This is a genomic window from Mycobacterium vicinigordonae (genome assembly GCF_013466425.1).
Taxonomy (GTDB): domain Bacteria; phylum Actinomycetota; class Actinomycetes; order Mycobacteriales; family Mycobacteriaceae; genus Mycobacterium; species Mycobacterium vicinigordonae.
In genome coordinates, this window is sequence record NZ_CP059165.1 from 4,649,014 (window position 1) to 5,110,386 (window position 461,373).

At 64.7% G+C, this 461,373-nt stretch carries 394 protein-coding genes, 1 tRNA gene, 6 pseudogenes and 1 riboswitch (2 of these 402 cut by a window edge); of the genes and pseudogenes, 166 read left to right on the forward strand and 235 right to left on the reverse strand.

The genetic code is table 11. The annotated features are described in order from the left end of the window. A protein-coding gene (locus tag H0P51_RS20805) for an ABC transporter family substrate-binding protein (protein WP_180919123.1) crosses the window boundary here: on the forward strand, positions 1–1,080 show its 3' portion. It extends 579 nt beyond the left edge of the window; only the last 1,080 of its 1,659 coding nucleotides appear in the window; its start codon lies beyond the left edge, outside the window; its stop codon occupies positions 1,078–1,080. Between the two features lie 14 nt (positions 1,081–1,094). Here the strand turns inward: H0P51_RS20805 and H0P51_RS20810 are convergent, their stop codons facing one another. The 3 genes from H0P51_RS20810 to H0P51_RS20820 are packed head-to-tail and all read right to left on the reverse strand — an operon-like array spanning position 1,095 to position 6,492. Continuing rightward, entirely contained in the window at positions 1,095–2,681 is a 1,587-nt protein-coding gene (locus tag H0P51_RS20810) for a GMC family oxidoreductase (RefSeq protein WP_180914772.1), read from the reverse strand. A 35-nt stretch (positions 2,682–2,716) separates the two neighbouring features. Then, on the reverse strand, positions 2,717–5,344 hold the full coding sequence (locus H0P51_RS20815) for an AAA family ATPase (RefSeq protein ID WP_180914773.1): 2,628 nt from the start codon (positions 5,342–5,344) through the stop codon (positions 2,717–2,719). Continuing rightward, positions 5,341–6,492 (reverse strand): metallophosphoesterase family protein, encoded by a 1,152-nt coding sequence (locus H0P51_RS20820; RefSeq protein WP_180914774.1) that lies wholly within the window; start codon positions 6,490–6,492, stop codon positions 5,341–5,343. Before H0P51_RS20820 ends, H0P51_RS20815 begins: the two co-directional genes overlap by 4 nt. 211 nt (positions 6,493–6,703) lie before the next feature. On the opposite strand from H0P51_RS20820, the gene H0P51_RS20825 reads away from it, so the two are divergent. Continuing rightward, positions 6,704–7,237, forward strand: coding sequence for a SixA phosphatase family protein (locus H0P51_RS20825; RefSeq protein ID WP_425488895.1), 534 nt, complete (start codon positions 6,704–6,706; stop codon positions 7,235–7,237). A 12-nt stretch (positions 7,238–7,249) separates the two neighbouring features. On the opposite strand, the gene H0P51_RS20830 is transcribed toward H0P51_RS20825, so the two are convergent. Together H0P51_RS20830 and H0P51_RS20835 are read right to left on the reverse strand one after the other, a co-directional pair. Beyond that, positions 7,250–7,792: a DUF3558 domain-containing protein gene (locus tag H0P51_RS20830; RefSeq protein WP_180914776.1), complete on the reverse strand. Its 543-nt coding sequence runs from the start codon at positions 7,790–7,792 to the stop codon at positions 7,250–7,252. 8 nt (positions 7,793–7,800) lie between these two features. Next, positions 7,801–8,316: a DUF3558 domain-containing protein gene (locus H0P51_RS20835; RefSeq protein WP_180919124.1), complete on the reverse strand. Its 516-nt coding sequence runs from the start codon at positions 8,314–8,316 to the stop codon at positions 7,801–7,803. Between the two features lie 186 nt (positions 8,317–8,502). Between H0P51_RS20835 and H0P51_RS20840 the strand changes: the two genes are divergently transcribed. From H0P51_RS20840 to H0P51_RS20885, 10 genes are all read left to right on the forward strand, one after another. Continuing rightward, positions 8,503–10,230 carry an ABC transporter ATP-binding protein gene (locus H0P51_RS20840; protein WP_180914777.1) on the forward strand — a complete coding sequence of 576 codons (1,728 nt, stop codon included), beginning with the start codon at positions 8,503–8,505 and terminating at the stop codon, positions 10,228–10,230. Next, complete coding sequence (locus H0P51_RS20845) at positions 10,227–12,131, forward strand: ABC transporter ATP-binding protein (protein ID WP_180914778.1); 1,905 nt, start codon at positions 10,227–10,229, stop codon at positions 12,129–12,131. Before H0P51_RS20840 ends, H0P51_RS20845 begins: the two co-directional genes overlap by 4 nt. A gap of 89 nt (positions 12,132–12,220) precedes the next feature. After that, entirely contained in the window at positions 12,221–12,958 is a 738-nt protein-coding gene (locus H0P51_RS20850) for an LppX_LprAFG lipoprotein (protein WP_180914779.1), read from the forward strand. A 16-nt stretch (positions 12,959–12,974) separates the two neighbouring features. Then, the gene (locus H0P51_RS20855; RefSeq protein WP_180914780.1) at positions 12,975–13,355 is read left to right on the forward strand and encodes a DUF4189 domain-containing protein; all 381 of its coding nucleotides are present in this window, start codon (positions 12,975–12,977) and stop codon (positions 13,353–13,355) included. A 175-nt stretch (positions 13,356–13,530) separates the two neighbouring features. After that, positions 13,531–14,229 carry a C39 family peptidase gene (locus tag H0P51_RS20860; protein ID WP_180914781.1) on the forward strand — a complete coding sequence of 233 codons (699 nt, stop codon included), beginning with the start codon at positions 13,531–13,533 and terminating at the stop codon, positions 14,227–14,229. A gap of 176 nt (positions 14,230–14,405) precedes the next feature. Then, positions 14,406–15,125, forward strand: a complete 720-nt coding sequence (locus H0P51_RS20865; protein ID WP_180914782.1) for a C39 family peptidase — start codon at positions 14,406–14,408, stop codon at positions 15,123–15,125. Between the two features lie 242 nt (positions 15,126–15,367). Continuing rightward, complete coding sequence (gene embR, locus H0P51_RS20870) at positions 15,368–16,525, forward strand: ATPase/transcriptional regulator EmbR (protein ID WP_180919125.1); 1,158 nt, start codon at positions 15,368–15,370, stop codon at positions 16,523–16,525. 305 nt (positions 16,526–16,830) lie between these two features. Beyond that, a complete protein-coding gene (locus tag H0P51_RS20875) occupies positions 16,831–18,696 on the forward strand; it encodes a serine/threonine-protein kinase (protein ID WP_180914783.1) in 1,866 nt (621 codons plus the stop codon). A gap of 28 nt (positions 18,697–18,724) precedes the next feature. After that, the gene (locus H0P51_RS20880; protein WP_180914784.1) at positions 18,725–20,605 is read left to right on the forward strand and encodes a serine/threonine-protein kinase; all 1,881 of its coding nucleotides are present in this window, start codon (positions 18,725–18,727) and stop codon (positions 20,603–20,605) included. Positions 20,606–20,751: 146 nt separating this feature from the next. Continuing rightward, on the forward strand, positions 20,752–22,701 hold the full coding sequence (locus tag H0P51_RS20885) for a serine/threonine-protein kinase PknH/PknJ (protein WP_180914785.1): 1,950 nt from the start codon (positions 20,752–20,754) through the stop codon (positions 22,699–22,701). Between the two features lie 24 nt (positions 22,702–22,725). Here H0P51_RS20885 and H0P51_RS20890 read toward each other — a convergent pair whose 3' ends face one another. From H0P51_RS20890 to H0P51_RS20900, 3 genes are all read right to left on the reverse strand, one after another. Then, complete coding sequence (locus tag H0P51_RS20890; RefSeq protein ID WP_180914786.1) at positions 22,726–23,292, reverse strand: hypothetical protein; 567 nt, start codon at positions 23,290–23,292, stop codon at positions 22,726–22,728. A gap of 272 nt (positions 23,293–23,564) precedes the next feature. Then, positions 23,565–24,674, reverse strand: coding sequence for an adenylate/guanylate cyclase domain-containing protein (locus tag H0P51_RS20895; RefSeq protein WP_180914787.1), 1,110 nt, complete (start codon positions 24,672–24,674; stop codon positions 23,565–23,567). Positions 24,675–24,707: 33 nt separating this feature from the next. After that, positions 24,708–26,096: an amidase gene (locus H0P51_RS20900; protein WP_180914788.1), complete on the reverse strand. Its 1,389-nt coding sequence runs from the start codon at positions 26,094–26,096 to the stop codon at positions 24,708–24,710. 39 nt (positions 26,097–26,135) lie between these two features. Here H0P51_RS20900 and H0P51_RS20905 point away from each other — a divergent pair, with 39 nt between their 5' ends. Beyond that, complete coding sequence (locus H0P51_RS20905; protein ID WP_180914789.1) at positions 26,136–26,564, forward strand: HIT family protein; 429 nt, start codon at positions 26,136–26,138, stop codon at positions 26,562–26,564. 151 nt (positions 26,565–26,715) lie between these two features. Continuing rightward, complete coding sequence (locus H0P51_RS20910; protein ID WP_180914790.1) at positions 26,716–30,696, forward strand: diguanylate cyclase domain-containing protein; 3,981 nt, start codon at positions 26,716–26,718, stop codon at positions 30,694–30,696. Here H0P51_RS20910 and H0P51_RS20915 read toward each other — a convergent pair. From H0P51_RS20915 to H0P51_RS20925, 3 genes are all read right to left on the reverse strand, one after another. Next, a complete protein-coding gene (locus tag H0P51_RS20915) occupies positions 30,693–31,724 on the reverse strand; it encodes an LLM class flavin-dependent oxidoreductase (protein WP_180914791.1) in 1,032 nt (343 codons plus the stop codon). The genes H0P51_RS20910 and H0P51_RS20915 overlap by 4 nt on opposite strands. Before the next feature lie 82 nt (positions 31,725–31,806). Further along, positions 31,807–32,928: an FAD-binding protein gene (locus tag H0P51_RS20920; RefSeq protein ID WP_180914792.1), complete on the reverse strand. Its 1,122-nt coding sequence runs from the start codon at positions 32,926–32,928 to the stop codon at positions 31,807–31,809. Next, positions 32,928–33,755, reverse strand: coding sequence for a uracil-DNA glycosylase (locus H0P51_RS20925; RefSeq protein WP_180914793.1), 828 nt, complete (start codon positions 33,753–33,755; stop codon positions 32,928–32,930). Before H0P51_RS20925 ends, H0P51_RS20920 begins: the two co-directional genes overlap by 1 nt. Positions 33,756–33,837: 82 nt before the next feature. Here H0P51_RS20925 and tap point away from each other — a divergent pair, with 82 nt between their 5' ends. Genes tap through H0P51_RS20945 form a run of 4 tightly spaced genes read left to right on the forward strand, consistent with a single transcriptional unit; the run spans position 33,838 to position 38,342 of the window. Continuing rightward, positions 33,838–35,097: a multidrug efflux MFS transporter Tap gene (gene tap, locus H0P51_RS20930; RefSeq protein ID WP_180914794.1), complete on the forward strand. Its 1,260-nt coding sequence runs from the start codon at positions 33,838–33,840 to the stop codon at positions 35,095–35,097. 52 nt (positions 35,098–35,149) lie between these two features. Continuing rightward, complete coding sequence (locus tag H0P51_RS20935) at positions 35,150–36,469, forward strand: FAD-binding oxidoreductase (protein WP_180919126.1); 1,320 nt, start codon at positions 35,150–35,152, stop codon at positions 36,467–36,469. Positions 36,470–36,528: 59 nt separating this feature from the next. After that, the gene (locus tag H0P51_RS20940; RefSeq protein WP_180914795.1) at positions 36,529–37,770 is read left to right on the forward strand and encodes a cytochrome P450; all 1,242 of its coding nucleotides are present in this window, start codon (positions 36,529–36,531) and stop codon (positions 37,768–37,770) included. After that, positions 37,770–38,342: a TetR/AcrR family transcriptional regulator gene (locus tag H0P51_RS20945; protein ID WP_180914796.1), complete on the forward strand. Its 573-nt coding sequence runs from the start codon at positions 37,770–37,772 to the stop codon at positions 38,340–38,342. The genes H0P51_RS20940 and H0P51_RS20945 overlap by 1 nt, the downstream gene beginning before the upstream one ends. 234 nt (positions 38,343–38,576) lie before the next feature. Here H0P51_RS20945 and H0P51_RS20950 read toward each other — a convergent pair whose 3' ends face one another. Continuing rightward, positions 38,577–39,716, reverse strand: coding sequence for an acyltransferase family protein (locus H0P51_RS20950; RefSeq protein ID WP_180914797.1), 1,140 nt, complete (start codon positions 39,714–39,716; stop codon positions 38,577–38,579). Next, positions 39,713–41,398 (reverse strand): DEAD/DEAH box helicase, encoded by a 1,686-nt coding sequence (locus tag H0P51_RS20955; RefSeq protein WP_180914798.1) that lies wholly within the window; start codon positions 41,396–41,398, stop codon positions 39,713–39,715. Before H0P51_RS20955 ends, H0P51_RS20950 begins: the two co-directional genes overlap by 4 nt. 358 nt (positions 41,399–41,756) lie before the next feature. On the opposite strand from H0P51_RS20955, the gene H0P51_RS20960 reads away from it, so the two are divergent. Next, positions 41,757–42,353, forward strand: a complete 597-nt coding sequence (locus H0P51_RS20960) for an LppP/LprE family lipoprotein (protein WP_180914799.1) — start codon at positions 41,757–41,759, stop codon at positions 42,351–42,353. Between the two features lie 74 nt (positions 42,354–42,427). On the opposite strand, the gene H0P51_RS20965 is transcribed toward H0P51_RS20960, so the two are convergent. The 3 genes from H0P51_RS20965 to H0P51_RS20975 form a co-directional block, all read right to left on the reverse strand. Next, positions 42,428–43,672 (reverse strand): glycosyltransferase, encoded by a 1,245-nt coding sequence (locus H0P51_RS20965; protein WP_180914800.1) that lies wholly within the window; start codon positions 43,670–43,672, stop codon positions 42,428–42,430. Next, positions 43,669–44,295 (reverse strand): TetR/AcrR family transcriptional regulator, encoded by a 627-nt coding sequence (locus H0P51_RS20970; RefSeq protein WP_180919127.1) that lies wholly within the window; start codon positions 44,293–44,295, stop codon positions 43,669–43,671. Before H0P51_RS20970 ends, H0P51_RS20965 begins: the two co-directional genes overlap by 4 nt. A gap of 341 nt (positions 44,296–44,636) precedes the next feature. Beyond that, on the reverse strand, positions 44,637–50,588 hold the full coding sequence (locus tag H0P51_RS20975) for a PE family protein (RefSeq protein ID WP_180914801.1): 5,952 nt from the start codon (positions 50,586–50,588) through the stop codon (positions 44,637–44,639). Between the two features lie 922 nt (positions 50,589–51,510). Between H0P51_RS20975 and H0P51_RS20980 the strand changes: the two genes are divergently transcribed. Continuing rightward, a complete protein-coding gene (locus H0P51_RS20980) occupies positions 51,511–54,915 on the forward strand; it encodes a TM0106 family RecB-like putative nuclease (protein WP_180914802.1) in 3,405 nt (1,134 codons plus the stop codon). A 26-nt stretch (positions 54,916–54,941) separates the two neighbouring features. Here the strand turns inward: H0P51_RS20980 and H0P51_RS20985 are convergent, their stop codons facing one another. Then, complete coding sequence (locus H0P51_RS20985; protein WP_180914803.1) at positions 54,942–56,762, reverse strand: MFS transporter; 1,821 nt, start codon at positions 56,760–56,762, stop codon at positions 54,942–54,944. Positions 56,763–56,965: 203 nt separating this feature from the next. On the opposite strand from H0P51_RS20985, the gene H0P51_RS20990 reads away from it, so the two are divergent. The 4 genes from H0P51_RS20990 (at position 56,966) to H0P51_RS21005 (ending at position 63,662) form a co-directional block, all read left to right on the forward strand. After that, positions 56,966–57,730 carry a hypothetical protein gene (locus H0P51_RS20990; protein WP_180914804.1) on the forward strand — a complete coding sequence of 255 codons (765 nt, stop codon included), beginning with the start codon at positions 56,966–56,968 and terminating at the stop codon, positions 57,728–57,730. A gap of 152 nt (positions 57,731–57,882) precedes the next feature. Further along, positions 57,883–61,620 carry a multifunctional oxoglutarate decarboxylase/oxoglutarate dehydrogenase thiamine pyrophosphate-binding subunit/dihydrolipoyllysine-residue succinyltransferase subunit gene (locus H0P51_RS20995; RefSeq protein ID WP_180914805.1) on the forward strand — a complete coding sequence of 1,246 codons (3,738 nt, stop codon included), beginning with the start codon at positions 57,883–57,885 and terminating at the stop codon, positions 61,618–61,620. Between the two features lie 150 nt (positions 61,621–61,770). Next, positions 61,771–62,610 (forward strand): SDR family NAD(P)-dependent oxidoreductase, encoded by an 840-nt coding sequence (locus tag H0P51_RS21000; protein WP_180914806.1) that lies wholly within the window; start codon positions 61,771–61,773, stop codon positions 62,608–62,610. Positions 62,611–62,831: 221 nt separating this feature from the next. Further along, positions 62,832–63,662, forward strand: a complete 831-nt coding sequence (locus H0P51_RS21005; RefSeq protein ID WP_180914807.1) for a DUF4436 family protein — start codon at positions 62,832–62,834, stop codon at positions 63,660–63,662. A 48-nt stretch (positions 63,663–63,710) separates the two neighbouring features. On the opposite strand, the gene H0P51_RS21010 is transcribed toward H0P51_RS21005, so the two are convergent. The 4 genes from H0P51_RS21010 to H0P51_RS21025 all read right to left on the reverse strand — a co-directional run bounded on the left by H0P51_RS21010 (position 63,711) and on the right by H0P51_RS21025 (position 68,055). Next, positions 63,711–64,610 (reverse strand): glycine betaine ABC transporter substrate-binding protein, encoded by a 900-nt coding sequence (locus H0P51_RS21010; RefSeq protein WP_180914808.1) that lies wholly within the window; start codon positions 64,608–64,610, stop codon positions 63,711–63,713. Positions 64,611–64,612: 2 nt separating this feature from the next. Next, entirely contained in the window at positions 64,613–65,788 is a 1,176-nt protein-coding gene (locus H0P51_RS21015) for an NAD(P)-dependent malic enzyme (RefSeq protein ID WP_246398120.1), read from the reverse strand. Between the two features lie 178 nt (positions 65,789–65,966). Then, positions 65,967–66,569 (reverse strand): DUF732 domain-containing protein, encoded by a 603-nt coding sequence (locus H0P51_RS29125; RefSeq protein WP_343061722.1) that lies wholly within the window; start codon positions 66,567–66,569, stop codon positions 65,967–65,969. 103 nt (positions 66,570–66,672) lie between these two features. Next, positions 66,673–68,055, reverse strand: a complete 1,383-nt coding sequence (locus H0P51_RS21025; protein WP_246398122.1) for a phytoene desaturase family protein — start codon at positions 68,053–68,055, stop codon at positions 66,673–66,675. Between the two features lie 938 nt (positions 68,056–68,993). Between H0P51_RS21025 and H0P51_RS21030 the strand changes: the two genes are divergently transcribed. Genes H0P51_RS21030 through H0P51_RS21045 form a run of 4 tightly spaced genes read left to right on the forward strand, consistent with a single transcriptional unit; the run spans position 68,994 to position 71,216 of the window. After that, a complete protein-coding gene (locus H0P51_RS21030; RefSeq protein ID WP_180914810.1) occupies positions 68,994–69,626 on the forward strand; it encodes a cytochrome c oxidase subunit 3 in 633 nt (210 codons plus the stop codon). After that, positions 69,587–69,901 carry a cytochrome C oxidase subunit IV family protein gene (locus H0P51_RS21035; RefSeq protein WP_246398125.1) on the forward strand — a complete coding sequence of 105 codons (315 nt, stop codon included), beginning with the start codon at positions 69,587–69,589 and terminating at the stop codon, positions 69,899–69,901. The genes H0P51_RS21030 and H0P51_RS21035 overlap by 40 nt, the downstream gene beginning before the upstream one ends. A 23-nt stretch (positions 69,902–69,924) precedes the next feature. Then, the gene (locus H0P51_RS21040) at positions 69,925–70,389 is read left to right on the forward strand and encodes a hypothetical protein (protein WP_180914811.1); all 465 of its coding nucleotides are present in this window, start codon (positions 69,925–69,927) and stop codon (positions 70,387–70,389) included. 38 nt (positions 70,390–70,427) lie between these two features. Then, a complete protein-coding gene (locus H0P51_RS21045) occupies positions 70,428–71,216 on the forward strand; it encodes a hypothetical protein (RefSeq protein ID WP_180914812.1) in 789 nt (262 codons plus the stop codon). A gap of 217 nt (positions 71,217–71,433) precedes the next feature. Here the strand turns inward: H0P51_RS21045 and H0P51_RS21050 are convergent, their stop codons facing one another. Together H0P51_RS21050 and H0P51_RS21055 are read right to left on the reverse strand one after the other, a co-directional pair. Beyond that, positions 71,434–72,615 carry an NAD(P)/FAD-dependent oxidoreductase gene (locus H0P51_RS21050; RefSeq protein WP_180914813.1) on the reverse strand — a complete coding sequence of 394 codons (1,182 nt, stop codon included), beginning with the start codon at positions 72,613–72,615 and terminating at the stop codon, positions 71,434–71,436. A 110-nt stretch (positions 72,616–72,725) separates the two neighbouring features. Then, complete coding sequence (locus H0P51_RS21055) at positions 72,726–73,586, reverse strand: alpha/beta hydrolase (protein WP_213016706.1); 861 nt, start codon at positions 73,584–73,586, stop codon at positions 72,726–72,728. 352 nt (positions 73,587–73,938) lie between these two features. Between H0P51_RS21055 and H0P51_RS21060 the strand changes: the two genes are divergently transcribed. Continuing rightward, entirely contained in the window at positions 73,939–75,444 is a 1,506-nt protein-coding gene (locus tag H0P51_RS21060) for an AMP-binding protein (protein ID WP_213016707.1), read from the forward strand. A 78-nt stretch (positions 75,445–75,522) separates the two neighbouring features. On the opposite strand, the gene H0P51_RS21065 is transcribed toward H0P51_RS21060, so the two are convergent. Both H0P51_RS21065 and H0P51_RS21070 read right to left on the reverse strand, forming a co-directional pair. Next, entirely contained in the window at positions 75,523–76,662 is a 1,140-nt protein-coding gene (locus H0P51_RS21065) for a thiolase family protein (protein ID WP_180914814.1), read from the reverse strand. 7 nt (positions 76,663–76,669) lie between these two features. Further along, positions 76,670–77,083, reverse strand: a complete 414-nt coding sequence (locus H0P51_RS21070; RefSeq protein ID WP_180914815.1) for a Zn-ribbon domain-containing OB-fold protein — start codon at positions 77,081–77,083, stop codon at positions 76,670–76,672. Positions 77,084–77,195: 112 nt separating this feature from the next. Here H0P51_RS21070 and H0P51_RS21075 point away from each other — a divergent pair, with 112 nt between their 5' ends. The 3 genes from H0P51_RS21075 to H0P51_RS21085 all read left to right on the forward strand — a co-directional run bounded on the left by H0P51_RS21075 (position 77,196) and on the right by H0P51_RS21085 (position 80,441). Continuing rightward, a complete protein-coding gene (locus H0P51_RS21075; RefSeq protein WP_180914816.1) occupies positions 77,196–78,374 on the forward strand; it encodes an acyl-CoA dehydrogenase family protein in 1,179 nt (392 codons plus the stop codon). Next, positions 78,371–79,498 (forward strand): acyl-CoA dehydrogenase family protein, encoded by a 1,128-nt coding sequence (locus tag H0P51_RS21080; RefSeq protein ID WP_180914817.1) that lies wholly within the window; start codon positions 78,371–78,373, stop codon positions 79,496–79,498. Before H0P51_RS21075 ends, H0P51_RS21080 begins: the two co-directional genes overlap by 4 nt. Before the next feature lie 166 nt (positions 79,499–79,664). Then, positions 79,665–80,441 (forward strand): alpha/beta fold hydrolase, encoded by a 777-nt coding sequence (locus H0P51_RS21085; RefSeq protein WP_180914818.1) that lies wholly within the window; start codon positions 79,665–79,667, stop codon positions 80,439–80,441. 259 nt (positions 80,442–80,700) lie between these two features. Here the strand turns inward: H0P51_RS21085 and H0P51_RS21090 are convergent, their stop codons facing one another. From H0P51_RS21090 to H0P51_RS21100, 3 genes are all read right to left on the reverse strand, one after another. Continuing rightward, the gene (locus H0P51_RS21090; protein ID WP_180914819.1) at positions 80,701–81,738 is read right to left on the reverse strand and encodes an amidohydrolase family protein; all 1,038 of its coding nucleotides are present in this window, start codon (positions 81,736–81,738) and stop codon (positions 80,701–80,703) included. Between the two features lie 311 nt (positions 81,739–82,049). Continuing rightward, the gene (locus H0P51_RS21095; protein WP_180914820.1) at positions 82,050–83,285 is read right to left on the reverse strand and encodes a cytochrome P450; all 1,236 of its coding nucleotides are present in this window, start codon (positions 83,283–83,285) and stop codon (positions 82,050–82,052) included. A gap of 1 nt (position 83,286) precedes the next feature. Beyond that, positions 83,287–83,640, reverse strand: a complete 354-nt coding sequence (locus H0P51_RS21100) for a bifunctional 3-phenylpropionate/cinnamic acid dioxygenase ferredoxin subunit (protein WP_180914821.1) — start codon at positions 83,638–83,640, stop codon at positions 83,287–83,289. Between the two features lie 2,012 nt (positions 83,641–85,652). On the opposite strand from H0P51_RS21100, the gene H0P51_RS21105 reads away from it, so the two are divergent. The 11 genes and pseudogenes from H0P51_RS21105 (at position 85,653) to H0P51_RS21155 (ending at position 98,289) form a co-directional block, all read left to right on the forward strand. Next, the gene (locus H0P51_RS21105; RefSeq protein WP_180914822.1) at positions 85,653–87,023 is read left to right on the forward strand and encodes an aromatic ring-hydroxylating oxygenase subunit alpha; all 1,371 of its coding nucleotides are present in this window, start codon (positions 85,653–85,655) and stop codon (positions 87,021–87,023) included. Between the two features lie 107 nt (positions 87,024–87,130). After that, entirely contained in the window at positions 87,131–87,736 is a 606-nt protein-coding gene (locus H0P51_RS21110; protein ID WP_213016708.1) for an aromatic-ring-hydroxylating dioxygenase subunit beta, read from the forward strand. Between the two features lie 6 nt (positions 87,737–87,742). Beyond that, positions 87,743–91,201, forward strand: coding sequence for an indolepyruvate ferredoxin oxidoreductase family protein (locus H0P51_RS21115; RefSeq protein ID WP_180914823.1), 3,459 nt, complete (start codon positions 87,743–87,745; stop codon positions 91,199–91,201). Between the two features lie 505 nt (positions 91,202–91,706). Beyond that, positions 91,707–91,898 carry a hypothetical protein gene (locus H0P51_RS28660; protein WP_246398127.1) on the forward strand — a complete coding sequence of 64 codons (192 nt, stop codon included), beginning with the start codon at positions 91,707–91,709 and terminating at the stop codon, positions 91,896–91,898. Between the two features lie 433 nt (positions 91,899–92,331). Further along, positions 92,332–92,596 (forward strand): annotated as a pseudogene (locus H0P51_RS21125) (ATP-binding protein); the annotation flags it as partial. A gap of 1,101 nt (positions 92,597–93,697) precedes the next feature. After that, positions 93,698–95,068, forward strand: coding sequence for an aromatic ring-hydroxylating oxygenase subunit alpha (locus H0P51_RS21135; RefSeq protein WP_180914822.1), 1,371 nt, complete (start codon positions 93,698–93,700; stop codon positions 95,066–95,068). Positions 95,069–95,175: 107 nt separating this feature from the next. After that, complete coding sequence (locus tag H0P51_RS21140; protein WP_213016708.1) at positions 95,176–95,781, forward strand: aromatic-ring-hydroxylating dioxygenase subunit beta; 606 nt, start codon at positions 95,176–95,178, stop codon at positions 95,779–95,781. Positions 95,782–95,822: 41 nt separating this feature from the next. Further along, on the forward strand, positions 95,823–96,644 hold the full coding sequence (locus tag H0P51_RS21145; RefSeq protein ID WP_180914825.1) for an SDR family oxidoreductase: 822 nt from the start codon (positions 95,823–95,825) through the stop codon (positions 96,642–96,644). A gap of 14 nt (positions 96,645–96,658) precedes the next feature. Continuing rightward, a pseudogene (locus H0P51_RS29295) lies at positions 96,659–96,766 on the forward strand (hypothetical protein); the annotation flags it as partial. 81 nt (positions 96,767–96,847) lie between these two features. Continuing rightward, positions 96,848–97,573, forward strand: a complete 726-nt coding sequence (locus H0P51_RS21150; protein ID WP_180914826.1) for a VOC family protein — start codon at positions 96,848–96,850, stop codon at positions 97,571–97,573. A gap of 68 nt (positions 97,574–97,641) precedes the next feature. Continuing rightward, complete coding sequence (locus tag H0P51_RS21155; RefSeq protein WP_180914827.1) at positions 97,642–98,289, forward strand: CAP domain-containing protein; 648 nt, start codon at positions 97,642–97,644, stop codon at positions 98,287–98,289. A gap of 448 nt (positions 98,290–98,737) precedes the next feature. Here the strand turns inward: H0P51_RS21155 and H0P51_RS21160 are convergent, their stop codons facing one another. From H0P51_RS21160 to H0P51_RS21215, 12 genes are all read right to left on the reverse strand, one after another. Beyond that, positions 98,738–99,463, reverse strand: coding sequence for a hypothetical protein (locus tag H0P51_RS21160; protein ID WP_180914828.1), 726 nt, complete (start codon positions 99,461–99,463; stop codon positions 98,738–98,740). Then, positions 99,460–99,903, reverse strand: a complete 444-nt coding sequence (locus H0P51_RS21165) for a mammalian cell entry protein (protein ID WP_180914829.1) — start codon at positions 99,901–99,903, stop codon at positions 99,460–99,462. Before H0P51_RS21165 ends, H0P51_RS21160 begins: the two co-directional genes overlap by 4 nt. Before the next feature lie 163 nt (positions 99,904–100,066). Then, positions 100,067–101,011 (reverse strand): fumarylacetoacetate hydrolase family protein, encoded by a 945-nt coding sequence (locus tag H0P51_RS21170; RefSeq protein ID WP_180914830.1) that lies wholly within the window; start codon positions 101,009–101,011, stop codon positions 100,067–100,069. A gap of 24 nt (positions 101,012–101,035) precedes the next feature. Beyond that, complete coding sequence (locus H0P51_RS21175; RefSeq protein ID WP_180914831.1) at positions 101,036–102,493, reverse strand: MCE family protein; 1,458 nt, start codon at positions 102,491–102,493, stop codon at positions 101,036–101,038. Positions 102,494–102,495: 2 nt separating this feature from the next. After that, the gene (locus H0P51_RS21180) at positions 102,496–103,632 is read right to left on the reverse strand and encodes a virulence factor Mce family protein (RefSeq protein ID WP_180914832.1); all 1,137 of its coding nucleotides are present in this window, start codon (positions 103,630–103,632) and stop codon (positions 102,496–102,498) included. After that, on the reverse strand, positions 103,629–104,954 hold the full coding sequence (locus tag H0P51_RS21185; protein ID WP_180914833.1) for an MCE family protein: 1,326 nt from the start codon (positions 104,952–104,954) through the stop codon (positions 103,629–103,631). Before H0P51_RS21185 ends, H0P51_RS21180 begins: the two co-directional genes overlap by 4 nt. Continuing rightward, on the reverse strand, positions 104,951–106,243 hold the full coding sequence (locus tag H0P51_RS21190) for an MCE family protein (RefSeq protein WP_180914834.1): 1,293 nt from the start codon (positions 106,241–106,243) through the stop codon (positions 104,951–104,953). Before H0P51_RS21190 ends, H0P51_RS21185 begins: the two co-directional genes overlap by 4 nt. Next, on the reverse strand, positions 106,240–107,220 hold the full coding sequence (locus H0P51_RS21195; RefSeq protein WP_246398893.1) for an MCE family protein: 981 nt from the start codon (positions 107,218–107,220) through the stop codon (positions 106,240–106,242). Before H0P51_RS21195 ends, H0P51_RS21190 begins: the two co-directional genes overlap by 4 nt. Positions 107,221–107,311: 91 nt before the next feature. After that, positions 107,312–108,775: an MCE family protein gene (locus H0P51_RS21200; protein WP_180914836.1), complete on the reverse strand. Its 1,464-nt coding sequence runs from the start codon at positions 108,773–108,775 to the stop codon at positions 107,312–107,314. A gap of 4 nt (positions 108,776–108,779) precedes the next feature. Next, positions 108,780–109,631: an ABC transporter permease gene (locus H0P51_RS21205; RefSeq protein WP_180914837.1), complete on the reverse strand. Its 852-nt coding sequence runs from the start codon at positions 109,629–109,631 to the stop codon at positions 108,780–108,782. Next, a complete protein-coding gene (locus tag H0P51_RS21210) occupies positions 109,628–110,398 on the reverse strand; it encodes an MlaE family ABC transporter permease (RefSeq protein ID WP_180914838.1) in 771 nt (256 codons plus the stop codon). The genes H0P51_RS21205 and H0P51_RS21210 overlap by 4 nt, the downstream gene beginning before the upstream one ends. Positions 110,399–111,678: 1,280 nt before the next feature. After that, a complete protein-coding gene (locus tag H0P51_RS21215) occupies positions 111,679–112,875 on the reverse strand; it encodes an IS110 family RNA-guided transposase (RefSeq protein ID WP_180914839.1) in 1,197 nt (398 codons plus the stop codon). 564 nt (positions 112,876–113,439) lie between these two features. Between H0P51_RS21215 and H0P51_RS21220 the strand changes: the two genes are divergently transcribed. Together H0P51_RS21220 and H0P51_RS21225 are read left to right on the forward strand one after the other, a co-directional pair. Continuing rightward, positions 113,440–114,924 carry an AAA-type ATPase lid domain-containing protein gene (locus H0P51_RS21220; protein ID WP_180914840.1) on the forward strand — a complete coding sequence of 495 codons (1,485 nt, stop codon included), beginning with the start codon at positions 113,440–113,442 and terminating at the stop codon, positions 114,922–114,924. 174 nt (positions 114,925–115,098) lie between these two features. Then, the gene (locus H0P51_RS21225; RefSeq protein WP_180914841.1) at positions 115,099–115,299 is read left to right on the forward strand and encodes a hypothetical protein; all 201 of its coding nucleotides are present in this window, start codon (positions 115,099–115,101) and stop codon (positions 115,297–115,299) included. Positions 115,300–116,203: 904 nt separating this feature from the next. Here H0P51_RS21225 and H0P51_RS21230 read toward each other — a convergent pair. Both H0P51_RS21230 and H0P51_RS28665 read right to left on the reverse strand, forming a co-directional pair. Beyond that, positions 116,204–116,956, reverse strand: coding sequence for an SDR family NAD(P)-dependent oxidoreductase (locus H0P51_RS21230; protein ID WP_180914842.1), 753 nt, complete (start codon positions 116,954–116,956; stop codon positions 116,204–116,206). Between the two features lie 176 nt (positions 116,957–117,132). After that, positions 117,133–117,291, reverse strand: a pseudogene (locus tag H0P51_RS28665) (IS21-like element ISAau2 family helper ATPase IstB); the annotation flags it as partial. 871 nt (positions 117,292–118,162) lie between these two features. On the opposite strand from H0P51_RS28665, the gene H0P51_RS21235 reads away from it, so the two are divergent. After that, positions 118,163–120,799, forward strand: a complete 2,637-nt coding sequence (locus H0P51_RS21235; RefSeq protein ID WP_180914843.1) for an AAA family ATPase — start codon at positions 118,163–118,165, stop codon at positions 120,797–120,799. A gap of 1,283 nt (positions 120,800–122,082) precedes the next feature. Continuing rightward, positions 122,083–122,199, forward strand: a complete 117-nt coding sequence (locus H0P51_RS29135; protein ID WP_343061724.1) for a ParB N-terminal domain-containing protein — start codon at positions 122,083–122,085, stop codon at positions 122,197–122,199. A 323-nt stretch (positions 122,200–122,522) separates the two neighbouring features. Here H0P51_RS29135 and H0P51_RS21245 read toward each other — a convergent pair whose 3' ends face one another. Beyond that, the gene (locus tag H0P51_RS21245) at positions 122,523–123,512 is read right to left on the reverse strand and encodes a malate dehydrogenase (RefSeq protein WP_180914844.1); all 990 of its coding nucleotides are present in this window, start codon (positions 123,510–123,512) and stop codon (positions 122,523–122,525) included. A 206-nt stretch (positions 123,513–123,718) separates the two neighbouring features. Here H0P51_RS21245 and corA point away from each other — a divergent pair, with 206 nt between their 5' ends. Further along, entirely contained in the window at positions 123,719–124,819 is a 1,101-nt protein-coding gene (corA, locus tag H0P51_RS21250; protein WP_180914845.1) for a magnesium/cobalt transporter CorA, read from the forward strand. Between the two features lie 63 nt (positions 124,820–124,882). On the opposite strand, the gene H0P51_RS21255 is transcribed toward corA, so the two are convergent. The 6 genes from H0P51_RS21255 to H0P51_RS21280 form a co-directional block, all read right to left on the reverse strand. Continuing rightward, positions 124,883–125,449, reverse strand: a complete 567-nt coding sequence (locus tag H0P51_RS21255) for a suppressor of fused domain protein (RefSeq protein WP_180919134.1) — start codon at positions 125,447–125,449, stop codon at positions 124,883–124,885. Beyond that, positions 125,449–126,621 (reverse strand): ABC transporter ATP-binding protein, encoded by a 1,173-nt coding sequence (locus H0P51_RS21260; protein ID WP_180914846.1) that lies wholly within the window; start codon positions 126,619–126,621, stop codon positions 125,449–125,451. Before H0P51_RS21260 ends, H0P51_RS21255 begins: the two co-directional genes overlap by 1 nt. Before the next feature lie 4 nt (positions 126,622–126,625). Beyond that, complete coding sequence (locus H0P51_RS21265; protein ID WP_180919135.1) at positions 126,626–127,450, reverse strand: carbohydrate ABC transporter permease; 825 nt, start codon at positions 127,448–127,450, stop codon at positions 126,626–126,628. A gap of 4 nt (positions 127,451–127,454) precedes the next feature. After that, complete coding sequence (locus tag H0P51_RS21270) at positions 127,455–128,336, reverse strand: carbohydrate ABC transporter permease (RefSeq protein ID WP_180914847.1); 882 nt, start codon at positions 128,334–128,336, stop codon at positions 127,455–127,457. Further along, a complete protein-coding gene (locus H0P51_RS21275; protein WP_180919136.1) occupies positions 128,333–129,670 on the reverse strand; it encodes an extracellular solute-binding protein in 1,338 nt (445 codons plus the stop codon). The genes H0P51_RS21270 and H0P51_RS21275 overlap by 4 nt, the downstream gene beginning before the upstream one ends. Before the next feature lie 70 nt (positions 129,671–129,740). Next, positions 129,741–130,268, reverse strand: coding sequence for a YflT domain-containing protein (locus tag H0P51_RS21280; RefSeq protein WP_180914848.1), 528 nt, complete (start codon positions 130,266–130,268; stop codon positions 129,741–129,743). Positions 130,269–130,447: 179 nt separating this feature from the next. Between H0P51_RS21280 and H0P51_RS21285 the strand changes: the two genes are divergently transcribed. The 5 genes from H0P51_RS21285 to H0P51_RS21305 all read left to right on the forward strand — a co-directional run bounded on the left by H0P51_RS21285 (position 130,448) and on the right by H0P51_RS21305 (position 135,664). Beyond that, positions 130,448–130,996, forward strand: a complete 549-nt coding sequence (locus H0P51_RS21285; protein WP_180914849.1) for a DUF4190 domain-containing protein — start codon at positions 130,448–130,450, stop codon at positions 130,994–130,996. A gap of 69 nt (positions 130,997–131,065) precedes the next feature. Continuing rightward, positions 131,066–132,376, forward strand: a complete 1,311-nt coding sequence (locus H0P51_RS21290; protein WP_180914850.1) for a magnesium transporter MgtE N-terminal domain-containing protein — start codon at positions 131,066–131,068, stop codon at positions 132,374–132,376. Beyond that, the gene (locus H0P51_RS21295) at positions 132,373–132,909 is read left to right on the forward strand and encodes a DUF1003 domain-containing protein (protein ID WP_180914851.1); all 537 of its coding nucleotides are present in this window, start codon (positions 132,373–132,375) and stop codon (positions 132,907–132,909) included. Before H0P51_RS21290 ends, H0P51_RS21295 begins: the two co-directional genes overlap by 4 nt. Positions 132,910–133,038: 129 nt before the next feature. Beyond that, entirely contained in the window at positions 133,039–134,469 is a 1,431-nt protein-coding gene (locus H0P51_RS21300; RefSeq protein WP_180914852.1) for a lytic transglycosylase domain-containing protein, read from the forward strand. 43 nt (positions 134,470–134,512) lie between these two features. Then, complete coding sequence (locus H0P51_RS21305; protein ID WP_180914853.1) at positions 134,513–135,664, forward strand: Mrp/NBP35 family ATP-binding protein; 1,152 nt, start codon at positions 134,513–134,515, stop codon at positions 135,662–135,664. A 78-nt stretch (positions 135,665–135,742) separates the two neighbouring features. Here H0P51_RS21305 and tatB read toward each other — a convergent pair whose 3' ends face one another. From tatB to sigE, 4 genes are all read right to left on the reverse strand, one after another. After that, positions 135,743–136,156 (reverse strand): Sec-independent protein translocase protein TatB, encoded by a 414-nt coding sequence (gene tatB / locus H0P51_RS21310; protein WP_180914854.1) that lies wholly within the window; start codon positions 136,154–136,156, stop codon positions 135,743–135,745. After that, positions 136,157–137,668 carry a serine protease HtrA gene (gene htrA / locus H0P51_RS21315; protein ID WP_180914855.1) on the reverse strand — a complete coding sequence of 504 codons (1,512 nt, stop codon included), beginning with the start codon at positions 137,666–137,668 and terminating at the stop codon, positions 136,157–136,159. 82 nt (positions 137,669–137,750) lie between these two features. Next, on the reverse strand, positions 137,751–138,149 hold the full coding sequence (rseA, locus tag H0P51_RS21320; RefSeq protein ID WP_180914856.1) for an anti-sigma E factor RseA: 399 nt from the start codon (positions 138,147–138,149) through the stop codon (positions 137,751–137,753). A gap of 169 nt (positions 138,150–138,318) precedes the next feature. Beyond that, complete coding sequence (gene sigE, locus H0P51_RS21325; protein ID WP_180919137.1) at positions 138,319–139,098, reverse strand: RNA polymerase sigma factor SigE; 780 nt, start codon at positions 139,096–139,098, stop codon at positions 138,319–138,321. A gap of 202 nt (positions 139,099–139,300) precedes the next feature. On the opposite strand from sigE, the gene H0P51_RS21330 reads away from it, so the two are divergent. Then, positions 139,301–139,984 carry an O-methyltransferase gene (locus H0P51_RS21330; protein ID WP_180914857.1) on the forward strand — a complete coding sequence of 228 codons (684 nt, stop codon included), beginning with the start codon at positions 139,301–139,303 and terminating at the stop codon, positions 139,982–139,984. Between the two features lie 9 nt (positions 139,985–139,993). Here H0P51_RS21330 and H0P51_RS21335 read toward each other — a convergent pair whose 3' ends face one another. Together H0P51_RS21335 and H0P51_RS21340 are read right to left on the reverse strand one after the other, a co-directional pair. Continuing rightward, a complete protein-coding gene (locus H0P51_RS21335) occupies positions 139,994–141,754 on the reverse strand; it encodes a PE domain-containing protein (protein ID WP_180914858.1) in 1,761 nt (586 codons plus the stop codon). Positions 141,755–141,857: 103 nt separating this feature from the next. Next, positions 141,858–142,460, reverse strand: coding sequence for a TetR/AcrR family transcriptional regulator (locus H0P51_RS21340; RefSeq protein ID WP_180914859.1), 603 nt, complete (start codon positions 142,458–142,460; stop codon positions 141,858–141,860). Between the two features lie 25 nt (positions 142,461–142,485). On the opposite strand from H0P51_RS21340, the gene H0P51_RS21345 reads away from it, so the two are divergent. Genes H0P51_RS21345 through H0P51_RS21370 form a run of 6 tightly spaced genes read left to right on the forward strand, consistent with a single transcriptional unit; the run spans position 142,486 to position 148,865 of the window. After that, positions 142,486–143,250 carry an SDR family NAD(P)-dependent oxidoreductase gene (locus tag H0P51_RS21345; protein ID WP_180914860.1) on the forward strand — a complete coding sequence of 255 codons (765 nt, stop codon included), beginning with the start codon at positions 142,486–142,488 and terminating at the stop codon, positions 143,248–143,250. A 44-nt stretch (positions 143,251–143,294) separates the two neighbouring features. Next, entirely contained in the window at positions 143,295–143,933 is a 639-nt protein-coding gene (locus H0P51_RS21350) for a TetR/AcrR family transcriptional regulator (RefSeq protein ID WP_180914861.1), read from the forward strand. Then, positions 143,923–144,858: an ABC transporter ATP-binding protein gene (locus H0P51_RS21355; protein WP_180914862.1), complete on the forward strand. Its 936-nt coding sequence runs from the start codon at positions 143,923–143,925 to the stop codon at positions 144,856–144,858. Before H0P51_RS21350 ends, H0P51_RS21355 begins: the two co-directional genes overlap by 11 nt. Next, on the forward strand, positions 144,855–146,489 hold the full coding sequence (locus H0P51_RS21360) for an ABC transporter permease (RefSeq protein WP_180914863.1): 1,635 nt from the start codon (positions 144,855–144,857) through the stop codon (positions 146,487–146,489). Before H0P51_RS21355 ends, H0P51_RS21360 begins: the two co-directional genes overlap by 4 nt. Beyond that, the gene (locus H0P51_RS21365; RefSeq protein WP_180914864.1) at positions 146,486–147,160 is read left to right on the forward strand and encodes a methyltransferase family protein; all 675 of its coding nucleotides are present in this window, start codon (positions 146,486–146,488) and stop codon (positions 147,158–147,160) included. Before H0P51_RS21360 ends, H0P51_RS21365 begins: the two co-directional genes overlap by 4 nt. Before the next feature lie 22 nt (positions 147,161–147,182). Further along, positions 147,183–148,865, forward strand: coding sequence for a CocE/NonD family hydrolase (locus H0P51_RS21370; protein WP_180914865.1), 1,683 nt, complete (start codon positions 147,183–147,185; stop codon positions 148,863–148,865). 13 nt (positions 148,866–148,878) lie between these two features. Here the strand turns inward: H0P51_RS21370 and glgC are convergent, their stop codons facing one another. Beyond that, a complete protein-coding gene (gene glgC / locus H0P51_RS21375) occupies positions 148,879–150,093 on the reverse strand; it encodes a glucose-1-phosphate adenylyltransferase (protein WP_180914866.1) in 1,215 nt (404 codons plus the stop codon). A 157-nt stretch (positions 150,094–150,250) separates the two neighbouring features. Here glgC and glgA point away from each other — a divergent pair, with 157 nt between their 5' ends. After that, on the forward strand, positions 150,251–151,414 hold the full coding sequence (gene glgA / locus H0P51_RS21380; protein WP_180914867.1) for a glycogen synthase: 1,164 nt from the start codon (positions 150,251–150,253) through the stop codon (positions 151,412–151,414). 24 nt (positions 151,415–151,438) lie between these two features. Here glgA and H0P51_RS21385 read toward each other — a convergent pair whose 3' ends face one another. From H0P51_RS21385 to H0P51_RS21415, 7 genes are all read right to left on the reverse strand, one after another. After that, a complete protein-coding gene (locus H0P51_RS21385) occupies positions 151,439–151,606 on the reverse strand; it encodes a DUF3117 domain-containing protein (protein ID WP_003406247.1) in 168 nt (55 codons plus the stop codon). A gap of 177 nt (positions 151,607–151,783) precedes the next feature. Continuing rightward, positions 151,784–152,365: a DNA-3-methyladenine glycosylase I gene (locus H0P51_RS21390; RefSeq protein WP_180914868.1), complete on the reverse strand. Its 582-nt coding sequence runs from the start codon at positions 152,363–152,365 to the stop codon at positions 151,784–151,786. Next, complete coding sequence (locus tag H0P51_RS21395) at positions 152,362–152,727, reverse strand: DivIVA domain-containing protein (protein ID WP_180914869.1); 366 nt, start codon at positions 152,725–152,727, stop codon at positions 152,362–152,364. Before H0P51_RS21395 ends, H0P51_RS21390 begins: the two co-directional genes overlap by 4 nt. A gap of 43 nt (positions 152,728–152,770) precedes the next feature. Continuing rightward, positions 152,771–153,745 carry a glucosyl-3-phosphoglycerate synthase gene (locus tag H0P51_RS21400; protein WP_180914870.1) on the reverse strand — a complete coding sequence of 325 codons (975 nt, stop codon included), beginning with the start codon at positions 153,743–153,745 and terminating at the stop codon, positions 152,771–152,773. Continuing rightward, positions 153,742–154,566, reverse strand: coding sequence for a dihydropteroate synthase (gene folP, locus H0P51_RS21405; protein WP_180919138.1), 825 nt, complete (start codon positions 154,564–154,566; stop codon positions 153,742–153,744). The genes H0P51_RS21400 and folP overlap by 4 nt, the downstream gene beginning before the upstream one ends. 169 nt (positions 154,567–154,735) lie before the next feature. Then, positions 154,736–156,529 carry a long-chain-acyl-CoA synthetase FadD6 gene (fadD6, locus tag H0P51_RS21410; RefSeq protein WP_180914871.1) on the reverse strand — a complete coding sequence of 598 codons (1,794 nt, stop codon included), beginning with the start codon at positions 156,527–156,529 and terminating at the stop codon, positions 154,736–154,738. Between the two features lie 38 nt (positions 156,530–156,567). Continuing rightward, positions 156,568–157,119, reverse strand: coding sequence for an LOG family protein (locus H0P51_RS21415; protein WP_180914872.1), 552 nt, complete (start codon positions 157,117–157,119; stop codon positions 156,568–156,570). A gap of 62 nt (positions 157,120–157,181) precedes the next feature. On the opposite strand from H0P51_RS21415, the gene H0P51_RS21420 reads away from it, so the two are divergent. Continuing rightward, positions 157,182–159,302 carry an ATP-binding protein gene (locus H0P51_RS21420; RefSeq protein ID WP_180914873.1) on the forward strand — a complete coding sequence of 707 codons (2,121 nt, stop codon included), beginning with the start codon at positions 157,182–157,184 and terminating at the stop codon, positions 159,300–159,302. A 13-nt stretch (positions 159,303–159,315) separates the two neighbouring features. On the opposite strand, the gene dapE is transcribed toward H0P51_RS21420, so the two are convergent. Beyond that, positions 159,316–160,380 (reverse strand): succinyl-diaminopimelate desuccinylase, encoded by a 1,065-nt coding sequence (gene dapE, locus H0P51_RS21425; protein ID WP_180914874.1) that lies wholly within the window; start codon positions 160,378–160,380, stop codon positions 159,316–159,318. A gap of 85 nt (positions 160,381–160,465) precedes the next feature. Here dapE and dapD point away from each other — a divergent pair, with 85 nt between their 5' ends. Then, positions 160,466–161,428: a 2,3,4,5-tetrahydropyridine-2,6-dicarboxylate N-succinyltransferase gene (gene dapD, locus H0P51_RS21430; RefSeq protein ID WP_180914875.1), complete on the forward strand. Its 963-nt coding sequence runs from the start codon at positions 160,466–160,468 to the stop codon at positions 161,426–161,428. On the opposite strand, the gene H0P51_RS21435 is transcribed toward dapD, so the two are convergent. Both H0P51_RS21435 and H0P51_RS21440 read right to left on the reverse strand, forming a co-directional pair. Beyond that, positions 161,403–162,680, reverse strand: coding sequence for an MFS transporter (locus H0P51_RS21435; protein ID WP_180919139.1), 1,278 nt, complete (start codon positions 162,678–162,680; stop codon positions 161,403–161,405). The genes dapD and H0P51_RS21435 overlap by 26 nt on opposite strands. A 262-nt stretch (positions 162,681–162,942) precedes the next feature. Continuing rightward, positions 162,943–163,923 (reverse strand): cytochrome c oxidase assembly protein, encoded by a 981-nt coding sequence (locus tag H0P51_RS21440; RefSeq protein ID WP_246398128.1) that lies wholly within the window; start codon positions 163,921–163,923, stop codon positions 162,943–162,945. Between the two features lie 189 nt (positions 163,924–164,112). Here H0P51_RS21440 and H0P51_RS21445 point away from each other — a divergent pair, with 189 nt between their 5' ends. Together H0P51_RS21445 and H0P51_RS21450 are read left to right on the forward strand one after the other, a co-directional pair. Further along, positions 164,113–165,129: a VWA domain-containing protein gene (locus tag H0P51_RS21445; protein ID WP_180914876.1), complete on the forward strand. Its 1,017-nt coding sequence runs from the start codon at positions 164,113–164,115 to the stop codon at positions 165,127–165,129. A gap of 31 nt (positions 165,130–165,160) precedes the next feature. After that, positions 165,161–166,174 carry a VWA domain-containing protein gene (locus H0P51_RS21450; RefSeq protein WP_180914877.1) on the forward strand — a complete coding sequence of 338 codons (1,014 nt, stop codon included), beginning with the start codon at positions 165,161–165,163 and terminating at the stop codon, positions 166,172–166,174. An 8-nt stretch (positions 166,175–166,182) separates the two neighbouring features. Here H0P51_RS21450 and H0P51_RS21455 read toward each other — a convergent pair whose 3' ends face one another. The 4 genes from H0P51_RS21455 to H0P51_RS21470 form a co-directional block, all read right to left on the reverse strand. After that, positions 166,183–167,586 (reverse strand): acyl-CoA synthetase, encoded by a 1,404-nt coding sequence (locus H0P51_RS21455; RefSeq protein ID WP_180914878.1) that lies wholly within the window; start codon positions 167,584–167,586, stop codon positions 166,183–166,185. A 10-nt stretch (positions 167,587–167,596) separates the two neighbouring features. Further along, entirely contained in the window at positions 167,597–168,505 is a 909-nt protein-coding gene (locus tag H0P51_RS21460) for an alpha/beta fold hydrolase (RefSeq protein WP_180914879.1), read from the reverse strand. Between the two features lie 69 nt (positions 168,506–168,574). Continuing rightward, a complete protein-coding gene (locus H0P51_RS21465) occupies positions 168,575–170,800 on the reverse strand; it encodes a CaiB/BaiF CoA transferase family protein (protein WP_180914880.1) in 2,226 nt (741 codons plus the stop codon). Beyond that, positions 170,797–172,251, reverse strand: coding sequence for an aldehyde dehydrogenase family protein (locus H0P51_RS21470; RefSeq protein ID WP_180914881.1), 1,455 nt, complete (start codon positions 172,249–172,251; stop codon positions 170,797–170,799). Before H0P51_RS21470 ends, H0P51_RS21465 begins: the two co-directional genes overlap by 4 nt. A 189-nt stretch (positions 172,252–172,440) precedes the next feature. Here H0P51_RS21470 and H0P51_RS21475 point away from each other — a divergent pair, with 189 nt between their 5' ends. From H0P51_RS21475 to H0P51_RS21510, 8 genes are all read left to right on the forward strand, one after another. Next, positions 172,441–173,640: a cytochrome P450 gene (locus H0P51_RS21475; RefSeq protein WP_180914882.1), complete on the forward strand. Its 1,200-nt coding sequence runs from the start codon at positions 172,441–172,443 to the stop codon at positions 173,638–173,640. Positions 173,641–173,643: 3 nt separating this feature from the next. After that, positions 173,644–174,846: an acyl-CoA dehydrogenase family protein gene (locus H0P51_RS21480; RefSeq protein WP_180914883.1), complete on the forward strand. Its 1,203-nt coding sequence runs from the start codon at positions 173,644–173,646 to the stop codon at positions 174,844–174,846. 71 nt (positions 174,847–174,917) lie between these two features. Then, positions 174,918–175,385, forward strand: coding sequence for an FAS1-like dehydratase domain-containing protein (locus H0P51_RS21485; protein WP_425489085.1), 468 nt, complete (start codon positions 174,918–174,920; stop codon positions 175,383–175,385). Beyond that, complete coding sequence (locus H0P51_RS21490; RefSeq protein ID WP_180914885.1) at positions 175,385–175,783, forward strand: Zn-ribbon domain-containing OB-fold protein; 399 nt, start codon at positions 175,385–175,387, stop codon at positions 175,781–175,783. Before H0P51_RS21485 ends, H0P51_RS21490 begins: the two co-directional genes overlap by 1 nt. Before the next feature lie 2 nt (positions 175,784–175,785). Beyond that, entirely contained in the window at positions 175,786–176,901 is a 1,116-nt protein-coding gene (locus H0P51_RS21495; RefSeq protein WP_180914886.1) for an acyl-CoA dehydrogenase family protein, read from the forward strand. Next, positions 176,902–177,357 carry a MaoC family dehydratase gene (locus H0P51_RS21500; protein WP_180914887.1) on the forward strand — a complete coding sequence of 152 codons (456 nt, stop codon included), beginning with the start codon at positions 176,902–176,904 and terminating at the stop codon, positions 177,355–177,357. It abuts the gene before it with no gap. After that, positions 177,354–178,517 (forward strand): lipid-transfer protein, encoded by a 1,164-nt coding sequence (locus tag H0P51_RS21505; protein ID WP_180914888.1) that lies wholly within the window; start codon positions 177,354–177,356, stop codon positions 178,515–178,517. Before H0P51_RS21500 ends, H0P51_RS21505 begins: the two co-directional genes overlap by 4 nt. A gap of 5 nt (positions 178,518–178,522) precedes the next feature. Then, positions 178,523–179,149, forward strand: coding sequence for a TetR/AcrR family transcriptional regulator (locus tag H0P51_RS21510; RefSeq protein ID WP_180914889.1), 627 nt, complete (start codon positions 178,523–178,525; stop codon positions 179,147–179,149). An 8-nt stretch (positions 179,150–179,157) separates the two neighbouring features. Here the strand turns inward: H0P51_RS21510 and H0P51_RS21515 are convergent, their stop codons facing one another. Next, positions 179,158–180,117 carry a proline dehydrogenase family protein gene (locus tag H0P51_RS21515; protein WP_180914890.1) on the reverse strand — a complete coding sequence of 320 codons (960 nt, stop codon included), beginning with the start codon at positions 180,115–180,117 and terminating at the stop codon, positions 179,158–179,160. Then, entirely contained in the window at positions 180,117–181,760 is a 1,644-nt protein-coding gene (pruA, locus tag H0P51_RS21520) for an L-glutamate gamma-semialdehyde dehydrogenase (protein ID WP_180919141.1), read from the reverse strand. The genes H0P51_RS21515 and pruA overlap by 1 nt, the downstream gene beginning before the upstream one ends. Positions 181,761–181,842: 82 nt before the next feature. Here pruA and H0P51_RS21525 point away from each other — a divergent pair, with 82 nt between their 5' ends. Then, the gene (locus tag H0P51_RS21525; protein WP_180914891.1) at positions 181,843–183,414 is read left to right on the forward strand and encodes a PucR family transcriptional regulator; all 1,572 of its coding nucleotides are present in this window, start codon (positions 181,843–181,845) and stop codon (positions 183,412–183,414) included. Between the two features lie 7 nt (positions 183,415–183,421). Here the strand turns inward: H0P51_RS21525 and H0P51_RS21530 are convergent, their stop codons facing one another. Genes H0P51_RS21530 through H0P51_RS21540 form a run of 3 tightly spaced genes read right to left on the reverse strand, consistent with a single transcriptional unit; the run spans position 183,422 to position 185,784 of the window. Then, positions 183,422–184,309 (reverse strand): ferredoxin family protein, encoded by an 888-nt coding sequence (locus H0P51_RS21530; RefSeq protein ID WP_180914892.1) that lies wholly within the window; start codon positions 184,307–184,309, stop codon positions 183,422–183,424. Between the two features lie 7 nt (positions 184,310–184,316). Beyond that, on the reverse strand, positions 184,317–185,531 hold the full coding sequence (locus H0P51_RS21535; RefSeq protein WP_180914893.1) for a cupin domain-containing protein: 1,215 nt from the start codon (positions 185,529–185,531) through the stop codon (positions 184,317–184,319). A 10-nt stretch (positions 185,532–185,541) separates the two neighbouring features. After that, positions 185,542–185,784 (reverse strand): BatC protein, encoded by a 243-nt coding sequence (locus tag H0P51_RS21540; RefSeq protein ID WP_180914894.1) that lies wholly within the window; start codon positions 185,782–185,784, stop codon positions 185,542–185,544. A 195-nt stretch (positions 185,785–185,979) separates the two neighbouring features. Here H0P51_RS21540 and stf0 point away from each other — a divergent pair, with 195 nt between their 5' ends. From stf0 to H0P51_RS21565, 5 genes are all read left to right on the forward strand, one after another. Next, on the forward strand, positions 185,980–186,783 hold the full coding sequence (stf0, locus tag H0P51_RS21545) for a trehalose 2-sulfotransferase (protein WP_180914895.1): 804 nt from the start codon (positions 185,980–185,982) through the stop codon (positions 186,781–186,783). Further along, positions 186,780–187,709 carry a sulfate adenylyltransferase subunit CysD gene (gene cysD, locus H0P51_RS21550; protein WP_180914896.1) on the forward strand — a complete coding sequence of 310 codons (930 nt, stop codon included), beginning with the start codon at positions 186,780–186,782 and terminating at the stop codon, positions 187,707–187,709. Before stf0 ends, cysD begins: the two co-directional genes overlap by 4 nt. Next, positions 187,709–189,613: an adenylyl-sulfate kinase gene (gene cysC / locus H0P51_RS21555; RefSeq protein ID WP_180914897.1), complete on the forward strand. Its 1,905-nt coding sequence runs from the start codon at positions 187,709–187,711 to the stop codon at positions 189,611–189,613. The genes cysD and cysC overlap by 1 nt, the downstream gene beginning before the upstream one ends. Before the next feature lie 89 nt (positions 189,614–189,702). Beyond that, entirely contained in the window at positions 189,703–189,840 is a 138-nt protein-coding gene (locus tag H0P51_RS21560) for a hypothetical protein (protein ID WP_180914898.1), read from the forward strand. 4 nt (positions 189,841–189,844) lie between these two features. After that, entirely contained in the window at positions 189,845–190,957 is a 1,113-nt protein-coding gene (locus H0P51_RS21565) for a YeiH family protein (RefSeq protein WP_180914899.1), read from the forward strand. On the opposite strand, the gene H0P51_RS21570 is transcribed toward H0P51_RS21565, so the two are convergent. Genes H0P51_RS21570 through fdxA form a run of 5 tightly spaced genes read right to left on the reverse strand, consistent with a single transcriptional unit; the run spans position 190,954 to position 197,004 of the window. Beyond that, positions 190,954–191,802: an SDR family oxidoreductase gene (locus tag H0P51_RS21570; protein ID WP_180914900.1), complete on the reverse strand. Its 849-nt coding sequence runs from the start codon at positions 191,800–191,802 to the stop codon at positions 190,954–190,956. The two genes, H0P51_RS21565 and H0P51_RS21570, sit on opposite strands and share 4 nt — an antisense overlap. Before the next feature lie 27 nt (positions 191,803–191,829). Continuing rightward, positions 191,830–193,089, reverse strand: a complete 1,260-nt coding sequence (locus H0P51_RS21575; protein WP_180914901.1) for an alpha/beta hydrolase — start codon at positions 193,087–193,089, stop codon at positions 191,830–191,832. A gap of 55 nt (positions 193,090–193,144) precedes the next feature. After that, on the reverse strand, positions 193,145–195,523 hold the full coding sequence (locus tag H0P51_RS21580) for an amino acid permease (RefSeq protein ID WP_246398129.1): 2,379 nt from the start codon (positions 195,521–195,523) through the stop codon (positions 193,145–193,147). 32 nt (positions 195,524–195,555) lie between these two features. Beyond that, a complete protein-coding gene (gene dapC / locus H0P51_RS21585) occupies positions 195,556–196,641 on the reverse strand; it encodes a succinyldiaminopimelate transaminase (protein ID WP_180919142.1) in 1,086 nt (361 codons plus the stop codon). Positions 196,642–196,677: 36 nt separating this feature from the next. Further along, positions 196,678–197,004, reverse strand: a complete 327-nt coding sequence (gene fdxA, locus H0P51_RS21590) for a ferredoxin (protein WP_180914903.1) — start codon at positions 197,002–197,004, stop codon at positions 196,678–196,680. Between the two features lie 360 nt (positions 197,005–197,364). Here fdxA and H0P51_RS29300 point away from each other — a divergent pair, with 360 nt between their 5' ends. The 3 genes from H0P51_RS29300 (at position 197,365) to H0P51_RS21605 (ending at position 200,391) form a co-directional block, all read left to right on the forward strand. Further along, a complete protein-coding gene (locus tag H0P51_RS29300) occupies positions 197,365–197,736 on the forward strand; it encodes a GNAT family N-acetyltransferase (protein WP_180914904.1) in 372 nt (123 codons plus the stop codon). Further along, positions 197,733–199,754 carry an NADPH-dependent 2,4-dienoyl-CoA reductase gene (locus H0P51_RS21600; RefSeq protein WP_180914905.1) on the forward strand — a complete coding sequence of 674 codons (2,022 nt, stop codon included), beginning with the start codon at positions 197,733–197,735 and terminating at the stop codon, positions 199,752–199,754. Before H0P51_RS29300 ends, H0P51_RS21600 begins: the two co-directional genes overlap by 4 nt. Before the next feature lie 304 nt (positions 199,755–200,058). Next, a complete protein-coding gene (locus H0P51_RS21605) occupies positions 200,059–200,391 on the forward strand; it encodes a hemophore-related protein (RefSeq protein WP_180914906.1) in 333 nt (110 codons plus the stop codon). Between the two features lie 72 nt (positions 200,392–200,463). Here the strand turns inward: H0P51_RS21605 and H0P51_RS21610 are convergent, their stop codons facing one another. Continuing rightward, the gene (locus H0P51_RS21610; RefSeq protein WP_180919143.1) at positions 200,464–203,001 is read right to left on the reverse strand and encodes a bifunctional FO biosynthesis protein CofGH; all 2,538 of its coding nucleotides are present in this window, start codon (positions 202,999–203,001) and stop codon (positions 200,464–200,466) included. A gap of 259 nt (positions 203,002–203,260) precedes the next feature. On the opposite strand from H0P51_RS21610, the gene H0P51_RS21615 reads away from it, so the two are divergent. Continuing rightward, positions 203,261–204,109: a PE family protein gene (locus tag H0P51_RS21615; RefSeq protein WP_180914907.1), complete on the forward strand. Its 849-nt coding sequence runs from the start codon at positions 203,261–203,263 to the stop codon at positions 204,107–204,109. A gap of 34 nt (positions 204,110–204,143) precedes the next feature. Here H0P51_RS21615 and H0P51_RS21620 read toward each other — a convergent pair whose 3' ends face one another. Next, positions 204,144–204,605, reverse strand: a complete 462-nt coding sequence (locus H0P51_RS21620; protein ID WP_180914908.1) for a hypothetical protein — start codon at positions 204,603–204,605, stop codon at positions 204,144–204,146. 94 nt (positions 204,606–204,699) lie between these two features. Further along, on the reverse strand, positions 204,700–205,608 hold the full coding sequence (gene mshB, locus H0P51_RS21625; RefSeq protein ID WP_180914909.1) for an N-acetyl-1-D-myo-inositol-2-amino-2-deoxy-alpha-D-glucopyranoside deacetylase: 909 nt from the start codon (positions 205,606–205,608) through the stop codon (positions 204,700–204,702). Between the two features lie 58 nt (positions 205,609–205,666). Here mshB and H0P51_RS21630 point away from each other — a divergent pair, with 58 nt between their 5' ends. Further along, entirely contained in the window at positions 205,667–206,281 is a 615-nt protein-coding gene (locus H0P51_RS21630; protein WP_180914910.1) for a TetR/AcrR family transcriptional regulator, read from the forward strand. Positions 206,282–206,304: 23 nt separating this feature from the next. Here H0P51_RS21630 and H0P51_RS21635 read toward each other — a convergent pair whose 3' ends face one another. From H0P51_RS21635 to H0P51_RS21675, 9 genes are all read right to left on the reverse strand, one after another. Continuing rightward, the gene (locus H0P51_RS21635; protein WP_180914911.1) at positions 206,305–207,405 is read right to left on the reverse strand and encodes a PE family protein; all 1,101 of its coding nucleotides are present in this window, start codon (positions 207,403–207,405) and stop codon (positions 206,305–206,307) included. Between the two features lie 127 nt (positions 207,406–207,532). Further along, positions 207,533–209,683, reverse strand: a complete 2,151-nt coding sequence (locus H0P51_RS29025) for a PE family protein (protein WP_180914912.1) — start codon at positions 209,681–209,683, stop codon at positions 207,533–207,535. Between the two features lie 194 nt (positions 209,684–209,877). Then, positions 209,878–211,776 carry an ABC transporter family substrate-binding protein gene (locus H0P51_RS21645; RefSeq protein WP_180914913.1) on the reverse strand — a complete coding sequence of 633 codons (1,899 nt, stop codon included), beginning with the start codon at positions 211,774–211,776 and terminating at the stop codon, positions 209,878–209,880. 124 nt (positions 211,777–211,900) lie between these two features. Next, on the reverse strand, positions 211,901–213,787 hold the full coding sequence (gene typA, locus H0P51_RS21650) for a translational GTPase TypA (RefSeq protein ID WP_180914914.1): 1,887 nt from the start codon (positions 213,785–213,787) through the stop codon (positions 211,901–211,903). 56 nt (positions 213,788–213,843) lie between these two features. After that, on the reverse strand, positions 213,844–214,575 hold the full coding sequence (narI, locus tag H0P51_RS21655; protein WP_180914915.1) for a respiratory nitrate reductase subunit gamma: 732 nt from the start codon (positions 214,573–214,575) through the stop codon (positions 213,844–213,846). Next, the gene (narJ, locus tag H0P51_RS21660) at positions 214,568–215,251 is read right to left on the reverse strand and encodes a nitrate reductase molybdenum cofactor assembly chaperone (protein WP_180914916.1); all 684 of its coding nucleotides are present in this window, start codon (positions 215,249–215,251) and stop codon (positions 214,568–214,570) included. Before narJ ends, narI begins: the two co-directional genes overlap by 8 nt. After that, positions 215,248–216,861: a nitrate reductase subunit beta gene (gene narH, locus H0P51_RS21665; RefSeq protein WP_180914917.1), complete on the reverse strand. Its 1,614-nt coding sequence runs from the start codon at positions 216,859–216,861 to the stop codon at positions 215,248–215,250. Before narH ends, narJ begins: the two co-directional genes overlap by 4 nt. Continuing rightward, entirely contained in the window at positions 216,862–220,560 is a 3,699-nt protein-coding gene (locus H0P51_RS21670) for a nitrate reductase subunit alpha (RefSeq protein ID WP_180914918.1), read from the reverse strand. Positions 220,561–220,840: 280 nt separating this feature from the next. Beyond that, on the reverse strand, positions 220,841–221,224 hold the full coding sequence (locus H0P51_RS21675; RefSeq protein ID WP_180914919.1) for a (deoxy)nucleoside triphosphate pyrophosphohydrolase: 384 nt from the start codon (positions 221,222–221,224) through the stop codon (positions 220,841–220,843). Positions 221,225–221,250: 26 nt separating this feature from the next. Here H0P51_RS21675 and H0P51_RS21680 point away from each other — a divergent pair, with 26 nt between their 5' ends. Next, positions 221,251–221,535 (forward strand): 4a-hydroxytetrahydrobiopterin dehydratase, encoded by a 285-nt coding sequence (locus H0P51_RS21680; RefSeq protein WP_180914920.1) that lies wholly within the window; start codon positions 221,251–221,253, stop codon positions 221,533–221,535. A gap of 33 nt (positions 221,536–221,568) precedes the next feature. On the opposite strand, the gene H0P51_RS21685 is transcribed toward H0P51_RS21680, so the two are convergent. Beyond that, a complete protein-coding gene (locus H0P51_RS21685) occupies positions 221,569–222,864 on the reverse strand; it encodes a mannosyltransferase (protein WP_246398897.1) in 1,296 nt (431 codons plus the stop codon). 169 nt (positions 222,865–223,033) lie between these two features. Here H0P51_RS21685 and H0P51_RS21690 point away from each other — a divergent pair, with 169 nt between their 5' ends. Together H0P51_RS21690 and H0P51_RS21695 are read left to right on the forward strand one after the other, a co-directional pair. Further along, entirely contained in the window at positions 223,034–223,828 is a 795-nt protein-coding gene (locus H0P51_RS21690; protein ID WP_180914922.1) for a hypothetical protein, read from the forward strand. Next, positions 223,825–224,963: pseudogene (locus tag H0P51_RS21695) on the forward strand (Rv1157c family protein). The gene H0P51_RS21690 and the pseudogene H0P51_RS21695 overlap by 4 nt, the downstream one beginning before the upstream one ends. A gap of 44 nt (positions 224,964–225,007) precedes the next feature. On the opposite strand, the gene H0P51_RS21700 reads toward H0P51_RS21695, so the two are convergent. From H0P51_RS21700 to H0P51_RS21715, 4 genes are read right to left on the reverse strand one after another with little or no spacing between them, the layout of a single operon-like run. After that, the gene (locus H0P51_RS21700; protein WP_180914924.1) at positions 225,008–225,154 is read right to left on the reverse strand and encodes a DUF1059 domain-containing protein; all 147 of its coding nucleotides are present in this window, start codon (positions 225,152–225,154) and stop codon (positions 225,008–225,010) included. Further along, positions 225,151–225,741 (reverse strand): HhH-GPD-type base excision DNA repair protein, encoded by a 591-nt coding sequence (locus H0P51_RS21705; protein WP_180914925.1) that lies wholly within the window; start codon positions 225,739–225,741, stop codon positions 225,151–225,153. The genes H0P51_RS21700 and H0P51_RS21705 overlap by 4 nt, the downstream gene beginning before the upstream one ends. 36 nt (positions 225,742–225,777) lie before the next feature. Then, positions 225,778–225,969 carry a DUF5302 domain-containing protein gene (locus H0P51_RS21710; protein WP_180914926.1) on the reverse strand — a complete coding sequence of 64 codons (192 nt, stop codon included), beginning with the start codon at positions 225,967–225,969 and terminating at the stop codon, positions 225,778–225,780. An 18-nt stretch (positions 225,970–225,987) separates the two neighbouring features. Further along, positions 225,988–226,431, reverse strand: coding sequence for a PPOX class F420-dependent oxidoreductase (locus tag H0P51_RS21715; RefSeq protein WP_180914927.1), 444 nt, complete (start codon positions 226,429–226,431; stop codon positions 225,988–225,990). A gap of 55 nt (positions 226,432–226,486) precedes the next feature. Between H0P51_RS21715 and H0P51_RS21720 the strand changes: the two genes are divergently transcribed. Together H0P51_RS21720 and H0P51_RS21725 are read left to right on the forward strand one after the other, a co-directional pair. Further along, positions 226,487–227,002, forward strand: coding sequence for a DUF1697 domain-containing protein (locus H0P51_RS21720; protein ID WP_180914928.1), 516 nt, complete (start codon positions 226,487–226,489; stop codon positions 227,000–227,002). Continuing rightward, positions 226,999–227,844: a class I SAM-dependent methyltransferase gene (locus H0P51_RS21725; protein WP_180914929.1), complete on the forward strand. Its 846-nt coding sequence runs from the start codon at positions 226,999–227,001 to the stop codon at positions 227,842–227,844. The genes H0P51_RS21720 and H0P51_RS21725 overlap by 4 nt, the downstream gene beginning before the upstream one ends. On the opposite strand, the gene H0P51_RS21730 is transcribed toward H0P51_RS21725, so the two are convergent. Continuing rightward, positions 227,822–228,187 carry an Rv1152 family transcriptional regulator gene (locus tag H0P51_RS21730; RefSeq protein WP_065145947.1) on the reverse strand — a complete coding sequence of 122 codons (366 nt, stop codon included), beginning with the start codon at positions 228,185–228,187 and terminating at the stop codon, positions 227,822–227,824. The two genes, H0P51_RS21725 and H0P51_RS21730, sit on opposite strands and share 23 nt — an antisense overlap. A 37-nt stretch (positions 228,188–228,224) precedes the next feature. On the opposite strand from H0P51_RS21730, the gene H0P51_RS21735 reads away from it, so the two are divergent. Further along, positions 228,225–228,938 carry an NAD-dependent deacylase gene (locus tag H0P51_RS21735; protein WP_180914930.1) on the forward strand — a complete coding sequence of 238 codons (714 nt, stop codon included), beginning with the start codon at positions 228,225–228,227 and terminating at the stop codon, positions 228,936–228,938. Here the strand turns inward: H0P51_RS21735 and H0P51_RS21740 are convergent. Genes H0P51_RS21740 through H0P51_RS21750 form a run of 3 tightly spaced genes read right to left on the reverse strand, consistent with a single transcriptional unit; the run spans position 228,935 to position 232,621 of the window. After that, positions 228,935–229,567 carry a class I SAM-dependent methyltransferase gene (locus H0P51_RS21740; protein WP_180914931.1) on the reverse strand — a complete coding sequence of 211 codons (633 nt, stop codon included), beginning with the start codon at positions 229,565–229,567 and terminating at the stop codon, positions 228,935–228,937. The genes H0P51_RS21735 and H0P51_RS21740 overlap by 4 nt on opposite strands. Continuing rightward, on the reverse strand, positions 229,564–230,256 hold the full coding sequence (locus tag H0P51_RS21745; RefSeq protein WP_180919144.1) for a TetR/AcrR family transcriptional regulator: 693 nt from the start codon (positions 230,254–230,256) through the stop codon (positions 229,564–229,566). The genes H0P51_RS21740 and H0P51_RS21745 overlap by 4 nt, the downstream gene beginning before the upstream one ends. 1 nt (position 230,257) lies before the next feature. Then, on the reverse strand, positions 230,258–232,621 hold the full coding sequence (locus H0P51_RS21750; protein WP_180914932.1) for an MMPL family transporter: 2,364 nt from the start codon (positions 232,619–232,621) through the stop codon (positions 230,258–230,260). Positions 232,622–232,870: 249 nt separating this feature from the next. Between H0P51_RS21750 and H0P51_RS29030 the strand changes: the two genes are divergently transcribed. Beyond that, positions 232,871–233,002 carry a hypothetical protein gene (locus H0P51_RS29030; RefSeq protein WP_142277073.1) on the forward strand — a complete coding sequence of 44 codons (132 nt, stop codon included), beginning with the start codon at positions 232,871–232,873 and terminating at the stop codon, positions 233,000–233,002. Positions 233,003–233,133: 131 nt separating this feature from the next. Here the strand turns inward: H0P51_RS29030 and H0P51_RS21755 are convergent, their stop codons facing one another. Together H0P51_RS21755 and H0P51_RS21760 are read right to left on the reverse strand one after the other, a co-directional pair. Further along, positions 233,134–233,898, reverse strand: coding sequence for a 3-hydroxyacyl-CoA dehydrogenase (locus H0P51_RS21755; RefSeq protein ID WP_180914933.1), 765 nt, complete (start codon positions 233,896–233,898; stop codon positions 233,134–233,136). 53 nt (positions 233,899–233,951) lie between these two features. Then, complete coding sequence (locus H0P51_RS21760) at positions 233,952–235,031, reverse strand: CaiB/BaiF CoA transferase family protein (RefSeq protein WP_180914934.1); 1,080 nt, start codon at positions 235,029–235,031, stop codon at positions 233,952–233,954. A gap of 123 nt (positions 235,032–235,154) precedes the next feature. On the opposite strand from H0P51_RS21760, the gene H0P51_RS21765 reads away from it, so the two are divergent. After that, positions 235,155–235,967, forward strand: coding sequence for an enoyl-CoA hydratase (locus tag H0P51_RS21765; protein WP_180914935.1), 813 nt, complete (start codon positions 235,155–235,157; stop codon positions 235,965–235,967). A 62-nt stretch (positions 235,968–236,029) separates the two neighbouring features. On the opposite strand, the gene H0P51_RS21770 is transcribed toward H0P51_RS21765, so the two are convergent. Both H0P51_RS21770 and H0P51_RS21775 read right to left on the reverse strand, forming a co-directional pair. Next, positions 236,030–236,662 (reverse strand): CAP domain-containing protein, encoded by a 633-nt coding sequence (locus H0P51_RS21770; protein ID WP_180919145.1) that lies wholly within the window; start codon positions 236,660–236,662, stop codon positions 236,030–236,032. A gap of 178 nt (positions 236,663–236,840) precedes the next feature. Continuing rightward, positions 236,841–237,290 carry a nuclear transport factor 2 family protein gene (locus tag H0P51_RS21775; protein ID WP_180914936.1) on the reverse strand — a complete coding sequence of 150 codons (450 nt, stop codon included), beginning with the start codon at positions 237,288–237,290 and terminating at the stop codon, positions 236,841–236,843. Positions 237,291–237,467: 177 nt separating this feature from the next. On the opposite strand from H0P51_RS21775, the gene H0P51_RS21780 reads away from it, so the two are divergent. After that, positions 237,468–239,036, forward strand: a complete 1,569-nt coding sequence (locus tag H0P51_RS21780; protein ID WP_246398130.1) for an aldehyde dehydrogenase family protein — start codon at positions 237,468–237,470, stop codon at positions 239,034–239,036. Between the two features lie 51 nt (positions 239,037–239,087). Here H0P51_RS21780 and H0P51_RS21785 read toward each other — a convergent pair whose 3' ends face one another. The 10 genes from H0P51_RS21785 to H0P51_RS21830 form a co-directional block, all read right to left on the reverse strand. After that, positions 239,088–239,930 carry an enoyl-CoA hydratase/isomerase family protein gene (locus tag H0P51_RS21785; protein WP_180914937.1) on the reverse strand — a complete coding sequence of 281 codons (843 nt, stop codon included), beginning with the start codon at positions 239,928–239,930 and terminating at the stop codon, positions 239,088–239,090. Between the two features lie 162 nt (positions 239,931–240,092). Continuing rightward, positions 240,093–240,860 carry an SDR family NAD(P)-dependent oxidoreductase gene (locus H0P51_RS21790; RefSeq protein ID WP_180914938.1) on the reverse strand — a complete coding sequence of 256 codons (768 nt, stop codon included), beginning with the start codon at positions 240,858–240,860 and terminating at the stop codon, positions 240,093–240,095. Next, positions 240,860–242,056 carry a thiolase family protein gene (locus tag H0P51_RS21795; protein ID WP_180914939.1) on the reverse strand — a complete coding sequence of 399 codons (1,197 nt, stop codon included), beginning with the start codon at positions 242,054–242,056 and terminating at the stop codon, positions 240,860–240,862. Before H0P51_RS21795 ends, H0P51_RS21790 begins: the two co-directional genes overlap by 1 nt. Then, positions 242,049–243,770, reverse strand: a complete 1,722-nt coding sequence (locus H0P51_RS21800) for an AMP-binding protein (protein ID WP_180914940.1) — start codon at positions 243,768–243,770, stop codon at positions 242,049–242,051. The genes H0P51_RS21795 and H0P51_RS21800 overlap by 8 nt, the downstream gene beginning before the upstream one ends. 134 nt (positions 243,771–243,904) lie before the next feature. After that, positions 243,905–244,870, reverse strand: a complete 966-nt coding sequence (locus tag H0P51_RS21805; RefSeq protein WP_180914941.1) for a Rieske 2Fe-2S domain-containing protein — start codon at positions 244,868–244,870, stop codon at positions 243,905–243,907. Between the two features lie 492 nt (positions 244,871–245,362). Further along, positions 245,363–246,469, reverse strand: a complete 1,107-nt coding sequence (locus H0P51_RS21810) for a phosphotransferase family protein (RefSeq protein ID WP_180914942.1) — start codon at positions 246,467–246,469, stop codon at positions 245,363–245,365. 111 nt (positions 246,470–246,580) lie between these two features. Next, positions 246,581–247,705, reverse strand: coding sequence for an acyl-CoA dehydrogenase family protein (locus H0P51_RS21815; RefSeq protein WP_180919147.1), 1,125 nt, complete (start codon positions 247,703–247,705; stop codon positions 246,581–246,583). Between the two features lie 67 nt (positions 247,706–247,772). Beyond that, entirely contained in the window at positions 247,773–248,885 is a 1,113-nt protein-coding gene (locus H0P51_RS21820; RefSeq protein ID WP_180914943.1) for an NDMA-dependent alcohol dehydrogenase, read from the reverse strand. Positions 248,886–248,926: 41 nt separating this feature from the next. Continuing rightward, positions 248,927–249,124 carry a ferredoxin gene (locus tag H0P51_RS21825; protein ID WP_246398132.1) on the reverse strand — a complete coding sequence of 66 codons (198 nt, stop codon included), beginning with the start codon at positions 249,122–249,124 and terminating at the stop codon, positions 248,927–248,929. Positions 249,125–249,177: 53 nt separating this feature from the next. Then, a complete protein-coding gene (locus H0P51_RS21830; RefSeq protein WP_180914944.1) occupies positions 249,178–250,383 on the reverse strand; it encodes a cytochrome P450 in 1,206 nt (401 codons plus the stop codon). Positions 250,384–250,660: 277 nt separating this feature from the next. Between H0P51_RS21830 and H0P51_RS21835 the strand changes: the two genes are divergently transcribed. Further along, positions 250,661–252,343: an AMP-binding protein gene (locus H0P51_RS21835; RefSeq protein ID WP_180914945.1), complete on the forward strand. Its 1,683-nt coding sequence runs from the start codon at positions 250,661–250,663 to the stop codon at positions 252,341–252,343. Here the strand turns inward: H0P51_RS21835 and H0P51_RS21840 are convergent. The 11 genes from H0P51_RS21840 to H0P51_RS21890 are packed head-to-tail and all read right to left on the reverse strand — an operon-like array spanning position 252,275 to position 263,996. Next, positions 252,275–252,964, reverse strand: a complete 690-nt coding sequence (locus H0P51_RS21840; RefSeq protein ID WP_180914946.1) for a hypothetical protein — start codon at positions 252,962–252,964, stop codon at positions 252,275–252,277. The two genes, H0P51_RS21835 and H0P51_RS21840, sit on opposite strands and share 69 nt — an antisense overlap. Continuing rightward, the gene (locus tag H0P51_RS21845) at positions 252,961–253,590 is read right to left on the reverse strand and encodes an Mce protein (protein WP_180914947.1); all 630 of its coding nucleotides are present in this window, start codon (positions 253,588–253,590) and stop codon (positions 252,961–252,963) included. The genes H0P51_RS21840 and H0P51_RS21845 overlap by 4 nt, the downstream gene beginning before the upstream one ends. Then, a complete protein-coding gene (locus H0P51_RS21850; RefSeq protein ID WP_180914948.1) occupies positions 253,557–255,011 on the reverse strand; it encodes an MCE family protein in 1,455 nt (484 codons plus the stop codon). Before H0P51_RS21850 ends, H0P51_RS21845 begins: the two co-directional genes overlap by 34 nt. A gap of 1 nt (position 255,012) precedes the next feature. Then, complete coding sequence (locus H0P51_RS21855) at positions 255,013–256,155, reverse strand: MCE family protein (protein WP_180914949.1); 1,143 nt, start codon at positions 256,153–256,155, stop codon at positions 255,013–255,015. Continuing rightward, a complete protein-coding gene (locus H0P51_RS21860) occupies positions 256,152–257,471 on the reverse strand; it encodes an MCE family protein (RefSeq protein ID WP_425489086.1) in 1,320 nt (439 codons plus the stop codon). The genes H0P51_RS21855 and H0P51_RS21860 overlap by 4 nt, the downstream gene beginning before the upstream one ends. Continuing rightward, positions 257,471–258,814 (reverse strand): MCE family protein, encoded by a 1,344-nt coding sequence (locus H0P51_RS21865; protein WP_180914950.1) that lies wholly within the window; start codon positions 258,812–258,814, stop codon positions 257,471–257,473. Before H0P51_RS21865 ends, H0P51_RS21860 begins: the two co-directional genes overlap by 1 nt. Continuing rightward, the gene (locus H0P51_RS21870; RefSeq protein ID WP_180919150.1) at positions 258,811–259,839 is read right to left on the reverse strand and encodes an MCE family protein; all 1,029 of its coding nucleotides are present in this window, start codon (positions 259,837–259,839) and stop codon (positions 258,811–258,813) included. The genes H0P51_RS21865 and H0P51_RS21870 overlap by 4 nt, the downstream gene beginning before the upstream one ends. Positions 259,840–259,891: 52 nt before the next feature. Then, positions 259,892–261,325, reverse strand: a complete 1,434-nt coding sequence (locus H0P51_RS21875) for an MCE family protein (protein ID WP_180914951.1) — start codon at positions 261,323–261,325, stop codon at positions 259,892–259,894. 41 nt (positions 261,326–261,366) lie between these two features. Further along, positions 261,367–262,431, reverse strand: a complete 1,065-nt coding sequence (locus tag H0P51_RS21880) for a hypothetical protein (RefSeq protein ID WP_180914952.1) — start codon at positions 262,429–262,431, stop codon at positions 261,367–261,369. A gap of 3 nt (positions 262,432–262,434) precedes the next feature. After that, positions 262,435–263,289, reverse strand: a complete 855-nt coding sequence (locus tag H0P51_RS21885) for an ABC transporter permease (RefSeq protein ID WP_180914953.1) — start codon at positions 263,287–263,289, stop codon at positions 262,435–262,437. After that, positions 263,286–263,996, reverse strand: a complete 711-nt coding sequence (locus tag H0P51_RS21890; RefSeq protein ID WP_180919151.1) for an MlaE family ABC transporter permease — start codon at positions 263,994–263,996, stop codon at positions 263,286–263,288. The genes H0P51_RS21885 and H0P51_RS21890 overlap by 4 nt, the downstream gene beginning before the upstream one ends. A gap of 372 nt (positions 263,997–264,368) precedes the next feature. Here H0P51_RS21890 and H0P51_RS21895 point away from each other — a divergent pair, with 372 nt between their 5' ends. Continuing rightward, the gene (locus H0P51_RS21895) at positions 264,369–265,037 is read left to right on the forward strand and encodes a TetR/AcrR family transcriptional regulator (protein WP_180914954.1); all 669 of its coding nucleotides are present in this window, start codon (positions 264,369–264,371) and stop codon (positions 265,035–265,037) included. Positions 265,038–265,069: 32 nt separating this feature from the next. Here the strand turns inward: H0P51_RS21895 and H0P51_RS21900 are convergent, their stop codons facing one another. The 7 genes from H0P51_RS21900 to H0P51_RS21930 form a co-directional block, all read right to left on the reverse strand. Next, positions 265,070–266,275 (reverse strand): acyl-CoA dehydrogenase family protein, encoded by a 1,206-nt coding sequence (locus H0P51_RS21900; protein ID WP_180914955.1) that lies wholly within the window; start codon positions 266,273–266,275, stop codon positions 265,070–265,072. A 146-nt stretch (positions 266,276–266,421) separates the two neighbouring features. Further along, entirely contained in the window at positions 266,422–267,399 is a 978-nt protein-coding gene (locus tag H0P51_RS21905; protein WP_180914956.1) for an acyl-CoA dehydrogenase family protein, read from the reverse strand. After that, a complete protein-coding gene (locus H0P51_RS21910; protein ID WP_180914957.1) occupies positions 267,396–268,553 on the reverse strand; it encodes an acyl-CoA dehydrogenase family protein in 1,158 nt (385 codons plus the stop codon). Before H0P51_RS21910 ends, H0P51_RS21905 begins: the two co-directional genes overlap by 4 nt. Positions 268,554–268,839: 286 nt before the next feature. Further along, positions 268,840–269,445 carry a TetR/AcrR family transcriptional regulator gene (locus tag H0P51_RS21915; protein WP_180914958.1) on the reverse strand — a complete coding sequence of 202 codons (606 nt, stop codon included), beginning with the start codon at positions 269,443–269,445 and terminating at the stop codon, positions 268,840–268,842. 98 nt (positions 269,446–269,543) lie between these two features. Then, on the reverse strand, positions 269,544–270,374 hold the full coding sequence (locus H0P51_RS21920) for an acyl-CoA thioesterase (protein WP_180914959.1): 831 nt from the start codon (positions 270,372–270,374) through the stop codon (positions 269,544–269,546). A gap of 88 nt (positions 270,375–270,462) precedes the next feature. Continuing rightward, positions 270,463–271,032 carry a TetR/AcrR family transcriptional regulator gene (locus H0P51_RS21925; protein ID WP_180914960.1) on the reverse strand — a complete coding sequence of 190 codons (570 nt, stop codon included), beginning with the start codon at positions 271,030–271,032 and terminating at the stop codon, positions 270,463–270,465. 255 nt (positions 271,033–271,287) lie between these two features. Next, positions 271,288–272,064, reverse strand: coding sequence for an enoyl-CoA hydratase (locus H0P51_RS21930; RefSeq protein ID WP_180914961.1), 777 nt, complete (start codon positions 272,062–272,064; stop codon positions 271,288–271,290). A 203-nt stretch (positions 272,065–272,267) separates the two neighbouring features. On the opposite strand from H0P51_RS21930, the gene H0P51_RS21935 reads away from it, so the two are divergent. Beyond that, the gene (locus H0P51_RS21935; RefSeq protein ID WP_180914962.1) at positions 272,268–273,605 is read left to right on the forward strand and encodes an NAD(P)H-binding protein; all 1,338 of its coding nucleotides are present in this window, start codon (positions 272,268–272,270) and stop codon (positions 273,603–273,605) included. On the opposite strand, the gene H0P51_RS21940 is transcribed toward H0P51_RS21935, so the two are convergent. After that, positions 273,568–274,290, reverse strand: a complete 723-nt coding sequence (locus tag H0P51_RS21940; protein WP_180914963.1) for a CPBP family intramembrane glutamic endopeptidase — start codon at positions 274,288–274,290, stop codon at positions 273,568–273,570. The two genes, H0P51_RS21935 and H0P51_RS21940, sit on opposite strands and share 38 nt — an antisense overlap. Beyond that, the gene (locus H0P51_RS21945) at positions 274,287–275,447 is read right to left on the reverse strand and encodes an SDR family NAD(P)-dependent oxidoreductase (protein ID WP_180914964.1); all 1,161 of its coding nucleotides are present in this window, start codon (positions 275,445–275,447) and stop codon (positions 274,287–274,289) included. Before H0P51_RS21945 ends, H0P51_RS21940 begins: the two co-directional genes overlap by 4 nt. A gap of 146 nt (positions 275,448–275,593) precedes the next feature. On the opposite strand from H0P51_RS21945, the gene H0P51_RS21950 reads away from it, so the two are divergent. The 3 genes from H0P51_RS21950 to H0P51_RS21960 are packed head-to-tail and all read left to right on the forward strand — an operon-like array spanning position 275,594 to position 278,197. Further along, on the forward strand, positions 275,594–276,667 hold the full coding sequence (locus H0P51_RS21950) for a type III polyketide synthase (RefSeq protein ID WP_180914965.1): 1,074 nt from the start codon (positions 275,594–275,596) through the stop codon (positions 276,665–276,667). A 4-nt stretch (positions 276,668–276,671) separates the two neighbouring features. After that, on the forward strand, positions 276,672–277,175 hold the full coding sequence (locus H0P51_RS21955) for an isoprenylcysteine carboxyl methyltransferase family protein (protein ID WP_180914966.1): 504 nt from the start codon (positions 276,672–276,674) through the stop codon (positions 277,173–277,175). After that, complete coding sequence (locus tag H0P51_RS21960; RefSeq protein WP_180914967.1) at positions 277,172–278,197, forward strand: NAD(P)/FAD-dependent oxidoreductase; 1,026 nt, start codon at positions 277,172–277,174, stop codon at positions 278,195–278,197. Before H0P51_RS21955 ends, H0P51_RS21960 begins: the two co-directional genes overlap by 4 nt. 6 nt (positions 278,198–278,203) lie before the next feature. Here H0P51_RS21960 and H0P51_RS21965 read toward each other — a convergent pair whose 3' ends face one another. The 9 genes from H0P51_RS21965 to H0P51_RS22005 all read right to left on the reverse strand — a co-directional run bounded on the left by H0P51_RS21965 (position 278,204) and on the right by H0P51_RS22005 (position 289,207). Continuing rightward, positions 278,204–278,947 (reverse strand): enoyl-CoA hydratase-related protein, encoded by a 744-nt coding sequence (locus H0P51_RS21965; RefSeq protein WP_246398899.1) that lies wholly within the window; start codon positions 278,945–278,947, stop codon positions 278,204–278,206. A gap of 53 nt (positions 278,948–279,000) precedes the next feature. Beyond that, entirely contained in the window at positions 279,001–280,149 is a 1,149-nt protein-coding gene (locus tag H0P51_RS21970; RefSeq protein ID WP_180914969.1) for a thiolase family protein, read from the reverse strand. 187 nt (positions 280,150–280,336) lie between these two features. Further along, positions 280,337–281,821: an aldehyde dehydrogenase family protein gene (locus H0P51_RS21975; RefSeq protein ID WP_180914970.1), complete on the reverse strand. Its 1,485-nt coding sequence runs from the start codon at positions 281,819–281,821 to the stop codon at positions 280,337–280,339. A gap of 92 nt (positions 281,822–281,913) precedes the next feature. After that, complete coding sequence (locus H0P51_RS21980) at positions 281,914–283,131, reverse strand: cytochrome P450 (protein WP_180914971.1); 1,218 nt, start codon at positions 283,129–283,131, stop codon at positions 281,914–281,916. Positions 283,132–283,141: 10 nt separating this feature from the next. After that, positions 283,142–284,116 carry an SDR family NAD(P)-dependent oxidoreductase gene (locus tag H0P51_RS21985; RefSeq protein WP_180914972.1) on the reverse strand — a complete coding sequence of 325 codons (975 nt, stop codon included), beginning with the start codon at positions 284,114–284,116 and terminating at the stop codon, positions 283,142–283,144. Then, complete coding sequence (locus H0P51_RS21990; RefSeq protein ID WP_180914973.1) at positions 284,109–285,260, reverse strand: spirocyclase AveC family protein; 1,152 nt, start codon at positions 285,258–285,260, stop codon at positions 284,109–284,111. Before H0P51_RS21990 ends, H0P51_RS21985 begins: the two co-directional genes overlap by 8 nt. A 7-nt stretch (positions 285,261–285,267) precedes the next feature. Next, on the reverse strand, positions 285,268–286,380 hold the full coding sequence (locus tag H0P51_RS21995) for an ABC transporter substrate-binding protein (protein ID WP_180914974.1): 1,113 nt from the start codon (positions 286,378–286,380) through the stop codon (positions 285,268–285,270). A 74-nt stretch (positions 286,381–286,454) separates the two neighbouring features. Next, entirely contained in the window at positions 286,455–287,306 is an 852-nt protein-coding gene (locus H0P51_RS22000; RefSeq protein WP_180914975.1) for a CbbQ/NirQ/NorQ/GpvN family protein, read from the reverse strand. A gap of 146 nt (positions 287,307–287,452) precedes the next feature. Beyond that, positions 287,453–289,207 (reverse strand): nitric oxide reductase activation protein NorD, encoded by a 1,755-nt coding sequence (locus H0P51_RS22005; protein ID WP_425488902.1) that lies wholly within the window; start codon positions 289,205–289,207, stop codon positions 287,453–287,455. 163 nt (positions 289,208–289,370) lie between these two features. Here H0P51_RS22005 and H0P51_RS22010 point away from each other — a divergent pair, with 163 nt between their 5' ends. The 7 genes from H0P51_RS22010 (at position 289,371) to metE (ending at position 298,059) form a co-directional block, all read left to right on the forward strand. Beyond that, positions 289,371–290,519: an acyl-CoA dehydrogenase family protein gene (locus tag H0P51_RS22010; RefSeq protein WP_180914976.1), complete on the forward strand. Its 1,149-nt coding sequence runs from the start codon at positions 289,371–289,373 to the stop codon at positions 290,517–290,519. Beyond that, positions 290,516–291,607 carry an acyl-CoA dehydrogenase family protein gene (locus tag H0P51_RS22015; RefSeq protein WP_180914977.1) on the forward strand — a complete coding sequence of 364 codons (1,092 nt, stop codon included), beginning with the start codon at positions 290,516–290,518 and terminating at the stop codon, positions 291,605–291,607. The genes H0P51_RS22010 and H0P51_RS22015 overlap by 4 nt, the downstream gene beginning before the upstream one ends. Then, positions 291,604–292,533 (forward strand): SDR family NAD(P)-dependent oxidoreductase, encoded by a 930-nt coding sequence (locus tag H0P51_RS22020; protein WP_180914978.1) that lies wholly within the window; start codon positions 291,604–291,606, stop codon positions 292,531–292,533. The genes H0P51_RS22015 and H0P51_RS22020 overlap by 4 nt, the downstream gene beginning before the upstream one ends. 24 nt (positions 292,534–292,557) lie before the next feature. Next, complete coding sequence (locus H0P51_RS22025) at positions 292,558–293,205, forward strand: nitroreductase family protein (protein WP_180914979.1); 648 nt, start codon at positions 292,558–292,560, stop codon at positions 293,203–293,205. A 147-nt stretch (positions 293,206–293,352) separates the two neighbouring features. After that, positions 293,353–294,615 carry a TetR/AcrR family transcriptional regulator gene (locus H0P51_RS22030; protein ID WP_180914980.1) on the forward strand — a complete coding sequence of 421 codons (1,263 nt, stop codon included), beginning with the start codon at positions 293,353–293,355 and terminating at the stop codon, positions 294,613–294,615. Positions 294,616–294,679: 64 nt separating this feature from the next. Then, on the forward strand, positions 294,680–295,312 hold the full coding sequence (locus H0P51_RS22035) for an NAD(P)H-binding protein (RefSeq protein ID WP_425489087.1): 633 nt from the start codon (positions 294,680–294,682) through the stop codon (positions 295,310–295,312). 90 nt (positions 295,313–295,402) lie between these two features. Next, a riboswitch (cobalamin riboswitch) is annotated at positions 295,403–295,637 on the forward strand. Positions 295,638–295,746: 109 nt separating this feature from the next. Further along, complete coding sequence (metE, locus tag H0P51_RS22040; protein ID WP_425489088.1) at positions 295,747–298,059, forward strand: 5-methyltetrahydropteroyltriglutamate--homocysteine S-methyltransferase; 2,313 nt, start codon at positions 295,747–295,749, stop codon at positions 298,057–298,059. 77 nt (positions 298,060–298,136) lie between these two features. On the opposite strand, the gene H0P51_RS22045 is transcribed toward metE, so the two are convergent. Next, complete coding sequence (locus tag H0P51_RS22045; protein ID WP_180914982.1) at positions 298,137–299,858, reverse strand: DUF3556 domain-containing protein; 1,722 nt, start codon at positions 299,856–299,858, stop codon at positions 298,137–298,139. Positions 299,859–299,984: 126 nt separating this feature from the next. Here H0P51_RS22045 and H0P51_RS22050 point away from each other — a divergent pair, with 126 nt between their 5' ends. Next, positions 299,985–300,200: a hypothetical protein gene (locus H0P51_RS22050; protein ID WP_180914983.1), complete on the forward strand. Its 216-nt coding sequence runs from the start codon at positions 299,985–299,987 to the stop codon at positions 300,198–300,200. Between the two features lie 5 nt (positions 300,201–300,205). Here the strand turns inward: H0P51_RS22050 and H0P51_RS22055 are convergent, their stop codons facing one another. After that, positions 300,206–301,681 (reverse strand): cobyric acid synthase, encoded by a 1,476-nt coding sequence (locus H0P51_RS22055; protein ID WP_180914984.1) that lies wholly within the window; start codon positions 301,679–301,681, stop codon positions 300,206–300,208. A 155-nt stretch (positions 301,682–301,836) separates the two neighbouring features. Here H0P51_RS22055 and H0P51_RS22060 point away from each other — a divergent pair, with 155 nt between their 5' ends. From H0P51_RS22060 to H0P51_RS22070, 3 genes are read left to right on the forward strand one after another with little or no spacing between them, the layout of a single operon-like run. Next, a complete protein-coding gene (locus tag H0P51_RS22060) occupies positions 301,837–302,139 on the forward strand; it encodes a PE family protein (protein WP_180914985.1) in 303 nt (100 codons plus the stop codon). Between the two features lie 35 nt (positions 302,140–302,174). After that, positions 302,175–302,468 carry a type VII secretion system protein EsxG gene (gene esxG, locus H0P51_RS22065; RefSeq protein WP_180914986.1) on the forward strand — a complete coding sequence of 98 codons (294 nt, stop codon included), beginning with the start codon at positions 302,175–302,177 and terminating at the stop codon, positions 302,466–302,468. A gap of 28 nt (positions 302,469–302,496) precedes the next feature. Continuing rightward, positions 302,497–302,787, forward strand: a complete 291-nt coding sequence (locus H0P51_RS22070) for a WXG100 family type VII secretion target (RefSeq protein ID WP_180914987.1) — start codon at positions 302,497–302,499, stop codon at positions 302,785–302,787. 4 nt (positions 302,788–302,791) lie between these two features. Here H0P51_RS22070 and H0P51_RS22075 read toward each other — a convergent pair whose 3' ends face one another. The 5 genes from H0P51_RS22075 to prpD are packed head-to-tail and all read right to left on the reverse strand — an operon-like array spanning position 302,792 to position 310,642. Continuing rightward, a complete protein-coding gene (locus H0P51_RS22075) occupies positions 302,792–303,685 on the reverse strand; it encodes a mycobacterial-type methylenetetrahydrofolate reductase (RefSeq protein WP_180914988.1) in 894 nt (297 codons plus the stop codon). Then, positions 303,682–307,068, reverse strand: coding sequence for a pyruvate carboxylase (locus tag H0P51_RS22080; RefSeq protein WP_180914989.1), 3,387 nt, complete (start codon positions 307,066–307,068; stop codon positions 303,682–303,684). Before H0P51_RS22080 ends, H0P51_RS22075 begins: the two co-directional genes overlap by 4 nt. 21 nt (positions 307,069–307,089) lie before the next feature. Next, positions 307,090–308,223: a bifunctional 2-methylcitrate synthase/citrate synthase gene (locus H0P51_RS22085; RefSeq protein ID WP_180914990.1), complete on the reverse strand. Its 1,134-nt coding sequence runs from the start codon at positions 308,221–308,223 to the stop codon at positions 307,090–307,092. After that, positions 308,220–309,137 (reverse strand): methylisocitrate lyase, encoded by a 918-nt coding sequence (gene prpB / locus H0P51_RS22090; RefSeq protein WP_180914991.1) that lies wholly within the window; start codon positions 309,135–309,137, stop codon positions 308,220–308,222. The genes H0P51_RS22085 and prpB overlap by 4 nt, the downstream gene beginning before the upstream one ends. After that, a complete protein-coding gene (gene prpD / locus H0P51_RS22095) occupies positions 309,134–310,642 on the reverse strand; it encodes a 2-methylcitrate dehydratase PrpD (protein WP_180914992.1) in 1,509 nt (502 codons plus the stop codon). The genes prpB and prpD overlap by 4 nt, the downstream gene beginning before the upstream one ends. Positions 310,643–310,752: 110 nt before the next feature. Between prpD and H0P51_RS22100 the strand changes: the two genes are divergently transcribed. After that, entirely contained in the window at positions 310,753–312,189 is a 1,437-nt protein-coding gene (locus H0P51_RS22100; RefSeq protein WP_180914993.1) for a short-chain fatty acyl-CoA regulator family protein, read from the forward strand. 36 nt (positions 312,190–312,225) lie between these two features. Next, entirely contained in the window at positions 312,226–313,578 is a 1,353-nt protein-coding gene (locus H0P51_RS22105) for a flavin monoamine oxidase family protein (RefSeq protein WP_180914994.1), read from the forward strand. On the opposite strand, the gene H0P51_RS22110 is transcribed toward H0P51_RS22105, so the two are convergent. From H0P51_RS22110 to H0P51_RS22125, 4 genes are all read right to left on the reverse strand, one after another. Beyond that, entirely contained in the window at positions 313,575–314,741 is a 1,167-nt protein-coding gene (locus H0P51_RS22110; protein WP_180914995.1) for a PPE family protein, read from the reverse strand. The genes H0P51_RS22105 and H0P51_RS22110 overlap by 4 nt on opposite strands. 158 nt (positions 314,742–314,899) lie before the next feature. Further along, positions 314,900–315,412, reverse strand: coding sequence for a DoxX family protein (locus H0P51_RS22115; RefSeq protein WP_180914996.1), 513 nt, complete (start codon positions 315,410–315,412; stop codon positions 314,900–314,902). A 48-nt stretch (positions 315,413–315,460) separates the two neighbouring features. Next, the gene (locus H0P51_RS22120; RefSeq protein ID WP_180914997.1) at positions 315,461–316,690 is read right to left on the reverse strand and encodes a WS/DGAT domain-containing protein; all 1,230 of its coding nucleotides are present in this window, start codon (positions 316,688–316,690) and stop codon (positions 315,461–315,463) included. Between the two features lie 8 nt (positions 316,691–316,698). Then, the gene (locus H0P51_RS22125) at positions 316,699–317,601 is read right to left on the reverse strand and encodes an alpha/beta fold hydrolase (RefSeq protein ID WP_180914998.1); all 903 of its coding nucleotides are present in this window, start codon (positions 317,599–317,601) and stop codon (positions 316,699–316,701) included. Between the two features lie 154 nt (positions 317,602–317,755). Here H0P51_RS22125 and H0P51_RS22130 point away from each other — a divergent pair, with 154 nt between their 5' ends. Beyond that, positions 317,756–318,436 (forward strand): TetR/AcrR family transcriptional regulator, encoded by a 681-nt coding sequence (locus H0P51_RS22130; protein WP_246398135.1) that lies wholly within the window; start codon positions 317,756–317,758, stop codon positions 318,434–318,436. A 5-nt stretch (positions 318,437–318,441) separates the two neighbouring features. Here the strand turns inward: H0P51_RS22130 and H0P51_RS22135 are convergent, their stop codons facing one another. Then, positions 318,442–318,918, reverse strand: coding sequence for a VOC family protein (locus tag H0P51_RS22135; RefSeq protein ID WP_180914999.1), 477 nt, complete (start codon positions 318,916–318,918; stop codon positions 318,442–318,444). Positions 318,919–319,042: 124 nt separating this feature from the next. Between H0P51_RS22135 and H0P51_RS22140 the strand changes: the two are divergent. The 4 genes and pseudogenes from H0P51_RS22140 to H0P51_RS22155 all read left to right on the forward strand — a co-directional run. Then, a pseudogene (locus H0P51_RS22140) lies at positions 319,043–319,186 on the forward strand (oxidoreductase); the annotation flags it as partial. A gap of 143 nt (positions 319,187–319,329) precedes the next feature. Continuing rightward, entirely contained in the window at positions 319,330–320,397 is a 1,068-nt protein-coding gene (locus H0P51_RS22145) for an NAD(P)H-dependent amine dehydrogenase family protein (protein WP_180915000.1), read from the forward strand. A gap of 4 nt (positions 320,398–320,401) precedes the next feature. Further along, entirely contained in the window at positions 320,402–321,040 is a 639-nt protein-coding gene (locus H0P51_RS22150; protein ID WP_180915001.1) for a TetR/AcrR family transcriptional regulator, read from the forward strand. Beyond that, on the forward strand, positions 321,037–321,885 hold the full coding sequence (locus H0P51_RS22155; RefSeq protein ID WP_180915002.1) for an alpha/beta fold hydrolase: 849 nt from the start codon (positions 321,037–321,039) through the stop codon (positions 321,883–321,885). The genes H0P51_RS22150 and H0P51_RS22155 overlap by 4 nt, the downstream gene beginning before the upstream one ends. Before the next feature lie 119 nt (positions 321,886–322,004). On the opposite strand, the gene gnd is transcribed toward H0P51_RS22155, so the two are convergent. After that, entirely contained in the window at positions 322,005–323,027 is a 1,023-nt protein-coding gene (gene gnd, locus H0P51_RS22160; protein ID WP_180915003.1) for a phosphogluconate dehydrogenase (NAD(+)-dependent, decarboxylating), read from the reverse strand. A 115-nt stretch (positions 323,028–323,142) separates the two neighbouring features. Between gnd and H0P51_RS22165 the strand changes: the two genes are divergently transcribed. Then, positions 323,143–323,976 (forward strand): adenylate/guanylate cyclase domain-containing protein, encoded by an 834-nt coding sequence (locus tag H0P51_RS22165; protein ID WP_180915004.1) that lies wholly within the window; start codon positions 323,143–323,145, stop codon positions 323,974–323,976. On the opposite strand, the gene H0P51_RS22170 is transcribed toward H0P51_RS22165, so the two are convergent. After that, the gene (locus H0P51_RS22170) at positions 323,928–324,137 is read right to left on the reverse strand and encodes a hypothetical protein (RefSeq protein WP_180915005.1); all 210 of its coding nucleotides are present in this window, start codon (positions 324,135–324,137) and stop codon (positions 323,928–323,930) included. The genes H0P51_RS22165 and H0P51_RS22170 overlap by 49 nt on opposite strands. A 39-nt stretch (positions 324,138–324,176) precedes the next feature. On the opposite strand from H0P51_RS22170, the gene H0P51_RS22175 reads away from it, so the two are divergent. Then, positions 324,177–324,866, forward strand: a complete 690-nt coding sequence (locus tag H0P51_RS22175; RefSeq protein ID WP_180915006.1) for a guanylate cyclase — start codon at positions 324,177–324,179, stop codon at positions 324,864–324,866. Positions 324,867–324,918: 52 nt separating this feature from the next. Here the strand turns inward: H0P51_RS22175 and H0P51_RS22180 are convergent, their stop codons facing one another. The 3 genes from H0P51_RS22180 to H0P51_RS22190 form a co-directional block, all read right to left on the reverse strand. Then, a complete protein-coding gene (locus H0P51_RS22180; protein ID WP_180915007.1) occupies positions 324,919–325,431 on the reverse strand; it encodes an OsmC family protein in 513 nt (170 codons plus the stop codon). A 286-nt stretch (positions 325,432–325,717) separates the two neighbouring features. Then, positions 325,718–326,308, reverse strand: coding sequence for a peptidoglycan endopeptidase (locus tag H0P51_RS22185; protein WP_425488903.1), 591 nt, complete (start codon positions 326,306–326,308; stop codon positions 325,718–325,720). A gap of 306 nt (positions 326,309–326,614) precedes the next feature. Further along, positions 326,615–326,968 carry a glyoxalase superfamily protein gene (locus tag H0P51_RS22190; protein WP_180915009.1) on the reverse strand — a complete coding sequence of 118 codons (354 nt, stop codon included), beginning with the start codon at positions 326,966–326,968 and terminating at the stop codon, positions 326,615–326,617. A 474-nt stretch (positions 326,969–327,442) separates the two neighbouring features. On the opposite strand from H0P51_RS22190, the gene H0P51_RS22195 reads away from it, so the two are divergent. The 3 genes from H0P51_RS22195 to H0P51_RS22205 all read left to right on the forward strand — a co-directional run bounded on the left by H0P51_RS22195 (position 327,443) and on the right by H0P51_RS22205 (position 329,313). Beyond that, a complete protein-coding gene (locus tag H0P51_RS22195) occupies positions 327,443–328,009 on the forward strand; it encodes a TIGR03086 family metal-binding protein (RefSeq protein WP_180915010.1) in 567 nt (188 codons plus the stop codon). A 113-nt stretch (positions 328,010–328,122) separates the two neighbouring features. Continuing rightward, complete coding sequence (locus tag H0P51_RS22200) at positions 328,123–328,512, forward strand: DUF732 domain-containing protein (RefSeq protein WP_180915011.1); 390 nt, start codon at positions 328,123–328,125, stop codon at positions 328,510–328,512. A gap of 342 nt (positions 328,513–328,854) precedes the next feature. Continuing rightward, positions 328,855–329,313, forward strand: a complete 459-nt coding sequence (locus tag H0P51_RS22205; protein WP_180915012.1) for an SRPBCC family protein — start codon at positions 328,855–328,857, stop codon at positions 329,311–329,313. 86 nt (positions 329,314–329,399) lie between these two features. On the opposite strand, the gene ychF is transcribed toward H0P51_RS22205, so the two are convergent. Next, positions 329,400–330,470, reverse strand: coding sequence for a redox-regulated ATPase YchF (gene ychF / locus H0P51_RS22210; protein ID WP_180915013.1), 1,071 nt, complete (start codon positions 330,468–330,470; stop codon positions 329,400–329,402). 84 nt (positions 330,471–330,554) lie between these two features. Between ychF and H0P51_RS22215 the strand changes: the two genes are divergently transcribed. Next, positions 330,555–331,790 carry a DUF6542 domain-containing protein gene (locus H0P51_RS22215; protein ID WP_180915014.1) on the forward strand — a complete coding sequence of 412 codons (1,236 nt, stop codon included), beginning with the start codon at positions 330,555–330,557 and terminating at the stop codon, positions 331,788–331,790. Positions 331,791–331,808: 18 nt separating this feature from the next. Here H0P51_RS22215 and H0P51_RS22220 read toward each other — a convergent pair whose 3' ends face one another. Beyond that, a complete protein-coding gene (locus H0P51_RS22220; protein ID WP_180915015.1) occupies positions 331,809–332,828 on the reverse strand; it encodes a 4-hydroxy-3-methylbut-2-enyl diphosphate reductase in 1,020 nt (339 codons plus the stop codon). 99 nt (positions 332,829–332,927) lie between these two features. Between H0P51_RS22220 and H0P51_RS22225 the strand changes: the two genes are divergently transcribed. Genes H0P51_RS22225 through H0P51_RS22240 form a run of 4 tightly spaced genes read left to right on the forward strand, consistent with a single transcriptional unit; the run spans position 332,928 to position 336,176 of the window. Further along, positions 332,928–333,521 carry a lipid droplet-associated protein gene (locus tag H0P51_RS22225; RefSeq protein WP_180915016.1) on the forward strand — a complete coding sequence of 198 codons (594 nt, stop codon included), beginning with the start codon at positions 332,928–332,930 and terminating at the stop codon, positions 333,519–333,521. Then, positions 333,518–334,765 carry an exodeoxyribonuclease VII large subunit gene (gene xseA / locus H0P51_RS22230; protein WP_180915017.1) on the forward strand — a complete coding sequence of 416 codons (1,248 nt, stop codon included), beginning with the start codon at positions 333,518–333,520 and terminating at the stop codon, positions 334,763–334,765. Before H0P51_RS22225 ends, xseA begins: the two co-directional genes overlap by 4 nt. Further along, positions 334,755–334,994 carry an exodeoxyribonuclease VII small subunit gene (locus tag H0P51_RS22235; protein WP_180915018.1) on the forward strand — a complete coding sequence of 80 codons (240 nt, stop codon included), beginning with the start codon at positions 334,755–334,757 and terminating at the stop codon, positions 334,992–334,994. Before xseA ends, H0P51_RS22235 begins: the two co-directional genes overlap by 11 nt. 54 nt (positions 334,995–335,048) lie before the next feature. Continuing rightward, positions 335,049–336,176, forward strand: coding sequence for a 3-beta-hydroxysteroid dehydrogenase (locus H0P51_RS22240; RefSeq protein WP_180915019.1), 1,128 nt, complete (start codon positions 335,049–335,051; stop codon positions 336,174–336,176). On the opposite strand, the gene H0P51_RS22245 is transcribed toward H0P51_RS22240, so the two are convergent. After that, complete coding sequence (locus tag H0P51_RS22245) at positions 336,163–337,716, reverse strand: carboxylesterase/lipase family protein (protein WP_180915020.1); 1,554 nt, start codon at positions 337,714–337,716, stop codon at positions 336,163–336,165. The two genes, H0P51_RS22240 and H0P51_RS22245, sit on opposite strands and share 14 nt — an antisense overlap. A gap of 109 nt (positions 337,717–337,825) precedes the next feature. Between H0P51_RS22245 and H0P51_RS22250 the strand changes: the two genes are divergently transcribed. Beyond that, on the forward strand, positions 337,826–338,971 hold the full coding sequence (locus H0P51_RS22250) for an AI-2E family transporter (RefSeq protein ID WP_180915021.1): 1,146 nt from the start codon (positions 337,826–337,828) through the stop codon (positions 338,969–338,971). Here the strand turns inward: H0P51_RS22250 and H0P51_RS22255 are convergent. Both H0P51_RS22255 and H0P51_RS22260 read right to left on the reverse strand, forming a co-directional pair. Continuing rightward, entirely contained in the window at positions 338,952–339,749 is a 798-nt protein-coding gene (locus tag H0P51_RS22255; protein WP_180915022.1) for a dienelactone hydrolase family protein, read from the reverse strand. The two genes, H0P51_RS22250 and H0P51_RS22255, sit on opposite strands and share 20 nt — an antisense overlap. A 12-nt stretch (positions 339,750–339,761) precedes the next feature. After that, positions 339,762–340,406 (reverse strand): DUF4245 domain-containing protein, encoded by a 645-nt coding sequence (locus H0P51_RS22260; RefSeq protein ID WP_180915023.1) that lies wholly within the window; start codon positions 340,404–340,406, stop codon positions 339,762–339,764. Positions 340,407–340,501: 95 nt separating this feature from the next. Here H0P51_RS22260 and glpX point away from each other — a divergent pair, with 95 nt between their 5' ends. The 3 genes from glpX (at position 340,502) to H0P51_RS22275 (ending at position 344,135) form a co-directional block, all read left to right on the forward strand. Continuing rightward, on the forward strand, positions 340,502–341,575 hold the full coding sequence (gene glpX, locus H0P51_RS22265; RefSeq protein ID WP_180915024.1) for a class II fructose-bisphosphatase: 1,074 nt from the start codon (positions 340,502–340,504) through the stop codon (positions 341,573–341,575). A 30-nt stretch (positions 341,576–341,605) separates the two neighbouring features. After that, on the forward strand, positions 341,606–343,027 hold the full coding sequence (locus H0P51_RS22270) for a class II fumarate hydratase (RefSeq protein ID WP_180915025.1): 1,422 nt from the start codon (positions 341,606–341,608) through the stop codon (positions 343,025–343,027). A 91-nt stretch (positions 343,028–343,118) separates the two neighbouring features. Next, positions 343,119–344,135, forward strand: coding sequence for a hypothetical protein (locus H0P51_RS22275; protein WP_180915026.1), 1,017 nt, complete (start codon positions 343,119–343,121; stop codon positions 344,133–344,135). A 19-nt stretch (positions 344,136–344,154) separates the two neighbouring features. On the opposite strand, the gene H0P51_RS22280 is transcribed toward H0P51_RS22275, so the two are convergent. The 5 genes from H0P51_RS22280 to glyA form a co-directional block, all read right to left on the reverse strand. Continuing rightward, positions 344,155–345,597: an adenylate/guanylate cyclase domain-containing protein gene (locus tag H0P51_RS22280; RefSeq protein WP_180919155.1), complete on the reverse strand. Its 1,443-nt coding sequence runs from the start codon at positions 345,595–345,597 to the stop codon at positions 344,155–344,157. A 52-nt stretch (positions 345,598–345,649) separates the two neighbouring features. Further along, entirely contained in the window at positions 345,650–346,525 is an 876-nt protein-coding gene (locus H0P51_RS22285) for a polysaccharide deacetylase family protein (protein WP_180915027.1), read from the reverse strand. 41 nt (positions 346,526–346,566) lie between these two features. Beyond that, the gene (phoH2, locus tag H0P51_RS22290; RefSeq protein WP_180915028.1) at positions 346,567–347,868 is read right to left on the reverse strand and encodes an RNA 5'-3' helicase PhoH2; all 1,302 of its coding nucleotides are present in this window, start codon (positions 347,866–347,868) and stop codon (positions 346,567–346,569) included. Positions 347,869–348,132: 264 nt separating this feature from the next. Then, a complete protein-coding gene (locus H0P51_RS22295; protein WP_180915029.1) occupies positions 348,133–348,960 on the reverse strand; it encodes an acyl-ACP desaturase in 828 nt (275 codons plus the stop codon). A 119-nt stretch (positions 348,961–349,079) separates the two neighbouring features. Continuing rightward, on the reverse strand, positions 349,080–350,360 hold the full coding sequence (gene glyA / locus H0P51_RS22300) for a serine hydroxymethyltransferase (protein WP_180919156.1): 1,281 nt from the start codon (positions 350,358–350,360) through the stop codon (positions 349,080–349,082). Between the two features lie 146 nt (positions 350,361–350,506). Here glyA and coaA point away from each other — a divergent pair, with 146 nt between their 5' ends. Next, positions 350,507–351,445, forward strand: a complete 939-nt coding sequence (gene coaA / locus H0P51_RS22305; protein ID WP_180915030.1) for a type I pantothenate kinase — start codon at positions 350,507–350,509, stop codon at positions 351,443–351,445. A 73-nt stretch (positions 351,446–351,518) separates the two neighbouring features. Here coaA and H0P51_RS22310 read toward each other — a convergent pair whose 3' ends face one another. From H0P51_RS22310 to H0P51_RS22325, 4 genes are all read right to left on the reverse strand, one after another. Further along, positions 351,519–351,932, reverse strand: coding sequence for a hypothetical protein (locus H0P51_RS22310; RefSeq protein ID WP_180915031.1), 414 nt, complete (start codon positions 351,930–351,932; stop codon positions 351,519–351,521). Between the two features lie 123 nt (positions 351,933–352,055). Continuing rightward, positions 352,056–353,141, reverse strand: a complete 1,086-nt coding sequence (locus H0P51_RS22315; protein WP_246398136.1) for an acetylserotonin O-methyltransferase — start codon at positions 353,139–353,141, stop codon at positions 352,056–352,058. Between the two features lie 44 nt (positions 353,142–353,185). Further along, positions 353,186–354,556, reverse strand: a complete 1,371-nt coding sequence (locus tag H0P51_RS22320; protein ID WP_180915032.1) for a hypothetical protein — start codon at positions 354,554–354,556, stop codon at positions 353,186–353,188. Positions 354,557–354,568: 12 nt separating this feature from the next. Further along, complete coding sequence (locus tag H0P51_RS22325) at positions 354,569–355,357, reverse strand: (2Z,6E)-farnesyl diphosphate synthase (protein WP_180919158.1); 789 nt, start codon at positions 355,355–355,357, stop codon at positions 354,569–354,571. Between the two features lie 144 nt (positions 355,358–355,501). Between H0P51_RS22325 and trhA the strand changes: the two genes are divergently transcribed. After that, complete coding sequence (gene trhA, locus H0P51_RS22330; protein WP_180915033.1) at positions 355,502–356,266, forward strand: PAQR family membrane homeostasis protein TrhA; 765 nt, start codon at positions 355,502–355,504, stop codon at positions 356,264–356,266. Positions 356,267–356,280: 14 nt separating this feature from the next. Here trhA and H0P51_RS22335 read toward each other — a convergent pair whose 3' ends face one another. From H0P51_RS22335 to mca, 4 genes are read right to left on the reverse strand one after another with little or no spacing between them, the layout of a single operon-like run. Continuing rightward, positions 356,281–356,667, reverse strand: a complete 387-nt coding sequence (locus H0P51_RS22335; RefSeq protein WP_180915034.1) for a nuclear transport factor 2 family protein — start codon at positions 356,665–356,667, stop codon at positions 356,281–356,283. A gap of 13 nt (positions 356,668–356,680) precedes the next feature. Continuing rightward, positions 356,681–358,711 carry a thioredoxin domain-containing protein gene (locus H0P51_RS22340; RefSeq protein ID WP_425488904.1) on the reverse strand — a complete coding sequence of 677 codons (2,031 nt, stop codon included), beginning with the start codon at positions 358,709–358,711 and terminating at the stop codon, positions 356,681–356,683. After that, a complete protein-coding gene (locus H0P51_RS22345) occupies positions 358,668–358,967 on the reverse strand; it encodes a hypothetical protein (protein ID WP_180915036.1) in 300 nt (99 codons plus the stop codon). Before H0P51_RS22345 ends, H0P51_RS22340 begins: the two co-directional genes overlap by 44 nt. Continuing rightward, positions 358,964–359,833: a mycothiol conjugate amidase Mca gene (mca, locus tag H0P51_RS22350; protein WP_180915037.1), complete on the reverse strand. Its 870-nt coding sequence runs from the start codon at positions 359,831–359,833 to the stop codon at positions 358,964–358,966. The genes H0P51_RS22345 and mca overlap by 4 nt, the downstream gene beginning before the upstream one ends. Before the next feature lie 107 nt (positions 359,834–359,940). Here mca and H0P51_RS22355 point away from each other — a divergent pair, with 107 nt between their 5' ends. Next, on the forward strand, positions 359,941–360,387 hold the full coding sequence (locus tag H0P51_RS22355) for a DUF4307 domain-containing protein (RefSeq protein ID WP_180915038.1): 447 nt from the start codon (positions 359,941–359,943) through the stop codon (positions 360,385–360,387). A gap of 235 nt (positions 360,388–360,622) precedes the next feature. Continuing rightward, entirely contained in the window at positions 360,623–361,117 is a 495-nt protein-coding gene (gene greA / locus H0P51_RS22360) for a transcription elongation factor GreA (protein WP_180915039.1), read from the forward strand. A 106-nt stretch (positions 361,118–361,223) separates the two neighbouring features. On the opposite strand, the gene H0P51_RS22365 is transcribed toward greA, so the two are convergent. The 4 genes from H0P51_RS22365 to H0P51_RS22380 form a co-directional block, all read right to left on the reverse strand. Beyond that, positions 361,224–362,387 (reverse strand): cystathionine gamma-synthase, encoded by a 1,164-nt coding sequence (locus H0P51_RS22365; RefSeq protein ID WP_180915040.1) that lies wholly within the window; start codon positions 362,385–362,387, stop codon positions 361,224–361,226. Positions 362,388–362,426: 39 nt separating this feature from the next. Continuing rightward, the gene (locus H0P51_RS22370) at positions 362,427–363,173 is read right to left on the reverse strand and encodes an RDD family protein (protein WP_180915041.1); all 747 of its coding nucleotides are present in this window, start codon (positions 363,171–363,173) and stop codon (positions 362,427–362,429) included. A gap of 75 nt (positions 363,174–363,248) precedes the next feature. Then, positions 363,249–364,643, reverse strand: coding sequence for a cystathionine beta-synthase (locus tag H0P51_RS22375; RefSeq protein ID WP_180915042.1), 1,395 nt, complete (start codon positions 364,641–364,643; stop codon positions 363,249–363,251). Between the two features lie 47 nt (positions 364,644–364,690). Then, a complete protein-coding gene (locus tag H0P51_RS22380) occupies positions 364,691–365,758 on the reverse strand; it encodes an alpha/beta hydrolase (RefSeq protein ID WP_213016709.1) in 1,068 nt (355 codons plus the stop codon). 217 nt (positions 365,759–365,975) lie between these two features. Between H0P51_RS22380 and H0P51_RS22385 the strand changes: the two genes are divergently transcribed. The 3 genes from H0P51_RS22385 (at position 365,976) to H0P51_RS28675 (ending at position 369,206) form a co-directional block, all read left to right on the forward strand. Continuing rightward, entirely contained in the window at positions 365,976–366,944 is a 969-nt protein-coding gene (locus H0P51_RS22385) for an SGNH/GDSL hydrolase family protein (protein ID WP_180919159.1), read from the forward strand. 214 nt (positions 366,945–367,158) lie between these two features. Next, positions 367,159–368,376 carry an acetyl-CoA C-acetyltransferase gene (locus H0P51_RS22390; protein WP_180915044.1) on the forward strand — a complete coding sequence of 406 codons (1,218 nt, stop codon included), beginning with the start codon at positions 367,159–367,161 and terminating at the stop codon, positions 368,374–368,376. 149 nt (positions 368,377–368,525) lie between these two features. Continuing rightward, positions 368,526–369,206, forward strand: coding sequence for a DUF4190 domain-containing protein (locus H0P51_RS28675; RefSeq protein ID WP_246398137.1), 681 nt, complete (start codon positions 368,526–368,528; stop codon positions 369,204–369,206). A gap of 110 nt (positions 369,207–369,316) precedes the next feature. Here the strand turns inward: H0P51_RS28675 and H0P51_RS22400 are convergent, their stop codons facing one another. Continuing rightward, complete coding sequence (locus tag H0P51_RS22400; RefSeq protein ID WP_180915045.1) at positions 369,317–370,150, reverse strand: Bax inhibitor-1/YccA family protein; 834 nt, start codon at positions 370,148–370,150, stop codon at positions 369,317–369,319. Between the two features lie 266 nt (positions 370,151–370,416). Between H0P51_RS22400 and H0P51_RS22405 the strand changes: the two genes are divergently transcribed. The 3 genes from H0P51_RS22405 to H0P51_RS22415 are packed head-to-tail and all read left to right on the forward strand — an operon-like array spanning position 370,417 to position 373,999. Further along, positions 370,417–371,463 (forward strand): enoyl-CoA hydratase/isomerase family protein, encoded by a 1,047-nt coding sequence (locus H0P51_RS22405; protein ID WP_180919161.1) that lies wholly within the window; start codon positions 370,417–370,419, stop codon positions 371,461–371,463. A gap of 11 nt (positions 371,464–371,474) precedes the next feature. Then, positions 371,475–372,248, forward strand: coding sequence for an enoyl-CoA hydratase (locus H0P51_RS22410; RefSeq protein WP_180915046.1), 774 nt, complete (start codon positions 371,475–371,477; stop codon positions 372,246–372,248). Further along, positions 372,245–373,999: an alpha/beta hydrolase gene (locus H0P51_RS22415; protein ID WP_180915047.1), complete on the forward strand. Its 1,755-nt coding sequence runs from the start codon at positions 372,245–372,247 to the stop codon at positions 373,997–373,999. Before H0P51_RS22410 ends, H0P51_RS22415 begins: the two co-directional genes overlap by 4 nt. Here the strand turns inward: H0P51_RS22415 and H0P51_RS22420 are convergent. Next, a complete protein-coding gene (locus tag H0P51_RS22420) occupies positions 373,996–374,388 on the reverse strand; it encodes a rhodanese-like domain-containing protein (RefSeq protein WP_180915048.1) in 393 nt (130 codons plus the stop codon). The genes H0P51_RS22415 and H0P51_RS22420 overlap by 4 nt on opposite strands. Continuing rightward, positions 374,388–374,996, reverse strand: coding sequence for a cysteine dioxygenase (locus tag H0P51_RS22425; RefSeq protein ID WP_425488905.1), 609 nt, complete (start codon positions 374,994–374,996; stop codon positions 374,388–374,390). The genes H0P51_RS22420 and H0P51_RS22425 overlap by 1 nt, the downstream gene beginning before the upstream one ends. 113 nt (positions 374,997–375,109) lie before the next feature. Here H0P51_RS22425 and H0P51_RS22430 point away from each other — a divergent pair, with 113 nt between their 5' ends. Both H0P51_RS22430 and H0P51_RS22435 read left to right on the forward strand, forming a co-directional pair. Continuing rightward, positions 375,110–375,568 (forward strand): lipoprotein LpqV, encoded by a 459-nt coding sequence (locus H0P51_RS22430; protein ID WP_425488906.1) that lies wholly within the window; start codon positions 375,110–375,112, stop codon positions 375,566–375,568. 93 nt (positions 375,569–375,661) lie between these two features. Further along, the gene (locus H0P51_RS22435) at positions 375,662–376,714 is read left to right on the forward strand and encodes a patatin-like phospholipase family protein (protein ID WP_180915049.1); all 1,053 of its coding nucleotides are present in this window, start codon (positions 375,662–375,664) and stop codon (positions 376,712–376,714) included. A gap of 7 nt (positions 376,715–376,721) precedes the next feature. Here the strand turns inward: H0P51_RS22435 and H0P51_RS22440 are convergent, their stop codons facing one another. The 9 genes from H0P51_RS22440 to H0P51_RS22480 form a co-directional block, all read right to left on the reverse strand. After that, complete coding sequence (locus tag H0P51_RS22440; RefSeq protein WP_180915050.1) at positions 376,722–377,588, reverse strand: patatin-like phospholipase family protein; 867 nt, start codon at positions 377,586–377,588, stop codon at positions 376,722–376,724. Next, positions 377,589–378,482: a class II glutamine amidotransferase gene (locus H0P51_RS22445; protein ID WP_180915051.1), complete on the reverse strand. Its 894-nt coding sequence runs from the start codon at positions 378,480–378,482 to the stop codon at positions 377,589–377,591. A gap of 12 nt (positions 378,483–378,494) precedes the next feature. Beyond that, positions 378,495–378,968: an SRPBCC family protein gene (locus H0P51_RS22450; RefSeq protein WP_180915052.1), complete on the reverse strand. Its 474-nt coding sequence runs from the start codon at positions 378,966–378,968 to the stop codon at positions 378,495–378,497. 11 nt (positions 378,969–378,979) lie between these two features. Continuing rightward, the gene (locus tag H0P51_RS22455; protein WP_180915053.1) at positions 378,980–380,038 is read right to left on the reverse strand and encodes an NAD(P)H-dependent amine dehydrogenase family protein; all 1,059 of its coding nucleotides are present in this window, start codon (positions 380,036–380,038) and stop codon (positions 378,980–378,982) included. 18 nt (positions 380,039–380,056) lie between these two features. Beyond that, positions 380,057–381,688, reverse strand: a complete 1,632-nt coding sequence (locus H0P51_RS22460; protein WP_180915054.1) for a long-chain fatty acid--CoA ligase — start codon at positions 381,686–381,688, stop codon at positions 380,057–380,059. Positions 381,689–381,769: 81 nt separating this feature from the next. Then, complete coding sequence (locus H0P51_RS22465) at positions 381,770–382,921, reverse strand: YncE family protein (RefSeq protein ID WP_180915055.1); 1,152 nt, start codon at positions 382,919–382,921, stop codon at positions 381,770–381,772. A gap of 425 nt (positions 382,922–383,346) precedes the next feature. Beyond that, the gene (locus tag H0P51_RS22470; protein ID WP_180915056.1) at positions 383,347–384,108 is read right to left on the reverse strand and encodes a DUF427 domain-containing protein; all 762 of its coding nucleotides are present in this window, start codon (positions 384,106–384,108) and stop codon (positions 383,347–383,349) included. A gap of 162 nt (positions 384,109–384,270) precedes the next feature. After that, the gene (locus H0P51_RS22475; protein ID WP_343061730.1) at positions 384,271–385,866 is read right to left on the reverse strand and encodes an esterase-like activity of phytase family protein; all 1,596 of its coding nucleotides are present in this window, start codon (positions 385,864–385,866) and stop codon (positions 384,271–384,273) included. 44 nt (positions 385,867–385,910) lie between these two features. Beyond that, complete coding sequence (locus H0P51_RS22480) at positions 385,911–386,693, reverse strand: DUF3159 domain-containing protein (protein WP_180915058.1); 783 nt, start codon at positions 386,691–386,693, stop codon at positions 385,911–385,913. 89 nt (positions 386,694–386,782) lie between these two features. On the opposite strand from H0P51_RS22480, the gene H0P51_RS22485 reads away from it, so the two are divergent. Together H0P51_RS22485 and H0P51_RS22490 are read left to right on the forward strand one after the other, a co-directional pair. Next, on the forward strand, positions 386,783–388,441 hold the full coding sequence (locus tag H0P51_RS22485; protein ID WP_180915059.1) for an acyl-CoA synthetase: 1,659 nt from the start codon (positions 386,783–386,785) through the stop codon (positions 388,439–388,441). 107 nt (positions 388,442–388,548) lie between these two features. After that, on the forward strand, positions 388,549–389,853 hold the full coding sequence (locus tag H0P51_RS22490) for a PQQ-dependent sugar dehydrogenase (protein WP_180915060.1): 1,305 nt from the start codon (positions 388,549–388,551) through the stop codon (positions 389,851–389,853). A gap of 148 nt (positions 389,854–390,001) precedes the next feature. On the opposite strand, the gene H0P51_RS22495 is transcribed toward H0P51_RS22490, so the two are convergent. Next, complete coding sequence (locus H0P51_RS22495; RefSeq protein WP_180915061.1) at positions 390,002–390,568, reverse strand: dihydrofolate reductase family protein; 567 nt, start codon at positions 390,566–390,568, stop codon at positions 390,002–390,004. A gap of 387 nt (positions 390,569–390,955) precedes the next feature. Here H0P51_RS22495 and H0P51_RS22500 point away from each other — a divergent pair, with 387 nt between their 5' ends. Further along, positions 390,956–392,191 carry an IS256 family transposase gene (locus H0P51_RS22500; protein WP_180915062.1) on the forward strand — a complete coding sequence of 412 codons (1,236 nt, stop codon included), beginning with the start codon at positions 390,956–390,958 and terminating at the stop codon, positions 392,189–392,191. A gap of 120 nt (positions 392,192–392,311) precedes the next feature. Here the strand turns inward: H0P51_RS22500 and H0P51_RS22505 are convergent, their stop codons facing one another. The 6 genes from H0P51_RS22505 to H0P51_RS22530 form a co-directional block, all read right to left on the reverse strand. Continuing rightward, the gene (locus H0P51_RS22505) at positions 392,312–393,157 is read right to left on the reverse strand and encodes an SDR family oxidoreductase (protein WP_246398138.1); all 846 of its coding nucleotides are present in this window, start codon (positions 393,155–393,157) and stop codon (positions 392,312–392,314) included. After that, complete coding sequence (locus H0P51_RS22510) at positions 393,145–394,692, reverse strand: AMP-binding protein (protein WP_180919165.1); 1,548 nt, start codon at positions 394,690–394,692, stop codon at positions 393,145–393,147. Before H0P51_RS22510 ends, H0P51_RS22505 begins: the two co-directional genes overlap by 13 nt. Positions 394,693–394,700: 8 nt before the next feature. Further along, a complete protein-coding gene (locus tag H0P51_RS22515; RefSeq protein WP_180915063.1) occupies positions 394,701–396,221 on the reverse strand; it encodes an aldehyde dehydrogenase family protein in 1,521 nt (506 codons plus the stop codon). A 127-nt stretch (positions 396,222–396,348) separates the two neighbouring features. Further along, positions 396,349–397,455 (reverse strand): NDMA-dependent alcohol dehydrogenase, encoded by a 1,107-nt coding sequence (locus H0P51_RS22520; RefSeq protein WP_180915064.1) that lies wholly within the window; start codon positions 397,453–397,455, stop codon positions 396,349–396,351. A 46-nt stretch (positions 397,456–397,501) separates the two neighbouring features. After that, entirely contained in the window at positions 397,502–398,770 is a 1,269-nt protein-coding gene (locus H0P51_RS22525) for a cytochrome P450 (protein WP_180915065.1), read from the reverse strand. A 148-nt stretch (positions 398,771–398,918) separates the two neighbouring features. Beyond that, positions 398,919–400,151, reverse strand: a complete 1,233-nt coding sequence (locus H0P51_RS22530; RefSeq protein WP_246398139.1) for a sensor histidine kinase — start codon at positions 400,149–400,151, stop codon at positions 398,919–398,921. 177 nt (positions 400,152–400,328) lie between these two features. Between H0P51_RS22530 and H0P51_RS22535 the strand changes: the two genes are divergently transcribed. Further along, positions 400,329–400,967 carry a response regulator transcription factor gene (locus tag H0P51_RS22535; protein WP_180919167.1) on the forward strand — a complete coding sequence of 213 codons (639 nt, stop codon included), beginning with the start codon at positions 400,329–400,331 and terminating at the stop codon, positions 400,965–400,967. A 9-nt stretch (positions 400,968–400,976) separates the two neighbouring features. On the opposite strand, the gene H0P51_RS22540 is transcribed toward H0P51_RS22535, so the two are convergent. From H0P51_RS22540 to H0P51_RS28255, 4 genes are all read right to left on the reverse strand, one after another. Next, entirely contained in the window at positions 400,977–401,168 is a 192-nt protein-coding gene (locus tag H0P51_RS22540; protein WP_180915066.1) for a ferredoxin, read from the reverse strand. Positions 401,169–401,649: 481 nt separating this feature from the next. Continuing rightward, positions 401,650–402,576 carry a LysR family transcriptional regulator gene (locus H0P51_RS22545; protein WP_180915067.1) on the reverse strand — a complete coding sequence of 309 codons (927 nt, stop codon included), beginning with the start codon at positions 402,574–402,576 and terminating at the stop codon, positions 401,650–401,652. 275 nt (positions 402,577–402,851) lie between these two features. Next, positions 402,852–403,385 carry an SRPBCC family protein gene (locus tag H0P51_RS22550; RefSeq protein ID WP_180915068.1) on the reverse strand — a complete coding sequence of 178 codons (534 nt, stop codon included), beginning with the start codon at positions 403,383–403,385 and terminating at the stop codon, positions 402,852–402,854. 47 nt (positions 403,386–403,432) lie between these two features. Continuing rightward, positions 403,433–403,618 (reverse strand): hypothetical protein, encoded by a 186-nt coding sequence (locus H0P51_RS28255; RefSeq protein ID WP_213016710.1) that lies wholly within the window; start codon positions 403,616–403,618, stop codon positions 403,433–403,435. Between the two features lie 487 nt (positions 403,619–404,105). On the opposite strand from H0P51_RS28255, the pseudogene H0P51_RS28680 reads away from it, so the two are divergent. Further along, a pseudogene (locus H0P51_RS28680) lies at positions 404,106–404,414 on the forward strand (transposase); the annotation flags it as partial. 153 nt (positions 404,415–404,567) lie between these two features. Here H0P51_RS28680 and H0P51_RS22560 read toward each other — a convergent pair. Then, a complete protein-coding gene (locus H0P51_RS22560; RefSeq protein WP_180915070.1) occupies positions 404,568–406,436 on the reverse strand; it encodes a flavin-containing monooxygenase in 1,869 nt (622 codons plus the stop codon). Positions 406,437–407,953: 1,517 nt separating this feature from the next. Continuing rightward, positions 407,954–408,382: a nuclear transport factor 2 family protein gene (locus H0P51_RS22565; RefSeq protein ID WP_180915071.1), complete on the reverse strand. Its 429-nt coding sequence runs from the start codon at positions 408,380–408,382 to the stop codon at positions 407,954–407,956. Between the two features lie 177 nt (positions 408,383–408,559). On the opposite strand from H0P51_RS22565, the gene H0P51_RS22570 reads away from it, so the two are divergent. The 3 genes from H0P51_RS22570 to H0P51_RS22580 all read left to right on the forward strand — a co-directional run bounded on the left by H0P51_RS22570 (position 408,560) and on the right by H0P51_RS22580 (position 413,107). After that, positions 408,560–410,209 carry a flavin-containing monooxygenase gene (locus H0P51_RS22570; protein ID WP_246398141.1) on the forward strand — a complete coding sequence of 550 codons (1,650 nt, stop codon included), beginning with the start codon at positions 408,560–408,562 and terminating at the stop codon, positions 410,207–410,209. A gap of 97 nt (positions 410,210–410,306) precedes the next feature. After that, positions 410,307–411,260, forward strand: a complete 954-nt coding sequence (locus H0P51_RS22575) for an alpha/beta hydrolase (RefSeq protein WP_180915073.1) — start codon at positions 410,307–410,309, stop codon at positions 411,258–411,260. 194 nt (positions 411,261–411,454) lie between these two features. After that, positions 411,455–413,107: an AMP-binding protein gene (locus H0P51_RS22580; protein WP_180919168.1), complete on the forward strand. Its 1,653-nt coding sequence runs from the start codon at positions 411,455–411,457 to the stop codon at positions 413,105–413,107. A 166-nt stretch (positions 413,108–413,273) separates the two neighbouring features. On the opposite strand, the gene H0P51_RS22585 is transcribed toward H0P51_RS22580, so the two are convergent. The 13 genes from H0P51_RS22585 to H0P51_RS22645 all read right to left on the reverse strand — a co-directional run bounded on the left by H0P51_RS22585 (position 413,274) and on the right by H0P51_RS22645 (position 427,783). After that, a complete protein-coding gene (locus H0P51_RS22585; RefSeq protein ID WP_246398143.1) occupies positions 413,274–414,044 on the reverse strand; it encodes a mannan-binding lectin in 771 nt (256 codons plus the stop codon). A gap of 44 nt (positions 414,045–414,088) precedes the next feature. Then, the gene (locus H0P51_RS22590) at positions 414,089–414,874 is read right to left on the reverse strand and encodes an Mce protein (protein WP_180915074.1); all 786 of its coding nucleotides are present in this window, start codon (positions 414,872–414,874) and stop codon (positions 414,089–414,091) included. 40 nt (positions 414,875–414,914) lie between these two features. Further along, the gene (locus H0P51_RS28690) at positions 414,915–415,601 is read right to left on the reverse strand and encodes an Mce protein (RefSeq protein WP_246398144.1); all 687 of its coding nucleotides are present in this window, start codon (positions 415,599–415,601) and stop codon (positions 414,915–414,917) included. Positions 415,602–415,619: 18 nt separating this feature from the next. After that, on the reverse strand, positions 415,620–416,831 hold the full coding sequence (locus tag H0P51_RS22600) for an MlaD family protein (protein ID WP_246398146.1): 1,212 nt from the start codon (positions 416,829–416,831) through the stop codon (positions 415,620–415,622). A 56-nt stretch (positions 416,832–416,887) separates the two neighbouring features. After that, positions 416,888–418,006 (reverse strand): MlaD family protein, encoded by a 1,119-nt coding sequence (locus tag H0P51_RS22605; RefSeq protein WP_180915076.1) that lies wholly within the window; start codon positions 418,004–418,006, stop codon positions 416,888–416,890. Further along, a complete protein-coding gene (locus H0P51_RS22610; protein WP_180915077.1) occupies positions 418,003–419,127 on the reverse strand; it encodes an MCE family protein in 1,125 nt (374 codons plus the stop codon). Before H0P51_RS22610 ends, H0P51_RS22605 begins: the two co-directional genes overlap by 4 nt. After that, positions 419,124–420,149, reverse strand: coding sequence for an MCE family protein (locus H0P51_RS22615; RefSeq protein WP_180915078.1), 1,026 nt, complete (start codon positions 420,147–420,149; stop codon positions 419,124–419,126). The genes H0P51_RS22610 and H0P51_RS22615 overlap by 4 nt, the downstream gene beginning before the upstream one ends. A 5-nt stretch (positions 420,150–420,154) precedes the next feature. Then, entirely contained in the window at positions 420,155–421,156 is a 1,002-nt protein-coding gene (locus H0P51_RS22620) for an MCE family protein (protein WP_180919171.1), read from the reverse strand. Between the two features lie 38 nt (positions 421,157–421,194). Then, on the reverse strand, positions 421,195–422,694 hold the full coding sequence (locus tag H0P51_RS22625; protein ID WP_180915079.1) for an MlaD family protein: 1,500 nt from the start codon (positions 422,692–422,694) through the stop codon (positions 421,195–421,197). 2 nt (positions 422,695–422,696) lie between these two features. After that, positions 422,697–423,554: an ABC transporter permease gene (locus H0P51_RS22630; RefSeq protein ID WP_180915080.1), complete on the reverse strand. Its 858-nt coding sequence runs from the start codon at positions 423,552–423,554 to the stop codon at positions 422,697–422,699. Between the two features lie 3 nt (positions 423,555–423,557). Beyond that, positions 423,558–424,424, reverse strand: coding sequence for an MlaE family ABC transporter permease (locus H0P51_RS22635; RefSeq protein ID WP_425488907.1), 867 nt, complete (start codon positions 424,422–424,424; stop codon positions 423,558–423,560). A 663-nt stretch (positions 424,425–425,087) separates the two neighbouring features. After that, entirely contained in the window at positions 425,088–425,909 is an 822-nt protein-coding gene (locus H0P51_RS22640; RefSeq protein ID WP_180915082.1) for a mycofactocin-coupled SDR family oxidoreductase, read from the reverse strand. A gap of 41 nt (positions 425,910–425,950) precedes the next feature. Then, positions 425,951–427,783 carry a flavin-containing monooxygenase gene (locus H0P51_RS22645; RefSeq protein ID WP_180915083.1) on the reverse strand — a complete coding sequence of 611 codons (1,833 nt, stop codon included), beginning with the start codon at positions 427,781–427,783 and terminating at the stop codon, positions 425,951–425,953. A gap of 166 nt (positions 427,784–427,949) precedes the next feature. On the opposite strand from H0P51_RS22645, the gene H0P51_RS22650 reads away from it, so the two are divergent. Continuing rightward, positions 427,950–429,656, forward strand: coding sequence for a helix-turn-helix domain-containing protein (locus H0P51_RS22650; RefSeq protein ID WP_180915084.1), 1,707 nt, complete (start codon positions 427,950–427,952; stop codon positions 429,654–429,656). On the opposite strand, the gene H0P51_RS22655 is transcribed toward H0P51_RS22650, so the two are convergent. The 5 genes from H0P51_RS22655 to H0P51_RS22675 are packed head-to-tail and all read right to left on the reverse strand — an operon-like array spanning position 429,553 to position 434,733. Next, positions 429,553–430,614 (reverse strand): 2-phospho-L-lactate transferase CofD family protein, encoded by a 1,062-nt coding sequence (locus tag H0P51_RS22655; RefSeq protein WP_180915085.1) that lies wholly within the window; start codon positions 430,612–430,614, stop codon positions 429,553–429,555. The genes H0P51_RS22650 and H0P51_RS22655 overlap by 104 nt on opposite strands. Before the next feature lie 7 nt (positions 430,615–430,621). Continuing rightward, entirely contained in the window at positions 430,622–430,984 is a 363-nt protein-coding gene (locus H0P51_RS22660; protein ID WP_180915086.1) for a hypothetical protein, read from the reverse strand. Beyond that, entirely contained in the window at positions 430,981–431,769 is a 789-nt protein-coding gene (locus H0P51_RS22665) for a nitroreductase family protein (protein WP_180915087.1), read from the reverse strand. The genes H0P51_RS22660 and H0P51_RS22665 overlap by 4 nt, the downstream gene beginning before the upstream one ends. Positions 431,770–431,809: 40 nt before the next feature. After that, positions 431,810–432,979 (reverse strand): thiolase family protein, encoded by a 1,170-nt coding sequence (locus H0P51_RS22670; RefSeq protein ID WP_246398150.1) that lies wholly within the window; start codon positions 432,977–432,979, stop codon positions 431,810–431,812. A gap of 35 nt (positions 432,980–433,014) precedes the next feature. Then, positions 433,015–434,733 (reverse strand): AMP-binding protein, encoded by a 1,719-nt coding sequence (locus H0P51_RS22675; RefSeq protein WP_180915089.1) that lies wholly within the window; start codon positions 434,731–434,733, stop codon positions 433,015–433,017. A gap of 696 nt (positions 434,734–435,429) precedes the next feature. Here H0P51_RS22675 and H0P51_RS22680 point away from each other — a divergent pair. After that, complete coding sequence (locus H0P51_RS22680) at positions 435,430–436,116, forward strand: TetR/AcrR family transcriptional regulator (RefSeq protein ID WP_180915090.1); 687 nt, start codon at positions 435,430–435,432, stop codon at positions 436,114–436,116. A gap of 129 nt (positions 436,117–436,245) precedes the next feature. Here the strand turns inward: H0P51_RS22680 and H0P51_RS22685 are convergent, their stop codons facing one another. From H0P51_RS22685 to H0P51_RS22720, 9 genes are all read right to left on the reverse strand, one after another. Then, positions 436,246–437,547, reverse strand: a complete 1,302-nt coding sequence (locus H0P51_RS22685) for a helix-turn-helix domain-containing protein (protein ID WP_180915091.1) — start codon at positions 437,545–437,547, stop codon at positions 436,246–436,248. Positions 437,548–437,991: 444 nt separating this feature from the next. Continuing rightward, positions 437,992–439,602 (reverse strand): class I adenylate-forming enzyme family protein, encoded by a 1,611-nt coding sequence (locus tag H0P51_RS22690; protein WP_180915092.1) that lies wholly within the window; start codon positions 439,600–439,602, stop codon positions 437,992–437,994. Between the two features lie 284 nt (positions 439,603–439,886). Then, positions 439,887–441,389, reverse strand: a complete 1,503-nt coding sequence (locus tag H0P51_RS22695; protein WP_180915093.1) for an aldehyde dehydrogenase family protein — start codon at positions 441,387–441,389, stop codon at positions 439,887–439,889. A gap of 245 nt (positions 441,390–441,634) precedes the next feature. Beyond that, positions 441,635–442,672, reverse strand: coding sequence for an alcohol dehydrogenase catalytic domain-containing protein (locus H0P51_RS22700; protein ID WP_180915094.1), 1,038 nt, complete (start codon positions 442,670–442,672; stop codon positions 441,635–441,637). Between the two features lie 353 nt (positions 442,673–443,025). Next, positions 443,026–443,991, reverse strand: a complete 966-nt coding sequence (locus H0P51_RS22705) for a zinc-binding dehydrogenase (RefSeq protein WP_180915095.1) — start codon at positions 443,989–443,991, stop codon at positions 443,026–443,028. Between the two features lie 537 nt (positions 443,992–444,528). After that, positions 444,529–444,849, reverse strand: a complete 321-nt coding sequence (locus H0P51_RS22710) for an EthD family reductase (RefSeq protein ID WP_180915096.1) — start codon at positions 444,847–444,849, stop codon at positions 444,529–444,531. A gap of 246 nt (positions 444,850–445,095) precedes the next feature. Then, positions 445,096–445,626 carry an SRPBCC family protein gene (locus tag H0P51_RS22715; protein WP_180915097.1) on the reverse strand — a complete coding sequence of 177 codons (531 nt, stop codon included), beginning with the start codon at positions 445,624–445,626 and terminating at the stop codon, positions 445,096–445,098. Positions 445,627–445,673: 47 nt separating this feature from the next. Further along, on the reverse strand, positions 445,674–445,859 hold the full coding sequence (locus H0P51_RS28260; RefSeq protein WP_213016710.1) for a hypothetical protein: 186 nt from the start codon (positions 445,857–445,859) through the stop codon (positions 445,674–445,676). 1,110 nt (positions 445,860–446,969) lie between these two features. Further along, positions 446,970–447,043: transfer RNA gene (locus H0P51_RS22720), tRNA-Leu, on the reverse strand. 358 nt (positions 447,044–447,401) lie between these two features. On the opposite strand from H0P51_RS22720, the gene H0P51_RS22725 reads away from it, so the two are divergent. From H0P51_RS22725 to H0P51_RS22785, 13 genes are all read left to right on the forward strand, one after another. Next, a complete protein-coding gene (locus H0P51_RS22725; protein WP_180915098.1) occupies positions 447,402–448,283 on the forward strand; it encodes a PPE family protein, SVP subgroup in 882 nt (293 codons plus the stop codon). A gap of 60 nt (positions 448,284–448,343) precedes the next feature. Next, entirely contained in the window at positions 448,344–449,531 is a 1,188-nt protein-coding gene (locus H0P51_RS22730) for a PPE family protein (protein WP_180915099.1), read from the forward strand. A 134-nt stretch (positions 449,532–449,665) separates the two neighbouring features. Further along, a complete protein-coding gene (locus H0P51_RS22735; protein WP_180913534.1) occupies positions 449,666–449,962 on the forward strand; it encodes a WXG100 family type VII secretion target in 297 nt (98 codons plus the stop codon). Positions 449,963–449,976: 14 nt separating this feature from the next. Next, on the forward strand, positions 449,977–450,261 hold the full coding sequence (locus tag H0P51_RS22740; RefSeq protein ID WP_083111340.1) for a WXG100 family type VII secretion target: 285 nt from the start codon (positions 449,977–449,979) through the stop codon (positions 450,259–450,261). A 459-nt stretch (positions 450,262–450,720) separates the two neighbouring features. Next, on the forward strand, positions 450,721–451,494 hold the full coding sequence (locus tag H0P51_RS22745) for a response regulator transcription factor (RefSeq protein ID WP_180915100.1): 774 nt from the start codon (positions 450,721–450,723) through the stop codon (positions 451,492–451,494). Positions 451,495–451,501: 7 nt separating this feature from the next. Continuing rightward, a complete protein-coding gene (locus H0P51_RS22750) occupies positions 451,502–453,079 on the forward strand; it encodes a sensor histidine kinase (protein WP_180915101.1) in 1,578 nt (525 codons plus the stop codon). A 211-nt stretch (positions 453,080–453,290) separates the two neighbouring features. Further along, entirely contained in the window at positions 453,291–453,515 is a 225-nt protein-coding gene (locus tag H0P51_RS28695; protein WP_246398152.1) for a hypothetical protein, read from the forward strand. Continuing rightward, the gene (locus tag H0P51_RS28700; RefSeq protein ID WP_180915102.1) at positions 453,512–453,601 is read left to right on the forward strand and encodes a potassium-transporting ATPase subunit F; all 90 of its coding nucleotides are present in this window, start codon (positions 453,512–453,514) and stop codon (positions 453,599–453,601) included. Before H0P51_RS28695 ends, H0P51_RS28700 begins: the two co-directional genes overlap by 4 nt. Continuing rightward, positions 453,601–455,271, forward strand: coding sequence for a potassium-transporting ATPase subunit KdpA (gene kdpA / locus H0P51_RS22765; RefSeq protein ID WP_180915103.1), 1,671 nt, complete (start codon positions 453,601–453,603; stop codon positions 455,269–455,271). The genes H0P51_RS28700 and kdpA overlap by 1 nt, the downstream gene beginning before the upstream one ends. A gap of 107 nt (positions 455,272–455,378) precedes the next feature. Beyond that, complete coding sequence (gene kdpB / locus H0P51_RS22770) at positions 455,379–457,436, forward strand: potassium-transporting ATPase subunit KdpB (protein WP_246398903.1); 2,058 nt, start codon at positions 455,379–455,381, stop codon at positions 457,434–457,436. A gap of 1 nt (position 457,437) precedes the next feature. After that, complete coding sequence (locus H0P51_RS22775) at positions 457,438–458,361, forward strand: potassium-transporting ATPase subunit C (RefSeq protein ID WP_180915104.1); 924 nt, start codon at positions 457,438–457,440, stop codon at positions 458,359–458,361. A gap of 161 nt (positions 458,362–458,522) precedes the next feature. After that, on the forward strand, positions 458,523–461,066 hold the full coding sequence (locus tag H0P51_RS22780; RefSeq protein ID WP_180915105.1) for a sensor histidine kinase: 2,544 nt from the start codon (positions 458,523–458,525) through the stop codon (positions 461,064–461,066). Continuing rightward, positions 461,063–461,373, forward strand: the 5' end (the start) of a protein-coding gene (locus H0P51_RS22785) for a response regulator (protein ID WP_180915106.1). It continues 373 nt past the right edge of the window; 311 of the gene's 684 nt are visible here — the first part of the coding sequence; the start codon lies at positions 461,063–461,065; its stop codon lies off the right edge, out of view. The genes H0P51_RS22780 and H0P51_RS22785 overlap by 4 nt, the downstream gene beginning before the upstream one ends.

A 461,373-nucleotide genomic window follows, 5' to 3' on the forward strand; every position in this document is an offset into this window, starting at 1 on the left:
AACGGCATGCTGTTGCCCGCCAGTGTGACCGCTACCCCCGAGTCATTCAACACCGGCTTGCTCAACGGCCCCGGTATATCAGCAGGTCCGTTCATGGTGTCCCAGGTGGACCGCGCCAAGCAGCGAATCACGTTGACCCGCAACCCCAGATGGTGGGGCAAACGGCCGCGCTTGGACTCCATCACCTACCTGGTGCTCGATCCCTCGGCGTCGCTGCCCGCACTACAGAACAACGCGATCGACGCCTCCGGTGTCGGCTCGCTCGACCAGCTGATCATCGCCGAGCACACCAAGGGCGTGTCGATTCGGCGGGCACCCGGACCGAGCTGGACACACTTCACCATGAACGGCGCAAAGGGCTCCGCCCTGGCTGACCCGGAAGTTCGCTTGGCCATCTGCAAGGGAATCGATCGGCGAACCATCGCCAAAGTTGCGCTCAACGGACTGACGGATGACCCGGCGCCACTGAACAATCACGTCTTCGTCGCCGGACAGAAGGGCTACCAGAACAACAGCCTGCCGTACGACCCGGAACAAGCGAAACGCGATCTCGACGTACTGGGCTGGCGGCTCAACGGGCAGTTCCGCGAGAAAAACGGCCAGCAGCTCACCGTCCGGCTGCTGTTCTACGAATCGCCGTCCGCCAAGGTTTTCACCCAGATCACCCAGCACAGCCTCGCCGAGATCGGCGTGAACCTACGCCTCCAACCCCGCTCCGGTAGCAGATTCTTCAGCGACTACGTCAATGTCGGAGACTTCGACATCGCGCTGTTCGGCTGGCAGGGCGACGCCTTCCCCCTTTCCGCGCTCACCCAGATTTACATGTCCAAAGGCGACAGCAACTTCGGCAAGATCGGCAGCCCGCAGATCGACGAGGCCATTGAGCAGACGCTCGCTGAACTCGATCCCGACAAGGCGCGCACCCTAGCCAACGACGTCGACCGGCGCATCTGGGCCGAGGGATTCAGCCTGCCGCTCGTCCAATCGGTGGGCACCGTCGCGGTTCGCAGCAACCTGGCCAACTTTGGTGCCCGCGGACTGGCCGACCTGGACTACACCGCGATCGGGTTCATGCGCTGACCCGCTAGCATCGGTCAGCCCCGAATCAAGTCGGCGGCCTTCTCCCCGATCAGCACTGACGGTGCGTGCGTGTGTCCGCGGATCGTGCTCGGCATCACCGACGCATCGGCGATGCGCAGCCCGTCGATACCGCGGACCCGCAGCTCTGGATCGACCACGCTGGTGTCGTCGCTGCCCATCCGGCAGGTGCCCATCGGGTGATACAGGGTGTGCGAACAGGTGTTGAGGGCCAACTCGAGGGTGGCGTCATCGAGTTCGGAGCTGTGGCGCGGTCGCACGAGCGGCCCGAGGACGTCGCGTAGCGAAGGCGCTTGCGCAATCTCGGCGCATATCCGCAGTCCCGTCATCATGGCGGCACGGTCCACGCCGCCCGAATCGGACAGATAGCGCGGGTCGATGACGGGCTTGTCGTACGGATCGGCCGAGCGCAGCGTGATCTGGCCCCGGCTCTGCGGCGCCACTAGGATCGGGCCGAAAACGACTCCGTGCCCGGCCGGGGGGACCAGCGCCTCGTCATAGAACGGCGCCGGCGCGAAGATCAGTTCCAGATCCGGCAGATCCAAATCGGTTCGGCTGCGGACGAATCCATAAGCCTCGCCGACATTGGAGGTAAGCATTCCGCGCCGCCGCAGCAGGTAGCTGATCAGCTGCCGCGGCTTCTCAGCAGCGAACAGGCTGCCGTCGACGACGTCGAAGCCAATCGGTGTAACCAGATGGTCGAGCAGGTTCTGACCGACTTCCGGTGCATGCTGGACGATCTCGATACCGTGCTCTTCGAGGTGGTCACGGTCGCCAATCCCGGAAAGCATGAGCAGTTGCGGGGTGTTGACGGCGCCGCCGCACAACACCACCTCCCGCCGGGCGTGGATCACCGACGTATGACCAGCGCGCTGATACTCCGCCCCCACCGCCCGATTACCGTCGAATAGGACGCGCGTCGCGGTGGCTTCGGTAAGCAGCGTGAGATTCTTACGACTCATCGCCGGCTTCAAGTAAGCATCGGCCGTGCTGCACCTGGCACCCCGGCGCTGAGTGACTACCGTTTCGCAGAAGCCCTCCGGTGCAATAGAATTCGGGTGTGCAGCCGGATACCCACACTCCCGGACAGCGGACAACCAGGCCGCTGTGAGCGGTCGCGGGCTGCGCTGGCGGGAGATGTGCAGCGGACCCATGACGCCGCTGTCTTCACCACTGACGAAGTGCCAAGCCGCGCTGACGTTCTCGATGCGCCGGTAGTACTCGAGTACCTGAGCGGCTGACCATTGCGGGTCGGCCAGTCTGCCCCATTCGTCATAGTCGGCGCCGAAGCCGCGCACCCACATCATCGCGTTCATCGACGAGCAGCCGCCGAGCACTTTGCCTCGGGGCCAATAGATCTGGCGTCCGTCCAGCTCGGGTTGCGGCTCGGTAAGGTAATCCCAGTCGATCTCGCTGCGGAACAGCTTCGAGAACGCCGCCGGAATCCCGATGAATCGGTTGGTGTTGCCGGGCCCGGCTTCCAGCGCCACCACCTCGGTGCCCGGATCGGTGCTGAGCCGATCGATCAGTGCGGCACCGGCCGAGCCGGTACCGACTATCACATAATCGCACTGCATCTCCATTGCAGGCTGAGTCTAGGCCGGTCAACTCCGAAGCACTATGCGCTGAGATCGATGCGATGCGCGCCCGTGACACCGCCGTACCGGGTGGGGCTGCAGGTCAGCACGATCACCTGCCCGTGCGCGCCGACGGTGTCGAAGACTTCACTCATCTTGGCCAACCGGTCCGGGTCGGTGAAACCGAGCGCATCGTCGACCACGACCGGAACGGTGTCCTCCTTGGCTACCAGCGCCGCGCCGGCCAACCGCGCCAGGATGCCGAGTTGCTCCTTGGCGCCGCCGGACAGCGACTCATAGGGCACCGTGGTGCCGTTCAAGGTCCGGCTCACGATCCGCAGCGCACTATCGACCTCGACCTCGAAAGAGGACCCGAATACCGGACGACCGAGCCGCTGCAGTTCGGTGCGGTAGGGCGCCACGTAGCGCAAACGGCTGGTGTCGCGGTGGCGTGTCATCACCGAACGCAGCAACTGGGCAGCCCTGGCGCGATCGCCGACGCGCGTGTGCTGACTGGCCGCGTGCTTGAGTTCGGTCTGTGCGGCATCGAGTTTGCCTTTGCGCCCTTCGCTGCTCAGTACCGCAAGCTCGATGCTGACTTCGTTCAGTGCCGCGACGACCTCGGCGTGGCGCTTGTCCAGCGAGTCGACTGCCTTGGTTGCCTCCGCAAGCTCGGCGGCAATCGAGTCGGGCGCCGCGTCGGCCAGCGCCCGGTCCAGTTCGACCACGCGCAACTCGGCGGCGTGCGCTGTTTGCCGCTCCGCGTCGGCGGTGGTGGCCAGAGCCTGGTCGCTGACCGTGGCCCGGTCTGCGGCCAACCTGCTGACGGCCGCGTCGAGCTCGGCGCGTTGAGCGGCGACGTTGTTGTTCAAAACCGTCGCCCGGGTGGTGGTCTCGGCCAGCCGCCGGGATGCGTCGTCGGCACACCGGCGCCGGGCCTCGCACGTGGCCTGCGCTGCCACACGGGCCGCTTCTGCGGCGTCGCGTTCGGCGCGTGCGGCGCCGGCGTCGGTGGTGAACAGATCCGGCTCGGAAGGATCACCGACTTGCAGGTGGGCGAGCCTGGCGCGCAACGCGTCCGGCTGGTCGTCGCCACATAGCGCGGCCAGGGTGGCGGCCAGCCGGTCGCGGTCGGCCGCTAGTTGGTGGCGTCGTTGCTCGACAGAACGCGCCGCGGTCAGGTCGGCGACCCCGGCCGCGGTCAACGCTTCGGTTAAATCACGTTGGGCAGCAACATGTTTGGTATGAATATCGAGTGCGGTCGCCCCTGATGTGACCCGGGCGGTGAGGACACCGGGGACTTCGACATCGGTGGGGGCGGTAGCGGTGATCTGCCACGCCTCCCCCGCCGACAGCGCTACGCGTTGGCCGTCCACGGCGATCTCGATGTCGGTGCAGGCGGTGAATTCCACGACGGCGGAGATCAACTCCAGCTGGCCGCCGATGCGGTCGACGGCGGCCGCGGCCGTTTCGATTCTGCGCCACAACTCGTCGTTCAGCACAATGCCGGACAACTCTGTTTCGGTGCTGTCGAGTTGGCGCTGCGCTTCGTCGAATCTGCTGAGCAGCGCGCTCAGCCGATCGGCTTCTTCGCGCTCGGCGATCCAGTCGAGAGTGCGCTGCGCTGCTTCGGCGCGCTGTTGCGCCGCCGCCAAGGCGCGCACCGCCTCCTCGACAGCTCCCTCGTGGGTTTTGGCCTCGGCCGACGCTGTCGCCTGCTGCCGCACGGCCTCCTGCGCTTCGGCCGACACCGCCGCGACAGCCCTGCTACGACTGTCGATTTCGGCGATCAGCGCCAGCCGTGCAGCGTGCGCGCCGTGGGACGTGATGCTGGTCGCGAGGGCGGCCGCGGCGACCAGCCCGGCGTCCTTAAGCTCCTTGGACAGCGCCGCGACCCGATCCGCGGCCGCTTGTGCGGCGGCCAGCCGGGGGACGGTAGCGGTGCGTAGCTGCGCCAACTCGGCGCTCTCCCTGCCCAACTCCGCATGGCGGGCCACGCGGTCGTCGACTTCGGCCATCGCCTGCGTGCATTCGGCCACCGCGAGCTTGGCGGCGTCCAGTCGGGCGATTGCGGCGGCCCACTCCCCGGTAGGGCGGCCGGTCGCGGTGAAGTAGCGCGCAAACTCGGCATCGATGCGTTCGATGAGCACCGGCTCACTCCCGGACAGAGCCGCATCACCGGCGGAGTCGGCGGCCACATCGAGTGCTCGCGACAGTGCGTCGCAACCGGCAAGATCCACCGCACACGTCGATGCGGCCTGCAATACCCGTTGGGCGTGCCACAACTCGGTGTCGACCGTTTCGGCGAGCATCGTGCGGACCCGGTCGTGCGCCTCGTCGCCGGTGAATTGTTCACGGTGCGGCGCCAGCACCGTCAACTCGGTCTCGGGTCGCTTGTGAAACCGCTTGCGATACGTGAAACGATAGGGGCCGCTGCTGATCTCGGCGCTAACCTCCGCTCCGACGTCGGCATTCGTCGGCTTGACCTGCTTGACCTCTTTCTTCGTCGAACGGTCCTTGGATTCCAGCAGCAGATCCAGCGCCTCGATCATCGAGGATTTGCCGATCTCGTTGGCGCCGTGGATGATCACCACGCCCTGGTCCGGAAACTCGATCTCGCGGTGCGCGACGCCACGGTAGTTCGTCATGATCAGCCGGTGCAGCTTCATGCCGCACCGCGATCGGTCAGCCGCAGCAGCAGCGCCAGGGCCGCTTGGGCATCGATGGCGGCCGGCAAGTCACCCGCCCGTGCGGTCTCGAGCAGTTCGTCCACCGCCGCGGCGGCGAACCCGCCGATACCGAGGTCTGCAAACTCTCCGTCGGCCGGCACCACCGCCAGGTCGGTATGCCGGTCCCACATTCCCAGCCCTGCGAATAGCCGGGCGTAACGGTCAAGGCACGCATCGAGTTTCGCGCGATCGGTGACCGTCAGCGAGCCGGTGAGGGCCAGTCGCACCACGGTGCGTTCCTTGTCGCTCATCAGATCCAGGTTCACGTCCAGATCGGCGATATCACGGTCGTTGTCGACCTGACTATGCAGCGTCACGAATCGCCAACGGCCCACGTTGCGGGCCTCTACGGTGACCGGATGCCCCGGATCACTTTCGTCGATATCGACGACTAGGACATGACCGGGGTCAGCCTCAACGTCATCGTAATTGGTGACCTCAGGTGAACCCGAATACCACACACGGCCGCTGGCACCGACCTGGGTGCGCGAATGCTTGTCGCCCAACGCCACGTAGTGAACCACGTCGTCGGACAATGCCTGTTCGACGCCAGCAAGGCGGATCAGCGACGGCTTATCGCGATCGGGGTCCAGGACGTCGACGCCGCCATGGGCAACAAGCAACCGCGTGACATTGGCGCCGGAAAGGCCGTCGAGCGCCTCGGCGACCAAATCCCTAGTGGGCGCCTTGGACCGCCACGGAGCCGCGACGATCTCCAAACCCGGCCGGACCTCGTGCACGCCCGCGCGGTCGAGGACCACCACATTGTGCGGGCATTCCGTGCTGAACAACGGACTACGGTAGACCGACGCCGCGTCCAAGGGATCGTGATTGCCGGGCAGCAGGTATACCGGAATCCCGATGGCGCGCATGGCTTCCAGCGATTGGCCAATTACTTGCGGGGCGAGTTGATTGTGCTCGAAGACATCGCCGGCCACAACGACGAACTCTGCACCCACCTCAGCGGCCAGCGCACCCAACCCGGCCACCGCGTCCCGGCGAGCCGCTGAGTAACGCGACTGAGCTTCACCGGCCAAGAAGTGCCGGGTCATGCCCAATTGCCAGTCGGCGGTGTGCAGGAATCGCATGCCATGGACCCCCTCTCCGGAATTGTGAATGCCATGCTCCGGGAGTGTAGGTCCGCGGTACGACAAGTCCGGGGAAGCCAAGCGGAGGGTCCGCACGAATGGTGACGGATGACGGTTCGGGCAGTCACAACAATCCCTCACGTCCCATCCGTAGTGCTGCTCATCGGACCGCGAGGGGCGGATTTCCCGGTGGACAACGGCAATGGTGGTAATGGTTACGGCAGTGGTTAACGTGAGACCCGTGGATGAGCGACACGTCTTGGTTCTGATGCGGCATGCGAAGTCGGACTATCCCAGCGGGGTGGCCGACCACGACCGGCCGTTGGCCTCGCGGGGCCGCCGCGAGGCGGCGCGGGGCGGCGAATGGTTGCGGGCTAACTTGCCTCCCATTGACGCAGTGCTCTGCTCGACGGCCACTCGTGCGCGAGAAACATTGACGCGCACCGGCATCGATGCACCCGTCAGCTACGTCGCGCAGCTGTATGGCGCGACACCCGGTGCGCTGATCGAGGAAGTCAACAAAGTCGACAACGGAGTCAGCACCGTGCTGGTCGTCGGACACGAGCCGACGATCTCCTCCGTCGCACTCATCCTCGCTGACGACGACCAGACTAATGTCGCTGCGGCCGAAGCCATATCAGCGAAATTTCCGACCTCGGGGATCGCCGTGCTGAACGTTCGTGGATGCTGGGCAGACCTGGAACCAGGCGGTGCCTCCTTAGCAGAATTCCACGTGCCGCGCTGAACCACCCGACAACTAGGCGTTGGTCGCCAGCGTCAGCTCCATCAGCTTGATTGCCTGACCACAGGCATCGATGCCGGGCGCCTGTGGATTGACCCACCAGCCGACCACGCCCGCCGCGTCACTGGCGACACCGCATGACCCGTTGGGGTCGTTGGGCCGCATCACGATTGAGTCGATACCCTGGATCGTGCGCGTCTCGATCTGATACTTCAGGCCCTCGGCGACCTTGCGTTCGTTGCTGAGGCTGCCCTGCTCGAACCAGAACCGGGTGATGTCGATCAGACCAGCCGGGTTGGCCGCCTGCCAGCGGCAGATCGCGCCGACGAACGTGCTCTGAATGTCCAGGGGGTCGGCTCCGACCGTCTTGGCCAGGATGTCGGTGGTGAGGACTTCGCATTCCTTGAGCAAGTTCGGGTACTGCTTCTCCGAATTGTCGTTGCGCGGGACACCAGCCCCGCCTGCCTTGACCGCCGCACCATTCACCGTCTTCGTACAACCCGTCAACACCAACAACGCGGCGACAAGTGCCACCGTCAGCGCCGTCAAGCTACGCATCCACCTGCTCATTTTGCATTCGCAATCGACTGCCGGGCCAATTCCTTGGCGATGTCACACGGCGGCGGAAACGGCTTCTGGGCGAAGCTGATCGACCATTCGATGAAGTCGTCCTGGAACTGGATGCCCACCTCACACAGCGACTCGCCGAGATTGGCCTCGCTGTTGACGGCGATGAATCCGCTGTGGCCGTTGATGTTGATGTCGTCGACGCTGGCGCGCGACACCTCCTCGGTCTTGCGTTCCCGCCCGATCGGGCTGCCGCGATACCAGGAGAAGGAGAAGTGCGGACCGGCGATGCCACCTCCGGCCAGCCACTGGCAGCCCACCGAATTCTTGGCGGTGTTGACCAGGCCGGTGACTCTGGTTAGCTGCGTCACCGTTTCGTCGCTGATGCCGCCGCACTGCGGGAAGAACGGCCCATGTTTGCCCTCGGCGTTGCCCGGCGTCGACGGAACCGTCCCGCCGCCCGCCTTGCTGTCGTTCGAACTCCCGCAGCCCGCAATCCCGAGCAGCATTGCCATCAGGGCCACCGCGCCCACGACCCGCACCGCCACGTTACGCCGCACTACGACCTCTCCTACTGCCCGTCACAGGATGCACTGTAGCCGCAGCCCTGTGGGTCAACCACCGACACGCCACCTGATCAGGCATTTCAACCCCGCAGGTCGAAGCGGTGCCGGCGCACGTCGGTGTGCGACAGTTACCCCATGCTCGTGGCCCTGCTGCGCCAGTACATCCGCCCGTACCGGAGGCTGGTCGCGGCGTTGATGATGCTGCAGTCGATCAGCACACTGACTTCGCTGTACCTTCCGACCGTCAACGCCGCGATCATCGACGAGGGCGTGGCCAAGGGCGACACGCTCGCCATCGTGCGACTGGGTGTGGTGATGCTGGTGGTCACCGGCCTGCAGATGCTGTGCGCGGTCGGGGCTACTTATTTCGGCGCCCGGATCGGCACCGGCTTCGGCCGCGACCTGCGCGCTGCGATGTTCGAACACGTCCTCACCTTCTCCGAGCACGAGACGACCCGATTCGGCACACCCACGCTGTTGACGCGCAGCACAAACGACGTTCGGCAGATCGTCTTCTTGGTGCAGACGACCGCCTCCGTGCTGGTCACCGCGCCGATTATGTGCATCGGCGGCGTCGTGATGGCCATCCACCAGGAGGCCGCGCTGACTTGGCTACTGCTGGTCAGCGTGCCCGTGATGGCCGTCGCCAATTACTTCATCATCGGTCACATGCTGCCGATGTTCCGCAGTATGCAGCGCCTCATCGACAACATCAACCGGGTGTTGCGCGATCAGCTGTCCGGGGTTCGGGTTGTCCGGGCCTTCACCCGCGAGGACTTCGAGCGCGACAGGTTCGCACAGGCCAACATGTCCCTGTCCAATGCCGCGCTGGGCGCGGGCAACTGGCAGGCGCTGATGCTCCCGGTGACCACCTTGACCATCAACCTGTCCAGCGTGGCGTTGATCTGGTTCGGCGGACTGCGCATCGACGCCGGCAGCATGCAGGTGGGCTCGCTCATCGCGTTTCTGTCGTACTTCGCCCAGATTCTGATGGCGGTGCTGATGGCGACGATGACGCTGGTCGTGCTGCCGCGGGCGTCGGTGTGCGCCGAACGCATCACCGAGGTGCTGGACACCACCGCGGCCGTCGGCAACCCTGATCATCCGCTGTTCCCGCCGCACGGAATCACCGGAACGGTACGGCTGGACAAAGTCACGTTCACTTATCCAGGCGCGGACTGCCCAGTGCTGCAGGATATTTCGATGACCGCGTCACCCGGCACCACCACTGCGATCATCGGCAGCACCGGCTCGGGCAAGTCGACCCTGGTGTCACTGATCTGCCGGCTCTACGACGTCACCGACGGCGCCGTGTCCGTTGACGGCGTCGACGTCCGCGACTACCTCACCGAACGGCTGTGGTCGGCAACCGGGCTGGTGCCGCAGCGCGGATTTCTGTTCAGCGGGACCGTCGCGGACAACCTGCGGTACGGCGCTGCCGAGGCAACCGACGAGCAGATGTGGAAAGCGCTGCGTATCGCCGCCGCCGAGGACTTCGTGCGTCCACACGGACTGGCGATGCGGGTCGCGCAGGGCGGCATCAATTTCTCCGGCGGGCAGCGCCAGCGACTCGCCATCGCGCGGGCCGTCATCCGCCGCCCCGCCATCTACCTCTTCGACGACGCGTTCTCCGCGCTCGACGTGCACACCGAAGCCCGGGTCCGCGCGAACCTGCGCGACAACGCCGCACAGGCAACGATAATAGTTGTCACACAACGCATTTCGACAGCATCGCAGGCCGATCAGATCATCGTCATCGACAACGGCAGGATTGTCGGCGCCGGAACGCACGGATCGCTGCTGATCGACTGCCCCACTTATGCCGAGTTCGCGACCTCGCAAGCAGTGGGGGCCGCCCGATGACCGCGCCGATGAACGCGCGCCCCCGCGGCGCCGCCCCTGCCCCTCCCAACATGCGGTCACGGGACTTCTGGGGATCGGCGGGTCGTCTGGTCCGGCGGCTCGCCCCGCACCGCGGGCTCAGTGTTGCCGTCATGATGCTCGGAGTGGTCGGCACCGCGGTAGGGGTCGCCGTGCCCCGAATCCTCGGCCACGCCACCGATCTCCTATTCGACGGGGTGATCGGACGCGGACTTCCGGCAGGCATCAACAAGGCACAGGCCGTCGCGGCGGCCCGCGCGCGCGGCGAGAACGCCTTCGCCGACCTACTGTCGGGGATGAACGTAGTGCCCGGCCGGGGCGTCGACTTCGGCGCGGTGCTGCGCACGCTAGCGCTGGCAATGTGTCTGTATCTGGTTGCTGCCCTGATGCTTTGGGCTCAGGCGCGGCTGCTGAACAGCACCGTGCAGAAGACCGTCACCAGGCTGCGCAGCGACGTCGAGGACAAGCTGCACCGCTTGCCGCTGTCCTACTTCGACCGCCAACAGCGTGGCGAACTGCTCAGTCGCGTCACCAACGACATCGACAACATGCAGACGTCATTGTCGATGACCATCAGCCAGCTGGTGACGTCGACGCTGACGGTCGTCGGCGTCTTGGCGATGATGTTGTGGATCTCGCCGCTGCTGGCGCTCGTCACCGTGCTCACGGTGCCACTGTCGCTGCTGGCGACACGGGCGATCACCCGGCGATCGCGGCGGCTGTTCCTGGCGCACTGGACCAATACCGGACGGCTCAACGCCCATATCGAGGAAACCTACAGCGGGTTCACCGTGGTCAAGACGTTCGGGCACCAGGCCAGCGCGCGCACGCAGTTCCACCAGCTCAACGACGACGTTTATCAAGCTAGTTTCGGATCGCAGTTCTTCTCCGGCCTGGTCGGGCCGGCGACAGGTTTCATCGGCAACCTCGGCTACGTCGCGGTCGCAGTGCTCGGCGGCCTGCAGGTGGCCGCTGGCCAGATCACGCTGGGCAGCATCCAGGCCTTCATCCAATATGTCCGCCAGTTCAATACCCCGATCGGTCAGGTCGCCGGTATGTACAACACCCTGCAATCGGGGGTGGCCAGCGCCGAACGGGTATTCGACTTGCTTGACGAGCCCGAGGACAGCTCGGAGGGCAGCTCGACCTTGCCGGCCTCGGCCGACCGACCCGGCCGGGTCGAATTCCAGCACGTCAGCTTCGCCTACCTCCCGGGACACCCGGTGATCCACGACCTGTCGCTGGTTGCCGAACCGGGCAGCACAGTGGCCATCGTCGGGCCGACAGGTGCCGGTAAGACGACCCTGGTGAACCTGCTGATGCGCTTCTACGAGGTCGAATCCGGCCGGATCCTGCTCGACGGGGTGGACATCGCCTCGCTGGACCGCCGCGCTCTGCGATCCCGCATTGGCATGGTGCTGCAGGACACCTGGCTGTTCGACGGGACAATCGAGGAGAACATCGCCTATGGCCGCCCAGACGCCAGCCCCCAGGAAGTGGTGGCGGCGGCCAAAGCGGCCTACGTGGACAGGTTCGTGCACACCTTGCCGGCCGGATACCAGACCCGGATCAGCGGCGACGGCGGCATCAGCGCAGGCGAGAAACAGCTCATCACGATCGCCCGCGCCTTCCTCGCCCGCCCGCAGCTGTTGATCCTGGACGAGGCAACAAGTTCGGTCGACACCCGCACCGAGCTGTTGATCGCGCGCGCCACCCGCGAACTTCGCCGTGACCGAACCAGCTTCATCATCGCCCATCGGCTCTCGACGATCCGGGATGCCGACCGCATCGTGGTCGTCCAGGACGGGAGAGCGGTCGAACAAGGTAGCCACGTCGAATTACTGGCCGACCGCGGTGCTTATTACCAGATGACCCTGGCCTGAATTTCAGCGTGCTCAGACCCCGGCTGTTGACTGTCGTGCGCACCGCTGGTTATGCAGGAGAGGCCGGAGGCCACCGTGAGGAGATGCCGATGAAGCTTGCACCGCTCGCCTGCCGACGCGACCTAGTCGCCGCCGCGCTGGCCGTCGTGCTGGTGCTGGGCGGCTGCGGCAGCAACGGTACGAACGGTAAAGCACCCGCCAGCACCACCTCCGCCACTAACGCGGAGGCCGCCAAGCTGCTCAAGTCGGCCGCTGAAGTGATGCGCAAAGTCACCGGCACGCACCTCAAAGTCGCCGTCCGAGGTGAGGTGCCCAACATCGGGGTGAGCAAATTCGAAGCTGACGTCTCCAACACACCCCAAACCGCCGCCACCGGCGTCGCGACGATCCCGGTGGGCGGTGACAGCCAAGAGGCCCAGGTCGTCTTCGTTGACGGGCATCTTTACTCCGACCTCGGCCAGCCCGGGTCCTACACCGACTTCGGGACCGGCACTTCGATCTATAACGTGTCGGTGCTCCTAGACCCCGGCAAAGGATTGGCCAACCTGCTGACCAACCTGAAGAACGGCTCGGTGGCTGGCAGCCAGCAGCTCGACGGCGTCGCCACCACCAAAATCACCGGGGACTCCTCGGCCGACGACGTCGCCACGCTGGCCGGGGTCCGCCTGACCGAAGCGAGCGTCGCAACCGTGCCGACCACCGTGTGGACCGCGTCGGACGGGTCGTCCCACCTCGTGCAGATCCAGATCTCCCCCACCGCGAACGCCTCGATGACGCTGAGCATGTCCGACTGGGGCAAGCAGGTCACCGCTACCAGACCCGGCTAGAACGTAGGAGTTGTTGATGACCAGGAGCCCCCGCCGGCGGCTGACAATTGCCGCCGCCCGGATGGCCGGCGGCATCGCGATTGCTGTCGCACTGACACCCGTCGCTCACGCCGCCGACTCTTACGGTGCGATCGCCTATTCCCCCAACGGCATGTGGGGGCGCTCGCACACCATAGCCAGCAAAGAAGACGCTGAGGCGACGGCGTTGAAATCCTGCGGTGCCTCGGACTGCAAAGTTATGATCAGCTTCACCGGATGCGGCGCGGTCGCCGCCAAGAACGGCGCCGGCACAGCGAAGGAATACCAGGCCGGCATCGGTCCGGATCTGCGCACCGCGATGAAGGACGCTCTCGGCAAGCTCCCTGACGGGTACATCGACACCTGGGCCTGCAACTGACGCCTGTCACCGTTTATCGTTGCGGGACAGCACTTTTCGAATAGACAGTGGGCCGCGCGCGGCTTCTTCGGGTCACTCCAAGGATTCGTAGAGATAACAAGAAGACAACCGCCGCAACCTTTTCTCAAGCCACTCCGCACCCGCGGATCAACGACCCAGAGAAAAGGCAGCACCGATGACCACCCTCAAGATCCCCAGCATCGCACGGACCGTCAAGTTCGCCCTGGTCGCCACTGCGGCCGCCGGTACTCTTGCGCTCGGACTCGCCGGACCCGCCCAGGCTTCCGGCAACGGCCCGATGTACGGCGACCCGGTCGCAGCCGAGAAGTACTGGCAGCACCAGAAGTACGACGACTGCGCCATCATGTCCAGCGCCGAGGTGGTTGGCCAGATCACCGGAAAGCTCCCCTCGGAGCGCTCGATCGTCAAGGTCGCCCAGACCACACCGAGTGTCGCCCACTCCGGCTCCATCTACGTCAAGCCGGCCGACAAGAACGACCCAAACTCCGGCATGGGGACCGACCCCGACGACCTGCCCACCCTGTTGGCGCACTACGGGATTCATGCAGACAACGGCAACGCCTCCGGAATGGAGGCCCTTGAGCGGAATCTCGGCGGCGGGCACGCGGTCATCGTCGTACTCAATGCCGAGATGATCTGGAACCAGCCCATCCAGAACAAGGGCAAGAACGGCCAGCCCCGCGCCGACCACGCGGTCGCGGTCACCGGCGTCGACACCACCAACGGTGTCGTACACCTCAACGACAGCGGCAGCGAAAAAGGAAAGAACGAGCAGATCCCGATGGCCGTCTTCGTCAAGGCCTGGGCCACCAGCGGCAACTTCATGACCGTCACCCGGGAAACCCACAAGTGACGTTCCACCCGGCCGTTCGCGGCGGGCAGCCAGTCGGTGCAATGCCGGGCCGGCTGCCCGCCTTCGGTTTGCCAGCGGCGCGCGCGACCACGCCAAGAATTTGTCCAGATATCAAGAAGGCCGCTGCCCCAGCCTTTCCTCAAGCGACTTCGAGTAGCGCCGAGAAAGGGAAGCCCATGCGCAGCAGGCTCCTATGCGCCGCCAAGGCCATTCTGGTGACCCTGGTGATCACAGCCGCCGGCGCGACCGCGCTGAGTCTGGCCAGCCCGGCTAGCGCTGCTGCCGGCATCACCTACGGCAATCCCGCCGCGGCCGCCAAGTGGTGGCGCTACCAGAAATACGACGACTGCGTCCTGATGGCCAGCGCTGACGTTGTCGGCCAGATGACCGGCAGCGAACCGTCGGAAGACGCGATCATCAACCTCGCCCAATCCACGCCGAGCACCATGCACCCTGGCTCGATTTACATCAGACCCACCGACGAGAAGAACCCGAACTCGGGCAACGGAACCAGCCGGCTCGACATCCCGGCCTTACTGGGGCACTACGGCGTCGGCGCCCAGGCGACCGACGAGATCACGGCAGAAACGACGGGCCTGGCCACTGGAATGAAGGCGCTACAACACTACCTGGGCGGCGGCCGCGCCGTCATCGTCAGCGTCAACGCCGAAATGATCTGGGGTGAACCGATTGAGAGCAAAGACGACGACGGCAACCCGGTATCCGACCATGCCGTTGTGGTGACCGGCGTCGATACCGCAGGCAGCGTCGTGCACCTCAACGACAGCGGCACCCGCAGCGGTCGCGACGAGCGGATCCCGCTGGACCTTTTCACCAGGGCATGGGCCACCAGCCATTACTTCCTGGTTTTCACCGGCGGAACGATCAAGCCTTGAATTGCACACCCCAATCTTTGTGCGGCAACGTAATTCCCACCGACGCGCAATCACCGGGCGACGAAACCGCGGCGTTATCCGCGCCGCCAACGCACCCGGTCGCGCAGCGGTCTACAAACTTCGTCCTGCCATGCCCCACAATGACAGGACCCGCAGTAGATCGATTTGCAACGGTCAGGAGAGAATGACGAGGTGCCGGTACGATGTCCGACCCGGACACCGGAAGCCGTGGAGGACCCGGAATGGCTGGTAGCGCGATGGACGTAAGTCTCGAATTCGGTGTGCTCGGACCGCTGGAAATGAGCATCGACGGCACGCTGGTGCCGCTGGGCACCCCTAAGCAGCGGGCGGTGCTGGCCATGCTGGTCATCAACCGCAATAGGCCCGTCGGCGTCGACTCGCTGATCACCGCCCTTTGGGAGGAATGGCCACCGTCAGGGGCGCGGGCCAGCATCCACTCCTACGTGTCGAACCTGCGCAAGCTCGTCAGCGGCGCCGGGGTTGACTCCCGCGTGGTACTGGCCGCGGCGCCGCCCGGCTACCGGCTGACCATTTCCGAGAACACCTGCGATCTCGGCAGATTCATCGCCGAGAAGACCGCAGGTGTGCACGCCGCCGCCGCGGGGCGGTTCGAACAAGCCAGCCAGCATCTGTCGGCGGCATTGAAGGAATGGCGCGGGCCGGTGCTCGACGACCTGCGAGACTTTCAGTTCGTCGATTCCTTCGCCACCGCGTTGGTCGAGGACAAGATCATCGCGCACACCGCCAAGGCCGAGGCCGAGATCGCCTGCGGCAGGGCCTCGGCGGTGATCTCCGAGCTGGAGGCGCTGACCAACGAACATCCCTACCGGGAACCACTGTGGGCGCAGCTGATCACCGCCTACTACCTCACCGACCGCCAGTCCGACGCGCTGAACGCATATCGCCGGGTGAAGACGACGCTCGCCGATGACTTGGGCATCGACCCGGGGCCGAATCTGCGTGCCCTCAACGAGCGGGTGTTGCGCCAGGAGCCCCTGGACGCCAAACAGAATGCGAAGGTCACCGCCGTCGGCACCGTCACGGCACTCGACCAGCGCACGATGGCCGCCAGCCAGAAGGTCACCGCATACCTGCATGAACTCGCCACCGGCCGGGATTACCACCTGCGCGGCGCCGCGACCCGGATCGGCCGACTCAGCGATAACGACATCGTGCTGGACAGCGCGAATGTCAGCCGCCATCACGCCGTCATCGTCGACACCGGGACCAACTTCATCATCAACGACCAACGGTCCTCGAACGGTGTCCATGTGCGCCACCAGCGGATCCGGGTCGCCGCCACCATCAACGACGGCGACCACATCCGCATCTGCGACCACGAATTCACCTTCCGGGTCACCGCACGCACCGATGCCTGATGCACGGGCTCAACTGCCGTGAAGATGGCTGCGAAGCAACGTCTTTGGTACCACCGGACCGCGCGGGTGGGGATCACGTCGAGTGAACCGTCCCGTCGCCGCGACTCCCCATTTGCCGCAAGACTTTTCGTGACGGCGCCGTTGCCGGCGCAGCGGCCGGAGCACCGATATCGGCGAGGCATTGGCAACGCCAACCGCCGCGGTTACCGTAATGTTTGCTGGGTCCGGTGGTCGCACGCTCACTGCGACGCCTGCAGGGTGTTGGTAGGGTCGGCGGGATTCAGGTTCGTTGAGGAGGATCGGCAATGAGCGAGGCGTCAGGCTCGCGGGTGGGCTCGATGTTCGGGCCCTACCACCTCAAGCGGTTGCTGGGGCGCGGCGGAATGGGCGAGGTCTACGAGGCCGAGCACACCGTCAAGGAGTGGACGGTGGCCGTCAAGTTGATGACAGCCGAGTTCAGCAAAGACCCCGTCTTCCGTGAACGCATGAAGCGCGAAGCCCGCATCGCCGGGCGTCTGCAAGAACCGCATGTGGTGCCGATCCACGACTACGGCGAAATCGACGGACAGATGTACCTCGAGATGCGCATGATCGAGGGCACCGACCTGGACAGCGTCCTGAAGAGATTCGGCCCGCTGACGCCGCCGCGCGCGGTGGCCATCATCACCCAGATCGCCTCGGCCCTCGACGCCGCCCACGCGGCGGGGGTAATGCACCGCGACGTCAAGCCACCCAACATCTTGGTCACCCGCGACGACTTCGCTTACCTGGTCGACTTCGGCATTGCCAGCGCCACCACCGACGAAAAGCTGACTCAGCTGGGCACCGCGGTGGGCACCTGGAAATACATGGCGCCCGAACGCTTTTCCAACGATGAGGTCACCTACCGCGCCGACATCTACGCACTCGCCTGCGTGCTCTACGAGTGCCTGACCGGCAGCCCGCCCTACCGGGCCGACAGTGCCACCACGCTGGTCACCGCTCACCTGATGGACCCGGTTCCGCAGGTCAGCATCGCCCGCGCCGGCATTCCGAAAGCATTCGACGCGGTCATCGCACGCGGCATGGCGAAAAAGCCCGAGGATCGGTACGCCAGCGCCGGCGACTTCGCCCGCGCCGCACACGACGCACTCAGCAACCCCGACCAGGACCACGCCGAGAACATCCTGCGCAAGAGCCGGGAGTCGAACCTGCCGGGCACTGCGGCACTTTCCGGGCCGCAGGCCGCACCCCCCGGACCCCCGCCACCGGCGGCCCCGCCGCAGTACTCGCCGCCGCCCTCCTATGGCGCCCCGCCCGGTTCGGGAGCGGTCCCTCATCAGGGACCGCCCAGCGGTCCGAGCTGGGCGCCGGATCAGGGACCGCCCAGCGGTCCGAGCTGGGCGCCGGCCAGCGGTCCGGTGTCGGCACCGAGCGGTCCGGTGTCGGGACCCAGTGGCCCCACCTCGGCGCCGCAGTACCTCGGTAGCGGCGGCTGGGGTGGCAATCCGGCCCCGCCGCCGAGCGGTCCGAACCCCTGGGACCAGGGCAACCAGCCGGCCAAGAAGCGCAACCCGTGGCCGATCGTTGCAGCGGCCGCGGCAGTTGTCCTCGTCCTCATACTCGTGGGTGTGGTGATCGTGATGGCCACCGGCTCGGACGACAAGCAGGAGGCGGGCGGCACCACCACGTCGGTCACCACCAGCTCGAGCAGGACCTCCGTCACGACCAGAACTCCGCCGTCGACCACTCCGGGCGGTGAGCCGTCCAGCAAGTTGATGTCGATGCTGCCGTCCGGCTACGCCCCGGGCGTGTGCACCACGACCACTCCGAAGCCGAACACCGTGTGGAGCACTTCGCAGGCGATGATCACCTGCGGGCAAAACACCAACCCGGGTGGGCCGAGCCACGCGATCTACGGGCTCTACCCCAACCTGGCCGCGCTCAAGCAGTCGTTCCAAGACGACATCAACGCGGTGCAGCTGACGAACTGCCCCGGCGAGGGCGCGTCGCCGGGTGGCTGGCATTACGACCGCGACCCGACCGTCACCGCCGGCATGATCGCCTGCGGCACCTACAAGAACCACCCCAACGTGATCTGGAGCACCGAGGGCAAGCTCATGCTGAGCGACGTGTTCGGTGATCCCGCCACCCTTGAGGAACTGCACACCTGGTGGACCAAATACGGCTGATCGCCCCGGCCGGCCGGCGGGGGGCGGAATGAGCCAGGCACCAGACTCTGGTGCGGGGTCGATGTTCGGGCCCTACCGCTTCACCCGATTGATCGGTCGCGGCGGGATGGGCGAGGTCTACGAGGCTGAGCACACCGTCAAAGGGTGGACGGTTGCCGTCAAGCTGATGTCGGAAACCGTCAGCAAAGATCCGGTGTTCCGGGAACGGATGAAGCGCGAAGCCCGTATCGCCGGTCGGCTGCAGGAGCCGCACGTCGTACCGATCCACGACTACGGCGAGATCAACGGCCAGATGTTCCTCGAGATGCGCCTCATCGAAGGCGACGATCTCGACGACATGCTGCAGCGCTATGGCCCGCTGCCGCCCGCGCGCGCGATCGCCATCATCACCCAGGTCGCCTCGGCGCTGGACGCCGCGCACGCGCTCGGCGTGACACACCGCGACGTCAAACCGCCCAACATCCTGATCACTCGCGACGACTTCGCCTACCTGGTCGACTTCGGCATCGCCAGCGCCAAGACTGAGGAGAAGCTCACCCAGCTGGGCGCCCCGGTGGGCACCTGGAAATACATGGGCCCCGAACGGTTCAGTGACAGCGAGGTGACCCTGCGGGCCGACGTCTACTCGCTGGCCTGCGTGCTCTATGAGTGCCTGACCGGCACCGCGCCCTACCCTTCCGACAGCGCCGGCGTGCTGATCAGCGCACACATGATGAACCCAATCCCGCGGCCCAGCGCGGCGCGCGAAGGCATTCCTCAGGCGCTGGACGCGGTGATCGCCCGCGGCATGGCCAAGCGCCCGGCGGATCGTTACGCCAGCGCCGGCGAACTCGCCCGTGCCGCGCGTGATGCGCTCAGCGACCCCGACCGCGACCGGGTCTCCGACATTGTGCGCCGCTCCCAGGAAACGGCGTTGCCCGAGCGGTTCGTCGATCCGACGACCGTGCAGCATCCGCGACCACCGCAGCCACCCCCGCCCCGGCGGTCTGGTCCGGTGCAGACGGTACCGCCGCCCTCGAACCACCCGCCGTCCGGCCAGCGCCCCCCACCGCCCGGCCCCCGTGCGCCGCTCCCCCCGCAGATGCCTGCTGCCCCAACGGGTTCCGCGGGTGCTCGCCCGACCTGGGCGCCCGCGCTTGTACCCAGTGGACCCATCCCCGGCGCGCCGCCGCCCGCACCCGGTTCACCGGCGTCGGCGCATTGGGCCGGCGGTACACCGCCCGGCGCACCCGTAGCACCGCCATTGCGCGGACCGGCTCCATGGCAGCCCGCGGCACCCGGACGCAACCACTGGGCGATCGTCGCCGGCGTAGCGGCGCTGGTGCTGCTGCTCATCGTGGGCGCCATCGGCATCTGGGCGGCCACCAAGGACGACGGCAGTGCTCAGGCGAGCGGACACTCGACGACCACAACCCGCACGACGACCCGCACCACCGACTCCACCACTGCGCCGACGACGCGTACACCGTCGTCGAGTTCTTCCGCGGCCCAGGCGCGCCTGCTGAGTTCGCTACCTGCCGGATATCCCGCCGGATCCTGCAAGAACGACGACAAGACGATGCCGGGAGCACTGGTTTCGGTGACCTGCGGGCAAAACACCGACAGCAACGGCCCCAGGGTCTCGGCGTATGGGTTGTTCGCCGATCTCACCGCGGTAAAGAACGCGTTCAGCGGTTTCATCGGAACCTTCACGGTCCAGCAGTGTCCCGGCGGCAAGGCATCCCCAACCACCTGGTGGCACACCAAAGACCCGAAAACCATCCTCGGTCAGATGGCGTGCGGCAACTACCAAGGCGACCCACAGGTGATGTGGAGCAACGAGCAGACGTTAGTGTTCGCGCTCGTCTCCGGCAAGCCCCAGGGCCCCAGCCTCGACCAAATTTTCAAGTGGTGGGGTTCGCACTCCTGAGCAGACTTTGACGCCAACCCGAATCGGCAGCTCCTATCGCCTTTCGACGCATCACCGCTTCGTCCGCCAGCTGAAGCTATTTGGCAATTTACCTCGGTGTTGTTGATAGTGTCGGCGGCAGCGAGGGGTGATTGGGAGGATCAGCGATGAGCGACACACAGGGCTCGCGGGTGGGGTCGATGTTCGGGCCCTATCACCTGAAGCGATTACTGGGCCGCGGCGGAATGGGCGAGGTCTACGAGGCCGAGCACACCGTCAAGGAGTGGACGGTGGCCGTCAAGTTGATGACAGCCGAGTTCAGCAAAGACCCCGTCTTCCGTGAACGCATGAAGCGCGAGGCCCGCATCGCGGGCCGATTGATGGAACCGCATGTGGTGCCGATCCACGACTACGGCGAAATCGACGGACAGATGTACCTCGAGATGCGCATGATCGAGGGCACCGACCTGGACAGCCTGCTCAAGCGGTTCGGCCCGCTGACGCCGCCGCGCGCGGTGGCCATCATCACCCAGATCGCCTCGGCCCTCGACGCCGCCCACGCGGCGGGGGTAATGCACCGCGACGTCAAGCCACCCAACATCCTGATCACGCGCGACGACTTCGCTTACCTGGTCGACTTCGGCATTGCCAGCGCCACCACCGACGAGAAGCTGACTCAACTGGGCACCGCGGTGGGCACCTGGAAATACATGGCGCCCGAACGCTTTTCGAGCGATGAGGTCACCTACCGCGCCGACATCTACGCACTCGCCTGCGTGCTCTACGAGTGCCTGACCGGTGGGCCGCCTTACCGGGCAGATAGCGCCGGGATTTTGGTGACGGCGCACCTGCGGGATCCCGTCCCGCAGGCCAGCACCGCCCGCGCCGGCATTCCGAAAGCATTCGACGCGGTCATCGCTCGCGGCATGGCGAAAAAGCCCGAGGATCGGTACGCCAGCGCCGGCGACTTCGCCCTAGCAGCGCACGAGGCACTCAGCGACCCCGACCAGGACCATGCCGACAAGATCGTCCGCCGCAGCCAGGAAGCCACACTGCCTGGTCCCCCAGCAACGGTAGTGCCGCCGACGATGCCGGCCGGCGCGATGTCTCCGCCGCGCTCCACTCCACCGCCGCGGTCCACCCCTATTCCGCGGTCGACGACCCCGCCGCCGGCTCCGCGGCCCGGGCCCCCTCAGTACGGCGGCGCGCCCGGCTCGTCAGGACCAGTCCCGCAGCAGCGGCCGCCGGCTGCGGCGGGCAACCCCGGCTGGGGCGCGTCGAGCGGTCCGATCTCGGCACCGAACCCGCCACCGCAGAATCCCGGGTACTACCCGGGCGGCAGCCCGCCCAGCACACCGATCCCGTATCCGCCGTCGGGTCCGGTCCCTGGCTGGAACCAGCCGCCGGTGCCGCCGAAAAAGCGCAACCCGTGGCCCATCATCGCCGCCGTCATCATCGCCGTCGCACTCGTAGCCGGTGGCATCGGTATCTATCTGGCGACTCGGCCCGAACCGGCCCGCAAGCAGAAGCCGATCGCCGAGGATCGGCTCAATGCGCTGCTGCTGAGCACGTCGGACATCAACTCGGTGATGGGCTCGTCGACGATGCAAGCCGGTAAGACCCTGACATCAATGGACACCTCAGACGTAACGCTGTCGGCGCCCGACTGCCGGGGAGCACGGTATGTCGGTGCGGCGCCGGTGTTCGCCGGCACCGGGTATACCGGGATCAGCGCGGTGCAGCTGGCCGAGCCTGACGAGGACTACAAGCACTGGGTGGTGCAGGCCACCGTCGCGTTCCCGACGGCCGAGAAGGCCCGCGCATTCATGGACAGTTCGCTGACGAAATGGAAGAGCTGCGCGGGCAACACGCTAACTGTCACCAGCAAGTCGAAGACCTACCGCTGGACGTTCGCCGACGTGCAGGGCGCACCGCCGAAGATCACCATCATGGACACCCAGGAGGGCGCCGACGGCTGGGAGTGTCAGCGGGCAATGGGCTTGGCGAACAACGTGATCGTCGACATCAACGCCTGCGGCTATCAGATCAGCGATCAGGGCAGTCAGATCGTGGACAGGATCATCGCCAACATCAACAAAGAGAACAAAGAGAAATAGCGCCCGCTCGGTATCCAACCCTTGTCAGGTCGAGAGATCGGGTCCCTGCGCGCGTAGATCATCGACTGCCGACATGGCGGTGCGCAACTTGGCCAGCCATTCCTCGGTGTGTTCACCGACCAGTTTGACCGACCACGCCAACGCGTCGGCCCGGGAGCGGGCGACGCCGGCATCGACCAGCGTGTCGAGCACCTGACGCTCCGGTTGCCGCAGCCGCGTCATCACCGGAACAGCGATGTGGGTGAACAACTTTCGTTCGCCGTTGACCTCGACGCCCCAGGACACCTTGCGTCCGTAACGGGCCTGCGCCTCCTCGGCGATGGCCATCCGCTCCGAGCGGGTTTCCTCGCGGAATCGCGAAACACGGCCCTCGGCGCGTGCGGCGCTTTCCTCCTCGCCGCCGTCGGGAACCGTGAGCCGCCCGACGACGGTGATCTCCTCCCGATCGACGACGACCGCGGGGTCGCCGTCGAACCAGCTTTCGGGTAGGCGGCCGGCAAACCATTCCGCCGCGCCTCCCGCGTCAGGTTGGTCGGCCTGCTGCCAGCCGCCGGGCCGCCCGTGCCGGCGACCATGATGATGAATGTTCATGATTACATGATTACACCGTTACAGCCGGATGTGCGCAAGTTTCGCCGCGGGTGAACGGCGCGACCGCGGACCAGCCGGGTCCCAGCGGGGTTGACATCCAGTAAAGGGCGTTGCCATCAGCAAATTCCGGTTGTATTTTTGGGAGCGAAGCAGGCCCGGAAGTGACCGAATCTCAAGTGCCGGAAGACGGGTAAAGCCCGGCCGCGTCCGACCCGCGTAAGACGGAGTCGGCACGCCCCCAGAGTCGCGCCGGGCCTGCCCTACTGCGCGAGCTAGGCCCGCCGAATCCGGAACACTTTGGTTTCTCCCTTGATGCCCTTGAGACGCCGACCGCCGGCGAAAGACCATTGGAAGGCCTCGCCGTCGCCGGCTGCTTCCATCGCATCGCGGACCGACTCGGCGACCAGTACCGTGCCAGGCCGGGCCGCGCCGGTCACCCGGCTTGCCGCGTTGACCGGGCTGCCGAACCAGTCCCCGGCCCGGCTCACCGCCATGCCGCAGGCCACTCCGGCACGAAGACGCGGGAACTCGTCGTCGGTGTCCACCGCCTCGACCAGCTTGACCATGGTGTCCAGCAACGGCGCCGGATCGGGACAGACGAACATCACCGCGTCGCCGATCGTCTTGATGAACCGGACCGGCGGCGCGGTCATGTCCCGCGCGAGATCGGCCAACCTGCCCGCCAACTGACCCAACTCCTCCGCGGAAACCACTTCGCCCAACTTGGTGAACCCGACCAGGTCGGCGAAAGCAACGCTGACCCAGCGCGCGCCCGGCAACGGCTGGCCGGCGGCACGTTCGCCGGCATTCACGGCTTCGTTCTCCATCATGTGCCGCAGCTGCATGAACAACATGTCCTGGATCATCGGGCCGAGCAGCGGCACGATCTGACCGACCAGCGCCTTAGACGCCTGGGCGACCTGCAACTCGGTGACCCCCGGGCGGATGATCGCCGACAGTGCCGTGTACCGCATCACCTCGGCTGCGTGCGACAGGCCCTCGGCGAGCACGCGCACCACGGTCACCACCTGGTCGGGCGGCAGGCCGATGTCGACGAAGCGCTGCGCATTGGCCGCAGCCTCGACGTCGGCGCGCAGATGCACCGCCGCATCCGGATCGTCGACCCTGGCCAGCCCGATGGCACGCTGCACCCGCTGCAGCAACTCCAGATCGACGCCGCGGCTCTCGCTGATCTCGCGGGTGGACACGTAGGTGCCGTCGTCACCGATCAGGTGCCGGCTCGCCAGCAGCAGGGGCGGGCTGGTCGTTCGGATCTCCTCGGCGGTGATGCCTTGCTCCAGCAGCCAATTCACTAACTCGGCGCGCTCGGCGCGCTGCACGCCGTCCAAGCCGTCGAGCAGGTCGTCGATGTTGCGCTCCACGGCCTCAACGTTAAGGCGTTGGCGCTGGCCGCCTCATGACACCGGCGGACGTCGCTGCGCCCACGGCCGAGCGGCCTCGATCTGGGCCGACAGCGACAGCAGCGTCGCCTCGTCGAAAGGCCGACCGACCAGTTGCACCGACATGGGCAGGCCGTCGTCGTCAAAGTCCCACGGCACCACCGCGGCGGGTTGGCCGGTGAGATTCCAGACCTGCTGATACGGAACACGCTGTCCGACAAGCAACAACGTCGAGATCCCACCGCGGCGCTGGTACGCCCCGATGCGGGACGGACCGGCCGCGCAGCCCGGCGTCACGACGACGTCAACGTCGTCGAACACCGACTGGATCCGCGCGCTGAGCCCGACCTCAGACTCCCGCAACGCCGCCATCCGCCGGTCGGAGAAGAACGAACCCATCCGGGCGATGTTGCGGGTGCGCGCCTCGAGCCGCTCCGGGTGGGCCTGCGCGTCGGCGTCGTCGCTGATGCCACGCAGCATGCGCGGCAGATAGTTTGCGTACAGCGACGGTGGGTACTGCGGGTCGCGATCGATCACCTGGTGCCCCAGATCGCGCAGTAATGCTCCCGCCTGCTCAAGCGCGTTGCGCTGCGCCGCGCCGACCCGGACCGGCATCGGCGTCGGCACCTTGGCGCTCAACGCGATCCGCAGCCGCCCCGGCCGCCGTGCCGCGGCGGCGGCGAACCCGCCTTCGGGTCCGGGCATTGTGGTCGTCGCATCCAGGAACAGCGCCGCGTCCAACACCGAGCGGGTGATCGGACCGTTGACGCTGAGTCCCTCCCAGGCATCGTCGTGCGGTTCCAGTGAGACCCGGTCGCGTTGCGGCTTCAGACCGAACAAGCCGCACCAAGTCGCCGGGATGCGGATCGACCCGCCACCGTCGGAGCCCAGCGCGATCGGCGCTAGGCCGGCGGCGACCGCCGCCGCGCTGCCCCCGCTGCTGCCACCGGGCGTCCGGCGGGGGTTCCACGGATTGCGGGTCGCGCCGAATGTCAGCGACTCGGTGAACGGCATGATCATCAGCTCGGGTACCGCGGTCTTGCCGATGACGACCGCGCCCGCGGCACGCAGCCGGCGGACGACCTCGGCATCGTCTTTGACCGCGGGTCCGTGGCCGCCGCTGCCATAAGTGGTGACCTCACCGCCGACGTCGACGTCGTCCTTGATCGCGATCGGCACCCCGAGCAGCGGGCGGCGCACCCCGGCGTCCAAGCGCTGCTGGGCAATCTCTGCTTCCTCGCGGGCGGCGTCCTGACGCACCACTCGGTAGGCGCGCAGCTCGCTGTCCAGCCGCTCGATGCGCTCCAGATAGACCTCGAGCAGCTCGGGTGCGGTGATCTCGCCGTCGGCCAGCATGCGGGCCTGCTCGGCGGCGCCGGCGAACGCGACATCGCTAGGGTCCACTGCCGCAGCGTATCCCGGCGTACGGTTACCGTTGGCGACATGCCCTGCGTGTTCTGTGCGATCGTGGCCGGGACGGCTCCGGCCATCCGGATCTGTGAAGATGACGACTACCTGGCGATCCTCGATATCCGCCCGTTCACCCGCGGCCACACCCTGGTGATTCCCAAACGGCACAGCGTGGACCTCGACGACACGCCACCGCAGACGCTGGCCGGGATGATCACCATGGGCCAGCGCATCGCGCGGGCCGCCAAGACGACCGAATTGGCCGACGCCACCAACATCGCGATCAACGACGGCAGCGCCGCGTTCCAGACGGTGTTCCACATCCACCTACACGTATTGCCGCGACGCAACGGCGACAAGCTCGCGCTAGCCAAGGGCATGGTTATGCGCCGAGATCCCGATCGAGAGGCCAGTGGACGCATCCTGCGCGAAGCGCTGGCCCGTATCGACACCGCCGGTTAATCGTTCGGCTGGTCGTAAAATCCATCCGATGGCTGAATCCGCGTCAGTTATGAGGTAGATATGCAGTCCAGCGGTTTATTCTGTGGGAGCGCGCGGTGAACCTTTCTGGTACCTCGCCGGCGAGCGCGTGAAGGGTTAGCTGGAGCAGGGAATGAAGCGCTGGACGGGATTACCGTGCCCGCTCACCGGGCTGACGATGGGCGTCAGCGCCGCAGTGGTCGGTGGTTATGCGCTGGCGGCGGCGCTGGTGGTCCCTTCGTCGCTGCTGGGCTGGCAAGGCCCCTACGCCACCCGGCCGTTCGTGCAGGTCGTGACGATCCTCTGCCTGCTCTTTGCGGCGGGCTGCGCCGGGCAGGCGGCGCGGCATGCCGTCGGACGCCGACGATTCGGCTGGGTATCGATGGTCGTTGCGTTGACCGGCTGGGTAGTCGGCGAGATCATCTGGGCGACTCTGGACGTACGAACCGAACTCGACCACGCCAATCATCCCGCGGCGGCGGAGTTCGTGCTGGCTTTGTTCCCGATCGGTGTTCTGATCGCTCTGGCGCTGCTGGCCAACCCCGCGGGCCACAACCTCTGGCGTCTGGTGCTGGACGGCATCATCGTATCGACCTCACTGTTCGTGGCGTCGTGGGTGTTCGTCCTGGACAAATTGCTCCAGACCGAAAACAGCTCGCGTCCCGGCACAGTGGTGCACGTCATCACCGACGTCACGCTGATGACGATCTCCATCCTGGTGTTGTCGCGGGGCCGTCCCGGCGGTCGCCGCAGCATCAGCCTGCTGTCCGGCGGAATCACCACCATCATGCTGGCCGACCTGCTGGTGCTGTTCCAGACCGGAGCCGGCAGCTATCACACCGGCGATCTGGTCGACGTAAGCCGTGTCGCGGGCTTGGGACTGGTGGCGCTGGCAGGACTCGTGAGTACCCAAGAGTCCCCGACCGCGACCAACCTGGACGAGATCACCTCCCGGATCCGGCTGTGGTTGCCCTACCTGCCGCTACTGCTGGCCGCCGCAGTCGGGCTCGGTCACGCGCTGCACCGGATGCAACACGGACCACTGCTAGTCGGTCTCGGCATCCTGGTGAGCGCGGTACTGGTCCGCCAACTCGTCGTCCTCGTCGAAAACCAGGGGCTGCTTACCGAGGTGGCTCAGGAAGCCTTCCGGGACAGCCTGACCGGGCTGGCCAACCGGGCCAACTTCCTGCACCGTCTGGAAGAAGCCGTCGAGCGGCGACGTCACGACGCCACCCCGATCGCGGTGATGTGTCTGGATCTCGACGACTTCAAGTCGGTCAACGACGCCCTGGGCCATCCGGCCGGCGACGAGCTGCTGGTCCGGGTGGCCGGGCGGCTGACTGCCACACTCGGCGGCAGCGAGACTGTCGCGCGGCTTGGCGGCGACGAATTCGCCGTACTCCTGGAAGGCCCACTCGCCGACTCCCACGCCGCCGCGCAGCGGGTACTCGAGTCGTTCGATGCGGCAATCGTGATCGACGGCGTACCCCTGGTTGTCCGCCCCAGTATCGGGTTCACCGTCGCGGTCGCGGAGTCGAAAGCCACCGTGGACGAGCTGCTGCGGCACGCCGACCTTGCCATGTATGCGGCCAAACGTGAAGGCGGGCACTGCATTCGCAGCTTTGTTCCCGATCTTCCGCTGCCCTACGCATTGCCTGAGCTGTCCGGCTCGGCGATCACGGCGATCCAGGACCGCCTCGAGAGTGGCCTCGTACGCAGCCGCCGTCCGGCCCCGCCAGGTAGTGCCGCCCTGGCCCGCACCATCAGGCCGCTCGCTGACGCGGCCAAGACGTCGTCGGACCATCTACACGACATGCTCCCCAGCGTTCGTTGGCCACCCGTGAGCATCCGAATTTCCTTGGCAGCGTTGACCATCGGTGTGCTCGTATTCGCCGCGTCGTGCCTGCCCCACCCGCACGCCGCGCACACCCCGTTCTTCGCCAACGTCCTCTACCCCGGGCTGAACTTGTTCGCCGCGTTGCTCGTCGCAATCCGAGCCCACCGCGTGAAAGCCGATCGCACGGCGTGGATTCTGATTGCGGCCGGGATGGCCTGTTCGGGACTAGGTGACGTCATCTACGCCCGATGGGTAACCGCCGGTCAGTCGCCGTCGATCGCCGATCCGGCCTACCTAGCGTTCTATCCGCTGGTTTATGCCGGTCTGCTGCTGTTGATGCGGGCGCGGCTCAAACGGGTTCCGCTGGCCGTCCGGCTCGACTCGGTCGTGTGCGGTCTGGCTATGGCCTCGGTGGCAACGGCCCTGACCGCCGGCCCGATTCAAGCAGCCGCCGCGCGGACACCGGCCACTGTGCTGGTGGGGCTGGTCTACCCATGGTTCGACCTGGTACTGCTGGCATTGGCAGCCGGGATGCTGCCGATCCTGGGCTGGCGCCACGAGTCCCGCTGGAGCCTGCTGGTGGCCGGCTTCGTACTCTTCGCGGCCGCGGACACGGTGTATCTGTTCGAGACCTCGGCCAGCGAATACCGCGTCGGCACCCTACTGGACGCCTGCTGGCCAGCATCGTCGCTGTTGCTGGCGATGGCAGCCTGGACGGCGTGGTCCTCGAACCCACCGTCGCCGCGACGCGGACTCGGCTACTACGCCGCTCCGGTGTCGTGCACTGTCGTCGCGCTCGCGGTGACGGCGGTGGACCACCAGTCCCACGTCGCACCATTGTTGGCCGCCCTCAGCCTGATCGCCGTGGCAGCCCGGTTTTCGGTGACGTTCCGCGAAGTCAGCAGCCTGGCCGAAAATCACCTGCACGCCATGACCGACGAAGTGACCACCCTGCCCAACCGGCGGTCGCTGGCCACCGCGCTGACCGAGGTACCCGTCTCCCCGCCCCGGACACCCGTCGTCGGGCCGCCGCTGCCCACACGGCCACCGCCCCGCCGCGCACTCCTACTGTTGCAATTGCACGAATTTCACGAGATCAACGACACTGTTGGTCCACGGTTCGGCGACGAACTATTGCGTCAGGCCGCAAATCGACTGTCCCAGAACGTACGTCGCGACGACCTGCTCGCTCGTGTCGGGGACGACCAATTCGCGATCCTGCTCGCCGACGGCGCAGACCTCGTCGCCGCGCGCGCCCAGGCCGGCCGACTGCTCGAGGCGCTCGATGAGCCATTTGCCCTGGACCCGGTGACCGTTGCGGTCGACGCGCGAATTGCGATTGCCCTGTTCCCCGACCACTGCGACCATCCACAGGAACTGCTGAACCGCGCGGAAATCACGCTGCCGCATGCCAAGTCGGCCCGCAGCAAGATCTCGGTTTATGACACGGCGTTCGAGCTGTATCGCGAAAACGATCCCAGTTTGATCGAGGAACTTAGCGCCGCCTTGTCCGACGGCTCCGAACTAACCTGCCACTACCAGCCCAAGATCAACGCCCAAGACGGCAGCGTGCACAGCGTCGAGGCGCTCCTGCGCTGGCACCATCCCGCCCGCGGTTTACTGCTGCCCGAGGAATTCCTGCCCGCGGCTGAACGCGCCGGGCTGATGCGCAAGGTCGCCAACCGCACCGTCGACCTCGCACTCAAACAAGCCCGGGCCTGGCGCGAGGAGGGTTTGCCCCTAACCATCGCGGTGAACCTGTCCACCACCAACCTGCTCGACCTCGACCTCGTCGGCAGCATCGAGCGGCAACTGCGCACCCATGGCCTGCCCGCCGACTCGCTGATCATCGAAATCACCGAAAGCACGCTGGTGGACTCGGCGCGGTCCCGCAACACCGTCGCCGCGTTACAGCAACTGGGCGTGCGCATCTCGCTGGACGACTACGGCACCGGCTGGTCGTCGCTGGCGCGGCTGCAGGACGTGTCGGTGGACGAACTCAAGCTGGACCGGGTGTTCGTGGCGCGCCTGGCCCAGGACCCCCGCTCGGTCGCCATCGTGCGGTCCACCGTGGCGCTGGCCGAAAGCCTAGGCGCCGATCTGGTCGCCGAGGGCGTCGAGGACGAGGTGACGCTGCGGGCGCTGCGGCAGTACGGCTGCACCATCACTCAGGGCTTCGTGCACAGTCCGCCGCTGCCCGGCAACGACCTGCGGGAGTGGATTTTGTCGAATGCGCCCGGCCCAGCCTCGAAGAAACCTGAGCAGCAACGCAGCTAGAACAGTTCCTTGGCGAGCAGCTCCAGCGTGCTCACCCTGGCCGGAGCGGTCGCCGGGTCGGTGCCGCGCCGTGCCGAGGCAACCGGGTGCACCATCACCTCGTCGACACCGAAATGCTCAGCCAGCGAACGTATTTGGTCGGCAGCCTCAGCGGGTCCACCAACGACAGCACGGCGCATGCCACTATCCACAATGTGCTGCTGTTGCGGTGTCAGGGTAGCCTGCTGAGCTTCTTCGACGAGCTGCACCGGGCCCAGGGGCTGACCGGTGCGCAGCCGCGCCATCATCTGCAGATTAGGCAACATCAAAGCTATTGCCTCGTCCCGCGTTTCGGCAACTGAAGCGTTCACCGTCAGGAAGGTCACTGGCTCGTGGGTCAGGTCGCTTGGCCGAAAGTTCTTGCGGTAGTACGCAAGCGCCTCCTCAGTGCCCTGCCCGGAAAAGTGGTGAGCGAACACGTAGGGCAGCCCCTTGGCCGCGGCCAGCTGCGCCGAGTACATCGACGAACCAAGCAGCCATAGTTTGGGCTCGCTTCGCGCGGCTGGGGTGGCCTTGAGCGTGTAGTCACCGGAACGCAGCTCCAGGCGCACACCGCTGCCGCTCATCAGCGCGGCGACATCGTCGAGATACTGCGGGAAGTTCTCGATGTCGCGGTCGTCGCGGCCGGCCCGCAGCATGTACGAAGTCACCGGGTCCGAGCCGGGGGCGCGGCCGATGCCCAGGTCTATCCGGCCCGGCGCGGCGGCCTCCAGCAGCGCGAATTGCTCCGCGACAGCCAGCGGGGCGTGGTTGGGCAGCATCACCCCGCCCGAGCCCAGCCGAATGTGGGTGGTCTGCGCCGCCAGGTAGGCGATCAGCACCGGCGGGCTGGTCGCGCCCACCGACGGCATGTTGTGGTGTTCAGCCAGCCAATAACGGGTGAACCCGAGCCGGTCGGCCGTCTGCGCCAGCGACACCGTAGCCGCCAGCGCCTCCCCGGTGGACTGCAAAGAGCGAACCGGGACAAGGTCTAGTACAGAAAGTCGCACGCTGAGGTCAACGCGTGCGGCGGCGCGATCCTTCCCCAGGGCGCCTTCCCGTTCCCATCCCAGGCGCCGCTGCGGGGCTCGTTCAGTAGTTCATCAGCGTGATCGAGTTCACGATCATCTCGAACTGCTCCTGCGATATCGGCGCGCCACCAGGGATGTTGTCAGAGGCTAGGAATTGGGTGCGCTCGGTGTAGGCGTGAAACCGCTTGAAGTAGTTCGCGAATCCGAGCCCGTGGTCGGTACGGGCTAGCTTGAGCTCACCGGCCAGGATGGTTGCACCCAGCAGGGCCAGGCTGGTGCCCTGACCGGACAACGGCGACGCACAATACCCGGCGTCGCCCACCAACGCCACCCGCCCGATCGACCAATGGTCCATCACGATCTGCGACATCTCGTCGAAGTAGAAGTCGGGCGCCGAGCGCATCAGCTCCAGCAGTTTCGGGCGCACCCAGCCATCATCTGCCATTCGCCGCTCCAGCTCGGCGAACTGAGATTCGACGTCGCGATAATCAATTCGCAGCTCGGGATCCATGAAGCCCAGCATGGCCCGGGCCTCGGAGTTGCGGCGCGCGCTGTAGACCCCGGCCATGGTGGAGTCGCCGTAGTGCCACATCTGCCAGTAGTCCAGGTTCAAGAAGTTGGGCACGGTGAAGATCGCCGCGAAAGTACCCAGCCGCTTGATGAACCGCTCCTCTGGCCCGAAGACCAGCCTGCGCACGTTGGAGTGCAGACCGTCGGCCCCAATCACAAGTTCGAAGGTGCGGGGCTCCTCACGTTCGAAAGTGACCCCTACGCCAGGACCCAGGTTGTCCAGCGCGACAATGGTGTCGTCGAACAGGAATTCGGACTTCAATTTCGTTTCGTCATACAGCAATTCGACGAGGTCGTCACGCAGCAGCTCGATGTCGGGATTGTCGATCAGCCCGCCCGTCGGCGTCGACTCGGTGTCCTCGGACAACACGTTGCCGTCCCGGTCGACCACCGAGGAACCTCGGATTCGGGTCTTGCAATCCTCGGCGGGCGCGCGCAGACCCATCCGGCCCAGCACCTCCAGCGCCGGGCCGCGCACGTCGATCGCCTGACCACCCGGCCGCAGTCCGGGGTACCGCTCCACCACAGTGACCGCATAGCCGTTGCGGTCCAGCCAGTACGCCGCGGTCAGACCCGCAACACTGGCCCCGGAGACCAATACCCTCTCGACCATTAATCAATCCCTGCCAGCTTCTTAGCGTCCGCGAAGACGTCGTCGAGCATTGCCGGAGTCAACCTACCGGTGAACATATTCTGCTGGCTTGGGTGGTAGCAGCCGACCAGTCGCAAGCCGTTCGGCAATTCGACGACGGCGCCATGCCCAAATTTGGCTCGGCCCGTCCGGCCCGCGCCGGCCAGTCGGAGCGCGATCTGCCAGGCGAACCCGCCGAGTGCCACCAGTACCCGCACCTCTGGCGCGACGAGCCGCCACTCCGCCGCCAGCCAGGGCGCGCAGGTGTCGCGCTCGGCAGGCGTCGGCGCATTGGCCGGCGGCGCACACCGTACCGGTGCGACGATACGAATCTGCTTGGCGCGCAGCCCGTCCGCGGCGTCGACCGCAGTCGGCTGATTCACCAACCCGGCCCGGTACAACGCCGCGTACAACTGGTCGCCGGAGCGGTCGCCGGTGAACATCCGGCCAGTCCGGTTGGCCCCGTTGGCGGCTGGGGCCAGCCCGACGATCAGCAGCCGCGGGCGCTGAGCACCCCAGCCGGGCACCGGACGACCCCAGTAGGGCTGGTCGGCGAACGAGCGGCGCTTGGTGACCGCGACCTCCTCGCGCCAGGCGACCAACCTCGGACAGGCGCGACACACGCTGATCGCCGCATCCAGTTCGGCGATGTCGTGCGCCGCGTCGGCCAACTTGAGAACGTGTGCCGCATCAGCGGCCACCGGCGTATGTGGGGTTGCTTGGTCGCCCGGCCATCCGGAGCCGGGCGCGACGGGCGAGCTGAACGCCTGTCCGGTGTTCGGGTGAGGAAGCACAACTACATCCTGCATACATCCCGCCTAGTGCTTGGAACGGGCAAGAAATTCGATGGTGCCGATTGCGGATTGACGTTAGATTCGGCCGCGATATCTGATGAACAGCAACAGTCGCGGCCCGGTGATCCTCGTCCTCTTTGCCAGTCTGATGGCGTGCGCCGGCGACGGCATTTCAATCGTCGCCTTCCCCTGGCTGGTGTTGCAGCGCCAAGGCAGCGCCGGCCAGGCCTCGATAGTGGCCGGCGCCACGACCCTGCCGTTGCTGTTCTCCACGCTTGTCGCCGGAACCGCGGTCGACTACTTCGGGCGTCGACGGGTGTCGATGGTGGCAGACGCCCTGTCCGGCCTGGCTGTGGCCGGGGTCCCAGTGGTGGCATGGGTATTCGGCGCCGATGCCGTCAACGTCGCGGTACTGGCGGTGCTGGCCGCGTGCGCGGCCGCGTTCGACCCGGCCGGCATCACCGCCCGCCTGTCCATGCTGCCCGAGGCCGCCGCCCGGGCCGGCTGGTCACTTGACCGCGTCAACAGCAGCTACGAGGCAATCCTGAACCTGGCATTCATGGTGGGCCCGGGGATTGGGGGGCTGATGATCGCGACGGTAGGCGGGGTCACCACAATGTGGATCACCGCCGGCGCCTTCGCGATTTCCATCCTGGCGATCTCGGTGCTGCGGCTGGAGGGTGCCGGCAAGCCGCTGCACGCGAACCGACCACAGGGACTGAGGTCGGGCATTGCCGACGGGCTGCGCTTTGTGTGGAGTTTGCGGGTGCTGCGCACGTTGGCGCTGATCGACCTGACAGTCACGGCGCTGTATCTGCCGATGGAGACCGTGTTGTTCCCGAAGTACTTCAGCGACCGGCATCAGCCGGGCCAGCTGGGTTCGGTGCTGATGGCGTTGTCGGTCGGGGGCCTGCTGGGCGCGCTGGGCTATGTGGCACTGGCCAAACGGGTGCCGCGGCGGGTGATCATGCTGACCGCGGTGCTCACCTTCGGGACTGTCACGACCGCGATCGCGTTGCTGCCGCCACTGCCGGTGATCCTGGCGCTGGTTGCGCTGGTGGGCCTGGTGTACGGGCCGATCCAGCCGATCTACGCCTACATCGTGCAGACCCGAGCGCCGGCGCACCTGCGGGGCCGGGTGGTCGGCGTGATGGCATCGATGGCCTTCGCCGCGGGACCGCTGGGCCTACTGCTGGCTGGGCCGTTGACCGACGCGGCCGGACTCCAGGTGGCGTTCCTGGTGCTGTCGCTGCCGATCCTGGTGACCGGGCTGCTCTGCCTCGGGCTGTCGTCGTTGTGGGAACTCGATTGCGCGCCCGATTTCGTCCCCGCCCTCGCAACCGACTCCGCGACGTAGGATCGGCCCGGTGAGCGTGCTAGACGACCTGGTTGCTGAGCTGCCTGAGGGAATGGTGATCACCGACCCCGCGGTGACCGAGGGCTACCGGCAGGACCGGGCTCTGGATCCGTCGGCGGGCAAGCCGCTGGCCGTGGTCCGGCCGCGCCACACCGAAGAGGTGCAGACCGTGCTGCGGTGGGCATCGGCGCACAAGGTTCCGGTGGTGCCGCGCGGTGCCGGCAGCGGGCTGTCCGGGGGGGCGACGGCGGTGGACGACGGGATCGTGCTCTCGACAGAGAAAATGCGCGATATCACCATCGACCCCGTCACCCGCACCGCGGTGTGCCAGCCCGGCCTGTTCAACTCCGAAGTCAAGCAGGCCGCCGCCGAACACGGACTGTGGTATCCGCCGGATCCGTCGTCGTACGAGATCTGCAGCATCGGCGGCAACATCGCCACCAACGCCGGTGGGCTGTGCTGCGTGAAATACGGCGTCACCACCGACTACGTGCTGGGTATGCAGGTGGTTCTGGCCGACGGTACCGCGGTGCGGCTGGGTGGCCCGCGAGTGAAAGATGTTGCGGGACTTTCACTTACCAAGCTGTTCGTGGGCAGCGAAGGGACGCTGGGAGTGGTCACCGAAGTGACGCTGCGCCTGCTGCCGGCGCAGCACACCTCGAGCGTGGTGGTGGCCAGCTTCGCTTCGGTGGAAACGGCTGTCGATGCCGTGCTCGGAGTCACCGCACGACTGCGCCCGTCGATGCTGGAGTTCATGGATCAGGTCGCGATCAACGCCGTCGAAGACACCTTGCGGATGGACCTAGACCGCTCGGCGGCGGCGATGCTGGTGGGCGGGTCCGACGAGCGGGGCCGCGCCGGCGCCGAAGACGCTGAGATCATGGCCGCGGTGTTCGCCGAAAATGGTGCTTTGGAGGTGTTTTCGACCGACGACCCCGACGAAGGTGAGGCGTTTGTGGCCGCGCGGCGGTTCTGCATTCCGGCCGTGGAAGCCAAGGGATCGTTGTTGCTCGAAGACGTCGGGGTGCCGCTGCCCGCGCTCGGTGCGTTGGTGACCGGAATCGCGCGGATCGCCGAGGAGCGGGACCTGATGATCTCGGTGATCGCGCACGCCGGCGACGGCAACACCCACCCGCTACTGGTGTTTGATCCCGCAGATGCCGCCATGGCGGAGCGCGCCCACCTCGCCTACGGCGAAATCATGGACCTGGCCATCGAACTCGGGGGCACCATCACGGGTGAGCACGGGGTGGGCCGGTTAAAGCGCCCCTGGCTCGAGGGATACCTGGGACCCGACGTGATGGACCTGAACCGGCGGATCAAGCACGCGCTGGATCCGTTGGGAATTCTTAATCCGGGGTCGGGAATCTGATCGATCCTCCGGGCGCGAGATCGGTTGACAAATCAATCGCGCTGTCGTAGATGTAAGACATGACAGCTGTTGTGTCTCACGAGGCTCCCGCGAAGTTCGTCCTGGCCACCGCGGAGACCTGGTCCAATCCCTGGCCGATGTACCGGGCGTTGCGCGACCACGACCCCGTGCACCACGTCGTGCCCTCGGGGCATCCGGAGGACGACTACTACGTGCTGTCCCGGCACGCCGACGTATGGGCGGCCGCGCGTGACCACCAGACGTTCTCCTCGGCCGAGGGCCTGACTGTCAACTACGGCGACCTGGACATGATCGGGCTGCGGGACAACCCGCCGATGGTGATGCAGGATCCGCCTGTGCACACCGAGTTTCGCAAGCTCGTGTCGCGTGGGTTCACCCCGCGCCAGGTAGAGGCGGTCGAACCCAAGGTGCGCGAATTCGTGGTAGAGCGGATCGAGGCAATCCGCACCAACGGCGGCGGCGACATTGTCACCGAGTTGTTCAAGCCGCTGCCGTCGATGGTGGTGGCGCATTATCTCGGTGTGCCCGAGGAAGATTGGGCTCAATTCGACGGATGGACCCAGGCCATTGTCGCGGCGAACACGGCCGAGGGCGGTATCGCCGGGGCACTGGAGACCGTCGGCGATGCCGTCGGCACCATGATGGCCTACTTCACCGCGCTCATCGAGCGACGCCGCACCGAACCCGAAGACGATACGATCTCGCACCTGGTGGCCGCGGGCGTCGGCGCCGACGGCGACATAGCCGGCGTGCTGTCGATCCTCGGCTTCACCTTCACCATGGTCACCGGCGGCAACGACACCGTCACCGGAATGCTCGGGGGCTCAATGCCGTTGCTGCAGGAGCGGCCAGACCAGCGCCAGCTGCTGGTGGAGGACCCCGCGATGATTCCCGACGCCGTCGATGAGCTGCTGCGGCTCACCTCCCCCGCGCAGGGACTGGCCCGCACCGCCACCCACGACGTCACCATCGAGGAAACCACCATCCCGGCCGGTCGCCGAGTCCTGCTGCTGTACGGGTCGGCCAACCGCGACGAGCGCCAATACGGTGACGACGCAGGCGAACTCAACGTACGCCGGTGTCCGCGCAACATTCTGACATTCAGCCATGGCGCTCACCATTGCCTGGGCGCCGCCGCGGCGCGGATGCAGTCCCGGGTCGCCTTGACCGAATTACTCAGCCGTTGCCCGAATTTCGAGGTCGACACCGAGCACATTGTCTGGTCTGGCGGCAGCTATGTGCGGCGTCCGTTGTCGGTGCCGATTCGGGTCCGATCCTGATGGACTGGCTGGGCGAGCGGCGCACCGAGGTGGCCGCCGACCGGATCCTCGACGCCGCCGAACGACTCTTCACCGAACACGGTCCCGATTCGGTTGGCATGAACGAAATCGCCAAGGCAGCCGGATGTTCCCGCGCAACGCTGTACCGGTACTTCGACAGTAGGGAGGCGCTGCGCACCGCGTATGTGCATCGCGAGACGCGTCGGCTCGGCGCCGAGATCATGCATTTGATCCACAGCGTCGAGGACCCTGTGCAACGGCTCATCGCGGGCATGGTCGCGACATTGCGGATGGTTCGGGAAAACCCTGCGTTGGCAGCGTGGTTCGGATCGGCTCAGCTACCGATCGGTGGTGAGCTGGCTGGGCAGTCGGAGGTGATCAAAGCGCTGGCTTCCGGCTTCCTGAACTCACTGGGTCCCGAGGAGCCCGCAGTGGTGGAACGGCGGGCCCGTTGGGCGGTGCGGGTGATCATCTCCATGCTGATGTTCCCCGGCCGGGACGAGGCCGACGAACGGGCAATGATCGAAGAATTCGTCGTGCCTATCGTGACGCCGGTGTCGGCACGCCGCTAAAAATCAACCAGCTCATACACATACGAGCGGTCCCCTTTACGACTCACCTTACGACTCACCCAGGTTCCCGATTGAGGCAAATCGCCTCGTCCCGCGTCGTCGAACGGGCGGCTCAGAGGCGCCAGCCGTGGATGACGCGGCTGCAATCGTGCTTCGAGCGCGCCTGACCGCAGCTATCCCGACATTTCAGCGGTCCGCCCGGCCACAAATCAATCGACAATCTCGTGTGGGACTCTAACCCGACTGGACCCGAGTGAACCGGTGCAGCAGCCACGCCAACGGGATCGTCACCACCATGGTCGCGATGAACAGACTCAGCATCGGACCGGTGTATACATGCGCCCGCACGATGTAGACCATCGCGAACTCCATGGTGATCAGGTGGATCAAGAAGATCTCGTAAGAGATCTCACCCAGCCACACCATGGGCCGGCTGGCCAGCAGGCCCGAATACCAGCCCTGGTCCCCCAGCGCCAGCGGCGCCACCGCTAATGTGGCAATCACCGCATAGAAGACCGTCTTCCACAGCGCCTCGGGCAATGACGCCGGTGAGGTGGTGGGCGCACCGCCCAGCGGCGTGGAAACGATGAAATAGCAAATGATTGCCAGCGGGATGGCCACGAATGCATAGCAGCGGACGCCCACCTCTTGCAGCACGGTCAACAACATCCCGCCCAGAAACCAAGCCAGGTAGGTCGGCAACCATAATCGGGCACCGTCGGGGATCTGATGGTTGCAGTGCACCAGGATCAGCCACCCCGGGCTGATCAGCGTTAGCGCCAGAATAGTTGCTGTCACCAGCTTGGGCCGCCACCGCCGCCGACACATCAATACCAGCAGCAGGTAGGCCAAACCCGGCAGCAGCACATAGAACGACGCCTCCACCGCCAGGCTCCACATCTGCGTCAGCCCCTGGTGCAAATACTTACCGAGGTAGCCGTCGGTGTAGATCTGGGTGAGCGTCAGATTGCGGATCAACCCCAACCAGCTATGCCCCGGGTTGGGTCCAGCCTCGCGGAAGTGATAGAGCACGTAGGCAATCAGCACGGTGACCACGTAGGCGGGCATGATTCGCCGAACCCGATGCCGCGCATAACGACTCAAGGACGGCGGTGTGCCGCCGGTCGCGGCCGACTTCACCCAGGGCCGGAACAACAGGTAGCCGGACAACACGAAAAAGATCGGCACACCGATCTCCATCCGGGCACCGACCAGACCCCAGTAGCCGTGGGTGTACTTGCCGGTGGTGTAGGCGGCGTGCGTGCCGACCACGAGCAGGGCCGCCACCGCGCGGACTCCGGTGAGCGAGGCCACCCGATCCACGCCGGAGACCTGTTCGAGTCCGCCCTGATCCTGCTCCTCGGACAGCGTCATCCGGCCGGTTTCCGGCGTGGTCTGCTGCCGTCTTTGCCAGGCACCCTCTTATCAGCGTGCCGGTCGGGCCGAAGGTTGATCAGCACACCGGATATGCGGGTTTGTTCAAGCTTTTTCAGCACCGCCTTGGGCAGCTTGGCCGGCAGCTCAACCATTGAGAAATCGGGCCCGATGGCAATATGTCCGAAATCGCTGCGGTGCAGTCCGCCCTCGTTGGCGATGGCGCCGACGATCGCGCCCGGACCGATCTTGTGCCGTTTACCCACATCAATGCGATAAGTGGTGAAAGGCTTGGTCTGCCTTGGCCTTTCGGGACGGTCCTGATGGCCCCGTTTTTCGCGTTCCCGTCGCTCTGGCGGCGGGTCGGGGGCCAGCAGGAACTCCTCGCCGTCGCGGGACTGCAGCGCCAACGCGGCAGCGATGTCGGCCATCGGGACATCGTGCTCGCGTTCGTAATCCTCAACGAGGCGGCGGAACAGCTCGATGCCCTGGCCGCCGAGTGCGCTGGTGATCGAGTCGGCGAACTTGGCGACGCGTTGTGCGTTGACGTCCTCGACAGTAGGCAGCGCCACCTCGGTGAGCGGCTGGCGGGTGGCCTTCTCAATCGCCTTGAGCAGGTGACGCTCTCGTGGCGAGACGAAGAGCAGCGCCGAACCTTTGCGTCCGGCCCGACCGGTGCGCCCGATGCGGTGCACGTAGGACTCGGTGTCGTGCGGGATGTCGTAGTTGACGACGTGCGAGATGCGCTCGACATCGAGCCCCCGCGCGGCCACGTCGGTGGCGACCAGGATGTCGATGGTGCCCTCGCGCAGCGAGGTGATGGTGCGCTCGCGCTGACCCTGCGGGATGTCGCCGTTGATCGCGGCAGCGGAAAAACCACGGGCGCGCAGCTTTTCGGCCACTTCCTCGGTGGCCTGCTTGGTGCGCACGAACACAATCATCGCTTCGAACGGCTCCACCTCGAGCACCCTCGTGAGCGCATCCATCTTGCGTGGACCCGCCACTTGGATGTAGCGCTGTGAAATGTTCTCTGCGGTGGCGGTTTTCGCCTTCGACGTTACTTCCAGCGGACTGTGCAGGTATTTTGTGGTGATCTTGCGGATCGCTGGCGGCATGGTCGCGGAGAACAGAGCGACCTGCTTGTACTCGGGTGTCTCCGCGAGGATGCGGTCGACCTCTTCGGCGAAGCCCATGGTGAGCATCTCGTCGGCCTCGTCGAGCACAAGGTAGTCCACCCGAGACAGATCCAGCGTCCCGCGCTCCAGGTGGTCGATGACCCGGCCTGGAGTACCTACCACCACCTGCGCGCCTCGTCGTAGTCCCGCCAACTGAACGGTGTACGACGCGCCACCGTAGATCGGCAAGACGTTGAGCTGTGGCAGGTGCGCTCCGTAGCGGCCGAATGCCTCGGCCACCTGCAGCGCCAGCTCGCGGGTGGGTGCCAGTACCAGCGCCTGGGTCACTTTGCTCGCGGTGTCGATCTTCGACAGGATCGGAATCGCGAACGCCGCCGTCTTGCCGGTGCCGGTCTGCGCCAGACCAACGACGTCGGTACCTGCGAGCAGCGCCGGAATGGTTGCGGCCTGGATGCCGGTCGGCGACTCGTAACCGACGTCCGCGATCGCCCGCAGCACGGCGGGGGGAATCTGCAGGTCGGCAAAGGTTTCGGGCGGGGTGTCCATCGCTGATGGAGTCTAATGGTGATCGCGAGCCCCGCGGAGCGGGGCGCGGCGGGTCACCACCATCAAACCCCATGGTGATCGCGAGCCCCGCGGAGCGGGGCGCGGCGGGTCACCACCATCAAACCCCGCGGTGATCGCGAGCCCCGCGGAGCGGGGCGCGCCGGGTCACCACCATCAAACCCCGCGGATCGCGAGCCCCGCGGAGCGGGGCGCGGCGGGTCACCACCATCAAACCCCGTGGTGATCGCGAGCCCCGCGGAGCGGGGCGCGCCGGGTCACCACCATCAAACCCCGCGGATCGCGAACGAGGGGCGCGCCTGCCCCACCCTCGGAGCCGGTGACGGTACGGTGCTCCAACGTGTGGTCGTTACCTCGCCGCGCCAAGCCACTGACCGGCGCGGCCACTGTCGCCTTGATCGCGACGACGTTAGCCAGCTGCGGTTCCGGCGACTCCACGGTTGCGAAAACACCGCAGGCCTCGCCAAGCTCCTCGGCCGCCAGTGGCGTGCCGGACAGCTCCACGAACTCGCCGACCAAGAATGCCGCTCCTCCTACCAGCAGCAACCCCCCGCCGGATCCGTGCGCGGTCAATCTCGCCGCCCCCACGATCGCAAAGGTCGTCTCCGAACTCCCGCGCGATCCTCGCAGTCAGCAGCCCTGGAATCCCGAACCGGTGGCCGGCAATTACAACGAGTGTGCACAGCTATCGGCGGTGATCATCAAGGCCAACACCAACGCGGACAATCCGACCACCCGGGCTGTGATGTTCCATCTGGGCAAATTCATCCCGCAAGGGGTTCCCGACACCTACGGTTTCACTGGCATTGACACCGCCCAGTCGACCGGAGACACGGTGGCCCTGACGTACACCAACGGTCTGGGGTTGGGCAGCATTGTCAAGTTTCGGTGGAATGGGAACAACGTCGAACTCATTGCTAATACGCCTGGCCGTTAAGCGATCGCGTTCCGGTGCGCCGTTGCTCACGTGGATGCCGACGTACTTCTCGAGGTCGCGGCTACCAGACACTCCTACGTTGATTGGTGCAGCAGGGACTCGACAGCCGACACGACCTGGGCTGCGCCGTCCTCAGCGGCAATGGCTGCGCTGAGTCGGCGCACGGTGTCGTGCAGTCGTGGGTCGTCGACCGCGGTGCGCATTGCGGCTGCGAGGCGGTCGACCCGGAGCTGGCGCTGATCGATGGTGGCCGCGGCGACGCCGAGCGCGGTGAGTTGGGCGGCCCAGAACGGGCCATCACCGTAGGCCGGCAGTGCGATGGTGGGAACCCCGGCGCGCAGTCCCGCTGCGGTTGTGCCCGCACCGCAGTGATGCGCGACGGCAGCCACCCGGGGGAACAGCCAATCGTGCGGGGTGTCTCCGATAGTCATCACGGCGTCGTCAGCCACATCCAAGCTGGTCCAGCCAGCCTGCACGAGGACGCGAACCCCGGCCTGATCAGCGGCATGCCTGATGATGTCGGAGAGCTGTTTGGCGCGAGCGGGGGTCGTCATCATGCTGCCAAAACCGACGAACACCGGCGCCGGGCCGTCGGACAGAAATCTGATCAACTCGGCTGGCGGCGTCCAGTCGCCGGAACGGGCTGGCCACCAGTATCCGGTGACCTCCAGTCCAGGTCGCCAGTCCAGTGGGCGCGGGGCCACCAGCGGCGAATATCCATGCAGAATAGGCCAGTTGGCAGCTGTTCGTTGCTTGCGCAGGGCCCGCACAGCTATGCGCGGCAGGCCGAGTTCGCGGCGAAAGTCGGCGATCACACGGCCGTAGGCGCGATCGACCAGCCACGTACCCACCGCTGCGGCAGCTCGGTTGCCGGTCGCCCCGGCCGACCATGCGCCCAGGACCGCCGGCGGATATTGCGCTGTCGCAGACAAAGGCTGGAGACGAACACCCAAGGACGGAATCCCTTTCGATTCGGCCCACGGGTGTCCGGCCATCTCAGCAAACGGAGACAGCAGCGCTATGTCGGCTGGTTCATCTGCGACCGCGGCAAGAATGTCGTGGCCCAGTGCCCGCATCCCAGCCGGGGAAGCAAAAGCCGCCAGCCCCTTTATCGGTTGCACCTCGGCGCGGTCAGCGGCGAGCTGGAACTCTGCCGGCAACTCACGAAAGGCCAAGCCACACGCGGTGACCATGTCGGCGAAGGGGGTGTAGGCCGCAATGCTCACCGAATGACCTGCCTGCTGCAGCGCGACACCAACCCCAGTCAGTGGAGCGACATCCCCGCGACTGCCCACGGCGACGATGGCGACGCGGCTCACCGTTGCAACGCCACTGCGCGGTTGAAGATCGTCACCAAATCCTCGGCGTAGGCTCGGGCATCGAAGTCCGGTTCACGCAAGATCCTTTCCACCACCGCATTGACCGCACCCCGCAAAGCAACCGACATCGACTCCACGGGAAACTCACCGAACTCGCGATCCTGTTGCCCCGCAACCAATATCGCGGTGGGGTCCAGCACAGCGAGCTCTTTCCGAAGCTCGTCGGTCATGCCCAACTCATCGAGGCGGCGACCGTCGCTGGGCCGATAGCCGACACCCAACTGCGCCAGCGCCGCCAACTGCATCCGGTGGCCGTCGAAGTACGCGATATTGGCCCTGATGTATGCGGTCAGCTTCCCCGCCGAAGTGGTTTCCGCCTGCAAGGCCGGCGCCACCGCCAAGAGCGCCGAACGGTACATCTCTGCCACGATCGCGTCGACCAAGTTGTCCTTGGTGCCGAAGTGGTACAGCACGGCACTCATCGCCACACCAACCCGGTCAGCAATCTTGCGTATCGACGTCTGGGCCCAGCCGAACTCCGCGATCACCTCGATCGAGGCAGTCACGATTTGAGCTCGTCGCGCCGCCTGGGTGAAAGTCAACTTCTCTGCTTCAGATCGGATGAACTAATATTAGATCATCCGATCAATGCTTGAAAAGCCCAGCTCGCGCGACGGGCCACGACGAGACCGAAGGAGAGACATCCAACCCGCCCCCAACGGACGGCACCGGAATCCCACCCATCGCCCGCCCACGGCGGCGTCACCATTCACCGACCGCAAAAATCTGACTCAACGACACAAGACTTCCACTCCGCGGCTGCTAGCACTTGCGAACAGATGGCGTCGCAATTTGCGAAAGCCAGCTGCCGGGCGCCTCAGAATTAGAGCAAACCGCGGCCCGAATCTCACCGGGCCGCGGTTGCCCCGTCTTTCAGCGTTGAGCCTCTACTAGGCGTGCCTTGTCACGGTTGGTTGTTACCGTTCTGCCCGGGAGTTCCGGGTGTGCCGTCGGGCTGACCCGGGCCGCCGTCGGTGCCGTTGTCGCCAGTGGCACCGGTGCCGTCGCCCCCGCTGCCGCCGAGGCCCCCACTGCCGTCACCACCGGCCCCGGGAGTGCTGCCGGCCCCGCCGTTACCACCGTTGCCGCCGACACCGGGGCCCGCGCCCGCGGTACCGATGCCGCCCAAGCCGCCATTGCCTCCGTTGGCGGCGTCACCACCGGCACCGCCATTGCCACCGTTGCCGCCAGTTCCGTCGGCGTTGACAACGTCGGTGCCTTGCGCGAAGACGATGCCGGGGCGGGCGTCACCACCAGTACCACCGGTGCCGCCGTTGGTGCCGCTGTCGCCACCATTGCCGCCGGCGCCACCGGTAGCGGTGCCGGTGGCCCGACCCCCATCCAGCGCCTGCACGTAGCCGCCGCCACCGGCGCCCCCGTTCCCGCCGTCGAGGCCTGCACCGCTGTTGCCGCCTACACCACCGATAGCGGTTCCCCCGGCTGTGGCATTACCGCCTGTGTTGGCCGGGTCCAGGGCCCAGATGTCGGCCTCGCCGCCGTTCCCGCCGAAGTGGCCACTAGTGCCAGAACCGCCGGCCCCGCCCTGGGCGACCCCCGTGGCGTGGGCCGTGCTGCCGCCGCCGATCGTGAATCCCCCATGAATGCGGGCGTCACCGCCGTTGCCGCCGAAACCGCCGAGGGTGGCCCCACCACCCGCACCGGCGGTCGCCTTCCCCGCCGCGGTCGCATTGTCACCGTTTGCGGAGAGGTAACCGCTACCACCGGAGCCTCCGACACTGCCCGCACCGGTACCCGTCCCGCCGGCCCCACCGAGCACAGCACCGCTCGCGTGCTGCCCGGTGAACGGGGTGTAGTAGCCACTCACCAGTTCAGCATGGCCGCCATTTCCACCGGTGCCGCTCTGAAGACCGTCACCGCCGGCACCTCCGGTAGCGCTGCCGGTCGCGGTGCTGTCCGCACCCCCGGCCCGCACCCAGCCGTGTCCGCCGTTCCCGCCGACCCCACCGGTACCCGTGGCATCACCGCCAGCACCGCCAGTGGCGTGAGCGTCGGTGATCACGCCAGCCTGGTTGGCCAACACACTGCCGGCCCCACCCGCACCACCGACGCTGCCCGCACCAGTACCAGACCCGCCCGCACCACCGATCGCGCTACCTTGCGCCGCGCTACCCGCACCATCGGCCTCCACACTGCCAGCACCACCCGCACCACCGGCACCGCCGAGATCCCCGGCCCCGCCCAGACCACCAGTGACCTCCGTACCCACACCACCGGCACTACCACCATTGGTGGCGCTAATTAGGCCCTGACCACCCTGGCCACCGATAGCGCCCTCGCTGCCGCCGCTACCGCCATTACCACCGTGCGCAGTCCCCGCAGCCGTACTGCCCACATTGGCCTGCAACGCGCCAGTCCCGCCGTCGCCGCCGATGCCGCCACTGGTGGCATCGCCACCAGCACCCCCAGCACCGCCGTTACCGCCGGTCGCCGTACCGGTCACCGACACCGCACCAACGGAGCCCACCGCAGCGTCGCCACCGGCACCACCGTTAGCACCGGCCCCGCCGTTGGTGCCACTGGCCCCACCAGCCCCGCCGTTACCACCGGTCGCGCTACCACTGACCGTGCCGCCGTCCTGGGCCAACACGAAACCGCGGCCACCAGCACCACCATCACCACCATCGACACCGGCGCCACTAGCACCACCTACGCCGCCAACAGCCGTACCGGCGGCCGACGGATTACTCCCGGTAGCGCTGGGATCCAGCGCCCACACCGCAGCCTCACCACCAGCACCACCGACATGCCCGTCATACCCGGCACCACCAGCACCACCAGTGGCATCCCCAGAAGCCTGCCCCGTGCTGCCGCCGACCACCGTGAAGCCACCATGCACCCGGCCAGCACCACCGTCACCACCAGTACCCCCACCGCTACCAGCACCACCGGCCCCACCAGTCGCCGACCCCTCCGCAGTCGCGTTATCACCATTAGCGGAGAGGTAACCGCTACCACCGGAGCCTCCGACACTGCCCGCACCAGTACCCGAACCACCAGCACCGCCCAACGCCGTACCACTAGCGTGCTGCCCGGTGAACGGATAGAAGAAACCGCCCGCCAATTCGGCATCCCCGCCATTTCCACCGGTGCCGCTCTGAAGACCGTCACCGCCGGCACCTCCGGTAGCGCTGCCGGTCGCGGTGCTGTCCGCACCCCCGGCCCGCACCCAGCCGTGTCCGCCGTTCCCGCCGACCCCACCGGTACCCGTGGCATCACCGCCAGCACCGCCAGTGGCGTGAGCGTCGGTGATCACGCCAGCCTGGTTGGCCAACACACTGCCGGCCCCACCCGCACCACCGACGCTGCCCGCACCAGTACCAGACCCGCCCGCACCACCGATCGCGCTACCTTGCGCCGCGCTACCCGCACCATCGGCCTCCACACTGCCAGCACCGCCCGCACCACCGGCCCCGCCGAGATCCCCGGCCCCGCCCAGACCACCAGTGACCTCCGTACCCACACCACCGGCACTACCACCATTGGTGGCGGTGATCAGGCCATCACCACCCTGGCCACCGGTAGCGCCCTCGCTGCCGCCGCTACCGCCATTACCACCGTGCGCAGTCCCCGCAGCCGTACTGCCCACATCGGCCTTCACCGCGCCAGTCCCGCCGTCGCCGCCGATGCCGCCACTGGTGGCATCGCCACCAGCACCCCCAGCACCGCCGTTACCGCCGGTCGCCGTACCGGTCACCGACACCGCACCACTGGACCCCACCACCGCGTCGCCACCGGCACCACCGTTAGCACCGGCCCCGCCGTTGGTGCCACTGGCCCCACCAGCCCCGCCGTTACCACCGGTCGCGCTACCACTGACCGTGCCGCCGTCCTGGGCCAACACGAAACCGCGGCCACCAGCACCACCATCACCACCATCGACACCGGCGCCACTAGCACCACCTACGCCGCCAACAGCCGTACCGGCGGCCGACGGATTACTCCCGGTAGCGCTGGGATCCAGCGCCCACACCGCAGCCTCACCACCAGCACCACCGACATGCCCGTCATACCCGGCACCACCAGCACCACCAGTGGCATCCCCAGAAGCCTGCCCCGTGCTGCCGCCGACCACCGTGAAGCCACCATGCACCCGGCCAGCACCACCGTCACCACCAGTACCCCCACCGCTACCAGCACCACCGGCCCCACCAGTCGCCGACCCCTCCGCAGTCGCGTTATCACCATTAGCGGAGAGGTAACCGCTACCACCGGAGCCTCCGACACTTCCCGCACCAGTACCCGAACCACCAGCACCACCCAACGCCGTACCACTAGCGTGCTGCCCGGTGAAGCCGGGGAAGCCCCCGGTCAGGATCTGCGCGTCTCCCCCGCGGCCACCCGTACCGCCGTCCTTACCCTCACCACCGAGGCCACCGGTAGCCTTGCCCGTCGCAGTGCTGTCCCCGCCGTCGGCAGAAATGCTGGCGGCACCACCGCGACCACCCGTGCCACCGCTGGTGCCCTTGCCGCCGCCACCGCCGCTGGCGATGCTGTCGGCGTCACCTGCGGCACCACCGTTGGTGGCGCTGATGGCCGCCGCGCCACCCTCCCCGCCGACGCCGCCGGACGCGCCCCCAGCACCGCCGGCGCCGCCGGACGCGAGGCCCGTGGCGCTGCTACCGGCGCCGTCGGCGATCAGGCTGGCTGTCCCACCGGTACCGCCGGCACCACCGACGGCAGTGGCCGAACCAGCACCACCGGCACCGCCCGTACCGCCGACGGCCGTTCCGCTGATAACGCCACCGTTGGTGGCGTCGGACAGGGCGCCGCCACCACCACCGCCCCCGCCACCACCCATGCCGGGCCCGGCGGCGGTAGCCGCACCGCCGGTACCGCCGGTGCCACCCTTGCCGCCGACAGCAAGGTCGCCCACCGCCGCACCGGTGCCGCCAGCGCCGCCGGCACCTCCGCCTCCGAATGCACCGCCGTCGGTACCGGCACCGCCGGTACCGCCCGTACCACCCGTTCCACCGGCTTGCGGCACCCCGGCCACCAGGTCCTGGCCTGCGCCGCCGGCGCCACCCTTGCCGCCCGTACCGCCGGCACCGCCCCCGGTGTTGTTTATGCCGGCACCACCAGTACCGCCACCGCCGCCGTTACCGCCGGTACCGGCTTCGGCGCTGGGACCACCCGAGGCCCCGGTGCCACCGGTGCCACCGGTGCCACCGACACCTCCGACGCCGTTGTTGCCGCCGCCGTACCACAGGCCGGCCTTTCCGGCAGCCCCGCCTTCGCCGCCCGTGCCACCGTCAGCACCGGCACCGGCGTTGAACGTGTAGCTCGGATCACCCGCGCCACCCTGACCGCCTTGACCGCCTCGACCACCGTTACCGCCGTTACCGTCGACGCCCCCGAATCCGCCCGAGTTACCGCCGGTGCCGCCGCCGCCCGCGTGGCCGCCATGGCCGCCCGCCGTCGGGGCATTCGTCGCACTACCGTCCTGACCCGCACCGCCCATCCCGCCGTTACCGCCGAAGCCACCACGTCCGCCATTGCCGGCATTCCCGGTGCCGGCGGCCCCGCCCGAGCCCTGCACACCACCGTCACCTCCCTTGCCGCCGTCGGCGCCGGTACCACCGGTGCCGGCGCCCGCACCGACGTCAGCCGCACCGGTACCTCCGCTGCCACCGTTGCCACCCTGGCCTCCGGCACCGCCGTTGCCGTTGGAGCCGGTGCCGATGCCGTTGCCGCCATTGCCGCCTTGACCACCATTGCCGCCGGAAGTGCCCCCACCACCGCCTGCGGCGCCGGTCCCACCGGCGCCCCCGCTGCCGCCGATTCCGCCGTTACCGCCCGCACCGCCTGCGCCAGTGGCGCCTCCGATCGAAAGGAAGCCTGGGGCCCCACCGGCGCCGCCCACGCCGGCATTGCCGCCGTTACCGGCGGCACCTCCGTTGCCACCGGCCACCAGGTCCGTGCCGGCGAAGCCCATACCACCGCGGCCGCCCTGGCCGCCGGTTCCTCCGACCCCGCCGTCACCGGCCGTGGTGAACAGGCCGTGCGCGGCACCGCCGGCGCCGCCCGCCCCGCCTACACCGCCGTTGGTGCCGGCAAAACCGTCCACGTGTGAGGCCGTCCCGGTGGCGCCGGCGAAACCGGCCCCACCGGTACCACCCGCACCACCGGCACCGCCGCTGCCGAAGCCGCCGAACAACGCCCGGTTCGCCCCGCCCATACCGCCGACGCCCCCGGCACCACCATTCAGGGTCGCCGTGCCCGCACCGCCGATCCCGCCAGCACCACCGGCACCACCGAAGCCGCCCAACCAGCCACCGGCCCCACCTCGGCCACCGGTCCCGCCGACGCCGCCGGCCGCGCCGGTCCCGCCGGCACCGCCCGCACCCCCGTTGCCGAATAGACCCGCGTCACCGCCCGCGCCGCCCGCGCCCCCGCCGGCCGCGCCCGTCCCGCCGTTCCCACCGCTGCCGAACAAGAGCCCGCCGGCCCCGCCGGCCTGACCGGTACCTGCTGCCCCGTCGGCGCCGTTACCGATCAGCGGCCGACCGAGCAGCAACATCGTGGGTGTGTTGATCGCCCCCATGATCTGCCCGGGGATGTTAGCCAGCGACGCATTGAACGACTCGGCCGCGGCATATTGCAGCCCGCCACCACTGAGTAACGCCGCGAATTGGTCATGGAATAGCGCGACCTGCGCGCTCACTGCTTGGTACTCCTGCCCGAAGGTGCCGAACAACTGCGCAATCGCCACCGACACCTCGTCTTGCGCCGCGAGCGCCAGTTGCGTTGTCGACGCGGCGGCCGCCGCGTTCGCGGCCCCGATGGACGATCCCAGACTCGAAAGGTTCGAGGTGGCAGCAACCAACTCCTGCGGCATAGCGAACACGTACGAAGACACAAGGCTCCAATCGGTCAGCGGGGCTTGGCGCTCGGGCAGTCGCCAAACAAGTGCCGCACATTACGCGGGCACTCTCGTATTTCAGGGGACTTTTGCCACTTTGTCCAGCGAAATCTCGAATCGACAAATAGTGGTCTGGGCAGTCCATTTAGGCAGGAATTAGAGCAGCTAAAGATCGGCTCCCATGAATACAACCTAATCAGACTAACTAACTGTATTTGGATGCTCTTTGAGATCGTTCGTGCTGGCTGACCGCAGAGCGGGCTAGACACCATTTAGGCGTCAATCAGGACAACCAACCGTCTGGATGGGTCCATTTTAAATTTATATGGGTGCAGCGATCGCTAGCTCAATAACATGCGAAAAGCGTTGGTAGAAACCCTAATCCGCAGATCGACGGTTTCCTACCGTAGGTGCAAGCAGTAGCACACGAGCTATTCATAGGGTACTCATAGACAAATTTCCCCGGCTACTTCCAAGTAACTTAGGGCGATATGGTACTGTCGGTCATCAAACCTTCGGCGTGTCCATCCGCCTAATCAATTTGTCGACCTTTGGTATTCCCTATGAATGAGGGCACTGTGTAGGCCAGCGCGCAGCCGATCCGCCTCACGGACAGGTCGACACTGTTAGTCATAACCCGGATAGTCGCTGATTACCCTGCGAATTTGCTGGGAACCATGAGCAGCGCGGAACCTGTCCGTCCGAACCATGCGGAAAATGGATTCATCTGGCCCGGCGGGCAATATCCTGGGCAAACCCGTCAGCAACCACCCGACCGGTACGCGCGGACCCGACGCCAGGCGCGCACCGCCCGCCCCTTCACGCGTACATCCGCGACCGCAGACCCCCGCGCCTCGGCAGTCCGTGGTTGTCGGCGACCTCTTTTACAGTGGCGGCTGTGTTCGTCACCGGCAGCAGGTTCGTCTACAGCGCGTCGGATCTCGCCTCCGCCGCGCGATGCGAGTACGCGCTGCTGCGTGACTTCGACGCACGGCTGGGTTGGGGGCCTGTCGTAGCCGCTGACGACGAACTACTCGCCCGGGCCGCCGCTCTGGGCAACGAGCACGAACAGCGCTTGCTCGACCAGTTGCGCAGCCAGTACGGCGACGCAATCGCCGTAATCGGCCGGCCCGCATACACCGACGCCGGACTGGCGGCCGCCGCCGCGGCCACCCTGCGGGCCGTGTCCAACGCCGCACCGGTCGTGTACCAAGCAGCGATGTACGACGGGCGATTCGTCGGGTTCGCCGACTTCCTGATCCGCGAAGGCGAGCGGTACCGGGTCATCGACACCAAGCTGGCCCGATCACCGAAGGTCAGCGCTGTGCTGCAGCTCGCGGCCTACGCCGAGGCATTGACGGCAGCTGGTGTTCCGGTCACCGAAGAGGCCGAGTTGATCCTGGGCGACGGCACCGTGGTGCGCTACCCCGTCGACGACCTCATGCCGGTCTACCGGTCTCAGCGTGCGCACTTGCAGCAGCTGCTGGACACCCATCACGCTGCCGGCCAGGCGGTGCGCTGGGAAGACGAGGGCGTGCAGGCCTGCATGCGGTGCCCGTTGTGTTCCGAACAGCTTCGGGAGCGTGACGACCTGTTTCTGGTCGCCGGCATGCGGATCAGCCAGCGCGAAAAATTACTTGCGGCGGGCATCACCACCATCGGCGAACTGGCGGGGGCGGCCAGGCGGGTAACCGGGCTGTCTGCCACTACGCTCGGAGCGCTGACTGCCCAGGCCAAAATCCAACTGCTGCAGCGCAATACCGGCACTCCGCAATTCGAGATGGTGAACCCACAGCCGTTGGCTTTGTTGCCGGAGCCCGACCCGGGTGACCTGTTCTTCGACTTCGAAGGAGACCCGCTGTGGACTGCCGACGGGACGAACTGGGGCCTGGAGTACTTGTTCGGGGTGTTGGAGGCGGGCCCGACGGGAGCGTTCCGGCCGTTATGGGCGCACAGCCGGGTCGAGGAACGCGAAGCCCTCAAACAGTTCCTGGCGATGGTGGCCAAGCGTTGTAAGCGCCACCCCAACATGCACATCTACCACTACGCGCCCTACGAGCGGACGGCGCTGCTGCGGCTGGCCGGACGCTACGGCGTCGGTGAAGATGAGGTCGACAACCTGCTGCGCAACGGGGTGCTGGTCGACCTTTATCCGTTGGTGCGCAAGAGTATTCGGGCGGGCGCGGAATCGGTGAGCCTCAAGGCGTTGGAGCCGCTGTACATGGGTGCGCAGCTGCGTTCCGGCGATGTCACCACCGCCGCAGACTCGATCACCGGCTACGCCCGGTACTGCGAACTCGCATCCGAGGGGCGCTCCGACGAGGCTGCCTCGGTACTCAAAGAGATCGAGGACTACAACCACTACGACTGCGTATCCACCCGCAACCTGCGGGACTGGTTGTTGATGCGCGCCTGGGAAGCCGGGGTCACCCCGACAGGTACCCAACCGGTTCCCAAGCAGGACACCATCGAGGATCATGACGAACTCGCATCCAGATTGGCGCGCTTCACCGGCGACGGCGCGGCCGAGGACCGCACCCCGGGACAAATCGCGGTCGCGATGGTGGCTGCGGCACGCGGCTATCACCAGCGTGAGGACAAGCCGTTCTGGTGGGCGCATTTCGACCGGCTCAACTATCCCGTCGAGGAATGGTCCGACAACTCCGACGTTTTCGTGATCGAGGAGGCCGCGGTGGCCGTCGCGTGGAACACTCCGCCGCGGGCCCGCAAACCGCAGCGCCGGCTACAGCTGACCGGTGAACTCGCGCGCGGCGAACTCCACAGCCAGGTTTTCGCGCTTTACGACCCACCGGCCCCCCCGGGCATGACCGACGACACCGACCGTCGCGCGGCCGGACACGCCGAGGTAGTCGAAGTCGACGATCCGACGCTGCCCACCAGGCTGCTGCTGCTGGAGCGAACATGCAGCGACGGCAACACCTTTGACCAGCTGCCGTTCGCGCTCACCCCGGGCCCGCCGGTGCCGACCACAGCACTGCGGGAATCGATCGAAGCGACCGCCCAGGCGGTGGCCGCGGGGTTGCCGGAACTGCCCCGAACGGCGATCGTCGACGTCCTGCTACGCCGCCGGCCCCGCACATCCGGTGCGCTACCCCGCACCGGCGACGCCGTCGCCGACATCACCGCCGCGACGCTGAGCCTGGACTCCTCCTACCTGGCCGTACACGGTCCACCCGGCACAGGCAAGACGCACACGGGCGCCCGGGTGATCACCGCGCTGGTCACCGAGCACTCGTGGCGGGTCGGGGTGGTCGCGCAGTCCCACGCAGCGGTGGAGAATCTGCTGGACTGCGTGATTGACGCCGGCCTGGACCCTGGCCGGGTTGCCAAGAAGCACTCCGATGGCACCGAAAAGCGCTGGCAACAGATCGACAACGGCGCGTACGCGTCGTTCATCGCCGAGAACGCCGGGTGCGTGCTCGGCGGCACCGCCTGGGATTTTGCCAACTCGAACCGGGTTCCGCCGGGCAGCCTGGACCTGCTGGTGATCGACGAAGCGGGTCAGTTCTGTCTGGCCAACACCATTGCCGTGGCACCAGCGGCGGCCAGTCTGTTGCTACTCGGCGACCCCCAGCAGCTGCCGCAGGTCAGTCAGGGAACCCATCCCGAACACGTTGACAGCTCCGCGTTGGACTGGCTTGTTGAGGGCCAGCGCACGCTGCCCGACGAGCGTGGATACTTCCTCGACCTGTCCTACCGGATGCATCCCGACGTATGCGCGGCCGTCTCGAAGCTGTCCTATGGCGGTCGGCTGCACTCCCACGTCGCGCACACCACCGCGCGCCGGCTGGACGGGTGCCAACCCGGAGTCCGAGTGCTTTCCGTTGTGCACCAAGGCAATTCGATCGACTGCCCCGAAGAGGCAGCGGCCATCCGGGCCGCGATCCAGGGGTTGCTCGGAAACGCGTGGTGCGACGGGCACAACACCCGGCCGCTGAACCCTGCCGACGTGATGGTGCTCGCGCCCTACAACGCGCAGGTCACCCTGATCAGGCAGGAGTTGCGCGCCGCCGGGCTCGACCGGGTGCGGGTCGGCACCGTTGACAAGTTCCAGGGCGGGCAAGCGCCGATCGTGTTCGTCTCGATGACAGCTTCCTCGATCGAAGAAGTGCCTCGCGGAATCTCGTTCCTGCTCAACCGGAACCGGCTCAACGTAGCGATCAGCCGGGCGCAGTACGCCGCGGTGATCGTGCGTTGCGACCAATTGACCCAGTACCTGCCCACCACGCCAGACGGCTTGCTCGAGCTGGGGGCGTTCCTGGCGTTGACGCACGTGGATTAGGTATGCCCGGGTAGGGACGGCTTGCGCTAGGGCGCCCCGGCTCCACCGGACCACCGGGGCGGCGTCGCGTCGCCGCGCCGGAACGGCACCCGTTGCCGAACCCCGACAGGTGTGCCATGCGGCCTGCCGCCGAGGGGCACACCCGGCCGGCTGCCGTCGATCGGGGCCGCACGCCACGGCTCGACGGGATGCCGCGGTTCGGCAGACGCCCGGCGCGAATTCGGCGACGCTGGCCTTACCGCGACCGGCGGGGGCTCGGGGTCAGGTTCGCGGCGAAGAACGTATTCGACGTATGCGTCATCGTCGAGTTGCGGGTCGAATTCGGCGTCGTCAATGTCGTCGCCGAACGCAAGACCGCCAAGATCGTCCACCTGCTCCCGATCCCACCCATGCGCCGCGCCGACCAGGAATAGGGCGGCAGCAATGCCGAACAACGCGATGAATGCCGGCAGCAACATCGACTGCGACATCGCCGCCGCGAACGGCCCGCGCAGGACTTCAGGCAGCCGCAGTCCCGCGCCCTCGGCCGGCCGCGCCGCGCCGGCCGCTCCAGGCAGCTCGGCACCGATGCAGGAGGTCATGAACGCGGCCATGCCCGCGCTGCCCAACACGGCCCCCAACTGCCGGGTGGCGTTGTAGACCCCGGAGCCCGCGCCGGACTGCTCGGGAGGCAGGTTGCGGGTCGCGGTCGCTGCCAGCGGCGACCAGATGAACGCGTTGGCTACCCCGAGCACGATGAACGGAAGCACCAGTCGCCAGATCGGTGTGTCCGGATCCAGCTCGATAGAGATCCACGTCAACGAGATGGCCAGCGCCGAGAAGCCGAAACCGAGTAGCGGCATCGGGTGGGTTCGATCGATGATCATGCCGACGATCGGGGCGAGCACACCGCTGGTGATCGCCACAGGCGCAATCAGCAGGGCCGAACGAGTAGGCGATAGCCCACACACCGATTGCGCGTAAAACGTAAGCGGCAGCATCATCGCCGTCGAGGCGAACGAGATGATCGCCACCCCGACGTTGCTGAGGCTGAAGTCGCGGTCGGCGAAGATGCGCAGCGGCACCAGCGGCGAATGCCGGTTGATGGACTGCCAGTAGACGAACGCCGTCATGAATCCGACGCCGGCGACCAGCACCGCCCAGATCCACGGCGCCCAGTCCGCGGACTGGCCTTCCTGCAGGCCGAAGACCAGCAGAAACATACCTGCTCCGGACAGTGTGACGCCGATGAGGTCGAAGCGCTGGTCGCGGATCGGCAGCACCGGGACCAGCCAGACCGCCAGGGCGACCGCGATGACACCGACGGGTACGTTCACAAAGAAGATCCACTGCCAGCCGAGACTATCCACCAGCAGCCCGCCGACCAGCGGTCCGATCAAGCTGGCGACGCCGGCGGTGGCGCCCCACATGCTCATCGCGGCGCCGCGGCGGTGGGCGGGGAAGATCCGAGTGATCGTCGACAACGTCTGGGGGGTGAGGATCCCGGCACCCACACCCTGCACCACGCGAGCAGTGATGAGCATGGCGGCGCTGTCGGACAGTCCGCACCACACCGAGGCGACGGTGAAGACCACCAATCCGATCAGATACAGGTTTTTCGGTCCGAATCGATCGCCCAGTCGCCCGGCGACCAGGAGTACGACCGCGTAGCCCAGCAGGTACGCGCTGGTCACCCAGACCACGGTGCCGTACCCGATGTGCAGCGCTTTCATGATCGTCGGGTTCGCGACGGCCACGATCGTCGAGTCGACCATGATCATGAAGAAGCCGAGCATCATCGCCCACAACGCCGCCCAGGGGTTCGCGGACAAGCTGCCCGCGGGCTCCCGACTGGTCGCCGTGGTCATGTTGCTCACCTCGTTTCGAATCCAGCCCGCATTATTCCCTCCCGATTTCCGCCGCGCTCCCCGCCGCCCACTCGGCTTGCCCGTGGGAACACCCCGGAGCGCCTGGCGCGTTTCCCAGTGGAACATGTGCAAGTTTGCTGCCCGAACCGCGTCCGGTCGCCCGGCCGCTAGCCTGGGTAGAGGCCCTTCCCGAGAGAGGCACCATGAGCTTTCGACGAAACAAGTCGGCGCCGGTCCAGCGAGAAGCCGGCGAGGAAGATCGCGCAGGCCGGCCCAAGGCCTCCACCCGTGCGTTGGCGCAGGTCATCGAGCGTAGTTCGCACATTCAAGGCCCCGCCGCCGAGGCTTACGTGTCACGCCTGCGTCGGACCTATCCCGGCGCTGACCCGGCCGAGATCGTTGGCAAGCTGGAGAAGCGTTTCCTGTCGGTGGTGACGGCCAGCGGTGCCGCGGTGGGTGCCACCGCAACATTCCCCGGGATCGGCACCCTGGCCGCATTGTCGGCCGCAGCCGGCGAAACCGCCGTCTTCCTCGAGGCGACCGCGCTGTTCGTGCTGGCACTGGCGTCGGTGTACGGCATACCGCTCGATCACCGGGAACGACGACGGGCGCTAGTGCTGGCCGTCCTGGTCGGCGAGAACAGCAAAACGGCGGTGGCCGATCTGATCGGGGGCGGCCGCACCAAGGGAGCCTGGGTCTCCGAGAGCGTGGCTTCCCTACCACTACCGGCGGTCTCGAAGCTGAACTCGCGAATGTTCAAGTACTTCGTCAAGCGCTTCGCGCTCAAGCGCGGGGCGCTGATGTTCGGCAAGCTATTGCCGGTGGGTATCGGCGCCATCATCGGCGCGATCGGTAACCGGATGATCGGCAAGAAGTTGGTCCGAAATTCCCGATCCGCGTTCGGCCCCGCTCCGGCACGCTGGCCGGTCACCCTGCACCTGTTGCCGCCGGTGCGGGATGCCGGCTAGCCCGTACCGCACTCTCGCTCGCTAATCGCGGCCGAAGCGTTAGCCTTTACTGGGTCGGTCGGGACCTTCAACCGGCCGGGGTGACACAGGACTTCACGCTAGAACGCTAGAACGCTAGAACGCTAGAAAAAGAATCGAGGCGAACAGCGGCCGTGGCCAACATAAGTTCACCATTCGGGCAAAACGAGTGGCTGGTCGAGGAGATGTACCGCAAGTTCCGCGACGACCCCTCGTCGGTGGACCCCAGCTGGCACGAATTCCTGGTCGACTACAACCCAGAGTCGACTCACGACACACCCGCCGAATCCAAGCCAGTCGCGGCGGCTCAGACCGCGACCCCCGCGCCCGCCGAACCGAAACCCGTCCCGCCGGCCAAGCCGGCCGTGACGCCGGCTAAGAGCACCGCCGCAGCCGGCAACGGTGCCCCGACCAGGACGGAGAGCACGCCGGCCAAGCCTGCCCCGGCCAGGGCGCCCGGCCCCCAACCCGCCGAGGGTGATGACGTGCAGGTACTGCGCGGGGCCGCCGCGGCCGTCGTCAAGAACATGGCGGCATCGCTGGACGTCCCGACCGCGACCAGTGTCCGCGCCATTCCGGCCAAGCTGCTGATCGACAACCGGATCGTCATCAACAACCAACTCAAACGGACCCGCGGCGGCAAGATCTCCTTCACGCACCTGCTGGGCTACGCGTTGGTTCAGGCGATCAAGAAGTTCCCCAACATGAACCGGCACTACGCCGAAGTCGACGGTAAGCCCAACGCCGTTACCCCGGCCCACACCAATCTGGGGCTGGCGATCGACCTGCAGGGCAAGGACGGCAAGCGCGCCCTGGTCGTGGCCGGCATCAAGCGCTGCGAGGAGCTGCGGTTCGCGGAGTTCGTCTCCGCCTACGAGGACATCGTGCGTCGTGCCCGCGACGGCAAGCTGACTGCCGAAGACTTTGGCGGCGTGACGATTTCGTTGACCAACCCGGGGACCATCGGAACCGTGCACTCGGTGCCGCGGCTGATGGCCGGCCAGGGCGCGATCATCGGCGTGGGCGCGATGGAATACCCCGCCGAGTTCCAGGGCGCCAGCGCCGAACGGATCGCCGAACTGGGCATCGGCAAGCTGATCACCCTGACCTCGACTTACGACCACCGCATCATTCAGGGCGCGGAATCCGGGGACTTCCTGCGCGCGATTCACGAGATGCTGCTCTCGGATGCGTTCTGGGACGAGATCTTCCGCGAGCTGGGCATCCCGTATTTGCCGATCCGGTGGAGCACCGACAACCCGGACTCGATCGTCGACAAGAACGCCCGGGTGATGGAATTGATTGCGGCATACCGCAATCGCGGGCACCTGATGGCTGACATCGACCCGCTCCGGCTGGACACCACCCGGTTCCGCAGCCACCCCGACCTGGAGATCCTCAATCATGGCCTGACGCTGTGGGATCTCGACCGGGTGTTCAAGGTCAGCGGCTTCGCCGGCGCCGAGTACAAGAAACTGCGCGACGTGCTCGGGCTGCTGCGCGACGCCTACTGCCGCCACATCGGTGTGGAGTACACCCACATCCTGGACCCCGAGCAGCAGCGCTGGCTGGAACAACGGGTCGAGACAAAACACGTCAAACCGACTGTGGCACAACAGAAATATATTCTGAGTCGACTCAACGCCGCGGAGGCATTCGAGACGTTCCTGCAGACCAAGTACGTCGGGCAGAAGCGGTTCTCGCTAGAAGGCGCCGAAAGCGTGATCCCGATGATGGATGCGGCGATCGATCAGTGCGCCGAGCACGGCCTCGACGAGGTGGTGATCGGTATGCCGCACCGCGGCCGGCTCAACGTGCTGGCCAACATCGTTGGCAAGCCGTATTCGCAGATTTTCACCGAGTTCGAAGGCAACCTGAACCCGTCGCAGGCGCACGGCTCCGGCGACGTGAAGTACCACCTCGGAGCCACCGGGGTGTATCTGCAGATGTTCGGCGACAACGACATTCAGGTGTCGCTGACCGCCAACCCCTCGCACCTGGAGGCCGTCGACCCTGTGCTGGAGGGTCTGGTGCGGGCCAAGCAGGACCTGCTTAACCACGGCTCGACGGACACCGACACCGAGAAGGCGTTCTCGGTGGTGCCGATGATGCTGCACGGCGACGCGGCATTCGCGGGCCAGGGTGTGGTCGCCGAGACGCTGAACTTGGCACATCTGCCCGGCTATCGGGTGGGCGGCACCATCCACATCATCGTCAACAATCAGATCGGGTTCACCACCGCACCGGAGTACTCGCGGTCCAGCGAGTACTGCACCGACGTGGCGAAGATGATCGGCGCGCCGATCTTCCACGTCAACGGCGACGACCCCGAGGCGTGCGTGTGGGTGGCACAGCTAGCGGTCGATTTCCGGCAGCGATTCCACAAGGACGTCGTCATCGACATGCTGTGCTACCGCCGCCGGGGCCACAACGAGGGCGACGACCCGTCGATGACCAACCCGTACATGTACGACGTCGTCGACAACAAGCGCGGCGTTCGCAAGAGCTACACCGAAGCCCTTATCGGCCGTGGCGACATCTCGCTCAAAGAGGCCGAGGACGCCCTGCGCGACTACCAGGGGCAACTGGAGCGGGTGTTCAACGAGGTTCGCGAACTAGAAAAGCACGGCGTCCAGCCCAGCGAATCGGTCGAGTCTCACCAGATGCTGCCGGCCGGGCTGGACACCTCGGTGGACAAGGCGTTGCTGGCCCGTATCGGTGATGCTTTCCTGGCCCTGCCGGAAGGATTTACCGCGCACCCGAGGGTGAAACCGGTGCTGGACAAGCGCCGCGAGATGGCATACGAGGGCAAGGTCGACTGGGCCTTCGGCGAGTTGTTGGCGCTCGGGACGCTGGTGTCGGAAGGCAAACTGGTGCGGCTGTCCGGGCAGGACACCCGTCGCGGCACCTTCTCGCAGCGGCACTCCGTGATCATCGACCGCAGCACCGGCGCGGAATTCACCCCACTCCAGCTGCTGGCCGTCAACAAAGACGGGACCCCGACCGGAGGCAAGTTCCTGGTCTACGATTCGCCGCTGTCGGAGTATGCGGCGGTGGGCTTCGAGTACGGCTACACCGTCGGCAACCCGGACGCGTTGGTGCTTTGGGAGGCGCAGTTCGGCGACTTCGTCAACGGCGCTCAGTCGATCATCGACGAGTTCATCAGCTCCGGCGAGGCCAAGTGGGGTCAGCTGTCCACGGTGGTGCTGCTGCTACCGCACGGCCACGAGGGGCAGGGTCCCGACCACACCTCCGGACGCATCGAGCGCTTCCTGCAGTTGTGGGCGGAAGGCTCGATGACGATCGCGATGCCCTCCACGCCGGCCAACTACTTCCACCTGTTGCGTCGGCACGCGATGGACGGCGTGATGCGGCCGTTGATCGTGTTCACGCCGAAGTCGATGCTGCGCAACAAGGCCGCGGTCAGCGACCTTCGGGACTTCACTGAGATGAGGTTCCGCTCGGTACTCGAAGAGCCCACTTATGAAGAGGGCGTCGGCGACCGCAGCAAGGTCACCCGGATCCTGCTGACCAGCGGCAAGATCTACTACGAGCTGGCGGCGCGCAAGGCCAAGGACAACCGCGACGACGTCGCGATCGTCCGGATCGAGCAGCTTGCCCCGCTGCCCCGGCGCCGGCTGGCCGAGACGCTGGAGAGCTACCAGAACGCCAAGGAGTACTTCTGGGTTCAGGAGGAGCCGGCCAATCAGGGTGCATGGCCGTCGCTGGGACTTACGTTGCCCGAGGTGCTGCCCGATCTGCTTCGCGGGATCAAGCGGATTTCGCGCCGCGCGATGTCGGCGCCGTCGTCAGGGTCGTCGAAGGTGCACGCGGTCGAGCAGCAGGAGATCCTCGACACCGCGTTCGCCTAACCGGCGACGCGGCGCGCCAGGCAGCGGCGCGGGGAGGAGCCGGTCGATCAGGTCCTGAGCCACCGCGCGATCGGCCCGCGAGGCCGCATAGAGCGGTACCCACGGTACCGACTAATCTCGACTCCGAGCCGATACGAGGGAGGGCGCTCAATGGACGGATTCGCCGGAAAAGTAGCCGTTGTCACCGGCGCCGGATCGGGCATCGGGCAGGCCTTGGCCCTCGAGCTGGGTCGTTCGGGTGCCAGCCTGGCTATCAGCGACGTCGACACTGAGGGGCTAGCGAAGACAGCGGAACAGCTCAAGGCGATCGGTGCGCCGGTCAAAGTGGACCGGCTTGACGTGACCGAACGCGAGGCGGTTTTGGCGTACGCCGAAGCGGTCAACGAGCACTTCGGCAAGGTCAACCAGATCTACAACAACGCCGGTATCGGGCACACCGCCGACATCGAGATCTGCGAGTTCAAAGACATCGACCGGGTGATGGACGTCGACTTCGGCGGCGTGCTCAACGGCACCAAGGCGTTCCTGCCGTACCTGATCGCCTCCGGCGACGGGCACGTCATTAACATTTCCAGCGTGTTCGGCTTGTTCTCCGGGCCGAGCCAGGCACCCTACTGCGCTGCCAAGTTCGCTGTTCGCGGCCTGACCGAGGCGCTGCGCCAGGAGATGCAGCTGGCCGGCCACAAGGTGGGGGTTACCACCGTTCACCCCGGCGGCATCAAGACCAACATCGCCCGCAACGCCACCGCCGCCGAGGGGCTGGACGCGGCGGAACTGGCCAAGATGTTCGACAAGCGGGTGGCCCACACCAGCCCGCAGGCCGCAGCCAGGATCATCCTGGGCGCGGTGCGCAAGAACAAGGCGCGGGTGCTGGTCGGCCCGGACGCCAAGTTCTTAGACCTGGTGGTGCGACTAACTGGTTCGGCATACATGCGCGTGTTCGGGCCGGTCATCGGCGCTCAGCCGGGCCTCAAGAAGGCCAAGCGCTGATCGCGAGGCACACGGCCGCCGATCGTCTGTTACCGGACTGGGAAGTGAGCGCCGCGGTTGTGGCCTGCTACGCGCACCCGACGGCGTAGTTCACCGAAAAGCCTTCCGCCCGCGTCGAATCGTCCGCCTCGACTGTGGAACGCTCTTCGATGAAAACCCTCACACGTCGAAAGGCGGGTGCCCCTTTGTCCTCGATTCGTGCTCACCGGTGGTGGCCGCACATGCGGTTCGGCATGGTGGCAGTGGTTGTCCTCGTCGTTAGCGCAATGAGCACCACGATCTACCTCTATGTCGAGGGCTCCCGCACGCACCGCATCCCGCCCATTGGCACTCCCACGAATGGCAGCGCCAACGTAACGCTGGACATACAAAGTATTCATAACGACTACAGCGAGCTCGTGTGCGACCTGGCCGTGTCGCCAGCGGCTGGGATGCTGGATCCGGCGACTCACGGACTGAAACAAAGCCTCACGGTGACAGTGACATCGACAACCGTCCCGACCACTCGCACCTGGACCGTCGGAATGCTACCCGGAGTAATTCCGGTCCCGCTGACGTTGGCACGCGATACCGAAAGTTGGCCTCTCGACCGCTATTTCAGCGGGCCAGTTACCGTCGAACTGTATCTCGGCAACGCGACAAACCCAGAACGCGCCCGGGTGACATTCGTCGACCGCTTGGCGGGATGGCAGGCGCAAATACGCCCCGCAGCTGACGATCAGTCAGCCGCGTACACGATCGATTTAGAACGGTCCGCCAGCACCATCGCCTTCGCGGCCGTTATCCTCTGCATTCTCATCGCGATCGCAACACAGGCGTTGTTCGTCGCCGTCCAGACGCTGCGGGGTCGACGGCCGTTCCAGGCTCCGATGACGACCTGGTACGCGGCAATGCTGTTCGCGGTCGTGCCGCTGCGCAATGCCCTGCCCGGCTCGCCGGCGTTCGGCAGTTGGGTCGACCTGACTATCGTCCTTTGGGTGCTGGTTGCACTGGTAGTTTCGATGCTTCTTTACATCGCGTCGTGGTGGCGACAGCTCAAGCCCGCGCATTGACTCGCGCGGGAGGCCCGCTCCGGCAGGCGATCCGCCGAAAGCCCGGCTTCAGCGCCCTAGCGGGTGCTCCCCCAGCCACGCATCCGCCACCACCTGCGGGTTGGCGCCCGCGGCGACCTTGCGGCGCATCTCGGCCAACGCTTCGGTATCCAGCACTCCGGCTACCTCGTTGATGGCCAGCAGTTGCCGGGTGCTCAGCACATTGCGCCGGTACAGCGGCACCACGTTTTCCGCCTGAATCAACGCCGGTTTGCCATCGGCCAGCGCAACGAGGTCCGCCGGGACGCCGGGGTCGGCGGTGGTGGCCCATGCCGCAGTCAGCTCCCCTGCCCGCAGCGCCGCGAACATCGTTGCGTCATCGGCGAATTCGCGAGCCGCGGGCAAACGGCACGGCCCCACTGTCATCGGCGGACGCCGGCCGGCCACACTGCCGATCCGCAATCCGTCGCAGTGCCCAAGCAACAGGCTCAGATCATTACCGCCCCATGCCGCAGCGGTAGCACCGGTGACAATCAGCACCGGTTTGTCCTCGGCCGCGGTGGCGTAGTCGCCCGCCGCGATACCTTCGGGTAGCGCCGCGTTCATCGCACGATATACGGGGGCGTCCGCATTGGGTGAGTCGTCGGAGCGATCCGCAGCACCCGGGTGTGCCGTTGGGCCCGGCTGTCCGACGGCACCGGGCTGCAGGGTCTGCAACACCCTGCCGGTGTAGCCGGGCACCACCACGAAGGCCGCCGAATCCAGCTTGCCCATCGGGTCTTCGGCGCTTTCGCTGTGCGCGGCAAAGCCGTAGGACCGCAGCGCCGCAACGTAGATGGCGGCCAGCAGCTTGGAGTCGCCGTCGGGCCGAGAGCCGACGACCAAGTCGCGATTCCCGGTCCCACCCGAACAGCCGACCAGAGCCAGCATCAGAGCCAGCAGCAGCGCCGCCGGCCTGCCGACGCTCACCCCTAGCCGGAGAAGTCGGCGGCCAGCGCCACCGCGGCGGCTACCGCGTCTCCGACGCGCCGGTCCAGCGGGCTCGGCACGATCCGGTCGAGCGCGAGGTCTTCGCTGGCCACCGCGTGAATCGCCTCGGCGGCGGCCACCATCATCTTTTGGGTGATGCGGCGCGCACCGACGTCCAGAGCGCCGCGGAAGATGCCCGGGAAGGCCAGCACGTTGTTGATCTGGTTCGGGAAGTCGCTGCGCCCGGTGGCTACCACCGCCGCATACTTGGCGGCGGCGTCGGGGTGGATCTCGGGGTCGGGGTTGGACAGCGCAAACACGATCGCATCCGGTGCCATGGTGGCGATCAGCTGTTCGGGGACCAGTCCCCCGGAGACGCCGAGGAAGACATCCGCACCGTCGAGCGCTTCGACTAGCCCGCCGGTGCGACCGTCCGGATTGGTGCGCTGCGACAGCTCGTTCTTGACGCCGTTCATGTCGTCGCGCCCGCTGTGCACGATGCCGCGCGAGTCGAGCACCGTGATGTCCGAAACCCCCATAGCGAGAAGAAGATTCGTGCACGCAACGCCTGCCGCACCGGCACCGGAGACCACCACGCGCTGCGCGGCCATGTCCCGGCCCAACACCTTGCTGGCGCCCATCAGCGCCGCAAGAGCAACGATCGCCGTGCCGTGCTGGTCGTCGTGCATCACCGGGCAGTCCAGCGCCTCGATCACGCGTCGCTCGATCTCGAAGCATCGTGGCGCTGAGATGTCCTCAAGGTTCACCGCACCGTAGGTGGGCCGCAGCCGAATCAACGTTTCGACGATCTCGTCGGGATCCTTGGTGTCCAGCACGATCGGGATGGCGTTGAGCCCGCCAAACTCCTTGAACAGCGCGCACTTGCCTTCCATCACCGGCAACGACGCCGCGGCGCCGATGTCACCGAGGCCGAGCACAGCGCTGCCGTCGCTGACGACGGCGACCAGGCGGTTGGCCCAGGTGTACCGGGCGGCAAGCGTGCGGTCGGTGGCGATCGCGCGGCTGACCTGCGCCACGCCCGGCGTGTAGGCCAGCGACAGCGCCCGCTGCGTGTCGAGCGGAGCGGTCAGGCCTACCGAAAGCTTGCCGCCTTCGTGTGCTGCAAAGATCTCGTCGTCACTGATGTCGACCCGGGGGCTTTCAAGCGTTTCCGACACGGCCCCAGAGTACTCAGCCGGGCTATCAATCCTTAATCGATCCCGAGGCGTCGCCGAGAATCCCATGTCAGGGCCGTTATCGAACCCCTGCGACCGGCGAATGACCGTAGAGATGTCGCGCCGAACGCATGCCACCAGACTGACACCCGGTTCTGCCGCGGGCGTGGCAGTCTTTGCCTCACCTTTGGCCGGCTGCATCGCCTTGAAGCCCTGAGGTCGGACTGCCGGCTCCTTGAGGCGCCTGGTAACCAGCAGCGGAATTTCGTAGCTGAGAAATTTGCTCAGGGCAATATTGACTCACAGCATAGGAGACCAGGAAATTCGCCGAGTGCTCGTCGTTGGGGGTTACGTCGCTTTTCACATCGTCCATTATTCGGGGGAAGCCCTGTCCCGCGCTGACCTTGTCGCAGATCGCGTGACCGTATCCGATCGCGTCGTCATTAGGAAAGTTGTAGTGGCGTCGCACTGTGACGTTGTAAATGTAGTCCACATCGGGCGACGGAACGGCATCCGCCCTTGGTATTGCCACTAGCGCGGCTCCGCTCACCACAGCGGCGGCGACAAGCACCAAGACTGCAAATGACAGGCCGCGGGACTCACTGGGACTAAAACACCGACACCGAATCACGTTCTCTCCTTTTGTAAGTGACTGGCTGAGCTTAGATTTAGCTCCGTGAATGGCGTGATTGCTGTCGCAATCCGGGTCGAGGATCTGATCTCTGCGCCTAATTCTCGTTGTGGTCTTATCGGCGATGCTTTCTGTCGACAACTCTGAGCTCACCTGGTGTGGTGCGCAGCCCAATATGATCTCAAGGGTGAAAGAGCGTCCGGCCGCTTGGATTTCTTTGCCGCTCAGGGACGTACGTCAGCAATTTAGGGAGCGCTTAGGTTCCGGGATCGACGACGTAATCGCGGTCATTTACGCGGCCGAGGTCGCGTTTGTGGCTGAGAACTTCGACTGAGTGGTTAACCGGACGCTGTTCGCGAATGGCGTCAACTACGAGACGCGCCGACTCGACACACCCGCTCTGGCCGGAACCCAACCACGGCCGGGCACCGTCACCGACATTCCAAATGTTTTCCACCGGGGTATGGTTCGGCCAGTCCCGTCCCGGGATTGCGCGCTGGCCTGGCCAGTCTCCGGTGCATACGGCGATCGACAGGATTCGAGCGTTGGCAAACTCAGGGAACTGTTGAAGTGTTTCCCGCTTGAGCAACTCGATCTCGGCGTCCACGTCGAACCCGGTGCTCGCCGGATGCGGTGTGCTAGTCGCGCAATACAGATGCCAACCGGGCGGCGCCAACTCAGGTGACGGACCGCTCATGTAGGAGGCATAAGCTAGGCGGTCGGTAAAGCCGAAGATCACAAGCGTCTTGAGCCGAGCGATCGGCTTGTCTGTGGCGAAATTCACCGTGATAAGGGTGCCCGGGTAGTTCTCTGCCTCCAACTTCTCCACGTACTGGGCGGGCTGTGCCTCCACTGGGACGAGCTTGGCTGTCGCAACGGGTCCGACGTTGCTGACGACCATGCCCGTCGCAACGGTGACCTCGCCACCATCTCGGTGCACAGTCACACCGTCGGCGCGGCCATCGGTGCCTACTCTGATACCGGTGACCTCGCTGTCAAGCCAGATCGTGCCGCCTGCGCGTTCGATGTAGCGGGCGAGGTCACGCCACGGACCGATTGAACCTTCCGGGTGGGCTCCGTATGTGCTTATACCGCCCTTCTTGGTGAGGTAGTCGAAGAACAGCGTCGCCGAGACATCTTGGGGCTCAGCGGCGAAGAATGCGCTCGTGAGGTTGCGGCCCAGCTTGCGCAAGCGATTCGGTGCATGCAATCGGTCCAACCACTGTGCGACATTGAGGCCCTCGGCGGGCCTGAATACCCCGAACCTTCGCGCGGCACCACCGACGACGGGAATGACGATCTTGTTGATCAGCAAACCAGTCGGTCCGCTGATGACCGGTATGTCGAGGCTGCCGAGCCGTAATACTATCGGCTGAGTTTGTTTGCGTGCGCGGATCGAGACGCCGACCTCGTCGAACAGCGCGCCGTTCGCTCCGCCAAGCTCGAAAATCTGTGCGCCAGTATTAACTCCGAATCCCTCGATCTGCACGGTCGACGCTCGGCCGCCGACCTGTGACTTAGCCTCGACCAGCAGTGTCCGATACCCGTAGTGGACTAACAAAGCCGCCGCGGCCATCCCGCCGGCTCCGGCGCCGATCACCACCGCCTCAAAGGACTTATCGCCTGTCGATGTGTTCAAGGTATCTCCTTTATTTGGCTGCCTGTTCAGTGCTCGGGGACAGGCCGCGAGCCGCATCACCTCGAGCTGTCATTGATTGGCGCGTCGCCCACCGAGCTGCTTGCTTTGTCGGAGAACTGCGTTTGCCCACCGAGATCGGTTCCAGTCAGTGACATTGCCCGTTGCCGGACGGTAGATCCGCGGAAGCACTGGGCTCGGTGTTGGTGAACGCATATACTTCATCACCGCGTGCGGTCCCGGCGCATGCGTAGCCGGTACCTCAGTGCGCGACTACGCTGTACGCGGAAACTGCTTGCTGACCTTGGCCATAGGAATCGCAGTCATTCGTTGGTAGTCCGGCAGGCACGCCCATTGCCATCAAATTTTCAAGGCGCATCACCGGCACCATCTATACGGTTCAGCTGGATTGAATCGGCAGAGCACTGTGCGATCGAGGCTGTGTCGGCCGGGTCAGCGAGACGAACAGTGGGTGTGGTTTCTAGCCGTCCCTTTCTTGGTGTTCACCTGAACGACATACCAAGTGTAGGAACTCATCCGGGACTGCCCGTCTCTCATTTCCGCCGAGTCCGGGAAAACGTCCATGACTCGGCTGGCCATACGTAGCGGATGCTAATCGATTCAGGTAGGCGCTACGCATGACCGTTTCGGCGCAGTGCGGTGTGCTGGATAGCACTGTGCCGAAGCGTGCAGGGCGACCAGAAGCAGGAGTAATGATGATGGGTGTTGTGCCCGCAAGACGCATCGCGATCTTCAAGTCAGCAGATGACCTTTGCGTGACGGACCTCATCGATCTCGATGAACATTCCACAATTACTCGGCTTCGCTCGTGTCAATATCCAAAGCGACACCGAATTATGCAAACTTGAAGATTCTTGTCAAATAGAGTAATGGTAATTGTGGCGCTGTGTCGGCGCCGCCTTATGTTGCAGGGGCCGCTAATGCGGGTGTCCGAGGTCTCCGATGCAAAGGCCACACCCAATATTGCGATCGCGGATAGAACGCGATCACGCGTCCGCGGACACGTGCCTGGTGAGCCCGGTATCTGGATCTTGCTATTCGGCGACTTGGGCGTGTTCACGGTCTTGTTCGCGGTGTATCTGCAGCGCCGCGGCGCGAACGAAGCGCAGTTCGCTCACTCGCAGGCGGCACTCAACCCCACGTTCGGTGCGATCAACACGTTGGTTCTGTTGACAAGCTCACTGTTGGTGGTCATGGCGGTGCGGGCACTGCGCAGCGAGGGCCAGCAGCATCTAGCGACCCGACTGCTGGTTGCGGGAGCCGCGGTGGGGTCTTGTTTCGTCGCGATCAAGGCTCTTGAGTACCACGAGAAGATCGCCGCCGGAATCACCCCAAACACTAACGAGTTCTTTATGTACTACTTCGTGCTGACCGGATTGCATCTTGCACATGTGATCATTGGCCTGGGTGTACTGCTTACATTGTCGAGACTGGCGCGAAGTCCAGAGCCGACCCGCAACCGCATCGCATTCGTCGAGGGTGGTGGTTGCTTCTGGCACATGGTGGATTTGCTGTGGATCATCCTTTTTCCCCTGCTATTCCTGGTGCGGTGATCATGAAATCGTTGATGTGCAACAACGCATCATTGGCCTGGCTTGGCCTGACCTCATTGACCGCCATTTCCTGGGCATTAGGCACCGGACACGGCTTCGGCAGTGCCCGTGTGCCGGCCAGTTTGGCGATCACCGCCGTCGCAGTGTTCAAGATCCGCCTGGTCGGATGGTGTTTCATGGAGCTGCGCGAGGCACCAACCGCGCTGCGCTCAGTGTTCGGATGCTATTGCGTTGCACTCTATCTGCTGCTGTCCGCCATGTACCTATTGGCCTAACCGGCAGCGCTTAGGTGAGTACCGTGTCGCTACTTCAGCAGAGTCGGATTGGTGCCATGTTGCCCATGCTCAACCAGACCTACGAGTGGTATGCCGAGTTCACGGTACTAGCCGATGACCTGGGTTCCGATTCGGCGCGGGACTACGAATTCGTTCGCGAGCGCTTCGTCACCCACGTGCTGAATGCCGGTGCTACCAATCGAATTCAACTCGCCGCCGCCATCGCAGAGGCGGCCCCCGCGCACTGTTTGAGATCGCCGATGCGGCGCTGGCGCTCGTCGCCATCGATGGACTCGGTGCGAACCTTCGGCCTCGCCGGGACCCCGGTGAGGCGGGCGAGCGATGAGTCGCCAACCACGGCAGGCCTGCCCAACATCGTCTTGCAAACACCCACCCCCACGTGCCTCGAGCGACCTGGCGACCAGCGAGGACGCCTTATGGTCGACTGTCCACCTCCGCGCCTGGGCGACCGCGAAACCGCCTCCTGATAACCGTCATTCATGCTATTCAGCGAAAGGACCCGAAGATGAATCGCATAGTGCACAAATGCTGCGCCTGGAGCGGTGCGATGTGCCTGGTTGCCATGTTGGTCGGATTCGTCCTGATTGCCGGCTTCATTCCGACCCGTTCCCCAGGTGAAAATGCATCAGAGGTCGCGCAATTCATCATCGGGCACCGGACGCGGATCAGGTGGGGATTGATCGTGTGCATGCTCTCATCGTCGCTGCTGATGATGTACGCCGCTTCCATGGCGATTCACATGCGCCGCATTGAGGGACGTCACCCGGCCTTGGCTTTGATCCAGTTCGGTATGGGCGCACTATTTGTGTTGGAGTTTATCTATCTGATCTTTTTCTGGCAGACCGCGACCTTCCGCGTCGATCGTTCCCCCGAACTGATTCAGCTGCTTAACGATATGGCCTGGATACCGTTCGTGGGTTTAACGTCAACGGCCGTGGTGCAGGTGGCCTGCTTCGGCATCGCGGTACTGCTGGACACGGGTGAGCACCCTATTTTTCCGCGCTGGCTGGGCTACTACAACCTGTGGGTGGCATTGATGTTCACCCCGGGCACGTTCAATGTGTTCTTCCACAGCGGCCCCCTGGCCTGGAACGGCATCCTCGCGTGGTACATCCCGCTGGCGGTGTTCGCTACTTGGCTGGTGATCAACCCCATCTATCTGTCTAGGGCGGTCGACACCATGGCTGTTGACGTTGCCACGCCTGCGCGTGTCGCGGGGAATGCTTCGGCGTCGACCGAGCTGAGCCAACTGCGGGCAGATGTCGACCAGTTGCTCGCGCAATCTAGGCAATAGGGATAAGGATATTGGGGGCCGCGGATGAAATTTAAAGCAGATGGAAATCAATGAAGATAATTCCGCGCACAGCCCCCTGGATGCACCGCCACGGCAACGTCGGTGGCACCGAGCCAGGCAGGCCACCGTGCAAGGGAGTGGCCGTACAGCAAGATGTCGTCACTTCGAGTGGCCGAGCATGGAACGCCGAGCAGGGCCGCAGGTTAGGGGTGACTAATCATTGGGACTGCTGAGCTAAGTAACGACTCCGCAACCGGTGCCGCCAGCGATTGAACTGCTTCGAATGGTTCATACCAAATACAGCGACTGGGTCGCCATCGCGTTCATAGACCGCTAAGAACGATCTGTCTTGTGGGCTACCTTCGACCACGCGCACGTTGTCACCCTCGCGCCGGTATCCCGCGAACTGCAGACGCGCTCCGTACTGGTCTGACCAAAAATACGGAAGTCGCGTATACGGTCGCGGCGAGAAATCCGCACGGAGCAACGCAGCTACAGCAGTCTTTGGTTGCTCGAGAGCATTGGTCCAATGTTCAACACGCAGATAGCGGCGCGCGTGAGCATTGTAGGAACTCGCGCAGTCCCCGACCGCGACCACCCGGGAAACGTTCGTGCGGCAAGCGCTGTCTGTGCGAATACCGTTGTCTAAGTGGATGACTGAGCCCGATAGCCAGTCAGTATTTGGCTGTGCTCCTATACCGACCACGACCGCATCAGCCCGTAGCTTACGTCCATCCGCGAGGTGAACCGCTTCGACAGTGTCCCGACCGACTACGCGATCAACCCCCACGCCCGCGATTAGCCGAACGCCATGGTCGGCGTGGAGGCTGGCACAAATATGGCCAATGTCAGCACCCAGGGTTGCGCTTAAGGGAGCCGGCATGGCTTCTACCACTGTCACGTCGTTGCCGAGCATACGAGCCGACGAAGCGACCTCGGCACCAATAAATCCCGCGCCGATCACGACCAGGTGACCGCCGCGCAGCAATGTCTCGCGCAGCGCATTCGAGTCCTCGAGGGTGCGTAATGTGTGAACTCCGGCGAGATGGCCAGTAGCAGGCAGGATTCGGGCCCTGGCCCCCGTAGCGAGGATCACCGCGTCACTACTGATTTTCTCTCCATTCGACAGCACAACCTTGAGGTCATCTACCTCAAGTCGGGTTGCAGATGAACCGAGTCGCCAGTCCAATTCCAGCGCATCGTCCTGATCCGTGAGCAATTCAATCTTCTCCGGCGAAGCGGCACCGAGTAGGTACTCCTTCGATAGCGGCGGCCGGTCATAAGGTCGGTGAGGTTCGTCTCCGATCAACGTCACACGGCCGTCGTACCCCATTGCGCGCAGCGCCCGGCACGTCGACAATCCCGCCAGCGAAGCTCCGACTACTGTGATGTTTCGCATTGCTGCCGCCTCCTCCCGAAGGTCGTAGTCGTAAGCTGCTACTGAGGAATTCCGTCGGTCGTCATCACGGCGGCATACGGTGTCATTTCATCGTCCAGCACACCTGTAGTTCAGGTGCTTGCAAGATGGGTCGAAAACCATTCCGCAGACAATTGGCTGACGACGTTGGTGTCACCTCGCTCGGAGTAGATACTCATGTGACTTACCGCTGGCAGTATCTCGAGGCGCTTGTGCGGGGAGGCCACCTTGTTGAACGCGTCAATTTCCACGTCCCACATTGTCAAGTTGTCACCTTCAGCCACGACCATCATGACCTTCGTGTCGAGAATCCGAGGAAGGAACGGCGTCACGTTGTAGTTCAGCAGCAACTCGGCGGACTCGATGGTTTGCCAGTGCTCGTGCCGTGGCGCCTCGGTCTCCTTAAGTTTGCGAAACACCTCGCCAGTCCGCGGGATTGGCCATACCGACAGTTCTTCGTGCGGCACCATCGTTGTCATTGGCCATATACCACCTTCGGCGGTGAGTCGGTTGCGTCGGTCGTCTAGAACCGCCTTCTCGTATTCGCGGAATCTGAGTTCGCCGTGGATTCGCTTCATGTTCATGTAGCCATCGATGACCGGCACGATCGAAACAATTGCTTTAATTCGCGGATCAATAGCCGCGAGGATGAGCACGTGTCCGCCGCTGTAGGAAATTCCCAGCACACCGATCCGGTGGGGGTCGACATCGTCTCGTGTCTCGACGTAGGTTATGGCGTTGCGATAGGCCGAGATCTGCTGCCACGGATCCAAATGTTGGCGACGCCGCCCGCCGCTCTCGCCGAACCCCGCGTAATCGAAGCTTAGGAACTGTATGTGGTTGTTTGCGGCTATGCGCGCTACGTAAGGAAGGACGATTTCTCTTACGTAGCACCAACCGCCGGCGGCCACGACGGTCGGTAGTGGCCCTTCTGCCTCGTCGGGCCGAAACATAGTTCCGACGAGAGTGTCTCCGTCGCTGGGGAATTCAACTCGTTGCTCCACTACCAACCTCTCGCTCAAGTGGCCGCTGCGGGGGTGCTCCGCCCGCTGAGGTTAGCGCCGAAGAACCGCATGACAGTGTCCGATTTTCAGGACTCTGTTGCCGAATCCGGTTTGCCGTCTCGCAACTGGGACACTTCGTTGCAGTCAAGTCCGCTTAGCGTCAGACCCCGTGATTCCGGAAGAGTTCCCACGGATCAGCAGCCGCGCTCGCAGGCTCTATGGCCGCCAAGAGATATGGCCGGACCGCCTGCTGGACAACTGGCTCGCTGAGGCCGCCGAGCGGTCGCCCCAGCGGGCGGCGGTGGTTGACGGCGATGTTCGATTGAGCTATCGAGAGCTAATTGAACGTGTCGACCGAGCAGCGGCGGGCTTACGGCGTCTGAGAGTCGGCCACGGAGAAGTGGTTTCGTTTCAACTCCCAAATTGGTGGGAGGCGTTAGTCCTGCATTTCGCGATCATCCGGATCGGCGCGATCAGCAATCCGCTGATCCCGATCCTTCGCGACCGCGAGCTGCAATTCATGCTCGGTGCCGCTCGAACAAAGGTTCTCGTCGTCCCTGGCACGTTCCGCGGCTACGATCATGCCGGTCTGGCTCAGCGTGTGCGTAACCACCTGCCCGCCCTTGAGCGGGTAGTCACCGTGCGCGGCCGACGGCGCCCCGACGCCACTACGTTTACTGAATTGCTCATTAAAGATGACGGCATTGAGCCCGAGCAATTTCGCCGCCCGGATGACGCAGTGCTGCTGCTCTACACATCTGGCACCGAATCTGAACCGAAGGGTGTCGTACATTCTCACAACACCTTGAGCTACGACAACGTCAGCATCATCGAACATTTCGAGCTACATAGTAGCGACGTTGTATTCGTGCCCTCCCCGATCGCTCATATTACCGGCGTGCTCTATGGCCTTCATCTGGCCAGCATGCTTGGCTCGACTGTGGTCTACCAGGACGTCTGGGAGCCGACGCGAGCACTGGAATTAGTTCAGGCCGAGCGGTGCAGCTTCGTCGTTGCCGCCACCCCGTTCTTGCACGGGCTCACCTACCACGAGCGGCTCAGCGAGTACGACGTGTCCTCTCTGAGGGTATTCGCATGTGGTGGGGCGGACGTTTCCCCTGACCTGATCAGGGCAGCGAATGAGCGGCTGGACTGCTACGCGTTGCGTGTCTACGGCTCCACCGAGGTGCCCACCCTCACCGCGGGGGCTTGTACCGACCCAATCGACAAGCGGGCGAACACCGACGGGCGACGGGTTGGAATTGCCGAAGTTGCCATCCTCGATGAGGACGGCAATCGCTGCGCACACGGCGAGGTCGGCCAGCTCTTCGCCCGAGGGCCGGAGGCGTTTCTTGGCTACTACGGCCGATCGGGAGCGATCAGTTTCACCGCGGACGGTTGGTTCGACACCGGCGATACCGCGCGCATCGACAACGATGGGTACGTGCAGATCGCAGGTCGCACAAAGGACATCATTTTGCGTGGTGGCGAGAATCTGAGCAGCAAGGAAATCGAGGACCTCCTCGTCGGTTATCCCGATGTCCTCGACGTCGCCGTGGTCGCTATGCCCGATCCGATTCTCGGCGAGCGGGCCTGCGCAGTGGTCGTGCCGCGCGCGGGAGCGATATTGCGGCTCGCTGATCTCACGAACTACCTCGACCGGCTCGGCACGGCCAAGCAGAAGTGGCCAGAACGGCTGGAGCTTGTCGATGAACTACCAAAGACCCCGACCGGCAAGGTCCAGAAGTTACGCCTCCGCGAACACGTCGCCGCTCGATTGGCTGAGGATCAGCAGCCGATCTCGTGACGTTCGCGCGAGGTCGGACCGCGCGACGGGCACGCCGGTGCCGGTCACGCGCCCTGGCCAACCAGCGCGACTGGTCATTCAGACCTTACGAAAGATCATCACCGAGCAGTTGCCGCCGGCGCCCAGAGCATGGGTCAGCCCGATGCGAGCTCTCTCGACCTGACGTGGACCGCAGCGCCCGCGCAACTGATTGACAATCTCGTAAACCTGTCCTAGACCGGATGCCCCCACCGGCTCCCCTTTCGACAACAACCCGCCAGAGACATTCACCGGTATTCGCCCCCCGAGGGCCGTTGCACCTTCCTCGACCAGCTTGCCGCCCTGCCCAGGAAGACATAATCCCAACTCTTCGGTGGAGATGATTTCGGTGCTGCTGTCAGTGTCTTGAAGCTCAACTACGTCGAGATCGTCCGGCCCGACCCCGGCACTGGCGTAGGCTGCGTCCGCAGTACGCCGGGTTACTGTCTCATGCCGGCGTTGCACGGTGGAGAAGGTCGGCATGTGTTCGCCGATCGCCTGATCCTGCGTTGCCGTTCGAATTGCCTGACCGGCCAACACGATATCTCCGCGGCGCGCTGGCCGGGCAACGAGGACCGCCGCGGCCGCGCCCTCATTCGGCGTGCACAGCATCAATAGCCGTAGGGGGTCCACTACGGGGCGGCTGGCGAGGACTTCCTCTATGCCGATCGGGTGCTGGTACATCGCCCGGTCGTTCCCGACGGAGTGCCGATGATTTTTCACCGCGACCAGAGCCAGCTGTCGCTCCGTAGTGCCGTACTCGTGGGCGTGGCGTTGCGCGTGAAGTGCGAACTGCGCGGGGTTGAGAGCGTGCCCGCTGCGCTGGCGCCACAGCGCAAAATAATCCATGTCCATCGCTCCGCGCGGCATCTTTTCGATCCCGACGACCAACATCGTGCGGTGCACGCCGGCACGCAAGGAATGCTGGGCAAGCTGAGTCACCGCGCCTCCCGACGAGCACGCAGTCTCGACATTAATTACCGGCAGCCCGGTCCGCCCGACGAGATCAACGATGCGTTGGCCCGCACCAGTCTTCGCATACATGTGGCCGCAGTACAACGCATCGATGTCTTCCCAACTCACCTCGGCGTCAGCTAGCGCTTCGGTGATCGCCTCGACTCCCAAGTCGATCGGGCTCTTGTCCGGGAAGCGACCGAACGGGTGCATACCCACCCCAGCTATCACAGTCTCGTCGGTCACGGTGGCCTCACTCAACTAGCGTGTGGGTATAGGACAGCAGCGGCTGCTCGGGGGCGCCGACATCTGCCAGCGCAATGCGCGCCCGCGCCCCGATGCGAAGCCGTTCGAGCGGGTCGGCGCTGAGAAGGGTAGCCACTCGAATGCCGGTGTCGAACTCGATGACTCCCAGGCCGTAGGGCACTGGGCCGAGATAGCCGGGCCCGCGGATGTGGGAAATCGTATAGCTGTAGATGGTTCCTACGGAGGGTAGCTGCACCACTTCCATGTGTGCCCCGCGACAGTAGGGGCACCGGGGCGCGGCGGGAAAGCACATCTGAGCGCAAGTCCGGCAGGTCGCGCCCAACAATGCGGGTGGATCGACGCTGAATATCCCTGCACCGACCAGGGGGACTTCGACATTCCAGTTAGATTCCACCGCCACACAATTGAGCCTAGTGTCGGTGAACCAATCAGCGGTGTCCCAATGCGGGGACGCCAATGTTGTCGCAGAACCGGGACATATCGACTGCCGGGTGTGTGTCTACCGTTGTTCGATGGTGAAAGATGACGTGGGGCTTCCGACGGCACAGGAGATCAGTGAGTTTCGGTCGCATGCCCGAAACTGGCTGCAGCAAGCCGAGATTCCACTGTTACCCGCGGAGTATGACGAGCGGCACCGCGTCCTCCGCGAGTGGCATCGCGCTCTCTACGAGGCTGGCTGGGTAGGTTTGCAGTGGCCCTCCGAATACGGGGGGCACGACTTGACGATTGCCCACCAGTTGGCTTTCACCGAAGAGCTCGCCCGAGCTGGCGCTCCGCAGCCAGTAGGATCGATCGGCCTGGAAGTAGTGGGTCCCACCCTTCTTCGTTACGGCACCCAAGGGCAACGCGAGCGGTTCGTCCAGCCGCTCCTCGCCGCTGAAGAGCTGTGGTGTCAAGGCTTTTCCGAGCCTGGCGCAGGTTCTGATCTGGCCTCGCTTCGCACCCGCGGGGTTATCGGCGACGACCAGATCATCGTCACCGGGCAGAAAGTATGGACCAGTTGGGCCACCTACGCGGACTTCTGCGCGGTCCTTGCCCGTACGGACCCAGAAGCGCCCAAGCACAAGGGGATCAGCTACCTGCTGGTTGACATGCGCTCACCCGGAATCACCGTGCGTCCGATTGTGCAACTTACTGGCGACGCGGAATTTTGTGAGGTGTTCTTCGACGAGGTGAGTGTTCCCCGCAGCAATGTGCTCGGAGAACTGCACGGCGGCTGGCCCTTGGTGATGAACACGCTAGGTCACGAACGCGCCGAATACGCAGTCCGGCGAAGACTTGAGAATCAGCTTTCATTCAACCAGATTCTGGGCGCGCTACGCTCCCACGGCCACCAGCACAGCGATGATGTCGCCGAGCAGATTGGTGCGGTGTACGCCCACCTCCGCGGTTTTGAATCTCTGTCGCGGCAGACCGTGAAACGCCTTCTGGCCGGAAATATTCCGTCACCTCTAGATTCAGTGGACAAATTGCACCTCGCTGATACTGAGCAGCATCTCTTCGGTGTCGCCCTCGATTTACTTGGCCCGCACCGAATGGCCCCGTCGTCGCGTCCATTGGGCCTCGACGCCGCCCAGGTTATTAAGAGCTACTTATATGGACGCGCCGCCTCGGTCTACGGCGGCACTGCGCAAATCCAACGGTCCATCGTTGGTGAACGCTTGTTGGGACTACCGAGGGAAGCTCGATGACTGTGTCCGAACCTCACTGGGCCGACGAAGACACGCCTGCGGAACTCGCCGCTGCCGCCGACGAAATGCTTGCCGAAATTTTGACCCGGACGAGCATACGCACGGAGATAGACGAGTACGGATTCAGTTGCGATGCATGGAAGGCCGCAGTGGAAGCCGGTTGGTTTCAGGTCGCCCTCACTGAGGATCATGACGGCCTAGGTCTCGGGCTGTCGGGGTTGGCCGGCATCGCCCAAGCCGTGGGCCGCCACCTACTACCAGGCCCGATTACAGACCATGCTGTGGTGCTGCCAATGCTTATACCCGACGCGTCGGAGCCGGCCCGCGAACGATTGAACACCGCAATCAACGGCGCTGCCATCACGGTCCTCGTCGATGGCGCCGCCGGTAGCGCTGATGGCTCCGCGCTCCCCCAGCTGCTCGACGGCCGACTCACCGGTGCAGTCGAGTTCGTTCGGTTTGGAACACATGCCGACGAGCTGTTGGTGGCTGCCGTGGGTGAACGGCAAGAGCCGACTGTGGCGCTGATATCCGCGTCAGCTGACGGCGTCACCGTTACCTCTCAACCCAGTTTCGACCCCATCATTCGCTACGCGACCGTCGGCCTCGACAATGTCGCGGTAGACCACGTTGTACTTGTTCCGGGCACTCAGACAGCTGTCAAGCTGGCTGAACTGCGGGCAGCGGTTCGGCTCTTCACCGCCGCCGAGACGGCCGGAGTGGCACGGCGGCTGCTGGATACATCGGTCGAATTCGCCTTAGAACGCCACCAATTCGGCAAACCGATCGGTTCGTTTCAGGCGATTAAACACCTCCTCGCCGACATGGCGGCCGCCACTTTAATGCTCGAGATCGCCAGCGCGGACGCGTTGCAACGTGCCGTTGATCATTCCCTACTCGAAAGCCTTTCTTGGCAGTCGAAAGCTCTGGCCGCCTGGGTAGGCCGGCAGGTCGGTGAAGGCGCACTACAGGTGCACGGTGGCGTCGCGTTCACCATCGAGCACGATGTACACCGTGGCTTCCAACACGCGCTGGCGCTCCAGGGCATCGATGGCGACGAACGCGAACTTGCCCGCAAGCTGGGCTGGGCGCTGTTGCGCGGGGAACTGGAGCCGTGGGCGTGACCCGTCGGGTCGATTTACGGGTTCCCGCCACCGAGTTCACTGAGTTCTAGAGTCGGGGTGTCTTCGAGCCGGGTTGAGACTGCGCCCTGGGTGACCGTCGTTTCTACAGGTGGTGTCGAGCCGTGGAAGAGCTGATCTTGCCGCCATTGTTGTGCAACACTTGGCCGTGACCACCGAGAAACCAGTCCTGGTTCTGTGGCATCCTGCGACAAGCTCCGGGCGCATCTGGCAGAACTTGGTTCCGCTGCTATCTGATTACCACGAAGTTCATACGCCGACGTTGCTTGGTCATCGCGGCGGACCAGCGGTGCAGCGGCGCCCCGCGACGTTTACCGACATCGTCGATGCTGCCGAAGAATACCTCGACAACCACGGCCTCGATCGAGCTCACCTCGCGGGAAACTCCGGCGGCGCAACAGTCGCAATCGAATTAGCCCGACGTGGGCGAGCGACCACCGTGTGCGCCCTATCGCCGGGCGGCCTCTGGGCGGACAACACCAGCTCGGCTGCACGACGAGTCAACAACCAAATTCAGTGGGGAATAAAGGTTCTCCGCATCCTGAATCCGGTTGCGCCTCTGTTGCTCAAGTCGGCGGCAGGGCGTCGGGCTGTCCTGCGCAACTTCGTCTGTCACGGTGAACGCCTGAGCCCATCCCATGCGCTGGAGTACTACTTCACCGATCCCATCGGTTGCACGATTATGAGCGATTTGGCGGCATCGACCGAAGTTGCACCACCACCCGAAACCCTGCCGTGCCCAATCACTCTGGCGTGGTCCGAGGTTGATCGCATGGTCCCCGCCGAGCCCTACGGCAGGATGGCGCGCGACCTATTGCCCGGCGCCTCCTGGATGGTCCTTCCCAGCGTCGGACACAATCCCATGATCGACGACCCCGACCTCGTAGCAAGGACGATCCTGGCTGTAACCGGCGCTGTCGTCTAGACGGTGGTTTCGGACCAGGCACTTCCTCCCGGGGCGGTTGTCGAACGATTCGATGTGGCCCCAGCTCAACGACGTCCCGGCCGGGGTGCAGACAAGCCGACGTTGTTTTCGCAGAAACTGTTGTAGCGCTTGGGAAATCATCTCCGGTATATCTGCCGCAGTACTCGATCCGTGATTACCGAAGCGATGAGACCCAAGTCGAACATTGGAGTCTGCACGTTGCCGCAAGCTCACATATTCTCTGCACTGCCCAAATTCCTCAGCCACTATTAGCTTTGCTGGACGCAGCCGCACCCAGCTTGAACAACCGCTCCGCGTTGCCACCCACGATCTTGTCTCGCGTTGCTGTGTCCAGACCCAACTCATCAATGAATGCGGTTGTGGCCAGGTCGTGGGGTGAACCGTAGTTGCTTCCGTAGAACAGGTTGTCCGCGCCGATGATCTCCAGCATGAACTTGCGGGCACGGGGATCGTGTACCAGGGTCTCGAAGTAGAAGTTGCCGAGGTAGTCTTCGGTCTTCTTCTGCATTTGGACCCCGGGCATGTAAGGCGCCAACCGATCGATCCGGCCCAGCTGGTAGGGAACAAACCCGCCGCCGTGGGTGATGCAGATCTTTAGCGCAGGAAACGCGTCCAGAACGCCACCGTACAGAAGTCGCACGAAGGCGGTCGTCTCCTGTGCGAGATAACCAACTACCCAGCTGAGGTTGTACCGATCTGCACTCGCACGCGCCAAGTGTTCTGGGTAGGGGTGAACGAACAACGGCACGTCGTACTCGACTGCCTTCTCATACAGCGGCCAGAACACCTCGTCGTCGAGTTCTCGTCCAGCGATCGCGCCGCCTGCGAGGTTGATGGCGCGACCACCGAGGGCAACAGCGCGCTCGAACTCCTCGACGGCGGCGGGGATGTCTTGCAAGGGCAATGTCGGCATGAAGAAGAGACGATCAGGGTTGTGGCGGCAATATGCCGCCAGCGCGTCGTTTTGCAATTTGATGAACTCGGCCGCGATATCGAGCTCTGCCCAGTAAAGGTAGAACAGGGGGCTGACCGAAACGCCCATGATGTCGATGTCGTTAGCGTCCATCTCTGCAATACGCACGGCAGGTCCGCCCGCGAATGTGCTCAACGCGGCTCGCGGGTCCGACTCGGCTTGCTTGGCACGCTGGGGATCCAGCTTGATCTGCGACTCTTGCTCACCGACCCGCAAGACCATTTGGCCGTCTCTCACAAATACCTCGGGTCCGTATTTGCCAGCCTTGCCGAACGTTTCCGGCAGCATAATATGGCTATGCACGTCCACGACCGTCACGCTGATCACCGCCTCTCATATCGCCTGCAACTTCCACGCTTAATCTTCGAATAGCTGTTCAATGACTTGGCCCCGGCCCCTCCTGAAGAGTAGAAATTTGTGTAATTTTCCGCGGCTAGACCACTTTGGTGGCCAGCCAGAATTTGGGTTGTATCTCCAATGAATCCTTGATGCTCGCAGGATTCGTGCGGTTGCCAGTTCGCACCCGCGTAAAGGTCTCGTGCCGCGTGGCCAATGTCCGTGCGCAAGAAGATTGCGCCCTACTTACCCTGAGCCGAACCGCTGTTGTTATCGGGTTATACTGCGGGCTCGACATATAGTTCGCTTATTTGGCGTACGGGAAGCAACCGGTTCCAAATGATTTCTTGTTCAGCCAACCGTAGATTAGGGAACCGGCGCAAGAATGAATCCACCGTCAGGATGATGTCGTGGCGCGATAACGCTCTACCGATGCAAGAATGAATTCCGGCACCGAAGCTCGCTGTCCCCTTAGAGGCTGGTCTGTCAAGAATCACAGTGTCGGGGTCCGGGAACGCCTCAGGGTCCCGGTTTGCTGCTCCGATGAGCGCTACTGCGCGTTCGCCTTCCTGCACGGCCTCCCCGCCCAGCGTGGTGGAGCGGATAGCCACCCGGTTGAACGGACACTGTACGGCGGCGTCGAACCGCAACATTTCGTCAACGGCCGACGAAATCAGAGATGGGTCGCTTGCCAGTTGAACTCGCCAGTCGGGGTTTAAGAGCAGGAGGTAAAGCACGCTGGTCAGTCCGGCAGTGGTTGTTTCGAAGCCCGCCGTCATGATCGTCCACAGAGAACTGATCATTTCATTTTCAGTCAGCTGCTCGCCTTCCGCCTCGGCCTGGATTAGGGCGCTCACGGTGTCCTCACCCGGCTCGCGCCGACGCTCATCGATGAGGGATCGGATGAAAGTGCCAAACTCCAGGGCCACCTGTTCGGCCTGGCGCATCAAGTCTTCTGTTATGACTGGCGCGCCGGGCAGCGTCGCCGAGACTCGTGCCCATTGACGAAGCCGTGGCTCCTGCGGAACTCCGATCAGCTCGCAAAAGACCCCCAGTGGAAGTGGGCCCGTGAGATCTTCGACGAGTTCCGCACGACCGTTGCTTCCCAGCTTGCGCTCGATACCGTCAAGCAGCGCGTCAAGGCGTCTTTGAATGTCCGCTTGCCGTTTCCTCACCATTTTGTGTGAGAATGCTGGCGCCACCAGGCTACGAATGCGGGTATGGACCGGTGGATTCAACAAGGGCATTGACAGGCCGGCGATACGAAAGAACTCACTGCTTTCAAGGTTTACCTCGACAGGGGGCATACCAATGTCAGACCTGAAGTCCTTCGAAATCAGCAGCTCCTCGACCAGTTCATAAGTGCTGACAAAGCGGACTCCGCGAGCGCTCCGAAAATTAGGAGCGATCGTCCGCAACCTTGCATAAAGCGGATACGGGTCCTGCACGATCTCCGGTGACATTAGCCGGTCGACGATTTCATCGGCGGTCAGCACCACAACATCTTGTTTCATCTTAAGCTCCAAACGACTTTATTGAATTGACAGAACGGGCGACTTCGACCTGAATTAGGCCATTGTTCACAGTGACTCGGTGAACTCGGACGGGCTCAGTCGCTGGCGGCTGATCGGGCTGTCCGGTGCGGAGGTTGAAACAAGAAGCATGCAAGGGGCATTCGACGTCGTATCCCTCAACCCAGCCTTCCGACAGAGACGCCTCCTGATGCGTGCACGTGTCATCGATCGCCAGAATCGTTCCGTCGACATTGAAGACAGCGATAGGTGGATCACTGTCGACCCGGATAGCCTCACCCTCCGGCAGATCGTCGAGCGGGCAAACATTAAGCCATTCTTTGTTTTCTGAACTCATTACCGTGTCTCCATTTTAAAGAAATTGGCCCTGTTTAGCCTGGCCGTGTTTTTCCACGAGATTATTTGATCCTTTCCGACAAACACGGCTCGGCTGTGGCAAACGAATCTGGTGCCGGAAGCCCTTGCGTCCGTCGTCTTAGTTGAGTACCAGCCGTGCTGCCGCTTCCGGGTTGATGGGGAACGACCCGGGCCCATGTCTTCGTCTTTCACTGGATCGCAATCGAGGAATTTGGGCAGGTCCACCCTCAGATGAACCGGATGAGCATGGCCGACGCGAGATCCGAATTTCCCGCTCGTACGACGGCGGGTCCGCTGCCATCCTCCATCGCTAGTTCTTATATCCCAGGGCCCTACCATCGCGACCACGCCGCTTTGTGCGGGGATTGAAGCGGGGTCGCATAGCGTTCCTTCGCTTTTGGCCATCTTTGCTGAGGCAACGGTCCTTTTCCATACTGCGAGATCGTAAGTGTGAGGCAAGTTGACCAGTTACGAATGCCTCAGCCAAGGCGTAGCGACTACGCGATTTGCATCGCCACCGCTACCTACTTCGATCTTTCTCGCTTCCGACGTGTTGGCCTGAGCGGGCTCGAATTGCTGTTTCCGGGGCATGTGTCGGTCCTGGTTGAAGTCTGCGCCCGTGGTTGCGAGGTGGTTTCTCGGCGCGGTCTGACACAACCCGGTGAGTCCGCAGACTGTTTTCGTTGAAGCTCCGTGTCTTTGATGGTTGCGTCTATGCCGTACTGGGCTTCTCGACAGCCCGTGGAGTGAAGTCGTCTAAGTGCTCGTGAGTACGTTGGGTCTTGAACCACACCACGCATTGGCGGTCGGCACCTCGACCTGGCCGACGTCACGCCAGGGCCCTTTGCGGCGGATGACTTCGTTCTTGAACGGCCCAATGGTGTCTCGGCCAGCGCGTTGTTCCAGGGCGTCACTGACCGTGCCGAGCAAAGGGTCCGCCTTCGTCAATGATCCGCTTAGTGAAGGCCACCACCGAGGTGCATTGAGTGCCGGGGTCGATGTGCGCTATCAGCCCGCGCAAGTTGGTGTTTACCTTCCCGGGGGGCGAGTGAAAAAGTCGTGCTCCACGAGGTCGGTAGTCATTAATCTAACCGCGGCAGTCGACGGACCCAGTGGCTGTCGGCGTCGAGGACGAATGCCACGTTGGCGAAGCCCATCGACGTCCACATGTGGGTAAAGTCAGCTACCCACAACCAGTTTGATACACACGCGTAAATTGCGGTCTGCCCCCAATCCGGACATTCGAGATCGCTTTGCTCGGCCAGGGTGGTCTTGTGCGTGGCCCCCGTATCGCACCCTTGCAACCCAGTTCGCGCCCGATCCACTCCACCGACCAGCGGGTGACATCATGGGCCTGGCCACGCGGCCAGATCCACAACGCGCCTGAGCCCAACGCCTGGACTAAGCGACTACTCTTCTTGCCTTCCCCTGCGGCGGTGATGAAAAGCTTGTATTCCGACGAAAATCGCTGCCGCATTTCACATCTCGTTGGCCCGATAGGCTCGGCGATCTCCGTCGGCAGCGCCCTGTTCTCTTGGCTACCTGTGCCCTCACAGCCGGGCGCTAGTCGGCATCGCCTCCCAACGTAAGAACAGGTCCGCAACGTCTCTGCGCCGCCTATTCAAAACGCCCGTGACCCGGGTAATCGTCGCCCACTGCGAAAGGTACTGCGCACGCACTCGATCGGCGGTGCGCGCGGCGGGCTCAGGTGGCTTTGGTGCGGGTACCTACTCGGCTAGTCGCCTTGCATGGTTTTCGGCTGCATCGTTTCCAGGAGCGGTGTTCAACGCTGAGATGAGCTGTGGCGGTGAGGGGCTGGGGGTGAAGTGGACGTTGCTCCGAGGTCTTTTGGTCAGCTTCGGTAGTCGCTGGCGGGCAATTGGGGTAGCGATTACGCGTGACCGTGCTCGCCTAGCAGGGTGTGCTTAAGGCTGGATCAGGGCCGTGCATCGGCTGAGGTGATGGGAAGCGAGAAAGATGGCGACAAGTTCTGTGTTCGACCCCGAGACTCAGTTCGAGAAGGCAACCGCTCGCGGTCCTCGGCTATCGGACGGTGTGCGGGTTGCCGACCTGATCGACCTCGAAGAACGCACTGTTTGCGCCAGACTCCACTCGGATGAAGAAATCTACCGCCTGGAGATGGAACGCATCTTTGGCCGGTGTTGGATCGCTGTGGCCCACGAAAGTGAGATCCCCAACCCGGGTGATTACGTCACCAGAGCCATCGGCGAAGACCCGGTTATCGTCTCGCGCGACCGCTCTGGAGGCATCAACATCCTGTTAAATACGTGCTCTCACCGCGGCATGAATGTGTGCCGAGCCGAAATGGGCAACACAAAGTTTTTCCGCTGCCCGTATCACGCGTGGAGCTACGACGCGACTGGGCGTCTGGTGAGCGTGAGCGCCGAACAGGAAATGTATGACGGCGCGCTGGACAAGGAAAAGTATGGACTCCGGCGGGCGCGCGTAGCTACCTACGCCGGCATGGTATTTGGGACTTGGTCTGAGGAAGCCCCACCGCTTAAGGAGGAGCTTGGCGGCATCACTTTTTACCTTGATATGGCGTTCAACCGGTCACGAAGCGGTCTTGAGGTGCTCGGACCTCCGCAACGGTGGACTTTCGATGCCAACTGGAAACTCGCGGCAGAACAATTTTCAGGCGATGCCTACCACACTGTGATGTTGCACAATTCGCTTGCCGAGCTGGGCGTGTTTCCAAAGGATCCGGCCGCGATTCTCCTCGGGGTTAATGTCGGCACCGAGGGCGCACACACCTTGAGATGCCTAGACATGGAAGGTGTCATGGCGGGATTGGGTGCGGCGGCGACGGAAGGCATGTTTGATCAGGCGCCCCCACCGGGGATGGATGCCGAGCTGGTCGCGCAAGTAACGGAGGTCCTCAGCACCGAGCAGGTGAACGCGTTCATCAAGACTCCACCAGTGGTGGGGCAGGTTTTCCCGACGCTTGCATGGATCAACATGTTGCTACCCAACGCGGCTTCTGAAATCAAAGGCGGAGTCATCACCTTCCGTACCTGGGTTCCCCGGGGTCTTGACCACATGGAAATCATGTCGTGGACTCTTGTCGAGAAAGACGCTTCCGAAGAGATCCGTCGAGCCACAGCGCGGTCAACGATCCAAACCTTCAGCGACAGCGGCATCTTCGAGCAAGACGATGCCGAATCCTGGGCTGGCGTATACCGAGCGATCCGCGGAGCACAGGGCCAAAAACAGCGCCTTCTTTACTTCTCCACCTGCGGTGAGCCCATTAAGGAAAATGGCTGCCTCACCTGGCCCGGAATGGGACGCGACGATATTCAATGGCTGTTTTGGAAGCGCTACCGAGAACTGATGGAGAACTGACATTCACTCTGTTCCCCAAGGCAGACTTCGGGAAATTTCAATGGAACACACGTGCAGTGGCTAGCGCCATCGTCGGTGAGACCGCGGGCTAGAGAGGAATACTCGTAATGCAAAGCGTGGCAACCGGGCAGTCGCCCAACGAACCGATGGCGCGCACCACTCAGCACCCACGACCCGAACCCGATTCCTTGCCTGCACTCGCCTACTCGGACCCAAGGTTCGCCGCGGCTCAGCAATTTCTGACCCGCGAAGCGTTCCTCCTCGATCATGGACGCTTCCACGAGTGGATGGAAATGCTGGACCAAGATCTCGAGTACCGCATGCCGGTACGGGTCACAGCGTGGCGCGCCGACGGCGAAGGATTCACCGACGCAATGCATTTCGACGATACCTACGCATCGATGCAAGGCCGAGTCGCCCGCCTTGACACTGGCTACGCCTGGGGCGAAGACCCGCCCTCAAGAACCCGTCGATTCATCAGCAACATCACCGTTACCGCGCCAACACACGACGACCACGAACTGCACGTAGTCAGTTACCTGCTGGTCGCACGCAGTCGATGGGACAACCCCACCTACCAATTCCTTTCCGCCGAACGGCGCGACCTGCTACGTCAGGCGCCCAACCACCACGGAAAGTACAAACTACTGAACCGCGAGATCCTGGTTGACCAATCCAACCTCGGAACCGTCAACCTAGCCATCTTCCTCTAAGGACACATGAGCACCGTCGATGCCTCCGCCGGCCGACCCGATCTCCTGGACCGTCAGCACGCCGGGCGCGGTGCCGCTTCTATCACCCCTGCCCTGCTTACCGGGGTCCAGGCAATCGCTCGGGCTCTGATCGAACAGCGGGCCCGCGATCGTCGCCATGGGCGGAACACGGCGACGTTCGTCTCCGGCTACCAGGGCTCACCACTGGGCGGCCTCGACACGCTACTAGCGGGGATGGAAGGGCTTGAGGAGCAGCATGCCATCAGGCTCATTCCTGGGGTCAACGAAGAGATCGCGTCGACCGCGGTCTGGGGTAGCCAGCAAACCCTTCCGACTGGCTCCAGGACCGTCGACGGGGTCGTCGGTGTCTGGTATGGCAAGGGCCCCGGACTCGATCGGGCGTCGGATTCGATCCGTCACGCCAACCTCTACGGCACCGATCCCCGTGGCGGGGTCGTTGCCTACGTCGGTGATGACCCCGCCTGCAAATCCTCGACACTTCCCTTCGTCAGCGACGCCGCACTTGCAGCTCTCAACATCCCGTTCTTCTATCCACGGAATGCTGAGGAGATCGTCGAACACACGATGCTTGCCGTCGAGCTCTCGCGGGCCAGCGGCTGCTGGGTCGCTGTGAAGATCGTGGCGGACGTCGCCGACGGGCTGTGGACTCTTGAGCGAGATTTCGCCGATCTCCACATCTCGATCCCGGAAGTCGAATGGGATGGTCGACCTTGGCGGTACCGCCAGCGCAGGGTCACCACGCCCGGTGAGAGTGCTCTCGCTGAAACGGACCTCGTGGGACCACGGTGGAAGATGGTGCAAGCGTTCCTGGATGCCAACCTGCGCGAACCCATCCAAGATGGCACCGTCACCGCACGGGTTGGCGTTCTCGCTGCTGGCGCTCCCTACGACTCCACGCGGCAAGCGCTGAAGGATCTCGGGCTCCACGACGATCGTTCTCCAACGCCGGGGATCCGGCTGATGCAGGTGGCGGCGCCCTTTCCTCTGAGTACCCGCCAAGTCGTCGATTTCGCTAAAGGTTTGGACCTTGTCTTTGTCGTCGAGGAGAAAGGCAACCTGCTCGAGTCACAGGTCAAGGACGCGCTCTATCAGGTCGAGCGACGGCCAACCGTCGTCGGTAAACGCGATGATCGGGGCCGAGCGCTCATCCCCGCCGACGGTGAGCTTGTTGCCGCAAGACTGCACGGCCCGCTTCGTCGAGTCCTACGGTCATATCTCGAGATCCGACCAGAGCCACTGCATCGAATCGAACTCAGTGTCCTGCCCACACACCGTATTCCGTACTTCTGCTCCGGCTGTCCCCACAACCGATCAACGGTGGTGCCTGAGGGGTCCTTGGCAGCTGGTGGAATCGGATGCCACACTTTGGCATCAGTGTCGGCGCGGTCCGACGCAGCGATTACTGGCTGGACTCAGATGGGCGGCGAAGGTGCCCAATGGATCGGGCAATCGGCGTTTACGGACGTCGAGCATGTCTTCCAGAATGTCGGTGACGGAACGTTCTTCCACTCGGGCCAGTTGGCTCTGCAAGCTGCTATCGCCGCCGGTGTAAACGTGACCTACAAACTCCTTTACAACGCGGCTGTGGCCATGACCGGGGCTCAGGATCCGCAGGCCGGTCTGCCGGTTCCTGCCTTGACGAGAAAATTAATGGCCGAGGGCGTCAAGCAAATCATCGTCTGCGCTGACGAGCCGGACCGCTATCGTGGCACCAAGTTTGCGAAAGGCGCCACGCTGTGGCCCCGCGAACGGCTCGACGAAGCGCAGCGGAGGCTACGTGAGGTCAAGGGCGTCACCGTCTTAATCTACGACCAGCAGTGCGCGGCGAACGCCCGCAGACTGCGCAAACGCGGAAAGCTGCCTACTCGCACGACTCGTGTCGTGATCAATGAAGCCGTCTGTGAGGGCTGTGGTGACTGCGGGATCAAGAGCAACTGCTTGTCGGTGCAGCCGGTGGAGACGGAGTACGGCAGAAAGACCCGTATCGAGCAGACGTCTTGCAACACCGACTATTCCTGCTTGGAGGGCGATTGCCCAAGCTTTGTGACCCTCGACGTCGGCCGCTATCGAGGCGACACGAAAGCGCGACGCGCACCCACTCGGCCCAACCCACCCGACGTCACTGACATCAGACCACGATTGACCGACACCGACATCTTCCTGGCGGGTATCGGGGGAACGGGAATCGTAACCGTCAACCGGCTCCTCGCCGACGCTGCTCTTCGTGCCGGCTACCACGTTGCAGGCCTAGACCAAACCGGCCTCAGCCAGAAGGCGGGCCCAGTGGTGTCCCACCTCCGTATGCGAATCGACGGCGCGGCTCTGACCAACCGGGTAGGCGAAGGCTCCGCCGACCTCTTTCTTGCCTTCGATCTGCTAGTAGCCGCCGAATCAAAGTTCGCGAAGTACGCAGATACCACGCGCACAACGATCGTGGCGTCGACAAGCAAGACCCCGACCGGCGACATGGTGTTCGATGCCGGCGTCGCCTACCCAGATGACCGGCTTTTTCTCGATCGACTGCGCGAGCGGTCGACAAGACTGCTGACCGTCGACGCGTTGGCGGTGGCCAACGATGTTATGGGATCGACGACTGCGGCCAACCTCCTTCTCGTTGGCATGGCATTCCAAAGCGGTGCACTTCCGATCCCAGCGCATCACATAGAGGAGGCCATCAGATCGAGCGGTGTCGCTGTTGCCGCCAACATGGCGGCCTTTCGGTGGGGCCGGGCGATTGCCATTGACGGGGCCAGTGCGCCCCCCCAGAAGCGAACCGCCCAGCGGCGGCCAAACGCCGTGGTGGACTCCGCAGTCGCCGCGGGCGGATTCAGCGGGGAGACCCTACGGCTGGTCCAGATTCGGGCGCAGAATCTGGTCGACTACCAGGGCACGCGGCTCGCGCTCACCTACATCGGTGACACGAGCGCTGTCTGGAAGGCCGAGCGTCGGCTCGGCGACAGCACAAGCCTAAGCGAGGCAACCGCGCGCTATCTCTATAAGCTGATGGCCTACAAGGACGAGTACGAAGTCGCGCGGCTGCTCACCGACCCGGACTTCATCGCCCACGCGGAGTCTCAGGTGCCCGGTGGACGACAGCTCACCTACAGGCTGCATCCGCCGATTCTGCGCGCCCTGGGCTTGAAGAGAAAGATCGCTCTCAAGCCTTGGACGCGCCCGATGCTGCGTCTGCTCGTGCGGGCGCGATTCATCCGAGGCACCGTGGTCGACCCGTTCGGCTACGCGCAGGTGCGCCGAGTCGAGCGAGCGCTGATCGATGAATATCGCGCCCAGCTCCACACCAGCATCGCGTCACTGTCAGCCGAGTCGTACGAGAAGGCGGTGGCATTGGCCGAAGCGCCCGACCTGATCCGCGGCTACGAGGACATCAAGTTAAACAGCATCGTCCGCTATCACGAACGAGTGAACGAACTGAACTCCGCATGACCATCACGCAATAAGCCCAAGAGCAATCGAAACACTCGCTCGCTGCGGACCAGTCGACCGCAAAGTTAGATCCATCGCGCTGGACATCCGTTCGCCCGCCGCCCGCAGACTCCTCGGTTGTGATCTGCGCCGGGGGCGCCGCCGTGGACGGGTGGACTCAGACTCAGGCACGCAAATACGTCTTGGCCGTGCCCGCACCAATTAGCTCGGCGACGGTGCTGAATCACTGACGGCTACCTGCTCTGAATCGCGCGGACCGCTGGCCCTGTTCACGACGGGTCGGTTCTGGCCTGGTCTTCAACCGTCGCCAACAGGCTCTATCGGCGGTGCGCGCGGCTGAGTGCGGTCACCTGATTTGGCCCCGGTTTGGTCGCTCGTCGTCACGAATGTCGACCCCACCGCAGTCGTGTCCCTCATCTGCTGGTGGGTGCGGCGGGTCTTCACCAATGTTGCCCCACCCTGGTTGCGATCTTCATGTCGATGTTGCTGACGTGGAGGTCGGGAAGTGGCGAGGTCACGGGTGGAAGTGTTCGAGCAGATCCGCCGGGATCACCGGCTGGAAGGGCTGTCGATCCGGGAGTTGGCCGAGCGGCATCGGGCGCACCGGCGCACGGTGCGCCAAGCGCTGGCCTCAGCGCTGCCGCCGCCGCGCAAACCGTATCGGCCACGACCTCGCCCAGCACGCCGCGATCGTTGATGGGTGGTTGATCGCCGACCAGCAGGCTCCCCGCAAGCAGCGTCACACCGCACGGCGGATCTGGCAGCGCCTGGCCACCGAACACGGTGCGACATACTCCGAGGTCACTGTGTCACGGTACGTCGCTAAACGACCAATCGAGTTAGGGCTGACCAGGATCGAGGTCGCGGTTCCGCAGACTCATCTGCCCGGTGCTCAGGCGGAAGTGGATTTCGGGGAGTTCTGGCCCCACATCGGCGGCGTGCTGGTGAAGTGCTGGATGTTCGTGATGCGCTTGTCCTGCTCGGGCCGGGCCTTCCACGTCGCGTTCACCACCCAGGGCCAAGGCGCATTCCTGCAGGGACATGTGTTGGCGTTCAACCACTTCGGCGGAATTCCAGGCCGGATACGGTATGACAATCTCAAACCCGCGGTCATCAAAGTGCTCAAGGGCCTTGATGAGGTCGGGTATGTCCAGATTGACCCCCGCAGAGCGGAGCTGCTGTTTCAGATCATCACCGAGCGAGAGGAACAGCAAGTATCGCGCTGGCCAGCAATCTGCCGTTCAGCGAATGGGGAGCCGTATTCCCCGACCCGCGGCTGGTCGCCGCGATCGTCGACCGCATCACCTCAACGCCCACATCCTCGCAACGGGCACCGACTCGTATGGTTTACGCACCTCGAAGAGGAGCCCGCGCAGCAAGGGCAGGACAACCTAGGGTGGTCGCTGCCAAATTCGTTGTGTCCCAGCATCAACGAATCCCACCGACCGATACAGGTCCGCAGCGAAGTAGTCGGGATCTGCAACGATCACCAGCGTTTCGACCCCCATGGGCGTCGCTGCGTGGTGCGCAGCTTCGGTCAACAGTGCACGGACCAGACCGCGGCGCCGACAATCCGGGTGGGTCTCGACGTGCTGAAAGCGCCCCGCACCAAGGCCATCACTGAAAACGCCGAGACCGGCACACATGTGATCATCGCGGAACGCCCCGAACCACGCGCCATGGCCCTGGTCACAGAGCGTTCGCAATTCGCCGTGCCGGCGCCGGCTGAGGCATTCATCGGCGTTGGGATACACCTCCCGCCGGAGTTCAAACGCCGCCGCCCAACAGCATCACCATCGAGTCGTCGAATAAAGAAACCCGTAACCGCCGAACACGACTCAGACAGTCGATTCCAATCTAAAGCTAGGACACACTGCGCTCATGTGTGAAGCCGGCAGATCGAAGAGCGTCGACCGACGACTGCGATGCGTCTGCCTGATCAGCACCCAAGACGACATGCCCCGAGCCGATCTCCCGCTGGAATACCGCCACGCATTCTGCAAGCGAGCCACCATCTGGCAGATTTCGAAGAAGCAAGAAATTCCCCCGGCGACACTCCGGATTGCCGGGCGTGCGAACCGCCACAAACCCATGCCCCTCAACAACAACCGCACCAGACAGCCGTCGCAGCATCAGATCCGTCTCCCAGCCTGGCGACCACCCCACGCCCGCCAGCCTACGCAGCACCAGCCACGACAAGTCCGCTCAGATATATCACGCGGAGGGGGCCGAAATTCACGCCGAATCCCGGAGCCAACCGACTTGACGAAACGCGCGCGGCGGGTGTTCCACGCTGAGATGAGCTGTGGCGGTGAGGGGCTGGGGGTGAAGTGGACGTTGCTCCGAGGTCTTTTGGTCAGCTTCGGTAGTCGCTGGCGGGCAATTGGGGTAGCGATTACGCGTGACCGTGCTCGCCTAGCAGGGTGTGCTTAAGGCTGGATCAGGGCCGTGCATCGGCTGAGGTGATGGGAAGCGAGAAAGATGGCGACAAGTTCTGTGTTCGACCCCGAGACTCAGTTCGAGAAGGCAACCGCTCGCGGTCCTCGGCTATCGGACGGTGTGCGGGTTGCCGACCTGATCGACCTCGAAGAACGCACTGTTTGCGCCAGACTCCACTCGGATGAAGAAATCTACCGCCTGGAGATGGAACGCATCTTTGGCCGGTGTTGGATCGCTGTGGCCCACGAAAGTGAGATCCCCAACCCGGGTGATTACGTCACCAGAGCCATCGGCGAAGACCCGGTTATCGTCTCGCGCGACCGCTCTGGAGGCATCAACATCCTGTTAAATACGTGCTCTCACCGCGGCATGAATGTGTGCCGAGCCGAAATGGGCAACACAAAGTTTTTCCGCTGCCCGTATCACGCGTGGAGCTACGACGCGACTGGGCGTCTGGTGAGCGTGAGCGCCGAACAGGAAATGTATGACGGCGCGCTGGACAAGGAAAAGTATGGACTCCGGCGGGCGCGCGTAGCTACCTACGCCGGCATGGTATTTGGGACTTGGTCTGAGGAAGCCCCACCGCTTAAGGAGGAGCTTGGCGGCATCACTTTTTACCTTGATATGGCGTTCAACCGGTCACGAAGCGGTCTTGAGGTGCTCGGACCTCCGCAACGGTGGACTTTCGATGCCAACTGGAAACTCGCGGCAGAACAATTTTCAGGCGATGCCTACCACACTGTGATGTTGCACAATTCGCTTGCCGAGCTGGGCGTGTTTCCAAAGGATCCGGCCGCGATTCTCCTCGGGGTTAATGTCGGCACCGAGGGCGCACACACCTTGAGATGCCTAGACATGGAAGGTGTCATGGCGGGATTGGGTGCGGCGGCGACGGAAGGCATGTTTGATCAGGCGCCCCCACCGGGGATGGATGCCGAGCTGGTCGCGCAAGTAACGGAGGTCCTCAGCACCGAGCAGGTGAACGCGTTCATCAAGACTCCACCAGTGGTGGGGCAGGTTTTCCCGACGCTTGCATGGATCAACATGTTGCTACCCAACGCGGCTTCTGAAATCAAAGGCGGAGTCATCACCTTCCGTACCTGGGTTCCCCGGGGTCTTGACCACATGGAAATCATGTCGTGGACTCTTGTCGAGAAAGACGCTTCCGAAGAGATCCGTCGAGCCACAGCGCGGTCAACGATCCAAACCTTCAGCGACAGCGGCATCTTCGAGCAAGACGATGCCGAATCCTGGGCTGGCGTATACCGAGCGATCCGCGGAGCACAGGGCCAAAAACAGCGCCTTCTTTACTTCTCCACCTGCGGTGAGCCCATTAAGGAAAATGGCTGCCTCACCTGGCCCGGAATGGGACGCGACGATATTCAATGGCTGTTTTGGAAGCGCTACCGAGAACTGATGGAGAACTGACATTCACTCTGTTCCCCAAGGCAGACTTCGGGAAATTTCAATGGAACACACGTGCAGTGGCTAGCGCCATCGTCGGTGAGACCGCGGGCTAGAGAGGAATACTCGTAATGCAAAGCGTGGCAACCGGGCAGTCGCCCAACGAACCGATGGCGCGCACCACTCAGCACCCACGACCCGAACCCGATTCCTTGCCTGCACTCGCCTACTCGGACCCAAGGTTCGCCGCGGCTCAGCAATTTCTGACCCGCGAAGCGTTCCTCCTCGATCATGGACGCTTCCACGAGTGGATGGAAATGCTGGACCAAGATCTCGAGTACCGCATGCCGGTACGGGTCACAGCGTGGCGCGCCGACGGCGAAGGATTCACCGACGCAATGCATTTCGACGATACCTACGCATCGATGCAAGGCCGAGTCGCCCGCCTTGACACTGGCTACGCCTGGGGCGAAGACCCGCCCTCAAGAACCCGTCGATTCATCAGCAACATCACCGTTACCGCGCCAACACACGACGACCACGAACTGCACGTAGTCAGTTACCTGCTGGTCGCACGCAGTCGATGGGACAACCCCACCTACCAATTCCTTTCCGCCGAACGGCGCGACCTGCTACGTCAGGCGCCCAACCACCACGGAAAGTACAAACTACTGAACCGCGAGATCCTGGTTGACCAATCCAACCTCGGAACCGTCAACCTAGCCATCTTCCTGTGAGCGCTGCAAAGCCGGATTGATAGAGAGACGCGGGACGGACAATGGGCGGATTAGAAGCGAGTGGGGTGCTGCTAAGTGGCGGCGGCTCCGGTCTAGGCCGCGCGCTCGTTGACCGGTTCCTCCGAGAAGGCGCCAACGTCGCCTGCTTGGAATACAACACCGCCAAGGTCAGCAGTCTGCGGGCTGAGTTCGGCGATTCTGTGCTTGCCGTCGAAGGCGATATCCGTGATCCGGCGGCCTCTGAGTCGGCCGTTGCTGATGTATTGCGGAGTTTCGGTCGTCTGGATGCTCTCATTGGAACAGCTGCCGTCGCTGACATCGTCCCATCATTCAAGTCTTACGATCGAGAAGACGTTTTGCCGGTGTTCGACGAGATCATGAGAACTAATGTGGCAGGCCACATTTTGCTCGTGACCGCAGCGCGAGAAGCACTTGAAGCCTCCGGTGGCAGCGTCACCCTTACGTTGTCGACGTCTGCTATGTACCCCGGCACGGGTCCTATGTATTCGGTGTCGAAAGCCGCGCTGGCGATGGTGGTAAAGCAACTCGCGTTCGAACTTGCCCCGCGAGTTCGCGTAAACGGAGTGGTACCCGGCACGATCCGCGACAGCGGTATAGGCGGGCCAAAAGCACTGAATCAGCAAGACGCTACGGCGTCGGAATTCTTGCCGGGATTCTACGAGGCCGCTAAACGTATGGTTCCACAGCGCAGATGTCCCAACGCTGCGGATTACACCGGCATCTATGTGTTGCTGGCTTCGAAGACAGACGCGGGTGTGGCGACCGGCGCCATCGTCAACTGGGACACCGGTTTGGGCATGGTTGGGCACGGCATGGCGCTGGCCCCGGAGCTCGATCAATAAGGAGGTTTCGAAGAATGTGCATCGCGAGTCTTGGCTATCTCGGAGTTGAGACACCGGATCCGGCGATCTGGACTACTTTCGGTCCCGAGGTTCTGGGGCTGACCGTATCCCGGACGGGAGACGACGGTTCGGTCTACCTGCGCGCTGACCTGCGCCATCATCGGATCGCGATTCACCCTGGCGCGGAGAGCCAAGTTGCCTACGTGGGCTGGGAAGTCGCCGGCGAGTCCGATCTCGATGCGATGATCGAACGGCTGGACCAGGCCCACGTAAGCTGGCAACCCGGTTCGGTCGCCGAGTGCGCCGAGCGCAAGGTCGAACGGTTCGTCAGATTAGAAGACCCTGCCGGACTCCCTCACGAAATTTTCTACGGGGCGCTCGTGTCCTACGAGGCGTTCGTTCCGGGCCGGCCGATACAGGGCTTTGTGACCGGTGATCGCGGGCTGGGTCATGTGGTTTTTATCGTTCCGGACGCTACCGCAGCACACAAGTTTTACACGAAAGTGTTGGGCTTCAAGTTGAGCGACATTGTGGATACGGTCTTTCATACTCCCGGGTACTTTTATCATTTGAACCGTCGGCATCACAGTCTGGCGATTTTGGAGGCCCCGAATAAGGTCGGGCTCCATCACCTGATGCTCGAACTGCAAGACCTCAATGATGTCGGCACGGCCTACGACATCGTGCGCGATCGCGGATACCCGCTGTCCATGGAGTTCGGCCGACACTCGACCGATGAGGTGGTGTCGTTCTACTTCGTTACCCCAGCAGGTTTCGAGATCGAGTACGGCTGGGGAGGTCGAGAGGTTGACGACGCCACGTGGCACGTGGTGCGAGCTGATCGCGGCGAGCTATGGGGCCACCGGGTGGTGGGCCCAGGGCTGCCGCCAACGGTCCGCCCCCTAGATGCCACGGCGGCAGACAGATGATCTTGCCAGACGCGGGCGGCGGCACGCTGCGGTCCCGGGCCCGGCACCGCACCTGAGGAGAACGTCCCATGTATCAGCCGCTGGCCGTGTCCGCATTGGCAATGCTCGCCGTTGGGGCATTCTTGGGCACACCCACTGCGCAGGCCGACAACGACAACAACACGCTCATCCCGAATAACAGGCGTCTCAACGACTCAGTGGTCTCCAACGTCTTCACCATGCAGCATCAGGCTGGGTGCACTAACGACGTGCGGATCAACCCACAACTGCAACGCGCGGCCGAATGGCACGCCAACGATGTGCTCAACAACCGCGATCTCGATGGCGACATCGGCTCGGACGGGTCCACACCACAGAGCCGCGCCAACGCCGCTGGCTACCGCGGCCAGGTAGCTGAAACGGTGGCGATCCATCCTGCCATCGCGATCAGCGGCATCGATCTGATCAACCGTTGGTTCTACGACCCCGCGTCCTCTGCCATCATGTCCAACTGCGCCAACAGCCAGATCGGGGTGTGGTCGGTCAACAGCCTGGACCGCACCGTCGTGGTGGCCGTGTACGGGCAGCCGCAAAATCCCCCCGACACGGCAGGTCAAAACATCCCGACCGGCCCGACTCCCGACTACGACGCCAGCGACGAGATCGAGTACGGGATCAACTGGTTCCCCTGGATTCTGCGGGGCGTCTACCCGCCGCCCGCCCACCCTCCGAATTAGGTGGTGCGCCTTGTGCATTGGGGCATCCGTGCAGATCTCAGCATCCGGGAGGATCGCCTCGTGTGCCTCGAGACGGAGGAGTCAACGAAGTGCCTGCCGGTCCTGATGATCAACGACACCATCGCCGATCGGCTGATTCGGGCTGCATCGCTAACGCGGTGCGCCGCGCGCCGCTGAGGGGGCAGCTGGTGGGCCGACCGCTGCCTGACTGTTGACGACGGTCGAAAAGTAGGCCAGAAGCGACGGGGTGGTTTCTAGGGACGGTTGCAACACTTCTCTAGGTTCTGGAGGTTGTGTTGACATCGTCGCGTCGGGTGAAGAAGGGGCCGGGGCGTCGCCCGCTCTAGGCCAAGCGTCAGCGGTTCATGGAGTTGCGGGCTAGGGGGTGGAGCGTGCGGGCCGCGGCGCGTGAAGTCGGTACCGACGATCCCGACTTACGACTGCAGAATCAGATTGGCGTGAAATCGGAAATCAACCATCTCGAACCAACTTTGTCGAGGGTCACCCTGACACTGGAGCTAGTGGTGGTGGGCGCGTCGTTGCCGATGATGATCGTCTGGTTAACGAAAACTAGGGTAACTGCATGGTTTGGGGTTGCCGATACCGCTGCTGCAGCCCTTACCGTAGCGACAGACGTGACCTTTTTCTCCCTCGCGCCGGGGATCACCACGTCGTCCACCAGCGACCTGTAGGAGTCCCGAAACTTGCCGGTGAGACGGTCGCCGGCGGCCTTCAGGTCTTTGTCCACGCTGTCCGGTTGGTAAGTCAACATGGCAATGGTGCTCTCGGTTGCGGCTTGCACCGATTGCCTTCTGGCAGCGTCGGATTCCCGCGCTACACCGTCCTGCCATTTTAGATATCCTGCCGCCAACGTCAGCAGTATGGCAATTATCGGTAGGACGGTGAGACCGACCATCCGCATCCACGACTTCCCGGCTCGCCGCCTCGGCGGGTTGGATGTATCGGGTTCGCTGGCCTCCGTTATCACGGGGTCTTCGCTCTCGGTTACAGGTTCGTCCTGAGTAGTGGATGACTCACGGGAGTTGTCGTTCTTGACAACCAGCGTGTCGCTGCCCGAGCGGTGCCCATCGGCGTCCTCTGCGGCGTCGGCCTCGGGCGCCTGCATGCTCTCGGGCTTGGTGGCGTCTCCCCTAACCTTGTGTTGGGTACTCATGGCACAAATTGGACGTTGGAAATTTTGGCGGTCTCGCCGATCTTCTGCACATCGATTCGCATCCGCCATAGACGTGGTTGTTGATCAGTGGCGCCAACGTTAGATGTTTTCACCGAGACGGCCACCAGCACCCGGGCGTGGTCGCCGTCGACCGACTCGAGGGCGGCTTCAGTGACCGTGCCCACCGCCTTGGATTGCACCTGCTTGACAACGTCGATGAAAGGCTGGGAACGCTTTCGAAAATCGTCTAAGAATTCCCCCGTCGACGATTCCAAGATGCGCTGTATATCCTTGTCGACCTCCGTGTACTCAATCGTGGTCAGGTTCACCGCCCCCTGACGAGCTGCCTGGAGGTAAACCGCGTCCCGCTGTTGATCGCGTCGTGACTCGAAGAAACGAAATCCCAACCACCCCACGACAATGACCAGTGCGAGCACCATCGCCATTCCGGCAGCCGCCGAGTACCGCCACGGCGAGGATCTGTGGTCTCCCGAGTTAGTGCGATCGCTGGACTCGTGATCGGCGGCACCGCTGCCGGTTGCGGACTCGGGATCCGGTTTATCCGCGGTGGAATCCGCCGTATGGATCAGACGGTCGGAATTGTCAGTGTCGGCGTCCACGTCGCTCCTTCCGCGCCGTTGGCGCTAAAGTTCCCTCGGCGGCGGGAGCTGATGGCGAACCGATCGCCCGTCCGCCGTCTCCGCCAGCTGCCGAGTGCGTTGTTCTGGTGACTAGTCGACCAATTCCCTCAATCTCGCTGACGATCTCCTGTCCTGGCTTGAGGAACCGCTGAGGCGATTGGGCGAAACCCACTCCCGCCGGTGTTCCGGTGAAAATCAGGTCCCCTGGCAGCAGTGGGCACACAGCGGATAGGCGCTCGATCAGGGCGCCGACGGAGAAAATCATCTCCGAGGTCCGCGCTGCTTGGACCAACTCGCCGTCAATTGTGCAAGTGATGGCAAGATCGTCGGGATCGGGGAATTCGTCGGGCGTCACCAGGAATGGCCCCAACGGCCCATACCCGGGGTACGACTTGCCCAGGCTGAATTGGCGCGTTGAGTCAGCGAATTGGAGCGTGCGCTCGGAGATGTCCTGGCCGATTGTGAGGCCGGCAACGTAACCCCAGGCGTCGGCGGCCCTCACTCGATGGGCCCGCCGAGCGACCACTGCGACCAGTTCGACCTCCCAGTCTGTCGTGTCGCTCGCCAGTTCTACGACGATATCGGGACCCACAATGCAGCTCGGAAACTTCGTGAAGGTGGTTGGCGTCTGAGTCGGCGCAAGTCCAGTCTCGTTTGCGTGACCGCTGTAATTAAGGCCGACCGCGAAAACCTGCCGCGGTTGCGGCACCAACGCTCCCAGTTTGGTTGGCCCGTGAGCACACTTCCCGAATGCGTTGATCGTGTGGCCCCACGCGAGGAAGTCATCCCAGCGGTCATATACACGCTGGATGTCGCTCTCGAAACGGCCACCGCTGGCGTGTGCGACATCGACAGGTCCACCGTTGGAAAATGTGGTGAGACGGCCTTCGACGTTGGCTACATACATGTGTTCTGCCCTTTCGTGTGCCGTTCAGTGGTCTTGAGGGGGCAGTAGCATCGTCTGCCACGTCTGCTGTCCCGGACGATTGCGCGCTAAGTCGGATTGTGTATATAGGTGCCCGTCTGGTCCGACGTATGTTCCGGTGGCCGGGTCATATTGGGAAACCGCGAGCGGCGCCGGCGGGGGTTCCCCAGTTTGTCCGGCAGCGGGCGGCGTGCCGGGTGGCAGCTCCGGAATGCCCGACCCGGTGTAGGTCGCGTTCGGGTCGCCCTTCCAGTTCAAACCGTCATTGAGGGGAACGTACTCTTCGTCGCTTTCACACATCTTGGCCGTGGGGGCGCGTTTGCCCGGCTTGGTCTCGCACGGCGTGTTGCGGACGCCGCGGACGTTAAACGGCGAATCCTGAGGAATCCTGCAGTAGATATCGCCGGCCGGGCGATCTGGCCAGTCCTCGAAGGCCCCGCTGCGTTGCTGCTGGACGGGCAAGAACCCTGTGGTACAGGGGGGCGGAAAATTGAGGTTGAGGTTGAAGCTCAGGTAGCTGCCTCGTAGACCCTGCTTCGTATTCCGGTTGGCTAGGTTGATCCCTTGAACGGCCTCAACACCGCGAGGCAGCAATACCAGGATCTGCTCAAGGTTGGGCCGATACGTAACCGCCACTGCGTCAATGCTGACTAGGTTGGCCAACACGATTGGCAGGCTGACCTGCAGCCGGTCCAACAGAGCGCCGATCTCACCGAGTGCCGGGCCGCCGTTGCGCAACACCCCGCGCAGGTCGCGGTCGTGGGATTGCAGCTGGTTGGTCACGTTAGCCAGGTGTGCCGCCCATGCCTGCACTGAATTGGCGGTGCTGGTCTGCGTGTCGAGCACCGGCGCTGCGTTGTCGATGACATTGGTCAATTCGGCAAGATTGTTGTTGGCGTCGATCGTCAAACTGGTCGTCCCGGTGACCAGCCGCGAGAGTTCCGGCCCGAGCCCGCCGAAGGCAACGTAGGCCTCGTCGATGGTCGTTTTTAGGTTATCGTCCGGGATCGCGATGAGGCCACGGTTGACCGCATCGAGCAAGGTATCGATGGGGGGCGGCACACTGGTGTCTTTGCGGGCAATGATGTCACCGTTTTTGAGCGGCGGAGCGTCGCCGCGCGGCAACAGCGCGACATACTGTTCTCCTGCCGCCATCATGCTATGCACCTCGGCCCGTAGGTTCGAGGGAATCTTTACCTCTGACCGTAGGGACAGCACTGCGTCGACGCCCGAGTTCGTCAGGTGAATCTCCTTGACCTGCCCGACCTCGACGCCGTTGTAGGTTACGTTTGCTCGTGGGTAGAGGCCACCCGCCGCTGGCAGTTGCGCGGTCACCAGGTAGCGGCCCGCATCAAACAGCAGGGTCGGCAAGTGTACGTAGGCGACGAGTGTCACCGCGACGGCGGTGGTCGACACCACTAGCAGTACTGCAATTTGAATCCAGTTCCGTCGACTCATGCGCATTTTTAGGACCCCTGATCCCATCGGTAGGGAGCGACAAGCGGGTTGCCTGCGGTGTACGGACTAGGCAGCTGCCCAATGGTGCGGCCCCACTGCAGTTCGAGCTCGGTCAAGTTCCCCTCGAAACGGGTGCCGGTGAAGAACGAGGAGTCGATTCGGCTCAGCGTCAAGTCGATGATGGCGGTCAGGTTGGCGTAGTCACCGCGGAACCAGTTCAGCAGTGTGTCGTTGGGGAACGGGAAAGTGCTAAAGAAGCTCAACGAGCGCGTTAGCGCCGGGCCGGCGTCGGCCAGCGATTGGAGCACCGGGCCGAGCTGTTTGAGTTCCTCGACGACGTTCTTCTTGATCCGGCTCACCGAGTCAGCAGTCAGCGCACCAAACTTGCCGAACTCGTCGAGTGCCTCTGCGAGGTTTTGTCGCTGGTCCCGCAGCACCTTCAACGCATTGGGCAGGGTCTTGAGGGCCTTATCCACCACCGGCCTCTGGTCGGCGAACTGGCCAGCCAGGTTGTTGAGACTATCCGTTGCGGCAATGATGTCGTCGGTCTGGCGGTTGAGGTTGCCGACGAACTTGTCGAGTTCCCGGATCAGCCCGTGCAGTTGTTCTTCGCGACCCGCGAACGAGCTGCTGAGAACTTGGACGATTTCGTCGAGCTGACCGATGCCGCCACCGTTGAGCAGCATCGATGTCGCTGCCAGCGTCTGCTCCGTGGTGGGATATAGCGAACCCGACGACAACGGTATGAGAGATCCTTCATGTAAGGAGCCCTGCGGCGAGACGTTCTTGGGCGGTGCCAGCTCAACATGCAATGAACCCAGCAGGCTGGTCTGGCCGACGGTGGCCGTGGAATTGGCGGGCAGATGCACGTCACCATTGAGTCTCATCGTCACCAGGGCGTGCCAGCCCTGACGTTCGACCTTGGTGACGTTGCCAACCGTGACATCGTTGACGCGTACCCGTGAATTTTGCTCCAAGTGGTCGACATCGGGCAGCTGCGCCTGGATGGTGAATGCACCGGGGCCGCGGCCTTCGGTGCCCGGCAACGGCAGTGAGTTGACGCCTCGCCAGTTCGCGCAGCCCGGCAAACCACAGGCGGCGATCACCAGTAGCGCGTTGGCAAGCACACGACGCATCCCGGTCATGGGTGGGACTCCTGAGGCACCATCAAGCCGCGCAATCCAGACGCCGCGTCGGCTGGCTGAGTCTCGGTCGGGTATCCGCCGAGGGCGTCGGCCCGCGGCGGTGCCGGCGGCTCTCCGGGAGGCGGTGCCGGCGCTTGGCCAGGCGGGGGCACGTAATCGGGTCGTAACCAGTCCTCGCTGTACGTGAGTTCGTTCGGCCTCGCGGAGGTGCCAACAAATGGGTTGAGACCCAGCGGAGGAAAGTTGTACTGGCGGTTCTTAACAATCGGCGCCAGATATTGCACGCACAGCTTCGCCGATTGCTCGGCCCCCAGTCGCGCCGCGGCCTGAATCGCCCCGCAGATGAAGGAGATCGGGTTCGCGAAATTGTTGGCGGCGAGCACCCCGGTCAGCGTGGCCTGCGCAGGTTGGTAAATGTTCAGAAAGTTTTGGAAGGTAGTGGGGGCGATGTGCAGCGTCTGCTTGAGATCATCGAGACTCTGCTTCACTGCTGTGGTTATCGACGCCAGCTTGTCGGAGGTTGTTCCGAGCGTTTCCCTGTTTTCCGCTACGAAGCTTTGTACTTCGCCGGCTGCAGAGTTGATGTTCTCGAGGACATTGCCAATCTCATCCGGGTTATTCGACACCAATGCGGTCACCGCGGCCAAGTTCGCATTCAACTGTCTCATCAGATCAGTGCTGCTCTGCAACGCAGACACCAGGATTGACACATTCTTGATGGTGCTGAACAGGTCGCCGCTGTGATCGCCAAGGGCCGATATTGCCGCCGACAGCTTGATTACACTGTCGCGGATGCTCGCACCTTGCCCACGCAGGTTGTCGGCCGCGGTATCGACGAACTGTCCGAGCGTACTGACACCGCCTGGCTGGCTCGGCTGGAGCATATTCGTGAGCTTTTCGAGCTGTTGTCGGAATTCGTCCCACTCGACGGGTACCGCGGTGCGCTCCTGGGGGATGACCGCGCCGGCTGCCATGATCGGGCCGCCAGCGTAGGCTGGAGTTAACTGGATCCCCCGTGCAGAAATCAGCGTCGGCGACAGGATCACAGCATTCGCGTTCGCGGGTACCTTGTATTTGTCGTGGTACCAGAACGTGACCTTTACCCGCCGCGGTTGCGCCTCGATCTGATCGATCTTGCCGACTGGAACCCCGAGAATGCGTACCTCATCACCGGCATACATCCCGTTGGCGTTGGGGAAGTACGCGGTGACGTGGATGCGTCGTGCTGCGTCTGCCGTACGCGACAACCCGACGATGCCTGCGATCAGCAGGATCACCAGCGTGAGAGCCACCGCCAGCCTGGCAGTGCGTGTGCGCGTCATTGGGCACCAGCTCCCGCTGGCGGGCTCGGCTGCGGAGGTGGCGCTGGAGGCCCGGGCGGCGGCCCTCCAGCTGGCGGCGCAGGTTCGGGCGGACGGTACGGGTAGCAGCCAGGGCCAGAGAGTGGTGCGCCGGACACGCCACATTGCTGGTCACCGGGGTTGCCTGTGATGGCATCCGGCAATGTGCGTCTTGGCTCGCCGCCCTGGCCGGTCCGCGGATATGGCATCGGAAGCGGCGGTGTGCCTGGCTGGCCAACTTGCGGATCGGTGACCTGCGACGGCAATCGGGTGTTCGGGTCGAGCCCAAGATCGGAGAACGCTGCATCGATGAACGGCTGCAGGAACTGTCCGGGCAGCAGATTCCACACGTACGCCTTGAAGAACGGGCCCGAGGAGACCGCCTCACCCAACGACATCGCGTAAGAGTTCAGCCTTTTGATCGCATCCCGGACCTTGTCTTTGCGGTTGTCGACAATCGCCAATGCACCGTTGAGCTTCTCCAACGCTGGCTTCAGCGCGGTCCTGTTGTCGCTGATGAACCCCCGGACTTGTTGGGCGAGTGCCGAAAGATTTCCCGCAATTTCATCAAGAGCGCTGCTTTGCGTCCGCAACTGAACAAGCAGTGCATTGGTGTCTGCGATGAGCTTGACGACCTGGTCGCTGCGCTGGGCCAGGACCCCAGTCGCCTTGTTGGCGTTGGCCAGCAGGTTGCGCAACTGCGCGTCGCGCTTGTCCAGGGTCTCGGAGAATCGAGCCACACCTTGGACGGCGACCTTCAGTTGCGGCGGGGTGTTCGCGAAGGTTTGCGATAGCGTCGATAACGACTCGGACAGCTGGCCGGTGTCCATGCCGCTAATAACTTGGGTGACTTCAGCGAGAGCGTCGGGCAGCAGATATGGCGGTCGAGTGCGTTCGATAGGTATTGGGCCCTTTTGTATGTCGTCACCGCGGGGGGTGACCTCCAGAACTTTGGCGCCTAGCACGCTATTGGTCTTGATTGCCGCTTCGGTGCGGTTGCCGAGACGGATGTGTTTATCTATCTCGAACCTGACCAGCACTTGTCGCCCGTCCAGTTCGAAGTTGGACACTTTGCCCACAGCTAATCCCGAGACCAGGACGGGTACGCCTGGAGCTAGGCCGCCGATCTCGGCGAAGTAGGCCGAATAGCGTTCGTTCTGGTTGACGAACGGCAGCTTGTCATAATTCACAGCGATCAGCAGGGCTCCAACGGTCACCGCAAGGCCGACCGCCCCGGTGACCAAGGGATTGCGTTCTGCGAAGGACTTCATTTTGGCGTGCACCTTCCGCTGGGTTGGCCTGCGACCTTGACGTATATGGGCTGGCCGCCCTTGCCGTTGAGCTTCAGGAAGATGTCACAGAAATAGAAGCTGAAAAAATCACCGGTGAGACCTTGGCGACCCAGTGCCCGGTACTTGTCGGGCAGCGTGTTGAGGATGTTGTCCACATAGTCGTGGTCGGCAAGGATCAGCCCCGCGGTCCGATCGGTTTCGCCGACGACCTTGGTGATCAGCTGCCGTGAGTGGGTCAACAGGTCGGCGATCGAGCCGGCGGCGGCGTTAACGTAGGCGACCGAATTGCTGATGTCGTGCTTGCGGTCGGCCAGGGTAGACATCAGCTGGCTCAACGAGTCGACGGCCTTGGCGAATTGGTTGCTTTGGTCGCCCAGCGAACCCAATACGGTGTTGAGGTTGACGATGACCTGCCCGATTAGCTGGTCTCGTTGGGCCAGGGTGGTTGTCAACGCCGCTGCCTGCGTCAAGAACGACCCGATCGTGTCCCCTTGGCCCTCAAAGATTTTGATCAATTGTCCGGTGAGGGCATTGACTTGGTCTGGCTCAAGGGCATGAAACAGCGGACGGAATCCGCCGATTAATGTGTCCACGTCCAGCGCGGGTGATGTGTTGGTCGCCGAGATGGTGTCGCCAGCGTGCAACCTCTTGGTTCCGCCGGCGCCTTGTTCCAGGGAGAGGTAGCGGTCGCCGACGAGGTCGGCGTATCGGATGACCGCACGGCTGCCCTGGGTGAGGACAACGGAAGAATCGGCAGTGAACTCCACCAACACCGTCGAGTCAGGTTGGATGCTGAGCTTCTTGACCTTGCCGATCTCGACGCCGGCGATGCGGACAAATTGGCCCGCCTTCATTCCGGAGACGTTGGTGAACACAGCCTTGTAAGTGTCTTGCGGCTCGAACCGCATTTGCGAAAAGACCGCGAACATCGCGAAGATCCCGAAAAGGCAGACCATCACGAAAATGGCGAGCCGCCAAGTAACGGCTAGCAATTTTTCTCTCACAGTCGATTGCCTCTCGTTGGAGCCTCAGTCCAGTGCGGTGCGGTCACGGCGATGGTGCAGCCGCCTGTGGTGCGGGCGGTGTCGGTGTCGGTTGCATCTCCATCGGGTGAGGGGGAAGGAATGGCTCGGCCCCGGGGCGGGGTCCGAGGTCGCGCGGCGCCCCAGGGGGCGGTGCCGGAGGTAGACCCGGATACATCGGGGTTCCGTCGGGTGCGTACATCGGCGCTCCATAGGGGGGCGCCCCCGGGTATGGAATGGGGCCGGGGGCCGGGCCGCCGAAGGAGCGGATGTTCGGCGGCTCCGGCGTGCCGCGGGTGACTGGGAAGTAGTTGGCCCAGCCGGGGAAGCCGATACCGGGGTTTGGCCGGATGTCGAGCCCGGTGCCAAATCCGGTGTCGGTCACCAGGTGGCGCACCGGCCAGTTCTTCGCGACGTCGGGCAGCGATCCACAACTAGGTTTGCCGCCGGGCCCTCCCCTGGCGCCGATGATCGGGAGGTTGTCGGGGTATCTGTACGGGTCGTCGCCAAGTAGCAGCGCTGCATCAAGAATCGCTGACCTACCGTTGCCGCCAATGGTCTCCGCATAGCCGGTGTCCATGAGGAGCTTGGCGCCGGTAAGCATGCATGTGAGTTCGGGGTTGTATTTCATCAACAGCGACATCGTCGGTTCCAGGTCGTTGATGGCGTCCACCAGGTTGTCCCTGTTGGGGCCGATGAGGTTTATGCCGCTGCGCGAAACCCCGATGATGCTGGTGAGTAATTGGTCCAGCGATGCGGCGTCATCGGTGATCGTGGTGCTCGTTGTGCTCGCCGCGTCAAGCACTGCAAGGATGTTTTGGGCGGCGGCGCTGTAGGTGTTGCTGAACCCCTTCAGCGACTGCCAGTCGCTGCGGATGGTCTCGGCTCGGGGGTTCAGCGCGGTGAGAACGTTATAGCCGGCGGTGATACTTTGTCCGATTGCGGGCGCTTTCCCGCGTAAGCCTTCGGCAACAGCGGTGAGCGTTGCATTGAGTTTCACCGGGTCGATACTGTGCAGCACCTCGGAAAGGTTTTGGAAAACGGTGTTGACCTCAGTGGACACGTTCTGCGCCCGGATGACTTCACCAGCCGCTATCGGTCTGGGACTCGGGTTCTTCGGGTAGACCAGGTCGACGTATTTGGCGCCGAAAACTGTGGAGGCGCGAATTTGCCCTTCGACATTGGCCGGGATGTGCTCGACCTGATCGGGGAAGATCTGCAGGCTCAGGCTTGTATGCCCGCCGACGTCGCGGGTGGTGTCGACGCGGCCCACCTGGATACCGCGCATATTGACTTGGCCGCCGTGTTCCATCACCAATCCGGCCCGATCAGCCAGCAGTGTGACCCGCACATATGACCTGAAGTTGCCGAGGAACTGTTGGTAGACAAGCAGTACTCCGCCGCCAATAACGACAAGGAGGATCAGCGGCCAGACCGACGGGTGTACGCGCGGAACCGTTCGCCTCGATGCCCTGGTGGTATTTGTCATGGCGCTACATCGACAGGTGGAACTGGCCGGTTTGGCCATAGATGGCCATGGATGCAAGCAGGGTGACTACCACGACCACGACCAGTGACGTGCGGACCGCGCGGCCGACCGCTTCACCAACCCCTGCAGGCCCTCCCGAAGCGGTGTATCCGTAGTAGGTGTGGACCAGCATCACCGCCACGGCGACCACCACAGCTAACAGCAGCGACCACAGCAGGTCGGTGGGTTGAAGGAATGTATAGAAGTAATGGTCGTACACGCCAGCCGACTGCTGAAGGACGAAAATCGTGACTACCCTTGATGACACAAAAGCCGTCACTGTCGCAGTGCAATAAAGCGGTATCACCACGATCACACCCGCCAGGACGCGGGTGGAGGCAAGGTATGCAACCGACCGGACGCTCATCGATTCCAGGGCATCGATCTCCTCGGCGATGCGCATGGCACCCAGTTGCGCGGTTGCGCCCGCGCCGATTGTGGTAGCAAGGCCGAGACCAGCGAACAGCGGACTCAGTATGCGTGTGTTGATATAAGCGGACGTGAAGCCGACGAGAGCCTCAATACCGATCCGACCCAATTGACGGAAAAGCTCGATTCCGACCATGCTGCCGGTCGTCACCGTGAGGAGGCTGACGACCACAAGGGTGCCGCCGATTATGAGGAGAGCTCCGACGCCGAGTCCCATCTGTGCGACCAGGCGGACGACTTCCATCTTGTGGTGGCGCGCCACATCCCCGATGCTCCTGAGCGTAGTGACGTAAAACTGGGTTTGATTGCCGATCCGGTTCCAGTGGTCGACGCAACTACCGACCCAGCGCCGGAGCGGAAAATGCGGGGTGCTGGTTGTGCTGCTCATATCGAGCGTCCGGCCGCTTGTGCTGCGATGCCGGTGACGATCATGTCGATCATCATCAGTCCCACAAAGGAGAACACCACCGTTTCATTGACAGCGTTGCCCACTCCTTGCGGACCACCCCCGACGGTGATGCCCCTGAAGCAGGCGATCAGGCCGGCGGTCAAGCCGAATAATGTTGCTTTGATCAGGCAGACGACGACTTCCGATGTGCCGACGAGGAATGTCAACCCGGACACGAACGCGCCGGGCGTCACATGCTGGAAGTAGACCGCGAAAAAGAAGCTCCCGAATAGACCGACCGTGACCGCAAGTGAGGAGAGCAGGAGTGAGACGAGCGTGGCTGCTAGTACCCGCGGAACGATCAGTGCACGGATGGGATCGACACCCATCACCCGCAGCGCATCAAGCTCGTCGCGGATCGTACGTGAGCCCAGATCGGCGCACATCGCCGTAGCGCCTGCGCCCGCCACGACCAGCACTGTCACCACTGGACCAATCTGTGTGACTGCGCTGAGCGCAGCGCCGGCTCCCGACAAATCGGCAGCGCCGATCGACGCGAGCAGGAGGTTCAACATAAATGTGAGGAGAACCGTGAACGGGATCGTTAGAGCGAGTGTCGGAACTAGCGACACCCTTGCTACGAACCAGGTTTGGAGCAAGAATTCGCGCCACGCGAACGGCGGGATGAACATCTGAACAAAGGTGTCCATACACATTGAGAAGAAATTTCCGAGCGCACGCGCCGGCCCTGTGACTGCAAAGGCCATTAGCTACCGCTCCATTCCGTCCGCACCACCGGCGATGCGACCGGTTGGAAATGTTGATGAGCGTGTTCAATCGCTGTGAACGAGCCAGTTCCCGTGGATGCGATGGACACCCTGAGCGCGAGCGTGGATCCAGGGTGTGCGAAGCATCGGCGCGGCGACAGACGTCGCGCAACGGTGATGGAATTCGATGGCTCTAGTGGCGCGGGAACGAAGCAGAGCTGTCCTATCGAAAGGGCATTCGTCGCGGTGCCGTCGACCAACCGGAGCAGTGCTCGCCGGGTATCGCCACATCGAAGGCTCGGCGGGTGAAACGTGGGCGAAGTTTGTAGCATGCATCCTCCCCAGCCAGCGGGCAATCGGCAACAGCGCTGCCCGTGGTGACGACGCCGAGTACCGCACCGCTCCGCGTCCTTTTGCTTGTGTTGTGTGACAACAAGACCGCATATCCTGACTGCTGTGGAACCGTAGTGACTACTTGGACGGCTGGCCGGCTGCTACGTGGCCTCAGCCGCAGACTCCAGGGATGCCGCGATGACATGGCCGCGGCAATCTACGCTGCAATATCGGAAGCACCGACCCTGAGGCCGTGTGTGCATGATGGCGTGGTTGTTTTCGCTAATCGACCTGTCCGCGGTCACGCCGTGAGGTGGCCGAGACCGAACAAGCCGCGCCAATCTAAACGAAACCTCGCGTCGTCGACCGACGCTAGTATCAGCGAACGGACGACATCCGAAATCACGAACAAGGTCGCCGCCGGTACTCGGATCCGCCTGCGATATCGGGTCCGCTGCGTGTCGCGCCAGCCGCCGCCGCAGTTGGCCACCGATCCGCCGAACTCGCTGATGCCTGCGTTGCAACGTTTGGCGGTCGTCAAAATATGCCGGTGCTCCAGTATCGGGGCTTTCGTTTAGGCGATCACGGCGTCGCACGCCAATCTCGGTGACCAGCTGCTGACCAACACCACGCATGTATCTACCGTCGACCGGACGTCCCGGTCAGGTAGCGATGGTGGTGCGATTCGGGTAGTCGCTGCGGCTGGGCGCCAGCACTCCCAGCTGCTGAACTCGGCTGGAAGATTCTGGTCTGGTTCAGAGCGAGGTGCGGACAAGTGACGCCAACAGTCGACCACCATTGGCCGGGTGCATTGGTTCGGGTGCTTTGAACCAACGGACCGCATTGCCGACGGCGGGGGGCTTATGCCCTCTCAGACCCCGGTTGGTTGCACCCCCAAGCTCGCGTTTCCACATCGCGACGGCAGGGGAGGCTCCCTAATGCGTTTGTCAAGCGGCGCTAGCTGCATGGCCGGCGTTGTAGGGCTGCCGGTTACGGAGTATTGCGTGCAAGACGTTGACGCGGCGGCGCGCCAAGGAGATGACGGCTTGGTGGTGGACTTTGCCTTCGGTTCGTTTCCGCTGGTAGTAGGTCTTGCTGGCCGGGTCGCAGCTGATCGCGATGAAGGCCGATTGGTAGAAGACTCGTTTGAGGGCCCTATCGCCGGCGCTGGCGCGTTGCAGGTACCGGGATATGCCCGCTTGTTTGAGCACGGGTGTCAGGACGGCTGCCGCGGCGAGCTGATCGCCACTGGTGTAGCGGTCGATGCCACCGGTGATGGCGAGGAATTCTGCCGTGAGCGCGGCCCCCATCCCCGGCAGGCTACGGACGAGGGCCGCGTCGGGGTGTGCGGCGAGGATCGCTTCAATGCGGGCGTCGATCGTTTTGAGTTGTTCATGGGCACTGAGTATTTCGGTGGCCAACGCGCGGATCAGGTCGGCGGCGACGGCTTCCCCGGGCACGGTGATGCGCTGGGCTTGCGCGGCGGCCACAGCCGCGTCGGTGAGCGCGGTCATGGTGGTTTCGCGCACGTGGCCGGCTCTGCGCAGCATGGCCAAGAGCCGACCGCGGCCCGTAGCACGGATCTCGGCGGGAGTGACGTAGCGGGTCAGCAGGTGCAAGCCCGCTTTACCGGTCACGTCGACGACCCGTTCCAATCCGGGATGAATCGACACCAGCAGGTCCCTCAACCGCGCTGCGCGACTGGCTTGGTCGGTGACGATTTCGCTGCGGCGACCGACCAGCAATCGCAGATCAACGTCCACGTCACGCTGAGCGGTAACGGGCCGCAGGTCCTCTCGCATGCGGACCTGGCCGGCGATCACCGCAGCGTCTTTGGGGTCACTTTTATGTTCGCCACCCACAGTCGCGCGGCGGGCGCGGTTGACCGCCAGTCCCGGCACATGCACCAGCGTGATCCCGGCATCGAGCAGCATCGCCTCGGCCAGCGCAGCGATACCCCCGACAATGTCGATACCGACCCTGACGGCCCCGTATTGTTCTGCGGCAGCACGAATCTCAACAACCAAGCCAGCGATGTCCGCCGGCGTGTTGTCGACCTTATGGCTGGCCAGCAACTGACCTGTCTCACGGATCTTCAGACAAACCCAATGGATCGCTTTGGCGATATCGATACCCACAGCCACCGCCGTCGGCGTACTCCTTCCCACGACTCGATACAGCACCTCGTGCAGCCGCTTCCCTCCGACATTGCCCCACATAACGATCAACTGCCGCAGTCCCTAATCAGCGGTCAGGAAGAAGCAGCGGGACCGGGGGCCGAGCCTCCTTGGCCATCGAGTGCAGCCAACATGAAAACCATCCCTGCCCCGCTCGCACACCCCGATCATCCTCGAACATCGAAACAATCAAAGGCACATCAGAAAGGTAGGGCAGCGTGAGCAGTGATCACATCTGAGCGACAGCTCCTCATCGCTCATGCTCGCGAGGAGTTTGTTACGTCAGGGCGAATTGCGGACGTTGTCCGCGCGGAGACGGCCCAATCGTGGAAGCGATCCTCGCTGGCCGGGCTGCACCCGAACACGTCGCCACGTCCACGATTTGCGGGCGAGGTGGGCCCGGAACATTCTTTGCTCCGCGCAGCTGATCCGATTGCCCGTTGCATTGCAGGACAGTGCGCCGATGCGGATGTCGCCTTGTTGCTGGCGGACCGAGACGGGCGAGTCCTGGGGCGTTGGGCGAGCAGCCGCATGCTGGGTCAGCTTGACGAAATCAGCGCCAGTCCCGGGTTCATCATGGATGAGGCAACGACCGGAACGAGCGGCCTCGGCACGCCGTTAGAGGTCGGCGGACCGGCAGCAGTGTGGGGCACCGAGCACTTCACCAGCCTTCTGGATGGGCTTTGCGCTGTCGGCTCGCCCATTCGGCGTCCTATCACCGGATGCATCGAGGGAGTCGTGGACATCGTCTGTCCGGCTGGATTGGGGACCACTTTTATGCAGCCGCTGATCACCCTGGTTGCACACGAAGTCGAGCAGAGTTTGCTCAACGGGCACTCCGCCACCGACCGAGCGTTGCTGGAGGGATTTCTACAGACTGAACGCCGTGGGCGGAGGCGGCCGCTCGTGGCGGTAAACAGCAGATTCCTGATGACCAACACGCTGGCCGGGGACATGCTGGGTGGCGGCATGGGGCGCCAGGCGGTGCTTTGGGAGCAGGTGCGACGGGCCCTTGCAGATGGGCAAACCACGCTAGCCTTCGCCCTCGATGGGGAGGCAGCACCGCTGCACGGGTCGATACGCCAGTTGCGCGATGGGGGGACGGTGGTTGGTGCAGTCGTACGTTTGTACCCGACCACCATGGAATCGAAGTCTGCAGGTATCGGGTCGTCGTTCCTCGAACACGACGTCCATAGAAAGCTGCTAACTGTGTTGCCAGGACGCAGCAATGTGTGGTCGGCAGTACTGCGGCGCAGCGCCCGGTCTGTCGGAAACGGTGGTCGCTTGCTGCTCGTCGGTGCGTCCGGGACCGGGAAGGCGACGCTGGCCGTTGCGCTACTTGAGGCGCGCGAGAATGCGGGCAACATAGCGCGTTTCGATGGACGCGATATCCGCGACGGCGTGCATCGTTGGATCTCGCCAGTTGAAAAGTTAGGGAGCAGCGCGAGCGCGCTGTTATTCACGCACCTCGAACAACTCGACCTTAATGCTCTTGAGCTCATGTGTCGGCGATTGGACGAGCTCACCGCGGTCAGCTGCCCAATAATTGCGACTTACCTCGCAGGCGGGGCGGAACACGTTCCGCCGCCGCAGATTATGGCACAGTTCGAGAATGTCGTCGAAGTCCCGTCGCTCGCTGACCGCCGAGAAGACATACCTGACATAGTCAGGGTTGTGCTCGATGACCGGGATGGGCTACCGGTGCAGGTGGAACCCGCGGCACTGCGTCAGCTGATGAGTCGGGATTGGCCCGGCAATGTCCGCCAGCTTCGCCGTGTGGTGGTGGCTGCTCGTGACCGATGCAGCAGTCGCACCATCATGGAATCCGACCTGCCAGATGCGTTTCGGGCCCTCACCGCGCGTAAGCAGCTCTCGCGCTTCGAAAGGGCAGAGCGTGATGTTATCGCTACCGCATTAGTGGCTACGCGTGGCAATAGGCGCAATGCGGCTGCTGAGCTTGGCATTTCGCGTTCCACGTTTTACCGCAAGCTCGCCAAATTCGGCGTGGACCTCTGATCGCTGGAGAGCAACTAACAAACGACTACGACTGGGCAAACTGTCAGACTTGTCTTCCACGGACGTGTTGTGCGAGTAGGTCTTTCACTGCACCGCAAAAGGCCGGCCGTGCGTTGGGAAGAACCCTCGCGGGAGGATTTCACGCTGGCGGGCGTTCTGAACGAGGGGTGGGCCATGCTCATCATTCGCGACCCGTTCTTCGTTATGCGCCGCTTCGGCGATTTCACCGCACACCTCGACGTCCCGCGAGTTGTGGGGACAAAGCGATTGCACGCACTGGTACACAGCATATCTCTATTCGAGGTTTTCGATGAGGGCGGACGCCGCGAGTGTCTGGCGAAGGCGGGGCCGGAGGACCTGTGGCCAGCGCTCTGACCAGCCAATTTCCCAGAGGCCTCGCCGCCGCCAGCTGTCCACTTGGCAGGTACCGCGGCCGGACGGGCTAGCTGACTGAGCAGTTCACCGAAGTGCTTCATGGGCAAAATGAGCGTCTTCGGCGGATTCACTTGCATGTCAATCGCACCGACGCTGCCGCAGATGTTTCGAGGCGCGCTTCGGGGTAGCGGTGCCAACTTGGCCAGCACGCTTCAACGTTGACTCGAAGGGGATACTCGACAGGTAAGACTATTGCGGCGCAGGGCTACTCCTTCGCATCGACCCGAATCGCGTAATGGTCCAGAGTGATGGAGTCCTGCGTTGCCCTCGGCGTTATGAATGACACTGGGGCGCAGCAGAAACGGAGTGCCGTGGCACAGCGCGGTCCATGATCGGTGTGTCGTGGAGGGCGTCCAGAGGAGCGGTGTAAGCGCCAGTGAGATCGGTTGGGTGTGTCGCAATCGGGCGTGGTATGACGTGGCGTGACAGGGAAAGTCACCAGTAGGTCGTCTTCGCAGTACTCGCTGGGAATCCGTTCCCGAACCCACCTCCTGGCTGAGCTGGCGGTGGCTATTCCCTCGGCGCTAACCTTCCACGGAAGGTGGCTAGCCGTCCGGGCAAGGGGGTGGCAGGCTTGGTTTAGCCCTGGTTAATGCTGGATGTGACAGCTTCATGAACATCCTCAATGCTTATTTACCAACATGTTTCGAATGCCCATCACAACCTCGCCTGGGCAGCTGTCCAACGCCGAGGCGGCAGCCTGGCAATGACACCCACTGCAAATCAGCAGCCAAAAGGTTGAAACTGTCGGCACATTGAAGACCTCGCAACCGAATTCCAGGTCCACGATAGCCCCTTGCGTTTGTTCGCCGACCCTACAGCTGGCGGCTGAAAAGCCGAATGCCTAAACGGCCGTGTAGCCGCCGTCGACGGGAAGAACAATACCGCTGATATAGGAAGCCTCATTTGAGGCTAAAAACACAGCAGCACAGGCTATCTCCTCGGGTTGAGCTATCCGGCCCAGCGGGGTCATCGCATTCACCTGTTCGAGGGCTCCAGAAGGAGCGCTTTTCTCGAACCCACGCAACATCGGTGTGTCAGTCAGGCCCGGACAGATGACGTTGACCCTAACGCCAGCGTGCCCGTACTCGGCTGCGGCGACCCGACTGAGCGCCACAACGCCACCCTTGGTGGCCGCATAGCCAGAAGTCTCAGGAAACGCGATGAGTGCTTGTGTCGATGCGATATTGATGATCGAGCCACCGCCTGATTTGACAATCTCGGGCAACGCGGCCCGCATTGCGAGGAACGTTCCCTTAAGGTTGATGTTAATGACACGCTCCAGTTGCGCGTCGCTGTACTCGGCGAGGGGCGCAGCGTCGCCGGGCACTGCTGCGCAATTGCATAGGATATGAAGCGAACCGAAAGTGTCCACAGCACTTCGGACCATTTCTTCTACGTTCGTCGAGCGAGATACGTCGACGTGTACGGCCAATGCATTATCACCAAGGGTTTTTGCGGTTGATTCTTCCGCGCCCGACACATCTGCGACTACGACCCTGGCGCCCTCTTCGTGAAAAGCTACAGCGATCGCCTTCCCGATGCCAGAGCCGGCGCCCGTTACTATCGCGACCTTGCCCTCGAGACGACCCCTCATGGCCGCATCCCCTTAACGTGTAGCAACGGACCCTCCTGCGATCAAGCTAGGCGAATGATCAATTACAGTGCGGCATCCTCAGTCCGATGAACCGTAGCGGCTACTCGAGTTGAGCTGAGGCGACTACACGATGTCGTGCCCTTCTCATTGCGCATGGCTGATTTGGCAACCGCGGTCTATTGTTCGTCGGCCCGCGCCGGCGCGATCCGGCCGAGGTTTCGGTCTTTGATGCGGTAGCTGTGCCCTTTGAGTGAGGTGACCGCGCCGTGGTCGGCGAGGCGCTCGATCATGGCGACTACGTCGTCACCAACGACTTCACCCCAGCATCTGAAAGGTGCACGCCTGCCCCGCATTTCCGGAGACTCCCGATCTGGGAAGGATCTGAGTCTTGGGGCTCGTCAGCGAGCACCCGACGAGCTTCGACGCCCCGTAGACGTTGCGGACCTGAATCTTCCGTCGCGTCCCTCGGGCAGGTTTGAGCGCCTTTCCGGCGAAAATCGCTGCTGCTATTTACATCTCGCTGGTCCGACACGGCTCGGCGATCTCAGTCAGCAGCGTCGTGCTCTCCTTGGCTATCTGTGTCCTCATATGTCCAAGACTCCGAAACCTCGCCAATGACGTGACACCGAAGTGTTCGAGATCATCACCGCCGCAGAGGAAGACAAGAAGAGCAGTCGGATAGTCCAGGCGTTGGGCTCAGGCGCGGTGTGGATCTGGCCGCGTGGCCAGGCCCATGATGTCACCCGCTGGTCGGTGGAGTGGATCGGGCGCGAACTGGGTTGCAAGGGTGCGATACGGGGGCCACGCACAAGACCACCCTGGCCGAGCAAAGCGATCTCGAATGTCCGGATTGGGGGCAGACCGCAATTTACGCGTGTGTATCAAACTGGTTGTGGGTAGCTGACTTTACCCACATGTGGACGTCGATGGGCTTCGCCAACGTGGCATTCGTCCTCGACGCCGACAGCCACTGGGTCCGTCGACTGCCGCGGCTAGATTAATGACCACCGCCCTCATCCTCGACCACATCGCCCGGAGGATGTCGGGAAGCCCCTGACGAGCACGGACCCAGCCCACCGGGGTAAGCGAATCCAACAAAAGTCGGCGGGCTCATCGGGCCGGCTCACAATGCTCATATATTTTGACGTGTATACGCGCCACCTGACGGTATCATTACGTCAGTATCTGACGGTATTATCCGGAAATATGCGGTGGGAGTTCGTCGGAAGAGACGCTGAGATCCGTGTGCTCACCGAGTTGATAACTTCAACCGCGCCTTGTGCCCGAGGGGCCGTGCTGGCGGGGAAATCGGGCGTAGGCAAGACGGCGCTTGCTGTGGAGTGTCTCCGCCAGGTTGAGGGGCCGTCGTTTGCCACATTTCATGTATCAGCTAGCCGGGCGGCGGCTTTCATGCCGCTTGGCGCAGTTGCCTCGCTGCTGCCGGTATCCCAGTATCTCGGGAATGCTATTACGCCTGCACAAATGTTGAGTGCTGCTGCGGCGGAGTTGGTCCGCAGAGCTGGCGATCGGCGGCTTGTGCTCCTGGTCGACGACGCCCATCTCTTGGACGACGCCACTGCCACGCTGATTCACCAGTTGGCTGCCAGTGGGAGTGCGTTCGTACTTGGCACAGTACGCAGTACCGCGAGCGCTCCCGGTCCGGTCGTGTCGCTTTGGAAGGACGGACTAGTCGAACGCATCGAGGTGGTGGGGCTAGATGAGGAATCGATTGCAGAGTTGGTCACCACTGTATTGGGGGGCCAAGTGGATCAGGCGGTGCCCGCCCGCCTAGCTGAGCGTTGCCAGGGAAATATCCTTTTCCTCCGCGAGCTCCTCCTAGGGGCAATCGCAGACCATAACTTGGTTCAAGATTCTGGGATTTGGTTCCTAGCCAGGCCCCTGACCCCGTCTGACAGGCTCGTGGAACTCGTCGAACTGCGCTTGGAAGGCTTATCGCCTCAAGAGCGAACGTTGCTAGAGCTCTTGTCCTGGGGAGAGCCGTTGGAGATAACGGAGTTGTCGGCACTAACTGGCATCTCAGATATTGAACAATTGGAACGACAAGGTTTCGTGAGCAGCCGAATAGAAGGTGACCGACTCGAAGTCCGCATGGCCCACCCCGTATATGGCGACGTGGTGCGGGCTCGAACTCCCGCCATCCGGGTCCCGAGCATCACAACCCGGTTGGCGGATACGGTTGAGGCACAAGGCTCTTGCCATCCACGAGATATCCTTCGGGTAGCTACATGGCGGCTACATGGCGGCGGTGGTCCCGCTGAACTGATGCTTGCTGCCGCCACCGCGGCTCAGCGCGATTACAACTTCATTCTCGCTGAGGCACTTGCGCAGAGAGCGCTTGCCGCAGGAGCCGGGTTTGATGCGGCGATCCTGCTCGCTGAGCTGGCTACCCAGCAGGGTCGCACGGCCGACGGTCACGACCAGTTGCTGCGCCTCGCCGCCAAGACGACCACGGATGCGCAACGGGGACGGGTGACTATCGCACGCCTAAATAACGAGGCGTTCTACGGAGGGTTGATTGACGAAGGACTACGAATAGTCAAAGAGGCGGACGTCGCGATCGACGATCCACTTTGGCTCGATTGGGTTCACTCGATGCGAGCCGGGCTAGTGCTCGCAAAGTGGGGACCCAGGCAGGCAATCGAATCAGTGGAACCGCTGCTACATCGCGCAAACGGGCGGCCGCTAGCGTGGACCTGCCAAGTAGCATCGCCTGCTCACGCACGTTTCGGCCTCTTGCTCGAAGCACTCAGCATTTCCGAACGCGGTTACACGACAGCAGAATCGGCCGCCGGGCCTTCCGATTGGTTTCCTTGGACTCATTTGTTTTTTCGCAGTCAGGCCTTTGCTTGGTGGGGGCGCCTTGACGAGGCCGATCAGTTGGCCAGAGATCAATACAACCAAGCGCTGCACGACGGTTCCGTGGAAAAGCAGGCGTGGTTTGCGTTTGCACTGACGACGGAGGCAGCGGATCGGGGCAACGTATGTGATGCAGTCAAGTTTGGGAAGGAAGCTGTCGCGCTCTTCCATAACCTCACTCGGCCGTTAATGGAATACGTCTCACTCACCGCTCTGGCGTCGGCGCTCGCACTCAATGGTCAAGCTGAAGAAGCGCAACAGACGCTGGCCGCACTCGATGCGCTCGGGCTGCCGCGACTATACCTCGCCGGTATTGATCTTGAATTGGCCCGCGCCTGGACCGCTGCAGCGGCTAACGACCTGCCGCAAGCATGCAAGTTTCTAGAAGAAGCGGTTTCAGTCGGTCAACGCATCGGGGATCGTGTCGGCGCCGTAAATGCTCTACATATGCTGGGACGTCTGGGGTATAGCAAAGACGTCGGTGACCGGATGCAGGACCTCGCAAAGCATGTCGAGGGACCTCTCGCGGCGGCTCGTATCAACCACACGACTGCGCTTGCCGAGGATGATCCCAACGGCCTCGACGCGGTTTCGGCCACCTTCAGGGGGATGGGCGCGTATTTGCTGGCTGCCGAGGCTGCTTCAGATGCGGCAATCGCATGGCGCCGGAGAGGTAAGGATCGGAAAGCAGCTGCAAGCGAATTTCAAGCGGCCGCGTCAACGATCAATTGTGCTGGACTCAGTCCGCTAGCGTTGCGGGGAACGACAATCCGCGGACTGCTGACCCGCGCCGAACAAGAAGCTGCACTATTGGCTGCGGCTGGGCGGTCTAACAAGGCAATCGCCGACCAGCTGTATCTCTCGGTGCGGACCGTCGAGGGCCGCCTTCAGCGAGTTTACGAGAAGCTCGGCATTTCCAGCCGCGAACAGCTCGCTTCAGCGGTTGGTGCCGCTCGATCCCAATGACCGCTGGAATCGATCCGCAATAGCCGTAGGAAATTCGGGTCCAGCACGGGATACAAGATCACTTCAGTTCACATACCGGCCCGGATTCTGATGTGCGACAGCGGCGCCCGGGGCGCCAAATTTTCTTTGTGCTCCAGCCGCGCTCGTTTCCGATCCAATGGCTGACGGTCCGGCCATGTGTCGATGCGATGAAAAGTCCTCGTGTGTGCGGCTTCAGGAGATCTTTGACGCTTGCGCTCCAGGCCATGATTGATGGATTCACTAGGTGTCGAGCGATGAGCTCGTTGGCAGTTCTGGCAACGGGGATAGGCTTTGAATATCTTGATACCGCTATCATCACCAGGCGTCGACAAACCAGCGATGTTCGGTACCGCACCGATGGCCAACCGACGCAACATTGTTCGTCGGCGTCGAAGACCTCAGTATCAGGGTCCAGGCAGTTCCGCTCACCGTGCTTGACATCGCCGCCGCCTACTGAGTTGACGAGACGGGACGACGTCCAGGCCAAACCACAGTTACTCGCGGGGCTTTCGAGAACGAACATGAACACTCCGGCGAACGGCAGGGGAACACGCGAGAATGAATAACCAAGCCGGACAAATTGGTTGGCGACCACCCTCGAAGTAACCGCCGAGGTTCTCGCCTGATCAGTCATTGCCGAAGGGATGCCACCAGGAAATCTCGAGCTCCTCTAGCAACCCAATTACGTCCTGCTAGGTAACGAAACCCATGTCTGCCAGCACCTTTCCATACGCAGGCTGTGCTTTGCCGGGGAGGACCTCCTCGGCGAGAAACGTACCGAATCCGATCCGCCAGTCGGGCGCCGTTGCTGCCGCAGCGTCTTAAGGACCCGCGACTGCCATCTTCGACGCCGCACGTTGAAATACTGCACACTTAGCACGTTGGTGCTTTTTGCCTTCTGGCCTTCGGCTATGGCTGGCGGCCCACTTCGAGCAAGGCCACGTCTGCCCGCTGCGCTGCGGGCACCAGTTTTGCGAAGTCCCGCTGCTCCAGGCTCGCCGTCGGAAGCTTCGCGCCCGGGAACCTCCACTCTCGCGGACCCGTTGCCGGCCCAAATCTTATCTGCCAGAAGGCAAGAAAGCGGGCGGCTCGCGAGGGCCGATTTCCACCGAGAGTGGGTTCCGTAATGACAGACACCATCACCAACGAGGCCGAGCAGACCACCAGCGAGAACCCGTGTTGAGTGTCAGCGAGCATCTCGACCCGCGCAGCCTGGTTTTGGAAACTAGTGTCCGTGACGTCGCCGTCCTGGCGGGGCGTTCGTGGCCAGCATCAAAGAGTACGGCGTGCTCACACCGATCGCCGCTGTACACGATGACGGTGGCCAGGTGTGGGTACGCTCCGGACAGCGTCGCGCGCTGGCCGCCCGCGAAGCCTGACTGGCTTCTGTGCCGGTATATGTCCGGCCCGCCACCGCCGGGGACGACGAGAAAGCCCAACTATTGCAACGGGTCTCGGGCAGATCGTAGAGAAGAACTAGCGCACGCAGCTAACCGCGGTCCAACGCACACGTGGCATTCAGCAGATGACCAGTGCCGAGGTGTCAATCGCCAGAGTCGCCAAAGGTTGTCAGTGGCCAAAGACGCCGCGCCGGCGGCGGCCAAGTCCGATTCGGCGACGCAAGCGCTGGCCGAATGGACAGCGGAGCAGACGCAAAAGCCCCGTGGAGCTTAAGCTCCACGGGGCTTTTGCGTCTGCTCGGCTAGATCAGTTTCAGCTCGGTGACCGCGTCACGCTCGTCGGCCAGCTCAGCGGTGGACTTGTCGATACGGGCGCGCGAGAAGTCGTCGATGTCCAGCCCCTGCACGATCGACCAGTTGCCGTCCTTGGTGGTCACCGGGAACGACGAGATCAGGCCCTCCGGCACGCCGTAGGAGCCATCAGAGACGACGGCCATCGACACCCAGTCGCCGTCCGGTGTGCCCTGCAGCCAGGAACGGGCGGCGTCGACGGTGGCCGAGGCGGCCGAGGCGGCCGAAGAGGCCCCGCGCGCGTCGATGATGGCCGCGCCGCGCTTGGCGACCGTCGGGATGAAGTAGTCCTCGATCCAGGCCTGGTCGTTGACCACCTCGGCGGCGTTTTTGCCGCCCACTTCGGCGTGGAAGATGTCGGGGTACTGGGTGGCCGAGTGGTTGCCCCAGATCGTCATCTTCTTGATGTCGGTGACCTTGGCGCCGGTCTTGGCGGCGAGCTGACTGATCGCCCGGTTGTGGTCCAGCCGGGTCAGTGCGGAGAAGCGCTCGTTGGGGATGTCGGGGGCGTTGGTCATCGCGATCAACGCGTTGGTGTTGGCCGGGTTGCCGGTCACGCCGATCCGCACGTCGTCGGCGGCCACCGAGTTCAGCGCCTTGCCCTGGGCGGTGAAGATCGCGCCGTTGGCTTCGAGCAGGTCGCCGCGCTCCATGCCCGGGCCACGCGGACGGGCGCCGACCAGCAGAGCCAGGTTCACGCCGTCGAAGATCTTGTTGGCGTCAGAGCCGATCTGTACGCCTGCCAACAATGGGAAGGCGCAATCGTCGAGTTCCATCACGACGCCCTCGAGCGCTTTGAGAGCGGGCTCGATCTCGAGCAGACGCAGCTCGATCGGACGGTCCGGACCCAGCAGCGAGCCGCTGGCCAGGCGGAACAACAGGCTGTAGCCGATCTGGCCGGCGGCACCGGTGACGGCAACCTTGAGAGGACTTGCGCTCACGTCGGTTCTGCTCCTTTAACGGATTCTTTTCGATGTATCCACGGGTTCGGGGTCGAAACTAGCGCACCGGTGCCGCCAGGAATTCGCCCGGTCCGCTCCGCGGCCGAGAATTCGCTGCTGGGGATGATGTTCGTCTCCTCTTGTTGCGCCAAGACGCGTACGATGAACCACCGCTCAGCAGGGCTGCACTGCGATTGGAGGTGGACGTGTTTCCTGGATTCGACGCTTTGCCCGAAGCACTAAGACCGGTCGCGCGACAGCGCACCCAACACGTGCACCCGGTGCCCGATCCGCCGACCGAGACCCTGGTTGACTGCGGTGTCTACCTCGACGGCAATCGGCTGCCCGGCAGGTGGACGCCCTCCGACGCGCTGGCCAAGGTACGGGAACTCGGCCTGACCGGCCAGAACGTGTTCGTCTGGGTGGGCCTGCACGAACCCGACCAGGCACAGATGCAGGACGTCGCCGACCTCTACGGACTGCACCCATTGGCCGTCGAGGACGCGGTGCACGCCCACCAACGCCCCAAGCTCGAGCGCTACGACGAAACCTTGTTCCTGGTCCTCAAGACCGTCAAGTACGTGCCGCACGAGTCGGTGGTGCTAGCCCGCGAGATCGTGGAGACGGGTGAGATCATGATCTTCGTCGGCGCGGATTTCGTGGTCACCGTCCGGCATGGCGAACACGGCGGGTTGCACGAGGTGCGCAAGCGGATGGATGCCAACCCCGAGCACCTGCGGCTGGGTCCGTACGCGGTGATGCACGCGATCGCCGACTATGTGGTGGACCACTACGTCGAGGTCACCGAGCTGATGGAGGACGACGTCGACGCGATCGAGGTGGTGGCGTTCTCGCCCGGCCGCAAGATCGACGTCGAACCGATCTATCTGCTCAAGCGTGAGGTCGTCGAGTTGCGCCGGTGCGTGGCCCCATTGTCAGGTGCGTTCGGGCGCATGCAGACCGAGAACAAGGACCTGATCTCCAAGGAAGTCCGGCGCTACCTACGCGACGTGGCCGACCACCAGACCGAGGCCGCCGAGCAGATCTCCGCCTACGACGACATGCTCAACTCACTGGTGCAGGCCGCGCTGGCCCGCGTCGGCATGCAGCAGAACATGGACATGCGCAAGATCTCGGCCTGGGCCGGTATCATCGCGGTTCCCACCATGGTCGCCGGCATCTACGGCATGAATTTCCGCGACATGCCGGAGCTGAATGAGAAGTGGGGCTACCCGACGGTCGTCGGCGTTATGGTCCTCATCTGTGTGTTCCTGTACTTTCAGTTCCGCAAGCAGGACTGGCTATAGACCGAAGCGCCACCGTCGGGGCGATTCCGCTTGAGCCGACTCGGTTCTCCCCGCAGTCTTGGCTCAATGCGGTTGCGCGGCAGGGCGATTGGGATCCGACACGTCGACACCGTCGTGCTGCCAGGCCTGGCGCATGGCCTCGGCGCCCTTGAGCCGCACCCAGGCGGCCTCGGTCGCGGTGACGGGCGTGGCGGACAGGAACCGCACCGGATCGCGCGGCGGATCCAACGCAAGATCGCCAATATCGCTGGTGCCCAACAGCATCGCGGTGAACGGCGCACCCATCCAGAGCGGCGCCCCGAGGTCGATCAACGCATCGGGCACCAGCACTATCCCTTCCACGGAAGGTGTGGCCGCCACGATCGCCAAGCTGCGCACCAGTCCGGTGACCGGCCCCGGATCACGCAGCCGCAGCACCACTTCGGCACGCGGCCCGGTTTCGTCGGTGACGATCTCGGTCGGGTCGGTCATCGGATGACGCGAGCAGCCCAGCGTCGCGTAGTGCGTCAATCCTGCGGAGCGGAACCGCAGCACCTCGATAGGTTCGGCACCCAGAAACGTCACACTCGCCGAATCGGGCGCCGCCCCGGCGAAGTGATCGCGCAGATGCGCGCGGACGTCGTCCAGCATCACTCGGCGGACGTAACGGTGAGGTTGGCGCCGGAGTCGGCGTCGAAGACGGCGATCTTGGCGGTCTCGAACGCGAGCTCGACCCGACCACCGACCGCTGCCTTCGACTCGGTGGGAACTCTTGCTACGAACTGGTTTTCGTTCACCTCCGACTCTGCAGCCACTTCGTCCAAGAGCGCCGAGTGCACGTCGGGGCCGGCCGTGGTGAAATACACGTACTTGTCCGAACCCAGCGACTCGACCAAATCGACACCGGCCTCGAAGACCAGTGAACTGATCCGCTGATACCCGTCGATCAGGGCGGCGTCGTGAATTTGCTCGGGCCGCACCCCCACAATCACATTGCGCGGTTTGGGGTGCGCGCCGATCACCTGCTGAACCTCCGGAGCCAGAGTCACCTCGCCGAACGGCAACCCAAGTCCGACTGCGGTCAGCTCGGCGGGAAAGAAGTTCATCGCCGGCGACCCGATAAATCCGGCGACGAAAAGATTGGCCGGTCGCTCGTAAAGCTCGGCGGGCGTGCCGATCTGCTGCGCGATTCCGGCGTGCATCACCACCACGCGGTCGCCCAGTGTCATCGCCTCGGTCTGGTCGTGGGTGACGTAGACGGTGGTGGTGCCCAGCCGCTTCTGCAGCCGGGCGATCTCCCCTCGCATCTGCACACGCAGTTTGGCGTCCAGGTTCGACAACGGCTCGTCCATGAGAAAAGCTTTGGGGTGACGCACGATTGCACGGCCCATCGCCACTCGCTGCCGCTGACCACCCGATAGCTGCGCAGGCCGGCGATCCAGAAGTTCGGTCAGGTCCAGAATCTTGGCGGTCTCCTCGACCTTCGCCGCGATGTCGGCCTTCTTCATCTTGGCCAACGTCAGCGGGAAGGCGATGTTCTGCCGGACCGTCATGTGCGGATACAGCGCGTAGGACTGGAAGACCATCGCGATGTCGCGGTCCTTCGGCGCCTTCTCATTGACCCGTTCACCGCCGATACGCAACTCGCCAGACGAGATATCTTCAAGTCCAGCAATCATATTCAGCGTCGTGGTCTTTCCGCAGCCGGACGGGCCGACCAGGATGAGAAATTCCCCGTCAGCAATGGTGACACTCAGGTCTCGCACCGCGGTGTGACCGTCGGGGTAACTCTTGTTGAGGTGTTCGAGCACAATCTCGGCCATCGCGCTATCCCTTCACCGCGCCAGAGGTCAACCCGGCGACTATGCGTCGCTGGAAAATCAGGACAAAGACAATGATCGGGACGGTGATTACGATCGCCCCCGCCGCAATCGACCCGGTCGGCTCCTCGAACTGTGAGCTGCCGGTAAAGTTGGCGATCGCGACCGGTGCGGTGATCGCCGCTTCGGTCGCGGTCAGTGACAGCGCCAGCAGCAGGTCGTTCCACGCGAAGATGAACACCAGAATGGCGGCCGTCACCAGGCCCGGTGCCGCCAGCGGCGCGATCACCTTGAGCAGGACTTGACCGGGTGTGGCGCCGTCCATCTTGGCGGCCTTCTCCAAATCCCAAGGGATTTCCCGGAAGAACGCCGATAGCGTATAGATGGCCAGCGGCAGCGCGAAGGTGATGTAGGGCAGGATCAAGCCCGGCCAGGTGTCAAACAATCCCACCGCGCGTTCGATGTCGAACAGCGGCGTCACTAGGGAGATTGCCGGGAACATTGTGATCAGCAACGTCATCCCGATCAGTAGTCGCTTGCCCGGAAAGTCCAGTCGCGCAATCGCATACGCCGCCATCGCACCCAACGCCACAGCGATCACCGTGGTGATCAGACCGATGCCGATCGAGTTGATCAGCGCTGAGCTGAAGAAGTTTCCCCGGAAGATACCGCGATAGTTTTCCAGCGTCACCGACGACGGGAACAGCTTGCCGTCCTTGACTTTCGACGACGGCTTGAGTGATAGGCTCAAGATCCACAGCACTGGCAGCATCGCGTATACCACCACCAGGGTGTCCACGACTAGCCAGAACGCGGCGCGCCGGGGCGCCAACGGTTCACCGCGCACCGGCGTCACCCCCGGGAGCCGAGGCGCCGAACACCTTGACGAACAGCACCGCAATAAGTCCCACGCACATGAAGATCAGCACGCTGATCGCCGACCCCAGCCCGAGGTTGAAACCCTTGAACAGATTGTCGTAGCCCAGAATCGACACCGAACCGGTGTTGTTGGCACCCGCGGTCAACACGTAGATGTTGTCGAAGATGCGGAACGCGTCCAGCGTCCGAAACAGCAGGGCGACCAGCACCGCCGGCTTTATGATCGGCAGGATGACCTTCGTCAGCCGCCGCCACGCTCCGGCACCGTCAACCTGCGCCGCCTTCACCAGATCCTCGGGTACCAAAGCCAATCCGGCCAGCAACAGCAACGCCATGAACGGGGTCGTCTTCCACACCTCGGCGAGCACCACCACACCCAGCGACGGAATCTGTTGCGTCAGTGGCGCACTGCCGTCCGGGAGCAGGTTGGCCAGATAACCGGTGCCAGGTGTCCACGCGTAATACCAGCTGTAAGAAGCGACCACGGTGACGATGCCGTACGGGATCAGCACCGCGGTGCGCACCAGCCCCCTGCCGATTAACGTGCGGTGCATGACGAGGGCGAGCGACAAGCCCACCGCGAACTCGATGGCCACCGAGAGCACGGTGATCCCCGACGTCACCGCCAGGGCGTTCCACCAGTAACGATCTGTCAGGACGGTGTGGTAATTGTCCAGTCCGACGAACGCAGAGTCATTGGGGGTAGCCAGGTCGTTGCGCTGCAGGCTCAGCCAGATCGAGTAGCCGATCGGGTAGGCCGTCACCGCCAGCATCAGAATCACTGCTGGGGCGACAAGCAGCAGGGCCAAGCGCCGCTCGGCGCTCTGGGTGCCGGTCACGGCAACAACCCCTTGCCGTCGATAGCCTTGCGCACCTGCACGGTCAGCTCGTCGGCGGTGCGCTGCGGGTCGATCGCGGTGATGGGGCTTAGCGCCGCCGCCAGGCGCAGCGACACCGCCTGGTAGACCGGCGTCGCGGGCCGTACCGCGGCGTCGGTGAGCTGCTGACGGATGATGCCGTACATCGGGTATTTCGCCTGGAATTGCGGATCGGAGTACAACGACGTCCGCACCGCAGGCAGACCCCCGTCGATCGACACGAACTTCTGGTTGCCCAGATCCCGCAGACACCGGACCGCGTCGAACGCTTCAGTGCGGTGGCGGGTGCCGGCGGCCACCGCCAGGTTCAGCCCGCCAATCGTCACCTTGGCCGGATGCCCGGCCACGCCGGGATATCGCGCGAAGTCGAACACCTTCTGGCTGGCTTCATAGGCGAGGGCGAACTGCTCGTCAGTCGGTGCGAACGTGCCGAATTTGTCGATGCTGCCGGCCAATTCGGGCATCTTGTTCAATGGCAGGAACGGCACCCCGCCCTTGACCGCGTTGCCCAGCATGGAGGGCAGCACGTGCGGCCAGTTGACTTCCAACGCGGCCTTGCCCTGCTCGACCGCCAGGCGCGCGGTGCCCTCGTCGCTGCGGGTGATCGACGGATCGGCGCCCGGCGCGGTGGCCACGGCCTTGAGGATTCGCAGCGCGGTCACGGTCGCCGCCCGGTGTTCGGCGGTATCGGTCAGCGTGACTTGTTTGCCGTCCTGCGATAGGACCTGGCCGCCCGCGCTGACCAGCAGCGTGTTGAACCAGACCACCAGTCCTTCGGCCTCGTTGGCCTGCACGGCGATCCAGCTGGGCTGCCCGGCCGCGGCCAGCCGCGTCGCCTCGGCCACCATGGCAGACCAGTCCTGCGGCGGCTGACGAACCAAATCCGCTCGGTACCAAAGCAATTGGGTGTTCGTCGTGAGCGGCGCGGCGTACAGCCGGTGCTTCCAGGTGGCCGTCTGGAGCGGACCCGGAAGGGTGTCGACGGTAGCGTCGGACTCGGCCCGCCCGGCCGGGTCCTCCGACAGCGGCAGCGCCCACCCCGCTTCGGCGAACTCCGCGGTCCACACCACGTCTAGCGCCATCACGTCGAGCGTGCGGTCGTTGCCGGTCAAGCGGCGAGCCAACTGCAACCGCTGCTGATCGGGCGAGCGCGCCAGGCTGATTTGCGCTATGCGGTAGCGGCCACCGGCCGCAGCCGTGCAACGATCGGCCACCGCGGCGAACGTCGCGCCGTCGGTCGCGGGGGTATAGAAGGTGATCTCCAGTCCCGAGCGGCCGGTGCCGCAGGCGCACATCGCTCCAGCGACCAACAGGGCCAACAACAGCGCGATCGGCCTTCGCCGCAAGCCCCCGCCCCGCCTCGTGTCAGATCGCCAGCCGGGCCAGCAGATCCCGCGCTTTTTCAGCGTTCTGCGGATCGCAGAGCACGTCGTAGCGTCCGGCCACCAGTTGCATAGTCGAGCTGAAATCCCGGGTGCCGCGCGCCATCGCATAGGGCACCGCAGACGTGATCAAGCCAAACACAACGCCGGCGATCAGACCTGTGAGCAGCGCACCCCACGGGTTTGGGCTGAAGAAGCCGAGCACTAGGCCGATGAACAGACCCAGCCAGGCACCGCTCAGCACGCCGCCGCCGAGCACCTTGCCCCAAGTCAGCCGGCCGGTGACGCGCTCCACCTGCATCAGGTCAACGCCGACGATGGTCACCTGTTGGACCGGGAATTCCTGATCGGAGAGGTAGTCGACGGCGCGTTGCGCCTCGGCGTAGGTGGGATAGGAGCCAACCGGCCAGCCTTTGGGGGGTGTCGGCAACGCGGGCACATTGCGGCGCCCCGCGGCTGCGCCACCGGCCGCGGACGGTCCGGGTTGGCCGGGCTGGAACGGGCTAGTCATCGATCCTCATTATCTTGTCGCCCTCCTTCTGCCCTACTGCTCACCCGCCATCGTTCCACGTCCCTAACCGACGCACTATCCTGGGCGACCCGTAAACCACTGCGGTTTGCACATATGGCCTGGCCAGCCGCCCAACATAGACGTGTCGGCGAACGCGTTCATGGGTTAGGTTGTTCGATATGACAGATCCCCGCGACGAGGGCTCGGCTTGGCAACCTCCGTTCGGTGACCAACCGACCTGGGCTGCGCCGGGATCACCCCCGCCACCCCTACCGCCGAACTATCCGCCGCCGTACCAGCCGAGTCCGCAGCCGTATCCGGCGGACTATTCCGCACCTCCCCCACCTAGCTACCCCCCGCCTGGTCAACAACCTTATGGCGGCGCGCAGTATCCGCCGCCGCCATCCACCCCGGCGTACCCAGGCGCCGGCTACCCCTACGGGGGTGCGGCCAGCAGCCCGTACTACGGCAGCCAGACCAGCACCAACAGCTTGGCGGTCGCCTCGCTTGTCACGTCGCTCGTCGGTATTCCGCTGTGGTTCCTCTGCTACACCGGCACCCTGTTGTCGATCGCGGCCATCGTGTTGGGCATCGTCGCGCTCAATCAAATCAAGCAGTCCCAGCAGCCGGGACGCGGCATGGCGATCGGCGGCATCGCGGTCGGTGGAGCGACGATAGTGCTGTTCGGCATTTTGTTCGTGGTCGTCTTGGCCGCCTCGAGCCATTAACCTGCCTGCGCCCTAGGTTGGGCGGACTCGCCAAAGGCACGTCGCGCCCAGGCTCCTACGCTTTCCGGTATGGCATCGGTCAACAGGGTGTACGTCGCGCGGCTGCCGCGAATGATGGTGCTGGGCCCCATGGGCGAGTCGTTTGGCCGGGTTCGTGACGTCGTGATCAGCATCAGCATCGTGCGCCAACAGCCCCGCGTGCTGGGTCTGGTCATCGATCTGGCCACCCGGCGCAGCATCTTCATCCCCATCCTGCGGGTGGCGGCCATCGAGCCCGACGCGGTGACGCTGCGCACCGGAAACGTGTCGTTGCGGCACTTCGAACAGCGACCCGGAGAGGTGCTGGCCATGGGCCAGGTGCTCGACACCCCGGTTCGAATCAACGATCCCGACCTGCCCGAACTGGCCGGCGTCGACGTCGTTGTCACCGATTTGGGCATCGAACAGACCCGCACCCGGGATTGGGTGGTGAGCCGGGTCGCCGTCCGTACCCACCGGCGGTTGCGCCGCCGTGGCCCGGTGCACGTCGTGGAGTGGCAGAACGTGCACGGCCTGACACCGTCGGCCCTGGCGATGCCAGGCCAGGGCGTAGCTCAGCTGCTGGATCAGTTCGAGGGCCGAAAGGCCGTCGACGTAGCCGACACCATCCGCGGCCTGCCGTCCAAACGCCGCTACGAGGTCTTCAAGGCCCTCAGCGACGAACGGCTGGCTGACATCCTGCAAGAGCTGCCCGAGCTTGACCAGGCCGAGGTGCTGTCCCAGCTGGGCACTGACCGCGCCGCCGACGTATTGGAGGAGATGGATCCCGACGACGCCGCCGACCTGCTGGGTGTGCTGAATCCGACCGACGCCGAAGTTCTGCTGACCCGGATGGATCCTGACGACTCCGACCCGGTGCGACGGCTGCTCAAACACTCCCCCGACACCGCGGGCGGGTTGATGACCTCTGATCCGGTGGTGCTCACCCCAGACACCTCGGTGGCCGAGGCGCTGGCCCGGCTGCGTGACCCTGACCTAACCCCCGCGCTGGGCTCGATGGTGTTCGTGGCGCGTCCGCCCACGGCCACCCCGACCGGGCACTACCTGGGCTGCGTTCACCTGCAGCGGCTGCTGCGCGACGCACCCGGCGAGCTGGTCGGCGGGATCGTCGATTCCGATCTGCTGACTCTCAGTCCGGAGACTCCGCTGGGTGCGGTGACCCGGTATTTCGCCGCTTACAACCTGGTGTGCGGCCCGGTTGTGGACGACCAGAATCACCTGTTGGGCGCGGTGACCGTCGACGACCTGCTTGACCACCTCCTTCCGCATGACTGGCGGGTGGATGTGCCGCAGCTTGACCCGGCCGGCCGGCCGGCACGACCCGGAGGATCGTCCCTGTGAGCAAGTCCCCAACGTCGCGGCGGCTCTACACCCCGCGGACGTCACGCAATTTCACGCCTCGGTTGGATGCCGAGACCGTCGGGCAGTTCACCGAATCGATCGCGCGGTTCTTCGGCACTGGCCGCTATCTGCTGATGCAGACGATCGTGGTGTTGGCCTGGATCGCGGCCAACCTATGGGCGGTGCACTGGCGCTGGGACCCCTACCCGTTCATCCTGCTCAACCTGGCCTTCTCCACGCAGGCGGCCTACGCCGCACCGCTGATCCTGCTGGCCCAGAACCGTCAGGAGAACCGCGACCGGGTCGCCCTGGAGGACGACCGGCGCCGCGCCGCCCAAACCAAAGCCGACACGGAGTACCTGGCCCGCGAACTGGCCGCACTGCGGCTGGCCATCGGCGAGGTCACCACCCGCGACTACCTGCGGCACGAATTAGAAGGCCTACTGACGGACCTGCATGCGCTGGCCCAGGGCGGCGGCCCGGTGCGAGGGCCCGACGCGTCCGTTGAGCGGCGTGCTAAGAAATCGGGCTGAGAACCAAAAGGGCCATTGCGCAACTCGCGTTACAAGAGTTATGTATGGTGATCTAGTTCACGAAGCTAACAAGACGCTAACAAAACGGTCAGTTTCCCGGCGGCTCACATAATTTGAGGACGGTCCGAGGTGCATATTCGGGGACGCTGGGGTGTCGGCCCGGCCGTCGCAAAGGTGCGGCAGGGTGCACTTCGCGTAACACGAGCGCCGGTGTTCGGCGTTGCCATGATCTCCCCGTTGATCTTCGCCGGCGCAGTCAGCGGCGCGGCGCCCACGTTGCACGGTAAGATGCCAAGCCGCAACGCCATTGCCCCGGTCGCCGCGGTGGGTCCGGCCCCGCGTGTGGACCTGTCCGGGCCCGCCGTGATCTCCGTGCGTCGGGTGCCCACCAGCTTCCACGTCGCGGCCGCCACCAGCTCCGCGCCGCCCCCACCGACCGTCGTGAATTCGCCCGGTGCCCTTGGCATTCCGATCATGGCGCTGTCGGCCTACCGTAATGCCGAGCAGAAGATGGCCGCCGCGCAGCCGGGCTGCGGAGTCAGCTGGAACCTGCTCGCCGGCATCGGCCGCATCGAGTCCGGCCACGCTGGTGGCGGCGCCGTCGATGCCCGCGGCACCGCCGTCAACCCCATCTACGGCCCCGCGCTAGACGGCACGCTGCCCGGCAACGAGGTGATTGTGCAGGGCAGCCAAGGCAACCGGGTAACCTACGCCCGCGCGATGGGACCGATGCAGTTCCTGCCCGGCACGTGGGCGCGTTACGCCATCGACGGCGACGGCGACGGCATCCCCGACCCGCAGAACCTGTTCGACTCCACGTTGGCCGCCGCGCGCTATCTGTGCAGCGGCGGGCTCAACCTGCGCGACCCGTCGCAGGTCATGGCCGCCATCCTGCGCTACAACAACTCGATGTCCTACGCGCAGAACGTGCTCGGGTGGGCCGCGGCGTATGCCACCGGGGTGGTCCCGGTCGACCTGCCGCCGATCACCGGCCCGCCGCCACCGATCGGCGACGCGCACCTCGAACACACCGAGGGCCTCGGACCGAACCTGCCGCTCAATGTCACCGGGCTTGGCGTCAACGACCCGCTGGGACAACACATGCCGCTGATCGACTTCGGCCCACCGCAACTGATCGCCCAGTTCCCGGCCTACGGGTCACCCGACGCGCCGCAGTCGCCTGCGTGGCCGTGGCTGCCGCCTAATCAGCAGCAGACGACGATCCCCTCGAACACCCCGGGTTGCACCCTGATCTGCATCAGCTCGCAAAACCCCGATGCGGTTCAGCCCGGAATGCCCCAACCCGCGGCGCCGCCCGCCCCTAATGGCGGCATTGTGATCGCGCCTGCCGCACCGCCACCGGCGGATCCGTTTGCCCCCGCTGCGCCGCCCGCTCCGGTGCCGGCAGCTCCGGCCAACCCGGCAGCTCCGGCCAACCCGGCAGCTCCGGCAAATGCGGCCCCGAAGCCACCGAACGGCGCACCGTCGCCCAAACCGGCCGGTCCGGCTCAGCCGAGCCCGCCAGCGCCTGCCGAACCGCTGCTGGCGCCGGTCAGCTGACCGTCCGGTTGCCAATACCGCATGCCGCCTAGACTCGGCGGTGATGTCTGCAACCCACAATGACGCCGCCGATCTGACCGCCGCGATCCGCACCGCGCTGGCCAAGGTGATCGACCCTGAGCTGCGGCGACCGATAACCGAACTCGGGATGGTCAAGAGCATCGACGTCGGCGGGGACGGCGCCGTGCACGTCGGGATCTACCTGACCACCGCAAGCTGCCCGAAGAAGTCCGAGATCACCGAGCAGGTAACCCAGGCGGTCACCGACGTCCCCGGTACTGGGAAGGTCACAGTCGGCCTGGACGTGATGAGTGACGAGCAACGCACCGAGTTGCGCAAGCAGCTCCGCGGCGACGCAGCAGAGCCCGTCATTCCGTTCGCCCAGCCCAGTTCCCTCACCCGGGTGTACGCCGTCGCCTCCGGCAAGGGCGGCGTCGGAAAGTCCACCGTGACAGTGAATCTGGCGGCCGCGATGGCCGCGCGGGGTCTGTCCGTGGGCGTGCTGGACGCCGACATCCACGGTCACTCCATTCCGCGGATGATGGGCAGCACCGACCGGCCCACCCAGGTGGAATCGATGATCCTGCCGCCGATCGCCCACGAGGTGAAGGTCATTTCGATCGCCCAGTTCACCCAGGACAACACCCCGGTGGTTTGGCGCGGCCCGATGCTGCACCGCGCGCTGCAGCAGTTCCTGGCAGACGTGTACTGGGGCGATCTGGACGTGCTGCTGCTCGACCTGCCGCCGGGCACCGGCGATGTCGCCATCTCCCTGGCGCAGCTGCTGCCGAACGCCGAGATCTTGGTGGTCACCACTCCGCAGATGGCCGCTGCCGAGGTGGCCGAACGGGCCGGCAGCATCGCGATTCAGACCCGGCAGCGCATCGTCGGTGTGGTGGAGAACATGTCGGGGCTGACGCTGCCGGACGGCTCCACGTTGCAGGTGTTCGGCGAGGGCGGCGGCCGTCAGGTCGCCGAGCGGCTGTCCCGCGCGGTCGGCGCCGACGTGCCGCTGCTGGGGCAGATCCCGCTGGATCCGGCGCTGGTTGCCGCGGGCGATGCGGGTGTGCCGGTGGTGCTCAGCACACCCGACTCGGCGGTGGGCAAGGAGCTGGGCCGCATCGCCGACGGCCTGTCGTCGCGGCGGCGCGGCCTGGCTGGCATGTCGCTGGGGTTGGACCCGACCCGGCGGTAATTGCCGTTTGGCGCGAGTGCCGCCCGGCGACGATTCCCGCAGGGGGTTGGGCAGCCCGGTTTCGCTCGCGGTGAGTATTTATGTGGCGTCCGTGTCGAACGGGGTGCGCTCGGGCGGCGCGGACGCGGCCGCGGGTGGATCGGCCGGCGGGGTGGCCGGCTCAACCGGTGGGCTCGCTGTGGTGCCATTCACCGGCTTGTCGAAGTTCCCGGTGAAGATCGAGTCGTCGCCGTCGAGCAGGTGCTTGGTCAGCGCCGCCCGCGGCGTCATGCCGCGGAATTTCTGCAGCTCACTGAGGTGTCCGCGGATGTCGTCGAATTCCGGTCCGATGTCCTCGCGCAGCTGGTTGGTCATCCCGCTGAGGTAGTCGCGGGCCTGCCGCAGCGCACCTGTGGTCCAGCGAATGGCTCCCGGCAGTCGCTCCGGGCCGAGCACCACCAGCCCGACCACAACCAGTACGAGCATTTCCCCCCAGCCGACGTTGGCGAACATCTAACTGGTATCGGGCTCGGGTTTGACGGTCAGGGTCACATGACGACCGTCGCGCACTACCTCGATCTGGGCATCTTGCCCGATGGTCAGTTGGCGAACGGCTACGACGGCCTCGTCGGAGTCGGCGACCTTGCGGTCTCCGATCTTCACGATCACGTCGTTCTCCAGGATGCCGCCCTTCTGTGCGGGTCCTCCAGCCTTCACGTTGGCCACCTGCGCACCCGAGGCGATCGCGTTGCTCACCGACCGGGTGCTGATGCCCAGCGTCGGGTGCACGATCTTGCCGTCCCTGATCAGGGTCTCCGCCACTAGCTTCATTTCGTTTACCGGAATGGCGAAGCCGAGACCACTCGCGCTGTCCGACAGTGACTTGCCGGCGCTGTTGATGCCGATCACCTGGGAGTCCATGTCAATCAGCGGCCCGCCGGAGTTGCCGTGGTTGATCGAAGCGTCAGTCTGGATCGCGTCTAGCACGGTGTCGGTATCCGAGCCCTCGCCCGACAACGGCACCGGGCGGTGCAGCGCGCTGATAATGCCGTGGGTGACCGTGCTGCGCAAGCCCAGCGGGGCGCCGGCGGCAATGACCTCATCACCCACCCGCACTTTGTCGGAGTTGCCGAGGCGGGCCACACTCAGGTTCTCGACGTTGTCTACCTTGAGCACGGCTAGGTCGGTCTTGGGGTCGCGGCCCACCAGGCTGGCCGGTACTTCCTTGCCGTCGTTGAACACCACCGTGGTCTTGAACTTGCTGGGGTTGGCGGCGGCTTCGGAGATGACGTGGTTGTTGGTCACGATGTAGCCGCGACCGTCGATAACGACACCGGAGCCCTGCATGCCCTCTTGGTCACTCTTGGACTCGATGGTCACCACCGAGTCGGCGACAGCGGCTGCCACCTTGGTGAACCGGCCGGCCGGCTCCTCGGCGTTGCCAGAGGTCGACAGCGTCACCTTGGAAGTGGTAAACGCCTCGACCACCTCGGCGGTTTTGCGGCCGATCACCCCGCCGATCGCACCGATCATCAAAGCGATGAGCAGCAGGATTGCCAGCGCGAGGTAGGAGACCTTGCCGCCGAACAGCACGTCGCGCACCCCGAGTTTGCCGCTGTGGCGCTGGTCGCCGTGCGCGACCACCGGCGGCAGTGCGGGAGTGCCCAGGGCCGCGGCCGCGCCCGGATCGCGCCACGGGTCGTCGAGTTCCTCGGGTTCGTCGACGTTCTTCTCGGCGTCCAGTGCGTCGGCGTCGATGGGGTGGCGCTGCAATGTCTCGGTGGCGCCGTTAGGCCGGCCGAATGCGTCGGCCAACACCGGGTCGGTCCGCTTATCGTGCGGTCGGAATTCGGACTGATCCCGGTACTTCTGTGGGCGCACCCGCTCAGCCACGAAGGATCCGTGCTGCCCGGCAGGACGCCCGAACGTCTGGCGCGAGGACGGGTCGACCGGTGGCCGGTAGATGGGCCGCGGCGCGAGCCGCTCGGTGTCCTGGCCCCTGGGGTTGCCTTCGTCGGAGGTCACAGTTCCTCTTCTAGATCCATTGCTTAGCCGGCGTCCGTGTCCACCCTAGTATCCACAGACACTCAGGCAGCCGAAGCGCGAGCTAGCGGCGCTTCCGCTGATCCGGATCGCGGTCGGCGAGGGCGTCGGGAAGCTGCGTCGCATCCTCGTGTGGGTAGTGCGGGATTTCCGAGAGCAGCCCAAGCAGTGAACTGGGGATGCGGATTTGGTGCGAGTCGCGCAGGGCGGCGCGCGCGCGGCTGTGATCGTCGACCTCGGCTGCACATTCCGGGCACAGCGAGAGGTGGTGAGCGGCGCGCAGATGCGCGTTCATCCGCAATTCACCGTCCACGAACGCCGCGATGGCTTCGATCGACAGGTGCTCGGTGGACCCGAAGCGGCGCGGCGCCCCCACCGGGGCATCACTCTGCGAGGCGAATTGAGAGGGAAGCCAGGAGAACGCGCGCCGAAACACATGTCCCATGTTTCCGGGGGCGACCATCACTGGATCCTTTCGCGTCCGCTTTCCTACCCTGTCGAGCCATCTGTATCTCGAATGTAGCGCGGTGCGGTGCTCGAGAACCATGTTCAGCCTTTTAAACCCGACTCTTTGGGACCAGTTGGCAACCGTGCAGTGGCCGAAACGATGGTTCGGGCCCCGCGCGGATGACTCAGCTGGCCGCCGCCACCGACGGGCCGTCGGCGTGCAGGCCATGTCCAGGATGGGCGGCCAGATAGTCCCGCAGCGCTTGGCGACCGCGGTGGATCCGGCTGCGCACAGTGCCCAGCTTGACCCCAAGGGTGGCGCCGATCTCCTCGTAGGAGAGGCCTTCGATGTCGCACAGCACCACCGCGGCACGAAACTCCGGGGGAAGCGAATCAAGCGCGGCCTGCAGATCGGGCCCCAGCCGGGAATCGTGGTAGATCTGCTCGGGATTCGGCTCGTCGGCCGGCACCCGGTCGTAGTCCTCGGGCAGTGCTTCCATTCGGATGCGAGCACGCCGGCGGACCATGTCGAGGAACAGGTTGGTGGTGATGCGGTGCAGCCAGCCCTCGAACGTTCCGGGCTGGTAGTTCTGCACGGACCGGAAAACCCTGATGAAGGTTTCCTGAGTGAGGTCCTCGGCGTCGTGCTGGTTGCCGGTCAGCCGATAGGCGAGGCGGTAGACGCGGTCGGCGTGCTGACGCACCAGCTCGTCCCAAGACGGCATGGCGGCCTTATCCCCGGTGGCGTCGAAAACCGCTGTGCCCGAGAGGGCGTCGGACGGTTCCACCCAGTCCTGGTCACGAACCGGTTGCGGGTGCGACATGCTGGTCGGGCTCAAAGTGGTGATGGTGACTTCCTCCGAACTTCCCCTGCCATCCAACGTCGGCAGTTCGTCGTTCACGGCAACGCGAAGTTGCCACTTGCTATTCCTGTCGTCCTCGCCCCAACGTCCTCCACGTTCCATGGGACTCACCGTCACCTACCCGAGTGTGGGTGAGGTATGAGCAATCTGAGCTTTGGCTGAGAAACCATACTGTTACCCACTTTGCCCAGCTCTTACGCAGTCACGGTGACCTTGATCGCATCGTTGCCCCCGGGCGTGTCAGCTCCACCCGCACCGGGCGCGCCTGAACACCCGGGCTACCGGTTGGGCATACTCTGCGGACATGTCCAGTTCCGACGATGCCCCCGGCGCTCCCGGCGCGCCCAGCCAGGAGGTGCCCAGCCGAGCCGACGCTCTGCTGACACATGCCGAGAAGTCGATATCAGAGGATGCGATCCTGGCCAGCGCCCGCGAACGGGCCGTGGACAGCGGGGCCGGCGCTGTCACGCCAGCGGTAGGTGCGCTGCTGAGCCTGCTGGCCAAGCTCAGTGGTGGCAAGGCAGTCGCCGAAGTCGGTACCGGGGTGGGCGTCAGCGGCTTGTGGTTGTTGTCCGGCATGAGCGACGACGGCGTGCTGACCACCATCGACATCGAGCCGGAACACGCCCGCCTGGCCAAGCAGGCATTCTCCGAGGCCCAGATCGGGCCATCGCGCACCAGGTTGATCAGCGGACGCGCCCAGGAAGTGCTGACCCGGCTCGCCGACGAGTCCTACGACCTGGTGTTCATCGACGCCGACCCGGTCGACCAGCCGGAGTATGTGGTCGAAGGGGTTCGGCTGCTGCGCCCAGGCGGGGTGATCGTGGTGCACCGTGCCGCCCTGGGGGGGCGTGCCGGTGATCCCGCGGCGCGCGACGCCGAAGTGGCCGCGGTGCGTGAGGCGGCGCGATTGATTGCCGAGGACGAACGGCTGACCCCGGCGTTGATCCCGCTGGGCGACGGCCTGCTGGCCGCCGTCCGGGACTAATCGCGCGGGCTAAAGCGCGCCCAGCAAGGTCTCCGCGATCGCGAACGGGAAGTGCACGGTAGCGGTGGTTACTTCGCGCGCTCCGTCACGAACCGCGTTGACGATCGTCGCGGGATCGCCACTGAACAACGCAGTCGCGACGTCGTAGCCCGCAAACTGCGGTGCGGTGATGAAGTTGCGCACGTCGACGAACAGCTGAGTCGGCAGGTTCGCCGGCGCGACCGGCGCGCCGTTGAAGCTCACCATCGTCCAGCCGGTTCCGGGACTGCCCTGGACCACCACGACGCCGGTGTTCGGCAGCGCGCCAGTGACCAGCAGCAGCGGGTTGGGGTTGTCGACCATCATCATGGTGCCGGTCTCGATGGCAAGGGCGCTGGAATAGGCTGCGACCGTGTGACTCGGGCTCGTCAAGGCGGTGTTGTACATGGTCTGCACCGCGGCGTTGAAGCCGCTACCGAAGGTCAGGCCGGTGGGGTTGACGGCGGAGATGCCCAGCATCGGGAAGGCAGGCAGGCCCAGCGTCCACATCACGGGTCCGGCTAGGTAAATGAGCCCGGCCGGGATCTGCTGCATACCTTCCAGGAGCCCGGCGTTGATCTCGTTGAGGCCAGGCAGGACGACGGGCGTCGGCTGGCCGGCATAGGACGCCAGCGCCGCAGCGGTCTGCTGCGTCCGCAGCATTTGCGAGTCGAATATTCCGGCGAAATGGCCCTGGCCGTTGAGAATGGCGGCGACGTCGGCCGCCTGCTGCTGGCCCAGCGCGGTGAGTGGAGGTCCGGGGATCGCCGTATCGAGGAGGTTGGAGATGTTGCTGGCCGTCTGCCCATGCCGGATGAACTCGATGGTGACGGTTTCGGTGCTCGGCGGGATGTACGTGGGGCCGCCCTGGCCGATGAACAGGCCGGGGTAGCCGCGCGCCCCGACTGTCCCGATGGTCGTCCCGGTCCCGCCGATTCCGCCGTACCCGCCGTCGCCGAACAACAGGGCCTGGCCGCCGGCACCGCCGGCTCCACCAGCCAGCACAGTCACCGCAGCGCCGCCCAGCCCGCCGTGGCCGCCGTTGCCCATCAACCAGCCGCCGACGCCGCCGGTGCCGCCCGTTCCACCGTCGTATCCGGCACCGCCGATGCCGCCGGTGCCGATCAATCCGGCATTACCGCCGGGGCCGCCGGAAGCCAGTGCGCCGCCGGTTGGGCTGTAGCCGGCGCCGCCGTCGCCGAACAGGATGCCGCCCGCGCCCCCGGTCGGGGAGGCCAACGTCCCGGCCGCGCCGTTGCCAATCAGATCCCGCCCTAACAGCAGGTGGGTGGGTGCGTTGATGATCGGGTCGACAACCTGGCCGAGCTCGCTGGAGATCCACGTCTGGCCGATGGTGTGTGCCGGGCCGTAGACCAGTGTCTGGAAGGCACCGGAGGTGAATGCACTCAGTCCTTCCAGCGGAGCCGCGGCGATGCCGCCGCCCAAAAGGGTGGCCTCCAGCTGCTGCAGGATGGCGGCCTCGGCTCCTCCGTACGACGCGGCCGAGGCGCCCAGGTTGCGCACAAACTCTTGGTGGTAGGCAGCCGCCTGCGCTGCCGCCGCCTGGTATTCGTTCGCATGTGTGCCGAACAGCGTCGCGAGAGCGACCGATATTTCGTCGGCGGCCGCGGCGGCTATCTGGGATGTCGGGAGCAGCGCGCTTAGGTTGCCGGTGCTGATTGCCGAACCGATCTGGGCCGCGTTCGCGGTCGCCGTTTCGAATCCGTCCAGTGCTGCCACCACATATGACATTTCGCTACTCCTCGATGCGTAATTTGGCTCGACGGCCATCTTGGCACCCGGAATCCGAAAAGTTGCGGAAATCGGAAAAATGCGCAGCGAGTTTCCAGGGTTGTCAGGTCCCCCGCAACGCGGCGATACCGACGTCCAACGCCGTCTCGAGGTAGGACAGATCGCCGGTGGCCAGCATGATGCCCACCCCGCCCTGTATGCCGGCCAGTAGCGCCGCGGCGGCTCTGTCCGCGTCCACACCCGGCGGGACTTTGCCGCTCTCCTGCATGGCGCGGACTCCGGCGGCGATCGCACAGTGCCACTTCGAGATGAGCTCGGCCGTCACTGCCTGAGCGCCCGGGGTGACACGACCGATCTCCGACATGAGCACGGCAATCGGACAGTTCTGACCCTGCCGCCGATAGCGGTCGACCACCACGTCACGCCAGCGCTGCCAGGCCGCCCACGACGTGAGGGCACTTAGATGCGGCTGCTGGTCGGCGATCACCATCTGCGATTCGAAGGCGGCCACTGCAAGCAGCAATTGATCTTTGCCGTCGGGAAAGTAGTGGAAAAGTTGGCTTTTCGAGGTACGGGTACGAGCCATCACGTCCTCGAGCGTGGTCAGGGCGACGCCGCGAGAGCGGATCTCAGCGGCCGCGCCCTCGATGATGCGTTGCCGAGTAGCCCTTCCCTTGGCGGTTAGTTTTTGGACTTGCGAGTCCATTTTTAATGGTGAAGCCTTTGGACCCATGAGTCCAAATAGTACCCAGCTCTCGAAACACACAGCATTGATCACCGGCTCCACCGCAGGCCTCGGCGCGGCAATCGCCAGGACACTGGCCGCGCGGGGTGCGTTGGTGGTCGTCAACGGGCGCAACGCTGCTCGTGGTGCGGCGGTGGTCGACCAGGTCCTGTCGACGGGCGGCCGGGCAACCTTCGTCGACAGTGACCTGGGATCCGGCGCCGACGGAATCCGTCGGCTGGCCGAACGCGCCCGCACCGCTGCCGGCGGCCATATCGACATCCTGGTCAACAATGCCGCCACCATAGCGATGCCCACCCCCACCGCGGATATCACTGAAGCCGAACTCCGAGAATCCTTCGCGGTCAACGTCTTTGCGCCGCTTCTGCTCACCGGCGTGATCGCTCCTCGGATGGTCGCGGCCGGCAAAGGCTCGATCGTCAACGTCGGATCGATCACCGGCCTGCGCGGGTCCGCCGGCTCGGCCATCTACTCAAGCACCAAGGCCGTCATTCATTCCTTCACCAAGTCGTGGGCCGACGAATACGGGCCGTTCGGCGTCCGGGTAAACGCCGTGGCGCCCGGGCCCATCGCCACCGAACGGCAGCAAGAATTCGCCGATCACGTCGGTCCGATGCTGGCCCGCATCCCCTCCCGGCGGATGAGCACCCCCGAGGAGGTCGCCGCAGCGGTGGCATTCCTGGCCAGCGACGAGGCCGCCAATATCCACGGCGCAGTACTGGGCGTCGACGGCGGCTGGGCGGCGGTCTGATCGATACTTGACACTGCGCTGAACACATGTTTAGTGTCTTAAACATGCGTTCAGCCGACTTGACCGCGACCGCCCGAATACGTGACGCAGCCATTGCGCAGTTCGGCGAGCACGGATTCGGCGTCGGGTTGCGCACCATCGCCGAGGCAGCCGGAGTGAGCGCGGGCCTGGTCATCCATCACTTCGGCTCCAAAGAAGGCCTGCGTAAGGCCTGCGACGAATTTGTCGCTGAAGAGATCCGCAGCAGCAAGTCCGAGGCGATGAGGTCCAACGACCCCGCCACGTGGCTGGGACAGATGGCCGAGATCGAGTCCTACGCACCGTTGATGGCCTACCTGGTACGCACCATGCAATCCGGTGGCGAACTGGCAAAGATGCTGTGGCAAAACATGGCCGACAACGTAGAGAAGTACCTCGCCGAAGGTGTGCAGGCTGGCACCCTAAAGCCAAGTCGCGATCCACATGCCCGGGCCAAGTATCTGGCCATCACCGGCGGCGGCGGATTCCTGCTTTATCTGCAAATGCACGATACGCCAACCGATCTGCGCACAGTACTGCGTGACTATGCCCGTGACATGGTGTTGCCCGCCCTCGAGCTTTATTCCGATGGCCTGATGACCGACCACACCATGTACGAGGCATTTCTGGCCGAACACAACCGAGGAGATACCCATGCCAGTTGACAGCCAGACACCCATCGAAGTTCGTGGCCTCATCAAGAGCTTTGGCGCCACCCAAGCACTCGACGGCCTCGACCTGCAGGTACGCCAGGGCGAAGTGCACGGCTTTCTGGGCCCCAACGGCGCCGGCAAGTCGACAACCATCCGCATTCTGCTGGGCCTGGTCAAAGCCGACGGCGGCACCGTTCGGTTACTGGGCGGCGACCCGTGGACCGATGCCGTGCCACTGCATCGTCAAATTGCCTATGTACCAGGCGATGTCACTCTATGGCCAACATTGACCGGCGGCGAGACCATCGATCTGCTGGCGCGGATGCGCGGCGGCATCGACCCGGCCCTGCGCGCGGAGTTGATCGAGCGTTTCGAGTTCGACCCGAGCAAGAAGGTGCGGGCCTACTCCAAGGGTAATCGGCAGAAGGTGTCACTGATCTCAGCGTTCTCCTCCCGTGCCCGCCTGTTGCTGCTCGACGAACCCACCAGCGGATTGGATCCGTTGATGGAGAACGTGTTCCAGCAATGTGTCACCGAAGCCAAAAACCGGGGCGTGACGGTGTTGCTGTCCAGCCACATCCTGGCCGAGACGGAGGCGCTGTGCGAGCGAGTGACCATCATCCAGGCCGGTAGGACCGTGGAAAGCGGATCACTGCAATCCATGCGGCACCTCAGCCGTACCTCGATCAAGGCCGAAGTGATCGGTGATCCAGGTGATCTGGCCCGCATCAAGGGGGTCGAGGATGTCAGCGTCGAAGGCAACACGGTGCGCGCGCAGGTCGATGGCGAAAGCCTCGGTGAATTGATCCGGGTGCTCGGCGCCGCTGGGGTCCGTAGCCTGGTCAGCCAGCCGCCATCGTTGGAGGACCTGTTCCTGCGGCACTACAGCGTCAACGGTGCCGGCAAGCACGAACGCGCGGAGGTGCCGTCGCGATGACCACCACTGTTCTAGATCGTCCGAAAACAACTGCGCGGCAAGTACGTTCGAAGTTTACCGGCACTTTCGGGCTGCTGCGGCTTTACCTGCGCCGAGACCGGGTAGTGCTGCCGCTCTGGGTGCTGCTGCTGTCGGTGCCGTTGGCCAACGTCTACATCGGCAGCATCGACAAGGTCTACCCCACCGCGGCCGATCGGGCCGCTTTCGCGGCATCCATCGTGGCCAGCCCCGCCCAGCGGGCACTCTACGGCCCGATTTACAACGACGGCCTCGGCGCGGTAGGCATCTGGAAGGCCGGGATGTTCCACGTGCTGATCGCGGTCGCCGTCATCCTCACCGTGATCCGGCACACCCGCGCCGACGAGGAGACCGGCCGGGCCGAGTTGATCGACTCGACCGCGGTCGGCCGCTACGCCGGTTTGACCGCCGCACTGATGCTGTCCTTTGGCGCATCATTGGCCACCGGCGTAGTCGGTGCGGCCGGACTGCTCACCACCGACGTCGCACCGAGTGGATCACTTGCATTTGGAGCTGCCCTGGCGGGCTCCGGATTAGTGTTCACGGCACTGGCAGCGGTGGCGGCCCAGCTGTCACCGAGCGCGCGGGTGTGCCGCGGCTACGCGTTCGCCGCGTTGGGCACTGCGTTCACCCTGCGCGCGGTCGGCGACGCGGGATCTGGTGCGCTGTCCTGGCTTTCGCCGCTGGGATGGTCGCTGCAGGTGCGGCCCTACGCGGGCGAGCGCTGGTGGGTTCTGCTGCTGCACCTGGCTACCACGGTGATACTGACCGCCGTCGCCTACTGGCTGCTAGCCGGCCGCGACGTCGGCGCCGGACTGATCGCCGAACGCCCCGGTCGCAGCATCGCGGCCGCCTCACTGAGTGGCACCCTGGGCCTGGCGTGGCGCCTTGATCGGGGGACTGTGCTGGTGTGGACCATCGGTCTGAGCCTGTATGGCTTGCTGATCGGCAGCGTCACCCATGGCATCGGGGACGAACTGGGCAGTGGGTCGGCGCGCGACATCGTCGCGCGACTCGGCGGCACTGCCGCTCTCGAGCAAGGATTCATCACAGTCGGATTCGTGATGCTGGGCATGGTCGCGGCGGCGTTCGCCATCTCACTGTCACTGCGGCTGCACCAGGAAGAAGCCAGCGAGCGCGCCGAGACGTTATTGGCCGGCTCCGTCTCGCGTACCCGCTTGTTCACCAGTCATCTGGTGATGGCACTGGCCGGGTCGGCATCGGCCATACTGCTCGCTGGCCTGACCGCCGGACTGGCCTACGGTGCGGCGGCCGGGGATGTTGCCGGCCAGCTGCCCACCGTCCTGGGAACCGCGGCAGTTCAGGTGCCCGCGGTCTGGCTGCTGTCGGCGGTCGCTGTCGGATTGTTCGCTGTCGCACCTCGATTCACCCCCGCGGCCTGGGGAGTGTTGGTGGCGTTCGTCGCCCTGTACCTGCTGGGTTCGCTGTCGCGATTCCCGCAGTGGCTACTCGACCTGGAACCCTTCGCGCATACGCCGCGGGTGGGCACCGGCGACTTCACCGCCGTACCGCTACTGTGGCTGCTGGCCATCGACACGGTGCTGATCACGCTGGGCGCCTTGGCTTTCCGTCGCAGGGACCTGCGGTCATGAAAACGGCTCTGCGGGTGAGCGCCTCGATGTTGTACGGGCTAGCGCTGTACGGCGCGCTGGTGTTCATCCCCGCCGGCACGCTGCACTACTGGCAAGGCTGGGTATTTGTCGCCATCGCGATGGGCATGACCATTGCATCCACTGTGTTACTGGCCGTGGCCAATCCGGCGGCACTGCAGCGGCGTATGCGGGGCGGCCCGCGTGCCGAAAAGCGGGCCGTGCAGAAAATCCTCGTCACGGGCGTGTTCCTGTCCGCCATCGCGGTGATGGCGTTCAGCGCCTTCGACCACCGGATGCGCTGGTCGACGGTGCCCGCATGGGTCTGCGTGATCGGCGATGTGCTGGTGGCGCTCGGACTGGGTTTCGCCTCACTGGTGGTCATCCAGAACGCTTATGCCGCAGCCACAATCACCGTAGAGGAAGGGCAAACTTTGGCGACCGACGGCGTCTACAAGGTGGTCCGGCACCCGATGTACGCCGGAGCGATCGTGATGATGCTCGGCACAGCGTTAGCGCTCGGCTCCTATTGGGGGCTGCTGATCGTCGCCTTCGGCGTCCTGGTGTTCGTGTTGCGCATTCGCGACGAGGAGAACCTGCTCAACCAGGAACTGCGCGGATACCGCGACTACACGCAGCAGGTGCCATACCGCTTGGTGCCGCACATCTGGTAGCGACGCGCTTAAGGTATCTGGCGTGGCGCGCAATCTGGCACCTGCCCTAGACCGGCCCTGGATCCGTCCCGGCGCCCTGCGCTACGCGCGCGACCGGATCAGCGGCGTCGTCCGGCCTCGCATCTCAATCACCGAAGCCCCCGCGAGTATCGTCGTCGAGCGCGACGTCGAAGTTCCTACTCGCGATGGAACTCTACTGCGCATCAACGCTTTTCGGATGTCCGGCGATATCGCCCGGCCAGTGGTCCTTTGCATCCACCCCTACGGCAAGGACGAGCTTCCGCGTCGCAAACGCAAGCGGTGGACCTTCTCCCGGCAGTACCGCATGATCCGCCAGCCCCGCCAAGTGCAATTCTCGGCGTTGACCGGATGGGAAGCCCCGGACCCGGCGTACTGGACGGCGCAGGGCTTCGTGGTGGTCAACGCCGACGCCCGCGGTTGCGGCCGGTCCGACGGCACCGGCAATCTGCTGTCCCACCAGGAAGCCGAGGACACCTACGACCTGGTGCAATGGCTGGCCGATCAGCCCTGGAGTGATGGCAACGTCGTCATGCTGGGGGTGTCTTACCTGGCCATCTCCCAGTTCGCTGTCGCCGCGTTGCGGCCGCCAGCGCTGCGGGCCATCTGTCCGTGGGAAGGCTTCACCGATGCCTACCGCGACCTCACCTTTCCAGGCGGAATTCGGGAGACCGGCTTTACCACGCTATGGTCCCGCAACTTAGCCCGCAGCACCCGACAGAGCTACGTCCTGACCGAGGTACAGGCCAAACACCCACTGCGCGACGACTTCTGGCGTGCGCTGACGCCCGACCTTTCCGCGATCGAGGTCCCGATGCTGGTCTGCGGCAGCTTCTCGGACAACAACCTGCACAGTCGCGGATCTGTCCGAGCATTCACCCACACCGGCTCTACCCATGCCCGCCTCTACACACACCGCGGCGGCAAGTGGGCGGTGTTCTACTCCGCCGAAGCGCGAGCCGAACAGCTGAAGTTCTTCCGCGACGTGCTCGACGGCGCACCGGTGTCCCGCAGCGTCCGCTTGGAAGTGCGCGAGGACCGCGACACCATCGTCAGCGTGCGGGAGGAGCGGGAATGGCCGTTAGCGCGCACACTGTGGCGCCCGATGTACCTCGCCGGAGCCGGAGTGCTGGCCGCCGAGCCGCCCCAACACGCGGGTAGCATCACGTTCGAAACACATTCCCGCGCCGCGGTATTCAGTTGGACCGTACCGGAGGATGTCGAGCTCAGCGGCCCCATGGCGGCGAAGTTGTGGGTCCAGCTGGACGGCTGTGACGACGCCAATCTCTTTGTCGGCGTAGAGAAGTGGAGCGACGGACGCCACGTCGATTTCGAAGGGTCCTACGGCTACGGCCGCGACCGGGTGACCGCTGGATGGCAGCGGGTCTCGCTGCGCACCCTGGATCCCAAGCTGTCCCAGCCGTGGGAACCAGTCCCGGCCTGCGACCGGCCGGCACCGGTGCCACCTGGCGAGGTGACGGAAGTGGAAGTGGCGCTGGGTCCGTCGGCAACGCTGTTCCGGGCCGGCGAGCAATTGCGCCTCGTGGTTGCCGGGCGCTGGCTATCCCCGCGCAACCCGCTGACCGGTCAATTCCCGGCGTCCTACGCCGATCCGCCGCGCGGTTTAGTGACGCTGCGCTGGGGCCCGCGCTACAACGCGCACCTACTGATCCCGGTGATCCCCTAGGCGGCGGGCAGCCTCAGACCCAGACGCCCTTACCCACCGCGACCACCCCGCCGGCGCTGATCGCGAAGCGTTCCCGGTCCTTTTCCAAATCCACGCCGACCATCTCCCCCGGGCCGACGACGACGTTCTTGTCCAGAATCGCGTGCCGCACCACCGCGCCGCGGCCCACCCGTGCGCCCGGCATGACCACACTGCCTTCCACGATCGCACCGTCGTCCACCACGACGTTGGACGACAGCACCGAATTACGCACCGATGCCGCCGAGATGATGCTGCCGGCACCGACGACCGATTCCTGGGCCGAGCCGCCGTTGACGAACTTGGCTGGCGCCAGGTTTTCGGTGGCGCCCAGGATCGGCCAGCGCCGGTTGTACAAGTTGAACACTGGGTGTACCGAGACCAGGTCCATATGGGCGTCGTAGAACGCGTCGAGCGTCCCGACGTCACGCCAATACGCGCGGTCCCGCTCGGTGGCGCCCGGTACCTCATTGTCGCCGAAGTCGTACACCGCGGCTCTGCCATCCTCCACCAGCTGCGGGATGATGTCGCCGCCCATGTCGTGGTCGGAGTGATCGTTGTCGGCGTCGGCGCGGATGGCGTCGATCAGCACCTTGGTGGTGAAGATGTAGTTGCCCATTGACACGAAGGTGGTGTCGGGGTCGTCGGGGGTGCCGGGCGGGTTCATCGGCTTTTCGACGAAGTTGCGGATCCGCCCCGACTCGTCGGCGTCGATGCAGCCGAACGCGCTCGCTTCGCTGCGGGGTACCCGGATGCCGGCCACTGTCGCGCCGGCGCCGCTGTCAATGTGAAAGCGCACCATCTGCTCGGGGTCCATCCGATAGACGTGGTCGGCGCCGAAAACAACGATGTAGTCCGGATCTTCGTCGTAGATGAGGTTAAGCGACTGGTAGATCGCGTCCGCTGAGCCCGTATACCAGCGCGGGCCGAGGCGCTGCTGGGCCGGGACGGGAGTGATGTACTCGCCGGCCAAGCCGGACAACCGCCAGTTCTGCGAGATATGCCGGTCCAGTGAGTGCGACTTGTACTGGGTGAGAACGCAAATCCTCAGGTAGCGGGCATTGACGAGGTTTGAGAGCACAAAGTCGATCAGCCGATATCCGCCGCCGAAGGGAACCGCGGGCTTGGCACGGTCGGCGGTCAAGGGATACAGCCGTTTGCCCTCACCGCCGGCCAGCACGATGCCCAGCACGTGGTGCGCGTCCCTCATGTGCTCAAACCTATCGGCAGCCGCACGCGGTTGCCACCGCTAGGCCTCTGATTGGCGGTAACGCGGACGGGCTGTCGGTCAAGGTATTTGGCCCAACGGTCCGGCTCCTCACCAGCCCGACATGCGGGCTGCCTCGTCGCCGAACTACGGTGCGGGTATGCGGGTGGCGATGATGACTCGGGAATACCCTCCCGAGGTTTACGGCGGAGCCGGTGTCCACGTCACCGAACTGGTATCCCAGCTGCGCAAGCTGTGCGCGGTCGACGTCCACTGCATGGGCGTACCCCGTCCCGGTGCAATCACCCATCAGCCCGACCCACGGCTGCGCAGCGCCAACACGGCGCTCTCGACACTGTCCACGGACCTGGTGATGGCCGACGCCGCCAGCGCGGCCACCGTCGTGCACTCACACACCTGGTACACCGGCATGGCCGGGCATCTGGCCAAGCTGCTCTACGGTGTCCCGCACGTGCTGACCGCGCATTCGCTCGAGCCGATGCGGCCGTGGAAGGCAGAGCAGCTCGGCGGCGGCTACCAGGTGTCCTCGTGGGTCGAGCACACCGCGGTACTCGCCGCCGACGCGGTGATCGCGGTCAGCTCCGGCATGCGCGACGACATCCTGCGGGTATACCCCACCCTGGACCCCAATCTGGTTCATGTGATCCGCAACGGCATCGACACCAACACCTGGCACCCCGCTGGCGCCGTGCGCACCGGGTCCGTACTGCAAGCGCTTGGCGTTGACCCCACCCGGCCCATCGTCGCATTCGTCGGGCGCATCACCCGGCAAAAGGGCGTCTCTCACCTGGTCGCGGCCGCACACCAGTTCAACCCGGACATTCAGCTGGTGTTGTGCGCCGGCGCGCCCGACACCCTGGAGATCGCCGAGGAAGTGCGCTCCGCGGTGGCCAAGCTCGAACGCGCCCGCACCGGGGTGTTCTGGGTCCGCGACATGCTCCACAAGACACAACTACGCGAAATACTCTCCGCAGCAACGGTGTTCATCTGCCCATCGATTTACGAGCCGTTGGGCATCGTCAACCTCGAGGCGATGGCCTGCAGTACCGCCGTTGTGGCCTCCGATGTCGGCGGCATCCCCGAAGTGGTCGTCGACGGGGTCACCGGCTCGCTGGTGCACTACGACGCCGAGTTCCCGGACGCGTTCGAGGCGAGACTGGCCGAGGCGGTCAATGCGCTCGTCGCCGACCCCGTTAAAGCGCACCAGTACGGCCGCGCAGGACGTCAACGCTGTATCGATGAATTTTCTTGGGCACACATCGCCGAGCAGACGCTGGACATCTACCGGAAAGTGTGTGAATAGCAGCTCCGTGACCCAGGGTCCGGTTTAGCTGGTTACGCCTTTGAGCTCGTCGCCCAGCGCGGCGGCTTCGTCAGGAGTCAACTCGACCACCAGACGACCACCACCTTCGAGTGGTACTCGCATCACGATGCCGCGCCCCTCCTTAGTTGCTTCGAGTGGACCGTCGCCGGTCCGGGGCTTCATCGCCGCCATCGAGTGCTCCCTCCAGATTCGATCTGGCCCGCGTCCGCGGACCTGGTCGGCGCCGAGCATGCCCCGCCAGTGAATTTCCAGCCATACCCGACTTTGAACTGCCAAATCACCCCCCCATTGTTCCCTATCCCAGGCACTAGGTGCACAAAGACCCGCATCTAGTGCCAACTGAGGTTGTCAATTCTCGGTAGGTCGCACCCAACAGGCGCGGATGTGGTCGTCGACCATGCCCGTCGCCTGCATCAGCGCGTACGCCGTGGTGGGTCCGACGAAGCGGAACCCGCGGCGTTTGAGCTCACGCGCCATCGCCTTTGATTCCGCGCTCGCCGAGGGGATTTCGGTCAGGTCGACGAACCGGGGCCGCGGCTCCGGCGCGAACGACCACAGCAAGTCGGACAGGTCGTGCGGCGACCCCAGTTCGACGGCGGCACGCGCATTGGCAATCGTGGCCTCGATCTTGGCCCGGTTGCGCACGATCGACGCATCGGCCATGAGGCGCTGCACATCGACATCTGTGAATCGGGCGAGCCGCTCGACGTCGAACCCGTTGAAGGCGCGCCGGAAGTCAGGCCGTTTGCGCAGGATAATCAGCCAGGACAGACCGCTCTGAAATGCTTCCAGGCTCATCCGTTCGAACAGCGCCACCCCGTCGGTTACCGGGCGGCCCCACTCGTAATCGTGATAGTCGCGGTAGAGCTCGGCATCGGGCCCGGGCCGCACTTCGGCCCAGCCGCAGCGAACTCGTCCGTTCTCGGTCACGTCGGGCCCGCGCGCTCGGCGTCAACGGGATCGACCCCAGGTTCGGCCACCGGCACTTCGGCCGGCGTCTCGCTTCCGGATGCTTGCAGAGCGGCGATCTGCCCGCGCAGTATCTCGACTTCGCGTGCCAGCCGGTCCAGCACCCAGTCCACCTCGCTGGTCTTATAACCACGCATGACCTGGGTGAACTTGACGGCGTCGATGTCGGCGCCGGTGACACCGAACGCCGGCAGCACGGTCGCCGTCGTCGCGCGCGGCAGCGGCGGCAATGGTTCACCACGCCCGAACAGCAGGCTCGCCGCGCCGAACAACACGATCGCCACCAGGACCAGCACCACCAGGTATAGCAACACCAACGCCACGAGAGCGATCTTGCCCTACCGCACCGACAAGCCAGTTGCGGGCTTAACGCGGCCGCAAGGCGTTCATCGGAGGCCGGTCGGCCAGCGACACCGGCCAGGTGTGCTGGGTGTATTCCTCCGAGTCGGGGCCGACGGGAAAGAACTGGGTCAGTCCCATCCCGGAGTCGGGAATCCCACACCGCGACAGCAGGGTGGCAATCACCTGGCGGCTCATCGCGCCCAGCTCCTCGATCGGGCGGTTGCGGTGTTGCCGCACACCTAGGTTGACCTGCGCGATCGCGTCCAGACCCAGGCGGTCGAAGGTGTCCACCAGCAGGCCAATCTCCACGCCGTAGCCCGGCGCGAATGGCAGCGATGTCAGCAACTCCCGGCTGGCCGCGTACTCCCCGCCCAGCGGCTGCAGCACACAGCCCAGCTCCGGGCGTAACGCCGCCAACAGCGGCCGCGCCACGAGTTCGGTGACCCGTCCCCCGCCGGTGGCGTTGCCGTTGGTGTCACCGGAATTCAATGGCCGCCGGTAAAAGCCCTTGACCAGGTGAATACCTGTGCCGGTGAGCATCGGACCAACCAAATACGGCACAAACATGGGGTGCGGGTTGACCAGGTCGGAGTCGACGAACACCACGATGTCGCCGCTGGTGGCCGCCAGCGAACGCCAAAGCGCCTCGCCCTTGCCGGGCCGGGTGGGCAGTTCGGGCAGCGCCTGCTCGCGGCTGACCACCCGGGCACCCGCGGCGATAGCACGGATCTCGGTGTCGTCGGTGGACCCCGAATCCAGCACGATCAGCTCGTCGACCAGCCCGCCTTGGCCCCCAACCAGCGGCGAGATGCTGTCGATGACCGATTCGATCGTCTCTTCCTCGTCGAGGGCCGGCAACACCACCGAGATGGTCCGCCCACCCTTGGCGGCGACGAGTTCGCTGATCGTCCAGCGTGGGCGGTTCCAGCTGCGGTCCGCTAGCCAGGTGTCCCCGGGCCGCGCCGCGAGCCTGGCGAGATCCAGCTCCGAAGCCGTCATGCCAGTCCTCTCACCGTCCGCGCCGGGGCGCGGGCGCCCTGGATCGAAGCCACCATCTCCAGCACCCGCCTGGTGGCCGCGACCTGGTGGACCCGGAACATACGTGCTCCGGCGGCCGCTGCCAGCGCGGTGGCCGCCAGAGTGCCCTCCAGCCGTTCGCTCACGTCCACACCCAGAGTCTCCCCGACGAAGTCCTTGTTGCTCAACGCCATGAGCACCGGCCACCCGGTGTCGACAAGCTCGGACACGTGCCGCAACAGGATGAGGCCGTGAAACGTGTTCTTGCCGAAGTCGTGGGTGGGGTCGATCAGTATCCGGTCGCGGGCCACTCCGACCGCGACGGCCCGCTCGGCGGCGGCTGTGACCTGGCGAATCACGTCGTCCACCACGCCGCGGGTAGTCGTACCGTAACTCACCCGGAAGGGTCGCGTCCTGGGCGCGGCGCCGCCGGTGTGCGAACAGACCAAACCGGCGCCGAATTCCGCCGCCACCTCAGGTAGCTGGGTGTCGACACCGGCCCAGGTGTCGTTGACAATGTCGGCGCCCGCGGTACAAGCCAGGCGGGCCACCTCCGAGCGCCAGGTGTCGACGCTGATCAGCTGGTCTGGATAGGCGTCGCGGAGCCATTCGATGAATGGCACCAGCCGCGCGATTTCGGTGTCCGCGTCTACGGACTCCCCGGGGCCAGCCTTGACCCCGCCCACGTCGATGACATCGGCGCCCTCGGTGACGGCGCGATGCACCGCCGCCTGGGCGGCATCGTCGCTGAACGTCGCACCCTTGTCGTAGAAGGAGTCCGGGGTGCGGTTGATAATCGCCATGATCAGGGCGCGGTCGGCCGCTACTGGGCGCCCGCACAGGGTCGATTGCACGTTCCCATAGTGCCCGTTGCGCCAATTTCGCCGCACGGGACTACACGGGCCTCGACGGGCTGGCCCGCGGCGCAGCGACCGCAGCGCGCCTTTGGGGCCGCACTTACGAAATGGCAATTCAGCCCTGCGGCCGCTTCCCCGCCGCTACCTCGCCGGGATATTCGTCGTAGAACGGCACATAACCGTCTTTGCGCCCAGCCAGCACGTAGATCGGGTCGTCAATCTGCGGACCGTAGCCCTGCTTGCGCAACTCCACTTTGCGGCTCTTGAACGTAGACGTGTGCTCCAGCGACTTCACTACCCGCACGAACAGCGGCAGCGCATAGGAAGGCAGCTGGTCGTAGACGGCACGTGCCAGGGCGCTGCCGTCGAACTCCGCGCCTTCTCGTAGCTTGATCGCCGCCATACCGGCTCGGCCGCCTGTGTCGGGTACCTCCACCCCGAAGACGGTGCATTCCTCGACTTGCGGGTCGGACGACACCGCGCCCTCGACCTGCGTCGTGGCCACGTTCTCACCCTTCCAGCGGAACGTGTCGCCAAGCCGGTCGACGAACGCGGCGTGGAACAGGCCCTGCGGGTTCATCACATCACCCGTGTTGAACCAGGTGTCACCCTCCTTGAAGGCGTTGCGCACCAGTTTCTTCTCGGTCGCCGATTTGTCGGTGTAGCCGTCGAACGGCTGCAGCCGGTTCACCGGGCTCAGCAGCAGGCCCGGTTCCCCGGCGGGCACGCGTCGCACCCGGCCGGCGTGGTCGCGCACCGGTTCGCCGGTGTCGGGGTCGTATTCGACGTAGGCCAGCGGCATCGGCGAGATACCGGTGCTGCGCGGCACATTGAACACGTTGATGAATGCGGTGGTGCCCTCGCTGGCGGCGTAAAACTCGCAGACCCGCGGGATCCCGAAGCGGTCGGTGAATTCGTCCCAGATCTCCGGACGCAGCCCGTTGCCCGCGATCACGCGCACGTCGTGCGCCCGGTCTGTCGGCTTGGCCGGCTGGTTGAGCAGATAGCGGCAGAGCTCACCGATGTAGATGAAGGCGGTGGCCTCGGCGGCGATCACCTCGTCCCAGAACCGCGACGCCGAGAACGACTTGCCCAGCGCCAGCGTCGCCCCGCTGTTGATCACCGATGACACCGCAACCGTCAGCGCGTTGTTGTGATAAAGCGGCAGGCAGCTGTACAGGGTGTCGGAGGACTTCAGTCGCAGTCCCAGCCCACCGAACGCACCCAGCGCCTTCAGCCACCTGTAGTGCGTCATTACGCTGGCCTTCGGGTAGCCGGTGGTGCCCGAGGTGAAGATGTAGAACGCGGTGTCCTTGGCGCGCACCGCCGACGCCGACGCCGGGTTAGTGGCGGGTGCGGTGGTGGCGAACCGCTCCAGATCCTCGATGGTCAGCACTTCGCCGGCCTGCGAACCTGCCGCGGCGCCGGAGTCGCTGATGGCACTGACCAGATCGGACTCGGCAATGAGCACCTTGCAGTTCAGCAGGCCCAAACTGTGCGCGAGCACGTCGCCGCGCTGGTGGTAGTTGATCATCCCGGCGATCGCACCGCACTTGACCACCGCCAGCATCGTGAGCACGGCGTTGGGCGAGTTGCGCAGCATGACGCCGACGACGTCGCCGGGTCCTACCCCGCGGGCGGCCAAGACGGCGGCGTACCGGTTGGCGGTCGCGTTGGCTTCCCGGTAGGTCAGCTGCCGGTCCGCGAACTTCAGGAAGACCCGGTCGGCGTAGCGCGCAGCGCGGTCTTGAAATACCGAACCGATCGACGTCTTGGAACTCGGCCGGGCCAGCAGACCGGTCTGCAGGCCGCGCACGATCGACGGCGCATCGGCGACCAGGCCGGGCACGCGGACGGCGAGGTCGGTGAGTTTGATCCGTGCGCGAGCGCCGCCGTCGTGGTCAGCCACGTAGTCCCTCGATTCCGTTGCACGGCGCGCTGCACCGCTTAGCCGGGGGCGCACGCCTGTAGCGCCTCGCTGACCTTATCGACCACCACCAGACGATCGACCGCGGCCTGGGAGATGTAGCCGCTATCGAGCAACTGGTAGATCCAGGCCCGCACAGGTTCGTAGTGCCCCCACGGATCCAGTATCACGATGGGTTTGTCGTGCACGCCGAGATATCCCTCGGTCCAGGCGCTCAGCAGCTCGTCCAGGGTGCCGATGCCGCCCGGCAGCGCGATGAAGGCGTCGGCGCGGTGCTCCATGACCTGCTTGCGCTCGCGCAAGGTGTCGGTGACGATCAGCTCGTCGGCCTGCCGATCGGCGAGTTCGCGGTCCAGCAGCATCGTCGGGATCACTCCCACGGTCCAGCCACCGGCTTCGCGCGCCGCCTCGGCGATGGCACCCATCGCCGACACGTTGCCGCCGCCCCACACCAGGGTCCAGCCGCGTTCGGCTATCGCCCTTCCGACCGCGGCGGCGAGTTCGAGCAGTTCGGGGTCTGTCGGCGTGGCGGCGCAGTACACGGCCACCGCCCGCTGGTCCGTCGGGGGCATACCCGAAACCTAAACCACACCTGAGCATCCCGCGCAGCCACCGCTGGCCATAGAGTCAATCCGTGCCGATTCGCTGGAACGTCCCCCAACACACGGCGGCGTTGGAGCGGTTGGATGTCGCGCTGAATCAGTCGGGTGGCGCGGTGGTGCTCGGGCCTGATGGAGTTGGCAAGTCGACGCTGGCCCGGTTGGCGGCCGAACAGTATGTCCGCGAGCACCCCGGCACGCTGACTCGGTGGGTAGTCGGTACTCCGACGGAGCAGGTGGTGCCGTTCGGAGCGTTCGGGCACCTGATCGAGGTCGCCGAGATTGGCAAGCCCGCAGCACTGTTGCGAACCGCGCGAATGTCGTTGACCCGCGTCGCCCAACAGGGCGACCTGTTGCTCATCGTCGACGAGGCTCACGACCTGGACATCCTGTCAGCCACGCTGGTCTACCAGATGGCCCGCACCGGAGCCGCCCACATGCTGGTCACCGCGCGCGCCGATGCGGCCGGGCAGGCTATCGCGGCCTTATGGACCGACGGCCTGCTGGACCGCATCGAGATCGAGCCGCCGGCCGGGGCGACCACGGCGGCGCAGGTCGACGAGTTCCTGGCCGAGTTGCCGCCGCCCGCGCGGGCGGTGCTGGACTATCTGGCGCTCGCCGAGCCGCTTACGGTGGCTGACCTCACCGAGCTGGCCGGCGAAGGCGCGGTCGATCAGGCCGAGGAGCTGGGAGCGGCCGAGACCCGGGTGCGCAACGACGACGAGCCGGTGGTGTACACCGCGCACCCGCTGTTCGCCGAACGCGCGCGGGCGGCCCTCGGGGACGACGGCGCCCGACGCCGACGCACCGAGTTGGTCGAGCTGCTTTCCCGGCATCCCGGTGAACATCCCAGTGATCGGCTGCGACTGGCGTCGCTGGCGCTGGACAGCGACGCGTTGCAACCGGCCGATGAGGTCGCTGCCGCGGCGCAGCAGGCGCTGCGGCTCGGTGACTTGTCGCTTGCGCAGCGGCTGGCGCGCGCAGCGCTGGACCGTTCCGGTGCTCTGGAGCCCCGTCTGGTGCTGGGTCAAGCACTCGGTTGGCAGGGACGCGGCCGCGAGGCGGGGCAGATATTCGCGGCGGTGGATCCGAGGGGTTTGTCGGAGGCTGAGCTGATCGGCTGGGCGGTGCCACGGGCTGCCAACCAGTTCTGGATGCTGGGCGAGCCGGAGAAGGCGACAGCGTTTTTGCAGACCACTCGCTCCCGGGTTGAAGAACCGGTGGCGCAGACCGTGCTCGACGGCCTCACCGCCACGTTCGCGATGAACTCCGGCAACCTGCAGCGGGCCATCGCGTTGTCCACCGAGGTGTTGTCGGCGTCATCGGCCAGCGACACAGCGGTGGCGTGGGCAGCCAGCGCAGCCGCGTTGTCGTCGGCGCGAATGGGCCGCTTCGACGATGTGGAGCGACTGGCCGAAAAGGCCTCAGCTGCAGAGCATCCCGGGCTGTTGCGATTTACGGTCGGGTTGGGTCAGATTACGTCGCTGGTGATGGCGGGCCGGATCCAGCAGGCTGCGGTGCTGGCCCAGGAGTTCACCGATTTCGCCGAGTTGCAGCAGCCCGGGCGGGCCATCGGCGAGGTGCTGCTTGCCTATGTCTTAAATGTTAAGGGCGAATTCGCAACTGCGGCAGCATTGTTGGAACCCGCAGCTGCCGAGCTGGAACGCACCGGCTATTCGTGGGGTCCGCTGTCGTTGATGTTGTTGGCGACGGCCATCGCGCGGCAGGGGGACATTCCCGGCTCGGCAAAAGCGTTGCGGCGAGCGGAGACTCGGCATGGGACCAAGTCGGCGTTGTTCGCGCCGGAGCTTGGCATGGCGCGGGCCTGGACAAGGCTGACTGCGCGGGATGCGGCTGGCGCCGTGGCGGCGGCGCGGGATGCGGCGCGAATGGCCGAGCGCGCCGGGCAATCGGCGGTGGCGGTGCTGGCCTGGCACGACGCCGTGCGACTCGGCGAAGTGCGAGCGGTGGATCCGTTGAGTCGCCTGACCGCCGAAATCGATTGCCCGGTAGGGCATCTTGCACTTCGGCATGCTCGGGCGCTGGCCGCTCGCGATGCGGCGGGGTTGACGGCGGTGGCCGAAGAGCTGGCAGCGGCCGGCATGGGCGCGGCAGCTGCCGACGCCACCGCGCAAAGCCGCGGCCGCGGGGTCTGACAACCCTGCCGCGCTACCGGCTCAAATAACCGCGCAGCAGCTCCGCCGCTGCGCTAATGCGCTCGACCGAGACCCGCTCGTCGCTGGTATGCGCCAAATTTGGATCACCCGGTCCGTAGTTCAGCGCGGGGATGCCGCGGGCAGCGAACCGCGACACGTCGGTCCAGCCGTACTTGGCCCGTACTTGTCCCCCGGCCGCCGCCACCAGCTTCGCGGCCGCCGGCGCTGTCAAACCGGGCAACGCGCCCGCGGCGGAGTCGGTCAACGCGATGCCGACGTCGAGCCCGTCGAGCACCTCGTGAACGTGCGCGAGGGCGGCGTCCACCGAGCGGTCGGGGGCGAAGCGGAAGTTGACCGTCACCGAAGCCGCGTCGGGGATCACGTTGCCGGCGATCCCGCCGTCGATCCGCACCGCGGACAATCCTTCCCGGTACACACATCCGTCGATGTCTACGCTGCGCGCCCGATAGCCGGCGAGTCGGTCCAACACCGCGCCGAGTTTGTGGATTGCATTGTCGCCCAACCACGACCGTGCCGAGTGAGCGCGGGTTCCCTTGGCGCTGACCACGACTCGCAAGGTGCCCTGGCAACCCGCCTCGACGAAGCCGCCGGTGGGCTCGCCCAAGATAGCCACATCCGCCGTCAGCCAGTCCGGCAGCTCCCGCTCCAGGCGGCCCAAACCGTTTGCTGCCGAATCGATTTCCTCGCAGTCGTACATCACCAGAGTGAGGTCGTGGACCGGATCAGCGACGGTCGCGGCCAGGTGCAAGAAGACCGCGTCACCGGACTTCATGTCGGAAGTTCCGCAACCGTACAATTCACCGCCGACACGACGGCTGGGCAGGTTGTCTGCCGCCGGGACCGTGTCCAAGTGGCCGGCCAGCAGCACCCGCGACGGCCGGCCCAGCGTCGTGCGGGCTAGCACCGCGTTGCCGTTGCGGACGATATCGAAGCCCGACGTCTGGGCGCGCAGGGCCGCCTCGACCTCTTCGACGATGCGCGCCTCATGCCGCGACTCGCTGGGGATGTCGACCAGCGCCGCGGTCAGCGCAACGGGATCGCCACGAAGGTCCAACACGCCCCCAGTATGCCGAGCAGACGCAAACGCACCTTAGCGGGCGGCGCGTCGGGTGCTTTTGTGTCTGCTCGGCGGGGAAAGTAAATTGACCGCCGTGACTGGAGCTGCAGGCATTGGCCTGGCGACGCTGGCTTCCGACGGAGCTGTCTTGGACACCTGGTTTCCGGCGCCGGAACTCACCGAATCGGGCGAGTCCCGCACGTCTGCCACGTCGCGACTGGCGCTCTCGGACGTGCCTGCCGAGCTGGCCGCTTTGGTCGGCCGCGACGACGATCGCCGCACCGAGACCATCGCCGTACGCACCGTGATCGGGTCGCTGGACGACCAGGCCGCCGACGCGTACGACGCCTACCTGCGGTTGCATCTGCTCTCGCACCGCCTGGTCGCGCCGCACGGGCTGAACGCCGGCGGCTTGTTCGGAGTATTGACCAACGTGGTCTGGACCAATCGGGGCCCCTGCGCGGTCGACGGCTTCGAAGCAGTGCGGGCGCGGCTGCGCCGGCACGGGGCGGTGGCGGTGTACGGCGTTGACAAATTCCCCCGGATGGTCGACTACGTGCTGCCCACGGGCGTGCGCATCGCCGACGCCGACCGGGTGCGCCTGGGCGCCCACTTAGCGCCGGGTACCACGGTGATGCACGAAGGCTTCGTCAACTTCAACGCCGGCACCCTGGGCGCATCCATGGTCGAGGGCCGCATTTCGGCGGGTGTGGTGGTGGGCGACGGCTCCGACGTCGGCGGTGGCGCCTCGATCATGGGCACCCTGTCCGGCGGCGGCGAGCAAGTGATCTCGATCGGCAAACGCTGCCTACTGGGCGCCAACGCGGGACTGGGCATCTCGCTGGGCGACGACTGCGTCGTGGAGGCCGGGCTGTATGTCACCGCGGGCACCAAGGTGAGCACGCCCGACGGCAAGACGCTCAAAGCCGCCGAGCTGTCCGGCGGCAACAACCTGCTGTTCCGCCGCAATTCGCTGAGCGGCGCGGTCGAGGTGGTGCCGCGAGGCGGTCAGGGCATCGCGCTCAACGAGGACCTGCACGCCAACTGATCATCGTTCCGTTCGTTTCGGGCAGCAGATAGGTGCATACCAGGCTGGTAGCAACCAATCCCGCCAGCAACACTCCCACCGACCAACTGCCGTAGCTGCCGATCAGCGTGCCGGCAATCAACGGCGGCACCGCGCCTCCGGCGATACCACCGAGGTTCACCGCCAGCGCCGACCCCGTGTAGCGGTACCGGGTGTCGAACAATTCCGGGATGAACGATGCGGTGGGCCCCGAGCCGATTCCGACCAGGGCGTAAATGCCGATGATTGCAACGGCATAGCCAACCGGACTGCCGGTGCCGATCAGCGGCATCACCAATACCGACCACGGTAAACAGGCGCTAAAGCCGATGAGCATCAGGCGGCGCCGACCGAACCGGTCGCACAACGTGGCCGAGGTCGCGACGGACGCGATGCTGACCAGCCCGCCGAGCACTCCAACGGACAGGATGAAGACCCGAGAAAACCCCAGGTGGTTGTGCGTATATCCGGGCAGGAAAGTGCTGGCCATGTACACCAGTGCGAACGGCGTCAGCACGCTGCCGGCCGCCAGTAACACCTCGCGGCGCTGCAGGCGCAGCACCTCCGAGACCGGCGCGTCGGGCACCAGGTTGCGGGCCTTCTCCGCGGCGAAGACCGGTGTTTCCTCAATATTGAGCCGCACGTAGAGCGCGATCACGATCAGCACGGCGCTGATCAGGAACGGAACCCGCCATCCCCAATCCAAAAATTCCCGACTGTTCTCGCCGATCGTAAAGCTGACGCCGAGGAAAGTGATACCGGCGATGACGGTCGCCGTACCCCCGCCGATCAGGGTGAACATGCCGTATCGGCCGCGCTTTGCCGGTGGCGCGGACTCCACGCTGAGTAGAGCCGATCCGGCCCATTCGCCGCCTACCGCGAAACCCTGTAGCAGGCGCAGACCGGTCAGCATCAGCGGCGCCAACATGCCGACATCGGCCGGAGTGGGCACCAGCCCCACCGACACCGTCGAGAAGGCCATGATCAGCAAGGTGGCGATCAAGGTTTTCTTGCGGCCCAACCGGTCGCCGTAGTACCCGAACACGGCCGCTCCCAGCGGTCGCGACAGGAACGCCGCGGCGAACGTGCCCATTGAGGCGATGGTGGCCACGGTCGGATTCAGGTGCGGAAAGAACACCACCGGGAACACCAGTGCGGCCGCCGTGCCGTAAATGAGGAAGTCGTAGAACTCAATCGCCGAGCCGACGTAGCAGGCCAGCGCTACCCGCGCCATCGAAGTGGTGCGGGCCGCGTCCGCCACGGTGACCACGGCGGCGCCGCGTCCATCGTTGCGTCGATTCACGCTGACGACGGTAGGGCAACCTTTCCGATAACGCCCGTCGCTACGGCTGGCAAAATGCTGCGAGTCGCGTCACGATTCGGGCACGGCCCTCTCAAGCCGGCCAGCCCTGGCCCACCACTCCCGCGCACCGACCGTAAGAATGCTGCCAAGTTGCTGAGCATTTATTGTCTGCCGCACGCACCGCAATCGGACGTCAGCGTCGTCCGAATCGTTCCCGCAGCTGGGGGTCGTGCTCCCACCACAGCGTGGACGGCGCGGTTTCGTCGGCGCGGCACGCGTCCGTTCGATCTGACGTCGCATCGTTCTCGCTCAAGTCTGTGAACTGCACGTCCAGCCGGTTGTCCAGCTGCGCGTCGATGTCAACCGCGTGCGCCTGTTCATCGCGGGACAACGCGCGCATCAGCAGCAGCAAAAACGGCCAGGCGACTAGATCGCCGACGATCCACAGCACACCGGCCCCGATCGTCTGATCCAGACGCTGATCAGGGCCCCAGGTGCGCGCCTCGTAGTAGCTTGCCGCGATCAGGGATCCCTGCCAGATGACTAGGCCCAGCACACCGTCGGCCAACGCCTCGACGACCGTGATCACCAGCGATATCAACTGGGAGTATCTGCGCGGCACTGGGTCCGCTTGCAGGCGAGCGTAGAAATAGCCAAAGCCTATTGCTACCAGCAGGATTCGTGTCGGTGCGCCAACCCAGTCGCTGCGCAGCGCCGCCTCGTACCAGGGAGTCATATAGAGCAGCCACGGCGCAGCCAGCATTGCCAGCGACGTGGTCAGCGGGTGGGCGAGTAGGCGTGCGATCGGGCGGGCCAACAGGCGCTCGACGCGGTCGCGCCCCACCGGACCCAGTGCCTCGCACACGACGGAGACCGGTCTGCCCAACGCCAGAAACAGTGGCACCACGTAGAGCAGCAGCAAAACCTGCAGCGCACGCATCCAGAACAGGGAGTAGGCGTATGCGCCGACGCCGCTCAGTGTCGCCACCGCCCACAACGCCAGGCCCAGACCGAAGCACACGGCAGGTCCCGACCCCGCCGAATGCGGTCTTGCCCGCTGATAGCAACGGAAATAGCAGCCAGCCGCGGCCGCCATAACCATGACGGAGGGCACGTCCAGCTGCCCGCTCGTGACGGCTGAACTCCACGTCAGTGGACCAGGATCGATACGCACAATCCACGACGGTATTGCGGTTGGCAGTGCTCGACCACCCGCATGAGCGGCCCCGGCACTCAGTTGACGCTTGTACGATCGATTTCCTCGATACCGGGGGGATACCGGGGCGGGAAAACCGTCCGGCGCTGCCGCGGCAATCGACATGGTGGAGGTTAGCCGGATGGCCCGACAAGGCACGGACTGGTGATGGACTTTCCGGGATTGGGCCTGGTCTCCGTGTCGGGGTTCGAGCGGCCTTGGCTGTTCGTTCTGTTGCTGGTTCCCCTGGGTTTGGCGGTCCTATATGTGTGGGCCTCGATTCGGCGCCGGCGCCGCCTGCAGCGGTTTGCCACTACCGAGATGCTGCCGTCGGTGGCGCCGCGTCGCGCGTCTGGGTGGCGTCACGTGCCGATGGCGGTAATGCTGGTCGCGTTGGCCCTGTTGACGGTGGCACTGACCGGCCCGTCCCGCGACGTCAAGGTGCCCCGGAATCGGGCGGTGATCATGCTCGCCATCGACGTCTCTCAATCGATGCGGGCGACGGATGAGCCGCCCAGCCGTCTGGAGGCGGCCAAGGCCGCGGCGAAGCGGTTCGCCCAGCAATTGACCCCGGGGGTCAACCTCGGTCTGATCGGCTTCTCCGGGACGGTCAACGTGCTGGTGTCGCCGACGCCCGATCATGCGGCCACCATCGCTGCGCTGGACAACCTGCGTCCCGGCGACTCCACGGCGATCGGCGAGGCGCTTTCCTCGGCTCTTCAATCAGTCGCCACCGTAGCCGCCGTGCTCAGCAGCGGTGATGCGCCGCCGCCCGCCCGTATCGTGCTGCTTTCCGACGGCAAAGAGAACAAACCGGAGCATCCGGACAACTCCGGCACCCCACGCGGCGCGTACGTCGCGGCGCGATCCGCGAAGGACCAAGGGGTTCCGATCTCCACCATCGCCTTCGGTACCAAGGAGGGCACGGTAGAGCTGGCAGATCAGCTGGTGCCAGTGCCGGTCGACGATTCGATGCTCAAACGCATCGCCGAGCTCTCCGGCGGGCAGTCGTATCGGGCGTCGAACGTCGACGATCTCAACCGCAGCTACGACGCGGTGCAACAACAGGTCGGGTACCAGACCATCCAGGGCCCGGCCAGCGCGGGATGGCTGCGGCTTGGAGTGCTGGTGGCCACCATCGGAATGGTGCTGGCCCTCCGCCTCAATCGTCGGTTACCCGCGTAATGCTGGGCCTGCCAAGGGAAGTCGGTTCTCGATGAATTTGCCACTGCTGGGGCCACTAACCTTTTCCGGTTTCTCCGACGCCTGGCTGTTCCTCTATTTGTTGATCGTCGCCCTGCTGATCGCGGCCTACGTAGTTGCGACATTGGCTCGGCGCCGACGCATGATGCGCTTCGCCAACATGGCGCTGCTCGAACAAGTCGCGCCAGCGCGACAACCCGGCCGGTGGCGGCATCTGCCGGTCGCGTTGCTGGTGGTGGCGCTCGCGCTGCTGACCACCGCGATGGCTGGTCCCACCCACGACATCCGGATCCCACGCAACCGCGCGGTTGTCATGCTCGTCATCGACGTCTCCGAGTCGATGGTTGCCACCGACGTCGCACCCAGTCGCATCGAGGCAGCCAAGGCCGCGGGCAAGGCTTTCACCGATGAACTCACCCCCGGTATCAACCTGGGACTGGTTGCGTTCGGCGGTACCGCCACGCTGCTGGTGCCACCGACCACCAACCGCACCGCGATGAAGGCCGCAATCGACCATCTGCAGCCCGAGGAACGCACCGCGACTGGCGAAGCGATATTCACCGCGCTGCAAGCCATCGCCACCGTCGTCGGAATCATCGGCGGCGGCGACGGCAAGCCACCGCCCGCGCGGATCGTGCTCGAATCCGACGGCAAGGAGACCGTCCCGGTGGATTTGAACGCGCCCCGTGGCGCTTTCACCGCCGCACGCGCCGCCAAAGATCAGGGTGTCCAGATCTCCACCATTTCCTTCGGCACCCTAGAGGGAACCGTCAACCTCAATGGGACCGACGTCCCGGTACCCGTTGACGACGAGTCGCTGGGGCAGATCGCCGAATTATCTGGTGGACAAGCCTTTCAAGCCCGCAGCTTGGACCAACTTCGACAAACCTACGCCGCTCTCCAACAGCAGATCGGGTACGAAACGATCAAGGGCGACGCCAGTGCCGCCTGGATCGGTTTGGGCGTGGTCCTGTTGGCCGCCTCGCTAGCCGCGGCCGCGTTGCTCAACCGGCGGCTGCCAGACTGACTCAGGCGTCATCCCTCGTCGATCAGCTGCTTCTTCAGCACTTTGCCCAGCGCGTTGCGGGGAAGCTGGTCCACGATGCGCACCTCGCGGGGCCGCTTGTGCACCGAAAGTTGTTCAGCGACAAAGCTAATCAGCTCATTCGGGGCGGCGGAACCGACGACGTAGGCGACAATCCGCTGGCCCAGGTCCTCATCGGGCAGCCCCACCACGGCGGCTTCGTCAACGCCGGAATGACCCAGCAGCACGGTTTCGATTTCACCGGCGCCGATGCGGTAGCCACCGGACTTGATCAAATCGACGGACTCGCGGCCCACGATGCGGTGCATGCCGCCGTCGTCGACGACGGCGACGTCGCCGGTGCGGTACCAGCCGTCAGCCGTGAATGCCTCGGCGGTGGCCTCGGGCCGGTTCAGGTATCCGGCGAATAGGGTGGCACCGCGGACCTGCAGCTTGCCGACAGTCTCGCCGTCGTGCGCCACCGGCTCACCGTGGTCATCGACCATCCGGGTCTGCACGCCGGTCAGCGGGAGCCCCACCCAGCCCGGACGGCGTTCGCCGTCGGCGCGGGTGGACACGGTGATCAGCGATTCCGACGCGCCGTAGCGTTCGATGGGTCGGTGTCCAGTCAATGCCTCGAGCCGCTCGAAGACAGGCACCGGCAGCGCCGCGCTGCCGGACACCAATAATCTTGCTGATCTTAGTGATTCGGCTGCGACAGCGTCGGCCACCACCCGCGACCACACGGTCGGCACCCCGAAGTAGAGCGTGCCCCCCGCTTGGGCATATCCGGCCGGAGTGGGTTTTCCGGTGTGCACGAAGCGATTTCCAACCCGCAGTGACCCGAGCAGACCGAGCACCAGGCCGTGGATGTGATACAGCGGCAGGCCGTGCACCAGCACGTCGTCGGCGGACCAGTGCCAGGCCTCGGCGAGCGCGTCCAGGTCGGCGGCGATCGCGCGGCGGCTCACCTGCACACCTTTGGGTAATCCCGTCGTGCCCGAGGTATACACCACCATCGCCAGCGAATCGGGTGAGGGCTCAGCGTACCGATGCCAGGACCGCGCGTGCAGTCGCACCGGAATGTGTTGCAGCCCATCAGGATCGTCGGGCTGTGGCCCCAGCCACGCCTGGGCGCCGGAATCGGTGAGCATGTGCCGCCGTTCGGCCACACCGACGTCGGCGGGCACCGGAACCACCGGGACGCCGGCGATCAGGCAGCCGACGATGGCCAGCACCGTCGACGCGGTGGGGGTGGCCAGCACCGCGACCATCCGAGCGCCCGCGACCCGCTCGGCGACCGATGTGGCGGCGCCTACCAGATCGCCGCGGCTAAGCCGGAATCCGTCGATACTGACCGCGTCGGGGATGTCGTTGGCGGTCGCGGCCGCGGGATTCAGCGAGGTCAGCAGCACGTCAGTGAGGCTACCGACCCTCGTCCCAGATCTTCATCAGGGTGGCCAAGATCTCCTCGCCGCGGCCCAGCCCGGCCAGATGACTCTCCTCGGGCAGATGGAACAGCTCGGCGTCGGGCAGCCGCGCGACCACGTGCTCGCCGTGGGAGAACGGGATGATGTGGTCGTGGTCGCCGTGCCACCAGCGAACCGGGACCTTTACTTCGTCGAGCCGGAACCCCCAGTCCCGGGCGAACAGGATGACGTCGTTGAACGGCGCGGCGAGTTGTTTGCGGCTGCCGTTGAGTAGGTCGTCGAGAAACATCGCCTTGAACTCGGGCCGGGTTAGCAGGTGCCGGTCGGCCTCGGGTGAGAGCAGGGCGTACACCTCCAGCGCACTGGACGCGACCGGCCTGATCGACTGGATCAGCATGCTGGCGCCGATGCGCAGCGGGTTGCCGCCGAACCTCAGCAACGGCGCAACCCGCAGACCCAGCGTCATCGCCCCGCCGCTGATGGCCTCGGGTCCCTGGGTGGGGGCCACCCCGCCAAGCACGCCAAGGGCCACCACCCGATCCCCCAGCCGCGCGCCGCAGGCCAGCGCGTAGGGTCCGCCACCGGACAGGCCGACGACGGCCATCCTCTCGATGCCGAAGGTGTCGGCGATGGTGCGCAGGTCTTCGGCGAATTCCGAGATGGCCTCGTAGCGGTGTGGTGTCGAGGAACCGATGCCGGGCCGGTCAATGCCGATCAGCCGGATGTCGTGGTGTTCGGCGTAGACCCGGGCCTCGGTCGGGATCTGCCGTCGGGCGCCCGGCGTGCCGTGCAGCCAGAACACGGCGCGCCCCTGCGGAGCTCCGAATTCGGCAAAGCCGATCTGACGGTTCTCGCCGACGGCGATATTTCCTTCGATCTTGGGACGATCGATCGCGACGGCCATGCCGGAGGCCTTTCTCTGAGAGGGCGTGAGCGCGTTCGAATCTTACTGGTGCGCTGCGAACACGCTTCACTAGGCGTTGAGCACCCGTTCACCGATGATCCGCTGCCCGCGCAGATCAGCCAGTTCGTCGCGGGAAAGCCCCAGCGCGCAAAGGATCTCGTCGTTGTGCTGGCCCAGGGTAGGCGGTGCGCTGCGGTGGTGGCTAGCGGGGCCGGGCGTAATCCGAAACGGCCAGCCAGGATAGCGGCGCGGTCCCGTGACGGGGTGCTCGAACTCTTCGTAGAACCGCCGGGCGTCGAGCTGCGCGAAATCGTACATCCGGTCGCCGGTGGTCACTTGTTCAGCCGGGATGCCTTGTGCCCGAAGCATTTCGACGACGACATTCGGTGTCAGGGTGCGGGTCCAGGCGGTCACCAGTTCGTCGAACAAGTCGTGGTCGATGCCGCCCTCGTCGGGCACAGACAGGGCCACCCAGGCCTGGTCTTCGCTGGTCGGATACACACCCTGCAGCCACCCCCGCCGACGGTTACCCTCGCGCGGGCGCACTACGCCGTTCATCGAATACTCGATTACGGGTTCGGCGGTGACGCAGGCGGCGACCTCAATCTGGGCGATCTCGATCAACCCGCCCTCGCCGGTACGTCGCCGGTGATCCAGCGCGGCCAAGAGCGCAACCCCGGCGTGCACCCCGACGATCGGATCGGCGGGCCCCTGCACATTGCACGGCGGGCCGTCGGCGTATCCGGTCGCGGCCGTCATGCCGGAGGTCTGCTCGATGTTCAGCGCCCAGCCGACGTAGTCGCGCCACGGCCCTTCCAGACCGAAGCCGGGCATCCGGACCGCGATCACGTCAGGGTTCAGTTTCACCAGCGACTCATAATCCAGCCCGAACTGCTCCACCACGCGCGGGGAGAAGTTCTCCACTACGACGTCGGCCTGCGCGGCCAGCCGGTGGACGATATCGCGGCCGCGCTGGGAGCTCAGGTCGAGGGTGAGGTCGCGCTTGTTCAGGTTGGTGGCCTGCCACAGAGCGCTGCGCTCGTACCAGTCGTCGCCCTCGAAAGGGTAAGCGCCCGAGTACCTGTGCCCGTCGGGCCGCTGGATGGATTCGACCTTGACGATGTCTGCACCGAGCGCTCCCAGGTAGCAGGTGAGGTAGGCACCGGCCCAGAAGGTGGTCAGGTCCAGCACCCGCAACCCGCCGAACGCATGGTCCGGCGAGTGGTGCGGGTCCGCCATTTCTGGCCCGGAATTTCGCGCCGCGGTTGCCCGCGCGGGACCAGAAAAGCGGAACGGCGAGCCCGGCCGCCGGAATCCTGGACCCTGCACGAAAAATCCGCGCTTGGCGTACTGCGGGGAGTCCAACACGGTGGCGCCGTCGTTCACCGGCGCAGCCGGGATCCGCATCGCCTGGCTCAGCTCGATGAGTTCGGCGACCGTCTGCGCGGCCAGCAACGGTTCCGCCTTGGCGAAGAACTCGGCGCGCTGCGGGCCCCCCATCATGATGGCGATCTGGTGCTCACCGAACTCGGACAGTCCGAGCATCGCGCACACGTCGAGCCAGTGCTGGCCGGTAAGACAGTTGATACCCACCCAGCCGTCGGCGGCGCGCACCACGCCCAGCATCGGCGCGGCCCGCATATTCGGTGGCAGCCCAAGGCTTTTCATCCGCTCGGCCATCAGCATTGGGTAGGGCAGTGTCGACAGCAGCGACTCGAATTCCGAGACGTCGACCTGCCTCAAGCCGGCATCGGGCAGTCGCAGTGCGGTCAACGCACCCAGCGCGCCGTAGGCACCCGCCACGTACTCCGAAATCCGAGCGCCGGCCTGTACCGGCGGGCGATCGGGATCCCGGGTGCTGACCCAGCCCGACACCGCCTGCAGGGTCAACGGCGAGGACACGCGGTCACGCCACGGCCCGGTCTGGCCGAACGGAGAAATGCTCAGCTGCACTAGGTTCGGATTGAGCTTGGTCAGCTCGGCGCTGCCGAGCCCGAACGAATCCAGCGTGCCCGGCGGTAGGTTCTCGACCAGGACGTGCGCCCAGGCTACGAGTTCGGGCGCCTCTTGCAGGCTGGCAATTCGCTTGCCCGCGTTGAGGTATTCGAACATTCCGGATCGCTCCGGATCGATCACACCATCCCGGAAGGGTCCCCAGTACCGCAGCTTGTCCCCGCCGGGCGGTTCGATCTTAACGACGTCCGCCCCAAGATCCACGAAAAGCTTTGTGGCATAAGGGCCGGATATCTCGGTGGCGATTTCGACGATATGCAGGCCCGCGAGGGGTCCGCTCACGCGGGGACGCCGATCGCCATCGGCTCCATGTACTGGTGCACGCCGGTGATGCCGCCGCCCTCACGGCCAAGACCGCTCAGCTTGAAGCCGCCGAACGGCGCGCCGCCCGCACCGCATCCGTTGACCGCGACCTGCCCGGTCCGAATCCGTCGGGCGACACCGACGGCCCGGTCCACGTCGCCGCCCCACACCGCACCGGAAAGACCGTATGCCGAGTTGTTCGCGATCGCGACCGCGTCTCGATCGTCGCGGTACCGGATCACGCTGAGCACCGGTCCGAACACTTCCTCCTGCGCGATAACCGAATTCGGCTGCACCCCGGTGAGGATTGTCGGCTCGAAATAGAAGCCGACGTCTAGGCCGGCCGGCCGGTGGCCGCCGGTGGCCAGCTGGGCTCCCTCATCGAGCGCCCCGGCGACATGCGCCTCGACTCGGCCCCGTTGAGCGTCGCTGATCAGCGGGCCCATCTGCACCTCGGGGTCGGCTGGGTCGCCTACCTTGACGGCGCGGGCCAACGTCACCAGGCGTTCGACGACGTCGTCGTGCAGCGAATCGGGCAGCAGCAGCCGGCTTTGCAGGATGCAGGCCTGCCCGGAATGCAGCGAACAGCAGTCGAACAACAACTGCTGCAGCATCTCGTCGGTGACCTCGGTGTCGTCGAGGATGATGCAAGCCGACTTTCCGCCTAGCTCCAGCAGGATCCGCTTGAGCGTGTCACCGGCGGCCGACATGACCTGCCGCCCAACGACGCTGCTGCCGGTAAAGCTGACCATGTCGACCCGCGGGTCGGTGGTGAGCAGCCTGGCCGCCTCGACACTCGAGGGCGTGACGACGTTGACCACGCCCGGCGGGATGTCGGTGTGCTCGTCGATCAGTCGCGCCAGCGCCAGCCCCGCCGCCGGGGTGAGTGGCGAAGGCTTGAGAACCACGGTGTCGCCCGCAGCCAGCGCATGGTTGAGCTTCATGACGTTGAGGCAATGCGGGAAGTTCCACGGCGTCAGGATGGACACCACGCCCAGCGGCTCGTGCCGCAGCAGGGTCTTCCCGGCTCCGATCCCGGTTACCTCTTGGTCCGCAAGCTGGGTGGCCAGCTGTGCGGCGTGCATGGACATGAACGCAGCGCCGTCGATCTGCATCAGCCGCTCGTTTTCGGTGCATCCCCACTCGACGCGCGACAGCGCGAAGAAGTCGTCGGCGTACTTCAACAGTGCCTGGCCGAGTTGGTTGAGGCACTCGGCGCGGTCCTCGGCGCTCGTGGTTGCCCAGGGCCCGTCGTCGAATGCGCGGCGCGCCGCACCGATCGCGGCACCGACCTGGTCGACGCTGGCGTCTGGTGCGGTAGCGATGACCTGTTCGGTGACGGGCGAGATGTCTTCGTAGCGGCCGCCTTCGGGTTCGACCCACTGGCCGTCGATGTAGAGCTGGTAGGTGTCAACAAGCGTTGGTAACATCTGCGTCCTCACCGAATGTCGGTCATCTATCCCCTTGGTGTACACCCGCGGACACCCTGCGTCAATCGTCAGCTGCCTGAATTTCGATGTATTCCAATATGTTGAGGTTGTATTGACAGGCTCTGTCGCGGGGTAGTAAACACGATGCTCAGGACACTTTGCCCAAATGTGTCGGATCGGAGAGTCCTCATGGTGCAGGCCGACGCTGAGCTGCACTCATCAGAGTTCCCGCTGCACTCCCCCGACTTCTACGCCGGCGATCCTTATCCGGCTTACCGGCAACTGCGCGCGACATCCCCGGTGGTATGGAACGGCGTCACCAACTTCTGGGCGCTACTCAAGTACGAGGACATCCGCTTCGTATCCACCAACCCGGCGCTATTCACGTCCACCAAGGGCATCAGCATTCCGGACCCGGAAATGCCGAACCCGGTGCAGGAGGGCAACCTCATCTTCACCGATCCGCCCCGGCACCGGCAGATGCGCAAGCTGATCAACGCCGGTTTCACCCGGCGCCGGGTTGCAGTGCTCGAACCGAAGATTCGCGAGATCGTGGGCGGCATCCTCGATCGGGTCGAGCCGGGGTCGGTGCACGAGTTCGCCGAAGAGGTCGCCGCACCGCTGCCCACCCGGATGATCGCCGAACTGATCGGCGCTCCGCCGGATGACTGGGAGCAGTTCCGCATCTGGTCAGACGCCGCCACCGGGACGGCCGATCCGGAGATCGAGCTCGACCCGTTCGTCGCGATCGGCCAGCTGTTCGAGTACTTCCAGAAACTGATCGCCGCGCGGCGCGCCGACCCCCGCGACGACCTGCTGTCGGTGTTGGCCGAGGCCGACATCGACGACCACCGCCTCAGCGACGAGGACCTGCTCAACTTCACCTTCCTGCTGCTGGTGGCCGGCAACGAGACCACTCGCAATCTGATCGCGCTGGGTACGTTGGCACTGATCGGCCACCCCGACCAGTGCCGGCTGCTGGTAGCGGACCCCACGCTGATCCCGATGGCGGTCGAGGAGATGCTGCGCTGGACCAGCCCGGTGGTGAGCATGTCGCGGGTAGCCACCCGCGACGTAGAGCTACGCGGCCAGTTGATCCGCGAGGGTCAGGTGGTATCGATGCTGTACGGCTCGGCCAACCGCGACGAGGACGTATTCGGCAGTGACGCCGAGGAATTCAAGGTGACTCGACACCCCAATCCGCACATTGCGTTCGGGTGTGGCGAACACTCCTGCATCGGATCGCAATTAGCGCGGCTGGAGGCCACCGTGCTGTTCGAGGAGTTGCTGCGCCGCTTCCCCCGGCTGGAACTCGTCGGAGAGGTCGACCGGATGAAGGCCACCATGGTTCCCGGGGTGAAGCGGATGCCGGTACGGCTGGGGGCCTGAGGTATGGATCTCGAATACACGCCCGAGCAGCAACGGCTGCGTGCGCAGATGCGCGCCACCCTGGAACAGGTGATGACACCCGAGCGTGTCGCGGCGATCGGCCGGAACATCGAGGGCGGACCCGCGGTGCGAGAGTGCGTGCGCGCTCTTGCCGCGGCCAATTTGCTTGGCGTCGGCTGGCCTAAAGAGTATGGCGGGCAAGGATTCTCGGCGATCGAGCAATATATCTTCGGCGAGGAGGCGCGCCGCGCGGGAGCGCCGATCCCGCTGGTGACGCTCAATACCGTCGGGCCGACGCTGATGCAACGCGGCACCGAGGAGCAGAAGCGCAAGTTCCTGCCGGCGATTCTGGACGGCAGCGTCGAGTTCGCGATCGGCTACTCCGAACCAGGCGCGGGTAGTGACCTGGCCTCGGTGCGCACTACCGCTGTCCGTGACGGGGACGAATACGTGATCAACGGCCAGAAGATGTTCACCAGCGGCGCCGCTTACGCAGACTATATTTGGCTGGCAGTCCGCACCGATCCAAATGCGAAGAAGCACAAAGGCATTTCCATTTTGATCGTGCCGACCTCGTCGCCGGGATTCTCCTGGCAGCCGCTGCACACCATGCCGGGCATCTCAACCTTCTACACGTTCTACGACAATGTGCGGGTTCCGGTCAGCGCGCTGGTGGGCGAGGAGAACCAGGGGTGGCAGCTGATCACCACCCAGCTGAATTTTGAACGCGCCGCGTTGGGAAATCTGGGCGCCCTCGAGCCGCTGTTCGAGAAGACGCTGCACTGGGCCGCCACAACCGAACTCGACGGCGCCCGGGTGATCGACCAGCCCTGGGTTCAGCTCGCTCTGGCCCGGGTCGAAGCTCAGGTCGCCGCATACAAACTTGTCAATCTGCGGGTCAACGCCGCGATGACCAAGGGCGTACTCAATATGGGGGAGGCATCGGCGGCCAAGGTGTTCGGCACCGAGCTGACCCAACAGGTCGCCCGCCAGCTACTGGAGGTGCTGAACGGCAACGGGGTGCGCCGCGGCGCCGACGCCCCGCTGCGCGGCGCTTTGGAGACGGCGTACCGTCAAGCCGTCATCAACACCTTCGGCGGCGGTGCCAACGAGATTCAGCGTGACATCATCGCCATGGCAGGCTTGGGCATGCCGCGCGCACCGCGTGACCTGCGCGCCACCGAAAAGGAGGTTCCAGCTAAGTGACCGACCCAGAGCTTCAGACCGAGCTGCAGGCATTGGTAAACAAGCCCACTGGCGGCACCGGAAAGCCCTCGGTGGCACCGGATCCGGTGAACCAGCCGATGATCCGGCATTGGGCGTATGCGATGGACGACCTGAACCCGGTATACATCGACCCGGATTTCGCGGCGGCCTCGCGCTACGGCGGCATCGTGTCGCCGCCGGTGATGCTGCAGACCTGGACGATGCCCTCGCCCAAGCTGGAAGGGATCGGCGACCGCGGTGGCGCACCAATCGAGATCAAGAGCAACCCGACCGCATTTCTCGACGAGGCCGGCTACACCAGCACGGTGGCCACCAACTCCGAGTTCGAGATCGAACGATACCCGCGACTGGGTGACCTGATCAGCGCGACGACGGTCTACGAGTCAGTGTCGGACGAGAAGAAGACGGCATTGGGCACCGGCTTCTTCCTGACCTGGCTGACCACCTACACCAACCAGCACGGCGAAGTGCTGGGCCGGCAACGCTTCCGCGTGCTGCGATTCAGGCCGGCCCGCTAATGGCGACCCGGATGGCGCCGGCCATCAGCCCGGACACCGAGTTTTACTGGAATGGCCTGCGGGACAACAAGTTGTTGATCCAACGCTGCCGCGGGTGCGGGGTGCTGCGTCATCCGCCCCGGCCGATGTGCCCGCACTGCCGGTCCCTGGAGTGGGAGACGGTGCAGGCGTCCGGCCGCGGCAATGTGTACAGCTACGTGATGCCGCATCAGCCGCGAGTCCCGTTCTTCGACTACCCCTACATCGTGGTGCTGGTCGAGCTCGAGGAGGGTGTCCGGCTAGTGTCGAACCTGACCGATATCGACCCGGCAGAGGTGAAAGTCGGTATGCCAGTGGAGCTTTACTTCCAGACCTTCGACAACGACCTGACACTGCACCAGTTCCGGCCGAGCCAATAGCCATGGACTTCACCTTCACCGAAGAGCAGGAGACCATCGCCAAGCTGGCCCGCGATGTCTTCGAGCACCGCGCCACCCCAGAGCGACTCAGCGAACTGGAGGCCGGTGACGCCCGCTACGACGCCGAGCTGTGGCAGGAGCTAGCCGCCGTGGATCTGCTCGGGGTCGCGCTGCCGGAAACGGTCGGCGGCTCGTGCGGCGGTCCAGGCGCCGACTTTGTGAAACTCGGCGTGCTGCTGGCCGAAGTCGGCTGGAGCGTGGCCCCGGTGCCGGCATATCCGACGCTGGTACTGGGGGCTGACCCGATCGCCCGGGGCGGCACCCCGCACCAGCAGCAGCGCCTGTTGCCCGACGTCATTGCCGGAAAGCGAATCCTGAGCGCTGGTCTGGCCGAGCCCGGTAGGTCCAACCCCGCGCGGCCGGCCACCACCGCCCGTCGCGACGGCAGCAGCTGGCGGCTCGACGGCGCCAAAGAGCTGGTGCCGGCCGGTCAACTGGCCGACACGATCGTCATCCCGGCGACGCTGGACGACGGAACTGTCGGCTTGTTCCTGGTCGCGACGGACGCTCCCGGTGTCGACGTCCGGCCGGTGACCACCACGAACCGCGAACCACACGCCGACGTATTCCTGGACGGCGCCACTGTTCTTGACGACGACCGCCTGGCCGGAGACGTCGAGTCGCTGTACACCCGGGCGCTGGTCGCGTTGTGCGCCATCCAACTGGGCGTCGCCGACCGAGCGCTGCACATTGCCGCGGAGTACACCACCGGGCGGGAGCAATTCGGCCGGCCTATCGGCAGCTTCCAGGCCGTACAGCAACGAATGGCCGACGGCTACATCGACGTCGAGGCGATGCGCTGGACCACATGGCACGCGGCGTGGCTCGTCGCCCACGGCAGGCCCGCAGACCGGGCGGCCCGCATCGCGAAATTCTGGGCCGCCGAGGCCGGCGCGCGGGTGACCGCGACCGCGCAGCAGGTGCACGGCGGCATCGGAATCGACACCACCTATCCGCTGCACCGCTACTTCCTGTGGGCCAAGCACAACGAGCTCAGCCTCGGTCCCGCCTCCCAGCAGTTGGCCAGCCTCGGCGCGACCTATCCGGAAGGACTGTAGATGACGACCACCACCAGCCGCACCAGCACTCTGAAATGGGCCGACATCGAGGTCGGCGACGAACTCACTGCGCTCGAAATCCCCATCGACACAACGAAGATCGTCGCCGGTGCGATCGCCTCCCGCGACTTCATGCCGGTGCACCACGATCGCGACTACGCCAACAAGCAGGGCTCACCGGACCTGTTCATGAACATCCTGACGACCAACGGGTATTGCATCCGCTTCCTCACCGATTGGGCCGGTCCAGAGGCGATGGTCAAGAACTTGTCGATTCGTCTCGGTGTGCCTTGCTTTCCGGGCTCCACGCTGAGTTTCACCGGCAGCGTGACCGGCAAGACTCCCGGCGATGACGGGGAGAACTTCGTCGAGGTGACCTTCCGCGGCTCCAACAACCTCGGCGACCACGTTTCCGGTACCGCGGTGCTCAGCCTGCTCGACGGGACCCCCGCATGACTTCTAGCCTCCCCGGAGCTGCCGCCATCGTCGGGATCGGGCAGACGGAGTTCTCCAAGGAATCCGGCCGCAGCGAACTCCAATTGGCTTGTGAGGCAGTCAGTGCCGCACTCGACGACGCCGGTCTGGCACCCAGTGATGTCGACGGCATGGTCACCTTCACCATGGACTCCAGCGACGAGATCGAAATCGCCCGCAACGTCGGGATCGGCGACCTGAGCTTCTTCTCCCGCGTCCATCACGGCGGCGGCGCTGCGGCCGGCACCGTCGTACACGCGGCGATGGCGGTGGCGACCGGGGTTGCCGACGTGGTGGTCTGCTGGCGGGCATTCAACGAACGCTCCGGCTTCCGGTTTGGCGGCAGCGGGCGTAAGAGCGCCGAAACTCCGTTGTTCATGGCGCATTACGCACCATACGGGTTAATTACCCCGGCGGCGTGGGTCGCTCTGCACGCGCAGCGCTACATGTCCGCCTACGGAGTCACCAATGAAGACTTCGGCCGCATCGCCGTCGTCGACCGCGCGCACGCGGCGCGCAATCCCGACGCGTGGTTCTACGAGCGCCCGATCACGCTGGAGGATCACCAGAATTCACGCTGGATCGTCGAACCGGTGCTGCGACTGCTGGACTGCTGCCAGGAGAGCGACGGCGGTGTCGCCCTGGTGGTCACCGGCGCCGATCGGGCGCGGGACTTGCGCCAGCCGCCAGCGATCATCACCGCCGCCGCCCAGGGTGCGGCCGCCAACGGCGAGATGATGACCAGCTACTACCGCAACGACATCACCGGGCTGCCGGAGATGGGTGTGGTCGCCGACCGGTTGTGGCACGACTCGGGCCTGAAGCCGCAGGACATCCAAACCGCCTTCATCTACGACCATTTCACACCGTTCGTGTTCACCCAACTCGAAGAACTCGGGTTCTGCGGGCGCGGTGAGGCCAAGGACTTCGCCACCGTGGAGCGGTTGTCACTGGGCGGGGAGTTCCCGATCAACACCAACGGCGGACTGCTTGGCGAGGCATATATCCACGGCATGAACGGCATCACCGAGGGGGTCCGGCAGATCCGCGGGACGTCCTACAACCAGGTCGAGAACGTCGAGCATGTCCTGGTCACCTCGGGTACCGGAGTGCCGACCAGCGGGCTGATCCTGGAGCGCTGAGCGCGGTGACCACCCAGGCTACCGACCTGACCCAGGCGAGCGACACCCGCGAACTCATCATCGAGTCCGCGTACGCGTGCTTCGCGCGACACGGGCTGCAAAAGACGACGATCGTCGACATCGCCAGAGCGGCCAACGTGTCCCGCAGCACCATCTACGAGTATTTCAGCGACAAACGGGCCATCCTCGAGGCCTGCGCCGAGAACGCCTCCGAGCAGTTCTACCGCGAAATGTCCAAAGCCATGGCCAAGGGTGACTCGCTGGAGGACAAGCTCTGCCAGGCAGCCGTATTCGTGACGCAAGCTAGCCGGGCGATCGCCTCGGAGAAGTACTTCGACGAGGAGGCGGTCAGCCTGCTGCTGACCAAGGACGCCGCGGTCCTGCTCCGTGAATGCGCTGAGTTCTTCGCGCCGCATCTCTCGGCCGCCAAGCTCACCGGCGAGGTCCGTAAGGACCTGAATGTGGCGGCCGCCGGGGAGTGGTTCGCGCGAATCCTGTTCTCGCTGTTCAGCACCCCCTCATCGATTCTGGACATGAACGAGCCGGCCGTGGTCGCCGATTTTGTGCGTGCGCACGTGGTGCGAGGCTTCGCCGACGATCGAACTCGAAGGGGTGCACCCAAGGCGCGTTGAGGGCGAGATCATGCTCGATGTCGCAGTGCCCGCAGGAAGAAGCCCAGATTCGCAGGCCGCTCGGCGAGTCGCCGCATGAAATACCCGTACCACTGGGTGCCGAACGGTACATACACGCGCACTCGGCTACCTGCGCCGGCCAGCCGCCGCTGCTCGTCGTCGCGGATCCCATAGAGCATCTGGTACTCGAAATCATCTACACCGCGGCCTGATTCGTCTGCATAACGTGGGGCCGCGGCGATGATCGCCGGGTCGTGCGAGGCCACCATTGGATAGCCCCGACCGTCCATCAACACCCGCAGGCAGCGCAGGTACGAATCGGTGATCGCATGGGCACCCCGGTGGGCGACCGATGCAGGCTCGTCGTAGGCGCCCTTGCACAACCGCACACGAGCGTCGGCCAGGTCGCGACAATCGCCGACAGTACGAACTAGGTAGGCCTGCAAAGCCGTGCCAAGCCAAGGAAAGTCGACCCGCAGGTCACCCGAGATCGACAATGTCGAGTCGGTGGTGGTGTGGTCCTCGGCGTCGACGGTGACCCAGACGCCCACCGCGGCGGCGCGCTCACAGATGGCACGGGCGTTATCCAGTGCAATCTTCTCACCGTCGCGCTTCAGCGCCTGCCCCAGCGCCGACAGCTTGACCGACACCTCCAGCGGCCGCACACCCTGGCGTGCGACGTCGACCCGACTGCCAAGCGCATCAACTAGATCCAGGTACGCGCGCACGGTGGCCGCGGCGTCGTCGGCGTCGGTGACGTTTTCACCCAGGTAGTCGATGCTGATGTGCCGTCCGGAATCACACAACGCGGCAACGATATCCATCGCACTGGCCAGGCTCTCGCCGGGCACGAACCTGCGCACCACCCGGCGTGTCACCGCCGAGTGCTCAACGAAGCGGCGCAACCCGTCGGCCCGGCCGGCCGCGAGCAGTGCCGGGCGGGCGGTGTGCGCGAACACCCCGGACATCAGGCCTGACCCGCTTCACGGGCCATATGGGGATAGGAGTGCTCAGTGGCCGGCACGAATGTCTCTTTGATGGTGCGCGCTGACGTCCAGCGCAGCAGGTTCAGCGGCGACCCGGCCTTGTCGTTGGTGCCGGACCCGCGAGAGCCGCCGAACGGCTGGCGTCCGACTACGGCGCCGGTCGGCTTGTCATTGACGTAGAAGTTGCCCGCCGCGAACCGCAGCCGCTGCAAAGCAGTCAACACCGCGGCGCGGTCATCGGCGATCACCGCGCCGGTCAACGCATAACGAGACCCGGTGTCTACGACGTCGAGGATTCGCTCGTACTGGTCGTCGGGGTAGACGTGTACCGACAGCAGCGGCCCGAAGTATTCGGTGGCGAACGCCTCGTCGGTGGGGTCGTCGGACAGCAGCACGGTGGGCCGCACGAAATACCCTTCGCTGTCGTCGTATTCGCCGCCGACGGCGATGGTGATCCGCGCAGCGCCCTTGGCCCGCTCGATCGCGTCGACGTTCTTGACGAACGCCCGCCGGTCGATCAACGCGCCACCGAAGTTGGTCAGGTCAGTGACGTCTCCGTAGGGCAAAGTCGACGCGCTGTGCAGGAATTCGTCTCCCATTCGCTGCCACACCGAATGCGCGATGTAAGCCCGCGACGCCGCCGAGCATTTTTGGCCCTGATAGTCGAACGCGCCCCGGATCAGTGCGGTCGCCACCACCTCGGGGCGGGCCGAGGTGTGCGCGACCACGAAGTCCTTGCCGCCGGTCTCACCGACTAGCCGCGGATAGCTCTGGTAGGCAGAGATATTGGCGCCCACTTGCTGCCACAGGTGCTGGAAGGTGGCCGTCGATCCGGTGAAGTGGATGCCGGCTAGCCGCGGATCGGCCAGCGCCACATCGGATACCGCGTAACCGTCGCCGGTGACCAGGTTGATTACCCCGGGCGGCAGACCCGCTTCCTCCAGCAGCTGCATGGTCAGGTATGCCGCCAACGTCTGGGTGACCGAAGGCTTCCACACCACGGTGTTGCCCATAAGTGCGGGCGCAGTCGGCAGGTTGGCCGCGATCGAGGTGAAGTTGAACGGGGTGATCGCGTAGACGAAGCCGTCCAGCGGACGGTAGTCGCTGCGGTTCCACTCCCCGGCGCCGCTGATCGGTTGCTGCGCCAGGATCTGGCGGGCGAACGCGACGTTGAATCGCCAGAAGTCGATCTGTTCGCACGGCGCGTCGATCTCGGCCTGATACACCGATTTCGACTGGCCCAGCATGGTGGCCGCCGCGATCCGCTCCCGCCATGGCCCAGCCAGCAGCTCGGCCGCCCGCAGCAGCACCGCGGCGCGTTCATCGAAAGGTGTTGCAGCCCAAGATGCCTTGGCAGCCATGGCCGCCTCGACGGCGGCGGCGGCATCGGCGTGGGTAGCGTTGGTCAGCGTGCCCAGCGTCGCGGCGTGCCGGTGCGGCTGGACGATGTCGATCCGTTCGCCGTCGCCCATCCGGTGCTGCCCGGCAATGACGTGCGGCAGGTCGATCGGGTTGGCGGCAAGTGCCTGCAATTCACCGCGCAGGCGGCGGCGCTCGGGTGATGTCGGTGCGTAGTCGTGGGCTGGCTCGTTGGCCGGCATCGGTACTTCAGTGATGGCGTCCATGGTGGTCAGGATCCCCTGAGCCGGCGCCCGATCAGTTAGCTGATCGGACAACATTAGGACACCTATCTAGTAGAATCAGACAATGCACGGTGCGGGCGTGGGCCTCGGCCAACTCTTGCTGGCGCTGGACGCGACCATGGTCAGCCTGGTTCAGGCGCCCCGCGGCCTGGATCTTCCGGTGACCTCGGCCGCGCTGATCGACTCCGACGACGTACGGCTGGGTTTGGCCGCAGCAGCAGGATCGGCCGACGTGTTCTTTCTGCTCGGTATTGCTATAGATGAGGCGGTGCGTTGGATCGCCGGTCAGCACAGCAAGCCGATCGCGCTGTTCGTCAAGGATCCGGCGGAGCCATTGGTGACCGCCGCGGCGCGGGCCGGGTCGGCGGTGGTGGCCGTGGAGCCGCAGGCTCGCTGGGAACGGTTGTATCAGCTGGTGAACCGAGTGCTGGCGCATCACGGCGATCCCGCGGACGACGACCCGGGCACCGACTTGTTCGGCCTGGCGCAATCCCTGGCAGACCGTATCCACGGCATGGTCAGCATCGAGGACGCGCAGTCACACGTGCTGGCGTATTCGGCGTCCAACGACGAAGCCGACGAACTGCGCCGGCTGTCCATCCTGGGTCGCGCGGGCCCGCCGGAGCATCTGAAGTGGATAGGCCAGTGGGGGATCTTCGACGCGCTGCGCTCAGGCAGCGAGGTGGTACGCGTCTCCGAACGGCCGGAACTGGGACTACGTCCGCGGCTGGCAATCGGCATGCATCAATTGAGCGACCCGCGGGTGTTCGCCGGCACCATCTGGGTGCAGCAGGGTTCCCGTCCGCTGGCCGAGGACGCCGACGAGATGTTGCGCGGCGCCGCGGTGCTGGCCGCCCGAATCATGTTCCGGTTGGCCGCCCGGCCGTCTCACCAGACGCGACGGGTCCAGCAGTTGCTCGGTCTGGATGACGGCGAACCCGCCGACGTGGCGGGCATTGCCCGCGAACTCGGTCTGCCCACTGACAGCGACGTCGCGGTGATCGCCTGGGACGCCGTCGTGCCCGCCGAGCGGACGGCCAGGCTGGCCGACATACTGGCGTTGAGCGCCAGTGCCTTTCGCCGCGACGCCCGGGTCGCCGCCGACGGGTCGCGGATCTACACGCTGCTCCCGGCGATCTCGACGCCGCGCGCGATCGGCTCCTGGGTGCGCGGCACTGTCGGCGCACTGCGCGCGGAACTGGGGACCGAACTGCGCGCTGTCATCGCCGCACCGGTCGCCGGTTTAGGCGCAGTCGCGGCTGCCCGTGTCGAGCTGGACCGGGCGCTGGACAGCGCCGAACGCCACCCCGGCACCCTCGGCCAGGTCACCAGCCTGGCCGAAGCCCGCACCACCGTGCTACTCGACGAGATCATCAACCGGATCGGAGCCGACCAGCGCCTGGTCGATCCGCGGGTGCGCGAATTACGCGCCCGAGATCCGGTACTGGCCGAAACCCTGAGCGCCTACCTGGACTGCTTCGGCGACATCGCCGCCGCCGCCACCCGGCTGCAGGTGCATCCCAACACGGTGCGCTACCGGGTGCGCCGGATCGAGAAGCTGCTTTCCACCTCGCTGGCCGATCCCGATGTGCGGCTGCTCTTTTCGTTGGGGTTGCGGGTTGCCGATCGAGGCTAGCCAGGCATCAACCCGCAGCAATCGACACGAGGACGAAGGTTCGCACCCGCCCCGGCACCGACGCGTGGCACATCGACAGCAGCGGCTCGGACATTTCCTCGGCGAGCACCACCTCCACCGGACCCGAGTCGCTGGCAAGCAGAACGCGAATCTGATGCTCGCCGCGCTGCACCTTGAGCGGTGACAATGCTGCGATACGCTGCTCCCCGGACGCTTGACGAGCGAAATATTGCGCGGCTTGAACTGGATGCGGGAGACAGGTGCGTCCACGCAGGAACGCGTTGTCCAGCCGCCCGTCGAGATAGAGGTCGACGAGTCTGGCCGAATCCGTCGCGTCGACTCTCCCATAACACAGGCCTTCCGGCAGGATCAGCATCGTCGCCGCAAACCTGTCACCACCCAGATGTGAGCATTCCCAGGTGAATTCGGGATATCGCTCCGCGATGGTCGCGGTCGCGGCCCGACCACGCACCGCGCAACACTGGTCATGCTTGCCGTGTGCGCAGACCGCGACAAGCGGATCGGTCAGCAGTTGACCGTCGGAACCGTCTAACGCGATGTCGAGATACTGTTCGGGCGCGTCGACCTCGCCCTGCCAGAGTTCCTCTTCGCCTTCATCTGACCGCGCGAGGAACCACCGCCATCGCGGATCGCGAGATCGCCGCCCCGGTCGGCGTATCGCGGCGACCCGCATGCCTGCCGTCTCTGCCCGACGGGCAATTGCTCGCCCCAGCGCGGGAGGAAGGATCGTCTCGGAGTTGAGGAACGCCGAATGTCCCCAGGCGCCAGGGATTTCGAACATGGCCCACGCGTGTCCCGCCGACGCTGTGCCGTACATCGGATCGTTGCGGGCACGCGATTGATCGCTGCACGGCGTCCGTTTGACACCGCTCATCGGCGGGTCATTCCCAGGCCGCCGCGGGCACCACGACGGCTTCGCGCAGCAATCGCCGAATCAGCACCGCCGCGTCAGCCTGATCCAGGCCTGGGGTGGCGGCCGCATCGACAATTAGTCCGTCGTGCAGCGCCCGGAGGGCAAGCGCACACGAATCCGGGAAGGTCATGGTGCGATCCGGTAGACGCAAAACCACCTGGCCACCGCCGCTTTCGATCGCCCCGATCAGGCCGCGGCGCCACTGCACCGGCGTGCGGCTGGCCGATTCGGCGGCCCGCAACGAGGCAAGCGGACGAACGGGCGCCGGCCGGGTGCGTTGCGCATGCCGTCGCGTCAGCCGCTCGGCCGCCTGCTCTCCGATTGCCGTCGCTTCGTGACGCAGCGCGTCGACGACCTCGGCCATGACCTTGGTCGCTGTCGCCGTCATCTCATCGCGGTCGGTGAGGTCGGCGCCCACTGCCAAGGACTTGCGGAACGCGGGGTATTCGGCCAGCACATCGACGACCGCCTGCACCACGTCCAGCTGGGTCACCGCACCAACTCCGATGGTCAGGTGGATCGAGGTGGATTGCGTCGAGTGCGCCGAATGCACCCAGCCGCGCGGCAGATAAAGCGCGTCGCCGGGCGACAACACCGTGTCGATAACCGGCTCGCCGGTGACCCGTTCGGCGATGGCCACTCGGTGATTGGTCCACGGTTGCGACGGCACCGGGTCCTCGTGCACAGGTGCGTGCACACTCCACCGCTTATGGCCCCCCACTTGCAGCACGAACACGTCATGGACGTCGTAGTGCGCATCGAAGCCACGGCTGTCCGGCGGGGTGATGTAGGCGTTGGCCTGCACCGGATGCCCGAGCTCGTCGACCATGCCACGAACAAACTCGATGATCGGCGGCCACAACCGGTGCAGGCCCTGCAGCACAATTGTTGCGCCGGAAGCGAACTGGGCCAAGACCTTGGCGGGATCCAGTTGGTCGGGCATCTCGGCGCCGAAGCCGCCGGACCCCAGATAGCAATCCCGCGCCAACAGGTCTCCGTGCTTGACCATCCGGATGAACGGCGCGCGGACCCCACGTTCGGCGATCAGTTCGTCGACAGCTGCCGGTGAGAGCAGATCGGTGAAATCGCGGGGCAACTCGTCTGTCCGGCTGAGCAACGGCAAGCGTCCCCAGTGGTCGGCCGCGAACGCCGCCGGATTGGTGGCGACGCACCGACTCAGCATCGCGGCTCGCTTATGCGGTTCCGTCGGCTCCTCCGTCATGTCCCTCGGGGTTGGAGCCACCGTCAGCGGGGCCTTCGCCGGCCGTCCCGTCGGCGCCTCCGTCGTGACCCTCGGGGTTGGAGCCACCGTCAGCGGGGCCTTCGCCGGCCGTCCCGTCGGCGCCTCCGTCATGTCCCTCGGGGTTGGAGCCACCGTCAGCGGGACCCTCGCCGCCGTTGCCGGTGGTGGTGATGTCTTCGTCGTCGAGTGCCATGGTGATCCTCTCGTCGGTTCTGTCCTAGGGTTGTTTCCCCCGCAAGCCGATGCCAAACGAGCAGTTCGCCGCCAGTTCGCGAATTCCCCAGCGCCGCACCGGCCGCGGGGCGGGCACCAGGTCGGCAAGGGTTATCTTCAGCGTGAAGGTAAATGGCTGTGTTGCAGCGGTTTTGCGTGCCGCTAGGCTGCGTGGGTGGCCGATCATCCGTCGTCATATCTGGTGCTGGCATCCCAGCGCAGTGGCAGCACCCTGCTGGTCGAGTCCCTGCGTGCCACCGGTGTAGCCGGCGAACCGCAGGAGTTCTTTCAGTACCTGCCCAGCACCAGCCAGTCCCCGCAGCCGCGTCAGTGGTTCGCAGATGTCGACGACGAGTCGATCCTGAGCCTGCTCGATCCGTTGGACGAAGGCAAGCCCGACCTCGCCCCCCCGGAGATCTGGCGCGACTACATCCGCACGGTCGGCCGCACCCCCAACGGGGTATGGGGCGGCAAACTGATGTGGAACCAGACGCCCTTGCTGCTGGACCGGGTAGCCGGCCTCAATGAAAGGTCGGGCGACGGCCTGCTGGCCGCGATCCGCGACGTCGTCGGCGAGGACCCTCTGCTCATCCACATCCACCGACCTGACGTCGTCTCCCAGGCCGTCTCGTTCTGGCGTGCCGTGCAAACCCGCGTGTGGCGGGGGCGGCCCGACCCGGTCCGCGACGCACGCGCCACCTATCACGCCGGTGCGATCGCGCATGTCGTGAAGATGTTGCGGGCTCAGGAAGAGGGCTGGAAGAACTGGTTCGAAGAGGAGAAGGTGGAGCCGATCGAGATCTCCTACCCGGTGTTGTGGCGCAACCTGACTCAGGTGGTGGGCGACATCCTCGAACGGCTGGGAATGGATCCGAGGCTGGCGCCGGAGCCGGTTCTGCAGCGGCAGGCCGATCAGCGGTCGGACGAATGGGTGGACCGCTACCGGGCGGACGCCGAAAGTGAGGGATTACCAACATGACCACCCATACCGAATCTCGGACCGACACCCGGCGGGTAGACGAGTTGCGGCTGCTGGAAGCCGAAGCGGTACACATCATCCGCGAGGTCGTCGCCGAACTGGAGCGACCGGTGCTGCTGTTCTCGGCCGGCAAGGACTCGATCGTGTTACTTCGCCTAGCGGAGAAGGCTTTTCGGCCGCTACCGCTGCCGTTTCCGGTGATGCATGTCGATACCGGACACAATTTTCCCGAAGTGATCGAATTCCGCGACCGCCGCGTCACCGGGGCCGGACACAAACTGATCGTGGCCTCAGTGCAGGAGTCCATCGACAAGGGCCGGGTGCCCGACCCGGGACCGAGTGCCTCACGCAACCGCGCCCAGACCCGCACCCTGCTGGACGCGCTAGAGGCCGGGGGCTTCGATGCCGCTTTCGGCGGCGCGCGCCGCGACGAGGAACGTGCCCGCGCCAAAGAGCGAATCTTGAGTTTCCGCGACGAGTTCGGCCAGTGGGACCCGCGCGCCCAGCGGCCCGAGCCGTGGACGCTCTACAACGGCCGGATCAAGAAGGGTGAACAAGTACGGGTGTTCCCACTGAGCAACTGGACCGAGCTGGACGTCTGGCGCTACATCGAGCTGGAAGACCTGGAAATACCTTCGATCTATTACGCCCACGAGCGCGAGGTTTTCGAACGTGACGGGATTCTGTTGGCGGTGTCGGAATACGCCCGCCCGCGCAACGGAGAAAGCGCGGCCGTGGAGTGGGTGCGCTACCGCACCGTCGGCGACCTCACCATCACCGGGGCGGTGCGCTCCACCGCCACCGACATCAGCCGGGTAATCGTCGAGATCTCGGCCGCCACGGTCTCCGAGCGCGGTGAGACCCGCGCCGACGACCGCACCTCGGCCGCCGCGATGGAAGACCGCAAGCGAGAGGGTTATTTCTGATGACCGTTGCCGACGAAGAAGTACTGCCCCCCAAGGGGATAACGCGCCAACTCCTGCGCATCGCGACCGCTGGCTCGGTGGACGACGGCAAGAGCACCCTCATCGGACGGTTACTGCACGACACCGACAGCCTGCCGCTGGACCACCTGGAGGCGGTTACCGACGAGGAGGGCATTGCCGACCTGGCCGCCTTGTCCGACGGTCTGCGCGCCGAACGCGAGCAAGGCATTACCATCGACGTCGCCTACCGGTTCTTCTCCACGCAGACCCGTAGCTACATCCTGGCCGACACGCCCGGCCACGAGCGATACACCCGCAACATGTTCACCGGAGCCTCCAACGCGCACGTTGCGATCCTGCTGGTCGACGCGCGCGCCGGCGTGCTGCGCCAGACCCGCAGGCATGCCCGGATTGCAAAACTGTTGGGCATCAAGCACTTTGTCGCTACCGTGAACAAGATCGACCTGATCGATTTCGACCAGTCGGGCTTCGACAAGGTGGCCGAGGAACTCGCTCAGGTGGCGGCGCGTCTGGGCGAGGTGGACATCACGGTCATCCCGATCGCGGCCAAGCACGGCGACAACGTCGTGCATCGCTCCGAGCGCACGCCGTGGTACAGCGGTCCCACCCTGCTCGACTACCTCGAGAACGTGGAACTCGCTGCGCCGCAGGCCGAAGCGTCGCGACTACGGCTGCCGGTGCAATGGGTGTCGCGGCCAACCGCCGAACAGCGCCGCCGCTACACCGGGCGGCTGGCCGCCGGGACGCTGCGCGTCGGTGACCCGGTGGTAACGCTGCCTGCAGGCACCCGGTCGACGGTGACCTCACTGGACACCCTAGATGATGAACGCACCACGGGCGTTGCGCCCCTTTCGGTTTCGATCGAGCTGGCCGACGACATCGACGTGGGCCGCGGAGACGTGTTCATCAGCGGCAGCGAGGACGCGGTTCCACCGGTGCTGGCCCGCGAGCTCGACGCGACGGTGTGCTGGTTCGTCGACAGCCCGTTGCGGGCCGGTGATCGGCTGGCACTCAAGCAGACCACCAAAACAGTGCGCGCCACCGTCCAGGAACTGCACGCCCGGCTGGATCCGGAGACTCTCGACGAACTGGACAGGCCAGTGGAGTTGGTGCTCAACGACATCGGCACGGTGACACTGCGCACCAGCTCCGTCGTGATCGCCGACCCCTATGAGGACAATCGGGACAGCGGTGCATTCATCCTGATCGACGAGACCACCAACGACACCGTCGGCGCCGGCACCATCATCGAGGCACGAGAGGTCAAGCCAGGCACCCACCAGCGCTCCGACATCCGCTGGCACCCGTCAGCGCTGGACCGCCGGCATCGCTGGCAGGCCACCGGGCAGTCGGGGGCCACCATCTGGTTCACCGGCCTGCCCGCGTCCGGCAAGTCCACGGTCGCGGTGGCGGTGGAGCGCGCACTGGTTGAATCGGGACGAGTCGCCTACCTGCTCGACGGCGACAACCTGCGCCATGGCCTGTCCGACGATCTGGGCTTCTCCCCTGGCGATCGCGCCGAAAATATCAGGCGGGTAGGTCATTTGGCACGGCTGCTGGCCGACGCGGGCGTGGTGGCGCTGGCTTCGCTGGTCTCGCCGCTGAAGTCCGATCGTGAGACCGCCCGGGCCCTCAGCGAAGCCGCCAAGCTGCCCTTCATCGAGGTGCACGTCGCAACGTCGTTGGCCGAGTGCGAAAAGCGCGACCCGAAAGGGCTTTATGCCCGCGCGCGCAACGGCGAACTCCGGGGACTCACCGGCGTCGACGCTCCCTACGAGGCGCCCGAGAGCCCCGATCTGGTGCTCGACACCACCGGCGCCGACATCGACGAACTGGCAGCGCAGGTGATCCGCCTGCTCGACCAGCGCAGTCCCCGGCACTAACCTACGGTGGCGACCCGCCGCACCCAGCTCCTAAATCACCGCGATCAGATCACTTGGCCTGCAAGGCTTGCCGCGCAAAAATCTGATGCATGGGCACAACAACGTCACGCCGTGGCCGCGGCCTTGAACGCCTCGGGTCCATCTCGATCGACTGGTGGGCCACGCTACTGGCCGCCCTAGTCGCGGTGCTGGCGGTCGCCAATATTCTGCCCCGCATCCCGTGGTGACGCCGTGAGCACCGTTGAGGTCGAACCCGAGGATGCTCGCGCCGAGCCCGCTGATGTAGGGCCGCTGAGCTATCTACCCGGCGTAGCGTTGCTGATCGCCGTCGGCGTCCTGGGCAAGTACGCCCAAGTCTGGTGGAACGCGCTTGCACGACAGCAACACTGGACTGTGCCCGACATCGAGTACGTGCTGTGGGCGATCCTGATCGGCCTGCTGATCGCCAACACCGCCGGCCTGCATCGGTGGTTTCGGCCCGGCGTGGGGACCTACGAATTCTGGCTGAAGATCGGGATCGTGCTGCTGGGTTCGCGATTCGTGCTCGGCGACATCGCAAAGCTGGGTGGCGCCAGCCTGGTGCAGATCCTGGTCGACATGGCGATCGCGGGAACAGTCATCCTGCTGGCCGCGCGTGCCTTTGGGTTGTCGGGCAAGCTCGGCTCGCTGCTGGCGATTGGCACCTCGATCTGTGGCGTGTCGGCCATCGTGGCCGCCAAAGGCGCCATCCGCGCCCGCAACTCGGAGGTGAGCTACGCCATCGCGGCGATCCTGGCGCTGGGCGCGGTCGCGCTGTTTGCGTTGCCGCCGCTCGGGCACACGATCGGGCTCAGCGACGGCGAATTCGGTTTGTGGGCCGGGCTTTCGGTGGACAACACCGCAGAGACTACCGCCACCGGCTACTTGTACTCCGACCACGCTGGAAAGATCGCGGTGCTGGTCAAGTCGACCCGCAACGCACTGATCGGGTTGGTCGTGCTGGGTTTCGCAGTCTTCTGGGCCGGTCGCGGCGAAGCTGACGAAATAGCGCCCGGTGTCGCCGCCAAGGCGGCGTACGTGTGGGAGAAGTTCCCCAAGTTCGTCTTGGGCTTCCTGGCGGTATCGGCGATCGCAACGGCGGGCTGGCTGACCAGGGGCCAGACCGCCAACCTCGCCAATGTGTCCAAATGGGCGTTCCTACTCACCTTTGCCGGCGTCGGGCTCAACACCGACATCCGTCAGATCACCCGAACCGGCTGGCGCCCCTTGGTAGTCGCCGTCGCCGGGCTGGTTGTCGTGGCGTTGGTGTCCCTTGGACTCGTCCTGTTGACGTCCCGCGTCCTGCATTGGGGCGTGGCGGGCTAACCGGCAGGCGTCCCGCTGTCGCGCCGCAGCGCACGAAGCCGCTTCAGCGTGAGCCGTCCGACCTGGCGCGACGCCGTCTGCGACAACCGGTCGACATACCACGCGGCCTTCCACCAGCGAGGCACGATGATGACGCCGTTCCCGCGCAGCACCGCACGCAGCGCGCGCTCGGCGAACTTTTCGGGGGCCATCGGCCGCATCGGCTCCCAATATTTGAGGATCTCTTCGCCGCTGACGCCGGTGAACCGGCCGTACTTGCCCATGGTGAGAATCGGGGTGCGGATAGCGCCCGGACACAGCACCGACACGCGCACGCCGTGGCGCTCCGCCTCGAGCCGGAGCACTTTCGAGATCGCGACGACGGCATGCTTGCTGGCGGTGTAGCTCGCCGAACCCGGAGCCGCCAACAGACCGGCCATGGACGCCGTGTTCACGATATGGCCGCTGCGCTGCCGGATCATGATCGGGTAGACAGCTTGAATACCGTGGACGACACCGCGCAGATTGACGTCGAAGACGTCGTTCCAGTCCTCGAGGGTGTACGAGTCGATCTCCCCGCCGACCCCGATGCCGGCGTTGTTGAACAGGTAGTCGATCCGGCCCGACCGCCGCACCACCTCGGCGACGGCACTCTCGAACGACGAGTAGTCGCGTACGTCGAGTTCGATCGCATGTGCCTGTGTACCGGCCTCGTCCAAACTCCGCGCCAGTTCCTGCGCTACCTCGATCTGCCGGTCAGCGATCCAAACCTCGGCACCGCCGTCGACCAGCTTGGCAGTCAACGCCGCACCGATCCCCGACGCGCCACCGGTGACGAGGGCCACTTTGCCCGACACGCTGTTCATCTGGGCAGACTAATCGAGGGGTAGCGATCAGGCGATACCGTAAGCGCGATCTTGCGCATGTGCAGACACGTAAACCTCGGCCAAAAATTGTTCGACAGCCACCGCGGTGTGCGCGGCACGGGCCGAGCCGAAGATGTCGAAAGCGTGCTGTGCCCCGGGCAATTCGGCGTACACCACGGGCTGGCGGCTGACTTCGCGCAGCCGCGCGGTGAAGCTACGTGCCTGTTCGACTGGGATCAGCGAGTCGTTGGTGCCGTGCAACACGAAGAACGGCGGCGCGTGTTCGCCGACATGAGTGATCGGCGAGGCCAGCCGGAACGGCTCGGCGATGTCGGCGCGGCCGAGCTTGAACACCCGCTTGCCCATCATGGCCGGCATCATCGGATGCACCGCGTCGTCCCGCGTGAAGTCGTAGAAGCCGTAGAACGGCACCGCCGCCTGCACGCGAGTGTCGGCGTCTTCGAAACCGGGCTGGAACAGCGGCTCGTTGGGTGTCAACGCGGCGAGTGAGGACAGATGGCCGCCCGCCGAACCGCCCGTGATGGCGATCCAGCCCGGGTCTCCGCCGTATTGGGCGATGTTCCCTTTGGTCCAGGCGATGGCGCGTTTGACGTCGACGATCTGGTCCGGCCAGGTCGAGCGCGGGCTGAGCCGGTAGTTGACGGATACGCAAACCCAGCCGAGTTCGGCCAGGTGGCTCATCAGCGGATGTGCTTGCCCGCGTTTGTTTCCCACCATCCAGGCGCCTCCGTGTACCTGAAGCAACACCGGCGCCGCGCCGTCGCGGTCGAGGTCGGGCCGACGCCAGATGTCGAGGTGGTTACGTGAGCCGTACTCCCCGTAGCTGATGTCTGCGTCATGGGCGTAGTCACGGTAGACCCGCATCATCCGGACCACGCCCGGCTTCTTGGCGGTGGCGCCGCCCGGCGCCGGCCGTTGCCACAGGTCGCCGGCCTCGGTGCGCCGCTCGGCGCCCAGCCCGTCGTCCAGTGCAGAGGTCAGGTGCTCGTGCGCCGCCTTGCCACTGCGGTGCAGACCGAGCAGACCCAGCCAGGACAGCACCGCTGGAATCCAGGCGAGTAGGCGCTCGCGCGTGGATAACCGGTGGGACAGCGCGGTCAGTGCGGCGGCCTGCGCGGCCAGCGAATGCACCGGAAGCTCGGAGGCGAACAGCCCGGAGCCGAACGCGTAACCGGCCTGGTACCCCTTCCTGCTGACCGGGCGGTAGCCGTTGACGGCGAACACCACCCCGGCTAGTGACAGCAAGACAGCTGCGATCCGCTTCATTGGGTTCCCTCCCGGTATTCCTTACCCAATCTAACTGCTTCGGCCTGGCGCCTTTTCACCCGGTTTGCCCCGCCTCCCCCGAGCCGCCGGCGTCATGGGTTTCGGGTGGACGCTCGAGGATCCGATAGTCGGGGTCGGCCATCCACATCGGCCGGTCGCCGCTGTGTCGCGCCTTGCCGGTGACCTGCAGCAGTTGACCGGGCTGGATGTCGGCCCCGCCGCCTTCGGGCCGGAACCTGATGCGGACATCGCCGGTCTGGTCGCCGACGACGATCCAGCGGAAGGTGCCCCGGCGTTTGGCGATGTCCTCGATCTCGCTGACCCGTCCCTCGAAGGTCGCGTTCTGGCCGGGGATGAGCGCCGCCACCGTGATCACCGTCTGCGACCGAGACGGATGTTCGTAGGCCTCGACGCTGCGGTCCTCACCTTGCGACACCCATTCGCCGATCTTGTCAATCTCGCGGGCGATTCGCTGCTCCAGGCGTTCGGGATAGGCGTCCTTGATGCGCGACTGCACGTCGTAGGGCACGATCGTCGCCGCGGCGTCGGGGATGAGGCTGACTGCGCGGGCGATCTTATCCGCGGTGCGGTCGTGCAGCAGCCGGCCCAGCAGCGGCGCGTAGGTCCGGCGCGGCAACAGGACCGTTACGTTGGTGTCGGGATGCTCCTTGCTCGCCTTTGCCACCAAGACCTGCGCGGCACGGGTGATCCGGCGGTCGGGGCAATCCACCACTCGCAGTCGGGTGTCCAGATCAAAATCGTCCCAACGCTTTCGCAGTTTGGCGGCATGGTCCGCGTCGATCATGAAGTGCACCGCGATCAACTCATCGGCTCGCAATCCCTTGCCGTACCGCAGTCCCTCGAGCACGGCGAGGTCGACCGAATTAACGAAGATGTACGCCTGGTGCCGTGCGTACTTCACCAGCTCAGGACGGTCGGTGCGGAACATCTCTAAAATCGCCGCCTCGGCGCGGTATTCACGGTTGAGCCGGATCAGCAGGAATACCAGCAAGGGAAAGACGACGACAACCAGCCAGGCCCCCTCGGTGAACTTCGCCACCGCGAAGATCCCCACCACGATAGTCGACAGAATTCCTGCGGACAGGTTGATCATCAGTCGGTGTCGCCAACCCGATTCCCGTTGTGTCAGATGATGTTTGGTCATTCCGTAGCCGGCCATCGCGAAGCCGGTGAACACGCCGATCGCGTAGAACGGGACCAGTGCGTTGACCGAGCCGCCCGTCACCACCAGCAATATCACCGACAGCGTGGTGAGCGCGATGATGCCGTTGGAGAACACCAGCCGATGCCCGCGTTTCATCAACTGTCTTGGCAGGAAACGGTCTTCGGCCACGAAGCTGGCTAGTGCCGGAAACCCATTGAAGCTGGTGTTGGCGCCGGTGAACAGGATCGCCGCGGTGGAGGCCTGCACCAGGATGAAGAAAACATTGCCTATCGCGCCGTTGCCGAAGACCGCGCGGCCAATTTGCGAGAGTACCGAGGGGTATTCGGTCAGATACGGTGTGGCGTGGGTCGCATGGGCCAGGTAGGCCACGCCTGCCAGCAGAAAGCCCAGGATGGCGGCCATCGCGGTGAGCACCCGACGTGCGTTGCGGCCCTCCGGTTTCCGAAAGACTTCGACGGTGTTGGAGATCGCCTCGACACCGGTCAGTGACGAGCCGCCATTGGCGAACGCGCGCAGCAGCACCAGGATCGTGGCGCCCATTACCAGCCCGTTGCCCTGATGCACCGGCACAGTTCCGGGCAGATGCGTCGGATCATACGTGGGCAGTCCCCAGAAGATTTGGCGCACAACGCCGGTCACGATCGTGGCAGTGATCATAGCGATGAAGAAATACGTAGCGGACGCGAAAGGCGCTCCGGCTTCCCGCATGCCGCGCAGGTTCAAGAAGCAAATGAACAGGACTACACTCACCGTGATCTCCAGGCTGAAGGGCCCGAGCATCGGCAGCGCGGAGACCACCGCGACGGTCCCGGCCGCCGACTGCACTGCCACCGTGACGACATAGTCGATCAGCAGCGCTGCGGCGGCAACTTGCGCGACCCGTGGCCCGAAATTGTCGCGCGCCACGATGTAGGAGCCGCCGGCCCGCGTGTAGGCCATCACCACCTGCCGGTATGAGGCGGCCACCAGCACCAGGATCAGCAGGATCACGCCGGTGATAGGCAGCAGCAACGCGAACGCTGCCAGTCCCGCGTTTGGCAGCAGTTCGATCAGGATCTGCTCGGGGCCATAGGCGGTCGACGAGATCGCATCCGGTGACAAAGCACCCAGCGCGACCGGGTTCGACAAGCGCTCCTCGGCGAGCTTCTCGGTGATCAGCGGTTTGCCCAGGAACACCCGCTTGAGGATGTCGCCCGTGGACAACGGGATCCGCAGCTTGCCGACCGAATTGTCAGCTGAATCTGTCACACAGCGCATTCTGCCGTGCGACGGGCGTGCTGTTAACGCAGGCGCTCGACCGCCGCGGCGATGCGCTCGTCGGTGGCGGTCAGGGCGACCCGCACATGCCATGCACCACCGGGACCATAGAAGTCACCCGGGGCCACCAGAATGCCGCGTTCAGCGAGCCAGCCGACCGTCTGATGGCAGTCCTGCCCCTGGCTGGCCCACAGATACAGACCCGCCTCCGAATGGTCGATGGTGAAGCCCGCCGCGCGCAGCGCAGGCAACATCACCGCGCGCCGCTGGGCGTACCTCTCCCGCTGCTGGCGCTCATGGTCGTCGTCGTCGAGCGCGGCCACCATGGCGGCCTGCACCGGCGTCGGCACGATCATCCCCGCATGCTTGCGCACCGCCAGCAACTCGGCGACCACCCGCGGGTCGCCGGCGACGAACCCGGCCCGGTACCCCGCCAGCGACGACGTTTTGGACAGCGAGTGGACCGCGAGCAGCCCGGTGTGATCGCCGCCGCACACCGCCGGGTGCAGCACCGACTGCGGTTCGGCGTCCCAGGCCAGTCCCAGGTAGCACTCGTCGGAGGCGACCAATACTCCACGCTCGCGCGCCCATCCGACGACCTTGCGCAGATGGTCGACGCCCAGCACCCGGCCAGTGGGGTTGCTCGGCGAATTCAGGTACACCAGTGCTGGGGTCTGCGGGCCCAGCTGGGTCAGTGAATCCGCGCGCACCAGCTGCGCTCGGGCCAACCGCGCACCGACCTCATAGGTCGGGTACGCGAGCTCGGGCACCACCACCACGCTCGTTTCGCCTAGCCCAAGCAAGGTCGGCAGCCAGGCGATGAGTTCTTTGGTGCCGATCACCGGCAGCACCGCGGACTCGGCCAGCCCGGTGACGCCGTAGCGACGGGTCAGTGCCGCCACCGCCGACTGCCGGAGCTGCGGGGTGCCCGCGGTCGCGGGGTAGCCCGGAGCTGAGCTCGCCGCCGCCAGCGCGTCTCGGATCAGCGGCGCAACCGGATCGACCGGAGTGCCCACGGACAGGTCGACGATCCCGTCCGGGTGCGCTGCGGCCCTGGCCCTCGCCTGGGCCAGGGTGTCCCACGGGAACTCGGGCAGAGCGGCCGACAATGCGACGCCCTTCCGGGGCTGCAGCACCAGGTCGCTCTAGTCGTCCTCGCCCTGCGGCGGCAGATCCTTGACCGCTTGCGGGTCATTGTCGGTCTGGCCTACCTTCGCCGCGCCGCCCGGAGATCCCAGTTCGACGAAGAAGTCGGCGTTGATCTGCGTGTATTGGCCCCATTGCTCGGGCACATCGTCTTCGTAATAGATCGCCTCGACCGGGCAGACCGGTTCGCAGGCGCCACAGTCGACGCACTCATCGGGGTGGATATACAGCATCCGGGCACCCTCGTAGATGCAGTCCACCGGGCACTCCTCAATGCACGCCTTGTCCTTGATGTCGGTGCAAGGCTGGGCAATCACGTACGTCACGGACGTCTCCTCAACGTGTCCTCCAGGTACGACTGTGGGCTGTCGGTCGCGCCGCCCAGGGGCTTCCAGGAGGCGGACCGGTACTGCAATTGATTACTGATACTAGACGTTGCACATACACCCGGTGAAAGGGCACGCCCGTAAATGTGTCCAGTCGGCGACGACGCCGTCTGTGACAATGGCCGGGTGACCGTTGGGCGCGTGACGCCGTCGTACAGGGTCGAGCCGCGGCAGCCCGGGGACCTGCCCGAGTGTGTCGAACTTTTGCGCGGTGTCCATGTTGCAGACGGCTACCCGAAATTCTGGCCGTCCTATCCTGCGCGTTGGATCGCATCGAAAAGGGAGCTCGTCTCGTGGGTCGTGCGGGACGTTACGTCGCGCATCCGAGGCCACGTCGCGCTGCACGGCCTACCCGACAGCCCAGCCAGTGATAGGTGGACGGCCGCCTCGGGCATCGCCGCGGAGCACTTGCTGGAACTGAGCCGGCTTTTTGTGTCCACGGCGCATCGCCGACAGCGCCTAGGCGAAGCGTTGACGGCCGAAGCGACACGCTACGCGCATGGACTAGCTGTCCAACCCGTACTGGAAGTTGCGCAACAGGCCGTCGCCGCCATCCGCCTATACGAACGTCTTGGCTGGCACCGAGTCGGCGAATGGGAATTGACCATCGACGAACAACGCCGCCTCCCGATCTTCGCCTACCTGGGTCCCGCGGCGGGTGCACAACCATGACACCCTATCCAAACCTCTTGTCCCCGTTGGACCTCGGCTTCACCACGCTACGCAACCGAGTGGTCATGGGGTCGATGCACACCGGACTGGAAGACAGCGCCCGCCACATCGATCGACTGGCCGCGTACTTCGCCGAGCGGGCGCGCGGCGGCGTCGGACTGATCATCACCGGCGGCTACGCCCCAAACCGCACCGGCTGGCTGTTGCCGTTCGCCTCAGACCTGACTTCTGCCGCTCAAGCCCGCCGCCACCGTGGCGTCACCTCCGCCGTGCACGAAGAGGACGGCAAGATTCTGCTGCAAATTCTGCACGCCGGACGTTATGCCTACCACCCGTTTTCGGTCAGCGCTTCCTCGATCAAGGCCCCGATCAACCCATTTCGGCCCCGATCGCTAACCCGCCGCGGTATCGAGTCCACGATCGCCGATTTCGTGCGCTGCGCCCAGCTGGCCCGGGCGGCGGGCTACGACGGCGTCGAAATCATGGGCAGTGAAGGCTATTTGGTCAATCAGTTCCTGGCGCCGCGCACCAACAAGCGTTCCGATTCGTGGGGCGGCTCGCCAGCCAACCGCCGCAGGTTCCCGGTCGAGATCGTGCGCCGCACCCGCGAGGCGGTGGGGTCCGACTTCGTCATCTGCTACCGGATGTCGATGGCCGACTACGTCGAAGACGGCCAAAGCTGGGACGAGATCGTCGCGCTGGCAATTGAGGTGGAGGCGGCTGGAGCGACCATCATCAATTCCGGCTTCGGCTGGCACGAGGCCCGGGTGCCGACGATCGTGACGTCGGTGCCAGCCGGCGCGTTCGTCGACATCAGCAGCGCACTGGCCGAGCACGTCAGCATCCCGGTCGTCGCCTCCAACCGGATCAACATGCCGCAAGCCGCCGAACAGATCCTGGCCGACACCCACGTTCGACTGGTATCGATGGCTCGACCGCTGTTGGCCGATCCCGAGTGGGTGCTCAAAGCGCAATCCGAACGCGCCGACGAGATCAACACCTGCATCGCCTGCAATCAGGCCTGTCTGGACCACGCGTTCGCCAAGAAGACGGTGTCGTGCCTACTGAACCCGAGAGCCGGGCACGAGACGAAGCTAGTACTCACACCGACCCGGCGCACGGAGGCAGTGGCCGTCGTCGGTGCCGGCCCGGCCGGTCTGGCCGCTGCCGTCGGCGCCGCGCAGCGCGGACACCGAGTCACCCTGTTCGACGCCAACGACTTCATCGGCGGCCAATTCGACCTGGCGCGGCGCATTCCCGGCAAGGAGGAGTTCAGCGAAACCATCCGGTACTTCGCCACCATGCTGGCCAAGTTGGGGGTCGAGGTCCGGCTGGGCGCCCGGGTCGGTGCCGCCGACCTGGCCGACTACCGCCACGTGGTGCTTGCGACCGGCGTCATGCCGCGCCTGCCAGCCATCCCCGGCATCGACCATCCCAAGGTGCTGACCTACGCCGAGGCGATCACCGGAGCCAAGCCGGTCGGCAAGACGGTAGCCGTCATCGGCGCCGGCGGCATCGGTTTCGATGTCTGCGAGCTACTGGTCACCGACGAGTCGCCCACCCTCAACCTCAAAGAATGGAAGGCCGAATGGGGGGTGGTCGATCCCCGGGAGGCGCGCGGCGCCGTGACCACGCCGCTGCCCGCCCCTCCGGCCCGGGAGGTGTACCTGCTCCAGCGGACCAACGGCCCGCAGGGCAAGCGGCTGGGCAAGACCAGCGGATGGGTGCACCGGGCCTCGTTGAAGGCCAAGGGCGTGCACCAGCTGTGCGGAGTCAATTACGAACGGATCGACGACGACGGCCTGCACATCAGCTTCGGCCCGGACCGGCAGCGGCCGCGGCTGCTCGCCGTGGACTCCGTGGTGGTTTGCGCCGGCCAGGAGTCGGTGCGCGACTTGGAGGACGGTCTGCGCCGCGTCGGCGTGGATCCGCACATCATCGGCGGGGCTGCTATCGCCGCCGAATTGGACGCCAAGCGAGCGATCAAGCAGGGTACGGAACTCGCAGCCAGACTGTAGACGTTCGGAATCGTCGGACACTCGGGATGGTCGAACTACGCCGGGGCAAGTCTGGGCGAGTCTATGAGCACCTTAAGACCCCGCTGTGGTTTGGGCCGGAGTCACTCATTTCGCCCAGCGCGAAACTAGCAGCAATCTAGGCCCTGAGCTGCGAAGAGTTACGCCGACAGCGAGTCTGGCGATATCAATTTCGATGGAAGCACGCTCACGGGGCCTGGTATCTTCGACGAAAGACGGCAACCGATGGGCAAATGTCGTCGCCGTCTTGTATTGGCGGTGCAATAGTTGGGGAAGGTGTCCACACATGAGGTTGTCGGTAATCGGAATGGGTGTCGCCGCTGGTGCGGCGGCCGTGTCGCTGGGCTTCGGTGCCGGAATCGCGTCCGCGGATCCGCTCGACGCGGCGATCAACACGACTTGTAACTACGGACAGGTGATGGCCGCGCTCAACGCGACGGACCCGGCGGCGGCAGCGCAAATTTCCGCTAGCCCGATCGCGGTGGCCAAGCTGAACCAGTTCCTCAGCTCGGGACCGCAGGGCCGCCGGCAGATCGCCGCGCAGCTGTCTGCGATGCCGGGCGCACAGCAGTACGTCAACGACCTCGTCGTGGTCGCTGACACCTGCAACAACTACTGAGTTCTACATCACCGCGGGCGTAGCGCCGCAAGCCCCGCTCCCCGGAGCAGGGATGGCGCTACGCTCGCGGTTTTATGCGGCCTGTGAGGCGTACGTCGTGGTGCGCTGACGTGCCGGCCGACCGATCCCCTCGGCGATCGCGGCCAACTCGGCCACCGTCTTGGCAGACCCGTACTCGGAGCCGGCCATTCGCGAGATTGTCTCCTCCATCAAGGTGCCGCCCAAGTCGTTGGCGCCGCCGTTGAGCATCACCTGCGTGCGCTCGACACCGAGCTTTACCCAGCTGGTCTGAATGTGCGAAATACGGCCGTGCAACATGATTCGGGCCAACGCGTGCACGGCGCGATTGTCGCGGTGGGTGGGCCCGGGGCGCGCCGCCCCCGCCAGGTAAAGCGGCGAATTCTGGTGCACGAACGGTAGCGGCACGAACTCGGTGAAGCCGCCGGTACGATCCTGAATCCCGCGCAGCACGTTGAGGTGCCCCACCCAATGCCGGGGGCTGTCGACGTGCCCGTACATCATCGTCGACGACGACCGCAGCCCCACTTCGTGCGCAGTAGTCACAATCTCCACCCACAACGACGTCGGCAACTTGCCTTTGGTTAGCACCCAGCGCACCTCGTCGTCGAGGATCTCGGCAGCTGTGCCGGGGATGGTGTCTAGGCCAGCCTCGCGCAGGCTGGTCAGCCACTCCCGCACGGAGAGTCCACTTTTGGTCACCCCGTTGGCGATCTCCATCGGGGAGAACGCATGCACGTGCATCGAGGGCACGCGCGCTTTGACCGCGCGCACCAGGTCTGCATAACCGGTGACCGGCAACTCCGGGTCAATGCCTCCCTGCATGCAGACCTCGGTGGCACCGGCGACGTGCGCCTCCCAGGCGCGGTCGGCCACCTCCTGCGCCGATAACGAGTACGCGTCTGCGTCGCCCTTGCGCTGCGCGAAGGCGCAGAATCGGCAGCCTGTGTAGCAGATGTTAGTGAAGTTGATGTTGCGGTTGACCACGAACGTCACGTCGTCGCCCACTACCTCGCGACGCAACGAATCAGCCAGTGCCGTCACGGCTTCCAGCGCCGGCCCATCGGCGGTGGCCAACGCTAAGTACTCGTCATCGGTGCAGCCGCCCGGGTCGCGCTCCGCCGAGCGCAGCGCTGCCAGCACATCGGTGTCGATGCGTTCCGGGGCGCGGGCCGCCAGCTCATTCACCCGGTCGCGGATGGATTCCCAGTCGCCGAAGGCACTGTCGAGGTCGCTACGGGCCTCGGTGTTGCGCCCGTCTGTGTCGATCGCCGCATTGAGGTCCACCCGGCCCGAGGAGGCCACGTCGTCGGGCTCCTGCCACGGCATGCCGACCGGGTTGACGTCGCGGGCGAACCCCGTAGCCGGATCGGCAAGTGCCGCAACGTGTCCGCGCACCCGGGGGTCGATCCATGCCGCGCCGGCCTGAACGTATTTGGGTTGTGCGGTCAACCGCTGCACCAGGTCATAACCCGCTTGTTCGGTGACCGCGGCCAGGTCATCCAAGGCGGGCCAGGGCCGTTCGGGATTCACATGATCGGGCGTCAGCGGCGAGACGCCGCCCCAGTCGTCGACACCGGCGGCGACCAGAGCTAGGCATTCCTCGCGTGACACCAGATTCGGCGGCGCCTGGATCCGCATGCTAGGTCCGAGCACCAGCCTTGCCACTGCCACCGTCGCCAGGTAGTCGTCGATACCGGCGTCGGGCACAGCGGCCATCGCGGTGTGCTGCTTGGCCCGGAAGTTCTGCACTATCACTTCCTGAATGTGCCCGAACTCCTTGTGCGACTTACGGATCGCGTGCAACGTCTCGGCGCGTTCGGCCAGCGTCTCGCCGATGCCCACGAGCAGGCCGGTGGTAAACGGTATGGACAACCGACCGGCGTCGGTCAACACCCGCAATCGGACCGCAGGGTCCTTGTCCGGGCTGCCGTAGTGCGCCAGGCCTCTGGTCTCGAACAACCGCCGCGAAGTGGTCTCGAGCATCATGCCCATCGACGGCGCCACCGGCTTGAGCCGCGACATCTCCGACCAGGTCATAACGCCAGGATTTAGATGCGGCAATAGCCCGGTGTCCTCGAGTACCCGGATCGCCATCGCGCGCACATAGGACAGCGTCGAGTCGTAACCGCGCTCGTCGAGCCAGTCGCGGGCTTCGCTCCAGCGGTCCTCGGGTCGATCGCCGAGGGTAAACAGCGCTTCCTTGCAACCGAGTTCGGCGCCGCGGCGCGCTACATCGAGAATCTCGTCGGGCTCCATGTACAAGCCGATGCCCTGGGCGCGCAACCGGCCCGGGACGGTGACGAATGTGCAGTAGTGGCAAGTGTCCCGGCACAAGTGGGTGACCGGGATGAACACCTTGCGCGAGTAACTGATCGGCAACCGGCCCGCCCGGCCACGTCGCCCGGCCGACTCCAGGCCTGCGTCGCGCACTCGCGCCGCACTCGCGCACAGCTGCGCGAGATCTTCATCGCGCGCGGTCATCGCGATCGCCGCCTCATCGATGTTCAGTGCGACACCGTCGCGGGCCCTGCGCAACACTCGGCGCAACGCCGAGGCGGAATGCCCGGCCTGGGACGGCACGGCAGGCATGGGATCGGGCAGAGCGATGGGCTCCGGTGTTACCGACACGTTGGTGTAACTTTCCCGCGCCGCATTTTCATCCGCGCGTCCACCTTGTGAAACGTAGGCGTCCCTGGTGCCATACGCGCAACAGTAGCGGCAGGGTGGCGAGCACCCATGACTGACCGGGACGCGCGCACCGGCTCCCCTGTTTGCTCAAGCGCGACATCAGCGGTCGATGACCGCGGTACGATTCCAGCTTCCTGGTATCAAGTAGGGGGTGGGTGAGATGTCGTTTTTGCATGTGGGGCCGGATGCGCTGAAAGCGGCGGCAACGTCTATCGCCGACATCGGAACGGAAATTAGCTCAGCCAATGCGAGCGCGGCACTCCCCACCACTGGTGTGGTGGCCGCAGCCGCCGACCAGGTTTCCACCCAGGTCGCCGCGCTGTTCTCGTCGCACGGCCAGGGATACCAGCAACTCAGCGCCCAGGTGTCGGCGTTTCACGACAAGATCGTGCAATCCATGAGCGCGAGTGCACAGGCTTACGCCAGCGCCGAATCGAACGCCGCGGCGGCGCTGACGAGTGCGGTGAACACCCCTGCCGCCCAGCTGCTGGGGCACCCGCTGATGGGCCCCGGCACGGCCGTCGGGAATGTCGCTGCCAGCGCCGGCGCGCAGCTGCAGCGCCTCTTCTCGCAAGGTTCCACCAACCTGCTCGGCGCGCTGGCACTGCGGCCGACTAGTGGAATCAGCGGCTTGGCCGGCGGACTACTGGGTCCCGCCGCCGCGGCACCGGCCGCCGTCCTGCCGGTGTCGTGGGCCACCGCGATCGAGAACCTGTACAACACGGTTGAGCCCTGGGTGGCGTACGGCGTCAACCTGGCGGCATATGTGGCGGGCTGGGTGCCGTGGGTCGGCCTCCTGGCGCCGCAGATCAATTTCTTCTACTACCTCGTCGAGCCGATAGTGCAAAGTGGCTTGTTCAACACCCTCGACTGGCTCAGCGGGACCATCGGCCTCAGCCAGGGCCTGAGCAACTTCTGGTCGGCCACCACGGCATCGATCAACCAGTTCATCCAAACCGAAACCTACTGGTTCCTCAGCTTCTTCCCGCCGCTGCCGCCGCTGCCCTGAGGCAGCACTGCACGTTGATCGGCGCCATGGCGCCTCAGCGACGGCGGTAACGCCGCCATAGCACCCACACCGGCGGCGCCACCCCGCAGACGATCAGCAGCAACGCGCCGTAGGCCATCACACCTTGGCCGCCCAGGACGATGTCGCCACCCGGACCGCCCAGGCTCAGTACCGCCACCGTCGACAACCAGGTCCACAGCGGCAACGCGGCAACTCGGGGCGACGTCGTCCACCGGCCCCCGGCCCAGACCAGCGCGGCGTTGACCAACCCGCTGACCAAGGCGCTCACGGGAAATGGGATGGAGCCGATATAGCAAGGCAGCAGCATCGCGCCGGCCATTGCGGAGAGCACGCCGTCGACGGCCAACAACGCAAGTACAACGGCACGGATAGCGGGGTCCGTCGCGCTCGTCTCTTCGGCCGGGACGGCGCGTGGCTTGGTATCGGTCAGGTTGGGACGCTGTCGAGCTGCGAGACGATCGAACCCAGTACCCACTGAAGGCTGTCGAGGCGGTCCTGCCAGTGCTGCTGGTTGGGATCCAGGTCGGGGTCCATGAGAAATTCCTTCCGTGGCTGCCTGGTTAGCTAGCCTACGTGCCTGCGGCGGCGAAGCCCAGACCGGCCAGCAGATCCGTTTCCCAGCCGCGTTCGTCGCGTTCACCGGCGGCTCCGGCAACCAGAACGTAGTGCTCCTCAGCCAGGACGGGCAGAGTTATGTTGTTGGACAACGCGCAAGCCTTTCCGGTGGGGCCCACGACAACCTGAGTGGCGTGTTGGGCCAGTGCGGCGACCTTCGCCGCATGCGCGTCCGGGTCGGCCGCAACGACAGCGGTGATGCGGTCGTCGGGGTACGCGAACGGAATATCCTCCGGTGGCAGCACCCATCCGGGGCGCAGGTCGTCATGGGTCAGCGCACGCAGGCCGGACGCCACCGCGGTGAGCCCAAGGACCGTCCAGTAGAACTTGGGCACGGCCCAGGGATCACCGGGGTGGTCGCTGGCGCCGACCCCCAATCCCGCGGCGGCCGCTACCGCCACGGTCGTGACCGCGTGGGTACGCATGTGGTCGGGATGGCCGTAACCGCCGTCGGGGTCGTAGGTGACCACGACGTGCGGGCGCAGTTCACGGATCAGCGCCACCAACGCGCCGACGGCCTCGGCTTCGTCGGCGTCTACGAACCTGCGTGAGCCGCGTGGCTGGGTGCCGGCCATTCCCGAGTCGCGCCAGTGACCCGCACCGCCCAGATATATCGGCTCGGCGACGCCCAGTGCATGCAGCGCGCGGGTGAGCTCGCCGATCCGGTAGCCACCGAGCTGGTCCGCATGGTCTGCGGCGAGTTGGGCCCACCGATCTCCGATGACCTCGCCCTCCTCGCCGAGGGTGCAGGTGACCACCCGAACCTGGGCGCCACGGGCGGTGTAGTGCGCGATGGTGGCGCCGTTGCTGATGCTCTCGTCGTCGGGATGCGCGTGAACAAACAGCAGCCGTGGCGAATCCATGGACGCACCCTACCCACCTTGGTGAACGATAGGAACGCCAGCGGCTACTATCGTGGGCATGCCGCACGTCACCCGCACGATGCCCAACAGGCGGCAGAGTCGCCGGCGCGGAGAAGTTCTGGAACGCGCGCTGTACGAGGCGACGGTGGCCGAGTTGGCGGCCGTCGGGTACGGCCGACTGACAATGGAAGGCATCGCGGCACGCGCGCACACCGGAAAGGCGGCGTTGTACCGGCGTTGGACCAGCAAGCACGACCTGGTGCATGCCGCCATGATCCACACGCTGCCCCCGCTACCCGAGCCGCGGCCCGGCCGTTCAGCCCGCGAGAATTTGTTGGCGGTGTTCACCGCGCACCGCGATGTGCTAGCCGGCAAGACTGACTTCCCGGGCTTGCAGATCATCAGCCAGCTCATCCACGAGCCGGAGCTGCGCACCATATTCGCCGACGCGGTTGTGCTACCTCGCACCAAGATCGTCGAGTCGATCCTGAAAGCCGCTGTCGCCGAAGGCGACCTGAACCCTGAAACGCTCACGCCACTGAGTGCGCGGGTGGGGTCGGCATTGATTAATCAGCACTTCATGCTGACCGGAACACCGCCCACCCGCCGGGAACTCGCGATGATGGTGGACACGGTGATCCCACCGAAACCCGCTGCCGAACAAACTGATTGAGCGCCGAGCCCGTACGCAAACCGTCAGGTATTGCCGGCGAGCAGACCTAGCACGTCCTGACCAAAGATCAAACCCTGGCCGAAAATGCCTGGCAAGCCACCGATTTCGCCGCTGTTGAAGCTTTGGGCTGGGCCGCCGGTCAGCAGGCTGGCGGTGAAATTCGCCGGCGTCGGCGCACCCAGCAGAACATTCAGCGCCTGCTCCCCGGTGCCCACCATCAGATTCCCGAAGTTGAACGCGCGATTGAGCGCACCATTCAATGCACTGTCGGTGCCGAAAACCTGCTTTTCGAAGGCTAGTTCGTTGGTCAGCAGCAAGTTGTTAAACGTCGTCTCGTGGGTCAACAGATTCGCGTTGAAGCCGAGCTGCGCCGATTCCAGCTGCCCGAACGGTCCTGCCGCCGCAGCAGCCGCCGCCTGCACCGAAGCACCCACCGCTGCGGCGGGTCCTGCGTTAGCTGATACCAAGCCCAGCAGGTCGGTTGGGACCATCAGCGCTTGGTCGAAGGCACCCACCAGTCCGCCGATCTGGCCACCATTAAATACCTGAGCCGCACTGCCGGTCAGCAAGCCGGGAATGAAGTTCGCCGGCGTCCGCGCACCGACGAGGACGTTGAGCGCCTGCTCGCCGGTGCCCACCAACAGGTTGCCGGCGTTGAAAACCCGGTTCAGTGCACCGTTCAATGCGCTGTCGGTACCGAAAACTTGCTTCTCCCAAGCTAATTCGTTGGCTAGCAGCATGTCGTTGAATGACTGCTCGCCAGCCAATAGGTTGGAGTGCAATCCCAGTACGGCCGCTTCCAACTGCTGCGCCAGCCCGCCCGGGGCGGCTAGCGCCTGCACACTCGCCGCTTCCGCGGACGCATATGCGCCGGCAGCGTTTCGCAACGCCTGCACGAACTGGTCGTGGAACTGCCCCACGCGAGCGCTGACTTCCTGGAACGCCTGCCCGTGCGCGCCGAACAATCCCGCGACGGCAGCGGAGATCTCATCGGCGCCGGCCGGTAACACCGAAGTTGTTACCCCCGCTGCCGCAGATCCTGCCGCTCCCAGCTTCGATCCGATGCCGGCCAGATCAGCGGCGGCCGCGGTTACCCATTCCGGCGCCAACGAAAAATACGACATCGCGAACCCTCCCCGCACTCGTCACGCCAGCGGCTTACACGATGAAGCAATGTTAGCCAGTGACCGCAAGCAGTGTGAGGGTTTTCTATGAATTACATTGGAGAAACTTCATAGCGCTGCTCACGTGCTACAGCCGGATGGTGGCGCCGCCAGTCAACGAGGCACTGAGCTGGGCGAGCAGGTTCGGAAGCCCGCCAGTCAGGGTCACCTGGATCGGGGCCAGGACACTGCTGATGACGGCTCCGTCGAACAACCACTTCTGCTCGAACGCGCCAAGCAGCCCACCGGCCGTGACACCACCGAAGACATCGCCCGGCGCACTGACCAACAGACTCCCGGTCAGATTGACGGCAGGCGCGCCCAGCAGGGCGTTCACCACACCCTGACCCGTTCCCACGAGTAGCAGGTTCAGACCGTTGAAGGCATTGTTCACCGCGCCATTGAGCGCGCCACCGGTTCCGAAGATGGCAAGCTGCAGCGCTTGCTCGTTGGCGACCAGATTGGCGTTGAACGCCAGCTGGCTGTTGACCAATCCCTGCAGACCGGCAGGGGTCAGACCGAGCTGCGCCAACAGCGACGTGTTGAGGCCCGGCACCAAACCCAGTGCCGCGTTGAGCGACAGCAGCTGGTGCGCGACACCCGCCAGACCACCACCAATCGGGAAGTCGACGCTGCCGAGAGCGAGCGCGGGGCTGAACAGCAGGCTGCCGGTAAGGCCCACCGACGCAGGCGCGCCCACGACGGCGTTGACCAGTTGCTCACCGGTACCCAGCAACAGGTTGGCCGCATTGAAGCCATAGCCGACCGGGCCGAGCAGTGCAGCCGGACCGAGCAATGCGCTGACCAGAGCCCGCTCGTTGACGACGAGACCCTGGTTGAACGCGATCTCGCTGTTCACCAGCCCGGACAGCATTCCGCTTTGCAGTTGCTCGAAACCTCGCACCCCAGCGGTCGGAAGGCCGGCCACGGTGTTCAACAAGGTGGTAAGGCCGGTGGTGTCGCCGCGCAGGACGCCCGACAGGGCGGCGTTGACCTGGGCGCTGAGCGACCCGATGCCTGCGTTGAAGTTGGCCGCCAGCGCGGGGAGGTTCACATTGAGACTGCCCGCCAGGCCATTGAGTCCGGCGTTGAAGTTGCCGATCAACGCGGCACCCGTCTGCGTTAGAGCGGCGGGAAGGCCGACACCGAAGTTCCCCGACAAGAAGCCGCTCAAAGCGCCGTTGAACGCGCCGCTCAGCTGTGCACCGAGGCCTGACAAGTTGGCCCCGAAATTGGCGACCAGGGCGGGCAGGCTCACGCCGAAGCTCCCGCCGAACCCGCCAAGCCCGGCCTGTACCAGTGCCGCGATGTCCGGCAGCCCACCGGAGAAGCCGCCCGACAGCGCCGAATTCAGCTGGGCGTTCAACCCGGCCAGCGCAGCGTTGAAGTTTGCGGCCAAGGATCCGCCGCCTTGCGCCAGACTCGACAGACCGGCCGTCAAGCTGGTGGCCAGCGCGCCGCCAGTCTGCGCCAGACCCGCCAGACCCGCATTGACGTTGGCAACCAGGGCATTGCCCGTCTGCACCAACACCGACAGGTCGGGGAGCGCGGCGTTGAGGTTGCCCGACAGGGCCGCGCTGATCTGCGCACCCAGCCCGGACAGGGCGGCGTTGAACGCGCCCGAAATACCCCCGAAGCCGAAATTTCCGGTGGCAGATCCGTTGAGTACTAGGCTGCCACCGAAATTGGCCGGCACCTGCACTCCCAGCAGGGCATTGACGACTTGTTGTCCGCCGCCCACGAACGAGTTCGCGAAGTTGAAACCGGCGTTGACGGCACCATTGAGGGCGTTGTCGGTGCCGAAAACCAGCCGCTGCAAGGCCAACTCGCCGCCGACCAATGACTGGTTGAAGTTGATCTCGGCGTTGGCCAGGTTGGCGGTGAAGCCGGCATACGCCTGAGCAAACCCGTCAAGCGACAAAGCCGGCGCAGCCAACCCATTTACCAGGCTTTGCGCGGCTCCCACCTCAGCCGCCAGATACGTGCTCGCGCTCGCGGACACGTTCTTGACGAACTGCTCGTAGGAAGCCGCGACCTGTGCGCTGAGTTGCTGATAGCCCGCGGCGCTCTCGGAGAACAGCGCCGCTATCTGTATCGACACCTCGTCGGCGGCGGCCGCCAAGACGCTGGTGGTCGACCCGGCGGCAGCCGCATTCGCCGCGGTGAGCGACGAACCGATTCCGGACAACTCCTCCGCGAATGACGCCAGTATTTGTGGCTCGACAAAGACCAAAGACATGGTGACCCCTCACCTGCAGAATTGCTGGATGACCCCCGCCCGGCCAGCAGCCCCCGACGGCCCCTGCGCGAACGTACGCCGGGGGTTGCCCATCCACGCTGATTCCAAACCAGTTTTTTATAACAATTTGGCGCACGCGCAATTAGCCAACCAAAACACGGCCCTACCTGGGCTGTCGGATCGGATTCCCGCGTCTACGACCCGATCTTGACCCACTGGGCAGCGTCCCCGACGATCCCAACCGGCACCGCGCCGGTCAGGCTGACGTTCTGCACGCTCGGCCCCGCCGCAACGATGGTGGTGTCCTGCAGGATCGGCAACACCGTCGCCATGTTCCACAGTCGTGGTTCCACCGCGACGATCACGTCGGCGATGTTCTTGGATCCGTTGAGGGCCGCGTCGATATTCGACTGAATGCTGCGGTCGCAGATCCCGGTCAGGTTGGACGGCGCCTTCACCAGCGCGCCGGGCTCCGGCGGGCGGCTGGGCGTGGTCGGCGGCTCGGTAGTGCTGTCCGGCGCGGCCGACGCCGTCACCCCGGTAGAGGAAACCGGCCCGGGAGATGGTGGCGTCGACGCACCCGGCGGCGCCACGGCGGTTGCCTGCAAAGCAGGGCAACCGAACCGCGACGCCAAGGACGTGGCAAGGTTCCCGCCCGCTTGATGCCAGCCAACCAGCGCGTCGACTTGGTGGTTGTTCAGTGCGTCGCGGTACAGCGTCACCGGATCCAAGGCGAGCACGCTTGCGGCGATACCGACGTTGCGCAACTGGTCGGCAGCCGTGTTAGCCACCGCGACCGATGTCGGGTCGTTCGCGGCTACCCCAATGACCAACGCCAATTGCTTGCCGTCCTTGCTGATCCGGCCGCGCACCACCTCGGTCGGCTCGGTGCTCACCGGCGTCGGCGGACTAGGAGACGCCGCCGTGGTGCTCTCGACCTGGAACCCAGCCGCCTCCAACAAGCCCAGTGCCGCCGTCCTGCTCAGCGCCGGCGGTGCGGTCGGCACATAACCGGGGTCGCTGGGCGAGCGGACCTGCGCCTGGTCCAGGGTGACGGTGTTGTCGCTACCGGCACCCACGGCGGCCAGCAGGTCGACGTCGAGCAACCCCAGGATCGCCTTGCGGACCTGGGCATCGGCCAACTTCGGCTCGTTCGCGCGCAGCGTCAGCTGCATGACGCGGGGGGTGACGATCCGGGCCGTCCGCACGTCGGGAATCGCCGACAGCTGCGCGAACGCGGCCGAACCACCATGCACCTGGGCCACCTGAGTGTCGCCGTTGCGCACCGAATCGGCCAGCGCGGCAGGCGCTCCCGCGCGGCGGAATTGGATCAACCCGGGTTTCGCCGGCGGTCCCCAATAGCGGTCGTTGCGGGCGATCAGGATCTCGTCGCGCTGCGGGTCGATGTTCTCCACCCGGAACTGTCCTCCGGTCACCGGCAAGGTGCGGGCCAGCCCGGATGTGAAGCCGCCCGGGACGTCTTTGACGATGTGGGCGGGCAGCAGGTTGCTGAACAGCTCGCGCCACGCGGGGTACGGCTGGGCGAAGGTGACCACGGCCTGCTTGCCACCCTCGAGCGATTGGACCGACGTGATGAGGTCGTAGCCGGCCGGATCCACCACGCCAGGTTCGCTGACCATCTGTCGCCACAGGTACCAGAAGTCGTCGGCGGCGATTGGCGCGTTATCCGTCCACGACGCCTCCGGCCGGATCTTATAGGTGACCGTGAACGGGTTTTCACTGGTGACGTCTGCGGATACCAGCAGGGTAGGGTCCATCTCCCAACGCGAACCCGTCGCCGAATTCGCGTCGGGCACCGGCCGGAACGCGCTGGGTAACACCAAGGCGCTGATCGCCGCGTTGACCGGTGACAGGTCGGAGAGCAGATGCGGGTTGAACCCGGCGCCGATCGAGTCGATGCCCATGATGATCTGGGTGGGCCGCTGCGGTGGCGGCGGCGTGCTGTGCGGGGTATCGGTGCTCTGCGGTGCCGGCGGCGGACTCACCGTGCAACCCGACAGCACCAGCCCGATCGCGGCGACCACCACGCCGATCGCCACCAGCACATGGCGGGCCCGGTGCAGCACGCTCATCAGGGTATCGAGGCCTCGTCTGACCGCAGGACGCGCCGCGGGCGTAACGGGTTCGCGAGAATCCGGGTCGGAGTTCGCAGTGTGGTTACGCTGGCGCTGTTTATGGGCCCGACGCGGCGCCAAGCTAACCCCGGGCCTTGGCGCGCGAGCGGCTGCGGGCGCGCGAGGTGGCGTCCAGCTCGACCTTGCGGACCCGCACGATCTCCGGCGTCACTTCCACACACTCGTCGGGCGCGCAGAACTCCATTGCCCGTTCCAGATCCAACTCGAGCGGCTTGGCCAGCGTCTCCATCACGTCCGCGGTCGAGGACCGCATGTTGGTCAGCTTCTTCTCCCGGGTGACATTGATGTCGAGGTCCTCCGGGCGCGGGTTGATCCCGACAACCATGCCTTCGTAGGTGTCCTGTCCCGGTTCGACGAAGAACTGGCCGCGGTCGGCGAGCTGCAGCAGCGCAAACGGCGTGATCACCCCGGTCCGATCCGAGACCAGCGACCCAGTGTGGCGGGCCCGGATCTCGCCAGCCCAGGGCCGGTAGCCGTCGAACACGGCGTTGGCGATGCCGGTTCCCCTGGTCAGGGTGAGGAATTCGGTGCGGAAGCCGATCAAACCGCGGCTGGGCACCACGAAGTCCATCCGCACCCAGCCGGCGGCGTGGTTGGTCATCTCTTCCATGCGGCCTTTGCGGCCGGCCATCAGCTGGGTGATGGCACCGACGAACTCCTCGGGACAGTCGATCGTCATTGCCTCGAACGGCTCGTGCAGCTTGCCGTCGATAGTGCGGGTGACCACCTGCGGCTTGCCGACGGTCAGTTCGAAGCCCTCCCGGCGCATCGTCTCGACGAGGACGGCCAGCGCCAGCTCGCCACGACCCTGCACCTCCCACGCGTCGGGACGGCCGATGTCGACGACCTTGATCGAGACGTTGCCGACCAGCTCGGTGTCCAGCCGGTTGCGGACCATGCGCGCGGTCAGCTTGTGCCCGGACACCTTGCCGGCCAGCGGTGAGGTGTTCGTGCCGACGGTCACCGAGATGGCTGGCTCGTCGACGGTGATGCGCGGCAGCGCGTGGGCGTGGTCGGGGTCGGCCAACGTGTCACCGATCATGATCTCGGGCAATCCGGCGACCGCCACGATGTCGCCGGCCATCGCCTCCTCGGTCGGGCTGCGCTCGACGCCCTCGGTGGCCAGCAGCTCGGTGATCTTGGCGCTGGTGATGACGGGCACCCCGTCCACCTCGCGCATCCAGGCGACCTGCTGGCCTTTGCGCAGCTTGCCGTTGTAGATGCGGATCAGGGCGAGACGTCCCAGGAAGGCCGAGGCGTCCAGGTTGGTGACCAGGGCCTGCAAGGGCGCCTCGGGATCGCCTGCCGGCGCCGGGATGTGCTCCATCAGCACTTCGAACAACGGGTCGAGGTTGTCGCCGTCGGGGACCTGACCATCGGCAGGCTGGGTGATGCTGGCGATGCCGGCCCGCCCGGAGGCATACAGCGTGGGCAGACCCAGCGCGTGCTCAGCCGCCTTGGCGGCCTCGTCGTCGAGGTCGGAGGCGACGTCGAGGAGCAGGTCGTGGCTGGCGTCGACGACCTCACCGATCCGCGCGTCGGGCCGGTCGGTCTTATTGACCACCAGGATCACCGGCAGGTGCGCAGTCAGCGCCTTGCGCAGCACGAACCGGGTCTGCGGCAGCGGGCCCTCGGAGGCGTCGACCAGCAGCAGTACCCCGTCCACCATGGACAGGCCGCGCTCCACCTCGCCGCCGAAGTCGGCGTGACCCGGCGTGTCTATCACGTTGATCACAGTCACCGTGCCGTCACCGTTGTGGCGGTGCACGGCGGTGTTCTTGGCCAGGATCGTGATGCCCTTCTCCCGCTCCAGGTCGCCGCTGTCCATGACGCGTTCCTGCAGATCACCACGTTCGTGCAGCGCGCCGGACTGTCGCAGCATCGCGTCGACCAGCGTGGTTTTGCCGTGGTCGACGTGGGCGACGATGGCGACGTTACGGAATGGCACGTCGGTGATTGTGGCAGCGAGGGACTGGTAAAGGCGAACTGGCAGGCCGGAGCCCGTCACCACCCAGGTCGGCGCGGTGCTGTACCGACCTGTTCGGCCTTGGCCGCCACCTCGCGGCTGCGATAGACGATGTAGGGCCGGAACAGGTACACGACCGGGGCGCTGAACGCGTGCACCAGCCGGGTGAACGGCCACAGGGTAAACAGCACCATGCCGATCAGCGCGTGCAGTTGGTAGTCCAGCGGTGCGTTGACCATGACTTCGCCGTGCGGCTGCAGAATCCAGATTCTCCGGAACCACAGGCCGACGGTGTAGCGATAGTGGAACTCCCCACCGTGCGGGCCGGTGCCGATCAGGTCGCAGTACAGACCCACCACGATCGCCAGGACCAGCACCACATACATCACTTTGTCGCTACGCGTGGTCGCCATGGATACCGCCGGACGGGTGAAACGCCGGTAGATCAGCAACCCGATGCCAACGAGTGTCGCGATGCCGGCGATCGACCCGGCGATCACCGCCTGCACGTGGTAGAAGTGGTCGCTCATCTTCAGCATGTGCGTGACCCGCGGCGGGACGAACAACCCGAACACGTGTCCAGCGAAAACCGCCAGGATACCGAAATGGAAGACGGGACTGGCGATCCGCAGCAGCCGCGACTCGTAGATCTGCGAGGACCGCGACGTCCAGCCGAATTTGTCGTAGCGGTAGCGCCACCAGGTGCCCACGATCAGGACCGACAGCGTGATGTACGGCGCGATGTCCCAGAACAAGACATTGCTAAACACCCGCGACTCCTTCCCGCCGAGGTGGCACAGTCAAGGTAAATGGTTGCAGCCCAACAGCTTCGGTAGGCGGGCCGGCTTCCAAGAGATCACCGGCCAAGCGCTGGGCGCGGCGCGCTTGCTGATCGTCGTCCACCGGCAGGGTGTGGCAGATCGCCCGCACAGTCGGCTCGTACGGCGACTTCGCGTCAGCCAGGGCACCGCGCAACACGTCGATCGGCACGCGGTGCTGGATGAGCAGTTGCCGTCCGAGCTCGGGGTGCACGGTGGCGGCAAATTCGAGCACAACGGTCAGATGATCCGGCGCCTCATCGCTCGGAGGCTGCACACCCGCCTCCCGGTAGGCGGTGGCGAACGCCAGCATCTCCCGGCCGCGGTTGCGGGTGTCTCCCGCGGTCCAGTACGTCAGATACATGGTGCAGCGCCGTCGCATGTCGAACGTCGCGACGTAGTCGATCGCAGCTTCCAGCGGCTGCAGGTCGCGCAGCGCCGCCACCGTTCGGCCCAGCAGCTCCGCGGCAGGTCCACTGATGTGGCCCAGCATTTCGTCGACCGCGGCCAGCCGCGCGGCCAAGTTCTCATCCGGGTAAGCCAGCAGCAGCGACGCCGCCTGCCACACCAGGCGATCCTCCATCACCCGCTTGGCGGAACGCTCCCGGAGCCGCGTCAGCAGGTTCATGAGCTGTGCTCTTCGGGAAACATTCCGGCGGGTACCTTGCCACCGTCCCAGTTGAGTAGATTCACCCGCCGCCGGCTGTTGCCGGGTTCGTCTGCGCCGCGCCGCTTGAGGGCGTGGAAGGTTTCCACCGAAACCGGCATCGGATCCGACTCGTACATGCCCGGCCCGCCGTCATTGGACAACGAACAGCCCATCTCCTCAAGGTCGCGAGCCTGCGGTGCGAAGGCCGTCGGAATGACGTAGCGCTCTTCGTATTTCGCGATCGCCAACAATCGGTACATCTCGTAGATCTGTTCTTCGGTCAGGCCCACCGAATGCGGGATATGCGGCTGAGTTTCGCGGCCGAGATTGATATCTCGCATATAGGAACGCATGGCCGCCAGGCGGCGCAGCACCCCTTCGACGACCGCGGTGTCACCGGCGGTGAACAGCTCAGCCAGGTACTGCATCGGAATACGCAGCGCGTCCAGCGCGCCGAACAGGTTGCCCAGGTCTTCCCCGTCGTGACCGTCGCGGCTGACCGCGTCGACCACCGGCGAGAGGGGCGGGATGTACCAAACCATCGGCATGGTGCGGTACTCCGGGTGCAACGGCAGCGCCACCTGGTAGGTGTGGATTAGCGCATAGACCGGGGAACGCTGCGCGGCCTCGATCCACTCGTGCGGAATTCCCTGCGCCCGTGCACCGGCGATCACGTCGGGATCGTCGGGGTCCAGCAGGATTTCGCACTGCGCCCGGTACAGATCTGTGTCGTTTTCTACCGATGCCGCTTCCAGGACGCGGTCTACGTCGTAGAGCACGACGCCGAGGTAGCGCAATCGCCCCACGCAGGTTTCCGAACATATGGTCGGCAGGCCGACCTCCATTCTCGGATAGCACAGCGTGCACTTCTCGGCTTTTCCGGTCTTGTGGTTGAAATAGACCTTTTTGTAAGGACATCCGGACACACACATCCGCCAGCCGCGGCAGCGGTCCTGGTCGACCAGCACGATGCCGTCCTCGCTGCGCTTGTACATCGCCCCCGACGGGCACGACGCGACGCAGGAGGGGTTCAGGCAGTGCTCGCAGATCCGGGGCAGGTAGAACATAAAGGTCTCTTCGAGAGAGAGTTTGACCTCCTCGCTGACCTTTTTCAGGATCGGGTCCCCGGCCAGGATCTCTGGCGACCCGGCCAGGTTGTCGTCCCAGTTCGGGCCCCACGACACTTTCATCCGCTCGCCGCTGATCAGGCTCTTGGGCGCGGCCGTCGGAAACGTATCGCCGGCGGGTGCGGCGGTCAGGTTCTCGTAGTCGTACGTCCACGGTTCGTAGTAGTCGCCGATGACGGGCAACCGGGGGTTGGCGAAGATCCTCAACAGCTTCTGGATGCGACCTCCGTCGCGCAACCGTAGCCGACCCTTCTTGTCGCGGATCCAGCCGCCGCGCCAGCGCTCCTGATCTTCGTAGGTGCGCGGATAGCCTTGTCCAGGGCGGGTTTCCACATTGTTGAACCACACGTACTCGGTACCGGGACGGTTGGTCCAGGCCTGCTTGCATGTCACCGAACAGGTGTGACACCCGATGCATTTGTCGAGGTTCATCACCATCGCCAACTGCGCCATAACCTTCATCTAGTACGTCACCTCCTGGCTGCGGCGACGCACCACGGTCACCTCGTCGCGCTGATTTCCGGTCGGCCCCAGGTAGTTGAACGCAAAGGCGTGCTGACCGTAACCGCCGGCCAGGTGGCTGGCCTTGATCCGCACCCGGGTCAGCGCATTGTGGTTGCCACCGCGCTTGTTGTTGGTTTCGGTGCGCGGCGTGTCTACCGTGCGTTCTTGGACGTGGTAGACGTACACCACACCGTCGGGCATCCGGTGCGAGACGATGGCGCGGCACACGTAGATGCCGTTGACATTGACAGCTTCTACCCAATCATTGTCGCGCACTTTAATTTTCGCGGCATCGGCCGGACTGATCCACATCGTCGGGCCACCCCGTGACAGTGAAAGCATGTACAGGTTGTCCTGATATGTGGAGTGGAACGACCACTTCGAATGCGGGGTCAGATACCGAACGGTGAGCCCGATTCCGTCCTCGGTAGCACCCAGCCGTGGCTGACCGAACAGGCGCGCCATGTCAAGTGGCGGACGAAATACTGGCAGGTGCTCGCCGAGTTCCTCGATCCAGTCGTGGGCCAGGTAGAAATGCATCCGCCCGGTCAGGGTGTGGAACGGCTTGAGGTTCTCGATGTTGATGGTGAACGGCGCGTAGCGGCGCCCTCCCGATTCGCTGCCAGACCATTCCGGACTGGTGACCACCGGGACCGGGCGTGCCTGGGTGTCGGCATAACTGATGCGCTTGTCTTCGCTGCCCTCGGCCAGATGCACCAGTCGCTGTCCGGTGCGCTTCTCCAGCTCGTGGAAACCTTCGACCGCCAGCCGCCCGTTGGTGGTCCCAGACAGCGCCAGCAACACGTCGGCCATCCGCGCAGCGGTGTTGATCGCCGGACGACCTGCTGCTACACCGGATTTCAGCACTCCGAACTTCGCTGCGAGTTCCTCCACCTCCCGGAGGGGGTGCACGGTGACACCCTTGGTGGTCACCCCGAACTGCTCGACCAGCGGTCCGAGCGTCAACCACTTGTCGTAGATGGCGGTATAGTCGCGCTCCACGACTGTGAGCCTGCCCATGGTGCGCCCCGGCACCGGCGTCGCGCCTGTGCGCAGCCAATTCTGTTCGGCCCCATCCGGATAAGCCATCTCGTCGGGCGTGTCGTGTGCAAGCGCGCTCAGCACGACATCAGTGCGGGTACCGAGATGCTGCTCGGCCATTGCGCTGAAGGCGCGGGCGATAGCGCCGAAAGCGTCGAAGTCCGAACGTGTTTCCCACGGAGGGTCGGTTGCGGCGCTGAAAGCATGCACGTAGGGGTGCATGTCGGTGCTGGAGATGTCGGCCTTTTCGTACCAGGTCGCGGCGGGCAGCACAATATCGGACACCAGCGTGGTGGAGGTCATCCGGAAGTCGATCGACATCATCAAGTCGAGCTTGCCCTCGGGGATGTCCCCGGCAAACCTCACGTCGACCGGGACCACCCCGTCCTTGGGCGGTAGCGCCGACGCGTTGGAGTCGGTGCCCAATAGATGCCGCAGGAAATATTCGCCGCCTTTACCGGACGAACCGATCAGATTGGCACGCCAAACGGTGAGCACCCGCGGCCAGTTGACCGGATTGTCCGGATCCGTAACGGCAAGTTTGAGTTTGCGCTGTCCGAGCTGTTCGGCGACGTGGTCGGCGACGTCGCGGCCGGCGGCCCGCGCCTCGTCGGCGACGTCCAAGCTCGATCGGTCGAACTGGGGGTAGTACGGGCTCCACCCCATGGCCACCGCGGACGCGAGCACGTCCATGGTGTGCATACCCGCGAATCTTCCCCGCCCCAGCGGGCTGGCCAGCTTGTCCGCGCCGTGACCGTCGTAACGCCATTGGTCGGTGTGCGCGTACCAGTACGAGGCACCGGGTACCTGCCGAGGCGGCCGAACCCAGTCCAAGGCCATCGACATCGTCTGGAAACCGGTGAGCGGCCGCACTTTCTCCTGGCCGACGTAGTGAGCCCAGCCACCACCGTTGCGGCCCATCGACCCGGTCAACATCAACAGCGCCAGCACCGTCCGGTAGATGGTGTCGCTGTGAAACCAATGGCAGATGCCACCGCCCATGATAATCATGGACCGTCCGCCGGATTCCTCTGCGCTGTGCGCGAATTCCCTTGCCACGCGGATAGCTTGTGCGGCAGAAACTCCGGTGATGGCTTCCTGCCAGGCCGGGGTGTTGGGCTGAGACGCGTCGTCGTAGCCGGTGGGCCACTGGCCGGGCAATCCTGGTCGCGCCACGCCGTACTGCGCGAGCATCAGGTCGAAGACGGTGCACACCAGCTGCTCACCGATACGGCGCACCGGGACTCCACGAGCGACCGTGGTGCCCTCGCCATCGACGGTGTCGAAGCTGGGCAGATGTACCAGCGCGGTGTCGAGCTCGCCCTGCCGGCCGGGCGCATCCCACACGCTGAGGGCGGGCTGCAGTGCGCCCAGGTCCAGGTTCCACTTCCCGACACCACCCTCGCCGTAGCGGAATCCCAGCGAGCCATGCGGCACCGCAACAGCATTGGTGAATTCGTCCAGCACCGCCGGCTTCAGTGGCGCATTCTCGGTCGCCTCCCCGAGGTCCGCGGCCGTGAGATTCTTACCCGGCACCAGCATTTCGCCGCGTTGCTCCAGCTTGATCAGAAACGGCAAGTCGGTGTAGCGGCGAGAATAGTCAGAAAAGAACGGAACCTGTTTTTGCACATAGTATTCCGAGAGGATGACGTGGCCCATCGCCATGGCCAGTGCCCCGTCGGTGCCGGCCGCGCATGGCATCCACTCGTCGGCGAACTTGGTGTTGTCGGCGTAGTCGGGGCTGACGGTCACCACCTTGGTGCCACGGTAGCGCGCCTCGGCCATCCAATGCGCATCGGGCGTGCGGGTGATTGGAACGTTGGAGCCCCACATCATCAAATACGCTGCGTCCCACCAGTCCCCGGATTCGGGAACATCGGTCTGGTCACCGAAGACCTGGGGCGAGGCCACCGGCAGATCGGCGTACCAGTCATAGAACGACGTCATAGGTGCGCCGATCAGCTCATAGAACCGAGAGCCCGCGGTGTAGGACACCATTGACATCGCCGGAATCGGGGAGAACCCGGCGACTCGATCCGGACCGTAGGTTTTAATGGTGTATACGTGCGCCGCCGCAATCAGTTCGGTGGCTTCGGCCCAGGTGACGCGGACCAGTCCACCCTTTCCACGAGCTTGTTGGTAGCGACGACGACGCTCGGGATCGGCCTGAATGTCGGCCCACGCCAACACCGGATCGCCGAGCCGCGCCTTGGCTTCTCGGTACATTTGGACCAGCACGCCGCGGGCGTATGGGTAACGCACCCGGGTCGGCGAGTAGCTGTACCAGGAGAACGACGCGCCGCGCGGACAGCCCCGCGGCTCGTACTCCGGCCGGTCGGGACCCACTGAGGGATAGTCGGTCTGCTGGGTTTCCCAGGTGATGATCCCGTCTTTGACGTAGATCTTCCACGAACACGACCCGGTGCAGTTCACGCCGTGCGTCGAGCGGACCACCTTGTCGTGACTCCATCGGTCTCGGTAGAACACGTCGGCCTCGCGGCCGCCCTGCCGTGTAACCGCGCGGAGATCGGCCGAGATCTCACCCGGGGTGAAGAACCGCGCACTGCGCTCCAACAGTTCCTCGAGCACTCCACCGACGTGGGGCGTAGCAGTCAAGGAATCCTCCTTGTCGATGGCGTCGCGCCGCGTCGCCGAACCACGAGAATGAAGACGTGAATATCGGCTGTTGTGCAGCTGCAAATCCCCCGGCCCAGGGCTGGGTCGAGGCAGGCTGAACAGCCATCTGGCTCGATTTCGGCACGCATATCATGGCAGCTTGGGGTCGCGCAGCTATCGCATGTCGTTGTTTATTCCAAGTCAAATTGTAATATTTCAAGGCTCCGGCAGAAAGCACCTCAACTGTGCGTCTTCTGCGGGAAGCCTGTGGATGAGACTGCTACAGGGCTCGCACCAGGTGCGGGATCCAGCCACGGTCGGCGGGCACCCAGTCGATGCCATCCAGTTCGGTGGCCGTCGCCCAGCGCAGTGCCTGATGGTCACGCGGGAACGGCTCACCGGCCAGCAACTGCACCCGGTAGGCCCTCAATACCGTCGCCTCGCCCAGCGCCACGTCGCCGCCGAGCCGATCGCCCACCGCGACGTCAACGCCGAGTTCTTCGGCCAATTCGCGCATCAGGGCGCCACGCTCGGTTTCGCCGTCGGCGACTTTCCCCCCGGGCAATTCCCACCTTCCAGCCAGCTCCGGTGGCCGGTTGCGTTGCGCCACCAACACTGCGTCGCCCCGGATGACGGCGCCGGCGACGACGACCTGGTTCGGCATGGGCAGTGAGGGTATACGTTCCCCTCATGGCTGTGTTAACGGACGAGCAAGTAGACGCCGCCCTGCCCGAACTGGACGGCTGGGAGCGCGTCGACGGGACCCTGCGACGGTCGGTCAAGTTCCCCGCCTTTCTGGACGGCATCGAGGCCGTGCGGCGGGTGGGCGAGCATGCGGAATCCAAGGATCATCATCCGGATATCGATATCCGTTGGCGCACAGTAACTTTCGCACTGGTCACGCACTCCGAGGGCGGCATCACCCAAAACGACCTCGAAATGGCGCGCGACATCAACGGCATCGTCGGGGGCTAAATCGGCTTCCGCTTCGCGAATCGCGCGGCGAGATCAGTCACCCGAAGTGGCAGCCTGGTCACGCTCGCGACCCGGATGTGCGGCGACCCAACCCAGCGTCGCCACCGCGGCTGCCACGTAGACCAGTCCGGCCCAGGCCAGGTACCAGGGCCTACTGATCACCCAGATGGTCGGCTGCTCGAAGCTCAACAACCACGGCACCCCGATCAGCGTCAGCACCAGCCAGCCCCAGCCCAGGATCTTCGCGCCGAGGTAGTCGCGCAGTGGGCCGTGGATCAGCCAGATCATCAGCGGCACCAGCCAAACCCAATGGTGCGTCCAGGAGATCGGAGAGACCAACAGCCCGAACACCTCGACCACCAGCAGGCGGCCGAGCCGGTCGGTGGCCGCCAGCGCCCGCCAGGCCAGTACCGCGACCACGGCGGTGATCGCGATCGCGGTCAGCACCAGCGGCCCGTAATCGGCGTCATAGCCGAGGATGCGTGAGATCGCACCCCGCCAGGACTGGTTGAACGAGGTGGCTACGGGTCCGACACGGTGTGCGTCACCGAGCAGGTCGGTGAAGTAGAACCGGGCCTGGTCGCCGACTACCAGCACAGAGATCCCAACGGTCGCCAGAAACACCACCCCCGAGAACAGCGCGGCCGTCCAGCGTCGCGCTCCGAGCAGATACAAACCGGCGACGGCGGGCGTCAGCTTGACGCCGGCGGCCACGCCCACCAGCGAGCCCGACAACCACCACCGGGTGGAGTACACCGCCCACAGCACGGCCAACACCAGGAACACGTTGATTTGGCCGTAGTCGAAGTTGCTGCGCAGCGGCTCGATCCAAATGGCCACCGCGGTCCACAGCATCGCGGCGCGCCGATCTCCAACCAGTCCGAGCAGCCGCTGGCTGACTCGCACGACGCCGTACAAAGCCGCCACGATCCCGGCATGCCACAGGAAGGCCACCAGCGCGAACGGCAGCAGATGTAGCGGGTACAGCACCACCGCAGCAAACGGAGGGTAGGTGAACGGTAACGGGAAATCCGGCGTCTGATCGGCGTAGACATAGCTATACAAGGTGCCGGGATGATCCAGGGCCGCGGCGCCACCGACATATACGTGCAGGTCGACGAAGTTCGCACCGTGCGGCGCAAGGTAGGTCCAGGCAAATCGCGTGGCGACACTGAGGACGACGAGCAACGGCGCCCAAGTCGCCAGCAACGTCCTACGCCGCTGGGCGGTGGCATGCGCCGCGGGGACGGCCGACGTGGTATCTATCCGACCGACTCTAGCGACCGTAGCGGCGCGCCGGGTCCCCCAACAGGGGGAGTGCGCGTCGATAACGGGCAAATCACGATTCCCAGGTCGCCGGTCACCGCCTCCGCTCGTATCGATAACGATCCCGTAAATGCCACACGTGTCACTTGAGTCACTTCTGTACCACGATAGCTTCGGCTGCAGGTCCTTCCGGGGGGCCTGCCGAAGCCCATCGAAGACAACAGGGAGAGACATGCCAACCATTTGGACCTACGCACGGGCCGCCGCTGTTCTGGCCGGCTCGGGCGCCGCACTCTTGATGGGCGGAATCGCCCACGCCGACCCCGCGCCGGCTCAGCCGCCACAGCCCAACATTCCGCAGCAGCTGATCGCTTCCGCGGCCAACGCGCCGCAGATCCTGCAGAACCTGGCGACCGCGCTGGGTGCTACCCCGCCGGCGCCGCAAGGCGTACAGCGCGCTCCGGACCCGGCGCCCACCGCTCCGGGCGGACTGAACCTGCCGTCGGTAGTGCCCGGGCTGACAGCGCCGGCACAAGCCACTGCACCGGCTCAAATGCCGGCCCAGGCGACCGCTCCGGCGGCGACCGCTCCCGTCCCGGCGAACTCACCCGGAACGGTTCCCCCGATTCCAGGTGTGAACGCGCCGATCCCGGGGCTCAGTGCGCCGGCGGCCGCTCCCGCGGCGTCTGCGCCGGCAGCGACGGCTCCGGCCGGCGTTCCGTCTGTTCCCGGGGTGAACGCACCGCTGCAGCTCACCGCACCGGCGGCGCCCGTAGCGCCGGCACCGGGAACTTTGCCGTCGATTCCTGGGGTGAACACGCCGCTGCCCAGCCTCGCCGCACCGGCGGCGCCAGCCGCTCCGGCTGCGCCCGCGGCCTCACTACCTGGGTTGGCGACGTCGCTTCCGGGACTCGCCCAGGCGGCGCTGCCGGGGCTGGCCTCCGCGATTCCGGGGTTGTCGGGCGCCGGTGCGCCTGCCGCGCCGGCATCGGCAGGCCCGCAGACGCTGCTCGCGGCCCTGCCCTGAGCGCTGACCTCCGACGACTGACCAACCACTAGATACCGGGAGAAATACCGTGGCAAGCACTTGGAGTCTGTCCAAAGGTTTGGCCGCAGTCGTCGTCACCTCGGCTGCCGCGTTCGTGCTCTGTCCGAGCGCGGCAGCCGACCCGGCGGCGCCGCCGACCGACGCGACCCAACAGCTGCCCGGGCTTCCGGCGTTGACTCAGTTGAGCCCGATCATCCAGCAGGCGGCCGGAAACCCAGGCCAGGCGACGCAACTGCTGATGGCGGCGGCTCAGGCATTCACCCACAACCCGACCGCGCCGGCCGAGTCCAAGAACGTCGCGTCGACGGTGAACCAGTTCGTTGCGGGTCCGGGAGCCCCGGCCGGTGCCGCCCAGCCCGAGGCCGCACCGGTACCCCACGTACCGGCACCAGGTGCCGAGCCCGGCGCACTGGCGCACCTGCCTGCGGGCGTGGACCCTTTGCACGCGGCGGGACCGGGGCCGGTCGGTGTACCGCAAAACCCCCGTCCCGTTTCGCCGCCGCTGCCCGGCCCGGCGCCCGCACCCGCGGCACCGGGCCCCGCGCCGGCTCCAGCAGCTCCGGCCCCCGCCGCTTCGGCTCCCGCACCGGCCGCCGCGCCCGCCGCACCTGCTCCCGCCCCGTCGGCAGCGCCGGCTCCGGCCCCCGCGCCGGCTCCGGGTCCGGCTGCGGCACCGGCGGCTGCTGCGCCCGGGTTCGGCCCTGACGCACCGCCCACGCAGGACTTCATGTACCCATCGATCGGCACCAACTGCCTGGGCGACGGGACGAACGCGCTCGCGACCGCGCTATCGGTGGCCGGGCCGGCCAGCATCCCGACGCCGGGTCCCGCGGCTGGGCAGACCGCTTACGTCTTCACCGCGGTCGGCACTCCCGGGCCCGCTGACGTGCAAAAACTGCCGCTGAACGTCACGTGGGTCAACCTGACCACCGGCAAGTCCGGCAGCGCCACGCTGAAGCCACGCACCGACATCAACGCCGAAGGCCCGACGACGCTCACCGCGATCGTCGACACCGGTTCCGGCAGCATCATGTCGACGATCTTCGGCCAAGTCACCACCAAAGACCGGCAGTGCCAATTCATGCCGACCATCGGTTCGACGGTGGTGCCGTAACCGGCGACCGCCCAACCGAGCGGGGGCAGCGCGAAAGCCAGTAGTTAGTAGGCCATGAACAGGATCGCGTCCCGGTCGTATTCGAGACCCGGATGCGCACTGGCCAGGTGAGCCTGAGTCAACTCCACCAACTCGTCCTCGTCCTTGCCCTGAATTGCTTCGCCGCACGGACAGGTGATGTGCGTCTTCATGTTGCCGCCTTTCCCTTGGCTGCTTTGGCTGCCGCTTTCATCTGCTTCTTGTACGACCGCACCTTGGCGAGCGACTCGGCATCGACAATGTCGGCAACCGAGAGATGGGTGCCGGCTTTGCCGTACTCCCCCGCGGCCGCCCGCCAACCCGTAGGGGTGACGCCATACTGCTTGCCCAGCAACGCCAAAAAGATCTTGGCCTTCTGCTCACCGAACCCGGGCAGACCCTTGATCCGCCGCAACAACTCATTTCCGTCGGGATCGCCAGCCGTCCACAACGCGGCCGGGTCGCCGTCGTAGCGGTCGACGATGATCTGGGCGAGCGTCTGGATACGCTTGGCCATCGAGCCCGGAAAGCGGTGAATGGCAGGCTTTTCCGAGCACAGCGCGGCGAACTTGTCCGGGTTGTAGTCGGCGATGTCAGCCGCGTCCAGTCCACCCATCCGGTCGGCGATCTTCTGTGGTCCGGCGAAGGCTGTCTCGAATGTCACCTGCTGATCCAGCAACATCCCGATCAGCAATGCCAGCGGGTTGTCGGCCAACAGCTGATTGGCCTGGGGTTCCGAGGCGAGGCAGAGCTGCGTCATGATCGAACTCTAACTCCGCACTTTCGAGCCTCGGTACTAGCCGCTCTTGCGGCGGAACTCGCGGCGGTTGCCGGCCGCGCCGTGTGCCCGCGACTGCTTGCCCCCGCCGTCCCTATGGTCGGAGCCGCCGGACGACTTCGCCATCTTGCGTTCCAGGGCTTCACGAAACTTGCGCTTGTTGTCGTCCTCGGGTGCTTCGGACGATTCTGGGGCGTTCGATTCGGCCATGCCCGAAGCCTATCGCGGTCAGCGCTTACCGGGCGGCATCCCGTACACGTGCGAGATCGGCAGCGTCAGCAGCACCCGACGGTCGGTGACCATGGCCTCCCGATACTCGTCCCAGTCTGGATGCTCGCCGGCAATGTTGCGGTACAGCGCGATCAATGCCTCCACCGTGTCGTCATCGGGCGCGGCCGCGGGCGGCGTCAGCTCCGCGATTCCTTCGGCTACCGCGTAGGACCAACCGTCGTCGGCGTCGACGAGCAGCGAGGCCCGCGGATCACGACGCAGGTTGCGTGTCTTGGCTCGCGGCTCGGTGACCGACACCTGCAGCCGCAGCAGCCGCGGGTCGAAGTAGTACTGCACGTTCGACAGTTGCGGACGTCCGTCGCGCTTGATGGTGGCCAGCACCCCGATCGAATTGCAACTGATCACGGCCAACAGTTTGTCGTCGAAGACGTGGCGTCCCATGCCGAAAGCCTACGTCGCGTTGCAGCGGCGTCGGACGTCCTGCTGGAATCGGTGCATGACCAAGTACGTGGCATTCCTGCGCGGCGTCAACGTAGGCGGAGTCAACCTCAAGATGGCCGAGGTTGCCGACGTGCTGACCGAAGCCGGGTTCACGAACGTGCGAACCGTTCTGGCCTCCGGAAACGTGCTGCTGGAGTCCTCAGCCGAGGTCACGTCGGTGCGCAAGAAGGCCGAGGCGGCCCTGCGCGACCGATTCAGGTATGAAGCATGGGTGCTCGCCTATGACATCGACACGGTCCGCGCCATCGACGAAGCCTTTCCGTTCGAGCGTGAGCGCGACGGCTACCAGTCGTACGTCACCTTCGTCACCGACGCCGACATCCTCGACGAACTGGCGGCCCTTAGTCCGGGCGCCAAGGAGAGGATCCAGGCCGGTGAGGGCGTCATCTATTGGCAGGTCCCCAAGGGCGGCACGCTGGACAGCACGATCGGCGTCACGATGGGCAAGAAGCGCTACAAATCGTCGACCACGTCGCGCAACCTGCGCACGCTGGCCAAGGTGCTCAAGTGAGCCGCACCGGCCAACCGCACAAGGTTGCGCTCACCGGGGTGTCCGAGACAGCGCTGCTGACACTGAATGCCCGGGCCACCGAGGCGCGTCGCCCCGACGCGATCATTGAGGATCCGATGGCGGTGGCACTCGTCGACAAGATCGACTTCGACTTCGCCAAATTCGGCCGCCCCGGCCAGGACATCGCGATGCGAGCCTTAGCCTTCGACCAGGCGGCGCAGGCTTATCTCAAGACGCACCCAGCGGCAACCGTGGTGGCCCTCGCCGAGGGATTGCAGACCAGCTTCTGGCGCCTGGAAGCCGCGCTGGCTGACAGCCGGTTCCGTTGGTTGACAGTCGATTTGCCGCCAATCGTGAACATCCGGACCCAGCTGTTGCCGTCGTCAGCGCGGATTTCGGTGCGGGCTCAGTCCGCGCTGGACTACACGTGGATGGACGCGGTAGATCCGTCCGACGGGGTGTTCATCACCGCCGAAGGACTGCTGATGTACCTGCAGCCCGAGCAGTCGCTGGAGTTGATTCGCGAGTGCGCCAACCGGTTTCCCGGCGGCCAGCTGCTGTTCGACACTCCACCGCGCTGGTTCAGCATGCTGAGCCGGGTGGGTATGCGGACGTCGCTGCGCTACCGGGTTCCGACGATGCCGTTCAGCCTGTCCGTGGCGGCGGCCGCCGATCTGGTGAACACGATGCCGGCAGTGAGCGCCGTCCGTGACATCAAGCTGCCCCCGGGGCGCGGCCGGCTGCTCAACGCCGCACTGTCCACCGTCTATCGGGTCGGTGCCCTGGACCCGCTGCGGCCCACCCTGACCTTGCTGGAGTTCAGTCGTCCGGAACGTTCGTGAGGTAACGCATCGCGTCGTTCTTGGTCAGCCCCAAGGCGTGCGCCACTTCGACGTATTCCTTAGCGGCGGCCGCCATGGCAGCGTCGGTCGGGTCGAAGCGGGAGATGAAAGTGCCGAAACGTCCCCGGGTTTCAACGATGGCGGCGGACTCCAATTCGCGGTAGGCGCGCGCGACGGTATTGGCCGCGACACCGAGTTGGCCGGCCAGGTCGCGCACTGTCGGCAGCCGGGTGCCCGGCGGCAGCGACCCGGCCCGCACGCCGTCGATAACCCCGGTTCTGAGCTGGTCGAACAGGGGCTTGCCTGCCTTGACGTCCACCTTCAGCAAATCGCGCAGGTCCACCCATTCAGTATTGCCCAACCGCGGCTATGTTTGTGGGATGCGAGTGGCGGTGCTGAGCGGCGCGGGCATTTCCGCGGAGAGCGGCGTACCGACATTCCGCGACGACAAGAACGGGTTGTGGGCACGCTTCGATCCGTATGAGCTGTCCAGCGTGCAAGGCTGGGAAAGCAATCCCGAGCGCGTCTGGGGCTGGTATCTGTGGCGCCACTACCTGGTGGGCGACGTGCAACCCAACGCTGGGCACCGTGCCATCGCGGACTGGCAGAACCAGGCCCAGGTCACCGTGGTGACCCAGAACGTCGACGACCTGCACGAGCGCGCCGGCAGTGCACCCGTCCACCACCTGCACGGGAGCCTCTTCGGATTTCGTTGTGCGCGTTGCGGTTTGCCCTACACCGAGGCGCTACCGCTGATGGCTGAGCCCGCAATCGAAGTGGAACCGCCGGTGTGCGTCTGCGGTGGTCTGATCCGGCCGGACATCGTGTGGTTCGGCGAAGCCCTACCCCAGGGTCCGTGGCGGCACGCTGTCGAGGCGGCCGAGAACGCCGACGTGATGGTGGTGGTCGGGACCTCCTCGATCGTCTACCCGGCGGCCAGCTTGCCCGAGTTGGCGCTCGCGCGCGGCGCCGCCGTGATAGAAGTAAATCCCGAGCCCACACCGCTGTCCCCGCAAGCCACGCTGTGCGTCCGCGAGTCGGCCAGCGTGGCACTGCCCGGGCTACTGGAGCGACTGCCGGCTCTGCTGAACTAGGGTCGCCGCGCCCGGCCCAGCGCCAACTCGGACACCGGCAGCGGAGCCCAGGCGGGTAGCGTCCACTCCCGCCTCGACGCCTGCATCTCGAATCCGGCATCGACGATTGCACATTCGGTGTCGCGATGGGTATGGCAATTACCGAACAGTCTGGGCCACAGTGTCGCGTCTGCGACGCGCTGTAGCCGGCCCCGCGCACCGGCGCTGGCCACGTGTTCCAGAAAGCGCAGTTCGCCGCCCGGCCTCAGTAGCGAATGCAACCGGCGCAAGACATCGCGCTGGTCGTGGACTGAGCACAACACCAACGAGCAAACCGCCGCGTCGAATGACTCGCCGTCGCTGAGATCTTCGGCCATCTGGCTGGTTACCGCCACCGGGATCGGCGCCGCTGCGGCGGCGGCACGGGCCTTTGGCACCAAGTGCGACTCGGGTTCGACGGCAACGACCTGGGTGACGGTGCCGGGGTAGTAAGCGAAATTCGTCCCGCTGCCCGCGCCGACTTCCAGCACCCGCCCGGACAGGCCGGCCAAATTCTCGCGGCGCAACGCCCGGATCGACTCGGCCTCGTGGGCGGCGAAGACCGGCCAGACTCGGGCGAAGAACGGGTTATCGACCTTTGCCGACGTCATCGTTGCCCCAGTACGCGATGCTGCATAACCCACTCCACCATCTGTTGAGATGTCGCTTCCGCACCGACCATTCCGGCCACCAGGTGACCGCACAAGACCGCGCCGAACATCCGGTCGGCGAACGCGTCGACGTCACCGAAGGGCAGCTGCGGCTTGGCGATCAGCACAGTTGCCACGCCGTGCGCGGCCGTCATCAATGCCAGGGCAACCGTGCCCGCACTGTCGGCGCGGTAGCGCCCCTCGTCGATCAGTTTCCGTACGGCGGCTCGCACGTGCCGAAACGCCGCGCGATGCATGGCAACGGCGACGGCGCCACCCGATCGTTCGGCGCTGACCGTAGCGAGCCGGTATAGCTCAGGCGCCTGCAGCGCAAACCGCACGTAGGCCAGTCCTTGGGCACGCAGCACCTCGATGGTGCAGGGCTGCCCGCTGCCGGCCAGCGTCATCTCTCGGTCGAGCTGGTCCAGATAGCGCACGCACACCGCATCCAGCAAGGCGTCCTTGTCTTTGAAATGCAGGTAGATCGACGGTGACGTGACGCCCACCCGTTCCGCGACCGATCGGATGGACACCGCCCGGGCCCGACCGGTCTCGAGTAACAATTCGGTTGCCGCATCGAGGATTTCGTGACGTAGCCGATCCCCCAACCCGCGGGGTGCACGCTGGCGTCGCAACGCCCGCACCGACATGTCAACCATTGCGTGTCACCTCGACGTGAACCTCGTTCCCGTTGCGCAGGGCCGGACTTGTGCCCGTATCGACGGCGGTGGCCACTGGCTGCGGGGTCGCGACGGACTCGTCCAGCGCAGCACCTCCCTCGCTGATCCCGAACCGCTCGTGCAGCCACACCAGCGGCTTGGGTGCCCACCAGTTCCAGCGGCCCATTACGTGCATGAAGGCCGGTACCAGGACCATCCGCACCAGCGTGGCGTCGGCCGCAACGGCCAGTGTCAGTCCCAACCCGAACATCCGCATAAAGGACACGTGGGCCGCGATCAACGCGGCGAATGACATCGACATGACCAGGGCGGCCGCGGTGATCACGCGACCGGTGCGCGCCACACCAAGCGCGACGCTCTCGTCGTTGGCGGCGTGTGCCTCGGCGGGGTTTGGCGTTGCCGGCCGGGCCGCCCCCGAAACCAGCCAGTATTCGCGGATCCGCGAGACGAGAAATACCTCGTAGTCCATCGATAGCCCGAACGCGATGCAGAACAACAACACCGGCATGTTAGCGACCAGCGTCCCGCTCGGGGTAGTCCCGAGCGCGCCGAGGTGGCCGTCCTGGAAGATCCACACCAGCGCGCCGAACGCCGCGGTCAGCGACAGCACGTTCAACACCAGCGCTTTAACCGGCAGCACCACGCTTCCGGTGAGCAGGAACAGCAGCACGACCGTGACGGCAGCCATCATCCCCAACACCAGCGGCAGTCGATCGGTGACGGCATCGACACTGTCGCGGTTAACTTGCGCGACCCCGGCCATCGCGACGGTTCGGCCGCCCGGGCCGGCCACCTGATGGAGCCTCTTGAGCTGGGTGTCGGAGGCCTCCGAGAACAGCGGCGCGGTGCTGCTGACGGTGAGAAACGCGCTGCCGTCGGTCATGCCGGTGGCCGCTGACGGAGGCCCCTGCGGCTTGCCGGCGACGAATGTCCCGGTCGGAGCCGACACCGCGGCTACGTCGGGGATCTGCGACAACGCGGCCGCGTACTGACTCAGATCGTCCGGGCTCAGGCCGCGCGCGTCGGGAATGACTACCGGCACCGCGGTGGCCATGTCGCGCTCGAAGTTGCTGCGTAGTTGGTCTCCCACCCGGTGCGCGGACGCCGAGCTCGGCAGCACGCGGTCGTCGGGAAAGCCCCACTTGACCGAGAAGAACGGCAGGCCGAGCAGGAGCAGCAGCGCGATTACCGCGCCTCCCAGCGGCAACCAGCGGCGCATCACGATCTTGCTGGATCGGTACCAGAACAATTGCTCCACCGGCTTGTGCACCGGTTCGGGACGCCGGAAGATCCGGCGCAGCAGCCGTCGCACGTCCAGCGTGTCCAGCCGCGGTCCCATCAGCACGATGGCCGCCGGGGTGACCACAATCGACGCGGTCGCCACGAAGGCGACCGTAGCCACGCCGGAGTAAGCGAACGACTTGAGAAAGTACATCGGGAACGCCACCGTCGCCGCCATGGACAGTGCCACAGTGACGGCCGAGAAGATCACCGTACGACCCGCGGTCGCCATGGTCCGGATGAGCGCGTGTTCGCGATCGCAGCCCTCGGCCAACTCGTCGCGGTAGCGGCTGATAATGAGCAACGTGTAGTCGATCGCCAGGGCCAGGCCCAGCGCGGTACTCAGGTTCAGCGCGAAGATCGACACCTCGGTGGTGAAGGTGACCAGCCGCAGCACGGCCATCGACCCGACGACGGCCAGCGCGCCCAATGCCATCGGCAGCGAGGCCGTCAACAGCCCGCCGAACACCCACACCAGCACCAGGAAGCTGAACGGGATCGCGATCATCTCCATGACCAGCAGGTCGGCCTGGTTCTGCTTGTTGATCTGGGCATACTCCATGGCCGCGCCGCCGGCCTGGACGGTGACGCCGTCTCGGTCGTGGACGATCCGGTCGGACAGGGTTTGCGCGTTCTTCTGCGCGTCGTTCTCGCCGCCCTTGAGGTTGACCACGATCAGCCCGCTTTTGCCATCCCTGCTGACCAGGTCGGCGGCGGTTTCGGGCGGCCCGGTCCACGGCGAGGTGGCGTTGTAGACCAGCGGCGATTCCTTGAGCTGGTCAACCAGGTCGGTGCCGACCTTGCGGGCCTGGGCGCCGTTGGCACCGGTGGGTGCAGTCACCAGAATCAGCATCTGCTGGCCACTCTGGCCGAATTTGTCGCTCAGCACCGAGATGGCGCGGGCCGATTCGGAGTTGGGGTCCTGGAAGCCGCCCGGCGAAAGACTGTTGGCGACGGGGATGCCGAAGACGGCCGCGGCAATAAAAACCAAAACCGCGATCCCAATAATTCGTCGGGGTGCCCTGATGGCCAGTCGAGCGATCCCTTGCAGCATTATTCATCCCTCCGCCGGCCGCGTTCCCCGACCAAGACCGCACCGAGCTCGCGTTAACTTAGCAACGTTAACTTACAAGTGTCAAACAACGACTTTTCTGACTACGAGTGCAGGTAAGCCATGGTTCAACCGGCGGCCAAATGGGTAACCTCGCGCCGCGCGGCGAACCCTACCCGCGGGTAAGAATTGCCACCATTTTCCGAATCGTGACTCAAAGATTCCTTAATGCCGGCTCTTACGCTCAATGTCATGTGGATCGACGACACCAGTGCCGATGTCATCAAGGCTGACTTCGAGGCTCTCTACCACGGCGACATGCTCGTCGAAGGGGAGACCTCCGAGCAGTTCGAAGATTGGCAACCCCTCCCGACTGCGAGCTGAGGTAACACCATGGGCGTTATTGCGCGGCTATTGATGGCCGAACCAACGGTGTCCCGTTGGTTTCGTCGATAAACCTGACTTCTATTAGCAAAGCCCCCCGCTACGGCGGGGGGCTTTCGCTGTCCGTGGAGCTACCGCGGCGCCATCCTGATCGCTCCGTCCAGGCGGATCACCTCGCCGTTGAGCATCGGATTCTCGACGATATGCACGGCCAGCGCGCCGTATTCGTCGGGGTCACCCAGCCGCGCCGGATGCGGCACCTGCTTGCCCAGCGACTTCTGCGCTTCTTCGGGCAGCGAACCCAGTAGCGGGGTCTTAAACAGTCCGGGTGCGATAGTCACCACTCGGATCAACTCGCGGGACAGATCACGCGCGATCGGCAGCGTCATGCCGACGACCCCACCCTTGGAAGCCGAGTAAGCGGCCTGGCCGATCTGCCCCTCGAACGCGGCCACCGAGGCGGTATTGATGATGACGCCGCGCTCCGGGGAATCCGAGGGGCCGATGGGGTCGGTCTTGGCGATCCGCTCGGCGGCCAGCCGCAGCACGTTGAAAGTGCCGATCAGGTTGACCCCTACTACCTTCTTGAAGCCGTCGAGCGGGAACGGACCATCCTTGGACAGGGTTTTGATCGCGTTGCCGATGCCCGCGCAATTGACATTGATGCGCAGCGGGCCCAGGGACTCGGCCAGGTCGAGTGCCGCGCTTACGGCGGCCTCATCGGTGACATCGGCCTGCGCGAAGCGCGCTCGGTCGCCGAGCTCGGCAACGGTGTCCTCACCGCGCAGGTCCAGCACAACGACCTGCGCTCCCGCGTCCAGCAGTCGTTTGGTGGTGGCCAGGCCCAAGCCCGACGCTCCCCCGGTGACGACCGCGACAGCATCCCTGATCAGCACGTTTACCCCTCCAGTCCGATCCGCGGCCCCGCTCGTTCCAGCCTTGGTTGGGGCTATTCCCAGTCCGCTAGTACCGCTTCGATGTCCCCCGACTCCGCTCGGCGCGGCTGCTCCGGAGAGGTCCGCGAGAAGCGCGGCGCCGGCATCGGCTGCAGGCCGCCGTTCACCTCGTAGAACGTGTTGCGCTCGGTGATGTGCGGCTCGGTCTCCACTTCGCCGAACGCCAGGATCGGCGTGACGCAAGCGTCGGACTCGGCGAACACCTTGGCCCAGTGGTCGCGGTCGCGACTGCCGAATGTCTCGGTCAGGATCGCCCGCAGCTCCGGCCAGCGCGAGACGTCGTTCTGGTCCGGCAAGTCGGCGCCCGCCAACCCGAGGCCGGCCAGCAGCGCCGCATAGAACTGCGGTTCGATGGAGCCGACCGCGACGTAGCGCCCGTCGGCGCACTCGTAGGTGTCGTAGTAGGGCGCACCACCGTCGAGCATGTTGGTACCGCGGGTGTCAGTCCACATGCCCGAAGCGCGCATCTGCCACATCATCTGCACGAGCACGCTGGAGCCGTCGATCATCGCGGCGTCGACCACTTGGCCCTTGCCGGAACTCTGGCGTTCGTACAGTGCCGACAGGATGCCCAGCAACAGGAACATCGAGCCGCCACCGAAGTCACCTACGAGGTTCAGCGGCGGCACGGGCCGCTCCCCTTTGCGGCCGATCGAGTGCAGGATGCCGTTGAGCGAGATGTAGTTGATGTCGTGGCCAGCCTGCTGGCTGCGCGGTCCGGTTTGTCCCCAGCCGGTCATCCGGGCGTAGATCAACCGCTCGTTGACCTTGGCGCAGTCTTCGGGGCCCAGGCCCAGACGTTCGGTGACACCGGGGCGGTAGCCCTCAATCAGCACGTCGGCCTTGGCGATCAGCCGCATGACCAGTTCGCGGTCCTCTTCGGACTTCAGGTCGGCGCCCACCAAGCGCCGGCTGCGGCTCATCGCGTCCTTCACCACACCGCGCGGCCCACTCGAGGGACGCTCGACGCGTACCACGTCGGCGCCGAGGTCCCCGAGAATCATCGAGGCATGCGGGCCGGGGCCGATGCCGGCCAGCTCGACAACACGCAATCCGTTGAGTGGTCCCGCCATGGTTTCGACCCTTTCGTCTACGTTGACGCCCTAACAACCGCTTGTTGACATATTTGCAGCAGCCCGCGGCGGTCTTGCACACCGGTCGCCTACCGGCCGTCGCGCCAGCCTTAATGTGTCCTCATGCCCGATTCAGGAATCGCCACCCTTGCACCCGTCGACGGCCTGCGGGTCAAGCTGACCGACGGGGTGCTCGCGGTGAGCATCGACCGCCCCGAGAGCCTCAACTCGCTGACCATCCGGGTCATCACCGGACTCGCCGACGCCATGGAGGCCGCCGCCGGCGACCCGGCGGTCAAGGTGGTGCGGCTGGGCGGAACGGGCCGTGGCTTCAGCTCTGGCGCAGGCATCAGCGCCGACGACATGTCCGGCGACGGCGGCGCCCCACCCGACGAGATCATCCTCGAGATCAACCGGCTGATCCGCGCCATCACCGCACTGCCGCACCCGGTGGTGGCTGTCGTGCAGGGGCCGGCGGCCGGTGTCGGCGTGTCCATCGCGCTGTCCTGTGACATCGTATTGGCATCCGAGAAGGCGTTTTTCATGCTCGCCTTCACCAAGATCGGCTTGATGCCCGACGGTGGCGCGTCGGCGCTGGTCGCCGCCGCGATCGGCCGGGTTCGGGCGATGCGGATGGCGCTGCTGCCCGATCGGCTTACGGCGACCCAGGCGCTGGACTGGGGCCTGGTCACCGAGGTCTACCAGGCCGAGGAGTTCGAATCCGAGGTGGACAAGGTGATCGCCCGTCTGCTGGCCGGCCCGGCGGTGGCATTCGCCAAAACCAAGGCCGCAATCAATGCCGCCACGCTGACCGAACTGGACGGCGCGCTGGAGCGCGAATTCTGCGGCCAGTCCGGCCTGTTGCAGGCGCCCGACTTCAAAGAGGGCACCAAAGCGTTCCAGGAACGCCGCGCCCCCAACTTCACCGATTCCTAGCGCCTGATGCCAGTGATCAGCCCTGCATGCTCTCCGCGAATCTTGTTGATTATCAGTCAATCTCATTGCGCGGGGTAACCCGGCGGTGGACGCACTCCGCGAAGCGCCCAGGGTAACCAGTCCAGTGCATACTCGAGTTCGTCGCTCGCGTCGTAATCGGGACTAGGGTCGGGGGGCAGATTCTGGGAGATCACCGGCGGAGGCGGCGGAATCACCGGGCCATTCGTTATCTGCGCGACGCCTGACGACGCCGGCTCCTGTCCGTAAACGGCGACCACGACAGTTCGGTCCACCACGCTTTCCGACCAGACACCGATGCGGTTGTTGGCGCAATCCGACATGGTGCCGAAGGCCGCCGGATTGCCAAACCACTGGTTCATCACTTCTATACCGCTGATTGCCAGAGCGGGACTGATGGCCACGGTTTCACCGACCTTGCCAGAAAAGCCCGCCCTGGCCGCCCGGTCCTGCGGCCCGGAATTGTCGGAACCGATGTCGCCGTCGAGGTTCCGGTTGTTCAGCACATCCTGGGTGTGCCATTGGGCGGCAAGTTGTAACGGTGGACTGATCCTGATGTCGTTGGAGCAGCCGGCTCGATGCTGAACTGTGTAGACGTTGGAGACGACACCGTCGTTGAGTCTCTTGTTATCCGCATGCGCGGGCCCGGCCGTCGCCGTCAGCAGGGCGGCGATCAGCGACCCCGCAGCGATACTGACGCAGGGAGTTTTCAGCCGATTCGGCACCACGTTCACGCTTGCTCCGATTCGATCCGAGGTACGTTGTGACACGTTGAGCCCCAACAGGATTGACCACGTGACTGAACCGGCCGATTGGACGTCCACATATCCTGATCCTTCCGTCCGGGCCGGCGCATCACGAGGACGCGCACTGCGCGGCAATACATTTCGTCAGGGCCTCGCTCATCGGGGCCGGATCGAAGAATTCCTCGAAAGTGGCGATCTTGCCGTCTTCCACACTCGCCAACGCCAGATACGAGTTGCGGTAGGGGGTACCGTCCACATTCTCGGCATCGGAAGCGTAGGAAGCGACCACCCGACCGGGATCGTCGGCGAATGCGTGCACCTCGCAACGGGCCAGTGAGAACCGCGGCCAGACTTGGGCGACCTCTTCGAGGAATCTACCGACCGCGTCGCAGCCGAGCACTTCACGCGGCAGACCTGAGGGCGCGGTCGGCAGTCGCAATCGAATGCCGTCGGCCATGAGTTGCAGTTGGGCCGCGAAGTCGAATCGCTCGAATGCGCGCAGGAATTCGGTGACGAGCACCACCGAAGATCTGTCCCGCGCTGTTGGTTCAGCCGCCATGCACCGACCTCCCGGGAGCGCCCCGAGCATCGCGGCGACACCCGCCACGAACGCTCGCTCGTATAGACTTAAGTCTGTACAGCAGTACATACATATGTATACAGTCTCGCTGCGGGTTCGTAAAGAGGCCATCCCACGCCTCGCCGCCTGCCAAAACGCAGAAAGGACCGGTGTGGCGTGACCGTGCCGAGCGCAGACTTCGTCAACAATTCGCCGGACGCCAATCCGCGTCCTATCGACGTTCGTTGCCCGGCCACAGGCAAACTGATCGGCTCGGTGTCAGTCGCGGAGCACGAGACAGTATTGGCAGTGGCCCGGCAGTTGCGGGCGGCGCAGCCCGCCTGGGAGGCAATCGGCCCAACGGCGCGTGGACGTCACCTGCTGCGGTTCCTGGACTGGATGCTGGACAACGAGCACCGGCTGATCGCGCTTGCCCAGTCCGAATCGGGCAAGTCCTGGGCCGACGCCTCGATGGAGTTAGTCGTGGCAATGGAAGTCATCGACTACCACGCCAAACATGCTTCAGAGTTCCTCGCTGAACGCCGGGTGCGCCCACACGGCCTGACCGCTGCGACCAAGAAGTTGCGGGTACGAGCCCGGCCCCATCAGTTGGTTGGGGTCGTCACACCATGGAACGGTCCGATCGCAACCCAGGTGATGGACGCGGTGGGTGCCCTTGCGGCGGGAGCGGCCGTCCTGAGCAAGCCCTCGGAACTCACTCCGTTGACGTGGACAGAGTGCACCCGCGCGTGGCGCGAAGAGGTTGGTGGGCCACCGATTTTGGCGTGCGTGAACGGTGGCGCCGACACCGGTACGGCGGTCGTCGATGTGGTCGACATGGTCATGTTCACCGGCTCCACGCGCACCGGCCGGCGGGTCGCGACGCGGGCCGCGGAGCGGCTAATCCCGTGCAGCCTCGAACTCGGCGGCAAAGATGCGATGGTAGTGCTGGGCGATGCCGACATCGACCGCGCGACCGGTGCCGCCGTCTGGGGCGCGATGATGAACTCAGGCCAGGTGTGCATCTCCATCGAACGGGTTTATGTGGAGGACAGCGTCTACGACCAATTCGTCACCAAGCTCGTCGAGAAGGTGTCGAGCTTGCGCCAGGGCATGGACGCCCCCGGCGCTTTCGCCACCGACCTGGGGGCGATGGCCAGTGCAGCCCAACTGCAGATCGTCGAACAGCATGTTCAGGACGCGGTGGCGCGGGGAGCGCGAGTGCTGGTCGGCGGGAAGCGGCCCGACCGGACGGGATTATTTTTCGAACCCACCATCCTGGCCGACGTGAATCACTCGATGATGTGCATGCGCGAGGAGACCTTCGGGCCCACGCTTCCGGTCATGCGCGTCACTTCAGAGACCGAGGCGATCCGACTGGTGAATGATTCGCAATACGGGCTGAGTGCAAGTGTCTGGAGCAAGGACGTCCAGCGGGCCGAGCGGGTAGCGGCTCAGATCGAAGCCGGCACGATCGACATCAACAACGTGCTGATGTCCGCATTTCAACTGAGCGTTCCAATGGGCGGCTGGAAGTCGTCCGGGCTGGGAAGTCGCTTCGGCGGCGCCGATTCCGTCCTCAAGTACTGCCGCCGTCAGACGGTCGTTTCCGACCGGCTCAGGCTGCCCGCCGAGCCGCACTGGTATCCGGCGCGGCCGCGGGTCGGCCGCATGCAGGCCCGCGTCATGCGGCTCGTGCACGCCACTGACTGGCGGCGCCGCCTGGGACTCAAGCGGGTCCGCTAGTCAAGCTGAGGGCGAAAGACGCGCTAAGAGAGACGGATTGACCGTCAGCCCTTATCCCGACTCGGCTACCCTCACTCCGTCGTCCCGGCCGGCGGGACGCGTACTGGGCCACGACGGCGCGCGACGCTCACGGAACGCAGCGATTCCTTCCACGAGGTCGGGCTGGCTGATCGTTTGGGCTTCGAAGGACGCAGACAGCGCCACGTTGGCCACGGCGTCGCGCGCCAGCGCAGTATTGATGGCGCGTTTGGTGTAGGCAATGGCCTGGCGCGGCCCGGCGGCCAGCCTTGCCGCCATGGCGTGGGCGGTCTGCAGCAACTCGGCATCCGGCACCACGCGATTCACCAAACCGATCCGCTCGGCGGTGGGTGCATCGACAGGGTCACCAGTCAGCAGGAATTCTTTGGCCCGCACCGGACCGGCAAGGGCCGGCCACACCACGGTGCCCCCGTCACCCGCGACCAAGCCCATGCGTACGTGCGGATCGCTGAGTGTCGCACTCGATGCCATGTAGACGATGTCGCTGAGCAGCGCCAGCGTCGCGCCTAATCCGATCGCCGGTCCGTTGATCGCCGCCACGATCGGCACTGACACGTCCAAGAATTCCCGCACGATTCTGCCGACGTCGTTGAGAGTGCGTGCCGCCGACCACGGATCCGCATTCCGAGTTTCTTCCATCAACTCGAAGTCCCCGCCCGCACTGAACACCTTGCCCGCCCCGGTCAGTACCACCGCACCGACTTGACGCAGATCGTCGAGCATCCGCAGACACGCAACAATCTCCCGGTGCATCCGACCGTTGATGGCATTTGCGCACTGTGGCCGGTTCAGCGTCAGCGTCAAGACGCCATCCGAGTCGAATTCCGTTCCAAGGGTGGAGAACTGGTCAAACACGGCGGCCGCCGCAAGCCAGCGCGCAGGCTACCCGGCTTAGATTCGTACGGTACCTCAGCATCTCCCACCTCTCGAATGGTTTGACTGCGTTGGCCCCTCGCCGGCCAGAGGGGGCCACTGGCCCGGCGCCGCATCCGATCATGTCCAACGTCGGTGATCGGGTCATCGCGGTGGCAGCCGGATTGCGCCGTCGAGCCTGACGACTTCGCCGTTCGCATAGCTGTTGGTGATCAGTTGCATCGCCATCGAGGCGAATTCGTCCGCGTAGCCGAGCCGCTGTGGAAATACCACGCTGGCACCGAGTTTCGCCTTGAACTGATCGGCGCGCTCGCCGCTGCCATAGATCGGCGTGTCGAACAGCCCGGGGGCAATCGTGTTGACTCGGATGCCGTGCACCGCGAGATCGCGTGCCATCGGCAACGTCATGCCAACGATGCCGCCCTTGGCCGCCGCGTATGGCGTCTGCCCGATCTGACCGTCGAACGCCGCCACCGACGCCGTGTTGATGACCACACCGCGTTCCCCACCCTCGGCCGGCTGCGTACGAGCCATCGCAGCGCACGCCAGTCGGGCACAGTTGTAGCTGCCGACCAGGTTCACCCGGATGACGAACTCGAACTTTTGCAACGGGATTGGCTCCCCGTCGCGATCGACGATCCGCCGCGCAGGCCCCAGTCCGGCGCAGTTGACCAGGACCCGCAGTGGCCGCATGCCGACGGCCGCGTCCACCGCCGCTTGGACCTGCGTCTCGTCACTGACATCGGCGAGCACGAATACACCGCCCACCTCGGCGGCCAGTGCCCGGCCGGCGTCCTCCTGGCGATCGAGGACCACCACGACAGCGCCTGCCTCGCTCAGAGCGCGCGCGGTGGCCGCCCCGAGTCCGGAAGCTCCTCCGGTGACGATCGCGGAGCAATTGTCGATGTTCATCACGAGATCCGTTCTATGATCGTGGCATTGGCCATACCGCCGCCTTCGCACATGGTCTGAAGGCCGTACCGACCTCCGCACCGCTCAAGTTCGTTGAGCATCGTCGCCATCAACTTGGCCCCCGAGGCACCCAGCGGATGGCCCAAGGCGATAGCGCCGCCGTTGACGTTGACTCGTTCCATGTCGGGATGAATTTCCTTCTCCCAGGCCAGGATTACCGACGCGAACGCCTCGTTGACTTCGAAAACGTCGATGTCGTCTACCGACAGGCCGGCCTTCTTCAGGGCCTGCTGGGTAGCCGGTATGGGACCGGTCAGCATCGACACCGGATCCACCCCGGCAAGCGCGAAGGTGTGTACTCGCGCACGTGGGCGCAGGTTGTGACGGGCGGCTGCCCGCTCGCTTGCGATGAGCACCGCCGCCGACCCGTCGCAGATTTGCGACGAGGTTCCCGCCGTGATCTTGCCTCCCTCCTTGAAAGCCGGCTTCAGAGTCGCCAACATTTCAAGAGTCGTCTCCGGCCGAATGCCTTCATCTGCCGACGTCAGGGTTCCGTCCGCGAACACCTCATCCGTTTGCTTGTCGCGTCGCCGGACGGCCACCGGAAGGATTTCGGCATCGAAACGACCACTGTCGCGAGCACGCGCGGCGTATTGCTGGCTACGTGCGCCGTAGGTGTCGAGCTCCTCTCTGGTGAGGTTCCACCGGTCTGCGATCATTTCCGCCGAAATGCCCTGCGGGACTAGCCCTCCTATGGTTTTGTAGCGCTTTCGCAACAGCGGGCCGTAGACGTAGGAACCGGCAGTCTTGGACGCGCCCATCGGGGTGGTTGACATAACCTCGACACCAGCAGCTACCGCAATGTCGTATGCCCCGGCAATAACACCCTGTGCTGCGAAATGAACTGACTGTTGCGACGACCCGCATTGGCGATCGACCGTGGTTGCCGGGACCTGTTCGGGGAAGCCGGCAGCCAGCACGGCGCTGCGACCGATGTTGAACGCCTGGTGCCCTACCTGGGTGACACAACCCATGATGACGTCGTCGACCAACCCCGGGTCCAAGTTGCTGCGCGTCGTAAGCGCGGACAACACCGTGGCGGCTAAATCGACCGGGTGCCAACCGGAGAGATTGCCTTCGCGCCGTCCACCCGGGGTACGAATCGCGTCTATGATCAGCGCCGAGGTGCTACTCATAGCTTGCGCTCCTGCTCATTTCGTCGATGACCTTCCTATCTTCTTTTGGTATAGGCATTTCGGGGTCAGCACCTGATGCAGAGTCGCAAACTTCACGCTCCGCCCAGCGGTAGTCCGGCTTTCCAGTGACGGTGCGGTGGATCTTCTCGACAAAGCGGATGGTCCTCGGCGCCTTGTACCGCGCCAGCCGGGTGCGGCAGAACTCCGTCAATTCGGTCTGGCTGGTCTCACCCACCGCGACCACCAGCGCGGCAACCTCTTGTCCCCATCTTTCATTCGGACGGGCGATGACCAGCGCATCGACCACGTCCCGGTGCGCTTTGAGAACGGACTCGACCTCTTCGGCGAACACCTTTTCGCCGCCGGTGTTGATGGTTGCCGAGTCCCTTCCCAGCAGCTGCACCGAGCCATCGGCTAGCAGTCGCGCGCGATCCCCGGGAACGGTGAATCTGGTGCCGCCGACGACCGGAAACGTGCGCGCCGTCTTGGCCGCGTCGCCGAGATAACCCAGCGGGATGCGTCCACACCGCGCCAGCCAGCCCACCCCCTGGTGCCCGGGCGCCAACACGTGCGCGAAATCTTCGGCGATGACCGCGGTTTCGTGATCCGGAACGAAGGTCGCAGCAGCGGATCCGGCGGCGTCGCTACAGCGATGGCTACCCAGAATGCCCGACTCTGACGAGCCGATGTTCTCGATGATCTGTACGCCCGGAAGCAGCTCGAGCAGTCGCTGTTTGGCGTTGGCGTGCAATGCCGCACCACCACTGACGATTGTTCGGAGTGAGGAAGCCGAATAACGGTGACGTTCCAGTTCGTCGATTAGTGGCAACGCGAAGGCGTCGCCCACCATCGTGATGGTGCTGACCTGGTGGCGCTGCACCGCCCGCCAGACCTGGGCCGCATCGAAATGTTCTGCATGGTCGGGGAATACCACCGTGGCGCCAGTACCAAGAGCAAGCAGTGCAGCCCACTGTGCCGCGCCGTGCATCATGGGCGCGCAGGGCAGCAACCGGGCTGGCTGCCCGCGCACAGCGTCCGCGCATTCGCTCACCGAGAGCCACTCCCGCCGCTGGCGGCGGTTGCGCAGGCCGATGGTCGACACGGCGACATCACCCTGGCGCCAGAGCACTCCTTTAGGCATCCCGGTCGTTCCGCCGGTATAGATGACGTAAAGGTCATCCGGAGACGGCTGAACCTCGACGCGGCCGGGCACCGAAGCCAGTGCTCGTTCGTAGTCCCACGCTCCGGGTAGTAATGGGTTTGTGCTGCCGTCGGCCACCTGCAGCAGCAGTTCTGACCCGGTGAGCGTCGGCAAGACCTCGCGCAGCACCGGAGCGAAGGCAGCATGGTACTGAATCACGCTAGGGCGAGCATCTTTCAGCAGATACTCGAGTTCGGCAGGACGGTACCGATAGTTGACGTTGAACGGCGCGACCCTGGCCAAGAACGACCCGACCAAACCCTCCAGGTACTCCGGCCCGTTGTGCAGATACTGCGCCAACAGGGGCTGGCCGGACTGGTGACCTTCCAGCTGGGCACGTTCAGTGTGAAGCTGAATCCCGCGGTCGCCCAAGAACTGCGCCAACCGTCGTGACCGGTCAATGAACTGCCCATAACTGGTGGAGCCGGTGCCGGACAGGACCGCCTGCCGCGCCGGGACCCGGGCAGCAACCGCTGCCACAACCGAGCCCAGGTTGAGTTCGGTCGCTACCATCGCGCCGTCCTCGACGGCACCGATGCACCGGTCTTGGACGGCAGCGCTCGCGCTGGTCTCATCGGGTAGCCCCGAAGATCGTCGAATATGCTCATGTACAACTTGATTCGTCCCCAGATGATCCGATCCGATGACTAGTCCAGATCACCAGCCATCTCAAGCATCCGTTCCCGGTCATCGGCCGGATAGAACTGTGCGGACCACCGCCGCATTGCCGAGTAGGCTTTCGCTTCTTCCGCTGCGAAGGACGGGCGCTGCAAGTAGGTCATATTCGCCCAGATGGGGAAGTCTTGCTCGACGACCTTCCATTGCACCTTGACGAACTCGGCGGCAATGCCCTCCGGTTGAGTTCGGTCCGACCCGGGTGGGCGAGCCGAGCACTGTCCAAAGTAGTAGTCGATGTACTCGGAGTTCACCGGAATGAAACCGGTCATCTGGATGGTGGGTAGTGGCTCCTCCCAACGAATCACGGACAAGCCAATACCGTAAGTGTTCATTTGCACGATCGCCTCCACCGGCCCGTTGGGGGTGAAGGCGGTACTTTTCTTACCGGCGCCGTATGTCACCGCCACGTTGGATTGGAACCAATGGCCCTCCGCATGAAATCCAACCTGGCGGGGGATCTCGGCGTTGCCGTGAATATAGGCGATATGCGCCGGGTCGACCGCGTTCTCGATCGGCATCTGGACGTGTGATCTGATCCGAAACACTTTGGTGCTGAAGGGATGCATTTCGTAGAAGTCGTCGCGGCCATACTCCGGTACGATCGGCGGTTCCCAGCTGGGTTGTTTATTCGGGTCTTCGGAATACCAAGCCACTATCGCTCCGCAAAACTCCCGTACCGGGTAGGAGCGAATCCTGAGGCTCTTCTTGCAACCTTCACTGGAGTACGGGATTCGCGCGTTGTGGCCGTCCCGGTCCCATTCCCAACCGTGCCACGGGCACGCCAGGTCGTTGCCGACCACCCAACCACCGACCCCGCGGTGCGCCCCCAAGTGCAGACAGTAGGCATCCTGCAGAACGGCCTGGCCGTCCTCGCCTCGCCACAGCACCAACTCCCGGTCAAAGTAGGTCAGGGCCTTGACTTCGCCATAAGCCAACTCATGACTCCAGGCGACCGGAAACCATCCTTCCGGAAGGTGAGATGTTGGAAAACCATTACGATTTCGGGCCCTGACCATACCTGACTCCCATCAAGCCGACGACTAGCCAACGTGTGCACCACCTGCGCGCTCCGGCACTGGAATCTCCGTAAGTTATCGGTCCTGCGATTCACTGAGCGAACGTTCGATGTATAAACAGTTCACCAGAGTGCGCGCCACAATGCAAGGGATGAAGTCGGCCAATATCGTCTCTAACTACGGCCGCCGGCAGCCAAACACTCACTGCGCCAGATATTTCCACCGTTTATGTGTGATTGCCATTGCAGCACACCGCAATTGACTGCAGTCAGCCGGCAGAGAATGGGCACAAATCCGCGCTTGTTGCGAGATGTCGAGGTTCCGCTGAAAGTTCAAACTGGGTACGCGACTACCCGACCGTCGCACACCTGCCGACTTCGGCAGGTTCTGACAGCTGAAGCGGCAACCTACCTAGCGCGTATCAACAAAGTTCGCGACGTCTCCGGCGGGGGCCGCCAGGCCGAGCAAGCGAGCCAGGATCTGGCTGCCGATGTTGTTCAAGGGCATCGGACTATCTGGCGGAACGACTCCCGCGTCGATCATGAGTCGACCGATTCGCAGCAGTACGACCGAAGTTCGCAATGCCGCGAACGCCTCGTAGAAGTCGATGTTTCGCACCTCGTGACCACTGAACTGCTCGTAGAGTCCGATCAACTCATCGCGCCCCTGAAATCCGGGCAGCGGGTCAGCACCAATGCCTTCGGTGTAGTACCTGACGAAGAATAGGAACCACCCCAGATCCATTTCGGGACTGGCCAACGTCGCCATCTCCCAGTCGAGCAAAGCCCTGATCTCGACGGTCTGCGGATCGAAGATGACGTTGCCCAAGCGAGCATCGCCCCAATTGAGCACGATCGGCTCATTCTCGGGCAGCCGATCCCGCAGAATATCGATGGCGGCGTCGATAGTAGGACTGGGATTGCCGCGGTGCGCCCACGCATAGGCGCGTTCAACCTTGGCCCATTCCCCACGGATGCCGGGTTCGCAGCCCGGTTCCGACAGATCGGACAGTCCACACGTCTCCCAGTCCACCGCATGAATTGCCGCGACCGCGCGCAGTGTGGCGGTGAACAAATTGGCCCGCTGCGACGGCTCCAACCCCACGACCCAGCCTTGCAGTGGGTAGGGCGGATCATCGGAGGGAACCACCCCAAAGGCCCTGTCCATCACCACAAATGGTGAACCGAAGGTAGCTGGGTCGGCTTCGAACCATCGGACGGCCGGCACAGTGACTCCCGGCTGCCCGGCCAGGGCACGCAGGATTTTGACCTCGCGAGCGAGATCGGGTTGCTCAAACAATCCCTCGCCAGTGGGGGCGATTCGAGCGACCAAATCCGCTGCGCAGCGTTGGTCGCCAGCATCCCAGTCGGCATGAAAGAGCGCAGTGGTCATGGAAAAGCCCGCGGCGGGCGGCACTTCCACGCCGGTTACCGTGGGGTTTGCTACGCCAACCTTGCCGAGCCAGCGCTGCAGACTGCGCGCCGCGCCCTGGGGATCGAGGGTGTTGACCAACGCCATCTCTTACCGCCATTCCCGCCAGTAACCGACCTGCGAACACTAGTCTAGACATATGTATTTACGGGCGTCAACAGTCGGCTCGAGGTGCCGTACCCGCTGTGCCGCAAACGTTCACAGCGCCCCGCGCGCCACCAACTGGCGCGCGATAACGTTGCGCTGAATCTCATTTGTGCCCTCGCCGATAAGCATCAGCGGAGCATCTCGGAAATAGCGTTCGACGTTGTATTCGGTCGAGTAACCGTATCCCCCGTGGATTCGAACGGCATCCAAGGCGACCCCCATAGCGACTTCCGAGGCGAACAGCTTGGCCATTCCTGCCTCCATGTCGGCGCGTTGACCGTTGTCGTAACGTTCGGCCGCATAACGGGTGAGCTGGCGCGCCGCGGTGAGCTTGGTCGCCATGTCTGCGAGTTGGTGACCGATGGCCTGATGTTGCCAGATCGGTTGGCCGAAGCTTTCCCGCTGTTTTGCATACACCAGCGCCTCCTCGAGGGCGGCCGTAGCAACGCCGAGTGCCCGCGCGGCGACCTGGATCCGGCCGATTTCGAGCCCTTTCATCATCTGCTCGAACCCCTTACCCGGCTCTCCGCCGAGGACCGCAGTGGCCGCAGTCCGGTAACCATCGAAGGCAAGCTCACAACTCTCGATGCCCTTATAGCCGAGTTTCGGTAAGTCACGGGAGATCTCGAGGCCCGGACCCGGCTCGACCAGCACAATGGACATTCCGGAATACCTTGGCAATGCCAGCGGCTCGGTCTTGCAAAGTAGCGCGATGAGGGCCGAACGTCGCGCGTTGCTGATCCAGGTCTTGGTCCCATTGACAACCAGATCGTCGCCATCTCGCACCGCCGTCGTGCTCATGTTCTGCAGGTCGGATCCGCCTGCCGGTTCGGTGAGTGCCATGGTGGCGCGCAGCTCCCCGGAGGCCATCGCGGGCAGATACCGTTGTCGTTGCACCTCGGTGCCGAAGAGCGCGATCAGTGTCGCCACGACGCTGTGCCCTCCCATTGCGCCCGCCAGGCTCATCCAGCCGCGGGCCAATTCTTGGGTAACCAGAGCGAAGCAGCGTGTCGACACTGGGCAGCCGCCGTACTTCCCGGGTACGGCCAAGCCGAAAAGACCGATGCGTTTCATCTGCTCGATCCACGCCTCGGGATAGGTATTGGTGTGCTCGGTCTCTCGTACAGACGGCTTCACGTCGCGGTCAACGAAACTCCGGACCGTCCGGACCAGCATGGCCTCCTCGTCGATCAGATCGAGGTCCACGCGCAAGCTCCTTCCGGTTGGCAGCCGCAAAGGGATTTCATCGGCCGCCGAACCGGACCACTCCGCGGATGATTTTGCCCTCTCCCAGATCGTGATAGGCATCGTTGATTTCGTCCAACGTATATTCGCGAGTAATCAACTCGTCGAGATGCAGGTCGCCAGTTTGATACAACTGCAGCAATCGAGGGACCGCGCTGCGCGGCGACATCATCCCGTAGAGGCAACCTTGGATTCGCTTCTGAAACAGCGTGAGTTCGGCCAGATTCACTGGGATGTTCATCGTCGTCATGTCGCCCAGCGCGGTGACAACGACGGTACCGGCCTTGCGTATCGAGGAGAACGCCACGGCTATGTCCTCGCTCTCCAGCACACCCACGGTGACTATGGTGGCGTCGGCACCCTGCCCATTGGTCAACGTCCGCGCCAGTTCGGTAGCCTCGTCCATGGTCGCGAAGGCATGGTTCGCGCCGAGCTTGAGCGCCGTATCCCTTTTGAAGGCAACAGGATCGACCGCAATCACGTGCGACGCACCCACGTACCGGGCGCCCTGGACAGCGTTTATTCCGATACCGCCGATACCCATCACGATGACGACGTCGCCGGGCGCCACCGCCGCCCCGTTGACCGCCGAGCCCCAGCCGGTCGGCACGCCACACGTAACCAGCGCCGCGGGACCGAAAGGTATGTCAGACGTGATTTTCACGCAGCTCTCCACGGGTACGACCACGTGCTCGGAGAATGCCCCGACCAGCGCTGTCTGAGCCACGGGCGTGCCATTTAGGCTCATCGGCGAACGGTCTTGATTCATCGACATGATCGACGCACCCGAATCACAGAGGTTCTGCATGCCTTCGGCGCACCAACGACACGTGCCGCAGCTGGGGATGAACGACAAAGCAACGTGGTCGCCGACGCTGAAGCCAAGCACACCGGGACCAACCTTCTCGACCACACCGGAGCCCTCGTGCCCACCACACCAGGGAAAAACCGGGGGGACGATTTCTCCCTTAAGCTGGTGGTAGTCGGAGTGGCACAGCCCGGCACAACGCATCTCCACCTGTAGCTGACCTTCTTGTGGGTCCGCCAGATCCACGGCCTCGATTGACCACTGGCCAGGCACCGAGTGCAGGATTGCGGCATTGGTTTTCACCGGTAACTCCTTGAATTGATCGAATAGGAACGGGCGGACGGTCAGCAGTCGAAAATCTCGATTGCCCGCTCCGGGCATGCGGCGGCACCGCGCTCGGCAAGCGAGCGCTCGCCGTCGCTTACCGTTGTGTCGGACAGCGCGCTGTAGCCGTCCGCGTCAATCGGAAACAATTCCGCGTCAACCGCATAGCACAGAGCGTGCCCCTGGCATCGGGCGCCGTCGACGCGAAGGTGCAACATTTGAGGGCCCTTTCTCGCTGGTATACAAGGGATGTCGAGTACAGAGCAGCTGTTCATTGGATGTCGGCGCCCACAGCGCTGGGCGTGAACGTGATTGGTAGGTGTTGCACTTGACGAGTGACCCCGGGTGTCCGCACCACCTGGTCGCGGACCACTGCGTAGTCCGGAATCCGAGTGATCAACTCTTCCAACATGACCCGCACTTCGATGCGCGCTAGATGCATACCGATACACCGGTGCGGTCCGATCCCGAACGCGACGTGCCGGCTGGACGGCCTACCGAAATCGACTTTCTCGGGCTCGTCGAATTCGCTCGGATCGTGATTGGCGGCAAGCCAGTGCAAGGCCACTTTTTGGCCTTCCGGGATGCGTACTCCCGAGACTTCAACATCGCGCGTGGCGGTGCGGGCCAACATCGGCAACGGGCTCAGATAGCGCAACAGCTCCTCGACCGCGTTGGGAATCAAATCCGGGTGCTCGATGAGCTGCCGACGCAATTCAGGTTGCTCATCGAGCAAGAGCGCGATGTTGGCCGATGCATTTGAGGTGGTGTCCAGGCCGGCCGTAACCAGGGTGACGAGCAGCATGACAAATTCCATCAGTTCGATTTCGCGACCGTCGATCTTTATCCGCCGCGCGATCGAGGGAATGTCGTCGGCTTCACTACCGGCCTTCTGGTCGTAGAGCGGAGCGAAGTACGCGGCAACCTCGAGCTCCCAGTTCGCGTCCGCGCTGCCCGGCTCCGGAATCGTGAAAGCCAGCTGAGCCCAACGCGAGAAGCTCGGGAAGTCCGATTCGGGGAGGTTGAGCAGTCGCAACGCGGCGAACGCCGGAAATGGCACGAACAGCTCGTCGCAGAGGTCGGCATGGCCTCTGCCCAGGAAGGCGTCCATCATCTGTCGAACCTTGCGCCGAATCGACGGCTCGAGTTCGGCGACCACCTGCGGTGCGAACTTCCGCAAGAGTGGATGCCGATACTCCATGTGTCGCGGGGGGTCGATCATGATGGGCGCCGGTTTGGCGATCAGCGGCTCACTGGGGATCGTGACGTCGCGGGAACTGAAGGTGGTGGCATCCACCGCGGCCGCGCACACGTCCTGGTAGCGGAAGAGGTTCCAAAAGCCGCCGTACATCTCACTGCGCCCTACCGGGCAGGTTTCCCGCAGTTCGTTGAGCAGTGAATAAGGGTCGGATAGGCCGGCCAGCATCCGTGGGTCCAGGTTGTCGATCGAGGCTTTCCTCGCGTGTCCAGTGGTCATTTCCCAAGTGCCCTTCCCGTCGATAGCCCGATGCCGCGTCGCCGCCGAATCGCGCTGGGCCCCAATGGCCGAGATGCCCTTGGTCAATAACTACCGAATTGCTGAGCGTTTGTCCATACATACGTCTATACTTATGTATAGTCGGCTCTGCGCGCCGAAGGTAACGCGATGTATCTCGGCCCCGGCTGCAAGATCGAATCGACGCGAACCGGACGCAACCGCCCCCGCGATCGCGGGCGGCGGCGACAGCCATTCGCCAGGAGACGAGGAGCATGAAGTGAGCCTCAATCGCCAATCCGTCGAGCCGAGCCGTCCCGGAATCAAGATCCAGGACGCCCAGACTGTGCACGAATTGCTGTGCTGGGGCGCTGAATTCTGGGCCAATCGCACACTCATCGTGTTCGAGGACGGGTCCACCTGGACCTGGGCGCAGTGCCTGGCAGAAGCCGGCCGGGCGGCGGGCGTGCTTGCCGCGCGAGACATCAGAGCCGGCGATCGTGTGATGGCGGTGCTGCCGAACGGCGCTGACTGGCTCCGAACCTGGTGGGGCGCAACGCTACTTGGCGCGGTATTCGTTCCGGTCAACCCCGCCTATCGCGGTCAATTGCTGATCGACGTCTGCGATACCGTCGACGCCGGAGTCATCGTGGTAGCACCTGAATACAGCGAACGCCTGGGCCCGGGCCACCTCCGGTCGAGCCTCGACCCCGGTTCGCTGCACGCCGACGCGATCCACTCCCCCGTACTCGACGATCCGCCGCGCCCCAACGACATTCATTGTCTGCTGATGACGTCGGGCACCACCGGACCGTCCAAGGCTTCAATGACTACCCACGCCCAAGTCCTCGATGTGGCCGCATGGATGATCGACGCAGCCCGACTCGACGAGCGCGACATTTTCTTGGCCGACATGCCATGGTTTCACCTGTCCTCGTTTGCGCCCGCTGTCCAGATGATGCGCCTGGGCGGTCGCATTTGCGTTCGCACGACCCCGAATCTGCGGCAGTATTGGCAAACCGCCAAGGCAACCGGTGCAACCTTTGCCATCGCACCCGGAACGGTCGCGCAGTTCCTGGCGTCGCAGCCGCTGTCGCCCGCCGACCGCGACCATAGCCTGCGATTCATGTTGTGCGCACCCTTGCCGCCCCACCCGGACCGATTCGCCCGACGATTCGGGTTGCAGGCCGTAACAACGGCATACGGCTCCACCGAAGCCAACCTCGTGCTCACACTAGGCCTCGACACGCCCGCAAAACCGGGCACTTGCGGGAAGGTGCGACAGGGATTCACCGTGCGCATTGTGGACGACCACGACTTCGAGGTGCCCGTCGGCGAGGTTGGCGAGCTGATCGTGCGCGCCGACCGCCCCTGGCTGCAGTCTCAGGGCTATGCCGGGGACGCACAGGCAAGCGTCCGTTTGTGCCGCAACGGTTGGATCCATACCGGTGACGCCTTACGCGTTGATTCCGATGGCTACTTCTATTTTCACGACCGCTACAAAGACGCCCTGCGGCGGCGCGGGGAGAACATCTCTAGCTTCGAAGTGGAGCGCGAGGTGCTCGCCTACCCTGGCGTCGCGGAGGCGGCCTGTGTGGCCCACCCGGGCGAGTTCGGCGGTGACGACGAGGTCAAGGTATTCGTCGTTCCCGCTGTGGACACGCGGCTCGACTTGGAAGACCTGCTGCACTTCCTGATCGGCCGAATGACCTACTTCATGGTGCCGCGTTATTTCGAGCTGATCGACGAGCTCCCGAAGACCCCCACGCAGCGGGTGCAAAAGCACCTGCTGCGCCAGCGTGGCAACGGCCCCCAAACATGGGACAGGGAGACGGCCGGTTATCGGCTCACCCGAACTGGGCTGACCACGACGCCCAAACCACCACGTGGTAGCTCAGACGGGATCGAAACCACTGATCAGCCAGTGCCCTCCGACTTTGTCGAGGGCGACCTTCACAGTTGAGGCGGTGCTGGACGGCGCCTCGTCACCGACGTTTACGGTCTGATTGACGAACAGCAGCACGGTGGCGTGGGACGCCGTTACTTTGACCTCCGCGACGGCGGCGACGGTGGCTTGCGTGGAGATCCGCTTCTGTTGCGCGCCTGGGATAATCACGTCATGAGTCAGCGCGGTGTAAGCATCCTTGAACCGCCCCGTCAGCAGTTCGATCGCCGCACCAAGTTGCTGGGCCGCGGTCGCGGGTTGGTAGGAAAGGATGGCCACCGCGCCCGTCTTGGCCGCGTCCATCGCCGCACCACTGGCATGTTGACTTTCCTGCAATGACGCCGCCTGATACCTCAGTGCTGCCGCCGCGCCGCCGAGCCCCAGGGCGAGCACCGGCAGGATTACCAGCGCTGCTACCCGCGCGAGTCGGGTGCGCGCCGGCGCCGTGTCCGCCGAGATTCGACCACCGTCGGCATCTCGGCGTTTGCGGCGGCGCCCCAGCCGGTGTCTGACCCAGGCGGTGGCCGTCGCGCCGTCGACCGCTACCGCTTGAACCGGGTCTGGTTCATCGGCATCCGCGCCCACCGACGCCGACGTCTTGTCTTCGACCGCAACGCTGCGGTGGCCAAATGAAATCATGGGACGAACTCCACATTCGAAACTTTGTCGCCCTGCGCGGTCCGTTGAACGGCCACCCGCATTCGCCACGACTTCGGTCGCGGCTCGGCGACGCCGGCGAGTGTGGTGTGGACTGTGACGGCGACCAGCACCTGCGCGGTATCACCGTCCAGGGACTCCAGACCGGCAGCGGTGGCACTGCTCACAGACTTGGACTGCGCCTGCTTAACCAACTCGATGAAAGGCGCTGAGCGACGCTGGAAGTCGTCGAAGAACCGTCCCATTGCCCCGTCGAGAATTCTCTTGACGTCCGCGTCGGCCCGCTGCCAGTCGATGGTCGTGAGGTTGACGACTTCACGCTCGCCGGCGGCCACGAACTGCGCTCGCTTATGCGTTTCTGCGCGGTAATGAATCAGCTGATGACCCGACCAGCCAACCAGGCCCGCGAGTGCGAGCACGAGAGCTACCGAGACCGCCAGCGCCTGTCGCGGTCCCCGCGGGACTTCCGATTCACCCCGCCCTGCATCGGTGGCTGCGTCGGGTTCGCAGTCCACCACCGCGTCGTCGCGGTCTGCGGTCACGACTTCGTCTGCGGTCTCGGCCGCCGCGGCTTCTAGCGCGTCGGCGGTAGCAACATCGATTGCCATGTTTGATCTTTCGGAGTGCCGGCAAGGTCTGACCGGGTGTACATCTGCCCGTCGGGTCCGATGTAGGTGCCTGTCGCGGGGTCGTATTCGACAGCCGCGATGGGCGGGGGGCTCGCCTGCGGGGGCGGTTGTGCAGGCGGCGCCGTCGAACCGGGCTGCTGGGGAACTGCCTGCCCCGTATACGTGGCGTTGGGGTCGCCTTTCCAGTTATAGCCCTCGTTGAGGGGAACGTACTGCTCGTCGCTCTCACACATCTTCACGGTGGGAGCCCGCTTGCCGGGACGCGTCACGCACGGCAGATTGCGAGCTCCGCGTACGTTGAACATCGCGTCTTGTGGGATACGGCAATACAGATCACCCGCCGGCGCGTCGGGGAAGTCGACGTTGCTGGGCGTCCGAATCTGCTGTGGCGGAAGGAATCCGGTGGTACACGGCGGCGGCAGGTTGATGTTGAGGTTGAAGTCGAGGAATGCCCCTCGGTAGGGCTGTTTGGTGTCTCGGTTGGCGGTGCTGATGCCCTGCATGATCTGCGTTCCGAGCGGGAACAGGACGAGCAACTGCTCGACGCTGTCCCGATAGGTCACTGCCACCTGTCCGACACTGACCAAATTGGCCAACACGACCGGCAGGCTCACGTTCAGTCGATCAATGAGCTGCTGGCCCGCCGTTGCCGCGGCCGGGCCAGTTTGCAGAATTCCGGCGACGTCGGCGTTGCGGTCGCGCAACTCACCGGTGATGGTGGCAAGATGCCGTGCCCACCCTTGGATGGCGTCGGAGGTGTCATTTTGGGTGTCGAGTACGGGTTTGCTGCGATCGATGAGCGCAGTCATTTCGTCGAGGTGGTGCTCAGCGTCGATAGAAAGCGTGGTAGATCCTCTTACGATCCGGGAGATTTCAGCCCCCAGGCCACCGACGGCAATCGCCGCTTCGTCGACGGCCACCCTGAGGTTGTCGCGTGGAATAGCTTGTAAACCAACGTTGGTGGCATCCAGAAGAGTGTTGATGTCGGGGGGAATCGTCGTGCGACTACGCGGGATGACGTCGCCGTCCTTCAGATCGGGACCCCCGACACCGCGTGGCAACAACGCGACGAACTGCTCACCTATTGCGGACTGGCTGTGCACCTCCGCGGTGAGGTTTGCCGGGATCCCGATGTCCGAACGCAGCGAAAGAGTTGCCGCCACGCCGGATTCCGTCAACCGCACCGCGATCACCCGCCCCACCTCGGTCCCGCGGTAGGTCACATTGCTGCTCTTGTAGAGCCCGGCCGATTCCGGAAGCTCGAGGATGACCTGATACCGGCCAATCCCGAACCAGCGCCCAGGCAGCTGCATATAGTCGAAAACCATTACCGCGCCGGCAAGCAGGGTTATAGCGGCGAACACCGCAAGCTGAATGCGAATTCTACGGGTCAGATTCACCTCAGTGTCCTTGTTCCCAGCGATAAGGCACGACAAGCGGATTGGTATGGGTGTACGGACTGGGCAGCTGGCCTATCGTGCGGCCCCACTGGATCTCGAGTTCGGTGAGGTTGCCCTCCCAACGGGTGCCGGTGAACAACGACGAGTCGATTCGGCTCAACGTGAGATCCACAATGGCGGTCAGATTGGCGTAGTCACCGCGCACCCATTTTTCCAGAGTCTCGTTGGGCCACGGCAGTGTAGCCAGCAGGCTCAGCGACCTGGTCAGCGCAGGCCCGGCGTCACCGAGCGAACGCAAAACCGGTCCAAGAGCGTTGATCTCATCCTCCAGCGCCGCATTGGACCGACGAGTGGCGTCGGCAACGAGCGCGTTGAACTTTCCGAGTTGGCCAAGAGCCTCGGTGAGATTTCCACGCTGGTCGGCTACCTCCGCCAAAGCGCCAGGGATGGTCTCAAGTGCCCGATCCAGCACCGGTCTTTGGGCGGCGATCTGTCCGACGAGGTTGTTGAGGCTACGGGTGGCTTCGATGATGTCGCCGGTCTGGCTGTCAACCTTTCCGGCGAACTCGTCGAGCCGGCCGATCAAGCTGCGTATATCGCCTTCGCGCCCGGCGAAACCAGTGCTCAGCGCCTCGGTGATGTCTTGAACCTGCCCCAGCCCACCGCCATTGAGCAGCATGGAAAGCGCAGCCAGTGTTTGCTCGGTGGACGGGTACGCGGCTCCGGCCGAAAGCGGTATCAACGAGCCATCGTGCAGCTGGCCGCGCCCCGGTTTGCCACTGGGCGGCGCCAGTTCTATGTGCAAGGACCCCAGCAGACTGGTCTGTCCCACTGTCGCGGTGGAGTCTTCCGGCAGTCGCACGCCCCTGTCGAGGCGCATTGTGACCAGCGCATGCCAACCCTGCCGCTCGATCTTGGTGACCTTGCCGACCGTCACATCGCCCACCCGCACCCGCGAGTTGGGCTGGATGTTGTTCACATCGGGAAGTTGCGCGCGCACAGTGAAGGCACCGGGTTCACTTCCGGCGGTGCCCGGAAGCGGCAGTGAGTTCAGGCCCTTCCACCCGCATCCTGACAGTGCCAGGACACCACAGACCGCCGCGACCGCCAGCACGTGGCTGCGTCGGTGCGCCAGGCGCCTCATGAACCCGCCCCCTCGGGCAGCAGCAGCCCCCGCAGCCCGGCGGCAGGGTCGCCCGGACGGGCCGGTATCCCGGGCAGTGGACTAGGGGATGCAATGGCTGCCGGTGCGGCCGGTGCGTCCGCACCCGCCGGCGAGGCCGGCTGTGGCGGAACATAATCGGGCCGCAGCCACGGTTCGGAGTAGGTGATCTCGTTAGGGCGCGCACTTGCTCCGACAAATGGATTGAACCCCACCGGCAGGAAGTTCCACTGTCGATTCTTGATGATGGGGGCCAGGTACTGTACGCAGAGTTTGGACGACTGGTCCGCGTTGAGTCTGGATGCAGCCTGAATCGCCCCGCAAATGAAGCTGATTGGGTTGGCGAAGTTGTTGATCGCCAGCGCGCCCGTGAGAGCTCCCTGAGCGGGTTGATAAATGTTGACGAAGTCCTGAAAAGCGTTCGGAGCCACATGCAGGGTCTGCTTGATGTCGTCAAGGCTTTCGGCCAACGCCTTACTGATCGATGCCACTCTGTCGGTCGCGGTGCCGAGTCCTTCTCGGTTCTCGGTGACGAATTGCGCGGCCTCTCCGACGACGGTGTTGATATCGCGTGCGGCATTGGCGATTTCGTTGGGGTCGTTGGCCAGTAGGCCGGTGACCGCGTTCATGTTGACGTTGAGTTCTCGCATCAGGTCGGTGCTCGTGGACAACGCCGAAACCAGCATTGACAGATTCTTGACGGTGCCGAAGATGTCCTGACTATGGTCACCAAGCACGCTGAATGTCTGGGAAAGCTTGATCACGGCCTCGCGGATGTCCACACCTTGCCCACGTAAGTTGTCGGCGGTGGTGTTGACATAGGCGCCCAGAGTGCTGACTCCACCGGGGTAGGTGGGTTGCAGAGTGTCAGTTAACCGCTCGAGTTGGCGGCGCAGGTCGTCCCACTCGACTGGCACCGCGGTGCGGGTCTGGGGAATCACGGTGCCGTTGCGCATGATTGAACCACCGGCATAGACCGGGGTCAGCTGGATGGCACGAGCGGTGACCAGCGACGGCGACAAGATCACCGCCTTGGCATCCTCGGGCACCGGGACGCGGTCGTCGACCCAGAAGCTAATCTTGGCAGCGGTAGGCTGGGGTTCGATCGCGTCGATCTTGCCCACCGCGACGCCGAGTATGCGCACTTCGTCACCAACGAAAACGCCGTTACTGTTGGCGAAATAGGCGACCAGGTTGATGCGACCACTCCGTTGCACCGTCGACCAAATGACAGCGGCGGCGGCGATCACGACGCACATCGTCGCGGCCAGCGCAACGCGGGCGGTGCTGCGTGCGATCACGGTGTTCCCCCATGTGTTGCCGCCGATCCGCCTGGAGCTACCGATGCAGGCTCCTGCGATTCACCGGGAGCCAGGACCTTGGTGGGAACCGTCGCCGGCGGCGTGCCAACGCTGTTGCGGTCCAGCGGCGGCGCCGGTGGACCCGGCGGCGGGCCGCCGGGAGGTGGCGCCGGCAGCGGTTCGCGATAGGGGTAGCGGGGATCGCCGGGGTTGCCGGTGATGGCATCGGGCAGAGTCGTCGCAGGTTCTCCGCCCTGACCGGTGCGCGGAAACGGGACCGGCAGCGGCGGCGTGCCCGGTTGTCCCAGCTGCGGATCGACTCGGTCCGACGGGGCCAGCGTATGGGGATCGAGCCCAAGGTCGGAGAAGGCAGCATCGACGAACGGCTGGACAAATTGACCGGGAAGCAGATTGGCTATGTAGGCCTTGAAGAACGGGCCCGAGGACAGCGATTCACCCAATGACATTGCATACCTATTGAGCAGCGGGATTGCTTGCTGTATCCGATGCTTTCGGTTGTCCACGATCGCCAGAACCCCGTTGAGCTTTTCTATCGCACCTTTAAACGTGGCCTTGTTCTCGTCGATGAATCCTCTGATCTGTTGCGCGACAGCCGATATGTTGGCAGCGATCTGGTCCAGTTCCGCACTTTGGCTGCGCAGCTGGAGCAACAACGAGTTGGCGTCGGCAATCAATCCAACGACGCTGTCGGTGCGCTGCGACAAGACCGAGGTCACCTTGTTGGCGTTGGCCAATAACGTGCGCAGCTGCGCGTCACGCCTATCCAACGTCCCGGAAAACCGGGCTACGCCGTCGACCGCTCGCTTGATGGCCGGCGGAGTATCGGCAAATGTCTCGGCCAGCACGTGCAGGGAATCCGAAACCTGACCGGTGTCCAGGCCGCTGATGGTTACCGACAAGTCACCCAGTGCGTCGGGCAGCTGGTACGGAGAGCGCGTACGTTCCAATGGAATCGGGCCGCTGAGGTCACCACCGCCGCGCGGGGTGATGGACAAGATCTTGGCACCTAGCAGTGACTTGGTCTTGATGGCTGCTTCGGTTCGGTCACCGAGATGAACTGAATCGTCGATGGTGAAGGTAACCCGCACCCGCTGGGCGTCCAGCGACACAGTCGATACCTGACCCACCCGAAGTCCTGAAACCTGCACTGCTGCACCGGATACCAAGCCGCCTGCTTCGGCGAAGTATGCCGAGTATCGCCTCGAGGAATCGACGAACGGAATCTTCGAGTAGTTCATCGTGATCAAGACTGCGGCGGCACTGAGCGCGACACCGACGGCGCCGACAGCTACCGGATTGCGTTCTGCGAAACGTTTCATCGAGGAGCGCACCTTCCGGTGGTCTGTCCGGCAACCTTGACGTAAACCGGTTGCCCGCCTTTACCATTGAGTTTTAGCACGATGTCACAAAGGTAGAAGCTGAAGTAGTCGCCGTAGAGGCCTTGCCGCGCCAGGATCTGGTATTTGTCCGGCAAGGTGTTCAACAAGTTGTCCATGTAGTCGTGATCGGCAACCACGATCGTTGCGGCCCGGTCTGTTTCATGCACGATCTGCCGAAGCCCTGGACGAGTCGCGCCCAGCAGTCTTGCGAGATTGCCGGCCGCGACGTCGGTGTAGGCGATCGAGTTGGTGATGTCCGTCTTGTGCTCACGCAGGCTGCCCAGCAATTGACTCAACGCATCCACAGCCTTGCCGAACTGGGTGTTCTGGTCACTCAGCGAACCCATCACGACGTTGAGATTGGTGATCACCTCACCGATCAGCTCGTCACGGTCGGCAAGGGTGTTAGTCAAGGCAGCCGTCTCGGTCAAAAAAGAAGCAATGGTGCCGCCTTGTCCCTGGAAAGCCTGGATCAGCTGACCCGACAAGGCATTGATCTGATCGGGGTTCAGGGCGCGAAATAGCGGCCGGAAGCCCCCAATCAGCGCATCGAGATCGAGTGCGGGCGAGGTGTTGGCCATTGGCAAGGTGTCGCCCGGTCGCAGCTTTTCCGTGCCTGCGGCGCCTTGCTCGAGAGCTAAGTAGCGCCCGCCGATCAGATCGTCATAACGGATGATCGCACGGTCGCTCTTGGTCAGTTGTACCGTGGGGTCAACGTTGAATTCCGCGATGACTGTGGCATCAGGTTGTATGCGAATCTTTGTGACCTTGCCGACCTCGACCCCGGCAATACGCACGAAATTGCCTCCGGCCAAACCGGATACGTCGCTAAATTGGGCCCGGTATCCCACTTCCGGCTCAAATCGCAGTTGACCGAACACAACAAACAGCGCGAAGATGCCCAGCAGACAGACCACGGTGAATATCCCCAGACGCCACAGCGCGCGGGAAAGATGATCTCTCACCACGTACCTCTCTTCGGGTTGATGCGGTCCGCACTGCCTCGACGCGGCCGATTCACGGTGGGGGCGGGCCGGGTGTCGGCCGAACCTGAGCTGGTACCGGGGGCTGGAAGGGTTCGGCGCCGGGCGGAACCGCGGCAGGGTCCGGTGGCGGGGTGTCCGATGGAACACCGGGAGGTAGTCCCGGGTACAAGGGAGTTCCGTCTGGGTTGTACAGCGGCGCACCATACGCCGGGGCGCCGGGGTTGGGTGCGGGCCCGATCGCCGGACCGGGCAGCTGGCCCTGCACCGTGGGTGCCTGCGGAGTCCCGCGCGTCACCGGCAGGTAGTCAGCGTAGAAGGGGTGTCCGATTCCCGGATTGGGCCGCCAGTCCAATCCAGTGCCGAAGCCGGTATTGGTGACCAATTGCCGCACGGGCCAGTTGTTGTCGGCGATGGGTAGCGAACCGCATCCGGGCGCGCCGCCAGGACCGCCCTTCGCCGCGACGATCGGAAGATTGTCGGGGTATCGGTACGGATCGTCGCCGAAGAGTATCCCGGCGTCAACCAGGACCGAACTGCCGTTTGAACCTCCTGCAAAATCGTAGCCACCGTGGTCGAGCATCCATTTCGCACCCACCAGCATGCAGGTGTACTCGGGGTTGTACTTCAGCAGCAGGTCGATCGTGGGCTGAGCGGTGGTAACCGCGTTGACTAGTGTGTTCGCATTTGGGGCAAGTAACCCGATGCCGCTGTTGGCAAGCCCGATGACGTTGACCAACAACGCATCCAGTGACCTGGCATTGGCAGTGATGGTTTGGCTGGTCGCACTGGCAGCGTCCAGAATCGCCATCATGTGGCCAACGGCCGCGCCGTAGGTATCGGTCACTCCGGCGAATGCCCGCCAGTCGGCCTTGATGGTTTCAGACCTCGAATTGAGTTCCAGCAGTATATGATTCGCTGCCGTTGTGGCCCGACCGATTGCCGGTCCCTGTCCCCGTAAACCGTCAGCCAACGCGGACAACACCGAGTTCAGCTTCGCCGGGTCGACCTGCCGCAGAACTGCGGTAAGGTTTTGGAACACCGTGTTGACCTCGGTAGTCACATTCTGCGATGTCAGGACCTGGCCGGCGGTGAGGCGCTGGCGAACCGGGTGTTCCGGATAGATCAGGTCGACGTATTTGGCACCGAACGCGGTCGTGGCGCGGATTCTGGCTTCGACATTCGCCGGGATAAAAGGGACTTCGTCTGTGTCGATGAGCAATGTGAGCTGCGCTGCCTCGCCGCCACCGGTCACTCGGGCAACGCGACCGACCTGAACACCACGCATCTTGACCTTGCCGCCCGGCTCCAGCACTAGCCCCGTTCGGCTGGACGTCAGCGTAACCGTGACGGTGGACCGAAAGGACTGGGTGAACAGTTCGTTGGTAAGCACGAGAACACCGACGATGACAAGCAGCAACACAAGGGTCCAAGCGCCCTTGGGGAAGTGACGTTTAGGCTGCGGCATAAGTTATCTCGCTGACACTGCTCCGCGATGCGCACCCGGTGTCATTGCAGGCCTCGCTTACTGCGGCGCGCGCTGCGTTCCAGGAATCCGTAGCCGACCTCACCCCGCTCGTCGGTCAGCGCGACGATGCCCTCGACCATGATCATCGGATCGCCCTCCAAATCCCAGTCCACGCCGTTGAAGTTGTCGTTGGCCTCCGTGATCGTGATGGGCAGTGCGTGAATTAACTTGGCGTGCAGTGCAATAGAGCCCGCGCTGGTTTCAATCGTCAGTTTCTGCTCGTGCGGTGCACCGTCGAACGAGGCCAGCGGTAGCACGTCGAAGCCGGTCACCGACGCTTGTTCCCCCGGTGTCATGGTCACGCCCATGGTTTGTGCTCCGGAGTCCTCGCGAACGATGGTGACCGCATGGACCACCCGACCGGAAATCTCACCGACCAGAAACGCGTGACCAACCCACGTCTGGAAACTGCGCGCGCCACTGGAATGGTCCTTGAACCCCACGCCGTCCAGGGGGTAGGCGTGGTCGTCGATCCACAGCGTCCCGGTCGTTGCGCTGGCCTGCTGAATGTGCCCCGCAGAAGCGAAGTCGTGTTGCCACGAGACACCGTCGTACATGTCCCAGACGGGTGCCAACGGCGTGGCGCTGAGCTCCCAGCGCAGACGCACCGACGGCGCGGAGCTGCCACGTGAAGCTCGGGTCAGCGATTCGGTATCGCACAGTTGGCCCACACCGTCGAACGTGGCTGCCCATCCCTGCGTGGTAATCGTCAGGTCCAGTTGATCGCAGGACAATCCGGCCGCGTTGCGATTGCGACACCAGAAGCGGTCGACCGCCAGTTTGTTGTCCGGCAGGTACGCCGCAACATGCACCCACCACAGGTCGAGGTCTTTTCGGAACCGGCCCGCGTGGATATAGACACCAACTCCGGCCGACGGACTCCAGCAGGTGTGCCAACGCGTCTCTCCCCACAGCGCAGTGAGCCGGTCCACCATGGCGTTGGGATCGGCAGGCGTACTCGGCGGTGGTGTCATTTCCGTTTCACCAGTCCGCTCCTGGGCGTTTCGCAGCGAGAGCCCGCTGCCGCTTTCTGGTAGGTCATCCATCCATCATCCCGAGAGGTTGAAGTTGCCGGATTGCCCGTAAATGGCCAGGCAGGACAGCATCGTTACGGCCGACGCGGCCACCAACGAAGTGCGCACGGCGCGGCCAACCGCCTCGCCGACGCCTGCCGGCCCGCCGGTGGCGTTGTATCCGTAGTAGGTGTGCACCAACATCACCACGGCGGCCATCAACAGGGCCTGCAGGAACGACCACAATAGGTCGTCGGGATTGAGGAATGTATTGAAATAGTGGTCGTAGACACCGGTGGACTGGCCGTAGATGTAGGTGGTTCCGACCCGAGCCGACAGGAAAGACATCAGGACCGCGATGCAGTAGAGCGGGACCACCACGATCATGCCGGCGGCCAGCCGGGTCGAGGCCAGGTAGGCGATCGAATGGATACCCATGGCTTCCAGCGCGTCAATCTCCTCGTTGATGCGCATGGCCCCGATCTGTGCGGTGGCGCCCGCTCCAATGGTGGCAGCCAGCCCGAACGCGGAGGTCGCCGGAGCAAGCAGGCGGACGTTGGCGAAAGCCGATGCGAATCCAGTCAATGCCTCCACACCCACGCCCGCCAAGGTGTTGTAGCCTTGCACCGCCACCAGTGCGCCGGTGGTGACGGTGAGGAAGCCGACGATCACGACCGTGCCGCCGATAATGGCCAAAGCTCCTGTACCCAAACTCATTTGGGCGATCAGTCGCAGAACCTCGGTTCGGTAACGCCGAAGCGCTTCGGCGGTTGCGCCAATGGTCTTGGCGTAGAACTCGGTTTGCCCGCCGATGCGGTGCCATGTCGCCAAGGCGCCGCGCCCTGCCCGACGCAGACGCGGAAAGGTCGACCGCGGAATGTAGACACTCATCGAGTCATCTCGATTCCGACGGCGGTGGCGAGGATATTGATCAGAAACAGGGCCATGAATGTGTAGACGACGGTTTCATTGACGGCATTGCCCACCCCCGCTGGCCCTCCCCCGACGGAAATGCCTTTGTGGCAAGCGATCAGGCTTGCGGCCAGGCCGAAAAGCGGCGCCTTGACCAGTGAGATGATCAATTGTGGCATCCCGGTTATCAGCGTCAGGCCCGCGACGAACGCTCCGGGCGTGACGTGCTGGAAGAACACCGAGAAGATGAAGGCGCCGACTAGCCCGACGATGGTGACCAGGGCCGAGAGCATGAGTGCGACGAACGTGGCCGCCAAAACCCTTGGTACAACCAACGTCCGAATCAGGTCGACCCCCATCACCCGCAGCGCGTCAAGTTCCTCGCGGATGGTGCGCGCCCCCAAGTCTGCACACATCGCCGTGGCTCCGGCTCCCGCGACAACGAGCACGGTGACGATCGGCCCGATCTGCGTGACAGTACCGATCGCTGCAGCGGTGCCAGAGAAATCGGCAGCGCCGAACTCGATCAACAAGATGTTGAGGGTGTAGACGTTGAGCACCGTGAACGGGATCGCCAACATCAGTGCGGGCGCAATCGAGACGCGGGCGACGAACCAGCTCTGCAGGAGGAATTCGCGCCACGCGAACGGTCTTTGCGGTACGGCGAGCAGCGTATCGATCGCCATCGCATAGAAGCCGCCGACCGCGCGCACCGGCCGCAAGGCGACAAGCGTTGCGTTCAACAGCGCCTCCTAAGCAGAGCATCGACAGTGCCGACGAGCGAAATCCGTTGTAGTATGACACACGTATACACAGCTGTATATACGCGTGATTAGATAGCAGTAAGCCGCTTGCCAAGCACGCGTGTCCGCGACGGTCCAGATGGCTACCACTCCTGATTGAGCACGTGTCTAGACACTTAGACGGATCGGCTATCGGCGTTGTTTCCGCAGGTAGTACACAAGAAGCGGACAGTCGTCCGCGCCGAGAACGACGGCATGCGCTGCGAACGCTGGTAATCTGGCGTCGCCGTTTGCCGTCAGGAAAGGGATGCTGCTTTGCCTAATCCACCTGACGCCAGGCGCGATTTGGCCGCGGCGCGCTTGGTCGACCGTCCGCGTATCCGCACCGGGGCAAGCGAGACCGAACTGGCAATTTTCAGGGCCACCGAGACCCTGTTGGAACAACGGCCATTCGCGGAGTTGAGCGTGGCCCAGATCTTAGAGGGGGCGGGCCTGTCCAGGGCCAGCTTCTATCACTACTTCAGCTCCAAGCTGGGTGTGGTGGCGGGCCTGCTCGTCAACGTCATGGACGAGGTGTTCGCAGTCGCCAGCCCCTTTTTGACTCGGCCAGCTATGACGATGGTGGAGTCGCTGCGGGTCAGCATCAACTCGGCACTGGAGCTTTGGGGCACGCATCGCGTCCTGCTGCGCGTCGTGATGGAACACTGGCCGGCGTCCCCAGAACTCGAGATCCAGTGGCAGGGGGCCATGTCGCGGTTCGCCGACGCGATCGCCGCTGAGGTCGACGCGTTGCGAGAACAGGGTGCGCTACCGCCCGGGTTGCCAAGCATCGAACTCGCTCGCGCGCTGGTGTGGAGCACCGAGCGCTGCCTGTATATCGCCGGGCGCGGCAACGAACTTGAGCTGCCTGGAGAACAGGCATGGTCCGATACCCTCGTGACGCTATGGGCCGGTACCTTGCAGCTCGGAAGCCCGCAATCGTAGGTGCCGAAGACCCGCACTGCTGAACCGGCACCTCAATTCCGGTTCAGCAGGTCTTTGGCGATGGCGCGAATCTGGATCTCATCGGTGCCGCCGTAGATCTGCAACACCTTGGCATCGCGGCACAGTTGCTCGACATGATTCTCCGCCATGTAGCCGTTGCCGCCGTACACCTGGACCGCTTCCAGCGCGACGTCCATTGCCGCTTGCGCGGCATAGAGTTTCACAGCCGAGGCCTCGGCCAAAGTGGGCCGCGCCCCGGCGTCGGCCATCGCCATGTATTGCAGCACCAGGTGCTCGATGTTGAGCCGGGCCACCTCCATCTTGGCCAGCTTGAGTTGAATCAGTTGGTAGTCGCCAATCGGGCGACCGAATTGAACGCGACTGCGGGCATAGTCGATACATAGCTCGAGGCACCGCTCGACGATTCCCAGTGCCGTGGCGGCCACGCTGGCCCGCTCCATGGCGAAGGTCGCGGTCGCGCTCTTGTCCTTGGCGCCTTCGCCACCGCGGATCGGCCGATCAGGACCCCGCAACAATCGGTCTTCTTGCACGAAGACATCTTGCAGCTGAAACTCCCCGGTAGGCGAGGAGTGTTGACCCATCTTGCGCAGCGGCTTGCTTTGATACATGCCCGGCATGTCCCGGTCGAGGACAAAAGTCAGGATGGGACGATGGCGCGGCGACACCTCGGCGCCATCATCAAGCTTGCAGATGAAGACCAAGGTATCGGCGTATGGACCGTTGCTGATGAACGTCTTACTGCCATTGAGCAGCCAGCCCCCGGTCACCGGGCGGGCCGTCGAGCGCATCGACCCGAACGCGTCGGATCCGGACTCCGGCTCGGTAATGGCCCATGCCCCAATCTTGTTCAGGGTAAGCAAGTCTGGCACCCACCGCCGTTTCTGCTCTACGGTGCCACCGCGAAGGATCGCCCCCGCGGTGAGGTCGATACTGGTCCCCAGCGCAACAGCGATTCCGGGACAGTACCGGGAGAACTCGATGAGCGGAATGAGCTTCTCCGCCGCGAAACGAGGAGGCATTTCTCGTCCGCTCATCGACGCCTCGAACCGCTCCATAGCGGCCGTACCAACGCCGAACTCGTCGTAGAACTGGCGCAGAATGTCGTACGGCGGCAGGCCCTCGAACTCCAGTGCCTCGCGCTTGGGCGCCACCTTGGCCTCCACGAACCGACGCACCGCGTGGCGGTACATCAGTTGTTCTTCGGTCCAGCACAGCATGTTTGGTCCTCTTCCGTAGTTGACGTAAGGCTTCCGTAGTTGACGTAAGGCTTCCGTAATTGATGTAAGGCCTGTGCCGCCGCGGGGGCTGCCGGCCGGGTTGGGTACTGCCCAAAGTCGGGGACTAGGGGGTGTGCCGAGGCGGGCTAAAGCGGAGCCAGCGGCCAAAGCTGGGCGGTCGCGAGAAGCTGACGGCCTGTCCATTCGGTCAGTTGTGTCGCCGAGCCCAGCAAAAGGTCAAGAACGCGGCCCCGACGGTAGTAACGGTGAAACGGGTGCTCCCAGGTGAAACCAATCCCGCCCAGCACCTGAAGGCAGTGCTGGTTGGCAATGTCGACCGCTATTCCTGCGTGCACCTTGGCCATCACCGACGCATTCGGGTGTGGGTCGCTCCACGCCGCTGCGGTAGCCAGCCGCGCGCTCTCGGCGGCGACGAAAGTCTCCGCAAGACGGTGCTTGACCGCCTGATAGGAACCGACTTTGCGGCCGAACTGGGCTCGTGACTGTGCGTGGTCTACCGCCATCTGCAGCTGCGCGCCGACTAGACCGTTCATCTCCTCTGCCAAGAGCCGGCGCGCGAGTGCGAGAGCGTGTGCACACCGCTGCGCCGCGGTGTCACCGATCGCCAGCGGCTCGGCGCCGCCGATTGCGCATGTCGCGTCCACCCAGCACAGTCCGAGATCGGGATCGAGCCCCCGCAGCGGCCTGACCGTGAGCTCGTCACGTCGCAGCGCGACGACCTGGAGGCCGCCCGCCCGGGTCACGGCCATGACCGCACGGTCCACCCGATCGAGAGCGGTGGCGTACGTCAACGCGAGGACCTCGGACCCATCGCCGCGGGTCGGGCCGACGCGTGCGGGCGTCGGGAACAGCGCCGCGCACGGCTCTGCGACACCGGCGAGAACAGGTCCGGCCAGCAGCGAAAGCATTGCTGACGACTTGGCCAAGCGGCCTTGCTGTGCAAAGAGCGCGTGCGCTGCGGCCTGCGGTTCTTCCTCCCACAGTTCGTACCAGCCCGAGCGCAGCAGTCGATCGGGTACCTCGGCCGGTTCGCAACCTGCCAGTAGCAACGCGGTCGTGTCATGGAGCTGTTGGTCGACGACGGCATCCAACGAAGTGCTCACCTCTCTCGGGGAAGGCGGAGGAGGCGCTCAGCCACGATGTTTCGTTGAATCTCCGCGGTACCGCCATAGATCGACGAGGCGCGCGAATAGGTGTGGTCGTAGCGCCAGCGAGCGGCCACAGGACCGTCATTCAGCAGGATCAGCTGCGGTTCGAGCTTGAGCGCGGTGTCAAAGACCGCCTTCTCGGCAGTCGACAGCAAGATCTTGTCCACCGACGTGCCAGCGCCGACGTCGCAACCCGCCGCCGCGGCGTGGAAGGTTTCCCGCACTCGCAAGCGGAGTGCATGCAGGGCGACGTACGCATCGCCAACGTGACCAGCTGCGGGCGCACTGGCACCAGCATCGGCACCGGCGATAGCGTCGCGCAGTCGGGTATGCAGCCAGGCCTGCCGCTGCCACGCCAACACCCCACGCTCGTTGCCCAACACCTTTCGCACCACCTCGCCGCCGCCGTCCACCACACCGACGGTGCGCGCTTTCGGCACCTCGACCTCGTCGAAGAACAGCTCGGCAAACTCGTCGTCGCCCGTCATCGCGCGCAGCGGGCGGACCTGGACACCCGGCGAGTCCATGTCGACAAACAACGCGGTAACACCCCGAAATCCCGCGGAGACGTCGCCGGTTCGCGCCAGCAGCAGGCAACGTTGCGCGCCCATGGCATACGACGTCCAGATCTTCTGTCCGCTCACCACCCAGTGCGTGTCGGCATCGACCGCTCGGGTGCGCAAAGCACCGAGATCGCTTCCGGCCTCGGGTTCAGAGAATCCTTGGCACCAGACATCGGTACCGTCGAGCAGACGGGGGAAAAATTCGGCGACCAGCTCCGGGCTGCCGAACTCAAGCACCGCAGGCCCCAGTACTTCGATCAGGCTGCAAGCGAACGGCGGCGGGTAACCGGCCTTCGTCAGTTCTTCGCCAACGACACCGCGCAATAACACCGATCCGCCGAGGCCGCCGGCGTGGTCGGGCCACCCGTGTCGAGCCCATCTTGATTCGTACAAGAGTCGTTGCAGCGCACGGGCCTGACCGAGCTGCTCCGCTGGACTGTTTGCCACCATCCGCAACCCGTCGAGCTGCTCAGCCGCACCGGCAACCCAGCCGCGGAAATCCTCCCGAAACCGCAGCAGTTGCTCCCAACCGACGTCGCTGCTCACGCGCTCACCCGACTCGCACAGCACGCCCCCTGGCGCAATGTCTTCGTTGTTCGCAACGTTGCGTCTCCAGCACAGTCGGATAGCCGGTCGGTTCGAGTTGGCCTGGCACCGCCAAGCCGGGGCGGGTAACAGCACCACCCGCGTTCCGATGCGACGTTACTTATCAGATGGTAAGGCGTCAACACCCTTAGCATAGTCAAAACTACGCTATATCAAGGGTAAATCCCTCTCAAAACCGAGCATCGGCTTATCATCTAGTCAATTCAGGCAACCTGCAACGTCCCGCTCAGCGAGCCGGCTCCCCAGGAGATCGGGCCCCGTCCATGGCGATGGCGAAGTACAAGTCGGCGATCTCGCTGGCACTCGCTCGCCCGCCGGGCCGGTACCACCGCGCGGCCCACGACACCATTGCGATGAACGCGTAGCCGGTAAGGGTGGGATCCATCGGCCTCATGATGCCGGCCTGCATGGCGTCGTCCACCGCGTCGACGACGTAGTCGGTGAATCGCTGCTCCAGAGCGCGCAGCGCCTTGGCCTGACGACGTGGCAGACAGCTGGACAGCAGCGGCCCCTCCTGGAAAAACACCGTTACTTCCACGGGCATCTGGCGCACTAGATCCATGACGTCGTGCATCATCTGATGCAGTCGTCGATCGGGACTCCAATCGGGCGGGTGCCGCTGCACCCGCGCGTTTATCTCCTCGGCAACGTTGCTGTAAATCTCGTAAAGGATGTCGGACTTGGCCTGGAAATAGTGGTAGAGGGCGGGCTTGGTGAAGCCGAGCGCCGAAGCGATGTCGTCCATCGACGTTCCGCTGTATCCGCAGGCCATGAACAACCGCGCAGCCTCTTGCAGTACGCGGGACCGTCTTGAGGTTTTCTCCGAACTCATCGACACAGATTACCGAGTGGTAAATAGCTACGACGGCTTTGCAGCCAGGAGACACGCTGGGCCGGCCAGTCCCCAACCCACCGTCCCACCGCGGGTCGTCACGCCGGGGACTCGGATGGGAGGCGGATCGCGACCTCCTGCACGGCCGTAGCCACCACCGTGTTGCCTGGGCCGCGGACCTGCGCTGTCACCAAGCCGCGACCACCGGCACTCACCGGGGAACGCGACTCGATCAGCAACCACTGATCGGTCGTCACCAGGTCGTGGAACCACATGCTGTGCTGCGTCGTGGCGTACCGAATGCGCCTGTCGTCGGCGGCGTAGCCGTTCTCGACGAGCGCGGGTTCGAATAGATACAGATCACTGATCAACGCCACTATCCCGTGGTGGATGGCCGGGTGGGCGGGTAGTTGCCCCAGGGCTCTGAACCACAACCGCCGCACGAAAAACCCGTCCTCGCGGGTATCGAGGTAGCAGACATCAAAGGCCCCCGCGGGGATCGCTCGCGCCGGGTGCGGCAGACCGGGACGAGCACGCGGATCCGGTGTGGCGTCTCCCACGCCATGCCGATGCGACCAGGCACACGCATCGGGTCGACGAAAGCCGATCGCGGCCAAGGCAACCGGCACACCGTCTTGGCAGGCGGTCACGTCGCGAACCGCCGACGATTGTCCGTCGTGTGCGTGTCCAACCCGGTACTCGCAGACTGCGCCGCCGTCCCCCGGACGCAGGAACGTCACGCTAAGACTGCTCGCCACCAGGTGGTCGCCGACCGACTGGTAACCCGCGGTGAGCAATTGGGCAAGCGTTTGGCCGCCGAACATCCGGCCACCACGGGCATCGGTATGACACGACTGCCACGTGCGTTCACCGATCGCTGCTACGGCAAACACATCATGGACATCGGGTCGACGGTTCAAACGGTTCAACGAGCAAGAGTCCGTTTCGTTTTGCTCCGGCCGTCCGGCCACGACACGTCCTTTCGATGGCTGCCGGCAAATACTGCGTCGGGGCTTCTCAGACCCCGGCCCCGCCATCGCCGTCGGTGCCGTATTCCATCAATGCCAGTGCCAGCCGACGGTACCGTTTGGTCAGCTCATCGATGCCGATCGTGCCCGAGGGACGGTACCACTCCGGGATTGCGTTGAGCGCGGCGATCAGCGTGCGGCGAGCGTCGTCGGGATATGGAGTATGAAAGACACCTGCCGCCAGGCCGGCAGCGATGGCAGCGTCGAACAGGCCCACCACATCGGCCTGCCGGGTCGAGAGGCGCCGAGCGTAGTCGGGTTCGAGGTTGCGTATCTCGCGGATGAAAAGCAGGCTGTCGACGCGCAGCTTGGCGCGGTATTCAACCATGCTGTCCACCAGCACCAAGAAATGCTGCACCGGGTCGGTGGTCGAATCGGCCGAGTGCCGCTCAAGGATCTTGTGGAAACTGTCGATCGCCTCGTTCAGCACGCCGTAGAGCAGTTCCTGCTTGCTGGCGTAGTAGTGGTATAGCACCGACAGGCTCAAACCGGCCTCTTTGGCGATGTCGCGGATCGATACGGCGTGGAAGCCCCGTTCGACGAATTCGCGACGTGCCACCTCACGTAGCGTCGCCAAGCCTGCCGGGTTGTTTTTCAAGGCCCGCGCGGTCGTACGTGAACCCGCAAATCGCGCGGATTCGGATTCTGATGGGTCCTTCGGACTCATCGGCCACCGCCTCCTGCTGGTGTGCGAATGGTTCGCCGGCGAGCAAATGCACGGTGTGTCGCACCGTGCGCCGGGCTGGGGTCGCGGACATTGACGGAGCTGGCCGGACACCCAACCGGAGACGCCCGACACTGCCGCAAAGCACCGCTAGCGGCCATTGAACGCCGGACGCCTTTTCTGGCGAAAAGCCCGAATCCCCTCACGAAAATCCTCGGTGTTCATGAGCATTCTCTGCCCGGTGGTTTCACAATCTAGCGCGGCATCAAATCGCTCCAGCGTGAACTCGTTGATGGCACGTTTGGTCTCGGCAATGGCCAATGGCGGCCCCGCGGCCAACTTGGCTGCCACCGCCTCGACGACCTCGGTGAACTTCGCCTCCTCGACGGCCATCCCGATCAAACCCCATTGCTCGGCCACTGTGGCCGAGACACGCTCAGCCATCAGCGCCATCCGCAACGCCCGCGCCCGCCCGATAGCGGCGGGTATCACCGCGGTAGCGCCGCCGTCTGGCATCAGTCCGATGTTGGTGAATGCGAGCAAGAAGTAAGCAGACTCCTGAGCGACAACCACATCGCAGGCAAGAGCGAGGGATGCACCTACCCCGGCCGCCAGCCCGTTGACCGCCGCCACGACAGGTTTGTCCGATGTTCGGATCGCCTGAACCGCCCGATTTGCGGCGGCTAGCGTGCCCCCGTCGGCGCCACTCTGGTCCCGGGTCGCAACATCGGCTCCCGAGCAAAAGGCGCGACCGTTGCCGGTGAGGACGACAACGCGAACCTGCGGGTCGTTGCCGGCTTCTTCGACCGCGGCCGTCAACGCGCTGAGCGTTGCTGCGTCCACAGAGTTCAAGGTGGCCGGACGGTTCAGGACTAGGCGCAGCTGTGCGCCCTGTCGCTGGCGCAGCAAAGTGTCCTCACTTACCACCGACGCAACCTCCTCGATTAGTCCGACGACGCGGGCAGCCAGGAAACAACCAAGTCCGAATCATACCTGCCGAACGTTCGATTAGTAGCCTACTGGATCCTTGCCCCGCACTCGTCGGCATCGGCCACACGATCCCGCCGCCCGAACAGTCCGCCGCATCCTCGACTCCGAATGATTACCGAGCGACAGGGAATACGGGGTTCATGACTCACTGCTTGGTCACCGGTGCCACCGGGTACATCGGCGCGCGACTGGTGCCGCAATTGCTGGAAAAGGGTCACGCGGTGCGTGCGCTGGCACGCAACCCGGACAAACTCGCGCACGTGCCGTGGCGCTCTCGGGCAGAGGTCGCCGAAGGAGACCTCGCGGATCTCGATTCGCTGATCGCGGCGTTCGAGGACATCGACGTCGTCTACTACCTGGTGCACTCGATGGGCGGGTCCAAAGATTTCGCCGCCGCCGAGGCCCAGTCCGTGCGCAATGTAGTGACGGCCGCTCGGCGCGCCGGGATCCGCCGGGTGGTTTATCTGGGTGGCCTGCATCCCCCCAACGGCCGGCTCTCGCCCCATCTGGAATCTCGCAAGGCGGTGGGCAAGCAACTGATCGATTCCGGCATCGAAACGGTGGTGCTGCAGGCCGGTGTGGTGATCGGGTCCGGATCGGCGTCGTTTGAGATGATCCGTCACCTCACCGACCGGCTGCCGGTGATGACGACGCCGAAGTGGGTGCACAACCGAATCCAGCCGATCGCGGTCAGCGACGCGCTGTACTACCTGGCCGCGGCCGCGACCGCGCCGGTGCCGGAATCCCGGACCTGGGACATCGGCGGCCCCGATGTGTTGGAGTACGGCGACATGATGCGGATCTACGCCCAAGTCGCCGGATTGCACCGACGCCGCCTGATCGTGTTGCCCTTCCTGACGCCGACCATCGCCAGCCTATGGGTCGGCACGGTCACCCCCATCCCGCCCAAGCTGGCGCGGCCGCTTATCGAATCACTGGAATGCGATGCGGTAATGCGCAATTCGGACATCGACGACATTGTCGACCCGCCGCTGGGCGGGCTGACCGGCTACCGACGTGCCGTCGAGCTCGCGTTGGCTCGCGCGTCGCGCGGTGAGGCCGGAGCGGACTGGGACTCGCCGCCCCCCGAAGCATTGCCCAGCGATCCGCAGTGGGCCGGCGAGATCGTCTACACCGATGTCCGGACGGCCACGACCGCCGCCGCGCCCGACGACGTGTGGCGCGCAGCCGAGCATGCCGTCACCGACTGTGGTTGGCAGGTGGTGCAGCGGGAACCTGGCCGGCTGCTGCGGCTGCGTGGTACCGAGCGCTCCCCGGGTTGCATGTGGCTGGAACTGGCGGTGCTGCCAAAGGTCGGCGGCGGAACGACCTACACCCAGCGGGCGACCTTCCTGCCCAGCGGCATGCCGGGCCGGATGTACTGGTTCGCGGCGTGGCCGGCACGCGTTGCGGCATTACGAGCGCTGACGCACCAAGTCGTCAGAGCCCGAATAACGGAGGCAGTGCAAGCACCATGATCAGGCCCCAGAAGAAGTGGGTCAGCATCGGCGCCAACACCCCACCGGTGGCTCGGCGTTCCAGTGCGCACACCATGCCCAAGATGATCGCCGCAAAGCCCAGCATCGGGTTTCCGCTGGCCATCGTCGCTACCACGTACAGCAGCGTGGAGATCACCACGGGGAACCGCCGGCCCAGCGCGGTGAAAAGTGCACCGCGGAAGAACATCTCTTCAGCCACTCCGGTGATCACCGTCATCAGCACTACGAGCAGGAACGAACCCTGATGGCTCAGTACCAGGACCCGGGTTATCAGGTTGGCCACCGGCGGTATCTCGCGGGCGAGCAGTCCGCCCAGCAAGAAGGCGCCGCCAAGCAACAGCCCGATGCTGGTCCCGGTGATGACCGGACGCTGGTTGCGTCCACGCCAGCAGATGCCGCCCAGGTGCAGCGGTCCGGATATCCATGAACCCCCGGCCCACACCGCCGCCAGCAACAACGTCAACCAGTAGAAGCTTGTCTGGCCGGGTGAAGTGCGCAACGTGAAGCCCAGCGTGACCGCGCCGAGCACCAGCGTGATGGCGACGATGATGCGCCGCCGCAGTACAAGTGCGGGCGGTTCATGATGGGGCACAGCGACATTGGTGATCGCGCGGCGAAACTCTTGTACCGCGCTGACACGGTGCGGGCTGGCGGTATCAGTCATGCAAAGCGGACCTTCGGGGTCAGGGCGAGCAGAATGTCCAAGCTGGTGCGCAGCGCACCGGCCACCGGGCCGGGAACGATGTTAACCAGACGCAGCGTAGGCCGCACGATCGGCGGTGTCACCGTCCCGGCCCAGCGACGGATGCGCAGCGCGTCGCCGCCCGCCCACGCGGGGTCGGTGTCGGCGAGATGGTGCGGGTCGGACAGCGCGTTGACGGGACGAGGCGGTTCGTTGGTGTGACCGGACAGCGCCAGCGCGATCGCCTCGTCGGGTCCAAGCCGGCCACCGGGCGGGTCGGGGACCAGTTCGGTCAAACCGCTACCCGAGGCGCGCATCGGGTGATCCAGCGACTCCACCAGGTCACTGGCCAGACCGCTCGGCACGGGCAGTGCCAGGGCGGTGAACAGCGAGGCGACCGACGTGTCGATGTGCGGCACCCGCCAGGCAGCGTGCCAGCGTCCCGAGATGCGGGCGTATTTCTTGAGCAGCTCGCGATAGGACGTGGTCTCCGGGCCGCTGATGTCGTAGGCCCCGGCCGGCACCTGGTCCGCGTCGGCCGCCGCAATCAGGTAGTGCAACACATCGCGGATCGAGATCGGGTCCAAGTCGTTGTGCATCCAGCCCGGCATTGGCATCACCGGGAAACGGTCGCCGACGTAGCGCAGCATCTCGAAGGACGTCGACCCCGCACCGATGATCAGTGCCGCGCCCAGCCACACCAGGTCCGGCCCGCCCTGCACGCTAAGCGCCTGGGCAACCTCGGCGCGACTGGTCAGGTGCTCGGACAGGGCGTCGTCGTCGGGCACGAAGCCGCCCAGGTAAACGATCCGCGACACCCCGGCCTTGCGGGCGGCGCCAGCGACGTTGGCGGCAGAAGCGTTGTCGGTGTCGCGGAAGCCGTCCTGGCCGATCCCGTGGATCAGGTAGTACACCACGTCGATCGGGCCGAAAGCTTCAGTACTTGCGGCCAGCGCTGCGTGAGCCTGCTTCCGGTCCGACGCATCCAGTTGCACCGGCACTACCTCGTGGGACCAACCGAAATGCTTGAGCCGAGCCGGGTTTCGGGTAGCCGCCAACACCTCATGGCCCTCGGCCAACAGCGCGGTGATCAGCCGCGAGCCCACATATCCGGTGGCACCTGTCACCAGAATCCGCATTCTTTTCAACCTATCCGTCGACGATTCGGCCTATGCCCGCATCCCCGACTTAGTACCCCGCCAGTTAGTACCCCGCCAGCAGCCGACCAAATCGGGCCCGGTGACGCCGGTTTGAACCCATCCGGCCTCGGCAGCGTGACAAAGCCATGACTACACACCCTGGCGGAGACCCGTCACACTCTGGCGGAGATCCGTCCGTGGCCGCGGTCTCCGTGAAATTTCCGCGACACCGCTACAGCCAAGAGGAGGCCGTTGCCGCACTCACCCAATTCGCCGGCCCGCAGTTTCGTCGGTTCGCTGCAAGCACCGGCGTCCGATCTCGGCACACCGCGCTGGCGCTGGAACGCTATTCGCAATTGTCTGGGTTCACCGAGGCCAACGACGCGTTCGTCGAGGTCGCTCTCGATCTGGCCGAGCAGGCGCTGCTGGAGGCGTTGGAAAAGTGCGGACTCGATCCGTCGGATGTTGATGTCGTGTTCTCCACCACGGTGACCGGTCTGGCAGTGCCGACTCTCGAGGCGCGCCTGGCCGGCCGGGTGGGGTTGCGTCAGGACGTCAAACGGGTCCCGCTATTCGGCTTGGGGTGTGTCGCGGGCGCGGCTGGGATCGCGCGGATGCACGACTACCTGTGTGCTTTTCCCAACCAGGTCGGGGTCTTGCTGGCTGTCGAGTTATGTTCGCTGACCATTCAGCGCGAAGATAGCTCGGTGGCCAATCTGGTGGCATCCAGCCTGTTCGGGGACGGCGCGGCTGCCGTCATCGGCATCGGCGCGGCGCGGGCGGCGTCGGGACCGAAAGTGCTGGCCACCCGCAGTCGGCTCTACCCCGACACCGAGGACGTGATGGGCTGGAACATCGGTAGCGATGGCTTCCGGATCGTCCTGTCGGCCGATGTCGCCACCGTGGCCGAGAAGTACCTCGGGGAAGATGTCCGCAATTTCCTGGCGGATCACCGATTGACGCCCGACGACGTGTCCACCTGGGTGTGCCACCCGGGTGGGCCGCGGGTGATCGAGGCTGTCGAAAGCACGCTCGGGCTGTCCCCCCACGCGCTGGACTGCACCCGGAAGTCCCTGCACGACAACGGTAATCTGTCTTCCGTTTCGGTATTGGACGTGCTCGCGGCCAATATCGTCGCACCCCCACCGCCCGGTTCGATCGGCCTGATGGTCGCGATGGGTCCGGCGTTCTGCTCGGAGTTGGTGCTTTTAGAGTGGTGACACGATGTATTACTACCTGCTGATCTTGGCGGTCGCGCTAGAGCGACTGGCCGAACTGGTGGTGTCCAAGCGCAACGCCACATGGTCTTTCGCACAGGGCGCCAAGGAGTTTGGCCAGCGCCACTATCTGGTGATGGTGGCCCTGCACACCGCCCTGCTAGTCGGCTGCCTGGTCGAGCCGTGGGCGTTGCACCGGCCTTTCATCGGGTGGCTCGGCTGGCCGATGGCGGTCGTTGTGGCGCTGTGTCAGGGTCTGCGCTGGTGGTGCATCAATTCGTTGGGCAAGCGGTGGAACACCCGCGTCATCGTGCTGCCGCACGCGCAATTGGTCAAACGTGGCCCCTACCGGTTCATGCACCACCCGAACTATGTTGCGGTGGTCGTCGAAGGCGTCGCCCTGCCACTGGTGCACACGGCGTGGATCACTGCGCTGGTGTTCACCGTGGCTAATGCCGCCCTGCTGACAGTGCGGCTGCGGGTGGAGAACTCGGTGCTGGGCTACTCGTGACGCACCACGACACCTTCGACACCGACCTGCTGGTGGTCGGTGGCGGGCCCGGCGGCCTGGCGACCGCGTTACACGCACGTGCCCAAGGGCTTTCAGTAATTGTGGCCGAGCCCCGACAGGATCCGATCGACAAGGCCTGCGGTGAGGGCCTGATGCCGGGCGGGCTGGCCGAACTCAACACACTGGGCGTCGACCCCGCGGGCAGGCCTTTTCGGGGCATCGCCTACATCAGCGAGCACCACCGCGCCGAGGCGTTGTTTCGCACCGGGCCGGGACGCGGGGTACGGCGCACCACCCTGCACGCGACACTGTCAGCCCGCGCCAAAGAGCTAGGCGCCGAGTGGATCCGGGCCAAGGTGAGCACTGTCGAACAGGACACGCACGGAGTGCGCGCGGCTGGGGTGCGGGCGCGGTGGTTGGTGGGAGCCGACGGTCTGCATTCCACGGTGCGGCGGGCCGCCGGAATCAAGGCCACCGCGGGTAATCCTCGGCGCCACGGCCTGCGCTGGCATTACCGGATACCGGCGTGGTCGGAGTTTGTTGAGGTGCACTGGTCGCGGTGGGGTGAGGCGTACGTGACGCCCGTGGAACCCGATCTGGTCGGGGTGGCCATCCTGTCTGCGCACCGGCCCGAATTCGATTGGTTCCCAACGCTCTCACGCCACCTTCGCGGTGCCGAGCGCGGACCGGCTCGCGGTTGCGGTCCGTTGCGGCAAGTGGTGTCGCGCAGGGTCGCCGGTCGGGTGCTGCTGGTCGGCGACGCCGCCGGCTACGAAGACGCGCTGACCGGCGAGGGTGTCAGCCTGGCCGTCAAGCAGGCCGGGGCGGCGGTGCTCGCTATCGCCGACGACAACCCGCAGTCCTACGAGCGCGCGTGGCACCGCGTCACCCGCGACTACCGGCTGCTCACCCGCGGCCTGGTGTTGGCCAGCACACCGCGACCGGCCCGCCGCGCGCTGGTGCCCGCGTGCGCGCTGCTGCCCGCGCTGTTCGGTTGGACCGTCAACGTTTTGGCTTCGTAACGCGTTTCAGCGGGCCTTCCAGACCGGCTCACGTTTCTCGGCGAATGCCAGCGGGCCCTCCCGGGCGTCCTCGGTGCGGATCAGCGTCTTCATCTCCCGCACCGTGCGGTCCCAGCCCGGCTCGTCACCGGTGACGACGCCATCGTCCACGCCGTAGGCGATGCGCTTGCTGGCCTGCACCGACAGCGGAGCGTTGCAGGTCACCCGGTCGGCCAGCTCCAGTGCGGCATCCAGCACCGGGCCCTTGACCACCTCGTTGATCAGTCCCCAGCGGTGCGCGTCAGCCGCCGATAGCGGTTCACCGGTCATCAACAGTTGCATCGCCACCTTGCGCGGCAACTGCTCCATGATCCGGAACACACCACCGGCCGCGGCAATCAAACCGCGCTTGACCTCCGGCAGCCCGAACTGGGCGCGTTCATCGGCGACCACCAGGTCGCTGGCCAACGCCAGTTCGGTACCACCGCCCAGCGCGGTGCCGTTGACCGCGGCGATGGTGGGCTTGTCGATGAAGTGGTGCACGTACCCGGCGAAGCCGTACTCAGGATGATCCGGGTGATACAGGTTCTCCCTACGGGCGATGGCCTTGAGATCCGCACCGGCGCAGAACGACTTGTCGCCTGCGCCGGTGATCACCACCGCCCGTACCTCGGGATCGTGCTGCGCCTCCTCGAGCGCATCGCCGACGGCAATGCTGACCGCACCGTTGATCGCGTTACGCGCCTCGGGCCGGTTGATCGTGATGATCATCACATTGCCGCGGCGCTCGGTCAGCGCACCCGGAGCGGTGCCGGAGAGCTGCGTCACAGAAGCTCGAGGATCGTCGCGTTGGCCTGCCCACCACCTTCACACATCGTCTGCAGACCGTAGCGAATTCCGTTGTCCCGCATGTGATATAGCAGCGTAGTCATGATCCGGGCGCCGGAGCCGCCGAGCGGGTGACCCAGCGCGATCGCGCCGCCGTTGGGGTTGAGCTTGTTCTTGTCGGCACCGATGTCCTTGAGCCAAGCCAGCGGAACCGGCGCGAAAGCCTCGTTCACCTCGTAGGCGCCGATGTCGCCGATGGACAACCCGGAGCGCTTGAGCGCTTTCTGGGTGGCCGGGATGGGAGCGGTCAGCATGATCACCGGGTCGGCGCCGGCCAGAGTTGCGGTGTGCACCCTGGCGATTGGCTTCATACCCAGCTCCTTGGCCTTCTCAGCGGACATGAATAGCAGGGCCGCCGAGCCGTCGGAAATCTGCGAGGAGTTACCGGCGTGGATCACGCCGTCCTCCTTGAAAGCCGGCTTCAGCGAAGCCATTTTCTCCATCGGGGTGCCGCGGCGAATGCCCTCGTCCTTGAGAACGACGTTGCCGTCTTGATCCTTGATGCCCACGATCTGGTCATCGAAAGCACCGGAATCTTGTGCGGCAGCAGCCTTTTCGTGCGAGTCCAGGGAGAATTGGTCGAGGTCGGTGCGAGAGAAGCCCCACTGCTCGGCAATCATCTCGGCTCCGATGCCCTGGTTGGGGATCTGGCCCTTGTAGCGGGAGAGGAAACCTTCCGGGAAGGGCCGTCCGCCGTTGGCTAGTGACGCGCCCATCGGCGTACGCGACATCGACTCGACTCCACCGGCAACGACGACGTCATAGTGACCGGCCACCACGCCGGCCGCGGCGAAATGCACCGACTGCTGGCTCGATCCACACTGACGGTCAACGGTCACGCCGGGCACCGTCTCAGGCCAGCCCGCAGTCAGCAGCGCAGTGCGGCCGATGTCGAGGGCCTGCTCGCCGGCTTGCATCACACAGCCCCAGATGACGTCTTCGACCAGCTCGGGGTCGAGGCCGGCTCTGTTGACCAAACCATTGAGGACCTGCGCGGACAGCTCGGCCGGGTGGACACCCGACAACCCCCCGTTGCGCTTGCCGATCGGGGAACGAACTGCCTCGACGATGACTGCTTCAGCCATGGATATGTCTCCTTTGACACGTGTGATTTCCCCCCGATTGTCGTCTAACCGCTACGACGGCACAGTGCCGGGGTGCCCAGCCGCAGCTTGCGTCGCGGTCTCGGCGTCTATGAGATGCCTGGGATCGAGCGTGCCCCAACCGAAAGACACCCGTACCCCAAGGCACAGGTGGCCGTCGGGCAGCGAATCAGACGGCGGGGTATCCCACCGACTTGATCTCGGTGTACTGGTCGAAGCCAGCGACACCGTTCTGCCGGCCGACGCCGCTCTCCTTGTAGCCGCCGAACGGAGTGTCGGCGCCATAGGGGGCGCCGCCGTTGACGCCGATGAAGCCGGCCTTGATTCGGCGGGCCACCGCCAGCGAATGCTCCAGTGAGCCTGACATGACGTTGCCGGCCAGGCCGTACACGCTGTCGTTGGCGATCCGGATCGCGTCTTCCTCGTCATCGAACGGGATGACCGATAGCACCGGCCCGAAGATCTCTTCCTGGGCGATGGTCATCTTGTTGTCGACATCGGTAAACAGCGTTGGGCGGATGAAGTATCCCTTGTCGAAGCCGGTCTCGGCACCGGGTCCGCCGACCAGCGCGGTGGCACCCTCCTCGACGCCCTTCTTGATGTATTCCGTCACCCGGTCGAACTGGCGCTTGGAAATCACTGGGCCGCAAAGGGTTCCAGGATCCTGCGGGTCGCCGCAGGTGACGTTCTCGTAGATGCTCTTCAGGATCGCCACGCCTTCCTCGTATCGCGATCGCGGCAGCAGCATTCGGGTGGGATTGGCGCAGCCCTGTCCGGCGTGCATGCAGGGGGCGATGCCGATCGCGCAGGCCAGCCCGAAGTCGGCGTCCTCCAGGACGATGGTGGCCGACTTGCCGCCCAGCTCGAGGAACAGCCGCTTCATGGTGGCCGCGCCCTTCTCCATGATCCGCTTACCCACCACCGTCGACCCGGTGAACGAGATCAGGTCGACCTTGGGCGAGAGCGTAAGTTCCTCGCCCACAAAGTGATCCGATGCGGTGACGACATTGACCACGCCGGCCGGAATATCGGTCTTCTCGGCGATCAGCCGACCCAGCCGGGTCGCGTTGAACGGGGTGTTGGGCGCCGGTTTGAGGACGACGGTGTTGCCGCTCCCCAGTGCCTGGCCGAGTTTGTTGATGGTCACTTCGAACGGAAAGTTCCACGGCACGATGGCGCCGACCACACCTACCGGCTCCCGCCAGACTTTGATCGTGGTGTTCGCTCCGGTCAAACTGATCACCCGGTCGCCGAGGTCGGTCTCCCAGGCGTATTCATCGATCAGCCGGGCCGGGTATTTGAGTCCGTCGGCCAGCGGTGCGTCCAGCTGCGGACCGAAGGTGATGGCGCGCGGCGAGCCGACTTCGAGAATGAGCTCCTCGCGCAGCTCTTCCTTCTCCTCTTCGATCGCGTCGTGCAGCTGCAGCAGGCAGCGCTTACGCAGCTCCTTGTTGGTCGACCAGTCGGTCTCGTCGAAGGCCCGCCGGGCGGCGTCGATGGCCCGGTGCATGTCCTCCTTGGACGCATCGGCGACCTCACCGAGGGACTCCTCGGTGGCCGGGTTGATGTTGGTGAAGGTACCGGCCTGACCGTCGACGAGCTTGCCGTCGATCATCATCTTCGGCTCGAAACGGACCTTTACAGTTTCAGACATACCTGTCACTCTCTTCTGACTCGTACAAGGGGCTATGGAGAGCCTTACTGGAAACTAGCCGATTGGCAAGCCTGGCGCCGTTGCGGGGTGCGCTACTGGGGGTCAAACAACACCGGAACCGAGGTCGGCGACCGGAAAACCTGCCCCCTGATGTGTGGGTCGTCGCCGTCGGGGTCCAACCGCAGGTTCGGCAGCCGGTCCAGCAGCAGATTGATCGCGGTCCGCATCTCCAACCGGGCCAGGTGCATACCCAGGCAAACGTGCACGCCGTGCCCCCAGCCCAGGTGCGCCCTGGCCTGCCGGTGGATATCGAACCTGTCCGGATCGGGATAGCGATCCTCTTGGCGGTTGGCGGCGCCCAGCATCGGCATCACCGTGGCGCCGGCGGGAATCGCCACTCCGCCGAGTTCGGTGTCCCGGGTGGCCACCCGGGTAATGGTCAGCAATGGCGATTCCCAGCGCACGCCCTCTTCGATGGCCTGCGGCAGCAACGACCGATCCGCGCGGATCGCTGCCAACTGCTCCGGATCGGAGAGCAACGCCAGCAATAGGCTGCCCAGGGAGCGGTATGTCGTCTCCACTCCGGCGGGCAACAGCAGCCGCAGGAACGAAAAGATCTCCTCGTCGGCGAGCTTCTCGCCGTCGATCTCCGCCGCACCCAGGGCGCTGATCAGATCGTCTTTCGGCTCGGCGCGGCGCGCCTCGAGGATGGGCGCGAAGTATTCACACAGCGCCGCCGCGGCAGCAAGGCCGCGCTCCGGATTCATCAGCCAGCTCAGCAGGGAAATCGACCAGCGCTGGAACTGCGGATAATCCTGCTCCGGCAGGCCCAGCAAACCGGCGATGATCTGGCTCGGATAGTCGAAGGTGAACTCTTTCACCAGATCGGCCCTTCCGTTGGGCGCGAACTTGTCGATCAGGCTGTTCGCCACCCGGGCGACCAACTCGTCCTGCCAGCGCGCCAACGACTTCTGCGAGAACGCCTTCGACACCAGCGACCGCAGCCGGCCGTGTATCGGCTCGTCCATCCCCAACATGACGCCTTCACCCAGGACAGGCCCGAACGCCGCAATGACGGCCGCCGAGGAGAATGTCTCGTGGTCGCGCAGCATCTGCTGGATGTCCTCGTGTCGGTAGACGATGAACATCGGCAGCGATTCCTCGTGCGGCAGCGCCCCCGAGGTTTCCAAGCGTTGCACCGGTTCCTCGCGGCGCAATCGCGCCAACTCGGTGTAGGGGTCGCGGACGTCGCCGGAGATCGCGTCGTCGAAGGCGCCAAAATCTTCCAGATCGTCGAAAAGCTGTTCCACTGCTGCTCCTCTAATGCTTCCTCGATGTCAGCGCGGCCAACCGCTGCAACACGGGCTGGGGGATGACGCGTGCGGCTAACACCATCGCTTTCTGGGCCGTTGTCAGCGGCCAGGCTCCGTCCCGCATCGCCCCTTGCCGGGGTATGCCCAGCACGACCCGAGACACCTGGTGCATCCCCGGAGAAGGCAGGACCCTGTTGGCCGCCAGCAGCATTGAGGCGTCTACACCCACGCCGCGACGCCGAAACGGCTTGGTGTCGGCGAGGGCCTTGACTAGGCCGTCGGCGAATCTCTCGGGCGGCCTGGCGAATCGGACCGCGAACCGCCCGCGGGTGTTCATGGTGGTGTGCAACCGCGCGTAGGCACCAGTGAAGTCGCGCGCGTCGATAGTGCCAGCGTCGGTGATGATCTCGGTGTCGTAGGTGCCGGCGACCAGGACGGTGACGCCGAGGCCGAACGGTGCGATTTCCACGGCCATCGCCTCACCCCAACGTTCCAGGGCGCCCTTGGCTGCCGAGTAGGGCGCGGTGCCCGGCTGTCCGCGGACACCGGCGGCACTGGACACCAGCACGATGCGCCCCTGCCCCGCCGCTCGCATTGCCGGCAACAGCGCTTGGGTGAGTGCTACCGGACCCAGGACGCTGGTAGTAAACATTTTCTGCCACAACGCCATATCGCTCTCCTCCACCACCCCGGCAGCGGAGATCCCGGCGTTGTGGACCAGGGCGTAGGGTGCGTCCACGGCCTCTCCGATGGTTTTGGCCGCCGCGGCGATCGACGCGGGATCGGCGAGATCGAGCTGGACACCGATCATCCTGCCGTCGTCCTCGGCGGCCCCGGTCGCCTGTCGCAGCAGCGGCAGTCCGCGCTCGGGTGTTCGCATGGCGGCTATGACCCGCCATCCCTCCCGATACAGTCGCACGGCTGAGGCGAAACCCAGCCCGCGCGACGCACCGGTGATGACGACGGTGCGGGGCTCAGCCATTCTTACCCGGTGAAGGCGAGATCGCAGCGGCACAAGCGCCTTGACCCGCCGGTGGCGGTTCGACGTGCGGCCGACCATTGGGCTGCCCGCTCATCCAAGTCGACCAGATACCCACCGAATAGGGGCCCTGTGCACCCTCCCTCTCGTAAAAGCCCTGCGGATCATAGACTTTCGCCTCAGGATAGGGCCACGGGCAGGCCACCGAGGTCGCCGCGCCGCTGGCCTTGATCACGGCAAACCATGCGCCGTAGGCGAAGTAGGACACATTGATGATGGCGAACATCACCAGGAATGTGCCAAGCACGGGGCGGCTCGGGAAGATCTTGGCTTTGGCGGCCAGCTTCTCGGCAACGGATTTACCGGTGTCATCGCGGTAGCAGAGTATCGCTGCGGGCACCATCACGAACGTCACCGAGAACGATTCCCAGATCAGTGGGAACTGGAATGTGGTGCCGGTGAACAACGAACCCCATGGGATCACCTGCGAGTAGATGTACATGCCGGTGTGCACCAACTGGATCTCCAGCCAGGCGTCGAAGATGAACCCGATTACACAGGTGATCGCGCCGAGGCAGATCAGCGGATGCCGCGAGACGAAGGCTTCCGGCCCGTTCCGGGCCTGCAGCTTGCGCAGTATCCAAACCGCCGGGAAGTAGGGACCGAAATAGAAAGTGACGTAACCGAATACGACGAACGGCTCTACTGTCGGCGACAGCGACACCAGCGGCCACGACTCTGGCCAGTGCAGCAGGTCGGGGTTGTACACCGCGAACGGCGCCCAGTTCATGATCGGGTCCTGCCAGACGATCAGCGTGGTGCACAGGAACATCAGCATCGCCGGGCTGCCCGGGTTGCGCCGCCAGCCCCTGACGAAGACGATCACCAGCACGATCAGCATGATCACGGTGGAGATCTGCAGGAACGCGATGTAGTCCAACCCGAAGATAAACCGGACCGGACGGGGCCGGCCTTCCACATTCGGGTTTGCCACCCGCGGGTCCAACGCGGTACGCGCGTTGACGATGAAGAAAAGCGCGAACGCCGCCACGGCGGCGCCGGCGATCCAGCCGCCCCAGCCGCGCTTCCCGGTTCGCTTGGGGACCTCGGACTTGTCGTCCGCGACGAGTGATTGGTCTGTGCTCATCTGCGCCTCATTCTCCGAAGCGGTCGACTAGGTGCGAGTTGACACCGTCGGCATCGAGGGTCCGCGCCACCAGATAACCTGCGCCCATCCAGGCGCGGCGCGTCCATTTGCCGAAGGACACCCGCGTACCGGGCGCGCCCGAGGCGGCGGGCAGCATCTTGACCCGCTCCAGCGCTTCCTTGACGCCGCGCGGGCTGAGCGGATGGGCGTCGGTAAACGCCCGCACCAGGGTGGCAGCGACGTCGCGGTTCACCACGGTCACGCAGAACTCGGGGCGACTGCCGTGGTACTTCTTCGCGTAAGCATCAAGGAAGTCCTGCCCGATCTTGTTCGCCTCGTCGTATTGGTCGACACCGATCCAGCCCATGAACGCGTTCCACATGATGGGGTTGACCCACGCGTTCTGCCACGCGGTAGTGGTGAAGCGGGGTGGGTCCCAGTTGACGGCCTCCAATGCGGGATTGATGAACACGATCCCGAAGCCGAAGCCCAGGTGCACGATCGCTTCGGCCTTGGCATCGTGCAGGGTTCGCACGGCTTCGTTGATGTCCTGGGCGGTCTGCGCGACCGTGACTTCCGCGACGATTCGAATACCCTTGCGCCGGCAGGCGCTTCGCAGGTTCTTCAGGTAGCTCTCACCGATCAGGCTCTGCTCGACCAGGACGCCGATCTCGGTGAGTTCACGCTTGGCGATGAGGTCGGCCAGGAAGATCGGCTCATCGGTCATCGATCCCTGTGGAAATGCGAAAGTCCACTCGCCCAGCCAGTCGTCGGTGCCGGTCACGCTGATGGCCGGAACTTTAAATCGTTCCTCGATCGCCTCCCGCAACGGCACGCAATTGTCGGTGATGTTCGGACCGAAGACCACCAGGCAGCCTTCGTCGACCAGTTCGCCGTACGCATCGATCACTGCCTTGACCGAACCTTTGGGCAGGCCTTCTACCTCGCGATAGATCATTTGCACGGGACGGTCCATCAGACCTTGGGCGAGCGCCTCTTCGAAGATGAGGTCGAACGTCTGGGTGAACGAGGCAAACAGCTCCTCGGGGAAACCCGGCGGAAGCCTGAAGTCCATCAGGTAGCCGACTTTGATCGGCTCTGCCTGGCTTTCGTAGGACATCGACCTCCCCAATCTGCCGACCCACGCGACAAACCTAATATTTGTTCAGAGACTAGCGCCGCCGCTATGCAGCGTCAATTGCGCGCTTCGTCCGGGTCGCCGAGATAAACGTCGATCATTTCGGCCAACGCCCGGCCCACCGCGACGTCGTCGGTGAGCGGCCCGGCGATCGCGGCCAGCGCCGCCTCCGGCCTGGTCAGCCCCTCAACGATCAGTCGACCCGCCGCGATCAGCACGCGGGTCGAGGCAACCTCGCGCAAGCCGCCGGTTTCCAGGCGCCGAATGGCCTGTCCGAAGCGCACCAGCTCGGCAGCGGTATCGTCGTCCACTCTGGCCTCATGAGCAACAATTCGCTCCTCGACATCTGGTGCAGGGAAATCGAATTCGATGGCAACCATGCGCTGCCGGGTGGAATCCTTGAGGTCCTTCAGAACACTCTGGTAGCCGGGGTTGTAGGACACCACCAGACCGAACCCGGGCGCTGCGTCCAGAGTCACACCGAGGCGTTCGATCGGGAGCTGGCGCCGGTAGTCCGCGAGCGGGTGCAACACCACCGTCGTGTCCTGGCGCGCTTCCACCACCTCGTCCAGGTAGCAGATTGCACCCTCGCGCACCGCATGCGTCAGCGGCCCGTCCACCCACACCGTTTCGTCGCCGCGCAATAGGTATCGACCGACCAGGTCGGCGGTGGTGAGGTCGTCGTGGCACGCGACCGTAATCAGCGGCCTGCCCAGGTCGTGGGCCATGGCCTCGACAAATCTCGTTTTGCCGCAACCCGTCGGGCCCTTGAGGACTAATGCCAGCCCCTGGCGGTAAGCCGCTTTGAACACCGCCTCTTCCCGGCCGATCGGCTGGTAATAAGGACGCGCCCGCTCAACCTCGGATAGAGCACCATTGCGGTAGGCGAGCCCGGACTCGTCGGCCATTGACTTCCTTTCGTCCAATTCGGCAGCCTAGCCGGAACAGATGTTTGTTTCAAGTACTGCGTGAAAGCGCCGCTGCGTCCGCCTAGAGCACGAACTACGTTCTGGGACTGGCGATTACACAGGAAGTGCCACCCTTTCGTCGAGTGCTAGCGTGACCCGGTGCGACGTGGTGGCCGGGCGAACGCGTCTGAGTAGGAGGTCACAGGCGAGACTCTTCGGCGAACCTCCGCCGAGCGCAGCGCGGACCTGAAGAGCCCTCCGATCACGCCGGCGAGTTGGTCGGGACGGCCGATGGTCGCATGCGCGGTGCTGCCGAACACACGTCGCAGCGAGAGCACGTCGGTGCCGGCGCCGATCGTCAGGCACACACAACCGGTCCCCCGGCGGCGGGCCTCCGACAACGCACGGCGCGCATCGGCGGCACCGTAGGCCCGCTCGTAGCCGTGGTCGTACGCCAGTCCGTCCGACAGCACTACCAACAGTCGCCGTGCCGTCCCACCGCGTGCCTCCAGGACCGTCGAACCATGCCGGATCGCCGCACCAAGCCGCGAGTACGCCCCGGGTTCCAGGCTGTTGAGCCGCCGCATCACCCGGGTGTCGAAATGATCGTCGAACCGTTTGACTGGCACCATGCTCACCGCGCCGCGACCCTGCGAGTAGTACGCATACATCGCCACCCGATCACCCAGATCATGCAGCGCTACAGCAAGATTGGCGATGGCCGTCCGCTGTTGCTCGTGCACGGTGCGCCCCACCGTTCCGGGCTCGGCCGCCGACCCGGACACGTCGAGCAGCAACAGCACCGACAGGTCACGGCGGCGCCTCAGGCTATCGAGATAGACGGACTCGTCCGGCGCCGACCCGGCCCGCACCTCGACCCGCGCTTCGACCGCCGCGTCGACGTCGATGTCGTCACCCTGCCATTGCCGAGCCCGGCGGTGCAGCCCCATGCCGAGTCGGGCCAGTGGGCGCCGGACACCGATGGCGTCGTCGATCGCCTGCGTCGCAGAGGCTTTGGTCCTGGGCTCCACCTCACGCACGGTGCACCAGTTGGACCGGTAGCGCCTGCGCGTAGCGTCCCATTCGGGATATCTCGCGCCGTCGGCCTGGGCATCGTGGATGCGATCCTCCTCGCTAGAGGTCACTGCCAGCGACGAGACCGCCTGGGCACCGCGATTGCCCGAGTTAGTTCGATGGGTGGGAGTGTCCGCACCCGGCGGCCCGCCCCCCGTCCCGGTTTTTCGCGCCGACGACAGCATCTTCTTGAGCCACTTACCGATGAACCCACCCCCACCGACCGGACTGGTGAACATGTCGGGGTCATTGGAGTCGTCGATGTCGTCGTCGTCCAACTCCTCGCGTTCGGTTGCGTCTCGTGACCTGCGGGGAATGTGCTGTGGATTCGCCTGATTCTGTTGCTTGTCCGCTCGGGCGCAGGCGGCCAGCACTTTCGAGGCGCGGATCACGCCGTACTCCGGCGCCGGGTCGTCGATGGTCGTCCGCCCCTCGGCGAGGCGCAGCGATGCGGCCGGGGATTCGCTGCGGCCGGGGATCTCGCGAGCTGCCAACGGCGCCAGGATGTTCGGCAGCAGGGCGGCGTTGACGCTCAACGCACGACCGGCCTCGACTGCCAAATACCGTTTGGCCAGTCGCGGGTGGCGGACCAGCGGCCGGATAACCCCCGCGTCCAGGCTGCCGGCCGCGATCAACGATGCCTGCACCGCAACGGCTTGCAAGGCTGCGAGTTTCGTGCCGGCCCCACCGGAACCAGGTACATAGATGCTCTGGCCGTCGGTCCACGAGGGCTCACCCGGCGGCAGGTACCTCACAGCCACCGCTCGACCGGCGAGTGCGGAGGCGAACATGGCGAGTATCTGGTCACCTGCAGGGACGTCGCCCACTCAACACCTCCCCACCCGGCCCCCGTTGACCAAATATCTGTTCCACCGTAGAGTCCAGCCGTCGGCCAGTCAATCGGACCAAGTCGGCGCCAATTGATCAAATATCTGTTCCAACGTAGAGTCGGCGTGGCCGCAGATCATCCCGTGAGGTCGAATAGAAAACGTGGACTTCTCATATCCGGCGGAGGTGGAGCGCTTCCGCGATGAGCTGCGTACCTGGCTGTCGGCGAACCTGACCGACGAATTGCGCGCCGCCCGCCGACCGTCTGCCCGCGACGATGCCACCTTCGACAAGCTACGCAAGTGGGACGCGACCGCCGCTGACGCCGGATGGGGTGCGGTGTCCTGGCCCCGAGAGTACGGTGGCCGAGGCGCGACGGTGCTCGAACAGCTGGTCTTCACCGAGGAGACCACCCGAGCGCGAGCACCCCTACCGCTCAACGTCATCGGGATGAACAACATCGCGCCGGCCATCATGCAGTACGGCACGGAACAGCAGAAGACGACACTGCTACCCCGCATGATGCGTGCCGACGACATTTGGTGCCAAGGCATGTCGGAGCCCGACGCGGGGTCGGATCTGGCCGCGCTGCGCACCAAGGCGGTGCGGGATGGCGACGACTTCGTCGTCAACGGCCAGAAGATCTGGACTTCGCTGGGCCACCGGGCGAATTGGTGTCAACTGTATGTGCGCACCGACCCGGACGCCCCCAAGCACAAAGGCATCTCTTGTCTGATCGTGGACATGAGCCGGCCCGGCATCGACGCCCGTCCCCTGGTCACACTCAACGGCGACTCGGACTTCGCCGAAGTCTTCTTCAACGACGTTCGGGTACCCGTCGGCGCACTACTCGGTCCGCTCAACGGCGGCTGGCAAGTTGCCACCACCACATTGAGCCACGAGCGGGCCGGCGCCGCCCGGCTGTACGCGGAGTTACATGTTCGACTTGATGAATTGGTGGCCGACTTCGCTGCCGCGGACGCCTCGGGGAGCATTCTCGATGACCCGGTTGTGCTACGCCGTCTCGGCGAGCTCGGCGTCCGGATCAAGTATCTGGAAGTGCTTTGCCAGCGGTCGATCTCGGCGACACTGCACGGCGGCGACCCACTCGGGTCGGCCAGCCTGGCCAAGACGGTATGGGGCGAGATCGGCCAAGATCTGTCCGCACTCGCATTCGACGTGCTGGGCAACCACGGCGGCCATTGGGCTGACTACCGGCTTTCGTCGCGGTCGCTGACCATCGCCGGCGGCACGAGTCAGATCAACAAGAACATCACCGCACAGCGCGTCCTGGGACTGCCGCGAAAATGAACCTCGAACTCACCGACGAGCAGATCGCCCTGCGAGACACGGTTCGCCGCTTTCTGGCTGAGAAGGCATCGATTTCGGCGCATGTGCGCCCGCTGCTCGACGATCCGACCGGCACCACCGAACAGGTTTGGCGCGGCCTCGCCGACCTTGGGACCACCGGTCTGCTGGTGCCCGACGAACACGGCGGTGCCGGCATGACGATGGTCGAAGCGGGCGTCGTCGCCGAAGAGCTCGGCGGCGCGCTACACCCAGGCCCGTGGCTGTCGACCGCGGTGGCCGCGGTGCGGACCCTGACCCGGGTGGGCGGTGAACCAGCCGCGCAGATCCTCGCGCAGATTGCCGAAGGCACCACGATCGCGACCGTCGTGGGTCTGGGTGCGCGGCCGGCCACGGTGTCGTCCGGTAACGCGGGGCCTCAGTTATCTTCGCCGCCGCTGACGGTCCCCGACGCGGCCGCCGCCGACGTGCTGCTGGTGCTCGCCGAAGATGGCGACGCCATCGGATTGTGGGCGGTCCAGCCCCCCTTCCCCGGCACCTCGGTGACACCCGAGTGCGGAATCGACAAGACCCGCAAGCAATTTCGCGTCGAGTTCACTGATGCCAATGCACAGCACCTCGGCATGGTGACGCCCGACGACGTCGACGCCGTAGTCGACGATATGCTCATCGCGACGGCCGCCGACGCACTCGGCGCCGCCGGCGCCGTGCTTAACATGGCCGTCGAATATGCCAAGAGCCGAAAGCAATTCGGGGCGCCCATCGGATCTTTCCAGGCCATCGGGCACCTGTGCGTCGATATGTACGAGACGGTGGAGCTGGCCCGCAGCGGCGTGGTCCACGCGCTGTGGGCAGCCGACTCGTGCCCAATCGAGCGACACTCAGCAGCATTGCGGGCCAAGGCATTCGCAGGACGGCTGGCCACGGTCGGCGACACCGCGATCCAGGTTTTTGGCGGCATCGGTTACACCTGGGAGCACGATGCGCACCTTTACCTCAAACGACTGCTGAGCTGGAGCGCATTGCTCGGCGGACCCGACCGCTATCTCACCGAGGTGGGTGCGCAACTCGCCAGGAAGGGGCGGCGATGATCGATTTCACTGACCAGGTCGCTATCGTCACCGGCGCCGGACGCGGTCTCGGGCGCCTGTACGCAATGGAATTGGCCCGGCGGGGTGCTGCCGTCGTCGTCAACGATCTCGGCGGAACCATGCACGGCGAAGGCGCCGACACCTCCGTCGCCGATGAGGTCGTCGCCGAAATCCGGGCGGCCGGGGGCACCGCTGTCGCGTCGTACGACTCGGTGGCCAGCCCCGAGGGCGGCGAGGCGATCGTGGCCGCGGCGGTGCAGAACTTCGGCCGCCTCGACGCGGTGGTGAGCAACGCCGGGATCTTCAACAGCATCCCGTTCGACGAACTGTCCGCCGACGACTGGCGCCGCATGCACACCGTCCATCTTGACGGCGGGTTCTACCTCAGCCAGCCGGCCTACCGGCTGATGAAGGCGCAGCAGCACGGCCGGTTCGTGTTCGTTTCGTCCTCCGCCGGGATGTTCGGGCAGCCGCTGGAAGCCCACTACGCCGCCGCTAAAGCCGGCCTGGTGGGTCTGTCAAATGTCATCGCGATCGAGGGCGCCGAACATGGCATCCTGTCCAACACGGTGTTGCCGTTCGGTGTCTCTCGCATGGTGACCGAAACCCTCGGAGATCCGAAAGCCGTTGAACAGATCGGGTTTCTGAACATGATCAAACCCGAGCTGGTCGTTCCAATCGTCGCATTCCTCGCCAGCCGGGACTGCCAATTCACCCACCAGAACTACTCGGCCTGCGCCGGGCGGTTCGCCCGAGTCTTCGTAGGCCTCGGCCAGGGTTGGTTTGCCGAGGCTGGCAGTGAACCGACCGCCGACGACATACTGGCCCATCTCTGTGAAATCTCGGCAACTGAGCCGTTCACCGTGCCCGACTCGATCTTCGACGAAGTCTTTTCAATCGCCTCGCAGCTCGGCGTCACCACCTGACCCCCACCACCAAGCAGCCAGACAATGGACATCGCCTATCTGCTGAGCGCCACCCGGTCAGCGCGCAAATCACTCGACCTGAGCGCGCCCGTCGACCTCGCCGATATCCGCGACTGCCTGCAGATTGGATTGCAGGCAGCCAACGGGTCGAATCAGCAGAACTGGCGTTGGCTGGTCGTCACCGATCACGCGCTTCGCGAGGAGATCGCGCAGCTCTTCCGCGAGGCGTATTTGCGCCGCGTCGGCGGGCAGTTCCTCGCCGGGTTGCTGCCAGCCGGCACCCCGGAGGCGCGGCTGATGTCGTCGACCGAGTGGCTGGTCGAACACCTAGCCCGGATACCGGCGCTAGTAATCCCTTGCTACCAGCCGTATTTGCCGCGTATCGACGGGGATGAGTCGTTCCATCTGGCGACGCTGTACGGTTCCATCTTCCCAGCAGTGTGGAACTTTCAGCTGGCCCTGCACACCCGCGGATACGGGACGTGCATCACTACCTTGCACCTGCACCACGAAACCGCCGTCGGCGAGTTGCTCGGCATTCCATCGACGTATGTGCAAGGCTGCCTCCTACCCGTCGGCCGGCTGCGTGCCGGGCACACCTTCCACCCCGCACCCCGGGTGCCCGTCGAGCAGGTAGTCACCCTGGACCGCTGGACCGGGCCACCCATCTAAGATTGTGTGTCCAGGCGTACGCACGTCCTTAACCAGCGCGTTTGTCGCGGTCAGTCTGATAGCCTCTAACAAAGATTTGGTTCGGCAGGAGGACGGGATTCGCATGGTGCAATCGCTGCGGTCCTCCGGAGCGGCGACCCACCCGCTATGACCGACAGCGCAATCGAAAGCGGCACCCGCCGCACCGAGATCCTCGAGACCGCCGCCGCGCTGATCGCCACGTCGGGGCTGCGCACCTCGCTGCAGGAAATCGCCGATGCGGCAGGCATTCTCCCGGGCAGCCTCTATCACCACTTCGAGTCCAAAGAAGCCATCCTGGTCGAGCTGATCCGCCGCTACCAGGCCGACCTGGACCACGTCGGGCAAAGCGCCCAGGCCCGCCTCGACGAGCCGGACCCCCGCCCCCCCGCCGAGAAGGTCATCGAGTTGGGGCAGGCGATCGCCAACTGCGCCGTGCGGCATCGCGCGGCACTGCAGATGTCGTTCTACGAGGGACCGAGCGCCGATCCCGAGCTGATGCAACTGACGCAACAGCGCCCCGTCGCGATGCAGGAGGCGATGCTGCAGACGCTGCGCGTCGCCAGGTGGAGCGGCTACATCAAGGCCGACGTGGACCTGCCCATCCTGGCCGACCGGATCTGCCAGACGATGCTGCAGGTCGGACTGGACGTCATGCGGGCCAACTCCTCGGCCGATCAGGTGGCCGCCCTGTTGTGCCGGATCATGTTGCAGGGGTTGGCTTCTCGTCCTCCCACCGACCGGGCGCTGGACCGGTCCAAGGCGTTCGCCGCAGCGAGTGCGGTCATCGAATCCTGGGCCGACGACAGCGAGGCCGACCCCAGCGACAAAGCGGCGCATCTGCGCGCGGTCGCGCGTACCGAGTTCGGTCGCAAGGGCTATGAGGTCACCACCATCCGTGACATCGCGTCTGCGGCCGGTCTGGGCACCGGGACTGTTTACCGGGTGATCGGCTCCAAAGACGAACTGCTGGCCTCGATCATGCGCTCGTTCGGCCAGAAGGTCGAAGCGGGGTGGGTCGACGTGCTGCGCTCGGATGCGACGCCGATCGAGAAACTCGACGCCTTGAGTTGGGTCAACGTCAACGCGCTGGACCAGTTTTCGGACGAATTCCGCATTCAGCTCGCCTGGATGCGCCAGTCACCGCCGCGCGACACGGTAAACCCAGGCTGGTCGTACACTACCCGATTGCGACAGATGAAATCGCTTCTCTCCGAAGGCATTCGATCCGAGGAGATACGGGCCGACACCGGCTCCATCACCATGCTGGCCCGGTGCATCATCGGCATGCAGTGGATACCGGAGAACATCCTGCGTGAAGTGGGCACCCGAACGTCGTTGTTGCTGGCGCGGGACACAGTCTTGCGCGGCGTGGCGGTACGCGGCAAATAGCCGTCACCGGGCCAAACAGATGGTCCGATGCCCGGCGCGTAACGTCGGAATTGTGAAGCGCATTATCGTCATCGGCGGCCACGGAAAGGTCGCGCTGCAGCTGGCCCGGATCCTAACCCAGCGCGGCGACCAAGTGACCTCGGTGTTCCGCAATCCCGAACACGCCGACGACGTCGCCGCCACCGGTGCCAAACCTGTCACCGCAGACATCGAGCAACTCGGCACCGATGCGCTGGCCAAGCTGCTGTCCGGTCACGACGCGGTCGTCTTCTCGGCCGGGGCGGGCGGCGGCGACCGGGCCCGGACTTACGCCGTCGACCGCGACGCGGCGATCCGGACGGTCGACGCGGCAACACAGGTAAACGTCAGGCGCTTCGTAATGGTGTCGTACTTCGGCGCGGGCCCGGACCACGGCGTGCCGCCGGAGGATTCGTTCTTCGCCTACGCAGAGGCGAAGGCCGCCGCCGATGCCCACCTGCGCGCGAGCGATCTCGATTGGACCGTACTCGGGCCGGGTCGGCTCACGCTGGACGCCGGCACCGGCCGCGTCGAAGTGGACCGAGCAAAGGGCGAGGTCGCCCGGGCCGACGTCGCGGCGGTCGTCGCCGCCACCCTGCAGGACGACTCGACGATCGCGCGGACCATCAACTTCAACAACGGCGACGTTCCCATCGCCGAGGCATTGGCAACCGGATAACAACTCACCCGCAGCGCAAGCGAGGTGGCGGCTCTGCTCGAGCAGTGGCGATGGTGCTGCGCGATTCCCGTCCGGACGGCGTCGCAGAGTAGCCTGATTCCCGCAGCTGGTCTGCCGTCGCCGTAGGCGCCGGCATCGAGTGAGGCAAACCCAGCCTCGCAAGAGGGAACCCGGTGAGAATCCGGGACTGTCCCGCAGCGGTATGCAGGAACGACCGCCGTCACACAGCACTGGTCCCCCGGGACCGGGAAGCGACGGCCATTAGAAACCGCCGTCAAGGCGCACGCCTGCGAGTCCGAAGACCTGCCAGTTGTGCCGGACGCGCCGCGTCCGGCGGCTCATCGCCTCGTGGAATGGGCGTTTGGCCGATGCTGTTGCGGTTAATGCACTGCGCTGTTGCCGCCGCGACGCGATCGGTTGCGCGTCCGCGGGTGGTGACCACACCGTCGATTGAAGGACCGCAAGTGACCGCACCCGCCAATTCTCCGAAGTTCACCGCAACCATTACCGGATCACCCCGTATCGGTCCGCGCCGCGAACTCAAACGCGCCACCGAGGGCTACTGGGCCGGCCGCACCAGCCGCTCCGACCTGGAGTCAGTCGCAGCCACGCTGCGCCGCGACACCTGGACGGAACTGGCCGCAGCCGGCCTGGACTCGGTGCCGGTGAACACCTTCTCCTACTACGACCAGATGCTCGACACCGCGGTGTTGTTGGGCGCGCTGCCCGCCCGGGTGCAGGGGATCTCCGACGACCTGGACCGCTATTTCGCGGCCGCGCGCGGCAACGACGAGGTCGCGCCGCTGGAGATGACCAAGTGGTTCGACACCAACTACCACTACCTGGTTCCCGAGATCGGGCCGTCGACCCGATTTGCGCTCAACCCCGACAAGGTGCTCTCCGAACTCAAGGAGGCCACCGAGCTGGGTGTGCCCGCTCGTCCCGTCATCATCGGGCCGGTCACGTTCCTGCTGCTCAGCAAGGCCGTCGACGGCGGCGGCGCACCAATCGAACGACTTAAGGAACTGGTGCCGATCTACACCGAACTGCTGTCACTGATCGCCGACAGCGGCGCGCAGTGGGTTCAGTTCGACGAGCCGGCGCTGGTCACCGACATTTCGCCCGATGCGCCCGCGCTGGCCGAGGCCGTGTACACCGCGCTGGGCGCGGCTGGGAACCGTCCCGCGATCCATGTCGCCACCTATTTCGGCAACCCGGGCGCTTCGCTGGCGGGCCTGGCCCGCACACCGGTCGAGGCGATCGGGGTCGACCTCGTCTATGGCGCCGACACCGCGCTCGCCGCCGTTCCCGAGCTGGCCGGCAAGACGCTGGTGGCCGGAATCGTCGACGGCCGCAACATCTGGCGCACCGACCTGCAGGCCGCGCTGGCCAAGCTGGCGACGCTGCTGGGGTTGGCCGGATCCGTGGCAGTGTCGACGTCCTGCTCCACCTTGCACGTCCCGTACTCGCTCGAGCCGGAGACCGACCTGGACGATGCATTGCGCAGCTGGCTGGCATTTGGCGCCGAAAAGGTGCGCGAAGTGGTCGTTTTGGCGCGTGCCTTGCGTGACGGTCGCGAGTCGGTTGCCGACGAGATCGCCGCGTCCAACGCCGCGGTGGCCTCCCGCACGCGCGACCCGCGCCTACACAACGACCAGGTCCGGGCCCGGATCGACTCGATTTTAGCGTCCGGCGCGCACCGCGGCGACGCCGCCCAGCGCCGCGCCAGCCAGGACGAACGCCTGCATCTGCCGTCGCTGCCGACCACGACCATCGGGTCGTTCCCGCAGACCGTGGACATCCGTAAAGCCCGCGCGGCGCTGGTTGCGGGGGAGATCGACGAGGCCGAGTACACCCGCCGGATGCGGCATGAGATCGCCGAGGTGATCAAGCTGCAGGAGCGGCTGGGCCTGGACGTGCTGGTGCACGGCGAGCCGGAACGCAACGACATGGTGCAGTACTTCGCCGAACAGCTGGAGGGCTTCTTCGCCACCAAGAACGGCTGGGTGCAGTCCTACGGCAGCCGCTGCGTGCGCCCGCCGATCCTCTACGGCGACGTCACCCGTCAGCACCCGATGACGGTGGAGTGGGCCAAGTACGCGCAGTCGCTCACCGACAAGCCGGTGAAGGGCATGCTGACTGGTCCGGTCACCATCCTGGCGTGGTCGTTCGTCCGCGCCGACCAGCCGCTGGCCGACACCGCAAACCAAGTGGCACTTGCGATTCGGGACGAGACGGTGGACCTGCAGGCCGCGGGCATCGCCGTCATTCAGGTCGACGAGCCCGCGCTGCGGGAGCTGTTGCCGCTGCGTCGCGCCGACCAGGACGACTATTTGCGCTGGGCGGTGGGCGCGTTCCGGTTGGCCACCTCCGGTGTCGCCGACTCGACCCAGATTCACACCCACTTGTGCTATTCGGAGTTCGGCGACGTGATCGGCGCGATCGCCGACCTTGACGCCGACGTTACCTCCATCGAGGCGGCGCGGTCACACATGGAGGTGCTCGACGACCTGAACGCGATCGGCTTCTCCAACAGCGTCGGGCCGGGTGTCTACGACATCCACTCGCCGCGGGTACCTAGCACCGAGGAGATGGCCACCTCGCTGCAGGCTGCATTGAAAGCCGTTCCAGCGGAACGCCTTTGGGTTAACCCCGATTGCGGCCTGAAAACCCGCAACACCGACCAGGTGACAGCGTCGCTGAAGAACATGGTCGCCGCCGCCCAGGAGGTCCGCGCCGGCGTCTAGCCCGTCGCCTACCCCCGCGAGCAGACGCAAAAGCACGCGACACGCCGTCGAAAAGAGTGCTTTTGCGTCTGCTCGCGCTACGACGAGAGCACCTCGACAGGAACGTTGTCGTCCCAAGGCTGCCGCGTCACCATGTCGGCGACCCGCACATAGCCTCGCTCGAATTCGCCTGTGGCAGCGTCGACCAACCGATAGCGCTGGGTCTGCCGGTGGATCGGCTGGGCGTCGAGCAGCACCACCCGCACCTCGCCAGGTTCGAACTGGCAGCGCCGCTGCAGGGCCGCTATTAACTGCTCGTTGTGCATATGGCCGTCGCCGAAATTCCACCCGATGGCGGTGCTACAGATCCGCTCCCCGTCGGTGATGACGTAGTCGTCCTCGCTGTGCCCGGCCATTGCGCGGTGCGCCAGGGTGAACAGCGCTCGCCCGTGAGTATTCATGGCGCGGAACGCATATCCGAGGTACATCGGGATCTGCGCGCGGTCCTTGCCGTAGAAGCGCTCCAGCTGGGCCTGCGGCATGCTGGCGATCGCGATGACGCCGCGACTGATCTTGTCGGCCGCCGACGGCTTGATGCACCACAACGTGGTGTCCCAGTTGCCGGCGTAGTACCGCATGCCCGGCAGGAACGAGATCTTGCGTGGGAACATGTTGCCCAGGATCACGATCCCCACCAAAAGGGTGAACAGAATCGCCACCGGCGCAAGGTGTTTGACGTCGCTGATGCCGAGGCAGGCATGACCAACGAACAGCGACAGCACCCCGAAGATCATGAACACATTCCACTCCAGCGGCACCCCCATCGGAATCGCAGTGAGGATGCCCAGGTGGAAGCACACCATCACAATCGCGGCGACCGTGGTCGGCCAACCACCATGGGAGAAGAACAAGGCCAGCGGCACGAACATCTCGATGAACGTGCTGACATGTGCGAACAGCCGGGACAGCAGGCCGGGCCGCAGATCGTCGGGGAACTGCTCGAAGAACATCCGCTTGATGAAGCGGGGCCGGAACAGCGGGTTGTTCGACATCATCGTGGAGATGACGAACGGGAAGTGCTTGTTCAGTTTTGACGTCGCCGCGCCCATCCAGATCACCAGGAACACCAACTTGGCGGCGACGATCATGTCCGGCGCACCGAACAGGAACGTCACCGTCAGCGACCCGTAGACCTCGCCGCGGGCAGCCAGAAAGATCACCTTGTCGCGCAGCCCCGCGGCACCCAACACCAACAGGATCGCGACGATCTGCCACGTCGGTAACACTCCGACCGTGCTGCCCAACTCCGGCATCGGGCCGCTGCCGTCGGTGAACAATGCCGTCACGAGCAGGATCAGCAGCAACGCATAGAGCGCCACATCCAGCGGCTTGCGCTTGGTGCCGTAGGTCATTGGGACGCGGTCCGGCCAGGGTGGCAGCCGGATAGTGCCGAACCTCAGCCAGTACAAGATCGAGCCCATTGGCGGAAAAAAACGGTTGTTCAGCGGTCCGAACCCGCAGCCCAGACCGACCACTTCGAACAACATCGTGTACAGCACAACCTTTTCGAAGACGATCGGCTCGGCGTACCAGGCTGCGACATTGGTGAAGCCGTCTATCCCCTTGGTGCTCAGCACGATTAGCCAGGCGAACAGGATGTAGAGCAGGATCTTGCCGACGTAGAACAAGTGCATCACCACCGGTGTGCCGAAGCCCACCTCGGCCCAGTGCCGGGCCATCGGGCGAATCTTGTCGGCCCTGGTGCCCTTGCTCCATTCCTCGATGTCGACCTCTGGCAGTTGGGGCTTGAGGAATCCCATGGTTTGACACACTAGAACGTGTTCTAGCGCCGGGGCGAGTTCTACACCGACATTCCTTTGTCAGCTGCTCCGACCGGGGATACCGTAAGTGCACGACGCTTAGGGACGACTTAGGAAGGGGACGCCATGCGCCGAATTCGCAATTCCATGTTGCTCCTCGCCGCTGGCTCGATCGCGTTTGCGACCGGCACGGGTACGGCCCACGCCCAACCGCCCTCCGTGGGTGATTCGTGTACCACCCTGCACGCCACCACCAAGGACGCCAGCGGCCAGACGATGTGGTGCAACCCGACCATGACCGGGAATCACAGCCTGGTGTGGCAGTACGGCGGCCCGGGCTAAACCGTCTACGACGGAGCACCGGGGGGAAGAAACGGCAGTCGCGCCGGGCAGCCCTTGCGCGCGAGACCGAGCAGCGCACCGACATCGAGGTGACGTTCGACCAGATCGCCGAGCAGGTCCAGGCGTCCCTCGCGCGCAGCCGAAAAGGATGTGCCCGATGACAATCCGAGCGTCTCGCGCAAGAACGCCGCGCGGAAGCCGTCGTCTTCCAGCGAGCCGTGCCACATCGTGCCGAACACCGCGCCGTCACGCGAGCCACCGAGGAACTCTTCGACCGCACCGCCGCGGGTGACCCTGCCGTGGTGGATCTCGTATCCCGAAGCCGGCACGCCCAGCCCTTCGCCATGCGGCAGCCGCAGCACCTTGTCGGCACCAAAGGTTGTCTCCACATCGAGAAGTCCCAAACCGTCGATCTGCCCGGGTGGCCCCTCGACGCCGGCCGGGTCACGGATAAGCCGGCCCAGCATCTGAAACCCGCCGCAGACGCCGAGCACCGGCTTGCCCGCCTTTGCATGCGCCAATACCGCGCGATCCAGTCCTCGCGCCCGCAGCCACGACAGGTCCGCGATGGTGGCCCGAGTGCCGGGCAGCACGATCAGGTCGGCGTCGTCGAGCGTGCGCGGATTGGCGGCGAACACTACGTCCAGTTCGGGTTCGAGTCCCAGCGCGTCGACGTCGGTGAAGTTGCTGATCCTGGGCAGGCGCACAACAGCGACCCGGCGAGCCGCGCTACCGGAAGCACGGCGGCCCTTGAGGTCCAGGGCATCCTCGGAGTCCAGCCAAAGGTCGGGGCGCCAGGGCAAGGTCCCGTAGACCCGGCGTCCGGTGAGCCGCTCCAGCTCGCGCAGACCCGGCGCCAGCAGTTCGAGGTCGCCGCGGAATTTGTTGACCACGAAGCCCGCGATCAGCGCCTGATCCTGCGCGGACAACAGTGCGACGGTGCCCAGGAACGCGGCGAACACCCCGCCGCGGTCGATGTCCCCCACCACCACGGTCGGCAGCGCAGCGTGCCGAGCCAGCCCCATATTCACATAATCGCCTGCGCGCAAGTTGATTTCGGCTGGACTGCCGGCACCTTCGGCGACGACGACGTCGTAGCGGGCGGCGAGGTCGTCGAACGCCCGGTGCGCAGCCTCGCCCAGGGCTCGTCGACCCTCGAACCAGTCCGCCGAATCCAGCTCTCCGTAGGCCCTGCCCATTAACACCACATGGCTGCGCTGGTCGCTGCCCGGTTTGAGCAGCACCGGGTTCATCGACACCTCGGGTGTCGCCCTGGCCGCGAGCGCCTGCACCCATTGCGCACGGCCGATTTCCGCGCCTTCGCCGTCTGGGCCGCGACAGACCATCGAGTTGTTGGACATGTTCTGGGCCTTGAACGGAGCCACTTTCACCCCGCGCCGGGCCAACGCACGACATAACCCCGCGGTCACGGTGCTCTTGCCCGCGTCGCTCGTGGTTCCTGCGACCAGCAGACCCGCCATCAACATGAGCATGCCACTGCCCGCCAGCGCGCCCCGAAGCCGACCGGCAACAAAGAAGGTCCGACACGGCCGCGAGTAAGTAGACTTAAAACCCTGTGTCGAGGCCGCAGGGGGTAGCCGGGTGATCGGCGAATCGTAGCGAAGGAGCGTATGTCATGACTTTGCGAGTAGTCCCCGAGGGATTGGCCGGCGCAAGCGCCGCGGTTGAGGCCCTGGCTGCGCGCTTGGCCGCCGCACATGCCGCCGCGGCTCCGCTGGTCACCGCGGTGGTGCCGCCAGCCGCGGATCCGGTGTCTTTGCAGACCGCCGCCGGTTTCAGCGCCAAGGGCGAGGAACACGCCGCCGTTGCGGCACAGGGCGTCGAAGAGCTGGCGCGCGCGGGCGTAGGAGTCGGGACCGCGGGCACGGGTTACCTCGCCGGTGATGCTGCGGCGGCGACGACCTACAGCGTCATCTAGCCAGTGCACGTCAATCAAATGAGAGAGGAACAGTTATGAGTTTGTTGGATGCTCATATTCCGCAGTTGGTGTCGTCGCAGGCGGCGTTTGGTGCCAAGGCGGGTTTGATGCGGCACACGATTGGCCAGGCCGAGCAGGCGGCGATGTCGGCGCAGGCGTTTCACCAGGGTGAGTCGGCGGCGGCGTTTCAGGCTGCGCATGCGCGTTTTGTGGAGGTCGCGGCGCGGGTGAACACGTTGCTGGACATCGCGCAGGCGAACCTCGGTGATGCCGCCGGTACTTATGTGGCTGCCGATGCCGCGGCCGCGTCGACTTACACCGGTTTTTGAGCCGGTTCGCTTCTAGGGAGGATCAGATATGTCGCAGATTATGTACAACTACCCGGCGATGCTGGCGCACGCTGGGGATATGGCGGGTTATGCGGGCACGATGACGGGGTTGGGTGCCGACATCTCTGCTGAGCAGGCCGCGCTGCAGGGTGCGTGGCAGGGTGATACCGGGTTGACGTATCAGGCGTGGCAGGTGCAGTGGAATCAGGCCATGGCGGATCTGGTGCGTGCGTATCAGTCGATGGCCAGCACCCACGAAGCCAACACGATGGCGATGATGGCCCGCGACCAAGCTGAAGCCGCCAAGTGGGGCGGCTAGAACCTCAAATCAGTTCGGGCGACCAGTAGTCGAGCATCTCCGCGAAGGTCTCGAAGGCCGGCGCTGAAACACCGTAGGTCGCCTCGAGGTGAATGCTCAACGGGAAGCCGAGTGGGACCACCCCGTCGATGACCCGCTTGTACAGGTCGAACAAAAGTCGCCGCTTCGCCGCACGCTCGCTGCCAGCCAACCGCTTGACGAAGGCCTGTTCCTGCGCCACCAGCGCGTTACCCGGGTCCTGGATCAGCCAACCGATCAGTCCGACTTGGGATTCCATCTTCGGGACGAAGCCGAAGGATAGAAGTACCTCCGGACGGTGATCGGTTTTCTTCGCAAATTCGGTGAGAAAATCGACAATCGCGTCGGAATACAACAGCTGGGTCATCCCGTAGGTCGCGCCCTGGTTGCATTTGAACAGAAGCCGGTCTTGTTCGCCTTCGCGCGTGGGAATCACGATGACGCCCCGGTTGGGAACCAGCCCACGATAGATCGACAGCGCGTCGGTAGGCGCGATCCCGGCACCCTCCCCGTCGCCCATCGTGCGGGGTACCCCGACGAAGACGATGCCCTCCATCCCCGCGGCGACCAGATCGGACAAACGCTCCCGCAACGGCAGCTCTTCGGTGAACGCGGTCACCTGGGTGCACAAACCCCTCACGCCCGGGATCTGCGACTGGATGATCGAAAAGAATTCCAGCACATCGAGTTTCGGTACGATCAGGACCGGCCGATCATCGTCCTCTTCGATCAGGCCCGGGATCATAACGTGTCGGATCCGGTCGGTGAGGCCGAACTCCGCCGCATACCGCAGCACCTTCGCCGCGTCCTCGACCGCACGCGGGATGCCGCCGTCTAGGTTCGGCGGCACCAACTCCAGCGCCACCGTGTTCAGTGTCACGGATCAAGCACCACCAACAGGTCGCCACCTTCGACCTGGGCGGTGCCGGAAACCGCGACCCGGGCCACCTTGCCGGCTGCGGGTGCGGTCACGGCCGCTTCCATCTTCATCGCTTCGATGGTGGCGATGGTCTGGCCGGCTTCGACGTCGTCGTCGACGTCCACACTGACGGTCACGACTCCGGCGAACGGGGCGGCCACGTGACCAGGATTGTTGCGCTCGGCCTTCTCGGCGGTAGGCACCTCTGCGGCAATGCTGCGATCACGCACCAACACGGGACGCAGCTGCCCGTTGATGATGCACATGACGGTGCGCATGCCGCGCTCGTCGGGATCCGAGATGGCTTCCAGCCCGATCAAAAGCTCTACGCCACGTTCCAATTTGACCCGATGCTCTTCTCCGTACCGCAATCCGTAGAAGAACTGGTTGGCACTTAGCCGAGAGGTGTCCCCGTACTTTTCGCGGTGTACCTCGAATTCTCTGCTGGGCCCGGGAAAGAGTAGGCGATTCAGCGTGGCTTGGCGCGTAGCGCCAGGCACACGCAACGAACACTTGTCGTCGGCAGACACCGGCTGCTCTACCTTGGCTGCCGCGCGTCCACGTAACGCTTTGGTGCGCAACGGCTCCGGCCATCCACCGGCGGGATCTCCGAGTTCACCGCGCAGGAAGCCGATGACCGAGTCTGGAATGTCGTAGCGCGCCGGGTCTTTGGCGAAGTCTTCTGCGGTGATCCCGGCGCCCACCAAAGCCAGCGCCAGATCACCCACCACCTTGCTGGACGGAGTAACTTTTATCAACCGGCCAAGGATGGAATCAGCCCCGGCATAGGCATTTTCGATCTCTTCGAACCGGTCTCCCAATCCCAGCGCGATGGCCTGTTGACGAAGATTCGACAACTGGCCGCCCGGGATCTCGTGATGGTAGACCCGCCCCGTCGGTGCCGGTAGGCCAGATTCGAACGGCGCGTATACCTTCCGCAGTGCCTCCCAGTAGGGTTCGAGGGCGCATACCGCGTCCAACGACAAGCCGGTGTGGTAGCGGGTATTTGCAGCGGCCGCCACGATCGAGGACAGTGCGGGCTGGCTCGTGGTCCCGGCCAGCGGGGCCGCGGCCCCGTCCACCGCGTCCGCTCCGGCCTGCCATGCCGCCAGGTAGGTGGCGAGTTGCCCTCCCGGAGTGTCGTGGGTGTGCACGTGCACCGGTAGGTCGAACCTCGACTTGAGTGCGCCGACCAGGGCGCTCGCCGCGGGTGCCCGCAGCAGACCGGCCATGTCCTTGATGGCCAGCACGTGCGCACCCGCGGTGACAATCTGCTCGGCCAGCTTGAGGTAATAGTCGAGGGTGTAGATGCTTTCGGCGGGATCGCTCAAGTCGCCCGTGTAGGACATCGCGACCTCGGCGACCGCGGTGCCGGTCGCACGTACCGCGTCGATGGCCGGCCGCATCGAATCGACATTGTTGAGTGCGTCGAAAACTCGGAAGATGTCGATTCCGGTGCGGGTCGCCTCCTCGACGAAAGCGGTGGTGACAATCTCGGGATAAGGCGTGTACCCCACCGTGTTGCGGCCCCGCAGCAGCATCTGTAAACAGATGTTCGGCATCGCCTCGCGCAGGTCGGCCAGACGCTGCCAGGGGTCCTCTTTCAAAAACCGCAGCGCCACATCGTAGGTGGCCCCGCCCCAACACTCCACCGACAGCAACTGCGGCATCATCCGCGCCACGTAAGGTGCCACCTTGACCAGGCCGGTGGTACGAATCCTGGTGGCCAACAACGATTGATGGGCGTCGCGAAACGTCGTGTCGGTTACCCCGACGGCGTCGGATTCCCGCATCCACTGCGCGAACCCCTCCGGGCCCAATTCCGTCAAACGCTGCTTGGACCCAGCCGGTGGCGGCGCCATCAGATCCAGCTGCGGCAGCTTGTCGTGCGGGTACATCGTCGATGGTCGCGGTCCGTGCGGCTGGTTGACCGTCACGTCGGCCAGGTAGTCCAGTATCTTGGTGCCCCGGTCAGCGCTGATGTGCCCGGTCAGTAACTGAGGTCGTTGCTCAATGAACGATGTAGTCACCCGTCCCGCAACAAAATCGGGATCATCCAGCACCGCTTGAAGGAACGAGGTGTTTGTCGTGACACCGCGAATCCGGAACTCGGCGACCGCGCGGCGTGCCCTACGCACCGCCACCGCGAAGTCGGACCCGCGGCAGGTCAGCTTCACCAGCATCGAATCAAAATGCGGGGACACGTCGGCCCCTAAGTGCGTGGCATCGTCCAGCCGGATGCCGGCGCCGCCCGGGGTGCGGTATGCGGCAATCCGTCCGGTGTCGAGCCGGAATCCGTTGCCAGGATCCTCGGTGGTGATCCTGCACTGCAACGCGGCACCGTGCGCAACGATCGACGCTTGACTCAATCCAAGATCACGCAGGGTTGCACCGGAGGCGATCCGCAGTTGGCTGGATACCAGGTCGACGTCGGTGATCTCCTCGGTCACCGTGTGTTCCACCTGGATCCGTGGATTCATTTCGATGAACGCGTAGTTGCCGCGCTCGTCGAGCAGGAACTCCACGGTGCCCGCGCAGGCGTAGCCGATGTGCCGGGCAAATGCCACCGCATCGGCGCAAATCCGCTCGCGCAGTGCGGGGTCCAGGTTTGGCGCAGGCGCCAGCTCGATGACCTTCTGGTGACGGCGCTGCACGCTACAGTCGCGCTCGTAGAGGTGGATGACGTCGCCGGTGGCATCGGCCAGGATCTGCACCTCGATATGTCGTGGATTAATTACCGCCTGTTCGAGAAACACGGTCGGATCGCCGAATGCGGACTCGGCTTCCCGTGATGCCGCCTCGATGGCTTCCCGCAGATCCGTGGCGTCGGTCACCCGCCGCATCCCCCGGCCACCGCCCCCCGCGACCGCCTTGACAAACAGGGGGAACCGCATCGTGGCAGCGGCCGCCACCAGTTCCTCGACTGAGCATGACGATTCCGAAGACGCGAGCACGGGCAGACCTGCTTCCCGTGCCGCGGCCACCGCGCGAGCCTTGTCTCCCGTCAGCTCGAGCACCGATACCGAGGGTCCGACGAAGGTGATACCGGCCGCCTGGCACGCCGCCGCCAAGTCCGGATTCTCCGAGAGGAATCCGTAACCCGGGTAGATCGCGTCCGCACCACAAGCCCGGGCCGTCGCAACTATCTCGGCGACGTTGAGGTAGGCCCGAACGGGATGGCCTGGTTCGCCTATCTGGTAAGACTCGTCGGCCTTGGATCGGTGTGCCGAGTTGCGATCTTCGACCGGGTAGACCGCCACAGTGCCGATACCGAGCTCGTAGGCCGCGCGGAACGCCCGGATCGCAATCTCGCCGCGGTTAGCGACCAGAACTTTCGAAATCACTAGTGGTCACTGGCCATTCGATCAGCGGGTCGGCGTGAGCGCACGTTGCGGCGGTCCGACGTACTCGCTCAGCGGACGAATCAGCGCGTTCGAAGCGGTCTGCTCGATGATGTGGGCAGTCCACCCGGTGATCCGGCTCATCACGAAAATCGGTGTGAAGCAACCGATGTCGAATCCCATCAAGTAATAGGCCGGCCCAGTCGGAAAGTCCAGGTTGGGCTTGATCCCGTTGGCGGCCGCCATGCCCTGCTCCAGGTTGTTGTAGATGTCCAGCCACCGCTGGCCGTCACGCGCCGCGGCAACACGTTCCAGAGCCTTCTTCATGGTCGGCACCCGAGAGTCGCCGTTCTTGTAAACGCGGTGGCCAAAGCCCATGATCTTCTCCTTGCGGGAGATTTTGCCCCGCAGCCACTCCGAGGCCCGGTCGGCCGTGCCGATTTCGAGCATGTCATGCATCACCGCTTCATTGGCCCCACCGTGCAGCGGACCCTTGAGTGCACCGATCGCAGCGGTAACCGCGCTGTAGATGTCGGACTGGGTGGACGTGACCACCCGAGCGGCGAAGGTGGACGCATTGAAGCTGTGTTCGGCGTAGAGCACCATGGACTGCTCGAAGGCGTCCACGATCACCTGCTCGGGCACATCGCCGAAGCACATGTGCAGGAAGTTCTGCGCGTAGCTCATATGGCTGTGAGGCGCAATGGGTTCCAGGCCGCGCCGGCGGCGCATGTCGGCGGCGACGATGGTGGGCAGCACCGCATACATGCGCAGCGACTTGGCGTAATTCGCCTCCACGCTGCTGTCCTCTTCTTCGGCGTCTTCGGCGCCCAGGTAGCTGATCACGGTGCGCACCACATCCATCGGATGGCAGGTGTCGGGCTGCTTGGCGATCAGCGACAGCATGGACCGGTTCAACCGGCGGTTGGCGCGTTCCCGTTGGGTGAACAGGGCCAGCTGCTGATCGTTGGGCAGCTCACCGTGCCATAGCAGATACGCCACCTGCTCGAAGCTGCAGTTCACGGCCAGATCCTGGACCGCGTAGCCGCGGTAGGTCAGGGAGTTGGTCTCTGGCACCACCTTGGAAATGGCGGTGGTGTCCACCACGACGCCGGCCAGCCCTTTGAAAATCCGTGGTCCCTCTTGGATGCTGCTCATGACGTGACTCCTTGCAGGGTGAAGTTGTAGATGTCGGAATCGAATTGGTTGTAGTCGGAGTAGCGCAGCAGCTCATAGAGGCGACTGCGCGGCTGCATCCGGTCCAGCACACCGGATTGTGTTCCGGTGTCTGCGATTTCCCGCAGACCGATCTCGACGGCGTGCATCGCCAGTCGCAACGTGGTCACCGGGTAAATCACCAGGTTGTAGCCGATATCGGAAAGCTGTGCGGCCGTCAGCAACTCCGACTTTCCGAATTCCGTCATGTTCGCCAGCAACGGCGTGTCAACGGCATCGCGGAATTGTTCGAAGTCGGTGGGTGTATGCAGAGCCTCGGTGAAGATCAGGTCGGCGCCGGCGTCGGCATAGGCCTTGGCCCGGTCGATCGCTGCGGGTATTCCTTCGATACCGGCGGCGTCGGTGCGGGCACAGATGATGAAATTCGGGTCACGCCTTGCAGATACGGCGGCCCTCAATCGCTTGACCATCTCGCCGGTCGACACCACCGCTTTGCCATCAAGATGTCCACAGCGCTTGGGGTTGACCTGGTCTTCTAGATGACACCCCGCCAATCCCGCATCCTCCAGCACGGTCACGGTGCGCGCGGCGCTCATCGGCTCGCCGAACCCAGTGTCGGCGTCGATCAGAGTGGGTAGGTCGGTTGCACCGGCTACTTGCGCACCGCGCGCACCCACCTCGGTCAACGTGGTCAGCCCGATGTCCGGCAAGCCGAGGTCCGCCGAGAGCACCGCCCCGGACACGTATACCCCGTCGAATCGCAGTTCGGCGACCAGCTTGGCAACCAGAGGTGAGAATGCCCCCGGGAATCGCTGCAGCCGACCACTTTCCAGTGCTCTGCGGAACTTGGCACGCTTCTGGGCAGCGGGCACCTCGCTGCCGATCAGCCCGCTCATCCGAAGATCCCCGCCGGAATGCTCGGCGCCTTGGCCAGCACCTGAGGTGCGATCACCGGGTTGAGGGCACCGAGAGCTCCGGGCTCCAACGCGGAAAGGTCTTCGACCACCCCCAGGAACCGCTGCTGCTCGGCCTCATCGAGCACGCCTTCGGCCAGCTCGGTGAATTTGGCCGCGTACTGCTTGCGCTCAAAGGGTCTGGCACCCAACGGGTGCGCATCGGCGACGGCGATCTCGTCGACGATCGCCTCACCGCTCTTCAGGGTGATCTCGGCGCGAGCGCCGAAGGCCTTCTCCGCAGGGTCGGTCGAGTGGTAACGACGGGTCCATTCCGGATCTTCGCGGGTGGAGATCTTGTGCCACAACTCGACGGTGTCGGGTCGGTGCGCCCGCTGTGGTGTGTAGGAGCGTTCGTGATGCCAGGTGCCGTCCTGCAGGGCGACCGCGAAGATGTACATCACCGAGTGGTCGAGCGTTTCCCGCGACGCGTCCGGGTCCATCTTCTGGGGGTCGCCCGCACCGGTTCCGATTACGTAGTGGGTGTGGTGGCTGGTGTGCAGCACAATCGAGGCGATCTGATCCAGGTTCCCGATCCGTTCGCGCAGCCGGCGGGCAAGGTCGATCAGCGCTTGACTCTGGTACTCCGCGGAGTGCTCCTTGGTGTAGCTATCCAGGATCGCGCGCTTGGGCTCGCCCGGTTCGGGCAACGGCACCTGATAGGTGTGCTCGGGTCCGGACAGCAGCCAGGCGATCACACCGTCCTCACCCTCCCAGATGGGCGCGGGGGCGCCCTCGCCGCGCATGGCGCGGTCGACGGCTTCGATGCCGACCTTGCCGGCCCAGGCGGGGGCGAAGGCTTTCCAGCTCGAGATCAGGCCCTTGCGCGACTGTCGGGTTGACGTAGTCAGGTGCAGCGCCTGCCCGATCGCGTTGTAGATGGTCTCCTTGTCCAGGCGCAGCATGGTGCCCAGGCCCGCGGCGACCGATGGACCCAGATGCGCGACATGGTCGATCTTGTGCTCGTGCAGGCAGATTCCCTTGACCAAGTCGATCTGGACTTCGTAGGCGGTAGCCAGGCCGCGAATCAAGTCCGCGCCCGAAAGCGCGAGGTGCTGGGCGACGGCAACCAGGGGCGGGATGTTGTCGCCTGGGTGGGAGTATTCCGCCGCCAAAAAGGTGTCGTGGAAATCCAATTCGCGAACCGCGACGCCGTTGGCCCAAGCCGCCCATTCGGGCGAGTAGTCGCCTGTCACGCCGAAAACCTTGGCGCCCTTGACCGATACCGGGTGTGCCAGTGCCTGCGCGCGGGCGACGGCGACCGGACGGCGGAGCACCGAGGCCGCCGATACCGCAGCGTTGTCGATAATGCGGTTGATCACCATCGCCTCGGTGTCCGCCGGCACCGCCACTGGGTCTGCGGCTACCTCGGCGATCTTCCAGGCCAGGTGCTGGGCACGGGGAAAGTCGTCGGCGCTGCGCCGGGCTCGAACGTCGTGATTACGCATATCTCGCACCGTACGCAGCCTCGACACTGGCGTAAATGCGTTGCAACGGCGTAATTTTGTGTCCTTGATCCACCATTTTTGCGAACTTTGCGAAAGGGGTCCCCGGTACCGTGTCGAAGGTGGCGAAGACTTTCGCCGGTGCGAGGTTGCGGCGGTTACGCGAAGAACATGGGTTGACCCAGGTGGCGCTGGCGCGCGCCCTTGGACTTTCCACCAGCTACGTCAACCAGCTGGAAAATGATCAACGCCCCATCACCGTGGCGGTGCTGCTCACTCTCACCGAACGTTTTGACCTGCCGACGCAATATTTCGCGCCGGATTCGGATGCGCGCCTGGTCTCCGACCTCAGCGAGGTGCTCGCTGAAGGGCCCGCGACCGCCGCGCAGATCGAAGAGCTCGTCGCCCGCATGCCAGCCGTCGGCCAAACGCTGGTCAATCTGCACCGCCGGCTGCACGACGCCACCGCCGACCTGGAGGCCCTACACAGTCGCGCCAGCGTCGAGAGCCAGTCGGCCCCGCAGCAGCCGATGCCCTTCGAGGAAGTTCGCGACTTCTTCTATGACCGCAAGAACTACATCGGCGAACTGGACCTGGCAGCCGAGGAGCTATTCGACCGGAACCGTTTGCGGATCGGGGGCCTCGACGGCCAACTGGCCGGATTGCTGGACGACAAGCTCGGCGTGAACGTCGTGATCGATGACGGCCAGGCACTGCAGCCCAACTCCAAGCGTCTCTTTGAGCCCAAGTCCAGAGCTTTGTACGTTGCGCGGTGGCTGCATCCCGGGCAACGGGCCTTCCAACTCGCCACCCAGATCGCGCTGCTCACCCAGGCGGAGCTAATCACCGGCCTGATCGCCGCAGACGACCAGCTCAGTGACGACGCGCGAAATGTGGCGCGCATCGGCCTGGCTAATTATTTCGCCGGCGCGTTGTTGCTGCCGTACCGGCGGTTCCTGGCTGCCGCCGAAAGCGCACGCTACGACATCGACTCGCTGGCAAGGCAATTCGAGGTTGGGTTCGAGACAATCTGCCATCGGCTGTCCACCCTGCAACGCCCGAACGCGCGCGGGGTCCCGTTTATCCTGGTCCGCGCCGATAGCGCGGGAAACATCTCGAAACGCCAGTCCGCCACAGCTTTTCACTTCTCCCGCGTCGGAGGTAACTGCCCGCTGTGGGTGGTGCATCACGCGTTCTCCCGACCCGGTCAGTTCCTCACGCAAGTCGCCCAGATGCCCGACGAGCGCACCTATTTCTGGGTCGCTCGCACCACCACCAGCGAACCCAGCCGCTACCTGGGCCCGGACAAGAGGTTCGCCATCGGGCTCGGGTGCGACTTGGCCCACGCCGAGAAGCTGATCTATTCCGTCGGGGTCGACCTGACCGACCCGGAGGCCATGGTGCCGATCGGTGCCGGCTGCAAGATCTGTGCCCGGCCCGCCTGCTCGCAGCGCGCTTTCCCCTACCTCGGTCATCCGGTGCACGTCGACCCGCACACCAGTACCGATCTTCCCTATCCGCCTGCGATTGGACCGCGCCAACCGGCATGATCAGTGCGGGATCGTCGGGCTACTGAGGAGTCGGACATGACGGACGTCGACTATTGCGTAGTCGGGGCCGGGTTCGCGGGCCTGACGGCCGCGTTGCGGTTGAAGCAGGCGGGTCACTCGGTGGCTCTGCTGGAAGCCCGTGATCGCGTCGGCGGCCGCACGTTCACAGTGACGCGTGACGACGGGGTGTGGATCGACCGGGGCGGCGCCTGGGTGGGGCCGGGCCAGGACCGGATCTACGCACTGATGGCCGAATTCGGTGTCCCGGAATACAAGCAGCACAACGACGGCGACGCCATGATGATCGTCGACGGCAAGAAGCATCGGTATGGGGGGATGCTGCCCTGGACCATGAGTCCGTGGGCCGTAGCCAATCTCGGCCTGGCGCTGAAGGCAGTGGAGCAGATGTGCAAGACGATACCGCGGGAAAACCCTTGGGAAGCAACGAATGCCGCGGAGTGGGACCGGATGAGCATCGGCGACTGGCTGGAACGCAATGTTGCATCCAGAGTGGCCCGCGAGATGCTGGACTTGGCTTTGGGCGGCACCTACACCTCGACCTCGGCTGAGGTGTCGATGCTATGGATGCTGCTGCAGATGTCCTCCGGCGGCGGGCCCACCTTCGTTATCTCAGGCAGGGGCGGCTCACAGGACGCCCGCCCGGTCGGCGGGATGGGTGCGATCTATCGACCTATGGTCACCGCGCTGGGGGAAGCGCTGCACTTGTCGCGGCCGGTGCGCCAGATCACTCAAGACGCGGACGGTGTAACGGTGAGCGCCGACGGGCTGACGGTGCGCGCGCGACGGGCCATCGTGGCGATTCCGATGGCGATCGCCACCTCCATCGTCTACGAGCCGGCGCTTCCGGTGGACCGGGCGATGCTGCACCAGCGGATGCCCAGCGGTGCGGTGATCAAGACCTCGGTCATATACGACGAGCCGTTCTGGCGAGCCGACGGCTTATCCGGGCAGTCCGCCGCGCCGGGCACGCCGGTGACGCTGAGCATCGACGCGTGCACCGACTCCGGGAGTCCGGGAATCATGTGCGCCATCACCGAAGGTCATGCCGCGCGCCGGTTACTGCAGCTCGACCCAGCCGGGCGACGGGCACTGATCATCGGCGAACTCGTCCGCCGGTTCGGCGAAAAGGCCAGTGCGCCAGTGGAATTCCATCTGCAGGACTGGACGCTGGAACGTTATTCCGGCGGCGGAATGATCAGCCACACCGGCACCGGTGTGCTGACCGAGTTCGGCCGCACCCTGCGGGTGCCGTGCGGGCGGGTCCATTGGGCCGGGACTGAAACCTCGGCCGTGATGTGCGGCTGGGTCGACGGCGCGATCCGCTCCGGAGAGCGGGCCGTCGCGGAAGTGGTCGCTGCGCAGACTTAACCAATTCCCGTCCGGGGAATTACGCTGGGTCGATTCTGCGTCACGTGTGGACTGGCACCCCCCCGGCCCAACGCGCCGCCGGGCATCCCGGCGCCTGCGCCGGCACCCGCACCCATGGGCATCGGCATCATCGGCATGCCACCGCCAGTGGGCGCCCCGACCGCCGGGGCCACCGCGGCGGAGCTGGGCAGCGCCCCCAAACCATGCATCGCCGAAGTCGTCATGCCTTTCGGCATCGCACCTTCCCAGGTCGGCGGCACGGACAGCGCGCCGACCAACCGCGCCTGGCCCAGACTCCCCGACATCCCCGCACCCATGCCGAGGCCACTGGCAACCGGCGCGGTGTTGCCCACGATTTTCGGAGCGTCGACTAATCCAGCTTCCGCACCGGCCAATCCGGCGGTGCCGGCGTTGGCCGTCTGGCCGAGCTGCATCAGCGGACCCATCATCATGCTGGCCGGGTAAGCCCCTACCTCGGCGACCGACATCAGCATCGAGACGGGCGCCCCCGAGACTGCCGACTGCACCCCAGACATCAGTGACGTCGCCCCCATCGCAACCGGGCTCAGTGCGGCGGTAGCCGAAGTAGCCAGCCCGGCAACATTGCCGTTGACCGTGGCAACCAAACCCGCCAAATCCACCGGCGGCATGCTGAACGGCATCAAACTCTCCGCCACCGCCGTCGCACCCGAGTGATACCCCAGCATCGCCGCCACATCCTGAGCCCACATCTCCACATAATCGAACTCAGTCGCAAAAATCGCCGGCGTATTCAACCCCAAAAAATTCGTCGCCACCAACGTCGCCAACGACACCCGATTAGCCTCCACCGCCAACGGATGCACCGTCGCCGTCAACGCCGCCTCAAACGACGACGCCGCCGCCCGCGCCTGACCCGCCGCCGCCCCCGCCTGCGCCGCCGCCGCACTCAACCACCCCACATACGGAGTCGCCGCAGCCACCATCGACGCCGACGCCGGACCCGACCACGGCCCACCCGCCAACCCCACAATCACCGAATCAAACGAACTCGCCGACGCCGACAAATCCGCCGCCAAACTCTCCCAAGCCGCCGCCGCCACATGCAACGGACCCGACCCCGCACCAGCAAAAATCCGCGCCGAATTAATCTCCGGCGGCAACCACGCAAAATCCAAAATCATCAACAACCCCAACCCACCAGCCGCGTCAACGGCGCCAACAAACAGGCCCTTTCGCAGCTAACCCTGGCGGGCAAGCGCACCGGGCGGGCGGGATTCAGCTGATTCCCAGCATTGCCCAAGCTCCTCGGAAGCCGGGCGGATCCCGGCGAAATCGGGCCTTAAGAGGCCTGTTTGGCCGGCGGCCGATAGAAAATCAGCAGCTGCCCGATGGCGCCGGCAAGCCCCAGACCCAGCGAGATCGCCAAGCCGGGCCATCCGGTGAACCAAAGGCCGTTGCCGAAGATCAGCCGATCCAGGCTGAGCTGACCCGGGCCCAGCGTCGCGACCGCGACCGCGCACAAGGCCAGCACCAGGTTGTATTCCCAGCCCTCCTTGACGATGAAGAAGCCGTTGTGGCGGTGCACAGTCCACGCCGCAACGATCATCAACGACACGAAACCCGCCGCCGGGATCGGCGTGAGCAGCCCGGCAGCCAAGCCCAGGCCGGCCGCGGTCTCGGTGGTGGCGGCGACCGTGGCGTGGAACTTCCCGGGCTTCATGCCGATGCTCTCGAACCAGCCGGCGGTGCCAGCTATTCGCCCGCCGCCGAAGAATTTGTTCAAGCCGTGCGCGGCCAAGGTCAGACCGAGTACCAGCCGCAGGATCAGTAAACCGACATCGATGGCAGCCATAACGTCAAAACTAGATCATGCGATTTCTTCGCGAATTCAACCCCACTGCTATTTCAGCGCCGCGTCCAGCAGTCGCAGGTAGTGATCCACATCGGGTACGGCCGACTCGGCCGCATGCACACTGATCGCGATGGTGTCACCGATGCCGTGCACACCGTGGGTGAGCCCCATCGCCGGCGACAACGACGGGTAGCCGGCGGTGAAAACCACCGGGGCTCCCCCAAAACTCAGGTCAGCGGCACCCCGATGCACGCTGGACACCACGGTGTTGCCGGTCACCTGCGCCGGCCGCACATCGACATCGAATTGTGATACACCCCAACGCAATAACGCGGCAGGAACGGTGGCGAACGCCCGATCGCCAGCCCGCCCGGCCGGATGCGCCATTCGTAGCCGGGCATTAGCCAGATCGGTGGCGATCCGCTGCATCCGTTCGGTGCGGCCGAGGTACGGATACAACCCGACGGCTACATTGCCGAAGTGGTTATAGCCAAGCGGCGCGCCGGGTTTGGCCATCGGAACTTCCGCTGCCAGGGATTCGGCATTCGCACCGATCAGCTCCGCCAGCGCTGTGGACACCGCCGCCAGCGCCCCGACGGTGACCGTGGCGCACGGCAGCTCCGATCGGCGGCGAACCAGCGTGCGCAGCGAACGCACCCCCTGTGGACGGGTGTTGGTGGCCAGCGGCGGTCGTGATCCCACGCCCATCGGCAGCAGCCCGGCTTCGGTATCGGCCACGAGTTGCCGGTAGGTCTGGACCGCGTGGACCGCACGCCACGGCCTCAGGCCTGACCGTGACCGAGGCACCTGCGGCGCAAGGGTCTGCCGGCCCAACAGCCACGCCGTCATCGCCGAAAGCCGGCGTCCGTCACCCAGTGCGTGCGCGGCCTGCAGGACGACAACCGTGCCAGGGCCGTTGAGGCTCGGAATGTCACGCACCGAAGTGAACACGTGCAACCGCCAGGGCATAGCGCACTGATCCAGCTGACTGTCGGCCAGCACGGAAACCGCATTCAGGCAGCCGCGCCAACTACCGTCGGTCAACTCGTGGCGGACCAGCCATTCGGGTCCGATGGCGGCAGGCACCCACCGCGGATACCTAATCGCACAGCCGTCTTGCACGCGCGTCGCCCAATCCGGGCAGTCTGCGGCGCGCCGCCGAACCTGCTCGAGGACATCGTCGAGATCGGCGGGTTCGCCGTCGAACACGTACAACAGGAACTCGTCGTTGGGGACTTTGGCCGACATCCAGTAGAACTGCGCGTCGACGGCCGCCATCCGGTGCCTCATGGCGGACCGACGAAGTCCAGCACCAGCTCACAAACCTTGTCCGGCTGTTCAAGCTGCAGGAAGTGGCCGGCGTTGGCGACAATTTCCACCTCGCTGCCGGCAGGCAATGCCGGCTCGACCCACCGCGCGAAAGCTGCTGTCATGCAACCGTCGTCGTGGCCGTGCAAATACAGGCTCGGTAACTTCGGTGTCGATGTCCAGTGCCGGTGCAATTCGGCATACTCCGGCGGCGGTTCGGTGTTGCGGATCGTGGCGCGGTAGGGGCCCAGCGCCGCGCGCCAGCTCTCCGGGGTACCGATCGCGGCGTCAACATGGCGCAGATCCTCGTCGGCGCGGTAGCCCGGCGACCACCGCCGCCATAGCAGCGGCAGCACCCAGGACGCCGACCGCTCCGGCAACCACGGCAACTGAAAATAGCTGATATACCAGCTCCGCAGCAGCTGAGGCGGTACTTCGCGGAGCAGGCGGGCTCGGTTCGGCAAGTGTCCGAACGGCCGGAACGCCCCGGCAGGCGGGACGGACATGATCACCGCCTTGTCGAACGGGCTATTGGGTACCGCGGCCAGTCCCGCCGCCGCCATGGCCCCCCAATCATGACCGATCACCACATCGCGTTCGGAGCCGCCTGCGGCCGCTCGCACCCGCAGGGCGTCGTGCATCAACGCACCGACGTGGTAGCTGCCGTCGACGGGAAGCGCCGAAGGGGCGTAACCGCGCATGAACGGCGCCACCACGCGCCAGCCGGCCTCGGCCAGCAGTGGCGCCATTTTGCGCCACCCGTACGCGGTGTCGGGAAAGCCGTGCAGGCACAAGGCAATCGGTGCGTCGACGGGCCCCCAGGTGAGGGCCTTCAAGTCGCCATTGGGGCTCTTCACGTCAACCCAGCGTGGTTCAGACAACTCGACTCCTGTTCACCGTTTTCTCGCCCGCACCGTCCAACGTAACCGGACAGTAGGGGGACAAGAAGCCTGTCAATCGGCGGACACGGAATTCATCCGCGAACTAGCCGCTCGGTCGACAGACTTCACCCCACCGCCCCGGCACGCTATTGGCATGGGTATAGAGGAACGAGCATCGATGATGTTCGCCGCGCTACCACCGGAGACGGGGTCCGGCGGCCAGCATCCTGGGGTTCGGTCGACATCAAAAGGCACCTCGCCGCAGAGGCGTTGGGCCAAGACCAGCGCGACCCAGCGCCGTATCCTCGACGCAGCCACCGACGTGTTCGCGGAGAAAGGATTCACCACGGCGACCATCGCCGACGTGGTGAGTGCGTCCGGCGGCAGCATCGGCAGCATCTACCACCACTTCGGCGGCAAGAGCGAGCTGTTCCTGGCCATCTTCGAGCAGTTGACCGACGCTGTCGTCCGCCGTATCGAAGCAGCACTGCGGGAGGCCGCACCCCGTCGCCCCGGTCGACGGCAGGTGTTCGAACTAACGGTTCAGGCTTTCCTGCACGCAATGTGGGAGAACCGGCGCGCCGCCGTGGTGTTGGCATCCGGGGACACGCCACCGGGGTTCGAACTCATTAGGCGCAACCGCATGGAGTCTGCGTGCCGCAGTTGGATGGCGTTCCTGCAGCTTGAATCCTCACCCAGCGACCGCCTGCTCGGTCGGCTGCTGATCACCACCGTGACGGAATCCTCGATGATGGTGACCGAGTGCGACGACCAATCCGAGGTACAGCCCATCATCGACGCGGCGATCGAATGGATGGACCGCCTGACCCTATGAGCGGGTCACACCTGCGCGGCCGCCTTCTCCAGATCGGCGACGATGATCTTGCTCATGCCGTGCATCGCGGCGGTGGCCGCCGCGGCGCGAGCCGGGTCCGGGTCGCCGACCAACTCCCAGAGCCGGTCCGGCACGATCTGCCAGCTCAGGCCGAAGCGGTCCTTGAGCCAGCCGCACTCTGACTCCTCGCCGCCGCCTTCGATCAGCCGGTCCCAGTAATAGTCAACCTCGTCCTGATCCTTGCAGTGCACCGTGAAGGACACCGCCTCGTCGAAACTGAACATCGGGCCGCCGTTGAGCCCGATGAACCGGGTGCCGTCCAGCACGAAGCTGCCGTACAAGACCGAACCCGGTTCCCCTGGACCCGCCTCCGTGGTGCGGCTGAAACTCTCGATGTGCGAGTTCGGGAACACCGAAACGTAGAACTCGGCGGCCTCTTCGAGGTTCTGGTCAAACCACAGTGAGGGCGTGATCGCTGGCATATTGCGACTCCTGGTCATTGGGAAATTCGTTCCCTTGAATTGACTCGGGTACCCGTCAAAACTCATCGCGCGGCTTGCCGAAAAAGATTACAGGTGTAATTATCTGTCGGTGGAGTCACGGCGGGTGCTGGACGGCAAAGTCGCCATCGCCACCGGCACCGGCCACGGTGTCGGCCTGGGTATCGGACACGAACTTTTGCGTGCCGGAGCCACCGTGACCGGCTGCTCCCGTTCGCCGCTGGACGCCCTACCCGGGGTCGAGTCTGAGGCGCTAGGACCGACCATCACCGACAACTTCCGAGCGTTCGTGCTCAACGCCGACGACCCCACTGGTACCGAGCACTTCGCCAAGGTCCCATTACGGCGGGCCGAGATGAGCGCGCCCCTACGGCCGATCCAAACCACGCCGACATGACGCGAGTCGTGCAGTACTCCACCGGCAACGTCGGCCGGCACGCCCTGCGCATGCTGATCGAGCGGCCGGACCTCGAATTGGTCGGGGTACATGCATCCAGCCCCGGCAAAGTTGGGCGCGACGCCGCCGAACTGTGCGGCCTTCGCGAGCCGACCGGGGTGACGGCAACCGACGACGTCGAGGCGCTCGCCGCGCTGCATGCCGACTGCGTCGTCTACACCTCACAGGCCGAAACCCGGCCCAAAGAAGCGATTTCAGAGATCACTCGGTTTCTGCGCGCCGGCACCAATGTGGTCGGGTCCTCGTTCGTGTGGATGGTGGCGCCCGACCAAGCCGACGGCTGGCTGCGCGAGCCGCTGCTGCAGGCGTGCGCCGAAGGTGACGCCACGCTCTACATCAACGGTGTTGACCCCGGCTTCTCGGGCGACACCTTGGCCTACACCGCGCTGAGCCTGGCCGAGCGCGCCACTCGCATCGCCGTGCAGGAGATCTGCGACTACGCCAGCTACGACGATGCCGAATTCACGGGCGTCAGTTTCGGTTTCGGCACTGAGCCGGAGCACACGCCGGTCATCTTCCGGCCCGGGGTGCTCGCGTCGATGTGGGGTGCGCAGGTGCGTAGCCTGGCTCAAGACCTGGGCGTGGAACTTGACGAGATTCGGGAACGCTGCGAGAAATGGGTGACACCCGAGCCGATTGACTGCGTGATGATGCACGTCGACCCGGGACAGGTCGCCGCCGTCCGGTTCGGCGTCGAGGGATTGCGTGACGGCGAAGTCGTCATCACCATGGAACACGTCAACAGGCTCGGTCCGCAGACCGCGCCCTACTGGGCCTATCCCCCAGATGGTCGGCTCGGCGTGCACCGTGTGGTGGTGGAAGGCAGCCCGGGCGTCGAAATCAACACTCACTTGGATGGTAGTGGCGACCACAACGAGGGCGGTGTAATCGCTACGGCCGCAAGGGTTGTCAATGTGATCGAGGCGGTCTGTGCCGCGCCGCGCGGAGTCCTGGCCGCCCACGACCTACGGCCGCTCGATCATCTGCGCGGCGTGATGTGGTGAACCAATGACCGCACCACGCAGACCCCCCGGCGGCGGACAGGCGCGTGCCGAGCGAAGTCGCCAAGCCGTCATCGACGAAACGGTTCGCTACATCCTGAAAGAGGGATTCGCACCACCGAGCATGCGTCAGATCACCGAACGAGCCGGATTGACCTGGGGCGTGGTGCAATACCACTTCGGCGATTTGGATGGCATTCTAATGGCAGTGGCGGACAAGGGGTTCGCCGAGCTGCTCGAGACGCTCGACGCACTGCCCGGCCAGGCCGCACGGATACCACCCGAGGATCGGCCGGCGTTCGTCGTCGAATCGGTATGGCGCGGCATCTCCAGCCCCACCTCGATGGCCGCCCTGGAAATCCTGATCGCTACCCGCGGCGCCCGCACCGCGACGGCCAACGCCCATCTGGCCGCCATGTCGGCGCGGATGAGCGAGATCGGCGAGCACCTTGGCGCCGGCATCGACCCGGCGCAGGCAAGCCGGTTGGGCAACCTCATCTGGGCCACTGTCCGCGGCCTGGCGGCATTACAGCTGACCTGGCCCCGCCCCTTGGACAGCACCCGCGACCGCGCGATGCTCGTCGAAGTCATTCGTGCATACCTGGCCGGGCAACAACTCGAACCGAAAGAGAGACTCAACCTATGAGCAGCCCCCAGACAGTCGAATTCTCCGGGGTCGACGGGCTCACCCTGATCGCCGACGAGTGGAACCGCGGCAGCGGCTCCGATCGGCCCACTATCCTGATGCTGCACGGCGGTGGCCAGAATCGGTTCTCCTGGAAGAACACCGGGCAGATCCTGGCCGACGACGGCTACCACGTAGTCGCGATCGATACCCGCGGACACGGCGACAGCGACCGCTCACCCGACGCCGACTACGACGTGGAGACCCTGGCTGCCGACGTGCTGCACGTCCTGAATGCGATCGGCCGGTCGGTGGTGATCATCGGGGCCAGCATGGGCGGGCTGACCGGGATCCTCGTTGCAGATCGGGCCGGGCCGGAAAAGGTCACCAAGCTGGTGCTCGTCGACGTGGTGCCGCGATTCGAGAAGGACGGCAGTGCCCGTATCCGGGATTTCATGATGACCAACATCGACGGCTTCGAAACCCTGGAACAGGCCGCCGACGCGGTGGCCGCCTACCTGCCGCACCGCACCAGACCGCGCAGTCCCGAGGGACTCAAGAAGAACCTGCGACTGCGCGACGGGCGCTGGCACTGGCATTGGGATCCGGCATTTATGACCAAGCCCGGCGACGATCCGGAACTGCGCACCGAGGGCTTCGAGCAGGCCGCCACCAACCTGACCATCCCGGTGTTGCTGATACGAGGCAAGCTGTCCGACGTGGTCAGCCCCGAGGGCGTCGAGCACTTCCTGACACAGGTGCCCCGAGCGGAGTTTGTCGAACTGACCAACGCCGGACACACCGCGGCGGGCGACGACAACGACGCATTCAGCGACGTGGTGGTGGCATTCGTCGAGCGCGAGTGAAGCATCGCGCCGAGTGTGAATTCGACGACGCGACACGCCGAAAATGCGTGGCAGGATTCACTTTCGGCTGGGTGGGGCTGGCCGGGGGTGAGGTCGGCGCCCGCGCCGTCCGGGCGGCCCTAGTTCGCCGGTTTCTCCGCATGGCCACCGAATTGCTTGCGCATCGCCGACAAAGCCTTGTTCGCGAAGTCGTCGAGGTCGCGCGAGGCGAACCGCGATTGCAGCGCCGTTGTCAGCACCGGCGCTGGCACCCCCTCGTCAATTGCCGCGATAGAGGTCCACCGGCCTTCCCCGGAGTCCGAGACCCGGCCGGAGAATTCCTTGAGCGTGGGCGATTCGTGCAATGCGATCGCGGTCAGATCCAATAGCCACGAGCCGATCACGCTGCCGCGCCGCCACACCTCGGCGACCTCGGCGATGTCGAAATCGTATTGGTAGCACTCGGGATTGGACAGCGGAGCCGTCTCGGCGTCGCCCTCTTCGATCCGTTTACCGATATCGGCGTTGCGCAGGATGTTCAGCCCCTCAGCGAGCGAAGCCATCATGCCGTATTCGATCCCGTTGTGCACCATCTTGACGAAGTGTCCGGCCCCGGACTGGCCGCAGTACAGGTAACCGTTCTCGGCCTGGTCGATGGCGCCTTCTCGGCCCGGCGTCCGTGGCGCGGCATCCACGCCGGGGGCGATCGTGGCGAAGATCGGCTCTGCGTACTCGAACGCGTCCTGATCGCCGCCGATCATCAGGCAGTATCCGCGCTCGCGGCCCCACACTCCACCGCTGGTGCCCACATCTAAGAGCCGAATACCCTTCTCATCCAACAACTTTGCGTGTTTCAGGTCGTCACGGTAGTAGGAGTTGCCGCCGTCGATCACAATGTCGCCGGACTCGAGCGTGCCGGCGAGTTCTTCGATCACGCCGGTAGTGATGCTGCCGGCCGGCACCATCACCCAGACCAGACGCGGAGCATCGAGCTTGTCGCGCAATTCCGCCAGCGAGGTGACGCCGGTGATGTTGTCGTCCCCGGCCATCGCCTCGACCGCGTCGGAGCTGTGGTCGTACACCACGCATTGATGTCCGCCGGCGACGACGCGGCGCACAATGTTGGCGCCCATCCGGCCCAGACCGATCATGCCTAGCTGCATAGTTTTTCGTCTCCTCAACGTCGCGTGCGCACGGTCCGGGCAGTCGAAGCCAACCCTAGACACTGGGTATTGACCCGACAAGGCGAAGCCAATCACCCGCAAGCGACCTGACAGGATGGTGCCCGTGGGTGACGTGCTGCAGATCGCGCTGTACGCCCTGGCCGGGGTCGCGCTACTCGAGGCCGGTGGCCTGGTCGTGCTGTGGCAGCTACTCACCCGCAGCCGCCGAGAGGTCGAGGAACTGCAGCAGCGGGCGGACGTCCGCAACCGCCTGTGGTCCGGTGGCCGCGAGGCCGTTAAAACGGTGTGGAACACCGCAAACATCGTGCGTAAAGAAGGTTTCGGTGCGGCGGTACGCAGCTCGATCGAGGACCTGGCGGACTGGGCCGAGGTGGAGCGGCCCGACTTGGCCCGGGTCACCCCGGACGGACGAGTGGTGATTCTGTTCTCCGACATCGAGGACTCCACCTCCCTCAACGAGCGCATCGGCGACCGAGCCTGGGTCAAGCTCATCGGGGCGCACGACAAGCTGGTGCAACAGCGGGTGAAGCAGCACTCGGGGCATGTGGTCAAGAGCCAGGGCGACGGGTTTATGGTCGCCTTCGCGCGTGCCGAGCAGGCGGTGCGGTGCGGCCTGGATGTGCAACACGCACTGGCGAAGGACGCAAAACGCAGGCGGCACCACGAGATTCGGGTCCGGATCGGCATTCACATGGGGCGTTCGGTGCGCCGAGGCGACGACTTGTTCGGGCGCAACGTCGCGATGGCCGCGCGGGTCGCCGCCCAAGCCGTCGGCGGTGAGATCCTGGTCAGCGAACCGGTCCGGGACGCGGTCAGCGGCTGCGACGACATCGCCTTCGACGAGGGCCGCGAGGTCGAGCTGAAGGGGTTCTCCGGCAGTTACCGGTTGTACGCCGTCGAGGCCGAACCCGAGCCGGATCGGGACTGAAACCCTTCGGTGTCGGATTCGGCCAACCGCTGGTGCAATCTGGCCCGGATCTCGTCGGGCGTATAGGCACGGCGTTTGCGTTGGTCGCGCACCACCAGGGCGCCACCGGCGACGACGCCTGCGACACCGGCCAGCCCAACCCACTTCCAGATGTTGCGCATCAGCAAAGGCTATCGGCTGTCGTCTCTTAGAGTGCTCTGGTGGACTCCAACACGCTGACCTTGGACCAAGCGCTGACCGAGACGCGCACCGGCGACCTGTGGCTGTTCCGGGGCGGTTCCCGGCCGGACCGCGCCATCCAGACGCTGACCAACGCTCCGGTGAACCACGTCGGTATGACCGTGGCCATCGATGACCTGCCGCCGCTGATCTGGCACGCCGAACTGGGCGACAAGCTGGTCGACATGTGGACCGGCAGCAACCATCGCGGGGTCCAGCTCAACGATGCGCGCCAAGTCTTCCTGCAGTGGACCGAGCGCTACCACCAGCGTTGCTGGATTCGCCAGCTGACGCCCTACGCGGACCGCAAGCAGGAGAACGAGCTGCTGCGGGTGATTGCCCGCATGGACGGCACCGCGTTCCCCACCACCGCGCGACTGACCGGCCGTTGGCTGCGCGGACGCTTGCCCACGCTCAACGACTGGGTTCGGGGAATCCCGTTGTTGGACAAGAAAATTAGCGAGAAGACCGAGCGACGCCGCGAAGAGCGCAAGATGAGCATCGCCACTGCGTACTGCGCGGAGACGGTCGCCATCACCTACGAGGAGATGGGGTTGCTGGTCACGGACAAGGACACCAACTGGTTCGACCCGGGCAAGTTCTGGAGCGGCGACAGTTTGCCATTGGCACCGGGATATCAGCTGGGCAAGGAGATCGCGGTCATCGCCTAGTGCCACTCGCGGCGCGCGTGCCGGTTGCGGGGCAAATGCGCTGTTCGCCGTGTCAGGCAAGCTCCAGGCGGGTGAGAACCGAAGTGGCGTTGCGGGTCAGATCGAGTACTGGGCAGTGCGCATCGACCGCTTCCTGCAGTTCGCGGTAGCGCTGCGCGGTTTCCGGCCCCGTCACGGTAATGAGCACCCGGACCTCCTGAAACCCGGCGCGCACACTGTCGTCGAACCCGAAGAAGCCCTGGACGTCGAGATCGCCTTCGGCTTGCGCGGTGATCTCGTCGACCGCGATGCCAAGCTTCTCGGCCCAGAATCGCCAGGTGACGATCTGGCACGACAGCAGTGATGCTAGGTAATACTCGACGGGGTTAGGGGCCTTGGATTCCCCGCCCAAGGCCGGCGGCTCGTCGACCTCGACCTGGTACTGGCCGAGACTGATCGTGCTGGCCACCGCGTCGTGGGCGGTGGCGGCGGCCCGGAAGACGACCTGGGCGTTGACCCGATTCTGGGCGACGGCATCCTGCGTGGCCGCGATGACGGCGCCGAGCTGGCTGGTCGATGTTGTCACGCGGTCATCCTACGAAAGCGGCGCGGCTGGGATCGAGCGTCCGGATCAGCCTGAGCGCAATTCTATTATTGGCGAATAAGCGCTGCGGGAATATAGCGATGAAATAGAATCCGCCTTCTCCCTTTAAGGTGTGAAATAAATGGCGACGTAGACATAAGCCACACCCGTGGCGCATTGTGACTCACGCCACAAATACGCAACACGGGCGTAGCTGCGAATATCCACAATGAATGTGATCCAGGTCGCGCGACGGACTTGTCGTGTTGATCACTTCGCGTGCAGTGCGTTAGGAGTTCGCCATTTCCGGCTCACCGACTGGTGCCGGCTCCGGTACCAGGTCGGGCGCCGGCACCTCGACCGCTTCCGGGGCCGGCGGAGCGGGATCGGGTCCTACCGCGTCAACCAGTACGGCGGGGGCATCTGGGGCGAGGAGGTCGCCTTCGGGCAGGTCATCGACCGGCAGGAACATGTGATGGGTGAATCCGGGCTGGTATGCGCCGGCCCCGCCGATCCGTACACCGCCGCCCTCGCCGCTGGAAACCGGGGTTCCGTCGGGCAGCGTCACCGCGGTGTGCCCGCCGTTCCACCCGATCACCAGCGCGTTGGGAGCCGTGCCGTGCTGGAAGCCGCGGGCAAGCAGTGCGGCCTCTTCGTTGCCGGTGTTGAACCGGCTACCGAATATCGGGCGGTCGCTGGCCGCATTCGCGACCCAAGAAGCCAGTCCCGAGCAGTCGGTGCCAGCGGGTGAATCCCCACCCGGAATATAGGGCGTACCGGACACCTGATTAACCAGTGCCATAAGCGTCGCAAGAGCAATCATGAGGCGGGACGCTACCCACAATATGCATTGGAAATCAAAATTTGTGGTGCTCGTCACGGGCATTTAAAGAATGGCGGGACCATTTCACATACAGCAGGTATGTCACGATGCAATCTATAAACCGACACAGATGTGGTCAGTGGGACTAATGGCAATAGTTAGCAAATTACGCTACCACTCATTTTTGGCTCTTCAACTGGGCTAACAGCATGCGCAAGTTTATGCTAGCAATTAAACCATTGGTCACATCAACCACAGGATCGGCCAATAATCAATGGTCAGACCGACGCCCGGCCGCGTAGCGGTGTACCGATGCGTGATATCGGTCACATCGACAGGGTTGCCGAGCGCCGGCTCCTTCGATCAGTCGGGGTGGTGGACGACGTTGACCACGTTGCCATCGGGAGCCCGCACCAGAAAGCGGCGAACTCCCCAGGACTCCGTGGTGAGCGGATGCACAATCTCGTAACCCAGTTCCTGGGCCTCCCGATAGGCGCTCTCGACGTCGTCGGTATGGACTGAAATAACAGAATCCGCAACCGACGTGGCGTCTCGCGTCACCAACTGAACACTGACCCCGCTGTCGGGAGAGGTCATCCTAGCCACCCAACCCAAGTTGAACTCTTCGTCGCTTAGCCCGAGAAAGCCCGCGTAGAACTCCTTGGACTCAGCGATGTCACGCACCCGCAGATTGGCCGTAATCCTCTTGGCGTGCAATCGATCTCCTCACTCTAGCCGCTCAGCGCTGCGCCAGCGCGGCTGGCCATCACGATGGGATCACCCAGTCCGACCACCGGTTGGCGGGGTTGACGCGATATGAACCGGGAAAGATCCGCGACATTAACACCGGCATTGGTTCGGTCCCTGGGACGGTCCCCTGCCTCTTCCACACCTCAGGGTCCTGACACGACAGCTCAAAGGTGAGTTGCACGGGTATCGACCCCGGTATGGCTTCGCTGCAGGCCTGGCTGGCCGTCACAGTCCGATCGGCATGCGCGAGCGGCGCGACGAACAGCCCAGCACCCGCCAACACAGTGCCTGCGAGCATTTTCACCATGTGCATTCTCCCGCCGACGCACCCTAGGATACCGCTCGATTCCAACCTCGCGGACACCTCCAATGCGGGTACACAACAGCCTCTTTCGGCATAGCCCGGCCGCCATCGGCATGCGGGAGGAGGAGACTGAATCCATGACGGACTCAGCACTCGATGCCTTGGAGACTGCGCGGTCGCAGCTGACACCCCGGCTGAAAGCCATCAACATGGCCCAGTGGAACAACACCACTACGTGCCCCGAATGGAACTTGCGGCAATTGGTGAATCACGTCGTGGGTCTGCATCACCGCATCGCGCGGATCCTTCGGGGCGGCAGCCGCGAGCAGTTCATCGCGACGCGGGAAGACGACTGGCTCGGGACCGACCACATTGCGGCGTGGCAGCGGGGTACCAACGCACTGGATGACGCGATCGGCTCCCTGGCGGACCTCAATACCGTTGTGGCCTACCGGGTTCCGCTTCCCGCCCGCGACGCGGTCGGTCTCGTCGCGTTCGACACCGCCATCCACATCTGGGACATCTCCCGTGCGATTGGGTTCGACGAGCGACTCGACGACGCACTGGTCGAGTTCGCGCTGGACTTCATCGAATGGGTGCTGAACGAACCCCGCTTGTCGTTCTTCACGCCGCCGGTAGGCCCGCCTCCGTCGGGGGCAGCTCCGCAGGGTCGGCTCCTCTACCTTGCCGGCCGCGAACCCTGAGCGCGCGGCATTGACCTGCGAGAAGGGGACCCCGCTGGCTAGGATGAGGGAAATCACGCGGACTGCTTGGGGCTGGTCACCGGCCGCTCGGAGTGCGATTAAGGGGGCTGTAGATGGTGACGAGAGCGATTGCGCTGGTCGTCTTTGCCGTCGGCCTGGCCGCGCCGGCCTACGCGGACTCCACCGACGACGCGTTCATCACCAACCTCAAGACCTCCGGCATGGACTACGGGGCACCCGATCGAGCCATCCAGGTCGCGAAAACTGTGGTTTGCGGCTCGCTGAGCACCGACCCCAACACCAGCAACGCCGACCTTGTCACCAAGGTCGCCAATGCCACCAACTGGCCAGCGCTCAATGCCGCATACTTCACCGGCGCGGCGATCCAGGCCTACTGCCCCCAATACGGCTCGCTGACCGCGCCGTCGGTGCCCAGTAAGGTGCCACCCGGCCCTAGTCCCGCTGCGCCCACATCACCCTCGCCAACTGTTCAATCGGCGTAAGTGGCGTTCGGCCTGGCACACCCGTGAGCACTCGCGGATGCCGTCCTTGCGGGATGGGCAGCTCAGGCAGTCGCACCGCTGGTCCGCCGAATCTCGATCACCTGACTGACGTCGGGTAGCGATCTGCCAGGTGTAATCCCACGGGTCGCGCACCATAGCACGGCGGGTCCCGTAGGCCTGGCCGGTCGGCACCTCCAGCGAGGTGGCCCAGCTACACAGCCGTTGCGGGAGAACGAAATTCGACCAAACTCAGCGTTAATGTGGCTTCACGAGCACCGTGCGACGGTACTCGGATTTACGCCAACGCCTACGGCTTTGACGCGGGCCACGGTACTTTGGCCTATGCCGCAAGTAACCGCATCGGTTGTCATCCCCCACCCAGCGCAAGTCGTCTGGGACTACATCATCGACCCGGACCATTTGTCCATCATCTTGCCCGGCATCGTCTCGGTCGATGCCGGCAAGGAGCCTCCATACGGCCCCGGCGATGTATGGCACGGAGTCAGCCGCTCGTTCGGCATCACCAACAAATGGACCGGCGTCTTCACCCGGGTTGATATCCCCCACGTGATGGAGATGGAGATAACAGAATCCAGATTCCCCTTCGCCACCATCGACACCCTGGAAGAGGTCGCAAGCGGCACTCGCTACACCTTCCGGGTGACCGGCGACCCGGCTTTGGGCGGACCACTCGGCCGACTGGTGGACGCCGTCATGTCGATGGCCTTTAAGCGGACGTTGGTCAAGCATCTGGCACGGCTCCCCGCCCACATCGATGCATGGGTGTCGGAGAAACGCTGACTGTCATACACAACCTGAGCGATAAGGGGCCCAGCCGAGCAGGTGACGAGGCCCCGACTCGAGCGTTGCCCCCGTAGTCGACATGTTTACCCGTGTCGGAACTCGACCACGTCCCCATCGGTCATCACGTAGTCCTTGCCTTCCATTCGGACCTTGCCGGCCGCCTTGGCCGCAGCGATCGACCCCGCAGCGACCAGGTCGTCGAACGAGACGATCTCGGCCTTGATGAAGCGCTTCTCGAAGTCGGTGTGGATCACCCCAGCCGCCTTCGGCGCGGTGTCGCCCTGGTGAATCACCCAGGCTCGCGCCTCCTTCGGCCCTGCCGTCAGATAAGTCTGCAGCTTGAGCGTGTGAAAACCCGCCCGCGCCAACGCATCCAGGCCACGCTCGGCCTGCCCTATCGACTCCAGCAACTCCGCGGCGGACTCGTCGTCGAGTTCGATCAGCTCGGACTCGATCGCGGCGTCCAGGAATACGGCGTCGGCAGGTGCGACCAGCGAACGCAGCTCGGCGATCCGCGCGGCGTCGGTCAGTACCGCCTCGTCGGCGTTGAAAACATAGAGGAACGGTTTGGTAGTCAGCAGGTTCAGCTCCCGCAACAGCGAGGTGTCCATGCCCGCGCCGAACAGCGTCGTACCGCCGTCGAGAATCTGCTGCGCGGCCGCGGCCGCGTCGTACACCGGCTTGCGTTCCTTGTTGGTCCGGGCTTCCTTTTCCAGTCGGGGTAGCGCGCGCTCCAGGGTCTGCATGTCGGCCAAGATCAGTTCGGTCTCGACGACCTCGATGTCGGATCGGGGGTCGACCTTGCCTGAGACATGCGTCACATCATCGTCGGCGAACACCCGCACCACCTGGCAAATCGCGTCGCATTCACGGATGTGGGCCAGGAACTTGTTGCCCAGTCCGGCCCCCTCCGACGCGCCCTGCACCAGCCCGGCGATGTCGACGAACGTCACCGGCGCCGGGACGATGCGCTCGGATCCGAAGAGTTCGGCCAGTTTGTCCAGCCGCGGGTCCGGCAGCGACACCACCCCCTCATTCGGTTCGATCGTCGCGAACGGGTAGTTCGCAGCCACCACGTTGTTGCGCGTCAACGCGTTGAAGAGGGTCGACTTGCCGACATTGGGCAAACCCACGATTCCCAGGCTCAGGCTCACGGGAAGCCAAGTGTACGGGTGACGCTCACGGCGAGTGCCCGGCTATATACGGGTCTTTGGCCTGATTGCCGGTACGGTCGACATGTGTCAGCGCAGCGGGAGAGGTCCGCGGTGGAGCCCAACCACCGCTCGATCGTCCCAAGCATCCCAGGGGTGCCGTGGTGGGCGGCTGTCCTCATCGCCGTCGGAGCGACGGCCCTGGGCTACTTGCTGGATGCTGGGCATAAAGATCTCACGCACACGTTCGCCCTGTTGTACATCGCAGGATGCGTGGCGGCGGTGCTGGCGGTGCGACAGGCGGCGGTGTTCACCGCGGTCATCCAGCCGCCGCTTATCCTGTTCTGCGCGGTCCCCGGGGCATACTGGCTGTTCCATGGCGGCAAGGTCGACAAGTTCAAAGACTTGCTGATCAACTGCGGTTACCCGCTGATCGAACGGTTCCCACTGATGCTGGGCACCGCGGGCGGGGTGCTGCTGATCGGGTTGGTCCGCTGGTATTTCGGCAAGAACAGCCGAACGGCCCCGTCCGCCGACTCGGCCACGGACGACGTCCCGGCACGAACACAAGCACGGACCCCGCTGCTCACCGAGCTCGCCGCCAAGGTACGCGCCCTGCTGGCCGGGCTGTCCGGCGAGGAAATCGACGAGGCCGAAGCCCCACCGGCGCACGCCAGAGGGCGGACCACGAGAACCACCCGCCCCGCGCGTAGCGGCACCCGCTCCGCGCAGCGTCCGGCAGCCCGAACCCGGTCGCGGCACGCCCGCCCAGACGACACATACGCGCCCAGTGACGAGCGCCCGCGCCGCACTACCCGCAGAAGCGCGGTGCCCTCACCCGACGCGGGCGACTTCGACCCCGCCGACCCGCCCCGCCGGCCGCGGCGTCGGCGACCCGACCCAGACACCGATCTGGGTGCTCCGCCCCCGCGGGAGGCGCGCCGCGAGCCGCGCACGCGGCGCAACCCCTATGAGCGGCCGTACGAACGCCCCTACGACCGTCCCGAGCCGCGCAGCAGCCGCTTCGACCGGTACGAAACCTACGATCGGCCCGAGCCGCCGGCCCGCGGCGAACGCCGCAGCCGCCACGAGCGCCTTGCGCCCGAGCCGTACCCGCCCTACGAGCCGCCTCGTCGACGCACCGCGCCGGCAGGTTCTGGCGGTGGCACCCCAACTCACCACCCGATTTCGCAGGTGCGGTATCGCGGCCAGCCCCCACGTAACGATCCGCGCGGCGAGCCCCTCGACGAGCCGCGTGGGACTGGCCGCAACCGCCCGCGTGCCTCACGCCGACCACCCGCCGAATGGGAATACGACGGCTGAGCCGCAGTAGCGCCGCGATCAGCCTTTCGATCGGGCCGGTCGGATCTCCCTCGGCAGCGCGAACACCAGCGTCTCGTTCGCCGTCGTCACCGGTTGAACCAGGCCGTAGCCGTGTTCAGCCAGCCGCTCGAGCACACCGCGGACTAGCACCTCGGGCACCGACGCGCCCGACGTCACACCGACCGTCGTGACGCCGTCCAGCCAGGCCGGATCGATGTCGTCGGCCCAATCCACCAGATACGCAGCCCGCGAGCCGGCGCCCAGCGCCACCTCAACCAGCCGCACCGAATTCGACGAGTTGCGCGAACCCACCACGATCACCAGCTCGCACTCCGGCGCCATCGCCTTCACCGCGACCTGCCGGTTCTGTGTCGCGTAGCAGATATCGTCGCTGGGCGGATCCTGCAGCTTGGGAAAACGCTCCCGCAACCGCCCGACGATCTCCATGGTCTCGTCGACCGACAGCGTGGTCTGCGACAACCAGATCACTTTGTCCTCGTCGCGCACGTTGACGTGCTGCACCGACTCGACCCCGTCGACCAGCTGTACATGGTCGGGCGCCTCCCCGGCCGTGCCAATGACCTCCTCGTGGCCTTCATGACCGATCAGCAGGATGTCGTAGTCGTCCCTTGCGAAGCGCTTGGCCTCGTTGTGCACCTTGGTGACCAGCGGGCAGGTGGCGTCGATGGTCTGCAGGTTGCGCTCGGCCGCCGCGGCGTAGACCGTCGGTGCGACCCCGTGCGCGGAGAAGACGACGATCGCGCCCTCGGGCACCTGATCGGTTTCCTGAACGAACACCGCGCCGGCCTTGGCCAGCGTGTCCACCACGTGCCGGTTGTGCACGATCTCGTGCCGCACATAGACGGGTGCGCCGTGCTTTTCCAAGGCGCGTTCGACGGTCTCTACGGCCCGATCAACCCCGGCGCAGTAACCGCGCGGCTCGGCCAGCAGCACCCGCTTGCGGGTCGGGGCGTCGGCTAGCGAGCTGGCAACTGAGCTCGAAGCACCGGGAATCCCCATGTCGACAGTGGGCACCATGGGGTCCAGGGTACTTTCCGCGGCGACCGCCGTGCCATTTCGCTGGACCGGGGCGTGCTCAGCTTGGAGTTAGCCGCTGCTTGAGGCAGTCTTGGAGCCATGGCTACTGCACCGTACGGGGTTCGGCTGCTGGTCGGCGCGGCGACAGTCGCCGTCGAGGAGACGATGAGACTTCCGAAAACCATTCTGATGTACCCGATGACCCTGGCCAGCCAGGCCGCACACCTGGTGATGCGGTTCCAGCAGAACATCGCTGAACTAGTCATCAAGGGCGACACCACGTTGGAGTCGATCTTCCCGCCGAAGGACGAGCAGCCAGAGTGGGCGACGTTCGACGAGGATCTGGAGGTCCTGGACGGCGGCCAAGGCGGATTCTCGTCCATTCCGGTCGACGGGATCGACGGCGACCGCCGCGCCGAGGGGCGCTTTGCGCTGTATTCGGTGTCCGACTCCGCCGAGTCCGCCGACCCGCCGGCTGCCAAGCAGCCGAGCAAGGCGTCCAGCGTGCCGGTACCGGCCGTGGCAACCGAACTCGACTACCCGCAGCTCACCTTGGCGCAGCTGCGCGCCCGGCTGCAGTCGCTGGACGTCGCTGAGCTGGAGGCGCTGCTGGCCTACGAGCAGGCCACCAAGGCCCGTGCCCCGTTCCAGACGCTGCTGGCCAACAGGATCACCCGCGCATCGGCGAAGTGACTCGCGGCGCTGCGCCGCGACCGGAGGCGAACTCGCCGGAGAACCCGTTCCCGGTGCGCGCCGTCGCCATCCGGGTGGCCGGCTGGATCGACCGGCTCGGGACCGTTTGGGTGGAGGGCCAGCTGGCGCAGATCAACATGCGGCCCAACACCAACACGGTCTTCATGACATTGCGCGACCCCGCCGCCGACATGTCCCTGACGGTGACCTGCTCGCGTGACCTGGTGCTCAATGCACCGGTGAAGCTGGCCGAAGGCACCCAGGTGGTGGTGTGCGGCAAACCCTCGTTTTACACCGGACGAGGTACATTCTCGTTGCGGCTCAATGAGATTCGGGCCATCGGTGTCGGCGAGCTGCTGGCCCGCATCGACCGGCTGCGCCGGCTACTAGACGCCGAGGGTCTGTTCGACCCGCGGCTCAAGCGCCCGATTCCCTTTCTGCCCAACACGATCGGGCTGATCTCGAGCAGGGCCAGTCACGCCGAACGGGACGTGACGACGGTGGCCTCGGCGCGCTGGCCAGCGGTGCGTTTCGCCATTCGGCACGCTGCCGTGCAGGGCGTGAACGCCGTCGCACAGATCGTCGAGGCGCTCCAGGACCTCGACCGGAATCCAGAGGTCGACGTGATCGTGCTGGCCCGCGGCGGCGGCAGCACCGAGGACCTGCTGCCCTTCTCCGACGAGACGCTGTGCCGCGCGATCTCGGCCTGCCTGACACCGGTGATCAGCGCGGTCGGACACGAGCCCGACAACCCGCTGTGCGACCTGGTTGCCGATCTACGTGCGGCCACCCCTACCGATGCCGCCAAGAAAGTAGTTCCTGACGCCGCCGCCGAGCAGCGGCTGATCGCGGACCTGCGCCAGCGCAACGGCCAAGCGTTGCGCAACTGGGTGACCCGCGAACAGCGCGCCCTGGCGCACCTGCGCAGCCGTCCCGCGCTGGCCGACCCGCTGCGGATGCTAACCACGCGGGCCGAGGAGATTTCGCGCGCACGTTCGGCACTCCGCCGCGACGTCAACCGGATGCTCGCTGTCGAGACCGAGCGCGTCGGACATCTGCGAGCCCGACTGTCTACGCTGGGACCGGCGGCAACCCTGGCGCGCGGTTACGCGGTGGTCCAGGTGGCGGCGACGGGCGCAGTGCTGCGGTCCGTCGACGACGCTGTCGCCGGCACCGAGCTGCGGGTGCGCGTTGCCGACGGTGCTATCGCAGCGCTAAGCGAAGGACTGACCGATGGATCCTGACCCCGAGCACGATTCGACTACACCTATTAGTCAGCTCGGCTATGAAAATTGTCGGGACGAGCTGGTCGAAGTGGTGCGGCTGCTGGAGCAGGGCGGATTGGATCTCGATGCGTCGCTGCGGCTTTGGGAAAGAGGCGAACAACTAGCCAAAAGATGCGAGGAACACTTAGCTGGCGCCCGGCAACGAGTGGCCGACGCGCTGGCCGCCGGCGAGTCCGACCCGAGCTGATTCTCGTCGAATCCAGACGCTGGGTTTTGTTCCAAATTGGAACACGTTTCAGTTATGCTCCCCCGCATGGGTGATGCATCTCTCACAACCGAACTCGGCAGCGTCCTGGTCACCGGCGGCTCGGGCTTCGTCGGCGCCAACCTGGTCAAGACCTTGTTGGATCGCGGACATCGAGTCCGGTCCTTCGACCGCGCTCCCTCACCACTGCCGCAGCACCCCAAATTGCAGGTGTTGCAGGGCGATATCACCGACAAGGCCGTCTGCGAAGCCGCGGTTGACGACATCGACACGATCATTCACACCGCGGCCATCATCGAGCTGATGGGCGGCGCCTCGGTTACCGAGGAGTACCGGCAGCGCAGCTTCTCGGTCAATGTCGGCGGCACCGAGAACCTGGTCACGGCCGGCCGCGCGGCCGGCGTCAAGAGGTTCGTCTATACCGCATCCAACAGCGTGGTGATGGGTGGGCAGGAAATCTCCAACGGAGACGAGACCATGCCCTACACCACCCGATTCAACGATCTCTACACCGAGACCAAGGTGGCGGCGGAGAAGTACGTGCTGGCGCAGAACGGCGTCGACGGCATGCTCACCTGCTCGGTCCGGCCCAGCGGCATCTGGGGCACCGGCGACCAGACCATGTTCCGCAAAGTGTTCGAGAGCGTGATCAAGGGCCACACCAAGGTGCTGGTGGGCCCCAAGTCGGCGAAGCTGGATAACTCCTACGTGCACAACCTGATTCACGGCTTCATCCTGGCCGGCGAACACCTGGTGCCCGGCGGCACCGCGCCCGGTCAGGCGTATTTCATCAACGACGGCGAACCGATCAATATGTTCGAGTTCGCCCGCCCGGTGATGGAAGCGTGCGGCGTAAAGTGGCCGACGATCCGGATTCCCGCTCCCCCGGTGCGTGCCGCGATGACGGCGTGGCAGCGGTTGCACTTCCAATTCGGCGCGCCCGCACCGCTTCTCGAGCCGTTGGCGATTGAGCGCATCGCCATCAACAACTACTTCTCTATCGCCAAGGCTGGCCGCGACCTCGGTTACCAACCGTTATTCACCACCGAGCAGGCGCTCAAGGAGTGCCTGCCGTACTACGTCGATCTGTTCCACAAGATGAAGGCCGAGGCTCTAGCCGCCAAGAAAGCCGGCAAGAAAGCGGCAGCAGCTACCGGAAACTGACCATCTGGGCGCCCCACGCCTGTCGGATACGCGCATCGACGTCGGGCAGGACCATGTCGCGCTTGTCGATCACCAGGCAGGCACGGTCGGGCTCCCGGTAGCACGGCCACTGCGGCTCGCCCACCGGTCCGTCCGGTTTGCCGTGGGTGGCGAAGTTGATCCAACGGGTCCGCACTCGCTCCGAGACCCCCAGCGCGGTCTTTGCACCGCCCAACTTCAGCGAGAAGTCCTGCGGCCCACCGAGATTGCCGAAAACATAGGGCAGCTCGGTGGCATGCGCGGCGCGCACCAACAACAGCTTCAGCAGCGGCGTGGCATAGTCGAACCGGTACAGATGCACCGGCGCCACCCTGCTGTGGCCGTCAGCCAGCCATACCGAAGGCATCCGGAAGCCAATGTCGGTGGCCATCCCGACACTGCGAGTCTTGCTTCGGCCCGAGTAGGCCGACTCGAACTCGGCCATGGTGGGTAGCTGCAGGTCGGGTTGTTCGGCGGCGATCTGACTGAACATCGTGGTGATCGCGTTCGGTGTGATCGGCATCAGCGGCGAACGCAGCAACTTGAACAGCGCAGCCTCGTGCTTGTTGGTCCCGATGATCAGCGGCACCGGAAGCAGCCGCCCCTCCTGCGCCAGCTTGACGGGCTGGTCGTGGATTAGGTCACCGTCGACGATGGGCACGAACGCCAGCGTCCCGGGATTGCGTACCGGCACTTCGTTGAACACTTCGCTGGTGGCCGCGATCAGGGCCGCAGTCGGCGCATCCGCCACCTCCGGCGCATCGGACTCGGAGATACCCACCTTGTCCAGCACCGCCAACGTGACCCGGCGGCCGCGGTCGCGGTCGTACACCGAGGTAGCCGGAGAGCTTTGTGCGATGGCACGGACGAACAGGCCCTCGGCCGCCCGGCAGGCCAACAGTGTGGTGACGATCCCGGCGCCGGCCGACTCCCCGAACAGCGTGACGTTGCTGGGATCGCCGCCGAACGCCGCGATGTTGTCGCGCACCCAGGTCAACGCTGCCAGCACGTCACGCAGCCCGACGTTGGAGTCGAATCGCCGCCGCGATGTGCTGAACGACGACAAGTCCAAAAAGCCCAGGGCTCCGACCCGGTAGTTCACCGTGACCACGACGACGTCGCCGCTGCCGGCCAGCGCGTCGGCCTCATACAGCGGCTGGCTACCCGAACCCAGGACGTAGGCGCCCCCATGCAGCCACACCATCACCGGTCTCGCGGCGCCGGGCTGCGCCCCGGCCGGTGCCCAGATGTTGAGCCGAAGACAATCCTCGCCCTGCGGCGCTCCCAGATCGAGTTTCATGTTCGGCAAGGTCGACTGCGGGCAAGCCGGCCCAAACTGCGTGGCGTCGGCGACCTCGGTCCACGGCTGCGGAGGTTCGGGATCCCGGAAACGCAGGTCCCCAACCGGCGGCGCGGCGAAACGGATGCCTTTCCACGTCTTGATCCGTCCATGCGAGCTGTCCACGACGCTGCCCCGGACCGGACCGCAAGCGGTCTCGACCACACAGTTGTCGATCTTCATAAGTTGCGTACTCCCACTGCCGGCTCCGAACAGGTTAACGACCCGCCGCACGGGATACCTCGGTTAAGGTTGCGCCAACACCGACGCGGAGGGCGGTCGCGGTTGCGGCATGAACACCGAATTCACGATCACTCAGAAGCGCGCGCTGGCGGTTACCACCATCGTCGCTCTGCTGTTCGGCGCGTACTTCCTGCGCAACTACTTCGTTCTAATAGTGGTGGCCGCCGTCGGCGCCTACCTGTTCACCCCGCTGTTCAATCGGTTCAACACGCGACTCAATGCCGGACTTTCGGCCACCTGCACGCTGCTGTCGGCGCTGCTGATGGTGATCGTGCCGGTCGGACTGCTGGTGACGCTGGCGATCGTGCAGATCGCCCGGATGGTCGACTCGGTAGCCGGCTGGGTGCGCTCGACCGGTCTCAACGGCTTGGGCGACAAGGCCTTGCATCTGGTCAATGAGTTGCTGGGCCGGGTCCCGTTCGTGCACGTGACGGTTACCGCCGAAACGCTGCGCAAGGCGATGGTCTCAGCCGCGCAAAACGTTGGCCACTGGCTGCTGGGCGTTTTGCAGAGCACCGCCGGAAGCGTGGCCGGCGTGATCACCTCGGCCATCATCTTCTTGTACGTCTTCGTCGCGATGCTGGTGAACCGGGACAAGCTACGCAACCTGATCGGCCAGCTCAACCCCCTCGGCGAAGAAGTCACCGACCTGTATCTGCAGAAGATGGGTTCGATGGTGCGCGGCACCGTCAACGGCCAGTTCGTGATCGCCTTCTGTCAGGGCGTCTCCGGTGCCGCGTCGGTATATCTCGCCGGCTTCCACCACGGCTTCTTCATCTTCGCGATCCTGCTGACGGCATTGTCGATCATCCCGCTGGGCGGCGGCATCGTCACCATCCCGTTCGGCATCGGCATGATGTTCTTCGGCAACATCGGCGGCGGCCTGTTCGTGGTGCTGTTCCACCTGATCGTGGTCACCAACATCGATAACTTCCTGCGTCCGATCCTGGTGCCGCGCGACGCCCGGCTGAACCCGGCGCTGATGCTGCTCTCGGTGTTCGCAGGCATCTCCATGTTCGGACCGTGGGGCATCATCATCGGGCCGGTGCTGATGATCATCATCGTCACCACCATCGACGTCTACCTGGCGGTGTACAAGGGCGTAGAGCTGAAACCGGTGGAGGACAAGCCTGTTCGGCGGAGTTGGCTGCCCTGGCGGGCGTCGGACAAGCGAGCTACGTCAAGCGCTGAGTGAGGAATTCGACGACGCGCTTGCGCGCCTCGTAGGCCGGCTGGCCGTCGACCTCGCGAACCTCATCGGTGAGCACCGAGTGCGCCATGCGGCCGAAACCGTGTTCGTTGTCGGGGGCGGAGTTGATCTCGATCACCTCGAACGCGTCACCGAGACGCTGCTTGAGCGTGTGGAACCGCTCGCCAGGCGCCATCTTGTCCTCACTGAAGCGCAATCCCATGGCGCACAGGCCGTCATCGGCGCAACGCCCGGCGACGATGCTGAGTTCGGAATCGCTGAGCCCGGGATCGCGACGCTGCTTGGCGGTCAGCGGAAACGGCACCGACGGTTGGCTAAGCACCGGCGCCAGCACGCTGTCGTCGACAGCAGCGGCGAGCGCGAACCCGCCGGTGAAGCACTGCCCGATCACGCCCACGCCCGTGCCCGGCGTCGACGCGTTGAGATCGCGGGCAAGGGCGCGCAGGAACAACGACACCGGTCGTTGCTTGTTGGTGGCCATCGCCGCGAATTCCTTTGCCACACAGACCCGGCCGAGGGTGGCGGCGACGTAGCCGGCCGTTTTGGGCTGGCCGGGCTCGCCGAACAAGGACGGCATGGCCACGGTGAACCCGTTGTCCACCAGATGATTACCCAGGCCCAGTACGCCGGGGTGGATGCCTGGTATCTCCGGGATCAGCACCACCCCGGGACCCGACCCCTTGCGGTAGACGTCGTGGGTGTAGCCGGCGCCGGTGAACGGCTCGGCTGACCAGCCGGACAGGTCTGCTTCGGGTGCGCCCACGCGTGTGCCCTTCTACTTGTTCGGCAGCGGTTGCTGCGATTGTGTCGCCGCCGCCAGGGTACGGAACTGCTCCGGGGTCCCGGCACCAGAGATCGCGACTTGGGTGGGGCCGGACGGACTGGCCAGCCGGGTGGTCCACACCGGTTCCACCGCGCCGTTCTGATCGGCGCCCTGGTAGACGACCCAGCTGGTGCCGGCGATGTCGACGGTTCCGGTCGGATACATCCCAGGGTGGATCGAGGCGACTAGTTTGTCCTCGTCGGCATCGCTCTGGGTGAGGCTCAGGTACATCCCCGTCGGGCTGATGTAGCCCACCGTGGAGGTGGACGCATGTAATTTCTGGCCCGCGGCAGCGTCGGTGCGGCCGGCGTCGATACCGCCGCGGCTGCCCGAATTGGGTTTCCAGTCCGCAGGTAGCCGCGGCAGCCGGATCGGGAACCCCAGCGCCGCCGCGTCGGCCTTCAGCGCCGCCGCCGCGTCGTAGGACGGGACGGTGCCACGGTTCGTTCCGCCCGGTGCGATCGAACACATCCCGACCATGCCGGCCAGCAGGATGCAGCCCAGCACCAACGGAGCCAGCGACCAGAACATGTCGCGGCCGTCCTGCAGCAACCGCGGCTTGGCCGGCTTCGGGGTCGGCTGGGGCTCGGCAGTCACACCCCGAGTATCCCAGCTCCAGACAGGAGTTCTGCTTCTGGGACAATCTCTGACATGGACCAAGAGCCTCTGACCACGAACCAAGAGCGCCGAGCATGACTGCCCAGGGATCGGGCTCGACCCTTGCCGGGGCGTCGCCCGCGCGACTGTCCCGCGGTGAAGCCCCAGACCGCAACCTGGCCCTGGAACTCGTGCGCGTCACCGAGGCCGGTGCCATGGCCGCGGGCCGCTGGGTGGGCCGCGGCGACAAAGAAGGCGGCGATGGCGCCGCCGTCGACGCCATACGCCAACTGGTGAATTCGGTGTCGATGCGCGGCGTCGTGGTGATCGGCGAAGGCGAAAAAGACGAAGCGCCGATGCTCTACAACGGCGAAGAGGTGGGCAACGGCGACGGGCCCGAGTGCGATTTCGCCGTCGACCCGATTGACGGCACCACCCTGATGAGCAAGGGCATGCCCAACGCGATCTCGGTGCTGGCCGTGGCCGACCGGGGCGCCATGTTCGATCCGTCGGCCGTGTTCTACATGAACAAGATCGCCGTCGGACCCGAAGCCGCACACGTGCTGGACATCACCGCGCCGATCGCCGAGAACATCCGCGCGGTCGCCAAGGTCAAGGGACTTTCGCCCGCCGACATGACGGTGTGCATCCTGGACCGGCCGCGGCACGCGCAGCTGATCGCCGACGTCCGCGACACGGGGGCCCGGATCCGGCTGATCACCGACGGCGACGTCGCCGGCGCGATCTCCGCATGCCGCCCCGGCTCGGGCACCGACATGCTGGCCGGCATCGGCGGCACCCCGGAGGGCATCATCACCGCGGCCGCCATCCGATGCATGGGCGGCGCGATCCAGGCGCAGTTGGCGCCCACCGACGAGGCCGAGCGACGCAAGGCCCTCGATGCCGGCCACGACGTGGAGCGGGTGCTGACCACCCGGGACCTCGTCTCCGGTGACAACGTGTTCTTCTGCGCCACCGGGGTCACCGACGGCGACTTGCTCAAGGGCGTTCGGTACCAGCCTGGCGGCTGCACCACACAGTCGATCGTGATGCGCTCCAAGTCGGGCACGGTGCGCATGATCGAGGCCTACCATCGGCTGTCCAAACTCAACGAGTACTCGGCGATCGACTTCACCGGCGACACCAACGCCGCCTATCCCCTGCCGTAAATCCGTACAACCCAAAGGATCTGAAAAGCTATGGCCGACACCGCGACCGACGAAGGCGAATACCGCATCGAGCACGACACTATGGGTGAGGTCCGAGTGCCGGCGAAAGCGTTGTGGCGCGCCCAAACTCAGCGTGCGGTGGAGAACTTCCCGATTTCCGGCCGAGGCTTGGAGCGCACCCAGATCCGGGCACTGGGACTGCTGAAAGGCGCTTGCGCGCAAGTCAATAAGGACCTCGGGCTGCTAGCACCGGAGAAGGCCGATGCGATCATCGCCGCGGCCGCCGAGATCGCCGACGGCAAGCATGACGACCAGTTCCCCATCGACGTCTTCCAGACCGGGTCGGGCACCAGCTCGAACATGAACACCAATGAGGTGATCGCGTCGATCGCGGCCGCCAACGGTGTCACGGTGCACCCGAACGACGACGTCAACATGTCGCAGTCGTCCAACGACACCTTCCCGACCGCCACTCACATCGCGGCCACCGAGGCCGCGGTGAGCCACCTGATCCCGGCGCTGCAAATTCTGCAGGATGCGTTGGCGGCTAAGGCGCTGGAGTGGCAGACGGTGGTCAAGTCAGGACGCACCCACCTGATGGACGCCGTTCCGGTGACGCTGGGCCAGGAGTTCAGCGGCTATGCCCGCCAGATCGAGGCCGGCATCGAACGAGTACGCGCTTCGCTGCCCCGGCTCGGTGAACTCGCCATCGGGGGTACCGCTGTCGGCACCGGGCTCAATGCCCCAGAGGGCTTCGGCGTCCGGGTGGTCGCGGTGTTGGTGGAACAGACCGGGATATCCGAGTTGCGCACGGCCACAAACTCTTTCGAGGCACAGGCGGCCCGCGACGGACTGGTCGAGGTGTCCGGCGCTCTGCGTACCATCGCGGTATCGCTGACCAAGATCGCCAACGACATCCGGTGGATGGGCTCAGGCCCGCTGACCGGCCTGGCCGAGATTGCGCTCCCCGACCTACAGCCGGGCAGCTCGATCATGCCGGGCAAGGTAAATCCTGTTCTGCCGGAGGCGGTAACCCAGGTCGCCGCGCAGGTGATCGGTAACGACTCCGCGGTCGCCGTCGGCGGGCTGTCGGGCGCCTTCGAACTCAACGTCTACATCCCGATGATGGCGCGCAACGTCCTCGAGTCATTCAAGCTGCTGACCAACGTGTCCAAGCTATTCGCCGAGCGCTGCATCGTGGGACTCAAGGCCAATGTCGAGCACCTGCGCGAGCTGGCCGAGTCGTCGCCGTCGATCGTGACGCCGCTGAACTCGGCGATCGGTTACGAAGAGGCCGCCGCGGTAGCCAAGCAGGCGCTCAAAGAGCGTAAGACGATTCGCCAAACGGTCATCGACCGTGGCCTGATCGGTGACAAGCTCTCGGTCGAGGAACTCGACCGTCGACTGGACGTGTTGGCGATGGCCAGGGTCGAGACGACCGACGAGAACTAGCGCCGCACCAGGCCCACCCGCATAATTGCGCTGACGCGGTTGCGTTGCCGCCTCGCGGGAGGTGGCCGACGAGATTGAGAGTGGTTGAGATATGACGGTGCCTCCGGGCGGCCCCTACGGCCAGGACCCCTACGGAACCAATCCGTATGGGCAGCAACCCCATTGGAGCGGACAGCCGCAGGAGTGGAGCCAACAGCCGCAGCAGTGGGGCCAACAACCACCCGGCCAGTCGGCTGAGCCTACGCAGGCCGCCCCTTACTCGTACCCACCCGCCGCTCCGTACGGCACCGACCCCTACGGCAACCCGGGCTACCCACCGCAACAATTCACCCAGCCCGGCCAGCAGCCGCCCGGCTGGCCGGGTGGGCCTGGTGGGCCGTATCCCCCGCCCGGGCCGCCGAAGAACTCCAAGCTGCCCTGGCTGATCGTCGGCGGCATCGCCGTGCTGGGCGCGATCGTCCTGGTGGTGGTCCTGGTGGTGTCCCTCAACAGCGGGAAGAGTTCGCCGTCGGCGAGCCCGTCGACAACCACGACAGCCGAGGCATCGGGGCCGGGCAGCGGCCAGCAGACCGCCACCGATTGCACTCCCAACGTGTCCGGTGGCGCCATGCCCAGCGGCGATACGGTGAGCGCCGGCAAGCTGTCCTTCCCGGCCAACCTGGCGGCCGGGTGGCAGCCCTACGTCGACGACCAGAACCCGAATCTGATCGACGGGGCGGGCCTGGCGAAAGAGGTGGCAGGCGGCAATCAGTGGATGATGCAGGTCGAGGTGGCCGTGACCAACTTCGTGACCAGCATGGACGTCAGCGCGCAGGCGTCCAAGCTGTTGGATTGCGTCGCCGTGGGCCCCGGCTACAACCAGGTTTCGCCCTCGCTGGGCCCCAAGACCACGTCGTCGATGACGGTCGATGGCCTCAAAGCTGCGAAGGTGCAAGCCGACGTCACCATTGGTGACGCCTCGCGCGGGGTCAAGGGCGACACTGTCACCATCGTCGCGGTGGATACCAAACCGGTGACCATCTTCCTGGGTGCGGTGCCGATCGGCGACTCGGCGTCGCAGGCCATCGTCGACAGCGTCATTGCGGCGCTGAAGGTTACGAAGACCTAGCGCCCCATCCGGTCGGGGCTCAATCGGTACCCACTGGCGCCGAGACATGGGTCGGTTCGGAGCGCCCGCGCAGCACCGTTGAATAGCACTCAGCCCAGCGCTTGCGCTCAGCGGCGTCGGCACGTTCGATTGCCCCGCCCGAGCACAGCATTCGCCGATCCGAGGTCTTGGCCAGGTCGGCCAGCCGCGCGGCTTCGTTGACGGCATCCCCGATCACGGTGTATTCGTAGCGGTTCTCCGCACCGATGTTGCCTGCGAATACTCGACCCGCCGAGACACCGATCCCGAAGTCCACCAACGGAAGTCGGCGCAGCTTGACGCCCAGTGCACGCGCCGTCGCCAGCGCATCGGCAGCCGGCTGGCCTGAGCGCAGCGGTGCACCGAAGATGACAAGTGCGGCGTCACCCTCGAATTTGTTGATCAGTCCCCGATATTCGTCCACGGTGTCCACGACGATGCGGAAAAAATCGTTGAGCACCGCCGCAACCTCCTGCGGCGGAAGGCTTTCGGCGAGCCCGGTAGACCCCACCAGGTCGATGTAGAGGACCGCCGCGTCTACCACGTCGCCGGAGAGCGAGGAACCTTCCTCCAAAGCGCGCCGGGCCACGTCGGCCCCCACGTGCCGGCCGAACAGGTCGCGGATCCGTTCGCGTTCCTCCAAGCCAGTGACCATCCGGTTGAATCCGCTTTGCAGACGCCCGATCTGGGAACGTTCGTACACCCCGACGTAGGTTCCCATATGACCGTGCTCGATCTCGGCCATCGCGTCGGCGACCTCACTGACCGGATCGGAGATCGACCTCGATGTCAGGATCATCGTCGGCAACCCCAGCAACAGCGCGGCCAGCGACACCACCAGCACCGGCACGTCCAGGGCCGCGGAACTGTCGATCAGCCAACCGGCAGAACGCAACCCGACGAATGTCGCGATAACGCCGATGGGCAGCGCACTACACAGGAACCACAGCAGGACCAGTCGAGCGAACACGCCTGGTACCACCAGGCGGGGCTCGCAACCCCGGGTGGCCAACCCCATGATCGGCCGCAAGGTGCGTTGCGCCAGCAGCATGCCCATGCCCGCGGCCGCCGCCCCACCCAGCACCACCCCAAGTGAGATCGGCACCAGCAGCGCGCCACCGCCGTCGCGATTCACCAACAGCAGGATGCCGCCGCTGGCCCCCCAGACCGCCGCCAGCAGCGCCGACTGCTTGCCGGCGAGTTTTATTGCGGCGTCGCGTTGTTTGGGTGTGGGTTCGTCGCCGGCCACATACCAGCGCAGGGTCGGTGCCAGGATCAGCGGTCCGGCGACGGCCACGGCGAGGGTGCTCAGCACCACCAGCAACACCACCAGCCCGGTGTTCTTCTCGGCGAAGTCGGCGTTGGACACACCGAGGGTGTGACCACGCAGCGGGATCAGGATGGCGGCAGCGTCCACTACGGCCAGGATGTAAGCCAAGCTCAGGTCGGCTGCGTATTGCAGCGACAACCTCAGGGCAGACTTCGGCGCCGGGTCCTCAGGCACCGTTGTTCGGCCCGCCCGAGTTCTGCCCGGGAATGTCGGTGATCGGGAAGTTCGGCATCGGCTTGGGCGACGGCGTATTGGGCAACGCCGGGATCTGAACAGCCGGGATATCGTGCAGCTCGTTGACAGGCGGACCGTTCTCCCGGCTGCCGTAGCTGCTGCCAGGCGCCCGCGGGCCGAGCATCTCGCTAACGGTCACCAGGTGGTAGCCGTTGGCTTTGAGCACCGGGATGAACTGGTAGACCAGGTCGACGGTGCTGGAGTAGGTGTCGTGGAACAGCACCACCGACCCCGGTTTGATCTGGGTCATCAGCACCTGCCGCGTGGCCGCGGTATTTGCGTCGTTGGCCCAGTCGAATGGGATGACGTCCCATAGGATCTCGGCGAGACCGAAGGTGGCGGCGGTCTGGCGCACCGCCGGGTTGGACAGACCACCAGCTGGCCGATACAACACCGGCGTCCGTCCTGTTGCCGCGGTGATCGCGTCGTTGGCACGGGAGAATTGGGCGGCGATGTCCTCAGGCGGGATCGTCGTCATATTGGGGTGTTCCCAGGTGTGGCTGCCGATTTCCATGCCCGCGTCGGCGATCCGCTTGGCGCCCGACGGGTTGGCGGCCACCTTGTTACCGATCAGGAAGAAGGTGGCCTTGGCGTCGTCGTTGCGCAGAATCTGCAGCAGCCGGTCGGTGTAGGGGCCCGGACCGTCGTCGAAGGTCAGTGCGATGCATTTGACGACCGAACAGTTCGCGTCGTCGGCCCGGGTGACGTGGCCGGTCAGGCCACCGATCACCAGGACACCCACCGCGACCACCACCCCGAAGACCATGCGGCCGTAGCGCCAGGCCTGGCTGTCGGGTCGTTTCGGCACTGGGAAAGTTTACCGAAAGGCCGTCTGGCCCCGCTGAGCCGTCAGTTCGGCCCGGCGATTTCCTCGAGCATCTCGGTGACCAGCGCCGCGATCGGCGACCGCTCGCTACGCAGCAGGGTGATGTGGGCGAACAGCGGGTGACCTTTGAGCTTCTCGATCACGGCGGCCACCCCGTCGTGGCGGCCCACCCGCAGGTTGTCACGCTGTGCGATGTCGTGGGTGAGCACCACCCGGGAGCCGGTGCCCAGCCTGGACAACACAGTCAGCAACACGTTGCGCTCCAGCGACTGGGCTTCGTCGACGATCACAAACGAGTCGTGCAGCGAGCGGCCGCGGATGTGGGTCAGCGGCAGCACCTCGAGCATGCCGCGCGACAGCACCTCCTCGAGCACCGCAGGGCTGGCCAGCCCCTCTAGGGTGTCGAAGACGGCCTGGGCCCACGGGCCCATCTTGTCGCTCTCGCTGCCGGGCAGGTAGCCCAGTTCTTGGCCGCCGACGGCATACAGAGGCCGGAACACCACCACCTTGCGTTGGGTGCGCCGCTCCAGCACCGCTTCGAGTCCGGCGCACAGCGCCAGGGCCGACTTTCCGGTGCCAGCCTTGCCGCCGAGCGAGACGATGCCCACCGACTCGTCCAGCAATAGGTCGAGCGCGACGCGCTGCTCGGCGGATCGACCCCGCAAACCGAACACCTCACGATCCCCCCGGACCAGCTGTACGCGCTTGGCCGGCGTCACCCTGCCCAGCGCGTGCGAGCTACCGCCGAGCAGCCGAATCCCGGTGTGGCACGGCAGATCCCGGGCCTCTGCCAGGTCGATCTCGCCGTCGGAGAACAGCTCGTCGATGTCCTCGGCGGCCACCTCGATCTCACGCATCCCCGACCAGCCGGAGACGACGACGTCCTGTGCGTGATATTCGTCGGCCGGCAAGCCGACCGCGGCGGCCTTGACGCGCAGCGGAATGTCCTTGCTCACCAACGTGACCCGCTTACCCTCGGCGGCCAGGTTGGCGGCGCAGCTCAAAATCCGGGAGTCGTTGCTGTCGGTCCGGAAACCCGCCGGCAACACCGACGGGTCGGTGTGGTTCAGTTCGACGTGCAACGAACCGCCGTGAGCGCCAACCGGTATCGGTTGGTCCAAGCGGCCATGCTCGAGGCGCAGGTCATCGAACAACCGCAACGCCTGGCGGGCGAACCATCCCAGCTCGTGGTGGTGACGTTTGGCTTCCAGTTCGCTGATCACTACCAGCGGAACCACCACCTCGTGCTCGGCGAACCGACTGCAGGCCCAGGGGTCGGACAGCAGTACGGAAGTGTCGAGCACGTACGTCCGGGTTTCGGTCACGGGGCGCTCCTCGAGCGAATGACGCTCGGGCGGACCCACGCGAGCGTGTCGGCGGGGGCCGCGGCACCAGGACCGGGTCCGGTCCTGCCTTTCCAACGACCGGTGTGGTTACCGGTGCAGAAACCGGGAGTGCCGCCCTGGCAGCAAAGCAAGTCGCTGGCCATCGAGGCCGACGCTACTCCGGTCGCCGCACCACCGCAGTGCAGGCGCGCCGAGACACAACCGTGACACCCAAACGCAATACGCGCGATCGGCGAATTCGGGTCAGTCCGTGACGAACTGCTTAAGCGCCGGCTCGTCGGCCAACCCCCAGGCGGTGATTCGCTCGGAGATCACCTGCTGCAGCTGAGCCGCGTCGAAGATGCCGGCCTCGGCCACGTTCTGCAACTTGTCGCTGTAGGCCTCGATGTCGGCGCCGGGCACCTCGAGGTCGGCCGCGCGGGCCGCGATCGCCGCGATCGTCTCGTCGTGGGTGTAGTCGAGTAGGTGGGTGACCAAGTTGGCGAAGAACTCCTCGTGCCGAGCCTCGTCGCGGGCAATCCGATCGATGAGCCCGGCCAGGATCGGCTCCTCGATGCGCGCGGCGAGGTTGCGACAGAAAGTGCCGTACGCACGCTCGGAGAAGGCCATGAAGACCAGGGTCTCGACCTGCGAGTAATGGTCGGCGCGGTAGCCCTTCATCACATACTGGACGCGGGCGTGTTCATTGGCGGTCGGGTCGACCTCGCGGGTCACCACCAGGTACTCGCGCAGCGCGATCGCATGCAGGTGCTCTTCGGCGGTCCAGCGACCGATCCAGCGGCCCCAGAAGTCCTCGAGGATGAAGTGCTCGACGAACTCGCGGTGATGGGCGGCCAGGTTGTCCTTGAGCAGCAGCAGGATCTCGCAGGCGTCGGTGATCGGCCGGGGCAGGGTCGCCTGGGATGGGTCCCAGTCCCGTCCGCCGAGGAACGCGTAGTTCTCGCCGCGGTCGAACGGCACGTAATCGTGGGCGAACCAAATGTCCTCGGTACTGAGGTGGCGGTCCACGTTGGCTTCCACCACGGGCTCGAGTTCCAGAGTGAGCGCGTTAGCGACAGGTTTCTGTGCCATGCGGTAACTGTAACCCGCTGACACAGGTTCTTTCAACTTCCCGTGCGCTGTGTCGCGTCACAGTTGGGTACAGCCGGACAGTTCCCGTTCCGGGCTCCAGGTGCAGGCTCCGAGGCGCGTTATCGCCCGACCAGGCTCCAGTCCTCGAGCCCCTCGTAAAGCGGGAACTCCCTGGCCAGCCGCGTCACCCGGGCGCGCAGGCCGGACACGTCAGCGGAGGTGCCCGCCGCGAGTGCGGCGGCGATGACGTCGGCTACCTCGGTGAACTCGGCGTCGCCGAAGCCGCGAGTGGCCAGCGCGGGCGTGCCGATCCGCAGGCCCGAGGTCACCATCGGCGGACGCGGGTCGTTGGGGACCGCGTTGCGGTTGACCGTGATGCCGACCTCGTGCAGCAGGTCTTCGGCGGCCTGCCCGTCCAGCGGCGAATTGCGCAGGTCAACCAGAACCAGGTGGACGTCAGTGCCACCGCTGACCACCGAAACGCCTGCCTTCGCGACATCGTCGGCCAGCAGCCGGTCCGCCAAAATCCGTGCGCCGCTAAGTGTCCGTTGCTGCCGCTCGGCGAATTCGGGGGTGCCGGCGATCTTCAGGGCCACCGCCTTGCCGGCGATGATGTGCATCAGCGGACCGCCCTGCTGGCCGGGGAACACCGCCGAGTTGATGGCCTTGGCGTACTCCTGCTTGCCGACGATCATGCCGGAGCGGCCACCGCCCAGCGTCTTGTGGATAGTGGTGGACACCACGTCCGCGTGCGGCACCGGGGACGGATGCAGGCCCGCGGCGACCAAGCCGGCGAAGTGCGCCATGTCGACCCACAACTTGGCGCCGACCTCGTCGGCAATCGACCGGAACGCAGCGAAGTCCAGAATCCGCGGATATGCCGACCAGCCGGCGATGATTACCCTGGGCCGGAACTCCAGCGCCTGAGCGCGCACCACGTCCATGTCGACCCGGTGCGTGGTCGGATCGACACCGTAGAACGCGTTCTCGTACAGCTTGCCGGAGAAGTTCAGCCGCATGCCGTGAGTCAGGTGCCCGCCGTTGGCCAAATCCAGGCCCAGCAGCCGCTCCCCCGGCGACATCAGAGCGGCGAGCACCGCGGCGTTGGCCTGGGCCCCGGAGTGCGGCTGCACGTTGGCGAAGTCGGCACCGAACAACGCCTTTGCGCGGTCGCGGGCGATGTTCTCCACCACGTCGACGTATTCGCAGCCGCCGTAGTAGCGCCGCCCGGGCAGGCCTTCGGCGTACTTGTTGGTCAGCACGCTGCCCTGCGCCTGCAGCACTGAGCGCGGCACGAAATTCTCCGAGGCGATCATCTCCAGGGTGTCGCGCTGGCGTCCCAGCTCTTTGCCCAGTAGCTCGGCGATATCGGGGTCGACCTCGTCGAGCGGCGACGACATCAGGGAGGCTGTGTCACGGGCAGAAACGCGGGCATCCGGTGCGGCAGTCACGTGGGTCAGTCTATCCAGCGTGCCCTTTCACCGTTGAGGCGCGTTTTGACCGGCCCAACCGTCAGCGCCGCTTACGTTGCTGCAAAAATGGCCCAATGCCGCGGCCGAGCGAGCCGAGCCCGTATGTCGAGTTCGACCGAAAACAATGGCGGTCGCTCCGTATGGCGACCCCGCTGGCCCTCACCGAAGAGGAACTCGTCGGTCTGCGGGGTCTGGGAGAGCAGATCGACCTTTTGGAGGTCGAAGAGGTTTACCTGCCGCTGGCCCGGCTGATCCACCTGCAGGTCGCCGCCCGCCAACGGTTGTTCGCCGCCACCGCGGAGTTCCTCGGGGAGCCGCAACAGAATCCGGACCGGCCGGTGCCGTTCATCATCGGAGTGGCTGGCAGCGTGGCCGTCGGCAAGTCGACGACGGCCCGTGTGCTACAGGCGCTGCTGGCCCGCTGGGATCACCATCCCCGGGTGGACCTGGTGACCACCGATGGATTTCTCTACCCGAACGCTGAACTCAACCGGCGAAACCTGATGCACCGCAAAGGTTTTCCAGAAAGTTACAACCGTCGCGCCCTGATGCGATTTGTCACCCTAGTGAAATCTGGATCGGAGTATGCCTGCGCCCCGGTGTACTCGCACCTGCACTACGACATCATCCCCGGCGCCAAACACGTGGTTCGCCATCCCGACATCCTGATCCTCGAGGGACTCAACGTGTTGCAAACCGGTCCGACGCTGATGGTGTCGGACCTGTTCGACTTCTCGCTGTACGTCGACGCCCGGATCGAGGACATCGAGCAGTGGTACGTGTCGCGGTTCCTGGCGATGCGCAGCACGTCGTTCGCCAACCCGGAATCACACTTCCACCACTATTCGGCGCTATCCGATCCGCAGGCCGTTGTCGCCGCCAAGGAAATCTGGCGCTCGATCAACCGGCCGAACCTGGTGGAGAACATTCTGCCGACTCGTCCGCGGGCCACCTTGGTGCTGCGCAAAGACGCCAACCACTCCATCAACCGGCTGCGGCTGCGCAAGTTGTAGACGCGGGCCGATGCGGGGCCGCCAACCGCAACGCTCGGGCGGTAGCGACCCCGCATCGGTTTCATGAGGGGAGTCAGGCCGCCAGGCGGCGCACTCCCAGGTACTGCAGTCCTGCGAACGCCGCCGTGTAGACGCCGGTGGCCAGCGTCACAGCCACCCCGACCGCCGTCATCGGCACCAACTCGGCGGCGATGATCGCCGCCACGGTGTAGGCAAGGTTGGCGGCGACGACGCCGATTCCGGCGCGGCGCAGGTTCGGCAGCGCCGCAAGACCAAATACGACGAGTCCGTACAGCACGAAGAACGCGCCCATGCTGTATTCCTGGCCGGACGTCAGGCCGGTCAGCCGCGAGATCGGATCGGCGGCGACGGCGACCAGCAGTCCCATCAGGCCGGTAAGGGTGGCGTCGGCACGCATGGCGAACCGCAGCAGCGAGTCCGTCGAGTCGTTGAGGCGCCGTGTCGTGGAACCAGAAATGGCGGTCATGCGTGATGCTCCTAGTTGTCGAAGGTCGGGGTTTCAGACACCTTCGACGGTGCCGGTCGGGCACTGCCAGATCGACGCATGACGCTGCCATTTGCTGCCAGGCACGCCTTGAACAGGGGTTTGTTAGACCGCTTGCGCCTCGAGCACGCTGAACGGCGACGCGGTAGCTACCACCCGCTTAAGCCGGAACCCGGCACGATCGAACAGTCGCTCGAATTCGGCGGCGGTACGCTCGCGCGCGTCGAGCGCGACGAGCATTTCCAGGTCCAGCCAGTTTCCGATGAACTCTCGGTCGTGCTCGGGCAGGACGAACTCGACCAGCAGCACGTGGCTGCCCGTCGCCGCCGCGCTACGCACATTGCGCAGGATCTGCACGGCGTCGTCATCGGGCCAGTCGTGGATGACGCTCTTGAGCACATAAGCGTCGCCGCCGGCGGGTACCGACTCGAAGAACGATCCTTCGGCGATCTGGATCCGGTCTTGCACTCCCTGCTCAGCGAGCACAGCTGGCGCACCGGCCACCACCTGGGGTTGGTCGAACAAGATCCCACGCGCCTGCGGGGTGGCGGCCATGATCGCGGCCAGCAGCCGACCGTGTCCGCCGCCCACGTCGACGATGGTTGCGTAAGGGCTGAAGTCGTAGGCGGCCACCACAGGTCCGATCGAGAGCGCGGACCCGCCGGTCATGGCCTGGTTGAAGATCTCGCCGAGTTCGGGCTCCGAGGCCAGATACTCGAAAGCCGGTTTGCCACGCAACTCTGGGATCACCGACCGGCCGGTGCGAATCGCATCGGTGAGGTGGCTCCAATGCTCGCGATGTTGGGGCGAACCCAACCAACGCGTCCACCCGACGAGCGATACCTCCGCGTCGCTCCGAAGCGTTTCCGCGAGCGGCGTGAGGTCGTAGCGGCCGTCGCGGCGCTGCCGGAAAACGCCGCGGCTGATCAGCGCCCTGAGTAGACGCCGTAGCGCATCGGCGTCGGCGTCGACCGCGGCCGCCAACTCTTCGGCAGACATTGGCCCCCCGGCCAGCGCGTCGGCGATGCCGAGCTCGGCCGCTGCGGTGATCGCCTGCGCAGCCCAGGAGTTGACGACCATTTCCATCACAGCGACCGGCGGCGGGACCATGCGGCGGTGCAGCCGGGCCAGCTGGTGCCGAGCGGCATCGATCGCGCTCACCACCTTGGGCGGTGGAATTCTGGCGGCCAAGGGTTGTTCTCCTTCGTTTGTTGCGTGCCTACGGGATAGCGACTCTATTCGCTGGAAACCGTGACCCGCCCGCGCAGGTCGGCCGCGATCAACTTCGCCGCCGCGTTTTGCCAGTTGTGCAGCGAGCGCTGCGGCACCTCGGTCACCAGCCACTGCCAGGCCTGACGCGCGGTCGGATCCAATCCGGCCGCGGTGGCGTTCTGCGCGTATGCCCGCACCCCGACCACGTAGGGGAAGTACAGCGAGTTGTAATACCGCCATTCCTCGGTGGTACCGAAATCGCCGCCGTCGCGGGGCTTGAGCCGGCTGATGCCGTCGGCGAGCACGGCCTTGAGTTCGTTGGCCCGCTCCACGGGGTGATCGAGGGCGCCGCGCGCGGCCAACCGCTCGTCGATCACCGGCAACGCGGTCAGCGGGCTGGCGACAAGCTTGGTCAAGTCGCCGTAGTGCCCCAGCGCCCGCCGAGTGAGTCGCACGAAAGTGTCGTCGTCGACGTCGACGAGGGGATCCTGGGATCGCAGCGGCAAGGCGGCCCCGGCGTCGCGCAGCGCCGCCCGGCTGGCCCGCAGCTCTGGTGAGCGCGAGAACGCCAGCCGGTCCAGCAACCCGGCGAACGGGTCCGCCAATACCTGCACCGTGATTGAGATCGTCAGGCTGGTGAACAGCAGCACCGTCAGCGCGGTCTGCGCGCCCGGCTCACCGCGGGTCACCGCCAGCCCAATCAGCGCCTGGCCGCCGAACAGCGTCGCCACTGCCGTGCAGCCGGCGAACGAGCGCAGCATGTCGGCACGCAGCGCCTGACCCTCGTCGAAGGCATCCCACAGCGCCACCGCGGCCCCGAGCAACAGCACGTCAAAACCCGTCGACGCCAAGGCCAACCAGCTGGGCACCAACCCCAACGGAATGATCAGAATGGCGTTGGCCAGCGCGAAAAACAGCGTCGCCACCACCACGGCCCCGGTGACCGATACCGGCCGGGTGGGCCGCAGCAACGTGACGGTCAACGCACCCAGGGTGGACACCGAGATCGCCGTGCACATCAGCCAGTGTCCGAGCCGCAGCGGGCCGTCCACATCTCCCGCCACCGCAGCCCCCAACAGCGTCAACGTAGCGACACCGGCAACCAGCATCACCTCGGGCGTTCGCCCCCGCGGGCTATCAGCGGGCCGGGCCAACTCGACCAGCACAGCGAACCACGCGACGCCCGGAACGGCGACGAGGTAGACCTCGACCTGGCTAAGCAGGTGCGCGTGCCGGACGCTGACTGTCCGCACCGCATCCAAGGCCACTACCAGGGCGAAGCCACACAGCCCGGTCGCGGCCAGCACGAGCACCGGCTTGCGCGGGTCGCGGGCCAGCAGATACAGCCCGAGCCACCCGCTCAGCGTGAACACCACCGCCGACAGCGCAGCCATGCAGTCAGTGTGTCACTTGCCGTAGCGCCGGTGCCGCATGCTGTAGTCGCGCAGCGCACGCAGGAAGTCGACGCGCCGAAACGCCGGCCAGTGCGCCTCGGTGAACCACATTTCCGAGTAGGCGCTCTGCCAGAGCAGAAAGCCGGACAGTCGCTGCTCCCCTGAGGTGCGGATCACCAGATCGGGGTCGGGTTGCCCAGAGGTGTACAGGTTTTCCGAGATCCCCTCGACGGTGACCGCGTCCACTAGTTCCTCGGCGGTGGCACCGTTGGCGAGTTCCTTGCTCAGCAACGCGCGCACCGCGCCAACGATCTCCTGGCGACCGCCGTACCCCACCGCAACGTTGACGTGGAAAGTGGCGTTCTGCGGGGTGGAGTCCACCGCGTCGCGCAACCGTCGGGCCGGCTCCTCCCCCAACAACTCCAGATCGCCGACGGTGCGCACGCTCCAGCGGTTTGCCGGGGCGCAGATCTCCTCCACGACGTCGGTGATGATCTCGATCAGCGCGCCCAGTTCCTCGGGGTCGCGCTGCAGGTTTTCGGTGGACAAGAGATAGACCGTGGTCATCTCGATGCCGGCGTCCTGACACCAGCGCAACATCTCGGCGATCTTGACCGCGCCCATCCGATATCCGACGCTGACGTCGTCGTATCCCAGGCTGCGCGCCCAGCGGCGGTTTCCGTCGCACAGGACAGCGATGTGACGCGGCAACTCGGATCTGGTGGCGGCCAGTCCCTGCCGTAGCCGCAGCTCGTAAAGCCGGTACAGCGGCTCTTTGAGCCGTGGCGGGATGATCTCCACGAAGATCCACACTACTGTGACGGACACCGTTTTCCCGGTGTCATTTCCAGCAATCTCACGCTGCGTCTGACGGGCCTCTGACAGCTACTTTCGATACGCTGATGTGACCCACCACCGCCATCAGAGGACGGGGCACCAGCACAGATGAGCAGCCAGACCAGCACGCTCACCGGCAGCGAACCGCACCCGGAAGCCGAGCCGGACGGCCATTCGCCGATCGACACCGCGCAGAAGGCCGCCCAGCACCTCGTCGAGGGCGTCGCCCGGGTGTTGACCAAGCCGCGTTTCCGCGGCTGGATTCACGTCTACTCCGCGATCACCGCCGTGTTCGCCGGCGCCTCCCTGGTCGCGGTCTCGTGGGCGGTGGATTCCACGAAGGCCGGGCTGGCGACGCTGCTCTACACCTTCGCCACGATCATCATGTTCACCGTCAGCGCCACCTACCACCGGGTCAATTGGAAGTCTGACACCGCCCGGATGTGGATGAAGCGGGCCGATCACTCGATGATCTTCGTGTTCATCGCGGGCAGCTACACACCGTTCGCGCTACTGGCACTGCCTGGCCACGACGGGCACGTGGTGTTGGCGATCGTGTGGGGCGGTGCCGCGGCTGGCACCCTGCTCAAGATGCTGTGGCCGTCGGCGCCGCGCTGGGTCGGGGTGCCGCTGTACATCCTGCTGGGCTGGGTGGCGGTCTGGTACACCGCCTCGATCCTGCACAACGCCGGGGTGACGGCCATGGTGCTGTTGTTCGTCGGCGGCGCCCTGTACAGCATCGGCGGCATTCTGTACGCATTGAAATGGCCCGACCCTTGGCCCACAACATTCGGCTATCACGAGTTCTTCCACGCCTGCACCGCGGTCGCGGCTATCTGCCACTACATCGCGATGTGGTTCGTGGTCTTCTAAGACTGATTCGTGCTTTAAGCCTGATTGGCGTCGGCCGGCGACCAGTAGGCCTTCATCGCGGTGACCTTGCCGTCGCCGTCGAACGCCATGGTCTCGATCGGCTCGATCCGTAACTTGCTGTCACCGGCGCTCACGGTCAACCGAAAGTGAAACGCCGCCTCGTTGCCGGACACTCGCAACGTCACCAGTTCGCATTGGCGCTGCATGCCCTCGACGGCAGAGTAGAAGCCGCGGATGGCGTTTTTGCCGATGTGAACTTCGCCGCCGCCCACCGGATCCTCGAGCGTCGCGTCGTCGGCGTAGAAGGCGGCCAGGTCGTCGGCGGTCCCGTTGGCAACCGTTTCGATGTAACGGTGGACCGTGTCGGTGATGGCTTGGGTCCTGTCGGCGGTGTTCGGCATGTGACGCACGCTACTACTCAGGTACGTGCAGAGCCGCGGCGAGGGCCGCCGCGCTGGTCACCGGAAGGTCACAGACCTGGCCCCGGCAGACATAAGCGGCGTCGGCGCCGGCCACCCGATCACGACCGCCCAACAGCGGCGACGAGTCCATCGGGCCGCCGACGACGATGGCACCGCCCGGCGCCAGCCGGCGGGCTTCGGCCAGCAACTGCGCGGAGTCGTCGGCGCAGGCAACCGCGATCTGCAGCGGTCCGCGCACCGCGGCCTCGCTGATCGCCAGCCAGTGCCCGGCAGACCGCGGGGCGCGGGCCAACAGCACCGAGTGCGTCTGCAGCGTTTCGGCGGCCAGCCGCAGGTACGGCTCGGCGCGCTCGGGGACCAGATGAGCCGCGGCCAGCAACGCCTCAGCAACGGCTGACGCGCCCGACGGCGTGGCACCGTCCAGCGGGTCGGCGGGCCGCAGCAGCAGTTGTTCGGCGTCGTCGGCGGTGTCGAACCAGCGGCCCTGCGAACCACCGAAGTGCTCGACCGCGGTGTCGAGCAGGCTGGTGGCTGCATCCAGCCACCGCGGGTCGGAATCCAGCTGGTAAAGCGTCAGCAGACCGGTGGCAAGCATCGCGTGATCCTCCAGGATCGCGGCGCTGTCACCGACCACCCCGCCCAAGCTGGCGCGCCGCAGCCGTCCACGCACCAGGTGCAGGGTCAGCAGCGCGGCGGCGCATCGCCGCGCCGCCGCGATCAGGTCCGGTTGGCCAAGCGCGACGCCGGCTTCGGCGAGCCCGGTGATGGCCAGTCCGTTCCAGGACGTCACTACCTTGTCGTCCCGGCCCGGCTGCACGCGATTCAGCCGGGCAGCCACCAGCGCGGCGCGGATGCGGTCGAGGCGCTGCGTGTCATCGGGTTCGCGGCGCAACTGCAGCACCGACGCCCCGTGCTCGAAGGTTCCGGTCGAGGTAACGCCGAAAACCTCTGCCGCCCAACGACCGTCGTCCGTGCCGAGCACCTCGGTCAGCTGCGCCGGCGTCCAGACATAGGTCGATCCCTCGACGCCGCCGGCGTCGGCGTCCAGCGAGGAGACGAACATGTCGCCGTCGGCGAGATCGGTGAGCAGGAACCGAGCCGTCTGGGCCGCGACCCGGCGCGCCAATGGGTCGGCGGTGCGGCGGGCCCAGTGGGCGTAGAACCGCAGCAGCAGCGCGTTGTCGTACAGCATCTTCTCGAAATGCGGGACCACCCAGGCGTTGTCCACGCTGTAGCGGGCGAAGCCACCGGCGAGTTGGTCGTAGATGCCGCCTCGCGCCATCGCGCTACCGGTGCGCTGCACCGCGCTGAGGACGGACGCCGACCCGGTGCGCTCGTAGTTGCGAAGCAAGGCCTCCAGCAGCGCCGACGGCGGGAACTTCGGTGCGCCACCGAAGCCGCCGTGCGTGCTGTCCTGGTCTTGCAGCGCGGCGGCCACGGCATGTTCGCACAGCTCGGGCGCGAGGTCCGGGCCACCGCCGGGCAGCCCCGAACTCATCGCACGCAACTCTGCGGCGATGTGGTCCGAGGCCCGCTCGACCTCGTCTCGGCGTTGCCGCCAGGTTTCGGTGATCGCCGAAAGTAGCTGCAGGAAGCCTTCTTTGGGGTAGTACGTGCCGCAGAAGAACGGCCTGCCATCCGGGGTGAGAAAACACGTCATCGGCCAGCCGCCCTGACCGGTAAGCGCGACGGTGGCGTTCATGTAGACCGCGTCGATGTCGGGACGTTCCTCACGGTCCACCTTGACGCAGACGAAATCGGCGTTCATGACGGCAGCCACCTCGTCGTCCTCGAACGACTCGTGCGCCATGACGTGACACCAATGGCAGGCGGCGTAACCGATGGACAGCAGGACTGGCACGTCGCGCGCCGCGGCGTCGGCCAGCGCCCGCGGCGTCCACTGCTGCCAATGCACCGGGTTATCGGCGTGCTGGCGCAGATAGGGGCTGGCGGCTTGGGCGAGGGTGTTGGTGCTGGACTCAGCCGGGTTCATGGGTGGACCCCGACGGTCGGGCGGACCCATCTCCCTCGGGCGCGGCCTGCTGGTCCGTGTCGACCGCATCAGTGCCCTCGTCGGCGGCCTGGTCGGCCTCGGGGTGCTGTGGATCGAAGGACGGTGGCACCTTCTTGAGCTGACGATTCATCGACCGCACCAGGAACACGGTGGCGACCACCAGCAGTGCGACGATCAGCAACCCCAACGGACTGGCCTTGCCGAAGTCGGGGCCGTTGTTGCGGGTTCCGCCGGCAGCAATCACGGTGAGCAGAAGGGGATTCACCAGTCCTCGATCCCTGTGAACAGATCCGTCTCCGGCACGACCACCGGAACCCGCGAGCGGGCCAACTCGAACTCCTCGGTCGGCCATAGCCGCTCCTGCCAAGAGATCGGTGCGGCGAAGAACTCGGCGTTCGGGTCGATCTGGGTTGCGTGGGCAAGCAGGGCGTCGTCACGCTGGCCGAAGTACGCCGAGCATTCGACGCGCGTGGTCACCCGCTTCTCGAAATGATCGTGCTCGGGCAGCCAGTGCTTTAGCCATTTGCCGAATGGCCCTTCCTGGCCGTGTTTAGCGAATTCGTCCTGCAGGAGCTGCATCCGCGCCCGCAGAAAGCCGTGTACGTAGTAGAGCTTGGCGACGGCCCACGGCTCCCCCGCGTCCGGAAAACGGCGGTAGTCCGCGGCCGCTTCGTAGGCGCTGACCGACACCTCGTGGCAGCGGATGTGGTCGGGGTGCGGGTACCCGCCGTTCTCGTCGTAGGTGATCATCACGTGCGGTCGGAAGTCACGCACCACTTGCACCAGCGCTTCGGTGGACTCCTCGAGCGGCACCAGCGCGAAACAGCCTTCCGGCAACGGCGGCGGCGGCTCGCCCTTGGGCAAGCCGGAGTCGACGAACCCGAGCCAGGTGTGGTCGACGCCCAGGATCTCGGCCGCCTTGGCCATCTCGTCGCGCCGGATCTCCGAGATGTGCCCATGCACGTCGGGCAGGTCCATCGCCGGGTTGAGGATCTCGCCGCGTTCGCCGCCGGTCAACGTCACCACCAGCACCTGGTGCCCTTCGTCGGCGTATTTGGCCAGGGTGGCGGCACCCTTGCTGGATTCGTCGTCGGGGTGGGCGTGCACCGCCATCAACCGCAGTTTGCTCACGTGCTCCCTCGTGTTTGTCATTCCCGGGTTAGTCCGCCGGCCGCCCACCCGCCCTGTCGAATTCCCCTATAATTCCAGTTCTCCTGTACCCCACAAATCCCCAGGGCATGACTGACGGCTTGACAGACGATTCCGATTCGCGTCCCGCGGCGCGCTACGGCAGCCCGCGCCTGTCGCCGAAGTCGCGGCGACGCGTGATCCTGGCTCTCACCGCAGCGGCCCTGGCGGCGGGGGTGGCCGTTGCGGTCGTCGGCTATCAGCGGATCGGGACCGCCGACGTCACCGGCACGCTGGCCGGCTATCAGGTGATCGATGACGAGACGGCGTCGGTAATCATCAGCGTGACCCGCAAGGACCCGTCTCGCCCGGTGGACTGCATCGTGCGGGTGCGTTCCCAGGACGGCAGCGAGACGGGCCGGCGGGAAGTGTTGGTTCCACCCGCCGAGCAGAACACCGTGCAGGTGACCACGACCCTGAAATCCAGCAAGCCGCCGCTGATGGCCGACGTATACGGCTGCGGCACAGACGTACCCGCTTATCTACGGTCGTCCTGACCGCGGAAAAATCGCCGAACTGCGGATATGTTCGGTCATTCATCGTTAGCACAGTGGTAACGTAGGTGAATGCACGGTCCTGCTTGGGACCGTGTATTGCTGCATTAGAGGCCGTGAGTAGGACGGAGTGGCAGCGCCCGGGGGTGGGGGACCCACAGCCGCCGGACCGGTCCCTAGCCCGGGGATCGCATACTTGCGCAACTGCGCGGAACGACAACATGAGGAGCAGGACGAGATGACGGACACTCAGGTGACCTGGTTGACCCAGGAGTCACATGACCGACTCAAGGCCGAGCTCGATCAGCTGATCGCGAATCGTCCGGTCATCGCAGCCGAGATCAACGATCGGCGCGAGGAGGGGGATCTGCGCGAGAACGGCGGGTACCACGCCGCGCGCGAGGAGCAGGGCCAGCAGGAGGCCCGCATCCGTCAGCTGCAGGACCTGCTCAACAACGCCAAGGTCGGCGAGGCGCCTAAGCAGTCCGGTGTCGCGCTGCCCGGATCCGTGGTGAAGGTCTACTACAACGGAGACAAGTCGGACAGCGAGACCTTCCTGATCGCCACCCGCCAGGAGGGCGTCAACGACGGCAAGCTCGAGGTGTACTCGCCGAACTCGCCGCTCGGAGGTGCGCTGATCGACGCGAAGGTCGGCGAGACCCGCAGCTACAAGGTGCCCAGCGGAAGCACCGTCGAGGTGACCCTGGTCAGCGCGGAGCCCTACCACTCCTAGCCGCGCCCTATCCCGCCCGGCTTCCCGGCCCTTTCCCGCCGAGCGCGAACGGCGCGACGTATCCGCGGCGCGTCGCGTCGCGGAATTCACGGTCGGCACGGACGCCCTAGTTCAACGCCTGATCGAGATCGGCCAACAGGTCGGCGATGTCCTCGATACCGACCGACAGCCGCACCAGGTCGTCGGGAACTTCCAGCTGAGAGCCGGCGGTCGACGCGTGCGTCATGGCGGCAGGGTGCTCGATCAGCGACTCGACCCCGCCCAGCGACTCGGCCAGGATGAATACCTCCGTCGAGGCGCACAGCTTTTCAGCCGCCTGCCGTCCGCCCCGCATCCGCACCGAAACCATGCCGCCGAAACCACGCATCTGGCGCGCGGCGACCTCATGCCCGGGGTGGCCGGGTAGGCCCGGATACAGGACCGCGCTCACCGACGGCCGCCCGGCCAGGAATTCGGCGACGGCCAAGGCGTTCTCGCTGTGCCGTTGCATGCGTAGCGGCAGCGTCTTGAGCCCGCGCATGGTCAGGTAGGCGTCGAAGGGACCCGGCACCGCACCGGCGCCGTTCTGCAGGAACGCAAACGCCTGGTCCAACTCCGCATCGTTGGTGACCAGAGCGCCGCCCACCACGTCCGAGTGCCCACCGATGTACTTAGTGGTCGAATGCAAGACGACGTCGGCGCCCAAGGCCAGCGGCTGCTGCAGCGCCGGTGAAGCAAAAGTGTTGTCCACCAGAACTCTTGCCGAGGCGTCGGCGCCTATCGAAGCGATACCGGCGATATCGGCGATCGACAGCAGCGGGTTAGTAGGCGTTTCCACCCAGATCAGCCGAGTGCGCGGGCTAATGGCCGAGCGCACCGCGTCCAAGTCGGACAGTGGCACCGGCGTGTACTCGACACCCCACTGAGTGAAGACTTTGTCGATCAGCCGGAAGGTGCCGCCGTAGGCGTCGTCGGGAATGACCAAATGGTCCCCGGGTCGCAGCACCGCCCGCAGCACGCAGTCGGTAGCGGCCATCCCGGAGCTGAACGCCCGACCGAAAGCGCCGTCTTCGACGGCTGCCAGCGAGGCCTCCAGCGCGGCGCGGGTCGGGTTGCCGGTTCGGGCGTACTCGAAGCCGCCGCGCAGGCCGCCGACGCCGTCCTGGGCGAAGGTGCTGCTGGCATAGATCGGGGCGTTGACGGCTCCGGTGGCCGGGTCCGGGCGGTAACCGGCATGGATCGCTTTGGTCGCCAACCCGGTGAACCGGGTCACGTCGTGGTCGTCGCTCATCGACCGTCAGCCTAATCGTCGCGAGGTCGACGCCTCGGTTCAGAGCGGCAGGCAGACCGACGTCATTATCTTGTCGGCGAGGGTCTGTCGCTTCTTGTCCCAGAGCGGAAACAGGAACCCGATGTAGCAGATGACCGCGTCGACCAGGTGCGCGATCTGGCGCACCAATGACATGCCGAAGCCCAGTGGCTGGCCGCTGACCTCGCTGACCACCTTGAACTTCATGATCGCCTTGCCGATGCTCGACCCGGTAATGCCTTGCTTGTAGCCATAGTTCCAAATGAAGTACGCGACGCCGAGCAGGTTCATCGCCCACGGCACGAACACTCCGATCGGCGACGTCTCGACGACGCAGGCCCGGAATCCGTCGCCATCGGCGCAGGTCGTGGTGGTGGCGAACAATGCGACCATCTGCCCGATACCGACGAGGGCGACCAGCGGCAAGTAGTCGATCAGGAACGCCACGACCCGGGTTGCCCACGGGGTGTAGGACTCCGACGGCAACTCCCGGATGGCTGGTCCCGGCGGCGGCGGCGCGACCGCGCCGGCTGCCGGCGGCGGAGGCGGGTAACCACCAGGAGGCGGCGGAGGCGGTATAGGCGTCGACGCGCCGCCGCTCGGCGCGGAGCCCGCGACCGGTGCCGAGCCGGGGGCCGGGGGCGGGTCGAAGCTCACTTCCCCTCCGGGCACCGGAGGCGGTGCCGACGGAGTCAGAAATCCACCTGACGGAGCTTCCCCTGAAGATTCGGGCGGCGGGTACGACCCGCCGGGAGGCTGATCGGTCATTGGGCACCCTTCCGGTCCGAGTAGCTGAACTAAGCCGGTTACAGTACCCGACCCGCGAGAGCTACGTCACAGCCGTCAGCGTCGACGCGTCCCTTCGGAGAGGAATCCCAGCAGGTCGTAGCGGGTGATCACGCCGACCGGCTTGCCCTCCTCGACCACCATCAGCGCGTCCCAATCTCGCAACGCCTTGCCGGCCGCGCTGACCAGCTCGCCGGCCCCGATGAGCCGGAGCGGCGGGCTCATGTGCTGCGACACCGCGTCGGCTAGCTTGGCGCGACCCTCGAACACCGCCGAGAGCAGCTCTCGCTCCGACACGCTGCCGGCGACTTCGCCAGCCATCACCGGCGGCTCGGCACCTACCACCGGCATCTGTGACACCCCGTACTCGCGCAGGATCCCGATGGCGTCTCGCACCGTTTCCGATGGGTGCGTGTGCACCAGGTCGGGCAACGCGCCCGACTTGCGCCGCAACACATCCCCGACGGTGGACTCGGCGGCGGAGCCGTCCAGCGGGCTGCGCAGGAAACCATAGGACGACATCCATGCGTCGTTGAAGATCTTCGCCATGTAGCCGCGACCGCCGTCCGGCAGCAGAACGACCACCAGGGACTCGGGGCCGGCTTCCTCGGCGACCTTCAGCGCGGCGACGACGGCCATCCCGCACGATCCGCCGACCAACATGGCTTCTTCCCGGGCCAACCGCCTGGTCATATCGAAGGAGTCGGAGTCGGAAACCGCGATGATCTGGTCGGGGATGGACGGGTCGTAGGCCGCCGGCCAGAAGTCCTCGCCGACGCCTTCGACCAAGTAGGGCCGACCGGTGCCGCCGGAATACACCGATCCTTCGGGATCGGCGCCGACGACTCGGACCCGACCGCCGGATACCTCTTTGAGGTAGCGGCCCGCGCCGGTGATGGTCCCCCCAGTGCCGATACCGGCAACGAAGTGGGTGACCTTGCCGTCGGTGTCGGCCCAGATCTCGGGACCGGTGGTGGCGTAGTGGCTGGCCGGGCCCTCCGGGTTGGAGTACTGGTCGGGTTTCCAGGCACCCGGAGTTTCCCGGACCAAGCGATCGGACACGCTGTAGTAGCTGGCGGGGTCCTCGGGCGGCACCGCCGTCGGGCACACCACAACCTCGGCGCCGTACGCGCGCAACACATTCAGCTTGTCCTCGCCGACCTTATCGGGGCAGACGAATACGCATTTGTACCCGCGACGCTGGGCCACCAGGGCAAGTCCCACACCCGTGTTGCCCGAGGTGGGTTCGACGATGGTGCCGCCCGCATTCAGTGCCCCGCTGGCCTCCGCGGCGTCGATCATCCGCTCGGCGATGCGGTCCTTCGAACTGCCGCCGGGGTTGAGATATTCGACTTTGGCGGCCACGACGCCGGACCCGTCCGGGACGACGGAGTTCAGCTGCACCAGGGGGGTGCCGCCGATCAGGTCACTGATGTGCTGCGCGATTCGCATGCGCCTATGGTCTCAGGCGATTTCCGGACGCGCTCTTTGGCTCGGCCTTAGCCGGTCGCTTCGCGGATGTACTCCCCGATCTGCCGCAGCGAGCGTTCCGCCTCCGGCAAGATCGGCCCGGCGACCTGGAAGTCGTGCACCTGTCCAGGCCAGACGCGCAATTCCGCCGGGACCCCGGCCGCGGCAAGTTTGCGGACCGCCAGCCTTGCGTCGTGCAGCAGCACCTCGGATCCCGACACGTGAATCAGCGTGCGCGGCAGGCCCGGTTCAATGTGGTCCAGGGGCTCGTAGATTTCTTCGGGATGTCCGTCCACAATATTCTTCGCCGCACACCTAGCAACCAATTCTCCGAGCGCGTCGAATGCATTCGCAGGGAACATCGCATCCGTTTTTATGTTCGGGTGCGCCTGCTTTTCCGCCTTTGCTAGCTGTAGCAACGGCGAGATCGCGACCAGCGCCGCGGGCTCCTCACCCGCCCGCTGCAACCGCTGCGCGAGCGACAGCGCGAGATACCCTCCGGCGGAGTCGCCGGCGAGCACAATTTGCTCTGGGTCGTACCCAAGCAGGCGCAGCCACTGATATCCGTCGTGGCAGTCGTCGAGGGCCATTCCGATCGAATGCCTGGGCATCAGCCGGTAGTTGACCACCAGGATCGGCGAGTCAGCAAACTTTGACAACGCTTCAACCAGCCGACCGTGTGAGTTTGCGCCACAGGTAAGGAACGCGCCGCCGTGCAGGTAGAGAATGACCCGCCTGGTGCCGTCGGCAGGCAGTACGCCGGGAGCCCGCACCAATTGTGCCGAGGCGTTTGGCAAGTTCACATCGGCTCGGACGGTGTTGGTGGCCGGTAGCAGCACACGGGCCGCGTGATCTATCAGTCCCCACGGCCACGGGAAATGTGGAACGTTGCTACCTACGGCCAGAACGGGCCTAATTGTCACGCGCGACGCAAGCGTGGCTAATCGCGCAGCGACACTGGGACCAGATTCGACAACCTCGACGGGAGCGCCGTCGCTAATCGCAAATCTGCGTGCTTCGAGTCTACGAGCCTTCAGGACATCGCGTGGGCGAATGGCGACTCTAGGTGCGCCAGAAACCTTGTTAGGTGCGGTCATGCTCAACACTTCCTACGCCGTTGTAGTCCGATACAGCATGTGACGAGGAGGCGGAGTCCTTAGTTCAGCCAACCTCGCAGACTTAGCTTGACGGTCATTTACCCGTTCAACATCAAGTGAATCGATTTCGATACCACATGTGTTCCACACCGTAACTGTTTTGTTCGTCAGCTATCCACGAAATCAGCACAACCGTCCTAAAATGGCTGCCGTGAGCATGCGCGCGCCACGACGATCCACGATCGCCTGGGCCACAGCGGGTGCACTCGCCTCGACGGGCTCGGCTTATCTGGGCGCACGCAACCTGCTGGTGGGTCAAGCGATGCACGTGCGCACCGTGATCCCCAAGTCCTGGGATGCGCCACCCCGCGCCGACGGCGTCTACTCCGCAGGCGGTGGGCCGGTTCAGCGCTGGGAACGTGGCCAGGCCGTCGACCTGCATTTGATGGTGTTCGGCGACTCCACGGCGGCCGGGTATGGGTGTCTCACCGCTGAGGAAGTGCCGGGCGTGCTCATCGCGCGCCAGCTTGCTGAGCAGACCGGTCTGCGGATCCGGCTCAGTACTAAAGCGATCGTCGGGGCCACGTCCAAGGGAGTCCGCGGTCAGGTCGACGCGATGTTCGTGGCAGGTCCGCCGCCAGATGCGGCGGTGATCATCCTGGGCGCCAACGACGTCACCGCCCTCAACGGCGTCGGGCCGTCGGCCCAACGGTTGGGCGCGTCGGTGCGCAAGCTGCGCGACCGGGGCGCGGCCGTGGTGGTGGGTACCTGCCCGGACTTCGGGCTGATCACCCCGATCCCGCAGCCGCTGCGATCGTTGGCACGCACCCGCGGCTTGCAACTCGCGCGAGCTCAGGCCGCGGCGGTTACGGCGGCCGGCGGGGTGCCGGTGCCGCTGGCCCATCTACTGGCTCCCAAATTCCGGGAGATGCCTGAGCTGATGTTCTCCGCCGACCAGTACCACCCCTCGGCGGCAGGGTATGCCGTGGCGGCCGAGCAGCTGCTGGCGGCGCTGCGTGAGGCGCTGAGTGAAAAGTTGCCTCTTCCCCCGGCGCCAGATCCGGTGCCGACGGCACCCGTAGCGCCCGACGTCGCGGCCGCACGACGAACCCTGGTGTCGCGGTTGTGGACCCGAGGACCAGCTGCGCGGCCGTCGGACGAAACCGCGGTTGTCGCCACTTCTTGAGTCGGTGAACTTGGGTCCTCAGCCCGTCCTACAGACGCGCATCGTCGTCGGACCAACCCCACCGCCCAACTCCTCAGCCCGTCCTACAGACGCGCATCGTCGTCGGACCAACCCCACCGCCCAACTCCTCAGCCCGTCCTACAGACGCGCATCGTCGTCGGGCTAGGCTCTGCCTGCCAGACTCGAATGGCCACAGTCCACCGGAGGAAACGTCATGCCCGAAGCCGTCATCGTCTCAACTGCCCGCTCCCCGATCGGCCGCGCGATGAAGGGCTCCCTCGTCAGCATGCGGCCCGACGACCTGGCCACCCAGATGGTGCGCGCGGCGCTCGACAAGGTGCCGGCGCTCAATCCGCACCAAATCGACGACCTGCTCCTGGGCTGTGGTCAGCCGGGCGGCGAATCCGGCTTCAATATGGCGCGGGTCGTCGCGGTCGAACTCGGCTACGACTTCCTTCCCGGCACCACCGTCAACCGCTACTGCTCGTCGTCGCTGCAGACCACTCGCATGGCGTTCCACGCCATCAAGGCGGGTGAGGGCAACGCATTCATCTCCGCCGGCGTGGAGACGGTGTCTCGATTCGCCAAGGGAAGCTCCGACTCCTGGCCGGACACCAAGAACCCGCTGTTCGACGAGGGACAACAACGCAGTGCCGCCGCGGCCGCCGGAGCCGATGAATGGCACGACCCCCGCGCCGACGGAAACCTGCCCGACGTTTACATCGCGATGGGACAGACCGCCGAGAACGTTGCGGTCATGACCGGCATCAGCCGCGAAGACCAGGACCGCTGGGGAGTGCGTAGCCAAAACCGTGCCGAAGAGGCGATCAAGAACGGCTTCTTCGCCCGCGAGATCGTTCCGGTCACCCTGCCGGACGGCAGCACCGTCAGCACCGACGATGGACCGCGGGCCGGGACCACCTACGAGAAGATCAGCGAGCTCAAGCCCGTGTTCCGCCCCAACGGCACGGTCACCGCGGGCAACGCGTGCCCGCTCAACGACGGCGCCGCCGCGGTGATCATCACCAGTGACACCAAGGCCAACGAACTGGGACTAACGCCGCTGGCCCGCATCGTGTCCACCGGAGTGAGCGGACTGTCCCCCGAAATCATGGGCCTCGGCCCGATCGAGGCGACCAAGCAAGCGCTGCAACGTGCCGGCATGTCGGTGTCGGACATCGACCTGTTCGAGATCAACGAGGCCTTCGCGGTGCAGGTATTGGGCTCGGCCCGCGAGTTGGGAATCGACGAGGACAAGCTGAACGTCTCGGGCGGAGCGATCGCCCTGGGACATCCATTCGGTATGACGGGCGCCCGTATCACGACCACGCTGTTGAACAACCTGCAGACATACGACAAGACGTTCGGCGTGGAGACCATGTGCGTCGGCGGAGGTCAGGGCATGGCGATGGTGATCGAACGGCTCAGCTAGTCGACTCGGGCTAAGAGCTAGTCGACTCAACCGTGACGCACGGCAACAATCCACAACCGCAGCCGTTCCCCAATCATGGTGAACGACCCTCGCCGGCGCAGCGACAACCACCCGCGAGGAGTAGAAGCACCGCGGCCGCCGTCTTTGGTGTGGTCTCCGGTGCTGGCCTGCTGATATTCATCGTCGGGCCGTTCGGCTCCCGGTACGCCGGCAGAATCGCGATCGGCTTGCTGGCGTTGCTGCTGGTCGTTGTCGGCATCATCGGGGCTAACGTCGCCGCGAAATCGAACCGCGGCAAGATCGCGGCCTTCACCGCGGTTCAAGGCGTCGGCTTGATTCTGATCCTGCTGGCCTGGTTCGCGTTCGTGCAGATCGCGTACCTGGCCGGGTTGGTGGCAATGCTCGTCGGAACCATCGGCGTCATCGTCTCGGCCGCCGTTTCGGTGGCGCCCCGGCAAACGCCGCACCTACAGCGCTATCAACAGATCCCGCCGCAGCCACTCGGGTATACCGCCGACGGGAAGCCGTTCTATCCAATCGTCGGCTACACCAGCGAAGGACAGCCCGTTACCGCAGATCGAGCGCTCAGCTTCCCTTCGGCATACACCGGAACCAACGGTCTGGCCGTCACCGCGCTGATTCTCGCCTTTGTGGCCGCTCCGCTGGCCATCCCGTTCGGCCATATCGCCCGCTCGCAGATCCGTCGCACGGGTGAACAGGGCAGCGGCATGGCGCTGGCGGGCCTGATCATCGGGTACTTCTGGCTTGCGGCCATTGTTGCCTTCGTGTTGGTCATGTTCGCCGGTGTCGGCTACTACTGGCATCTCTGAACTTCTGAGCTATTTCTGATCTTCTGCACGGCACAGATCTTTCAACGCACATGAGAAAGCCGGCACGCCGAAAGGCGTGCCGGCTTTGCCCGTCGAGGGACTAGCCGCCGCTAGTCGTTCTGCAAATAGCTGAGCAGACGCAGAATCTCGATGTACAGCCACACCAGGGTCACGGTCAAGCCCAGAGCGATACCCCATGCAGCCTTTTCCGGCGCACCGGCGCGGATCATCTGGTCAGCGGCGTCGAAGTCGATCAGGAAGCTGAAGGCGGCGATCCCGATGCAGACCAGCGAGAAGATGATGCCGATGGGTCCGGCGCTGCGCAGGCCCAGGCCCTCACCGCCGCCGACGGGCAACATCGAGAGCACCAAGTTGCCCAGCATCAGCACAACCACACCGATCAGGGCCGCGAACAGCATCCGGGTGAACTTGGGCGTTACGCGGATGGCCCCGGTCTTGTAGACCACGAGCATGCCGAAGAACACCCCGAGGGTCCCCAGGACGGCCTCGCCGATCAGCATTCCAGCGTTTGCGGAACCGACCGAGAAATGCGCGAGCACGAAGGAAATCGCACCCAGGAACAACCCCTCCAGGCCGGCGTAGGTGAGCACGATCGCCGGGTTGTCCTGCTTACGCCCGAACGTGGCGATCATCACCAGCGCGAAGCCACCGAAAGCGCCGATCATGGCCAGCGGCATCGCCAGGCCGCTGTTAGTCACGGTCAGGAAGTAGGACACCACCGCCGTCGCGGACAGCAAGGCCAGCGTGATGCCGGTCTTGGTGACGACGTCATCGATGGTGACCGGCCGAGAGACCTGGGCCGGCTGCTGATAGGGGGCATAGGGGTCGGGCTGGTAGCCCGGTGCGACGCCCGGGCCGAATTGCGCGTATCCGCCCTGCTGCTTGGGCAGCGAACGGAATACCGGGTTGCTTGTCTCCCGCACCGTCGGATCCTCTCTCAAAAGTGCTGTTGGCTTCGAGCGTGCGAACAACTGCTCAACGATTAGTCGTCCGCTCGAGTTCCCAGCGGAGCTGCTGTTTTCTCGGATGTCCGGGACCTAAGCCACCGGTCCGGATAACCCTAAACCTTAGCCCCGCGGGCATCGCCGAGCGAGTAACGATCTAGATTGCTGGTCAAACTCATGGTCGCGGCACAGGCGGCCGAGTCTGACCGGATTCCGACGAGGGGAGACGAGGCGTGACTGCGGCCGTGACTGGGGAATCCGACGAGGTACTGACCCGCGTCGACGGCGGGGTCGGATTCATCACCCTGAACCGCCCCAAGGCGATCAACTCCCTCAATCAGAACATGGTGGAGCTGCTCAGCACGGTCCTTAACCGCTGGGAGCGCGACGACGCGGTGCGCGCAGTGGTGCTGACCGGTGCCGGGGAACGCGGACTCTGCGCGGGCGGCGACGTGGTGGCGATCTATCACAGCGCCCAAAAGGACGGGGTCGAGGCGCGGAAGTTCTGGCGTGACGAGTACTTGATGAACGGTCAAATCGGCCGGTTCGCCAAGCCCTACGTGGCGGTGATGGACGGCATCGTGATGGGCGGCGGCGTCGGCGTTAGCGCGCACGCAAACACCCGAGTGGTGACCGACACCTCCAAGGTCGCGATGCCGGAGGTGGGCATCGGATTCATCCCTGACGTCGGCGGCGCCTACCTGCTGTCCCGGGCGCCGGGCAAGCTGGGCTTGCACGCCGCGCTGACCGGGGCGCCGTTCGACGGTGCGGACGCGATCGCGCTGGGCTTCGCCGACCACTACGTGCCGCACGGTCAGCTCGACGCGTTCACCTCGGCGGTCGCCGCCGACGGCGTCGAGGGTGCCCTGGCCCGCTACGCCATCGAACCCCCACCGAGCCAGCTTGCCGCACAACGTGAATGGATCGACGGGTGCTACTCGGGCGACACTGTCTGCGACATTGTCGCCGCGCTGCGCGGCCACTCGAAGGATGAGGGTGGACCTGCCAAGGACGCCGCTGACCTGATCGCCACCCGCTCCCCCATCGCGTTGTCGGTAACCTTCGAGGCGGTGCGCCGCGCAGCTGAGCTGGAGACGCTGGAAGACGTTCTGGTGCAGGACTATCGGGTGTCGTCGGCGTCGTTGCGCTCGCACGATCTGGTGGAAGGAATCCGCGCGCAACTCGTCGACAAAGATCGCAATCCGAAGTGGTCGCCCGCACGGTTGGACGAGGTCACCGTCGCCGACGTCGCCGCCTATTTCGCACCGACCGAAGACGACCTGACGTTCTAGAAAGGCGAACCATGACTTACGAAACCATCCTGGTCGAACGCGACGAGCGGGTCGGCACCATCACCCTGAACCGCCCGAAGGCACTGAATGCCCTCAACAGCCAGGTGATGAACGAAGTCACCAGCGCAGCAACAGAATTGGATATCGACAAAGGCATCGGCGCGATCATCATCACCGGTTCGGCGAAGGCGTTCGCCGCTGGCGCGGACATCAAGGAAATGGCGGGCTTGTCCTTCGCCGACGCGTTCGGCGCGGACTTCTTCGCCACCTGGGGCAAGCTGGCCGCCGTGCGCACCCCGACGATCGCCGCGGTCGCCGGCTACGCCCTGGGCGGCGGCTGCGAGCTCGCGATGATGTGTGACCTGCTGATCGCCGCCGACACCGCGAAGTTCGGCCAACCGGAGATCAAACTGGGAGTGCTGCCCGGCATGGGTGGCTCGCAGCGCCTGACCCGCGCGATCGGCAAGGCCAAGGCCATGGACCTGATCCTGACCGGCCGCACCATCGATGCCGCGGAAGCTGAACGCAGCGGCCTGGTTTCGCGTGTGGTTCCGGCCGACGACCTGTTGACCGAGGCAAAGGCCGTCGCCACCACCATCTCCCAGATGTCGCTGCCGGCCGCCCAAATGGCCAAAGAAGCAGTCAACCGCGCGTTTGAATCCACGCTGGCCGAGGGACTTCTGTACGAGCGCAGGCTGTTTCACTCGACATTCGCCACCGACGACCAGACCGAAGGCATGGCGGCCTTCGTCGAGAAGCGCCCGCCCGACTTCACCCACCGATGAGCGACTCCGCGACCACCACCGCCGCCGATACGCCGGCCGAGAACGGACCCGCCGAGGGTCCTGATCCCGCTGCCGCGCAACCGATTCGGGGTCACTGGTGGGTCCGCAACTACACCTACACCGGGACGATGCTCGGCCTGATCTTCGTCTGGCTATCGTTGACTCCCTCGCTGCTGCCGCGCGGCCCGTTGTTCCAAGGTGTGGTCAGCGGATGTTCGGGCGCCATCGGTTACGGGCTGGGGGTGTTCACCGTCTGGCTGGTCCGCTACATGCGCTCGCAGAACACCAGTCCCGCGGCGCCGAACTGGGCGTGGGCGCCGCTCATCGTGGTCGGCGCGGTCGGGATCGTGGTAATGGCGATCCGGTTCCATGTCTGGCAGGACCGAGTGCGCGACATGATGGGCGTGGAACACCTCAAGTGGTACGACTACCCACTGACCGGGGTGTTGTCGGTGATCGTGCTGTTCACCCTGGTCGAGATCGGCAAGTTCATCCGCTGGCTGGTCATTCTTCTTGTGGCGCAAGTGGATCGGGTGGCACCGTTCCGTCTCTCGGCGACCATTGTGGTGGTCGGCCTGGTGGTTCTGTCGATCACCCTGATCAACGGAGTGGTGCTCAAGTTCGCCATGCGTTCGATGAACGACACGTTCGCCTCGGTCAACAACGAGATGGATCCCGACTTCGCGCCGCCGAAGACCAAACTGCGGTCGGGGGGACCGGAGTCGGCGGTGTCATGGCAGTCGCTGGGCCACCAGGGCCGGATCTTCGTCGGGGGCGGCCCCTCGGTGCGACAGCTCACCGCGTTCAGCGGCAGCCCGGCCGTCGAGCCGATCCGCGCGTACGCGGGCCTGGATTCGGCCAAGGGCATCGAGGCGACCGCGGAGATGGCCGCCCGCGAACTGGCGCGCAGTGGCGGGTTGCAACGCGCGGTGGTTGCGGTGGCCACCACCACCGGTACCGGCTGGATCAACGAGGCGGAGGCCTCGGCGCTGGAGTACATGTACAACGGCAACACCGCAATCGTGAGCATGCAGTATTCGTTTCTGCCCAGCTGGCTGTCGTTCCTGGTGGACCGTGAACGTGCCCGCCAGGCTGGGCAGGCGTTGTTCGAGGCGGTTGACAAGCTGATCCGGCAGATGCCGGAAGCCAGCCGTCCCAAGCTCGTGGTGTTCGGGGAGAGCCTGGGCTCGTTCGGCGGCGAGGCGCCGTTCATGAGCCTCAACAACATCCTGGCCCGCACAGACGGCGCCTTGTTCAGCGGACCGACGTTCAACAACACCATCTGGACCCAGCTGACCGCAACGCGTGATCGCGGGTCGCCGGAATGGCTGCCGATCTTCGACGACGGGCACAACGTTCGGTTCGTAGCCCGGCCTGAGGATCTGAACCGCCCATCTCTTGACTGGGGCCGGCCGAGGGTGGTGTATCTGCAGCACGCCTCTGACCCGATCGCCTGGTGGACGCCCGACCTGGCGTTCAGTCAGCCGGACTGGTTGCGCGAGAAGCGGGGCTACGACGTGCTGCCCGAGATGCGCTGGATCCCGTTGGTGACCTTCCTGCAGGTCTCTGCCGACATGGCGGTGGCGGTTGATGTGCCCGACGGGCACGGTCACCGCTACGTCGCCAACGCCGCCGACGGCTGGGCCGCTGTGCTGTCCCCGCCAGGCTGGACACCGGACAAGACCAAGAAGCTGCGTCCGCTGCTGCATGCCGACTCGATGCCGCTGGGCACCGGCGAGAACTCCGACTAGGCGAAAGCCAGCCGCAACTCGGCTAGCACCCCGGCGGCGGCCAGCGCGTGATAACCGCCGATCACGTCGGTGGCGCGGTGTAGACCCAGGTCCAACAGCGCTGCCGCGGCCAGACTCGAGGTGTAGCCCTCCGAACAGACGATCACCCATTCGACGTCGTCACCGACCGCTTCGGGCAGCCGGGCATCGCTGGTGGGGTCGCAGCGCCATTCCAGGACGTTTCGTTCGATCAGTAGCGCGCCGGAAATCTCCCCCTCACGGGCGCGCTGCGCCTGGGGGCGGATGTCGACCAACACCGCCCCGCGTTGCACCGCATCGGGCACCTGTTGGGCGGGCAGCCGCCGATACCGGCTGCGGGCCGCCTCGAGTACGCCATCGATTCGGCTCACTACCGACCCTCGGGTTGATCGGTCAACTCGGTGCGCTGCCGCCGCAGCGAGTTGCGCTCGGTCACCTCGTAGTACGACATCGCGGTCAGCGGCGGCGAATACGCGTGCACGCTCAGCGTGGGCTCCAACGGCCGGGTGGCCGGCCGCCCCGACACCGGCGTCGGCCCAGAGATCGGCCTGGGCGCCCACACCACGTCGTGCACCCAGCCCAGCGGAAACCCGGCCTGATCGCCGGCGTCCAGCCGTCGTCGGCGTAGCTTCCGGCCATCCCAACGGAATTCGTTGAGCGATCCGGAAAGGACAGTCAGCGCCCCGAGGGAACCGCCGTGGTCGTGCAGTTCGGTGGCGTGCCCCGGCACCCAGCTGATCAGCCAGATATCGAGTTCCTCGTCGCCGTGGATACGGGTGAACCAGCGTTCGGTCTCCGACACGCCCCCCTCGGGCAGCAGGTGGTCGCAACGTCCGCTGAGCACGTCATCGGCGGCCTGATCGGTGGCGTGCAGCAGGTCGGGCACCCGCAGCCGGGTGGGGCCGGGATAGGGGACGGTCAGTGCGGCCGACAGCGTCGGATAAGGACGCGACAACGGCTTGGCAAGGGGCATGGCCATGGCAGAACTCCGGGTTGGGAACGGTTGGGGCAAGCGGCGGCGTCAGAGCCGACAACACTCGCAAAATCCGAACCAGGCCATCACGGGAAGAAGTTTTGCATAGATTGAGATCCGTGCGTCGGTGCCGTCGTTCCCCGCTGCTGTGGGCAGTGCCGTGGAAACCGGCCGTGGTGTGCGTTGCGATCGCCGCGAATTGGTGGGCGTTGGCGGGCTGCTCGGACGGCGGCAGCGGCGGCAAGTCGACCTCGTCGTCGGCGCCGTCGTCAACCACGACCAGTTCGCTGCCGCCAGGGGTCATCGGGGTTTCGCCCGCCGGTGTGACGACCCGCGTCGATGCTCCCGCGGAATCCACCGAGGAAGAATATTTCCAGGCCTGTCATGCCGCCAGAGTGTGGATGGACGGTCACGGCCCCATTGACGACGCCGCGATCGAACCGTATCTGGCGATGGTTCAGGCATCTCCGTCAGGCGTTGCTGGTAGCTGGAACAAGCGGTGGGCCGATCTGGGCCCCGCGCGGCAGGCGGGAGTGATCGTCGCGGCGCAGGCGGCCGCCCGGGGCGAGTGCGGCTGAGCAGCCCAGCCAGGCGGCTCGTCGAATTGCGATCAGGGGTACGCGAAAGTATCCGTCGCGACACCGACGATGCCCGCCAAGGACAATGACGGAATGACCGAATCGAGCCGCATCCACCCCCGGGGATCCCGCGTCGCGCTCGCTCTGGGCAGCGGCGGCGCCCGCGGGTACGCGCATATCGGCGTGATCCAGGTGCTGCAGGAACGTGGCTACGACATCGCCGGGATCGCCGGCTCGTCAATGGGCGCTTTGGTGGGCGGAGTCCGCGCGGCCGGGCGGCTCGACGAACTCGCCGAGTGGGCTCAGTCCCTGACTCAGCGCACCATTCTGCGGCTGCTGGACCCGTCACTGACCGCTGCGGGCGTGCTGCGGGCCGAGAAGATCCTGGATGCGGTGCGCGACATCCTCGGCCCCGTGGACATCGAGGACCTGGCCATCCCGTATACCGCGGTGGCCACCGACCTGCTGACCGGCAAGTCGGTGTGGTTTCAGCGCGGGCCCATCGATGAGGCCATCCGCGCGTCGATCGCGATACCGGGGGTCATCGCTCCGCATGAAGTCGACGGGCGCCTGCTGGCCGACGGCGGGATCTTGGATCCGCTGCCGATGGCGCCCATCGCGGCGGTCAACGCCGACCTGACCATCGCGGTGAGCCTCAACGGCAGTGAGCCGGGCGCGACCCGGGATGGCGAACCGGGCGTGACCGCTGAATGGCTGAACCGCATGGTGCGCAGCACGACGGCGCTCTTCGACATCAGCTCAGCCAAGGCCCTGCTGGATCGGCCGACCGCGCGCGCCGTGCTGAGCCGGTTCGGCGCCACGGTCCCCGATCTCGCCGACTCGGAGATCGTCCCGGAAAGCGATGCCGGACTACCTCAGACCGGCGACGAGATCGAGATACCGGAGATCCCCAAGCTCGGCGGCTTCGACGTGATGAATCGGACCATCGACATCGCGCAATCGGCGTTGGCTCGCCACACGCTGGCCGCCTACCCGCCCGACCTGCTGATCGAGGTGCCGCGCACCACCTGCCGCAGCTTGGAGTTCCACCGCGCGGCCGAGGTGATCAAGACGGGCCGCGAACTTGCCACCCGCGCGCTGGATGCGTTCGAGGAGGGCGGCGAGGGCCGCCGCGCCGAAGGCTGAGGGCCAGTTAGACGCCGAGAAACCTTGCGACGGAATGGGCTTCGCGGCGGCCCTGCGCGCGGCCAGCCCTCGCCGACCCGATCCGGCAGGCCGGGTCCAGGGGGTTGGATCCGAACGCCGTCAGCGACTGCTCGTCGGCGAACACTGTCAGCGCCGCGCCGGGGAACGCCGCGATCTCGGCGGCTGGCCCGGCGCCGAACGGCGACGGGGTGTCCGCACCCGCGGGCACCAGCACCACCGCGACATCGCAGTCGTCAACGGCGCCGATGTTGACCGAGCTGTTGACGCCGCCGTCCATGTAGCGCCGGCCTGCGATGGTCACCGGCGGCCACGCGCCTGGCACCGCGCAACTGGCGGCTACCGCGTCGACAAGATCGACTCCGCAGCCACGGTCGAATATCACTAATTCGCCTGTGGCAGTGTCGATTGCAGTGATCCTCAACTCTCGCTCCGGCCACCGATGCGACGGCAGGCGGGCGGCGATGATGTCGCGCCGGACGGCTTCGGGCACGGTTTCGGTTGCCAGCGCCACCGAGCCGATCCGCTGCAGCCGTCCCCGCGTCCGGTCATAGCCGCCGGCGCGCGGCTCGCGCAAAGCGTCGAGGAAGAGCTCGGTGATGGTCTCGATGTCGACGCCGGGATCGATCTCGGCGGACGTCTCGGCAACCTGCCGTTCGAACAGTGCTTCCAGCGGGCTGCCGCTGCCGATCTGCGCGGAGACTGCCGAGCCGGCCGATGTGCCGAGTAGTACATCGGACGCCAGCAACAGCCGCGCCGCCTCCGGCGACTCATCGGCTATTCCTTGTAAAATCCCTGTCTCCCAGGCGATTCCGGCAACTCCACCACCGGCCAGGACCAGCGCGCGTCGAGTCATCTACTTTTCTCCGCCGGGTGCCGGGTGCCGCATGCCGGGCAGCGCATGTTGCGCACGGAACACCGGCTGAGCCAGATCGTCCCTGCGCAGCAGCTGCCGGGGCGGGTCGGGCAGCACCAGGGTGCGGGTGACTTCCAGATCGGTATTGACGTGCACCAATTCCCCCGGGTCGAGCAGGCTCCATCGTGGGTCGTCGTCCATCGGCTCGGTGGCGAACAGCACCGCCGACCTTTCGGCCAGCGTGTCGCTCTGCGCGTGGATCCGCACCGTGGACATGTCGAAATCGGGTTCGCCGTCCACGCGTCGATCCAGCATGAACAGCTGATGCGTGTCCGGGTAGCGCAGCGCCCACATCTGGGTTCCCATGCAGAGCAAGATGTTGACGGCATAGATCGGCACGTTGGCGGCAATCCAGCCGATGGCCTCGACGATACCGGTCGAAACATCGCCGTGGGCGCGGATGCTCGCGGTGATTAGCGCGAACACCCGCTCGGAATCGGTTTCACCCAAAACCAGCTCGTACGTTCCCAATTCGCGCAGGCGTTTGTCGAGGTCCTGGAGACCCTCGATCATTCCGTTGTGGGCGAAGATTCTGCCGTCCTGCAGGAAGGGGTGGGTGTTGAGCACGTCTTTGGAGCCCGTCGTGGAATACCGGACGTGGGCGATGAATGTGGTGCCGGTCAGCCGGTGCGCCTCGGTGGCGAACTCGTGGTCACGCCAGGCCGCGATCGGCTCCTTGAACAGTTGGGCGCGGCCGCGTTCGTCGAAGACGCCGATGCCACTGCCGTCCGGGTTCTGGCGGCTCTGCCGGGCCAGACTGTCTGGCGCGTCCAGCAGCCAAAACGTTGCTGTCACAACCTCTGTCCCGGCATGCAGGCCGAACAGTCGACACACCTCGACAGCCTCTCAATCCACCAGCTGCGCGGACAGCTTTTCCAGCGCCACGCGCGCGTAGCCTTGCCACATTCTGGCGAACACCGGCATCACCGCCGAGGCTGCCGGCGATTTGGGGTGCAGGGTCCACTGCCAGCTCACCCGGGTGCCCGTGCCCGCGGGTGCAAACGACCACCTGCCGTCCACGGAGGTAACCAGGGCTGAGAGCGGGCCGCTGATGCTAGACAGCTTGTACGCGAACGAGTTTGGCGGTTCGACGCTGGTCAGCGTCTCAGATACGCGGCCACCGCCAACCATCAGCAGCACCCGGGTCTGGCCGGCGGCATCCCAAGCACCGGTTTGCTCCCGCACCTCTTTGATCGGCGGGATCACCCCGTACCACTGCGAAAGAATCTGTGGCAGCGATATCGGCATCGTGCCGGCGAAGGCATCCTCGACCGAGACCGGGATCGCTCGCGACTGTTCCACTACGACTGGTCTTGCCATGTCCGTCCTTGTTATCGCGAAAACTGCGGTGCCGCACGGCCGGTGATCAACGGCAGGTCGAAGAAGGTCTGGATGCCGGCCGGGGCAGCGCACGTCGCGGGGACAGCGTTGACGCAGTGCGCCGCGGTCGCGACGACGCCGGGGTTGCTGACCAATCCCGCCGCCACGCTTTCCGGCTGCCAGCCCTTGACGGTTACGAATGTATCCGGGTTGCCCCGCACCTCGATCTCGTAGCGTTCCCCAGCTGGCCCGAAAGACCAAGGCGGATCGAGGTTTTCCTCACCCATCAGCCAGTTCACGGTGATCTGGACAACGGGGGTGTCCCCGACAAGCGCCTCCCAGTGAAAACGGCGGCCGGCCACCTGACCGGGCTCGATCACCCCGATCGGCGAGTCGATCGGCGTACTGGCCACGGCCACTTCCTGTGTCGCTCGGATCTCGGGTGCGGCAGCGAAACCGAGCTTGTCGACGATCAGCCGAACCGATTGAAAGAATCCGCCGTTGAGCAGCTTTTGCATTGGGCCGGTCAGCGCGCTGTCCGGGGTGCCACCGAAACCCATCACGTAGCGCAGTACATCCGGCGCGCCGTAGGTGCGTAGATCGGAAAACTCTTCGGCTCGAACGAAAGTCACGCCCGTCGACATCACCGACAGCAGCAACGGGAACAGCTCGGTGGCGGCGCCTGGGCCGATGCCCGCGCCGTGCAGCGTGGTGTTGCCGGCCTGCGCGGCGACTTCGAGTGGGGCGGCCTCTTTTTCGGTCGGATAGAACCACCCAATCGGAGTGATCACGTTCTTGCCAGAGCGCAGCAACGCGGCGACCTCGTCGACGCTGGGCAGCAGCGGCGCGTAGATCACTGCGTCGGCGTCGAGCGCAAGGATGTCGTCGATGCTGTTGGTGGCGGTCACGCCCAGCGATGCGGTGCCGATGATGTCGCCGACGTCCTTGCCGGCCTTGGCTTCCGAATGCACCCAGCAGCCGGCGAGTTCGAGTTCAGGATGTTCGAGCACACCCTTGATTGCCGCCACACCGACACCTCCGGTGGCCCACTGCACGACCTTTAGGCTCATGGTTACCCTTCCTTCCGCCTAATCGTGCGCTTCGGTCACATCGTATTCGCCGTCGGCGTATCGCGCCCGAATGGTCTTCTTGTCGTATTTGCCGACGCTGGTGCGCGGAATTTCGTCGGCAAAGGTCCACCGTTCTGGCAGCCACCACCGAACAACCTTGTTCGCCAGGAACTTTCGCAGGTCGCTCGCGTCGACGTCGGCACCCTCTCGGGTGACGACGACGGCCAGCGGCCGTTCCTGCCAGCGCTCGTCGGGAACAGCGACGACGGCGGCCTCCTTCACATCAGGGTGCGCGATCAGGCAGTTCTCCAGCTCGACGGAGGAGATCCATTCCCCGCCGGACTTGATCACGTCCTTGGCGCGGTCGGTCAGAGTGATGAAGCCCCGCTCGTCGATGCGACCGACGTCGCCGGTGCGCAGCCACCCGGAGTCGAACTTGGACTCGTCTTGGCCAAGGTAGTAGGAACCGGTGATCCAGGGCCCACGAACCTCCAATTCACCCACTGCGACGCCATCTTGCGGCAGTACCGCGCCGTCATCGTCGACGATGCGGGCTTCCACCCCGCACACCGGCTGACCCTGGGTGACCCGGAAAGCCCAGTGCTGGTCGTCCGGGGTGCCCGGCGGCGGCCACGCCATCGATGCCAGCGGCGAGGTCTCGGTCATCCCCCACAGCTGCCGGATCTGGACGTTGTGCTTGTCCTCGAAGGTGCGCATCAGCGATTCCGGCACTGCAGAACCGCCGCAGGCGACCATGCGCAGCGAGGACATGTCGTGGCCGGGGTCTTTTTCCAAGTGGTGCATGACGTCGTTCCAGATGGTCGGCACCGCGCCGGCCAGGGTGGGCCGCAGCTTCTCCACCATGTCGATCAGAGACGGTGCGTCGAGGTGGCGGTCGGGCAGCACCAGGTCGGCGCCGGCCGCCAGCGCGGCGTACGGCAGCCCCCACGCGTTGGCGTGGAACATTGGCACGATCGGCAGCACCCGGTCGCTGGACCCAACCCCGATGCCGTTGGTGGTGCACGCCGCCATGGTGTGCAAGAAGCTCGAACGATGGCTGTACACAACCCCTTTGGGGTGACCGGTGGTGCCGCTGGTGTAGCACATCGCGGCCGCGGAGTTCTCGTCGACGGCCGGCCAGTCGAATTCGGTTGACTCGCCGTCGATCACGTCTGCGTAGCGCACCACCGTCTTGCCGGATCCCTCCAGCTCCGCGGTATCGCCGTCACCGACCGCTATCACCGTGTGCACGGTGTCGAGCTCGCCCAGCACCGGTGCAAGCAGCTTGGCCAGCGACAGGTCGACCAGCACCACCTGGTCTTCGGCCTCGTTTGCCACGTAGACGAGCTGCTCGGCGAACAGCCGAATGTTCAGCGTGTGCAGCACCGCGCCCATCGAGGGAACGGCGAGGTAGGTGGTGAGGTGTTCGGCGTTGTTCCACATGAACGTGGCCACCCGCTGGTCGCCGGTGATGCCGAGGCGGCGCAACGCGTTGGCCAGGCTTGCGGCCTGTTGACCCACTTCGCGATATGTGGTGCTGCGATAGCCGTCCCCGGTGGCGGTGACGACCTCGCGCAACCCGTGTACGCCGCAGCCGTGCCGCATGATGGCGCCGATGGTGAGCGGGAAGTCCTGCATTGTGCTGTACATCGACGTACCGCCTCCCGCGTCTTGCGCACTTTCCGTGGGGCGAATGCTATCGCCGCGAGGTGCGCGCAGGTACGGCGGGCGTCAGACGAGTGCGGCGTCGTATTGCAGCAAGTCGGGCATGAACAGATCCGCTGGCCGCTTGGCTTCCAGCGCTGCCTGTTCGATCCCGGCCACGCCTGCGCCGACCGGCGCGACGGTGATCACACCGGAGTGGTCGGCGATGTACAGGTTGTTGCCGTCGGGACTCTCGACGACGCAGGACGGCTGGGTGCCGACGTCGATGGAGTCGACGACGTCCTGGGTGAGCGTGCACAGCACGGTCACGCTGTCGTCGCTGACCAGGTACGCCCGGTCGCCGTCACCGCTGAGCGTGAGGCGGGTAGGCAGGCCGGTGAGCTCGGTGATCTTGCGGGTGGCGGTGATCTTGTCGGTGCCGGTGTCGACGACGTCGATGGCCGCGAAATCCGGGCCGCTGCTGGCGACGTACACCAACGCGCCGTTGGGGCTGACGGCCACGTCGCGCACGGCCTGGCCGATGTCGATGGTGCCGATCACCGCTGGCCCGTTGGTGGCACGCGACTTGGGCCGCGACTGGGTGTTCTTGCGGCGCCACCGCGAGCGTCCGCCGGATTCTTCCGTTGCGAGGCCGGTGTCGAGGATGACGACTTGGCCCCCGGCCGGGCCGTTTACGCCCACATATAGCCGGTCGCCGTCGGGGCTGACGCGGACACACTCTGTGGCGGTGCCGCTGCTGGTGGCGATGTCGATCACCCGCATCTGCCCGGAGTCGGTGTCCAGGACGGCGATGTCAGCGTTTCGGGCGCCGTTGCGGGCGATGTAGACGTGCTTTCCGTCGGCGCTCACCGCCAGGTCGCTAACGCTGAGCGCGACCGGATGTGTTGCGACGACAACGCCGGCGATGCAGTCGACGACCTGGATCGAGTCGTAGGCGGTCGACACGCTGGTTACATACGTGCGGTCGGCGCTGGCCAGGGCAATGGCGAAGGGCTCGTCGACTCCGGGGATGGTCTCGACGACCCGGCAGGCCTGGGTATCGATGATGGAGACACTGTCGGCGCCGTAGTTGGTCACCACCAGGCGGCGGCCGTCGGGGCTGATGGCAATGCCGCCGATAGCGCCCTTGCGCACCGGAATCTGTACCGCCGCCGGAGCGATGTCCAGGACCTCGACATCCCGGATTGCCGGGCTGTTCTGGTTCTTGCCGAGGCTCATGCTGGCACCGCCTTCACTTTTCGTCGGACCCTGGGAAGTGGCTGGGGTACGTTGCACGAAGCCGCGCGACTCCCGGATCCCAGGGCAAGCACGAACCAGCACTCAAAAGGGCTGATTCGATACGTTTGAGTAGCCATTCTAGTCGCATAATTCGCGGTAATTCGTTGCCAAATCCGCGCTGTTATGCAGATCACGACTGGCGCTCAGCTTAAGCTCAGGTAGCAAATACCATCGGCCACATCCGCATCAGGTCAGCGAATTCTTCTAACCAGCCGATCTGCTTAGATCCTCGTGTGGCTAACTCGGCGCGCATTTCCACAGCCGCAGCGCTAATTTAAGAATTTCTTAATTTGGAGCATAAAAACGAGGCGAACATCACAGTACTTAAATAGGCGTGTCAGGTCGATTATTTTCGGAGCGCCTGCTCAGCTGAACTGCGTACTCGGCCGGAGCAGTGCTTCGCCGTCGACGGTGAGGTCGAGTTTCTCGTTGTAGAAGGCCACCAGCCCGGCGATTGGCGCCACGGCCGGTACCGGGTAGTGGTAGGTCCAGGCCAGGTCGGGATGCAGCGACTGACCCGTCCGTACCGACCAATAGCCCGACGTCACCCCCTTGTAGGGGCACAGCGTCTGGCTGGGTGACGGCTCCAGGTGCTCGAAGATGACATCCGCGGGATCGATGTAGTACCGGGTGGGCAGACCGGTCTCGAACAGCAGCACCGGGCACCGGGTGTCCGCGAGCAGGATGCCGTCCAGTTCGATGCGCACGTGGCGATGCGAGCGCAGCGCATCGACCCGCGCGTACGGGTTGCGAGGGTGTCCGTAGATCTGTTCGTCTTCTTCGAACCAGCGCAGCGGCGCCCAGTCGAAGCGCACCAGGCCCGCGACCGGGCTCTCGCTGCCGGCGTCGAACACCCGCGCCGCCGACGGGTAGCTCTGTCCACCGCCGATCAGCGAGTGCAGTCGCGACGGGCCCAATTGCACGCGCTGCGGATGGTCCTCGTCGCGCAGGAAATCAGTCCGCACGTCGGCCAGCGGGATGTAGTACTGCGGGTAGTACGGCACCTCCCACACGTAGCGCGCCGCGGTGGTGTCGAACACCAACTCGTGACCGAGATAGCCGCGCACCCGTCGCGGTGCTGGCTCGATTCGTCCACGCGCAGCAGCGGTTTCAGGGTAGTCACGCATCTGGCACCTTCTCTTATCCCGCTTAGCCAGTCCGACCGGTGCGTGGTTGATCCCGTCGATGTCGACTGTGTGACACCAGCTCACCGCCGGCCTAGGTTTATTTACCGGTCCAGCTTGCCACTCGTGCGGGGTCCAAGGTTGCGACCCGTCTCGTGACCAGCCTCAGCCGACCCTGATCGAGATCGTCACCTGCTCGGTCTTGGCAGGCAGCTTGGTCGTGTCGACGATCAGAAACTCGCCGCTGTCCTGAGTTCCGTTGGGCAATGTCTTGGGTTTGAGCCGAAATGGCGGGGCGTCGGAGGCCAACCCCGCCAGCCCAAAGTCGCTGTCGTTGGCGATGATCAGCGTGTCCCCCTCGTCGGGGGTGATCATGCCTTCGATTTTGTTATGGCCGAAGAAGTCGCCACTGGGCGACAACGACCGCACTAGCCCACCCAAATCGAGCTTGAGTGTCTTTGCGACAACGGCGATTCCCGCCTCCTTGAGTTTCTTGACCGCCTCGCCGTCGGTGCTAGTGCCAACGAATGTCTCGATCGGTGCCTGGTTGATCAGCAACCCGCCCGCATCGGCCTTGTACACGGCGCCGGGTAGCGTCGAGCGCGGACCCACATCGGTCGCCCTGGCTAGGTCGACCAGGTAGATCTTCTTGTCGGCGTTCGGCGCGAACTTGCTGTCGCTCTCGTCAACCAGGAACGTGGTGGGGCTGAGCGCGGTGATCTCCGATACCCCGACGTGCGTCTGCTGGGGATTGGCCAACGGGTAAAGATATTCGTGCACGACGTTGCGGTCGACGAGGTTGACGGTGACGATGCGGGTCACCGGGACGGACTGGGGTGGGCCCTGCAAGCCCGGCGTCTGGATGGCGGACTGCATGATCGCCACCAGCGTGTTGCCGTCCGGCGTCATCGTCAGACCCTCTAGGCCCTGATTGGGCGTCCGCAGCGACAGCTCCGGGGGCAGGGTCCCATCGAATGGCGAAAGCCGTTCCAGCTCTTTGCCATTGGCGTCAAAGTGGATAATGTAGGGACCGTATTCGTCGGACACCCAGAAGGTGCCGTCGCGGGTGACGACCAGGCCCTCCGGGTCTATCCCGTAATCCGAGGGCGGCAGCGGCGTGGCGTCGAGGTCAACCAGCGACTCGCCGGTGGCCGCATGCGGGTCAACCAGCCCCACCAACGGGACCCCGTCAGTGGCGTACAACATGACGGTGCGCTGCACCGTCGCTACGCCGTCGCTGAGCTTGAGTTTGGCGATCTGTGGATGGAAGTCAGGCAGCGGCAGCACCTTCTCGCCCGGAGTTCGGCCATCGACGTTGGGCCCACGATCGGTGAGGCCATAGATTTCGTCGGCGTTGCCCGGGACGGCGGCGATGGCCGACCCGTGGGCGGCGGCCTTGATCGAAACGCCCGCCATGGTGGCCAGCGGCAACTGATCCTCGGCGTAGAGCTTGACCGCACGGCTCGTGGTGACGCTGAACTCGTCGGTTCCGACGAATCCGGAATCGGGAGTGTAGATCACGACCCCATTGGCGCCGTAGCTGATCTTGCCGTGGTTGGGCTTGCCGAACGCCACCGGCTCGATGTCGCCGGTGGCCGCCAGCAATTGGCGTGGCGAGAGGGTCAGTGGGGTGCCGCCAGCGGCATGGAACTGTGCGTTCCCAGCAGGCCCCGACGTCGACGGCGCAGCGGCCGACCCGCAGGCCGCCACCGTGATGAGCACGGTGGCCAGGGCTGTCAGAGTTCGTGCAGTGTGTGCCATTCGCATTGCTTAGCAACCAAAGTTGACGCGGGGGTGTCGTCCGATTACCGCTTCTTGTCTCGCACCTTGTATGTCGACGGCCACGACTTGCGGGATTCGTCGCCGGTCAGCGGGGTGCCCATGCCGCCGACCTTGACGTTGTAGGCCTCCTTGCCGGGGCCGACTTCGCGGTTGGCGTGTTCCTGGGCCAGGTAGTAGAGCTCGTCGATGGTTGCCTCGTCGTAAGCCACGAAGGACGTTTCGCGGGCCACGTCGTCGATGCCGGCCAGCATCCGCTCCGGCAGATAGCGCGTTACCAGCGCGGCCACGCCCAGCAGGGCGAACGGGATCACCCAGTAGAAGACGAACGAGGTTGGGGTCTTGGCGTCCAGCAGCGTCGCGTCGCTCTGCAGAATCGGCGGAATCGCCGAGGCGACCGTCATGCCGGCGAAGGCGCCAACCCACACCCAGGTCAGGATGGTGGTGGTCCGGCGGAAAGGCTCGGTTTTGACCACATCGGCGGCTTGCTCGGCGGCGGCATACTCCCGCACGAACGGTTTGCCGATCAGCACGCTGATCAGGGTGACCAGGAAAATCCCTGCGTTGCTGAGCGGTTCGAGCCAGCGCGCCAGGAAGGCGTCGCTGGCCACCAACGCCAGCACGGTCAGCACCGCAAACGTCGCGACTCCGCCGATCTCGAGCGATTGCGCGGACTTGCCGCTTTCGCGGCCGACCGCGAATACGGCGACGGCCATCAGCAGCGCGATCGACACCGCGGTGGCGAATGGGACGTTACCGACGAGCACCCAATAGACAATCCACGGCGCAAAGCCAAACAGCATGCCCACGAAGGTCAGTGTATGGGCGCACCAGATGCTCTCTTGGCGCGGGCGGCGCTGCTACCGTTCTCAGCGCAACGCGTAGCCGAGGAGTTCCCATGGCCAATGCACTGACCAGCATCCAGCAGAAGCTGCAACAAGTTAGCGAGGCGGGACGTGCGGTCAAACGGCTCGCCGATACCGGCATCATCGACCTGCGAGACCTGAATTCGACGGTGCAAGCCGGCAAACTCTCCCGTATCTACGGGCCACAGGCCACGATGACGATCCTGGGCGGGCGCCGCTATGCGGATCTGCCGGCGATCGTCGACGAGCGCGGGACGTTGACGTACAAGCAGGTCGACGAGCAATCGTGGGCGTTGGCGCACGGCCTGCAGTCGTTCGGTGTCTCCGCGGGTTCGGTCGTCGGGTTGCTGTGTCGCGACCACCGCGGCTTGGTCGTCGCGATGGCTGCCTGCGGGAAGATCGGTGCCCGCCTGGTGTTGATGAACACCGGCTTCGCCAAGCCGCAGTTTGCTCAGGTCTGCGAGCGCGAACACGTCAAGGTGGTGCTGCACGACAGCGAATTCCTAGGCCTGCTCGACGCGCTGCCCGCCGATTTGCCCCGGGTGCTGATCTGGGTGGACGACGACGCCGACGTGCCCGCCGACGCGCACACCCTCGACAGCATCGTCGCGGCGCATCCCAGCGAGCCGCTCCCCCCGCCGAGCAGATCGGGTGGGTCGGTCATCCTCACCAGCGGCACCACCGGCCTGCCCAAAGGGGCGCCGCGCGACACGGTATCGCCGTTGGCGACCGCCCAGATCATCGACCGAATTCCGTTTCCCCGCAAGGGAACCATGGTGATCGTCTCGCCGATCTTCCACAGCACCGGGTGGGCCACGTACACCGTCGGCGCCGCGTTGGGCAACAAGGTGGTGACCGCCCGGCGATTCAAGGCGGAGGGCACGCTGGCGCTCATCGCCGAGCACCGGGCCGACATGCTGGTCGCGGTGCCGACGATGCTGCACCGGATGGTCGAGCTCGGGCCGGACGTGATCGCCAAGTACGACACGTCGTCGCTGAAGGTGATCCTGATCGCCGGGTCGGCGCTGAGCCCCGAGCTGTCCAATCGAGTGCAGGACACCTTCGGCGATGTCCTCTACAACATGTACGGCTCCACCGAGTGCGCAATCGCCAGCGTGGCCACCCCCGCCGAACTGCGCGCCGCGCCGGGCACCGCTGGACGCGCCCCCCTGACGTGCGAAGTGGTGCTCTACGACGAGCAGGGTCAACGCATCAAGGGCGCGAACCGTCGCGGCCGGATCTTCGTCCGCAATGGGGCGCCGTTCTCCGGGTACACCGACGGCCGCAACAAGCAGATCATCGACGGCTACATGTCCAGCGGCGACATGGGCCACTTCGACGAGAGCGGGCTGCTGTTCGTTGACGGCCGCGACGACGACATGATCGTCTCCGGCGGTGAGAACGTCTTCCCGCAGGAAGTGGAAAACCTGCTCGAGGAGCGGCCCGACATCGCCGAAGTGGCGGTGGTGGGCGTCGACGATGTTGAGTTCGGAAAACGGTTGCGCGCCTTCGTCGTTTCCGAACCAGGCGCCTCCTTGGACGGCGCCGAAATCAAGCAGTACGTGAAGGACAACTTGGCTCGTCACAAGGTGCCGCGCGATGTGGTGTTCGTCGACGAGCTGCCGCGGAATGCGACTGGGAAGCTGTTGCGGCGGGTGCTGGTCGAGATGGACGTCGAGCAACCGGAGTGATGCTCGGCGGAGTCGTAGGACGGATCCCTGCACGATTCGGCTTGCGACGGATTCAGCACGGCCGACTCGGGTATGCGCGAGGACATGACCATCTCCACACATGACGCATGCCAATAGCACCGGCTCGTCAAGCCCTGACAGCCGTCCTGGCCAGCATCTTGGTACTCACCGGGTGCTCTCCCGGGTCACCGCGATCGAGCCCCAGGTCGGTCTCCCCCGGACCTGCCGCGCCGGCACCGGCATCGGGCAAGCTAGTGCCGGCCACCCTCAGCGTGGCCCCCGACCTGGCGCAGGCACCGTTCGACCAGCCGCGGCAGGTGCTGATTCCCGACGGCTGGACGATGTCGGTGTGGGCACGAATCCCCAAGGCGCGCTTAGCGGTATCGACCCCCGATGGCGCCCTGCTGGTATCGACACCGGCCAGCGGGCAAATCGTCAAGCTGATGCCGAAACCTGCTGCGGCGCCGCAACAGTCGACGCTGCTCGACCGGCTTGATCAACCGCACGGCATGGCATTCGCGGGCTCGACGCTCTACGTCGCCGAAAGCGACCAGATCGATGCCTACGATTACGTCAACGGCGACGCCGTCAACCGGCGGACCGTTGCTGCCGGCCTACCCGACGCGCGCAGCCCTGATCTGCACGGCGCCTACGCCCATGCGCTCAAGAGTGTGGCCGTTGGACGCGACGGGGCCGTCTACTTCTCGATCGGTTCGACGGCCAACATCTCACCGCAGGACCGGACGGCGATGCCGCCCCGCGCGACGATCATGCGAATTCCGCCCGGTGGCGGCCCGGCGGCGCCCTTCGCCACGGGCGTGCGCAACGGGACCGGCCTGGCCGTGGCTCCCGACGGCTCGCTGTGGACAGCGGTCAACAACCGCGACAACGCACCCGACCCGGACGGCAACATCCGCACCGAGTACGTCAACGATCATCCGCCCGAATCACTGGCACGCCTGACACCTGGCCGCGAATTGGGCTGGCCCTTCTGCAATCCGGATGGCGGGCCCGCGAATCTCCCGTTCATCCGCGACATGACGACCAATAAAGACGGATCGGCGCTGGACTGCCGAACCCTGCCACCGGTAGAGCAGAGCATGGGCGCCCATTCCGCGCCGTTGGGGCTGGCCTTCACCACTGGGTCGCTGCCGCCACCGTATGCCGACGGCGCATTGGTCGGCATCCACGGTTCATGGAACCGGCAGCCGCCGCGCGCACCTGAGGTGTCGTTCTTCCCTTGGCGCAGCGGCACTCTCGGCGATCATCAAACCCTCGTCGGTGGCTTCCAGCTCGACGACGGAAGTAGATGGGGCCGCCCGGTTGCCGCCGTCGTCGGACCGGACGCGGCCGTCTACGTCACCGACGACGACGCGGGCGCCGTCTACCGTTTAGCGCCGCCGACGCGGTAGCGCGGTCGCCGGGGTGGACCTAGATGCGGGCCCCCTCCGGCCGAGAGACCGGGTGTTCGACAACGATGACGCCCCTGCGGTAACTCGGTGCCGCTCGACGCCTCGTGTATCTCGAAGTCGATCTGCAGTTCGCCTGGCGGCGTGTCGCTCAGTCGCGTTTGGCCTCGTAACGCAGCAGCACCGTGCCGCCTGGGAAAGTGCGGTTCTCCAACAGTCGCAGCGAGATCCACGACGGCAGTGCCGGGAAGTACGGCGTGCCGCCACCCACGGCGGTGGGCGCGACCACAATCCGGTACTCATCCACCAGTCCGGCCTGCACGATCGGTGCCGCCAGCGTCGCGCCGGCCACCTCCAGCCTGCCGTCAGTTTCGGCTTTCAGCTTCCTAACCACCTCGACCGGGTCGCCGCGTTCCAGGCGGGAGTTCCAGTCGACGGACTCCAGGGTGCGCGAGAACACAACCTTGGGCATGTCGCGCCAGATGTGCGCGAAGTCGACGATCAGAGGCTGGGCGTCCGGGGTCTTGTCAGCGGTAGGCCAGTACGCCGACATCAGTTCGTAGAGCCGCCGCCCGTAGAACGATAGGGCGGTCTCCCGCTCGAAGTCGTTCCAGTACTGGTGCAGTTCTTCGCTCGGTTCGGACCAGTCGATGCTGCCTTGCGCGTCGGCAATGTAGCCATCCACGGACACAGTGAAGCCATAAATGAGTTTGCCCATACAGATCAGACTGCACCGAAGGGCAAAGCTCATCGCGCCGTCGTGCGTTGAGAGAACGTGCGGATCCCGGCTTCGCCAACACCCGCGTCTCCAGAGTCTTGCAATCGGGCGCGGCGATTCGCAGCCGCAAACCTGCCGACAGCTGACGTTGACGAGTGTCTTAAGGCGCCACGCGCAGCAAGCGGAATACCACTTGTCGCTGCAATAACGGCGGTGCCCCCAGTCGGACTCGAACCGACACTGGGCGGATTTTAAGTCCCGCAACATGCGTCAGTGTCAGTTCCCCTATTCGTCCTGCACGACCGGAACGCTCTTCGATTTTGCCGCTGGTCATCGCGTGATTCTTCGAGAGACCGCCAAAGTCACTCGAGCAAAGGAATCAACGTGATGACCGCTGCCCACGATATCGACTTGCCAGCACTGCTGGCTGAACGACTCACTACCACCCACCCCGACGTGCTGCGCGAGCTGATCTCGACGTTCATCCATACCCTGATGGGCGCGGAAGCCGACGCCGTATGCGGCGCCGGATACGGCCTGCGCAGCAGCGACCGAACCAACCAGCGCAACGGGTACAGACACCGCCAATTCGATACCCGCACAGGGACATTGGATCTGGCGATCCCCAAGCTGCGGCACGGCTCGTATTGCCCGGACTGGCTGCTGGACCGGCGCAAACGCGCGGAGCGGGCACTGACCACGATGGTAGCCACCTGCTATCTGCTCGGGGTGTCGACCCGGCGGATGGACAAGCTCGTCGAAACCCTCGGGATCACCGGTTTGTCGAAGTCGCAGGTGTCGGTGATGGCCAAGGAACTCGACACCGCCATCGAGGCATTCCGGACCCGGCCGCTCGATGCCGGCCCGTACACGTTCATGGCCGCCGACGCCCTGGTGCTCAAGGTCCGTGAAGCCGGCCGCGTGGTCAACGTGCACGCCCTGATCGCCGTCGGGGTCAACGCCGAGGGCTACCGCGAAATCCTGGGCATCGACGTCACCACCGCCGAAGACGGGGCCGGCTGGTTGACGTTTCTGCGGTCGCTGACCGCCCGAGGGCTGTCCGGGGTTGCGCTGGACACCAGCGATGCCCACGCAGGGCTACTGGCCGCGATCGGGGCCACCCTGCCCGGAGCCTGCTGGCAGCGCTGCCGTACTCACTACGCCACCAACCTGATGGCCGTGACCCCGAAGGCGTCCTGGCCGTGGGTACGCACCCTGCTGCACTCGGTCTACGACCAACCTGACGCTGATTCCGTTGCCGCCCAATATGATCGGATCATCGACGCGCTGACCGACAAGCTACCCAAGGTCGCCGATCATCTGGCGAACGCCCGCCCGGACCTGCTGGCATCCACCGCCTTCCCCAAACAAATCTGGCGCCAAATCTGGTCCAACAACCCACAAGAACGACTCAACAAAGAAATCCGCCGCCGCACCGACGTCGTCGGCATCTTCCCCGACCGCGACGCCCTGATCCGCCTCGTCGGCGCCGTACTCGCCGAACAACACGACGAATGGGCCGAATCACGGCGCTACCTCGGCCTCGACGTCCTCAGCAAATCCCGCCTCACTACCAACACCACCACAGAACAGGAGGCCACCCCAGCGGCACTGACCGCCTAAATCACCAAGTCGAAGAATCACGGCGGGGGCCACCGAAACACTGGAATACGACTACCCAGCACCGCGCTTGCAGATGGTGTCATAGCGCGTAACCGCCCACCCCGAGGTGACCGACGACGGTTAAGTGGGCTCTGGCCGGTCACGTACTGCAGGATCTGAGACGGCGCGGCTGATGGCGCCCAGACCGGATAACGCCAGTCCCCCGTCCACCGCGATTCGCGCACCCGTGACGTAGGAGGCTAGCGGGGAGCAGAGCACGACTGCCATCGCAGCCACCTCGGCGACGTCGCCGAAACGTTGCAGCGCGACGGCGTCAATCCACATCGTTGCCCCCACCGGGCCAGCAAGCCGTTTCATGCCCTCGGTACCCGCGATGGGTCCAGGGACAAGGGAATTGGACCTGATGCCGAACCGACCCCATTCCAAGGCGAGGTTCGCCATCAGGTTGTCGATACCCGCCTTGGCCGCCCCGACATGGCATTGGTTGGCGAAGGGCAAATAGGCCTGTCCGGCGGAGACGAACAAGATACTCCCCTGGGTCTGTTTCAAGTACGCGAACGCTGCACGCGCTGTGTGGAAGCTGCCCACTAGGTCGATATCGATCACAGCACGGAAACCGTTGGGGCTGATGTCTTGTGCCGGGGCGAAGAAATTGCCAGCTGCGCCGGCTACCACGGCGTCCAGCCGACCGAAGGTGCGTGCCGCGGTATCGACTGCGCCGGCGAGCCTGGCAGCATCGCGCACGTCGGCACTGAGCGCAAGAATCTTTCTGCCGTGCACCTGCAGTTGCGTTGCGGCCTCGTCCAACCGCTCTTGGGATCGTCCGCAGATGGCGACATCGGCGCCAACGGAGGCCAGACCGTGAGCGATGGCTAGATTGACACCACTGCCGCCACCGGTGACGAACGCGGCCTTGCCCCTGAGCAGCGCAGGAGAAAGCAAATCCGGGATGCTCAGTTCTGCCACGACGCCGTCTCTGAATACTGTTGACGCAGTCCCTCTTTGACTATTTTTCCGGTCGGCGTGCGCGGTAGCCTTTCGATGAACTCAATGGAGCGTGGCGCCTTGTAATGCGCGATCTGCGCGCGCGTGTGGTCGATCAGTTCCCGGGCGAGTGCCTGCGAGGGTTGCACCGACGTGGCGAGTTCCACGATCGCTTTCACCTGCTCGCCCATTTCCGGGTCGGGTATGCCGATCACCGCGACGTCGAGAACCGCGGGGTGCAGGACTAGCGCGTTCTCGACTTCCTGTGGGTAGATGTTGACCCCGCCTGAGATGATCATGAACGCTTTGCGGTCGGCCAGGTAGAGGTAGCCGTGCTCATCCACCGATCCGAGATCACCGACGCTGGTCCACAGTGGGTGATCAGGATGTGTTGCCGCAGCGGTCTTTTCCGGGTCATTGTGGTACTCGAAGGGCAGGCTGTCGCGCTCGAAGAATACCGTTCCCACCGCCCCCGGTAGAACTTCGCGGCCGTCGTCGTCGCATATGTGGATCACGCCGAGAACACTTTGCCCCACCGATCCGGGATGAGCCAACCAATCAGCGCTGTCAATGAAGGTCATGCCATTGACCTCGGTCGAACTGTAGTACTCGTAAAGGATCGGTCCCAGCCAATCGATCATGGCGCGTTTGGTGGGCACCGGGCAGGGTGCAGCCGAGTGAATGACTGCCCGCAGACTTGATAGGTCGTAGTGGGCGCGCACTGATTCGTCGAGTTTGAGCAACCGCACGAACATCGTCGGCACCATCTGGGTCACCGTGACGCGGTATCGCTCGATGTATTGCAGTGTCTTTTCAGCGTCGAACTTTTTGGTCAGCACGAGGGTCGCGCCCAACGCTTGGGCCATAGCGCACCACCGCAGCGGCGCGGCATGATAGAGCGGCGCGGGCGAGAAATAGACATCGTCAGCACCGATACCGTATAGCCGCTTGGCAATCGCCACCGCCGCGTCACCCGGTTCATCAATTGAGCGGTCGGGCAGCGGGGGTCGAACGCCTTTGGGAAATCCCGTTGTTCCCGACGAATACAGCATCACTGCGCCAGCGGGCTGGTCGATCAGTCCGGGGCCCGCGCCCGCCAGTGCGGCGTCGAAGGATTCGAAACCATCCAGGACCCCGCCGAAGGCCAAGCACACGCCCAGGCCGTCGGTTGTGGCACGTGCCGATTGCGCCAGGTCTTCCAGCGATGCGGAGACGATCAGGGCCTTCGCGCCGCAATCTGTGATGATGTAGTTCACTTCGCCCGGAGTCAGATGGTGATTGATGGGGGTCAGATAGAGGCCCGCCCGCTGCGTCGCCCACAGAGTGACCAATGCCTCGGGCGCATTGTCCGAGAGCAGCGCAACGACGTCGCCGCGCTCGAGGCCCCCATCGGTAAGGACCCGCGCCAGCGCGGCCGAGCTCTCGTCGAGTTGGCGGTAACTCAGGCACTGCCCGGTCTCGGCGACGATGACCGCCGGCCGATCGGGAGCCTGCCGAGCGTGGGCACCTGGGTACATCGGGGCTGTCACGCCGGCTGAGCGTTAGCGGATACCACGACCCCGTAGATACGCTTGCGCGAGTCGTTGGTCAGATCCATGTGAATGAATTTGGGCTCGGTGTACTCATCGAGTGCATCGGGGCCCAGTTCCCGGCCCAGTCCGCTCTGTTTGACGCCACCGAAGGGATACCTGGCGTTGATCATGTGCCAGTCGTTGATCCAGACAGTGCCTGACTCCAATCGGCGCGCAATACCCAGCGCCCGTGCGGGATTCGTGCTCCACACTCCCGCCGACAGCCCGTAGTCGCTGTCGTTGGCGATGGCCACCGCTTCGTCGTCGTCGGAATAGGTGAGCACCACCAGAACAGGCCCGAAGATCTCCTCTCGGGCGATACGCATGTCATTGGTGGCGCCGGTCAGGATCGTGGGGGCGACCCAGTGGCCTTGGGCCAGTGCGGGATCCGACGGCACGGCGCCCTGGAACGCCAGCTTACAACCTTCTTCTTGGCCGAGCGTGATGTACTTCTCGACACGAGACTTTTGTCTGGCTGAGATCAGGGGCCCCAGATCGGTAGCGGGATCCATCGGATCCCCGACGGTCAGCGACGCGGCTCGGGCCACGAGTTGGCGCACGAATTCGTCGTGGATGGATTTGTGAACGAGCAGCCGGGTCCCGGACTCGCATGCCTGTCCGCTCATGAGCAGGAAGGCGAACAAGGATCCGTCAACCGCGAGATCCAGCTCGGCATCGTCGAGAACGATGTTGGCCCCTTTGCCGCCCAATTCCAGCGTTAGCTTCTTCACGGTATTGGCAGCGGCGCGCATGACACCTTTGCCGACCTCGCTCGAGCCGGTGAAAGCGACCTTGCCGACATCGGGGTGCTCAGCCAGCCGCGCTCCCACGACCGGGCCTTCCCCTGTGACCACATTGAGTACCCCGGCAGGCACGCCCACTTCGTGGGCAGCCCTGGCCAGCTCCAGGAGGGTCAGGGGTGTCTGATCGTCGGGCTTGAGTACGACGGTGTTACCCGCGGCCAGCGCGGGGCCCAGTTTCCAGACCGCCAGCAGCAGCGGAAAATTCCATGGCACGATGCCGGCGCAAACGCCCACGGGTTCCTTGACGATCAATCCTGTCGCCAACGTGGGCCCTTCGGCCAGTGGGCCGCTGCACTGGAATGGGTAGGTACGGGCAAGGCCGGCGAAATACTTCAGGTGGTCAACGGCGTAGCCGATCAGGAAGGCTCCCGCACCGCGGATGGTCGCGCCGTTCTCACCGACTTGCAACGCAGCCAATTCGTGTGCGCGGGCGCCAAGTTGGTCAGCAATCGCCTCGAGGTAGTTGGCGCGTTGATGGGCCGGTAGGTTTCGCCATACCCCAGCATCGTGAGCGGATTTGGCGGCGGCAATCGCCTCGTCGGTGGTATGCAGATCACCGTGGGCGACTGTCGCGATGGTCGCCCCTGTGGCGGGCGACGACACCTCCATGAAGGCATCGGAGTCGCGCCATTGGCCGTTGATGTACATCCGGTAGTGCGGAATCTCGTTCATGCGGTCTCACTTTCGTTGTGCTCGTGGCGCGGTAGGTATGTCCGCCCTCCGCGGATTCGGGATCAGGGGCCCCTCGGAAGATTCCATTCCGCTCGGTGGCCGTGCCGGCTGGATCCGGCCTTCGAGATCAGTAGCGGATCAGACCACGCAGATTCAGGCCATTGCGGAGGTCCTCGTAGCCCTGATTGACGTCCTCGATGCTGTACTCGCGTGTGATCAGCTCGTCGAGTTTGAGTCGCCCCGCTTGGTATAGCTCTAGGAGCCGGAAGATGTCGGAGCGCGGATTCGACGATCCGAAAAGGCATCCTCGGAGCTGCTTTTCGTAGAGGGTTAGATCGAACAACGACAGGGCAACATGGGAGTCAGTGGGGTGAGGTATGGAGGTCATCACCACGCGCCCCCGCTTGCCGACCAAGCTGAGTGCCTGTGCCACGTAAACACCTTCGGCGCTGTCGGTGGTAACGACACAGACATCGGCCAACGTCCCTCGGGTCAATTCTGTGACGATCTGGTATGCCTCAGCGACGTCGGCGGCGACGTGCGTAGCACCAAACTCCAGTGAACGCTCCCTCTTATAGGCCATCGGATCCAGGGCGATCACATACCGCGCTCCGGCGATCTTTGCCCCCTGCACGGCGTTGATTCCCAGTCCGCCGACGCCCATGACCACGACGGTATCGCCGTCGCCGGTCGCCCCCGTGCGTACTGCCGACCCATAACCGGTCGTGACACCACATCCGACCAAGGCCGCCTTGTCCAATGGAATGTCTTTATCGACCTTGACCACCGACGAGATCGGCACGACGGTGTACTCGGAAAATGTTCCCAGAACACACATCTGACCGATGTCGTATCCGCGGCCGTGAAACCGGAATGTGCCGTCGAGCTGGGGTCCGGCCATGATCGCCGCTCCGTACTCGCAGAGATTGCTCATACCCCTGGCGCAAGGCCGGCAGCGACCGCAGGCGGGAATGAAGCTCAGCACTACGTGATCGCCGACCTGGACCTCAGTGACCCCCGGACCCACTTCAGCCACGATGCCGGCACCCTCGTGGCCTCCGACGACCGGCAAATTCATTGGCATGTCACCGGTGACGAGGTGCTCATCGGAATGGCACAAACCGCTTGCTGTCAGCTTCACCAGCACCTCGCGTTCGCGAGGACCGTCGAGTTGGAGTTCTTCGACTTCCCATTTCTGGTGCAGTCCCCAGAGCACGGCAGCGGTGGTCTTCATTGTTCGTCGGCTCCTTTCTGATAGGTGGTAGGGGAAATGGTTGAACTCACCGACATTCCGGGGTCCAGGTGGCGGGCAGGCTGTTGATGCCGTTGATGAAGTTCGCCACCTGGAAATGCGGCTCAGGTGCGGTGATATCCGGGATACGTGTGTACACCTCGGTCAGAAGTGAGCGCAGCATGGTTCGCGCGAGTGCCGCCCCCAGGCAGAAGTGCGGCCCGCCGCCACCAAAAGCGATGTGGGGGTTGGGATTACGCAGGATGTCGAATTCGAACGGCCGGTCGAAGATGTCCTCGTCACGGTTACCCGAGACGTACCAGAGCACCACCTTGTCACCTGCCTTGATGTCCGCTCCCCTCAGCGAGAAGTCCCGGATGGCGGTGCGTCGCATGTGCAGCAGCGGTGAGGCCCAGCGCAGGACCTCCTCGACCGCGGTGTCGACTCGCCCCGCCACATCGGCGGCCAGCAGTTCGCGTTGCCGCGGAAACTGCGAGAACGCGTGAATCGCGTGCGCCGAGGCGTGGCGCGTGGTGTCGTTGGCTGCAACGGCCAGAAGGACGAAAAAACCCATGAGTTCTTCGTCGGTCATCTTCTCGCCGTCGAACTCGGCTTGCACCATCCAGGTCAGCAGGTCGTCGCCGGGGTGTGCACGGCGCTCAGGAATCAGTATGGAGGCCGTCTCATTCAGATCCATCACCGCGCCGAGGAACAGCTCCAGCGCGGAGCTTTCCCCACACACCTCAGGGTCGGTCCATCCGAGGAGACGTTGAGCCGCGTGGATAGTCTTCTCGTGGATTTCACCGGGCGGCAGTCCGAAGAAGCTGCCGAAGATGCGCGCAGGAAGCTTGACCGACACCAGCTCGACGAAATCGCCTTCTCCCAGCTGAGCTATCTCAGAAATGAGGTCGTGGGCGTGTCCCTGTATCCATGCCTGAAGCCTGCGCATGTTGCGAGGTTTGAAGGCCTCCATGGTAATTCCCCGCAGCTGCGTGTGCCGCGGCGCGTCCATGGCGATGAAAGACTGCGCGATGTGGATCATCTCGGGCGGAAAATCTTCCATTGTGATGCCTTGCGCCGAAGAGAACGTTTCGGTGTGGCGGCTAGCCATGCGAATGTCTTCGTGTTTTGTCAGCGACCAGAAGCCCTTGGTGTTTTGCTCGGGAGGCAATAGATCGGAGTCCGCTGGACGGCTCCATGCGACCGGATTCTCCTGACGCAGTATGGCAAATGCCGCATCGCGTTCCTCATGCGGTTTCGCCCAGAACTCGCGCGCGCTGAGGTCGATATCACGGAAGGTGGAAGTGGCGGTGGGCATCGTTGTCCTTTCCGGCTGGCCCGCCACTTGTGGTACAGCTCACGTGGCGGAATGCAGTCAGTTTCGGACACTAGTTGCGGGAAATCTGGTGCCGCGCGGGCCAACTCGGGGTCCATGCGGGCCAGTTGTGCCAGACGCGCGGGCCGGCTTATTCGACCGGGACCGAAAACGAAGCCGTGAATCCGCCTTCGTCTCGGGAGGTGAATGTCAGCGATCCGCCAAGCGCGTCGATAATTTGGGCCACGATCCATAAGCCCAAACCAGCTGTGCCGTGCCGATCCGACAAACGTACGAATTTACTGGTCAGTTCCTGCATTTGTGAAGCGGGCACCCCCGGACCACGGTCGAGCACAGCCACATGCAGCTGGTTTCTATCTCTCGAACAGATCACATCGATGGGTCGGCCGCGACCGTGACGGGTGGCATTTTCCAGCAAATTGGTTAGTACTCGGCGCAATCCTTGTGCGTCGATATGGATTGTCTCGACGTCGGCGTGAACGGACACGCGCAATCGTGGCGGAATCACCCCCGCCGCATCACCAGCCTCAGCAACCAGCTCGGTGAGGCTGACGCGGCGCACCCGGCCGGAAGAGAACGTGGGCTGACGACTCAGATTCACATCCGACAGAGCGTCGAGCATGTCAGACAGGTGCCGGGCGTGGCGTCCGGCCAGAGTTAGTGCGGCCTGGGCCGCTGCGCCCGTCATCGGCGTCCCGTCGGTCAAAGCGCAGGCCAAGGCGTCCAATGAGGTGACGGGAGTGCGGAACTCATGTAGCAGAACTTGCAAACCTTCCTGCTGGGCTTCGTACGAGCGCAGGAGCCGGCTACGAAGGTCACGCTCTTCCTCGGCAGCGGCGTGTTCGACTTCGGCTTCGACGAGTGCTTTGACGCGCGAGCGATGTTCGAGTTCGATCAATACGGACAGCCCGCCGCTTAGTACGGCGATAAAGACCAAGTAAAGCGCCCACCACACCCCCTGCACAGCACCGGGCAACGCTGCGCCGCTTGGCCCTGGCGAATAAGCGATGACGCCGACGTAGCCCACCCCTACAAGGACTGCGAGGGTAATGCTTTCGGGGAATGTCAGCCGTGCTGCAGATGAGATGACCACTAAGGCCAGCACTAGCACCACGGGGCTGGCTGGGCCCCCCGTGAGCCCGACCAATATCAGCGTCAAGATCGCGTCGGCGGCCGCAAGCAGCCAGGCAAACGAAGTGTGGCGCACCTCGAAGCGTGGAAACGCCATCAGGGCAGACGCATAGCCGAGGGATACGGCGAGCACGACAATCAATGCTGCGGTGTATCCGCGCATCCACGGCGGGCCAGCCGACACCAGGATTCCGATGGAAACGACGACCGCGAAACGGATTGCGACGACCACCCGCGCCAGTCCGTAGCCGTCACCCGCGGGCAGAACCAGCGCCCCGAGCCGGCGCACGGTGCTCACTGCTCTGACCTTAGATATGGTTGTTGCGCGACCGAAGCGGCAATATCGAAGACCATAAGGGCTAGCATCCCGCAAGTGAGCCTCCGTCCCGGCCAGAATCCTCTCGTTGTGGTGATCATCGACGACCACGAGCTCTTCGCTGAGGGCCTGGAGCTTCTGTTGACGCGAGATTGGGGAGATCAGTTCGTAATCGGCGGCCGCACAACATTTGTTGAGGAGGCCGCTCAGCTGGTGACCACTTGCGATGCGGACTTAGCGATCGTCGATCTCTCGATGCCTCCCTTGGGAGGCGTCGCGGCCGTCCGCCACATCCGTGCGCGGCGTCCCCGGACCCGTATCCTCGCACTGTCGGGTTCAGGCGATCCTCAGCTAGCCGAGGATTCGTTGCGTGCTGGCGCGGACGGTTTCCTATCCAAGACGCTCCATCCAGATGCGCTCGCGGGACCGCTATGTGCGATCGCGGCGGGTCTGCGTGTCGTAGATCCTGGGATTCTGGATCGGTTGTTGTCGCGCACCCGACAACCCGCAGCGCAGATCCTGGAAGTGTTGACGCCCGCCGAGGTGAAGCTCTGGCGCCTGCTGGCAACGGGCGCTGAGACCGCAGACATCGCCGAGCGACTCGTCGTATCAGAACGTACCGCCAAGCGCATGTTGGCTTCACTTCTGAACAAACTTGGTGCCAGCAACAGGATTTCAGCGGCCGCACTGGCCGGTCAGTCTGGATTGCTCGATGATCGCACTGATTTCTAGCTGCCCGGGTCAGAGCACTCGAATAGCTTGCGCCGGGCACATTGCAGCCGCGCGGACGACAGTCTCGTAGTCGGCGACAGGCGGGTCCTCGTCCAGGACGACAACCTGATCGAATCCATCTGGCAGGTCGAACACGTCCGGTGCGGCCAGCAAGCATTGCCCGTGTCCGTCGCACAATCCGTAATCGACGATGATGTTCATCGCTTCCTCCTCGTCTGGGATGCAGAACGAGTATGGGAGTCACGGAGACGCCCGGATCCAGCTGCGCGCGCCATTTATGGCCCTCGGGGGCCACAACGACGAGTATCCGGGTGGGACGGCAAAGTGGCTGATGCGCGGCGGTCCCGAATTGACGTCACCAGGTTGTGCTGGGTCACCGCTTTTTCCGAGATCGGGGCGCAAGTGTGATTCGCTGACGCTGGCATCCGCGCTAACTGTCCCGGCGACTAGGAAAGAACCCGCGGCCGCCATCCCGATCCGGGAAAATACGTTGTACGACAGGGCATTCCGCTAAACTGCCCGATGCCTGCTGGGCGAGTCGGCCCATGATGACGATGCCCGCAGAACGGGAGCCGCGAGTGCCGGCGCCTCGGTCTCGAGATGCTCAGACAGGCTGGCGGTCAGCGAATGGGTTGCAGTCCCCGACACCGGGCCGACCGGTTCTGGGGCCGATCAGCCACATTCACGAAAGGTGAGCCAGATCGTCTCGGTCTACCTCGGCGAGATCGCTCTCGGGTACCAGAGCGATCATCGCTCGACAGACGTCGACAGCGATGCGGGCGAATGCCTGCACTTCCCTACGATTGTCATGCCGTCGGTGGCCGACGCCGGCAACGTTCCGCGGTCCGTCTTGTGCTCGAACTCCCCGAAACAATAGTTCGGTGAGTCCACCAAGGCGCCAGGCGCTCAGCGCCATGGGACTAACAGTCGAATTGATGGCGAGATCCATGGAGAACTGAAGAATGTCGACTGCGTCCGTTTCGACTGTGCGTGATCGGCCCTCCCGCCACTCGGATAGATTCCAGAAGTCTCGCCACTGCGGTGGTGTACGCACCTGTTCTAATAAGGGTTCGTCGAGAATCAATTCGATCGGCGCCTCGTCCAGCCTGGCAATCGGATGCTCGCAGCTCGCGAGTAGGATTGTGGGTTCACTAAACAGGGGGACCAGCACGAGGTCGTCGTGCTCGTATGGCGAACGCACCAGTCCCACATCGACAGAGCCATCTAGCACGGCATCGACCTGATCCACGAAGTTCAATCGTCGGATCTGAATTCGCAGGTCGGGATGGCTCCGTTGAAAGGCCGCCAAGATCGGCCCTGTGAGTTCGGCCGCCGCGGCATAACCTTCGACGAGCCCGATCGTGAAGGTGCGCTGCCTACGCTTCGCCCCAGCCTGGACCACATTCTTGGTGTCGTCCATCGCCTGAACGAGTTGTCGAGCATGCACCAGCAGAGCTGATCCCGCCGGGGTCAGCTCAACTCCGCGGTGGGATCGCTCGAATAGTGTGGCGCCAAGCTCCTTCTCAAGGTTCCGGAGAGTGGTCGACAGCGCTGGTTGAGAGATCAGCGCGGCGCGCGCCCCGGCATGGATGCTGCCTTCCTCGGCCACGATCAGAAAGTAGCGAAGCGTTCGCACATCCACGTGCAGTCCCTTAGTCGCCTGGACCAACTATCCGTTTACACGGCTGTGACGAGCCGCGGTCGAGAATGCGCAGGCCTGCCGCCCCCTATTGGCGCATACCCGCCAGCGGTTCATTCCGTGTTGGTTGCAAGAGTTGCGTCAAATTTCAAATCCTCGTCCCACGCTCGGTTGCGTCAGGTTTCGCGGTTGTGCGCAGAACTCAAACTGCACCTGTAAGCCACGTACGCGATGGGTCGGCCGGGTTAGGTTCGGGCCAGTTGGTGGTCGGCTTCGAGGTGATTTTTGATGTTTTGCAGGGTGATACGAAGGTTGCGGCGTTGCATCTCTGGGACGTTGAGACCGTCGGCGGTCATCCGCTGAAACAGCATGATTAACACGGCAGGCCACGGACCGACGGTCCACGTCTCAGTGAGCCGGGTGGACTGTTCGTCAACAGCCTCAAAGCGGTAGCTCCACGTCGTGGGAATGAAGAACGGTATACGCGGGGGACGGCGACGATACCGCCCGAATCCGGCAGCCCGCACCGCGAACGCGAAGCTGACATTGGGCTCGGCAGCAATCACCTCACAGCGCGTGGTCCACACCAACCGGCCACGCTTGTTATGGCCATCGAACATGGTGCCCACACGGGCAATCTCGTGCGACCCCACCACCGACCCACCGGTGTTCTCCGGGCTCCATTGCCCCATCGCGGTCACATCACTGACACGCGAATACACAATGTCCACCGGAACATCAATAACAATCTGATCAGACAACGACAGCGTACGAGGCATACCACCAGAACCTTTCCTCAATCACCGGCTCGCTTCCCAAGCCGTACTCACCCACCCACACCCCGAAGCCGGTTGCGCGAAAAACCCACCAGGCACACCCCCAGGACAACCAGCGCCGTACCCACCGTGGCCATCGATCGATAAATCATCTTCTCCGCAGCCCCCTCGGCCTCGCCCCAACTCTGACCGTCCCACGGGGCTCCAGCCCGAGGCGGCGATTCCACAAACTCCACCGCGACAACCACACCTTTCCCACCCGGGCACGCACTGGCCGGCACACCGCATCAATACACGGTCGGACCTCGTCAGCATAGGCACGCATCACACCCAAAGGCAACACCCTGTCTAGTCAAACATCACTATGTCGCGTAACGCGACGTTCAGGTGCGTCCAACCTCAATTTTGAAGAGGTTCCGGGACTGTGGATCTGACGAACTTTCGGCCTGGGCCGCTAGGCGATGCGTGGTGCGAAGGTGCCGTGATGAGGCCACTGGACGATGTGGCGAAAAAGAAATCGGCTGGGCCGCAGGCGGCGGCCAAGTTGGTAGCGCTGGCCCAGGAGTAAGGCTTGTCGTTGACCGGGCCCGACGGGTTGCTCAAGCAGCGGACCAAAACGGTGCTCGGAGACCGCGCTCAATGAGGAGATGACCGAGCATCTGGTTAGGAGAAACATGATCCACCGGATGTATGCCAAAGGCTGGACGCCGGGCGCGATCTCGTTGCATTATCCATTTGATCTGCAATACGTTTCGGCTTACCTCGCGCAAGTACTGGGACGAAGTCAAACGTGATATGAAACCGATCTACACCGCAGTCACCGCCGCTGCAGCCCGGGCGGGGCCTCGTTGAGCTGAATGAGAAATGGTGGCGGGGCTACCCGGCGGTATCCGCCTGTGGGACAACGCCTGGGCGGTGTCCATCCCGTTTCTGAACAACGACGTCGAGATCCGCCGGGTCATCTGCTCAACCAAATTCCGTTGAGTCACTCAACTCCTGCTACCGGCGATCGAGGCCCGCGGGCATTTCCCGTAAAAACAGGCCACGATGAAATCGTCTCTACATGGTGACCCGATCCCTAGATACCGCTTCACCGTGATCTTCGAATTTTTCTGGCATGCGTCTGCGACCTGCTCCCAGCCTTTCGCGACACTCCCTTGGACAGGCGTCCGTCATAGCTTCCTCCTACCCAACGCTGTCGTAGCGGAGACCAAGGCCGTCGAGGCCGCCCGCCGCCCGCCACTCCTTCAAAATGCGGAGGTATTCCTCGCGGCCCTGACCAAAGGATTCAAGGCGTACGTCGCGCCGATCGCTGGCCGATCTGCCCTCTTGGTTGTAGTAGCCGGGCGTGCAGGTCTCTGGGGCCCCACCCAATAGAGCGCTGAGCGGCACGGTACTGGGAGTCATCTGCGCAGCGATCCACGCTTCCTCCCCCTGGGCTGTCGGCTCTGCGCTCTTGACGCCTCGCTTGTTGAGCTCGGAGATGATGTATGCGGCGTGCTGCGCTTGATCGTCGACAACGGAGCAGTAATTCACGCCGAGGGTGAACGCGAACAACCCGCCGACAAGTAACAGATTGGGGAATCCACGCACTGTGAATCCGTGCATGGTGCGCATGCCGTCAGCCCAGAAATCGTAAAGTGATTGGCCGTTCTCGCCAGCGATCTCAATGCCGATGCGTCGGTGGAAGTCGCTCGTGATTTCGAATCCGCTAGCGAAGATGATGCAGTCGACGTCGTACTCCACGCCGTTGGCGACAATGCCCTTCTGGGTGATTCGCTCAACGCCCTTGTTGTCGCTGACATCGACCAGAGTCACGTTGGGACTGTTGAACGCCTCCAGGTATTCGTCGTTGAATGTCGGCCGCTTGCATAGGAAGTTGTAGAACGGCTTGAGTTTCTCAGCGACGTCTTCGGCGCACACTGTATCGGCGACACGCTGACGAATCTGCTCCATCGTCTGAAGGTCGGCGAGCTGGAACAGGTCAGGAAAGCCTTGCGGCGTCAGCTCACTCGGGTCGACCTTTGCCGCAATATCCTGCATATTGATTGCCAATCGGAACCACTCATCGTCGTCGGGGAGATCTGCGACTTCGCCGGCGAGACTCGCGACGATGTTGTCGAACTGACGCATTCGGTCTTTCTGCCAGCCTGGTTGCAAGCTGTTAGCCCATTCCGGATCCGTGGGCCGGTTGTTCCGCGCGCCCACACACGAAGGTGTGCGCTGAAAAACATATAGATGGGCAGCACTCTGAGCGACCCGGGGTACGCACTGAACAGCGGTTGCACCGGTTCCGATGACCGCTACGCGCTTGTCGCCGAGCTCGTCCAAGCCGCCCTCGATGCCTCCGCCCGTATAGGTGTAGTCCCACCGGCTTGTGTGAAACGCATGTCCCTCGAATGCATCCAAACCGGGGATACCAGGCAATCGCGGACGGTTCGCAGCTCCTGTTGCCAACACCACGTAACGAGACCGCATTTGGTCACCACGGTCAGTTGAGATGAGCCACCGCCCTTCCTTAGCGTCCCATCTCATGTCTTTCACGAGTGTCTGAAAGACGGCGTGATCGTAGAGGCCAAAGTGCTTCCCGATCCGCTGTGCGTGCTCGTAGATTTCGTCAGAGTACGAATAGCGCTGCTTGGGAACGTAACCCGTTTCCTCCAGCAACGGCAGGTAGATATAGGACTCGATGTCGCACTGTGCACCCGGGTAGCGGTTCCAGTACCAGGTGCCGCCGAAGTCGGCTCCTGATTCGATGATGCGCACATCCGTTACACCGGCCTCGACCAGCCGGGCTGCCGTGATCAACCCCACCCAGCCGCCGCCGACAATCGCGACCTCGACCTCGTCCTGCAGCGGATCCCGTGCGGCGGCTGGTGGTGCGAATGGATCGTCCCGGACGTGCTTCGAGAACCGTCCCTCGTTGGTGACCTCAATGAATTGCGCTGCGGTGTCGGTGCGCAGCCGCTTGGCGCGCTCGGCCGCATAACGTTGCAGTACCTCAGCCGGATCGAACGCCACACCAGCCCGCTGCGCCAGATCGAACAACGTCATGGCAGTCCTTTCGTTCGTTTGTGCAGTTACATCGCGTCGTTATGTTGTGTGGCAACCCGGATGGGTCGAGTGAGGCGTTTGTTGCCGGCCTTTGGGTGCGGCTTGAAAGGACTGGCCGCCCGGGCTGTCTGGACTTTCTTGGGCCGCCGATTGAGATCTGCGATGTGCTCGCTTGCTAAAGGAAATGCCGGCGGGGCTGTCCGTGGGGATTAAGTTGGGAGACAAAATGCGGCCCTGTTGCTCACCGTGCTCGCCGATCCGGTCGCCGACGGCACTCACACGATCAACCGCTTGCACTACGGCCGGCCACGGACCGATAGTCCACGTCTCGGTGAGCCGGGTGGACTGTTCGCCAACAGCTGCTTCAAGGCGGTAACTCCACCTCGTGGGAATGAAAAACGGGACCAGCGGACGCCGATGCCTCCCGAATCCGGCAGCCCGAGCAACGTCCACCGGGACATCAATGACAATCTGATCAGACAACGACAGCGTGCGAGGCATACCAACAGAACCTTGGATCATTCACCGGCTCGCGTCCCAAGCCGTCATCGCACACCCGCACCCCGAGGCCGGCTACGCGAATAGCCCAACTGGCACCCCCCAAGGACAACCGGCGCCGTACCTACCATGGCCATAGATCGACAAATCATGTTCTCCGCAGCCCCTCGGCCTCACTCCAACTGTGACCGTCCCAGTCGGCTACGACCCGAGATGGCGATTCCGGATACTCCAACGCGACAACCACACTTCCAGGCAACATCGACCACTCACCCCTGGGCAAAACCGCATCGATACACGGTCGAGCCTCGACAGCATAGGCACGCATCACACCCAAAGGCAACATTATGTCTAGTTACACGACATAGTGTCGGCTAATTAGACATGGCGTTGCACGCATATCGGTTCTGTGCAGTTCGACGTGACCACCGCTGGACGATCGGCCAGGATCGTGTCGATCATCAACGAACAAACCCGTGAATGCCTCGGCGGCATGGTCGAAACGCGGCATCAGCGTTAAGAACCCGGTCGGCGCGCTGGACCGCGTGGCCGCCCAGCGCGTGCCTATCCCGTAGCGTTTGCGTTGTGACAACGGACCCGAATTAGCCTGCAGCGCAATGGCTGATGGGCCTGGGGCCAGGTTAGGTTGCACTGCCGATCCCGGTTGGGAGATCGAACGCCTCCGTCTGGAGGATGGCGTTCGAGCATCTGTCGGGGCCTTAGCAGCACCTCGAGTATGTCGTCGTAGCGGCTCACACACCACCAGTCTGAAGCGGTGTGGAATACCGGCGCCTGCACCCGCATCTGGTCGTACAGCTCGAACTGCTGGAGCCGGGACTCGGCCTCATATGGTTCGTAGGGAAGCCGTGGGAGCGTACGCAGATTCTGCTCCCGGTTGCGCTCCCACCGATCAGTGCCTGAACGCCACATCCTCGGCATAGACCCCGCGAAGTGCATCGATATCGCGGACCGCACGGCATCCATGAATTGAATAGCTAGCGAACGGATTTGATCTAGAGTTACTTCCCCACCAACGCGGCCACTGCGCCGGGGTCCTTATAGTAGACGTCGATGTCGACGATCTTGCCGTCACGCACCTGGTAGATGTCCACGCCCGTGGTGGCGAGCTTGTCGCCGCTGGTCTTAGCCACGAAAGTCAGCGCGATCCGCCCCACCACCGAATCGCCGGAATCGAGAACCTCGATCTTGTCGACACTCGCGTCGAGATCGGCCGACATCGCGCCCAGCAGACTAAGGAAACCTTCCTGTCCCACGTAGGTCCCCGAGAAGGGCAATCCGTGGGCCTCGTTCACCAGGCACTTGGAGTCCAGGCAGTTCACCGCGGCCTCGATATCGCCGGCAGCGAATGCGCTTAGGAACATGTTCACAACATCGGCGCCGTTGCTCGTGGGGCGAGTCTGGGTGCCTTTAGGGGAGGTGTTGTCCATGTTTTTTAGCGTATAGGGCTATCTCTGCTTAAGGCAATATTCAATTCCCTATAGTGCCGCCGGTGAATCACCAGGTCGCGGCGATAGTTTTTATGTATTACCGTCCCGTCCCCTCTGCAAGTACTGTGAAATTGCTTCTGCAAAGGGTGGTAGCAACCTATGGATCGAGGGGTTTCATTGGGCATTTCGCTCGGTACGAACCAGACAGAGTGCGATCTCGATGTCGCTGTCATAGGAGCGGGATTCGCCGGCCTTTATGCCGTGCACAGGGCACGCGATCGTGAGGGATTGCGCGTGCTTGCGTTTGACACGGCTTCCGACGTGGGAGGCACTTGGTACTGGAATCGGTATCCCGGCTGTAGGTGCGATATCGAGAGCATCCATTACTCCTACTCCTTCTCCAATGAATTGCAACAAGAGTGGAAATGGAGCGAGCGATATGCCGCCCAGCCGGAGATTCTTGCGTACTTAAATTATGTTGCCGATAAATTTGATCTGCGGCGCAACATTCAGTTCAATACTCGAGTGGAATCGATCGTATGGGATGACGATAATTCGTTTTGGAAATTGACCACCAACGATGCCGTCACCCGTACCGCACGCTTTATCATCTCTGGCGGTGGCAATGTCTCGGTTCCGAAGGATCCCGAGTTTAGCGGGCTGGAAACCTTCGCTGGAGAGGTGTATTACACACACCGATGGCCACACGAGGGAGTAGACCTTGCGGGCAAGCGTGTGGGAGTGATAGGTACAGGCGCGTCCGGTATCCAGATCATTCCTGCCATCGCCGATCAGGTATCCCGCCTGACAGTCTTTCAGCGAACTCCCAACTATGCGACGCCACTTCGCAACTCGCCATCAGACCCGGTCGAGCAAGCAGAAGTGCTCTCGCGGTATCCGGCGATCCGCGTGGCCGCGCGCAACCACTTCATGGGGATCACCGCCGAGCCAGCTGATCCTTCAGCCAAGGAAGCCGATCCGGTCGAGCGCCGTAGAAAATTTGATCGGCTGTACGAGCAAGGTGGATTCCATTTCCTGATGTCAGGATATTCGGACGTGCTATTCGACGAGGAGTCCAACGAGATCACTGCCCAGTACGTTCGAGACAAAATCGCCGAGCGAGTGACGGATCCTAAAGTGGCTGAACTCCTGAGCCCCCGGGACCATCCGTACGGAACAAAGCGCCCACCGATGGAGACGAACTACTACGAAACGTTCAATCGGGACAATGTGACGCTGGTCGATGTCAAGACACATCCCATCACACAGGTTACTCCATCAGGGGTTGTCACCGACAACGAAACATACGAGCTAGATGTTCTCATCATTGCGATGGGATTCGATGCTTTCACCGGAGCTTTGCTGAAGATGGGCATCGTTGGACGTAATGGTCAGCCGTTAACTGAGAAGTGGGCTAGCGGGCCACGCACCTATTTAGGGATAGCTTCGGAAGGATTTCCGAACTTCTTTATGATAACCGGACCTCAGAGTGCCGTGGCTCTATACAATAATCCGCTGGCCATCGAGGACCATGTGGAATTCGCGACAGATGCGATTAAGTATGCGCTCGACAACGGCATATCCGAGATCGAGCCCACCCGGGATGCTGAAGATGAGTGGGTCGAGCTGGTCGAGACCATGGCCGCCGAGTCTTTATTCCCCCGGGCAAACTCGTGGTACATGGGCGCGAATATCCCCGGCAAGCCGCGCACTCCGATGCTTTATCTCGGTGGCGCGCCGGAATATCGAAAAATCTGCGCAAAGATCGTGGACGACGGATACGACGGCTTCACACTCACGCGGCGACGTGACAAAGCGACGTTGTGACGCGACGCAAGGGTTCATTTCAATCGAAAGTCGGTGCCGAGCGCACACCCAGCAACTACCTTTTCGAAACCTGCATCAATTATCAAGAGAGCCGCACATGAGTTTGGATCCTGACGCCCAGGCAATTGCGGATATGCTAGCCGCGCAAATGCCAGGCAGTCTTAGCGAGCTGGGCGTCGAGGGTGGTCGCGCCTTTTTCGAAGCCCTCAGTGAACAGGCCCCTCCCGGAGCCTCGCTACACGCAGTAACCGAGCGATTGATTCCAGGTCCTGCTGGCGACATCAAGGTGCGGACGTATCGTCCGTCGGCGCAGGAGGACTTACCGGCCTTGCTGTACTTCCATGGCGGGGGGTGGGTGATGGGATCCCTCGACTTTGTCGATCCCGTATGCCGGGAACTTGCCAACCGCGCACAGTGCGCGGTCGTGTCGGTCGACTACCGGCTCGCTCCGGAAGCTCCGTTCCCCGCGGCTGTCGATGATGGGTACAGCGCTCTATTGTGGGTGGCTGTTCACGGTGCAGACATCGGCGTCGACCCGAGTCGGATCGCGGTGGGCGGTGACAGTGCCGGCGCGAACATCGCCGCGGCCGTCAGCCTTGTGGCGAGGGATGACAACGGTCCGTCCATCGCACTGCAACTGCTCGCGTACCCGGCCACCGAGTACTGCGTCGCACGGCAATCATGGGTAGAGCATGCCAACGCCCCGCTCCTGACGTCGGATGACGTTCGCTGGTTCTGGCGGCAGTATCTCGTTGATGTAGAACGATTTTGCGACGATCCGCGTGCAACTCCAATGAACGCGCCGAGTCTCGAGCAGTTGCCGCCAGCGCTCGTATTGACCGCAGAGTATGACCCGATGCGAGACGACGGTGAGGCATATGCGGCACGGCTGGCATCTGAAGGCGTGGATGTGACCGCTGAGCGTTATAGTGGCGTCTTCCACGGGTTTTTCACGATGGTTGGCATGCTCGGTCAGACCGAGGCAGCGATCGGGGATGCCGCCGAGCACCTGAAGAAGGCATTCGCACAGCGCGCATCCCGCACTGTGTAGCGAGTGCGTAGCGGCGTCAGTCGCAGTCCGGAGCGGAGTTCCGCTGACCTCATCGGACGTTAAGTGTCCACTGCCTCCGGCCACGACGCGAACCGCAAGTTGTGCCGCGACGAGACAGGCTCCAACGCCAAGCGTCAGCCCGATGGCTGCGTCGCGTGGTTGTCCGGCACGGGAAGGGACGGATGGGAATCGCGATGAAATCATACGACGCAGGCCCCACCGACAAATCTCTGCTCGACAAGACCATTGGGGCTAATTTCGAGCGCATTGCCGCTACATATCCCGATATCGAGGCGCTGGTCGACGTCGCGCAAGGTCGGCGCTGGACCTACTCCGAACTCAACGCGGAGATCGACATCGTAGCCCGTGGGCTGATGGCACTTGCCATCGAAAAGGGCGATAGGGTCGGCATCTGGTCGCCCAACTGCGCCGAGTGGGTCATTCTTCAATACGCGACAGCCAAAGTCGGCGCAATCCTGGTTAACATCAACCCGGCCTACCGAACCCACGAATTGACATACGTACTCAACCAGTCTGGTGTTCGCATGCTGATCTCAGCAACTGCCTTCAAGACATCTGATTACGTACAGATGGTCGACGAGGTGCGGGCACAGGTACCGACGTTGACCGAGGTCGCCTTCCTCGGCACCGATGACTGGACCGGCCTTCGCGACGGTGCGCGCCAGGTTTCCGCCGACGCCCTCGCCCACCGGATGTGTGGGCTGCGGAACGATGAGGCGATCAATATCCAATACACCTCGGGCACTACAGGTTTCCCCAAAGGGGCGACCCTGTCGCACCGCAATATCCTCAACAACGGCTACTTCGTGGCCGACCTCATTAATCTCGGACCCGTTGACCGCCTGTGCATCCCGGTACCGTTCTATCACTGCTTCGGAATGGTGATGGGCAGCTTGGGCTGCACCACCCATGGGGCAACCATTGTCGTCCCGGCGCCTGCATTCGATCCCGGCGTGACACTGCGCACGATTGAGCAGGAACGCTGTACAGGGGTTTACGGCGTGCCGACGATGTTCATCGCCATGCAGAACCACCCCACCATCGGTGAACGCGATCTATCCTCGCTACGCACCGGCGTCATGGCCGGATCCGTCTGTCCTGTCGAAGTCATGAAGTGCTGCGTCAGCGACATGAACATGACCGAGGTCGCCATTGCCTACGGGATGACCGAAACGTCGCCGGTCTCTTGTCAGACGCTCATCGACGATGATCTGGAACGGCGCACGAGTTCGATCGGGCGGGCTCATCCGCATGTGGAGATAAAAATTGTGGACCCAGAAACCGGCGAGATCGTCGACCGCGGCCAGACCGGCGAATTCTGCACTCGCGGTTACTCCGTGATGCTCGGCTATTGGGGGGACGACAACAGCACAGCAGAAACCATTGATTCCGACGGGTGGCTGCACACCGGGGATCTCGCCATCATGCGGGACGACGGCTACTGCAACATCGTCGGACGGATCAAGGACATGGTGATCCGCGGCGGCGAGAACATCTACCCGCGCGAGATCGAGGAATTCCTGCACACCCATCCCGATATCGAGGACGCACAGGTGATCGGGGTTCCTGATGCCAAATACGGCGAAGAAGTCTGCGCCTGGATCCGAATGAAGCCTGGACGAACCCCCTTAGACGAGTCAACATTGCGCGCCCACTGCAAAGGGCGACTGGCGCACTACAAGATCCCGCGCTACGTGCACCTGGTCGAGGAGTTCCCTATGACGGTTACCGGGAAGGTTCGCAAGATCGAGATGCGCGAACGCAGCGTTGAAGCCCTCGGTCTCGGTGAACAGCCGCCACGCAATCCGCCCCATGCCACGAGATAGTCCTGGGTGTGGAGGTGGGACCGCGCCAGGGCACAAATCCGCAGACCCTCTTTGCGCCAAAGTCGTTAGATCTCCTTGTGACTTGACCGACGGTGTCACCGCACGCTCAGTTACTAACCCCAAGGTTCTTCTGATGCACTTCTGCCCGCACCGCTGCCTTTGCCCTTTACGTGCCCGCGTATTCGGTCCGTAGTGACGATGCCAGCGATGACAGAGGCACGTTGATGGTTATCGTTCCACCGTCCATAGACCACACAAATCTTTCGGGCGGACTCGGGGCTTCACGGGCGAGCGGCTGATCGGGCATATAAAGCATCAAGTGATCGGAGCACAGCGCAAATGCACGATAACTGCCCGTGTACCCTGGACCATCCGGGCCGGGCACCCACTCACGGATCGTGAACGGGTAGGTATTGGGTTCGTGTGGGGGCGGAGCCGCGTCGAGGACTTCCGGCAAAGACGCCGCTGTTGCAGATGCTATCGCTTTCTGTGGATCGACACCCGGCTTGAACAGGTCCGCGAGGGTAAGCCGGCGACCTTTGGCCATATCGAACACGAATGATCGATAGGCGTTATTGGCTTGTATCCCGAACGGTTCGAAGTTTTCGTGGATTATCAGTGACTGGACCGCGCCCGGCCCGGGATAAAGCTGGTAGTCCGTGGATGCGCTGCTGTCCCGCGGCGTCTCGGAACCGGTTTTTCGCCACCCGTCCAAGAGTCGCTGATAATAGTCGCGTAGAACGGGCCCCGACGTGGGGTTGTCGAGCAGTGGTTGCGGCAAACCGAGCGAGATGAACATTTCCGCTTTGCGTAACGAGGTGACCGACGTTGTGCAGCTCGTTCCGTCCCAAGTCGCGCCAAGCTGTGCGCAGAACTGCTCGGCAGATGCCGATGCCCTCGGGGCGGTGACCACCGGCGTGGTCACCACCAGCGCCACCCCTGCACCTAGCGACGCCAGTCGTCCCACAAGCTTCATGACGACTACCGCTCGTCTTCAGGCAACGCGACCCCGCTCACCAGCCACCTATCACCTGTCTTCTCCATGGTCATCGTGACCGCGGTGATATCAGCTCGAGGATCGGGGTGGGCCTCGTTGGTCAGGGACTGACGGACGACTAGCAAAACCTCGACTTTATTCTTGCTGGCCGTTTTGACGGCAGAGGCGACGACGCTGCCCTGCGCAGCAACCTTGTTGTCGACCAGCATCTTTCGAAGCTGCGCACCAGCTTTGGCGTACCGCTGCTTAAACTCGCCTGTCGCGCCGCTGAGGACGTCGGCGATGTTCTTGTCGACGCTACCGGCGTCGGCGCTCGTCAGAATTACCGCGTATCGCTCTGCCGTTTCCAGCGCTTGTCTGGCGGCGACGTCCGTCTCGTGCTGCCGGAAGAGTAGCCAGCCCTCGTAGCCAGCCCCGGCTACGACGGCAACTAACACTGCAACCGCTGCAGAGCGGATCACGGATCGAACCCTGCGACGCAACCGGCTTCCGTCGGCACCTTCGTGATTGGATGCGGACCTGGCGTTGCGCCTCCACCACGGTGCTCCCTTGGCTTTATCACAGCCAGTATCTGCAGACTTTGCCGAGTCTTCCTCCGGTTCGTCGTCTATGCGCGATCCAACAGATTCGTCGTTCGGATTGGGTACGTCCCCGTCGGCAGAGGCAGTAGTCGGCGCGTCCAACGCAGTTACCTCGGCGCCGGTTGACGCTTTATCAACCGATCCGTCATCAACCGACCCGTCGTCGGCAGATTCACGACTGCCCGCCACGGCGGTGTCCTCCGAAGATTTTATAGCCATGAGCGATCCCCTAAATGATGTCGACTTTGCTTGCCAGCCAACGATTGTCAACGAGCTCCATCGTCATCTGGACCCTGTTGCGGTCGATTCGCGGAGTAGGGTTGACGGCGTTGGTGATGGACTGGTCGACAAACAGCAGAACCTCAACTTTGGCCTCTGTTGCCGACTTCACCGCCGCATCGATTACGGTGCCCTTGCCCGACGCGTTGCTGTCGATGAGGATCTGACGCAATTGCGTAGCGCCTTGACTATATTCGTCTTTGAACTGACCGGTGGCGCCGTCGAGTGCGTGTTTGTAATCCTGGTCGATAGTTTTTGCATCCAGAGTGGTCAATGTAATCACGTAATTTCGCGCCGCCCCAAGGGCCGCCTGGGCGGCTGCAGTGATGTCGTGACGCTGCTTCAGTTGCCAGCCTAGAAATGCAGATAAACTCAGGGTGGCGAGGATTAAAAAGGCACCTACTACAACTAGCGGGCGCCGGTACACCCGCCCGCGGTCCCGACGACCAGAAGTTTGGCTATCTTCGCATGTGATAGCACACGGCTGGCCGCTGGATTCGTTGTTTTCCGCGACGGGCTCATCTTCTGAAGCGCTAATCTCCGCGTCGACTGTCGGGTGGATCGCGTCTTGCTCCATCGATTCGCTGAGCTGGGCGAGCCTTTTGAAGACGTTTGCGGTTTGTATGCCTTTAGGCACTGCGCCTCCCCAGGTTACTTAGTTGGGTACCCACGCCGGTAACGGAGGTCCGGCATAGGTGGTGGGCAATGTGTACGGCGGATACACCGGTGTAGGGTCCGTTGTCGCAAATGGGTCGTATCCTGCTGGTGGGCCGGCAGTGTCGTCTCCGGGAGGTCGCGGCGCATTGCGCGCGCCACGTATGAGCACCGAGGGATCTGGGTTTTTGCAGTAGGTGTACCGATACGGCTCGGGAAAGTCCGCCTGCGTGGGCGGTCGCCGTGGAAGATCGTAGTCGCAGCGGTATCGCGGGTATATTTCGCCGACTCCCCATAGGCCGCCGTCGTGGAAAGTAGACGCAAGACGATCGATGAGCGCTTCGTGGTCGGGGCGCCAGAGGTCTTGCAACGCAGGTATTCGCAAGTAGAGCAGCTGCGATATTGTTGTTAGATTGCCCAGCAATTGCGTGATGTTCTCATGGTTATCGGCGATTAAGTTATCGATATCGGCTAACTGGCCGCTCCCTCGGTCAATCAGGGTCCGAAATCCCCCGTCCATCTTGTTCACACCCTCTAATACCCCTTGCACTTCTGCCGACGTTCTGTGGAGGCCTGGGGTGAGATCGTGAAATGTGGTCAACACAGTTCGCGTGTTGCGTAGCAATTTGACAGTTTGTGGGAGCACGCCATCGAGCGTGGAGGCCAAGAAGATTGAGCCATCGAAGATCGCCGCTAATTTCTCAGGTCCTTCTCGCCCGACCCGCAATTCAGCCATTAGAGCTTTGACTTCGTTGGGGTCCAGCTGCGCTAAGGAGCCGTGACTGTCATCGATAATCTGTGATAGCGACAGTGGGATAGTGGTTTGCTGCTGGCCGATTACCACGCCATCTGTTAGATATGGTCCGCCGCCGCGCTGTGGGCGGAAGTCTAGGTATTGCTCACCGGCCGCCGATAAGCCGGAGACACGCACCGGACTGTCGCGCGGGATTCTCACGTCGGCGTTGACAACGGCAACCGCCTCAACTCCGGTGCGCGTAAGGTTGAGCGATGTGATACGGCCGATTGGTATACCGCGTAAGGTGACGTCCTGGTTGGCTAATAGCCCGCCCGATTCGGACAATTGGATCCGCAACGAAATCGTTTTTCGCGCCGGGTTAATCCTTAATCCGCCGATCGCAATGTAGGCCAAGGCAAGGCTCAGGGTGAGGACCAGGCCGACGACCGACACCATTGTCCGGCGCACCGCGACCATTCGAACTCCGTCGACAACCAGTCGAGCAGACCGTTCCCATAATTGGCGTTCTGCGATCATCGCTGTGCCCCATAAATCTTGTCCAGCAACAGATTCCATTCGTATCGGAGACTGCCCACCATTAGATGCCAGTCAGTTCCGTCTGGCCCGTGGAATCCAGGATCGCCAGGATAGTTTTTGTCCGGCCATGGGACCAGCGCAATCTTCGAAATGATGGCTGCCGTATGCGCCGCGGTCGCGTTGGACGTATGCATAAAAATTCCGATCAGCCGGTTAAACGGCATTAACGACAGGTCGGGATCGATGGAGATGTCGTTGAACACTTCCGCCAGATGGTTGAAGTCGGCAGTTACGCTGCGGGTATCGGTTCCCGCGATGGAGGGTAACCGGGAGAGCTGATGGGTGATACGTGCGACCTTGTCCGTGAGATCGGCCAGTCGGGTGGCGTTGTCCGCAAGCACCCCCATCGCGGGGGCACTAGAGGACAGCGCTGCGGTAAGGGTGTCTCGTCGCGCCGACATTGTCGCCGCGAGCTCAGAAGTACGACGCAGCGCGGAATCCAATTGCCCCGATCGTGCTGTCATCCTTGCTAGCAACGACCTACTTTGCTGCAGCAGCAGCCGGACGTTCTCGCCCCGCCCACCCATTGCCTGGCCTGCTCCGTTGAGGATTCCGACCAGATAACGAACCGTCCCGCCGTTGATGAGCATCGCCATTGAGCCCATCAGGTCTTCCACGGTCGGAGCGGCTGTGGAAGAGTTCAGCGGGATCGTGTCACCATCGTGCAACATGGCGGCGCCCGAGGGCTGGTGCGGATCGGGCTTGATCTGAACGAAGACGTCGCCGAGCAAGGTAGCGGACCGCAATTCCGCGGTGCAGCCGACGTACAGTGGAACATCCCTTCGAACGCGAAGGGTCACGTGCGCCGTGAAGTCTTGCGCGCTGATCGATGAAACTTCGCCGATATCGGCGCCGTATAACTTCACTTTCGCCTTCGCTGGAAGATTCAGCGCGTTAGAGAAAACCGCTGTCACCGAATAATTACCTTGCCCAGCCGCCTCGGGGGCTGGCAGCGGCAGGCTGTCCAGGTCGGTGGCGCAGCCAGCTAACGTCAGCACGGCGGCGAGAGCCAGGCTGCGGCGTGCGCAGAAGGCCAATGCGGCCGAGAACCTCATGGTCGACCGCCTACCCCGTTGCCCATTAGATCGAGCATCTGAGTAAGCCCGAAGTCTGGGCCGTAGTCCCTCAGCGTCCCGGTGGCACAACCGAGTTGTTTTAGTCCCATGAGGTTGCAGATTTCCTTGCCGAACTGACTATTGAGCAGAGCCTTGTCGGTCACCAGGTGCATGCGGAAGCTTCCGGCGATCGGGTCTATGGAGTCGTAGATGTTATCGACTGCCAGCGGCGCCACATCGAGGACTTCCTCGAGCTCCCGGCGGTAATCAGTCATGGTTTGGGTGATAGTCCGGCTATCAGCGAACAAGTTCTTCAACCGCTCGCGGTTGCCCTCGAGCAGCCTGGCAGTTTCGGCAAGAATCAGGTTCGCCTTGGCGCCGGTGCTGCCCGATCCGAGATCCTCGGCGGCGAGGATGTCGCTGGTCTGGCGGAGGTTGGACGCGAATTGACGGATGGCAGTGTCATTGTCGGCGGCCGCCTGGGTGAGCTCGCTGAGGCTGTTGACGATCTCTTGAATGTCTTTCTTGCTGTGAGCGCCCTTATCTGGACCCACCCGCAGGGCCTGGGACAGCCTGTCGAGCGTCTCTCTGATCTTGGGACCGTTGGCGGAGGTGATTTGCGAGCCGAGGCTAATCAGGTCGCCGAGCGGCCCATGACCTTGGGAGTCGCCGCGAAGCGCCTTACCTAGCTTGTCGACCATAGACAGCGTCCGGTCGAATTCCACTGGTGTTCTGGTGCGTCCGAGGCCAAGGACATCACCATTTCTGAGCTTCGCGCCGCCACGGTAGGGAGGAGTGAGTTCGACGTGGCGGTCAGTCAGAATTGAATTCGATACAGTCACGGCTTTGACGTCCGCTGGTATATCGACCTCGTCATCGACTGCGAGCTTTACCTCCACGTATGTGTCCTTGGAAATGACGCTAGTCACCCTCCCGACCTGCATTCCTAGAACCGCAACCGAGTTGCCTTCATAAAGCCCGACAGCATCCTCGAATTGCGCGATGATGCTGATCTGTCCGTGATGTAGGCGGTGGGGAAGCCCGGCGCTTATACCGATGCCGATCAAGATTGCTGCGGTAGCGGTGAATGTTGCGACACTCACCTTGAGGGTCCGGCTCATTCGCAGTCCTTGAAGTATTCAACCAGGTTGAGCTGTTTGGCGCGCCCACTCAGCGCGCACATCCACGAGTCGACAAACGGACCGGCGGCGGCGTTGACATCGATGGCGTTACCGCTGCCGCTGATGTTGGCGAAATTGCGAACCGCGAGGGGCATTGATTGCATGACGTTTCGCAGTAGTGCGTCGTGGTCGACCATCATCCGGCTGAACTCTTGCGTATTGGCCATCAGCTGGTTGATTGCTGGCTCGTCACCCAAGATCGTTCTAGCCCGATCGACGAGCTGGCTGGCGCTGGCGAACAAGCGTTGGACAGCCGCTCGTCGGGTCGCGATCTCGGCCAGTAGGTCGCGGCCTTGCAGGACCAGTGCCCCAAGATCGGCCTTTTGATCACGCAGCATTCGGGTCAGCACATCGGCGTTAGCCAGCAAGGTACTGAGTTGACCGCGGCGATCCGAGATGACGGTTGCCAGGCTGTGGAGGTTCTCGAGCGCTTGTGGCACGACGCCCGGTAGGTCCCGCAGATCGCGGTTCAGCGTCTTCACGGACTCGACCACGCGCTCTGCATCGATCGAATCGAAGGTGCTCGTTGCACCTGCGAGAGTCGCCTGCAGATCGTACGGAACTTCGGTGTTCGCTAAGGGGATCGTCGCGTTCTCGAGAGCATTGTTGCCAGCGGGCCTCAACTCGAAGTAGCGGGAACCCAGGATCGTGGTGAGTTTGATGGCCGCCGCCGTGTCCTTACCGAGGTGCACATCGCTGCGGACGCTGAAGTCAACAACTACGTGGTCACCTGCGAGTTTCACACCGTCGACAGTGCCAACCTGTATTCCGGCGATGGTGACTTGGTTGCCCTTTTTTAACGCAGCGGCCTGCGCGAATTCGGCGTGATAGCGAGTCTTGCCCACCTTGAGGTTGCCGAACAAGACGACGCCCGCCAATACAGTTCCGATGACCGCCAACGCGATCGACCCGAGCCATATCTTGTTGTAGGACTCGATTGGCCGCGTGAATCGCTCAAACATGTTGCCTACCTGCATATCGCGCTGTGTTTGGTCTGGTTGCCTGGCGTAGTCCAGGCAATGAAGGCCCGGAACCAGTTGTAAAGCCCGCGCCACAGGCCGAAGTCGAGGTCGCATGCGTACGCGTTGGCGTACGTTCCGTCTTGCATAATGCGGGCCATCCCCTTAAGCAGCAATGGCAAATTTGCGGCCATATAGGCAAATCGCTGGCGCCCCTCGTGCACGCTGTAGCTGAGAAATCCGGGTTGTCGGCCAATGAACTCTTGCGCATCGGGAGCAATGTTCTCAACGATTGTCGACAACCGTCCGACCGTCGAATTGATCGAACCTACCGATGCGACCAACGTCTGCCGGCGCTGCGCCAGTTCTGCCATCACTGAGCGTGTTTCGCGGATCACGGTCTGGAGGTTCGTGTCCTGCGACGCCAAGCTTTCCATTAGCCCATTGAGATTGCCGATGAGATCGCCGAGCACCTGGTCTGGTCCGGCTAGCGTTTCTGCCAAGGCCGACGCCTGGGTGGTGAGCTCGAGGATCGAACCTGAATCCCCCTCTAACGCTTCGATGACAGCGCTCGTCAAGTTGTCCACCTGTTTGGGGTCCAATTGGGTGAATAGCGGCTCGAATCCATTGAGCAAGTACGAAATGTCAAATGATGGATTGGTCCGTTCTTTGGGAATTTGATCATGGTCCCGCAACGGTAGGCGCTGGTCAGACGGCCCTTGTGACAATCCAAGATAGCGCTGACCTATCGCGTTCTGGTAAGTCACCGAAGCGATGGTGTTCGTGTAGAGGACCTGTCCGCGTTGCACTCGGAACGTAACCTTGGCGAGGTTGCCAACCAACTCAACTTTGTCCACCCGGCCGACCCGAACGCCCGCAACCCGAACATCATCGCCGGGTTTCATGCCGGAGACATCGGTGAAAATCGCGGTATAGGTGCTCGTTGACCCCGCGACGTCGCGCTGCAAGGTGGCGAGCACCATCCAACTCGCGCTAATCGCGAAGGCCATGAAAACAGCCAAGCCGATCACTGGCTTGCGATATTTCTTCACGGCTTATCCTTCGGTTCAGGCACGATGCTTACGTTGGCGCCGCGCGCCAAGGGCCCTAGTAGCAGTTCGATGGCGGGATCGATCCGCCCTCCAGCGATGAACGCAAGCTGCTGTTTCTCTTGACGACTACCGACCGGGCCGACGTTGCCGCCGATGACGCTCGGCTGGGGTGGCGCGCCAGGCGGTGCAGGGACTGCCGACGATTCGGGTGGCTGCGACTGGGGCGCCGGCGCGTTCGGCGCCGACGGCGGAGTCTCCTGGGGTGGACCGGGCAGTGGCGGTTCGTCGGGCGCCCCACGAGTGGAACGGCTCGGCGGTGCTAAGTTCGGTCGGTTTTCAGTCAGCCCCGGCGAGGGAGGATAACCCATCGACCCCAGTGCTGGTATCAGATCTGGAGCTGTGGGCACTTCGGGTGCCGTCAGGCAACTTGGACCTATTAGCGCTCCATAGCGGGGGCAGTCGGCACGAATGTAGGTCCGGCTGGGAGTTAATCCGAGGACGATGTGGGCGATGGGGACTTTCCTCACGGGATCCCATGCCTCGTCGTAGTATTTGTTCGCGAGTAATTGCATCCGGGTGGAGACACCATGAAATTCTCCAGCGTGATCGGCAATCACACCCAACGCCGGTGTCATTTCCGTACTGATAGTGATTAATCGATCCATCTGATGATCAAAGCCGTCAGCGAGCGTCCCGGCCGTGCCAAGCCCGCCGGATAGGAAGTTTGTTAACTGCCAACGCTTCTCGGCGAGGGTTCGCATGGGACGGATCGAGCTGTCTAGTGCGTCGAAGAGTTCCGGAGATACTTGGCGGAGGCCATCGGCCGCCGCTGTCAATGCAGACAGGGTGGACGGGCTCGAATCATCAAGGCCAATAACAGAATTCAGCTGCGCAAGGATCTCGTTTAACTCGTGGCCAGCGGTGGTCAATTGCCGGCCACGGCCGTGGGTTGCCTTACCCAACGCTGTTAACATCCCGATACTGTTATCGTCGGGCTGGCGCGCTACGTTGACGAGCAGTTGTCGCAGTCTCGTCAATACGTCCTGGAAGAGCACCGTCGGCCGGCTTCGGTCTTCGTAAACCACTGAACCCGAGCGCAAAGAGCCCGAACCGCTTCCGTTGTCGACCAGCTGCACTGCCGACACCGCGAAAAGGTTGGCTGGCACCACACGCGCAGTCACGTTGTTGGGAATCCCAGACGCGTATCGGGGATTGAGCATCACATGTACACGGTTGGGCCCACCGTGCTGGGAGGGGGTGACCTCCGACACGGAACCCACTAGGGCGCCACGAAATTTCACGTCAGAACTCGCCGGCAGACCGTCTCCGATGTTAACCAGGTCGATCTCGATCGCGACCAGGTCGTCGAATTTGCCTCTGGATTTGGCGATCATCAGCCCCGCGACGATGACACAAACCACCACAAAACACGCACCCAGGGCCAAAAGCCGGGGGTTGGACGGGCTTCGTGGATTGAGGTCGAACGAGTTCGGCATCGCTACCCACCGAACCTCGCGCCGCCCTCGACGCCCCACAGCGCCAGCGTCAGCAACATGTTGACGATGATGACGGCGGTGAGACTTGCGCGCATAGCTCGCCCCGCGGCAACCCCCACTCCGGCCGGCCCCCCGGTCGCGAAGAATCCGTAATAGCTTTGGATTGTCGACGAGATGAAGACGAATACAACGGCTTTGATGGTCGCGTACGACACATCCCGAGCGCTGATGAATAGCGAGAAATAGTGGAGATACGACCCGACTGACTGACCCGCAATTGTGCTGACGACCTGACAAGCCAAGAAAGCCAACGCTAAAGCTGTCAGGAACAATGGAGCGGCGGCAATAACCGATGCTAATACGCGGACCGTCACCAGATACGGGATGGGGCGCAGCGCCATCGCCTCGATGGCATCGATTTCCTCGTTAATCCGCATCGCGCCCAATTGTGCAGTGAAGCGGCATCCCGCCTGGGCAATGAAGGCCGTGGCAACCATGATTGGCGCCAGTTCACGGGTGGTCGCGAACGAGGAGACCATACCAGTGGCCGGGCCCATCCCCAGCAAATTCAGGGCGTTGTATCCCTCGACTGCTACCAATCCTCCGGCACTCATTCCCATCACGATTGCGACGTTGACCGTGCCGCCGCCAACGACGATCGATCCGTTCCCCCATGAGATGTCTGCTAACAGCCGCAGCATTTCTCGCCGATAGTTACGGCGCAATTTCGGGACCCCGGCAACGACCTGACCGAAGAAATAGAGTAAATGTCCGGCTTTTGCCACTGTCTGGCCCACGGTGGCCGCGCTCTGAATGACCGGGCGAGCGCCCGGGAGCTGAAAGGTTGCTGGATTGGCCATGGTCTAGAGCGTCTGCCGAGGAAAGACGATGACGTAGTACTCGCTCAAGACCAAGTTGACGATCATCAACAGCAGTACGGATTCGACTACGGCGGAGTTAACGGAATTGGCTACGCCCGCCGGGCCGCCTCGGGTGTCCAGTCCCTTATGACAACCAATCACTGCAACGATCGTGCCGAAGACCACCGCTTTCACCATGGCAAGCATCAGGTCCCCGACGGTGGCGAACGACGAGAACGTTGCCACGAACGAACCCGGCGTGCCGTTCTGGAAGTACACGTTGAACAGGTAGCTGCCGACGTAACCGACAAAGGCGGTCACCCCGGTGAGTAGCATCCCGATCAAAATCAGCGCGGCAAGCCGGGGAACCACTAGCCGTCGAACCGGCGAAACTCCCATTACCTCCATCGCTTGAATTTCTTCTCGCATCGTCCGTGAACCCAGGTCTGCACAGACTGCTGAACCCACCGCGGAGGCGAGCAGCAGCGCCGCAACCAGCGGAGCGCCCTGCCGGATCACCGCAAGTCCAGTCGCCGCGCCCGCCAACGAGGTCGCGCCAACTTGGCCGGCCAAGAAGCCGAACTGGACGCACAATGTGACGCTGATCGGGATGGTGATGAGAACCGTTGGGGTAAAAGCGGTTGAGGCCATGAACGCCGCCTGCTCGATGAACTCCCCGATCATGAAGCGGCCGGTGAATAGGTCGAAGAACAGATACTGAATAGCCCGGGCACCCAACATCACCTGGCCGCCCACCGTGCCCAGCGACATCAAAGGATGATTTTGCAGATAGCGCTGAATCCAGCTGATGATCTCGCTAGGAGCCGAGCCCCGCGTTAACGACTGGGCCGGGTCTGTGGACGTAGTCAACGAATCCCCCTCGTTGTCAACGAATCCCCCTCGTTTTTTCGGTATCTGAGAACTTCTTGTGCGGTGCCGTCGAGCGGATCGAAGGTCAAGCGAGGCTGAATACGCTTTCATGCCATCGATTTACCGCTCGGCCCGGCGCCTGCATCGTGGAACGCAACTGTGGTCTGTCGAGTGGTCACGCCTCGTTCGACTCTGATTGCTTCTCCTTAGCGTGGGGCTCGACGCCGCGATCATTGCCACGAGGCTAGCGACCCCACGCACCCGCTGGATGTGCAAATATTGCGCACCGCAGGGCGTCACCCGCCGAACACAACAATCGCGAAACACACATAGACGTCGGCCGGTCTCAGGCGGGTGTCACGGCTCGGGTAACCGGGATTCGGCTCAGCTAGTCAGTGATGCTGGCGAGAAAGCGGTGCAGGTTCATCACTGTGTTCTTGACGCTCATCCGTTGAGTCGCTTTTCGTTTGGCCCGCGTCGATACAGGTGTTAGGTCGCAGACACGCCGCGCTTCGATGGTCCGGCGGTTGGTCGTTCCGTCCGGCACAGCGGATGGGGTGCCCGCAGTGATCGCAGTCGCCACGACCACACCCGACTCGACCATGACGCGACTAACACCACCGCGATGCACCGAGACTGACGACCAGTGCGGATCAGTAGCCCTTATTTGACAACGAAACCGGCGTCGACCGGAAGCGTCACCCCGGTGACGTAGCGCGCCTGGTCTGAGACCAGCCAGGCGATGGCGTTGCTGATGTCAATGGCCTCGACGGCCTCGACCGGCAACAGGTTAGTGAGCGCGCCGGCGATATCGGGGCTCAGAGCCAGAAAACCCGCCATGGCGTCGTTGAGAATCATTGGCGTCGACACCCCCGTCGGGTGCACCGTGTTGACCCGGATCCGGTGCGGTGCAAGCCAGTTCGCCCACGACCGCATGAGACCGACGACGGCGTGCTTGCTCGCCACGTACCCGTCGCCCGCTCCGGTCCCGGTGCCGCCACGACCGGTGAGGCCTTGGGTCGAACTAGTGATGACAATCGAGCCACCTTCGCCCCCGGCGATGATCGCCGGTACGGCGGCGTGCACAGTGTGCCGCACGCCCGTCAGGTTGATCGCCACGGTGTCATGGAACACGGCCAGAGCGTCCTTTTCATCTGCGCTGTGCGGTGAGATGCCCGCGTTGGCCAAGACGATGTCGAGCCTGCCCAACTCAGCGACACCGGCGTCTACCACAGCCGCCACGGCCGCAGGGTCGCGAACGTCGGCCTGCCGGGCGAAGATCCGCCGGTCGAGCTTCTCGACCAGTACCACCGTCTCGTCGAGATCCTCGACAGTCGCCATCGGGTAGGGGACCGTCTCGAGTTGTCTACAGATATCGAGGGCAATGATGTCCGCGCCCTCTTGGGCCAGCCGCAGCGCGTGGCTGCGGCCCTGGCCGCGGGCAGCACCGGTAATTAGGGCGACCTTGCCCGACAGGCTTCCCATAGCACTCCTCCATTTGTCCCTCTGGCGTCGGTCTGGCTTCCTCAAGCGGTGTGGTGCACGGTCTGCAACCCATAGACAGGTGTCGGGATGCCCTCGTGACGAGCCTTGAGCTGCAGCGCGAGAAATAACGAGTAGTAGCGGGAGAAGTGCAGGTTGCCGCCGTGAAACCAGAGGCCTGGCTGGCGAGTGGGCTTCCACATGTTGCGCTGCTCGCCTTCCCAGGGCCCGGGGTCCTTCGCGGTGTCCGAGCCAAGGCCCCACACCCGGCCAACCTTGTCGGCGACCTCCTGGTTGATCAGGTCGGACACCCGACTGTTCATAGGCTCGAAACCAGTCGCGTAGACGATCAGGTCGGCTGGCAGATTAGTGCCGTCCTCGAGAACCACTGATCGCTCGGTAATCTCGCGCACACCCTTCCCCGACTGCAGTGCGATGCTGCCGTTGGCGACCAGCTCCGAAGCCCCGACGTCGATGTAGTAGCCCGAGCCGCGCCGTAGGTATTTGAGGAAGAGGCCCGAGTCGTCCTCCCCGAAATCGAGCAGGAAGCCGACCTTCTCTAGCCGCGCGTAAAACTCGGCATCGCGTTCACGGATCGCGTCGCTGATCGGCTTCTGGAGCAGGTGCATGATCCGGTAAGGCTGGGAGGCGAAGATCGTGTCCGCCCGGTGGGTCGTCATACCGGCCGCCAGGGCCCGCTCGGAGTAGAGGTCACCCAGGCCGATCTCAACGATCGACTCGGATTTCACAACCAGGCTGCTACTGCGCTGCACCATCGTGACGTCGGCCCCGTACTCCCATAACGCCGCGCAGATGTCGTGAGCGGAGTTGTTTGAACCGATCACGACGGCCTTCTTGCCGCGGTAACCGTCTGGCCCTGGGTGCCGGGAGGAATGGTGCTGCTCGCCGACGAACCGGTCGGCTCCAGGGAAAGCGGGAATGGCAGGCTTGCCGGACACGCCCGTGGCCAACACCAACTGCTTGGGACGCAAGCTGACCGGTGTTCCGTCACGGACGACCTCGACGGTCCATTCGCGTCCTGCTTGGTCATAGGCGGCGCCCACGCATTCAGAGGAACCCCAGTAGTTCAGTTCCATTGTGGTGGCGTAGAACTCAAGCCAGTCACCGAGCTTGTCCTTTGGGGTGAACACCGGCCAAGTCTTGGGGAACTCGAGATACGGCAGGTGGTCGTACCACACGGGGTCGTGCAGGCAGAGGGACTTGTAGCGGTTGCGCCAGGAGTCCCCCGGCCTTGCATTGCGTTCCAGGATGATCGTCGGGACCCCAAGCTGGCGCAGCCTCGCTCCGAGGATGATCCCGCCCTGGCCCCCGCCGATGATGACCACCTCGGGCTGAGTGCCGTAACCAAGTTCGCGAGCTTCCTTTTGCCGACGCTCCAACCAGCTCACCCGATTGGTGGCGACGCCGTGCTCCGTACCCTTGGGACGGCGTTCCCCCTGGGGCTCCTCGAATCCCTTGAGCTCATGCAGGGCAGTGAGGAGCGTCCACGCTCTCCCGTCACGCAGCCGTAGCAGCCCGTGCCCACGACCGACCGCAGTCTCGAACAGGAACCGAGCGCTGATGATGCCGTCGGCCTCGTCCGCGCCCCCTTCAGCGACATCGAGGGCGAAGCGCGCGGGTCGGACGTTTGCCAGGACGCTGTCCAGCATCGCTGTGATCTCGGCACGCCCGTCGAGGCTCTTAATGTTCCAGGTGAAGGCGACCAGATCCCGCCAATGGCTTTCTTCGTGAAACAGCCCGGCCGCGGCCGCGGTGTCGCCAGCGGCGAGGGTTCGCTCAAGGTCGGCGAGCCAGCGAGTTGCGGTGCTCTCGGCAGGCTTCACGGCTCGCGAGTTGCGGTCGATCGTCTGGGTCATAGGTGGGCTCCCCTTCGAGGTGGCGATCGGCACCTCTTAATGCTGCGGGCGCCCCGCCTGCCGGACAATGTCGCAGGCTGCCCAGGACGCGCGAAAGATTTGGCACCGCCGCACAATCCGGTCGGCGGCGCTGGTTCCGCCTGCATCCGCGAACTATCCTCGCGACATGCCACCGACATCTCTACAACAGGATCTCGTCGCCGACGTCGCTGACCATGAGATGGCTCCGGCCGCTGCGCCCGTGCAGGGGCTGCTCCGCAGGCTGCTCGTTGCACCCTCGGTGACCGCCGCAACCCAGGCCTTGGTAGACACCGTGCACGAGTGCTTCCATTGCGACGTGAGCTGGTCCGGCATCGTATCGGAGGGCTTCCTCATGATGGCCGCCTACAACGGCATCCGTACCCCCGAGATGATGGCGCTGTGGCGCCTCGAGGTTGGGCAGGGCGTAGGCGGCCGGGTCGCGAAGCAGGGGCGGACCATATCCGCCCGGGACTACCGTCGTGATCCACGGCGGGTACCGGTCATGAAGTCGGTGATCGACGCGGAGGGCGTTCGCAGCGCGATCTGCGCTCCGTTACTCAGCGGCGCCGAGGTCCTCGGCGTTGTCTACGCGGCCTGCCGACGGGTCCGCGACTGGACCGAAGACGAGGTTGCGTTGCTGACCATGATGGGTCGCGACACCGGTGTCGCACTGGCGAGAATCGCGCAACACCATAGTGAACAGGAGCGCGCGGAGCAGGCCCGTCGCGCGACAACAGCCGCCCACGACGCACTGCAGGCGCTGCGATCCATCGCCGAGGCCGTGGCCTGCTCGGATGACCTCGGCGCCGGCGTGGACGTGCTGGCCCACCACCTTGGGATGCGCGTAGAACTGCTCGACCAGGCAGGCGTACAGCTACTCGCCTCGCCCGCGAACGTAGGCACCGAAGCGCCGATCCAGTGGGAGGACGACCTAGGTGGGGCTGATCTTGGGACCCTGCGCGTGCGATGGTCACGTGGACTTCGCCCGAGCGAGATCGAGCTGGCCGCCGTGGGCGCGCAGATCATAGGGCTACAGATCCTTCGCGCTCGTGCGGGTTTGCGCGCGGAGATCCGACTGCACAGCGAACTGCTGAACGATTTGCTCGACGGACACGTGGCCGATCTGCGTGCGATCAGGGATCGGGCGAGCCTACTCGGGTTCGACCTTGCCCAGCCACGCCATGTGGCTTGCATCGGCGCCCACCGTGGACCAAATCCGCGGGAACAGCACGAGCTAGGGCACGGCTTGGCCGCCGCCGAATCAGTGATCAGCTCTTGGTTCCCGAATGCCTTCATCGTGCCGCGCACCGACGAGCTCGTCGCGCTGATCGACTCTGACTCCGCACCGTCGCACGAGATCCATGCGGTTCTGCAGCAGGCTGTCTGCGACCACCGCCTAGCCGCGCCCGGCCTTGCCGCGGGAGTTGGACGGATGTGCATGGGCCCGTCAGACTACGCCGACTCTTATGCCGACGCGGCGCTCGGTCTCGACGTCGCGCGGCGACGAGCACGCCCAGGGGAGGTGCTGTCGTCAGCCGACCTGGGTCTCTACGGGTTGTTCGGTCACGGCGGCAGCCGCAAGTCGCTCGAATCGATGGTCGAGCGGGCGCTAGGGCCCCTCATCGAGGCGGACGCGGACGGTGGTTCGGCGTACGTGAAGTCGTTGCACGCCTACCTGATCTGTGACCGACACCTTGAGCGGGCGGCGGCCATGCTGCACATCCATCCCAACACCGTGCGCTACCGCCTTACCAAGATCCGCGAGATCCTAGGCGTGGATCTGCACGACGTAGAGAAGCGCTTCCTGCTCGAGCTCGCGCTGCGCGTCCAGTCGGTGCTCGGCGAAGACTGAGGGCGGCGAGCAGTTCCTCCGGCGCCACGCCTGTGTGCAGAAGGGTCCGGGCCAGCACGACTTCCAATCCCAGCGCCCGGATCGCCGGCGCGAAACTAGCGTCCGCGGTGTCCAGCACGAAACGGTGGCAAATGTCGGCGTACCTGCTGGCGACGCCCAGCGGATCAGCGCTCCCGCCGACCGCACGCAACAACGCGGCTCGACTGGCCGCCCGCCTCGCCTCGCCCGCATCAGCGATCGGCACACCCAGCACGATGGGTGACACACCGACTACATGTGCAAGGGAATCTCTGACTGCCGCGCGGACTCCATGAACGCCGAGGATCGGGTCCAGGCTGGCCACGGGATTGCTCGGTGCGAGTACGACGAGGTCGGCCCGGGCGATCGCCTCCAACACACCGGGCGCGGGAACGGCGTGCTCGAGCCCTTCGTAGTGCACCGTGACGACCTGCGGCACGGCCGCAAGCCGCACGAGGAACTCGACGTAGCTCACGTGGCCGTGCTCGGCCGTGGTCAGCCGTGTGGTGACCACGTGGTCGCTCATCGGCAGGACGGTCGACTGGACCCCCATCGCCGTTGCCAACCGGCGTGTTACTTCTGACAGCGCGGATCCCCCACGCAAAAGGTCGGTGCGTAGCAGATGCGTGGCGAGGTCGACGTCGCCCAGGTTGAACCAGACCTCCTCGCCGAGGCCCCGCAGCGCATGCATCGTTCGCCACGACTCGTCGCGAACGCCCCAGCCTCGCTGGAGATCGTGTCGATCCGACAGCGAGTAGAGCGTGGTGTCGATGTCGGGGCTCACGCGCAGGCCGTAGGCCCACAGGTCATCGGCGGTGTTGACCACCACAGTCAGCGCTAGTGACGGCTCAGCCTCGACTAACGCGCGCCACAACCGCGATGCGCCGATTCCACCGCCCAGCCCGACGACCCGAGCCGGACGTACCTCGCGGTGAGGCATCAGCTCTCTAGCCTCGCGTCCACACCCCGCCCTGAATGAGAACGCCGTTGTGGATGAGGAAGCTGCGTACGACATTTGCGTTGACGACGGCCTCTTTGCCCGACCAGCCCTGCCGATCAACATACGAGGCGATCAACTCATTGACGGCGACTCGCCGCTTCGTGCTGAGGAATCGCTCTCCTGTCTCCCTCTTCCTGAGGAAGCAAAACTCGACCAGCGCATCGGGGCTCAACTCCGCGTGCGACAAAAATCCCCAGAGGACCTGCAGGAACCGGCCTCGCACTTCGGCATCAGCCCTATCATGCCCGGTCGCCTCCAGCCAACGCCGCACGCGCGGGTGGTCGGCCAGGCCGGTTGGGCCATCGTTCACAGCGGCAGCCCAAAGCGGTCCGCCAGCGCCCGGATCTCCGTCTGGCGGGCGGCGATGTCGCCCTCCATCGATGGTTGGATCATCCCCTCCTGACGCAGTCGCGCGGTGACCGCCGGGTCCTCCTCCCACGGCACTCCGTACCTACCACGGAAAAAGTGCTCACTCAACGGTCGACGCGGCCGTTGGCCACCGGCAAGCCGGTCCTCGGCGGGGTAGCCCACCAGCAGCGCCCACATCGGGATCCACGTATCCGGGACCTTCAGCACCTCGCGCGCCACGTCGACGTTGAACGCCGAAAGCCCGACACCGAGACCTTCGTCAACGGCGGCCAACATCGCCTGGTTGATCGCCAAGCCGCATTCGACGGAGACCATCCATGCGTTGACAGCAGGGTCCGCGGCGACCGCCTTCACCACCTGACCGTATGCAACTTCGTCGACGTAGGCATGCGACCACCCGTGAGTGGGCGCCAGTGCTCCCAAATCCACCAGTTCCTTGAGCCGCTCCCGCCCGCCGATGTGGTACTCGGTGTCGCCCCACCAGAAGATCACGACCGGAGCGAGCTCCAGCTGTACCGTGCTTGTGGGAGTCTTGAGTTGCTCTCGCACCTCATCGGGCAACTCGTCCCGATAGCAGACGACCGCTTTGACGAAGTCTCCGTTCACCGACCGCGACGACCGATTGGCCGCCTCGAGCATGACCTGGATCTTCGCCTCCTCGACCGGCTCCTCCGGTTCAAAGAACCGGATAGTCCGACGGTCACCGACTACCTGCTTGAACTCCATTGTCCGTCCCTTCGTGTTGGGTACCCGGGCCGACGCCGACTCAGGTCGACAGAATGGTGATGACCGCGGCCGCGCCGTCTGCGCCGAGGTAGCCTCCGGCGTTTTGGGCCAGCGCGACGCGGGCCCCTTCAACCTGGCGTGCGCCACACCGCCCCCGGAGCTGGTCGGCGAGTTCAACGATCTGCGCGCAACCGGTGGCGCCGATCGGGTGGCCTTTCGATAACAGTCCGCCGCTGGGGTTGACGACCGTCGATCCGCCAAGTCGGGTCCGCCCAGAACGCAGCAGCCCCGGTCCGCCGCCGGGCGCGCACAATCCGAGTTCCTCGTAGGCGACGAGCTCAGCAGGAGCTGCGGCGTCATGCAACTCGATTACATCCAAATCGTAAGGGCCGATCCCGGCCGCCTCGTACGCCTGAACTGCGGCGCGCTCAACTGATCCCGGCTGGTCGCGATCGCGCTCGGTTCCGGAGGTGAGCACGGTGCTGCGGACGCGAACCGACGGCCCGGCGCGCCGCGCCGCGCGCGCGGGCGAACACACCACGACTGCGGCGGCACCGTCGCCAATCGGCGAGCACATCAACAATGTGAGCGGATCGGTCACGACCCGGCTCGACAGCACTTCGCCCGCTGTCACCCGGCGACGGTACTGTGCCTTCGGATTGAGCGCCCCGTGGTAGTGGCTCTTCACCACCACTTCGGCGAAGTCTGCTGCGGTGGCTCCCGAGGCCCGCATATAATCCCGAGCGATCGAGGCATAAACATCCATGAAGAAGGATCGCTTGCCCTCGTCGACCGGTGTGTCACCTGCGACACGACGTCGGATCATATCGAGCTCGAACAAATCGACGGCTGAACCGATGGCGTCGAACGCGCGAGTTTTGTCCGGGTCTGTGAGCTTTTCCGCCCCGACAGCGATCGCGACGTCGTACGCGCCGGACGCCACCGAGGAGACAGCGAGGTTCAGAGCCGTCGACGCCGATGCGCAGGCGTTCTCCACATTGACGATGGGAAGACCGAGCAGTCCAGTGCGTCGCAGCGCAGCCTGACCGCGGATCATCTCCTGCCCGCTCATCAAACCGGCGACAGCGTTGCCGAAAAACACGATGCCGACTTCGTCGGGGCTCATCGCAGCGTCTCCCAACGCCTCCGCGACCGCGGCCTCGGCCAACTCCCGGATCGTGCTCTGCGGCCATTTGCCGAATGCAGTCATGCCTGTGCCTACAATCCGGACCGTTCCGGCTTCGTTCATCGCCTCGCCCTTCTTTGTGCATCCATCCGGTAGCCCGCCGCCTCTCGGTCCCACGTTCCTGACGTGAGGCCGCGCCCTCTGAGGACTCCGTACTGGTTGCGTTCCGTCGCGGTCTTGGGCAGCGCGTCAACGATCTCGACGTAGCGCGGCACGGCGTAGTGGGCCATCCGCCCAATGCAGAAGTCGATCACTTCCTCAGGCGTGAATCGCGCGCCGACCTTCGGAACGATGCAGACTTTCACTTCGTCCTCGCCGTTCGGAGATTCCACCGCATGCGCGGCACAATCGAGAACGCCTGGATGGGCGTCAAGAGCGGACTCAATCTCCCATGCTGAGATGTTCTCGCCGAGCCTTCGAATTGACTCTTTGCGCCGCCCGCGGTAGTAGAAATGCCCTTCCGAGTCAACCTCGGCCAGATCGCCGGAATGGAACCAGCCGCCTCGGTATGCGCGCTCGGTCAGCGCCGGAAGTTTGTGGTAGCTGGTCAGCCTGCCCCGCGGATGACGGAACACCAACTCCCCGACCCGACCGGCCGGCAGCGGCCGGTCGCGATCGTCGACCACAGCGAACTCGACGTCTGCGATGCCCGAACGGCCCATGGAGCCGACACGGCCTTCGGAATTTAGCAGAATCCCCGGTGCATCGACCATGCCGAACCACTCGACGATCCGTACCCCGAAACGCTTCTCGAACTCCCGCCAGCGGCCAGGAGGGCATCCTGCGGAGAGGACGGTTTTCACTCGATGGTCGCGATCGCGCGGGCTAGGTGGCTGCTTGAGCAGTATGGAGATCATCCCACCGAGCGAGTTGAACTCGACGGCGTCGTAGCGTCGACAGTCGTCCCACAGACCAGAGGCGGTGAACTTCGGCGCCAGCGCCAGCTTCGCGTCCAGCATGATCGAGCCGAGCATAGAAACCAACAACGCGTTGCCGTGGAATAGCGGCAAGCCGGTGTACATCGTCTCGCCAGGCTGCACCCGCGATGCGTCGAGCAGTCGACGGATCGGTGTGAGGTCGTAGTGGTGCGCGACAACACCCTTGGGCGGTCCTGTCGTGCCCGAGGTGTACATCATGCCGATCCCCCCACCGGGATCGGTGATCTCGACGTCGGGCTCGGCGTCCGACCCGGCCAGCAGGCGGGGTACATCTGCATCGACGTCTGGCCCCAGCGGTCCATCTACTACTACCAGTCGGCGCAGGGCAGTTAGGTGGCGCGAGACGCTGTGCACCACATCGCGCAGGTTGTTTTCGAAAACGATCGCCACCGCGTCGCAGTCATGAAGGATGTGAGCCAATGCCGCTCCACGCTGCGAAATGTTGATCGGAACCGATCGTGCGCCGATGAAGGCGACACCCAGGTACAGCCAGATGAACTCAGGTCGATTGGACATCATGAGCGCGACACGTTCACCTGGCTTTACGCCAAGCTCCAGCAGTCCGTTCGCGGCGCGCCGCGCGTAGGACAGCACCTCGCGCCATGAGATCTCTTCGTCGCGCCACTTCAGCCACACGGCATCGGGGTGTTCGGCCACCCGCACGCGCACGAGATCCTCCACGACACCGCGTGCTCGACCCATGCTGCGCACTCCCATCAAGTTCGTCTGGATCCGTCGTCGGGCCGTCTGCGCGCGGGCAAGAAACACCGCGGCAGACCGAGCGTCCAGGGACCGCCACTCATCATGGAAAGCGAAACCTCCCGGGATCAATGTCGGCACCTGCCCAACTCCTGGCCCGCGATTGGCGCAATCGCACAATGGCTCAGGCGCTACTCATCAGGCGATTCACGAGGGCGCCGGGCGCCGATCACTGCGGTTCGAGGATTTTCGAGACGACCCCGCAAACGACTCATCGCTGGCGCGCCGCGGCATCCAAACCGCGCGCTGGTGTGTGCCCCCCTCGCTGAATCTCGACATTGATGTTGCGAGACTTTGATGTTGCGAGCTGGGTGTCAATCCAGGAGTGGAGCCGCCCGACTGAACCTCCACTCGCGGCGATCGCGTTCCTTTGTGCCAGTAGTATTGGCAGGCGGCATCGAAAAAGTGAATGCTGTTGTCCGCGTGCATGTTCAGCGATCGTCGCGGTTCCAGCGATGGAGGCCGAAGGCGTGAAGCGCCCTCCGGGGACCTGTCGGTTCAACTCCGCGAGTCATGCCAGGCCAGGCGTATCGGCGGCGACGAGCTGCACGTCTGCCGGGAATGTTCTGTGGCGCGGGGCGGCAATTCGGGTGTCGTGAAAAACCTCGGCTCGTCGAGCACCTTAACTTCTCCTGCCTTGACCGGTCCGGCACGTCAGAAGGACAGGCACTCTTCCCTAAACTTGCAGGCCAGCTGCGCCGCTCGAACGCCCAAGAGCCGTGCGCATACCGTGAGACACCAGAGCAATCAGAACACCCCAATAGGTACACTATGAGAATGGCGCCAGTCGACAAAAGCGATGCGTCGACGTCACCACATGGTCGCCGCGGTCCTGTTCGTGCTGAGCAGAAGCGACTCACCCGCAACCGTCTGGTCGACGCGGCACGGACCGCTTTCGAATCGGCCGGGTATAGCGCGACATCGATTAGCGACATCACAACCGAAGCCGAAATCAATCGCGTCACTTTCTATGCACATTTCGCAGGCAAAGCGGAATGCTTCCTCTCAGTTCTCGACGCGATGTTCAGCGAGACAGCCCAGTACTGGCAGCAGCTCGACCAAGCGCTACTGACCGACTCGCCCGCGGCCATCCGTGAATGGCTGGAGGGCGCACTGCACTGGTGGGAACAAAATGCGGCTATCCTCCCCGCAGTACAGGAGGCCACGGCGGTTGATCACCAGGTCGCGAACCTGTGGAAATCTTATCTCGATGCGCTGTCCAACGAATTGCGCGGCTATCTCGCACAATTCACCACCGACAGGCAGCGGACGGAAGCCCAGCTGAGAGTTCAACTTCTTGTGAGTCAACTTGATCAGTTCTGTTTTCGATGGATTGTTCAGCGCGTTGTCGACTGCGACCGTGACTGGGTTCTTGATCTGCTCGCGGATATGTGGTGCGGTACGTTGCATATCGGTGCCGCACCCAGTAACTCGTCATCGCCGAGTTGGCGCCGCATTGGCTAAAAACCCCATATACCAGCAACTCCCACGGCGCGCTCCACAGCCGCGACTCGCCCCTGTTCGTTGACCAAGCCGCCATTTTCGCCTTTTCACAGCAGCTTTACGCATGAGCCCGTGCCGCGACATGCCTTTTTATGTGGTGGTACGGACGCTGGCTGGATTGGTGTCTATGCGCAATGCGCGCAGTTTGTTGTACAGGCTGCGACGGCTGACGCCTAGATCTTGCGCAGCCTTCGTCTTGTTGAGATTCGATCGCCGCAGTGCTTGAACGATAGCGTCGCGTTCCAGCTGTTCGAGTCGGGTCAGGTTCGACTTAGCACCAGTCCTCAATCGCAGGGGTAGATCCGTGAGAACGATCCCGCCGGTAGGGCGTCGCGAAATTGCTTCGTTGACGACGGTGCGGAGCTCCTCAAGATTTCCGGGCCACGGATACTGCAGCATCTTCTCCATGGCAGACATCGTGAAATGCACCGTGGGCGCACCCCGGTCCGCGATCATCTCCGCGACGATCGCCGGCAGCTCATCCATCCGATCACGAAGCGGCTTCAGGTAGATCGTGCGCGTGCACTGAGCTGTCAAGATCGCCTGACGGGCAGAGAGCGCGATGTCATCGGCGCATGTCATGGCGAGTAGCGCAGGCCCCCGCCCGCTTCTTAACCAATCCGCCAAGGCTGCGGCGACAGAGTCAGGAAGTAGATCGACATTCTTGATCACCGTTGGAGTACTCCGTGATGCCGCGGTCAACTCCGACCGAATCCACGCCGCCTGACCAATCCGATCAATGTCGGCAGGGTTCAGGTAGCGCATCGCAGCGGATCCGAGGGCCTTCACTGCGGCGGTAGTTCGACCCGAGCCCGGCTCTCCGACGATCATCAGCGGTCCCGTGGGTCGCGACCTCGATGACTTCATCGACGAATCGCACGGCGGGTGCTCGAGTTCTGCACCGCTGACGGGGGTCAGCTCAAAGAGCGTGCCATCACCGTCGACGCGGCGGGCATGAATTGACACCGTGTGGCCGCTGGTCAACGTTGCAGTCCAGTACATTTCCCGATCGGTCATGCTTTGGCGAGCTTCGTGAAACAGCGCGAAGTCGACCGCATGGACCAGGTCGAGGGCTTTGGGGCTGGACATCGTCACCGAGTCACTCAGGGCGATGATCGGCACCTTTCGCTGGCCAAGCGCCACGTGGTATTCGGTGATCAGTCTCTGGTCTGCCTTGCTGCTGGTTTCGATCAGGCGTTGTTCGATCTGTCGAACCGCGTTGTGCACCAACGGAGCGAACAGCCGCTCCCAATCACCTGCGTGTCCGCAGATATCCATAGAACCGGCAAGCCGCCTGGTGATCCGGTTCCTGATTGGGACGCCATAGCAGCAGAACTCTTTCAAAGCTTCGCTGAAATGGTCGCTCCCAATCACTGAAACGGGCTTGCCCACCTCGCAGCAGGTGCCCAATGCGTTGGTACCGATGACGGATTCGGAATAATCGCAGCCTGGCACGGCCTGGATGTCATCGAGTGCGGTGCCGAATTGCCGACGCCCGAAGCGCCGCTCGACAATACGAGAGTTCTCGTCGGTCAGAATCGCCCCGAATGGCTGATCCTGAAGATCTGACGCCAAATCGTCAAGAATCGGTCGTGATGCCCTCAGCAACTTGCTGTGCGGGTCGAAATCCGATTGGGGTATCGCGGACGTTCCGACCGCCGGGCTGACCCCGTAGAGCTTAGACCGCCTCCACGAGTTCGAGATGATCGATTCGGTAGTTGTCGTAGGGGCTGAATCCTGAACACCGCGCACGCTGCATTCTCCTCAACTCGCGGCTACGGACCACGCCTTTACATCGTCCCGCATTTACCGCGCTACGGCCATTCTCACGAGACGCTAGACGATCCGGCCAGCCCGGATGCTATCGCCCGGTGAGAGTCCTGATACTACGGTTTCGTCGTTGTTGGGAAGTTTGAATTTGCGGATCTTTCCCACGCTCGTCCTGGGAAGCGCATCGATAATATGCCATTTGCGAGGTCTCATCGCCGATACCAGTTCCTGTGTCGCCCAACGTTCGAGACTCTCAACGGCAGGTGGGTCCGCCCGATTCTTAGGGACCACATAGGCGATCGGCACGGCACCACGGACCGGATCATGCCCGGCAATCACCGCGGCCTCGAGGACCCCGGGCGACTGGGAGACCACGGCTTCTACCTGCGCGAGGCTGACATTCTCGCCCGCAACCTTAATGACGTCGTCGGAGCGGCCGACGAACTCCAGATGCCCGTCATCCGCCCGGCTAACTATGTCGGCCGTATGGAACCAGTCGATTCCGCCAGCTTCCTCGAACACAGCCTCGGTGACCTGCTCATCATCCAGGTAACCGACGAATAAGGTCTCACCGCGCTTACCACCGACCACGAGTTCGCCAGGGCGTGGGTCAATCGTCGGCTCGCCGGTGTCCGGGTCGACGATCAGAATCGGCCGCCCGGCTGCTACTGACCCGATGACATTACACCGCGGCTGGGACGAGAGATCGCAAGTCACTACTGCCAGCGTCTCGGTCATCCCGTACAGCTGGCGCGGCTTACATCCGACGAGCGCCGAGAATTCCTCATAGTGCGACGCGCCGAGATTCTGGGCGAACCACACGTGATCAAGTTGCAGGGGTGCCCCCGCATCTGCGTTGCGCGCAAGGATCATCCGGATAGGCGCGGCGAACAGACTGGCGTGCGTCGCACCGAGTGTTCGCGCTTGTGTCACCCACCGCGACGCTGAGAAGCCCGCCGTCAGGGCGACACTGGCACCGACGGCAATCGCGGAAGCGAAGCAGTAGTACTGCGCGTTGGCGTGAAACAGCGGGAGGGTGGCCAGCCATCGGTGATGGGCGCGCAGATCGATCAGCTCCGACATTGTGTCCGCGACGTAAGCGTAGTTGTGTTGAGTCAGGACAACACCTTTGGGCACCGACGTGGTTCCGGATGTGAACATGACGGCCATCCAGTCCATGGGGGTCGGTGCGCCAATTCCAACTAGATCCCTACCGCCGATATCGAGCGGGCCACCGGGATCGACGTCAGCGCTTGTCTCGTTGACCTCGATAACGGTGGTTCGTGAGCCGCTTCGATACGTGTCGGCACGTTCGGCGGCACAGAACGCGAGCACAGGGTGTACCCGGCGGGTCTGGTTTCCGATATCGCGTGACGTCGAGGCCGGATCGACGGGAATCATATAAGCGCCGATTCGTGCCGCCGCGAGCCATAACGCGACAAATGCCGGGCAGTTCGACAGCACGAGATGAATAGAATCCCCCGCGGTAACGCCCCTTGCGCCCAGCGCTATCGCCGCGCGCGTCACCACAGCATCGAACTCTGCGTAGGTCCACGTCCGGATAGTCCCGCCGCGCTCCTCGAAGAGGAGGAAGGCATTGCCCGGGTATATTGCACTGGCACGCTCCCACCGCGCGGCGAATGTAGCCGGTAGTGAGCGGACGCTCCCGTTGTCCATAACGATGAATCCCCTTGAACTAGAGGGCTGTTGCGGATCGGCGGAAGCGGTTACACCACCTGCGCTGAGTCCACCGTTCACCTGTGTTGTAGCGCAGTTCATAGTCACAAGGGTCGGAACCGAACGTACGTACGCACCCCGATTTGCTTGTGGCCGGGATTGTTGACTCGTCCCGGCGATGGGCCAGATCGAGCTACACGAGTACGCATGGATGGTCGCTCCTTTAGCGATGCCACTGGCTCAGACGGTGGGATTCGTTGTGGGATCTGCGAGCTCGGCAATGATCAAAGCCGCACGTTGACAGCTTTGGTCTGCGTGTAGAGATCGATCGCCTCAGGCCCAAGCTCTCGACCCCAACCCGATTGTTTGTAGCCGCCGAAGGGAATAGCGCTATCAAATGCGTTGTAGCAGTTGATCCACACTGACCCTGCCTTGATCTGCCGCGCTGTTCGGTGAGCACGAGAGATATCGCGGGTCCAGATGCCCGCCGCCAGACCGTATTCCGAATCGTTGGCGGCTCCCACCGGACCGTCCGCGGCGTTGAAGGGCAGGGCGACGACCACCGGCCCGAAGATCTCCTCCCGGACCACACTCATCGTGTCGTCGACATCCACCAGTACCGTGGGCTCCACATAGAAGCCAGCGTCGCCGTGGCGGCGACCACCAGAAAGGGCGCGGGCACCGTCGGCCAAACCCTGTTCTAGGTAGCCAGTCACCCTCGCTAGCTGTTCGGCTGAGACCAGCGGGCCGACCTCGGTGGTCTCATCGATTCCGGGCCCGATCTTGACGTTGGCAGCGAACTCGGCGACTCCACTGGTGAACTCGTCAAAAATCTTGTCCTCCACGAAGAGCCGGCTGCCGGCGACACACGCTTGGCCGTGGTTGAACAACCAGGCGTTGGCCGAGCCGGGTATCGCTTCACTGAAGTCGGCGTCGGCGTAGACGATGTTGGGTGACTTCCCACCAAGTTCCAGCGAAACCTTCTTCAGGTTTCCCCTTGCCGCACCGACGATCTTCCTACCGACCTCCGTCGAGCCGGTGAAAGCGATCTTGTCTACGTCACGATGTTCGGCAAGAGCGGCGCCAACATCACCAAAGCCGGTAAGTATGTTGACCACACCAGCGGGAATACCGACCTCCTCAATGAGCTCGCCGAGCATCAGCGCGGTCAACGGGGTCTGTTCGGCCGGTTTGAGGATCACCGTGTTGCCAGCAGCCAACGCCGGTGCAATCTTGAAGGCCGCCATGACCAACGGAAAGTTCCACGGAATAATCTGACCGCAGACACCAACCGGCTCACGCAACGTATAGGCATGCCATTGCGATCCGGGAAGCCAAGGCACCGATGGAGTGATCGTGGTGCCTTCGATCTTGGTCGCCCACCCGGCGTAATACTTGAACACATCAGCAGCCCACACAACGTCAACGTTGGTCGCGATCACGGCTGACTTCCCGTTGTCGAAGCACTCCAGCTGACCGAACTGCGCCGCCTTGTCGACCAGACCAGCGCCGATCTTCCACAACACCTCCTGGCGCTGCGCCGGAGTAAACCGCGACCACGCACCAGAATCGAACGCCGCACGCGCCGCACGCACCGCCCGCTCGACATCCTCATTTCCCGCCCGGGCAACGGAGGTCAGCGTGCGCCCAGTCGCCGGATCAACCGTCTCGAACGTCTCTCCCGACGACGAGTCCACCCAGCTCCCGTCAATCAGCAACTTCTTGGGTTGTGATAGAAATCCCGCCACCCCCGGGTGGATGTTGGTTTCCAGAACATCAGACGCCATGCTGACTACTTCTCCTCATCGTAGGGCTTGAAGCCGCGATCACTGCCACGACGCTAACGACCCCGCCTCGCCGCTGGATGTGCAGATTTTGCGCGCCGCAGGGGCATCACACTCCCAATACAACAATCGCGAAACACGCTTGACACCCAAACACCACGCCACAACGTTAAACAGCGCACCCGACGTTAAACAGCGCACCCGACGCAATCGCATCCCCGACGAGGCACCCAATGGTGCCACTCCATTCACGGAGTCAGAACGGCTTTCAGCACTCCCTGTTCGCGTCTTTCAAAGCGCTTGTAGGCCTCTACGCCATCCGCCAGACCGGAACGGTTTGTGATAAATCGTTCCGGCTTGATTCGCCCCGACTGAATCATTGGTATTAGATCCGGCCAATGCCGGGCTACTTCGGTCAAGTAATCAGCTGCAATTGTGACGCCATTCAAGAATACCTCACTTGGTATCTTGAAGCCGATATCCATACTGACGCCCAGGATTGAAATATTGCCCGATACCCTAACGAGCCCGAGCGCAAGCTCTACGGTCGCATCTGCTCCAACGGCCTCGACCACGCAATCAATCATCTTGCCTTTGGTATCCGCCTTGACATGCTCGATGGCTTCGTCGGGCACTAACGCAATGGCACCGATTTGCTCCGCGATCTGTCGGCGCTCAGCGACCAGGTCGATCGCATAGACACGACTTGCTCCCATGACATAGGCGAGTTCCACTGCCATCAGCCCGATTGGTCCAAGGCCAACGACCCCGACAGTGCAGCCCGGCCTGATATTGGCATTCAGACACGCGCCGTAAGCAGTCGGGAGGTTATCGGTCAACAGAATTGCTTGCTCCTCGGTGACGCCATCAGGAATCCGGGCCGCATTGAAGTCACCGGCTGGAACCAGCACCGCCTCAGCTTGACAGCCCTCGAGACCTCCCCCGACGCCATAGACCTGCAGCCGACTTTTTTCACACCGCTTAATGTGGCCCGTCAAACAGGGCAGGCATTGCCCACAGCCCGTCGACGCTGCCAGCATGACGGCGTCTCCGACCTTCAATTCCGATACGGCGCTTCCCGCCTCGACAACTTCTCCGACCGCCTCATGACCTACGCCATAAGCTGCGCGTGGCGCCGGTAGCGTTCCGTGGAGTAAATGCAAGTCGCTGCCGCAGATGCCGCATTTCTTCACCGCGATAATCAAGTCCCTTGGATCACTTATTTTCGGGTCGTCGACAGTTTCGTAGCGCAAGTCTTGGGGGCCGTGAATAACAAGTGCTTTCATGTGGTTTGCTCCGGATCGAGGTTGTTTTGATGGCTTCTGCGTTGCGTCAGGCGTCAGGCGTCAAAGCAATATGAGCTTGTCTTGGCGTCTGCATCACAGATCTACGTTTCTTGCCTGTTCAGCCGGAGAGAAGATGCTGCGCAACTCCGGCGGCCGCCGGCCCCAATGAGTCTCGGCGCTGCCGAGTCGCTCCAGCCACGGCCACTTCGTCCCTTTACTTCTCGTTCAATCCGCCTGCACCCCTTCGATTCTCGTCTTCATCACGTCCACCGCCCCGGCCGCGTTAACGGCTCCGACATTTCGGGATCCAGGTTGCACGAGCACCTTGCCTGTCGTCCGGAGATCAAGGTGGCTCAGGAGGTGGGGCAGGTGACCAGACGACCTTGCACCTCTCCCCGCTCCAATCTCTCCAGTGCGGCTTCGAGGTCGTCGAATGGCACTTCTTCGACCAAGGGAACTAGCGAACCGTCGGCGAGGAGATCGAGAACAGCCTTCAGGTCGTTGAAGCTGGCCCCAAGAGAGCCCCTGACCTGAATGTTCTTCGTGACTATCTGATTAGTAGAAAGTGTTGCCTCCGCAACGCCGAGACCTACTACCACGACGCACCCGCCGGGCTTGACCGCAGCAATAGCGTCGGCCGTGGTGGCCCCCATTCCGGCGAAATCGAGGACTACGTCGATCCCCTCGGGGACCTCGAAGATACTGGTGACACATGCAGCGGCCCCCTGATCGCGGGCGTTATCGAAGACCGTCGTGTTGACATCGACTCCGTAGACGGTGGCGCCCTGGAGCGCGGCGATCCGGACGGCACTGAGACCGAGGCCGCCCAGCCCGACGATCACCGCTATCGAACCGGGTGCTATCTCGGCTTCGGTGACAACCGCGTGGTAAGCGGTTGCAATCGCATCGGTAGCCACCGCGGCGTGGGTAAACGGGACGCCGTCGGGAATGGGCATCAGATTCCGGACCGGCACGGCAGCCTTGAGAGCGTAGCCGCCGTCGAAGCCCAATCCGATTGCATCCTTGAAGTCGGCCTGCTCGATTGGATGAATGATCGAGGCGACCGCGACGCGATCCCCGATGGCGACACCGTCGGCCTGAGGCCCGAGGGCGGTGACAGTTCCGGCGACCTCGTGACCCAGAACAATCGGTCGCTTGCGCAGCCAGTCGTCGCCGTGTCCTTTGAGGATGTGCACATCGGACCGGCAAATGCCGGCGGCCCCAACGTCGATCACGACCTGGCCGGGTCCCGGGGTTGGCTCGGCCAGGTCGACAAGGGTCAATCCAGTCGCGGGGGACTCAAACTGATATGCCTTCATGGCACGCTCCGTTCGGCGAGTAATGAGACACAAACGATTGACAAACCCGGTCGCCTCACACAAGCGGCGGGTCTCTCCCCCACCATGTAACACGACAATATGTCGTGTCAAGCTACATCGTGTCATATCCGATCGCCATGCCGCCCGGAGTGTCAACAGGCCCGTTCCGCGAGTGAAAATCTCGCGCCAAGAAGTGAGAAGAGAAATGGCCGTGCACGGAGATCCCCGCCACGGACTTCGGGTCGGCGTCACTACCGTGCAGTCGGGTGCTCTGCGAACAGCGGGGCCCATCGCGCGGCGGAGCCGCGCTAGACCGCCGGAGGATACGGTGCAAACCCGCTATCGAGGGCCGATGCCCTCACTGGGCGCTGTCAGACCTCGGTAGCGCCTGCAAGAGTCCTGACCCACGTGAAAACAGCGCGATTGCGGCAAACCGCAACACCGGGCTCCAGCAAACCGAACCGCTGCTGCCTGGGGCCGTGGAGACGACCGCAGCGGGTAGGTGGGCTGTGGCGGCTCCTCTGTCTATACGTATGTCTACACGTACCTGGCCGTATCGACAGCGAACATAGCCAGCTGATCCACGTCTGCCCATTGCTTCGTATCTTCGAGGGTTTCGGCAAATTCCGGCGACTGGGTCATCTCGAGGAATGCCTGTTCGCTGTCGAAAGTCAGAGCCGCTATTCCAAGATAAGTGTTGGCACCTCCACCTGGCTCTCCGATGGACCGATACTGGGTGTATTTTCGGATCCCCGGTAGCTTTTTCCCAAACTCGGCATGCGGACCCGCCCAATGGGCTATCGAATCTTCTGATGATTTGCCGGGCTTTTCGCGCAGAACAATGAATACTTCGTACACCTTTACATCTCCTTGTTAACGGACGAATAATCCCAACGAGCGTTCCGTTTGTCCTCTTCAGCGATGATGACAAAACAGGCGGCTGGCGGTGAAATATAACTCAGTCGGCGGCTGCGCAGACCCAGTGTGATTATTCATTCTGCCACGCATTCGTGGCGTCACAATTAATCTATGAAATTACTAACGTAGTTTATTAATATTGCCTCACTCTTGTCGAGCGGGCGCGCGATGGGTCGGCCGGTTGGGTTAGGTTCGGGCCAGTTGGTGGTCGGCTTCGAGGTGATTTTTGATGTTTTGCAGGGTGATACGAAGGTTGCGGCGTTGCATCTCTGGGACGTTGAGACCGTCGGCGGTCATCCGCTGAAACAGCATGATTAACACGGCAGGCCACGGACCGACGGTCCACGTCTCAGTGAGCCGGGTGGACTGTTCGTCAACAGCCTCAAAGCGGTAGCTCCACGTCGTGGGAATGAAAAACGGGACAGGCGGACGGCGACGATACCGCCCGAATCCGGCAGCCCGCACCGCGAACGCGAAGCTGACATTGGGCTCGGCAGCAATCACCTCACAGCGCGTGGTCCACACCAACCGGCCACGCTTGTTATGGCCATCGAACATGGTGCCCACACGGGCAATCTCGTGCGACCCCACCACCGACCCACCGGTGTTCTCCGGGCTCCATTGCCCCATCGCGGTCACATCACTGACACGCGAATACACAATGTCCACCGGAACATCAATAACAATCTGATCAGACAACGACAGCGTACGAGGCATACCACCAGAACCTTTCCTCAATCACCGGCTCGCTTCCCAAGCCGTACTCACCCACCCACACCCCGAAGCCGGTTGCGCGAAAAACCCACCAGGCACACCCCCAGGACAACCAGCGCCGTACCCACCGTGGCCATCGATCGATAAATCATCTTCTCCGCAGCCCCCTCGGCCTCGCCCCAACTCTGACCGTCCCACGGGGCTCCAGCCCGAGGCGGCGATTCCACAAACTCCACCGCGACAACCACACCTTTCCCACCCGGGCACGCACTGGCCGGCACACCGCATCAATACACGGTCGGACCTCGTCAGCATAGGCACGCATCACACCCAAAGGCAACACCCTGTCTAGTCAAACATCACTATGTCGCGTAACGCGACATAGTGTGTGTCACAGACACCTCTTCCCCCACACATTTGCGTTGACGCGCAGGCATTTAACAGTGCCCGGACAGCAACGGGACTCCGAGCCGGCGCGTATACCTCGATCGACCGAATAACAGAGCAGCCGGGGCAAACCCCGGGACGACTTCGACCACGAGCATTCGCTAACCGGGCCACAGGCGCATCATGAGCTCGGATCGCAGGTCAGCGCCTCGCGCGCGCATCTCGACGCAGCAGCCAGCCGCCATCGGGTCGCCTGATCCAGGCCACTCGTTGTGCCAGCATGACCCGCTCCAGCAACAAGCCGCCCGCTTCACCCAGAGGGAAGCTGGAATTTGCGAACGCCGGAGGCCGGGAAGACCCGCACCACACATTGCCGTGCACTTGACGGTCCACGCGAATAAGGTCGGGAACTCCGCGGCAAACATCTCATAATTCGAACATAGTTTCGATAATGCCACATGATGTCTGTTTAGTGGCGTGCCGGCGCCGGTCTATAGCGCGCGCCCGCCACGCGGACGGGCGCGACGGCGCGGAGGTCCCAGCTAGCCTGTGCTGGCATCCGCGGAGACGCTGACATCTGGCGATCTGACCTTCGACTAGGTTCGGCAGCCCGCTTCGCGCAAGGCCCACGGCCTCCGCTGGGCTACTGACACAAGGCTCGCAATGAGCCAGTGCACCGCGTCGTTCAAATCCTCGCGGGTAACTTCAGACCAGGACGTCCCGGTCATCAACGGCTACGGAAGAGCCTCGACGATGGTGGTCCAGTGCAGCGAAGCTCGTACAACCACGCCAGCACGCCGGTCCCGTAGATTCCACAGACGCTCGGCTGTGTTCATCGCTGTTCCTCCTAAGCTTGCCGGTGGCGAGTCAGATTAACCGCGTGGTCCGACCTCCGGGTGACGCCGAGACTGGCGCAGAGAGCTAGACAGCCCGGACCACATTTGAACTGCGGTTTCTTGTGCCCCCAGTCGGACTCGAACCGACACTGTGCGGATTTTAAGTCCGCTGCCTCTGCCAATTGGGCTATGGGGGCCTCGGCGCAATCTAGCGCGCCGGTCCCGATACAGAACCTCCCATCCCCCTCCAAAGCGAAGATGCGCGAAGGCGACCCGTCGTGTACCGTCCGCGCGCCGCGCGCCCGAACGCGAATTAGAGGCGTCGGGCCCCCGCGCGCCAGGTGACATCAAAATGTCGCCCGCCAAGGCCCTGTTAAAACTGCGCGCGCAAGCGTTAAGACGCCGTAAACGTCCGCCAAGCTGCCCTTTTCGGCAAGGACTGTGGAGCCAGGGCTGGTTAGCGTTACGCCAACGCAGAGGGGCCGTTACGCAAACACCCAAGGCCGACCCGGGGACTCAAGGTCGGCGCGTTCGACACAAGCAAGGGAGCAATAGATGTCATTTTTGACAGCAGTGCCCGCAGAATTGGCCGCCGCGGCATCGCAGCTGGCAGCGATCGGTAGTGCACTCACAGCACAGAACGCAGGCGCTGCGGCCCCCACCACCGCCATCGCACCTGCCGCCGCCGACCAGGTGTCGATTCTGCAGTCGAGCATCTTCACCGCTTACGGGGCGCTCTACCAGCAGCTCGCCGCCGAGGCCCAGGCGATTCAAGAGCAGTTCGTGCAGACGCTGGGGTTGAGCAGCGGCACCTACGAACAGTCCGAATCGGCCAACGCGGCCGCCGCATCGTTGTCGTCGGCAGCGTCCTCCGGGGCCAGCAGCAGCCCGCTGTCGGGCTTCACCGACGCCATCAACTCGCTCGACACGTTGCTGGGCGGCGCTGGGCCCACTACTAACCCCTTCAGCCTGTCCGGCAACCTGTCCAACTTCAACAGCTATGAGATCGGCAACTGGGCCTCGGCGTCCTCGAACCTGCTCGGTCTGACCGGTGGTGGCCTGATGCCAGACGGCTATGGCGTCCCCGAGGACCTCGCGGCGGCCGCAGCCGCGGCGTCGGAGGCCCCAGCCGCTGCAGCGGGTGCAGTCAGCGCCGTCTCGGGCGCCCCAGTCGCCGCGGGTCTCGGCGAGGCCACGATGGTCGGCACGCTTTCGGTTCCGCCCAGTTGGGCCGCGGGAGGCACCCTGATCTCCAGCACCGCCCCCGGCGCCCTGACCGGCGCCGGCTGGACCACGGCGGCACCCGCGACGGCGGCACCCGGAGCGTTTTATCCAGGCATGCCGGGAATGGCGTCGGCGGCTCGCAACAGCGCCGGCTTCGGCGCGCCACGCTACGGCGTCAAGCCCATCGTCATGCCGAAGCCGGTGAGCGTCTAACCCCCGAACCCGCACTCCCACAGACAAATCCGAATCACGCCAACAGGAACGGGATAGCAGATGTCTTACTTTGGTACACCCCCCGAAATCACCTCCGGGTTGATGTACAGCGGTGCGGGCGCCGGGCCACTGATGGCCGCCGCGACCGCTTGGAACAACCTGGCCTCCGAGCTGAGCACCACGGCCACCCAGTACGAGTCGATCATCACCCAGCTGACCACCGAGCAGTGGACGGGTGCGGGGTCGGCATCGGCAGCGGCCGCCGCGCAACCGTACGTGGCCTGGTTGACCCAGACCGCGGCGGCGGCCGAGCAGGCCGGCATCCAGGCATCCTCGTCGGCGGCCGCCTACGAGGCAGCCTTTGCGGGCGTCGTTCCCCCTCAGGTGATCGCCGCCAACCGGGCACTGCTGGCCACCCTTGTGGCGACGAACTTCCTGGGCCTCAACACCCCGGCGATCATGGCCACCGAAGCGCAGTACATGGAGATGTGGGTGCAGGACGCCGTCACCATGGCCACATACCAGGCTGCCGCGGCTGCAGCCGCCGTGCTTGAGCCGCTGACGCCGGCGACGCAGACCACCAACCCGGGCGCGGCCGGCATCCAGTCCGCTGCCGTGGCCGCGGCGGCTTCGGAATCACCGGTCTCATCCCTCGGCGGTATCGTCAGCGGCCTGCAGGGTGAGTTGTCGAACCTCGTCTCAGGTGTACAACCCATCGGATTGGGGCTGTTCCAGTCGCTGCCGGTACCGGTGCAGGAACTTCTGAGCGCACTCGACGGCCTGCTTGGCACCCCGCTGATCTTCAACGGTATTCAGCAGGTCGGTGTCACGGCCTCGTGGTTCGTGTTCGCCGCCATTCCGAACGCGATCTTCGCCGGGCACACCATCGACGGCAACATCGCTTCCGCAGCGGCCGCGGTGGCCGCGGCCGCACCTGCCGCCGCAGAGGGCGCAGCTGCGGGTCTGGCCGGCGAGGTGGGGGCGGCCGGCGCGGCCGCCAGCCTGGGCGAGGCATCCCTGGTCGGCAGCCTGTCGGTGCCGGCCAGTTGGACCGCCGCTGCGCCGGTGGCCGCGAACGCCGGAACGGCGTTGGCGGGCAGTGGCTGGACGGTTGCCGAAGAGGCCGCCGCTCCGGGCGTCATGGCGGGCATGCCCGGCATGGCGGCCGCCGCCAAGGGCGCCGGGGCTTACGCCGGTCCGCGATACGGCTTCAAGCCCGTCGTCATGCCTAAACAGGTCGTGGTCTAGCGGCGAGAAAAAAACAACACAGAATCTGGCCAGTTTCGAGCCGAGAAGCCGCGGTGTGGCCGTAACATCCGCGGGGCGTTATCAGACACATGACCAAGTAAGAACCCAGCATCACGAGATAAGGAGAAAGCCAAGTGGCAACTCGCTTTATGACTGACCCGCACTCGATGCGGGCCATGGCAGGCCGTTTTGAGACTCACGCCCAGACCGTCGAGGACGAGGCTCGCCGGATGATGGCGTCCTCGCAGAACATCTCCGGCGCCGGCTGGAGTGGTCTGGCCGAGGCCACCTCGATGGACACGATGACCCAGATGAACCAGGCCTTCCGCAACATCGTCAACATGCTGCACGGCGTTCGCGACGGACTCATCCGGGATGCCAACAACTACGAGCAGCAAGAGCAGGCCTCCCAGCAGATCCTCAGCAGCTAGAAGGGACTATCACGATGACGATCAATTACCAGTTCGGCGATGTCGACGCCCACGGTGCGCTCATCCGCGCGCAGGCCGCCAACTTGGAGGCCGAGCACCAGGCCATCGTTCGCGATGTGCTGGCTGCCGGTGACTTCTGGGGCGGCGCCGGTTCGGTGGCTTGCCAAGAGTTCATCACCCAGTTGGGTCGCAACTTCCAGGTGATCTACGAGCAGGCCAACGCTCACGGCCAGAAGGTGCAGTCCGCCGGCAGCAACATGGCGCAGACCGACAGCGCCGTCGGGTCCAGCTGGGCCTGACACCCGTCTTCACACAAAGCGTGGCCGCACACCGCCAGGTGTGCGGCCACGCTGCTTTGCCAGAGCTCTTCTAGGCGCTCGTCGGTTTGCCGGTCGCAGGTCGTAAACCTCCGCCCCCTAGTTCGGCTCCGCGTCGGCCTGCGCGCGTGCCGCGGATCGTCCGACCGGCATCCATCCCGCGGCACCGCGGCGTTGCACAGCTCGTCCGGCCACGGGTCCGTTGGAACTGCATCGCCGACTACCCCAAGCCACACGGCCAATACCTGGCAGTGGCATCACTCACGGCTGACGCCCGCCACGCACAACAACTTTGAGCACATTTCGCAACACACAGCGCGACGCTCAGCTAACTGCGCCGAATCCCCGATCAGCGAGCAGCGCCAGCGACCGCCAGCGAAACATTTGAGAAGTATATGAACACCGTGACAACCGCATATGTGGTTGAAAGAATGCGGGAATATGACGTCAATGACGAGTTACGCGCGTAGTCAACGTCCCCGCCAGGCGATTTTGGGGCAACTCCCCCGGATTAATCGTGCCGACGGCTCACCTATCCGAGTGTTGCTGGTCGACGACGAACCGGCCCTGACCAACCTGGTCAAGATGGCGCTGCACTACGAGGGATGGGACGTCGAGATCGCCCACAACGGGCGCGAAGCTATCGCCAAGTTCGACCGGATCAATCCCGACGTGCTGGTACTCGACATCATGCTGCCCGACGTCGACGGCCTGCAGATCCTGCAGCGGGTCCGCGAATCGGACTCATACACCCCAACCCTCTTCCTCACCGCCCGCGACTCGGTGATGGACCGGGTGACCGGCCTGACCGCCGGCGCTGACGACTACATGACCAAGCCGTTCAGCCTCGAGGAGCTGGTCGCGCGCTTGCGCGGGCTACTGCGCCGCTCCAGCCATCTGGCACCGCCGGCCGACGAGTCCCTCAAGGTCGGCGACCTCAAGCTGGACGCGGCCAGTCGGGAGGTGACCCGCGGAGGCACCCCGATGTCGCTGTCGTCGACCGAATTCGAATTGCTGCGATTCCTGATGCGCAACCCGCGACGCGCGCTGAGCCGAACCGAGATCCTCGACCGGGTGTGGAACTACGACTTCGCGGGCCGCACCAGCATCGTCGACCTGTACATTTCGTATCTGAGGAAGAAAATCGACGCCGACCGGGAACCAATGATTCACACGGTCCGCGGAATTGGGTACATGCTCCGACCACCGGAATGAGTTTTCAATGACGGGGGACCGTTACACCCCGCGCTGGTATCCCCGTTCCCTTCGCCGCCAGCTACTGTTGGGTGTTCTCGCCGTCGTCTCCGTAGTCCTGGTGGCGGTCGGCGTCGTCTCGGTGCTCACCCTGCGCGGTTACGTCACCACCATGAACGACGCCGAAGTCGCCGAATCACTGCACGCCTTCAGCCATGCCTACGCCCGGTACCGCAACGGCGAACACACCTCGGTGCACAGCGGCATTCCGCCGCTGTCCCAAGCCGTGCTGGAATTCACCGGACAGACGCCGGGCAACCTCATCGCGGTGGTTCGCGACGGCAAGGTCATCGCCTCGGCCGTCTTCTCCGAGGACCAACCTCGCGCCGCGCCGCCCGACGTCGTCCACGCCATCGAGGCGCAGTCGTGGATCGACGGTCCGTCCCGGGTCGAAACGCTGGGCAGTCTGGGCCCCCACCAGATGGACAGCCGCGCCTCGGGAACGGATCGCTTGGTGGTTGGCGTTTCGCTGAACATCGCCGACGCGATCATCGCGCGTAAACAGCTCACCACCACCGCATTGATCGCGACCGCGCTACTGATCACAGCTGGATTGACGGCCTGGGTGGTGGGCTATGCGCTGCGCCCGCTGAGTCGGGTCGCCGCGACCGCCGCCGAGGTGGCAGTAATGCCGCTGGCCGACGAGGACCACCAGATCAGGGTCCGCGTCCGGCCCGAGGACACCGACCCGGACAACGAGGTCGGCATCGTCGGGCACACTCTGAACAAGTTGCTCGACAACGTCGAGAGCGCACTGGCCTACCGCGTTGAATCCGACATGCGGATGCGGCAGTTCATCACCGACGCCAGCCACGAGTTGCGCACCCCGCTGGCAGCTATCCAGGGCTACGCCGAGCTGACCCGTCAGGACAGTTCGGATCTACCGCCCACGACCGAGTACGCACTGGCACGCATCGAGTCCGAGGCGCGCCGGATGGCGTCACTGGTCGACGAACTGTTACTGCTGTCCCGCCTGGGTGAAGGCCAGGATCTGCAAACCCAGGAACTCGACTTCGCCGACCTGGTGATCAACGCGGTCAACGACGTCGCGGTCGCGGCGCCGACGCACAACTGGGTCAAGAATCTGCCCGACGAGCCGGTATGGGTCAACGGCGACCACGCCCGGCTGCACCAGCTGCTCAGCAACCTGCTCACCAACGCCTGGGTGCACACACCTCCGGGCGTCACGGTGACGACCGGGATCACCTGCCGTCCGGCATCTGCGCAGGGCCTGAGCGTGCCCTACGCGGAGCTGACCGTCACCGACGACGGGCCCGACATCGACCCCGAAGTCCTCCCCCACCTGTTCGAGCGGTTCGTTCGCGCCGACAAGTCACGCTCCAACGGATCCGGTCACGGCTTGGGGCTGGCCATCGTCAACTCGATCGTCAAGGCGCACGGCGGCACGGTGTCCGCCGAGTCGGCCAACGGCATCACGGTCTTTCAGGTCCGACTGCCCATGATCGACACACCCGGTTCGCGAAATGATTTGGCGGCCAAGCATTCTGGCGGGGGTACTGCGAATTCCGATGACGGCACAACGTGAAGTCACCCACCTAGGACAGACATCCTGCTCGGCCTCGGGTAGGCATGTCACCAAACGGCCGGGTGCTCGGCCGCCGTTGCCGCCCCGGATGCCCTAACGCTCACACGGCCAAGGCTTAGGCGTTCGGTCCGCGCTCGACCCCCATTTCAGGCCTTTCCCCGTGCTGTGTCGCGGGTCACCGCACCCCGTCAAGGAACCGTAAAAGTGCCCGGTGACGGTGTTAGGAAAGCGTCAATCAAACTTCGGGTCCACCAGGCCACACATAGCTTTCAAGCTGGCCCTGGCCGCGCGGACCTGCGCGGCCTCCACGGAATGCATGCGGGAAGCGGATTGCGTACGGAACGGAGATGAGATGGGCGTCTTTGCATACATCGCGCTGACGGTGGCGGTGTTCGCGCTGCTCGGCCTGACGCAGAAGTTGGTCGAGCGACTGTGAACTACGAAAACGCGGTCGGCTTGGCGCTTTCCGTCCTCACAGCGCTGTATCTGGCTGCCGCCCTTTTGTTTCCGGAAAGGTTCTAGTGAGTACAACCACTGCGGGGATAATCTTCCTCGTTGTCCTCGTCGTTGCGCTGGCCTTGGTGCACGTGCCTCTCGGCGACTACATGTACCGGGTCTACTCCTCGGAGAAAGATCTGCGCACGGAGTCGTGGATCTACCGGCTCATCGGTGTCGATTCCCGTGCGGAACAGACGTGGGGCGCCTATGCCCGCAGCGTGCTGGCGTTCTCCTCGATCAGCATCCTGTTCTTGTTCAGTTTGCAGCTCGTCCAGGGCAAGCTTCCACTGCACCTACATGATCCCGCTACCCCGATGACCCCTGGGCTGGCGTGGAACACCGCGGTCAGCTTCGTCACCAACACCAACTGGCAGGCCTACTCGGGCGAATCAACGCAAGGCCACCTGGTGCAGATGGCCGGTCTGGCAGTGCAGAACTTCGTCTCTGCCGCGGTGGGAATGGCGGTCGCGGTCGCGCTGGTGCGTGGCTTCGTCCGCAAACGCACCGGCGATCTGGGCAATTTCTGGGTGGATCTCGTCCGCGGCACCCTTCGCATCCTGCTGCCGCTGGCGGTGCTCGGCGCCGTTGCGCTGGTGGCGGGCGGGTCGATCCAGAACTTCCACCTGCACGATCAGGTGGTCACCGCCCTCAACGGCACTCAGCAGACCATCACCGGTGGCCCGGTGGCCAGCCAGGAAGCCATCAAGGAACTCGGCACCAACGGTGGCGGGTTCTACAACGCGAACTCTGCGCACCCGTTCGAGAACCCGGCGGCGTGGACCAATTGGCTGGAGACGTTCCTGCTGCTGGTGATCAGCTTCTCGTTGCCGCGCACCTTCGGACGGATGGTTGGCAACAAGAAGCAGGGCTATGCCATCGCGTCCGTCATGGCGACGCTGTATGCGATCAGCGTGTCGCTCACCTTGTGGTTCCAGTCGCAGCATCACGGCACCGTGCCCACGGCGATCGGCGGTGCAATGGAAGGCGTCGAGCAGCGGTTCGGCGTCGCGGACTCCGCGGTGTTCGCCGCGTCCACGACACTGAGCTCCACCGGTGCCGTCGACTCTTTCCACGACTCCTACACCAGCCTCGGCGGGCTGATGACGATGTTCAACATGCAACTCGGTGAGGTCGCGCCCGGCGGTACGGGGTCGGGCCTGTACGGCATGCTGATCCTGGCGATCATCACCGTTTTCGTCGCCGGCTTGATGGTCGGGCGTACCCCTGAATACCTGAGCAAGAAGATCACCCCGCGTGAAATCAAGCTGGCCGCAGGATATTTCCTTGTCACACCGCTGATCGTGCTGACCGGGACCGCGGTTGCGATGGCCCTGCCCGGTGAACGCGCCGGCATGCTCAATACCGGGCCACACGGGTTGTCGGAGGTGCTGTACGCGTTCACCTCGGCGGCGAACAACAACGGCTCGGCATTTGCCGGAATCACCGTCAACACGAACTGGTACAACACCGCCCTAGGTCTGGCAATGGTATTCGGCAGATTCCTGCCGATCGTGTTGGTGCTGGCTCTGGCCGGCTCGCTGGCCAAGCAAGGCTCCACACCGGAGTCGGTGGGCACCCTGCCCACCCACCGCCCTCAATTCGTCGGGATGGTTGCCGGCGTCACGTTGATACTCGTTGCCCTGACCTTCCTACCCATGCTTGCGCTTGGACCCCTCGCTGAAGGAATCCATTGATGACAGCGATCACCAAACCCAAAGCCAAATCCGTGGTTTCGACGCGCCGAAAGACCACGCATCCCCCCAGCACCAAACGCGTGCAGGGTGGTCAGCTGGACCCGCGGATGCTGTGGAAGTCGACACCCAATGCGCTGCGCAAGCTGAATCCGCAGACGCTGTGGCGCAATCCGGTGATGTTCATCGTCGAACTCGGTGCCATCTGGGCCACCGTGCTGGCGATCATCGGCCCCACCTGGTTCGCGTGGATGATCGTGATTTGGCTATGGCTGACAGTGCTGTTCGCCAACCTGGCCGAGGCGGTGGCCGAAGGCCGCGGCAAAGCGCAGGCCGAGACGCTGCGCCGCGCCAAGACCCAGACCATGGCGCGCCGACTCAAGAACTGGGAACCCGGCAGCTCCGTCGCGGAGGAACAGATTGCGGCGCCAATGCTGCAACAAGGCGACATCGTCGTGGTCGAAGCCGGCGAGGTGATCCCGGGCGACGGCGACGTGGTGGAGGGCATCGCCTCGGTGGACGAATCGGCGATCACCGGCGAGTCGGCACCGGTGATCCGCGAATCGGGCGGTGACCGTTGCGCGGTCACCGGCGGCACCACGGTACTGAGTGACCGGATCGTGGTGAAAGTGACTCAGAAGCCTGGAGAGAGCTTCATCGACCGGATGATCGCCCTTGTCGAGGGCGCTAACCGGCAGAAAACTCCCAACGAGATCGCGCTGAACATCCTGCTAGCCGCGTTGACGATCATCTTCGTCTTCGCGGTGGCGACGCTGCAGCCGTTGGCGATCTTCGCCAAGGCGAACAATCCGGGTGTGGCGGATACCCAGGCGCTCAACGCAAATGGCGTCTCCGCAATCGTCATGGTGTCGCTGCTGGTATGCCTGATTCCCACCACAATCGGGGCGCTGCTGTCGGCCATCGGCATCGCGGGGATGGACCGGTTGGTGCAGCGCAACGTGCTCGCGATGTCGGGCCGCGCGGTGGAAGCCGCGGGCGACGTGAACACCCTGTTGCTGGACAAGACGGGCACCATCACCCTGGGCAACCGACAGGCCGCCGCCTTCATCCCCCTCGACGGCGTCTCCCCGGACGAACTGGCCGACGCCGCGCAGTTGTCCAGCCTGTCCGACGAAACCCCGGAAGGACGCTCCGTCGTCATCTTCGCCAAGCGAAACTTCGGACTGCGCGCCCGCACACCCGGCGAACTCGCGCAAGCGCAGTGGGTGGCATTCTCTGCCTCCACCCGGATGTCCGGTGTTGACCTGGACGGACACTCGCTGCGCAAGGGGGCGGCCAGCTCGGTCGCGGAATGGGTACGGGCACAGGGTGGTACGGTGCCGCACCAGCTCGGCGACATCGTCGACGGGATCGCCGCCGGCGGTGGTACGCCCCTGGTGGTCGGCGAGACCCGCGACGGCGCGGCCGCGGTTCTGGGTGTCATCCATCTCAAAGACGTCGTCAAGCAAGGCATGCGGGAGCGCTTCGAGGAGATGCGGCGAATGGGGATCCGCACGGTGATGATCACCGGCGACAACCCGTTGACCGCCAAGGCTATTGCCGACGAGGCCGGTGTCGACGACTTCCTCGCCGAAGCCACGCCCGAAGACAAGCTCGCACTGATCAAACGCGAACAGCAGGGTGGCAAGCTGGTGGCGATGACCGGCGACGGCACCAACGACGCGCCGGCACTGGCCCAGGCCGACGTCGGGGTCGCCATGAACACGGGCACCTCGGCGGCCAAAGAGGCCGGCAACATGGTGGATCTGGACTCCGACCCCACCAAGCTCATCGAGATCGTGGAGATCGGCAAGCAGCTGCTGATCACCCGTGGCGCGCTCACGACATTCTCCATCGCCAACGACATCGCGAAGTATTTCGCGATCATCCCGGCGATGTTCGTCGCACTCTTTCCGGGCCTGGACGTACTCAACGTCATGCGGTTGCACAGCCCGCAGTCCGCGATCCTGTCGGCGGTGATCTTCAACGCTGTCGTCATCATCCTGCTGATCCCGCTGTCCTTGCGCGGCGTGCGCTACACGCCGAGCAGCGCCTCAAAGTTGTTGAGCCGCAACCTCTACATCTACGGGCTCGGCGGCATCGTCGCGCCGTTCATCGGAATCAAGTTGATCGACCTCGTTATCCAATTCGTCCCCGGGATGTCCTGACATGAAATTCTCCAGTTTCCTCCGCGTGCACTGGGCCGCGTTGCGCGCGCTGCTGGTGTTGACCGCGATCACCGGCCTGGGCTACCCGCTGTTCATCTGGCTGGTCGCACTGCTCCCGGGACTGCACGACAACGCCGAAGGGTCGATCCTGAGCGCCCACGGCGCAGCGGTTGCCAGCGAGTTGATCGGGCAGCAATTCACCGACAAGGACGGCAACCCGCTGCCGCAGTACTTTCAGAGCCGCCCCTCGGCCGCGGGCGCCGGATACGACCCGCTCTCCTCGAGTGCAAGCAACCTCGGGCCGGAGAGCATCGTCGACACACCTGCGGACCCTGTACTGCTGGCTGCGGGCAAATCCCCTTCCGATGCCGGCTTCAAGCCGAGCCTGCTGACCCAGGTGTGCACACGCAGTGTCGCGATCGGCCATCTGGAGGGCGTGGATGGCTCCCGTCCGTTCTGCACCGGCGGCGGGGTGGGCGCGGTGCTGTCGGTGATCGGGCCCCGCGACGAACGCGGAAACGTCGTGCACCCCACCCACGTCGTCAGCGTCAACGAGCCCTGCCAGACCACGTCGGCACCGTTCCAAACCATCTTCGAAGGCGTGCGGGTCGAGTGCGCCAAGTATGGCGAGGACTACTCGGCCGGCCAGATCGTTCCGATCCGTGGCGCCGCAGCTGCCAACCCAGCCGTGCCCGCCGATGCGGTCACCGCCAGCGGCAGCGGCCTGGACCCGGACATCTCCACAACCTATGCAGACCTGCAGGTCGCGCGGGTCGCGAAGGCCCGCAACATCACGGCCGACCAGGTGCGGGCCGTGATCCGCGACAACCAGGAAGGCCGGGAGCTTGGGTTCCTGGGCGAACCCGGGGTGAACGTACTGCGCGCCAACCTCGAGCTGGACCGCAGGTACCCGGTCAGCCGCTAACCCTCGGTTTCGGATGCCCCGCGAGCTGCGAGATCGGACCACTGCTGCGGTGATCGTGTCTTGACCGACAGCTGCGGGCGTCCCGCCAAACGGCAACCAGACAGCAAAGCGGCCGGGGACTCCACGGCAGTTTCCCAGCCGCAACATGCCCCATCGGAGGGATGATGGTCGACGTGAGCGTCAGCGACCACCGTCCCAAACGCGGCGAGCTGCGCATCTATCTCGGTGCGGCGCCGGGGGTGGGCAAGACCTTCGCGATGCTGGGCGAGGCGCACCGACGCCTGGAACGCGGGACCGACGTGGTGGCCGCTGTGGTCGAGACACACGGGCGGGCGAAAACCGCTGAAATGCTGCACGGCATCGAGATGCTACCGCCGCGCTACATCGAATACCGCGGTGCCAGTTTCCCCGAACTGGACGTTCCCGCAGTGCTCGCCCGCCGTCCACAGGTGGTCCTGGTCGACGAACTCGCACACACCAACACCCCCGGCAGCAAGAACCCCAAGCGCTGGCAGGACGTGGAGGAGCTGCTCGACGCCGGGATCACCGTGATCTCCACCGTGAACATCCAGCACCTGGAGAGCTTGAACGACGTCGTCGCCCAAATCACCGGCATTGAACAGAAGGAAACCATTCCGGATTCCATCGTCCGGCAGGCCGCCCAGGTCGAGCTGATCGATATCACCCCAGAAGCTTTGCGGCGCAGGCTATCCCACGGAAACGTATATACGTCCGAACGAGTCGATGCCGCACTGACCAACTACTTCCGACGCGGAAACCTCACCGCGTTGCGGGAACTAGCGCTGCTATGGCTGGCCGACCAGGTGGACACCGCGCTGGCAAAGTATCGCGCGGAGAACAAGATCACCGATACGTGGGAAGCGCGCGAGCGTGTCGTCGTGGCAGTCACCGGCGGTCCCGAATCGGAAACACTGGTGCGACGCGCGTCTCGGATCGCGTCCAAATCCAGTGCCGAACTCATGGTGGTGCACGTGCTGCGTGGCGACGGCCTGGTCGGCCTCTCCGAAGCCCGGATAAGCAAGCTGCGTGAGCTGGCCAGCAGCCTGGACGCCTCACTGCACACCGTGCTGGGCGACGACGTGCCGTCCGCGCTGCTCGATTTCGCCCGACAGATCAACGCAACTCAGCTCGTGATCGGAACCTCCCGCCGTCCTCGCTGGGCGCGGATCTTCGACGAGGGCATCGGCCCGTCGATCTTGGAGCGCTCCGGAAAGATCGACGTGCACCTGGTGACGCACGAGGAATCGCGGCGGGGTGTCCGCACCACGCCGGCCTCACCGCCGACCCGGCGTGTCGCATCCTGGCTGGCCGCCGTCCTCATCCCGTCCATGATCTGCGGAATCACCGTCAGCGAACTGGACCGATTTCTGAATAACGGCGGTGAGAGCGCCTTGTTCTTTATCGGGGTCCTGTTGGTGGGCCTGCTGGGAGGCGTTGCGCCAGCGATACTTTCGGCGGTGCTGTCCGGGCTACTGCTGAACTACTTCCTGATCGCCCCTCGACACAGTTTCACCATTTCCGAGCCAAATAGCGCCGTCACCGAACTGGTGCTGTTGTTGATCGCGGTGGCGGTCGCTGTTCTGGTCGACGGTGCGGCCAAACGGGCCCGCGAAGCCCGGCTAGCTTCTCAAGAAGCCGAGTTGTTGACACTGTTCGCCGGATCAGTGCTGCGCGGGGCGGACCCGCAGACGTTGTTGGAGCGGGTGCGCGAGACCTACGCGCAGCGTGCGGTCGTCATGGTGCGCGAGCGGGGTGGCGACCGCCAGGTCGTCGCGGTTGTCGGTAAAGATCCCTGCACCACAGTCGATTCCGCCGACACGGCGATCGAGGTCGGCGACGACGAATTCTGGATGCTGCTAGCCGGGCGCAAACTGTCGGCACGGGACAGGCGGGTGCTGGGTGCGGTCGCCAAGCAGGCCGCCGGCCTGGTCCGGCAGCGCGAACTGAGCGAAGAGGCCAGCCGCGCCGAGGCGATCGTGCGCGCCGACGACCTCAGGCGGTCGCTGCTGTCGGCGGTCAGCCACGATCTGCGCACCCCGTTGGCAGCGGCCAAGGTCGCGGTGTCCAGCCTGCGCGCCGCCGACGTCGCCTTCTCGCCCGAAGACACCGCCGAATTGCTAGCCACCACTGAGGAATCCATCGATCAGCTGACCGCCTTGGTGGGTAACCTGCTTGACTCGTCGCGACTCGCCGCCGGCGTCGTGCACCCGGAACCGCGCCGCGTGTACCTGGAGGAAGCGGTGCAGCGAGCACTCGTCAGCATCGGCAGAGGTACAACCGGATTCGTCCGATCCGCGATCGATCGCGTGAAGGTCGACGTGGGCGACGCGGTGGTGCTGGCCGACGCCGGGCTGCTAGAGCGCGTGTTGGCCAACCTGATCGACAACGCGCTGCGCTACGCGACAGACAGCGTGGTCCGCGTCAACGCCGGGCGGGTGGGTGATCGAGTGTTGATCAACGTCATCGACGAAGGACCAGGCATCCCCCCGGGCGCCGAGGAGGAGATCTTCGGTGCCTTTCAGCGGCTCGGCGATCACGACAACAACACCGGGGTGGGCCTGGGGATGTCGGTGGCACGCGGGTTCGTCGAGGCCATGGGCGGCGTGATCGCCGCCAGCGACACGCCGGGCGGCGGGCTGACCGTGGTGGTGGATCTGCCTGCGCCACCGGAGAACCTCCGATGACAACTCGCGTCTTGGTTATCGACGACGAACCGCACATCCTGCGTGCCCTGCGGATCAACCTCTCGGTGCGCGGTTACGAGGTGGTCACCGCCTCGACCGGCGCCGGTGCGCTGCGCGCCGCCGCCGAGCATCCGCCCGACGTGGTGATCCTGGACCTCGGGCTGCCCGACATCTCGGGCATCGAAGTGCTCGGCGGGTTGCGCGGCTGGCTCAACGCACCCGTCATCGTGTTGTCGGCGCGCACCGACGCGTCGGACAAGGTGGAGGTGCTGGACGCCGGAGCCGACGACTACGTGACCAAACCCTT

Coding starts and splice junctions, on each gene's coding strand:
- H0P51_RS22700 (WP_180915094.1), bottom strand. CDS start 442,672: ATGAAAGCACTTGTTATTCACGGCCCCCAAGACTTGCGCTACGAAACT.
- tap (WP_180914794.1), top strand. CDS start 33,838: ATGAACAGCAACAGTCGCGGCCCGGTGATCCTCGTCCTCTTTGCCAGT.
- H0P51_RS20975 (WP_180914801.1), bottom strand. CDS start 50,588: ATGCCGCAGGAGTTGGTTGCTGCCACCTCGAACCTTTCGAGTCTGGGA.
- H0P51_RS21055 (WP_213016706.1), bottom strand. CDS start 73,586: ATGTTTCGGCCCGACGAGGCAGAAGGGCCACTACCGACCGTCGTGGCC.
- H0P51_RS20875 (WP_180914783.1), top strand. CDS start 16,831: ATGAGCGAGGCGTCAGGCTCGCGGGTGGGCTCGATGTTCGGGCCCTAC.
- H0P51_RS22450 (WP_180915052.1), bottom strand. CDS start 378,968: ATGGCAAGACCAGTCGTAGTGGAACAGTCGCGAGCGATCCCGGTCTCG.
- H0P51_RS22415 (WP_180915047.1), top strand. CDS start 372,245: ATGAGCGACTCCGCGACCACCACCGCCGCCGATACGCCGGCCGAGAAC.
- H0P51_RS21935 (WP_180914962.1), top strand. CDS start 272,268: ATGACTCACTGCTTGGTCACCGGTGCCACCGGGTACATCGGCGCGCGA.
- H0P51_RS22435 (WP_180915049.1), top strand. CDS start 375,662: ATGACCGAATCGAGCCGCATCCACCCCCGGGGATCCCGCGTCGCGCTC.
- H0P51_RS22385 (WP_180919159.1), top strand. CDS start 365,976: ATGCGCGCGCCACGACGATCCACGATCGCCTGGGCCACAGCGGGTGCA.
- H0P51_RS22620 (WP_180919171.1), bottom strand. CDS start 421,156: ATGGCCTTCGCGATTAGCGCGAGTTGGATGGTGCTCGCCACCTTGCAG.
- H0P51_RS20840 (WP_180914777.1), top strand. CDS start 8,503: ATGCTCGTGGCCCTGCTGCGCCAGTACATCCGCCCGTACCGGAGGCTG.
- H0P51_RS21950 (WP_180914965.1), top strand. CDS start 275,594: ATGACTACACACCCTGGCGGAGACCCGTCACACTCTGGCGGAGATCCG.
- H0P51_RS22680 (WP_180915090.1), top strand. CDS start 435,430: ATGGCGCCAGTCGACAAAAGCGATGCGTCGACGTCACCACATGGTCGC.
- H0P51_RS20945 (WP_180914796.1), top strand. CDS start 37,770: ATGGACTGGCTGGGCGAGCGGCGCACCGAGGTGGCCGCCGACCGGATC.
- H0P51_RS21985 (WP_180914972.1), bottom strand. CDS start 284,116: ATGGCTGAGCCCCGCACCGTCGTCATCACCGGTGCGTCGCGCGGGCTG.
- greA (WP_180915039.1), top strand. CDS start 360,623: ATGACGGACACTCAGGTGACCTGGTTGACCCAGGAGTCACATGACCGA.
- H0P51_RS21095 (WP_180914820.1), bottom strand. CDS start 83,285: ATGAAACAAGATGTTGTGGTGCTGACCGCCGATGAAATCGTCGACCGG.
- H0P51_RS22515 (WP_180915063.1), bottom strand. CDS start 396,221: ATGAACGAGATTCCGCACTACCGGATGTACATCAACGGCCAATGGCGC.
- H0P51_RS22170 (WP_180915005.1), bottom strand. CDS start 324,137: ATGCGCAACATCTGGAAGTGGGTTGGGCTGGCCGGTGTCGCAGGCGTC.
- H0P51_RS20855 (WP_180914780.1), top strand. CDS start 12,975: ATGACCAGGAGCCCCCGCCGGCGGCTGACAATTGCCGCCGCCCGGATG.
- H0P51_RS22750 (WP_180915101.1), top strand. CDS start 451,502: ATGACGGGGGACCGTTACACCCCGCGCTGGTATCCCCGTTCCCTTCGC.
- cysD (WP_180914896.1), top strand. CDS start 186,780: ATGACCACCCATACCGAATCTCGGACCGACACCCGGCGGGTAGACGAG.
- H0P51_RS21355 (WP_180914862.1), top strand. CDS start 143,923: ATGCCAGTTGACAGCCAGACACCCATCGAAGTTCGTGGCCTCATCAAG.
- H0P51_RS21765 (WP_180914935.1), top strand. CDS start 235,155: ATGCCCGATTCAGGAATCGCCACCCTTGCACCCGTCGACGGCCTGCGG.
- H0P51_RS20885 (WP_180914785.1), top strand. CDS start 20,752: ATGAGCGACACACAGGGCTCGCGGGTGGGGTCGATGTTCGGGCCCTAT.
- H0P51_RS22640 (WP_180915082.1), bottom strand. CDS start 425,909: ATGGGAAGCCTGTCGGGCAAGGTCGCCCTAATTACCGGTGCTGCCCGC.
- H0P51_RS21815 (WP_180919147.1), bottom strand. CDS start 247,705: ATGCTGGTCCGGACGGTCCGGAGTTTCGTTGACCGCGACGTGAAGCCG.
- H0P51_RS21280 (WP_180914848.1), bottom strand. CDS start 130,268: ATGACTAGCCCGTTCCAGCCCGGCCAACCCGGACCGTCCGCGGCCGGT.
- H0P51_RS21350 (WP_180914861.1), top strand. CDS start 143,295: ATGCGTTCAGCCGACTTGACCGCGACCGCCCGAATACGTGACGCAGCC.
- H0P51_RS21540 (WP_180914894.1), bottom strand. CDS start 185,784: ATGGCACTCGACGACGAAGACATCACCACCACCGGCAACGGCGGCGAG.
- H0P51_RS22490 (WP_180915060.1), top strand. CDS start 388,549: ATGCCAATAGCACCGGCTCGTCAAGCCCTGACAGCCGTCCTGGCCAGC.
- H0P51_RS21115 (WP_180914823.1), top strand. CDS start 87,743: ATGAGCACCGTCGATGCCTCCGCCGGCCGACCCGATCTCCTGGACCGT.
- H0P51_RS22335 (WP_180915034.1), bottom strand. CDS start 356,667: ATGCCGAACACCGCCGACAGGACCCAAGCCATCACCGACACGGTCCAC.
- H0P51_RS21710 (WP_180914926.1), bottom strand. CDS start 225,969: ATGGCCGAATCGAACGCCCCAGAATCGTCCGAAGCACCCGAGGACGAC.
- H0P51_RS20990 (WP_180914804.1), top strand. CDS start 56,966: ATGAGCTTTCGACGAAACAAGTCGGCGCCGGTCCAGCGAGAAGCCGGC.
- H0P51_RS21305 (WP_180914853.1), top strand. CDS start 134,513: ATGTCTGCAACCCACAATGACGCCGCCGATCTGACCGCCGCGATCCGC.
- H0P51_RS22245 (WP_180915020.1), bottom strand. CDS start 337,716: ATGAAGATCGACAACTGTGTGGTCGAGACCGCTTGCGGTCCGGTCCGG.
- H0P51_RS22645 (WP_180915083.1), bottom strand. CDS start 427,783: ATGACCCAGACGATCGACCGCAACTCGCGAGCCGTGAAGCCTGCCGAG.
- H0P51_RS21715 (WP_180914927.1), bottom strand. CDS start 226,431: ATGGGACGCCACGTCTTCGACGACAAACTGTTGGCCGTGATCAGTTGC.
- H0P51_RS22705 (WP_180915095.1), bottom strand. CDS start 443,991: ATGAAGGCATATCAGTTTGAGTCCCCCGCGACTGGATTGACCCTTGTC.
- kdpB (WP_246398903.1), top strand. CDS start 455,379: ATGCTGTGGAAGTCGACACCCAATGCGCTGCGCAAGCTGAATCCGCAG.
- sigE (WP_180919137.1), bottom strand. CDS start 139,098: ATGGAACGTGGAGGACGTTGGGGCGAGGACGACAGGAATAGCAAGTGG.
- H0P51_RS22460 (WP_180915054.1), bottom strand. CDS start 381,688: ATGTACAGCACAATGCAGGACTTCCCGCTCACCATCGGCGCCATCATG.
- H0P51_RS21180 (WP_180914832.1), bottom strand. CDS start 103,632: ATGACCGGGATGCGTCGTGTGCTTGCCAACGCGCTACTGGTGATCGCC.
- H0P51_RS22725 (WP_180915098.1), top strand. CDS start 447,402: ATGTCATTTTTGACAGCAGTGCCCGCAGAATTGGCCGCCGCGGCATCG.
- H0P51_RS21100 (WP_180914821.1), bottom strand. CDS start 83,640: ATGAGTTCAGAAAACAAAGAATGGCTTAATGTTTGCCCGCTCGACGAT.
- H0P51_RS22250 (WP_180915021.1), top strand. CDS start 337,826: ATGAACACCGAATTCACGATCACTCAGAAGCGCGCGCTGGCGGTTACC.
- H0P51_RS22225 (WP_180915016.1), top strand. CDS start 332,928: ATGGCTACTGCACCGTACGGGGTTCGGCTGCTGGTCGGCGCGGCGACA.
- H0P51_RS20920 (WP_180914792.1), bottom strand. CDS start 32,928: ATGGTCGAGAGGGTATTGGTCTCCGGGGCCAGTGTTGCGGGTCTGACC.
- H0P51_RS22085 (WP_180914990.1), bottom strand. CDS start 308,223: ATGAGCAGCATCCAAGAGGGACCACGGATTTTCAAAGGGCTGGCCGGC.
- H0P51_RS21885 (WP_180914953.1), bottom strand. CDS start 263,289: ATGAGTGTCTACATTCCGCGGTCGACCTTTCCGCGTCTGCGTCGGGCA.
- mshB (WP_180914909.1), bottom strand. CDS start 205,608: ATGGATTCGCCACGGCTGCTGTTTGTTCACGCGCATCCCGACGACGAG.
- embR (WP_180919125.1), top strand. CDS start 15,368: ATGGCTGGTAGCGCGATGGACGTAAGTCTCGAATTCGGTGTGCTCGGA.
- H0P51_RS21140 (WP_213016708.1), top strand. CDS start 95,176: ATGCAAAGCGTGGCAACCGGGCAGTCGCCCAACGAACCGATGGCGCGC.
- H0P51_RS22135 (WP_180914999.1), bottom strand. CDS start 318,918: ATGCCAGCGATCACGCCCTCACTGTGGTTTGACCAGAACCTCGAAGAG.
- H0P51_RS22115 (WP_180914996.1), bottom strand. CDS start 315,412: ATGGCTGCCATCGATGTCGGTTTACTGATCCTGCGGCTGGTACTCGGT.
- H0P51_RS21900 (WP_180914955.1), bottom strand. CDS start 266,275: ATGCTGTGCTGGACCGAAGAACAACTGATGTACCGCCACGCGGTGCGT.
- H0P51_RS22220 (WP_180915015.1), bottom strand. CDS start 332,828: ATGGTGCCCACTGTCGACATGGGGATTCCCGGTGCTTCGAGCTCAGTT.
- coaA (WP_180915030.1), top strand. CDS start 350,507: ATGCCGCGGCCGAGCGAGCCGAGCCCGTATGTCGAGTTCGACCGAAAA.
- H0P51_RS22020 (WP_180914978.1), top strand. CDS start 291,604: ATGATCGATTTCACTGACCAGGTCGCTATCGTCACCGGCGCCGGACGC.
- H0P51_RS22390 (WP_180915044.1), top strand. CDS start 367,159: ATGCCCGAAGCCGTCATCGTCTCAACTGCCCGCTCCCCGATCGGCCGC.
- H0P51_RS21680 (WP_180914920.1), top strand. CDS start 221,251: ATGGCTGTGTTAACGGACGAGCAAGTAGACGCCGCCCTGCCCGAACTG.
- H0P51_RS22470 (WP_180915056.1), bottom strand. CDS start 384,108: ATGCGTGACTACCCTGAAACCGCTGCTGCGCGTGGACGAATCGAGCCA.
- H0P51_RS21080 (WP_180914817.1), top strand. CDS start 78,371: ATGACTGTGTCCGAACCTCACTGGGCCGACGAAGACACGCCTGCGGAA.
- H0P51_RS21965 (WP_246398899.1), bottom strand. CDS start 278,947: ATGATCATCACGATCAACCGGCCCGAGGCGCGTAACGCGATCAACGGT.
- H0P51_RS21195 (WP_246398893.1), bottom strand. CDS start 107,220: ATGGTCTGCCTTTTCGGGATCTTCGCGATGTTCGCGGTCTTTTCGCAA.
- trhA (WP_180915033.1), top strand. CDS start 355,502: ATGAGCAGCCAGACCAGCACGCTCACCGGCAGCGAACCGCACCCGGAA.
- H0P51_RS21110 (WP_213016708.1), top strand. CDS start 87,131: ATGCAAAGCGTGGCAACCGGGCAGTCGCCCAACGAACCGATGGCGCGC.
- H0P51_RS21470 (WP_180914881.1), bottom strand. CDS start 172,251: ATGTTACCAACGCTTGTTGACACCTACCAGCTCTACATCGACGGCCAG.
- H0P51_RS22370 (WP_180915041.1), bottom strand. CDS start 363,173: ATGACCGATCAGCCTCCCGGCGGGTCGTACCCGCCGCCCGAATCTTCA.
- H0P51_RS21915 (WP_180914958.1), bottom strand. CDS start 269,445: ATGAGTTCGGAGAAAACCTCAAGACGGTCCCGCGTACTGCAAGAGGCT.
- H0P51_RS22615 (WP_180915078.1), bottom strand. CDS start 420,149: ATGTTTGAGCGATTCACGCGGCCAATCGAGTCCTACAACAAGATATGG.
- H0P51_RS21275 (WP_180919136.1), bottom strand. CDS start 129,670: ATGTGCGCCTGCGGCACCGGCCGCTCGGGACTGGAGATCACCTTCTAT.
- H0P51_RS22510 (WP_180919165.1), bottom strand. CDS start 394,692: ATGTACCCAGGTGCCCACGCTCGGCAGGCTCCCGATCGGCCGGCGGTC.
- glpX (WP_180915024.1), top strand. CDS start 340,502: ATGACTGCCCAGGGATCGGGCTCGACCCTTGCCGGGGCGTCGCCCGCG.
- H0P51_RS22295 (WP_180915029.1), bottom strand. CDS start 348,960: ATGGCACAGAAACCTGTCGCTAACGCGCTCACTCTGGAACTCGAGCCC.
- H0P51_RS21845 (WP_180914947.1), bottom strand. CDS start 253,590: ATGGCAATCGATGTTGCTACCGCCGACGCGCTAGAAGCCGCGGCGGCC.
- H0P51_RS21975 (WP_180914970.1), bottom strand. CDS start 281,821: ATGTCTGAAACTGTAAAGGTCCGTTTCGAGCCGAAGATGATGATCGAC.
- H0P51_RS22275 (WP_180915026.1), top strand. CDS start 343,119: ATGACGGTGCCTCCGGGCGGCCCCTACGGCCAGGACCCCTACGGAACC.
- H0P51_RS22130 (WP_246398135.1), top strand. CDS start 317,756: ATGGGTATAGAGGAACGAGCATCGATGATGTTCGCCGCGCTACCACCG.
- H0P51_RS21190 (WP_180914834.1), bottom strand. CDS start 106,243: ATGAAGTCCTTCGCAGAACGCAATCCCTTGGTCACCGGGGCGGTCGGC.
- esxG (WP_180914986.1), top strand. CDS start 302,175: ATGAGTTTGTTGGATGCTCATATTCCGCAGTTGGTGTCGTCGCAGGCG.
- H0P51_RS22630 (WP_180915080.1), bottom strand. CDS start 423,554: ATGGCCAATCCAGCAACCTTTCAGCTCCCGGGCGCTCGCCCGGTCATT.
- H0P51_RS21530 (WP_180914892.1), bottom strand. CDS start 184,309: ATGAGCGGTGTCAAACGGACGCCGTGCAGCGATCAATCGCGTGCCCGC.
- H0P51_RS21840 (WP_180914946.1), bottom strand. CDS start 252,964: ATGATTTCATTTGGCCACCGCAGCGTTGCGGTCGAAGACAAGACGTCG.
- H0P51_RS21740 (WP_180914931.1), bottom strand. CDS start 229,567: ATGACGTCGGCAAAGGTCGATAACCCGTTCTTCGCCCGAGTCTGGCCG.
- H0P51_RS22410 (WP_180915046.1), top strand. CDS start 371,475: ATGACTTACGAAACCATCCTGGTCGAACGCGACGAGCGGGTCGGCACC.
- H0P51_RS21290 (WP_180914850.1), top strand. CDS start 131,066: ATGGCATCGGTCAACAGGGTGTACGTCGCGCGGCTGCCGCGAATGATG.
- H0P51_RS22580 (WP_180919168.1), top strand. CDS start 411,455: ATGAAATCATACGACGCAGGCCCCACCGACAAATCTCTGCTCGACAAG.
- H0P51_RS21630 (WP_180914910.1), top strand. CDS start 205,667: ATGCCGCACGTCACCCGCACGATGCCCAACAGGCGGCAGAGTCGCCGG.
- H0P51_RS22575 (WP_180915073.1), top strand. CDS start 410,307: ATGAGTTTGGATCCTGACGCCCAGGCAATTGCGGATATGCTAGCCGCG.
- H0P51_RS21185 (WP_180914833.1), bottom strand. CDS start 104,954: ATGACGCGCACACGCACTGCCAGGCTGGCGGTGGCTCTCACGCTGGTG.
- H0P51_RS21200 (WP_180914836.1), bottom strand. CDS start 108,775: ATGACAAATACCACCAGGGCATCGAGGCGAACGGTTCCGCGCGTACAC.
- H0P51_RS21235 (WP_180914843.1), top strand. CDS start 118,163: ATGCGGTGGGAGTTCGTCGGAAGAGACGCTGAGATCCGTGTGCTCACC.
- H0P51_RS21830 (WP_180914944.1), bottom strand. CDS start 250,383: ATGACCACTGGACACGCGAGGAAAGCCTCGATCGACAACCTGGACCCA.
- H0P51_RS22060 (WP_180914985.1), top strand. CDS start 301,837: ATGACTTTGCGAGTAGTCCCCGAGGGATTGGCCGGCGCAAGCGCCGCG.
- H0P51_RS22475 (WP_343061730.1), bottom strand. CDS start 385,866: ATGGCACACACTGCACGAACTCTGACAGCCCTGGCCACCGTGCTCATC.
- H0P51_RS20820 (WP_180914774.1), bottom strand. CDS start 6,492: ATGCGATTCCTGCACACCGCCGACTGGCAATTGGGCATGACCCGGCAC.
- H0P51_RS21285 (WP_180914849.1), top strand. CDS start 130,448: ATGACAGATCCCCGCGACGAGGGCTCGGCTTGGCAACCTCCGTTCGGT.
- H0P51_RS22690 (WP_180915092.1), bottom strand. CDS start 439,602: ATGGACAACGGGAGCGTCCGCTCACTACCGGCTACATTCGCCGCGCGG.
- H0P51_RS22425 (WP_425488905.1), bottom strand. CDS start 374,996: ATGGCCATGCCCCTTGCCAAGCCGTTGTCGCGTCCTTATCCGACGCTG.
- H0P51_RS20890 (WP_180914786.1), bottom strand. CDS start 23,292: ATGAACATTCATCATCATGGTCGCCGGCACGGGCGGCCCGGCGGCTGG.
- H0P51_RS22715 (WP_180915097.1), bottom strand. CDS start 445,626: ATGCCTCGTACGCTGTCGTTGTCTGATCAGATTGTTATTGATGTTCCG.
- H0P51_RS22110 (WP_180914995.1), bottom strand. CDS start 314,741: ATGATTTTGGATTTTGCGTGGTTGCCGCCGGAGATTAATTCGGCGCGG.
- H0P51_RS21220 (WP_180914840.1), top strand. CDS start 113,440: ATGCTGGGTCAGCTTGACGAAATCAGCGCCAGTCCCGGGTTCATCATG.
- H0P51_RS22485 (WP_180915059.1), top strand. CDS start 386,783: ATGGCCAATGCACTGACCAGCATCCAGCAGAAGCTGCAACAAGTTAGC.
- H0P51_RS21995 (WP_180914974.1), bottom strand. CDS start 286,380: ATGTCCTACGAAAGCCAGGCAGAGCCGATCAAAGTCGGCTACCTGATG.
- H0P51_RS22365 (WP_180915040.1), bottom strand. CDS start 362,387: ATGAGCGACGACCACGACGTGACCCGGTTCACCGGGTTGGCGACCAAA.
- H0P51_RS21605 (WP_180914906.1), top strand. CDS start 200,059: ATGAGGTTGTCGGTAATCGGAATGGGTGTCGCCGCTGGTGCGGCGGCC.
- H0P51_RS20985 (WP_180914803.1), bottom strand. CDS start 56,762: ATGACCACGGCGACCAGTCGGGAGCCCGCGGGCAGCTTGTCCGCGAAC.
- H0P51_RS20880 (WP_180914784.1), top strand. CDS start 18,725: ATGAGCCAGGCACCAGACTCTGGTGCGGGGTCGATGTTCGGGCCCTAC.
- rseA (WP_180914856.1), bottom strand. CDS start 138,149: ATGGTCGCCCCCGGAAACATGGGACATGTGTTTCGGCGCGCGTTCTCC.
- H0P51_RS20830 (WP_180914776.1), bottom strand. CDS start 7,792: ATGCGTAGCTTGACGGCGCTGACGGTGGCACTTGTCGCCGCGTTGTTG.
- H0P51_RS21775 (WP_180914936.1), bottom strand. CDS start 237,290: ATGGCGGCTGAACCAACAGCGCGGGACAGATCTTCGGTGGTGCTCGTC.
- H0P51_RS22320 (WP_180915032.1), bottom strand. CDS start 354,556: ATGGCTGCGCTGTCGGCGGTGGTGTTCACGCTGAGCGGGTGGCTCGGG.
- H0P51_RS21970 (WP_180914969.1), bottom strand. CDS start 280,149: ATGGCTGAAGCAGTCATCGTCGAGGCAGTTCGTTCCCCGATCGGCAAG.
- H0P51_RS21210 (WP_180914838.1), bottom strand. CDS start 110,398: ATGGCCTTTGCAGTCACAGGGCCGGCGCGTGCGCTCGGAAATTTCTTC.
- H0P51_RS21535 (WP_180914893.1), bottom strand. CDS start 185,531: ATGCTGAGTCGGTGCGTCGCCACCAATCCGGCGGCGTTCGCGGCCGAC.
- glgA (WP_180914867.1), top strand. CDS start 150,251: ATGCGGGTGGCGATGATGACTCGGGAATACCCTCCCGAGGTTTACGGC.
- H0P51_RS22655 (WP_180915085.1), bottom strand. CDS start 430,614: ATGCCTCACCGCGAGGTACGTCCGGCTCGGGTCGTCGGGCTGGGCGGT.
- H0P51_RS21075 (WP_180914816.1), top strand. CDS start 77,196: ATGGTGAAAGATGACGTGGGGCTTCCGACGGCACAGGAGATCAGTGAG.
- H0P51_RS22380 (WP_213016709.1), bottom strand. CDS start 365,758: ATGACCGCACCTAACAAGGTTTCTGGCGCACCTAGAGTCGCCATTCGC.
- H0P51_RS22495 (WP_180915061.1), bottom strand. CDS start 390,568: ATGGGCAAACTCATTTATGGCTTCACTGTGTCCGTGGATGGCTACATT.
- H0P51_RS22550 (WP_180915068.1), bottom strand. CDS start 403,385: ATGCCTCGTACGCTGTCGTTGTCTGATCAGATTGTTATTGATGTTCCG.
- H0P51_RS21795 (WP_180914939.1), bottom strand. CDS start 242,056: ATGAGTAGCACCTCGGCGCTGATCATAGACGCGATTCGTACCCCGGGT.
- H0P51_RS21450 (WP_180914877.1), top strand. CDS start 165,161: ATGAATTTGCCACTGCTGGGGCCACTAACCTTTTCCGGTTTCTCCGAC.
- H0P51_RS21400 (WP_180914870.1), bottom strand. CDS start 153,745: ATGACGGCTTCGGAGCTGGATCTCGCCAGGCTCGCGGCGCGGCCCGGG.
- glyA (WP_180919156.1), bottom strand. CDS start 350,360: ATGTCGTCGCCGCTCGACGAGGTCGACCCCGATATCGCCGAGCTACTG.
- H0P51_RS22200 (WP_180915011.1), top strand. CDS start 328,123: ATGGTGACGAGAGCGATTGCGCTGGTCGTCTTTGCCGTCGGCCTGGCC.
- H0P51_RS21415 (WP_180914872.1), bottom strand. CDS start 157,119: ATGCCCCCGACGGACCAGCGGGCGGTGGCCGTGTACTGCGCCGCCACG.
- H0P51_RS20860 (WP_180914781.1), top strand. CDS start 13,531: ATGACCACCCTCAAGATCCCCAGCATCGCACGGACCGTCAAGTTCGCC.
- H0P51_RS20905 (WP_180914789.1), top strand. CDS start 26,136: ATGCCCTGCGTGTTCTGTGCGATCGTGGCCGGGACGGCTCCGGCCATC.
- H0P51_RS21255 (WP_180919134.1), bottom strand. CDS start 125,449: ATGCTGGACGACGTCCGCGCGCATCTGCGCGATCACTTCGCCGGGGCG.
- H0P51_RS22015 (WP_180914977.1), top strand. CDS start 290,516: ATGAACCTCGAACTCACCGACGAGCAGATCGCCCTGCGAGACACGGTT.
- H0P51_RS21735 (WP_180914930.1), top strand. CDS start 228,225: ATGCGAGTGGCGGTGCTGAGCGGCGCGGGCATTTCCGCGGAGAGCGGC.
- H0P51_RS22520 (WP_180915064.1), bottom strand. CDS start 397,455: ATGAAGACCACCGCTGCCGTGCTCTGGGGACTGCACCAGAAATGGGAA.
- H0P51_RS21340 (WP_180914859.1), bottom strand. CDS start 142,460: ATGGACTCGCAAGTCCAAAAACTAACCGCCAAGGGAAGGGCTACTCGG.
- H0P51_RS21165 (WP_180914829.1), bottom strand. CDS start 99,903: ATGGTGCTCGCACTGGTCATTGTCGTGGGGTGGTTGGGATTTCGTTTC.
- H0P51_RS21790 (WP_180914938.1), bottom strand. CDS start 240,860: ATGAACATCGACAATTGCTCCGCGATCGTCACCGGAGGAGCTTCCGGA.
- H0P51_RS22540 (WP_180915066.1), bottom strand. CDS start 401,168: ATGAACATCATCGTCGATTACGGATTGTGCGACGGACACGGGCAATGC.
- H0P51_RS22145 (WP_180915000.1), top strand. CDS start 319,330: ATGACGCGAGTCGTGCAGTACTCCACCGGCAACGTCGGCCGGCACGCC.
- H0P51_RS21050 (WP_180914813.1), bottom strand. CDS start 72,615: ATGCGAAACATCACAGTAGTCGGAGCTTCGCTGGCGGGATTGTCGACG.
- H0P51_RS22780 (WP_180915105.1), top strand. CDS start 458,523: ATGATGGTCGACGTGAGCGTCAGCGACCACCGTCCCAAACGCGGCGAG.
- H0P51_RS22025 (WP_180914979.1), top strand. CDS start 292,558: ATGGACATCGCCTATCTGCTGAGCGCCACCCGGTCAGCGCGCAAATCA.
- H0P51_RS22665 (WP_180915087.1), bottom strand. CDS start 431,769: ATGGAGTTCAAGCAGGTAGTCGGTGACCGTCGGACTATCCGGTTCTTT.
- H0P51_RS21635 (WP_180914911.1), bottom strand. CDS start 207,405: ATGTCGTATTTTTCGTTGGCGCCGGAATGGGTAACCGCGGCCGCCGCT.
- H0P51_RS21760 (WP_180914934.1), bottom strand. CDS start 235,031: ATGGCGGGACCACTCAACGGATTGCGTGTTGTCGAGCTGGCCGGCATC.
- H0P51_RS21700 (WP_180914924.1), bottom strand. CDS start 225,154: ATGAAGACGCACATCACCTGTCCGTGCGGCGAAGCAATTCAGGGCAAG.
- H0P51_RS21825 (WP_246398132.1), bottom strand. CDS start 249,124: ATGTTGCACCTTCGCGTCGACGGCGCCCGATGCCAGGGGCACGCTCTG.
- H0P51_RS22525 (WP_180915065.1), bottom strand. CDS start 398,770: ATGCCCACCGCCACTTCCACCTTCCGTGATATCGACCTCAGCGCGCGC.
- H0P51_RS21030 (WP_180914810.1), top strand. CDS start 68,994: ATGCGGGTGTCCGAGGTCTCCGATGCAAAGGCCACACCCAATATTGCG.
- H0P51_RS20940 (WP_180914795.1), top strand. CDS start 36,529: ATGACAGCTGTTGTGTCTCACGAGGCTCCCGCGAAGTTCGTCCTGGCC.
- H0P51_RS29030 (WP_142277073.1), top strand. CDS start 232,871: ATGTGGATCGACGACACCAGTGCCGATGTCATCAAGGCTGACTTCGAG.
- H0P51_RS21810 (WP_180914942.1), bottom strand. CDS start 246,469: ATGGCGTTGGTCAACACCCTCGATCCCCAGGGCGCGGCGCGCAGTCTG.
- H0P51_RS21435 (WP_180919139.1), bottom strand. CDS start 162,680: ATGGCGCGGGTAGCGCTGGCCTGCTACGTCGGCTCGGCGATTGAGTTC.
- H0P51_RS21875 (WP_180914951.1), bottom strand. CDS start 261,325: ATGCCGCAGCCTAAACGTCACTTCCCCAAGGGCGCTTGGACCCTTGTG.
- H0P51_RS22105 (WP_180914994.1), top strand. CDS start 312,226: ATGACGGACGTCGACTATTGCGTAGTCGGGGCCGGGTTCGCGGGCCTG.
- H0P51_RS21495 (WP_180914886.1), top strand. CDS start 175,786: ATGGACTTCACCTTCACCGAAGAGCAGGAGACCATCGCCAAGCTGGCC.
- H0P51_RS21690 (WP_180914922.1), top strand. CDS start 223,034: ATGCCAACCATTTGGACCTACGCACGGGCCGCCGCTGTTCTGGCCGGC.
- H0P51_RS22155 (WP_180915002.1), top strand. CDS start 321,037: ATGAGCAGCCCCCAGACAGTCGAATTCTCCGGGGTCGACGGGCTCACC.
- H0P51_RS22310 (WP_180915031.1), bottom strand. CDS start 351,932: ATGACCGCCATTTCTGGTTCCACGACACGGCGCCTCAACGACTCGACG.
- folP (WP_180919138.1), bottom strand. CDS start 154,566: ATGGCGATTATCAACCGCACCCCGGACTCCTTCTACGACAAGGGTGCG.
- H0P51_RS20815 (WP_180914773.1), bottom strand. CDS start 5,344: ATGAAGCTGCACCGGCTGATCATGACGAACTACCGTGGCGTCGCGCAC.
- H0P51_RS22500 (WP_180915062.1), top strand. CDS start 390,956: ATGACCGCTGCCCACGATATCGACTTGCCAGCACTGCTGGCTGAACGA.
- H0P51_RS21345 (WP_180914860.1), top strand. CDS start 142,486: ATGAGTCCAAATAGTACCCAGCTCTCGAAACACACAGCATTGATCACC.
- H0P51_RS20835 (WP_180919124.1), bottom strand. CDS start 8,316: ATGGCAATGCTGCTCGGGATTGCGGGCTGCGGGAGTTCGAACGACAGC.
- H0P51_RS22440 (WP_180915050.1), bottom strand. CDS start 377,588: ATGACTCGACGCGCGCTGGTCCTGGCCGGTGGTGGAGTTGCCGGAATC.
- prpD (WP_180914992.1), bottom strand. CDS start 310,642: ATGCGTAATCACGACGTTCGAGCCCGGCGCAGCGCCGACGACTTTCCC.
- H0P51_RS22650 (WP_180915084.1), top strand. CDS start 427,950: ATGCCACCGACATCTCTACAACAGGATCTCGTCGCCGACGTCGCTGAC.
- H0P51_RS20925 (WP_180914793.1), bottom strand. CDS start 33,755: ATGCAGGATGTAGTTGTGCTTCCTCACCCGAACACCGGACAGGCGTTC.
- H0P51_RS21205 (WP_180914837.1), bottom strand. CDS start 109,631: ATGAGCAGCACAACCAGCACCCCGCATTTTCCGCTCCGGCGCTGGGTC.
- H0P51_RS20865 (WP_180914782.1), top strand. CDS start 14,406: ATGCGCAGCAGGCTCCTATGCGCCGCCAAGGCCATTCTGGTGACCCTG.
- H0P51_RS21365 (WP_180914864.1), top strand. CDS start 146,486: ATGAAAACGGCTCTGCGGGTGAGCGCCTCGATGTTGTACGGGCTAGCG.
- H0P51_RS22120 (WP_180914997.1), bottom strand. CDS start 316,690: ATGGCGGCCGTCGACGCGCAGTTCTACTGGATGTCGGCCAAAGTCCCC.
- H0P51_RS22195 (WP_180915010.1), top strand. CDS start 327,443: ATGACGGACTCAGCACTCGATGCCTTGGAGACTGCGCGGTCGCAGCTG.
- narJ (WP_180914916.1), bottom strand. CDS start 215,251: ATGAACCTGCTGACGCGGCTCCGGGAGCGTTCCGCCAAGCGGGTGATG.
- H0P51_RS21005 (WP_180914807.1), top strand. CDS start 62,832: ATGCGGTTCGGCATGGTGGCAGTGGTTGTCCTCGTCGTTAGCGCAATG.
- H0P51_RS22055 (WP_180914984.1), bottom strand. CDS start 301,681: ATGGCGGGTCTGCTGGTCGCAGGAACCACGAGCGACGCGGGCAAGAGC.
- H0P51_RS21890 (WP_180919151.1), bottom strand. CDS start 263,996: ATGGCGATCGATACGCTGCTCGCCGTACCGCAAAGACCGTTCGCGTGG.
- H0P51_RS22270 (WP_180915025.1), top strand. CDS start 341,606: ATGGCCGACACCGCGACCGACGAAGGCGAATACCGCATCGAGCACGAC.
- H0P51_RS21160 (WP_180914828.1), bottom strand. CDS start 99,463: ATGAGTACCCAACACAAGGTTAGGGGAGACGCCACCAAGCCCGAGAGC.
- H0P51_RS22205 (WP_180915012.1), top strand. CDS start 328,855: ATGCCGCAAGTAACCGCATCGGTTGTCATCCCCCACCCAGCGCAAGTC.
- H0P51_RS21575 (WP_180914901.1), bottom strand. CDS start 193,089: ATGAAGCGGATCGCAGCTGTCTTGCTGTCACTAGCCGGGGTGGTGTTC.
- H0P51_RS22565 (WP_180915071.1), bottom strand. CDS start 408,382: ATGGACAACACCTCCCCTAAAGGCACCCAGACTCGCCCCACGAGCAAC.
- H0P51_RS21000 (WP_180914806.1), top strand. CDS start 61,771: ATGGACGGATTCGCCGGAAAAGTAGCCGTTGTCACCGGCGCCGGATCG.
- H0P51_RS22560 (WP_180915070.1), bottom strand. CDS start 406,436: ATGACGTTGTTCGATCTGGCGCAGCGGGCTGGTGTGGCGTTCGATCCG.
- H0P51_RS21525 (WP_180914891.1), top strand. CDS start 181,843: ATGCACGGTGCGGGCGTGGGCCTCGGCCAACTCTTGCTGGCGCTGGAC.
- H0P51_RS20810 (WP_180914772.1), bottom strand. CDS start 2,681: ATGGAGATGCAGTGCGATTATGTGATAGTCGGTACCGGCTCGGCCGGT.
- gnd (WP_180915003.1), bottom strand. CDS start 323,027: ATGCAGCTAGGCATGATCGGTCTGGGCCGGATGGGCGCCAACATTGTG.
- H0P51_RS22240 (WP_180915019.1), top strand. CDS start 335,049: ATGCTCCCCCGCATGGGTGATGCATCTCTCACAACCGAACTCGGCAGC.
- H0P51_RS20935 (WP_180919126.1), top strand. CDS start 35,150: ATGGTGATCACCGACCCCGCGGTGACCGAGGGCTACCGGCAGGACCGG.
- H0P51_RS21230 (WP_180914842.1), bottom strand. CDS start 116,956: ATGAGGGGTCGTCTCGAGGGCAAGGTCGCGATAGTAACGGGCGCCGGC.
- H0P51_RS21360 (WP_180914863.1), top strand. CDS start 144,855: ATGACCACCACTGTTCTAGATCGTCCGAAAACAACTGCGCGGCAAGTA.
- cysC (WP_180914897.1), top strand. CDS start 187,709: ATGACCGTTGCCGACGAAGAAGTACTGCCCCCCAAGGGGATAACGCGC.
- H0P51_RS22355 (WP_180915038.1), top strand. CDS start 359,941: ATGACTGACGGCTTGACAGACGATTCCGATTCGCGTCCCGCGGCGCGC.
- H0P51_RS21865 (WP_180914950.1), bottom strand. CDS start 258,814: ATGAAACGTTTCGCAGAACGCAATCCGGTAGCTGTCGGCGCCGTCGGT.
- H0P51_RS21045 (WP_180914812.1), top strand. CDS start 70,428: ATGAATCGCATAGTGCACAAATGCTGCGCCTGGAGCGGTGCGATGTGC.
- H0P51_RS20955 (WP_180914798.1), bottom strand. CDS start 41,398: ATGGACACCCCGCCCGAAACCTTTGCCGACCTGCAGATTCCCCCCGCC.
- H0P51_RS22600 (WP_246398146.1), bottom strand. CDS start 416,831: ATGGTCGCGGTGCGCCGGACAATGGTGTCGGTCGTCGGCCTGGTCCTC.
- H0P51_RS20910 (WP_180914790.1), top strand. CDS start 26,716: ATGAAGCGCTGGACGGGATTACCGTGCCCGCTCACCGGGCTGACGATG.
- H0P51_RS21745 (WP_180919144.1), bottom strand. CDS start 230,256: ATGTCGGTGCGGGCGTTGCGACGCCAGCGTGCACCCCGCGGGTTGGGG.
- H0P51_RS22730 (WP_180915099.1), top strand. CDS start 448,344: ATGTCTTACTTTGGTACACCCCCCGAAATCACCTCCGGGTTGATGTAC.
- narH (WP_180914917.1), bottom strand. CDS start 216,861: ATGAAGGTTATGGCGCAGTTGGCGATGGTGATGAACCTCGACAAATGC.
- H0P51_RS21615 (WP_180914907.1), top strand. CDS start 203,261: ATGTCGTTTTTGCATGTGGGGCCGGATGCGCTGAAAGCGGCGGCAACG.
- H0P51_RS21475 (WP_180914882.1), top strand. CDS start 172,441: ATGGTGCAGGCCGACGCTGAGCTGCACTCATCAGAGTTCCCGCTGCAC.
- H0P51_RS22625 (WP_180915079.1), bottom strand. CDS start 422,694: ATGCCGAACTCGTTCGACCTCAATCCACGAAGCCCGTCCAACCCCCGG.
- H0P51_RS21570 (WP_180914900.1), bottom strand. CDS start 191,802: ATGAACAGCGTGTCGGGCAAAGTGGCCCTCGTCACCGGTGGCGCGTCG.
- H0P51_RS21955 (WP_180914966.1), top strand. CDS start 276,672: ATGTATTACTACCTGCTGATCTTGGCGGTCGCGCTAGAGCGACTGGCC.
- H0P51_RS22000 (WP_180914975.1), bottom strand. CDS start 287,306: ATGGCCGACGAGTCCGGGCTCGCCTACCGCAATGGTGCTCTATCCGAG.
- H0P51_RS22030 (WP_180914980.1), top strand. CDS start 293,353: ATGACCGACAGCGCAATCGAAAGCGGCACCCGCCGCACCGAGATCCTC.
- H0P51_RS21330 (WP_180914857.1), top strand. CDS start 139,301: ATGTCCAGTTCCGACGATGCCCCCGGCGCTCCCGGCGCGCCCAGCCAG.
- H0P51_RS21460 (WP_180914879.1), bottom strand. CDS start 168,505: ATGGCCGTCGCGATCGATCGTCCCAAGATCGAAGGAAATATCGCCGTC.
- H0P51_RS21170 (WP_180914830.1), bottom strand. CDS start 101,011: ATGTATGTAGCCAACGTCGAAGGCCGTCTCACCACATTTTCCAACGGT.
- H0P51_RS21705 (WP_180914925.1), bottom strand. CDS start 225,741: ATGACGCAGCTCTGCCTCGCCTCGGAACCCCAGGCCAATCAGCTGTTG.
- H0P51_RS22045 (WP_180914982.1), bottom strand. CDS start 299,858: ATGGGATTCCTCAAGCCCCAACTGCCAGAGGTCGACATCGAGGAATGG.
- pruA (WP_180919141.1), bottom strand. CDS start 181,760: ATGGACGCCATCACTGAAGTACCGATGCCGGCCAACGAGCCAGCCCAC.
- H0P51_RS21145 (WP_180914825.1), top strand. CDS start 95,823: ATGGGCGGATTAGAAGCGAGTGGGGTGCTGCTAAGTGGCGGCGGCTCC.
- H0P51_RS22745 (WP_180915100.1), top strand. CDS start 450,721: ATGACGTCAATGACGAGTTACGCGCGTAGTCAACGTCCCCGCCAGGCG.
- H0P51_RS22740 (WP_083111340.1), top strand. CDS start 449,977: ATGACGATCAATTACCAGTTCGGCGATGTCGACGCCCACGGTGCGCTC.
- H0P51_RS21645 (WP_180914913.1), bottom strand. CDS start 211,776: ATGAGCGTGCTGCACCGGGCCCGCCATGTGCTGGTGGCGATCGGCGTG.
- H0P51_RS21610 (WP_180919143.1), bottom strand. CDS start 203,001: ATGCCTGCCGTGCCGTCCCAGGCCGGGCATTCCGCCTCGGCGTTGCGC.
- H0P51_RS21175 (WP_180914831.1), bottom strand. CDS start 102,493: ATGCGCATGAGTCGACGGAACTGGATTCAAATTGCAGTACTGCTAGTG.
- H0P51_RS20825 (WP_425488895.1), top strand. CDS start 6,704: ATGGTTACGGCAGTGGTTAACGTGAGACCCGTGGATGAGCGACACGTC.
- H0P51_RS22375 (WP_180915042.1), bottom strand. CDS start 364,643: ATGCGAATCGCGCAGCACATCAGTGACCTGATCGGCGGCACCCCCCTG.
- H0P51_RS22235 (WP_180915018.1), top strand. CDS start 334,755: ATGGATCCTGACCCCGAGCACGATTCGACTACACCTATTAGTCAGCTC.
- H0P51_RS22670 (WP_246398150.1), bottom strand. CDS start 432,979: ATGACTGCATTCGGCAAATGGCCGCAGAGCACGATCCGGGAGTTGGCC.
- H0P51_RS22605 (WP_180915076.1), bottom strand. CDS start 418,006: ATGAGGTTCTCGGCCGCATTGGCCTTCTGCGCACGCCGCAGCCTGGCT.
- H0P51_RS22150 (WP_180915001.1), top strand. CDS start 320,402: ATGACCGCACCACGCAGACCCCCCGGCGGCGGACAGGCGCGTGCCGAG.
- H0P51_RS21445 (WP_180914876.1), top strand. CDS start 164,113: ATGGACTTTCCGGGATTGGGCCTGGTCTCCGTGTCGGGGTTCGAGCGG.
- H0P51_RS22050 (WP_180914983.1), top strand. CDS start 299,985: ATGCGCCGAATTCGCAATTCCATGTTGCTCCTCGCCGCTGGCTCGATC.
- H0P51_RS21560 (WP_180914898.1), top strand. CDS start 189,703: ATGGGCACAACAACGTCACGCCGTGGCCGCGGCCTTGAACGCCTCGGG.
- H0P51_RS21225 (WP_180914841.1), top strand. CDS start 115,099: ATGCTCATCATTCGCGACCCGTTCTTCGTTATGCGCCGCTTCGGCGAT.
- H0P51_RS21335 (WP_180914858.1), bottom strand. CDS start 141,754: ATGTCATATGTGGTGGCAGCACTGGACGGATTCGAAACGGCGACCGCG.
- H0P51_RS21675 (WP_180914919.1), bottom strand. CDS start 221,224: ATGCCGAACCAGGTCGTCGTCGCCGGCGCCGTCATCCGGGGCGACGCA.
- H0P51_RS22610 (WP_180915077.1), bottom strand. CDS start 419,127: ATGAGCCGGACCCTCAAGGTGAGTGTCGCAACATTCACCGCTACCGCA.
- H0P51_RS21990 (WP_180914973.1), bottom strand. CDS start 285,260: ATGAGCACAGACCAATCACTCGTCGCGGACGACAAGTCCGAGGTCCCC.
- H0P51_RS21940 (WP_180914963.1), bottom strand. CDS start 274,290: ATGACTGATACCGCCAGCCCGCACCGTGTCAGCGCGGTACAAGAGTTT.
- H0P51_RS21720 (WP_180914928.1), top strand. CDS start 226,487: ATGACCAAGTACGTGGCATTCCTGCGCGGCGTCAACGTAGGCGGAGTC.
- H0P51_RS21600 (WP_180914905.1), top strand. CDS start 197,733: ATGACACCCTATCCAAACCTCTTGTCCCCGTTGGACCTCGGCTTCACC.
- H0P51_RS22775 (WP_180915104.1), top strand. CDS start 457,438: ATGAAATTCTCCAGTTTCCTCCGCGTGCACTGGGCCGCGTTGCGCGCG.
- H0P51_RS21505 (WP_180914888.1), top strand. CDS start 177,354: ATGACTTCTAGCCTCCCCGGAGCTGCCGCCATCGTCGGGATCGGGCAG.
- H0P51_RS22465 (WP_180915055.1), bottom strand. CDS start 382,921: ATGAGCCTCGGCAAGAACCAGAACAGCCCGGCAATCCGGGATGTCGAG.
- H0P51_RS20845 (WP_180914778.1), top strand. CDS start 10,227: ATGACCGCGCCGATGAACGCGCGCCCCCGCGGCGCCGCCCCTGCCCCT.
- H0P51_RS22455 (WP_180915053.1), bottom strand. CDS start 380,038: ATGAGCCTAAAGGTCGTGCAGTGGGCCACCGGAGGTGTCGGTGTGGCG.
- tatB (WP_180914854.1), bottom strand. CDS start 136,156: ATGTTCGCCAACGTCGGCTGGGGGGAAATGCTCGTACTGGTTGTGGTC.
- H0P51_RS21490 (WP_180914885.1), top strand. CDS start 175,385: ATGGCGACCCGGATGGCGCCGGCCATCAGCCCGGACACCGAGTTTTAC.
- H0P51_RS29025 (WP_180914912.1), bottom strand. CDS start 209,683: ATGTCTTTGGTCTTTGTCGAGCCACAAATACTGGCGTCATTCGCGGAG.
- prpB (WP_180914991.1), bottom strand. CDS start 309,137: ATGAGCGGGCTGATCGGCAGCGAGGTGCCCGCTGCCCAGAAGCGTGCC.
- H0P51_RS21945 (WP_180914964.1), bottom strand. CDS start 275,447: ATGCGGATTCTGGTGACAGGTGCCACCGGATATGTGGGCTCGCGGCTG.
- H0P51_RS21500 (WP_180914887.1), top strand. CDS start 176,902: ATGACGACCACCACCAGCCGCACCAGCACTCTGAAATGGGCCGACATC.
- H0P51_RS22340 (WP_425488904.1), bottom strand. CDS start 358,711: ATGGGTCCGCCCGACCGTCGGGGTCCACCCATGAACCCGGCTGAGTCC.
- H0P51_RS22165 (WP_180915004.1), top strand. CDS start 323,143: ATGGTGCCCGTGGGTGACGTGCTGCAGATCGCGCTGTACGCCCTGGCC.
- H0P51_RS21750 (WP_180914932.1), bottom strand. CDS start 232,621: ATGCTGCAAGGGATCGCTCGACTGGCCATCAGGGCACCCCGACGAATT.
- H0P51_RS20950 (WP_180914797.1), bottom strand. CDS start 39,716: ATGACGCTGTCCGAGGAGCAGGATCAGGGCGGACTCGAACAGGTCTCC.
- H0P51_RS21515 (WP_180914890.1), bottom strand. CDS start 180,117: ATGTCCGGGGTGTTCGCGCACACCGCCCGCCCGGCACTGCTCGCGGCC.
- H0P51_RS21800 (WP_180914940.1), bottom strand. CDS start 243,770: ATGGTAGCGACCGAACTCAACCTGGGCTCGGTTGTGGCAGCGGTTGCT.
- H0P51_RS21385 (WP_003406247.1), bottom strand. CDS start 151,606: ATGGCGGCGATGAAGCCCCGGACCGGCGACGGTCCACTCGAAGCAACT.
- H0P51_RS21260 (WP_180914846.1), bottom strand. CDS start 126,621: ATGGCCGAGATTGTGCTCGAACACCTCAACAAGAGTTACCCCGACGGT.
- glgC (WP_180914866.1), bottom strand. CDS start 150,093: ATGAGGGACGCGCACCACGTGCTGGGCATCGTGCTGGCCGGCGGTGAG.
- H0P51_RS22695 (WP_180915093.1), bottom strand. CDS start 441,389: ATGGCGTCTGATGTTCTGGAAACCAACATCCACCCGGGGGTGGCGGGA.
- H0P51_RS22070 (WP_180914987.1), top strand. CDS start 302,497: ATGTCGCAGATTATGTACAACTACCCGGCGATGCTGGCGCACGCTGGG.
- H0P51_RS21855 (WP_180914949.1), bottom strand. CDS start 256,155: ATGAGGCGCCTGGCGCACCGACGCAGCCACGTGCTGGCGGTCGCGGCG.
- H0P51_RS21480 (WP_180914883.1), top strand. CDS start 173,644: ATGGATCTCGAATACACGCCCGAGCAGCAACGGCTGCGTGCGCAGATG.
- H0P51_RS20850 (WP_180914779.1), top strand. CDS start 12,221: ATGAAGCTTGCACCGCTCGCCTGCCGACGCGACCTAGTCGCCGCCGCG.
- H0P51_RS21155 (WP_180914827.1), top strand. CDS start 97,642: ATGTATCAGCCGCTGGCCGTGTCCGCATTGGCAATGCTCGCCGTTGGG.
- H0P51_RS21880 (WP_180914952.1), bottom strand. CDS start 262,431: ATGGATGACCTACCAGAAAGCGGCAGCGGGCTCTCGCTGCGAAACGCC.